302 protein-coding genes, 4 tRNA genes, 2 pseudogenes and 1 riboswitch are annotated in these 368,276 nt (G+C 31.7%); of the genes and pseudogenes, 135 read left to right on the forward strand and 173 right to left on the reverse strand.

Annotated elements, in window-relative coordinates; translation table 11 throughout:
- Positions 1–184: 184 nt before the first annotated feature.
- Positions 185–266, reverse strand: a tRNA-Leu gene (locus J1D01_RS06205).
- A gap of 99 nt (positions 267–365) precedes the next feature.
- Between J1D01_RS06205 and J1D01_RS06210 the strand changes: the two genes are divergently transcribed.
- From J1D01_RS06210 to J1D01_RS06255, 10 genes are all read left to right on the forward strand, one after another.
- A complete protein-coding gene (locus J1D01_RS06210) occupies positions 366–1,754 on the forward strand; it encodes a dipeptidase (protein WP_372936341.1) in 1,389 nt (462 codons plus the stop codon).
- A 95-nt stretch (positions 1,755–1,849) separates the two neighbouring features.
- Positions 1,850–2,707, forward strand: a complete 858-nt coding sequence (locus tag J1D01_RS06215) for a DMT family transporter (RefSeq protein ID WP_421150202.1) — start codon at positions 1,850–1,852, stop codon at positions 2,705–2,707.
- Positions 2,708–2,806: 99 nt separating this feature from the next.
- Positions 2,807–3,394, forward strand: a complete 588-nt coding sequence (locus tag J1D01_RS06220; RefSeq protein ID WP_421150203.1) for an RNA polymerase sigma-70 factor — start codon at positions 2,807–2,809, stop codon at positions 3,392–3,394.
- A 140-nt stretch (positions 3,395–3,534) separates the two neighbouring features.
- The gene (locus tag J1D01_RS06225; RefSeq protein WP_421150204.1) at positions 3,535–4,653 is read left to right on the forward strand and encodes a FecR family protein; all 1,119 of its coding nucleotides are present in this window, start codon (positions 3,535–3,537) and stop codon (positions 4,651–4,653) included.
- A 13-nt stretch (positions 4,654–4,666) separates the two neighbouring features.
- Positions 4,667–8,014: a SusC/RagA family TonB-linked outer membrane protein gene (locus J1D01_RS06230; protein WP_421150205.1), complete on the forward strand. Its 3,348-nt coding sequence runs from the start codon at positions 4,667–4,669 to the stop codon at positions 8,012–8,014.
- A 4-nt stretch (positions 8,015–8,018) separates the two neighbouring features.
- Entirely contained in the window at positions 8,019–9,497 is a 1,479-nt protein-coding gene (locus J1D01_RS06235) for a RagB/SusD family nutrient uptake outer membrane protein (protein WP_421150206.1), read from the forward strand.
- Positions 9,484–10,956 (forward strand): hypothetical protein, encoded by a 1,473-nt coding sequence (locus tag J1D01_RS06240; protein ID WP_421150207.1) that lies wholly within the window; start codon positions 9,484–9,486, stop codon positions 10,954–10,956. The genes J1D01_RS06235 and J1D01_RS06240 overlap by 14 nt, the downstream gene beginning before the upstream one ends.
- Positions 10,946–12,121, forward strand: a complete 1,176-nt coding sequence (locus tag J1D01_RS06245) for a cytochrome-c peroxidase (RefSeq protein WP_421150208.1) — start codon at positions 10,946–10,948, stop codon at positions 12,119–12,121. Before J1D01_RS06240 ends, J1D01_RS06245 begins: the two co-directional genes overlap by 11 nt.
- Positions 12,122–12,150: 29 nt before the next feature.
- On the forward strand, positions 12,151–13,566 hold the full coding sequence (locus J1D01_RS06250; protein WP_421150209.1) for a T9SS type A sorting domain-containing protein: 1,416 nt from the start codon (positions 12,151–12,153) through the stop codon (positions 13,564–13,566).
- Between the two features lie 145 nt (positions 13,567–13,711).
- Positions 13,712–14,812: a DUF4407 domain-containing protein gene (locus J1D01_RS06255; protein WP_421150210.1), complete on the forward strand. Its 1,101-nt coding sequence runs from the start codon at positions 13,712–13,714 to the stop codon at positions 14,810–14,812.
- 3 nt (positions 14,813–14,815) lie between these two features.
- On the opposite strand, the gene J1D01_RS06260 is transcribed toward J1D01_RS06255, so the two are convergent.
- The gene (locus tag J1D01_RS06260) at positions 14,816–15,094 is read right to left on the reverse strand and encodes a hypothetical protein (protein WP_372937395.1); all 279 of its coding nucleotides are present in this window, start codon (positions 15,092–15,094) and stop codon (positions 14,816–14,818) included.
- 214 nt (positions 15,095–15,308) lie between these two features.
- On the opposite strand from J1D01_RS06260, the gene J1D01_RS06265 reads away from it, so the two are divergent.
- Together J1D01_RS06265 and J1D01_RS06270 are read left to right on the forward strand one after the other, a co-directional pair.
- The gene (locus tag J1D01_RS06265) at positions 15,309–15,746 is read left to right on the forward strand and encodes a YybH family protein (protein WP_372937396.1); all 438 of its coding nucleotides are present in this window, start codon (positions 15,309–15,311) and stop codon (positions 15,744–15,746) included.
- Between the two features lie 13 nt (positions 15,747–15,759).
- A complete protein-coding gene (locus J1D01_RS06270; protein WP_421150211.1) occupies positions 15,760–17,064 on the forward strand; it encodes a S28 family serine protease in 1,305 nt (434 codons plus the stop codon).
- 178 nt (positions 17,065–17,242) lie between these two features.
- On the opposite strand, the gene J1D01_RS06275 is transcribed toward J1D01_RS06270, so the two are convergent.
- The 10 genes from J1D01_RS06275 to J1D01_RS06320 all read right to left on the reverse strand — a co-directional run bounded on the left by J1D01_RS06275 (position 17,243) and on the right by J1D01_RS06320 (position 24,097).
- Entirely contained in the window at positions 17,243–17,821 is a 579-nt protein-coding gene (locus J1D01_RS06275) for a PhnA domain-containing protein (protein WP_076698311.1), read from the reverse strand.
- Between the two features lie 116 nt (positions 17,822–17,937).
- On the reverse strand, positions 17,938–18,738 hold the full coding sequence (locus J1D01_RS06280) for a hypothetical protein (protein ID WP_421150212.1): 801 nt from the start codon (positions 18,736–18,738) through the stop codon (positions 17,938–17,940).
- A gap of 166 nt (positions 18,739–18,904) precedes the next feature.
- Positions 18,905–19,273 carry an MmcQ/YjbR family DNA-binding protein gene (locus J1D01_RS06285; protein WP_372937399.1) on the reverse strand — a complete coding sequence of 123 codons (369 nt, stop codon included), beginning with the start codon at positions 19,271–19,273 and terminating at the stop codon, positions 18,905–18,907.
- Entirely contained in the window at positions 19,270–19,878 is a 609-nt protein-coding gene (locus J1D01_RS06290) for a DUF4230 domain-containing protein (RefSeq protein ID WP_421150213.1), read from the reverse strand. Before J1D01_RS06290 ends, J1D01_RS06285 begins: the two co-directional genes overlap by 4 nt.
- A 1-nt stretch (position 19,879) precedes the next feature.
- On the reverse strand, positions 19,880–20,233 hold the full coding sequence (locus tag J1D01_RS06295) for a DUF4260 domain-containing protein (RefSeq protein ID WP_421150214.1): 354 nt from the start codon (positions 20,231–20,233) through the stop codon (positions 19,880–19,882).
- Positions 20,234–20,983, reverse strand: a complete 750-nt coding sequence (locus J1D01_RS06300; protein ID WP_421150215.1) for a cyclase family protein — start codon at positions 20,981–20,983, stop codon at positions 20,234–20,236.
- Positions 20,984–20,985: 2 nt separating this feature from the next.
- Positions 20,986–21,771, reverse strand: coding sequence for a DUF3667 domain-containing protein (locus tag J1D01_RS06305; protein WP_421150216.1), 786 nt, complete (start codon positions 21,769–21,771; stop codon positions 20,986–20,988).
- 3 nt (positions 21,772–21,774) lie between these two features.
- A complete protein-coding gene (gene hemW / locus J1D01_RS06310) occupies positions 21,775–22,899 on the reverse strand; it encodes a radical SAM family heme chaperone HemW (protein ID WP_421150217.1) in 1,125 nt (374 codons plus the stop codon).
- Entirely contained in the window at positions 22,899–23,450 is a 552-nt protein-coding gene (gene ruvC / locus J1D01_RS06315) for a crossover junction endodeoxyribonuclease RuvC (RefSeq protein ID WP_421150218.1), read from the reverse strand. The genes hemW and ruvC overlap by 1 nt, the downstream gene beginning before the upstream one ends.
- Before the next feature lie 8 nt (positions 23,451–23,458).
- A complete protein-coding gene (locus J1D01_RS06320) occupies positions 23,459–24,097 on the reverse strand; it encodes an outer membrane beta-barrel protein (RefSeq protein WP_421150219.1) in 639 nt (212 codons plus the stop codon).
- A 28-nt stretch (positions 24,098–24,125) separates the two neighbouring features.
- Between J1D01_RS06320 and J1D01_RS06325 the strand changes: the two genes are divergently transcribed.
- Both J1D01_RS06325 and J1D01_RS06330 read left to right on the forward strand, forming a co-directional pair.
- On the forward strand, positions 24,126–25,094 hold the full coding sequence (locus J1D01_RS06325; RefSeq protein WP_421150220.1) for a lysylphosphatidylglycerol synthase domain-containing protein: 969 nt from the start codon (positions 24,126–24,128) through the stop codon (positions 25,092–25,094).
- Between the two features lie 3 nt (positions 25,095–25,097).
- A complete protein-coding gene (locus J1D01_RS06330) occupies positions 25,098–26,222 on the forward strand; it encodes a glycosyltransferase family 2 protein (RefSeq protein ID WP_421150221.1) in 1,125 nt (374 codons plus the stop codon).
- Positions 26,223–26,227: 5 nt separating this feature from the next.
- On the opposite strand, the gene J1D01_RS06335 is transcribed toward J1D01_RS06330, so the two are convergent.
- From J1D01_RS06335 to J1D01_RS06345, 3 genes are all read right to left on the reverse strand, one after another.
- The gene (locus J1D01_RS06335; RefSeq protein ID WP_421150222.1) at positions 26,228–26,707 is read right to left on the reverse strand and encodes a hypothetical protein; all 480 of its coding nucleotides are present in this window, start codon (positions 26,705–26,707) and stop codon (positions 26,228–26,230) included.
- A 115-nt stretch (positions 26,708–26,822) separates the two neighbouring features.
- A complete protein-coding gene (locus J1D01_RS06340; RefSeq protein WP_421150223.1) occupies positions 26,823–28,280 on the reverse strand; it encodes a M56 family metallopeptidase in 1,458 nt (485 codons plus the stop codon).
- Positions 28,281–28,282: 2 nt separating this feature from the next.
- On the reverse strand, positions 28,283–28,645 hold the full coding sequence (locus J1D01_RS06345) for a BlaI/MecI/CopY family transcriptional regulator (protein WP_421150224.1): 363 nt from the start codon (positions 28,643–28,645) through the stop codon (positions 28,283–28,285).
- 141 nt (positions 28,646–28,786) lie between these two features.
- Between J1D01_RS06345 and J1D01_RS06350 the strand changes: the two genes are divergently transcribed.
- Complete coding sequence (locus J1D01_RS06350) at positions 28,787–29,290, forward strand: DUF456 domain-containing protein (protein ID WP_421150225.1); 504 nt, start codon at positions 28,787–28,789, stop codon at positions 29,288–29,290.
- Between the two features lie 260 nt (positions 29,291–29,550).
- On the opposite strand, the gene J1D01_RS06355 is transcribed toward J1D01_RS06350, so the two are convergent.
- The 4 genes from J1D01_RS06355 to J1D01_RS06370 form a co-directional block, all read right to left on the reverse strand.
- Positions 29,551–30,225, reverse strand: a complete 675-nt coding sequence (locus tag J1D01_RS06355; RefSeq protein WP_421150226.1) for a DNA-binding response regulator — start codon at positions 30,223–30,225, stop codon at positions 29,551–29,553.
- 11 nt (positions 30,226–30,236) lie between these two features.
- Complete coding sequence (locus tag J1D01_RS06360) at positions 30,237–32,069, reverse strand: tetratricopeptide repeat protein (protein WP_421150227.1); 1,833 nt, start codon at positions 32,067–32,069, stop codon at positions 30,237–30,239.
- A gap of 113 nt (positions 32,070–32,182) precedes the next feature.
- Complete coding sequence (locus J1D01_RS06365; RefSeq protein WP_421150228.1) at positions 32,183–32,329, reverse strand: hypothetical protein; 147 nt, start codon at positions 32,327–32,329, stop codon at positions 32,183–32,185.
- Between the two features lie 400 nt (positions 32,330–32,729).
- Positions 32,730–33,737, reverse strand: coding sequence for a LacI family DNA-binding transcriptional regulator (locus tag J1D01_RS06370; RefSeq protein WP_421150229.1), 1,008 nt, complete (start codon positions 33,735–33,737; stop codon positions 32,730–32,732).
- 177 nt (positions 33,738–33,914) lie between these two features.
- Here J1D01_RS06370 and J1D01_RS06375 point away from each other — a divergent pair, with 177 nt between their 5' ends.
- Entirely contained in the window at positions 33,915–34,736 is an 822-nt protein-coding gene (locus J1D01_RS06375) for an AraC family transcriptional regulator (RefSeq protein ID WP_372937221.1), read from the forward strand.
- A gap of 95 nt (positions 34,737–34,831) precedes the next feature.
- A complete protein-coding gene (locus tag J1D01_RS06380) occupies positions 34,832–37,408 on the forward strand; it encodes a TonB-dependent receptor domain-containing protein (protein ID WP_421150230.1) in 2,577 nt (858 codons plus the stop codon).
- A gap of 120 nt (positions 37,409–37,528) precedes the next feature.
- Here the strand turns inward: J1D01_RS06380 and J1D01_RS06385 are convergent, their stop codons facing one another.
- The 17 genes from J1D01_RS06385 to J1D01_RS06465 form a co-directional block, all read right to left on the reverse strand.
- Positions 37,529–38,137, reverse strand: coding sequence for a hypothetical protein (locus tag J1D01_RS06385; protein WP_421150231.1), 609 nt, complete (start codon positions 38,135–38,137; stop codon positions 37,529–37,531).
- A gap of 20 nt (positions 38,138–38,157) precedes the next feature.
- Positions 38,158–38,622 carry a hypothetical protein gene (locus J1D01_RS06390; protein ID WP_421150232.1) on the reverse strand — a complete coding sequence of 155 codons (465 nt, stop codon included), beginning with the start codon at positions 38,620–38,622 and terminating at the stop codon, positions 38,158–38,160.
- Positions 38,597–39,013: a hypothetical protein gene (locus J1D01_RS06395; RefSeq protein ID WP_421150233.1), complete on the reverse strand. Its 417-nt coding sequence runs from the start codon at positions 39,011–39,013 to the stop codon at positions 38,597–38,599. The genes J1D01_RS06390 and J1D01_RS06395 overlap by 26 nt, the downstream gene beginning before the upstream one ends.
- Positions 39,014–39,190: 177 nt before the next feature.
- Positions 39,191–41,686 carry a sigma 54-interacting transcriptional regulator gene (locus tag J1D01_RS06400; RefSeq protein WP_421150234.1) on the reverse strand — a complete coding sequence of 832 codons (2,496 nt, stop codon included), beginning with the start codon at positions 41,684–41,686 and terminating at the stop codon, positions 39,191–39,193.
- Between the two features lie 17 nt (positions 41,687–41,703).
- Complete coding sequence (locus J1D01_RS06405) at positions 41,704–42,072, reverse strand: response regulator (protein ID WP_372937215.1); 369 nt, start codon at positions 42,070–42,072, stop codon at positions 41,704–41,706.
- Between the two features lie 56 nt (positions 42,073–42,128).
- Positions 42,129–44,291: an ATP-binding protein gene (locus J1D01_RS06410; RefSeq protein WP_421150235.1), complete on the reverse strand. Its 2,163-nt coding sequence runs from the start codon at positions 44,289–44,291 to the stop codon at positions 42,129–42,131.
- Positions 44,292–44,328: 37 nt separating this feature from the next.
- Positions 44,329–46,014, reverse strand: a complete 1,686-nt coding sequence (locus tag J1D01_RS06415) for a PAS domain-containing protein (protein WP_421150236.1) — start codon at positions 46,012–46,014, stop codon at positions 44,329–44,331.
- 193 nt (positions 46,015–46,207) lie between these two features.
- Positions 46,208–49,870: a caspase family protein gene (locus tag J1D01_RS06420; RefSeq protein ID WP_421150237.1), complete on the reverse strand. Its 3,663-nt coding sequence runs from the start codon at positions 49,868–49,870 to the stop codon at positions 46,208–46,210.
- Positions 49,871–50,307: 437 nt separating this feature from the next.
- Positions 50,308–50,381 (reverse strand) — tRNA-Asp (locus J1D01_RS06425).
- 169 nt (positions 50,382–50,550) lie between these two features.
- Positions 50,551–51,480: a DUF58 domain-containing protein gene (locus tag J1D01_RS06430; protein WP_372936142.1), complete on the reverse strand. Its 930-nt coding sequence runs from the start codon at positions 51,478–51,480 to the stop codon at positions 50,551–50,553.
- A gap of 18 nt (positions 51,481–51,498) precedes the next feature.
- A complete protein-coding gene (locus J1D01_RS06435) occupies positions 51,499–52,044 on the reverse strand; it encodes a ClpP family protease (protein WP_372936144.1) in 546 nt (181 codons plus the stop codon).
- A 91-nt stretch (positions 52,045–52,135) separates the two neighbouring features.
- Positions 52,136–52,453 (reverse strand): thioredoxin, encoded by a 318-nt coding sequence (gene trxA, locus J1D01_RS06440; protein ID WP_076698346.1) that lies wholly within the window; start codon positions 52,451–52,453, stop codon positions 52,136–52,138.
- 218 nt (positions 52,454–52,671) lie between these two features.
- Positions 52,672–55,485 carry a M16 family metallopeptidase gene (locus J1D01_RS06445; RefSeq protein WP_421150238.1) on the reverse strand — a complete coding sequence of 938 codons (2,814 nt, stop codon included), beginning with the start codon at positions 55,483–55,485 and terminating at the stop codon, positions 52,672–52,674.
- A gap of 27 nt (positions 55,486–55,512) precedes the next feature.
- The gene (locus J1D01_RS06450) at positions 55,513–55,761 is read right to left on the reverse strand and encodes a PLDc N-terminal domain-containing protein (protein WP_421150239.1); all 249 of its coding nucleotides are present in this window, start codon (positions 55,759–55,761) and stop codon (positions 55,513–55,515) included.
- Between the two features lie 83 nt (positions 55,762–55,844).
- Positions 55,845–57,185, reverse strand: coding sequence for a RagB/SusD family nutrient uptake outer membrane protein (locus tag J1D01_RS06455; protein WP_421150240.1), 1,341 nt, complete (start codon positions 57,183–57,185; stop codon positions 55,845–55,847).
- Between the two features lie 11 nt (positions 57,186–57,196).
- Positions 57,197–60,646: a SusC/RagA family TonB-linked outer membrane protein gene (locus tag J1D01_RS06460; protein WP_421150241.1), complete on the reverse strand. Its 3,450-nt coding sequence runs from the start codon at positions 60,644–60,646 to the stop codon at positions 57,197–57,199.
- A 219-nt stretch (positions 60,647–60,865) separates the two neighbouring features.
- Positions 60,866–62,029, reverse strand: coding sequence for a FecR family protein (locus J1D01_RS06465; protein ID WP_421150242.1), 1,164 nt, complete (start codon positions 62,027–62,029; stop codon positions 60,866–60,868).
- A 93-nt stretch (positions 62,030–62,122) separates the two neighbouring features.
- Here J1D01_RS06465 and J1D01_RS06470 point away from each other — a divergent pair, with 93 nt between their 5' ends.
- Positions 62,123–62,725: an RNA polymerase sigma factor gene (locus J1D01_RS06470; RefSeq protein ID WP_421150243.1), complete on the forward strand. Its 603-nt coding sequence runs from the start codon at positions 62,123–62,125 to the stop codon at positions 62,723–62,725.
- A 93-nt stretch (positions 62,726–62,818) separates the two neighbouring features.
- Here J1D01_RS06470 and J1D01_RS06475 read toward each other — a convergent pair whose 3' ends face one another.
- Together J1D01_RS06475 and dnaE are read right to left on the reverse strand one after the other, a co-directional pair.
- Positions 62,819–63,679, reverse strand: coding sequence for a hypothetical protein (locus tag J1D01_RS06475; RefSeq protein WP_421150244.1), 861 nt, complete (start codon positions 63,677–63,679; stop codon positions 62,819–62,821).
- An 81-nt stretch (positions 63,680–63,760) separates the two neighbouring features.
- Complete coding sequence (gene dnaE / locus J1D01_RS06480; protein ID WP_372936158.1) at positions 63,761–68,143, reverse strand: DNA polymerase III subunit alpha; 4,383 nt, start codon at positions 68,141–68,143, stop codon at positions 63,761–63,763.
- 158 nt (positions 68,144–68,301) lie between these two features.
- Here dnaE and J1D01_RS06485 point away from each other — a divergent pair, with 158 nt between their 5' ends.
- The 3 genes from J1D01_RS06485 (at position 68,302) to rimM (ending at position 70,657) form a co-directional block, all read left to right on the forward strand.
- Entirely contained in the window at positions 68,302–69,375 is a 1,074-nt protein-coding gene (locus J1D01_RS06485) for a lactonase family protein (protein ID WP_421150245.1), read from the forward strand.
- 86 nt (positions 69,376–69,461) lie between these two features.
- Entirely contained in the window at positions 69,462–69,977 is a 516-nt protein-coding gene (locus J1D01_RS06490) for a 30S ribosomal protein S16 (protein WP_421150246.1), read from the forward strand.
- Between the two features lie 155 nt (positions 69,978–70,132).
- The gene (gene rimM / locus J1D01_RS06495; RefSeq protein ID WP_372938687.1) at positions 70,133–70,657 is read left to right on the forward strand and encodes a ribosome maturation factor RimM; all 525 of its coding nucleotides are present in this window, start codon (positions 70,133–70,135) and stop codon (positions 70,655–70,657) included.
- Positions 70,658–70,662: 5 nt separating this feature from the next.
- On the opposite strand, the gene J1D01_RS06500 is transcribed toward rimM, so the two are convergent.
- Complete coding sequence (locus J1D01_RS06500) at positions 70,663–71,115, reverse strand: hypothetical protein (protein WP_372938686.1); 453 nt, start codon at positions 71,113–71,115, stop codon at positions 70,663–70,665.
- Positions 71,116–71,250: 135 nt separating this feature from the next.
- On the opposite strand from J1D01_RS06500, the gene J1D01_RS06505 reads away from it, so the two are divergent.
- The 7 genes from J1D01_RS06505 (at position 71,251) to J1D01_RS06535 (ending at position 81,297) form a co-directional block, all read left to right on the forward strand.
- A complete protein-coding gene (locus J1D01_RS06505; protein ID WP_421150247.1) occupies positions 71,251–71,967 on the forward strand; it encodes a tRNA1(Val) (adenine(37)-N6)-methyltransferase in 717 nt (238 codons plus the stop codon).
- Positions 71,968–72,082: 115 nt separating this feature from the next.
- On the forward strand, positions 72,083–73,261 hold the full coding sequence (locus J1D01_RS06510) for an acyl-CoA dehydrogenase family protein (RefSeq protein ID WP_372937676.1): 1,179 nt from the start codon (positions 72,083–72,085) through the stop codon (positions 73,259–73,261).
- A 159-nt stretch (positions 73,262–73,420) separates the two neighbouring features.
- A complete protein-coding gene (locus tag J1D01_RS06515) occupies positions 73,421–76,873 on the forward strand; it encodes a hypothetical protein (RefSeq protein WP_372937677.1) in 3,453 nt (1,150 codons plus the stop codon).
- A 104-nt stretch (positions 76,874–76,977) separates the two neighbouring features.
- Positions 76,978–77,346 carry a hypothetical protein gene (locus J1D01_RS06520; protein ID WP_421150248.1) on the forward strand — a complete coding sequence of 123 codons (369 nt, stop codon included), beginning with the start codon at positions 76,978–76,980 and terminating at the stop codon, positions 77,344–77,346.
- A gap of 102 nt (positions 77,347–77,448) precedes the next feature.
- Positions 77,449–79,533 (forward strand): TonB-dependent receptor domain-containing protein, encoded by a 2,085-nt coding sequence (locus J1D01_RS06525; protein ID WP_421150249.1) that lies wholly within the window; start codon positions 77,449–77,451, stop codon positions 79,531–79,533.
- Positions 79,534–79,603: 70 nt separating this feature from the next.
- Complete coding sequence (locus tag J1D01_RS06530; protein WP_421150250.1) at positions 79,604–80,500, forward strand: serine/threonine protein phosphatase; 897 nt, start codon at positions 79,604–79,606, stop codon at positions 80,498–80,500.
- A gap of 2 nt (positions 80,501–80,502) precedes the next feature.
- Complete coding sequence (locus J1D01_RS06535) at positions 80,503–81,297, forward strand: DUF1853 family protein (protein ID WP_421150251.1); 795 nt, start codon at positions 80,503–80,505, stop codon at positions 81,295–81,297.
- 69 nt (positions 81,298–81,366) lie between these two features.
- On the opposite strand, the gene J1D01_RS06540 is transcribed toward J1D01_RS06535, so the two are convergent.
- From J1D01_RS06540 to trmB, 8 genes are all read right to left on the reverse strand, one after another.
- Positions 81,367–81,873, reverse strand: a complete 507-nt coding sequence (locus J1D01_RS06540; RefSeq protein WP_372937908.1) for a ferritin — start codon at positions 81,871–81,873, stop codon at positions 81,367–81,369.
- Between the two features lie 89 nt (positions 81,874–81,962).
- Positions 81,963–82,265: a hypothetical protein gene (locus J1D01_RS06545; RefSeq protein ID WP_372937909.1), complete on the reverse strand. Its 303-nt coding sequence runs from the start codon at positions 82,263–82,265 to the stop codon at positions 81,963–81,965.
- A 36-nt stretch (positions 82,266–82,301) separates the two neighbouring features.
- On the reverse strand, positions 82,302–82,631 hold the full coding sequence (locus tag J1D01_RS06550; protein WP_076698365.1) for a 2Fe-2S iron-sulfur cluster-binding protein: 330 nt from the start codon (positions 82,629–82,631) through the stop codon (positions 82,302–82,304).
- 279 nt (positions 82,632–82,910) lie between these two features.
- Positions 82,911–83,153: a NifU family protein gene (locus J1D01_RS06555; protein ID WP_372937910.1), complete on the reverse strand. Its 243-nt coding sequence runs from the start codon at positions 83,151–83,153 to the stop codon at positions 82,911–82,913.
- A 5-nt stretch (positions 83,154–83,158) separates the two neighbouring features.
- Entirely contained in the window at positions 83,159–84,295 is a 1,137-nt protein-coding gene (locus J1D01_RS06560; RefSeq protein WP_421150252.1) for a P-loop NTPase, read from the reverse strand.
- A gap of 108 nt (positions 84,296–84,403) precedes the next feature.
- Complete coding sequence (locus tag J1D01_RS06565; RefSeq protein WP_421150253.1) at positions 84,404–84,733, reverse strand: MGMT family protein; 330 nt, start codon at positions 84,731–84,733, stop codon at positions 84,404–84,406.
- Positions 84,734–84,735: 2 nt separating this feature from the next.
- A complete protein-coding gene (locus tag J1D01_RS06570; protein ID WP_372937912.1) occupies positions 84,736–85,365 on the reverse strand; it encodes a LysE family transporter in 630 nt (209 codons plus the stop codon).
- Between the two features lie 3 nt (positions 85,366–85,368).
- Positions 85,369–86,043 carry a tRNA (guanosine(46)-N7)-methyltransferase TrmB gene (trmB, locus tag J1D01_RS06575; protein WP_372937913.1) on the reverse strand — a complete coding sequence of 225 codons (675 nt, stop codon included), beginning with the start codon at positions 86,041–86,043 and terminating at the stop codon, positions 85,369–85,371.
- 115 nt (positions 86,044–86,158) lie between these two features.
- On the opposite strand from trmB, the gene J1D01_RS06580 reads away from it, so the two are divergent.
- A complete protein-coding gene (locus J1D01_RS06580) occupies positions 86,159–87,223 on the forward strand; it encodes a glycosyltransferase (RefSeq protein ID WP_372937914.1) in 1,065 nt (354 codons plus the stop codon).
- On the opposite strand, the gene J1D01_RS06585 is transcribed toward J1D01_RS06580, so the two are convergent.
- Positions 87,197–88,240: a sensor histidine kinase gene (locus J1D01_RS06585; RefSeq protein ID WP_421150254.1), complete on the reverse strand. Its 1,044-nt coding sequence runs from the start codon at positions 88,238–88,240 to the stop codon at positions 87,197–87,199. The genes J1D01_RS06580 and J1D01_RS06585 overlap by 27 nt on opposite strands.
- Positions 88,241–88,246: 6 nt before the next feature.
- Positions 88,247–88,927 carry a response regulator transcription factor gene (locus tag J1D01_RS06590; protein ID WP_372938342.1) on the reverse strand — a complete coding sequence of 227 codons (681 nt, stop codon included), beginning with the start codon at positions 88,925–88,927 and terminating at the stop codon, positions 88,247–88,249.
- A gap of 194 nt (positions 88,928–89,121) precedes the next feature.
- Here J1D01_RS06590 and J1D01_RS06595 point away from each other — a divergent pair, with 194 nt between their 5' ends.
- From J1D01_RS06595 to J1D01_RS06605, 3 genes are all read left to right on the forward strand, one after another.
- Positions 89,122–89,466, forward strand: a complete 345-nt coding sequence (locus J1D01_RS06595; RefSeq protein ID WP_421150255.1) for a T9SS type A sorting domain-containing protein — start codon at positions 89,122–89,124, stop codon at positions 89,464–89,466.
- A gap of 107 nt (positions 89,467–89,573) precedes the next feature.
- Positions 89,574–90,989: a T9SS type A sorting domain-containing protein gene (locus J1D01_RS06600; protein ID WP_421150256.1), complete on the forward strand. Its 1,416-nt coding sequence runs from the start codon at positions 89,574–89,576 to the stop codon at positions 90,987–90,989.
- A 113-nt stretch (positions 90,990–91,102) separates the two neighbouring features.
- Positions 91,103–92,083 carry an acyl transferase gene (locus J1D01_RS06605; protein WP_421150257.1) on the forward strand — a complete coding sequence of 327 codons (981 nt, stop codon included), beginning with the start codon at positions 91,103–91,105 and terminating at the stop codon, positions 92,081–92,083.
- A gap of 129 nt (positions 92,084–92,212) precedes the next feature.
- Here the strand turns inward: J1D01_RS06605 and tyrS are convergent, their stop codons facing one another.
- Positions 92,213–93,508: a tyrosine--tRNA ligase gene (tyrS, locus tag J1D01_RS06610; RefSeq protein ID WP_421150258.1), complete on the reverse strand. Its 1,296-nt coding sequence runs from the start codon at positions 93,506–93,508 to the stop codon at positions 92,213–92,215.
- Positions 93,509–93,628: 120 nt separating this feature from the next.
- On the opposite strand from tyrS, the gene J1D01_RS06615 reads away from it, so the two are divergent.
- Positions 93,629–94,636 (forward strand): NAD-dependent epimerase/dehydratase family protein, encoded by a 1,008-nt coding sequence (locus J1D01_RS06615; RefSeq protein WP_421150259.1) that lies wholly within the window; start codon positions 93,629–93,631, stop codon positions 94,634–94,636.
- On the opposite strand, the gene J1D01_RS06620 is transcribed toward J1D01_RS06615, so the two are convergent.
- From J1D01_RS06620 to J1D01_RS06630, 3 genes are read right to left on the reverse strand one after another with little or no spacing between them, the layout of a single operon-like run.
- Entirely contained in the window at positions 94,614–95,135 is a 522-nt protein-coding gene (locus J1D01_RS06620; RefSeq protein WP_421150260.1) for a DUF4296 domain-containing protein, read from the reverse strand. The two genes, J1D01_RS06615 and J1D01_RS06620, sit on opposite strands and share 23 nt — an antisense overlap.
- The gene (locus J1D01_RS06625; RefSeq protein ID WP_372936898.1) at positions 95,132–96,472 is read right to left on the reverse strand and encodes a dihydroorotase; all 1,341 of its coding nucleotides are present in this window, start codon (positions 96,470–96,472) and stop codon (positions 95,132–95,134) included. Before J1D01_RS06625 ends, J1D01_RS06620 begins: the two co-directional genes overlap by 4 nt.
- Before the next feature lie 29 nt (positions 96,473–96,501).
- Positions 96,502–97,224, reverse strand: a complete 723-nt coding sequence (locus J1D01_RS06630) for a polyprenol monophosphomannose synthase (RefSeq protein WP_421150261.1) — start codon at positions 97,222–97,224, stop codon at positions 96,502–96,504.
- Positions 97,225–97,336: 112 nt separating this feature from the next.
- Here J1D01_RS06630 and J1D01_RS06635 point away from each other — a divergent pair, with 112 nt between their 5' ends.
- From J1D01_RS06635 to J1D01_RS06645, 3 genes are all read left to right on the forward strand, one after another.
- Complete coding sequence (locus tag J1D01_RS06635) at positions 97,337–97,981, forward strand: DUF4271 domain-containing protein (protein ID WP_421150262.1); 645 nt, start codon at positions 97,337–97,339, stop codon at positions 97,979–97,981.
- Between the two features lie 22 nt (positions 97,982–98,003).
- Complete coding sequence (locus tag J1D01_RS06640; RefSeq protein WP_372936895.1) at positions 98,004–98,753, forward strand: uroporphyrinogen-III synthase; 750 nt, start codon at positions 98,004–98,006, stop codon at positions 98,751–98,753.
- Positions 98,754–98,924: 171 nt separating this feature from the next.
- Positions 98,925–100,211, forward strand: a complete 1,287-nt coding sequence (locus tag J1D01_RS06645; protein WP_421150263.1) for a T9SS type B sorting domain-containing protein — start codon at positions 98,925–98,927, stop codon at positions 100,209–100,211.
- An 11-nt stretch (positions 100,212–100,222) separates the two neighbouring features.
- Here J1D01_RS06645 and pckA read toward each other — a convergent pair whose 3' ends face one another.
- Both pckA and J1D01_RS06655 read right to left on the reverse strand, forming a co-directional pair.
- Positions 100,223–101,839: a phosphoenolpyruvate carboxykinase (ATP) gene (gene pckA / locus J1D01_RS06650; RefSeq protein WP_421150264.1), complete on the reverse strand. Its 1,617-nt coding sequence runs from the start codon at positions 101,837–101,839 to the stop codon at positions 100,223–100,225.
- 64 nt (positions 101,840–101,903) lie between these two features.
- Positions 101,904–102,299: a DUF423 domain-containing protein gene (locus J1D01_RS06655; protein WP_421150265.1), complete on the reverse strand. Its 396-nt coding sequence runs from the start codon at positions 102,297–102,299 to the stop codon at positions 101,904–101,906.
- A 143-nt stretch (positions 102,300–102,442) separates the two neighbouring features.
- On the opposite strand from J1D01_RS06655, the gene J1D01_RS06660 reads away from it, so the two are divergent.
- Entirely contained in the window at positions 102,443–102,913 is a 471-nt protein-coding gene (locus J1D01_RS06660; protein ID WP_076698394.1) for an Lrp/AsnC family transcriptional regulator, read from the forward strand.
- Between the two features lie 83 nt (positions 102,914–102,996).
- Here J1D01_RS06660 and J1D01_RS06665 read toward each other — a convergent pair whose 3' ends face one another.
- Entirely contained in the window at positions 102,997–104,541 is a 1,545-nt protein-coding gene (locus J1D01_RS06665) for a glycine--tRNA ligase (protein ID WP_421150266.1), read from the reverse strand.
- 99 nt (positions 104,542–104,640) lie between these two features.
- Here J1D01_RS06665 and J1D01_RS06670 point away from each other — a divergent pair, with 99 nt between their 5' ends.
- The gene (locus J1D01_RS06670; protein WP_421150267.1) at positions 104,641–105,321 is read left to right on the forward strand and encodes a ComF family protein; all 681 of its coding nucleotides are present in this window, start codon (positions 104,641–104,643) and stop codon (positions 105,319–105,321) included.
- A 55-nt stretch (positions 105,322–105,376) separates the two neighbouring features.
- Entirely contained in the window at positions 105,377–106,990 is a 1,614-nt protein-coding gene (locus J1D01_RS06675; protein ID WP_421150268.1) for an Ig-like domain-containing protein, read from the forward strand.
- On the opposite strand, the gene J1D01_RS06680 is transcribed toward J1D01_RS06675, so the two are convergent.
- Positions 106,983–107,762, reverse strand: a complete 780-nt coding sequence (locus J1D01_RS06680) for an amidohydrolase (protein ID WP_421150269.1) — start codon at positions 107,760–107,762, stop codon at positions 106,983–106,985. The genes J1D01_RS06675 and J1D01_RS06680 overlap by 8 nt on opposite strands.
- Positions 107,763–107,890: 128 nt before the next feature.
- On the opposite strand from J1D01_RS06680, the gene J1D01_RS06685 reads away from it, so the two are divergent.
- Positions 107,891–109,984 carry a S46 family peptidase gene (locus J1D01_RS06685; protein WP_421150270.1) on the forward strand — a complete coding sequence of 698 codons (2,094 nt, stop codon included), beginning with the start codon at positions 107,891–107,893 and terminating at the stop codon, positions 109,982–109,984.
- 20 nt (positions 109,985–110,004) lie between these two features.
- Here J1D01_RS06685 and J1D01_RS06690 read toward each other — a convergent pair whose 3' ends face one another.
- The 5 genes from J1D01_RS06690 to J1D01_RS06710 form a co-directional block, all read right to left on the reverse strand.
- Positions 110,005–111,774 carry a MutS-related protein gene (locus J1D01_RS06690; protein ID WP_421150271.1) on the reverse strand — a complete coding sequence of 590 codons (1,770 nt, stop codon included), beginning with the start codon at positions 111,772–111,774 and terminating at the stop codon, positions 110,005–110,007.
- Positions 111,775–111,850: 76 nt separating this feature from the next.
- A complete protein-coding gene (locus J1D01_RS06695) occupies positions 111,851–112,543 on the reverse strand; it encodes a zinc metallopeptidase (protein ID WP_372938350.1) in 693 nt (230 codons plus the stop codon).
- 139 nt (positions 112,544–112,682) lie between these two features.
- On the reverse strand, positions 112,683–113,783 hold the full coding sequence (gene ald / locus J1D01_RS06700) for an alanine dehydrogenase (RefSeq protein ID WP_372938352.1): 1,101 nt from the start codon (positions 113,781–113,783) through the stop codon (positions 112,683–112,685).
- Between the two features lie 217 nt (positions 113,784–114,000).
- Positions 114,001–114,279, reverse strand: coding sequence for a SemiSWEET family sugar transporter (locus J1D01_RS06705; protein WP_421150272.1), 279 nt, complete (start codon positions 114,277–114,279; stop codon positions 114,001–114,003).
- Between the two features lie 115 nt (positions 114,280–114,394).
- Entirely contained in the window at positions 114,395–117,454 is a 3,060-nt protein-coding gene (locus J1D01_RS06710) for a leucine--tRNA ligase (protein WP_421150273.1), read from the reverse strand.
- Between the two features lie 204 nt (positions 117,455–117,658).
- On the opposite strand from J1D01_RS06710, the gene J1D01_RS06715 reads away from it, so the two are divergent.
- Together J1D01_RS06715 and J1D01_RS06720 are read left to right on the forward strand one after the other, a co-directional pair.
- Entirely contained in the window at positions 117,659–118,537 is an 879-nt protein-coding gene (locus J1D01_RS06715; protein ID WP_372937527.1) for a cell division protein FtsX, read from the forward strand.
- 72 nt (positions 118,538–118,609) lie between these two features.
- The gene (locus J1D01_RS06720) at positions 118,610–118,864 is read left to right on the forward strand and encodes a DUF3098 domain-containing protein (protein WP_372937528.1); all 255 of its coding nucleotides are present in this window, start codon (positions 118,610–118,612) and stop codon (positions 118,862–118,864) included.
- 37 nt (positions 118,865–118,901) lie between these two features.
- On the opposite strand, the gene J1D01_RS06725 is transcribed toward J1D01_RS06720, so the two are convergent.
- Positions 118,902–120,026, reverse strand: coding sequence for a glycerate kinase (locus J1D01_RS06725; RefSeq protein ID WP_421150274.1), 1,125 nt, complete (start codon positions 120,024–120,026; stop codon positions 118,902–118,904).
- Positions 120,027–120,103: 77 nt separating this feature from the next.
- Here J1D01_RS06725 and J1D01_RS06730 point away from each other — a divergent pair, with 77 nt between their 5' ends.
- Genes J1D01_RS06730 through J1D01_RS06740 form a run of 3 tightly spaced genes read left to right on the forward strand, consistent with a single transcriptional unit; the run spans position 120,104 to position 122,380 of the window.
- A complete protein-coding gene (locus J1D01_RS06730; protein ID WP_421150275.1) occupies positions 120,104–120,898 on the forward strand; it encodes an undecaprenyl-diphosphate phosphatase in 795 nt (264 codons plus the stop codon).
- 3 nt (positions 120,899–120,901) lie between these two features.
- Positions 120,902–121,615, forward strand: a complete 714-nt coding sequence (gene truB / locus J1D01_RS06735; protein ID WP_421150276.1) for a tRNA pseudouridine(55) synthase TruB — start codon at positions 120,902–120,904, stop codon at positions 121,613–121,615.
- Between the two features lie 42 nt (positions 121,616–121,657).
- Positions 121,658–122,380 carry a hypothetical protein gene (locus tag J1D01_RS06740; protein WP_421150277.1) on the forward strand — a complete coding sequence of 241 codons (723 nt, stop codon included), beginning with the start codon at positions 121,658–121,660 and terminating at the stop codon, positions 122,378–122,380.
- Here the strand turns inward: J1D01_RS06740 and J1D01_RS06745 are convergent.
- Positions 122,364–122,981 (reverse strand): thioredoxin family protein, encoded by a 618-nt coding sequence (locus J1D01_RS06745; protein ID WP_421150278.1) that lies wholly within the window; start codon positions 122,979–122,981, stop codon positions 122,364–122,366. The genes J1D01_RS06740 and J1D01_RS06745 overlap by 17 nt on opposite strands.
- Positions 122,982–123,072: 91 nt before the next feature.
- On the opposite strand from J1D01_RS06745, the gene J1D01_RS06750 reads away from it, so the two are divergent.
- Positions 123,073–123,639 carry a DNA-3-methyladenine glycosylase I gene (locus tag J1D01_RS06750; protein WP_372937534.1) on the forward strand — a complete coding sequence of 189 codons (567 nt, stop codon included), beginning with the start codon at positions 123,073–123,075 and terminating at the stop codon, positions 123,637–123,639.
- A complete protein-coding gene (locus J1D01_RS06755; protein ID WP_372937535.1) occupies positions 123,626–124,309 on the forward strand; it encodes a DUF2490 domain-containing protein in 684 nt (227 codons plus the stop codon). Before J1D01_RS06750 ends, J1D01_RS06755 begins: the two co-directional genes overlap by 14 nt.
- A gap of 117 nt (positions 124,310–124,426) precedes the next feature.
- Here J1D01_RS06755 and J1D01_RS06760 read toward each other — a convergent pair whose 3' ends face one another.
- From J1D01_RS06760 to J1D01_RS06775, 4 genes are all read right to left on the reverse strand, one after another.
- On the reverse strand, positions 124,427–126,130 hold the full coding sequence (locus J1D01_RS06760) for an AIPR family protein (RefSeq protein WP_421150279.1): 1,704 nt from the start codon (positions 126,128–126,130) through the stop codon (positions 124,427–124,429).
- A gap of 100 nt (positions 126,131–126,230) precedes the next feature.
- Entirely contained in the window at positions 126,231–126,860 is a 630-nt protein-coding gene (gene aat, locus J1D01_RS06765) for a leucyl/phenylalanyl-tRNA--protein transferase (RefSeq protein ID WP_421150280.1), read from the reverse strand.
- An 81-nt stretch (positions 126,861–126,941) separates the two neighbouring features.
- Complete coding sequence (locus tag J1D01_RS06770; RefSeq protein WP_372938202.1) at positions 126,942–127,319, reverse strand: DUF3127 domain-containing protein; 378 nt, start codon at positions 127,317–127,319, stop codon at positions 126,942–126,944.
- 30 nt (positions 127,320–127,349) lie between these two features.
- Positions 127,350–128,219 carry a flavin reductase family protein gene (locus J1D01_RS06775; protein WP_421150281.1) on the reverse strand — a complete coding sequence of 290 codons (870 nt, stop codon included), beginning with the start codon at positions 128,217–128,219 and terminating at the stop codon, positions 127,350–127,352.
- A 121-nt stretch (positions 128,220–128,340) separates the two neighbouring features.
- Here J1D01_RS06775 and J1D01_RS06780 point away from each other — a divergent pair, with 121 nt between their 5' ends.
- Entirely contained in the window at positions 128,341–129,492 is a 1,152-nt protein-coding gene (locus tag J1D01_RS06780) for a sensor histidine kinase (protein ID WP_421150282.1), read from the forward strand.
- Positions 129,493–129,498: 6 nt separating this feature from the next.
- Positions 129,499–129,849, forward strand: a complete 351-nt coding sequence (locus J1D01_RS06785) for a hypothetical protein (protein ID WP_421150283.1) — start codon at positions 129,499–129,501, stop codon at positions 129,847–129,849.
- On the opposite strand, the gene J1D01_RS06790 is transcribed toward J1D01_RS06785, so the two are convergent.
- Both J1D01_RS06790 and greA read right to left on the reverse strand, forming a co-directional pair.
- The gene (locus J1D01_RS06790; protein ID WP_421150284.1) at positions 129,844–130,233 is read right to left on the reverse strand and encodes an HIT family protein; all 390 of its coding nucleotides are present in this window, start codon (positions 130,231–130,233) and stop codon (positions 129,844–129,846) included. The genes J1D01_RS06785 and J1D01_RS06790 overlap by 6 nt on opposite strands.
- Before the next feature lie 5 nt (positions 130,234–130,238).
- Positions 130,239–130,712, reverse strand: coding sequence for a transcription elongation factor GreA (gene greA, locus J1D01_RS06795; protein ID WP_421150285.1), 474 nt, complete (start codon positions 130,710–130,712; stop codon positions 130,239–130,241).
- Positions 130,713–130,943: 231 nt separating this feature from the next.
- Here greA and J1D01_RS06800 point away from each other — a divergent pair, with 231 nt between their 5' ends.
- On the forward strand, positions 130,944–131,369 hold the full coding sequence (locus tag J1D01_RS06800; protein WP_372936618.1) for a hypothetical protein: 426 nt from the start codon (positions 130,944–130,946) through the stop codon (positions 131,367–131,369).
- Positions 131,370–131,416: 47 nt separating this feature from the next.
- Here J1D01_RS06800 and J1D01_RS06805 read toward each other — a convergent pair whose 3' ends face one another.
- From J1D01_RS06805 to J1D01_RS06840, 8 genes are all read right to left on the reverse strand, one after another.
- Positions 131,417–133,552: a TonB-dependent receptor gene (locus tag J1D01_RS06805; RefSeq protein WP_421150286.1), complete on the reverse strand. Its 2,136-nt coding sequence runs from the start codon at positions 133,550–133,552 to the stop codon at positions 131,417–131,419.
- Between the two features lie 96 nt (positions 133,553–133,648).
- Positions 133,649–133,758, reverse strand: a riboswitch (TPP riboswitch).
- A 51-nt stretch (positions 133,759–133,809) separates the two neighbouring features.
- On the reverse strand, positions 133,810–134,217 hold the full coding sequence (gene arfB, locus J1D01_RS06810; RefSeq protein WP_421150287.1) for an alternative ribosome rescue aminoacyl-tRNA hydrolase ArfB: 408 nt from the start codon (positions 134,215–134,217) through the stop codon (positions 133,810–133,812).
- Entirely contained in the window at positions 134,217–135,770 is a 1,554-nt protein-coding gene (locus tag J1D01_RS06815; RefSeq protein ID WP_421150288.1) for a DUF4301 family protein, read from the reverse strand. The genes arfB and J1D01_RS06815 overlap by 1 nt, the downstream gene beginning before the upstream one ends.
- Positions 135,770–136,339, reverse strand: coding sequence for an AAA family ATPase (locus tag J1D01_RS06820; RefSeq protein ID WP_421150289.1), 570 nt, complete (start codon positions 136,337–136,339; stop codon positions 135,770–135,772). The genes J1D01_RS06815 and J1D01_RS06820 overlap by 1 nt, the downstream gene beginning before the upstream one ends.
- A complete protein-coding gene (pnuC, locus tag J1D01_RS06825) occupies positions 136,300–136,932 on the reverse strand; it encodes a nicotinamide riboside transporter PnuC (protein WP_421150290.1) in 633 nt (210 codons plus the stop codon). The genes J1D01_RS06820 and pnuC overlap by 40 nt, the downstream gene beginning before the upstream one ends.
- Positions 136,916–137,176, reverse strand: coding sequence for a thiamine-binding protein (locus tag J1D01_RS06830; RefSeq protein ID WP_076698455.1), 261 nt, complete (start codon positions 137,174–137,176; stop codon positions 136,916–136,918). The genes pnuC and J1D01_RS06830 overlap by 17 nt, the downstream gene beginning before the upstream one ends.
- Before the next feature lies 1 nt (position 137,177).
- On the reverse strand, positions 137,178–137,903 hold the full coding sequence (locus J1D01_RS06835) for a geranylgeranylglyceryl/heptaprenylglyceryl phosphate synthase (protein ID WP_421150291.1): 726 nt from the start codon (positions 137,901–137,903) through the stop codon (positions 137,178–137,180).
- On the reverse strand, positions 137,904–138,530 hold the full coding sequence (locus tag J1D01_RS06840) for a 4'-phosphopantetheinyl transferase family protein (protein ID WP_372936605.1): 627 nt from the start codon (positions 138,528–138,530) through the stop codon (positions 137,904–137,906).
- A gap of 65 nt (positions 138,531–138,595) precedes the next feature.
- Here J1D01_RS06840 and ahcY point away from each other — a divergent pair, with 65 nt between their 5' ends.
- Positions 138,596–139,912 carry an adenosylhomocysteinase gene (gene ahcY, locus J1D01_RS06845; protein WP_421150292.1) on the forward strand — a complete coding sequence of 439 codons (1,317 nt, stop codon included), beginning with the start codon at positions 138,596–138,598 and terminating at the stop codon, positions 139,910–139,912.
- Between the two features lie 98 nt (positions 139,913–140,010).
- Here ahcY and J1D01_RS06850 read toward each other — a convergent pair whose 3' ends face one another.
- The 7 genes from J1D01_RS06850 to J1D01_RS06880 form a co-directional block, all read right to left on the reverse strand.
- A complete protein-coding gene (locus J1D01_RS06850; protein WP_372936601.1) occupies positions 140,011–140,289 on the reverse strand; it encodes a hypothetical protein in 279 nt (92 codons plus the stop codon).
- A 141-nt stretch (positions 140,290–140,430) separates the two neighbouring features.
- Positions 140,431–141,432, reverse strand: coding sequence for a phytase (locus J1D01_RS06855; RefSeq protein WP_421150293.1), 1,002 nt, complete (start codon positions 141,430–141,432; stop codon positions 140,431–140,433).
- A gap of 1 nt (position 141,433) precedes the next feature.
- On the reverse strand, positions 141,434–144,268 hold the full coding sequence (locus J1D01_RS06860; RefSeq protein WP_421150294.1) for a TonB-dependent receptor: 2,835 nt from the start codon (positions 144,266–144,268) through the stop codon (positions 141,434–141,436).
- A 218-nt stretch (positions 144,269–144,486) separates the two neighbouring features.
- Positions 144,487–144,747: a 50S ribosomal protein L27 gene (gene rpmA / locus J1D01_RS06865; RefSeq protein WP_076698461.1), complete on the reverse strand. Its 261-nt coding sequence runs from the start codon at positions 144,745–144,747 to the stop codon at positions 144,487–144,489.
- Positions 144,748–144,784: 37 nt separating this feature from the next.
- Positions 144,785–145,420, reverse strand: a complete 636-nt coding sequence (gene rplU, locus J1D01_RS06870) for a 50S ribosomal protein L21 (protein ID WP_421150295.1) — start codon at positions 145,418–145,420, stop codon at positions 144,785–144,787.
- Positions 145,421–145,517: 97 nt separating this feature from the next.
- Complete coding sequence (locus tag J1D01_RS06875) at positions 145,518–145,970, reverse strand: DUF4199 domain-containing protein (RefSeq protein ID WP_421150296.1); 453 nt, start codon at positions 145,968–145,970, stop codon at positions 145,518–145,520.
- Between the two features lie 79 nt (positions 145,971–146,049).
- Positions 146,050–146,928 carry a DMT family transporter gene (locus J1D01_RS06880; protein ID WP_372936589.1) on the reverse strand — a complete coding sequence of 293 codons (879 nt, stop codon included), beginning with the start codon at positions 146,926–146,928 and terminating at the stop codon, positions 146,050–146,052.
- A 145-nt stretch (positions 146,929–147,073) separates the two neighbouring features.
- Here J1D01_RS06880 and J1D01_RS06885 point away from each other — a divergent pair, with 145 nt between their 5' ends.
- Positions 147,074–147,463: a heavy-metal-associated domain-containing protein gene (locus tag J1D01_RS06885; protein WP_372936587.1), complete on the forward strand. Its 390-nt coding sequence runs from the start codon at positions 147,074–147,076 to the stop codon at positions 147,461–147,463.
- A gap of 104 nt (positions 147,464–147,567) precedes the next feature.
- Here the strand turns inward: J1D01_RS06885 and J1D01_RS06890 are convergent, their stop codons facing one another.
- The 5 genes from J1D01_RS06890 to mutY form a co-directional block, all read right to left on the reverse strand.
- Positions 147,568–148,278: a hypothetical protein gene (locus J1D01_RS06890; protein WP_421150297.1), complete on the reverse strand. Its 711-nt coding sequence runs from the start codon at positions 148,276–148,278 to the stop codon at positions 147,568–147,570.
- A 143-nt stretch (positions 148,279–148,421) separates the two neighbouring features.
- The gene (gene gldD, locus J1D01_RS06895; RefSeq protein ID WP_421150298.1) at positions 148,422–149,000 is read right to left on the reverse strand and encodes a gliding motility lipoprotein GldD; all 579 of its coding nucleotides are present in this window, start codon (positions 148,998–149,000) and stop codon (positions 148,422–148,424) included.
- Positions 149,000–150,304 carry a gliding motility-associated protein GldE gene (locus J1D01_RS06900; protein ID WP_421150299.1) on the reverse strand — a complete coding sequence of 435 codons (1,305 nt, stop codon included), beginning with the start codon at positions 150,302–150,304 and terminating at the stop codon, positions 149,000–149,002. Before J1D01_RS06900 ends, gldD begins: the two co-directional genes overlap by 1 nt.
- Before the next feature lie 52 nt (positions 150,305–150,356).
- On the reverse strand, positions 150,357–150,800 hold the full coding sequence (locus J1D01_RS06905) for a single-stranded DNA-binding protein (protein WP_421150300.1): 444 nt from the start codon (positions 150,798–150,800) through the stop codon (positions 150,357–150,359).
- An 88-nt stretch (positions 150,801–150,888) separates the two neighbouring features.
- Positions 150,889–151,929, reverse strand: a complete 1,041-nt coding sequence (mutY, locus tag J1D01_RS06910) for an A/G-specific adenine glycosylase (RefSeq protein WP_372938235.1) — start codon at positions 151,927–151,929, stop codon at positions 150,889–150,891.
- A gap of 142 nt (positions 151,930–152,071) precedes the next feature.
- Here mutY and J1D01_RS06915 point away from each other — a divergent pair, with 142 nt between their 5' ends.
- Together J1D01_RS06915 and J1D01_RS06920 are read left to right on the forward strand one after the other, a co-directional pair.
- On the forward strand, positions 152,072–152,362 hold the full coding sequence (locus J1D01_RS06915; protein ID WP_076698473.1) for an HU family DNA-binding protein: 291 nt from the start codon (positions 152,072–152,074) through the stop codon (positions 152,360–152,362).
- 405 nt (positions 152,363–152,767) lie between these two features.
- Positions 152,768–154,312, forward strand: coding sequence for an Rne/Rng family ribonuclease (locus J1D01_RS06920; RefSeq protein WP_421150301.1), 1,545 nt, complete (start codon positions 152,768–152,770; stop codon positions 154,310–154,312).
- Positions 154,313–154,411: 99 nt separating this feature from the next.
- Here the strand turns inward: J1D01_RS06920 and J1D01_RS06925 are convergent, their stop codons facing one another.
- From J1D01_RS06925 to J1D01_RS06940, 4 genes are all read right to left on the reverse strand, one after another.
- On the reverse strand, positions 154,412–155,842 hold the full coding sequence (locus tag J1D01_RS06925) for a T9SS type A sorting domain-containing protein (RefSeq protein ID WP_421150302.1): 1,431 nt from the start codon (positions 155,840–155,842) through the stop codon (positions 154,412–154,414).
- A gap of 120 nt (positions 155,843–155,962) precedes the next feature.
- Positions 155,963–156,994, reverse strand: coding sequence for an NADP(H)-dependent aldo-keto reductase (locus J1D01_RS06930; protein WP_421150303.1), 1,032 nt, complete (start codon positions 156,992–156,994; stop codon positions 155,963–155,965).
- Positions 156,995–157,179: 185 nt separating this feature from the next.
- Positions 157,180–158,139 (reverse strand): OmpA family protein, encoded by a 960-nt coding sequence (locus J1D01_RS06935; protein ID WP_372937752.1) that lies wholly within the window; start codon positions 158,137–158,139, stop codon positions 157,180–157,182.
- 31 nt (positions 158,140–158,170) lie between these two features.
- Complete coding sequence (locus tag J1D01_RS06940; RefSeq protein ID WP_421150304.1) at positions 158,171–158,935, reverse strand: exodeoxyribonuclease III; 765 nt, start codon at positions 158,933–158,935, stop codon at positions 158,171–158,173.
- A 125-nt stretch (positions 158,936–159,060) separates the two neighbouring features.
- On the opposite strand from J1D01_RS06940, the gene J1D01_RS06945 reads away from it, so the two are divergent.
- Positions 159,061–162,480 (forward strand): hypothetical protein, encoded by a 3,420-nt coding sequence (locus tag J1D01_RS06945; protein ID WP_421150305.1) that lies wholly within the window; start codon positions 159,061–159,063, stop codon positions 162,478–162,480.
- Here J1D01_RS06945 and J1D01_RS06950 read toward each other — a convergent pair.
- From J1D01_RS06950 to J1D01_RS06970, 5 genes are all read right to left on the reverse strand, one after another.
- Entirely contained in the window at positions 162,477–163,376 is a 900-nt protein-coding gene (locus tag J1D01_RS06950; protein WP_372937749.1) for a M28 family peptidase, read from the reverse strand. The genes J1D01_RS06945 and J1D01_RS06950 overlap by 4 nt on opposite strands.
- A gap of 123 nt (positions 163,377–163,499) precedes the next feature.
- Positions 163,500–164,243 (reverse strand): succinate dehydrogenase/fumarate reductase iron-sulfur subunit, encoded by a 744-nt coding sequence (locus tag J1D01_RS06955; RefSeq protein WP_372937754.1) that lies wholly within the window; start codon positions 164,241–164,243, stop codon positions 163,500–163,502.
- Between the two features lie 22 nt (positions 164,244–164,265).
- Positions 164,266–166,281, reverse strand: a complete 2,016-nt coding sequence (locus J1D01_RS06960; RefSeq protein WP_421150306.1) for a fumarate reductase/succinate dehydrogenase flavoprotein subunit — start codon at positions 166,279–166,281, stop codon at positions 164,266–164,268.
- A gap of 10 nt (positions 166,282–166,291) precedes the next feature.
- A complete protein-coding gene (locus tag J1D01_RS06965; RefSeq protein ID WP_076698486.1) occupies positions 166,292–166,966 on the reverse strand; it encodes a succinate dehydrogenase cytochrome b subunit in 675 nt (224 codons plus the stop codon).
- 185 nt (positions 166,967–167,151) lie between these two features.
- Positions 167,152–168,915, reverse strand: a complete 1,764-nt coding sequence (locus J1D01_RS06970; RefSeq protein ID WP_421150307.1) for a T9SS type A sorting domain-containing protein — start codon at positions 168,913–168,915, stop codon at positions 167,152–167,154.
- Between the two features lie 274 nt (positions 168,916–169,189).
- Here J1D01_RS06970 and J1D01_RS06975 point away from each other — a divergent pair, with 274 nt between their 5' ends.
- Entirely contained in the window at positions 169,190–170,482 is a 1,293-nt protein-coding gene (locus tag J1D01_RS06975; RefSeq protein ID WP_421150308.1) for an aminopeptidase P family protein, read from the forward strand.
- Positions 170,483–170,549: 67 nt separating this feature from the next.
- Here J1D01_RS06975 and J1D01_RS06980 read toward each other — a convergent pair whose 3' ends face one another.
- Positions 170,550–171,869, reverse strand: coding sequence for an aspartate kinase (locus J1D01_RS06980; protein ID WP_421150309.1), 1,320 nt, complete (start codon positions 171,867–171,869; stop codon positions 170,550–170,552).
- A 98-nt stretch (positions 171,870–171,967) separates the two neighbouring features.
- Here J1D01_RS06980 and J1D01_RS06985 point away from each other — a divergent pair, with 98 nt between their 5' ends.
- The 4 genes from J1D01_RS06985 to J1D01_RS07000 all read left to right on the forward strand — a co-directional run bounded on the left by J1D01_RS06985 (position 171,968) and on the right by J1D01_RS07000 (position 174,097).
- Positions 171,968–172,624, forward strand: a complete 657-nt coding sequence (locus J1D01_RS06985; protein ID WP_372937561.1) for a hypothetical protein — start codon at positions 171,968–171,970, stop codon at positions 172,622–172,624.
- Positions 172,625–172,668: 44 nt separating this feature from the next.
- Complete coding sequence (locus J1D01_RS06990) at positions 172,669–173,448, forward strand: alpha/beta fold hydrolase (protein ID WP_421150310.1); 780 nt, start codon at positions 172,669–172,671, stop codon at positions 173,446–173,448.
- 58 nt (positions 173,449–173,506) lie between these two features.
- Positions 173,507–173,773: a hypothetical protein gene (locus J1D01_RS06995; protein WP_372937559.1), complete on the forward strand. Its 267-nt coding sequence runs from the start codon at positions 173,507–173,509 to the stop codon at positions 173,771–173,773.
- An 81-nt stretch (positions 173,774–173,854) separates the two neighbouring features.
- On the forward strand, positions 173,855–174,097 hold the full coding sequence (locus J1D01_RS07000) for a hypothetical protein (protein WP_421150311.1): 243 nt from the start codon (positions 173,855–173,857) through the stop codon (positions 174,095–174,097).
- On the opposite strand, the gene thiL is transcribed toward J1D01_RS07000, so the two are convergent.
- Positions 174,087–175,133 carry a thiamine-phosphate kinase gene (gene thiL / locus J1D01_RS07005; RefSeq protein ID WP_421150312.1) on the reverse strand — a complete coding sequence of 349 codons (1,047 nt, stop codon included), beginning with the start codon at positions 175,131–175,133 and terminating at the stop codon, positions 174,087–174,089. The genes J1D01_RS07000 and thiL overlap by 11 nt on opposite strands.
- A gap of 303 nt (positions 175,134–175,436) precedes the next feature.
- Between thiL and J1D01_RS07010 the strand changes: the two genes are divergently transcribed.
- The 19 genes from J1D01_RS07010 (at position 175,437) to J1D01_RS07100 (ending at position 189,826) form a co-directional block, all read left to right on the forward strand.
- Positions 175,437–175,673, forward strand: coding sequence for a hypothetical protein (locus tag J1D01_RS07010; protein ID WP_372937432.1), 237 nt, complete (start codon positions 175,437–175,439; stop codon positions 175,671–175,673).
- 224 nt (positions 175,674–175,897) lie between these two features.
- Entirely contained in the window at positions 175,898–176,227 is a 330-nt protein-coding gene (locus J1D01_RS07015; protein ID WP_421150313.1) for a HesB/IscA family protein, read from the forward strand.
- Between the two features lie 16 nt (positions 176,228–176,243).
- Positions 176,244–177,692: a Fe-S cluster assembly protein SufB gene (sufB, locus tag J1D01_RS07020; protein ID WP_372937430.1), complete on the forward strand. Its 1,449-nt coding sequence runs from the start codon at positions 176,244–176,246 to the stop codon at positions 177,690–177,692.
- Positions 177,693–177,702: 10 nt separating this feature from the next.
- A complete protein-coding gene (locus tag J1D01_RS07025) occupies positions 177,703–178,062 on the forward strand; it encodes a hypothetical protein (RefSeq protein WP_372937429.1) in 360 nt (119 codons plus the stop codon).
- Position 178,063: 1 nt separating this feature from the next.
- Positions 178,064–178,816: a Fe-S cluster assembly ATPase SufC gene (gene sufC / locus J1D01_RS07030; RefSeq protein ID WP_076698505.1), complete on the forward strand. Its 753-nt coding sequence runs from the start codon at positions 178,064–178,066 to the stop codon at positions 178,814–178,816.
- A gap of 77 nt (positions 178,817–178,893) precedes the next feature.
- Positions 178,894–180,207, forward strand: coding sequence for a Fe-S cluster assembly protein SufD (gene sufD, locus J1D01_RS07035; RefSeq protein WP_372937428.1), 1,314 nt, complete (start codon positions 178,894–178,896; stop codon positions 180,205–180,207).
- A 91-nt stretch (positions 180,208–180,298) separates the two neighbouring features.
- Positions 180,299–181,513, forward strand: a complete 1,215-nt coding sequence (locus tag J1D01_RS07040) for an aminotransferase class V-fold PLP-dependent enzyme (protein WP_372937427.1) — start codon at positions 180,299–180,301, stop codon at positions 181,511–181,513.
- Between the two features lie 47 nt (positions 181,514–181,560).
- Positions 181,561–182,325 carry an META domain-containing protein gene (locus J1D01_RS07045; protein ID WP_421150314.1) on the forward strand — a complete coding sequence of 255 codons (765 nt, stop codon included), beginning with the start codon at positions 181,561–181,563 and terminating at the stop codon, positions 182,323–182,325.
- A gap of 38 nt (positions 182,326–182,363) precedes the next feature.
- Positions 182,364–182,786 carry a SufE family protein gene (locus J1D01_RS07050; RefSeq protein ID WP_076698511.1) on the forward strand — a complete coding sequence of 141 codons (423 nt, stop codon included), beginning with the start codon at positions 182,364–182,366 and terminating at the stop codon, positions 182,784–182,786.
- Positions 182,787–182,851: 65 nt separating this feature from the next.
- Positions 182,852–183,178 carry a DUF59 domain-containing protein gene (locus J1D01_RS07055; RefSeq protein ID WP_076698513.1) on the forward strand — a complete coding sequence of 109 codons (327 nt, stop codon included), beginning with the start codon at positions 182,852–182,854 and terminating at the stop codon, positions 183,176–183,178.
- A 67-nt stretch (positions 183,179–183,245) separates the two neighbouring features.
- Positions 183,246–183,752: a DUF2480 family protein gene (locus J1D01_RS07060; protein ID WP_372937425.1), complete on the forward strand. Its 507-nt coding sequence runs from the start codon at positions 183,246–183,248 to the stop codon at positions 183,750–183,752.
- A gap of 71 nt (positions 183,753–183,823) precedes the next feature.
- Positions 183,824–184,753 (forward strand): DUF3078 domain-containing protein, encoded by a 930-nt coding sequence (locus tag J1D01_RS07065; protein WP_421150315.1) that lies wholly within the window; start codon positions 183,824–183,826, stop codon positions 184,751–184,753.
- Between the two features lie 466 nt (positions 184,754–185,219).
- A complete protein-coding gene (locus J1D01_RS07070) occupies positions 185,220–185,513 on the forward strand; it encodes an alpha-L-fucosidase (protein ID WP_421150316.1) in 294 nt (97 codons plus the stop codon).
- Positions 185,514–185,557: 44 nt separating this feature from the next.
- Positions 185,558–186,307: an alpha-L-fucosidase gene (locus J1D01_RS07075; protein ID WP_421150410.1), complete on the forward strand. Its 750-nt coding sequence runs from the start codon at positions 185,558–185,560 to the stop codon at positions 186,305–186,307.
- A 117-nt stretch (positions 186,308–186,424) separates the two neighbouring features.
- The gene (locus J1D01_RS07080) at positions 186,425–186,784 is read left to right on the forward strand and encodes a hypothetical protein (RefSeq protein WP_421150317.1); all 360 of its coding nucleotides are present in this window, start codon (positions 186,425–186,427) and stop codon (positions 186,782–186,784) included.
- Positions 186,785–187,229: 445 nt separating this feature from the next.
- Positions 187,230–187,763 (forward strand): Crp/Fnr family transcriptional regulator, encoded by a 534-nt coding sequence (locus J1D01_RS07085; RefSeq protein WP_421150318.1) that lies wholly within the window; start codon positions 187,230–187,232, stop codon positions 187,761–187,763.
- Positions 187,764–187,819: 56 nt separating this feature from the next.
- Entirely contained in the window at positions 187,820–188,380 is a 561-nt protein-coding gene (locus tag J1D01_RS07090; protein ID WP_421150319.1) for a DinB family protein, read from the forward strand.
- Between the two features lie 161 nt (positions 188,381–188,541).
- Entirely contained in the window at positions 188,542–188,940 is a 399-nt protein-coding gene (locus J1D01_RS07095; RefSeq protein ID WP_421150320.1) for a nuclear transport factor 2 family protein, read from the forward strand.
- A 280-nt stretch (positions 188,941–189,220) separates the two neighbouring features.
- Positions 189,221–189,826: a DJ-1/PfpI family protein gene (locus J1D01_RS07100; RefSeq protein ID WP_421150321.1), complete on the forward strand. Its 606-nt coding sequence runs from the start codon at positions 189,221–189,223 to the stop codon at positions 189,824–189,826.
- A 168-nt stretch (positions 189,827–189,994) separates the two neighbouring features.
- On the opposite strand, the gene hflX is transcribed toward J1D01_RS07100, so the two are convergent.
- Positions 189,995–191,212 (reverse strand): GTPase HflX, encoded by a 1,218-nt coding sequence (gene hflX, locus J1D01_RS07105; RefSeq protein ID WP_421150322.1) that lies wholly within the window; start codon positions 191,210–191,212, stop codon positions 189,995–189,997.
- A gap of 77 nt (positions 191,213–191,289) precedes the next feature.
- Between hflX and J1D01_RS07110 the strand changes: the two genes are divergently transcribed.
- On the forward strand, positions 191,290–192,258 hold the full coding sequence (locus tag J1D01_RS07110) for an endonuclease (protein WP_421150323.1): 969 nt from the start codon (positions 191,290–191,292) through the stop codon (positions 192,256–192,258).
- A gap of 50 nt (positions 192,259–192,308) precedes the next feature.
- On the opposite strand, the gene J1D01_RS07115 is transcribed toward J1D01_RS07110, so the two are convergent.
- Both J1D01_RS07115 and J1D01_RS07120 read right to left on the reverse strand, forming a co-directional pair.
- A complete protein-coding gene (locus J1D01_RS07115) occupies positions 192,309–193,691 on the reverse strand; it encodes a DUF5689 domain-containing protein (protein WP_421150324.1) in 1,383 nt (460 codons plus the stop codon).
- A 32-nt stretch (positions 193,692–193,723) separates the two neighbouring features.
- Positions 193,724–196,492, reverse strand: coding sequence for a carboxypeptidase-like regulatory domain-containing protein (locus J1D01_RS07120; RefSeq protein ID WP_421150325.1), 2,769 nt, complete (start codon positions 196,490–196,492; stop codon positions 193,724–193,726).
- A gap of 138 nt (positions 196,493–196,630) precedes the next feature.
- On the opposite strand from J1D01_RS07120, the gene J1D01_RS07125 reads away from it, so the two are divergent.
- A complete protein-coding gene (locus J1D01_RS07125) occupies positions 196,631–197,686 on the forward strand; it encodes an endonuclease/exonuclease/phosphatase family protein (RefSeq protein ID WP_372936490.1) in 1,056 nt (351 codons plus the stop codon).
- A 3-nt stretch (positions 197,687–197,689) separates the two neighbouring features.
- Here J1D01_RS07125 and J1D01_RS07130 read toward each other — a convergent pair whose 3' ends face one another.
- The 6 genes from J1D01_RS07130 to J1D01_RS07155 all read right to left on the reverse strand — a co-directional run bounded on the left by J1D01_RS07130 (position 197,690) and on the right by J1D01_RS07155 (position 205,602).
- A complete protein-coding gene (locus J1D01_RS07130) occupies positions 197,690–198,127 on the reverse strand; it encodes a hypothetical protein (protein ID WP_372936492.1) in 438 nt (145 codons plus the stop codon).
- 104 nt (positions 198,128–198,231) lie between these two features.
- The gene (locus tag J1D01_RS07135; protein ID WP_421150326.1) at positions 198,232–200,838 is read right to left on the reverse strand and encodes a TonB-dependent receptor domain-containing protein; all 2,607 of its coding nucleotides are present in this window, start codon (positions 200,836–200,838) and stop codon (positions 198,232–198,234) included.
- Positions 200,839–201,001: 163 nt separating this feature from the next.
- The gene (gene pgi / locus J1D01_RS07140) at positions 201,002–202,621 is read right to left on the reverse strand and encodes a glucose-6-phosphate isomerase (protein WP_421150327.1); all 1,620 of its coding nucleotides are present in this window, start codon (positions 202,619–202,621) and stop codon (positions 201,002–201,004) included.
- Between the two features lies 1 nt (position 202,622).
- On the reverse strand, positions 202,623–203,942 hold the full coding sequence (locus tag J1D01_RS07145) for a peptidoglycan DD-metalloendopeptidase family protein (protein ID WP_421150328.1): 1,320 nt from the start codon (positions 203,940–203,942) through the stop codon (positions 202,623–202,625).
- Complete coding sequence (locus tag J1D01_RS07150; protein ID WP_421150329.1) at positions 203,900–204,823, reverse strand: tryptophan 2,3-dioxygenase family protein; 924 nt, start codon at positions 204,821–204,823, stop codon at positions 203,900–203,902. The genes J1D01_RS07145 and J1D01_RS07150 overlap by 43 nt, the downstream gene beginning before the upstream one ends.
- On the reverse strand, positions 204,823–205,602 hold the full coding sequence (locus J1D01_RS07155; RefSeq protein WP_372936501.1) for a DUF3108 domain-containing protein: 780 nt from the start codon (positions 205,600–205,602) through the stop codon (positions 204,823–204,825). Before J1D01_RS07155 ends, J1D01_RS07150 begins: the two co-directional genes overlap by 1 nt.
- Before the next feature lie 338 nt (positions 205,603–205,940).
- On the opposite strand from J1D01_RS07155, the gene J1D01_RS07160 reads away from it, so the two are divergent.
- Positions 205,941–206,462 carry a hypothetical protein gene (locus tag J1D01_RS07160; RefSeq protein ID WP_372936503.1) on the forward strand — a complete coding sequence of 174 codons (522 nt, stop codon included), beginning with the start codon at positions 205,941–205,943 and terminating at the stop codon, positions 206,460–206,462.
- Between the two features lie 65 nt (positions 206,463–206,527).
- Here the strand turns inward: J1D01_RS07160 and hppD are convergent, their stop codons facing one another.
- From hppD to uvrC, 4 genes are all read right to left on the reverse strand, one after another.
- Positions 206,528–207,688 carry a 4-hydroxyphenylpyruvate dioxygenase gene (gene hppD, locus J1D01_RS07165; RefSeq protein ID WP_421150330.1) on the reverse strand — a complete coding sequence of 387 codons (1,161 nt, stop codon included), beginning with the start codon at positions 207,686–207,688 and terminating at the stop codon, positions 206,528–206,530.
- A gap of 112 nt (positions 207,689–207,800) precedes the next feature.
- Positions 207,801–208,958 carry a homogentisate 1,2-dioxygenase gene (locus J1D01_RS07170; RefSeq protein WP_421150331.1) on the reverse strand — a complete coding sequence of 386 codons (1,158 nt, stop codon included), beginning with the start codon at positions 208,956–208,958 and terminating at the stop codon, positions 207,801–207,803.
- Between the two features lie 202 nt (positions 208,959–209,160).
- Positions 209,161–211,407: a patatin-like phospholipase family protein gene (locus J1D01_RS07175; protein ID WP_421150332.1), complete on the reverse strand. Its 2,247-nt coding sequence runs from the start codon at positions 211,405–211,407 to the stop codon at positions 209,161–209,163.
- Positions 211,408–211,410: 3 nt separating this feature from the next.
- On the reverse strand, positions 211,411–213,210 hold the full coding sequence (uvrC, locus tag J1D01_RS07180; RefSeq protein WP_421150333.1) for an excinuclease ABC subunit UvrC: 1,800 nt from the start codon (positions 213,208–213,210) through the stop codon (positions 211,411–211,413).
- 85 nt (positions 213,211–213,295) lie between these two features.
- On the opposite strand from uvrC, the gene J1D01_RS07185 reads away from it, so the two are divergent.
- The 4 genes from J1D01_RS07185 to J1D01_RS07200 are packed head-to-tail and all read left to right on the forward strand — an operon-like array spanning position 213,296 to position 216,147.
- A complete protein-coding gene (locus J1D01_RS07185; RefSeq protein WP_372936361.1) occupies positions 213,296–213,715 on the forward strand; it encodes an ATP-dependent zinc protease in 420 nt (139 codons plus the stop codon).
- A gap of 1 nt (position 213,716) precedes the next feature.
- On the forward strand, positions 213,717–214,592 hold the full coding sequence (rimK, locus tag J1D01_RS07190; RefSeq protein WP_372936363.1) for a 30S ribosomal protein S6--L-glutamate ligase: 876 nt from the start codon (positions 213,717–213,719) through the stop codon (positions 214,590–214,592).
- A 24-nt stretch (positions 214,593–214,616) separates the two neighbouring features.
- A complete protein-coding gene (locus J1D01_RS07195) occupies positions 214,617–215,594 on the forward strand; it encodes a succinylglutamate desuccinylase/aspartoacylase family protein (RefSeq protein WP_372936365.1) in 978 nt (325 codons plus the stop codon).
- Positions 215,581–216,147 (forward strand): 5-formyltetrahydrofolate cyclo-ligase, encoded by a 567-nt coding sequence (locus tag J1D01_RS07200; protein WP_421150334.1) that lies wholly within the window; start codon positions 215,581–215,583, stop codon positions 216,145–216,147. The genes J1D01_RS07195 and J1D01_RS07200 overlap by 14 nt, the downstream gene beginning before the upstream one ends.
- Before the next feature lie 90 nt (positions 216,148–216,237).
- Here the strand turns inward: J1D01_RS07200 and J1D01_RS07205 are convergent, their stop codons facing one another.
- The 11 genes from J1D01_RS07205 to panC form a co-directional block, all read right to left on the reverse strand.
- Complete coding sequence (locus J1D01_RS07205) at positions 216,238–216,864, reverse strand: lipoprotein signal peptidase (RefSeq protein ID WP_372936369.1); 627 nt, start codon at positions 216,862–216,864, stop codon at positions 216,238–216,240.
- Positions 216,865–216,936: 72 nt separating this feature from the next.
- On the reverse strand, positions 216,937–217,317 hold the full coding sequence (locus J1D01_RS07210; RefSeq protein ID WP_372936371.1) for a TraR/DksA family transcriptional regulator: 381 nt from the start codon (positions 217,315–217,317) through the stop codon (positions 216,937–216,939).
- 4 nt (positions 217,318–217,321) lie between these two features.
- Positions 217,322–220,726, reverse strand: a complete 3,405-nt coding sequence (gene ileS, locus J1D01_RS07215; RefSeq protein ID WP_421150335.1) for an isoleucine--tRNA ligase — start codon at positions 220,724–220,726, stop codon at positions 217,322–217,324.
- Between the two features lie 114 nt (positions 220,727–220,840).
- Positions 220,841–225,757: a lectin-like domain-containing protein gene (locus J1D01_RS07220; protein WP_421150336.1), complete on the reverse strand. Its 4,917-nt coding sequence runs from the start codon at positions 225,755–225,757 to the stop codon at positions 220,841–220,843.
- A gap of 27 nt (positions 225,758–225,784) precedes the next feature.
- Positions 225,785–226,645 (reverse strand): hypothetical protein, encoded by an 861-nt coding sequence (locus J1D01_RS07225; protein WP_421150337.1) that lies wholly within the window; start codon positions 226,643–226,645, stop codon positions 225,785–225,787.
- 447 nt (positions 226,646–227,092) lie between these two features.
- Complete coding sequence (locus tag J1D01_RS07230) at positions 227,093–231,418, reverse strand: LamG-like jellyroll fold domain-containing protein (RefSeq protein ID WP_421150338.1); 4,326 nt, start codon at positions 231,416–231,418, stop codon at positions 227,093–227,095.
- Positions 231,419–231,736: 318 nt separating this feature from the next.
- Positions 231,737–233,098 carry a DNA repair protein RadA gene (gene radA, locus J1D01_RS07235; protein ID WP_421150339.1) on the reverse strand — a complete coding sequence of 454 codons (1,362 nt, stop codon included), beginning with the start codon at positions 233,096–233,098 and terminating at the stop codon, positions 231,737–231,739.
- Entirely contained in the window at positions 233,098–234,246 is a 1,149-nt protein-coding gene (locus J1D01_RS07240; protein ID WP_421150340.1) for an alpha/beta hydrolase, read from the reverse strand. The genes radA and J1D01_RS07240 overlap by 1 nt, the downstream gene beginning before the upstream one ends.
- A gap of 82 nt (positions 234,247–234,328) precedes the next feature.
- Positions 234,329–235,285, reverse strand: a complete 957-nt coding sequence (locus J1D01_RS07245) for a lysylphosphatidylglycerol synthase transmembrane domain-containing protein (protein ID WP_421150341.1) — start codon at positions 235,283–235,285, stop codon at positions 234,329–234,331.
- Positions 235,286–235,288: 3 nt separating this feature from the next.
- The gene (gene panD, locus J1D01_RS07250; RefSeq protein ID WP_076699157.1) at positions 235,289–235,639 is read right to left on the reverse strand and encodes an aspartate 1-decarboxylase; all 351 of its coding nucleotides are present in this window, start codon (positions 235,637–235,639) and stop codon (positions 235,289–235,291) included.
- A gap of 13 nt (positions 235,640–235,652) precedes the next feature.
- On the reverse strand, positions 235,653–236,504 hold the full coding sequence (gene panC / locus J1D01_RS07255) for a pantoate--beta-alanine ligase (protein ID WP_421150342.1): 852 nt from the start codon (positions 236,502–236,504) through the stop codon (positions 235,653–235,655).
- 199 nt (positions 236,505–236,703) lie between these two features.
- On the opposite strand from panC, the gene J1D01_RS07260 reads away from it, so the two are divergent.
- The 10 genes from J1D01_RS07260 to J1D01_RS07305 all read left to right on the forward strand — a co-directional run bounded on the left by J1D01_RS07260 (position 236,704) and on the right by J1D01_RS07305 (position 253,947).
- Complete coding sequence (locus tag J1D01_RS07260; protein WP_372938544.1) at positions 236,704–237,513, forward strand: glycogen/starch synthase; 810 nt, start codon at positions 236,704–236,706, stop codon at positions 237,511–237,513.
- Positions 237,514–237,536: 23 nt separating this feature from the next.
- Complete coding sequence (locus J1D01_RS07265) at positions 237,537–239,174, forward strand: DUF4270 domain-containing protein (protein ID WP_421150343.1); 1,638 nt, start codon at positions 237,537–237,539, stop codon at positions 239,172–239,174.
- A gap of 158 nt (positions 239,175–239,332) precedes the next feature.
- Positions 239,333–241,180 (forward strand): glutamine--fructose-6-phosphate transaminase (isomerizing), encoded by a 1,848-nt coding sequence (gene glmS, locus J1D01_RS07270; protein WP_421150344.1) that lies wholly within the window; start codon positions 239,333–239,335, stop codon positions 241,178–241,180.
- A 178-nt stretch (positions 241,181–241,358) separates the two neighbouring features.
- Complete coding sequence (locus J1D01_RS07275; RefSeq protein WP_421150345.1) at positions 241,359–244,112, forward strand: TonB-dependent receptor; 2,754 nt, start codon at positions 241,359–241,361, stop codon at positions 244,110–244,112.
- A gap of 11 nt (positions 244,113–244,123) precedes the next feature.
- Positions 244,124–245,785 (forward strand): G-D-S-L family lipolytic protein, encoded by a 1,662-nt coding sequence (locus J1D01_RS07280; protein ID WP_421150346.1) that lies wholly within the window; start codon positions 244,124–244,126, stop codon positions 245,783–245,785.
- A 168-nt stretch (positions 245,786–245,953) separates the two neighbouring features.
- Positions 245,954–247,462, forward strand: coding sequence for a F0F1 ATP synthase subunit beta (atpD, locus tag J1D01_RS07285; protein WP_421150347.1), 1,509 nt, complete (start codon positions 245,954–245,956; stop codon positions 247,460–247,462).
- A gap of 36 nt (positions 247,463–247,498) precedes the next feature.
- Entirely contained in the window at positions 247,499–247,777 is a 279-nt protein-coding gene (locus tag J1D01_RS07290; protein ID WP_421150348.1) for a F0F1 ATP synthase subunit epsilon, read from the forward strand.
- A gap of 139 nt (positions 247,778–247,916) precedes the next feature.
- Positions 247,917–249,083: a CHASE2 domain-containing protein gene (locus tag J1D01_RS07295; RefSeq protein WP_421150349.1), complete on the forward strand. Its 1,167-nt coding sequence runs from the start codon at positions 247,917–247,919 to the stop codon at positions 249,081–249,083.
- Complete coding sequence (locus J1D01_RS07300) at positions 249,059–249,838, forward strand: hypothetical protein (RefSeq protein ID WP_421150350.1); 780 nt, start codon at positions 249,059–249,061, stop codon at positions 249,836–249,838. Before J1D01_RS07295 ends, J1D01_RS07300 begins: the two co-directional genes overlap by 25 nt.
- 2 nt (positions 249,839–249,840) lie before the next feature.
- Complete coding sequence (locus J1D01_RS07305) at positions 249,841–253,947, forward strand: caspase family protein (RefSeq protein WP_421150351.1); 4,107 nt, start codon at positions 249,841–249,843, stop codon at positions 253,945–253,947.
- Between the two features lie 30 nt (positions 253,948–253,977).
- Here J1D01_RS07305 and J1D01_RS07310 read toward each other — a convergent pair whose 3' ends face one another.
- From J1D01_RS07310 to J1D01_RS07340, 7 genes are all read right to left on the reverse strand, one after another.
- On the reverse strand, positions 253,978–256,974 hold the full coding sequence (locus tag J1D01_RS07310) for a tetratricopeptide repeat protein (protein WP_421150352.1): 2,997 nt from the start codon (positions 256,972–256,974) through the stop codon (positions 253,978–253,980).
- A 68-nt stretch (positions 256,975–257,042) separates the two neighbouring features.
- Positions 257,043–259,013, reverse strand: coding sequence for a caspase family protein (locus J1D01_RS07315; RefSeq protein ID WP_421150353.1), 1,971 nt, complete (start codon positions 259,011–259,013; stop codon positions 257,043–257,045).
- 7 nt (positions 259,014–259,020) lie between these two features.
- Complete coding sequence (locus tag J1D01_RS07320; RefSeq protein WP_372937605.1) at positions 259,021–260,439, reverse strand: hypothetical protein; 1,419 nt, start codon at positions 260,437–260,439, stop codon at positions 259,021–259,023.
- A gap of 15 nt (positions 260,440–260,454) precedes the next feature.
- Entirely contained in the window at positions 260,455–261,867 is a 1,413-nt protein-coding gene (locus J1D01_RS07325; RefSeq protein ID WP_372937604.1) for an alpha/beta hydrolase, read from the reverse strand.
- 63 nt (positions 261,868–261,930) lie between these two features.
- The gene (locus J1D01_RS07330; protein WP_421150354.1) at positions 261,931–263,469 is read right to left on the reverse strand and encodes an ankyrin repeat domain-containing protein; all 1,539 of its coding nucleotides are present in this window, start codon (positions 263,467–263,469) and stop codon (positions 261,931–261,933) included.
- Positions 263,470–263,671: 202 nt separating this feature from the next.
- Positions 263,672–264,028 (reverse strand): arsenate reductase family protein, encoded by a 357-nt coding sequence (locus tag J1D01_RS07335; protein WP_421150355.1) that lies wholly within the window; start codon positions 264,026–264,028, stop codon positions 263,672–263,674.
- Between the two features lie 85 nt (positions 264,029–264,113).
- Positions 264,114–265,058, reverse strand: coding sequence for a multidrug resistance efflux transporter family protein (locus J1D01_RS07340; RefSeq protein WP_421150356.1), 945 nt, complete (start codon positions 265,056–265,058; stop codon positions 264,114–264,116).
- Between the two features lie 92 nt (positions 265,059–265,150).
- On the opposite strand from J1D01_RS07340, the gene J1D01_RS07345 reads away from it, so the two are divergent.
- Positions 265,151–265,615, forward strand: a complete 465-nt coding sequence (locus J1D01_RS07345; RefSeq protein WP_421150357.1) for a DinB family protein — start codon at positions 265,151–265,153, stop codon at positions 265,613–265,615.
- 14 nt (positions 265,616–265,629) lie between these two features.
- Here the strand turns inward: J1D01_RS07345 and J1D01_RS07350 are convergent, their stop codons facing one another.
- The gene (locus J1D01_RS07350; protein WP_421150358.1) at positions 265,630–266,430 is read right to left on the reverse strand and encodes a THC0290_0291 family protein; all 801 of its coding nucleotides are present in this window, start codon (positions 266,428–266,430) and stop codon (positions 265,630–265,632) included.
- 197 nt (positions 266,431–266,627) lie between these two features.
- On the opposite strand from J1D01_RS07350, the gene gdhA reads away from it, so the two are divergent.
- From gdhA to J1D01_RS07375, 5 genes are all read left to right on the forward strand, one after another.
- Entirely contained in the window at positions 266,628–267,971 is a 1,344-nt protein-coding gene (gdhA, locus tag J1D01_RS07355; RefSeq protein WP_421150359.1) for an NADP-specific glutamate dehydrogenase, read from the forward strand.
- Positions 267,972–268,104: 133 nt separating this feature from the next.
- On the forward strand, positions 268,105–269,145 hold the full coding sequence (locus J1D01_RS07360) for an acyltransferase family protein (protein WP_421150360.1): 1,041 nt from the start codon (positions 268,105–268,107) through the stop codon (positions 269,143–269,145).
- A 75-nt stretch (positions 269,146–269,220) separates the two neighbouring features.
- Positions 269,221–271,557 (forward strand): ABC transporter substrate-binding protein, encoded by a 2,337-nt coding sequence (locus J1D01_RS07365; protein WP_421150361.1) that lies wholly within the window; start codon positions 269,221–269,223, stop codon positions 271,555–271,557.
- Entirely contained in the window at positions 271,557–272,276 is a 720-nt protein-coding gene (gene recO / locus J1D01_RS07370; RefSeq protein ID WP_372938152.1) for a DNA repair protein RecO, read from the forward strand. Before J1D01_RS07365 ends, recO begins: the two co-directional genes overlap by 1 nt.
- A 3-nt stretch (positions 272,277–272,279) precedes the next feature.
- Positions 272,280–274,691, forward strand: a complete 2,412-nt coding sequence (locus J1D01_RS07375) for a TonB-dependent receptor plug domain-containing protein (protein ID WP_421150362.1) — start codon at positions 272,280–272,282, stop codon at positions 274,689–274,691.
- A 260-nt stretch (positions 274,692–274,951) separates the two neighbouring features.
- Here the strand turns inward: J1D01_RS07375 and J1D01_RS07380 are convergent, their stop codons facing one another.
- On the reverse strand, positions 274,952–277,309 hold the full coding sequence (locus J1D01_RS07380; RefSeq protein ID WP_421150363.1) for a T9SS type A sorting domain-containing protein: 2,358 nt from the start codon (positions 277,307–277,309) through the stop codon (positions 274,952–274,954).
- Between the two features lie 82 nt (positions 277,310–277,391).
- Between J1D01_RS07380 and J1D01_RS07385 the strand changes: the two genes are divergently transcribed.
- On the forward strand, positions 277,392–277,868 hold the full coding sequence (locus J1D01_RS07385; RefSeq protein WP_421150364.1) for a regulatory protein RecX: 477 nt from the start codon (positions 277,392–277,394) through the stop codon (positions 277,866–277,868).
- A gap of 659 nt (positions 277,869–278,527) precedes the next feature.
- Here J1D01_RS07385 and J1D01_RS07390 read toward each other — a convergent pair.
- The 3 genes from J1D01_RS07390 to J1D01_RS07400 all read right to left on the reverse strand — a co-directional run bounded on the left by J1D01_RS07390 (position 278,528) and on the right by J1D01_RS07400 (position 281,827).
- Complete coding sequence (locus J1D01_RS07390) at positions 278,528–279,019, reverse strand: DUF6646 family protein (RefSeq protein WP_421150365.1); 492 nt, start codon at positions 279,017–279,019, stop codon at positions 278,528–278,530.
- Positions 279,020–279,074: 55 nt separating this feature from the next.
- On the reverse strand, positions 279,075–279,941 hold the full coding sequence (locus tag J1D01_RS07395) for a cupin-like domain-containing protein (protein WP_421150366.1): 867 nt from the start codon (positions 279,939–279,941) through the stop codon (positions 279,075–279,077).
- A gap of 65 nt (positions 279,942–280,006) precedes the next feature.
- A complete protein-coding gene (locus J1D01_RS07400) occupies positions 280,007–281,827 on the reverse strand; it encodes a TonB-dependent receptor plug domain-containing protein (protein WP_421150367.1) in 1,821 nt (606 codons plus the stop codon).
- A 75-nt stretch (positions 281,828–281,902) separates the two neighbouring features.
- Between J1D01_RS07400 and J1D01_RS07405 the strand changes: the two genes are divergently transcribed.
- The 4 genes from J1D01_RS07405 to J1D01_RS07420 all read left to right on the forward strand — a co-directional run bounded on the left by J1D01_RS07405 (position 281,903) and on the right by J1D01_RS07420 (position 285,746).
- Positions 281,903–283,399: a PLP-dependent aminotransferase family protein gene (locus J1D01_RS07405; RefSeq protein ID WP_421150368.1), complete on the forward strand. Its 1,497-nt coding sequence runs from the start codon at positions 281,903–281,905 to the stop codon at positions 283,397–283,399.
- A gap of 43 nt (positions 283,400–283,442) precedes the next feature.
- Positions 283,443–283,889: a DUF3157 family protein gene (locus J1D01_RS07410; RefSeq protein ID WP_372937793.1), complete on the forward strand. Its 447-nt coding sequence runs from the start codon at positions 283,443–283,445 to the stop codon at positions 283,887–283,889.
- Between the two features lie 47 nt (positions 283,890–283,936).
- The gene (locus J1D01_RS07415) at positions 283,937–285,193 is read left to right on the forward strand and encodes a Y-family DNA polymerase (RefSeq protein WP_421150369.1); all 1,257 of its coding nucleotides are present in this window, start codon (positions 283,937–283,939) and stop codon (positions 285,191–285,193) included.
- 106 nt (positions 285,194–285,299) lie between these two features.
- The gene (locus tag J1D01_RS07420) at positions 285,300–285,746 is read left to right on the forward strand and encodes a LexA family protein (protein ID WP_372937795.1); all 447 of its coding nucleotides are present in this window, start codon (positions 285,300–285,302) and stop codon (positions 285,744–285,746) included.
- 125 nt (positions 285,747–285,871) lie between these two features.
- Here J1D01_RS07420 and J1D01_RS07425 read toward each other — a convergent pair whose 3' ends face one another.
- The 15 genes from J1D01_RS07425 to J1D01_RS07495 all read right to left on the reverse strand — a co-directional run bounded on the left by J1D01_RS07425 (position 285,872) and on the right by J1D01_RS07495 (position 313,703).
- Complete coding sequence (locus J1D01_RS07425; RefSeq protein WP_372937414.1) at positions 285,872–286,735, reverse strand: AraC family transcriptional regulator; 864 nt, start codon at positions 286,733–286,735, stop codon at positions 285,872–285,874.
- A 181-nt stretch (positions 286,736–286,916) separates the two neighbouring features.
- Positions 286,917–288,644, reverse strand: a complete 1,728-nt coding sequence (locus J1D01_RS07430) for a hypothetical protein (RefSeq protein ID WP_421150370.1) — start codon at positions 288,642–288,644, stop codon at positions 286,917–286,919.
- Between the two features lie 14 nt (positions 288,645–288,658).
- On the reverse strand, positions 288,659–290,329 hold the full coding sequence (locus J1D01_RS07435) for a SusD/RagB family nutrient-binding outer membrane lipoprotein (RefSeq protein WP_421150371.1): 1,671 nt from the start codon (positions 290,327–290,329) through the stop codon (positions 288,659–288,661).
- A gap of 4 nt (positions 290,330–290,333) precedes the next feature.
- Positions 290,334–293,516, reverse strand: coding sequence for a SusC/RagA family TonB-linked outer membrane protein (locus tag J1D01_RS07440; protein WP_421150372.1), 3,183 nt, complete (start codon positions 293,514–293,516; stop codon positions 290,334–290,336).
- 342 nt (positions 293,517–293,858) lie between these two features.
- The gene (locus J1D01_RS07445) at positions 293,859–295,088 is read right to left on the reverse strand and encodes a hypothetical protein (protein ID WP_421150373.1); all 1,230 of its coding nucleotides are present in this window, start codon (positions 295,086–295,088) and stop codon (positions 293,859–293,861) included.
- 26 nt (positions 295,089–295,114) lie between these two features.
- Positions 295,115–296,773: an MFS transporter gene (locus J1D01_RS07450; protein ID WP_421150374.1), complete on the reverse strand. Its 1,659-nt coding sequence runs from the start codon at positions 296,771–296,773 to the stop codon at positions 295,115–295,117.
- Between the two features lie 6 nt (positions 296,774–296,779).
- Entirely contained in the window at positions 296,780–299,080 is a 2,301-nt protein-coding gene (locus J1D01_RS07455) for a GH36-type glycosyl hydrolase domain-containing protein (protein ID WP_421150375.1), read from the reverse strand.
- A 42-nt stretch (positions 299,081–299,122) separates the two neighbouring features.
- Complete coding sequence (locus J1D01_RS07460) at positions 299,123–301,504, reverse strand: alpha-L-rhamnosidase N-terminal domain-containing protein (RefSeq protein ID WP_421150376.1); 2,382 nt, start codon at positions 301,502–301,504, stop codon at positions 299,123–299,125.
- A 41-nt stretch (positions 301,505–301,545) separates the two neighbouring features.
- Positions 301,546–303,042: a sialate O-acetylesterase gene (locus J1D01_RS07465; protein ID WP_421150377.1), complete on the reverse strand. Its 1,497-nt coding sequence runs from the start codon at positions 303,040–303,042 to the stop codon at positions 301,546–301,548.
- Positions 303,043–303,062: 20 nt separating this feature from the next.
- Positions 303,063–303,917: a polysaccharide lyase gene (locus tag J1D01_RS07470; protein WP_421150378.1), complete on the reverse strand. Its 855-nt coding sequence runs from the start codon at positions 303,915–303,917 to the stop codon at positions 303,063–303,065.
- Positions 303,918–303,924: 7 nt separating this feature from the next.
- Positions 303,925–304,974 carry an alpha/beta hydrolase fold domain-containing protein gene (locus J1D01_RS07475; RefSeq protein ID WP_372936976.1) on the reverse strand — a complete coding sequence of 350 codons (1,050 nt, stop codon included), beginning with the start codon at positions 304,972–304,974 and terminating at the stop codon, positions 303,925–303,927.
- A 25-nt stretch (positions 304,975–304,999) separates the two neighbouring features.
- A complete protein-coding gene (locus J1D01_RS07480) occupies positions 305,000–307,285 on the reverse strand; it encodes a right-handed parallel beta-helix repeat-containing protein (protein ID WP_421150379.1) in 2,286 nt (761 codons plus the stop codon).
- 76 nt (positions 307,286–307,361) lie between these two features.
- Entirely contained in the window at positions 307,362–308,975 is a 1,614-nt protein-coding gene (locus tag J1D01_RS07485) for a T9SS type A sorting domain-containing protein (protein WP_421150380.1), read from the reverse strand.
- 31 nt (positions 308,976–309,006) lie between these two features.
- The gene (locus tag J1D01_RS07490; protein WP_421150381.1) at positions 309,007–311,331 is read right to left on the reverse strand and encodes a T9SS type A sorting domain-containing protein; all 2,325 of its coding nucleotides are present in this window, start codon (positions 311,329–311,331) and stop codon (positions 309,007–309,009) included.
- Positions 311,332–311,576: 245 nt separating this feature from the next.
- Positions 311,577–313,703 carry a hypothetical protein gene (locus tag J1D01_RS07495; RefSeq protein WP_421150382.1) on the reverse strand — a complete coding sequence of 709 codons (2,127 nt, stop codon included), beginning with the start codon at positions 313,701–313,703 and terminating at the stop codon, positions 311,577–311,579.
- Between the two features lie 328 nt (positions 313,704–314,031).
- Between J1D01_RS07495 and J1D01_RS07500 the strand changes: the two genes are divergently transcribed.
- The 5 genes from J1D01_RS07500 to J1D01_RS07520 are packed head-to-tail and all read left to right on the forward strand — an operon-like array spanning position 314,032 to position 319,044.
- Complete coding sequence (locus tag J1D01_RS07500) at positions 314,032–315,225, forward strand: enolase C-terminal domain-like protein (RefSeq protein ID WP_421150383.1); 1,194 nt, start codon at positions 314,032–314,034, stop codon at positions 315,223–315,225.
- Positions 315,218–316,282 carry a Gfo/Idh/MocA family protein gene (locus tag J1D01_RS07505; RefSeq protein WP_421150384.1) on the forward strand — a complete coding sequence of 355 codons (1,065 nt, stop codon included), beginning with the start codon at positions 315,218–315,220 and terminating at the stop codon, positions 316,280–316,282. The genes J1D01_RS07500 and J1D01_RS07505 overlap by 8 nt, the downstream gene beginning before the upstream one ends.
- Positions 316,279–317,028, forward strand: coding sequence for an SDR family NAD(P)-dependent oxidoreductase (locus tag J1D01_RS07510; protein ID WP_421150385.1), 750 nt, complete (start codon positions 316,279–316,281; stop codon positions 317,026–317,028). The genes J1D01_RS07505 and J1D01_RS07510 overlap by 4 nt, the downstream gene beginning before the upstream one ends.
- A 17-nt stretch (positions 317,029–317,045) precedes the next feature.
- A complete protein-coding gene (locus J1D01_RS07515; RefSeq protein WP_421150386.1) occupies positions 317,046–318,185 on the forward strand; it encodes an ABC transporter substrate-binding protein in 1,140 nt (379 codons plus the stop codon).
- Positions 318,186–318,189: 4 nt separating this feature from the next.
- The gene (locus J1D01_RS07520; protein ID WP_421150387.1) at positions 318,190–319,044 is read left to right on the forward strand and encodes a sugar phosphate isomerase/epimerase family protein; all 855 of its coding nucleotides are present in this window, start codon (positions 318,190–318,192) and stop codon (positions 319,042–319,044) included.
- A 132-nt stretch (positions 319,045–319,176) separates the two neighbouring features.
- Here J1D01_RS07520 and J1D01_RS07525 read toward each other — a convergent pair.
- The 3 genes from J1D01_RS07525 to rseP all read right to left on the reverse strand — a co-directional run bounded on the left by J1D01_RS07525 (position 319,177) and on the right by rseP (position 320,795).
- Positions 319,177–319,248: transfer RNA gene (locus J1D01_RS07525), tRNA-Arg, on the reverse strand.
- Between the two features lie 59 nt (positions 319,249–319,307).
- A tRNA-Asn gene (locus J1D01_RS07530) sits at positions 319,308–319,381 on the reverse strand.
- Positions 319,382–319,454: 73 nt separating this feature from the next.
- Positions 319,455–320,795 (reverse strand): RIP metalloprotease RseP, encoded by a 1,341-nt coding sequence (gene rseP / locus J1D01_RS07535; RefSeq protein WP_421150388.1) that lies wholly within the window; start codon positions 320,793–320,795, stop codon positions 319,455–319,457.
- Between the two features lie 168 nt (positions 320,796–320,963).
- On the opposite strand from rseP, the gene J1D01_RS07540 reads away from it, so the two are divergent.
- The 7 genes from J1D01_RS07540 (at position 320,964) to J1D01_RS07570 (ending at position 331,124) form a co-directional block, all read left to right on the forward strand.
- Complete coding sequence (locus J1D01_RS07540) at positions 320,964–321,635, forward strand: SCO family protein (protein ID WP_372938181.1); 672 nt, start codon at positions 320,964–320,966, stop codon at positions 321,633–321,635.
- Positions 321,636–321,757: 122 nt separating this feature from the next.
- Positions 321,758–321,994 carry a FeoA family protein gene (locus J1D01_RS07545; protein ID WP_421150389.1) on the forward strand — a complete coding sequence of 79 codons (237 nt, stop codon included), beginning with the start codon at positions 321,758–321,760 and terminating at the stop codon, positions 321,992–321,994.
- Positions 321,987–324,089 carry a ferrous iron transport protein B gene (feoB, locus tag J1D01_RS07550; RefSeq protein ID WP_421150390.1) on the forward strand — a complete coding sequence of 701 codons (2,103 nt, stop codon included), beginning with the start codon at positions 321,987–321,989 and terminating at the stop codon, positions 324,087–324,089. Before J1D01_RS07545 ends, feoB (J1D01_RS07550) begins: the two co-directional genes overlap by 8 nt.
- A gap of 175 nt (positions 324,090–324,264) precedes the next feature.
- A complete protein-coding gene (locus J1D01_RS07555) occupies positions 324,265–325,140 on the forward strand; it encodes a 3-keto-disaccharide hydrolase (protein ID WP_372938178.1) in 876 nt (291 codons plus the stop codon).
- 43 nt (positions 325,141–325,183) lie between these two features.
- Positions 325,184–325,582, forward strand: a complete 399-nt coding sequence (locus J1D01_RS07560) for a hypothetical protein (RefSeq protein ID WP_421150391.1) — start codon at positions 325,184–325,186, stop codon at positions 325,580–325,582.
- 70 nt (positions 325,583–325,652) lie between these two features.
- A complete protein-coding gene (locus J1D01_RS07565; protein WP_421150392.1) occupies positions 325,653–329,990 on the forward strand; it encodes a CusA/CzcA family heavy metal efflux RND transporter in 4,338 nt (1,445 codons plus the stop codon).
- 12 nt (positions 329,991–330,002) lie between these two features.
- Complete coding sequence (locus J1D01_RS07570) at positions 330,003–331,124, forward strand: efflux RND transporter periplasmic adaptor subunit (RefSeq protein WP_372935748.1); 1,122 nt, start codon at positions 330,003–330,005, stop codon at positions 331,122–331,124.
- 53 nt (positions 331,125–331,177) lie between these two features.
- Here J1D01_RS07570 and J1D01_RS07575 read toward each other — a convergent pair whose 3' ends face one another.
- Positions 331,178–331,834: a metal-dependent transcriptional regulator gene (locus J1D01_RS07575; protein ID WP_372935746.1), complete on the reverse strand. Its 657-nt coding sequence runs from the start codon at positions 331,832–331,834 to the stop codon at positions 331,178–331,180.
- 113 nt (positions 331,835–331,947) lie between these two features.
- Between J1D01_RS07575 and J1D01_RS07580 the strand changes: the two genes are divergently transcribed.
- Positions 331,948–334,194 (forward strand): TonB-dependent receptor, encoded by a 2,247-nt coding sequence (locus J1D01_RS07580; protein WP_421150393.1) that lies wholly within the window; start codon positions 331,948–331,950, stop codon positions 334,192–334,194.
- Positions 334,195–334,286: 92 nt separating this feature from the next.
- Here J1D01_RS07580 and feoB (J1D01_RS07585) read toward each other — a convergent pair.
- The 3 genes and pseudogenes from feoB (J1D01_RS07585) to J1D01_RS07595 all read right to left on the reverse strand — a co-directional run bounded on the left by feoB (J1D01_RS07585) (position 334,287) and on the right by J1D01_RS07595 (position 338,171).
- A pseudogene (feoB, locus tag J1D01_RS07585) lies at positions 334,287–336,489 on the reverse strand (ferrous iron transport protein B).
- A gap of 3 nt (positions 336,490–336,492) precedes the next feature.
- The gene (locus J1D01_RS07590; RefSeq protein WP_421150394.1) at positions 336,493–337,515 is read right to left on the reverse strand and encodes an iron dependent repressor, metal binding and dimerization domain protein; all 1,023 of its coding nucleotides are present in this window, start codon (positions 337,513–337,515) and stop codon (positions 336,493–336,495) included.
- Positions 337,516–337,517: 2 nt separating this feature from the next.
- The gene (locus tag J1D01_RS07595) at positions 337,518–338,171 is read right to left on the reverse strand and encodes a metal-dependent transcriptional regulator (protein WP_421150395.1); all 654 of its coding nucleotides are present in this window, start codon (positions 338,169–338,171) and stop codon (positions 337,518–337,520) included.
- A 119-nt stretch (positions 338,172–338,290) separates the two neighbouring features.
- On the opposite strand from J1D01_RS07595, the gene J1D01_RS07600 reads away from it, so the two are divergent.
- Positions 338,291–338,650, forward strand: coding sequence for a YraN family protein (locus tag J1D01_RS07600; protein WP_421150396.1), 360 nt, complete (start codon positions 338,291–338,293; stop codon positions 338,648–338,650).
- Positions 338,651–338,705: 55 nt separating this feature from the next.
- Here the strand turns inward: J1D01_RS07600 and J1D01_RS07605 are convergent, their stop codons facing one another.
- The 4 genes from J1D01_RS07605 to J1D01_RS07620 all read right to left on the reverse strand — a co-directional run bounded on the left by J1D01_RS07605 (position 338,706) and on the right by J1D01_RS07620 (position 344,594).
- On the reverse strand, positions 338,706–340,037 hold the full coding sequence (locus tag J1D01_RS07605; protein ID WP_421150397.1) for a TlpA family protein disulfide reductase: 1,332 nt from the start codon (positions 340,035–340,037) through the stop codon (positions 338,706–338,708).
- Positions 340,038–340,057: 20 nt separating this feature from the next.
- On the reverse strand, positions 340,058–343,351 hold the full coding sequence (gene mfd / locus J1D01_RS07610) for a transcription-repair coupling factor (protein WP_421150398.1): 3,294 nt from the start codon (positions 343,349–343,351) through the stop codon (positions 340,058–340,060).
- 234 nt (positions 343,352–343,585) lie between these two features.
- Positions 343,586–344,149, reverse strand: a complete 564-nt coding sequence (locus tag J1D01_RS07615; RefSeq protein WP_372935732.1) for a PIN domain-containing protein — start codon at positions 344,147–344,149, stop codon at positions 343,586–343,588.
- Positions 344,139–344,594: an excisionase family DNA-binding protein gene (locus J1D01_RS07620; RefSeq protein WP_372935730.1), complete on the reverse strand. Its 456-nt coding sequence runs from the start codon at positions 344,592–344,594 to the stop codon at positions 344,139–344,141. The genes J1D01_RS07615 and J1D01_RS07620 overlap by 11 nt, the downstream gene beginning before the upstream one ends.
- Positions 344,595–344,996: 402 nt before the next feature.
- Here J1D01_RS07620 and J1D01_RS07625 point away from each other — a divergent pair, with 402 nt between their 5' ends.
- Both J1D01_RS07625 and J1D01_RS07630 read left to right on the forward strand, forming a co-directional pair.
- Positions 344,997–345,428 carry a TerB family tellurite resistance protein gene (locus J1D01_RS07625; protein ID WP_372935752.1) on the forward strand — a complete coding sequence of 144 codons (432 nt, stop codon included), beginning with the start codon at positions 344,997–344,999 and terminating at the stop codon, positions 345,426–345,428.
- Positions 345,429–346,042: 614 nt separating this feature from the next.
- Positions 346,043–346,624: a tetratricopeptide repeat protein gene (locus J1D01_RS07630; RefSeq protein WP_421150399.1), complete on the forward strand. Its 582-nt coding sequence runs from the start codon at positions 346,043–346,045 to the stop codon at positions 346,622–346,624.
- 147 nt (positions 346,625–346,771) lie between these two features.
- Here J1D01_RS07630 and J1D01_RS07635 read toward each other — a convergent pair whose 3' ends face one another.
- The 3 genes and pseudogenes from J1D01_RS07635 to J1D01_RS07645 form a co-directional block, all read right to left on the reverse strand.
- Positions 346,772–347,680, reverse strand: coding sequence for a DMT family transporter (locus tag J1D01_RS07635; protein ID WP_372935726.1), 909 nt, complete (start codon positions 347,678–347,680; stop codon positions 346,772–346,774).
- 106 nt (positions 347,681–347,786) lie between these two features.
- A pseudogene (locus J1D01_RS07640) lies at positions 347,787–348,109 on the reverse strand (DMT family transporter).
- Between the two features lies 1 nt (position 348,110).
- The gene (locus J1D01_RS07645) at positions 348,111–350,234 is read right to left on the reverse strand and encodes a Tex family protein (protein ID WP_421150400.1); all 2,124 of its coding nucleotides are present in this window, start codon (positions 350,232–350,234) and stop codon (positions 348,111–348,113) included.
- A 128-nt stretch (positions 350,235–350,362) separates the two neighbouring features.
- Here J1D01_RS07645 and J1D01_RS07650 point away from each other — a divergent pair, with 128 nt between their 5' ends.
- Genes J1D01_RS07650 through J1D01_RS07670 form a run of 5 tightly spaced genes read left to right on the forward strand, consistent with a single transcriptional unit; the run spans position 350,363 to position 356,165 of the window.
- Complete coding sequence (locus J1D01_RS07650; RefSeq protein WP_421150401.1) at positions 350,363–352,405, forward strand: hypothetical protein; 2,043 nt, start codon at positions 350,363–350,365, stop codon at positions 352,403–352,405.
- A gap of 12 nt (positions 352,406–352,417) precedes the next feature.
- Positions 352,418–353,428, forward strand: a complete 1,011-nt coding sequence (locus J1D01_RS07655; protein ID WP_421150402.1) for a hypothetical protein — start codon at positions 352,418–352,420, stop codon at positions 353,426–353,428.
- Between the two features lie 10 nt (positions 353,429–353,438).
- Positions 353,439–354,458 carry a hypothetical protein gene (locus tag J1D01_RS07660; protein ID WP_421150403.1) on the forward strand — a complete coding sequence of 340 codons (1,020 nt, stop codon included), beginning with the start codon at positions 353,439–353,441 and terminating at the stop codon, positions 354,456–354,458.
- A complete protein-coding gene (locus J1D01_RS07665; RefSeq protein WP_372938252.1) occupies positions 354,455–355,510 on the forward strand; it encodes a hypothetical protein in 1,056 nt (351 codons plus the stop codon). The genes J1D01_RS07660 and J1D01_RS07665 overlap by 4 nt, the downstream gene beginning before the upstream one ends.
- A gap of 7 nt (positions 355,511–355,517) precedes the next feature.
- Positions 355,518–356,165: a hypothetical protein gene (locus tag J1D01_RS07670; RefSeq protein ID WP_421150404.1), complete on the forward strand. Its 648-nt coding sequence runs from the start codon at positions 355,518–355,520 to the stop codon at positions 356,163–356,165.
- Between the two features lie 456 nt (positions 356,166–356,621).
- Here J1D01_RS07670 and J1D01_RS07675 read toward each other — a convergent pair whose 3' ends face one another.
- The 5 genes from J1D01_RS07675 to metG all read right to left on the reverse strand — a co-directional run bounded on the left by J1D01_RS07675 (position 356,622) and on the right by metG (position 360,923).
- Entirely contained in the window at positions 356,622–356,990 is a 369-nt protein-coding gene (locus J1D01_RS07675) for a cupredoxin domain-containing protein (RefSeq protein WP_372938254.1), read from the reverse strand.
- 34 nt (positions 356,991–357,024) lie between these two features.
- Positions 357,025–357,573: a carboxymuconolactone decarboxylase family protein gene (locus tag J1D01_RS07680; protein WP_421150405.1), complete on the reverse strand. Its 549-nt coding sequence runs from the start codon at positions 357,571–357,573 to the stop codon at positions 357,025–357,027.
- A 110-nt stretch (positions 357,574–357,683) separates the two neighbouring features.
- Positions 357,684–357,845, reverse strand: coding sequence for a hypothetical protein (locus J1D01_RS07685; RefSeq protein ID WP_372938256.1), 162 nt, complete (start codon positions 357,843–357,845; stop codon positions 357,684–357,686).
- A gap of 90 nt (positions 357,846–357,935) precedes the next feature.
- A complete protein-coding gene (locus tag J1D01_RS07690) occupies positions 357,936–358,778 on the reverse strand; it encodes a helix-turn-helix domain-containing protein (protein WP_421150406.1) in 843 nt (280 codons plus the stop codon).
- 78 nt (positions 358,779–358,856) lie between these two features.
- Complete coding sequence (metG, locus tag J1D01_RS07695; protein WP_421150407.1) at positions 358,857–360,923, reverse strand: methionine--tRNA ligase; 2,067 nt, start codon at positions 360,921–360,923, stop codon at positions 358,857–358,859.
- A gap of 174 nt (positions 360,924–361,097) precedes the next feature.
- On the opposite strand from metG, the gene J1D01_RS07700 reads away from it, so the two are divergent.
- Together J1D01_RS07700 and J1D01_RS07705 are read left to right on the forward strand one after the other, a co-directional pair.
- Positions 361,098–362,012 (forward strand): S66 peptidase family protein, encoded by a 915-nt coding sequence (locus tag J1D01_RS07700; RefSeq protein ID WP_421150408.1) that lies wholly within the window; start codon positions 361,098–361,100, stop codon positions 362,010–362,012.
- Between the two features lie 42 nt (positions 362,013–362,054).
- On the forward strand, positions 362,055–362,309 hold the full coding sequence (locus J1D01_RS07705) for a hypothetical protein (protein ID WP_372937815.1): 255 nt from the start codon (positions 362,055–362,057) through the stop codon (positions 362,307–362,309).
- Positions 362,310–362,369: 60 nt separating this feature from the next.
- On the opposite strand, the gene J1D01_RS07710 is transcribed toward J1D01_RS07705, so the two are convergent.
- Positions 362,370–363,137 carry a TerB family tellurite resistance protein gene (locus J1D01_RS07710; protein ID WP_372937816.1) on the reverse strand — a complete coding sequence of 256 codons (768 nt, stop codon included), beginning with the start codon at positions 363,135–363,137 and terminating at the stop codon, positions 362,370–362,372.
- 105 nt (positions 363,138–363,242) lie between these two features.
- Here J1D01_RS07710 and J1D01_RS07715 point away from each other — a divergent pair, with 105 nt between their 5' ends.
- From J1D01_RS07715 to J1D01_RS07735, 5 genes are all read left to right on the forward strand, one after another.
- Entirely contained in the window at positions 363,243–363,614 is a 372-nt protein-coding gene (locus J1D01_RS07715) for a hypothetical protein (protein WP_372937817.1), read from the forward strand.
- 170 nt (positions 363,615–363,784) lie between these two features.
- Positions 363,785–364,195 (forward strand): BrxA/BrxB family bacilliredoxin, encoded by a 411-nt coding sequence (locus J1D01_RS07720; protein ID WP_372937818.1) that lies wholly within the window; start codon positions 363,785–363,787, stop codon positions 364,193–364,195.
- An 82-nt stretch (positions 364,196–364,277) separates the two neighbouring features.
- The gene (locus J1D01_RS07725; protein WP_372937819.1) at positions 364,278–365,015 is read left to right on the forward strand and encodes a lysophospholipid acyltransferase family protein; all 738 of its coding nucleotides are present in this window, start codon (positions 364,278–364,280) and stop codon (positions 365,013–365,015) included.
- 10 nt (positions 365,016–365,025) lie between these two features.
- Positions 365,026–366,018: an acyl-ACP desaturase gene (locus J1D01_RS07730; RefSeq protein ID WP_372937820.1), complete on the forward strand. Its 993-nt coding sequence runs from the start codon at positions 365,026–365,028 to the stop codon at positions 366,016–366,018.
- Between the two features lie 4 nt (positions 366,019–366,022).
- Positions 366,023–366,679 (forward strand): HD domain-containing protein, encoded by a 657-nt coding sequence (locus J1D01_RS07735; protein ID WP_421150409.1) that lies wholly within the window; start codon positions 366,023–366,025, stop codon positions 366,677–366,679.
- On the opposite strand, the gene J1D01_RS07740 is transcribed toward J1D01_RS07735, so the two are convergent.
- Positions 366,676–367,551: an AraC family transcriptional regulator gene (locus tag J1D01_RS07740; RefSeq protein WP_372937822.1), complete on the reverse strand. Its 876-nt coding sequence runs from the start codon at positions 367,549–367,551 to the stop codon at positions 366,676–366,678. The two genes, J1D01_RS07735 and J1D01_RS07740, sit on opposite strands and share 4 nt — an antisense overlap.
- Positions 367,552–368,276: the final 725 nt, after the last annotated feature.

Raw genomic sequence — 368,276 nt, forward strand, 5'->3', positions numbered from 1 at the left:
AACAAGTCCTATCAAAAATTTATAAAAAGAAATAAAAAATTGATTTAATATTAGATGAAGTCAAACCCTATAATTTCTTATTATGAGTACAAAAAATATAAAATGTTGTACCTATGTTGTACCCAAACAAAAAAAGCTCCTCAAAAATGAGAAGCTTTTTACTTTAAATTAACTTTTAAAAAAGTGCGGGTGGGGAGACTCGAACTCCCACACCTCGCGGCACCAGATCCTAAGTCTGGCGTGTCTACCAATTCCACCACACCCGCAAAAGGACTGCAAATATAATCAAGATTTTTAAATTGCAAACGCTCTCCTATAAAAAACATTCATTTTTTATACATTTGACTAAATTTAAAACATCTAACATGAATAATATAAAAGACTATTTGCTCAAAAACAAACAACGTTTTCTAGATGAGCTAATAGAATTAATTAAAATACCGTCAATTAGTGCAGATTCTAACTATAAAAACGACGTTTTAAAAACAGCACAAGCTGTTAAAACAAGTTTAAAAAATGCAGGCTGTGACACTGTTGAAGTTTGTGAAACAGAAGGCTACCCCATAGTTTATGGCGAAAAAATAATTGATAAAAATTTACCTACCGTTTTAGTTTACGGTCATTACGATGTACAACCACCAGACCCTATTGAACTGTGGGATTCCCCACCATTTGAGCCCATTATAAAAACAACTGAAAAACATCCTGAAGGCGCAATTTTTGCCCGTGGCGCCTGCGATGACAAAGGACAAATGTTTATGCATGTAAAGGCTATGGAATTTATGACTTCTACAAATCAACTCCCTTGCAATGTAAAGTTTATGATAGAAGGCGAAGAAGAAGTTGGTAGTAAAAGTTTAGGAACCTTTGTAAAAAATAACAAAGAAAAGTTAAGAAATGATGTAATCCTTATTTCTGATACTGGCATGATAGCCAATGATACACCATCTATAACCACAGGCATTAGAGGCTTAAGTTATGTTGAAGTTGAAGTTACCGGACCAAACCGAGATTTACACTCTGGCTTATACGGTGGTGCTGTAGCCAACCCAATCAACATTTTAACAAAAATGATTGCTTCACTTCATGATGAAAATAATCATATTACCATTCCAGGTTTTTACGATAAGGTTGAAGAACTCTCAAAAGAAGAACGCACAGAAATGGCAAAAGCCCCTTTTTCTTTAGAAGCTTACCAACAAGCTTTAGATATTGAATCTGTTTATGGCGAAAAAGGATACACCACCAATGAGCGTAACTCTATAAGACCCACCTTAGATGTTAACGGTATTTGGGGAGGCTACATTGGCGAAGGTGCAAAAACCGTAATACCAAGTAAAGCTTATGCTAAAATTTCTATGCGTTTAGTACCTAACCAAGATTGGGCAGAAATTACAGATTTATTTAAAACACATTTTGAAAGTATAGCTCCAAAAGGTGTTAAAGTACAAGTAAAACCTCACCACGGCGGTAACGGCTATGTAACCCCTCTAAACAGTATAGGTTATCAAGCAGCAAGTAAAGCTTATACTGAAACTTTTGGAAAAACCCCAATACCACAACGTAGCGGCGGTAGTATACCCATTGTAGCTTTATTTGAAGAAGAACTTAAAAGCAAAACCATACTAATGGGCTTTGGTTTAGATAGTGATGCCATACATTCACCTAATGAACATTTTGGGGTTTGGAACTATTTAAAAGGCATTGAAACCATCCCCTATTTTTACAAATACTTTACAGAATTATCTAAATAATTTGGGTGTTCCCAACTTTTGTTTAGCAAAAGTTGGGCGCGCTTTCCACGCTACACGGTAGCTTGTTGCAATCGCTAACACGGGATAAAAACCACATGAAAAACAACCACAGCAACCACCTATTACTATTAACATTTGCAACGCTTTTAATTAGTACGTCTGGCACGCTAGGGAAATTTATAGACCTTCCAACAATAGCCATTATTTGGTGGAGATCAGCTTTAGGCGCATTATTTTTATATGGTTTTTGTCGTTATAAAAAACTTAATTTAAAAATCCGTAGCAAGAGTGATTTACCTTCCATCATTCTAGGCGGATTATTATTGGGCACCCATTGGGTTACCTATTTTTATGCTTTAAAATTATCTAATGTTGCTTTGGGCATGTTATCAATGTTTACATTTCCGGTAATTACAGCCTTATTAGAGCCATTTTTTACTAAATCAAAATTCAACCCTATTCATATTTTACTAGCATTAATAGTATTATTAGGTATTTATATTTTAGCACCAGAGCTCAATTTTAAAAACACCTATTTAAAAGGCGTTCTCTTTGGTCTATTTTCTGCGTTGTGCTATGCTTTAAGAAATTTAATATTAAAAAGGCACGTTAACAACTATAATGGCTCTGTACTTATGATGCAACAAGCCTTAATAGTTAGTATTGTTTTATTGCCTATTATGTTTTACTTAGACACCAGTAATATAAAAACTCAATTACCCTATGTTATTATATTAGGTCTTGTAACAACTGCCATTGGGCACGCTTTATTTATAAGTAGTTTAAAACATTTTTCTGTTAGTACCGCTAGTATTATAGGTAGTACACAACCCATTTTTGGAATTATAATTGCCTTTATTTTTTTAAATGAAATTCCTTCTCCTAATACATTTATTGGTGGTGGTTTAATTTTAGCCACAGTTATTATAGAGAGCATTAAGAGCAGAAAATAAAACAAGTATCAAAATTTATTTTTTGAAGTTAAAGGATTGTTAAATAATTATTCACTAATATTTATTACTTACATTTATTGCTTTCAACAGCAAATTTGGATGACGAAAGATAATGAAGAGAATATACTCCAGCTCCTGTTTAAACAATTTAAATCAGGCAATGAAAAGGCATTTGAGTTTTTTTTCAATAAATACTACAATCATATTTTAGGCTTTTGTATTCAATTTATTTATAATGAAAATGATGCCAAAAATATAACTCAAGAAGCTTTTTTAAATCTTTGGGAACACCGTAAAAACATTAATAAACCCAAAGGCATTGAAACCTATTTATATACCTATGCAAAATCTAAATGTTTAAATGCTATTAGACACAATAAGGTTAAAGAAAACTACAAAAACAATACCCTAAACAAAAAAGAACAAACTCTAAATTTTGAAGTGTTAAAATCTATGGAGTTTGATGCTTTGTCACTTAACGAGTTACAGGTACTTATAGATAAATCTATTAACGAGCTACCTCAAAAAACCAAAACCATTTTTATAAAAAAACGTTTTGATAACAAAAAAAATAGTGAGATTGCTGAAGAACTCGGTATTAGTATAAAAACTGTTGAATCTCATATGACTACTGCGCTAAAAATACTTAGAGTAAAGCTAGCATCATACCTATCTTCTTTATTTTAAACTTCATTTAACACAGGGTTTACAAAAAAAATGAAATTTTCTATAGGGTTACCTTAACCTTAAGGGTACTTATTATATCAGGCCGTTTAGAATGATTCATTTATCATCTAATAAAAACAACACCACTAAACGTATATAACATGAATAAAGAAATAATATATAAATACTTAAACAACGAAGCTTCAGAAAGTGAAATCCAGAAAATTTATGAATGGATTGAAGCTTCTGAAGATAATAAGCAACAATTTATTGCCCTTAAAAAAGCATGGGCAATGACACCTACTGAAAATGCCACCAATAGAACACTTGCTTTTAAACAAATACAAACAAAAATTAACAAGAAGTCAATATTCACAACACCAAAAGTATTTAAATATGCAGCCGCTGTTGTGCTTTTAATTTCAGTGAGTTTTTATTTAAAAAATTACCATGACAATAAACCTCTTGAGAATGAGGTTGTATTAGAACTTAGCAATGGTAACACCCAAAAACTTACAGAAACTACAAATAAAGTTATAACAGATACAAAAGGGCAAGTTTTAGGCAAACAACAGGATAACCAAATTATTTACACCGCAAAAGAAATAACCACAAAAAACACAGCTTACAACACATTAAAAGTTCCTTATGGTAAAACATTTAAAGTGATTTTATCAGACAGTACTATTGTACACTTAAATGCTGGTAGTACATTAAAATACCCTGTACAATTTGCTGGATTAAGCAATAGAAAAGTAGTTTTAACTGGTGAAGCTTTTTTTGAAGTAACTAAAGATAAAGCCCACCCTTTTATTGTAGAAACAAACAATATAAATATTGAAGTTTTAGGAACAAAATTCAACTTAAGTAGCTATAACAACGATGATTTTGCACACTGCGAACTTATGGAAGGGGCTGTATTAGCAACAGATATAACCAATCCAAACAACAGCTTACATTTAGCTCCTAATCAGCAAGCTAAATGGGACAAAACAACAAATACATTTAAGCTTAACACTATTAACATAAATGACCATATTTCATGGATACATGGCGAACTTATTTTTAACAATATGCCATTTCCTGAAATACTAAAAAAAATAGAGCGTGCTTACAATGTTAAAGTAAACAACAACAGTAAAACTTTGGCACAACAACACTTTTCTGGTTCTATATATGTAAAAGAAGATATAACTAACTTTTTAAATCTTCTAAAAATTGATACACCATTTGAATACAGTATTAAAAACAACATCATAAAAATTATACAACCTGATTAACCCATTAATGTCTATGGCAATAACTATCCCTAACCACTTAATTAAAAACTTAATAACTATCACGCTCTTTTTATACTGTTTAAACGGGTTTTCTCAAAACAAAAAACTTTCACTTAACTTTAATAAAGAGCCGCTAAGCAACATTTTAAAAAGTATTGAAAAAGAAACCAACTACCGTTTTATTTATAACACTAAAAAAATTGATGCTAGTAAAAAAACAAGCATTTCGGTAAAAAATAAAACTCCTAGAGAAGCTCTAACAGCATTATTTTTAAACACAGATATTACGTTTATTATAAACAATAATCAAGTTTTACTCACCAAAAAAAACACGCAAACAAGAGCTAACAACTTACAAAAAAACCAAGAACGTCTAGTAAAAGGTACAATTATAAGCGCTTCAGATAATTTCCCTTTACCTGGTGCAACCATTAAAATAAAAGGAACAGCAAAAGGAGCTATTACAAATATTGATGGTCAATTTACGTACTTACTTAAAGGCTCAAATATTAACAATATAATTTTAGAAGTATCCTATTTAGGTATGAAAACCAAGGATGTTCTTGTAGGAAACCAATCAAACTTCACCATCTATTTAGAAGAAAACACAAACAAATTAAAAGAAGTAGTAATAACAACATCTTATGGCACAGAAAAATTAAAAGAAGAAGTTGTTGGTAGTATTGCAACTCTTCAATCTAGAGACATAGCAACAAACCAAGCTTCAGAAAGTATTGATAAAATGATTGAGGGGCAACTTGTAGGTGTTTTAGTTGAAAATACTTCAGGAATTGGAGGCCCCGTATCAATTAACATTCGTGGACAAGGTAGTTTAACCCCTTTGTCCGATTCAGTTTTAGGCACTTCCACCCAACCTTTAATTATTGTTGATGGTGTAATAATGAGTGAAGAATCTGCCATAGATAGCAATTTTTTTGATGGCAGTGGTACCTATACCGAAACACTAGCAAATCCTTTAGCCCAAATATCTGCCGAAAATATAGAAAGCCTAAACATACTAAAAGATGCCGCAGCCGTAAGTATATATGGTGCAGACGGTGCCAACGGAGTTATAATAATAACTACTAAAAAAGGAAGCAAAGGCAAAACTAAATTTAACTTTTCTACACAACTTGGTATCTCTAATGCAATAAATCAAATTCAATATTTAAACGGCAAACAATATAGCGAGCTAAGAAACGAATATTTAGCAAACACTGGTTCAAGCACTGTTCCTTATAACGGTGTAGATACAGACTGGTTTAACTTACTAAATGGTACAGGCGTTTACAATAAATATAATTTTGCTGCATCTGGTGGTAATGGCAAATTTAATTTTAGAACTAGCATAACCTACCTAGATATAGAAGAGCCTCAAAAAGGCAACAACAGCAAACAACTAAACGCAGGTATAAACATAAATTACCATATAAACGACTTACATGTTGGTTTATCTTTAAATCCAAGTTATGTTAAAAAAAATGCGCCCAACATTTATTACAACTACGCTTTTATTCCAACTTTGTCTCCATATAATGATGATGGTTCCTATAGCTCTGTAGGTGTAACCGGACTTGGAAACCCACTTGCAGCAATAGACCAAAACACCAATACAACAGATACATACGGTATTTTAGGAAGTATTAATTTAGCATACCCAATAAATGATAACTTAAAAATTTCTACTCTTTTTGGTTTAAACTATACTGATAAAGAACAAGACCGATATTTCTCAGGAGAAAACGAAAGTGGTCAATACAGCGGAACATTTACCCTAAATGGAGTAGAGTATCCAAACTACGGTAGACGCGTTATAAACCAAAGAAATTCTAAAAAATGGAATTGGCAAGGGCAACTATTATACAATAAACAATTTAATAAAATCCACAATATTGATGGTTTAATAGGTTTTGAGTTATCTGAAGATAAAGCCGATTTTGATTACGCTTCCGGACGAGGTTTTGTTAACCCAAATGTAATAAATGCTGTTACCAATGCTATTCAAGATGACGACATTACCACTACTGATGATGAAACTACAGGAAATCAAACATACGATTCAGACATTAGTTATAACTCTAGAGTTTCTTTCTTCTCACAAATAAACTACAATTACAAAAAACGCTATTATTTTCTTGGTAATTTTAGAAGAGACGAAAGCTCTGTGTTTGGTAGTGACACAAACGTAGCTTACAATGGAGGTGTTGGAATTAGTTGGATTATAAGTAACGAAAACAACTTTAATAGTAACTTTATTAACTTTTTAAAAATAAAAACAAGTTACGGAACAACCGGAAACTCCAGAATTGGCTCCTACCGCTCTAAAGGTTTATACGACACCTATGCCAACGGATACAATAATTTAGATGAAGCATCTACCTCAACCGCACCAAACGGTTCTTTAAGTTGGGAAAAAAACACAAAGTTTAATGCCGGTATAGATTTTAATTTTCTAAACAGCGTACAAGTATCACTAGAGTACTATTATGATGCCATTTCAGATTTAATTACCTCAAGAAATATACCCTCAGAAACAGGTTATTCATCATTGCAGTTAAATGCTGCCAGTATGTATAATAAAGGTTTAGAGCTTTCAACCAAAGTAAATTGGATTCAATCCGATAAATTTAACTGGACTACCTCCTTTAATATTGCAACACTAAAAAGTAAGGTAACAGAACTAAAAGGATTAGGTAGTCAATATTCTACTGCAGAACGAGCACTAGCTCAAAAAGTAGGCTACAGCACGACTACAATATGGGGAATTAATTGGGTAGGCATTGACCCTGGAACAGGAAGAGATTTACTAGAAAAAGACGGTCAAGTTTACGATGCTGTTACATACAATAATTTATTTGATAGTGCAGATTGGGAACCTATAGGAGACACCCAACCAGATGCGTATGGTGGTTTTAATAACAGTTTTAAATTTAAAAATCTTAGCTTATCAATTCGTGGCTCCTTTCAAATAGGTGGTGATTTTCTTGTTGAAGACGAAATTATTTCAAAATATAACATCACATCAAACAGAAACCTTTCTGTAAATGCTTACGATTATTGGAGAAACCAAGGAGACATTGCATTACAACCTGTAGTTACAAGTAATAACCCAACCATATCTAACTACAGCAAATACCTCTACGATAATACTTATTTAAAAATCAGCAACATTAATTTAAACTATAACTTCCCTCTAAATAGTGTTAAATTTTTAAACAACTTATCGGTTTTCTTAGACATTTCAAATGTTGGCTACTGGTATAAAGATAAAAGTCCTTACGATAGAAACGGTATTAGAGAATTCAAATTTAAATACCCCCAAGCAAGAACCATATCAATGGGTATTAACGGAAAATTTTAAAGCTATGAAACAGTCTAGATATATAAAATCATTACTTACTACGCTTGGTTTAATTTTAATTTGTTTAACACAAAGCTGCGACGAATTTTTAGAACAAGAACCAGGATCACAAACCTCAATAAACGAACAACTTTCTTCAAAAGATGGTGTTTTAGAAGCTTTACTTGGTGCATACACTTCCCTAGAATCTACTGTAAGAAGTGAGCGCTATGCTATTTATGCAGATTTACAAGGAGGAAATTTAAAATTCTCTCCAAACTTAAGCAGTAGTAGCTTAGGAGAGATAAGCGTTCCTATAAATCTAGAAAACGTTTATAATTTTCAAGACTTAGCACAAAGTAGTGATTTAGAATCTATATATGATAGTAATTACGATATTATAAACCAAGCCAATTTAATTTTAGAATTTGTTGAAGCTTTAACAGATGCTACAAGTGAAGAAATAAATCAAATTAAAGCACAAGCGCTAACTATAAGAGCTTATTGTCATTTTTTACTAGCACAAATTTACGCTCAAAACTATAGTTATACAGCAGATGCAAGCCATTTAGGGATAGTTTATAATACCACAACATTAACAAACGGTATTACTTACCCATCTAGAGAAACTGCTTTTGCTACCTACACACTTATAATTAAAGATTTAACCGAAGCTTTAAGCTTTTATAATGAAGCCGATATTCTAGACGGTCCAGAGTATTCCTATTTTAACCTATATAACACGAAAGCATTTCTTGCTAGGGTATATTTAACTAAACAAGATTGGCAAAACGCCTACGATATGGCTAACGATGTCATATTAAACTCTGGATTTTCTCTAGTTTCTAGTGAAAACTATATTTCAGAATGGGAAAAAACAGATACGCCTGTTTCTGAAATTTTATTAGAATTTTCGATACCCAGAGATAGTGGTGATAATGTTGGCGGTTCAATGTCGGCTTTTTACGGATATACTTCAGATTCAGATTACGAAAAATATGTAGCTTCAGAAGATTTGCTCAATCTTTTTGAAACAACGGATATTAGAAAAAACCTATTCTTAGAACAACCGTTAGCCACTTTAATAGATAATGAGCTTGAAGATGTTAATTATTACTTCACCAAAAAATTTCAAGACAATGCTGCTTTTGTTGGTTTAAGACTTAGTGAATTATATCTTATTAGAGCCGAAGCTTCTATAGGTTTAGAAAATTTAGAAGATGCTAAAGATGACATTAACGTAATTCGTGAACGCGCTAAAGCCTCCTTACTAACTTCTACAGATAACCTAGAAGAACTTTTACTTGAAGAACGCAGAAAAGAGTTCTGTTTTGAAAGTCAATATTTATTCGATTTATCTAGAAACCAACAAGATATAGTAAGAAATGATGGATGTATTTCACAAACCTGTAATCTCAACTACCCATCAGATAAATTCATTTTACCAATTCCGCAAGACAACATAGACCTTAACGAAAATTTACAACAAAATGCATCGTATTAAACAAAACATTAAAATTCTAGTACTTTTACTAACAGTTATTTCTTGTACAAACGATGACAATCAAGGTAATTCGTTTTCAGAACCATTTGTAAGATTTAATTTTTTAGTAAATAGTAATAACGAACCCTTAGAGTATCCATCTGTAAGCAGTGCTTTAATTCCTATTTCTAGCTATACTAACAGTTCTATTGCTCCTGTAAAAATTCCTGTTACACTATCTTCAGAAACATTATCTGAAACCATTACAGTTAATTTTAGCGTAGCTTCATCTGGAAATGAAGACACCTTTAGTGTATATCCTGAAAATCAAGTAAGCTTTAGTGGCACTCAACTAACAGACACTATTTATGTTAGTTTTAATGAACGCTGGACAGAATACCAAACTATTAATTTTAGTTTAGATAGTGCTTCTGATACTTCTATTAATATTGGCAATATAAACGATAGTTATCCAAACAATACATTTACAATAAACCTTGAAGATATTGAAACCTATTACACAATTGAAACCAACCGAATTGAAATTAAAGGAGAACAAGGCGAAGAGATAACTTTTAATGTAAACTTCCCTAACGGATTTATTGAATCTGAAATTGATACAACTTCAATATTCGAGTTTTTAAATGGCTTTGATTACTCGCTTACAACCGAATATATTTCAGAGGACAAAACATATATAACCTATAAAATAACTTTAGATGAAGATATACAAAACGATGACGTTTATTACGAATCTGTAATTACTTTATTAGATACCGATAACTACTCAGTTTCAGGAAATTCTACCCTACAAATTGTTAAACCAATTATAACAGAAAGAGATAATGCAGTCTTTACAGCTTCAAATTTTTATAACTTAAATGACACTTATCACAGAACTTACGGAGAGGTTTGGAGCGATTTTAATGAAGATGGCGTTTGCGAATGGGGCTATTTCTTCGCATTTACATATCCAGTGGTTGTAGATGCAACACACCCCAACGCAGTTCTTTACAGTGATAATGGAACAGAGGACACTTCAGATGATATTTACCATCATGCTTTTCAAATAGGGTTTGGAACGCCTACAACAATAACAACAAACTCTTTTAATTTAAAACGCTGGTTTAGTAATGAGCTTACATCTACAGCAGACTCTCCCGGATTTAATGTAAGTCCCGCTATCGAATTTTTCCCAGAAAATGGTAATAGTACTAATAAGGGCAGTATTTTAATTATTCCACAATTTATTAGTATTTCTGCTAACAATGGAAACACACACTCCATTGCTATCTCTGGCGAAGGTACCTACGAAGAAATAAGCGATGGTTTATTTGAATTAAAATTCACTTTAAACGCAACAAACGAAGCTGTTTTTGGAGGTACGGTTTCTGCAGAATACCGTATTTACAGCAACAATAGCTATACCGATCCTGAAGATTTAACTAACGCAAACTGTATTTCTGTTTATGAACTCTAAAGTAAAAAAATCTCTTATTGCTACAATTGTTATTACAGCTATAATTTTTGCAGGCATTTTAGTAACAAAAAATAATGCAACCCAAAATAATAATAATCCTTTAGCTGAGTTAAAGAAAATATACTCTAGTGGAGATCAATCGTTATGGCCAAAACCAAATTTAGATGAGACCATAGATAAATCTACCTTTAAAGATATTGGTGCATTACCAAAAGTAAAACACCCAGAATACAACCCGTATTCTGCTGAAAAAGCAAAACTTGGTAAAACCCTATTTTTTGACCCAAGATTATCTGTAAGCGGACAAATTGCCTGTGCTTCTTGTCACAACCCAGAATTAGCGTGGACAGACAATTCTACCCGTTCATTTGGTCATGATAGACAAACAGGTAAAAGAAACTCCATGACTATTTTAAATAGTGGCTTTGCTCACACTCTATTTTGGGATGGGCGTGCAAGCAGTTTAGAAGACCAAGCAAGATTTCCTGTTACAGATCCTCTAGAAATGAATGAAAAGTTAAACATTGCTGTTGATAAAATTGCCAATATTAAAGGCTACAAACCACTTTTTAAGGCTGCTTTTGGTAATGATTCTGTGTCTTTACAACGCATACAATACGCCATTGCAACCTTTGAAAGAACCGTAAATAGCTATAAAAGTAGATTTGACAAATTTATTGAAGGAGATTCTTCAAAACTTACTAATGAAGAGGTACTTGGTTTGCACCTATTTAGAACCAAAGCTCGCTGTATAAACTGCCACAACACACCATACTTTAGCGATAACAATTTCCATAATGACGGGCAAACCCTTTTTGGAACAAAAGATGAAGATTTTGGCAGATACCATGTTACAAACAACATGGAAGATATTGGCAAATTTAAAACACCAACCTTAAGAGAAGTATCTAGAACAGGCCCTTGGATGCACCACGGTAACTTCCCTAGCCTTTTAGATGTTGTAGAATACTATAACCTTGGTAACCCTGCACCTATACAAAAAAAATATTTAGGAGTTGGCAGAGACTCTTTAATACCAACTACATCACCAATTCTAAGAAAACTAAACTTAGAAAAAACAGAAATTAAAGCCCTAATTGCCTTTTTAGAAACCCTAAAATCTAATAAAGGCAGAACACTTATACCTAAACTCCCTACAGAATAATTAATAACCCTTTAAAACTTTTAAAAATTATGAAAAAATTATTACTAAATTTTATAGCAATACTCTCCATTGCTAGTTTAAATGCACAAATAACACTAGTTAAAGAGATAAATGATAGTGGCTCTAGTAATTCTAGTCCAGCAAATTTATTCACCTTTAATGGAAAAATTTATTTTGCAGCCACTGATTCTAACGGCTCTAACACTCCTGGTGGCGCAAACCTAGGCAAAGAACTTTGGGTTACAGATGGAACCGAAACAGGTACTACATTTGTTAAAGATTTAAAATCAGGCTCTGGTAATTCTTCTCCCACAGGTTTTTTTGAATACAACAATACACTCTATTTTTCTGCAGATTCTGGTAGTGGTAGCGTATTATTTTCAACCGACGGTACAGAAAGTGGCACCAATGCTACAGGCCACCCTTTTGTATTTAACCCAATAGAAACTGGCGGATTAATATACTTTGTATTAACTACAGATAGCAATAAACTCTATCAATTTGACGGTACTAATACATCTCCGGTAACCAACAATGGCACAGGTACAGAAGCACTAATTGGAGCCCATTTTACAGCTTTCAACAACAAATTATTATGTTATATGAGTTATTCTGATGATGTATCTACCGTTGGTCTTGAACTTTATGAATACGACCCAAGTACTGGATTATTTACTTTAATTAAAGATATTGACACGGGTACTGGCAGTTCAAGCATTAGCTTTTTAACTGTATTAGGCAATGAAGTATATTTTGAAGCAGACAATGCCCTATGGAAAACAGACGGCACTGAGGCAGGTACTACAGCTGTAGACAAAGCAAGTACTTTATCGGGTATTACAAACCTTTTTGCTTGGAATAATGTTTTATATTTTGAAGGAGACAATGGCACCTCTGGAGACCAACTTTGGGCATACAACCCAAGTACCGATGCTATAACCAATATTAGCAATATCACAGGAGGCACATCAAATGATCATGATCCATCAGACTATGCTATTTTAGGCGACTATTTATATTATGCAGGCGAAGTAGCCGACAACACCGCGCAATATTTATTTAGAACAGATGGCTCTACTTCTGAAAGAGTTGATAGCAACATTAAAGATATAGATGATCTTGTAGTACTTAATGATAAATTATATTTTGAAGGAGACAATGGAACAACTGGAAACGAACTTTATAGTTTTGACCCTTCAACACTTTCTACTACAAATAATGTTGCTGAAATAATATCTATTTATCCAAATCCTGCTACAGATTTTATAAAAGTTTCTAAAACATTAATAAATCAAAAATACAGTATTTACAATACTACTGGTAATTTAGTAACGCAAGGTGTTATTAAAACAGAAAGCATACCATTAAACTTAACCAGTGGTCTTTATATTTTTAAAATTGAAACTCAATTGAGCACTATAAGCAAAAAAATTATAGTAAAATAACATTAATTATTTGATTAATAGCGTTTCTTGAATTATCCCTAAGAAAATTCTAGAAGAAGAGAGCCTCGAAATTTCGAGGCTTTTTTTGTAACATTTCATCTGTTTTAACGTTCTTATAGTCAATCAATCAAAAAACAATCATATTATGTTAAAGCAATTCTTCATCATTTGCTCTGGAGCCGATACTGATATTTTAGAACAATGCTCAAAAGGAGAACAGAATAAATATGCTGGTATAGGTGCCACGGTTTTTTTTACTGCTCTTATGGCAACAATAGCGGCAAGTTACGCCCTTTATACTGTATTTAACAACCTGTTTACTGCTATTTTATTTGGGTTTTTATGGGGGCTACTTATTTTTAATTTAGACAGATATATAGTTTCTACCATAAAAAAAACAGGTAGTACTATTAATGAGCTTATTCAAGCATCACCTAGAATAATTTTGGCAGTAATTATTGCTATAGTTATTGCAAAACCATTAGAATTAAAAATATTTGAAAAAGAAATTAATCAGGTTTTATTAGAACAAAAAAACCAACTAACATTAAATAACCAATCTCAAATTGCAGAACAGTATACACCTTCTATTGAAGCTTTAAACAATAATATTTCTGCTTTACAACAAGAAATTAATGACAAAGAAACAGAAGTAAACCAACTTTATAACACTTATATTGCTGAAGCCGAAGGACGAGAGGGCACTAAATTAGTTGGTAAAGGTCCTGTTTACAAAGAAAAACGAGAAAAACACGATGTACTTTTAGCTGAATTACAACAGCTTAAAACTGAAAACAAAGTCAAAATAGCCAATGCAGAATCTGAAATAGCCAAACTAAAAAATGACTACAAAACTCAGGTTACTAACTCGCAACCAATCATCAATAATTTTGATGGTTTAATGGCTCGTATTAACGCCTTAAATAAACTCTCATGGCTACCTTCATTCTTTATATTCTTATTGTTTTTAGCCATAGAAACATCGCCAATAATAGCAAAACTATTAGCTCCTAGAGGCACGTATGACTATAAACTTGAAGATTTAGAAACCACTGTTAAAGCAGTGGTGGCTCAAAATAAAAACCAAAGAGAACTCCAGCTAAAAACAGAAAACGCTATTAACGACCGTATTTATACAGATATTGAGCAAGAAGAAGAACTCTACACGTATAAGCGCAAAAAAGCAAGAGAGCTTATGCAATTACAGGCAGATGCTTTCTTCAAAAACCAAAAAAATGCGTTGTAGCTTTTAAGCTGCAGTCTCTGTTTTAAAATGGTTGTATAAATCTTTACAGCCGTAACCAATAATAGATAAACTTTTGTTTCTATTTACAGCTTCTTCGTGTAATTTAGCTATGGCATCTACACCATGTCTATCCATACTTTCAACACCTTCAATACTAATTGTTACATTATCTACTTTTTCAAAAATTCCGTTAAATTCGTTTATAAATAATTCTAAATTGGCACGATTTAAGACACCTTTAATCTTAAAAAAATTGTTGCAGTTTGTAATTTTTAATTCCATAATCAAGGTTTTTAATGTTAAAAATAAATTTGAGGGAGAATAATCATATTTTGATTATGGAATAAAAGTACACATAAACGTAAGTAAAAACCTTAATTTATCGATGAATACAGCTGAACTTTAGTTAAAATAAAGCTAGGTGTCAAATTAATCGATGAGTAACCATTTTAAAATATGTTTTCGTTATTTTTACTGCTTTCAAATTCATTCAATTATGAAAAAACTTGTAATTATATTAGTTCTATTTGCTTCGCCTTTGCTTAAAATAAATGCTCAAAGCTCTGAAGAAAAAGACAAAAAAGAGATTCAGGCGGTTTTAAAAGCTCAAAGACTAGCATGGTCTAAAAATAATATTGAAAAATTTATGGAAGGCTATTGGAAAAGTGACTCACTTCAATTTTACAGTAACAATGGCATTACACAAGGTTGGGAAGCTATTCTAAACAGATATTTAAAAGCTTACCCTACAAAAGACCATACCGGTAAATTAAACTATAGAATAAATGCCATAACTAAAATTACCGAAGGTGCTTACTATGTTTTAGGAGAATATCATATTAAACGAGACGTTGGTAATGCCGATGGCATTTTTATGCTTGTATTTAAAAAGATAGATGGAAAATGGAAAATTATTGCAGACACTTCTAACTAATTACTATACAATTATGAAACTATTCAAAATACTTATTCCTTTATTTATATTAAGTGCAGTTAGTTGTAAATCTGTAGCACCAATAACTGAAACTACAGAGAAATCTAATTTTGAAAAATTGGCTTCTGTTAAAGAAGTGGTTAAAATTGAGAAACGTAAAGCCTCAAGTCATTTTAATGAAAATTATGAAATTTGGTTTAAACAACCTATAGACCATAACGATGCCTCTAAAGGCACCTATAATCAACGCGTATTTTTAGGGTTAGTAGACACTTTAAAACCAGTAATAGTTCAATTACGTGGATACGGTATCCATTCTGATAAAGCTAGTGAATTAGCTAGTCATTATCAAGCCAACCAGTTAACCATAGAGCATAGATATTTTAACAATTCTAGACCCGAAAAAATAGATTGGAACACCTTAACCATTGAAAATGCTGCTAAAGATCAAGCAAGAATTATAAACGCCATTAGAGATGCTATTTGCCCTAATTCTAAATTTATTTCAACTGGTATCTCTAAAGGGTGTCAAACCACCATGGCTCACAGAAGATATTTTCCTAAAAATGTAGATGCCAGTGTTTGTTATGTAGGTCCTTTAAACTTTAAAAGAGAAGACCCCAGAATATTTGAGTTTTTAAAAAATGTAGGCACTAAAGAAGAACGAGAAAAAGTAAAAGCTTTTCAAAATTTATGTTTTGAAAACAGAGCAGAACTTTTAAAACTGATGAAAAAAGCTGCTGAAGAAAAACAGCTAACTTGGAAATTTGGAATTGAAAACGCGCTTAATTACACCATTTTAGAATACTCTTTTGCTTTTTGGCAATGGGGATTTGATATTAACAGCATTCCTATTGAAAACACCTCTCCTAAAGCTATTTACAAACATTTAATTGATGTTGTTGGCTACAGTTTTTTTGAGGCTTCTTCCGTTAAGAGTTTACAACCTTATTTTTGGGCAGCCTTAACAGAACAGGGTATTTACGGGTATGAAACAAAACCTTTTAAAAAGTATTTTAATACTGATGAGATATTAAAATTTGATTGGGCTTTTCCTGAAGGAATCACAAAACCTTTTAATCCAAAACCCATGCAAGAAATAAAAACATTTCTAGATACCACTGCCGAAAAAATGATATTTATTTATGGCGAATATGATTCTTGGAGTGCTACGGCTGTTAACTTATCTAACACTGCATCAAAAAGAGAATTATATAAATTTGTTAAACCAAAAGGTAATCATAGAACACGTATAAATAGTTTTGAAAAAGAAAAACAAAATGAAATTTATAGCATAATTGATAGTTGGCTAAAATAATTTATAAGTAAAACTTCTGCTCTGGTACTATTTATAAAATGAAAAAAGAACACCTTAGCATTCTTTTAATAATTTCACTGATAATTACCGCTGTTGGAATAATAACAGGGAGGTACTTTTTCCTTTTTTTACTAATACCTTTTGGTTTTAATTGGTTTAAAAAAGGAAATAAAGAAGATTAAGTTTTCTTTACAAAATCTGTTATAATTACTATTTGTTGCGCCCCTACTTTGCCCTCAATGTATTTAGCATTTTCTGGGTCTAACCTAATATTTCTAACCGCAGTTCCTTGTTTTGCAACCATACTAGAACCTTTAACCTTTAGGTCTTTTATTAACACTACAGAATCTCCTGCTTTTAACTCTACACCATTAGAATCTCTATGAATAATTTTTTCACTTGGGTCTTTATCTTCTCCTGTAGCTCTTGCCAAAGCTAAAGCCTCATCATCTAAATACATCATATCTAACAAATCTTTTGGCCAACCTTCATTACGGAGTCTTTGTAACATTCTCCACGCCATAATTTGTACAGCTACATGCTCACTCCACATACTATCATTTAAACAACGCCAATGGTTTGGATCCATTTCAACATCACCATCAATTTGACTTTTACAAGTTGAACAAACTAATATATCATTATCTACATTTTCATTTAATGACGGCGGAATGGTGTATTGGTTTAATTCGTTATTAGCTCCACATAATTCGCAAGAATTGTTACTTCTTTCTTTTAAAGTTTGCAATACACTCATTTTATTTTGTTTTTATATTTTTTGCAATATTACACAAATAGTTGTAAAAACATCATTAGATTAGTTATAAAAAAAGGCACCTAATTGGCACCTTTCTTATCAACAATTATAGCAACTTACAGTTTTATTGCTGTATACAAATAATCGCCATGACCCTCAAAGTATTTACCAAAGGCCTCAGCTTCTTCTTCTGTAAAAGCTTCTTTCATTAATTCTTGATTTTTATCAAACATTTTATGTAAATCTGCTAAAGACTCAAGATAAACGGCTTCTACAAAGTCTCTTTTATCTGCTCCCCAAGCATGTAATGACGGGTAATAGGCTTTAATAAATTCATTTTTTGAAAGTACTTCATCTGTTAATTTTTTTCTAAATGATTCAAACTCTTCAAAAATTCCGTCTTCAGGAAATGCGCCTTTATTAATTCTTACATATAATACCATATCTTTTTCCATCTGGTTTTCCATTGGTATAGCGCCAGACATAGTTGCGTAAATTTCATCTGAATGAAAACTGGAATAGGCTGAATTTAATTTTTCTAAAACAGTTTTTCTGGTATCTTCATTTGGCCATGCTTCTTTTACAAGTTCTGCATTTCTAGATGCTGCTTTTTCTATAGATTCCCAAGAAGGATAAGATTGCACGTATAGAATTTCATTACTGTTCTCTGTAAAAAGATGGGTGTAATAACCCGCACTAACTATGTGCTCATTTTTACTGGTAACTTTTTCCATATATTCTTTTTCGGCGGCTCGCCATTCAGCTGGTGTGGCATCATAATTTTTGTTCCAGTACATTTTGGTTGCTGTAATAAACTCTGGTCGTTTTTGAGTGTTATCTTGGGCATAAAATGTAGAAGTACTAAATAGCAAACACATTACCATTAAAGCTGAGAGAATTTGATTGGTTGTTTTCATAATCTGTGTAATTAAAAAGGTTAGTATATTAGTTTGAATTAAACTCTTTTAAAAAAGATTATGTAGCAACAAATAAAGCTTGGTTAATCTTTTAACGCTATTAATTAACCTTTAGGAAGTACTTAAATATACAATAAAAAAATATAATTAGCTAATTTTCAATATTTTATAAATCAATTAAGGTATCTCTAAGTTTTTTTGGTAAGCCTTTTACAACCATATCATATGAATGATCTATGAGTTGATTAATAAATTGAATAGACAATTCTCCTTCTTGAATGTAAACAGTGTTCCAATGTTTTTTACTCATATGATACCCTGGGCGAATGCTACTATACTCAGCACGAAGTTTTTCTGAATAATCTGGGTCTGCTTTTAAATTAATAGCTGCCTCTCCTTTTTCCCAGCTATCTAAACCTGTTAGCACAAACATTTTTCCTAATACTTTAAACACAAGAACATTATCATCAAAAGGAAACCCTTCTGATGTTCCTTTTTTACTTAAACAATAGGTTCTTATTTGTTCTATGTTCATTGTAAAAGCTTATGATTTTCACTATCAATTTTTAAGTTTGAGTAATCTAAAGTCCAACCAATAGTTTCTACTATGGTTTCAATAAGCTGAAGAGTTTCTTTTGCTTCGGTTTGCGCAATTTGAATAAGGCCGCTTTCTGGTATTTTATCTTCAATATGCTGTTTTGCTTCTTGGTGTAAGCCTGTTAAATCTGTAGCTTCAAATTTATTGAAGAGTCCGTCAGACTTATCATAATAATTCAAATTGGTTTCTATTGATAATACTTCGGGTTCAGGAAAATGTTCTAAAATAATAGTTTTTCTTGCCGTATCTGAGCTTAATTGAATTTTAGATAAATCATACCCAACGTGTGCCTTAGCGTTTATTACAACCAAAGCTTTCTTTTTACTAGAAATAAGTTTTAAAAACTTTTGTTTTACATCTTCATAGTGGTATATCTCGGCAAAGTCACCTTCAACAGTAATAAATTTACACACCTTTTTAATTTTATCTAAAAGTATGACCGATTGAGCATTTGCTAACTGTTTTTTTCTTACAGATTTTAATACAGTTACAATACCTAAAGTAACTAAAACGCCTATAATGATTGCTAAAAAAATTTCCATGCTATTTTTTTCCTATTTGTCCTAAATGGGTATTATTAAATGCATTAGAATACTTTAATCCGTAGCCAAATATTCTATCTAATGAAGCGTGTGAAAATAACACAATTCCAATAAGCTGTAATGTTTGATTATTACTGTAAGCACCTACTAAATACACTATAATTGCAATTCCTTTATGATGAAATAGATTATAGGTTATAGCTCCTGTTTTTGTATTAAATAGATACCCTAACATACCAATATCTGGGGTAAGTATTAACACCAAAAACCACCACCAACTGAAATCTAAATTACTGAAGAGATAGATGCCTAAAACAAACATAAGTAACTCTTCAATTTTTAATAATTTCCCCATTTAATCAAGAATTTTATATAAAACAGGTTTACTTGGAGTGGCATCATTTTCAAAAGGAGCAATCATGAGGTTTAGTAAGTATTCACCATCTGTAATAGAATTTGGTACGTAAATAAATTCTGTTATGGTAGCATCCATCCTTAGTTTTCCTTTGGTATTCCAAAATGCATTATGGGCTAATAGTTTGCCTTCGTCTCTTTCTTTATCAACAGATGGTAAATCTATTAGCAAATGTTTAATATCTTTTTCTTTTAAATATTCTGTAGCTTCTTCTAATAAAAAAGGCGGATTAGTATTAGAGTATCTTCTACTCTTTTTTTCTAATAAATTAGGAAGTGTTCTAATAACAATAGCGTCTCTTTTTTTATTTCTTAAAGCTGTTTTTAATTGTTTTGCAGATATAAAAAAATCGTCTCCTTTGTTTTCTGGTGCAACGGTAACTACTTCGGCTACAAAAAAATAATGTTTTAAATTTTTGTTTACAGAATGTACTTCTTTGGTTATATGACCTACACATTCGGTATGTGTAATATGCGAGTGTGGGTTAAAATGAATATTATTAAAATTAACTACCGCACCTTCTGAAACTTTAACAATTTCACCATCAATACTTTCAGGAAAAATCTTAGGATCATCAACATACCAAGCATTTACGTTGGTCTTAGACATATCTATGGCTATAGAAATATCTAAAGGTTTTGATACATCTATTTGTATTTTTCTTGAGTTGTATTGTATTGTTGCTATCAATTTTATATGCTTTTAAATGATAAAAAACTTATTAATTCTCTATAAAAACCAGTTATACCTACAAAAGAAACTAAAAGTATTATTGCTTTAAAAAAAGATATTAAATAACTGTTTTTGTAAACCTTTTTTATAGCAAAGAATAAGTATAAAAAATTAAAACTAATCATAAATATTTGAACTGCTCTATTACCTAGTTTACTAACCGATATTGCCATTAAACAACAGATAAAGAAAAAGGAAATATAGTGCATTGCAAAAATTATATGCATACCATATAAAAATTTTGTTTTAAAATTTAAAACCAAAAGCACTAATGCCATTAAAGGCAATATAATAATGACTAAAGATTTTGATAAGTTAGATGATTTAATATCAAAATCTTGCATTAGCATTACCTTAGAGTAATTGTTTTTATCTAATTTCTGTTCTATATTAATTTCTCTGCCACTATTAAAATAGTATTTAGATGGGATTTTTAAAATATCTGCTTGGGTAAGGAGAATAAAAAACAAAACGTTACTAATTAAGAATACTTGTATAGGTTTCATAAAAGGTTTTCTAACGCCTTCTATATATTGTACTGTTAATTTTCCTGGTTTAAAGATTAAATTAATAAATGTTTTATAAAACTTAGCATCTATATTAAATAAACCACTAAAAAATTGTGTTAATATTATTTTAATTGAAAAATCTTGACTTTCAACAATTTTTTCTCCACAATGGCTACAATAAAGTCCTTTTAACGGTTCATTACAATTTTTACAAACCTGTAAATTATTTTCACTCATTTACTAAATATAAAACAATTCTGAAGCTATACCATCACATAAAAAACTACCTTTTTGAGTGGTAAGTAATTTTTCTTCTTCAATATACAATAATTCTAGGTTAATATATTTTTCTGAAGATGTTTTTAAATATTCTAAGTATTTTAATCCAAATTCTTCTTCAACCTTATTGAAACATACCCCCCAAATAGTTCTTAATCCCGTCATTATATACTCATTAAACCTATCTATTTTTGAAAGTTTTTCAACAGTAATTGGTAATTTATTATTTTGAATGGCTTTAATGTACTTTGTGTTATTAGACACATTCCAACTGCGTTGGTCACCCAAAAAAGAATGTGCTGAAGGACCAATACCTAAATACTTTTTACCTTGCCAGTAACTTGTATTATGTTTAGAGAAATAATTGGGTTTTCCAAAATTTGAAATTTCATACTGAATAAACCCTTCATTTTTTGTGCTCTTAACTAAATAATTAAAATGTTCTAATGCCAAAGTTTCATCAAGTGGTGGATAGGTTCCTTTTTTTATAAAACTATCTAATGCTGTTTTGGGTTCTACCGTAAGTGCATAACTTGAAATGTGATTAACCCCAAAATTAAAAGCCATTTCTAAATTTTGACCCCATTTTTTTAAAGACATGTTTGGAATACCGTAAATTAAATCTATGGTAATATTATTGAAGTATTGAGTTGCCACAGACAAGCAGTCTTTAGATTCTTGTGCGTTATGGGCTCTATTCATCACTTTTAAATGGTCTTCAAAAAAAGATTGAATACCTATACTAAGCCTGTTTATTGGTGTATTTGTTAATGATTTTATTCTTTTTTTTGAAAGGTCGTCTGGGTTTGCTTCTAAAGTAATCTCTGGATTTTTAACAACGTTGAAGTTATCATATACTGAATTAAGGATTAGCAGTAATTGACTATTAGACAATAAAGAAGGGGTACCACCTCCAAAATAAATGGTTTCAATAGTTTCATTTTTTAGTTCATCTTTTCGTAATTCTATCTCTTTTATCAAGGCAAGAATTAAATCATCTTTCTTTTTTAAAGATGTTGAAAAGTGAAAATCGCAATAATAACATGCTTGTTTGCAAAAAGGAATATGTATGTAAATGCCAGACATTATTTTTTAACCCTCTCGCTATTTTGCTTCACAAACGCATCCCACCCAGAATAACTTTTGCCAACAGCAACTTTTCCGGAGTTATAAAAATGGCAAACCGCTGCTGCTAATCCATCTGTAGCATCTAAATTTTTAGGCAATGTTTTTATTCCTAATAAACTTTGAAGCATTTTAGCAACTTGTTCTTTACTAGCATTTCCGTTACCAGTTATAGCCATTTTTATTTTTTTAGGAAGATATTCTGTTATGGGAATTTCTCTACTCAATCCTGCAGCCATGGCAACACCCTGAGCGCGCCCTAGTTTTAACATACTTTGCACGTTCTTACCATAAAAAGGAGCTTCAATAGCTATTTCATCGGGGTTATGAGTTTCAATAAGTTCTATGGTACGTTCAAAAATAAGTTTGAGTTTTAAATAATGATCGTTATACTTTTTTAAATCCAATTCATTGAGCTGAATAAACTGCATTTGCTTACCAACCACCTTTATAAGTCCAAAACCCATAATGGTTGTTCCGGGGTCTATTCCTAATATTATTCTTTCTTTCATGTATTTATTTAATCACAATAGTAACATCCGCTAAGCGAAATTGAAGCTCCAAAAGTTATTGTTAAAAGGTTACCATTGAAAGAGCCATAGCCATTAGTAACTGGATTAAAATCTTTAGCAAACCCGCTAACATAAGATACATCTGTGAAAATTGACAATTTATCAGAAATACCATAATGAAATTCTACTCCGCCCATAACATTAAAATAAGACGTGTTGTTTTGTGTGTAATTACCCAAAGGTTTTACAAAAGAATATCCCGGACCAGCATGAGCAAAAACGCCTATTCTTGAAGGGAAAAAGCTAAATACATCGGTGGCATTATAAACTGCTTGCAAATTTACTCTAGAATAGTTTAGTTTGAATTCTGGTGAATCATCAACATTAGATATTCTACTAAAATTATAATCTAATTTTGCTCCTAGCTTAGGCAGAAACATATACTGAACACCTAGATTTACGGCTGGAAAATTAATGTTATTCCCTTCAAAGTCTTCAACAAATCCACTTTGAGAAGGGCTACTAATCCCCAATCCTGCTTGAACTTTTATTGCACTTTTACCATCTTGGGCAAAGGCATTTAAACTCAACACTAAAGAATACAACAAACAAAAAACTGTTTTATAAATTTTAAAATTAAAGTTCATAAGCTAAATAATGGTTTAATTTGCAGGTATGAATAATGCGCTTTACTACAAAACTAAGCAATTCTTTTTTGTACTCATTAAATTAAGTATTATAGCTGGAGCATTTTATTTTATTTATAACAAACTGGTTAATAATAACGAATTAGATTTTTCAGTTTTCATTAATTTTTTAACCAAAAACGATGGTTTTTCATTAAAAAACACAATTTTTCTACTCTTTTTAACCTTTTTAAATTGGTTTTTAGAAATTACTAAGTGGCAAAAACTTGTTACTACATTAAAAAAAATATCATTTAAAAAAGCTTTAGAACAAAGTTTAGGAGCTTTAACTGCATCTCTTTTTACACCAAACCGTATAGGTGAATATGGAGCAAAAGCTATTTACTTTACAGGCTCTAACAGAAAAAAAATTGTACTCTTAAATTTATTAGGAAACATATCTCAAATGTTGGTAACAAGCATTTTTGGAATAATTGGACTATCTTTTTTCATTACAAAATACAGTATTAATATAGACTATTATAAACTAAGAAGAATTACCATATTGTTTATATTAATCTTAACTATCATAGCGTTTGTAATAAAAAATAATACGTTTACTATTAAAGGATTTTCAATAGAAAAAATTAAAGATTATATCTTAACCTTTCCTAAAAAAACACTCACATTAATATTAGTTTTATCCATAATACGCTATCTAACTTTTTCTTTTCAATTCTATGTTTTATTACATATTTTTAAAGTAGATATAAGCTACTTAAACGCCATGGTATTTATTACATCTATGTATTTTTTATCATCTATTATACCCTCTATTTTTATTTTTGATGTGGTTATAAAAGGCAGTATAGCAATCTATTTATTTGCTCTTATTCAAATTAACGAACTCACTATTTTGAGTATAACCACCATTATGTGGCTACTCAATTTTGTGTTACCTAGTATAATTGGCAGCTATTATGTTCTCACTTTTAATTTACCCAAACTAGAAGACTAAAAAATGGTAATAATAAGTATAATAATTATTTTAGTTTATCTGTTTTTAATAGGAAGTTTTGCTTTTGGTTTTGATAAAGTAAAACCTTTTAAACTAAAAGACACTATAGCAAAAACTACTTTTACAGTTATAATTCCTTTTAGGAATGAAGCCGAAAATCTTCCTAGTTTATTAGAGTCTATTATAAAGTTAGAATACCCAAATCATTTATTTGAAGTTATTTTTGTTGATGATGAGTCTGATGATAACTCGGTAGAAATTATTAATAAATTCATTGCAAAATCTCAAAACAACATAGAGATTATTAAGAATGAAAGAACGTCTAATGCACCAAAAAAAGACGCCATTACTACTGCTATAAAAATTGCCAAAAACGAATGGATTTTAACTACTGATGCCGATTGTATTTTACCTAAATACTGGCTAGATTGTTATGATGAATTTATACAGCAACATCAATCAAAATGTATTGTTGCTCCTGTTACTTATAATAAAATTAATGATTTTTTAAACAGATTTCAGCTTTTAGATTTGTTAAGTTTACAGGGTACTACCATTGGTGGTTTTGGTATTAAAAAACCTTTTTTATGTAATGGCGCTAATTTTGGGTATCAAAAATCTGCTTTTAATGAGCTTAACGGATTTAAAGGTAATAGTAACATTGCTAGTGGTGATGATATTTTTTTGTTAGAAAAAATGGTTAAAACATTTCCTGAAAATGTTCACTATTTAAAAAACGAACATGCCATTGTAAACACTAAACCTCAACAATCTTGGGTATTATTAATTGAGCAGCGTTTGCGTTGGGCTTCAAAAGCAAATGCTTATACTAATTGGTTTAGTAAACTTACTGGACTCATAGTTTTATTAACCAATGCCTTAATAATATCTTTAGGATTGTTATCTGTTTTAAGTGTTTTCAACGTTAAAATTTTTCTTTATTTATTCTTTATCAAGTTTAACATAGATTTCTTTTTAATTTACAAATCGGCTTCATTTTTCAACCAAAAAGAAGCCTTACAGAGCTATCCTTTAGCTTTAATATTCTATCCTTTTTTTAGTGTATATGTAGCTATTTTATCGGTATTTACAACCTATAAATGGAAAGGAAGAACTTTTAAAAAATAATTTTATTATTCTACATTAATAATAATAATAGGAAGCTCAAATTCTGTTTTTACTTGTTGCCCACGTTTTAGAGCAGGATATATGGTTGGTAATGAATCTAGACTCTTAACAATTAGCTCTTGTATGTTAGGTATTTCTGCAATGGTAAGACTATCTATATTGGTCTCTAACAAGGTTAAATCTCCAGTTTCTGAAACCTGAAATTTTAGTTGAATGGTATCACTAATATCTTGAGTAACAACAATGACTTCTTTACTTAAAGAATTGAATATTTGTTTTTTTAAGAAATACTGAAAACAATACATTTTTTCATGCTTTTGCTCTAAAGAATCGCACTTTGAAAATGTAGGATATGCATCAACCTCATCCCAATTAAAGGTTTTTAACTCTTCATTTAAAATAGCTTCTGAAGATGTTTTTTTTACGTCAAAATACTTGCAGGAAGAGAGCAAAACAAATATTAAAATAACGAGAAAGTACTTCATGGATTAAAACTATGACCGAAAAGTACGATTTTTTTACTTTTTATATTCACATAAAACGCAAAAACCGAAGTTTTTAGCTTCGGTTTTAAATCTTCATTCAAGTAATTGGCTTTAATTATTCTTTATTTGTATTGGCCTTATCATCTGCCACTTGAAAAATAATAGGTAAACTATAAGGTACATTTACTAATTTTCCTTTTTGCTTACCTGGAATCATTTTAGGTAACAAATTAATAACGCGTTTAGCTTCTTCTTCTAAAGCAGGGTGTGGTGCTCTTGAACGTACATCTACAACATTACCTTCTTTGTTAATTTTAAAAATAACATTAATACGCTGTTTACCTGTTAAATTATGTTCTGTAGCTATTTTAGTATTGAAATTTTTATTCACAAACATGCTTATCTCTTTAGACATGCACGCCTTACGGTCATTATTATTTGATAAACCTTCGCAACCTGGAAAAACAGGAACTTGCTCTATAACTGCAAAAGGAACATCAATATCTTCATTAACTTCATTCTGTACAACAGATATTTTCCAAGGATTTGATTTAGATTTGGAAAAATTTACATTTTTAAATAATTCTAACAAACTGTTTTTTTCTTCGTCTGTTAACTGTCCTTCCTTTGCTTCTAGAGATGCTTTTAACGTTTCAATCTGTTCTGAAATTGATAATTGGTCGGTTGAATTCTTAACTTGTTCTTGGGCACAAGAAGTATAAATTAACATTCCAAAAACAAGCGGAATTAATAAAACATACTTTAATAAATTAATTTGTTTTGATTTCGATTTTTGTAACATAACTATTCGTTTTTTGATTAATGATTGTTTAAAAAATGGATTGATGAATGATATTTTTTTAGTATCAAAAACCTGTGATAATAAGTTTTGATAATAAGTACTTTTGCTTTCTGTTTTAACTGCCTGAGCATCGGCTAAAAATTCATGAAGCTCCCCTATTCTATTTTGATACATATAAATTAAAGGGTTAAACCAAAAGAGAATTCTTAATACTTCAAAAAACAATAAATCTAATGAGTGATACTGTTTAACATGCACCATTTCATGTTTTAAAATGGCTTTCTTTTCGTTTTCATTTATTAACTCACCCAAAAAAATATATTTAAAAAATGAAAAGGCTACATTACTTTTTAACAAGTTAATTATGTGTAGGTTTCCAACCTTTTTCTTTGGGTTTTTTACAAGTAACGTAAACATTTTAAAAAACTTAAACCCTAAAAGCATAATGGCAATTACCGCCCCAAAAAAGAAAACCAACTCCCAAGACCAAAATGTTTTTTGTGAAATAATTGCTGGATCTAATAAAATAATATCTGGCTCTTGTTGTTTTGTATTTCCTAATAAAACTTCGGGTAAAGAGATTATATATTCATGAGAAACTACATGTTTAAAACGTTCAATTTTTATTAAAGGAATTAATAATGATAACAACGCTGTTCCTAATAAATAAGCTCTGTTCCAATTAAAAAAGGTTTCTTTCTTTAAAAGAAAATCGTAAACCACTAAAAAGAAAAGTTGAAACGCAATGGTTTGTATAGCATATTGAACCATGATTAGGAGTCTTTTTTATTTATTTCTTTTAGTACAGACTCTAAGTCTTTTATGTTCATATCGTTTTTCTTTACAAAAAAAGACACCATACTTTTAAAGGATCCTTGAAAATAATTATCAACCAATTTATTGATAGATTGGTTACTATAATCTTGCTTTTCTACAATGGGAAAGTATACATGTCCCTTACCATGTTTTTCATAACCCACAAAACCTTTACTTTCTAATATTCTAACAATGGTAGATACCGTATTATAGGCTGGTTTAGGCTCAGACATTTGTTCTATTATAGATTTTACATTGGCTTTTTTTAATTGCCAAAGTATTTGCATGATATCTTCTTCTGCTTTAGTAAGTTGTTTCATTTTTTAATCTTTTTTTATTTTCAACTAAAGATTTAGTTTTAACAAATATAACTAAAAAATTAGTTTAAACTAATTTTTTAGTTAAAAATGTAACATTTAAGACTTAATTACGTCTTACTTTGTAGAATTTAATTTATTTACATGGACATTATTTTAATTATTATTGCAGCACTTTTTATGATTTTAGGGCTTATTGGTAGCTTTTTACCTGTTTTACCTGGTCCGCTTACTAGTTGGGTTGGCTTACTAATTCTTCATTTGGCAAATACAGTGCCTATGGATAAATCTTTCTTAATAATTACCCTTATTGTAGCTATACTTATTTGGGTTTTAGATTATATAATTCCTGCTATTGGTACCAAACGTTTTGGTGGTACTAGATATGGTATGATAGGTACATCTATAGGATTGGTTGTTGGCTTGATAGCTCCTATTCCGTTTGGTGTTATTATAGGACCATTTATTGGAGCATTTCTTGGTGAACTGTTTAACAAAACAGATTCTAAAACTGCTATGAAAGCTGCTTTTGGTTCTTTTATTGGCTTTTTAACATCGGCTTTTATAAAATTTATTGTGGCTGTAATATACCTTGGTCTTTTTATTGGTATTGTTTGGGATAATAGTAATGCTATTTTTACTTTTTAAAAAGAAGAAGCCCTGTGGGTCTCTCACCTCCACAGGGCCTGTAAATTGCTATTATCAACAAAAAAATTGAGGGATTAATTAATTTTTTGAAGTGTTGACAGGAACAAAGATAAATAATGCAGTTATCTTCTAGCTGTGGAAAAACCGTAACCACTTTACGGTTTACAAGTAGTTTCTAGTTATAATGTAGGTTTACAAGAGTATTAATTTTATGTTAAAATTAAATAAAAACAAAAAACCAACTTAAAAAGTAATACAAATCACACAAAGCCTTTTTTTCTGGCTTCATTTAATAGGGTTTCGTCCTGTCCATCATCAACTGAAAAGATTTCTTTTAGTTGCTTTTTTCGTTTCTCTACGGCACTCAAAGAAATATCTAAATGTGTTGCTAAATTTTTGGTTTTTACACCTTGAGATAATAAATGTAAAATCTTCCGGTTTTTATCATCAATTACAATATCGCTAGCAATGGTTTTTCTTATATGGCTATTTACTGTGCCACTATAAAATGGTGGATTATTAAGTACCGCTTGAAATGCACTTGCTAATTCACTAGAGGTTAAATCGCTTTTAATTAAAAAACCTTCAGGATTTATATTTTTAATGATATTATGAATTCTAAAAGATTCATTAAACATAGTAAGTATAACTATTTTTGCTTCTGGAAGTATTTTTCTAGCATATTCTGCTAAATCTTCACCTGAACTCATTGAACCATCTAATGACGGAGGTAAACTTATATCTATAAAAAGCATATTATACGGATTTTCCTCTTTTAAAGATTTATCCATATAAGTAACAGCTTCATCGCAATTATTTGCAATATCAATGTATAATTCTTGTGTTTCCTTTTTAGTAAATTGTAGTGTATTTTGATAACCTTCAATAATCATTGGGTGGTCATCTATCATTAAAATTTTTATTTTTTCAGCCATAAAATTAGTCGTTAGGGGATTGGGACTTCAATAATAACTGTTGTACCTTCATTTATTTTAGAACTTATATTAAGATCTCCGTTAATTTCACCTATTCTAGAGTTTATATTTTTTAAACCAATACCAGATTTAACTTTATTAACATCAAATCCAGAGCCATCATCTATTATTGTTAAGCAAATTACATTATTTTTTAGTTTAAAACTAATATTTACATTATAAGCATTGGCATGTTTATAAATATTGTGAAGTGTTTCTTGAATAATTCTGTAAATATGAATTTTTGTTTTATTGCTTACGCCATCCCAATTAATAGTATCATCATATGATAAATTATATTGAAGTTTATAGGCTAAAGATTGCGTTTCTACTAGCGTTTTTATAATATCAATAAAACCAGATCCTGAAATAAAATCTGTATTCAACTCATGAGACACCTTTCTAATATCTTGTTCAATATTTTTTAACTCTTCAATATACTGACTTCTTGTTTTTATAGCCTCAGGAGAATTATTAAAATTTAAGCTATCTAAACTTAAACGTGTGCCAAATAAACGTCCTAGAACACCATCATGTAATTCTTCTGAAATTCGTTTTTTCTCAATAGTTCTAGCTTCTTCTATACTTTCGTTTTGAGATAACATAAGGTTATAAATCTCTTCATTGGTTTCTTGTTGTTTTTGAATAAACTGAAGTTCTTTATTTTTATTTCTTTGGGTTATAACTAAATACAAAAGAAATGATGCTATAATTATAACTACAGAAATTATTAGCAGCCACATGCGTTCTTTAGCTATTTGTATGTTTTCTTGTTCTAGCTTATCTGTTTCAAATCTAATTCTGGCAAATTTATTTCTAATAGCTCTTTCATGTTTTAATAAGCTATCGCTAATTCTTACGTAATCTTTTAAAATTTTTGCAGATTTTTCGCCCTCTTCAATTTCCGAAAGTAGTAAAAGGGAGGTTAAGTAATCATCATTAAAATAGTTTTTGGCTAGATTTTTTGCTTTATAACCATAAACTTTAGCAGAGTCTTTTAGGTTTAAATCATTATAATATTCTGCTATATGCTGATTTATTATTATAGAATTATATCCTCCGGGGTTTACATCTTCTGCAATTTTTAATGCTTTAAAATATAATTCTGGAAGTTGCTTTCTGTTTTTAGATAAGTATAATGTATGTGCATAATTATCAAGTACCAATGCGTAAAAATCTGGTCGTTCTTTTAGCAAATTACCTTCATCTAAAATCTCTTTATATTGCTCTAAAGCAAAGGCATAATTACCAGATTTTTTATATGATAGTGCTAAATTGTTTCTTGAATTTTGAAGTGTTGATTTATTGTTTTTTAGTAATCTTTTTAATTCTATGGCTCTGTTGTAATATGCAATAGATTCATCATACTGTTCTAATTGACCAAAAGTAAGCCCTAGTAGATTATACAAATAAGACTTATATCTTATTACTCTATCAGTTTGTTTTAATGACTCTAATAACGAAATAGCTTCAATAGCAGTAACTTCACAACCGGTAAAATCTTTTTCATTGTTTTGAATAGCCGCAATTCCATACAAAGTTATGGCTGTTCTAAACTTATCATTTTTACTTCTATATATTTTTTCTGCTTTTTGGTAGTGGTAATAAGCACTATCTCCAGAAAAACTATATCTATAAATTTCGCCTATTTTATAATGTGCATTAGCAATTAGTAAAGAATCTTTAGTTTTAGAATTAAGGATAGATTTTTGAATAGAATCAATATTTCTTAAATCATTTGAACTTTGTGCAAATGACAAGCTAAACCAGAAAAATACAAATAAATGGAATAATTTAAATTTCAAAAATATTGAATTAACTATTTATCCAAATGTATTTATAATTTTTTAATTATATGATAAAACAAAAAGCTCTTTACAAATTGTAAAGAGCTTTTTAAAAATTATGTATGTAGGCTTTAGTCTATAACACCTCCACCTGTATAAGGCATTGTTTGCTCTTCATTTTCTCCTAGTACATCATCTTCGCTTAAATCTTGTTTTGTACAAGAAGTTAAAGATGCTAGAATTACGGCTACAATTAAAGTAATTTTTAGGGATTTCATATTAATTTCGATTTTAAGGTTAAACTATTTCTCTTATTTAAATTTTTAATAAAATTCTTTAACTAAGACTCTGAAAATTCAAAATCTCTGTTGAGGGAAAAATGGAATAATTAACTTTAAAATCGAATGCAAACTAGCATACAGATTTATACAAATTATATTGCTTGAGGGAATTATGACTTTACAGTCACTTTAAATGGATTAATTTGCTTAAATGGCGGAGGGAACTGTTGTGCCTTTAAGACGAGACTAAAGTAATTGTAAGCATTAATTAAAAACATAAAAATCGATGAAACGCACATTTTATCGTTAAAATACATCGGTAAACGGTAATTTAACTGTTTTAATAATAATTTTAGGCATAAACCCTCTAATATAACACGCTTACAAATTGTACAAATTACTTCAATGTAGATTTACTTTTTATAAGTGTTGTTTTAACAATTTTTGTTTTAACCTCTTCTTTTAAGTGCTTGTTTTGAAGTCTATGAATTAACATTTGTGCTGCTTTGGCGCCTATAAGTTTAGCATGTTGCCTTATTGTAGTTAATCTTGGCAATGCATGGTTAGAGTCTGATTTACTAGCAAAACCAATTACAGAAATATCTTTAGGTACTTTTCTACCTAAATTAATAGCTGTATTTATGGCTATAATTCCAGATGAGCTATCGGCTGCAATTACTCCGTCAATATTTTTATTTTTTTTAAAGAAAGATTTTATTTTTTTTTGATGATCATCTTTCTTTTTAATTTTTAATATTAAAGGCTCCATAGTTTGACTTTCTAAAATAGCTTTTGTATAGCCTCTTTCTCTTAATTTACCAACGCTTAAACCTTGAATATTACTAATATATACAATTTGTTTTCTGTTTTCTTCTAATAAACCTTTTGTTGCATTATAAGTAGCATCAAAATCATCTACAATTACTTTATCACACATTACATCATGTGCTACCCTATCAAACATAACAATGGGCAACCCTTGGTTTATAGTTCTTTTAAAATGTTCTACTTCATTCTTTTCTTGAGTTTCTTCGGCTACTGATAAAATAAACCCGTCTACACTACCGTCTGCTAAAATTTGAAGGCTCTCTTTTTCTTTTTCTAAAGATTCATTAGAAATACAGGTAATCATATTGTAACCTAGCTTGGTAGCTTCTCTCTCAATACCAAAAAGTACTTTTGCTAAAAAATGATTTAAGATATTAGGTATAATTACACCAATAGTTTTGGTTTGGTTTTGCTTTAAACTTAAAGCCACTTTATTGGGTTTGTAATTATAAAGCTGTGCCAATTCCTTAACACGTTTAACCGTTTCTTCTCCAATCTCTTCACTATTGTTTAATGCTTTTGAAACTGTAGAAATTGAAACATTCAACTCTTTTGCTAACTGTTTTAAAGTAACCATATTTTTAATACCCTATTTTAACTGATACGCAATTTACAAAATTACTTCTTTGAAAAAAGTAATTGTGTTTTTTTGCTTAGTTTAATTTAAAATTTTAACTCATTTAATCACCTTATCACTATTAACCTTTTATAAGCTGCCCTTTTCTTACATTTGCACCTAAATATTAATATAACTATGAGTGGGGTTTCTGAACTAAAAATAATAGATAAAACTTTATCTTATGATACTATAAAAATTGAACCTTTTAGAAAAAACGTTAGGAAAACGTCTCCTCATAAACATAATAAATATCTTGAGTTTGTTTACTTTACTAACGCCACAGGTTACCATGTAATAGATAATTTAAAAATAGATATTACCCCGCCTATGTTTTTTGTTGTTAGAAAAGAACAAATTCATTTTTGGAACCTCACTTCAGAACCAGATGGGTTTGTTATCATCATTAAAAAATCTTTTATAGATAATTGTATTGACATAGAAATAAAACATTTATTACTTAAAATAAGTGCTTATACACATTTAACTCCTCAAGATAACAAAACCATTATCTGTCTTTTTAAATTATTAATAAACGAAAACCAATCTAAAAATAGAAATAACACAATTATTGAAGGTCTTTTTAAAGCATTATTAGGTAAATTGCTACAATTTAAAAAACAAAAACCTCTTGTTAACAATAGTATTTATCAAAAGTTTATTGAGTTACTTTCTGCCCAAAACAAACTTTTTAATAGTGTTGAATACTTTGCAGACTTGCTAAATACAAGCCCACAAAACTTAAACACTAGTTGTAGAAATGAATGTGGTAAATCTGCCTCTGAAGTTTTATCAGATTTCATTCTTAGTGAAGCTAAACGTTTGCTATTATACACCAATAAAAATATAACTGAAATAGCTTATTCATTATCTTTTAAAGATAACTCTCATTTTACAAAATATTTTAAAAGACACGTAGGTTTTACCCCAAGTGCATATAGAACCAATCATTTAAGTTAAGTACCATTTTATTTTCAAAAAGACCATTTAACCTATACTAAATAATTTAGTTTAGCCTATAATAATATTAAACCCTATTTAAGCTAAACTGATTTATGAAAAAAGCCATTTTATTTTTATTACTATCTACTTTATTCTCTGCTTTTACTTTTGCCCAAAAAGGAACTATTAAAGGACTCATTATAGATAACGAATCTAAAGCCCCCATTCCTTTTGCAACAGTTGTTATTTTAAACAATGATTCAAATACAGTTTCGGGTGCTATTTCATCTGATGATGGAACTTTTAGCGTTAACAATATCAAATCAGGAACTTATAGCGTACAAATATCTTTTATTGGCTATGAAACTACAACAATAAGCAACATAACAATCTCAAAAACATATAATGAAGTTAATATTGGTTCTATTTTATTAAAACCTCAACTAGAATCTTTAGATGCTGTAACTATTAAATCTCAAACCAAAACAGCAACAACTAAAATAGACCGAAAAGTTTATAATGCTAGCGATTTTGCCACTGCAAAAGGAGGTAATGCGGCAGATGTTTTGAATAAACTACCTTCTATTACAGTAGACCCAAACGGTGATGTTTCAGTTAGAGGAACTAGTGATTTTATGGTTTATTTAAACGGTAAACCAACAAACATTAAACCCTCTGTATTATTAGGCCAAATTCAATCTAATAACATTAGTAAAATAGATGTCATTACTGTACCTACAGCTCGTTATGATGCACAGGGTAAAGGTGGTATTATTAATATAACTACCAAGAAAAATATCAATCAAGGCTTATCGGTTTCAGTTAACGGATTACTAGGTGGTGCCCCTTGGGGAAACATAACCGATGAATTTAGTAAACATAAATTAAAAGACGACCGTTACGGTGGTGGATTCAATATTTCATACGGAAAGAACAATATAACTATCTATGGCGGATTTAATTACAATATGAAAAACGTAAACGGCAAACGCTCTGGTGAAGCAAGGGTTTTTGTTAACCAACCCGAAGGTGATTTTTATCATATGAACGCTAAAAATGGGCAACGTCCGGAGTGGTACGAAAACTATACAGCAAACGCTGGAATAGACCTTGATTTATCTAATACTAAAAAATTATCATTCTCATATTTCTATGGAAATAGAAATGAAGGAAGAGCTGCATATTACATTTACAACACGTTTTTTGCAGACGCAGACCAATCTAACAAAGACACAGCAACAGAACAATTTATGTACAATCCTAACATTGATGATAGATACGGTGAGTACAACACCTTTAATATAGATTATTCTGTTGCATTAAAAAATGACGCTTCATTTAAAATAGCTGCAGCCTACGAAACTTCTAAGTTAAGTAGAGAATTAAATAATAAAAACTATTTCTACAACTCTAGAGCCGAGATTGATAATGATATTTACAATAATTATGCAAATGCTAATCATGCCGATAATTATTCATTATCAGACAACACACCACTAAAAGGCCTTCGTTTTAATACAGATTATGAAAAACAAATTAATGAGTTTAGCTCTTTTGGTACCGGAGCACAAATTCAATATACTAATATTGAAGGTGAATTTAATTTTAATAACACCCTTGTTACAAAAAATTTAGATAACACTATTGATTTAACTAGAACCGTATACGCTGCCTATGCCGATTATTCAGTTAGCAGAGGAAAACTTAATTATATTTTAGGAATACGTGCTGAGTATGGTGACCAAACTTTAAAAATAGGCAACACCGATTATGTTCCTATTTTTGGAGCAGACTTAAAACAAAATTACAGTCAAAATAAATTAGATGTATTTCCTTCGGCACATTTTAATTACAAATTTAACAAAACCAATAACCTTACCTTAGCTGGTAGCCGCAGAATTAATAGAGCTTCTGTTACTAAATTAGCTCCGTTTTTATACCGTCGCCATTTTGAAGTTTACGTAGTTGGAGACCCAGAATTAGAAGCTGAATATTTAAACAATATTGAAATTACATTTGAAAAAAAACTAGGTAAAAACAATGTTGGATTAACAGGATTTTACAGAGGAACTGATAATACTGTTTTTAGAGTAAACACTGTTACAACAGCAAACGAAAACCCCGAATTAAATACTATTTTAAATGAAGATGTATTAATTAGATCTTACACCAATGCTGGTAATTCTACATCATTAGGTGCCGAATTAAACATGAATATAATTGCCAATTCTTGGGCTAAATTTTTTATTGGCGGCTCTTTGTATAACTACCAAATTAAAGGTGAGGTTTTTGGTTATAATGTTGACCAAAATAGTACTAATTGGTCTTTAAAAGGAAATGCTAATTTTACCCTATCTAACAAGTTAAGATTTAATTACGATTTTAGCAGAATATCTAATACAGTAACATCACAAGGTCAAAATGATGCCTTTTCAGTTTCTAACATTGCTTTAAGTTATCAACCTTCTAACGCATGGGATATTTCTGTAAGAGGTTTAGATATATTTGCTCAAAATGATACAGGTTTAGACACCAATGCTTTTAATGCATCTAACCAACAAATTTTCTATCAAGAAACTTTATATGAAAGAGTTGGCCCTATAGTAGAATTAGGAATAACCTATTCACTTAACATGAATAACAAGAAGAAGAAAGATAAAGATTTCCAAGGAAATAAGCACTTTAAGTAAATAGTAAACTAACTATTTTGGTGAGTATGTATAAGTTCTAAAACAAAACAGCACCCCTCTATTACAATGTAATATCAGGGTGCTTTTTGCGGGACCCCTCTCACAAAATCCCTTTTGCTATTAATTACTACTTATACTAATATTTAGAGAAAGTTTCTTTTTTGAAGAAACTTGATTCTTTTTAAAACGTTGCTCCCAAATTTCTATATAGTCATTCTTTGCCAATTCAACTTCTCCATAAATTGAATTCTTTAACGTATTTGTTTGCTCCAATTTTGAACCACTTTTTCTTATAATAAAATTGCTACTACTATCTTTAATAGCCTCATTTTTAATCTCAGCAATTACTTTAAACTTTCTTACCTTTTCTCCTATGTAAATTATTCTATCTTTATATTGTTTAGACAATCTGAATACTTTATCATTTCCAGATACAAAAACATTTTTATCAGGATTAATAGAGCACTTAAAATAAGTAATACCAGACGGTAAAACTTGAGTGCTTTTTTCTGCATTTACATTTAAATATATAGACCCTTTATTTACAACAACTGCTCCTTCTTCATTTACAAATTCATTTTCAACATACATGTTAGTTTCATTAGATATAAACAGAACTCCTTTATTAACAACTTGAGTAAAACAATTAAATGAACTAAGCGCTAATAAAAACACACCTATTATGTGTATCTTACTAACTGTTATTTTTATGTTATTTATATAGCTCACCTTTTTAGTAATTGTTTTGTTTATAAAATATTGTCTTCTATATTTTTATAAAATTGTTTTTCTGTTTCTATAGAATAATTTTTAGCTAACTCTAAATTTTTAAAAACACCAAATGGTGTAATTGGGTTATATATTCTTTTATATGCTGTTATCAATAATCTAACACCAATAGTATTAACAACAAAAGCTTCTGAAATTCTAAGCTTTATAAGCTCTGGACTATTAGCTACTAACTTAGCTGCTGAAATTGAGAACGTACCCCGAGCATTTCTAACATCTATAATAAATGGCATAGATTTACCCTTACATAATTTACTAATAGCATTTATATACCTTTTTACTAAGCCATAATTCAATTTAGAATTAGAATCGTTATTTGTAAACTTACAATGAAGAAACTTTGAATCATCTATCCAAAACATAGCATTTTCTAATATTATTATTTCTTCTATTGGTTTTTTAGTAACAGGCATTAAATTGCTCATAATCTTTACTACAAAATTTTACTGATTGATTATAACTTGTGAAAACTTTATTAGGCACCACAGCTCCACATTTAAAACTGCACAAATCAAAAAGCAATTTCAAGTCAAATGACTTAACTAAAAATGATTTTGAAAGCACTAATAATTTAATATTTGAATTACGTGATAGTATCTTAAAAACTCTAAAAGCATCAACCTTACTTATTTGCGTTAAATCAAAAATTATCGGTTTATAATTGATTTCTGATAACGTAGGTACAACCTCAATTATAATATCTTCCATATCAAGTTGAAGAAACGTTTTATTTAATTTCCCCTTAAACTTACAATGGATAAAATTGTGGTCTAAACCAAATTCCATATTATCAAATTCTACTTCCTTTTTCATCATTTTTTATTACAAAAACATCGAAACAACTGATGTGCCAAACAAGATTTTAACTACAAAAAAAATATAAGCGATTGACTTTTAGTTATTTAAAACAAAACATTGATTGTACCAACAAACAAAAGCCACACGGAATACCGTGTGGCTTTTGTTTAAAATTTTAAAATTAACGGTATACCGTTACTGTTTTGTTGGCTTTAATATACCTAATTTTGTCATTTTATCTCTAAGTGTACTTGGTTTTAAGTTTAACAAAGTAGAGGCTCCATCTTTACCTGTAATTTTCCAATTACATTTGTCTAAAACATGAAGAATATGATTTCTTTGAGCCGTGTCAAAGCTTAAATCTTTATTACTAATTGGCTGTTTTGTTTTTTGAATAGTAGACTCAAAGCCTGGTATTAATAAAGTTTCATTAGTTGATAATATTGATGCTCTCTCAATTAAATTTTCTAATTCTCTAATATTTCCTGGCCAATCATAAGATTTTAAAAGATTCATGGTTTCTGCCGGTATGTATTTAATGTTCTTATCATAGGCTTTGTTAAACTTATCTACAAAATGTTCAATTAACAAAGGAATATCTTCTCTTCTTTTTCTTAATGGTGGCACTTCAATAGGAAATACATTAAGCCTAAAATATAAATCTTCTCTAAATTGTTTTTTTTTAATTTCTTCTTTAAGGTTTCTGTTTGTTGCAGCTATTACCCTGACATCTAACTTTTTAAATTTTGTACCACCTACCGTTTCAATTTCACCTTCTTGTAAAAACCTTAAAATTTTAGGCTGCATATCTAATGGTAACTCACCTATTTCATCTAAAAAAACGGTGCCGCCATCTGCTAATTCAAACTTTCCTACTTTATCATTTATTGCTCCTGTAAATGAGCCTTTTTTGTGTCCAAACAATTCACTCTCTATTAACTCTCTTGGTATGGCAGAACAATTAACCTTAATAAGTGGTTTATCATTACGTAAACTGGTATTATGAATAGCTCTAGCTAATAATTCTTTTCCTGTTCCAGATTCTCCTAATAACATTACGGTTGCGTTTGTAGGTGCAACTTTTTCAACTTCTGTTAATACATTGCTAAATTCTGCACTTCCATAAACCATATCTTCATAATTAAAAACTAGGTCTAACTCATTTCTCAAATAAAAGTTTTCTTGTTCTAACTGATCTCGCAGAATATTAAGTTCATTATTAGCTTTTTTTAGTTCACTATTAGCCAATACTAAGTTTTGTTCTGCCTGCTTACGTTCTGCACTTTCAAACATTAAAGAGACTATATTAGCAATTGATGTTGCAAATTCTTGATCTTCTGCGGTCCAATATCTTAATGTGTCTCCTACATGTTCAAAGCAAATTATTCCATAATGCCCTTTTGTACTATTAATTAATACATCCATTACAGATGTGATATTATTAGGAATTAAATAATCTTTTGAAAATTTTTCTGTTATGCTATCATGCTGCGCATTTTTAACTCTTATAGTTTGAAATTTTTCTAGCGCTTCTATATAGTTAGGGTTGGTTTTTAAGTTTATACTTCCTCCTTCTTTGTGTAAATTATCCTTTAATTGATATAATTTTTCACATGTTATGTTTGTTTTATTAGGACTAAAACTCCAAACACTAACCCTTTCAGTATTTAAAACTTGTGCAGATAATTGAGTAATTTTGTTTAAAGACTTACTAAAATCTTCTCCTAAAAGATTAGCTAGTTCTAAAATAACTCTTTTTTTCTCTTTAGATTTTAAAGCTGTTTCTTCTAGTATTTTTTTAGCCTTCTCTTCTTCTGAAATGTCTTTAACAGTGGCAAATATAGCTATAACCTCGCCTTTATCATTCAAAATATTTCCAGATAAAAATGATGCTATAAATTTCTCACCAGTTTTTTTATAAAACTCTAATTTAAAAGACTTTGCTTCTCCTTTTATTACATCATCTTTAATAGATAACATTTTTTCTAGATCTCCTTTTTTTGCAAAAGGATAAGGTAAATTAAGCCCTATGAGTTCACCTTGTGTATACCCAAGAATTTCGCAAAGAGAGTTATTGGCCATAATAATTTTACCTTCAAGATCTACAATTAAAAGCCCTTCTTGCATAGACATAATGAGCTTATCATTAAACTCTTTAGCTAGCTTTAACTTAACTTCTGCTTGTTTTCTTTCTAAAATTTCATTTTCAAGATCTAAATTTTTTTGTTCAAGCTTACTTATAAGTCTTTTACTATAAAGCTTTAAAACTTCTTGCTCTGTAAATTCTGGTTTTTCATCTGGTTGTGTCTTAGTATTGGGAGTTGCTTCATTTAGTAGTTTTTGAACTAATTTTGTAATGGTTTCTGAGTCTGTTGGTTTTCTAATAAAATGGGTTGCTCCTAATTTTAGGGCAAATTCTTCGTCTAATTTTTCTGTATATGTAGATGTGTAAAAAACAAAAGGAATATCTTTAAATGCTTCTTCTTTTTTACAGGCTTGACAAAACATATAACCATCCATAACGGGCATTAAAATATCTGAGATAATTAAATCTATACTATTTTTATGTAATTTATTTAATGCTTGCTTTCCATCGTTAGCCTCAATGGTGTTATATCCAGCCTCTTCTAGTATAACCTTAAGTAGGTAAAGGTTTTCATAAATATCATCTACAATTAAAACAGTTTTCATTTTAATAAATACAGTTATTATATATTATGAATTTGTTCCATTTGAGCTACAAATGTTTCTGGATTAATGGGTTTTTCTATATATCCTGTAGCTCCAGCTTCAATTGCTTTTTCTTTATCTCCTCCCATGGCGTATGATGTTACTGCTATAATTGTTGTATTTTTAGGTAAACCATTATGCCTTAATTTAACACATATTTCATAACCATCCATATCTGGTAGCTGTATATCTATTAAAATTATTTCTGGGTGCAATTCATGCGCTAACTGTAATCCATCTTTCCCGTTAAAAGCTTTTATTACATTGTAGTTGTGCTTTTCTAGAAGATAGGATAGCATATACATATTTTGCTCATTATCTTCAATTATTAAAATGGATGGCTTCATGTTTTATCTTAAAGGTTGGCATAAATTGGTTAAAATCTTAAATATAAGATATTTAGTTATATAATTGAGTTATTTTTGTATGAATTTTCTATAGGTAAAATGAAAGTAAAGTTGCTCCCATTTCCTTCAATACTTTCTACTTGTATTGATCCTCCTAATTTTTCTATTAAGTTTTTAGAAATGGCTAGCCCTAGTCCCGTACCGTCATGATTTCTACTTAAACCTGTTTCAAGCTGAATAAAAGGCATGAATAATTTGGCTAGATCTTTTTTACTTATACCCATACCTTGATCTATAACTTCTGTAACTATTTCATTCTCTTTTAAATGAACTTTTACTTGTATTATTCCTTTTTTAGAAAATTTAATGGCATTTGATAGTAAATTGAGTAACACTTGCTCTACGCGTCTTTCATCACTAGTAATTGTTAATTTAGAAACAGGTAATTCAGTTTCAATACTAAGATTTTTAGCTTTGGCTTGAGGCATTAAAAATGACACTGTACCCTTTAAAGTTTCTATATAATCAAAAGGATATATAGATATTTTTAATTTACCTGCTTCTATTTTTGAAATATCTAAAATATCATTTATTAAACGTAAAAGATGTTCTCCACTTTTTTTAACCATGTTTAATTGTTTCTTCTGCTCTTCATTTAAAGGACCCGCTAGTTCTTTTAACAAAATTCCTGTAAAGCCTATAATTGAGTTCATTGGCGTTCTTAATTCATGAGACATGGTTGCTAAAAATGCAGATTTCATTAAATCTGCAGATTGGGCTTTTACTTTTTCTTTTTCTAGTTCAATTGATTGTGTATTTAAGTCTTCCAAAAGATTTAATAGTGCCTCTTTACTTTCATTAAGTTCTTCTGTTCTCAAATCAACCAATTTTTCTAAATTGTTTTTATAATTTAACAATTCTTTTTCACTAAGAACTCTATCTGTTATATCTTGTAGGGTTCCAAAAAACTTTACGGGTAAATTATTTGAATCATAGAATATTTCTCCGCGTTCACTAACATATTTAATATGTTTTTCATTTAAAAGCAGCTTATAAATAACTTGATAATAGGTTTTGTTTTCTAGAGCTTTTTTATATTGGTTTAATACTAATTCTCTATCATCTGGGTGTACTATATCAAGAAAACTACTTTGAGTAACTTTGAATTCATTTGGATCTTTTTCTACTATTCTATACATTTCTTTAGACCATGATAATGTATTTTGTTTTAAATCTCTTTCCCAACTTCCAATTTTTGCAATTTTTTGAGCTTTATTTAAATTTTCTTCACTCTGCTCTATTTTATATTTAGAAGCTTCATAAACTGATTTTAATTGTACTTCTTGGTTTTTTAACTTAATGTTTATGAGCCTATTTAAACGCACTGAATGCCCCGCAAAATACCAAACACCCCAGCCGCCTACAATGGCAATAACAAAACCAAAAACAGCAAACCATATTGCTGGATTTATTTTGTTGTGTATAGGCACAACGTATAATTTCCATTCGCCAATAGACATTTGTATTGGTACGGCAAATTCTTTAAAATTTGACATATTAGTTTCTAGAAAAAATTCTTCTACGCCTGTGTTAGCATTAACTCTAGACAACTGATAGATAAAGCTTTCATCTTCTGAGGTATTAATATTTAAATCATTAAAAAAAGTTGAAAGTTTAGTTACTACAGCAGAAAAACCAAAAAACTTATCATCTATAAAAATGGGAACTCTACTAATTATACCAACACCACCTTGTTTTAAATTAACAGGACCTGCAATAAAAAAATCCTTTCTTTGTATGGCTGTTAATGCTCCTGTTTTTGCTGTTGAGCTTGCTAAAATATTAAAACCTATAACCTCATTGTTTTTTAGCGGATAAACATGTGTAATATAGCCATCTGCATCAACTAACTCTACAACATCAAAGTAATGATTTCGCTCTAATAACTCTACTGCAATTTCATCAAAATCTTTGGGTATTCCGTTACGTTCTACAATGTATGCTAGTGTTTTTGTAACAGAGTAACTATACATTACTAATGCTTGTAGTCTTTCTTTTATTAAGTTTATTTCACTATCAATTTCTTTTTTTTGTTTGTTTTCATTTATTAAATATTGTTGATAAGATATAAATTGAGTACCAATAAAGAGTAACAAAAAGACTGAAACACCTGCAACTATTGGCTTTTTAAAGAAAAGGTAAAGTGGATGACTCTTCATATTAAAACTAATTAAATGAATGTTTCATTTGTAATTTTTATTTATTGTGTTTTTTCTTAAGTTCTTTTATTATGTTTTTTAGTTCTTTCATTTTTAGTTCCCTTCCTACAAACAATTTGTTCATCCTTTGTAATTCTGCGTTTTTTAATTCAATCTCTGTTGTACGTTCTTCAACTAGTGCTTCTAAATTGTTTTTATGTTTTTCTAATTCAATTTCGGCTTTTTTTCTACTTGTAATATCCTTTATAACCCCAATTAAAAACCTATTACCTTCTTTATCAACAAATCTGGTTTTTCTAGTTATTATACTTCTTGTATCACCAGCTTTTAGCGTTAAGGTTTCCTCTCTTATATTCTCCTCTCCACTATCAATTACTTGCTTATCTATGCTTAAAAAACTTTCTCTTTCTTCGGGAGCTACATTTTCTGCTAAAGTTTTACCTATAACATGTTGTCTAGACAGATTAAAAAGTTGGCAAAATGCATTGTTTACTAAAACTAAACAACTATTAGCATCTTTAACAAATACGGGGTCTCCTATATTATTTATAATATTATACGTGAATTTTTTATTTTGTTCTAGCTGTTTTTCTACTTTTATTTGTTCTGTAATATCTGTAAAATAAACTGTTAGTCCTTCTTTTGAAGGATAAACCCTATTTTCAAACCATCTTTTTTGTGACTCATGATAATCTTCAAAATAAATTGTTTTTTGTGTCTTAGCAGCTTCAGTATATATTTTGTACATGGGAAGGTTTAAACCTTCTGGAAATTCATTCCAAATATTTTTACCTATTAAATCTTGTGGTAACTTTCCTAAAAAATCAGCTGCTTTTTTATTTATATATGTATAACACCAATTTGTATCTAGCGATAGAAAACCATCTGAAATTGTATTTAATGTAGTCTCTAATTGCGATGTTAATTTTTGTTCTACTTTTTCTTTTTCTACCTTAAGAGCTTCATATCTTTTTTTATACTTAATTATTGATAAAACCTCTCTTTCTTTATTGGCTATAAAAGCCTGTTCTCCTTTTCTATCATCTACAAATTTAATGTACCAAAACAGAATGATAGAATATAAAATTGCTGCTATTGATTTACCTAAAACATGACTTATTAAAGACGTTTTAAATGTTGGTGTGCCATAAAACAAAATTAAGTTGAATGCTAAAGCATCAAATATTAAAACAGTTAGTAATGATAATGTAATAATGAATAAATATGGTATTTTTTTTAGTTTTAAAATTAAATACTGATACAGAATAACTAACAAAAAAAAGTCTATAAATAGAATTGCGGTACCACTAAAAAAATACTTATAATTAATTTTAAATATAGATTGGGGGTTTAATGTGGTGTCATTAATTTTACTAACCATAACTTCTTGCAAATAAGTTATATGGAACATTAAAGATAGTATTACATTTGAAATAACAATACCAATAATTAAGGATCTAGCACTTAATACACCCTCCTTTATATATATTAATAAAACACCAAAAAGAACTCCGCTAAATAATACAATAGACCCTGGGTGAATAATATAATCATCAAAAACTTGAATACTGAACGAACTCCCTAAATTAGCTTGAAGAAACTGTAACGTACCTAAAAGAATATAAAGTGGGGCTAAACCTAACTTATTCCTAAGTTTAAATAATATAAGAATACTTGATACTACAAGTACTAACTCAAAAATAATAGTTGTATAAACCCCCATGTTAATTAGTGTTTTTTCAAAACTATATGTAATAAAACATTATTATTACAAACCCTTTTGTAAATTACAATTTATATTTGAAACCCGAAATTTGATACGCTTATTACACTAAATTTTTAATAAAATTGAATTAGAATAACTTCTTATAATATCTATGGAATTTAAATGCTAAAAAAGTATAAAACTATACCACCTACCAAACCTTCCAATTGTTTTCAATGGTTTCATTACGGCTTGTAGGCTGTTGCAAACCATTTGTAATTTCTTGTACTTGTTTACTAACAACGTCTTTTAATTCGCTTACAGAAATGGTTTCTTTTTCTTTTAATTGGTTTAAAATACAATAGGTAAATACGCCGTTTTTTAAATTTCCACGTTCTTGAGCAAATTGAGTTCCTGCTGCAGCTGATATTACGGTGGCACCTGTGGCTCTATCTACATTGTTAAATAGTTCTTTCATTAATTCAAAACTATTTTTCATGCCTACTTTTGGCTTTTTTACTTTTATTACTTTAGAACCTTTTAAGCCTGCTTTTAAATGTTCTGTTTTAGTTATGGTTTCTATCTCTTCTTTATCAACCTCACCACTATGGCATGCATCAATAAGTAAAAGTTTTTGTCTTGAAGGAATACCATCTAACAAATATTCTAAATCATCATAAGGCAATCCGTTTTGTTCTGGAACTTCAAAATTCACATTGTATGTTGCTAAATAATAATCTAAATCTTTGCTAAGCAAGCCATGACCAGAAAAACTAACAATTACCTTATCATCTACTTTAGAAGCTTTTAATTGTTCTTTTAATTTTTTGATATTTGATACTGTAACATTCTTATTGAATAACGTGTCTATTTTTATTTGATTACCGTACTTCTTTTTAAGTTGAACAGATAAATCTTTAATATCTTTTACAGAATAGTTTAAATTATTTCCATCTTCTTGATATTTATCTACCCCAATACCTACAAAGTAGAGTTTTTCATTTACCGCTTGTTTTGGTGTGTATTTTACATAGAGTGGTTGTCTGTAACTCTCAATACCATTAACGTTAAGTATAGATGTTTCAATTTTATTTTCACCTTTTGAAAGCTTTACAGTAAGCGTAGTATCTAGAGTATGTGTGTTTTTAAATTTTAAAGAAATACCGTTACGCCCATAAACTGGCACTTCATTAATCCAAATATTAAAACGGTCTAGTTTATAAGTGTTATCAGTACCTTTAATACGGAGTTTTAGTTCTGATTTATTTTGCTCATAAGCAATATTGTTTCTGTTGAAAAATTCACTTTCTGGAACAGAAAAACCTTGCCTAAAACTAGTGGTATCTATCTCTAGTTTTTTTATACGTTTTTGCCATGCCTTTTTATAGGCACTCACCATGGTTGAATTATCAAATTCCGCAATATTACCTAAGACTTTCAATACTTTATCTGGACGATTGTATTTAACATCTAATTGCTCAAAACCAATAGTTTGCAAGCCTTTTTTATAATAAAGTTTAGAGGCTGCCGCTTTAGAAGTAAAGTAATAACCTGTTGGCAACAACCACAACAACTCACCATCTATAATAAATTGTCTAACAAGCTGATTTCCTGTTTTAACATCCCAAAAAATAATTGAATTATCATTTGAACTTGACATGATACTATTTTGATTTGGAGTGAATTGAACAGTATCAACTTTATCTGTGTGTCCGGTTAAAGTATACCGTGTTTTACCTGTTTTAACATCCCATATCTTTACGGTGTTATCATAAGAAGAAGTAATTATAATTTCACTATCTAAACTAAAATGAGCAGATGAAATAGCGTCATTTTGATAATTACTCTTCCATATCTTACTACCTGTTTTAACATTCCAAAGTTCTAAATAATATCTACCACTTGAAATTGATTTTGTTAATAAAAATCTTTCATTAGGACTAAATGTTGCCTCCACAACTTGACTACTATAGCCTTTAGAATCTATCTGAAAGGTATGTTTCAACACCCCTGTATTAACATCCCATAGTTTAACTGAATAATCCATTGACGCAGTTGCAATATAATTTCCTTTTGGGCTAAACTTAATATCTATAATCTCATCATCATGTTTTAATGTATATTTTAATTTCTTACTTTTAATATCCCATACTTTTGCTAAAGAAGTAATAGATTTATTAACTATAACCTTATTACGAAATAAATAAGCTATTAAACTGCTTTCTGGATTGAATTTGCACATTCCAATTCTTGTTTCTTTCCCTTCTGAATTAAAAGTATGAAGAAGTTTGCCTGTTTTTACATTCCATAATTTTTTTTCATTAAAAGAGCTCCAGGAATCTTGTGAATGAGTTAGCATAAATTCACCATTCAAACTAAACTCATCTATTGAAACGTTCTTAAACACATGTCCTTTTAAATCGTGTAATTTTTCACCTGTTTTTAAATCCCATATCTTTGCTAAACCATCTTCTGAAGTAGTACCAACATATTTCCCATCTTCACTAAACTTTATGGAATTAATTAATGCTGAATTATCATGCAATGAATATTTAAGTTTTCCTGAATTTAACGCCCAAATATTTCCTTTTTCACTACCGTTTTCATTTGTAAAGTATTTACCATTTTTACTAAGTTGAACGTGTTTATTATTATCTACTGCACTTTTTAACTCTAAATAAAGTTTACCGGTTTCAACATCTCTAATACATACTTTGCTACCAAATGTTACTATGTATTTTTCATTTGAACTAACTTGAAATGACCAAATTGAACCATCTCCAACAGTGGTATAAATAAGATTACCTGTTTTAGCTTCCCATAATTTCACTTCATGAGCCTTAGAATTTTGTTCTGTATAAAACTCTGAAACCGAAATAATATATTGCTCGTCTTTAACAAATTGTGCGTTTTGCACTTCTCCTCTATGCCCTTTAAAAGCCTGCAGCAAATTAATTGCTTTAATATCCCACAGTCCAATAAATCCGTCATCAGCTGCAGTAATAACTAACTCATCATTTTTACTAAATTGAATTGAATTAACCTTATCTAGATGCCCTTCACCAGATTTATAATTTTGAATATTACCTTGTTCATCTTTTTCTCTAACGGTATATCCTTCTATTGTCCATAAATTTATTCCTGTTTCAACATCCCATAGCTTTAACTGCCTTTCACTTGATAAATCATGCCCAGAACTTGATATAATGAATTTATTATTATGACTTAACTTAATAGAATTTATTGTAGTAGAATGCCCTTCAAATGTATGAAGTAAGTTACCTGTTTTAACTTCCCACATTATAATAAATTTATTTAAAGTATAATTTTTTTCGGTAGCAGTAGCCAAAACATACTCTCCGTTATGGCTAAATTGTGCAAGCTCATTAGCCCTCAAACTTCCAGCATCTAATTTTTGCAGAATTTCACCCGTTTTAACATCCCAAATTATAGTACCCCCATAAGAGGAAGTAACAATTTTAGATCCATCTGGACTAAATTGGGCAGATTTAACCCAACTTTCACTCTCAAGGGTATGCAAAAGTTTTCCGGTTTTAACGCTCCATATTTTAGCAGTTTTATCTTTTGAAGCTGTTAAAATAAGTTCACCATCTGAACTAAAGCTAACAGACCCTACCCAATCTGTATGCCCTTTAAAAGTGTGCAACAGTCTCCCTGTTTTTGCATTCCACAATTTCACTGAATTATCCCAGGAAGCTGTAGCTATTAAATTATTATCTGGACTAAATTGAGCCATAGGAACAGTTTCATCATGCCCTTGTGGAATTACTAATTCAATTTCCTGAGCAATGGATACTTGAAAAAAGGACAAACAAAAAAGTAGTAAAAGAGAAAAGTAGAAAGGCTTCTTCATTTTAAAAAATTAGGATTCTGAATATACAACTTATTCAAGATTTATACCAAGCCTTAAATATCATAGAAATTATCCTAAAAACAGAAAAAAGCATTCTCTTTTTCAATAAAGAATTACGAGAGTCTTCTTTTAAACCAAAATGCTGTTTAACAAACTATCCTAAATAAACTCTATGCCCTGAAACCCTACCTAACCTTGGAAGTTTTTTATAAGTAAACATAATAAATATGCTACACAATGATTAGTTAACCTAACATCTCCACTATACAATGCAATTAAAAGCAAAAAAGCATCCCAATCTTCTTATTCAGAAAAAAGGAAAGCTTTCCATTGGCTACTAAGTCACTTAGTAGACTACATCACGCTTACAGCGTGAACAACACAACATTTTTAAACAAAAAAAGCTCTGTTTTTTCAGAGCCTTTTTTTTAATCTTGCGGTCTGGACGGGACTCGAACCCGCGACCCCCTGCGTGACAGGCAGATATTCTAACCAACTGAACTACCAGACCGTTGCATGATTGCGGATGCAAATATACACGCCTTTTTTAATATGTCAAATCTTTTTTAGCCTTTTTTAATAAAATTTTTTAAGTACCTAAATCACAAAGGTTTCCATTTATAAATTATTGCTATTATCTATTCTAAAAATTAAAACTATTATAATATAAGAATAAAAATTTAAGCAAACTTTTGGCGCTCTACCATATATGTGGTTAAAATATGATTAAAGTTATCATTAATATCGGCCTCTACATACTTAATCTTGTACTGAGCACATTTTAATTGTAATGCTGTAAAATAAGCCTTAACTTTTTTATTATAATTTTCTTTTACAGTATCTGCATACAAATTAATATACTCTCCTGTTTCAACATCTATAAAACGTTTAGGAGTACTATCAAAATCAAAACTATACTCCTTTTTTTTATCAAAAACGTGAAACAAAATTACTTCGTGCTTATTGTATTTTAAATGACGAAGCGCCTCAAATAGTTTCACATCATCTTCTGTGGTTTGAAACATATCTGTAAATAAAAAAATCATAGAACGCCTATGAATTTTCTCTGCTATTTCATGCAAATATTTATATGTTTCGGTTTGTTTATTTAATGGTTTTGAAATAACAGCTTCACTTAGTGCACTTAACAACATTTGATGATGGCGCTCGCTACCTTTTTCTTGAGCATAAAAATCATAATCATCGCTATAAATACTTAAACCAACAGCGTCTCGCTGTCTCTTTAACATTTGCATTAATGCTGCTGATGCCAATGCTGAAAATGCTATTTTATTTAATTTATCTACAGTAAAATTTGTCATTTCAGGATAGTGCATAGAGCTACTATTATCAACTATAATATGACAACGCATATTAGTTTCATCATCATATCTTTTGGTATAAAGTTTATCTGTTTTTGCATAGAGTTTCCAATCTATATGGCGAGTGCTCTCTCCTCTATTGTAAATTTTATGCTCTGCAAATTCTGATGAAAACCCATGAAACGGACTTTTGTGCATACCAGCTATAAAGCCTTCTACTACTTGTTTAGCTAGTAGCCCCAGGTTTTTAAAACCTTCTGCTTTATTTAGTTCTTGGCGTAAGTCCATTAAAAATTATAATCAGAATTAATACAAAATAGAATCTACTATACCGTAAGTAACAGATTCTTCGGCACCCATCCAATGATCTCTATTAAAATCTTTCATTACTTTTTCAAAGGTTTGCCCACAATTATCTGCTAAAATTTGTGCGCTTAATTCTTTGGTTAAAATAATTTCTTTGGCAGTAATTTCAATATCACTTGCTTGCCCTCTGGCGCCACCACTAGGTTGGTGAATCATTACTCTGGCATGAGGTTGTATAAAACGTTTTCCTTTTGTACCCGCAGATAGGATAATAGACCCCATAGAAGCGGCAAAACCAGTACAAATAGTTGATACGTTACTGTTTAATGATTTTATACAATCATAAATTGCAAAACCTGAGGTTACGTATCCACCAGGACTATTAATATACAAATGAATATCTTCTGAGCTTAAGGCATCTAAATACATTAAGCGGTCAATTACGTGTTTTGCAGAATCATCATCTACTTGCCCCCACAGAAAAACTTTTCTATCTTCAATTAGTTTTGCATCTATAGCATCTTGTACTTTACCTTTTTTTTCCATTTAAAAAATTTATGAAAGTTTATAACTCATCTAAAATAAAAAAAGGTTTGCCATTACAGCAAACCTTTTTAGTTTTCTTTTTCTAATTATTTTATAGAAGAGCATCTATTGCTTCTGTATAAGAGTTTTTTGGTGCTACTCCTACTTTTCTATCAACTACTTCACCATCTTTAAATACTAATACAGTTGGGATGTTACGTACACCGTATTTTGCTGCAAATTCTTGGTTTGCATCTACATCAACTTTACCAACAACGGCTTTTCCTTCGTATTCACCGCTTATTTCTTCTATAATTGGCCCTACCATTCTACATGGTCCACACCAAGCTGCCCAAAAATCAACTAATACAGGCTTATCACTTTTTAATACTGTTTCTTCAAACGTTGCATCTGTTATTTCTAATGCCATAATATGTATATTTAAAATATTCTATTTTTATTAACACAAAATTAGTCAAAAAAAACGCTAATACTTACAAACTAACAATTTGTTTTATTTATAACGTTATTATTTGGGTTTATTTATGTTAAACATACCTATGTTAGTAATCTAACTATTTATAGCAAGAAAAACCATGTTTTGGGGTGTTAGAGCCTATTTATAACAACTACACTTACGTAAAAATATTAGTCTTCAATATTTTCTGGCAATAAAATAAACTCAGCATAGTTATTCATATTAAAATAAGTATTTGCTGCTTCTTTAAACATGTTAGAATCTATATTATTAATGGGTTTTTCATACTGTAAAATAGATTCTGGTTTTAAGTTGTATTTATAAATATCTTTTAGTTTAAACAGCCAATATCCATTTATTTCTAAATATTCTTTAGCATTTGCTAATTCTGCTTCTTTAATTTTATTAAGGTCTTTTTTATTAGCTCCATTAGTTTTAATTTTTTCAATTTCTTCAAGAACTTTTGCTATTAATTTTTCTACATTATCGGGGTCGCAAGTAAATCTAACGTTCATTCTATACCATTGATAAGGTGCATCTGAAGCATACCCTGATACTTGTACTCCATATACACCAGACATTTTCTCTCGCATTTCTTCAGTTAGTTTAATTTTAAGCAACTTAGCTAGCAAGGTTAGTTTCTTTTTTTCTTCTAAAGAAAAGTTAAGCATTCCTATAAAACGCATATCTACCTTGCTTTTATTTTCTGTTCCTTTTACAATGGTTTTTTTAATAATGCCTTGGGAGTATCTTAACCCCGTATCTCTCCAGTTACTTTCTTGGTTTAGGTTAGATGGCAAACTTCCTAAATATTGAGCAACATAATTTTTTAAATTTTCAATATTAAAACTACCTACAAAAATAAATGTAAAACCATTTGCTGAAGACAACCGTTCTTTATAGAAATTAAATGCTTCATCTAAATTTAATTCATCTTCAATTTGTTGTTCTGTTAAAGGAATAGCTCTTAGATGATTATTTGTGGTAAGCTCACTAATACGTTTTTCAAATAAAGCTCCAGGGCTTTTGTCTTGATTTTTAAATGTAGATTTTAAATTTTCTTTATTTGCTTTAAAAACCTCTTCATCTTTGTTGGGGTTTGTAAAATACAAGTGTACCATTTGCAACATTGTTTCTAAATCTTCTGAAGAGCTGTTTCCAGAAAAAAGATCTTCATAATAATTTATGCGTGGTGTTACCTTTATGGTTTTACCCATATTTAATTTCTTTAAGTCTGTTTCTGAAATATTATTAATTCCGCTAGAACCAATAATTATTCCTGCATATCTGGCCGAAACATATAAAGAATCTGGAGCTACCGAGCTTCCTCCTGGCCTGAAACCATTCATAGAAATTAAATCATTTTGAAAAGTGGTTGGTTTAGCTATTACGGTAACACCATTTTCTAACTCCCAAGTAGTTACATCTATTTTTTCATTATAAGTTTCTTTTACAATTTTTCCTGGTGTTGGTTTTTTTGGCATTAATTGGACTTCTCCAAGTTTATCTTGATACGGTTCAATGTCTTTTAGAGTTACATTTTTAAGTAATGTTTTAATATCTGTTTCTGTTGGCAATTTTAAACCTTCTTTTTCTACTCCATTTAAAACAACTGTTACATTATCTTCTCTTACCCATTGATTACTTATGTTATTAACCTCATTTACCGTAATTGTTGGCAGTATTTTTTTATAAAATTTATATACAAATGCATCGCTAGGTATAGGTTTTTTATCTGTAAAATTGTCTATATACTGTTCTACGTAATATTTTGTTGAAATTTTGCCTGTTTCTTTTTGGCGTAAATCTGCGTTATTTAATAGAAGCTTTTTATACCGTTCTAATTCTGGAGCAGTAAATCCATACTTTTTAGCTCTTTGACTTTCTGTTAATAAAGCCTCTATACCTTCTGTAATTTTTTCTTCTTTTAAGTTAGCTCTTAAAAAGTAACAATCTACATTACCTAATAAATTACCAATTCCTGCAGATGCTGATAAAAAAGGAGCATTTGCATGTAGCGCTACATCGTTTAATCTTTGACGTAACATACCTGAATATAAACGCTTTAAGAGTTCTTGTTTATAATCTTTTAAAGTATTTACATCTGTTTCGTCTTTTTTAATGTACAAAGACACGCTAACTCCTGTAGCTTCTTTATCTGTAATAACAGTGACTACTGGTTTATCATTTTTTGGAATTTTGTAATAGATTCTTTCTTTTGGATTTTTAACGGTTTTGATACTATTAAATAGTGCTTTTACTTTTTGCTCAGTTTCAACAACATCAAAATCACCAACTAATACTAAAGCCATTAAATCTGGACGATACCAATCTTTGTAAAATCGTTTCATAGCATCGTATTCAGAATTCATAATAACATCTAGTTTACCAATAGGCGCTCTTTCTGCATATCTGGAATTATTTGTTATTTTAGGTATAGATTTATAGTACATACGCGTACCAGCGCCACTTCTTGCTCTAAGTTCTTCGGCAACAATACCTCTTTCGTTGTCAATTTCTTCGTTTTCAAAAGTAATACTGCTTGCCCAATCTTTTAAAACTTGTAAACTTGTGTTGAATGTTTTATCGTCTGTTGGTACTGATAATTTATATACTGTTTCATCAAAACTGGTATGAGCGTTTAAATCTGCTCCAAATTCAACTCCTAAGCTTTGTAAATAGTCTATAAGTTGGTTTTTGGGGAAATTTTTGGTACCGTTAAAAGCCATGTGTTCTACAAAATGCGCTAGCCCTAATTGGTCTTCTTCTTCTAGAATAGAACCTGCTTTTACAACTAACCTTAATTCTGCTTTGTTTTTAGGTTTGGCATTGTGTTTTATATAATAGGTTAAGCCGTTGTTTAGTTTACCTATTTTAATTGTGGAATCTATAGGGATTTCTGCGTTTAAATTCTCAATTTGTGCAACGCTGTTGAAACTAAAAAACAGTACGATTGCTGTTAGTATTGTTGTTATATTTTTCATGATTGATGTTTTGACCTATGTTCAGCTTTATTTTTTTGAGAAAGAATGGTTACCTTTTTTTGAGTTATGGCCAACCTCTTTTTTAAAGCTTATATTATCATTTTTTTTGAGTTGAAAGTAAAATATAGAACCTATTAAGGGGAGCAATAGAATCATTAAAAAGCAAACAACTTTGAATTTTGAATTTTTAAATTTTGATTCATAAAAATCCATTAGAGTCCAAATCCATAAAGCTATTGATATCCCTATAAATATTTGGAATAAAATATTTTGCATACCATTCTAAATTAAAAATAGAGCCTTAAACTTTAACATTTAAAGCCCTATTATACAAACTCAAATAATTTTAATTTAATTTTTTAAATACCTTCATATCCAGGGTTTTGTTCTCCAAATAATAAGTTAGTTTCTAGTTCATTCCATGGTATGGGTAAAATGTATTGGTCTGTGCTGGTTACGTTTGCTTTAATTTCTTCAATTTTTCCATAGCGAATGGCCGCATACCAAACCGCGCCTGTTTCAAAGCAAAGTTCTTTTACATACTCATCAAAAATTAAATCTAGTAATTCTTCTTGTGTAGTGTACTCTAAATCTGGAGCTGTACCTCCATACGCTCTATTGCGTACTTCGTTAAGAGTAATTTCTGCTTCTTCTAGTAAATTTAATCTTGCTTGACATTCTGCTTTTATAAGATATACTTCTGCTAAACGCATGTAATTTGCAGGTCCGCCACTAACTTCGGTAGTATATATTTTTTTTAATTTGCTGCTACTTGTATCGTAAGAGTATGTTTCTCTAGGATCATCTACTAAATAATCTTGGAGCCACGTAGAAGTTTTAACTAAAGTTTGATAGTAGTAAGATAGTTTATTAGACTGCCCTTCTCCTGCGATACGGCAAAAGATAACCTCATCATTTGCTTCGCCATTTACAAAAATATCCTCAAAATTAGCTTCTAATTCAACATCGTCAGAGTTAATAACTTCATCTGCTAAATTTATTGCTTCCGTATAATTATCATCACCGCCCATATACAATAACACATTAGCTTTAAATGCTTTTGCAGCTGTAGCCGATGCGTAGTAATTATAGGTAAAAGCAGCATTGTATTCAATACTTTTATCTAAATCACTTAAAATAAAATCATAACTTTCTTGTACGGTAGACCTTGCTTTTTGGCTGTTCTCTACGGTAGATAATTCATCTTTAAGTACAATACCATAATTGCTTGACAAGTCAAAGAATTGCCCAAAAGTTCGCAACGCAATATAATGCCCAAAAGCCCTTAAAAAATAAGCTTCACTAAGAATTCTATCTCTCTCAGATTCGGTAACCGATTCGTTATCAGTAACCGCACCAATAGTAGCATTAGCAGAATTTACAATGTAATAAGGCCACTCATAAACTGAGTTTATTAATGAATAAGACGCTTCAAAACTATTATTGGAAGCCTGCCCCCAAAGCCCTGTATTGGTTGTAGTTAAAGAGCCATCCATTAAGGGCAGCATAGTTTCAAAGTATTGATAATATGTCCAATTTAATTGTGTATAAACACCAACTAATGATGTTTGAGCACTTTTATCATCGGTTACCAATTGGTCTTCAAATAAATAATTTTCGGGTTGTACATCAAGAGCATCATCGCAAGAGTTAAACAAAGCCCCTATAAGTACCACAAATATTTTTATTTTGTTTTTCATTTTTTCAATTTTTAAAAAGTTAACCTTAAACCTGTTATAAGTTGTTTGCTTACAGGATACTTATTGCTATCTATAGGAGTTCTAAAACTAGCTATATTAGCAAATTCTGGGTCTGCTCCAGGGTATTTTGTAATGGTAAACAAATTAGTACCAGTTACATAAAAATACAGGCCTTGTATATTCATTTTTCTTAAAATATCTTTAGGAATATTATAGCCAAGAGTAATTGTTTTTATTCTTAGATAATCTCCCTTTTTTATATATAAGCTAGATTGTCTGTTATTTGAATTTCCACCAGTATAATTGGTTCTGTATACAGCTCTTGGGTATTGAGCATCTGTATTTTCTGGTGTCCATCTATCTAATGCTACAGAAAGTTTGTTGGTCTGTTCGTTTAAAGATGTATAGCTAAATGCATTTTCGCCAGCTTTCCAATAAATATCACTTCCTAAGCTGTAGTTTGCAAATACGTTTAATGATAGCCCTTTGTAGTTAAAATTAGTGTTAATTCCACCAAAAAAATCGGGTTCTATATTACCAATATTTGTTACATCTGGCCCTGATGTAGAACTACTTACCATACCATCGCCATCTAAATCTTCATAATAAATATCTCCAGGGCTTGTTAGGGTTGATTGGTAAACACCTCCAGGGGCATTGTTATTTAACTCATCTATTTGTTCTTGGGTTTGAAAAATACCTTTAGCCACATGCCCTCTAATTAAACCTAAAGCTTCACCTTCTTTAAGATATAGCCCATTTAAATAAGTTGCTCCATATTCATCTACATAACTTGTATTTAACTTTATTAACTTAGTTTTTGCTGTTGCCGCATTAAACCCAAAATTCCATTTAAAATTATCTTTGTTTATAAGGTTAAAGTTTAAAGTTAGTTCAAAACCTTTATTTTGGGTATCTCCTATGTTTGAAATTACTGTATAAAGACCACTTGAAGAAGGTAATTCTGTTTGGTAAAGAACATCTTTTGTGTCTTTTTGATAATAATCAAATTCGCCTTTTATCTTGTTATCTAGAAAAGCAAATTCTATACCTATATCTTTTTGGGTTGTGATTTCCCATTTTAAATCTGGGTTTCCAATTCTTAAAGGCACAACACCAGTATCTCCATTATAAACACCATTAGTTCCGTTTAAAGCACCAAATAAACTAAAAGACTGATTAGGATCGAAAGTTACGTTACCAGATTGCCCTATACTAGCTCTTAACTTTAAAAAGTTTAACCAATAAACTTCATCCATAAATGTTTCATTATGGATATTCCACCCTAAACCTGCAGATGGAAAGCTTGCCCAACGGTTATTTTCTCCAAATTTTGAAGACCCATCAATTCTACCAGAAAGGTTAAGGGTGTACCTATTATCAAAGTCATATATAAATCTAGAAAAAAAGGAAATAAGTCTACTTTCTGTAATAGCTTCTTGAGCCGAAAGACTTTCGCCTGCATAACTTATACCTGTAAGTGTATCATCATTAGGGAAATTTTCTCCATAAAAACTATTTGTTTCAGATTTCTCACTTTGGTATGTGTTACCTACTAACGCATTTATATTGCTTTTACCTAATGAAAAATCATAAGTTAAAGTGGTTTCAATAGACGGATTAAACGTTTTTCTATTAACAAGATTTCCTTTTCCGTTAGTGCTTTCACCACTTGATGTATAACTAGGATAAAAAGCATAACTCTCTGCATCTATTTGCTGAAGTATTCCTGTAGTTTTAAAAATTAAATTTTCTATAGGTTCATACTCAAAACCAACATTGGCTATCATAGAAAAAGTAGTTGATGAGATTGTTCTGTCTTTTGAAGCTAATGGATTGTACATATCACCAATTTTTGCTACTAAATTACCGTCATCATCATAAGGTGTAGCATCTGGTCTTATAGACGTTGCAGCTTCCATTACTGAATAAAGACTGTTTAAGGCTAAATCACTTTCTACTCTACCTAAACTTAAATTGGTATTAAACGTTAGGTTGTCTTTTATCTTTTGTCTTAATGTTAAACCAAACGTGTATCTATTTAATTTATCACCGTCTATAGATCCGTTATTATTTTGCAAACCTAACGATGTATAATAAGACCCTTTTTCTCCACCCCCTCTTACACTAAAAGCATAATTACTAATTAATGAGGTATTTCTAACCACTAAGTCTTGCCAATCTGTATTTACAGACAAATCAACTTCTGTTCCTGCTAAAATACCTTGACCAAAAGAATCGGTTGTTGGCACTGTACCTCCTGAGTTTACATAGTTTTCTACAGCTTCAGTATAAAGTTCTTTGTATTGGCTTGTATTAAGAACATCTATTTCTTTAACAATATTAAGGCTTTGTGTTACAGATAATTCAAATTGAGGTTTTTGTGACATGCCACCATCTTTTGTTGTTATTACAACTACCCCATTAGATGCTCTAGAACCGTAAATGGCCGTTGCTGTAGCATCTTTTAATATGGTGATACTTTCAATATTATTAAAATCTAGAAATCCTAAATCATTGTTAAAGCCTTCGTTTTCTAAAGTAGTAGACTCATTATTACTAATGGTATCAATAAAATCTGTATAACCGGGAATTTCTATCGAAGGTGCTATAGGTACACCATCTACTACATATAATGGCTGGTTGGTTCCTAAAATAGAAGAGCTCCCTCTAATTCTTACTCTAGCTGCAGCTCCTGGTTTTCCGCTTGGGCTACTAACCTGAACACCTGCTACTTGCCCTTGTAATGCTTGGTCTATATTAATTATGGTTCCTTGTTGTGCTATACCTTGCACGTCAACCACACCTACAGAACCTGTTAAAGCCTCTTTTTTTACCTTACCATACGCAACAATAACCGTTTCTTCTAAGCCCGTTACAGATTCTTTTAATTTAACAGTTATAAAAGTTTTTCCGTTAATAGGTATTTCTTGGGTTTCATAGCCAATGTAAGACACAACTAAAATGTTTGCTCCTTCTAAAGGGGCTATACTAAAGTTTCCGTCAAAATCTGTAGACACACCATTACGCGCTCCTTTATAAAGAATTGTTGCTCCTGGTAATGGTTCTCCTTTTTCGTTAGTAACTACACCTTTGATATTTTGTTGCGCCAATTTTTTTATTTCATTTTTTAATGATGAAATGATATTGGGTGCTTTAATATTTTTTACTAAAACTATTTGTTTATCAATAAACTTAAATTCAATATTTTCATTAGAAAACAGTTTTTCTAAAACACTTGATAACTTTTCTTTATTAGAAGAAATACTTACCTTTTTGTTTTTTTTAAAAACATTTTTTTCATACATGAATTTAAACTCTGTTTTTTTCTCAATTTCACTTAAAACATCTTCAATGTTCATGCTATTACAATCCAGTGTTACTTTTACATTTTGAGAAAATGTAGAATTAGCGTGAATTTGTAGTAAAGTAAAAAAAAGCAAAATATATGTTAGCTTCATTTTTAAGCTTAAGTTAGAGAGAGATAGCAATTTACATACCTCAGTAATGATTTTTTTCATACTTTTGATTTGATTTTAGTGTGTTAGACATTAAATCACTTTAAAATTAGCCAGAGAATGTTGCAGCATTTTCTGGTTTTTTATTTTTTAACTGCTTTAGTAAAGTGATATTATTTTAGTTGTTTTTGTTTTAATTTAATTTTCGCTCATACTGTTTTTTTATGGATTAATTATTATTTTATCTTCTTTAAACTTGTATGTAAACTTTCCTGAAAGACTCAAGCTCTTCATTACTTGATAAATATCCTCAACATCAAATTTAGCTGTGAAATACCTACCCTCTAATGCTTTATTATTATTTACTAAAACTACATTATACTGGCGCTCTAGTTTTTTTAAGATATCATTAAAAGGCACTTCATATAATATAAGTCTGCCATTTATCCATGCTATATGAGATTCAATATCTGTTTGTGATACATTTATGGTATTACTGGTTTTATTCCAAGCCGCTTTATACCCTGGCTTAAGCATTGTTGGTGTTTGTTTATTATCTTCTGCTTCTCCTTTTTTGTATACACCTACAGAACCTTCTACTAATACCGTGTTTATGTTTTCATCTTCTGGATATGATGACACATTAAATTTTGTACCTAGAACTTTTACATCAATTTCATTAGCGTTTACAATAAAGGGGTGGTCTTTATCTTTTGTTACATTAAAAAAAGCTTCTCCATTTAAAAAGACTTTTCTAGGTTCACTTTTAACAAAGTTAACAGGATATTTTAGAGAAGAACCCGCATTTAAATCCACTAAAGTGCCGTCAGACAATTCTACTTTAAATCTTTTTCCATAAGGTACGGTTAAAGTATTATAAATTAAAGTTTCATTTTTAACCGCTTTATTATATGAAATTTTATTACCTGTTTGAACTCCTAAAACATTTCCGTTAAATGTGAATGTCTTTTTTAATTCATCTGTGTTGATAACAATTTTTTGTTTGTTATTATCTAATTGAAGTGTAATTTTTTCTTCAGGAATTACAAGTTCTTTATCAGAGAAAACATATCCTTTTAAATAAGCATATCCTGCAGTTAAGCATATTAAAATTACGGCCGCATATTTTAAAAAGGTTCGTTTTGTTTTTTGTAAACGGTAGGTTCGTTTTTCTTTATTAATAACGTCTAGTAAGTTCTTTTTAGTTTGGCTTGCATTATATTGCTTCATGGAATAATTTATAGCATAGTTGGTTTTTACATAAGTAACAAACATGCTTTTGTTTGCTGGTTTTTTTAGCCACAACGAAAGCTCATCTAGCTCATTTAATGTAGCTTGATTTGCAAGGTACTTAACTATATATTTTTCTATTTTTTTAGGGACCACTTGATTGTGTCTTTTATATTATAACGAAGCAATTTTACAATACCCTATGTTTTTTTTAATATTTTATTAAATTTGAAGAAAAAATCACATTAAATGTCTTCTTTTTTAAAAAATAACGCAACACTAATTAAAGCTTTAAAAAAAGGTAATACAGATGCCTATACTTATTTAGTAGATGCCTATCACCAAAAATTATGTGTTTATGCTTTTAGCTTATCTCATGACCACTATTACGCAGAAGATATTGTGCAAAATGTATTTTTTAAAGTGTGGCAAAAACGCAAAAAACTTAAAGAAGATTTTAATATCCAAGGGTTTTTGTATAAACTAGTTTACAATGAATTTATTGATTTATACCGTAAAGAAAAGGCTGTTATGTCTTTAGAAAAGAAATACATAGAAGCTTTAGACACTGTTATTAATGAAGATGATAACAACTCTGTTTTAGAACAGTTAATCAGCCTAGTTAAAGACGAAATAGAAAACCTACCCCCAAAATACAAACAAACTTTTTTATTAAGTAAACAAGAAGGTTTAACCAATATAGAAATTGCCGATTATTTGAATGTTTCTATTAAAACAGTTGAAGCTCAAATGACTAAAGCTTTTTCTATAATAAGAGAAAAAGTGGGAGAAAAAACTAATGGTATATTATTTTTATTATTTGGGCAAAAACAGTTAAGTAAAAACTTTTAAAAAGAATTTTTACACAAAAAACATTAAAGAGTTTTAGAAAAAAGGCTATCTAAATTCGATTTAGATAGCCTTTTTTGTTGAAATTTTTAATATTTATTTTTTTCTCTTTTTTCTTAATTCAATTTCTGTTACGGTTCCATCGGCAGCTGTTTTAGTAGCAACATTATCGCAAGTACCATCTCCGTAATCTAAAGTAATTGTTCCTTCAGGTGTTGTATATGTTTTAACACCTAAAGCTATATATTTACATGCTGCTGGCTTTACTAAATTTGTTGTAATTTCCATTGTAAAAGTACTTCCTTCTGCATTTGTATAAGTAAAAGATCCTGTTATTGTTTTTTCATCATCATAGCAAGTATAAGTATCTCCACCTGCAGTAATTTCAACAGTTCTATTTCCTTCTTTGGTATAAGTACCACCTTCGGTTTCTACTGTAATATTAGTAGTTCCGGTCATTTCTGGGTTACCATTATCATTCTCTGCAGTAAAAGTATATTGCTTAGTACCGTTAACTAAATAACCATTTACACTTAAATCTGTAAATGTTAATGTTTTAGTTTTTATTCCGTCTCCAATTTCTCTAACTTTTGTAATAGTACCAGTAATAACATTACCGTCATTATCTTCACACTCTCCGTTAAATGTAATGGTAGTGATTATTAGTGTGTCTGTAATTTCAATAACAATATCTGAACATTCTCTAAAAAACCCAGAATAACCTCGTTTATCATCGCTTTTAGATGTTAAGGTTGAAGAACTTTTTGAAGTTGAAATACCGTAAGCACTTTCAGAATATAGCGCAATATCATCTAAAACAGCTTCTGTTTCTTCAATGGCAACTTCTGCTTCAACAGATACTGTACCTGTACTGTTTAAATCGTTTTGAACTCCTTCATTATCACATGCTATTAAAACTAATGAAAGAAAAAATGATAAACTAAAAATCTTTTTCATGGTAAAATGTTTTATAAATTAAATTGTTTATTGATAGAACAATTGAACTTTAATTTTCCCTACCCTTAAAAAGAAAAAATTTTAATTTAATTTATAATGAATATGTTGAGATTCTAGTTCTGAAATTAATTCTTGACAAACTTTTACTTTTTGTTTTCTACTTGGCATATTCAGCTTTATTTTTTCTTTAGCATCATACACCACAAAATTTAAAGCATGATTACCCGGATGCATGCTTAACAAGCTTTGTATTTGGGTTATTTTGCTTTCTTTTAAATCGTTTATATCTAGTTGAAGCGATAATTTTTTAGCATAATTCTCCATAACATCATGCAACAACTGAAAGCTATTAAATTGAATACGCGGATCACTTTTTTTCCCTGTATCTTTATTAACCCAACCTTCTCTTACAAAAGCTTTTACAAATACAAAGTTATTGATCATTAAAAAGTGCCTGAATTTTAAATAATCTTCGCCAAAAATTCTAAATTCAAAACTATCTGTATAATCTTCTATAGTAAACATACCCCAACCTTTTCCCTGCTTACTAACACGATGTTGAACATCTGTTACTACACCACCAAACACCAATTCTCTATTTACATAAGGTTGTAAGTCATTAAACATTGCTACAGTGGCGTTGCAAAAGGTTTTCATTTCAATTTTAAAATCGTCTAACGGGTGGCCAGAAATGTATATACCAACTACTTCTTTTTCTTTAGCTAGTTTTTCCATGGTTCCCCATTCTTCGCAAGGAGGAATGGTAGGTTCTGCAATTTGAACCTCACTAGTTTCACCAAACAAACTTACCTGAGCAGAATTTTCATTTTCTTTATGTTTTTGAGCATATTTTATAACCATTTCTAAAAAGGTTAAATCGCCATCTTTATGGAAGTATTGCGCCCTATGGGTATCTGCAAAACAATCAAAACCTCCTGCTAAAGCTAAATTTTCAAAGGCTTTTTTATTGGCAGCTCTTAAATCAATACGCTTAGCAAAATCAAAAATAGATTTATATGGACCATCTTCTTTTCTATTTTCAACAATAGTCATAACCGCACCATGACCAACACCTTTTATAGCTCCCATACCAAAACGAACCGCTCCTTCTTTATTTACTGAAAACTTATAGTAACTTTCATTAACATCTGGCCCAAGCACCTTTAATTTCATGCGTTTACATTCTTCCATGAAGAAGGTTACTTGCTTAATGTCGTTCATATTGTTAGATAGTACCGCCGCCATATACTCTGCAGGGTAATGTGCTTTTAAGTAAGCTGTTTGGTAGGCTATCCACGCATAACAAGTAGAGTGCGATTTATTAAACGCATAACTTGCAAATGCCTCCCAGTCTTTCCAAATCTTTTCTAAAACTTTAGCATCATGACCATTAGCACTTGCCTGTTCTATAAACTTAGGCTTCATTTTATCTAGAACTGCAATTTGCTTTTTCCCCATAGCTTTACGAAGCATATCGGCTTCACCTTTAGAGAAATTTGCTAACTTTTGAGACAACAACATTACCTGCTCTTGATAAACGGTAATACCATAAGTTTCCTTTAGGTATTCTTCCATGGCAGGTAAATCATAATCAATTTCTTCTTCACCATGTTTACGTCTAGTAAAACTTGGAATGTACTCCATTGGTCCTGGACGGTATAAGGCATTCATGGCAATTAAATCCTCAAACACTGTTGGCTTTAGCTCACGAAGGTGTTTTTGCATTCCAGGAGATTCATATTGAAACACCCCTACGGTTTCACCTCGTTGAAATAGCGCATAAGTTTCTTCATCATCTAACGGAAAACTTTCAGGATCTAACTCAATACCGTGTTTTGCTTTTACAATTTTTACGGTATCTTTTATTAGGGTTAAGGTTTTTAAGCCTAAGAAATCCATTTTAAGAAGGCCAGCAGATTCCACCACCGAGTTATCAAACTGGGTAACATATAAATCGGAATCTTTTGCTACAGAAACTGGTACAAACTTAGTGATATCATCTGGCGTGATAATAACTCCACAAGCGTGAATTCCTGTATTTCTTACAGAACCTTCTAGAGTTCTAGCTGTATTCACGGTTTTAGCTTCTAAATCGTTTCCTTCAGAAATATTTAAAAGCTGATTTACTTTTTCTAACTCCTCTGCTCTAAACTTACTTGCTAAAGCTTTTTCATCTAAACCAAAAATTTTATTTAGTTTAGACATATTGGGAATTAGTTTTGCAATTCTATCAGCATCAAACAACGGTAAATCTAATACTCTGGCCGTATCACGAATAGATGATTTTGCTGCCATAGTACCGTAAGTAATAATTTGAGCCACTTGGTTAGCACCGTATTTTTTAATGACATAGTCCATAACCCTACTTCGGCCTTCATCATCAAAATCAATATCAATATCGGGCATACTAATACGATCTGGATTTAAGAAACGCTCAAAAAGTAAGTCGTACTTCATGGGGTCTATATTGGTAATCCATAAGCAATAAGCTACTACCGAACCTGCTGCCGAACCACGTCCTGGACCCACCGATACATCCATGTTTCGGGCTTCACGAATAAAATCTTCAACAATTAAGAAATATCCTGGATATCCTGTCTTTTCAATAACATTCAACTCAAAATCTAAACGTTCTTTTACTTCATCAGAAAGGGGTTCACCATAGCGTTTTTTAGCTCCTTCATAAGTTAAATGACGTAAATAGGCATTTTCACCACGCTTACCACCATCAACTAAATCTTCTTCATGTTTAAATTCATCGGGTATATCAAATGCAGGCAATAGTACATCACGAGCTAATTGAAAGGCTTCTATTTTATTGGCTACTTCTTGAGTATTTAAAATGGCTTCTGGCAAATCTTTAAAGAGTTGTTTCATCTCTTCTGAAGACTTAAAATAGTACTCCTGATTTGGTAAACCGTAACGATACCCACGCCCTCTACCTATTGGAGTAGCTTGCTTTTCTCCATCTTTTACACATAATAAAATATCATGCGCATTGGCATCTTCTTGTTTTTGATAGTAAGTGTTATTGGTAGCTACAAGTTTTACATCATGTTTTCTAGCCAATTTAACCAAGGTGTCGTTTACGCGGTTTTCATCTTCTTGGTTATGGCGCATTAACTCAATATACAAATCATCTCCAAACTCATTTTTCCACCAAATTAAAGCCTCTTCTGCTTGGTTTTCGCCAATATTCAATACCTTACTTGGCACTTCACCGTAAAGGTTTCCTGTTAAAACAATAATGTCTTCTTTATATTGCTGAATAAGTTTTTTATCTATTCTTGGTACATAATAAAAGCCATCTACAAAGGCATGAGATGATAATTTTGCCAAATTATGATAACCGTTTTTATTTTTAGCCAACAGTACAATTTGATAGCCATTATCTTTTCGGCTTTTGTCTTTATGATTTTCACAAACAAAAAACTCACAACCAATTATGGGTTTAATTAACTTTTTATTGGTGGCTTCTCCTTTTTCTTCGGCTGCTTCTATAGCGGCTTTAATGCTACTATTTTGCTTGTTAACTGCATTTATAAAATGGAAAGCCCCCATCATATTACCATGATCTGTTAAGGCTACAGCAGGCATGTTATGAGACGCTGCCGCAGAAACCACATCAGCAATACTCATAGTAGATTGTAATACCGAGAACTGCGAATGATTGTGAAGATGTACAAAATCTACACCTGTTAAATCTACATCTTTTACTGTATCATTATCTGTAGTTTTGGCTTCTTCTAGTTTTTGAAGACGTTTTCTAATTTTAGCACTTTCTTGCTTAAGGTTAACATGTTTTAAACCTATAAGCTGAATGGTGTCTGGATTAGCCTCATTAAACCTTACTTGATAATCATCTTCTACATCTAGTTGTTCCTTGGTATATTCACCTAAACGGACTAGTTCTAAAAAACAACGTGTTGTAGCCTCAACATCGGCTGTTGCATTATGTGCTTCGGCAAACGGCGTATTAAATAAATGCTCATGTAACTCTGTTAATGTTGGTAATTTAAAGCGACCACCGCGCCCTCCCGGAATTTGACACAACTGTGCTGTATGTTCTGTACAAGTATCTAAAACAGGTAGTTCTTGTAAGTTGTTTGATATATCACCCCGTACAAATTCGGCTCCCATGATATTCAAGTCGAACTTTACATTTTGCCCAACAATAAACTTCGATTTTTCTAAAACAGCATTAAACTTTTCTAACACCTCAACTAAAGGCACACCTTGTTCTTGTGCCAACTCGGTAGAAATACCATGAACTTTTTCAGCATCATACGGAATGTTAAAACCATCTGGTTTCACCAAATAATCTTGATGTTCAATGCAATTCCCCATGTCGTCATGCAGTTGCCATGCAATTTGAATACACCTTGGCCAATTATCAACATCTGTAATTGGTGCATCCCAACGTTTTGGTAATCCGGTAGTTTCAGTATCAAAGATTAAGTACATGCTTTAGATTTATTTGCTGATTTCTAGAATTGTTTTAGAACAAAAACGAAAGACATAAAAATACAAACAATAGTTTGTTTTAAGAATGAAACTTATAAACAATTATAAACAACAATTCATTTAAAAATATTTACATTTGAAACTAACAAATTCTCGTAATGAAATTTAAATTCTCTTTTTTCATCATAGCTATTAGCATTCTTAATTTCAACTGTAAATCATCAACCTCCCCTTTATTTGTAGGTACTTTTACAGATAAAGACAGCAAAGGCATATACCGTTTTGATTTCAATACCAAAACAGGAGAATTAAACAATAAGATTTTATCTATTGAAGCTGTAAGTCCGTCTTTTCTAGACTATTCTCCTGATAAAAAATTTATATATTCTGTTAACAAAACAGGTACTGAGAACGACTATATTTCATCTTACAGAATAAACCCAAATGGTACACTTTCCTTAATAAATAGCGTAAGTAGTAATGGTAAAAACCCATGCCACATTTCAATAAACAAAACTGGCAACAAAGCAGTAGTTTCTATGTACACCGCCGGAAAAGTATCTGTTTACAATATTAATACTGACGGTTCTTTAAACCAAGCTTCTCAAGTATTTAACCACAACACGGAAAACGAAAAAGCCAAAGCACATTCGGCCCAATTTTATAAAGATGACTTGTTTGTAGCCGATTTAGGTAGAAATGCTGTCTATCAATATAAACTAAAAGATGATAACTATAACTTACAATCTGAAGCTATTGTTAAAATGAAAGGGAACCCTGGTCCGCGCCATTTCTCAATAACTAAAAACGGGCAATTTATTTATATTATTAATGAATATGGCAGCTCTATAACCTCTGTAAAAAGAACCGAATCTAGTTTTAAAATCATTGATGAAGATTCTACTTTAGACGAAAACTATTTAGGAAAAAACTCTTGTGCCGATATTCATTTATCTAAGAATGAGCAATTTTTATACGGTTCTAACAGAGGCGAAAATTCTATAGCTGTTTTTAAAAGAAATACCAAAGACGGTACAATTGAAAAAATACAAAACATAAGCGTTCATGGTAACTGGCCTAGAAATTTCACCTTAGACCCTACAGGAAAATTCTTATTAGTAGCCAACAGAAGAAGTAACAATATTTCGGTTTTTAGCATTAATGAATTAAACGGAAAACTTACTTTTTTACACGATGTTAAAACACCCACGCCTGTATGCTTATTATTTTAGCTAAACCCTTGAAAATTAAAAATATTAAAGTATCTTTGCGCCCTTATTAATAACCCGAGGTCGGGAACCTCAAATAATTAATTTCTATGCCAGTAAAGATTAGATTACAAAGACACGGTAAAAAAGGAAAACCTTTTTACTGGATTGTTGCCGCAGATGCGCGCGCAAAAAGAGACGGTAGATACTTAGAAAAACTAGGTGCTTACAACCCTAACACTAACCCTGCAACTGTTGAATTAGATGTTGACGGTGCAGTAAAGTGGTTACAAAATGGTGCACAACCTACTGATACTGCTAAAGCATTATTATCTTATAAAGGTGCTTTACTTAAAAATCATTTAGTAGGCGGTGTAAAAAAAGGTGCTTTAACTGAAGAACAAGCTGAAGAAAAATTCAAAGCTTGGTTAGAAGAAAAAGCTGCAAAAATTCAAGCTAAAGCTGATGGTTTATCAGAAGCTGAAGCTAAAGCTAAAGCTGATACACTTGCTGCTGAAAAAGCTGTTAACGAAGCAAGAATTGCCGCTGCTGCACCTGTAGTTGAAGAAGAGGAAGCTACTGAAGAAGTTGCTGCTGAAGCTGACGCTACAAACGAAGAAGAATAAAAAATTATTTTTTATACTTTTAAACTCCGATAGTAACTATCGGAGTTTTTTTATAAATAAATGTTTCATTTTTATAATGCTAAATTTATTTAAGCATTTCTAAAATCAAAAATTTAGACCCTGCAAGCAAATTCAGGGTGGCAAATAAATTTGTCATGAAAAAAGAAGACTGTTTTTATTTAGGTAAAATTGTAAAAAAATACAGTTTTAAAGGAGAAGTTTTAGCAAAACTTGACACCGATCAACCCGAACTTTACGAGCATTTAGATGCTATTTTTATAGAACTTAAAAACAACTTAGTTCCATTTTTTATTGAGCGGTCTCAACTTCATAAATCTGATTTACTTAGAATTAAATTTGAAGATGTAGATACTGAGAATGATGCTAATAGCCTAATAAAAACAAAACTATACTTACCGTTAAACTTACTGCCAAAATTAGACGGAAATAAATTTTACTTTCACGAAGTAATTGGTTTTAAAATTGAAGACAAAAACTTTGGTGAAGTTGGTATTATAAAAGCCATAAACGACTCTACCGCTCAAGCCCTTTTTGAAATAGATAGAAACGGCACTGAAATACTCATCCCTATGAATGATGAATTTATTTTAAAAGTAGACAGAGATAACAAAACAATTATTGTTGAAACCCCCGAAGGACTTATAGATTTATATTTATAAAATTTTTATCTTATAATTACCTCGTTATCTCTTTCCATTTCAAATAATCTGGTTTGAATATTATCTCTGTGTTTTAAAAGTAATTTACAAAGTGATAAAGGCATATTCATTTGTGCAAGTAACTCGTCATATTTCTGAACACTTAACAACTCTATATCATATACCTTTCTAAGAAACTTGTTTTCGTCTTCAATCTTTAAAAAATTTCTAAAATTTAATCGTACAACATGGTCTCTTCTTTTTAAAGCAACAGGATTTCCTGCTTTTTTTTCAAGCTTACTTAATTCATTTTTTAAAGATTTTACGTAACCACTCCGCTCTAAACTTCTTTCATTAGAAAATTGCTTATAAAAACTATCTGTTACCATATTAATTGCTTTAGTATAAGCATTTTCAATTTCCTCATTTAGTATTAGTAAGTCGTTTAATTTTTCAAGAATATTATCAATTCGTTTCACTACACAATTAATTTTTCACGCTATGAATATACGTTAATATTGCTTTTTTAAGATTTCATTGCCAATAAAGTTTTAACAAAAATTGTTAATATCTTATTTTTTTACTTACTATTATTGTTTTTTTAAAAATTACAAATGTCTCTAAAACCTTTTCAATTCAAACAATTTACTGTTAACCAATACAAATGCGCCATGAAAATTGGAACCGATAGTGTTTTATTAGGCGCTTGGACTTCAATTGACCACAACCCCTTTAATATTTTAGATATTGGAGCAGGTACAGGTATTTTAAGCCTCATGATGGCACAACGTAGCAAAGCCCAACAAATTGAAGCTATTGAGATTGATGACAATGCCTTTGAACAATGTGCTGAAAACTTTGAAAATTCACCTTGGAACGACAGACTTTTTTGCTTTCACGCTTCCTTATTAGAGTATATTGAAGCTGTAGATGAAAAATTTGATCTTATTATTTGCAATCCGCCTTTTTACTCAGAAAACTACAAAACTAATGACATATCTAGAGATTTAGCACGTTTTAGCGATGCTATGCCAATGGAACATATCATTTTTGCTGTAATTTCCTTTCTATCACAAAAAGGTAAGTTTTCTATAGTCCTTCCTTTTAAAGAAGAAAACAAATATATAGAAGAAGCTAGCCTTATTAAGCTTTTCCCAAATCGTATATTACGCATTAAAGGCAATCCAAATTCTGAAATAAAACGAAGCTTAATTGAATTTTCCTTCCGCGAAAGCGAAATAAAAACCAAAGAACTTGTAATTGAAACCGAAAGACACCAATACACACAAGAGTATATTGATTTGACTAAGGATTTCTATTTGAAAATGTAACATCAAATTTTTAGCTCTGTAAAACAACCTCTAAATTAAATAATTCTTAAAATAACAAGCAAACATTTCATTATTTTCAATAAATTTGTGTAAAACATAAATAAAAATTAAATTTATGAAACCCGATTTGTTTGAATCTCCAGATTATTACAACCTAGACGAACTCCTTTCTGATGAACACATATTGGTAAGGAATGCCACTAGAGAATGGGTAAAAAGAGAGGTTTCTCCTATTATAGAAGATTATGCTCAAAAAGCAGAATTCCCAAAACAAATTATAGGTGGTTTAGCTGAAATTGGGGCTTTTGGTCCTTATATCCCTGAAGAATACGGTGGTGCTGGTTTAGACCAAATTAGCTACGGACTAATTATGCAAGAAATTGAACGTGGCGATTCTGGAGTACGCTCAACAGCATCTGTACAATCTTCATTAGTTATGTATCCTATTTGGAAATATGGCAATGAAAAACAACGCAAAAAATATTTACCAAAACTAGCTAGTGGAGAATGGATGGGATGTTTTGGTTTAACCGAACCCGACCACGGAAGCAACCCTAGCGGCATGGTAACCAACTTTAAAGATAAAGGCGACCATTACTTATTAAATGGTGCCAAAATGTGGATAAGCAATGCACCTTTTGCGCAGGTAGCAATTGTATGGGCTAAAAATGAACAAGGTAGAATACATGGCTTAATTGTAGAACGTGGTATGGAAGGTTTTACCACACCAGAAACGCACAACAAATGGTCTTTACGTGCCTCTGCAACTGGTGAACTTATTTTTAACAACGTTAAACTGCCAAAAGAAAACTTATTACCTAATAAATCTGGACTTAGTGCACCATTGGGTTGTTTAGACTCTGCAAGATATGGTATTGCTTGGGGAGCTATTGGAGCTGCTATGGATTGTTATAATACCGCACTTAAATACAGTAAAGAGCGTATGCAGTTTGGTAAACCCATTGGTCAATTTCAACTACAGCAAAAAAAATTAGCTGAAATGATTACTGAAATTACCAAAGCACAACTACTAGCATGGAGATTAGGTGTTATGAAAAATAATAACACTGCAACTTCGGCTCAAATTTCTATGGCTAAACGCAATAATGTAGCAATGGCTCTTAATATTGCCAGAGAAGCACGTCAAATTTTAGGCGGCATGGGAATTAGCGGCGAATATTCTATTATGCGCCACATGATGAATCTTGAAAGTGTTATTACATACGAAGGCACTCATGATATTCATCTTTTAATAACTGGACTAGATATTACAGGACTAAACGCATTTAAATAAACCTTCCTTTTTAATTATTAATCTTTCCTAACAACCAAGTTATTATCCTAATAATTTAACGATTACATGACTTTTGACAGTTTTTTTAATAAATTGTAGCTATAAATTTGTAACACCTATTTTACAAGGTATACTAGCAAACAATCAAAGCTATAAAGCATGGAAGAATCAAGGAAAGACATTATTCAATTTATTAATTTACAACTAGCCTCTATAGGACAACCTGTTTTTAAAGACAAAAAAAACAGTAAGGAAAAATTTTGTGACCCTGAATTTGAAAAGACAACAAGACCCCTTATTATGAGTCTTAGAGAAAAGTCTAGACTTTTAGCAGACCACCTTTGTCCTGCAGACTCTAGAATTCAAGCTTTTATCGATGACTATTTAAAAGATGTTAAGGTTAACAAATCTTATAAATTACCAAATAACACCTTGATATTATCAAAAAAAGGACAAGCCAGAGAAGCTAGTTTACCGCCTGATGGTGATTCTTTTGAAAGTGATTTAGTAAATTCTAAAAGATTAAAACAAGGTATTTTAAATAACCCTTTACACGATAAAAGAACTACAAAAGGAACCTTCCATATTGTTGAAGGCCCTCTTCCAGTTCCTTTAGATAAAAAAGAAGTACCCAAAGTAGTATTAGCACACTTTTTAAATGAAGCTTTTAAACCTTCAGATGAGCTAAATACACTTCCTTTCACATCTAGCCAAGAAGAACAAGCTAAAACCATGGTTTCAATGCTTTTAAAGCCAGTGGTATGCCCAGAGGTAAAAGGCGTAATTTCTGAAAAAAGATTAGAAGTTCGTTTCTTTGCTCCAGGGTCTTTAGTAAGTAATTTAGATTTTGTTGAAAACATTTTTGGTAACGCTGGAAATCCTAATTTAGCACACAATGATGCAGCTTTAGACCCAGAACACTGGACAGGGCATACCGGATGTATAATTCTTGCTCCACAATTATTAAAACTTAAAAAGAAAGATGTAGGGCTTCCTCATTTTGATGATGCCACAGACCGTCAGAAAAAAGATGGTATGTGCTGGATAGATGAACACGAACTTTATAACGACGGTGGTGCTTTTAAAATTACATGTAGAGACGAAAGAGGTGTTGTAGTTACCTTAATTGCAGATAACTATTATGGCTACTCTAAAAAAGAAATTAAAACCCAAATTAGTTATTCTGCAAACCTTTATGGAATTTTAGAAGAAGAGCATGCAGGTGGCGCCATAGCTTACGCAAGACGCGTTATGGGAGATACTGTTAACTGTAATGATTACAGTAAATATTATGGATTAGACCATACTTTTGAAGATGTTAAAAAACTATTAGGAGACCGCATTGAAGTAAAACCTGAAAACTATGCAATAGATAAAAAATATCCTAATATAGTTTACATACCAGAATCATCATTCTTCAATACAAATACAAACAGCATAACTTGGCAATATAAAGGTAAAGAGCAAAAACTAAAAATATCTCCTTATAAAACCTACATGCACCCATCTGGAAATAAATTAAGGTTAGAAAAACATAAATCCATAGATTTATGGCGTATGATAGAAACCTACCCAGAAGGCGTATTTTGTCATAAACCTTGCACCGTTTCTGGTGGTGGAAAATCTGAGATTTCTAAATCTATGCAGAATGCTATTACATACAGCGCATTCAATATTCATGATATAGAAGAAGATTTTAAAAAAGCCGACGAAATTATTGAATTTGATTACTCTACAAGGTGGAAAGTTAAAGACCCTAACAGACCTAAGTCAAGATCTTTCTTAAGTGAAAAAAGAACTTTAGGTTCTGTTGTAAAACTGCTAACACCTTCAGAAGAAAACTCCGATGAGTTTAATGAATGGCTAAGAAATATCCCTGTTCATGTTCGCTCATTAGTTTTATTTGTGAAGCGTTTATTTAGACAAGTTCATGGTGCCAACCTTAACTGGAAAGACATGATGACCGTTGATATTATTAATGGCGACAAAGGCACTGCTTTACTTTACAATCACACGCCTGTAGTTGGTAGCTATGTACGTATAGGGTTTAACCAACAGGGTAACTGGATGTTAAATAAATTACGTTCAGATTTTTCAGCTTGCGAAAAAATTCAAACCGAAGATGATATTACAGCATCTATTACGCTTCCTAGAAATAAATTCAAAAATTTAAACTCTGAATACCCTAACAAAAGCGTTAAAGTTTTAACCAATTGTGAAGCTCATTTATTCCAAAGACCAGACGAAGCTATTGTTAGAGGTTATGATAAAGGGGCAGAATTAGACATTATATCAGATGGCAGATTTTTAACTAACTATGAAATGTTAACTAAAAAAGATGCTATTGAAATTTATGAAGACACTATAAATTTTGACAAATACACACAACCTGTTAAAGACTTTATTAAAGAAATTATAAATAGTGACGATGAAAACATACAGTTTGTTTTACCATCTCACCCAAGAATTGTAGATGATGGTTTACCAACTAAAAACCCACGTTATTTAGAACCCAATAGGTTTTATAAAGAAAACGAAGCTACTTATATTTCAGACATGGGTGTACGTTTAAAAAGAAAAATTAAACTAGAAGACCCTGTAATACATGTTGTAAATGCTGTTTTACCTGGTAGAAGAAACAACCCCGTTGATAAAGAAGCTGGTATTAGACCATTAGCCGTTTACAACCCTATCCACTATCAAGAAACACCAGAATTGTTTATGGATTTTATTTGTAGTTTAACAGGTAAATCTCCTTCAACTACTGGTGCTGGATCTGAAGGTGCCTTAACCAAAGCTCCGTTTAATATGTTAACTCCAACAACCGATTTAAACAACGCTTTATTATCGCATATTTTAACAGAATCTAACGGATTTAGCACCGCCGCTGGTTATGTTGGTGCCGAAAACAAAATAGACCATGATGTGAGTTTGTTAATCCCTGAAATTTGGGCGAGAATGGCTCCTGAAGATAGAGACCCTAACAACTTAATTAATAACGGCTCTTTAGAAAAACTTGAAGATTTTGAATATGAAGGCAAAAAAGTTTTAGCTAGTAGATTAGGTTACAGAATTACAAAAACCTTTGCTTTACTATGTTTAAATAGGTTGTTTGATGAACCTACAGCTGTATTTAGCGAAAGAATGCTTAAACCAGAACTTCAAGGACTAGAAGATTTTGTTGATGGTATTAACAACATTGTTGAAGCACAACAAAAAGTAGCCTTAAATTATTTTGAAGACGGTAGTATTGAAGCTGCTATACCCCCTTTAAAAATACTATTACACATAATGGCTTACGGTAATTATGAAGGTAAAGACATTAACGATCCTGAATTACGTCAATATTTCAATAGAGACTATGTTTTAAATTCTGATTGGTACAAAGAAAGATTAGCTCTAAAACAACAAAAAGACATTAAATATTACAGCTCTCAAATAGAATATTTAAAAGCTTTTAAAGCAGACCCAAACAACAATATTTTAGTTAAAGAATTGAATATAGAACAACGCTTAAAGTCTGTTAAGAAACTATATAATAGAGTAAAATCTAAAGATTACATAAATGGATTAGTTGGAACAATTGGCGCCGACCCTTTATTTAAAAAATGAGTACGTTTTACATAATTGTTGCAAAAAAATCTTAGTTAATAATTAGCTAAGGTTTTTTTGCTTGTAAAACAGCCTTACCATACATTTGCTAAAACTAAACTAAGTTGACAAAAACTACTGCCATATTCTTTGTTCTCTTGTACATGTTAGCTATGTTAAGACCTATTCAACCTTGTATTGAATATCTGCTTAATCAAGACTATATTGCTGAGTTTTTATGTGTTAATAAAGACAAGCCAGAACTACAGTGTAATGGAAAATGCCACTTAGCAAAAGAGATAAAAAAACAGCAACAACAAGAGCCTTTTACCTCGTTATCCATCTCTATGGAAAATTATCCTATTGGTTTTGTTAACATTCTAAACATATCTAAGATCACTACTATTTCAGTAAAAAAGGAACACTTTTTTTATTACAAAAACCTTTATAATTTCAACATAAAGAAACCTGTTTTTCAACCTCCTATTGTATAGTTTTAAAATACTTATCAAGTATATTAAGTATAAAAAGCATTGTTTTAACATAATACTATACTTAAGTAAAAAGCACTTTTTAACCATTTTAAACTATTATAAATGAAATTACACATATCCTTATGGCTGTGTGTGTTATCTATATGTGTATCATTTTCTCAAACACAAAAAGATACTACTCACACAAATAGAACGCAATTACCAGAAGTAATTGTTACAGGAAATACTAATACAGACCCCACTTTTAATACTGTAAAAAATGACTATCAAAAAAAAGGAACACAACCTAAAAATGTAGCCGACTTATTTTCAGAAATTAATGGCTTTTCAGCAATTAAACGCGGTAACTATGCTATAGACCCTGTATTTAGAGCTTCGGCTTATGAACAACTAAATGTAATATATGATGGTGGCACAAAAGCGGTACATGCATGCCCAAATCGCATGGACCCTATAACTACTCACGTTATTCCAGAAGAAATTGAAAAAATTGAAGTTGTTAAAGGCCCCTATACTGTAAGATACGGCGCTACATTTGGTGGTATTGTAAATATGGTAACCAAAGATCCTAATAAGCTTGAAAAAGGGTTTCATGGTAAAACCTCTGTAGGCTATGAAACCAACGGAAATGCCTTAGTTAGTTTAATTCAACTACAACATGTTTCAAACAAATTTAATTTAATTGGTAACGTTGGATACAGAGATTTTGATGATTATGAAGATGGAGATAACACCACAATTCCATCTGCTTTCAGAAGCACAGATTATGGCTTAAAACTGGGGTATAACCTCTCTGAAAATCAATATATACAAGGACATTGGCGTCAGTCGTTTGGTCGAGATACTAAACATGCCGCATTACAAATGGATACCGAGTTTGATAATAGCTCAATAGCCTCTTTAGATTATAAGGCAGAAAACCTTAGCAACAATTTAAAAAGCATAACAGCCAAAGCATTTTATAGTTACGTAGATCATTTAATGACCAATGAAAACAGACCTAATTTTAATATGGTTTTTGCCTCATCTCCAGTAACATCAACAACTATAGGTGGTAAAGTAGAAACGCATTGGTTATTTAACCAATTAAACTTATATACTGGAGTAGATGCTAACCTTATAAGTAGAGAAGGTAACCGTACGCGTACCATTAAAATGATGAATGGTAATATGTTAGATGAGCCTATTATTATACAAGATAAAATTTGGCAAGACGCAGAATTAAATGATATTGGCATATTTACAGAAGCCAACTATCAAATTAACAAAACCACATTTACTGCTGGCCTAAGAGTAGATTTTGTAAATGCTGATGCTAAAGATTTAGAAGATGATTTTGCCTCGCATTATGGTAACAATGTAAGCAAAAGTGAAACCAATGTAAGCGGAACCATATCTTTAAAACACAAAATAACACCAAAAGCTATACTTGAAGTTGCCTTTGGTAGAGGTGTTAGAACCGCAAACATGGCAGAACGCTATATAAACCATTTTTCGGTAGGACAGGACAGTTACGAATATTTAGGAAATCCATTCCTTAAACCAGAAATAAACAATCAATTTGAAATTGGTTTTAAAGGATATTCAAAACTTAATAACACTAATAATTTTAGCTACCAGTTTTCTGCTTTTTATAGTGTATATGATAATTATATTTCGGCAGTGGTAGACCCTAGCATACCAAGAAAATTCATGTCAACTGAAGAACCTCTATACACTAAAGTATTCACGAACATTGATGATGCCTATAAAACAGGATTTGAGTTTATGGTTAAGTTTGATATTTTAAAAGACTATTACCTTAAAAACGAATCAGCTTATGTGAGAACAAAGAATAAAGATTTTGGAGAATCTTTACCTTTAAATCCGCCATTTAATTCAACATTCTCTATTGGTATAGAAAAAGAATTATATTGGGCAAAAGCACAGTACAATATAACTTCTAAACAATCTCATATTGCGCCATCATTTGGAGAAACAGAAACAGCTGGTTATGAAACTTTTGATGTTAAAATGGGAGCCACCCTATTTAAAAATTTTACGCTGGGTGTTGCTTGCTTAAACTTGTTTGATGAAACCTACACCAATCATTTAAACTTTTCATACAGAAACCAAGCAGACTTTGACATGAGTCCTATAACAGAACCCGGACGAAATTTCACTGCTTTTTTACAATATAAATTTTAAAACCTTTTTTGTCCCTCTCAATTTTAAAAAGCGTTTCATTTTGAAACGCTTTTTTGTTTACTTTTACTTCATGTTTTCATCACAAAAACGATTAAATCGTGCTTATAAAAACGCCAAAGTCATTGACTTTGATGACGATAGTAAATTCATCCTTTTTAGCGATTGCCACCGCGGTGATAATAGTTTTGCAGATGATTTTGCTAATAACCGTAATATTTACTACCATGCTTTAAAATACTATTACACCGAAGGTTTTCAATATTGCGAACTGGGTGACGGTGATGAACTTTGGGAAAACATTTCATTCACCTCTATTTTGAATGCTCATAAAAACGTTTATATGCTTATGAAGCAATTTCATATGGAAAATAAACTACATATGATATGGGGCAATCATGATATGGTTTACAGAAATCCTAATTATGTAAAAAAGCAATTATCAACCTATTTTGACCCAAAAGTAGGTGAAGATGTTGAGCTTTTTAAAGACATTAAATACCACGAAGGTATAATATTAAAACATTGCAGAACCGAGCAAGAAATATTTTTAACTCATGGCCATCAAGCAGATTGGTGGAATTTTATATTTTGGAAATGGAGTCGGTTTTTGGTAAGAATTCTTTGGAAGCCACTAAATGTAATGGGTATTGCAGATCCCACAAGCCCTGCAAAAAACTACACAGAACTTATAAAAGTAGAACGTAGAATAAAAAAATGGATTACAGAAAACAATAACCTACTTACTATAGTTGGTCACACCCATAGACCAAGATTTTCTCAACCTGGAGATATTGCTTTTTTTAATGATGGTAGTTGCGTACACCCACGTAGCATTACGGGTTTAGAAATTGAAAATGGCGCTATCTCTTTAATTAAATGGCACATTGCTACAAAAGATGATGGCACTTTACAAATTATTAGAACCCTATTGGAAGGCCCTGTAAAGTTGATGGATTACAATACTTAACCATGTTACAAAAACGATATGAAGGTTTTTTAAAAACACCCGTTTTATGGCAAAACAAGTCGGTTTTCAATTTACAGCAGTTTGAAATTGAAACCCAATTTTCAAAAATTGATATTGAAGTAGATGAAACACTTCGTTTGGGCAAGTACATTGAACGTTTTGTATCTTTTGAATTATTGCAACAACCTGATACTTCAATAATAGCAGAGAATATTCAAATACAAAAAGATAAAATCACTTTAGGAGAACTGGATTGCTTATTACTAAAAAATAACCAACCTATTCATTTAGAAATTATTTATAAATTTTATTTATTTGATGCCACCGTTGGCTCTACTGAAATAGAACACTTTATAGGCCCAAACAGAAAAGATTCTTTAATTGAAAAACTATCAAAACTTAAGTATAAGCAACTACCTTTACTCTATTCTAAAGCTTGTAAACCATATTTAGATTACCTTGGTTTTAACTTAGAAACTATCTCACAACAAGTGTATTTTAAGGCACAACTATTTCTTCCTTATAATAACCAGAATATTAAGTTAAAAACACTAAATAACAAATGCATTTCTGGCTATTACATTTCAATAAACAATGTTACTGAGTTTAAGGATTGTAAGTTTTACATTCCCAATAAAAAAGATTGGTTAATTACACCACACCCCAATGTATCTTGGTTAAATTATATAGCGTTTAGCACCTTGGCATTAGAATACTTAGAGCTGAAATATTCAACCTTATTTTGGTTAAAGTTTAAAAACGGTATCATAAAAAAAATGTTCTTAGTTTGGTGGTAAACTAAGAACATTTTTAATGCTTAAACAACACTACTACTGCAATTAATGCAATAGTCATGTACCTCATTGTTATTCTTTTGGTAATCTTTCGTCAATCATTTTTAATGGCATACCTTCCATTAAATCAAACACATCAATAATGCTTCTAAAGGTATCTTCTTCTTCAGATTGTTCATTAATAAACCATTGTAAAAATACTTCAGTAATAAAATCATCAGCTTTTCTTGCGGCTTTAAAAATTTTAAAGATAGATTCTGTTACAGCTATTTCTTGTTCTAGACCAGTTTCATAAATGGCTCTTAAGCTTTCAAAATCATTATTTACATTGGTAATGTTTGGTGAAATTGCTGCACCGCCATTATCATTTATAAATTCAAATATTTTCATGGCGTGCTCACGTTCTTCTTCGGCTTGTTTGTAAAAGAAGGCTTTACTATTTAAAAGTTCACGTTGATCGCACCAAGAAGCCATGGCTAAATATGAAGCAGAAGCTTTCATCTCCATAGCAATTTGGTTGTTTAATAAATCCATTACATCTGCGTTAATGGACATCTGTTTTCTAACTATTGTATTCATACCTAAATCTTTTACACAAATTTACAATAAAAGAAGGCTTGGAATAATTATAAATAAAATTTGGATAAAGTCTAAATAAACATAAAATTTTACACTAAAACCCTGCTAGGAGTATGAAAAAACAAATCTATTTCTTCTTTTAAATGAAGTAATTGAGGGATTTCTAAAAAAACAAGATGTTGTTTATCTGCCACAAAAAGAAGTACAAAATTCTCGTTATCAATAATTCTATTTAACGAGTTAAAAGTGGTTAATTCGTTTATTTTTCGTCTTAACTCAAGCATTTGCGGAAAACTTAAGTTAATGGTTTTATTAGGCGTAATTAAAGCATATTTACAAAATGTAGATTGCTTTATTTGATAACTGTCTTGTATAGTATTTTGGTAAATCACGGCGCAAATATAGCCTTTATTTAGAATAAATAAAAATTAACTTTCTGGAGCTAATTCTACTTCTAAACCTTCCATTTCTGGAGTTATTGGTATTTGGCAACCTAAACGTGAGTTTTCTTGAACATCAAATGCTTCAGCTAACATAGCTTCTTCATCATCGCTCATTGGAGGTAGTTCGTTATCACTTTTAACATAGCACTGGCAAGAAGCACACATGGCCATACCTCCGCAAATACCAATGGTACCTTCTGGAGCAAGTTCGTACGAACGTACAACTTCCATTAAATTCATAGCCATGTCTGTTGGTGCTACAACATCGTGAGTTACACCATCTCTATCTGTTATTTTAATATTTACGTCTTGCATTGTAATATGTTTACTCTAAAATTGAGATTTAATAATAAAACTACTTTTAAAATTATGCTAGTGCTTAATATTTTATTTCCTTATAGCACAAAAGCCTTATTTTGAGACATATCATAATTTGTGCCGCAAATTTAATTGAAGTAAATGAGATTATTAAAACTTTTCCCTACTAATTTAATAGGAATTAAAAAATTTGAAGATTTTTTAAAATTCATACAGCTTTTAAAGTCCTTTTTCAATAAAAATACTGCTTTATTGAATCTTTAGCAGATAACTTAATTAAGCTTCTATATTGATAACTTTCTCAATTTGAGGCGCATGTTTTTTTATAGTCATTTCAACACCAGACTTTAATGTCATTTGGTTCACACTACATCCTACACATGCCCCTTGAAGTTGTACTTTTACCAACTTATCGTCTTCAATTGACAGTAAAGAAATATCTCCGCCATCACTTTGCAAAAACGGACGAATTTCATCTAAAGCAATTAATACTTTTTCTTTTAGTTCTTCTGAAGTCATAATTTTTATTTTTTTACTGCCGAACAGCCCGCCATTGTGGTAATTTTAATTGCCTCAGTTGGTGGTAAGTTATCATTACGTTTAACTACTTCTTGTACTACATGTTGTGTTAGTTTTTCAAATGCCTGTTCAAGTGGTGTAGCTGTTTGTAATGCTGCTGGACGACCAACATCTCCCGCTTCTCTTATACTTTGTACTAATGGCAATTCTCCTAGGAATGGTACGTTTAAATCTTCGGCTAAATTTTTAGCGCCTTCTTTACCAAAAATATAGTATTTGTTATCTGGCAATTCTTGTGGTGTAAAGTACGCCATATTTTCAATAATTCCTAAAACAGGCACACTGATATTTTCTTGCTGAAACATAGCCACACCTTTTTTAGCATCGGCTAGAGCAACGTTTTGTGGTGTACTCACTACTACTGCTCCTGTAAGTGGCAGTGCTTGCATAATACTTAAATGAATATCGCCTGTTCCGGGTGGTAAATCTATAAGCAAAAAATCTAACTCACCCCAATGCGCATCAAAAATCATTTGGTTTAAAGCTTTAGAAGCCATAGGACCACGCCAAACAACTGCTTGGTTTGGTTCTGTAAAAAATCCTATTGAAAGTATTTTAACATTATAATTTTCAATTGGTTTCATTTTAGATTTTCCATCAACTTTAACTGCTAATGGTTTTTCAGCTTCCACATCAAACATTAAAGGTATAGATGGTCCATAAATATCGGCATCTAAAACACCTACTTTAAATCCCATTTTAGCCAAAGACACTGCCAAATTTGCAGTAACGGTAGATTTACCAACACCACCTTTACCTGAAGCTACAGCCACAATATTTTGAATACCCGGAATTGGATTTCCTTTAATAACATTTGGCTTTGGAGTTGCAGGAGCATCTACTTTTACATTTACAGTAATTTTAGCCTTTTCATACACTTTTTCATGAATGGTTTTCAAGATATCTACCTCTACCCGCTTTTTAGCTTGTAGGCTTGGGTTTTTTATGGTAATATCTACTATAACCTCATCACCAAAAGTTATTACATTTGTCACGGCGCCACTTTCTACCATATTTTGTCCTTCACCAGGAACAGTAATAGTTTCAAGCGCTTTTAATATATCTTGCTTATTTAATTTCATGGGTTCTATTAAGAATCATTCTAACTACAAAGATAGGTAATATTGATAGAAGAATGAAGGTGTTTATTATAAGATTTTATGATGGAGATATCTAAAAATTAAATATCTCTATAGTTCTTTTAAAGGATCCCAAAACACCTTTTGAAAATCTTGAATTTGGTTGTCTTGTACTTTCACGCCTTCACTTTCTAAAAGTTGCTGCATAAGGTTAGTGCCATCAAAATGGTGTTTACCTGTTAACAAGCCTTTTCTGTTTACAACTCTGTGAGCTGGCACATCTTTTCCTGTAGATCCATTCATGGCATATCCAACCATACGTGCGCTTCTGGCGGCTCCTAAATATTTTGCAATAGCACCATAGCTTGTTACCCTACCATAAGGTATTAAACGGGCAACCTTATAAACTTTATCAAAAAAACTTAAAGTTTCGGGTTTCATCTCTACATTTCCTTTAGAATATTTATTAAGGTAATAATAGAAATGATTCCTGTTATTCCCCCAATAATATAGTTCATATTTTTTTGAGAGGTGAATGATTCACTTTTAATTCTATCAAAAAAGAAAATATACATATATAGCATTACAAATGTGCCCGAAGCGGCTCCTGCTACATAAGACAGAATACTTATTTGTTCAAAACTTAGCCAACCAAAAGAAGCTAATGTAACTGTCATGTAAGCTTGATATGGTATTGGAAATACATTAATTGAAGACAAAAACATGCCTTGAAAAAACCTGCTGTGTTTGCTTCTGATTTTGGGAGCTATTTGTTGCTTAGGATTAGATTTGGCAATAAACAGATAATAAACTGTTATTAGAATAAAAATTACTAAAGCAACACGCTGCAATACATCTATCACCTCTGGGTGTTTACTTAAATACCTTGCAAAAATTGAGGCTATATAGGTTTGAGCTACAACAATAACGCAAACCCCAATTGAAAAAATAATACCTCTACCATGACCTTCTTTTAAACTAATTTTTGCTGCCGTCATATTTAATAAACCAGGTGGAATTACACCCACTAAGGCTATAAATAAGCCTAAAAAGAAGATAATAGTAATATTCAAAACCTACTTAATTTTAAATCTAATATACGTAATTGGTTTGTTTTGCTCTAGGTATTGCGACTCATAAAATGTTTGAATGGCTGTAACATCTTCTGGACTTCCTTCTTGTTTATACACATCATGATTTGCATACAAAACTTCATGTCCTGCTCCATGCAAAAGGCCTAAAGTATAACCGTGCATGAACTCACTATCTGTTTTTAAATTCACTATACCTTCTGGCTTTAATACCTGTTTATATTTATTTAAAAACACGGCATTTGTCATTCTGTGCTTGGTTCGTTTATATTTAATTTGAGGGTCTGGAAATGTTATCCAAATTTCATCTACTTCATTTTCCGCGAAAGCGTAATTTATAAGTTCTATTTGTGTACGTAAAAAAGCTACATTAGGTATATTTTCTTCAATAGCTGTTTTAGCACCCCTCCAAAAGCGCGCGCCTTTTATGTCTATGCCTATAAAATTTTTATCGGGATATTTTTGAGCCAATGCCACAGAGTATTCTCCTTTACCACAACCCAATTCTAATACAATGGGGTTATTGTTATTAAAAACGGTGGTTCTCCAATTTCCTTTTAATTTAAATTTACTATTTACCAATTCATCTCTCTTTGGTTGATAGACATTTGAAAAGGTTTCGTTTTCTTTAAACCGCTTTAATTTATTTTTGCTTCCCACTTAATTTTAACGATTTCTTATTATTTGTAATTATTTGGTAAAATTAAGGAAATATATAAGAGTATTTATATCTTTATTTTAGCATTTTCATATTTTTTTAACCGAAAACACTTGTGTGAAGCAGAATAAACAACGCATTTTAGTTGCACCTTTAAATTGGGGATTAGGACACGCCACCAGATGCATACCCATTATAAATGCCTTAAAAGACAATGGTTTTGAACCTGTAATTGCTAGCGATGGAGTTGCCTTAACTCTTTTACAAAAAGAATTCCCTACCCTTTCTTCTATAACATTACCAGCATACAATGTAACATATGCAAAAAAAGGAAAAAACTTTAAATTGAAGTTAATTAAAGACTCCCCCAAATTACTACAGGCTGTTAAGGCTGAAAAAAAAGCTATAAAGGAAATTGTTGAGATGCAGAATATTGCTGGAATTATTTCTGATAATAGATTGGGTGTTTATAGTAAAAAAGTGCCATCGGTTTTTATAACGCATCAGCTTAACGTATTAAGCGGAAGTACCACCTGGTTAAGCACCAAAATGCATGAAAAGTTTATAAAAAAATTTAATGTTTGTTGGGTTCCTGATACTGAAAGCGATATTAACCTAAGCGGAAAACTTGGACATAAAAATACGTTTGACATACCTACTAAATACATTGGTCCCCTTAGTAGATTTAAAAAACAATCTATAAAGCCCACTAACAAAATTTTGGTTTTAATTTCGGGTCCTGAACCGCAACGTACATTACTTGAAGAAAAGTTACTTTTAGAATTAAAAAATTATCCTGAAAAAGTAGTGTTTGTTAAAGGAATTATGGAAAAAGAACAAACCATACAAGTTAAGGCTAATATGACCATATATAATTTTATGACATCTAAATTATTAGAAAAAACAATTAACGAGAGTGAACTTGTTATTTCTAGGTCTGGTTATACTACTGTAATGGATTTAGCAAAACTGAATAAAAAAGCTTTTTTTATACCAACACCAGGACAATTTGAACAAGAATATTTAGCTAAACGTTTAACAAAACTTAATCTTGTACCAAGTTGTAAACAAGAAGATTTTACTATTGATAAAATTGAAGAAGTAACTAATTTTAAAGGCTTAAAAGCTTTTGATTTTGAGGTTAATTTTAAAGACTTATTCAGCCTTTTCAAGCGTGAATGAAAACTCACTACCTACACCATATTCACTTTCTACATAAATTTTTTCATTATGAGCTTCAATAATATGCTTTACAATTGAAAGCCCTAAACCAGAACCACCTTCTTTTCTAGAACCACTTTTATCTACTCTGTAAAAACGCTCAAATAACCTCGATAAATGTTCTTGCTCTATACCTTCACCATTATCTGTAACCCTAACAATTACTTTATTTTTAATAAGGTTTTCTATGCTAACCTCGGTAGTTCCTTTTTCCCTTCCGTACTTTAAAGAGTTTACTATTAAGTTTGCCAGTACTTGCTGAATGCGCTCTTTATCTGCTTTTACCATTACCGGATTGTTATAATCCATATCAAAGGTTAACGTTATTTTCTTTTTGCTTGCTTTCATTTCAAACATATCAAAAACACTTTCAACCAATTCTACAATATCAAAAACCTCTGTATTTAAACTTAAATCACCAACTTCTAACTTGGTAATCATATCTAAATCTTTAATAATGTAACCTAATCTTTCTATACCTTTACTAGCTCTTATTAAGTATTTTTTTCTAAGTTTTACATCTTCCATAGCACCATCAAGTAAAGTTAAAATATAACCTTGAATAGTAAATAATGGCGTTTTTAATTCATGCGAAACATTGCCTAAAAATTCTTTTCGGTATTGCTCTCTAACTTTAAGAGTTTCTATTTGCAACTTTTTATCTCTGGCATACTTATCAATTTCTTGAGTTAGGGTTCTCATATCTGTAGTAATAGCCCCTTTGCTTAAACTTGCCGATTCTAAAAGTGTTAAATCATCATAAATTTTCTTAACTCTTTTATAAATAAAGCGTTCTAATCTAAACTGAATAATTACAAAAGAAAACAGGTAAATAATAGCAGCTAGAATAAATGGATGGTACCATTTTAACTCAAAGAAATAGTATAAATAAATACTTGTTAAGAGCGTAATATATATGGTTATATATAAGGCTGTTCTTATTGCAAACTTATACGATTTTTTAAATTTTGTCTGCATTTGGTATTAATCAACAAACTTGTACCCAACGCCTTTTATAGTTTTAAAGCTATCGTCTCCTAATTTTTCACGAAGCTTACGAATATGAACATCAATGGTTCTACCCCCAACTACTACTTCATTCCCCCAAACGGTATCAAGAATCTCATCGCGCTTAAAAACCTTCCCTGGCTTTGATGCCAATAAAGATAGCAATTCAAATTCTTTTCTTGGTAAAATTATCTCTTTTCCTTTAGATGTTACTTTGTACTCATCTCTATTAATAACCAAGCTTCCTATTTTAACCGTATCGGCTACATCTTCTTCTTTATAGCGTCTTAAAAGTGCTTTTACTTTACTAACAAGTACTTTGGGCTTAATAGGTTTGGTAATATAATCATCTGCACCAGCATCAAAACCTGCTACTTGAGAGTAATCTTCACCTCTAGCAGTTAAAAAAGTAATAATGGTATTTTTTAAATCAGGACTTTTTCTAATAAGTTCACAAGCCTCAATTCCGTCCATTTCAGGCATCATAACATCTAAAATAATTAGTTGCGGATGCTCTTTTTTTGCCTTCTTAACACCTTCATGTCCATTTTCAGCAGTTATTACTTGATAACCTTCACTTGTTAAGTTATACCCTATAATTTCTAAAATATCGGGCTCATCATCAACTAATAATATTTTAATATCCTTTTTCTTCATTTGTAAATTAAAGTTTGTAAAAGGTAAATATAAAACTTAATGTACAATATACTTAAAATTGCAAAATTAATAACGTTAAGGTAACAAACATGTTACTAAAAATTAACGTTTCGACCAATCACTCAAATCTTTAACATTTTTTTGGTATAACTATTGTTAATAATTAGTAATTTTATTTCGACTGAAGAAAGCCTATGAAAAAAAGCTACTATTTAACTTTATTTTTCTTTTTTGCATTGTTTTTTACCTCTCTAAATAGTGAGGCTCAAAGCTTTGCAACAGGCAATTCTATTCAAGAAAATATAGAAGGTTTATCTATTTACCCCAACCCAGTTAATAGTGGTAAAACCTTTATTTATGTTACTTCAAAAAAGAATTTGATTAAAAACATTGAGTTTTTTAATGTTTTAGGAAAAAAGATTTACTCCACAAGGCTCATTGGTAAACAATTAAACATTTCTAACTTAAGTAAAGGTGTTTATATTTTAAAAATTACCGAAAATGACATTAGCGAAACTAGGAAATTAGTAATAAAGTAACCGTAATGTTATTACACCGTTAAAAAACAGCTCATAGGGCTGTTTTTTTAGTTTAAACTAAAATTTATCAGTAATTTTAGAGAACTTAATTTAATTAATTCTTTATTATGAAAAAACTTTACTTTTTATTTAGTGTTTTATTAATTTCTAGCACTTCGTTTGGGCAGATTGTCATTAACGAAGTTGATTCTGATACACCTAGCACCGACACTGCCGAGTTTATTGAATTATTATGGACTCCAAACACCGCTTTAGATGGTTATGTTGTTGTACTTTTTAATGGTGGTGGTGATGATTTAAGCTATGCTGCTTATGATTTAGACGGTTATTCTACTGACAGCAATGGATTTTTCGTGTTGGCAAATACTCCCCTAGTTGAATCTGGCGATTATGACATTGGAGCAAGTAACAAAATTCAAAATGGCGCTGATGCTATAGCTGTTTATCAGGCAGATGATACAGATTTCCCTAATGGCACAGCAATAACTCTAACTAATTTAATTGATGCTTTTGTTTATGATACTGATGACAGTGATGACAGTGGACTTCTAACGGGTTTTGGTGAATCTATACAATATAACGAAAATGCAAATGGAGCTAAAGATACTCAATCTCTTCAAAGACAAAGTGATGGTAGTTATGAAGCGCTTTCTCCTACAATGGGAGCTATAAACAATTCTCCTTCTACAGCTATACAGGTAGCCGATTTAGCCGCATTAAGAGCAGATGTTATTGCTAATGGTGCTGGAAGCACTTATGAATTATTAAGTACTCCAACTGTAACTTATTCTAGATCTTCAAGAAATCAAAAATACATCCAAGATGGAACGGCTGGAATTTTAATAGATGATAATTCTGGTACAATTACTGAAACTTACGCTGATGGTGATGGCATCTCTAACTTAGTTGGAACTGCATCTGAATATCTAGGTGTTCTTCAGTTTATCCCATCTCAAGACGCTACAAAAGTAGCTTCTACAGCTGTTACTCCAGAAACAGTTACTATATCAACTTTATTAACTGATTGGGAAGATTATGAATCTGAGTTAATAAAAATTACTGGAGTAACTTTTACTGATGCTGGCAGTACTTTCGCTTCTTTTACTGATTATGATATTTCTGATGGTAGTACCATTAATTTTAGAACAAATTTTAGTGAGGTTAACTATATAGGAGAAACTATACCTTCTGGAAGTAACGATATAGTTGTTTTGGTTAGTGAATATAACGGAACTCCTCAAGTTGTTGCTCGTAGCTTATCTGACTTCACATTAGATTCTAAAACTTTTGAAATTAGCAACTTTGAAATGTACCCTAACCCAACAGACTTAGGTTATATTAACATTAGCAGCAGAAGCAGTTCTGCAATGAGCGTTACAGTGTTTGATTTATTAGGAAAACAACTTATAAACAAAACGTTAAGTAATAAAACTTTAGATGTTTCAAACTTAAACACAGGTGTTTATTTATTAAAAGTAGCTCAAGATAATGCTACAATAACTAAACGATTAGTTATTAAATAAACTCTTAAATTATATTAAAAAAAGCGTTGCAATAGCAGCGCTTTTTTATTTTACATACTTTTGTTCTTTATACTGGTTTTAAAAATAATTGTATTAAAACTAAAGATGTATTAATGATTGACCCAAACACCATTTTCAACATAAAAACAGAGCAGGAGTTTACTTTAAAAGCACTTGAAGTTTTTAAATTTCAGTTTGAAAACAATAGAGTTTATCGGTCTTTTTGCGATTTATTATATAAAACACCTAGTGATGTTAAAACCCTGCGTGATATTCCGTTTTTACCTATTCAATTTTTTAAATCGCGCACTGTTTTAAGCTCAAAAGACACTGTTAAAACCATATTTACAAGCTCTGGAACTACAGGAGAAAACACCAGCAAGCACCATGTAACTAACCTAAAAATTTATGAAAACAGCTTTAATTTAGGATTTTCTCATTTTTACGGTAACATTAAAGATTATGTAGTTTTAGCGTTATTGCCATCTTATTTAGAGCGCGAAGGCTCGTCTTTAATTTACATGGTTAATGCGCTTATAAAACAATCTAAACAACCCGAAAGTGGATTTTATTTAAACAACCTATCAGAATTAAAAGACACATTAACAACGTTAGATTCTAAAGGAAAAAAAACATTATTAATTGGCGTTTCTTTTGCACTATTAGATTTAGTTGAAACCTACAAATTTAATTTAAAAAACACCATAATAATGGAAACTGGCGGTATGAAAGGTAGACGAAAAGAGTTGATACGAGATGAACTTCACAGCATATTAAAAAACGGTTTTGGTGTAAATACCATACATAGCGAATATGGTATGACAGAACTTTTAAGTCAGGCCTACTCAAAGGGTAATGGCGTTTTTAATTGCCCCAATTGGATGCGCATTTTAACACGCGATACCGAAGACCCTTTAACCATTCAAAATACAGGAAAAACAGGTGGCTTAAATATTATAGACCTTGCCAACATTAATTCTTGTGCTTTTATTGCAACCCAAGACTTAGGGCGCTTAAATACTGATGGCTCTTTTGAAATTATTGGTAGGTTTGACCACTCTGATATTCGCGGATGCAACCTTATGGTTTTATAAATAAAAAATAAAGACCTGTGTAAGGTTATTAATTTTTAACCGACTATTAAAGAGCTAAGAGAAAGAAAGATTAGTTTTTAATTGGTTGGTTAGTTATAAGGCTTGGTTTTAAAACCAAGCCTTATATGTTTATACTACTTTTAAAATGAAGTAATTTTTTTTACCACGTTGTAATAACACAAACTTATTGTTAATTAAGTCTGCCACAGTAATGCTATAATCTTCTTTTACCTTTTCTTTATTTACAGAAATTGAGTTTTCTTTTAAAGCGCGTCTTGCTTCACCATTAGATTTTAAAAAGCTACCTTTTTCAGCTAATGCAGCAATCATACCTAGTCCGTTTTCAATATCACTTTTTGAAATTTCGGTTTGTGGTACGCCATCAAATACATCTAAAAAAGTTTGCTCATTTAATGCTTTTAAATCTTCACTAGTAGATTTTCCAAATAAAATATTACTAGCCTTTATAGCATTATCTAAATCTTCTTTAGAGTGTACCATAGTAGTTATTTCTTCGGCTAAACGCTTTTGAAGTACTCTTAAATGCGGCGCTTCATTGTGTTCTTTAACCAATGCTTCAATAGCATCTTTAGTTAAAAAGGTGAATATTTTAATGTACTTTTCGGCATCTTCATCACTAGTATTTAACCAATACTGGTAGAATTTGTATGGCGATGTTCTGTTAGCATCTAACCAAACATTTCCGCCTTCGGTTTTACCAAATTTAGTACCATCGGCTTTTGTTATTAGTGGGCATGTTAAGGCATACCCTTTACCACCACCAATACGCCTTATAAGTTCTGTACCGGTAGTAATATTTCCCCATTGGTCACTACCTCCCATTTGTAAGGTGCAGTTTTTCTCTTTATATAAATGAAGAAAATCATACCCTTGTACTAATTGGTATGTAAACTCTGTGAAAGACATGCCCTCTTTGGCTTCAGAAGACAAACGTTTTTTAACAGAATCTTTAGCCATCATATAGTTTACGGTAATGTGTTTACCAACGTCTCTAATAAATTCTAAAAACGAAAACTCTTTCATCCAATCGTAGTTATTAACTAATACGGCGGCGTTAGCTTCGTTGCTTTCAAAATCTAAAAAACGTGATAACTGACTTTTTATAGCTTCTTGGTTATGGCGTAATGTTTTTTCATCTAACAAATTACGTTCGGCAGATTTTCCTGAAGGATCACCAATCATACCGGTAGCACCACCAACAAGCGCATAAGGCTTGTGACCTGCTAACTGAAAATGACGTAACATCATAACACTTACCAAGTGCCCTATATGTAAAGAATCGGCGGTAGGATCTATACCAACATAAGCACTTTGCATACCAGACATTAAATGTTCTTCGGTTCCTGGCATGGCATCATGCAACATACCTCTCCACGTTAATTCTTCAACAAAATTCATTTTCATCTTTTATATAATTTATTGTGCTGCAAATATAAAAATACCATACAATTAGTAGGTTATAATTAGTATTCTTTCTGAAGCATTTTAACTAAAGCTATATAAAATATTCGTTATTTTAGCCACATGATTTTAGTAACAGGTGGCACAGGCTTAGTAGGAGCGCATTTACTATATAAATTAGTAAATAACGGTGAAAAGGTTAGAGCTATTTACCGAAATGAAAAAAAACTAAAAAACGTTAAAAGCGTTTTTGCTTGCTATACTGAAGATTTTAAACCTGTTTTTAATAAAATTGAATGGGTAAAAGCTGATATTGTAGATATCCCGTCTCTGTCCGTAGCTTTTAAAAATATTGAATACGTATACCATTGTGCTGCATTTGTATCGTTTGAACCCGATAAATACCATTTTTTAAGAAAAACTAATATTGAAGGAACCGCTAACATTGTAAATTTATGTTGTGCTTTTAACATTAAAAAACTGTGCTATGTTAGCTCTATTGCTACACTTGGTTCTCCTATTAATAACGAGCCAATAACAGAAGATACGGTGTGGAACCCAGAAGAAGACAATAGTGTTTATGGTATTACAAAATATGGTGCCGAAATGGAAGTATGGCGCGCTACCCAAGAAGGGTTAAACGCTGTAATTGTTAATCCTGGACTTATTTTAGGAGGTGGTATTTGGCATTATGGTAGTGGAAGTTTATTTAAAAAAGCAAAAAAAGGATTAAAATATTACACCTCTGGAACTATTGGGTTAGTATCTATTGATGATGTTGTTACTGTTATGATAAAGCTCATGAAAAGTAACATTAAAAATGAACGTTTTATTTTAGTTGCCGAAAACTGGACATACAAGCAATTTTTACAAGCCTTAGCTACATCTGTAAATACTAATCCGCCAAAAAAACTAGCTAAGGCATTCTTATTGAAATTTGCATGGAAATTAGATTGGTTAAAAACCAAATTAACAGGTAAAAGACGCACGCTAACAAAGCATATAGCTAAGTCTTTAGCTACTAAAAAACATTACAATAACAGCAAGGTAAAAAATGCTTTAGACTTTAGTTTTAAGCCTATTGATAAATGTATTAAAGATGTTGGTACTATTTTTCTGAAACAGGATTAATTAAAACGCCTTCTTCTTGGGGAGTTTTTATAGGTGTTTCAACTAATAAAGAATCTTTATCTTTTACTGTTTTTAATGAATCACTTTTTTTTGAAAGCGCTTCTAACTCTATAGCTTTTAGTGAATCCTTAATCTTTTTTTCTCTTTGTTCCTGTTCTTGTAAAGCTTTGTATTTGGCTTTTAGTTTATCTAAACTATCTTTTACCAAAGTATATATTTCTTCGTAATCGTTTACTTTATAAGTATAATAGGCATTACTTTGGGCAAATTGAGTACTATCAACGCCGTATTTATTGAATATATAACTATCTGGAAACACACCATTTTCTGCCAAAGTTCTTCTACTAATAGTATTAGCAGAGGTTATTAATTTGGCATCAATTAATATATTAACCATCATTTCTTTAGAAATTAAATTCTTAGGTTTTTTGGGGGCTCCAGTGCAGGCACCTAAGAAAAAAACTAATATAAAAACTAGCAAAAATGGTTTTAGTTTCATCTATTAAAAGTTAAGCGTTTAGCATAAGTGTTTTTACTAAATTTAGCATTTTGATATGCTATGTTACCGTTTATAAAGGTATGAGAAATTCTTGATTTGAATGTTGTTCCCTCAAACGGAGACCAGCCACATTTGTATAAAACATTGTCTTTTTTTACCGTCCACGGGTTGTTTAAATCTACCAAAACCAAATCTGCATAATAGCCTTCTTTAATATACCCACGCCTGTCAATTTCAAATAAAATAGCTGGATTATGGCACATTTTCTCTACTATTTTCTCTAACGAAATCTTTTCTCTATGATACATTTCTAACATAGCAGGCAACGCATGTTGTACTAACGGACCACCAGAGGGTGCTTTAGTATAAACGTTCTTTTTCTCATCTAGAGTATGTGGAGCATGGTCTGTTGCTAAAACATCTATTCTGTCATCAAGTAAAGCTTTCCACAGTTGTTCTCTATCTTGGGCTGTTTTTACCGCAGGATTCCATTTAATAAAGGTTCCTTTTTTATCATAATCTTCATCAGAAAACCACAGGTGATGTGTACACACCTCTGCTGTTATTTTTTTATCTTTTAAAGGAATACTGTTATCAAATAATTCGGTTTCTTTTCCTGTTGACAAATGAAAAACATGCAGTCTTGCTCCTGTTTGTTTAGCTAATTCAATAGCTTTTGAAGAAGATAAATAACAAGCTTCTTCACTTCTAATTTTAGGGTGTTGCCTTATTGGAATATCATCACCGTATTTTTCTATATGCTCTTGAAGATTTTTTTTTATTGTACTTTCATCTTCACAATGAACCGAAATTCTTAAGTTAGTACTTTCAAAAATTTTCTTTAAAACTTCTGGATCATCAACTAGCATATTACCTGTTGAGGAACCTAAAAACAATTTTAATCCTGCAACTTTATTAGCATCTAACTTTAAAATTTCATCTAAATTATCATTGGTACCACCAAACATAAATGAATAATTAGCCGATGATGTTTTGGCTGCTATTTCAAATTTTTCTTCTAATTTTTCAATAGTTGTAGTTTGCGGATTGGTATTAGGCATCTCTATAAAAGAAGTAATACCTCCTGCAATAGCGGCTTTAGATTCTGTTTCTATATTGCCTTTATGGGTAAGCCCTGGCTCTCTAAAGTGCACTTGATCATCAATAACTCCTGGTAGTAAGTATTTACCCTCTGCATCTAAAACCAATACATCGGCCGTTTTTGGAGTGAGTGATTCTCCTATCTTTTTTATATACTCGCCTTCTATTAATATATCGCCATTAAAAATAACACCTTCGTTTACTATGTTGGCGTTTTTTATAAGTGTTTTTTTCATTTTTTTAATATTGCCTGTCTTTAAAAACTCTATTTTTTAAAAAGACTTTTTAATTTCATTGATATTACTCCAAAAATAGCTTCAGAAATAATTCCTGAACTTAATTTAGATTCCCCTTTAGTTCTATCTGTAAAAATTACTGGAACTTCAATTATTTTAAACTCCTTTAAATAGGCTTTAAATTTCATTTCTATTTGAAATGCGTAACCTATAAATTTAATGGTATCTAAATTTATAGCTTCTAAAACTTTTCGTCTATAACATACATAACCAGCTGTGGTATCATTAATTTTCATACCCGTTATAAACCGCACATATTTAGAGGCGCAATAAGACATAAGCACTCTACCCATGGGCCAATTAACTACATTTACTCCTGTAATGTAACGCGAACCTATTGATAAATCGGCACCATCAATAGCACAAGCATTATATAAACGTTGTAAATCATTAGGGTTATGAGAAAAATCGGCATCCATTTCAAAAATATACTGGTATTTTTTTTCTAAACACCATTTAAAACCATGAATATATGCTGTACCTAACCCACTTTTCTCTTTTCGTTCTTCTAAAAATAATCGATTTTTATAGTTGGTTTGTAACTCTTTTACTTTTAAAGCTGTTAAATCTGGTGAGTTATCATCAACAATAAGAATATGGATTTCTTTAGATTGAGAAAATACTGCCTTTATAATAGCCTCTATATTATCAATCTCATTATAAGTAGGAATAATAACAATGGCTCCTGTCATACCTTAGTTGAACTTTTATATTTGGCAAATGTAATGCAATATGAGTATATTTTTTTTAAATATTCCTTAATTATTTAAAGCCCTTATTAATAATTTGTGATAATTTTATGGCATGCTTAGAGAAATTGTATCAAATGAATTATATACCGTTTTATTGGTTATAGGTCTTGCTATAGTGGCTATTGCAAAATTAGCAAACCCAAAACGTTTTAATGATTTTGTGTATGTTTTAGGTAATTACAAATACTTGAAAATTTATTCTAAAGACCAAAAATTCTTAGATAAATTTGATGCCCTTTTATTTGGAAACCTAATTATTACAAGTTCTGTTTTTGTATATATTCTATTTCAATATTTTACTGAAACCAAAGAAATTTCGGTTAATTTATTGTTTAAAATTGCCATTGGCATTGCTTCATTTTTTTTAATAAAAGTGCTTATAGAAAGGCTTATAGGGAGCCTTTTTGAAATAGACAAATTAATTGATGAATACATTTTTCAGAAAATTAGTTATAAAAATTATATTGGTATTTTATTACTACCAATTAACGCTGTTTTACTATACAGCTTCAATTTAACTTTGCCCATAATTTACCTAATGTTTACTATATTATTAATTGTAAATGGTATTGGACTTATTACATCCTACAAAACGCATCAAAGTTTAATTAAACATCATTTTTTCTATTTTATTTTGTATCTTTGCGCTCTCGAAATTACACCCTATGTGATATTATATAAGGTGTTTATGACTTAGATTAAAGACCAAATTTGCGCATATGAAAGTGAAAACAATTTTAGTATCTCAACCGGAACCTAAAATAGAGAACTCACCTTACTTCGATTTACAAGAAAAACAAAAAGTAAAAATAGATTTTAGACCTTTTATTCATGTAGAAGGTGTATCTGCTAAAGACGTAAGACAACAAAAAGTTGATTTATCAAAATATACAGCTATTATTTTAACTAGTAGAAACGCTGTAGATCACTTTTTTAGAGTTGCCAAAGAAATGCGCTTTACTGTTCCAGACTCAATGAAGTACTTCTGCCAATCAGAAGCTGTTGCATACTATTTACAAAAGTATGTAGTGTACAGGAAACGTAAAATTTATGTAGGTAAGCGTACTTTTTCTGAGTTATCTCCTTTAATTAAGAAGTATAAAGACGAGAAATTCTTATTACCTAATACTGATAAAGTTAAACAAGAAGTTCCTGACACTTTAAATGCTTTAGGTGTAGATTGGAAACAAGCTACTTTTTACAAAACAGTAGTAAGTGACTTATCAGATTTAGCCAATGTATATTATGATGTATTAGTGTTTTTTAGTCCTTCTGGAATTGAATCATTATTTCAAAATTTCCCAGACTTTAAACAAAATGATACGCGTATAGCTGTTTTTGGAAACACTACAATAAAAGCCGTAAAAGAAAAAGGATTACGTGTAGATATTGCTGCTCCTACACCCGAAACACCTTCAATGACAATGGCTTTAGAAAAGTATATTGAAAAAGTTAATAAAGGTAAATAACCTTATTATTCCTTATAAAACTAAGCCCGATTTTATGTAAATCGGGCTTTTTTATTCTTCATAAAAAAATTGTTATTTTAGATAATATCAACTATTTATAGTTATAACCCATAATAATTGTAATATTGGAGTAATAAACTAAAAAACGTAATTATTTAAATTAACCAAACTATGCTACTGGGTAGGTACTTTTTTGTTGTTTTAATTTCTTTTTGTTTTACTACAAAAACACATAGCAACACACCTATTAAGTCAAAACACACATTTTCAATCCACAACAACTCTTACCCCAGTGATAACTCAATAATCTCACCCCCACTATGTACCGCCTTAAGTTACCCTATTGATGGCTCTACTAATATTGCTGTAAATACAACTCTTACATGGGCACGAGTAAGTAACGCTACAGGATACAAACTAACAATAGGGACAACTTTTGGAGGTAATAATATACTTAATGCTTTTGATGTTGGAAACTCAGCTAACTATACATTCTTAACAAAACTCCCCGAGTACACCAATATTTATGTAAGGGTAACTCCGTATAATAATGATGGTGACGCATTAAATTGCACTATACAAACTTTTACTACAGGACCAGATATTCCACCACCAGCATGTAGCACACTTATAAATCCAATTCCTGGTAATATAAACGTTGGTATAAGACCGCTTATAACATGGCAACCAGCAATAACAGCGTCTGGTTACAAGCTTACTATTAGCACTACTTTTGGTGGCAATGATATTTTAGATGCCGAAGATGTAGGCAACACAACTAGCTATACCTTAACTAAAGATTTACCAAATGGTTCCTCTATTTATATTACCATAACACCTTATAATCTTGCTGGTGACGCTGTAGGTTGTAATACAGATTTTTTCTCTACTGGAGCAACTAGTTTAAGACCTAGTTGTACCACCATTACAACTCCTAAACCTGATGCAAAACATGTGCCTGTTGATACTGATTTGATTTGGAATACCGTACCGAATGCAGGTGGCTATATTATAACGCTTGAAACACTTACAGACGGTATTGATGTTTTGAATCGATTTGATGTAGGAAACTCAACCCTATACAACATACCTGGAGATTTACCCGGGAGCACAACTATGTATGTTACCATAACACCTTACAATATTTATGGAGAAACAGAAGATTGCCCTGAACAGACCTTTACAACAGGCTTAGAAGATGTTTATCCACCGCCAAATTTCTTTACCCCAAATGGCGATGGATTTAATGATATATGGATAGTTCCCAACCCAATAAACCGCATTAAAACCGTGTATATTTTTAACCGTTATGGAAAATTATTAAAACAGCTTGATGACCCGTTAACAGGTTGGAACGGAACATATAAAGGAATACCCTTACCTAACGATGATTATTGGTACCGAATAGTTTATAACGATGGCAAATACACTACCGGATATTTTAGTTTGGTAAGGTAAATATCCGTTTTTTAAAATGCATATCGTTGCGGACCACCTCGCCTTATTTCCTCACTACAATGTGCTTCAAACTTTTTAAAATTTTCTCTAAACGCATTGGTTAATTTAAAAGCTGTTGTATAATAAGCTTCATCATCATTCCATGTAGCTCTAGGACTTAATACACTGGTAGGAACACCAGGACATGTTCTTGGTTGCGCCACACCAAAAACAGAATGGATATGGTAATCATCATAATTATACAAGCCTAAATCACCGTTTAAAACTGCATTAATCATGGCCCTTGTATATTTTAATTCCATACGCTTACCTACGCCATAGGGTCCACCTGTCCACCCCGTATTAACCAGCCAAACATTTACATTAGCTTCAATCATTTTTTTACTTAACATTTCGGCATATTTAGCCGGATGTAAAGGCATGAAAGGTGCTCCAAAACAAGCTGAGAACGAAGGCACAGGCTCTACCACTCCCGCCTCTGTTCCTGCTACTTTAGCTGTGTAACCAGAGATGAAATGATATGCTGCTTGACTTGGTGTTAGCTTTGAAATTGGAGGAATTACCCCAAAGGCATCTGCTGTTAAAAAGAAAATATTCTTAGGGTTTTTCCCTATAGAGGGTATTTGAATATTTTCAATATGATGTATTGGATAACTAACTCTTGTGTTTTGTGTAATTGATGTATCTTCAAAATTTACAACACCATTTTCATCTAAAATCACATTTTCTAGAATGGCACCTTTTTTAATTGCGTTATAAATTTCTGGTTCTTTTTCTTTTGAAAGCTTAATAACCTTTGCATAACAACCTCCTTCAAAATTAAACACTGTATTTTCATTAGTCCATCCATGCTCATCATCACCTATTAAACTTCTATTTGGGTCTGTAGATAAGGTTGTTTTACCTGTTCCTGAAAGACCAAAGAAAATAGCTGTATCGTCATCCTTTCCAACATTAGCACTACAGTGCATTGGTAAAGTATTTTTATAAACTGGAAGAATAAAATTTAAAGCAGAAAAAATACCTTTTTTTATTTCACCTGTATATCCTGTACCGCCAATAAGAGCAATTTTTTTTGAGAAATCTAAAATTGCAAAATTATGTTGGCGCGTTCCATCTTCATCTGGATTTGCTTTAAAATCAGGAGCGTTAACAACCGTCCATTCTGGATTAAAATTACTTAATTCATCAGATGTTGGCCTTAAAAACATGTTGTAAGCAAACTGGTTGCTCCACGGAAGTTCATTAATAACTCTAATACTTAACTTATAGTTATCATCTGCACAGGCATAACAATCTCTCACAAAAACTTCTTTTCCAGACAAATAATTAACTACTTTACTGTATAGTTTATCAAATTTATCAGCATCAAAAGGAATATTAATGCCCCCCCACCAAATGAGGTCTTTGGTAACATCATCTTTAACAATAAACCTGTCTTTTGGAGAGCGTCCGGTAAACTCACCTGTATTAACAGCTAAAGCTCCAGACGAAGCTTCAACTCCTAAACCTTTTTCAATAGTAATTTCATGAAGTTTTTCTGATGAAAGTTGGTAGTTTATTTTTGCGTTTTTAATACCATAACTTTCCAACGAAATCGTTTTCGTAATTTGATTGTAGTTATCCATAAATTGCTTAAAAATTTATTTAAAGCTCAAAAATAATATATTTATTTTGATATATTATTTATTTTTAATCAGTTTTTAAGGTTCTTTTTAAGAATTTAATAATTAGAACGCCCCAAGCTAAAATAAATAATAAGCCACCAATGGGTGTTATAAAGCCAATAGTTTTGAAATTAAAAGAAGTTAAACTATTTGTTGCTAAACCATAAATAGAACCTGAAAAAAACAAAATACCTACTACTACCAAATAGTAAAGTATTTTCATTGTTTTTTCAGAAAATAAAGAACTACTACCAACAAATAAAAGTAGAATAGCATGATACATTTGATATCTTACCCCAGTTTCAAAAGTATTTTGGGCTTCTGGTGTAATTAATTCTTTTAAACCATGAGCGCCAAAGGCTCCTAAAACAATTGCTATAAATCCTAAAACTGCTGCAGTTACTAATACGGTTTTCTTCATAAGGGTATTTTATGTTAATTATTTACAAAGCTAATTAACTAATTGCAACTATTTTTATATATCAGCACAATCATTTTGATATTTTTAGTTTTAATTTGAAATCAAATTATTACATTTGCCTTCTAAACAGAAACCACCACAAAATGAAAAATAAAGAAAAAACCCTTACCATAGATGGTATAGACAAAAAGATATTACGAGCGTTAATGGTAGATGCAAGAACACCTATTTTAGAAATAGCACGTAATGTGGGTATTTCTGGAGCTGCTATTCATCAACGTTTACGCAAACTTGAAAAATCTGGATTGATTACAGGTTCTAAATTTGTAATAAATCCGAGAGTTTTAGGCTATACTACTGTTGCTTTTATTGGCGTTTATTTAGATAAGGCTATACACAATCCTGAAGCAATAAAACAGCTTAAAAAAGTACCTGAAGTTTTAGAATGCCATTATACTACTGGAAACTGGAATGTATTAATTAAAATTATTTGTAAAAACAATGCACATTTAATGCACTTGTTGAATGATGAAATTCAAACTATTTCTGGAGTTTCTAGAACGGAAACTTTTATTTCTTTAGACCAGCAGATTGATAGACAAATGAAGATTTAAATTTTATAATAATAAAAACAAAAAACCGAGCTATTTTGCTCGGTTTTTTAGTTACTGAAACTAATACAGCATTGTACTTTTTATTACTTCATTTTCATTAACCAAGAACGTACATCTACTTCTTTTTTAATGATATCTCTTAAATCATCTATTTTAACGCGTTCTTGCTCCATAGAATCTCTATGACGAATAGTTACTGTATTATCTTGTAAAGTATCATGATCTACAGTAATACAGAATGGGGTTCCATTAGCATCTTGCCTACGGTAACGACGCCCCACAGCATCTTTTTCATCGTAAATTACGTTAAAATCCCATTTTAAGTCTTCAACTATTTTACGTGCAACATCTGGTAAGCCATCTTTTTTAACTAATGGCAAAACAGCTGCTTTTACAGGCGCTAAAACACTTGGTAATTTTAAAACCGTTCTTGTAGTTCCGTTTTCTAACTCCTCTTCTTGTAAAGAGTTTGAAAATACTGCTAAGAACATTCTATCTAAACCTATTGATGTTTCTAAAACATAAGGTACATAACTTTTATTTTCTTCAGGATCAAAATATTGAAGTTTTTTTCCAGAGAATTTTTCATGTTGACTTAAATCAAAATCTGTTCTAGAGTGAATACCTTCTAATTCTTTGAAGCCAAATGGAAATTTAAACTCAATATCGGCAGCAGCATCGGCGTAATGTGCTAATTTTTCATGATTATGAAAACGGTATAAATCTTCTCCCATTCCTAAACTTAAATGCCATTTTAGTCGGGTTTCTTTCCAGTGTTCATACCATTCTTTTTGAGTTCCTGGTTTTATAAAGAACTGCATTTCCATTTGTTCAAACTCACGCATTCTAAAAATAAATTGTCTTGCAACAATTTCGTTTCTAAAGGCTTTACCTGTTTGAGCAATACCAAAAGGAATTTTTAAACGGCTTGTTTTTTGTACGTTTAAAAAGTTTACAAAAATACCTTGTGCCGTTTCTGGTCTTAAATACAAATCCATGGCGTTATCAGCAGAAGCACCTAGTTTTGTTCCAAACATGAGGTTGAATTGCTTAACGTCTGTCCAATTTTTAGAACCTGTTAATGGATCTGCAATTTCTAACTCTTCAATTAATGCTTTAACATCGGCTAAATCTTCATTTTCTAAAGACTTTGCCATTCTAGATAAGATTGAATCTATCTTTTCTTGGTAACCTAAAACACGTCCGTTTGTAGAAAGAAACTCTTCTTTATTAAAAGCATCTCCAAAACGTTTAGCTGCTTTTTTAACTTCTTTTTCAATTTTCGCTTCAATTTTAGCACAATAGTCTTCAATTAAAACATCGGCTCTATAACGTTTTTTAGAATCTTTATTATCAATTAAAGGGTCGTTAAAAGCATCAACGTGTCCTGATGCTTTCCAAGTGGTAGGATGCATAAAAATAGCAGCATCAATACCAACTATATTTTCATTCATCTGCACCATGGCTTTCCACCAATAGTCGCGTATGTTTTTCTTTAATTCTGCACCGTTTTGCGCATAGTCATACACTGCGCTTAAACCGTCATATATTTCACTGCTTTGAAATACATAACCGTATTCTTTTGCATGCGAAATAACCTTCTTAAATTTATCGTCTTGATTTGCCATAGGTGCAAAAATATAAAACCCCTTGAAACTAATAACTATAAGCATTAAAATTTAAGTTAAATTTGATATATTTCAGTTTAAGTTTACCGCTATTAACAAATGCTTAAACCATTATTAAATCTGTTTTTTCCAAAAGTGTGTTACGCATGCCATAATTTACTAGGCGATAATGAAGACACTATTTGTATTGATTGCCGACATAATTTACCTATTACTAATTTTCATTTTGAAGGCAATGACTCTATAAAAAAAGTGTTGTATGGACGTGCGCAGATTGAAAACGGAACAGCACTTTTTAGGTTTGAAAAAAAAGAATCTGTGCAAAGGCTTATTCACGGACTAAAATATAAAGGTTACCAAAATATTGGAACTACACTTGGTGGTTGGTTAGGAGGTGAATTAAAGGAGGTTAAAGCATATCAAAATATTGATATTGTAATTCCTGTACCATTACACAAAAAGAAATTACGCAAAAGAGGCTACAATCAGGTAGCTAAATTTGGACAAGAAATTGCATTAGCTTTAAATGCAGAATACATAGACAATGTTTTAGTTAAAATAACAAATACCAAATCTCAAACCAAAAAAGGACGTTTTGCACGATGGACAGACAGCACTGAACTTTTTACTTTAAAAAACATGAACCTTATTGAACACAAACACATCTTACTTGTAGATGATATTATAACCACCGGAGCCACTATAGAAGCTTGTACTACAGCATTAAAACAGGCAAAAAACGTTAAAATTAGTGTTGCTACTATGGCAATAGTACCTTAAGTAGCACGTTATATCTCTAAAATTATGTAGGTTTGTGCAAAATTTAAAATTGGTAATGACTAAAACCCTTTCAAATTTTATTTTAATACTTTTTTTAAGCGTAGCTTTTATAAACTGTGCCAACCGTGGTACACCCGAAGGTGGCCCTAAAGATGAAACCCCACCGGTAATTGTAAAATCGGTTCCTGAGAATTTTTCAACCAATTTTGACGAAGATGAAATTAAAATTTATTTTGATGAGTACATTAAAATAAAAGATTTACAGAAACAGCTCATCATTTCGCCCCCTATGAAAACCCAACCAGTGATAAAACCTTTTAGTAGTGCTAGTAAATTTATTACTATTAAAATTTCTGACACACTATTACCTAATACCACCTATGCTTTTAACTTTGGCAATAGTATTACTGATAACAATGAAGGAAACCCTTACCCTTTTTATAGGTATGTGTTTTCTACAGGCGATTATATTGACTCTTTAAAAGTAACAGGAAAAATTATTGACGCCTTTAATAAAGAACCCGAAACTTTTGTTAACGTTGCACTTTACGAAGTAGATTCTACATACTCAGATTCTATTGTTTATAAAGAAACTCCTAAATACATTACCAATACGCTTGATAGTCTTACCACATTTTCTATTGAAAATGTAAAAGCAGGAAAATATATGCTTATGGCGTTAAAAGACAATAATGGTGATAATAAATTTCAACAAAAAACAGATCAAATTGCGTTTCATAAAAATTTTATTGAAGTTCCAACAGATTCATCTTATATTTTAAAATTGTTTAAAGAAACGCCCGATTTTAGAGCTAATAAACCTAGATTATTTTCTGGTGAAAAAATTGCTTTTGGGTTTGAAGGCGATTATACAAATATGAAAATTGATATTCTTTCTGAAGTTCCTGAAGAATTTAGTTATAGAATTACAAAAGACGAAAAAGCAGACACCCTGTACTACTGGTACACCCCAAGATTAGAAGTAGATTCTTTAGTTTTTAAAGTTTCTAACAAAAACTATGAAAAAGAGTTTACAGCCAAAATTAGCGAACAAAAACGAGATTCATTAACTTTAAAATCGTCTATTTCAGGAACTGTTGGTATTGACGAGCCTTTTAAAATTATTGGCAGTACACCTTTTGCTTCTTTTGATGATTCTAAAGTTTCTCTTATAGATAAAGACTCTACAAATGTTGATTTCTCTACTACTTTTGACACCCTAAACAACGCATACATTTTCAATTTTAAAAAAAATTATGAAAACAAATATGCCATGAAAATTTTACCAGAGGCTTTTACAGACATTTTTAACAACGTTCAAACAGACACCTTATCATATGCTTTAAGTACTAAAAAAGAATCTGACTATGGTTTTGCACGCTTTACTTTGGTGAATGCTAAATACCCTCTTATTATTCAATTAACCGATGATAAAGGCGAGGTGAAATATGAACAATACGCCACTAAAGAAGGGCAAATAGATTTTCAAAATTTAACACCAGGCAAGTACAACATTAGAGCTATTCATGATGCCAATGGTAATAAGAAATATGATACAGGTAATTACTTAAAGAGAATTCAACCCGAGCATGTAAGCCATTTTATTTTTGATAATAATGAACAAATAAGAGCCAATTGGGGAAGTATTCAAACCCTTAATTTTAAGTAAACATAAAGTCATCTCTATCATTTAAAAACTTTAGAGCATTTCGGTACTTTTCTATATGTTGCTTTTTTAAAGTAACTATTTCAATTTGCTCTTTACTAGGTTTTACAGAGGTTATTGGGTTCCCTAAAACATCATAAACTGCAGAGTGACCGCTATATTCAATATCAATACCATCTACACCTACTCTATTAACACCAATACAATAGCTCATGTTTTCAATAGCTCTAGCTTTTAACAAGGCATCCCAAGCGTTTACTCTGGCTTTTGGCCAATTGGCAACATACAATAACACATCATAATTTACGGTATTTCTAGCCCAAACCGGAAAGCGTAAATCATAACAAATTAACGGGCATATGTTCCAACCTTTATAATTTATAATTATTCTTTCACTACCGCTTGTGTATATTTTATTTTCACTAGCTAACGTGAAAGTATGTTTTTTATCATAGGCAGTAACTTGTCCAGAGGCTTCAACAAACAACAATCTGTTATAAAATTTACCATTTTCAACAATTATTACACTTCCTGTAATGGCAGAATTATATTTTGAAGCTATTTGCTTCATCCATACAACAGTATCACCTTGCATAGTTTCAGCAACACTTTTAGCATTCATGGTAAAACCGGTTGTAAACATTTCGGGTAGTATAATAAGGTCTACTTGTTCTGAAATAGACGCTATTTTTTCAGCAAAATTAGTTCGGTTTTGTTCTGGGTTTTCCCAAACCAAATCAGATTGGAATAATGCTACTTTTAAATGTTCTTGCATGCTTTAATGGTGTTTAAAATATATGCTACTTGTTTAGTATTGTTTTTATTAGACTCTATTAAAGTAACAAAAATTTACGTTTTAATTAATCCCTTTTTTATCTTTGGTAACTTTAAACACTTCGCATTATGAAACTCTTTAAATTTCTTTTACTATTTGTATTTTTTCAAGTAACTGCTCAACAAGGTGGTATGTGGATTCCTTCTCTTTTAGAAGGCATGAACGAAACCGAAATGCGAGCTCTAGGCAGCAAACTCACAGCTAAAGATATTTATGATGTTAACAACTCTAGCTTAAAAGATGCCATTGGGCATTTTAATGGCGGTTGTACTAGCGAAGTTATTTCACCAAAAGGACTGGTTCTTACCAATCATCATTGCGGATTTTCTCAAATTCAATCCCATTCTTCTTTAGAAAATGATTATTTAAAAAACGGGTTTTGGGCTATGAGTTTAGAAGAAGAATTGCCTAACAACGGACTGTTTATTGAGTTTATAGTAAGAATTGAAGACGTAACATCTCAGATTTTATCTGGAATTTCTGATGATATGACCGAGGTAGAAAAGCAGTCTTTAATTGATAAAAACAGCAACTCACTACAAAAAAATGTTGAAAAAGAACCATGGCAAGACACCAAAGTAAAATCGTTTTACAAAGGCAATCAGTATTTCTTATTTGTAACAGAACGTTTTGAAGATATTAGATTAGTAGGCGCTCCACCAACAAGTATTGGTAAATTTGGAAGCGACACCGATAATTGGGTTTTCCCGAGACATACCGGCGATTTTTCATTATTCAGAATTTATGCCGATAAAAATAATCGTCCAGCAAAATACAGTAAAGACAATGTACCTTACAAACCTAAACACTTTTTACCCATTTCTTTAGATGGTGTAGAAGAAGGTGACTTTACCATGGTTTTTGGGTTTCCGGGAACTACAGACGAGTATTTGCCTGCGGTAGCTATTGAACACATTACAAAAAACTTTAACCCAAGCAACATTGCTATTAGAGAAGCAGCTCTAAAAGTAATTGATGCTAAAATGAAAGTGAATGATGATATTAGAATTAAATACGCATCAAAACAAGCAAGAATAGCTAATGCCTGGAAAAAGTGGATTGGTCAGAATTCTGGTCTTAAAAAAAGTAACGCTATTGGTCTAAGAAAAGCTTTTGAGGCTAAATTTATCAAAGCATATAAAGAACAAGGTTTAGAAGATAAATACAGTCATATTCTTCCAGAATTTGATAAACTTTATAAAGATTTTGCTAATGTTGATGTTAAGCGAAGAAATTTTATAGAGGTATTTTTAGTAACAAATGAATTGATGAAAATGGTTTTTAGAACCTATCAATTTGAGCAAACCATCAAAAGTAATCCTGACGCTTTAGACAAAGCAAAAAACTACATTATCAATACCATAAAAGGCATTCATAAAAATTACGATGTTACTGTTGATAAAGGTGTTTTTGAAAGTGTTATGCCAATGTACACCCAAAATGCAGATGCCACTATTTATAACAAAACTGCATTTACCAATTTAAAAACCGCAGTAGCATTATTTGAAGGCTCAAAAGAGGAAATCATAACAGCTATTAATAACGATGCTGCTTACAAATACGCAAAACCCATTATTGAAGCGTTTTATAATGTTATTAACAAAGAGTATGAAACAAAAAACCTTGCTATTTCAGCTTTACAAAAAGAGTACATGACAGCGCTAATAAAAGTATTACCAAACGAGCGTTATTTTCCTGATGCTAATGGCACACTAAGAGTAACGTACGGGCAAGTTAGAGGCTATTCGCCTAGAGATGCTGTTTACTACAATGCCATTAGCTATTTAGACGGTGTTATTGAAAAATATGTTCCAGGAGATTATGAATTTGATGTCCCAGAAAAATTACTAGAACTCTACAACAATAAAGATTACGGCCCTTACGCAGATAAAAATGGAAAAGTCCCTGTTTGTTTTTTAGGAACCAACCATACCACCGGCGGTAACTCTGGAAGTCCAACCATTGATGCGCATGGTAATTTAATTGGTTTAAATTTTGACAGAGTTTGGGAAGGTACCATGAGTGACATTTACTACGACCCCGAAATATGCAGAAACATTATGGTAGATTTACGTTATGTTCTTTTTATTATTGATAAATACGCTGGTGCCACACATTTAATTGATGAAATGACATTGGTACACCCTAAAAGCAGCAACTAAATAATTTACAGATTATTATTTTACACAATATTCATTTTTTTTAACAGAAATGAAGCATTCATATTTTGGCAAACACCTTGTTTTAATTTATAATCAAAGTGAAGTTCATCATTAATAATTTCGGCATCAAAATAGCAGTTTTTTACAGCTTCTAATTCGTTTTCAATTTCACACAAACTCAAATCATGTGTAGCAATAATTCCTGTAGCGTTTAATGCCACTAACTTTTCAACAAATTTTTTAGAGCCAATAGCTTTATCGGTACTATTGGTTCCTTTCAATATTTCATCTAAAACAATAAAATAGGGTTCCTTAGAAATGGTGTCAACTATAAATTTAAGACGTGTTAATTCTGAAAAGAAATAAGAACTTTCATCTGTTAACGAGTCTGATGTTCGCATACTGGTTATTAGTTTTACAGGCGAGTATTTACTTGACTTAGCACATACTGGCAACCCTATATTTGCCATAACAATATGTAAAGATACTGTACGCAAAAACGTGCTTTTACCAGCCATATTTGCACCTGTAACAATAAAAAATTGTTTATCATCAATGATTAAATCACTATCAACTCGTTTTGTTTTATCTAAAAGCGGATGCCCTAATTTTTCAGCTTTTATAACAACATCATTATTTAAGATTTCTGGATAAATAAACTGCGGATGATTGTAGGCATAATTTCCTAAAGAGTTATAGGCATCAAAAAAAGATACTACTTTAAACCAATCTTCTACTTTATTAGCGTATTGCTTAATCCATTTTTCTATACGATAAGCATTCTTTATATCAGTTAAAAAATAGCCATTACCAAAAATTGCACCTATTATATTATTTCTGTTATCCAAGGCATCCAAAGCTCTGGAAAGTTCTTTAAAAATAACGGAAGCATCTTTGTTTTCAGACTTTATTTGTTTTTGTTTTTGTTGCAGTAATTCTGAAGCAAAATTTTCTTCTTCTATTAACTTTAATAATTGTGCGTATTGCCTAAAAGTATCTTTAACTTTATCTACGTGTATTGAAAGTGAGTTTATTTTTTTTACATATAACCCAGTTATTATTAAACCAACAAATAACCAATAACCAATAAAGGCAACATCTATTAAACTCAGCAACGTTAAACCCAATAAAACAAGAGTTGACACTGTAAAAGCTATTGGAAACCAACGCATTATAGAAGGCAGAAAAAGTTTATAATTTTTTAACCAGTTAACAATGTCTTTAGCAGGTGTTTCTACATGAACCAAACTTGAAGTTGCCGAATAATATTGACGCCATTTTGGTTTAGAACTAAGTTCTTTTATAGCGTCTTGCCTTAAAGGGATACTCTTAATATTATTAGCTTTTAATAGAGCCGCTAGGGTTTGGGTGCCTTCACTTATATTGGTTCTATTTATATATTGAAAGAATGAACCACGACCAAACAAATCAATATCTAAACTGTAAAAATGAGCTAGGTCTTGAAATTGAAGTCCGCTATCTCTTTCGTAAAAATCTCCTGATGCTACTTTTAATTCGTCTTTATTAATATTAATTAAAGCTTCATTAAAGGCTTTTTCTTGTTTAACATCGGTATGTTTAGACAATAGTTTTACAAACGCTACTATTCCAATAATTGCTATTGAAATTGCTAATTGCCAAATATTAAACATTAAGTAAACGCCAACACCTGTTAGTAGAAATACTAGCAAACGTAAAAGACTTAAAGTAGTCATTTTTTTATAACACGCTTTTGCTTTGGTTTGATAGACTTCTAAATGTTTTTTATAATATTCTATAGGGTGATTCATTTCATTAAAAAATTCATTAAAGAAACAAAAAAGCCCTGAAAAATCAGAGCTTTTTATAAGTTATAATTTAAAAACATTAGTCTCTACCAAAAACTTGTAGTGCCCAATATAATAAGTTTGCTAACGCACCTATGGCGGCTACTAAATACGTTCTTGCTGCCCATTTAAGGGCATCTTTAGAACCTTTATATTCTTCTGGAGTTACCATATTTTTATTTTTTAACCAAGCTAATGCACGGTTACTAGCATCGTACTCTACAGGTAATGTTATAAAGCTAAATAAAGTGGCAGCCCCCATCATAACTAAACCAGCAACAGCAACCCACCAGCCTAAACCTAAACCAGCAGCCCCACCAAGAATAAGACCACCAATTATTAACCATTGAGACATGCCAGAAGTTACACTAACTACAGGCACTAATGTTGAACGCATTTGTAACCAACTGTAAGCTTTTGCATGTTGTACCGCATGCCCGCATTCATGTGCTGCTACTGCCGCTGCCGCTGCATTTCGTTCATGGTAAACCGCTTCACTTAAATTAACGGTTTTATTTTTTGGATTGTAATGATCTGTTAATCTTCCTGGTGTTGAAATAACTTCAACATCATAAATACCATGGTCTGCTAGCATTTTTTGTGCTATTTCTGCACCACTCATACCGTTACGTAATTGCGTTTTAGAATACTTTTCAAACTTTCGTTTTAAAGTGTTACTTACTGCCCAACTTACTAAGGCAATTGCTCCTATTAATATATAATATCCAATCATAATTTCTTTTTTTAGTTTATGGTAAATATAGCAATAATTACACCAATTTTTTAAAATGTAATTTTGTCAGATACAAAAAAAGACCCTGATAAACATATAGTCTAACAGGATCTATTTACTATTATTCTTAAAACTAAGTTTAAGCCATTTCGCATTCTAAATCAAATGCTTCTGCTATTTCTTTATAAACTATTTTTCCGTTTACAATATTAAGTCCTTTTGCAAGCGATTTATTTTTCTTGGTAGCTTTTTTCCAGCCCATATCTGCTAACTTAATTACATATGGTAAAGTAACATTTGTTAATCCCATAGTTGAAGTATAAGGTACTGCCCCAGGCATATTAGCTACAGAGTAATGTACAACCTCATCAATAATATAAGTAGGGTCTTGGTGGGTAGTTGGTTTTGTAGTTTCAAAACATCCACCTTGATCTACTGCCACATCTACCATAACAGTTCCTGGACGCATGTCTTTAAGCATATCTCTAGTAATCAATTTTGGTGCTTTGGCGCCTTTTATTAACACACCTCCAATAATTAAATCAGAATCTTTAATGTGTTTTCTAATATTATATTCACTAGAAAATTCACTAATAACGTTGTTTGGCATAGTTTCACTAACATGACGCAATGCCTTCATATTTATATCTAGAATAAACACATTGGCACCTAAACCAGAAGCCATACGTGCCGCTTGAACCCCCACTACTCCGGCTCCTAAAATTAATACTTTTGCAGGTGGTACTCCAGGTATTCCTCCTAATAAAATACCACGTCCTTTAATAGGTTTTTCTAAATATTTAGCACCTTGTTGAATAGACATTCTTCCTGCAACCTCAGACATTGGTATTAATAATGGTAGAGAACCATCTTCATCTTCAACAGTTTCATAAGCTATACAAATTGCTTTACTATCAATCATAGCTCTAGTAAGTGTTTCACTAGATGCAAAATGAAAATAAGTAAATACCACTTGGTCTTCCTTAATTAAACTATACTCTTTTTCAATAGGTTCTTTAACCTTTACAATCATTTCGGCTACATTGTAGATTTCTTCAATAGTATCTAATATTGTAGCGCCTGCATTTATATAATCTTCGTCTAAAAATCCACTATTATATCCTGCATTTTTTTGAATGTAAACAGAATGATTTCTTTTAGTAAGTTCAAAAACACCAGATGGCGTCATGCCAACTCTATTTTCGTTGTTTTTGATTTCAATAGGAACACCAATTTTCATAAGCGGTAATAAATTTTAAGTTATTGATTAAAAACGGTAACAAATTTAAAATAATAGATTGAAAATTAATTCTAAAAAAACTTATTTTTTAAAAATTCAATAACAAATTTAACATATAGTTATGAATTAAATAAAATACATCAATTTAATAGGATTTTGTTACGTTTTCTGCAAATAAGACGTAAATACGTGTAAAAACCCTTAGTTTAAAAGAAGATTATTGACGCTTACCATACTTTATTTTGAAATAAAGCAGTAAAAATGAAGACATAATAGTAATGGTATTAGCCAAAATCATGGAAAGACTTTTTTCTAAAATACCATATACTAACCAAAATACAATACCAATAAAAAAGATAAGCAACATAGGAAGTGATAATGCCGACACATCTTTAGTTTTCCAAGTTTTATAAACTTGAGGTAAAAAAGCCGATGTAGTTAAAACAGCGGCTGTTAAACCTATTATTTCTATGTAATCTATATTGAATACTTGCATAATCCCTCTAAGATATCGGTGTTATTCTGAAACCTCTAGGTAGGAACAATCTTTACAATGTGGAATACCTATTATGATTGAAATCCTTACGATGCTCTCCTTAGAACGATGTTTTTTAACCTACAATATTCACAATTTTACCAGGTACCACAATTACTTTTTTAGGCGTTCTGCCCGCTAATTGTTCTTGTGTTTTTTCATGTGCCATTACCGCTTTTTCTATGTCTTCTTTACTCATATCTAAAGGTAACTCCATAGTAAAACGCATTTTACCATTAAACGAAATAGGATATACTTTGCTGCTTTCTATTAAATGGCTTTCATCAAACTTAGGAAATGGCGCTGTGGCAATAGATGGCGCATTACCTAAAGCTTCCCAAAGTTCTTCTGCAATATGAGGTGCATATGGCGAAATTAACACTAATAAGGGTTCTAAAATGTCTTTTGAAGTACATTTTTGCTGCGTTAGCTCATTTACCGCAATCATAAAGGTAGAAACAGAGGTGTTAAAAGAGAAATTCTCTATATCTTCTTCTACTTTTTTAATGGTTTTATGTAGCGTTTTAAGGTTGTCTTTGGTTGGTTTTGCATTGGTAACTTTTAGTCCGTTGTCATTAAAATACAGTTTCCAAAGTTTTTTTAAGAAACCGTGAACACCGGTAATACCAGCCGTATTCCAAGGTTTGTATTGCTCTAACGGGCCTAAAAACATTTCGTAAAGACGTAAACTATCGGCGCCATAATCTACACAAATTTGGTCTGGGTTAACCACGTTGTATTTTGATTTGGACATTTTTTCTACGTCGCGGCCAACAACATATTTACATGATTCATCTAACACGTCTTCTGTAGAATCTACAACAAAACCATCCTCCAATATAAAAATTGGATTAATTTCTTTATTAAAATCATGAGCACAATAAGACTCTAAATTTAATTCGTCTGATGAATTAACCAAATTAACATCAACATGTAAAGGAACACACCTTCTGAAATTAACTCTAAAACTTGCTAATTCAATATCTGATTGATTATCCAAAAATTTAGAATTAATTTCCTTTAATAATAAATCTCTTATTGAATTATATTTACTTTCATATTCCTCTGAATTTTTCAATAAATCAACTTCAGATTTGGATACTAAAATTGGACGATTTGCTATGTATTTTAAAATATGTTCTGCACTAGCCCCATTATTCACACCAAAAGCAGCCTTTACATCAACCCTATAAACAAACGCACTAGTCCCTAAAATCATGCCTTGATTAATCAGTTTTTTAGCAAACTCATCATGGTTTACATAGCCTTTATCGAACATGAATTTTTGCCAAAAACGCGAATACAGTAAGTGCCCAGTGGCATGCTCAGAACCGCCAATGTATAAATCTACTTGTTGCCAATAATTAATAGCTTCTTTAGAGAAGATAGCTTCATCATTTTGTGGATCCATGTAGCGGTTAAAATACTGCGAGCTTCCTGCCCACCCTGGCATGGTATTTAATTCTAATGGAAAAACGGTTTTGTTATCAATCTTTTCGTTTTCTACCACTTCGTTTTTCTCGGTATCCCAAGCCCATTTGGTGGCGTTTCCTAATGGTGGTTCACCGGTTTCGGTTGGTAAATATTTTTCAACTTCGGGTAATTCAATAGGTAAATATTTGGCATCTATCATTTGTGGCAAACCATTTACATAATATACAGGAAATGGTTCTCCCCAATAACGTTGGCGGCTAAACACCGCATCGCGCAAGCGGTAATTTGTTTTTCCTTGGCCTTTACCCATTTGCTCCAACTCGTAAATAACTCGTTTGCTAGCTTTTTTATAGTTCATGCCGTTTATAAAATCGCTATTTGCAATAATGGTATTGTCTTTATCGGCAAAGGCTTGTTCTGAAACATCTACGCCTTTAAAAATATTTGGAATAGGAATATTGAAATGCTTTGCAAAATCATAATCTCGTTGATCACCACAAGGCACAGACATTACCGCTCCCGTACCGTAGCCTGCCAATACATAATCTCCAATCCAAATTGGAATAGGTTCTTTAGTAAACGGATGTTCTGCGTACGCTCCTGTAAAAGCTCCTGTAATGGTTTTAACATCTGCCATTCTATCGCGCTCGCTACGTTTTGCAGTGGCTTCAACATAGGCTTCAACCTCGGCTTTTTGTTCTGGTGTAGTTATTTTAGAAACTAACTCGTGTTCTGGCGCAAGTGTCATAAAACTAACACCGAAAATGGTATCGGGACGGGTAGTGAATACTTCTATGGTATGAGATTGCTTCGTTTCACTCGCAATGACGTTAAAAGTTACCGAGGCACCAACCGATTTACCAATCCAGTTACGCTGACTTTCCTTTAAAGAATCGGTCCAATCTACGGTATCTAAACCTTGAAGCAAACGTTCTGCGTAAGCAGAAATACGCATACTCCATTGGGTCATTTTTTTTCTTATTACGGGGTGGCCACCACGTTCTGATACACCATTAACAATTTCATCATTTGCCAATACAGTTCCTAAAGCAGGGCACCAATTCACTTCGGTTTCGGCTAAATACGTTAAGCGGTATTGCAATAAAATTTCTTGTTGTTTTTCAGAAGAAAAGCTATTCCAATCTGCTGCTGTAAAACTTTCTACATCATCATCGCAAGCAGCGTTTACATTGGCATTTCCTTCAGCTTCAAATATTTTAATTAATGCTGAAATGTCTTCGGCTTTATTTGTTTTGTAGTTATACCATGAATTAAACAGTTGAATAAAAATCCATTGTGTCCATTTATAATACTTTGGATCTGATGTTCTTACTTCTCGAGACCAATCGAACGAAAAGCCAATTTGATCTAACTGACGACGATAGGTTTTAATATTTTCGGCAGTAGTAATGGCAGGATGTTGCCCTGTTTGAATGGCATATTGTTCTGCAGGTAGGCCAAAAGAATCATACCCTTGCGGATGTAATACATTAAAACCTTTGTGACGTTTGTATCGTGCATAAATATCAGACGCAATATACCCTAGCGGATGCCCAACATGAAGTCCTGCGCCACTTGGATAAGGGAACATATCTAACACATAATACTTGGGTTTGTTGCTATTGTTTTCGGCTTTAAAGGTTTGGTTTTCTGCCCAATATTTTTGCCATTTGGCTTCTATTTCGTTGAAATTGTAATTCATGATGCTTCTTAAAATATTAACGCCATTGCGAACAAAGTGAAACAATCTGTTAAATAAAAAGATTACTTCGTAGTTTCTCTCCTCGTAATGACGGCTTCAAGGGCACAAATTTAAACTTATTATAAGACTATTGAAAGTTAAACGTTGTAATAGTTAAGGAATCAAGATTTCTTTTATATTTTTACTGCATTAATCCAACATTATATGAGCTCATACTTTGAAAAACAGCAAAAACGCCGACTTATCTCTTCTTATTTTTCTGTAGTTTTAAGTATTTCCTTGGTGCTTTTTTTACTGGGATTATTGGGTATTATACTCATTAATGCAAAAAAAGTGTCTGACCATTTTAAAGAACAGGTAGTTGTTACTATTTACTTAAAGGAAAATGCTAAAGACATAGAAATTAAGCAGCTTGAAAAAAGTTTGGCAATGAGTGATTACGTAAAATCTACCGAATATGTAAGCAAAGAACAAGCTGCCGAATTTATGAAAGCTGAAACTGGTGAAGATTTTATGGATTTTGTGGGTTACAATCCGTTACAAAACTCTATTGACGTTTACCTAAAAGCAGATTATGTAACCTCTGAACATTTAGAAACCGTATCTGCCGAAGCTTTAAACAAAAAGTTTGTTGATGAAGTGAGTTATGATAATGACTTGGTAAACTTAATGAACGACAACGTAAAAAAAATTAGTTTTTGGGTGTTGGTAATTAGTGCCCTTTTTACTGTAATAGCTGTATTGCTTATTAATAGCTCATTACGTTTATCTGTTTACTCTAAACGTTTTACCATAAAAACCATGCAAATGGTTGGGGCTACCAAACAATTTATACGCAGACCATTTATTTGGAAAAGCATACGCTTAGGTATTATTGGTGCCACATTAGCCTTAATAGGAATGGCTGTTGTTTTTTATTATTTAAACCAAACTTTTCCAGAATTAGAATTATTAGCAAACCCTATTCTTGTTGTTTTACTTTTTGTTTTTGTTTTTGGTCTAGGTATTATAATTACATGGATAAGTACCCACTTTGCTACCCAACGTTTCTTGAATTTAAGAACCGATGAACTTTATTACTAGCTCTAATTTAAAATAGCATTAACACTTAAGTATTAAATAATTCCTTTAATTTGCAATTATTCTAAAAGAAAGATGGGAGAAAAAAAACGAAAAGAAGAATCTAAACCAGTTTTTATATTTGGTAAAAAAAACTACAAATTCATGTTTATTGGGTTAGCGTTTATTGCCATTGGTTTTATTTTAATGTCTGGTGGTGGTAGTGATGATCCTAATGTTTTTAATCCTGAAATTTTTAACTGGAGACGCATACGTTTAGCCCCTGCATTGGTATTGGCCGGATTTGGTATTCAAATTTATGCCATCCTTCTAAACCCGGATAAGAAATAATTTTTTATCGCTTTAATTACACCGCTCTGTAATAACATCATTTAATACTTTCTGCAAAATCTTTAGCCATTTGCTTTACATAGTTATAGCTGTTTTTCATGGCATCATCTAAATTGTTGGCACTTTCAATTACAGAACTAACGTAATTAATTCCCATTTTGGTAGTTTCTTCTTTTGATAACTCTACAGCGCCACAAAACGCTGCTACTTTTATTTGTTTCGCTTTCGCGGAAGTTAATACACCTTGAATGGTTTTACCAGACATGGTTTGTGTATCTAATTTACCTTCACCAGTAATAATCCAATCGGCTTTAGATATTTTAGCATCAAAATTTGCTAAATCTTTAATAAGCTCAATACCCGGAATTAATTTGCCATTTAAAAATAATTTTGAAGCAATACCCATACCTCCAGCTGCGCCGGCACCTTTTACATTTTGCACATCAACTTTAAAAGTAGTTTCTAAAAGCTTTGAAAAATCTTGTAAACCTTTATCAAGCATTTTAATATCACTTTTAGTAGCTCCTTTTTGTGCTGCATATACATAGGCAGCTCCGTTTTTACCGTATAACGGGTTTGTAACATCGCAGGCTATACTAAACTTAGTACTTGGTAACTTTGGGTGCGCATTTAAAACATCTATTTTTTTTACTTCTGAAAGATTAGCTCCAATAGGTTTAACTTCTTGATTTTCATAGTTAAAAAATTGATACCCTAATGCTGTTGCCATACCAATACCACAATCGTTAGTGGCACTTCCGCCTATACCTAAAATAATGTGTTTTGCTCCTTTATTTAAAGCATCTTTAATTAACTCACCTGTACCAAATGTTGTAGCCTTTTTACAATTAAATTGTTCTGGTTTTAGCAATTTAACACCAGAGGCTTCGGCCATTTCAATAAAAGCTGTTTTAGTGTTTTCGGCATATAAAAAAGAGGCTTCAACAGCTTCAAAAAATGGATTATTAACTACTAACTTTACTTTGCTTCCTTTTAAGTAATAGTTTACAACATCAATAGTACCATCACCACCATCGGCCAATGGTAATTTTATAATTTCAACTTCAGAAATAACCAATTTTATACCTTCCTCGACCGCATTACAGAATGCTATTCCTGTTAAAACGTTTTTAAACTTATCGGGGGCAATTACTACTTTCATAACTCTAAAATACCAATTAATATATGATTAACGAATTAAACCTTAATTTGTGTTTCTATTTTAATACTTTTGCCCTCATGGATACAATAGACGCAATTATTTTAGGTATTATTCAAGGGCTTACAGAGTTCTTACCTGTATCATCTAGCGGACATTTAGAATTGGGTAAAGCTATTTTGGGCGACCATTCTGTGCCCGAAGAAAGTTTGCTTTTTACCGTAGTACTTCACTTTGCAACCGCTTTAAGTACCATAGTTATTTTTAGAAAAGACATTTTTGATATTATTAAAGGCATTTTAAAGTTCCAGTGGAATGAAGACATGCAGTTTTTATCTAAAATTGTGATTTCTATGATTCCAGCAGTTACTGTTGGATTATTTTTTGAAGAACAATTAGAAGCTCTTTTTGGTGGCAACATTTTACTTGTTGGCGCTATGTTAATTGTAACAGCAGCCCTTTTATTTTTGGCAGATAAAGCCAAAGACACTAACAAAAAAGTAACTTTTAGTAACGCATTTGTAATTGGTGTTTCGCAAGCCATTGCTATGTTGCCAGGTATTTCGCGCTCTGGCGCCACTATTTCAACCTCTGTTTTACTTGGTAATGATAAAACCAAAGCAGCACGTTTTTCGTTTTTAATGGTAGTACCTTTAATTTTTGGAAAAATTGCTAAAGATGTTTTAAGTGGCGATATTTCTATGGAAAGTCAAAACTTTACTGCGCTTTCAATTGGTTTTGTGGCAGCTTTTGTAGCTGGACTTTTTGCTTGCACTTGGATGATTGCTTTGGTTAAAAAAAGTAAATTATCATACTTTGCTATTTATTGCGTTATTGTGGGGCTTATTGCTATTACAGTTTCTTTTTTAAATTAAAATATGACTGCTGAAGATTTTCTTTCTGGACAAATATTATTAATAAACAAGCCTCTTAATTGGACTTCTTTTCAAGTGGTTAACAAACTACGATGGGAAATTAGGCAAGCCTTTAATATTAAAAAAATAAAAGTTGGGCATGCAGGCACACTCGATCCTTTGGCAACAGGATTGTTAATTATTTGTACTGGAAAAAAAACAAAAGAAATTAACACTTATCAAGCTCAAATAAAGGAATACACGGGCACTTTTGTTCTAGGAAGCACAACGCCTTCTTTTGATTTAGAAACTGAAATAAACGAATATTTTCCTACCAAACATATTACCGAAACTTTAATACACGAAACTACAAAACAATTTATTGGCAATATTGAACAATTTCCGCCAGTATTTTCGGCCATAAAAAAAGACGGAAAACGCCTTTACGAGTTTGCTAGAGCTGGAGAAGATGTAGAAATTAAACCAAGAAAAGTAGCTATTTCAGAATTTGAAATCACCAAAATTGATTCTTCGGTTGCACCAAACAAGAACGCAATAAATGTTGATTTTAGAGTAGTTTGTAGTAAAGGCACATACATACGCTCTTTAGCTAATGATTTTGGAAAAGCACTAAACTCTGGCGCACACCTTTCTGCATTAAAACGCACTAGAATTGGTGACTTTAATGTTGAAAATGCCACCTCTATTGAAACTTTCATTAGCAATTTAAAGAACTAAAATATTTAATTTTACGTATATTGGGTAAACAATTATTAAAAATTGCATCTCTCAAATCAACATAAAGCCCTACTATTAACCTTTCTTGTAGCAGCAACGGTAGTACTTTCTGTGTTTAGTTTTAGCCTAAAACAACAACAAGAACGTATTGCTGAAAGTTATTTTGAATTAGAGCCTGAAAAGGAACTTACCGAGGAAGAAATTAAAATTATTGAAGCTTTAGAAAAACTAAACAGCTCTAAAGCCGAAACCAATAGTGCTTTTAATGAAACAAAAAAAGCAAATCATTTCGCCCAAGCCTATAAAACTATTGCGCCTCCTGAAGATTATGTTCCTAAAACTAGCGATATAGACAGTGACCAAGCGTTAAACAATTATAAAGAGAAATATAAAAATAACCACCTAGACGAGTTAAATGAGGAAGCACTCTCTCAATTTGACAAAGCTAATGATGTGCTAAAAAAGCAACAAGAAGAAGCCAATAATGCCAATAGCACTATTGGATTCTCTTTAAAAGGAAGAACCAAAGTTCACATACCTATTCCTGTGTATCTTTGTGAAGTTAACGGAAAAATTGTAGTAAACATAACCGTTAACGCTTCAGGACACGTTATTGATGCTTATGTAAACACTTCATCAAATTCTGATAATGAGTGCTTAATTGAACACGCTTTAGACTACGCTAAAGAATCTATATTTAGTGCAGATGCTTCAAAGCCAACCCAAATAGGATCTATTACATTTAATTTTATTGGGAAAAACTAGGTTGAAATCTGCTCAACATTTCAGCAATATCTTCTACTATGGTGTTTCCTTTATCTTTATTGTACCAATGCTGTAAATCTTCTTTAAACTCTGGCGTAAGCTTACCATTTTCAGCTTTAAATCTTTTTACATAATAAGCCGCTTCACTTGGTCTTGGCCCGTAAGTACCTAAAACATTACCCGTTTCGTTATCAATCATAATTAACTTTGGTACAGCTCTGTTTCCATCGGTTAGAAACATATCCATTAATTCAAGATTATCATCTCTTAAAACTATATGCATGGTAATTTTAGGATTCAATTCTGCAACTTTATTCAAAACGGGTAATACGTGAGCGGCATCTCCGCACCAACTTTCTGTAATAACTAACCACGTTACATTAGCATTAAAATCTAAAAGACGTTTTTTAGCTTTCCCGTCTATTTTCAAAGTCTTATCCCAACGCTTCATGCGCCTGTTATTCAATTTAGTAAAGTCTATTTTGTCAGCACTTTTATCAACTCCGGTAGTGCTTTCCTGTTCAACTAATTTAAGCATTAAACTACGATATGCCTCATAAGACATACTATTTTCTAAACTAGATTTTATAATGTTATTCATAACAAATGGTTTTGATGACCGTACAAAATTAGTATCTTGCCACCCTTTATAAGATGACATTTGTCATACCAAACCAATAAAACTTACATTCATGACTATTAAGCAACGATGTTCTTGGTGTGAAGGTGATACGCTATATAAAAAATACCATGATGAAGAATGGGGTGTTCCTGTTTATGATGACGCTAAGCTATTTGAATTTTTAATACTTGAAACCTTTCAAGCGGGATTAAGTTGGATAACCGTTTTACGTAAACGTGAAAATTTTAGAAAGGCGTTTGATGATTTTAATTATAAAAAAATAGCCCAATACAAACAAGATAAAATAAACCAATTATTACAAGACACTGGTATAATTAGGAATAAACTAAAAGTTAATGCAACGGTTACCAATGCCCAAGCCTTTATTAAAATACAAGAAGAATTTGGTAGTTTTAGCAACTACATTTGGGGCTTTATTGATGGTAAACCTATAAAAAACAACTTTAAAACTTTAAGTGAAGTTCCTGCAAATACCCCTTTAAGTGATACCATTAGTAAAGATTTAAAAAAGCATGGTTTTAAGTTTGTGGGCACCACAGTGGTTTATGCACACATGCAGGCAACTGGAATGGTAAACGATCATGTTATAAGTTGTTTTAGGTATGATGAAGTATAGTTTAAGGCTCTTTATTTTTTATTTTCTTATTTGTTGTAATTGCACGTTGGCTCAAGATGATAATTTTGATGCTTTAGGCGAAACTTCGGTAGCTTTAAACCATAAAGTATCAAAAAATTACACAACAAATTTTACACTTAGAAGCAGATATTTTTTACACCAAAATAGTTTTAGATATAGGCAACAACAGCTAGATGTTTTTCATTATTCTACTTTTAACCTAAACCTATCTAAAAAACTAGGTTTTGGCATTTATTACAGAAATAGAGATTGGTTTAATAGCGGAAGTGATGAACTAAGGCTTTCACAACAATTTAATTATACTAAACAACAACAAAATGTAGGCTTTGGTCATAGGCTAAGGTTAGAGCAACGCATATTTGATAGCTTTACAGATTTTAGACAGCGTTACCGTTTTACTATATCTTTTCCGCTAAATGGCAATAGTTTAGAAACTGCTAACACTCAATTTATGGCATCTTTAGAGGGATTGTGGATTGTGAGTAAAAACAAAGCTCCCTTATTAGATAAAAGAACTACTGCTAAAATTAACTGGCAATTAAGCCAAGATTTAAAATTAGAAACCGGATTAGAATACCGTTTAGAAAGTTTTAATGTTAGCAGTAAGCACTACTTGTTTTTATTAACTGGTGCCGTTTGTAGGCTTTAGGTTTGGTTAATGTGTTTTTATAAAATTTGTTGTGTATTTTAAGCAAATAAAACAGAATAGAAAATCTATAAGGATTTTTGGAACGAGACAAGAACAAGCAGTAAATTACTCCCTTTGTTATGCTTTCGTTTTTTCTTTTAAATCGCTCTGAATTTGTTCCAATACTTCTTTTACAAACTCATTCCCTTTTGCAACAGAATTAGTTCCACCCATTGTGTCATAAACAATAAATGTGTTTTCTATTGCATTTTTGACCATTTCATCTGTCATTGAGCCTGTATCTACTTTACCAATTTCTTCCGCAGTAGGTTTCAATTTGTCCGTCAACAAACAAGTGACATACATTGAAATATGAAACTTAATGTCACCCATTTGAGGTCTTGATAATTTTGGACTATCAAACTCTTTTAAAATTGCTTCAACTTTCTTCTGAATCAATATTCCTTTATGATACATATCTAACGGAAGACTTTCCTTGAAAATATTTTGATAATCAGAATTGTTTTTAATCAAAGTTGAAGGTCGTGCTCTTGCATAATCAGGTTTCTGATTATAAATTCCTGTTATTATCTGAGCCAAATAAGGAATACTGATTATTTTATTTACAGGTTTCCCTTGGTTTTTATGGTAATTTTTACGCCTATCGTAATAATATCCTTTAGAATGTAAATAATCTTCTATATCACGGTGTATCGGGTCTGTAGCTCTAAGTGAAGCAGGAGGAATATTTGTTTGACTGTTAGTTGCTTTTATAACATTTAATCTACTTTTTTCATCTTGAACTTTAATAACTCTTAAAAGCACATTTCTAGTTTCTGATTCGACTCTGTTTTCTGTAAAATACTTATGTATTTCAAAAGAAGTTTGCAAACCATTTACAATTTGAGGATCTTCTATATGTAATTTTTTACTCGCAAATGTGGCATCGGCAGCAGTTATTGTAACACCATTGTTTAACCACCAAAAATCTTCACCTACATTTTGGTTTATTAATGTTTTACGAATTTCTTTATTTACATCAACATTAACTTGATAGTCTCTAATATTTGCATCAAAGAAATACTTTATTAATTGTTCTTTATCATCTGTTATAAAATCATAATAACTCTTAATAGGGACAATTGCAATATATCCACCATCTTGTGTAGATATTGGGTTATCATTTAAAACTACATCTTTACTCCTTATTTGCTCTTTTCTAGTTAGGTCTATCAATTTTTTAGCTGTAACAAACTCAAAATTCACTTCTGCTTTGTCGAAATGACTTTTTATAGAATTTACTAAAATTTGAACTTTTCTCTCTACATTAGGGTGAACTTCAATTCCTTTTGTAACATAGAAGTAATGGAATCGAAGAATTGGAAATTTGGAAGCTAAATGTAAATACTGTTTTCTAAAAATATCCACATTAGCTAGTAAATCTGAGTTATAAACAGACCTCAAATCATCAATTGGTTTATTAAGATCAAAAATATCAATAGCAGAAGAATTGCATTTTTCAATTGGAGTTTCACCAAAGCTATTTACATTCTTTGATTGGAGAATAAAAACATCAATTGTTGAATTTCTTTTAGCATCAATCAAGTTAGAGTCACGTTGGATCAATTCTAAATTAACAAAAGTATAGATTGAGTCAATTCCACCATCTCCTCCATTATCTACAATTCCTTCTTCAATTTCATCATATGAAAGTTCATAGTCCTTCATTATTTGTTCAGTTACAAACAAATGAAAATAGTCATCTGAACTAAGCTCAGGATAGAGCTCTTTTCTATTTTGTTCGATTAATGTTTGAAGTACTATTTGATTGTTATCTGCCATTTATCTCCTATTTTTATCAAATCTAAGCTACTAGACATCAAAATCATTTCAATATCTTATGTCAACTGTTAAACAAAAATAGCAGAATTTTTCTACAAAATCAAGGTTTTAAAAACTTCAAAAAAGCATCTCTTGGTATCTCTTCGGCTCCTAAACTTGCTAAATGATTGGTATATACTTGGCAATCTATAAGTTTATAATGGGTGTTATTAATAAAACTAATAAACGCCACTTTACTAGCGTTACTTACTTTAGCAAACATACTCTCACCGCAAAAAACACCATTGTTTAAATCTACGCCGTAAAAACCTCCAACCAATGTATTGTCTTGCCATACCTCAACAGATGTAGCATGCCCTAATTCATGTAATTTTGTGTAGGCCTCTATCATACTTTGTGTTATCCAAGTACCTTGTTGTCCGTTACGTTTTATATGCGCACAGGCTGTTATAACTTCATTAAATGCTTTGTTTACGGTAACTGTAAATGTTTTGTTGCGCATGACTTGTTTCATGCTTTTAGACACTTTTAGTTTTTCTGGAAATAGCACAAAACGCGGATTGGGGCTCCACCATATAATAGGTTCATCGGTTTCAAACCACGGAAAAATTCCAGATTGGTATGCTAGTAGTAATCGGTCTACCGATAAATCGCCACCAACAGCCAAAATACCTTCTGGGGTAGCTTTATTTACATCTGGAAACCACAACTCTTTATTAAGAAAAAACATGGTGTAAAAATAAAAAACCTCAACAGATTAATGTTGAGGTTTTTAATGTATTCCCACTTTTATAAGGGAACATCAAATTTATTAAAACGGTAAATCGTCTTGGTCTTCTTCATTTAATTCTCCAGCAGGTTCAAAGGCATCCATTGGTGGTACAGGAGGCACATTACCATCTGCAGGTTCTTGCTGTAACGCCTCTATACGCCATCCTTGAATAGAGTTGAAGTATTTAGTTTCGCCTTGTGGGTTAACCCATTCTCTTCCGCGTAAATTAATGTTAATTTTTACTTGTTGCCCTACTTGAAAATTGTTTAGTAAATCTGTTTTATCTTGTACAAATTCTACCATTATATGTTGTGGGTATTGCTCTTCTGTGGTAACTACAACTTCACGCTTTCTAAAACCATTGTTTCCAAAGGTTTGTGTTTCTCCTATTACTTTAATTCTTCCTTGAACTTCCATTTGTTAAATTACTTTTTTATTTATTTTTTCTTAACTTAATAATATTTTCCAAGCACTTTGTACATCGCCGTAGCTTAAATATTTTTGTGCTAATTTATGTTTTTCTCTATGCGAAGCTTCTTTAATTTTAGGGTATCTAGCACCTAAATCTTCTATAAAAGTTTCTACATCTTGTTTAGAAGGTAAAGCTTCTACATTACCCAACATACCTAAATTATTACCCGTTAAAATCATACTGTTTTTAACGTGTTCTGGAAAACTATCAACGCCTATTCCTAAGGTTGCTAGTGGTTTTGGTATTTCAAAAAAACTTTTATTTGCTCTACTATACAAACTCCCTCCTGCACGTGCAACTAAATCTAATTTTTTTTGATTTATTGTTTCATCTTCATTTAAAACCTCATCATCTATATGCATTTTAAGCACTTCACAAATCACTAAATTACCGGCTCCTCCTTCATTTCCTAAAGCAACTATTTCATTAATTTTACATTCAAATTGAATGGGCGACTCTGCTACTCTAAAGGGCTTTACCAAATCTGATTTTAACATGGTTAAACCAGATTTTTCAAATTCATTTACTCCCTCTGGATACTCTGTACTACTTAATGATGCTTGATGTACCAAATCAAAATTCACCATATTAATTACAACTTCTTTTGTTTTTTCTACATTGCATAATGTGTGTTTTGTGGTATTATCTCTTACTCTACGTGCCGGCGAAAATACCAAAATTGGCGGATTTGCACTAAACACATTAAAAAAACTAAAAGGAGACAAATTAGGTACTCCCTTTTCATCAACAGTACTTGCAAAAGCAATGGGTCTGGGCGCAACAGCACTCAGTAAATAACTATGTAACTTTTTTGTTGATAAGTCTTTAGGATTGAATGAAGCCATTAACCACTTTTAATTTTAACAAATGTAACTAATAAACTGTGCAACTAAAAACCGATTTACTAACAACTTGGACAATAATATTAACAGATTTGCATTATATTACATGTTAAATTAAATTTTAATGATTTTCACTAAGCACCAAAATACCTTTCGCTGGATTATTGTAGTGGCTTCATTCTTTATAGTATCTGTTATTATGTGGAAAACTTATGAGTTTTTTCAGCATTTTAAACATGAAGAACGTACCAAAATTGAAATTTGGGCTTCTGCACAAACCGATCTTATAAAAACAGGCAACCTAAATTCTGATATGGGTGATTTACCATTGCAGGTTATTACTAGCAACAAAACCACCCCAATGATTATGGTTAACAAAGACGGATCTATAGATCATAACAACTTAGATTCCAATAAAATTAAAGATTCTGTTTATTTAAAAAAACTTATTGCAAAATTTAAAAAAGAGAACAAACCTATTGAAGTAAGGTTTGATGGCGAAGTTTATAATACTATTTATTACGGTAACTCCCCTCTAATTAATAAACTTAAATATTATCCGTTAGCCTTAATACTCATTGTTGTATTATTTGGTGCTGTAATTTTCTTCTTTTATAGTAGTAATAAAAATGCTACTCAAAACAAATTGTGGTCTGGAATGGCTAAAGAAACCGCCCACCAAATAGGTACGCCACTGTCTTCTTTAATTGGATGGACCGAGATTTTAAAAAGCGAAAATGTTAACCCTAGTTATATTTCTGAAATTGAAAAAGATGTTGATAGACTAAAAATTATTACAGAACGATTTAGCAAAATTGGCTCTATTCCAACTTTAGAAACCGCTAATATTGTTGAAGAAACTATTAACTCTTACGATTATTTAAAAGCTAGAGCATCTAACCTTATTGAGTTTGATTTAATTACACCTGATGATTACATTCCAGTTGAATTGAATAAACAGTTGTATAGCTGGACAATTGAAAACTTGGTTAAAAATGCTATTGATGCCATGAAAGGCAGAGGTAAATTAACTGTTGAAATTTCTCAACTAGAAGACAATGTAAAAGTTAAAGTAACCGATACAGGAAAAGGAATCTCTAAAAAACATTTTAATAAAATTTTTGAGCCTGGATTTACAACTAAAAAACGTGGTTGGGGATTAGGTTTATCTCTCACAAAACGAATTATTGAAGATTTTCATAATGGTAAAATAAAAGTGCTTAATTCTGAAAAAGGAAAAGGCACAACCATTCAAATTAACTTAAAGTCGGCTTAAAAAGTTATGAAGGAATCATTTATTAATTTAAAAGAAGTTGTTTTAAAAAACAACTGTCCGGAGTGCTATAGTAAAGAAGGGTTACGTTTAACCTTTCAGCAAAAAATAGTAGAAAACAAATTTTACAAATCAATCACCTCACAGGTTAATCATATTTTAGAGTGTAACGTTTGTAATACTACCATTTACCCAATACAATGGACTAATGACATTGAACGCGTATTTGAATACCAACAAAAAACAGTACAACCCAAAAAAGCTTCTAAATATTTAAAACAAGCTTCTTGGGTTGCTATTTTATTTTTTGTTTTGCTAATTATTATAATTTCGGCATTGGCAATATACCCAAATTTATAGGTGGGCTTTAATAGCATTGGCTATTGCCTTAAACTCTTCTGTAGATAGGTTTTCTTTTTTTATAAAACGTGCATCATCCATAGTGTGTAAAGGTATTAAATGCACATGTGCATGAGGCACTTCTAAACCAATAACAGAAACTCCAACTCTTTCACATGGTATTGCTTTTTCAATAGCCATAGCTACCGTTCTTGAAAAACTCATTAATCCATTATAGGTAGTTTCATCTAAATCAAAAATTTTATCTACCTCTTTTTTGGGAATGCATAAGGTATGCCCTTTGCTATTTGGGTTAATATCAAGAAAAGCAAAAAACTCCTCTGTTTCGGCAATTTTGTAACAGGGTATTTCGCCATTAATTATTTTAGTGAAAATAGAAGCCATAAACGTTATCTGGTTATTTCAATAATATCAAATTTCATAATACCACTTGGCACTTGAATTTCTGCTACATCACCAACCGATTTTCCTAATAAACCTTTACCTATAGGCGAGTTTACCGATATTTTACCACTTTTTAAGTCGGCTTCACTTTCGGCTACCAAAGTATATGTCATTTCCATACCATTGGTTTGATTTTTTATTTTAACAGTAGATAATGCTAAAACTTTAGATGTATCTAATTGAGATTCATCAATAATTCTTGCATTAGCTAAGGTTTCTTCCATTTTAGAAATTTTCATTTCTAACATACCTTGTGCTTCTTTGGCAGCATCATATTCGGCATTTTCACTTAAATCACCTTTATCTCTTGCCTCTGCAATAGCTTGTGACGCCTTAGGACGCTCAACGTCTTTTAAATAATTTAACTCGTCTCTTAATTTTTTTAGTCCCTCTGCTGTGTAATAAGATACTTTACTCATAACTTCATCGTTTAATAATTAATGATATTTAAACGTTATCGAATGTTATTTCGAAATTTAAATAACATAACCCTTATAAATATTTTTGAGGCATTATTATTTAATAAAAAGATGCTGAACATAGTCAGCATCAAAAAAAATCCCGCTTCCACGAGATTATAAATACAAATATACAAAATATTTATATGGGTTTATCTTTTATTGTAAATTGCAACGCTTATATTAATTATAATGAAATTATTTTATTCCTTTATTTGTTTGTTTGTTTTAAGTGCCTGTAGCGGTAGTTCTGAAGAAAACGAAAATTGTAATTTTTTATTAGACATAAATGTTTATGAAACTATAAACCTTAGCCTGCCACAGTATAGCCAATTACCATTTCCAGGAAATTCGGTTTATATTGCCAATGCAGGAAATGCAGGTATTATAGTTGCAAATACAGGCGTTGGTTACTTTGCTTGGGACGCTAGTGACCCTAACGAAATACCTAGTGACTGCTCTACTTTAGTTCCTTCTGGGTTAGAAGCTACTGGTGGTTGCTCTAATAACAAATATAGTCTTGTTACTGGAGAGCCTCTTGAAAATACAGAATTACAGTGTTCTTTAAAGTTTTACAGAGTTGAACAGAATGGTAATTACCTAACTATTTATAATTAAAAAAGCGACTCCTTTTTGAGCCGCTTTTCTACTTCTATTTTTATTTTTTAAAATCTTAATGTTGCACCAACTAAAAAGTTTGTTGTTGCCTGTGGATAATAGCCTGTATAATAACCTGTAGTGATTCCTGTTGAACTAGATGAATCATCATATTCATAAGAACCAAAATAACCATTAGATACATATTTTTTATTGAAAATATTATTTACTAAAGCAGACAAAACAATAGATTTAAAAAGTTTTTTTGGTGTAATTTCATAATTCACATTAAAATCACTCACAAAGTAATCGTCTAATTTTGAAAGTTTAGAATCTATATTTCCCATATATTGTTCGCCTACGTACTTACTTAACAATGATAGCTGTATGCTTTTAGTTGGATAAAAATTAAGTGTATTTCCAATTACTAAATCTGGTGAAAATGAAATATTAGTATCTCCTAAGTTAACCAATTCACCATTTATAGATGTTGTAAAATCTTTATTTTTATTACTACTTAATGCCACATTTGTTGAAGTACTAAACGCTTCACAAAATTGAATATTAGCATCTACCTCTAAACCTAATCTGTAACTTTTACCACTTGTAGCTTTTATTGCGCTACCTACATCATCTAGCTCTCCGGTTAACACTAATTGATTTTGGTAGAACATGTAATAAATATTGGTGCTAACAGCTACTTTTTGGGTGTTATGTCTCCAACCTAATTCTATATCGTTTAAAGTTTCGTTTTCGGTTACGCCATTTTCAAAATCATCTCTATTTGGTTCTCTATTTGCCCTTGCATAAGATGCGTAAAAGCTGTTATTACTATCTGTTTTATAGGTTAAACCTAATTTAGGATTGAAAAAACTAAAATCTGCATCTGTAATAAATTCTTCTCTATCAGAATTTAATCCGTTGGTTTTATAACTAACAAAACGTCCTTGTAAATCAATAAAACCAGTTAAAGCATCTGATAATTTAAAGGTTGCTTTTGAGAAAATGCTAAAATCGTTTTTGGTAGCATCACCATCGTAATAATGATCGCGTATATTGGTATTTGGTGCTAAATTACTTCCCCAAATAACTTCCCCAAAGTGATCTCCTGTATAAGAACTCATTGATAAACCAGAAATAACTTCAATAGCATTATTCTTATATGTTACATTAGCATTTAAAACGTAAAAATCATTATCTAACCATCTGCGAACTATAACATCAGAATCGTCTTCAATTAAATTGGCAAAATCTTCTGCAGATTCTTCTTCTTTAAACTGTTCAAAATACCCTTTCCCTTTGGTATAATTTAAACCAATATTAGTAGACCAATTATTGTTAAACCTTTGGTTCCAGTGTAATTGGTAATGGTCTTGCCAGTAATTATCGGTTTCATTATCATAAGTGTATGGGTTTTGCCTGCGGTCTTCTTTCAATTCTTCTGCTGTTAAGCCATACCAAGCTTGATAGGTATACTCTTTGTTTCCAAACGTTAAAGCTTTAATTAATGTGTTTCCGTCTTTATAAATTCCTTGTAAGAAATACGATTTTAAATCGGTAAAGGCTCTATCAACATAACCATCGGAATCAATTTTTGAGAAACGCCCAGAAATTTCAAAATGATCATTTATTAAACCAGTACTAAGTTTTACCATATGCTTTCTGGTATTGTAGCTTCCGAAGCTATTTGATATTTCTGCAAACGCTTCATTAGAAAAGGCATCGGTTAACACATTTAAACTAGCGCCAAAAGCACCAGAACCATTGGTTGATGTCCCTACTCCACGTTGTAATTGTAAACTCTGTGTTGATGAGGCAAAGTCTCCTAAATTCACCCAAAAGCTCCCTTGACTTTCTGCATCGTTATAAGGAATTCCGTTAATGGTTACATTTACTCTAGAGGCAGCCGAACCACGTACACGAATACTTGTATAGCCCACACCTGCTCCAGCATCGCTTGTAGTTACTACAGATGGTAAATAGTTAAGTAAAGCTGGGATATCTTGCCCTAAATTACGTTTAGCCAACTCCTCTTTACTTACATTTGAATGGGTGATGGGAGAATCTGCATCTACCCTCACTGCTTTCACTAAGACTTCATCTAGTTTTTCTGTTGAAGTAGAATCTTGTTGTACTTGAGTTTGTTGTGCATTTGCACAGACTGATAACACTAACAGTGCTAAAAAAAGAAATAAATTTTTCATGTCGATTAAAAAAATATAATCGAATAAAAAGAGGTAATTATTCTTTTGGTTATTAAAAATTGATTTTATTAATGAGATGCTAAAACTAACATGTTTAGCATAACATTTTAATATCCCTAAACAGCATTACCTGTTCTAGGTTCATTGGGTATGATCTCAGCCAGTTACTAAACAAGTTTAGTATTTAGGCACCCCTTTTTGAGAACGGAGCAAATATACAGCAGATTTATAAATTTTAAAGAATGAATTTATTTTTTTTAATCTAAACTTGGTTTTTGCCTATTAGCTTTTTTTTCGGCCTGCTTTTTTTTATTCTTTAACCGTTTTCTTATAACAGATTTTGGTGTTTTTGTAGCTATTCTTTGTTTCTTAACTTTTAAAGAGTTGCTAATTAACTCTATAAAACGTTTAATTGCTAATTCTTTATTTCTAATTTGGCTTCTACTTTCACTACAAGATAAAACTAATACTGCTTCTTTAGTTAGCCTATGCTTAAGTTTTGATAAAAGCCGTTGTTTTTGTGTTTCTGTAAACACCGCAGAATTTGTTAAATTAAAGTGTAACTCTACCTTAGTAGCCACTTTATTAACATGCTGTCCGCCACTACCAGAACTTTTTACTGCTTTAAAAGTAAGTTCTTTTAATAATGTTTCTTCATTAAACATTATTCTTCAACTTGGTGTGCTGGTTTTAGTAAATCATTTACTGTTTTAACCGGGTTGAATGTTTCTAAAGGCACTTCAACAAAAATAGAGTTCCAATACGCCATACTACCATTCCACAATCCGGGTAATTCTAAAGCTTTAACATCTGTTCCATTTTGTGTTTTCATGGTTATAAAAGCAGCTTCATGATCTACATATTCTTTTAAATCAAACTTTTCTCCTTTATAGTTTTTAACTGCACAAACTAAGTCTGTAGGGTTAAAATGAGTTGCTTTATAAACTATTCCTTGTTGTTCTTTACTACTGAAATTAATTTGAGCAAATTCAACTATTTGTAAAGATACATTACCTGTTTCTTCTTTTACCCAAAAAGGTCCTCCTCCTGGTTGTCCCTCATTTTTAACCATACCACAAACCCTAATGGGTCTGTTAAATTTTTCTCTTAAATAAGTCCTTTTTTTCTCTGAACTAAATTCATCAAAATCTGACGGAACCACCACATTTAATCTGTGGATTAAAAATAGAGCCATGATTTTATAATCTTCATCGTCACAATCGTTTTTATCTAATTTGTTTAGATAAGCAAAAACCTTTTCTTGAACGCTTAACAAAACGCCCGCTAGTAATTTTTTATATTCTGAAATAGATACGTTTTTGTCTTCAACAGTAATATTATCAATATTTTTAATAAATATTAAATCATAATCTAAATCATTTAAATTTTCTAAAAGAGCTCCGTGTCCTGCAGGTCTAAATAAAATAGAATTGTCTTCATTTCTGTAAACAGTGTTATTTGAAGTAAGTGCCACAGTTTCTGTAGCTTCTTTTTGGTAAGAATAAGATACATTAAAAGTAACCCCTGTTTTTTCTGTTAAATCATTATTTATTTTTTCAAATTCTAATTTAAAATAGTCATGATGCTTTTCTGATACTGTAAAATGTAAATTTGCGGTTTTATTTGAACTAGCATATAAAGTAGCCTCTAGTAAATGCTCTCTGAAAGCAGAAACGGCTTGGTCTTGATATTTATGAAATGGCAATAGTCCTTTTGGGAAAAAGCTATAATTTAATGCATCTGCATTTAACATAGCTTTTACAAATACACTACAAGTTTCATCACATGTAAAGTAATCAAAGTTTGGAACTGTTTCTTTTAATTTTTTAATGACTTGAGAATAGAATGGGAAATTTTCTATGTTTGAGAAAAAGGTTTTTACCAAATCATTATTCTGTCTATCAATATACTCATTAATGGTTTCTTTCTCTGGGTTATATGTTTTTAAAAATTGAAATAAAAATTTAAACATTCTGGTTGCAGCACCAGATGCAGGCACAAATTTGACAATGGATAAGTTATCCTTTTTGCTATCATAATACTGAATGTAACTTTGTGTTTCTTTTTCAGTAAAACGTTCAATACCTCTTCCTACAGTAGCTGCAGCTAATAGTTTAGAATAAGACATTCCGTTTTTTAAACGTTCTATCTGGGCATGAACTTGGTCTACAGTAATACCTTTGCTATGAATTTGCTCAATGTCTTTTTCTGTGAACATTAGTTTTGTTTTTTTAATAGTTTATCTATATGCTTAACGGCTTTTTCTAAACGTACTTTTGTACTTCCTCTTAATAAAACATACGGTCTGTTTTGTTTTATTAATTCATCTTCAAAAGCCTTAAACATACGTTCTCTTTCATTTGGCTTATCTCGTAAATCATCGGCTTCCCAAGGCGTGTCAATATAAGTTAAAAAATACAAATCATACTTATTTTTTAAGGCGTGTTTTTCAAGCATAGGATCGCAAACTCCTGAGTAATATGTTTCTGAGTATACTTTTGTTTCTAATAAATCGGTATCACAAATTAAAACAGAATCGGTTTTTTGGGCTAATTCATTTTCTAACTTCATTTGTCCTATAGCAATTGGCAACAAATCTTTGGGTTCGCAAGTTTTCCGTTCATTATTCCATTTATTTTGCAGATACTCACGCGCGTATTCTGGCACCCAAACAGAGTTATAGTACCTTGCTAATTGTCTAGATAAGGTTGTTTTTCCGGTAGATTCTGGACCAAATAAAACTACTTTTATGCAGTTTGCTGGTTGTTGTTTAAGATTTTTTTCCATGCTAAATAGCCTAAAATTGCAATAATAGTAAAGCCTAAATATTGTAAACTAGTAAAGGTAAAGCCTTTATAAAAATATAAAGGCACCGAAATAATATCACCAATTATCCAGAAAATCCAATTTTCCAGTTTACGTCTAGCCATTAACCACATGCCAACAAAAAATATGGCTGTAGTAATAGTATCAACATAGGCTACCCAACCGTTCCATTTATCAAATGTTATGTACACTAAATAAACAAACAGTAAGGTTGCTATAAATATAGCTATACTTAGTTTCTTTTCGTTGTTTGTTGTTAGAGATATTGGGGTAACTTGTTCTTTGTCAGTTTTTTTCGTCCATACATACCAACCGTAAACACTCATAATAAAGTAATACGCATTAATCATCATATCACCCAACAATTCCCATTTTAATAGTAGATACACAAAAATAATTGTGCTTATCATTCCTGTAAGAAATACTAAAACTTTGTTTTGTTTAGAGTACCAAACCGAAAGAAACCCAAAAATTACTGCTATTATTTCAAGAACAATATCAATAGTTTCGTATTCTAAATATTGCCCAAAGAAGAACTCAAAAATGGGGCTCATAATTATGTCTGTCTGATTTTACAATTTTCATGTATAAAAGCCCCTTATCTATAAGTTCAAAAGCTTCTTTAATTTCTTCGTTTAGAACCTCCATTACCTTGTCATAATCACCATATACCTGTGTGCTTAAAGGGTTTTCTTTAACCTTTAGGTTTGAAGCTCTTAACCTTTTAATAAAATGAATGATTGCAGGTTCAAAATCATCTTGTAATGGTGTTAATGTTAATTCTACTGATATTTTCATACTACTTTTTAATTTTTTCAAAAAACGTTTCATCTTCTTCAAGAGCTGTTCCTATTACTACTAAATTAGCTCCTGAAGCATATGTTCTTTCTAATTGTTCTTTACTTTTTATGCCTCCTCCAACAATTAAGGGAATACTCAACTTGTTTTTCACACTTTTTATAATGTCTTCTGAAATTGGGCTTTTAGCACCACTTCCGGCTTCTAAATAAATGAGTTTCATACCTAAAAGCTCTCCAGCTTTTGCCGTTTTTGTAATTTGAGACACATCTATTCTTGACATGGGTTGGGTATTAGTAACACGCTCTACGGCAGATTTGTTTCCGCTTTCTATTAAAATATAGCCCGTTGGAATTATTTCTAGTGCTGTTTGTAATAATTTAGAAACAGATTCTACATGCTTACCTATTAAAAAATTAGGATCTCTTCCAGAAATAAGCGACAAAAATAAAAGTCCGTCTGCTTTTCCTGTAATCTGATTTACATCTCCTGGAAACAAAATTACTGGAACATTGGTGTGTTTTTTTATTTCTTCAACTAAATATTCGGTATCATTTTCATCAACAGTACTTCCTCCTACAAAAATATGAGTAGCAACAGATTGATTAATTTTTGAAATAAATCTGGGCACCTTTTCAATTACCACTTTGTCAGGATCAATTAAAACTGCTAAAAGTTTTTCGCCTTTTAAAGCTGAAGCTTGTATTTTTTTATAAATAGAATTCATTTAAGTAATAGCGTAAGCACAAGAAAAACCTTCAAACTCAATAAATTTAATATGGTATCGGTATTTTCTATTTTTATAATCTATCCAAGCAATGGTTTCAGAATCTTCAATATTAAACGGAATAGCTAAACAATGATTTTTAAAACTTAAACCTGGAGTTGCAAAAAGCTTGTATAAGGACTCTTTAACACACCAAATAGCAGTAAGTTTTTTTATGTAATCGGGTTCATTTTCATCTAAATAATTGTATTCATAACCAATAAATTTATGTGCTATTACTTTTATTTTCTCTCGTTGTTTTTCAATATCAATTCCAACAACCTCATCACTAATAATAACTGCTGAAAAATTAAAAGAATGTGTAATTGAAATCTGCTTCCCATCCATTAAATGTGGTTTACCCAATTCATCGTAATATAAATCGGCATCTTGATACCCAAATTCACTAAGCAAACGTCTAACACTTAAAAATCCACGCTGATGCATTTCACTTTTCATCCTCTCAACACGCTGTAAACTTTCGGTTTTTAAAGTTAACGGTTTCATTAATTCATGATAAGATTCAGTAATCTTCCAAATTTTAACACAAGTTTGCTGATTGGGATTAAGGGTTTTATATAGAGGCATTTACTTTTCTGAAAGTTATTGGCTATCTTTGCCGTTTAATATTTAAGACCCACAAATATAACAATATGAGTACAAAAACAGTTGCTTACGTTCCTAATAAGGTTAAAGATATTTCTTTAGCAGAATGGGGAAGAAAAGAAATAGAATTAGCAGAAGCTGAAATGCCAGGTTTAATGAGCTTACGCGAAGAGTATAAAGACCAACAACCTTTAAAGGGTGCGCGTATTGCAGGTTGCTTACACATGACCATACAAACCGCTGTTTTAATTGAAACGTTGCAAGCTCTTGGTGCCGAGGTTACTTGGAGTTCTTGTAATATTTTCTCTACCCAAGACCAAGCCGCTGCTGCTATTGCCGCTGCTGGAACTGCCGTTTACGCATGGAAAGATATGACCGAAGAAGAATTTGATTGGTGTATAGAGCAAACCTTATTTTTTGGTGAAGACCGCAAACCACTTAACATGATTCTTGACGATGGTGGCGATTTAACCAATATGGTTTTAGATAAATACCCAGAACTAGCTGCAGGAATTAAAGGATTAAGCGAAGAAACCACAACAGGTGTTCACCGTTTATATGAGCGTGTTAAAAACGGAACTTTACCTATGCCTGCTATTAACGTAAACGACTCGGTAACAAAATCTAAATTCGATAATAAATACGGATGTCGTGAAAGTGCTGTAGATGCTATTCGTCGTGCTACCGATGTTATGCTAGCTGGTAAACGTGTTGTAGTTTGTGGTTATGGAGATGTTGGTAAAGGTACTGCAGCCTCTTTTAAAGGAGCTGGAAGTATTGTAACCGTTACAGAAATTGATCCAATATGTGCGTTACAAGCAGCAATGGATGGTTTTGAGGTAAAAAAACTAGAAACCGTAATTGGTAATGCCGATATTGTAATTACAACTACAGGAAATAAAGATATAGTTCGTGCAGAACACTTTAAAGCTATGAAAGACAAAACCATAGTTTGTAACATTGGTCATTTTGATAACGAAATACAAATGGCTTGGTTAAACGAAAACTACGGAAACACTAAAAACACCATTAAACCACAAGTAGATAAATACACTATTGATGGTAACGATATTATTATACTTGCCGAAGGTCGTTTAGTAAACCTAGGTTGTGCTACTGGCCACCCAAGTTTTGTAATGAGCAACTCATTTACTAACCAAACTTTAGCTCAAATAGAGCTTTGGAACCACAGCGACAAATACGAAAACAAAGTATACATGCTACCAAAACATTTAGATGAAAAAGTAGCCAAACTACACCTAGAAAAAATTGGTGTGGAATTAACAGAATTACGTGAAGACCAAGCAGAATACATAGGTGTAACAGTGGAAGGCCCGTACAAACCAGAACACTACAGATATTAATAATTGGTTATACTGAGTTTGATCTCAGTATTTCACATAAAATAAAAAATCCCAAGCTATATATTTAGTTTGGGATTTTTTTTTAAAAATTTATATCGTTAAACATCTTTAGGTTCATATTCTCTTTCAAAATACAACCAAAGACTAGAGTCTATAGATGTTTTAATTCTATTAATATCTCCCCCTTCTTTTAAAAATACGGTTATGTTTTCGCAGGCTCTATTTCTAGCAACACTTTCACAAATTTCTATGTGTTCAATTTCATTAAAGTGTTCTAAATGCTTTTTAATTCTTGAGTCTAAAGATTCATCACGTAAAAAAATCTTAATTACAGGCTGGGTTGGGGAATTACGTATTTCTGATCTAAATGGTAGCATAAGCACAAATTTTTAAAGTAAAACATATTGTTAATTGCAAATGCAATACCCTAATTTAATGTTTTTTTATGTTAAAATCAATAAAAAAAGCCCTTTTCTGTAATAGAAAAGGGCTGTATGTTATAACAATATATTAGACTACTACTGTAGATTAAGCTTTTTTAAATCATGAAAGAAGAAGTTCTTTTCATCATTCATACTTACAAATAACCCATTAGGGAATTTATCACCCAAGGCTTCTGTTGTTACCTCACACCCATCGGTTTCTGTAGTTCCTAAATTAAGTTCTTTAATAAAGGCATTGGTTTTTAAATCAAAAATATTGAATGTACCTGCCTGTTGATTTGATACTATTAAAAATGAATTGTCTGGATAATGAGCTATGGCTATACCTTCAATATCTTCTTTAAAATATTCGCCCCCAAAACAATAAATTTCTTTGTTTCCTTTTGAAGGTTCTGCGTAATATTTACGAATGCAATGACCTTCATCTGAATAATAAACAATACCATTTTGATTATCTACAGCAATGGCTTCAATTTCTTTTTTACCACTAAACTCACCAAATTTTCTAACTAAATTTGCTTTAACACCTGTACTATCTGAAACCAATTCATACTGATATAAATATCCGTTTTTAGGTCCTGTTTTTCTGCCTACAATAGCATAAAATTTCTTGGTTTTTGCTGATTTATACAAAGCTATACCCATTGGTAAATTAGCCTCTGGCATTTTAGCATCTGTAAAAACTTTAAACCCTCCGTTATCTAATGGTTTCATATCTGGTACAGAAAACAATCTAATTTGTTGACGCTCTCTTTCAGTAAAAGCAATGACATCAACTTTTGTTGAATCATTTAACTGAAAACCATATTCTAAATCTACATTATTTGGACGTTTTAAACCTCTAATGGTTTTTTCTTCTATTATTTTACCATCTAAATCAAAGGCGTAAATGGCACCCTCTGTATCTTTATCTGTTCCGAAAACAATACTTTTAGAAGCATTATTTTTGTTTACCCAAATAGCAGGGTCATCTGTATCATGTAATGTCTTTTCTGTAATAACATCTGGAGCTATTACAGGCAACTTTTTTCCGCATGATACTAATATTAACCCAATTAATATAATAAGTTTATTCATTTTAATTTTTTGCTTTAAATAAATCATACTTTAAACCAAATGTAATGCGTCTTCCGTAATATTCAGCTTGCATAGTTCTGTTTTTAACTCCTTGAAAGTAACGCAATGGCTGATCTGTTATATTGTTTAAATCGAAATATAATCTTAAGTTGTCATTGAAAGCGTAAGACGCATTAAAATCTAACAAGAATTGCTCATCATAGTATCTATCTTCAAAGGCATTCCCTCCAATTTCATCAATATAAGCATCTGAATAGTTTGCAGATAAACGCAAGTTTAATTTTTTACCGCTATACGACACCGAACCGTTAAACATGTTTGGGGCTGTACCTGGTAAGTCTAAATCATCACGCTCATCACCATCTTCATTTCTAATACCATCTGCACTAGAGGTTAAATACGTGTAGTTTGCCATAACCCCTAAATTTTTAAGGAACCCTGGTAAGAAATCTAACTGACGCTGAAAAGATACCTCTGCACCAGTAATTGTAGCATCATCTCCGTTTTGAGGCTGAAAAGCATCGTATCCTGTAGTGGTATCTTCAAACTGGAAAGTATAAATGAAATCTGATATATTTTTATGAAACACTCCTCCAGAAATAATACCAACACTTTTAAAGTAGTGTTCTGCCATTAAATCAAAGTTCATAGAAGTTGTAGCTTCTAAATCTGGGTTTCCTAAAAATATTTCTTCATCATCATTAACAACATCTATACTTGGTACAATATCGGCATAATTAGGTCTTGCCAATGTGTTTGTCCATGCAAAACGCAATACCGTATTGTTGCTAATGTTATATTTAAAATGTACGCCTGGTAAAATATTTAAATAATCTTTTTCTTCTGTAATAATACCTATTACATCTTCTTCGTCTTCAATTTCATTACCAGTTGCTTCTGTTTTTGTACTCTCTAATCTTACTCCTGCTAAAACACTAAGTTTATCTGATAATTTTTGATCAAACATAGCGTAAGCTGCATAAACATTTTCTTTAACTTCATAGTTTGCTCTTACGTACTCATCTGGCACATCTGATTCTTCAAATAAAGATGCATTAGAAAAATCTAAATCGCCCAAAAATTCTTCGTCTACAAAAAATCCAGCTTTGTACTTGCTACCCGCTAAATAATCATCCGTTGTTTTATCTACTAGTGGTAGGTTTAACATGTTTTCATAAAAGACTTCATTTAAACCTTCATACTCAAAGAAGTTATTATCTCTTTGTTTTTCTTTTACTTTAGCTCTAGCACCAAATTTTAAGGAACCTCCTTTACCTAATAAGTTTGTAGGTAATTTAAAGTTAACAAAGGCATTAAAATCTTTTTCGTCTGTATATTGATTTTCTTCGGTAAATTCACCAAATTCAAAATTACTTGGAGAGGCATCGGTTGAATTTTCGGGAGTAAATAAAGGAAATTTAGAATTTGATACATCATTTAAAATTACATATTCAGATTCATATACTACATATCTTTCATGTAAACGTTCTTCTGAGGCTTTTGCATAAGATGCTAACCAATCTAACTGCAGTTTACCAAATAAATGCTCACCTCCTAAACTATAGTTTTGCATACGCTGGTCTTCTAAACGTGCATTTTTATTTCTATCATTATCAATACCTCCTTTAGTTTCTCTTTTAACTTCTACTGGAAATCTTGTTGGAACTCCATCTGTAATTGTAAAATCTCCTTCTTCTATATCTTCGGCATCTAAAATTTCATGCTCTAACCTAAATCTATTTTCTCTATCGTCACGCCAGTTGTACATAGATTTAATAAAGATTTTGTTATTGGCATTAAATGCATAATCAAAATTAGCTGAAAAACTTCTACGAATTCTTTGAACAAAATACGCGCGTTGTTCAAAAACGTTGGTATATGGATTTACATCTACTTCAACTTCTTCGTCTGCATCGGCATCATAATAAGCAAACTCATCTGTCCATTCTGCTTCTATATTATCAGAGCCAAAATCGTTATCGTTAATTGATGATGATACCATCCATCCAAACTTGCCGTTTTTACTTCTATCGCCTATTAAGAAAGAAGCATTAAGTATTCTTTTGTCTGTAATTGTGTTAACTCCAGAACCTAAGGTAGCTGCAACTCTAAATCCGTTAGGAGATGTTCTAGTTACTAAATTTACAGACCCCCCTAAAGCATCTGCATCCATATCTGGTGTTACGGCTTTATTAACTTCAATAAGTTGAATCATGTCTGATGGAATAAGGTCCATTTGAACATTTCTATTATCACCTTCGGCCGAAGGAACTCTACTACCATTTAATGTAACCGAGTTTAATTGAGGTGCTAAACCACGAATAATAATATTTCGTGCTTCACCTTGATCTACTTGCATAGTAATACCAGGAATACGTTTTACGGCGTCACCAACATTAGCGTCAGGAAATTTACCAATTTGATCTGTAGAAACTATATTAGTAATGTTTTGTTTGTTTTTTTGAGCATTTAAAGCCTTTGCTTGCCCACTATTATAACCATTAATTACAACATCTTCTAACTCTAAAGCTTTTGCACTAATTGCTATAGTAACATTTGTTGTTTCACCTTCTTTTACTTCTACTTCTGTTTCGGTATCGGCATACCCTAAATACATGACTTTAATAGTTTGGTTTCCTGAGGGAATATTTACGAAAACAAACTTACCATCTGCATCGGAAATCACGCCTTTATTAAGTGATTCCATTAACACATTAGCAAAAGGAACGGCTAGTCCTTTTTCATCAATAATTGTTCCTTGAATATTTCCGTTTTGTGAAAATCCTAAAAAAGAAAATATAAAGGTTAATAATAAAAATGCATATTGTTTTTTCATGATTAATTAATTGGTTAATTATTAATGCGAAATAACAAAAGCACCTTACCATCTTTATTAATTAAATTTTAAGTTATAGTTATTTATACGAAAGAAAAAACCTATATTTTAAATTTACTTAACATTAAGAAGAACTTTAGTAAACATAAATAACAATAAAAAAAGCTCCTTCTGAATTAACAGAAAGAGCTTTTAATGTATTTTATAAAACTTACTTACTAAGCCTCAAATGGCTCAATAGACACGTAAGATTTATTGTCTTTTTTCTTAGTGAATTTTACAATACCATCAACTTTGGCGTGTAATGTGTGATCTTTAGAAGAATATACATTTTCACCAGGGTGATGTGTATTTCCTCTTTGTCTTACGATAATGTTTCCTGCTATTGCAGCTTGACCACCAAAAATCTTAACACCTAAGCGTTTCGATTCTGATTCTCTACCGTTTTTCGAACTTCCGACTCCTTTTTTATGTGCCATTTTATTTCGATTTTATTTTAACAATAAGAAATAAAGCTTAAGCCTTACCTCCATCTAATTCGTCTTGCCATTTTTTAAGTTCATCCCACTTACCTTCTGCAGCTAATTTAGCTTGTTCTGGCCAAGTGTCTGTAACATGGTTACCTCTTACATCAGCAATAATTTCAGAGATTTTCTCTGGAGTAGATGCTGCTAAATCTGCAAATGTTGCAATTCCAGCTTCAACTAACGTTGATGCAATTTTAGGTCCTATTCCTTCTATTTTCTTTAAGTCATCTGCTTTTCCTGTAGCTTTTTTAGCTACTGGTTTAGCTTCAGCCTTTGGAGATTCTTTTTTTGCTGGAGCAGATTTTTTAGCTCCTGATGTAGCAATACTTTCTATTACTATCTCTGTTAAGGCTTGACGGTGACCATTTTTTACACGGTAACCTTTACGTCTTTTCTTTTTAAAGACTATTACTTTATCACCTTTAAGGTGCTTAACGACTTTTGCTCCAACTTGAGCGCCGTTTATAGCCGGGGCGCCAACAGTTACTTTGTCTCCATCTGCAACTAAAAGAACATTATCGAAAGCTACTTTCTTCCCTTCTTCAGTTTGTAAACGGTTAACAAAAACTTTTTGGTCTTTTTCAACTTTAAATTGATGCCCTGCTATCTCTACAATTGCGTACATAGCGTAACGTTTTTATTAATTAAATTATTTAAACATTGCCTTCAATTCTTCTTAGGCGGGTGCAAATATACTGCTAAATTATTAATCTACAAACGTTTTAAAGATTTTGAGGTATATTTCTGCTATTTTTAAAAAGTTGCATTACAGAGAGCGTTGCAACTACAGATGTTGCTAACCCCATAACAGCAACAATAAAGGTTATCATACCAATATTTACATCAAACTTCCCTTTAAAAGTTTGTAATAATTCTGGCAAAAAATTGGTGTTTACTTCAGTGGTATAGAATAAAAAGAAAATTGTAAACACAAAGGTAGCAACAAAACCTGTTATAATACCAGTTTTAAAGCCTTGACCATATGAAAAAGCAGTAGGAAATTGCAACTTACTTAATTTTACGGCTTCATACACGCCAAAGCCTGTGATAAATGCATTGAAAAAACTAAAAGCTGGATTTATATGTTTATTAAACAATGATAGAATCAAAAAATATGCTATTAAAACAGCACTAGTAACAAGGCCAAATCTTATAGGAAGTGATATTTTTTTCATCTTAGTTGGTATTAGAGTTTTCTTAAATTTCGTAAAAAAAAATGACATTTAATAATTTAACTCTAATTATATGAGGCCATTAGCGCTTCTTTTTATGAGCTAAATACACACCTATAAGAATAATAATGGTGGCTATTCCTTGTAAAAAGCTAAAACGTTCACCGTCTAAAACACCCCAAAATACAGCAACAATAGGCATTAAATAAGCTACAGAAGACGCAAAAACAGGAGTAGACACTTGCACTAATTTATTAAATAGCACTTTTGCAATAGCTGTTCCAAATAATGATAACACTAACATATAGAGTAACGCAGGCTTTAAGTTTTGATTTGTGAGCACTTCTGTTTTAAAAAAACCTGTACTAATTAAAACTACAACTGCTGGAATTATTATAGCTGTAAAATTGCCTATTGCAATTGTTAAAGGATTAACATGTTGCAAATGTTGCTTTAATATATTTATACTTGCTGCATAACTACATGCTGCTACTATTACCAAAGCAGCATATAAATAATTCTGATTTGGATTTAAAGAAATTCCATTAATAATTAACATTATTGTACCTAACAAACCAACAAAAACACCTAAAACCTGTCTTTTTGTTGATTTTATTTTAAAAACAAAAAAACCAAGTATAATAGTATTTAATGGCACTAAAGAGTTTAAAATAGAAGCTATGGCACTATCAATTTCTGTTTCTGCAAAAGCAAAAAGAAATACTGGAAAGAATGTGCCCAATAAACCCGTTATTATAATCCATTTCCAATCTTTCACAATGATATTTTTTACTTTTCTAAAACCAATAAGAAAAAGAAACATGGCTGTAAAAATTATACGTATGGCTCCTAACTGCATTGGAGTTAAACCATTTAAGCCTTTTTTAATAAGTATAAATGAGCTTCCCCAAATTAATGAAAGTACTAATAAATAAATCCACTTTGGATGAAATGCCTTCATAGATCTTTCGTTTAAATCACAAATTTGAACTATTTAATCTAATTACACATCTTTATTTATTAATTTTGTAATCTATAAGATGTTGGTTTATTATTAAATAATAACCTCTGTTTAAACACATTGCTTTAATTTAAATACTTAAAACATGAATACTTTGAAAAATATTTTAGGATTAACTATAATGGTTTTGTTAGCTTTTGGTTGTAAAAACGAAACAAAAGCAGAAGTAAAAACTGTTGAGGTTGCAACAGAAACTGCTAAAGAACTAGATCCTAATGCCAGCTACGCTAAAGCAGAATTTACTATAGATGGTATGACTTGCGAAATTGGTTGCGCCAAAACTATAGAAAAGAAAATAGCTAAAATGGAAGGCGTAAAATTTGCTAAAGTAGATTTTGATAAAAAATTAGCTATGGTTGAATATAACGAAGCTAAAGTAACTCCAAATACTTTAGAAGAAACCGTAACCAACGTTGCCGATATTTATAAAGTAAGCAACATGAAAACTGTTGATAATTTTTCAGTATCACAGTAAAACTATATACTTTTATTACACTTTAGAGATTAGTTAAAAAAGATATTTTTAGCTATGGTTGTTTATGAAACAAATATAGACAACCATAGCTAAATAAAAAACACTTAACACTTTCTGTAAGAAAATTTAATCATATAACAGCACATAGCATAATGTGCTAAGTTAAAGGATATAATAGCAAAAAAATTAAACAATGCATATTTAGTAAGGAACAAATTTGCCCCTTGAAAACAAGAACTAATAAAAACAAGGATTGCAGAAACTATTAAAAACTTGTTAAGTTTAGTTTTATTACTTAAACCCAATAAAAGTGCGCTAAAAACAAATACAGTTGCAGATAAAACATACAATGTTGTTTCTTGTAAAACAAGCATTTGATTCATTCCTTTAAAATAAACCGTAAAAGGTACACCTACTAGCACTATTAATACCACAGCCAATTTAAAAGCTAATTTTGTATCTACCTTTTTAAAACGTTTAAACAATAAAACGCTGTACAGAAGAAAAGCTATAACATGGTATAGTAAACCCTTAGAGTTATACTCCTGATATGGGTTATTGAAATTACAAATTCCTAAGAAATTAAAAATTATAGCAAGTATAAACAACAAACTTCTTTTGTTTGTATTTAACATGTAGATAACAAAAATTAGAGGAAAAGAAGCAAACATTGTTACCTTTCTATCTAAATATGTTGGTAAAACAGCTCCTAAAGCATCAATAAAAATAATACCAAAAAATATATAGTTTAATAATATTTTTTGACAAAGTAATTCCCACAATTCTTTTATTACTTCTGTTTTGTATGTTTTCAACGTGCTTTATGCTATTAATTTTCCTCTTAGGTGAACGAAAATATAACTAATAGAAAAGAAGCAAAACGTTATTGTGTTTTTTTAAAGCTAATTAAAAAAAATAAAGCACTTTATCGAAGAAAACCACACTTTAAACGCTCTTATTATTTCCACCTAATAGTTTCCATAATACGCCTCATATCTTTTTGTAAGTAATGAGATGCAGGCAAAATGGAATCATAATTAGGTTTGGCATTGAAATACATTGATCCCGTTAAAAAATGATTAACGCTATCTGTAACATAAAACTGTGCTGGTGAAGCCACATTACCTTTAACTACAGACAACATACCATAAACTTTTTGGTTTTTATTTTCATAAGGAAAACGGGGAATTTCGTCTGCTTTTTTCGTGTGCTCTAAAGTGAATTTTTGGGCGTCTCTTAAAAAATCTTCTAAGTTCTTCCTGTTTCCTTCTATAGCTTTATATGTTAAAAATATAGTTCCCTTTAACGCAGGATAATCTATATTAATACCATAACTTTCTGTTGTTGCCTCCATTTTTTTTGTAGAAACACTTTCAACCATTACATTAGTTTCAAAAGTAAAAGGCAAATTAAGTTTGGTTTCTACATATTTAGCTTCTAGGTAGTCTAGCCTTAAAAAAGCTTTAGGCTTAGGCTTATAGTCTTCACCACAAGACACACAAATAAATATTAACAAAAGGTATATATAGCTACGCATTAAGTTACTGTGAATTTAACAAGTTTTATTCTTTTTTTATCTAAAGCTTCAATAGTAAAAACGTAATTTTCAAAATTTATTTTACTATTAAGTTTTGGAAAACTACCCGATATTTCTAAAACAAAACCTGCAATGGTTTCTGCTTCACCTTTGTTTTCTTCAAAAACAGATTCGTCTTTAATTTTAGTAATTTTATAAATATCTTTTAAAGCTGTTTTACCTTCAAACACATAATTATTTTCATCTAGTTTAGAGTATAGTAAATCTTCATCATCAAACTCATCACTAATATCTCCAACAATTTCTTCTATAATATCTTCTAAAGAAATTAAACCTGATGTTCCTCCATATTCATCAACTACAACGGCTAAATGAACTTTTTTTTCTTGAAATTCAGCCATTAAATCGTCTAACTTTTTATTTTCTGGAACAAAAAATGGCTCCCTAATCAATTTAACCCAGTCAAACTGCTTTTTGTTTATGTGAGGCAATAAATCTTTAACGTAAAGAATACCTTTTATTTGATCTATGTTTTCTTCATAAACTGGAATTCTAGAATATCCATTCTCAATAATTTCTGGCATAATTTCGGCATATTTCTGCTCTACATTTAAAGCAAAAATATCAATACGGGGTCTCATTACTTGTTTGGTATCGGTATTCCCAAAACTTACAATACCTTGAAGTATTTTATGTTCTTCTTTAGTAGTATCTTCTTCGCTAGTAAGTTCTAATGCTTGCGATAGTTGATCTACACTTAAGTTTGATTTTTGTTTCCCTAATTTATTATGAATAGCCAAGGTAACATTTTGCATGGGCAAACTTATAGGTGAAAACATTACATCTAAAACCTTTAATGGGTATGCCATAAAAGAGGCAAATTTAATATTGTTTCTACTGGCATATATTTTTGGCAAAATTTCACCAAACAACAAAATAAGGAATGTTATTAAAATTACTTCTAATAAAAATTTTACAGTAGTATCTGCAATATTACCAAAAATAAAATCACCTAAGTATGCAAACAAAATAACCGTTGCAATATTTATGAAGTTATTAGCTACTAAAATGGTGGCTAATAATTTTTTGGGACGTTCTGTGAGTTTTGCAACTACTTGCATACGTTTAGAATTAGTTTCTAAACCTTGTTCTATATCATTCTTAGTTAAAGAAAATAAAGCTACTTCGGCTCCAGAAATAAGTGCAGAACAGAGCAGTAGCAAAAATAGTAATGCAAAACCAGAAATCATTGAATAATTTAATACAATGACTAAACTTAAAAAACTCGCGGGGTCAGGGTCCAAATACTTTGGTTTTAGTTAAACAAAAAGCCTTTATTTTAGGCTTATTAATTATTTAAAATGGAAGATCATCATTTGTATCTTCTGCAGGTTTACTAGCTGGTTTATCTTTAGCTACTGGCGATTGAGCCGCGGTATTTATTGCGTTATTTTCACTTTCTTTTTTTGTAGTTAAAAATGTAAAATCTGTACATTGAATTTCTGTACTGTAACGCTCATTACCATTATCATCTTGCCATTTGCGTGTTTTTAGGCGTCCTTCAATGTAAACTTTATCTCCTTTACTTAAATACTTTTCGCAAATTTCAGCAGCTTTATTTCTTACCACAATATTATGCCATTCTGTATTGGTTACACGCTCATTGGTTTGTTTGTTAGTATAGGTTTCATTTGTAGCTAAAGGAAATCTACCTACACACCCGCCACCTTCAAAATAATGCATTTTTACCTCATCTCCTAAATGCCCTATTAGCATTACTTTATTTAATGTTCCTGACATAGCTTTTATTTATTTGTAGTTGCAAAATTACTTAATTGTAACTCATTTTTAAAATTAATAAAAAAATATGATAAGCCATTCTTTTAGTTTAAAAACTAAAAGCATCTATAAAATTGCCAATTAAAATAGGTACGGGGTAGCTTTGAACATCATTTATCAAAATTCCTTTAACAGGAAGCTCTTTAACTTTAACAATCCAAAACTTAGAATGTAAGTGCTGATGTGATAGTTTATGAATAATACTCTTATCATTATAGAGTATAATTTCAAACGGCATATTTTTTAACAAGTCATGTGTTTTTGCTAGTGCTTTAAAATCTTGATAATTGAAATCTGATTTTGTTTCAACCAAAGGAAACTGATATAAGTTTTGCCAAATACCCTTACCTTCTCGCTTTTCTAAAATTGTTTTCCCATCTTCTGAAATAAAAACTAAAAAATTGAAATATTTCTTTTTGGCCTTAGCAGATTTAATTTTTACAGGCAAGTCTACTATTCTATTCTCATTGAAAGCTATACAGGAATCATTAAATGGACAAATGGAGCAATCTGGATTTTGAGGTTTACACTGTACAGCACCAAACTCCATAATAGCCTGATTAAATGTTGCAGGGTCTTTTTTATCAATTAATTCTTGTGCTACACTTTTAAACTCTTTGCCACCTTTAGTACTATTAATGGGTGTTTCAATTCCAAAGTAACGAGATAAAACACGGTACACATTACCATCTACAACCGCTGTAGGTTCATTAAAACAAATTGAAGCAATGGCACTAGCGGTATAATCGCCAACACCTTTAAGTTTTAATAAAGCTTTGTAATTATTAGGAAATTCTCCTTGTAATTCATTAGCAACATATTTTGCAGTGGCATGTAAATTTCTAGCTCTAGAATAGTAACCTAAACCTTGCCATAACTTTAAAACTTCACTTTCATTAGCTTTTGCTAAATGAAAAATAGTTGGAAAAGTGTTTAAAAATGCATAATAATATGGTAACCCCTGCTTAATTTGTGTTTGCTGCAAAATGATCTCAGACAACCAAATACAATAAGGGTTTTTAGTTTGCCTCCAAGGAAGATCACGCTTATTGTTTGAGTACCAGCTTATTAAAGATTTTAAAAATTGCATTGATTCTTTTTATAAAAAGCGCTAAAATTAACGTTTATAATATTAAATTTTAGTGAATTAGGTTTGAAATATTGAATATTAAATCCCTATATTTGCATCCCTTAAAAATTTTATATAGTAATCTAAAAAATAAATAATTAAAATGACGAAGGCTGATTTAGTAGCAAAAATTTCTGAGAAATTAGGAATTGAAAAAGGAGATGTACAAGCAACTGTTGAATCTTTTATGGAAGAAGTAAAAACATCTTTAGAAAGTGGAGACAATGTTTATTTAAGAGGTTTTGGAAGCTTTATTATTAAAACAAGAGCAGAAAAAACTGGTAGAAACATTTCAAAAAACACTACAATAAAAATACCTGCACACAATATTCCTGCATTTAAACCTGCTAAAGTTTTTGTTGAAGGTGTTAAAACTAACGTAGACGTTAAGTAATAAACGCATTAAAATAAATTATTAATTAAAAACACACTATTTATGCCAAGTGGTAAAAAACGTAAAAGACATAAGGTAGCGACACACAAGCGTAAGAAACGCAGACGCGCTAACCGTCACAAAAAGAATAAATAAATCAAAAAAGTAGTTAGATTAACTACTTTTTTGGTTAAAAACAAAAACGTTCTTTGAAATGAGTTCCATAAAGTATGGAGCTCCACGGGTTAAAAAAATCCTGTGATTAGGATTATCTAAAAAAACTTTTTAGGTAACCTTAAAAATATTGTTTAATCCATCTATACTATAATAGTTGTTAGTTGCTAGTTGCTAATTATTAGTTTTTGAAAACTTTTATCTTTTAACTTATAGCTTTTAACTAAAAACGTATGGATAAAAATTAACTACATGGATAAAGAATTGATCATCCGATCTAGTTCTGATGCTGTTGATTTTGCCTTATTAAAAGATGGAAAACTAATTGAGTTACAAAAGGATGAAGATGATAACAATTTTTCTGTTGGTGATGTGTTTATAGCCAAAATAAGAAAAACTGTTCCTGGTTTAAATGCTGCATTTGTTAATGTAGGTTATGAAAAAGATGCTTTTTTACATTATCATGATTTAGGCCCAAAATTACCTTCTCTTTTAAAATTCACAAAACGTGTAAGCACAGGTAAACTAAAAGATTTTTCTTTAAAAAATTTCCCATTTGAAAAAGATATTGATAAAGACGGAAAAATTGTAGATGTCTTAAAATCAAATCAATCGCTATTAGTACAAATAGTAAAAGAACCTATATCAACCAAAGGCCCTAGAATAAGCTCAGAGCTTTCTATTGCTGGTAGATATATTGTTTTAGTACCTTTTTCTAGCAGAATTTCTATCTCACAAAAAATAGAAGACCGCGAAGAAAAAGACCGCTTAAAACGCTTGGTAAAAAGTATAACACCACAAGGGTTCGGAATTATAGTTCGTACAGTAGCACAAGGCAAAAAAGTAGCCGAACTAGATAAAGATTTACAGAATTTGCTTAGTCGATGGACGGCAATGTGTAAAAAGTTACATAAAGCCCATCATCCCAGTAAGGTTTTAGGAGAGATGAATAAAGCCTCGTCTATTTTAAGAGACATATTTAACGACTCCTTCACAGCTATACATGTTGATGACGAAGAGCTTTATTATCAAGTAAAAGATTATTTGCAAGAAATTGCACCAAAGAAAGAATCAATAGTTAAATTGTATCAGTCTAAAATACCAATTTTTGAAAAATTTGGTGTTGAAAGACAAATAAAAACCTCTTTTGGAAGAACCGTTTCCATGGCTAAAGGTGCCTATTTAGTAATAGAACACACCGAAGCTTTACATGTTATAGATGTAAATAGCGGAAACCGCTCTAATAAAGCCAACAACCAAGAGGATACAGCACTAGAAGTTAATTTAATAGCTGCTACAGAAATAGCACGCCAATTACGATTACGTGATATGGGTGGTATTATAGTAGTAGATTTTATTGATATGACGAATGCTGCCAACAGGCAAAAATTGTTCAATCATCTTCGTGATGAAATGAAAGACGATAGAGCAAAACATAAAATATTGCCACCAAGTAAATTTGGTTTGATACAAATTACAAGACAGCGTGTACGACCAGAAATGAACATTAAAACCCGCGAGGAAAATCCTAACGGTGTTAATGGTGCCGAAGTTGAAGCACCCATTGGCTTAGTACAAAAAATAACGCAAGATCTTGAAGTATTGCTTAGAAAAGACTATAAAAAGGTGACCTTAAACACACATCCTTTTATAGCAGCCTTTTTAACCAAAGGTTTTCCATCTATACGTTCAAAATGGTTTTTTGAACATAAAAAATGGGTGAAAATATTACCTAGAGATGCTTACACATATTTAGAATACCACTTTTTTGATAAAGATGGTAATCAAATTAAATAACTTAAAACGCCTTACTAAGCAAATAGTAAGGCGTTTTTTTTATTAAATTTAGAATTATCAAATTGTTTAAATAAACTTTAACTTTTCTTAAATTATAATCTATTGCTTTAGTATTTTATGAATAGAATATTGATTAGAAACTAAATCTAATGCTTTAACAAAATAAATACCTGCTGTTAAATTTGAGACATTTATTGAGTTTGAATTTGATTTTAATATTGTTCTGCCATTCAAATCATAAATTTTAACAACACAATTTTCACAAAAATTGATATTTAAAATATTATCAACAGGGTTTGGATATATATATTTTCTTAGCTCACTATCTTTTTTTTTTTGATTCAGAGGTTCACAAAATACAGTTAAACTATTAAACCAGTTGAGAGCATAGTTAATTGTAGGAATTAAACAGGTTTCATGCGTCCCAGATGAATTCAAATCAATCCCTACAACATCTGACGATCCTAATGCATTCATTTCATTAACTGCAACTATTGAATTAAGTGGGGTTACAGAAGTATCTCCACCACAATACAGGAGCCTTATTGGTTCATTAGACACCCAATTATGCACATCGTTTTCTCTTGCTGCTTTTCTAAAAGGGTGATTAGATTTATTTTTTATGTTATCTACCACAGAATCTTGCATAAAAGTATATAAATTGTTTGGGATTTCTGAGTTCCATTGATTATTAGAGAATGTACCATCAGATAAATAGTTCCCAATAGTAACATCATATGGACTATCATAATATTCATTTAAGTTATTATAAAGGTTTCCATAAATAAACTGATAAGATGCAGCTGCATATGGAATATACTGTGAGGTGTAATACACAGGACTATCATCAAAAATAAAATCTATTTGGGTTTTTGATATCTCTAATGGAGCAGAGAGAGGAGCAGATGCTACAACGTTAAACTCATCTTTTAAATCATTTACTGTAATATACTTATGTGTAGCCATGGTAGCATGCCCTCCTTGAGAATAACCAGCTAAAAAAAGTTGATTATTGTCACTTATTGACAAACTATTAGTTAAAAATTCTCGGGCAGCCCTTATCAAATCAAGTGAAGCAGTTGCTTCAGACTCCCAATGAATATAGGGATGAACACCAGAGTTTTCACCCATTCCTAAATAATCAGGCATAGTAGTTATATAACCATTCCCAGAAAAAAGCAATCCTTCATAATAATATTGATTATTTGAAGGCACACTATTTTTATTAAATTGTGTACCATGATGATAAGAAACAAATGGTAACTCATCACATAAACCTTGAGGTAAATACAGAGCTCCAGAAGCTATGGTTGGGTTACCATTAACATCAACAGTATTATATATAATCTTATAACTTATTACAGCGTTAACATTATTTATATCCATATTTATTATAGAAGCCACCTGCTCTTTAGATCTATTAAATAAAACCTCTGCACTAATTAAATTTTGGGCTACAGAAAAGTACGAACTTAAAAATATCCCTATAATAAATATATATGTCTTTCTACAATCTTTTTTTACCAACATAAATTCATTTTTAATTATTCCTCTTTAAATTAACATAATATTTTGGATTACAAAATATTAGCTGTTTTTCTGTGAAATTATATATTTAGATCCCAAACAAATGTATGTGTTTATATAGTATTATGGCGCAGGATTGGGAATAGCTTTATGCACCTCATTAATAGCATCTAAAACTTCGTTATTTAAAGAAACATTAATACTGTCTATATTTTCTTTTAGCTGTTCTAAATTAGTTGCTCCAATAATATTAGCTGTTACAAAAGGTTGGTTGTTTACAAAGGCTAAAGCCATTTGTGCTAATGAAACTCCATTGGCTTCGGCTATTTTTAAATATTGAGTTGCTGCTTTTGTTGCTTCTAATCCGCTATATCTTGAAAACCTAGGAAACAGTTTTAATCTTGCGTTTTCTGCTGCAATTCCCTTAATATATTTACCCGATAATACGCCAAATGCCATTGGTGAATATGCCAATAAACCTACATTTTCTCTTAATGAAACCTCAGCTAAATCGCCTTCAAAGGTTCTATTAAGGAGAGAATAGGCATTTTGAATGGTTATAACTCTGGGTAAATTATGCTTTTTAGACTCTTCTAAATAACGCATGGTTCCCCATGAATTTTCATTAGAAATTCCTACTTGCCTAATTCTTCCGGCTTTAACTTCTTTATCTAAACTATAAAGAATGTCATTGAAATTATCTTCCCAAGCCGTATCTAATTTATAATCTCTTGTGCCAAATCTATTGGTATCTCGCTCTGGCCAGTGTAATTGGTATAAATCTATGTAATCTGTTTGAAGACGTTTTAACTCGGCATCAAGAGCTTCTTTAATGGCATTACCTTTAAATCCATTAGTACGGATGTGTGCTGTATAATCTCCAGGACCAGCAATTTTTGATGCAATTACTAGTTGGTCTCTTTTCCCATGTTTTTTTAACCAAGTTCCTATTATTTTGCTAGTACGTCCACTTGTTTCTGCATTAGCAGGAACTGGATACAACTCTGCGGTATCAATAAAGTTAACGCCTTGATTTGTTGCATAATCTAGTTGTGCATGCCCTTCGGCTTCTGTGTTTTGATTGCCAAAAGTCATGGTGCCTAAACATATTTTGCTAACTTTTATATTGGTATTTGGGAGTGTTGTGTATTTCATAGTAGACTATTTAAACTTCTTAAATTATTATATTTCTTAGAGTTTTTTAGATTGACAAAGATAAAAAACCGTTAAAAGCCTTTTTTAGCTTTTAACGGTTTTTTATGCGTTAGGGATTGAGGCATTTGTTGGAGCTCCTCATAGAGAGCGACTGCCGAAAGCCCGACCCTTGTGGTAACGCCATTTTAATTTTCATTTAACAGCTTAGAAAGTTCATCTAACTTTGGTGTTAGAACAACTTCTATTCTTCTGTTTTTTGCTCTTCCTTCGGCGGTATCGTTGGTGGCTATTGGTGCGTATTCACCACGTCCTGCAGCTGTTAAGTTTTCTGGATTGATGGCTGCATTTTCTCTAAGGATGTTTACAATGGCTGTAGCTCTTTTTGTTGACAAATCCCAATTACCGCTTAATTGCCCGCTACCTTTGTATGGTACATTATCTGTATGCCCTTCAATTAAAACTGCTATGTCTGGATTGTCTGCAAGTACATTACCTAACTGCTGCACTGCTCTACGCCCTTCTGTACCTACAGCCCAACTTCCGGAACCAAATAATAATTTATTTTCCATAGACACATAAACTTTACCGTCACGCTGTTCTACGGTTAATCCTTTACCTTCAAAATCTGTTAAAGCTCTAGAAATTGCATCTTTTAAAGCACTCATTGCGGCATCTTTATCTGCAATAACTTTTTCTAATTCTGCAACTCTGTTTGAGCGATCTTCTAGTTCTTTTTTAAGTTTTTCTAAACGTGCATTTTCTGCTGCTAAGGCTTGTTCTTTTGCTTCTAATTGCGCTAATAATTCTCTGTTTTTTTGTGAATTTTTAGCTATAGCTGCTGAACTGTTTTTTTCTAATGCATCATAAGACGCTTTTAAATTAGCGTAGTTAGATTTTAATGCATTATAGTCTGATTGTAACTTGTCTCGTTCTGCTACAGCTTCATCATAAGCTGTTTGTAACTGCTTTAACTCATTTTTTGCTGCATTTTTTTCTTTTAAAAGTGCATCATTAGCATCAGATAATTTTCTATTTTCATTTTTTAAATTATTGTACTTACCCTCTAATTCTTTATAAACTTTGGGAGATACACATGAAGTTAATACTACTAAAGTTAATACTAGTACTGAAAATTTTTTAATCATTAGGTTAGGTTTTGGATTTGACTGTATTTAATTATTTATCTATTTCTAAAAGTATTGGGCAATGATCACTATGAACAGCATCTTGAAGTATAACGGCTCTTTTTATGTTTTCTTGTAAAGGTTGTGCAACCATGGCGTAATCTAATCGCCATCCTTTATTGTTAGCCCGTGCATTTGCTCGATAACTCCACCAACTATATTGTTGTTTTTCTGGGTTTAAGTAACGAAAAGAATCTATAAAACCACTGTTAATAAAAGCGCCTATCCATTTGCGTTCTACAGGTAAAAATCCTGAAACATTTTTTAACCCTTTAGGATTGTGAATATCTATTTCTTCATGACAAATATTATAATCGCCACAAATAATAAGGTTGGGTATGCTTTTTTTAAGTTTGTTTATGTATTCTTGAAACATATCCATGTACTCTAGTTTATGCTCCAATCTAGCAATATTTGTGCCAGAAGGTAAATATAAACTCATAATTGAAAAATTATTGAAATCTACTCTTAAATTACGGCCTTCAAAATCCATAGATTCAATACCTGTACCATATTCAACATGATTGGGTTTTATTTTACTTAAAACAGCTACACCGCTATACCCTTTTTTCTGGGCACTAAACCAATAGTGATAATTGTAACCGGCCTCTTCAAAAATACTTAAATCTAACTGTTCTTTTAAAGCCTTAATTTCTTGTAAACAAATTACATCTGGATTGGCTGCTTTTAACCAATCTATAAACCCTTTATTTACTGCGGCTCTTATTCCGTTTACATTGTATGATATTATTTTCATTACTTGATTCTTTGTATTTCAGCTAAATTAAATAATGCATTACTTTTACACTATAGTTTGTTATAGCTTTTATTCATAAAACTATAAACAAAATATTTTAAACTAATTGAAGTTTAAATATCTAAATGAAATACTATTTATCTTTTATACTCTTTGTTTTTAGCTTTTGCATTTTTGCTCAAGAGCAAAACTCAAACTACAAAACAGTTAAAGTTGCTGTAAAAAATTCTATTAAAATTGATAGTGTTAGCTTAAACTCTAGTTGGTTTTTTATAAAAACTAAAGAAGATACTTTGATTGATTCTTCTTATTATAATATAGATTTTCCCAAAGCATTATTAACATTTAAAAAACCCATAAAAACAGATTCAATAGTAATAAATTATTTAAAATTCCCTGAGTTTTTAACTAGAACCTACAAACAGTTAGATGAATCTATTATAGTTACTAATAACAGCAGCGCACAAACACTTTATAAATTATCTCAACCTAATACCAACAGCACTTTTATGCCTTTTGATGGCTTAACAACCTCTGGAAGCATATCTAGAGGGGTTACTATAGGAAACAATCAAAACTCGGTTTTAAATAGTGAATTAGACTTACAAATTATTGGAAAACTAAATGATAAAGTATCTCTTAGAGCCTCTATTCAAGATGCTAACATCCCTTTACAAGAAAGTGGTTATAGCCAACGTTTAGATGAATTTGACCAAGTATTTATTGAACTTTTTAGTGATAATTGGAGCATTAGAGCGGGAGATATCGACTTACAAAACAACCAATCTTACTTTGCAAAATTCTCTAAGCGGGTTCAAGGATTATTGGTTAATACCAACTTAGGCGAAGAGAAACAAAACAACTTATTTGCAGCTGGTGCTATTGTTCGTGGTCAATTTACAAGAAGTCAATTTACCGCCCAAGAGGGTAACCAAGGACCTTATAAACTGCAAGGACCCAATGGCGAATTGTATGTTTTAGTAGTTTCTGGCAGTGAAACCGTTTATGTTAATGGTGTTGCTGTAAAACGTGGTGAAGATCAAGATTATATTATTGATTATAATGCCGGAGAAATTATCTTCAACTCAACCTATCCTATAACTTCTGAAATGCGTATTACAGTTGATTATCAATACAGCGAACGAAATTACTCCAGATTTGTAGCTTATGGAGGCGGTAATTTAAAAAACGAAAAGCTAAAAATTGGAGTTTCTGTTTATTCTGAAAGTGATGCTAAAAATCAACCCTTACAACAAAATCTCTCAGACGAGCAAATACAAATTTTAGCCAATGCTGGCGATGATAGCTCGCAAATGGTAGCTCCTTCAGAAGTCAGGGAGTCCTTTACGGAAAATCAAATTTTATATAAAAAAGAACTTGTTAATGGTGTTGAAGCTTTTGTGTTTTCTAACAATCCTGACGACGAGTTATACCGAGTAACATTTACTCAAGTTGGAACCAATCTAGGTAGCTATATTTTAAGTGACACAAATGCTATAAATAATATTTACGAATTTGTTGGTGAAAACCAAGGTGATTATGAACCCATTGTGCAACTTGTAGCACCTACCAGATTACAAATTGCGGTTGTTAATGGCAGCTATCAACCTAATGAAAAAACTAATATAAATTTTGAATTTGCTGGTAGTAAAAATGATTTAAACCTATTTTCATCTGCAGATGATAATAACAATAATGGGTTTGCTGGAAAATTAAACCTAGAACAAAGTTTAATAAAAAAAGACAGTCTTTGGTCTTTAAATGTTTTTGCAAATGTTGACCATGTTCAAGAAAATTTTTCAACTATAGAGCGGTTGTATAACGCAGAATTTTCTAGAGATTGGAATTTATTGTCATCAGATGAAACAACATCAAGTATTATAAACGGTAATCAAACTTTAATGAATTCGGGCTTAAAACTATTTCACCCCAAAAAAGGTTATGTTAATTACCAGTTTGAACATTTAAACTATTCTAGTGATTTTAATGGGAACAGACATGTAGCTAATACAAATTTATTATTTAATAATCTCAGAATTAACTCTTATTCAAGTTTTTTAAATGCTACATCTAGCAGCTACAAATCTACTTTTTTAAGGTCTTACAACACGTTTACTTATGGTATGAAAAAAAGTTGGGTTGGTACCAAACTAGCTATTGAAGATAACCAACAAACTGAGGTTGCTACAAATACGTTAACCGCTTTAAGTCAAAAATTCAAATCGTATGAACTGTTTCTTGGTATGGGAGATAGCACCAATGTTTTTGTTGAAATTGGCTATAAAAATAGGGTAAATGATAGTATAAGAGACAACCAACTTAAAAAAGTTAATACATCAAACACATTTTATTTAGATTCTAAGCTCATTCAAAATAAAAACACCAATGTATCGGTATATGCTAACTACAGATATTTAAAAAGTGAAGATGCTGAAATTGAGGATGAAAAGTCTTTTAATTCTAGGCTTCAATTCAACCAAAAACTTTTTAAAAATATTGTTCAATGGAATACCATATTTGAAACCAACTCGGGCTCTTTAGCCCAACAAGACTTTACTTATGTTGAAGTAGAAGCAGGACAAGGCACTTACACTTGGATTGATTATAATGAAAATGGCATTCAAGAATTAGAAGAATTTGAAATAGCGCAATTTCAAGATAAAGGCAAGTACATAAGAGTACTTTTACCCAATCAGGTTTATATAAAAACGCATCAAAACAGGTTAAGTCAAACCCTTACTATTAACCCCTCACAATGGGCTGTTAGCCAACAAAAAACTAAGAAATTCTGGTCTCATTTCTATAATCAAACTAGCTATTTGATAGATAGAAAAAATGAAAGAGATGGCAACAGTTTTAACCTAAATCCTTTTAATAGCAATGTAAACAATCAATTAGGGCTTCAGCTTAACTTTAGAAACGTGTTATTTTTTAACAGAGGCAAACAAAAATATACCACTTCTTACACCTATTTAGAGAACAAAACAAAAAGCGTACTATCTGTTGGTTTTATTGAAAATAATTTAAAAAGTCATCAGCTTAATTTCAATCATAAAATATCTAATAATTGGCTTGTAACATTACTTTCTGCCATTGAAGATAATGAAAGCTTAAGCGAGAATTTTGCTAGTAAGAATTATAATTTTGAAGAAACAAGATTTAGCCCCAAACTATCATATTTATTCAATGACAACTCTAGCTTTGATGTATTTTTTCAATATGCAAAAAAAGAAAATGCAGTTGCAGATTTTGAAACCTTAAAACAACTAAAATATGGGGCATCCTTTATGTTTTCAAGTAATGCTAAAAGCGCTATAAATGGCGAATTTAATTTCTTTTCTAACACCTTTAATGGTAGTGCAAGCACCCCAGTGGCATACCAAATGTTAGAAGGGTTACAACCCGGAAAAAACTTTACTTGGACACTTTTAGCTCAAAAAAAACTTACTAAATTTTTAGATTTAAACTTAAGCTACTTTGGAAGAAAAACCGAAACTAGTAAAACCATACATACAGGTTCTGTACAACTAAAAGCATATTTTTAAAGTGCATCAATTTTATTAAAAACTGAAATAATAACATTTACAGCTTCTACATAAAACTCTGGATGAATATTTTTAAAATCATCGGTTGGCTCATGATAGTCTTCATGATCTTCTACTCCAAAATATAAGAATGGGATACCTTTTTTATGAAAATTAGCATGATCTGATGCATACACCCAACTATCCTTTTTATCATACCCATCATGCCCAATAACAAGCTTAACTTTTTTTGATGTATTACAACAAACTACATTTTTAAATGAACTATATATATTTGATCCTGATACAAATAATTCATTTTTATCACTCCGGCTAATCATATCCATATTTATATTAATCTTAATTTTTCTTTGAGAAAAAGAAAGATTATTTACAAAATATAATGAGCCTTTCATATCTAATTCTTCAGCGTCAAAGGCTGCTAATATTACAGAGTGTTTGGGTGGGTATTTTCTAAAATATTCAGCAAAACTAAACAACGCACTTAAACCAGAAGCATTGTCATCAGCTCCATTATAAATTACTCCGTTTTGAATACCTTCATGATCATAATGTGCACTAATAACAATAAATTTATTGGGCTTAGTAGCTCCCTTTATATAGCCTAAAATATTAGTCCCTCTGTACTCTTTCCTTCCTTTGGCAAACACAAATGGCTGTTCATAACTCTTTCTTAGAGGTTTTACTTTTAAGCTATAAAACTGATTAATAATATATTCTTTTGCTTTAACCGCCCCTCTAGTACCTGTACGCCTGCCTTCAAATAAATCTGATGAGAGTGCTTCTACATGCCTTAATAGCGTCTCTTTACTAAATAAGGTGTCATTTAAATTAGATTGAGCTTTTAAATTTAAAAAAACGAAGAATAAAAGTACTACAATGATTGCTCTAGGCATGTAAAAGGTTTCTTAACAAATAATAAAGATACCTATTTTTTAAATTTTAAATTGAAAAAACTAAAAACAAAAAACCCATGTCTTAAAAAAGACATGGGCTATATATAAAATTATTGCTTTATTTTACTTTAGGGTTGCTTTTAACAACTCTCTATTCATTCTGGCAATATTATCTAAAGAAATACCTTTAGGGCACTCTATTTCACAAGCTCCGGTATTAGTACAGTTTCCAAAACCTTCTAAATCCATTTGCGCTACCATGTTTTTAACACGGTCTGCAGCTTCTATTTGACCTTGAGGTAATAACGCATACTGAGATACCTTAGCCCCAACAAATAACATAGCAGAAGAGTTTTTACAAGTAGCCACACAAGCACCACAACCAATACAAGTAGCAGCATCCATAGCTTCATCAGCTGCATGTTTAGAAATTGGAATAGCATTAGCATCTTGTGTGTTACCTGAAGTGTTTACAGAAATATAACCTCCCGCTTGTTGTATGCGTTCAAAAGCTGTTCTATCTACAATTAAATCTTTAATTACAGGGAAAGCAGCAGCTCTCCATGGCTCAATGTAAATAGTATCACCATCATTAAACATACGCATATGTAACTGGCATGTGGTAATACCTCTATCTGGACCATGAGCTTCACCGTTGATATATAAAGAACACATACCACAGATACCTTCTCTACAATCATGATCAAAAGCAACAGGCTCCTCGCCAGACTCAATTAATTGTTCATTCAGAACGTCCATCATTTCTAAGAAAGACATGTGTTCTGAAATATCATTCACCTTGTAAGTTTCCATCTTACCTTTAGATTGGGCATCTTTTTGACGCCATATCTTTAATGTTAGATTCATTCCTTTTCCTGACATAACTTTCTTATTTGTATGAACGTTGTTTTAATTCAATGTCTTTAAATTCTAATTCTTCTTTATGTAATACCGCATCGGCCGGCTCTCCTTTATATTCCCAAGCAGCAACAAAAGCGAAGTCTTTATCATTACGTTTGGCTTCTCCTTTTTGCTCTCCAGATTCTTCTACAGATTCTTCTCTAAAATGTCCCCCACATGATTCTTCTCTCATCAAAGCATCTTTGGCAAATAATTCACCCAACTCTAAAAAGTCTGCTACTCTTCCTGCTTTTTCTAACTCCGGATTCATTTCGTTAGCAGAACCAGGAACTTTTACGTCTTTCCAGAACTCTTCACGAATGGCTTTAATTTCAGCCATAGCTTCTTTTAAACCTTTTTCATTACGTGCCATTCCTACTTTATCCCACATAACTTTTCCTAGTTTTTTGTGAAAATAATCAACCGATTTAGAACCATTATTATTCATAAAGAAGTCTATGCGTTCTTTGACGTCTTTTTCGGCTTCAGCAAACTCTGGTGAATCTGTTGGGATTTCACCGGTTCTAATATCATCTGCTAAATAATCTCCAATAGTGTATGGCAATACAAAATACCCATCAGCAAGACCTTGCATTAATGCTGAAGCTCCAAGTCTGTTAGCACCGTGATCTGAGAAGTTAGCTTCTCCAATACAGTAGCAACCAGGAATGGTTGTCATTAAGTTGTAATCTACCCAAATACCTCCCATAGTGTAATGAGTTGCAGGATAAATCATCATAGGTGTTTTGTATGGATTTTCATCTACAATCTTCTCATACATTTGGAATAAGTTTCCGTATTTAGCTTCTACTATTTTTTCACCTAATTCAGTTATTTTTGCTTTTGAAGGATTGTCAATTCCATGAATTTTTGCTTGCTCTTTTCCGTAACGCTCAATAGCCGAAGCAAAATCTAAATAAACGGCTTCTCCAGTAGCATTTACACCATAACCAGCATCACAACGCTCTTTTGCAGCTCTAGAAGCCACATCACGAGGCACCAAGTTACCAAAGGCGGGATAACGACGCTCTAAGTAATAATCTCTATCTTCTTCAGCTATTTCGGTAGGCTTTTTTCTGCCTTCTCTAATAGCCATAACATCTTCCTTATGTTTTGGCACCCAAATTCTACCATCGTTACGTAAAGACTCAGACATTAACGTTAGTTTAGACTGATAATCTCCTGAACGCGGAATACATGTTGGGTGAATTTGTGTATAACATGGATTAGCAAAAAATGCGCCTTTTTTGTGTATTTTCCAAGCTGCCGTAGCATTAGATCCCATAGCATTGGTTGAAAGGAAATATACATTTCCGTAACCTCCTGATGCTATAACCACTGCATGTGCAGAATGACGCTCAATTTCGCCAGTTATTAAATTTCTTGCAATAATTCCTCTTGCTTTTCCATCAACAATAACAACATCTAGCATTTCATGGCGGTTATACATTTGTATTTTACCGCGTGCTATTTGACGGTTCATAGCAGAATAACAACCTAACAATAATTGTTGCCCTGTTTGCCCTTTAGCATAAAATGTTCTTGACACTAATACACCACCAAATGAACGGTTATCTAAAAGCCCTCCATAATCGCGTGCAAAAGGAACTCCTTGTGCCACACATTGATCTATGATATTAGCTGAAACTTCTGCTAAACGATATACGTTAGCTTCTCGCGAACGATAATCTCCTCCTTTTACTGTATCGTAAAATAGTCTATAAACAGAATCCCCATCGCCTTGATAATTCTTAGCTGCATTAATACCTCCTTGAGCCGCAATTGAGTGTGCTCTTCTTGGAGAATCTTGATATGCAAATGCTTTTACGTTATATCCTAACTCTGCTAAAGTTGCAGCGGCAGAACCACCTGCTAAACCAGTTCCAACTACTATAATATCTATATTACGTTTATTAGCTGGATTTACTAAGTTTATTTTATCTTTATAAGTAGTCCATTTATCTTTAATAGGACCCTCTGGTACTTTTGAATCTAAAACACTCATATTCTAAAAATTAATGGTGATTAAAATAATGATAAACGGCTACAATAATAAAGCCTAATGGAATAACAACAGAATAAATAACAGCAAGTTTTTTATAGAATTGTTTTCTAATTGCTGAAACTCCCATTGATTGAAATGCTGAAGTAAACCCATGCAACAAATGCAATGCTAATAAAATAAAAGCTACTACGTAAGCACCAACTCTAATTGGGCTTACAAACTTGTGTTGCAACTCGGTGAAGTATCTAAACTCTCCGTTGTGCATTCCGGTCATATCGCCTTGAATGTATTTTACGTTTATTTCTGGAATCCAGAAATCAATAAAATGTAATACTAAAAAGGCTAGTATTACCAACCCACTATAAATCATGTTTCTACTCATCCAAGTAGAATTTGCTGCGCCATTGTTTTTTGCATACGAAACACCTAATGCTTTTCTATTTCTTAGCTCTAAAACAAAGCCCATTACAAAATGAAAAACAACCCCAAAAATAAGCACAGGTTGCAATGCAAACTGAACTAGTGGATTGGTTCCCATAAAGTGAGACAACTGGTTAAATAAATCTTCACTAAAAACTGAAGTAATGTTGACTGCTAAATGAATAATTAGGAAAAACATAAGGAAGAATGCAGAAAGCGCCATGGCTACTTTTCTTCCAATCGAAGATTTTAAAAATCCGCTCATTTTTTGTTTAGTTATTTAAGATGCACAAAGGTAAATTACTATAAATTGATAGGCAATAAGTAATTAACTTAAAATCCTAATTTAGAACAATTATAAGTAATTATACTTAGTATTAAACAATGATTTTTGTCATTAAAAGTTAAAAAAATAAATATAAAAACCTTCTTGGTATTTTGTTTAGATTATTAATTAACAATGATTTTTTTTGTAACTGCTGCTTTTTCAGAATATATACTTATAAAATAAACTCCAGAAGAAGCTTTATTTATACTTATGGTTTTTTCTTTTGAAGTATTTGATAAATCATGAGTTGATATCTGACGCCCACTAACATCATAAATAATAGCTTTCTCAAGATTAATAAAAGCACTGTTTTTAATTTGAAATTCACCTTTTGTTGGATTAGGGTATATACTAATTGATTTTTCCAACTCATTTTCATCTACACTTAATGGGCAAGATGAATTATTAATTAACGGTGTTCTTCCGCAAACGCTAGTTAAACCTCTATCTTGTATAGCGTTAGCTGCTGTACTGTTGTGTGTTCCAATAACTCGTTGGACTTCCCCAGTTGATAACGCATAGTGCATAACATCATCTGTATCAATCACATGTGCTAATTGATGCCCATGCCCCAACTCATGAAGCGCCACACTTTCTAAATCATACATTCCCACAGGAGGGAGATTTACACCTGTTTCTGTACCTGTATACCACGTAACATCATCTCTGTTAAATTCTATATCATAACCTCTTACAAACCAATTTAGAGTACCTCCACCAATATCACAACCATTATAATAATAAGTACAAACACCTAAGGTAGACGAATCTAATTCTCCGTTATCAAACCTAATGACATTATATTCATCATCAGCAATAACATCTGTGGTGGTGGTTGCACCAATACTCCAATTTAATTTAGTTTCACAAATCCAATTGTTTAATGCACGTTCAAAAGCTGCTTTTGCTCCAGAAACTTCAGCGTCATTATTAAAGTCTGTTTCCATATGCCAAACCACTTCATTGTCTGAGCCATTATAAGACGAGTGTTGCACTTGATAAGCAATCATTGGTTCTGGGCCATTTGTTCCAGGAGGATCATTTCCAGTTAAATCATCAATATCATATTCTACATTTAATTCTGCATAGGTAATAGTTATGGATGTATATGGAGAAACTTCTGCACTAGCATTCTCAACATACATGTCTCCTGTACCTGCGCTTGATGGTACTTCTACAGTTATTTCAGTATCGGTCCAAGTTAAAACTTGAGAGTCTAAAGCACTTATAAAGGTAGAACCGCCATCATCGGCATTACTAAACCATACTTTTCCTTGGGTAGTTCCAAAACCACTTCCCATAATTGTTAAGACCTCTTTTGTGCCTGCAGTTATTGTTGTTGGATTTAAGGTTAAATTTCCCGGAGCTAATGCTGTTTTGCTACTTTGCTTAATTTTTGAAATTTTGCTTGCTACATCAAAACTTTTAAGTTCTACATAAGGTGTTTTGGTGTAATTTATTATTTCTGAATATAGAGAACTGACTATTCCTGTTTTTTTACTGTAAGGATTTGCCGCCAAATCCTTCATTAAATTATATTTATAAAACCCTTGAGATAAGGCATAAGGTTTAAATTGTCTAGTTGTAATTTTAGCAGTAGTCTTTAAAGGTATTTCACTATTGGTTAAAGAAAATAGACCAACATCATCTTTTCTTAATTTTAAACTAGGATGTGTTATTTGTGCACTCAACCCTACTACACCACCAGTAGTAATAACCTCTATTTGTGAAAGTGGATTTCCTTTAAAAACCTTATATACTTCAATGGTATTAATTGTATAGATTTGATTATAATTTTCATCCCAAGTACTTCTTTTAGAAACAACCTTACCCTCTACAACTAACTCTGAATTATAAATTTGACTTTCTAAAGATACTTTTTTCATTAAAGACTGAGCATTTAAACTCAGCACACCCAACAGACCAAATATTGTGCATAGACACAAAATCTTCTTAATAATTTTTTCCATTTTCCTTTTTTTTTTGATATCCAACAAAAAATCTTCTAGAAGATTTATAGCACAATATAAAAAGATTGTATATCAGTGGCATACAATCAGTTTTATCATTATGTTAAAACTGAGGGATTATCAAATATAGCAAAATATAACTAATGGTTTCTGAAGATTTGCTACTTTTATCTTTCTAAAATTTTTTAAAATGAAATATTCTCCAATAAACAACAAACTGTTTATAAACAACAGAAAAAAATTTACTGCTAAAATGAAACCTAATAGTTTAGCAGTTTTTAATTCAAATGATATTTATCCTATAAGCGCAGATAGCACTATGCCTTTTCAGCAACATAGAGATATTTTTTACTTAAGTGGAGTTGATCAAGAAGAAAGTGTTTTGGTACTTTTTCCCGATTGCCCAAAGGAAAAACACAGAGAAATACTTTTTCTAAAAGAAACCAACGAACATATTGCCATTTGGGAAGGCGAAAAACTCACCAAAGAAAAAGCTTTTGAAGTTAGTGGTGTAAAAACAGTGTATTGGTTACAAGACATGAAAAAAATCATGTTTGAGATTATGACCCAATGCGATACAGTTTACATAAATACTAACGAACATTACAGAGCCAATGTAGAGGTAGAAACTAGAGAAGATAGATTTACAAAATGGCTAAAAGAAAAATACCCTGCACATGCTGTTGCTAAAAGCGCCCCAATTTTACAAAGACTTCGTTCTGTTAAAGACGAAATTGAAATTGATTTAATTCAAAAAGCTTGCAACATAACCGAAAAAGGCTTTAGAAGAATTTTAAGTTTTGTAAAACCAGGAGTAACTGAATATGAAATTGAAGCAGAATATATTCATGAATTTATAAGAAACCGCTCAAAAGGTTTTGCTTACACACCTATAGTTGCCTCTGGTAATAATGCTAACGTTTTACACTACATAGAAAACAACCAAACCTGTAAAGAAGGCGAATTACTTTTAATGGATGTTGCTGCAGAATACGCTAATTATTGTAGCGACCTTACTAGAACCATACCTGTTTCTGGTAAATTTACTAACAGACAAAAAGCTGTTTACAACGCTGTTAATAGAGTTAAAAATGAAGCTACAAAAATGTTAACTCCAGGGTTGATGTTAGACAATTATCATGCTGAAGTTGGAAAAATAATGACTTCAGAATTATTAGGTTTAGGGTTGTTAGATAAAGCCGATGTACAAAATGAAAACCCTGATTGGCCAGCATACAAAAAATATTTTATGCACGGAACAAGTCACCACTTAGGATTAGACACTCACGACTATGGTATTATAACTGAGCCTGTACAAGCCAATATGGTATTTACTGTTGAACCAGGAATTTACATCCCTGAAGAAGGTTTTGGTATTAGAATTGAAGATGATGTAGTTGTTCAAGAAACCGGAGAACCTTTTAATTTAATGAAAAACATCCCTATTGAAGCAGATGAAATTGAAGACCTCATGAATTCATAAACACAAAAAAAGGGTTGCTTTTAAGCAACCCTTTTTTTGTAACTAAGATTGTCAAACCTAAAAACCACTACACTACAAGTTCAAACAAATAGTCATTTAATTTTTGTAGTGTATTAATTTTATCTTTTGTATCCACTAAAAGTGAAATATTATTGTTGCTACCACCGTAAGATATCATTCTAATTTTTACATCTTGCAATATTTGAAATAACTTATGTGTTTCTGGGTGATTTACTATACAATGACCAACCAAACAAATAATACTTTGGTTTTTATCTACCTCAATATGTGCTATTTTTTCTAATTCAGCAATGATGTTTTCTAAATTAGCATCATTATCTATAGTTAATGAAACAGCTACCTCTGAAGTTGTTATCATATCTATTGACGTTTGGTATTGCTCAAAAACCTCAAAAACTTTCTTTAAAAATCCGTGAGCATTTAACATACGTGCAGACTTTATTTTAATAGCTGTAATATTATCTTTTGCAGCCATAGCTTTCACACCAACTTCAGAATGATCGCTATTAATTAAAGTACCATAAGCTTCAGGCTTCATAGTATTTTTTAACCTTACCGGAATATTATCATCTCTTACTGGAGTTACAGTCTGCGGGTGCAAAATTTTCGCACCAAAATAAGCCAACTCCGCAGCTTCTTCAAATGATAAATTTGAAATTGGCTTAGTATTATCTACATATCTAGGATCATTGTTATGCATACCATCAATGTCTGTCCAAATTTGAACCTCTTCTGCTTTAATGGCTGCTCCAATTATAGTAGCCGTATAATCACTTCCTCCGCGTTGTAAATTAGAAATATCATCATTTACATCTAAACAAATAAAACCTTGAGTTATATATATATCTGAAGGTTCTGCTTCATTTAAAACTGCTTTAAAACCCGCCTTAATACTTTCCATATCTGGCTCGTTTTCAGCATTAATTCGCATAAAATTGAGTGCAGGTAATAAAGCCGACTTAACACCTTCTTGTTTTAAATAGCTGTTAAACATATATGTTGAAAGCAATTCACCTTGAGCTAAAATACTATTTTCTAAAACCTTAGAAAACTCTTTGTAAGTACACGCTATTAAAAAGTTAAAAACATCTAAAACATATGCTTTTACATCTTTATTTAAAGTTTCATTAAACAAAAGCTTATCTACAGTTTGAAAATAGGTTTCATGTAAATTATTTATACTGTCTAAAGCCTCATCTGTTCTTTTATCTGCAATATTTTGAGCAATAGCTACCAAATGGTTTGTAGTACCAGACATGGCAGAAAGCACAACTACTTTCTTCTCGCCATCGTTAATAATATTTTTAACGTTTTGCATATTTTCAACAGAGCCAACCGATGTGCCCCCAAACTTCAATACTTTCATTTCTTTTAAATTTGAACACAAAACTATAACTACTACCTGTAAAAACTATGTTTATTAAAAAAAATGTTTACTTTTACACATATTGTTAAATAATTAACATGAAAACTGTATCCAACTGTGTAGAAGACATACTCATTACGCAACCTTATTTAGAGGAAGCTTTATCTAGAAACATTATTAACTATAGCGCTTTAGCGGTTGAACTTACCGAGCCTATTAGTAAGATGCTTAAAAAAGATGTAAAACCAGGTGCTATTATGATGGCCTTAAGACGTTACAATCCGCCACCAACTTTGGGGAATTCTATTAAAATGAAACGTGTTATTCAAAATTTGGGCGATATTACAGTACGATCTAATTTAACAGATTTTACCGTAAGAAATTCAAGTACCTTAATTGATAATCACGCTAAAATTTTAGAAAGAATAAATCAGGAAAACAAGCTGTTTTATACGTTTACAAGAGGTATTCATGAGAGCAACATAATTATATCTAGCAGCCTTAAAGACTTTGTAAATGAAAATTTAAAAAATGAGCACTTCATTGCTATTCAAGAAGGTCTTTCGGCTATAAGCATAAATTTACCACAAAACAACTCAAAAATAGCAGGTTTATACTACCATTTTTTTAAACGATTAGCCTGGGAAGGTATTGTTTTATACGAAGTACTCTCAACCACCAATGAGTTTACCATTTTAGTTGAAGATGAATATGTAGACAAAGCTTTTGCTGCCATTAAAAGGGTGAAGTCTTAAATTTTTAAGCAATCCTTTTTACCTTTGTATTCAACTTATAAATTATGATTTTAGAGTACAAGGGGACTAATATCTTTTATACAGACACAGGTAAAGGTACTGCCGTTGTCTTACTACACGGTTTTTTAGAAAGCTCCAAAATTTGGGATTCGTTTATCCCAACACTTTCAAAAAAAAATAGAGTTATTTGCATAGACCTTTTAGGACATGGAAAAACTGGTTGTTTGGGCTATATACATTCTATGGAACTCATGGCAGAAACTGTAGATGCTGTTCTTAAACATTTAAGAATTAGAAAATCTATTTTTATTGGACACTCTATGGGTGGCTATGTTGCACTTGCTTTCGCAGAAAAAAATCCAGACAACGTAAAAGGTTTATGCTTAATGAATTCTACCGCCAGCGCTGATACCCCTGAAAAAAGGAAAAATAGAGATAGAGGTATACAAGCTGTAAAACAAAATCACAAAACATTTATTAGAATTGCTATATCAAACCTGTTTACTCCTAAAAACCAAACTATCTTTAAAAATGAAATAGAGGATTTAGTTGATAATTGTTTACAAACTCCTTTACAGGGTATTATAGCTGCGTTAGAAGGCATGAAAATTAGAGACGACCGCGAAGTTTTGCTTCATTTTTCGCCTTATAAAAAAATGATGATTATAGGAAAAAATGATCCTGCTTTAGATTACAATCAACTCATTTCTCAAACCAAAAATACAGAAGTAAAAATAGTAGAATTTGAAGGTGGACATATGAGTTTCATAGAAAATAAAGAGGAATTACTATCTTCTTTAATACATTTCATCGAATTTATTTAACTTTTTAACGTTTTTTTATATTTTTTTTGTAGGTTTAATCACCCTAAATATTTAAGCCATGCAAAAAACTACTAACAAACCTACTTTACTTCCTAGAATGTATTGCTCCATTTTTGGACATGATTACAAAATTACCAAAAGAGTAACTTATCACGTAAAGGAGTACACTTGTACCCATTGCAAAAAGCAATTAACAACTAATAGTAATGGAGAATTAGTTGAACTTACCCCAAAATACAAAGAAATAAATGCCATATTAGAAAGAGTTCACAATTCTAAAGTTGAACGTTTAAAGGAAAAACCAGTTCTTTCATCGATTTGTTGACCAATTGTTAATAACTTTTAACTAGTTTTTTTACCTTTAGAAGCGTCTCTCTTTAAGGTAATTATTAATGGTTAAAATTATATGAAACGCATTCAGTGTAAAGTATTTGGACACGACATTCAAGTTAGCAAAAACGTCACTTTTCATGTCAAAGAGTACAAATGTAAAAATTGTAAAAAAGAATTTACAACTAACAGTTCTGGTAGCTTAGTTGAGCTAACTCCAAAGTTTAAAGAAATTAACGCTGTTTTAGAAAATATTCACAAAAGGCGTTTAAAAAGACAACGACAATCTAATCCAGAGTTACTGGTTTTTAGTCATTAAAATTTTTCCACCCTTGAGCTTTTAGTGCTATTTTAGTATCTGCCCTAGTTACTAAATGCATACCTGCCTCTTTTTCTCTTATATAACCTATTACGGTTAAGCTTGGATTTGCTTTTATTTTAGGATAATCTTTTTGATTTATAGTAAACAACAATTCATAATCTTCTCCTCCGTTTAAAGCTATAGTAGTACTATCTACATTAAACTCTTCACAAGTTGAAATAACTTGAGGGTCTAACGGAATTTTATTTTCATACAAATCGCACCCCACATTGCTTTGTTTACAAATATGAATTATCTCTGAAGAAAGACCATCACTAATATCAATCATAGCAGTGGGTTTCACATCTAAATCTTTTAATAATTTAACAATATCCTTTCTAGCTTCTGGCTTTAATTGGCGTTCTACTATATAAGTATATGGCTCTAAATCTGGTTGGTTATTTGGGTTTACTTTATAAACTTCTTTTTCTCTTTCTAAAACTTGTAAACCCATATAAGCACCACCTAAATCGCCTGAAACAACCAGTAAATCATTTACTTTAGCACCACTTCTGTAAACCTCATTATCTGCTTCTACTTCACCAATAGCTGTAACTGATATCAACAATCCAGACATTGAAGATGTAGTATCTCCTCCAATAACATCAATATTATAAATTCTTGCTGCTGTTTCTATACCTGCATATAACTCTTCTAAAGCTTCTAAAGGAAATCTATTAGAAACTGCAATAGAAACCGTTACCTGAGTTGCATTAGCATTCATTGCATATACATCAGATAAATTTACTATTACCGCCTTATATCCTAAATGTTTTAAAGGCATATAACTTAAATCAAAATGAACACCTTCTACAAGAAAATCGGTTGTTACAACTATTTTATTCTTTTTAAAATCTAAAACAGCCGCATCATCTCCAATACTTTTAACGGTTGATGATTGTTTAATTTTAAAATTCTTGGTTAAATGATCTATCAATCCAAATTCACCTAAATCACTTAACGGAGTTCTTTGCTGGTTTTTATCTTCTATCATGATGCAAAAATATGAAGCTATTTTGTTTTTTATACAACTATACCATAAAAACTAAAAATATATTCAGATAACAGCAACAACAATAAAAATATTAACTATTAAAACTGTAGGAGAAGCAAAATTAAAAAGCTTTTGTTTTATCCTTCTATAAATTTTTATTTTTCAATTAATAACTCCTTATAAATAAACTAATTAACCTACAAAACAAAAAAATATACGCATTTCATCGAAAATAATAGCTTTTAATCTAATTATTTAACCAAAACAGCTATATTCGTAATTCCCAAATTGATTAATAGCATGATGTTTGAAAAACCTATCAACCGATTTTGTGCCATTTTTGGTCACAACTATAAACTTGTTTCAAAAATAGACGAAGACACTTCAGAATTAGTATGTAAATGTTGTGGAAATCATTTTATCTCAACAAATGATGATAAAATAATGAATTTATCTGCCTATAGAGAGATGTCTTCAGTTTCAAAATATTTTAAAAATAGAAGAGGCGCTAACCTTGATAAATTTATTGGTTTCGAATAATAAATACTCTACTTTTTAATCTCTATTTTTTACTAGTTATCTTCAATTAAGCTAAGTAACTAAAGTAATAAATTACTTCATACCTAATGCTTACAGAAACTAGGCTTGCTTTTCTATAACAAAAAACTATAAAACTATATATTAATATAATGTTAGGTTATCTTGTAATGACTGACTTATATTGTATATTTGCACTCTATTTAGAGTAAATCTAAGTTAAAGGTATGATTAAAGTTTCAGAAACAGCAAAGAAAAAAATAATAGAGCTTATGGCCGAAGACGGCTATAATGCATCTACAGATTATGTGCGCGTTGGTGTAAAAAGTGGCGGTTGTTCAGGCTTATCTTATGAATTAAAGTTTGACAAAGAACAACAAGAAGATGATAAAGTATTTGAAGACAACAATGTAAAAATCATTGTAGATAAGAAAAGCTTTTTATATCTTATTGGAACTACTTTAGAATATTCCGGTGGATTAAACGGAACGGGATTTGTTTTTAACAATCCTAATGCCAATAGAACTTGCGGTTGTGGCGAATCGTTTTCACTATAAATTTTAAGAGAGAACTATGTCTAAATATACAGAAGACGATTTAAGAGAAGAATTAAAAACCAAAGAATACGAATACGGTTTTTATACAGATATTGAGTCAGATACGTTTCCAAACGGTCTCAATGAAGACATCGTGCGCGCCATTTCAAAAAAGAAGGAAGAACCAGAATGGATGACCGAATGGCGTTTAGAAGCCTTTAGGATTTGGCAAGAAATGGAAGAACCTGAATGGGCAAATGTTACTTATGAAAAACCAGATTTTCAAGCCATTTCATATTACTCTGCTCCTAATAGTAAACCTAAATATGATAGTTTAGATGAAGTAGATCCAGAATTATTGGCAACATTTGATAAACTTGGTATCTCTTTAGACGAACAAAAGAAATTAGCAGGCGTAGCCATGGATGTAGTGGTAGATTCTGTATCTGTTGCAACAACCTTTAAAAAAACTTTAGCAGAACAAGGTATTATTTTTATGAGTATTTCTGAGGCTATTAAAGAGCATCCAGAACTTGTAAAAAAATATATAGGTACCGTTGTTCCACAAAAAGATAATTTTTACGCAGCATTAAACAGCGCTGTGTTTAGCGATGGTAGCTTTTGTTACATTCCAAAAGGCGTAAAGTGCCCTATGGAATTATCTACTTACTTCCGTATAAACCAAGCAGGAACAGGGCAATTTGAAAGAACTTTAGTAATTGCCGATGAAGGCAGTTATGTAAGTTATCTTGAAGGCTGTACAGCTCCTAGTAGAGATGAAAACCAATTACACGCTGCGGTAGTTGAATTAATTGCTCTTGATGATGCCGAAATTAAATATTCAACCGTTCAAAACTGGTTTCCAGGTAATGCAGAAGGAAAAGGAGGCGTTTACAACTTTGTAACCAAACGTGGTTTGTGTGAAAACAATGCAAAAATTTCATGGACTCAGGTTGAAACAGGCTCTGCAGTAACCTGGAAATACCCAAGTTGCGTATTAAAAGGAGACAACTCGGTAGGAGAGTTTTACTCTATTGCGGTAACCAATAATTTTCAACAAGCCGATACCGGAACTAAAATGATTCATTTAGGTAAAAACACTAAATCAACCATTATTTCAAAAGGTATTTCGGCAGGAAAATCACAAAACTCATACCGTGGGTTAGTTCAAATTAATTCAAGAGCAGATAATGCCCGTAACTTTTCGCAATGCGATAGTTTATTAATGGGTAATGAGTGTGGTGCGCATACATTTCCGTATATAGAAGCTAAAAACAAAACGGCTCAAATTGAGCATGAAGCTACAACCAGTAAAATTGGTGAAGACCAAATTTTTTACTGCAACCAACGTGGTATTGATACCGAAAAAGCAATTGCCCTAATTGTAAATGGTTTTAGTAAAGAAGTATTAAACAAACTTCCTATGGAATTTGCTGTAGAAGCTCAAAAATTATTAGAAATAAGTTTAGAAGGAAGTGTTGGATAAATTCATACCTATGAAAAAATTAATTGTCCTTTTATTATGTTTTTCTGCCACAATTAGTTGCAAACAAGAAGAAAAAAACATCATAACAATTTCTGGTGATTATGTATTTCAAGTTGATGCCGCTGTTTTACAAACAGACAGCATTATTTACGGTGTAATTATTAACAACAAAGCACAAGAACTAAATAAACAAGCCGAAACTTTTAAACAACAACCAACAGATATGGTTAGAGTTGAAGTAAAAGGAATATTAAATAAAGAAAAACACAAAACTATTCTTTGGGAAAATAAAATTGAGATTACAGAAATTCTTAATGTAGAAGCAGCCCCAAATAATGGTTATAATAATGTTATAAAACTAAGTGAGTAATATGTTAAAGATTGAAAATCTACACGCAGGTGTTGAAGATAAAAATATTTTAAAAGGTATTAACCTTGAGGTTAAACCAGGTGAAGTTCATGCTATAATGGGGCCAAACGGTTCTGGAAAAAGTACTTTATCTTCTGTAATTGCAGGAAAGGAAGAATACGAAGTTTCAGAAGGCAGTATCATTTTTGAAGGTGAAGATATTGAAGAATTAGCTGCCGAAGAAAGAGCTCATAAAGGTATTTTTATGTCATTTCAATACCCCGTTGAAATCCCTGGGGTATCTGTAACCAATTTTGTTAAAACTGCCATTAACGAAACAAGAAAAGCGCAAGGCTTAGAAGACATGCCTGCAAAAGACATGCTTAAGTTAATCCGTGAAAAATCTGATTTATTAGAAATTGACAGAAAGTTTTTATCACGTTCATTAAACGAAGGATTTTCGGGTGGTGAAAAAAAGCGAAATGAAATTTTTCAAATGGCTATGCTAAATCCAAAATTAGCTATACTTGATGAAACAGATTCTGGATTAGATATTGATGCTTTACGTATTGTAGCAAATGGTGTTAATAAACTTAAAAGTAAAGACAATGCTGTAATTGTAATTACACATTACCAAAGACTTTTAGATTATATAGTTCCAGATTTTGTACATGTATTATACAATGGAAAAATTGTGAAATCTGGCACCAAAGAACTAGCTCATGAGCTTGAAGAAAAAGGTTACGACTGGATAAAAGAAGAAGTTGGTGCATAGCATCAGTAACCAGTTTACAGTCTCAGTTGGTAATTTTAATTACTACACTGAATGTTACATACTGAATACAGAATAACATGGATTTAAAAGAAAAATTATTATCATCATTTTTAGTGTTTGAAAACCAAGCCGAAACAGATTCATATCTTCACTCGGTAAGAAATGATGCTATAAAAAACTTTAAAGAAAAAGGCTTCCCTACAAAAAAGGATGAAGCTTGGAAATACACCTCTTTAAATAAAATACTTAAAGAAGACTACAGCATATTTCCTAAACAAGAAAATGCTTTAGAATACAGAGATGTTAGTAAATATTTTATACAAGAAATAGATTCTTATAAAATAGTTTTTATTGATGGTAAATACTCATCTAACCTTTCAGAAACTACTCATGATGGTATTGATGTTTGCTTAATGTCTGCAGCATTAACAAAACCAAAGTACCGCTTAATAATAGAAAATCATTTTAATAAAATAGCTACTACAGATAGTTTATCATCATTAAACACAGCATTTTCTAAAGAAGGAGCTTACATACACATCCCAAAAGGGAAAATAGTAGAAAAACCCATTCAAATCGTCCATTTTTCTACCGGAAATGAATCTGCTACCATACTACAACCACGTAATTTAATTGTGGCTGAAGAAAACTCTCATGTGCAAATCATAGAACGTCACCAAAGTTTAACCAGCAACCCTGTATTAACTAATAGTGTTACAGAAATTTACACAAAAAAACGTGCTATAGTAGATTACTATAAAATTCAAAATGATGAAGCTAACGCATCGTTAATAGACAATACATTCATTAAACAAAAACAAGAAAGTATTGCCTCTGTACACACCTTTTCATTTGGAGGAAAATTAACACGCAACAACCTTAATTTTTATCAAGAAGGAGAACGCATAGATTCTACCTTAAAAGGCGTTACCATTATTGGTAATAAACAACATGTAGACCACAATACACTTGTACACCATATAGAGCCAAATTGCGAAAGCCATCAGGATTACAAAGGTATTTTTAATGATAATGCTACGGGAGTTTTTAATGGTAAAGTAATTGTAGAAAAAGAAGCCCAAAAAACCAATGCATTTCAGGCAAACAACAATATTTTAGTTAGTGATAAAGCAACCATTAACACCAAACCGCAGTTAGAAATTTTTGCAGATGATGTAAAATGCTCTCATGGCTGTACGGTAGGACAATTAGATGAAAGTGCCTTATTTTACATGCGCTCTCGTGGTATTCCAGAAAAAGAAGCCAAAGCATTGTTAATGTATGCATTTAGTAATAACGTATTAAACTCTGTTAAAATTCCAGAATTAAAACGTAGAATTACAAAAATTATCGCTAGTCAGTTAGGTGTAAATATTGGTTTCGATTTATAATTTTTTTCAGAAGCTATTTCCCGCTATCCGCTGTATCTTTTTCTCGTACCTCAAAAAAGGATGCCGCTTCTATCGGGGCTAAAAAGTAACCATGTTAAACGTTGAAAACATAAGAAAAGATTTCCCCATTCTTTCTCGTAAAGTTAATGGCAAGCCCTTAGTATATTTTGATAATGCTGCAACATCACAAACACCACAGCAAGTTATTAATGCTATTGTAGACTATTATACAAACTACAACGCTAATATTCACCGTGGAGTACATACATTAAGTCAAGAAGCCACTGATTTATACGAACAATCCAGACAAAAAATTCAAGCACATTTCAATGCTAAACATGCACATGAAATCATTTTTACATCTGGAACAACACACGGTATAAACCTTGTTGCAAATGGGTTTTCATCTATTCTTAAACAAAACGATGAAATTATAGTTTCTGCACTAGAACACCACAGTAACATTGTGCCTTGGCAAATGTTATGCGAACGCACAGGCGCAAAACTAAAAGTCATTCCTATGAATGATAACGGTGAGTTGGTAATATCTTATTATGAAAAATTACTATCTAAAAATACCAAACTAGTTTTTGTAAATCATGTTTCAAACGCTTTAGGCACAATAAATCCTATTGAATACATTATTGAGAAAGCCCACAAATTTGGCGCAGCTGTTTTAGTTGATGGTGCTCAATCTTGTCCGCATATAAAACCCGATGTCCAAAAACTTGATGTAGATTTTTATGTTGCCTCGGCTCATAAAATGTGTGGACCTACTGGTGTAGGGGTACTTTACGGTAAAGAGGCTTGGTTAAATAAACTACCACCCTATCAGGGCGGTGGTGAAATGATTGCCGAAGTTACGTTTGAAAAAACCACTTACGCAGACCTACCCCATAAATTTGAAGCAGGAACACCTAACATAGCAGGAGGTATTGTTTTTGGAACCGCTATAGATTATATGAATAATATAGGTTTTGATAATATTTCTAAATACGAAAACGAGCTCTTAGAGTATGCCACCAAAAAATTACTAGAAATAGAAGGCTTAAAAATTTATGGCACCTCTAAACACAAAACATCGGTTATATCATTCAACCTTGAAGGTATTCACCCATATGATGTAGGTTCTATTTTAGATAAATTAGGAATTGCAGTTCGTACCGGTCACCACTGTGCACAACCTATAATGGATTTTTATAAAATTCCCGGAACCGTTCGTGCATCTTTTGCATTTTACAACACCAAAGCAGAAATAGACACCTTAGCCGAAGGCGTTAAGAAAGCTAAAATGATGCTGTCTTAAACTTACTTTGGCTTCCTTTTTGTATATTATTTTCAAAATAACTTATAATGAAGTGGATACTTATACTCTTTAGTATTATTACATTAAAAACTTGTAACAATACTAGCTTAGAACAAAACACAACAATGTTAAACAACAACTTTAGTATAACAACATTAAACGGTACAAATGTTTCAGCATTTAATTTAACTATTTCTTTTAATGATTCTACTAAACAAGTTTCTGGTTTTTCTGGATGTAATAGGTTTTTTGGCTCTTACACCATTAAAAACAATACTATAAAATTAGGCCCACTGGCCTCTACTAGAAAAATGTGCATGCCAAAACTTAACAGTGTTGAATCTAAACTATTAGACGCCTTAACTAAGGCTAACCATTTTACAATAAAAAACGACACTTTAATACTTTTAGAAGAAGAAAACAAACTCTTAACTGCCGTAAAAAAAGACTTTTATGAAAGCGTTTCGTTTGAATATACTCAACACTCTAAAGGAAGGTTTCAACTTATAAAAGTCAATAAAAAAACTATTACTATTCAAAATAAAAGAGCAGGCACAATAACAAAAACTGATTGTAACGAGATACAATGGCAAAAGATAATTAACGCTTTTAAATTAGTTAATACAGATAGTATTTCAAGTTTAAAAGCCCCTTCAAACAAACGCCTTTTTGATGGTGCTGCAATAGCAAAATTAACGGTAACCTTTGATGGTGAAACTTATGAAACACCAAGTTTCGATCACGGCAACCCGCACCCAAATATTGCTAATCTTGTTAAAGAAATCTTATCATTAACTCAAAACGTTGAATAGCAACGTTACTTATTGTATTTTTGCTTAAAATTGAACGTATGACTATTGAAGACATTCAAAATGAAATAATAGACGAATTCTCAATGTTTGAAGATTGGGAAGAACGTTACCAATATATGATAGATTTAGGGAAAGAATTACCCTTAATTGACGACCAATACAAAACAGACAGCAACATTATTAAAGGGTGCCAAAGTAAAGTATGGGTACATGCTGAAATGAAAGGTGATAAACTACAATTTACCGCAGATAGTGATGCTATTATTACCAAAGGTATTATTGCTATTTTAATTAGAGCTTTTTCAAACCAGCACCCAAAAGATATTATTAATGCAGATACAAGTTTTATTGACAAAATAGGACTTAAAGAGCATTTATCTCCCACACGTGCCAATGGTTTGGTAAGTATGGTAAAACAATTAAAAATGTACGCTATTGCGTATCAAACTCAGTTGAATTAGTAAATTCGTTAATTTGTGTAATTGTTTAAACACACCAACGAATAAACACATAAACAATTAAAAATATGAGCGACACAACTATAGATACAAATGCCTTAGGCGAAAAAATAGTAAACGTTTTAAAAACTATTTATGACCCTGAAATTCCTGTTGATATTTATGAACTTGGATTAATATATGATGTTTTTGTAAACGAAGACTACGACGTTAAAATATTAATGACTTTAACCACACCCAATTGTCCGGTAGCAGAAACTTTACCTTTAGAAGTTGAAGAAAAAATAAAATCTCTTAACGAAGTAAAATCGGCTGAAGTAGAAATAACTTTCGACCCGCCATGGTCTCAAGAGCTTATGAGCGAAGAAGCTAAGTTAGAATTAGGAATGCTTTAATTTAGTTAACAGTCTCAGTAACAGTTTTCAGTATAACTCAAAAACACAGAATTAAATAACTAATTTTTTGAAAGACGAAATCATAAATCGCGTAGCGAATAGTAAACTAGTAACCTTAGATTTGGAAGATTTTTATCCAGAAGGTAAACGTGTATTATTTGATATTAAAGACTGGTTATTTGAAGGTTTTGTATTGCGTGAAAAAGATTTTAGAGCTCATGTATCAGAATTTAACTGGTCTCAATATCAAGACTGTTACGTAGCCTTAACATGCAGTTCAGATGCCATTATACCAGGTTGGGCTTATATGTTATTAACCATTCATTTACAACCTTTTGCAAAAAAAATAATTGTAGGTAATTTAGAAACCTTAGAGACTTCTATTTACCAAGATATCATCAATAATTTAAATATTGAAGAATTTAAAAATAAGCCAATTATTATAAAAGGGTGCTCTAACAAACCCGTTCCTCAAAACGCTTACATCATGTTAACCAACAAGTTAAAGCCTATTGCAAAATCTATTATGTATGGTGAAGCTTGTTCATCAGTCCCTCTTTATAAAAACAAATAATTTCTTGTGACCCTTAACTAAAAAACGGGTCTAAATTTTATATTTTCAAAAACTTAATAAACACAAATTTTATGAAAAAAATACTTTTAGTAGTATCGTTATTTTTTGGAGTCATTTCAATAAACGCTCAAACTAAAGAAGAATTACAAGCTAAAAAAGCAGAAAAACAAGCAGAAGCTAATGCAGCACAAGCAGAAGCTAATAAGTTACAAGCACAAATTGACGCACTTACTGGTTGGAGAACTGGTGCTTTTGGAACCATAGGAGGAAGTTTATCTAACTTTAATAATTGGTATGCTCAAGGAACACCTAACAACAGCTCTGGTAATATTGGCTTTACCTTTAACGCTTTTGCTAATTTAATTGAAGACAAGTTTTTTTGGAGAAACTCATTAACTACTAATTTGGCATGGGTGAAACTAGACGATAAAGACAACGGAACAGACGATGATGATAGTTTTGAACCAACTACCGATGTTTTTAATATATCATCGCTTTACGGTAGAAACATTGCAAAAAACTTAGCTGTTTCAGGTTTATTAGAATACAGAACTACAATTTTAAATAACTTTAATGATCCTGGTTATTTAGACCTTGGTGTTGGTGCTACTTGGACGCCAATTGAAAATTTAATAGTTGTTATACACCCATTAAACTACAACTTTGTATTTGCTGATAATGATGCCGTTTTTGATTCATCTATGGGTGCTAAAATAGTAGCAGATTATACAAGACAAATTGGTGCTATTAACTTTAAAACAAACTTCTCAACATTCCAAAGTTATAAATCTAGCGATTTATCAAACTGGACATGGACCAACTCATTTAGCTACACGCTTTGGAAAATGATTGGTGTAGGTTTTGATTTTGGTTTACGTAGCAACAAGCAAGAAGCATTAAATTACGCACTAGCTCAAGACCCAGCAACAGCTACTGGTTTTGATGATGTTGATAACGATTTACAAAGCTATTACACCATTGGTTTAAGCTATAAGTTTTAAGCTTTAAAACTTTATATATCTAATTTTAAGAAATCCGCTTCTAGAAAAAGAAGCGGATTTTTTTGGTTTTGGTCTAAATTTACACTTTGATTTTATACGAAAAATTAGCTAAATTTATTCACTTGTACTGAACCTGTTTCAGTGACGTTGGATATACGTCATTAAAAACAATACCGCCGAAAAAGACCTCATTCTAAAATAGGTTTTATTTTAAAATCAAATTATTTCTTTAACACAATCACACCTATATAAAAGATTAGTATTAATTTATTTAAATCTTTCGATACATATGGGAGATAATTTATAACATTTGAATTTAGTTTTATATTCTTCAATTTTGAATATTGATACTTTTATCATATAGATTCAAATCAAGTGTCTTAACCTAGAATTATTAATTCTCAAAAAATTAATAATTCTATTGTTTAATAATAATCATGCTTTCAATATTCCATTAAATAAAACTATGAGAATCTTAATAATAAGCTGTGCAATAATCATGTTAATGATAAATACTGTACAATCACAATCTAATAATAAATCCATTGACCCCTATGCCAATGAAACCGATGCTGAACGTGATGCGCGCATGGAATGGTTTCGTGTAGCAAGATTTGGGATGTTTATACATTGGGGCGTTTATGCTGTACCAGCTGGAATATATGAAGGTGAAGATGCAGGAAATTATGGCGAATGGATTATGTCAGATGCAAGCATACCCATGGCCACTTACCAAAACTACGCAAAGGAAACCCTGTGAAATACGATCCCGAGGTATGGGTTAAACTTGCTAAGGATGCAGGCATGAAATATATTGTTATTACGTCTAAACATCATGATGGTTTTGCATTGTTCGACTCAAAAGTTTCGGAATGGGACATTATGGATGCTTCTCCATACGGAAAAGACCTGATTGCCCCCTTGGCAGAGGCATGTAAAAAACATGGCATTAAGTTGGGACTTTACTATTCGCAAGCTCAAGACTGGAATCAAGGCGGATCAGCTAGAGGTAAGGATAAAAAAGGAAAGTGGGATTCAGCTCAGGAACATGATATGGATGATTATATAAATAATATTGCAGTGCCTCAGGTAAAGGAAATCTTAACACAGTACCAACCTGCAATTTTATGGTGGGATACACCTCGAGGTATGACTAAAGAACGTGCGGAACAATTCTTACCATTATTAAAACTTGCTCCGGGAGTTATTCATAACAACAGACTGGGTGGAGATTATGAAGGAGACATCAGTACTCCTGAACAGTTCATCCCAGGGACAGGTTTACCTGGCGATTGGGAATCATGCATGACGATGAATAACACTTGGGGATATAAAAGTAACGATCACAACTGGAAATCTACTGAAACACTTATACAAAATTTGGTTGATATTGCCAGTAAAGGCGGAAATTTCCTCCTTAATGTAGGACCTACAGCCGAAGGACTAATCCCCGAACCTAGTGTAGAACGTCTAAAAAAAATTGGAGCATGGATGGATAAAAATGGTGAATCTATTTATGGTACAAGTGCTAGTCCGTGTCGTACACCTACATGAGGGCGTATCACAACAAGTACAACTGGAAAAAATACGACTCTTTATCTTAACGTTTTTGACTGGCCAGAAAATGGAAAGCTATTTACACCTATTACCAATACAGTGCAATCTTGTAATTTGCTCGTTGATAAATCCCAAAAATACAAAACTAAAACCGATGAGCAGGGTACCACAATATCTTTAGTAGGTAAAGCCCCAGATGCTATAAGTTCTGTTGTTGTATTGAAAATAAAGGGTAAACCTATGGTAAGTAATGCAGACATAATTAAGCAAAATGAAGATGGAACTGTTTTATTAACTGCACAACAATCCATAATAAATAATGTGATGGGTACTCATGTAGCTTACAATAAAGAGATTGATTGCATTGTACAATGGTCGGCCAAAAAAGTAACTGTAGATTGGGATTTTAATGTTGATAAAGCTGGTACATACACTATTTCAATGGACATAGCCTCTGAAGAGGAAAGTGTTTAGAATTAACGGTTGCAGAACAAACCATTAAGAGCAAACTACCTGCAACAGGTAGCTTTACATCTTACAAAATAGTAAATGTTGGCGAAGTGGTTATTCAAAAAGCAGCAGATTATAGCATACATCTGAAACCAAAGGATAAAGAATGGAAAGCAATAAATTTACAGAGGGTACAATTATTACCTAAATAATTCTTCTAACCCAAGACCTATCGAATTTATAAAGCGAATGAAAAATTGACTGTGTTCCCCTGTATTACATAACATAGAAAGACATATCTGATTTTGAACTTTTTTCAGATGTTGTGCCTGTTGCACAGCGTGTATATTTAATTACTAGTACAAGTCTACTTGCGAAAATCTTAGTAGGTTTTCTATTCGGTTTTTATTTGATTTGTTAACTTATTTACAAACCATATAACAACAGGCGATTATAGTACATAGAAAACATGAAAAACAAAATAGACAAATCAGAGTTTATACAAAACCTTTTAAAAACATTTGAACAAATTTCACCGGTTAGCTTTAAAAAAGGACACATTCTTACAGGAGAAGGTTGTATTGAAAATAATCTTTATTACATCGAAGAAGGTGCTGTCAAAATATATTATCAGTCAGAATTGAATGAACACATTATTCGTTTAGGATACAACGGTTCAATCCTCAACTCACTTACCTCGTTTTTTAATCAAGAACCTTCTGAATTAGTAGTTGAAACTTTGCGTGAATCTCAAATAAAGGTTTTAAAAAGAAGTGAGGTTATGGAAATAAAAAATATAAGTAACGGGTATCAAACGTTTCTTGAGAAATTATTAATTCAACAATTAGAAAGAGAAATAGACCTGCTTCAAGATTCGCCTAATAAAAGACTTGAAAGGGTTTTAAAAAGAAGCCCTCAGTTGTTTCAGCATGTACCTTTAAAATATATTGCTTCCTATCTTCGAATGAGCCCAGAAACATTAAGCCGCATCCGAAAATCTTGATTTGAATCAAGAGAATTTGCTTTTTAAGTGGCGAACTTTGGATTAAAATTTAAAGTATGAAAATTGAGCAACCAAAACTACTGGTAGAGCTGCAAAACAAAACAGCAAAAGCTAAATCGCTATTAGAAGAGTTCAAAACTTATTCTATTGAGGATTTAAACTACAAGGCAAATGCATCTGAATGGAGCATTTTAGAATGTATTGAACATTTATGCCTGTACGGAAAGTTTTATTTACCTGAAATTGAAAACCGTATTATTACTAACAGTTACAGTAAACAGCAGTATTTCAAAAGTGGACTTATTGGCAATTATTTTGTAAACATAATCAAAGCCTCAAATACAAAAAAAATTAAAGCAACCAAGGAAATGGACACTACAGGATTCAAGCTTAACAAGTCCACAATCAACCAATTTTTAAAACAATTGGAGTGGCTTGATTCATTACTGGTTAAAGCAGAAAAGGTAAATTTAATGAAAGTAAAAACCTCAATCTCTCTCACTAAGTTAATTAAGTTGAGATTGGGCGATACCTTACGATTTTTAGTATACCATAATGAGAGACATCTTCTACAAGCAAAACGAATTGATATAAAGCCCAAAAGCAACAAAACCTAAACTGCATAGAAGTATGCCTGTGAAATTAAATAAATATTTTTGCTTTCGGGTGTTTCATTTATTATTTAACTAATTGTTGAATTTACCTATATTTATAGCAGCAGTGCATGGAACTACATTGTTTATTCAGATATATCAATCTAAAAAAAATAAATATTAAAATGGCTAAAAATGAAAACACGGTTATTCAATTTTTAAAGATGTTAGAGAACAGAACTTCTTCAAATGAACTAGAGAACTTTTACCATCCAGATGCAAAACAAATTGAATTTCCGAATGCTTTAACAAGACAATTTACAACTCGAAATTTACAAGAACTAAAAGAGGCTTCTGAGAAAGGTTCAAAAGTATTAACTAAGGAAAAATATGAGGTAAAAAACCTTATTTCAACAGTAGACTATGTAGTTTTAGAATGTGTGTGGAGGGGTACTCTTGCCGTACCAATTGGAAATATTAAAGCAGGTGCACAAATGAAAGCTTATTTTGCCCAAATATTCGAGTTTAAAGATGGAAAAATATTCAGACAAAGAAATTACGACTGTTTTGAACCATTTTCTTAAATTAAAAACCTCACCAAACAAAGACAGTAACCGTTTTACAAGGCCCTAAAAAACACAGCATTCAATTCAAAAATATCTAAGTGACTCTTGTTTTTTGGCACCTAGTTTTAGTAAAAATTAGACTTATGAATTTGCTCACCTAACTTAAAGTGAGCAAATCACTTTTCTTGGTAATCTTTCTTGCTTTGCATATTACAAAATTCTAAATTTCTGTATCTTTAGCAAAGTATTGTTCAACAGTCATAACGTGACAAAAAACGTTAGATACTATTGGGAATAAATGAATATTGCATATATACTATTTGACGAAATAACCCTTCTAGATTTTATTGGATTTTACGACCCTATAAAGAATATAAGATCTAGAGAATTTATGGAAAATCTGAATTGGGATTTGTGTGCTACTCACAAATCAATAAAAGATAGTTTTGGACTAGAAATTATTGTCGATAAAATTAAACCTGACTTATCCGATTATGATATGCTAGTAGTCCCAGGTGGATATGGAACAAGAGAACTTCAATACAATACAGAGTTTATTGATTGGTTAAAAACTGGTAAAAATGTTGATTACAAAGTTTCAATTTGTACAGGTAGCTTATTAATTGGCGCAGCTGGATTTTTGAAAAACAAAACAGCAACAACTAATTTTAATGAATATAAATCATTGGAAAAGTATTGCGAAAGAGTTGTTCAAGCAAAAATTGTTGATGATAATAATACTATTACGGCTGGAGCAGTCGCATCCTCATTGGATTTGGGTTTGTACGTATCTGAAAAACTAATTGGAAAAGAAAAAACCGAAGAAATACGAATAGGAATGGACTATCATCCAGAAAAATTTGAAATAATTACTGTAACTAACGAAGATGCATATAGAACATAGCTGTTACAAGCTTTTCTATAGGTTTGTGTGTTTTTTCGAAGAACACCAAACGTTTAAATTAAGCTTTTAGAATAGAAAAAACAAAATGTGCGTTAGGGATTGAGGTATTTGTTGGAGCTCCTCGCAGAGAGCGACTACCGAAAACCCGACCCTTGTGGTAACGCCCAACTACTCCATATCTTCATAATTATAATCTGGATATAGGAAATGATTATATGGAAAACGCGTGATGTGAATCTCTCTAACCTCATCGTAAACACGTTTTTTAAAGTCTTCTAAATTACTTTTGTTAATTGCTGAAATGAATAAGGCATTGTTACCTATTTTACTCATCCAAGTGTTTTTCCATTCTTCTAAAGTGTAATTTGCTTTAGTGCGTTCGGTAGCTAAATCGTCATCATCAATAGGTTCTGGTTTATAAGCATCAATTTTATTAAATACCATAATAGTAGGTTTGTCTCCGCTGTTTATTTCTCCTAATATTTTGTTTACAGAATCTATATGTTCTTCAAAATTTGGGTGCGAAATATCAACTACATGCAGCAGCAAATCTGCTTCTCTTACCTCATCTAAAGTACTTTTAAAACTATCTACCAATTGGGTTGGTAACTTGCGTATAAAACCAACAGTATCACTTAATAAAAAAGGTAAATTTTGAATTACTACTTTTCTAACAGTGGTATCTAGGGTAGCAAAAAGTTTATTTTCGGCAAAAACTTCACTTTTGCTTATTACATTCATAAGGGTAGATTTACCCACGTTGGTATACCCTACCAAAGCTACTCTAACCATTTTTCCGCGGTTACCACGTTGTACTGCCATTTGCTTATCAATAGCTTTTATACGGGCTTTTAAAAGCGATATTTTATCACGTACAATACGTCTATCGGTTTCAATCTCTGTTTCACCAGGTCCGCGCATGCCAATACCTCCTTTTTGGCGTTCAAGATGCGTCCACATACCTCTTAATCGTGGTAATAAGTACTCGCATTGTGCCAACTCTACTTGCGTTCTTGCATAACTTGTTTGGGCTCTTTGTGCAAAAATATCTAAGATTAAATTGGTTCTATCTAGTACTTTTACATTTAGAATTTTGCTAATGTTACGTTCTTGTGCAGCAGATAGTTCGTCATCAAAAATGGCTGTTCCTACATCATTTGCTTCAATAAAATTGCGAACATCTTCCATTTTCCCTGTCCCAATAAAGGTTTTAGGATTGGGCATATCCATTTTTTGAGTAAAACGCTTTACTACCTCGCCACCTGCCGTATAGGTTAAAAATTCAAGTTCATCTAAATACTCTTTAGATTTAGCTTCATCTTGATCTTTAGTAATAATTCCTATTAAAACTGCTTTTTCTAAAGCTATGTCTTTCTTTTCTATCATAAATATTAATAATGTACAAAGTTACGCAATTACAACTACTTTTAATTTCATATTTTAGGGGTCTATTTTTTAAGTTTATGAGTGATTTATTTGAGGATATCCCTGTAAAGGAAAACATGCAAACCATTGCATTTTATAATGTAGAAAACTTATTTGATGTTTTAAAAGATAAACATACCAACGATAATGATTTTCTGCCATATTCTAAGAAAAAATGGACACCTAAACGTTACAAAAATAAATTAAGAAAACTTGGGTTTGCTATTTCTAATATTGGACGAAGAGAAACTGGAAAGCACCCAGCTATTGTAGGTTTAGCCGAAGTAGAAAATGCCAAAGTTATAAAAGACCTTTTAGATTCTAAACATTTAGATGACTACGATTATGATTATGTGCATTATGAATCACCAGACGAACGCGGTATAGATGTTGGCTTAATTTATGATAAATCTGCTTTTAAAATATTAAATTCTGAAACCTTTACGGTTCATTTAACTGATGAAGATGGTTCTCTTGATTATACCAGAGATATACTACTTGTATCTGGTAAATTAGATGGTGAATTAATACATATTATTGTAAACCATTGGTCTTCTAGAAGAGAAGGCACCAAAGAAACCGAGTTTAAAAGATTGGCTTCTTCTGAAAAAGTAAGTGAAATTATTTCTAGAATTAAAGACCAAAATGCAGAGGCTAAAATTGTAATTCTTGGTGATTTTAATGATGAACCTCATAACAACAGTATAATTAGATTGGTAGAAAACTACAATTTATACAACCCTTTTGAAACTTTAAGATCATACAACAGAGGCTCTGTGAGCAGATTTAAACAATGGAGTTTATTTGACCAAGTGTTTTTTACTGCTAACTTTATTAAAAGTTCTAAAGACCGGTTTGAGTATTACAATGCCAATATTTTTGATGAAGATTTTTTAAAACAATTTAAAGGCAAATATAAAGGTACGCCTTTTAGAACTTATGTTGGTAAAAAGTACCAAGGTGGTTACAGTGACCACTTTCCTGTATATGTTATTTTTAAGAAATAAAAAAAGACCACACAATGTGGTCTTCTTTTTTATTAATTCTATTTAAAAAACTATGGAACTGTAACCAATACATTTTCAACATGTAACGTCATGTTTTGATTGCTTGAATCACTTCCTGTGTATTTAAAAGCAATATATGCTGTACCTGAATAAGATGATAAATCTATACTTCCTGAATCTGTAAATGAGAACCAGGTATCATAATCAACAATATAACTAACATCAAAAGTTAATGGTTCCCATGTAGCTGTAGCAATACCTGCTTCTGTACCGTCAAAATCTGTTGAAATAAACACCTCTAATGGTTCATGACCAGAATCTGGATAAGCATGTTCTGTTTGAAAAGTTAAAACCTCTCCGTCTTGAGCATCTAAATCAATTCCAGGAGTAATTAACCATCCTATGTTTGAAGAATCTCCTGAGTTATAAGGATTATATTCTGCGTATCCGTTACCTCCATAGACTTGTTCTGTCCAAACAACACTTCCTGCTTCAGCATAATTAATCCAACCATCAATATTTAGAGTGGTATTATCAATAGCTGTATTAAATGATTCTTCAAAAACAGGATCACATCTATCTTCAGTAAAATTAATATCGCTTGTATCATTAAGTACCATTACAATATCATCACCGCCATAAGTTTGTGTAATAACACCAGATATTGTTCCTCTACCGTCGGTTGGTAAAGGTTCTTGAATAAAATTAGCAAAAGAGCTTGTTTCTATAGGAAATTCAAAACCATTTAAACAACTTACTAGGTTGCGTTGTGTATCAAAATCATCTGTTGGTTCTAAAAATGTTTTTCCTGCTAAACTCATTGGAAATTGTACGTTTTCTAGTGTTACAAACATTCCTAAATGAGAACTATTAACTTCAGAAGGGTTTAAAACTAAAGGAACAATTTCCATAGTATTTTCAGATCTAAAAATGAAATCGGGAATTTGGTTTGCTGTAAATTCATCTACCTGATCTCCATCAGCTTGACCTCCTATTGTTACTACTTCTGATGTGTTTTCACCTAAATAAGCACCTTTTAACTTTATATAAACTTCTCTTCCTAAATTAAATTGATTATATGAATCTACCTGATTAAGAACTACACCAATGGCTGCTGTGGGATTTTCAGGAGCATCTTGCATATAAAATTCTTTATAGAAGTTGCCTGTTCTATCTGATGAAGTTACATAACCTTTAACAACAATATCTGATTCTATTAAAGTTACAGTACCTGTGTATAAAGCTACCAATTCTGATATTGAAATTTCTGTAATATCACCACTTGCAATACTATCCATAATAGCTGTTAACCCTTCATTTTCTTCATTCCCTAAGCTTGATGGGATAACATAATCGTCATCTTCTACACAAGAGAAGCATGCTACACTAACTATTAATGTTAGTGCTATTTTTAATAATTTTTTTGTACTCATAATGCTTAATATTTTGTTTTCCATAGTCTTTTTTAAAATCTGAAGTTTAAGTTTACAAAGTAGTTTGTACCTCTACCATACCAGTATTTAGGTCCAAAAACACGTTTTGGACTAGCCACATCGTCTCTTAACTCTCTGTAATTTGCTAATCTACCTTGTTCAAAACCACCGGTTTTATATTCTTTGTCTAAAAGATTTCCAATACTTGCAAAAAGACTAATGTATTTATTACCTATTTTCCAAGATTTTCCACCAATAAGGTTAACAACCATATAGTCATCAAATCTTTCTTGTTTTAATAGCTCATTTGCTAATTCTTCATCATAATCATTAAATGGTAAACCATCTGAATCTAAATAAAAATTAGATGTTCTTGTGAGTGTATTAATATCTACATAAGTATGACTAAAGAAATTAGCTGTAGCACCAAACCACCAATAGTCTGGATCTCTGTATTCAAAACCTACAGAATAGGCTCTCTGCGGCCCGCCTGCTAGTTTATAATCTTTTAAATTAGCTTGCCCATAAGATATAGACCCATCTTCTGATGTGAAACTAGAAGAGGTTAAGTATAAATTAGGGTTGTTATCATAGGTGTATTGACCAACTGAAGCAGCTCCTTTAAGTTTAATAGTTGGTGTTACTTGTGCTTCAATTCCTAATTCTGCACCAATGTGCCTTTTATCTATACCTTGTAAAACTTCTTGAACAAAGGCCGAGGTTTCATTGTTTTCTATTTCTGTTCCACTTAACCCATCGGCGTAATAGAAACCAACTTCATTAGCGTCTTCAATAGTAGTATAAAAACCTGTTAATTTGGCTTTTACTATTGGCGATCTAAAAATATAGCTAGCATCAAAAGAGGTTACTTTTTCTTCTGTAATATCTCTAACTATGTTATGATTTTCTCTAGAATTTGAAAAGGTATTTCTTAAAGTAGGTGCTCTAGAAATATATCCTGCATTAACATCAAATAAGTGTTTACCAGTAATTTTATAAGTAAAACCTGCTTTAGCGCCATAACCTGTAAAGGTTAATTCTTCGCCTTTACCATAAGAATCACTTCCTGGAAAACGGCTATGTTCCCATAAACCTTCTCTTTGGTATGTTGTATTAGTAACACTACCAGACAAATAGAAATCAATTTTATTGAATTTAAATTGCCCTTGAGCGTAACCTGAGATTACATCGGCAAACAAGTTGTAATTGTATCTAAATTTATCGCCTTCACCCACTAATCTGTCTGGGTTTAAATTATCATACTGATAGCCATCAAATGAATCTACATTTAAGGCTCCTGTAGAAGACCCTAAAACATCTATAATTTCTCCAAAGTTTTCAGACTTCAATTTTTTGTAATTAACCGATGCATTTAAAATAATATTATCTGTTAATTCTGAACTTAAAATGGTATTTAAAGTAAGTTGTTTATCATCACTTCTGTCTTCATACAATACATAAGCCGCTGGTAGTGCACCTATGTTATTTGTTAAATTAGCGTCAAGAATGCGTTCCCAATCAATTTGCCCATCATTTAAAAAGTTTTGCTCTAATTGATAAGCTGTTGCGTAATCTGGTCCGTCTGGGTCTGCCAATGCATAACTTGGTAAATCTTGGTAATATGAAGGACTAGGGTTACCACCACCAGAATAATCTAAACGGCTATTACCCAACTTACCAAATTGATACCCTACATTGGTGTTTAATGATGTTTTATCACTAATTGTCCAATAATGATTTAACATTAATATAGGTTCTTCTACCTCTTTAATACGTGAGTTTTTCTTTTCTCCATCTAAATAGCCCCAATATTCATTGTATTGAATACCTTTTAAATCATAAACTTCTTGGGTGTTTGGAGATGATTTTCCTCTTCTGTTTGGTGCATAAATAGATGTGAAATTAATACTGTGTTTATCATTAATTTTCTTTTCTATAGAGGCAAAAAACGAATTAGAATCGTAAAGAGAAGCATCTAAATAGCCTTCGTTACCCCAACGTCTGGCAATAGAAACTGTAAATGCCCATCCACCTTCTATTAAACCTGTAGCGTAGGTAGCCATAAGTCTGTTAGTATAACTTCTATTTGATGATGAGTAGGTTACTCTTCCTCCTGGTCTTGCTTGAGACGCTCTAACATTAATATTAGTAGTACCTAAAATACCACCAAAATTGTAGTTTGATGGGGTTAAACCCGACGTAAGCTCTTGGTTTCTTACCACATCATTTAAACCACCCCAGTTGCTCCATTGTGGTCTTCCGTTATAGAGTTTATTCATCTCTATACCGTTAATTAAAATAGAACCGTTCTCTGAATCTAAACCTCTTACTCTAAAAAACGAGGGACTAAACTCAAAAGCAGCTGTTCTTTGAAACACATCTAATGATGATGATAGTAGTCCAGAAATGTTGTCTGAAGCACTGGTATCATCATCTAATTCATCATCTGAAAGAGAAATAGTAAATACATCTTGATTTGCAGCAAGGTCTGCTTCTAAAGTCATATCTGAAATATCAACCGTTTGATTTTCATTTACAACAATTGGAAATCTTTTGCTGATGTATCCTATCTTAGAAATTGTTAAAATTTGCTCCCCTAATGGAATATTAGAGACAAATACAAACTCGCCTTTAGCATTTGTTGTTGTACTAAGGGTTGTTCCTTCAACAGAAACCGATACATCTGGAATAGGTTCAAAAGAAACAGCATCTTTTACGCTCCCTTTTATTTGGGTTTGTTGCGCTGATACCGTAAAAAATGAAAAAACTCCCAGTAAAAAAATGAGTAATCTTTTCTTCATACTTTAATTTATAATTAATATTTTAACTGTCATTAAATAATGATTATTTAATACTGCCAAATTTAAGCTATTTATAGGAAATATTTACTTTTGGCTTAAAATTTGTAATCAATATAACAATAACATAACTTTTCTTTAATGAGATATCTAAAATCTATTCTTCTTGGTCTGCTTTCTTTATATAGCTTAACTAGTTATACACAAGACAAAAAAACGTACAAAGTACATACTATTGCTTTTTACAATTTAGAAAACTTATTTGATACCGAAAACGACCCCACTAAGTTTGACGAAGCCAGTCCTATGATGGAACTAAAAACAAATAGGCAGGAGGTTTACGAGAAAAAAGTACGCAATATGGCTAAAGTTATTGCAGATATTGGACAAGAAGTAACTCATAACTCACCTGCTATTATTGGTATTTCTGAAGTTGAAAACAGAAAAGTTATTGAAGATGTTGTGAATGACCCTATGCTAATAGAAAAAGATTATGGTATTGTGCATTATCACTCACCAGATGCTCGTGGTATAGATGTAGCGCTACTATACCAGAAAAAGCTTTTTAAACCAACATCTACTAGCAGTCATGAGTTAAAAATATTTGATGATTTATCTAAAAAGAGAGTTTATACCAGAGATCAATTATTAGTAAGTGGTGAGTTAGAAGGCGACCTTATACATATAATTGTAAACCATTGGCCTTCTAGAAGTGGTGGTGAAGCTAGAAGCAGACCTAAACGCGTTGCGGCAGCCAAACTTACTAAACGTCTTATAGATTCTTTACAATCTAATGATCCTTACGCTAAAATTTTAGTTATGGGCGATTTGAATGATGACCCCATAAACGAGAGTGTAAAAAAGGTTTTAAAAGCTAAAAACGACAGAAAAAAGGTTGGTCTTAAAGGTATTTACAACCCTTATGAAAATTACTTTAAAGACGGATTAGGTACTACTGCATACAGAGATGCATGGAGTTTATTTGACCAAATACTTATTACTAAACCACTACTTGAAAAAGATTTTTCATCGTTTAGGTTTTATAAAGCTGGTATCTTTAATAAAAACTATTTAATAACAAAAAACGGACAGTACAGAGGCTATCCGTTTAGAAGTTTTGCAAATGGTAGTTTCACTAATGGTTTTAGTGACCATTTTCCTGTATATGTTTATTTAATTAAGGAAGTTAAAAAGTAATTTTTAACCCATCCAAGTACTCCAAGGAATTCTGGATAAGAGTAACACTAAGGCAATGGCGTAAAAAATAGCAATAGTTTTTAACTTTGCCTTAGAAGTTAATTTCTTCTTATGTTTAGAATAGCCAATAGTAATTAATGCTACAGCTATTATATTAACAAAAGGATGTTCAACCAAATATAAACGCGCTAAACTATTACTCATTACGCCACCACCTAATTCACTCCATAAAGCAAACCTAGGTGATACAAAATAAAGTATTAAACCTATTAAAAGTTGGATGTGAGAAACTATTAAAGTAAACAATGATATTCTAAAATCTTTTGCACTGTATTCTTTCCCTCCTACAGATTTTATAATAGCATTAAAAGTAGCAATAATTAATATTAAAAGCACTATATATGCCCAATAAGAATGTAAATTAAGTATAATCTCGTACATGAGTTTGAAATTTAAATTGAAATCAAAAATAATGATTTTAATCTATAAAAAAACCGCTTCTTAAAAGAAGCGGTTTAAAAATTATATGGTTTAGGAACTCTTTTTTAGAAATTGTAACGTAAACTTACGTTCCAAGTTATTCCGTATCCTAAATAAACTTCATTTTCAGAGCTTATACCGTTCCAAGAGGTGTATCCTCCAGCTGTATCAACATCATGAATATTTGAGGTAGCCTGTTCTATGTACAATTCGTCGAACACGTTGTTTACGTTTACCCTAAACTGAAGGTTATTAGCTTGTTTGCCCACAGGCATTCTATAAGACATACCTAAATCTACAGTTTGGTAACTTGGCAGCTCAAGCGATCCTCTGTTGCTGGCTGTAGCAAACTCTGAAGCTCCTAAGTCTACCGAAGCATAAAGCTGATCGTAATAGTTAAATGCCGCATCGAATTTTAAATCGTCTACTATTTCAAAAACAGCATTGGCTCCAGCAGTAAACTGAGCTGCATTTCCTATTTTAACACCATCGATATAAGCTATATCACCAGAGCTTAGTAAATTATTGTTCTCGTCATAAGAACGGGTTTCTACATTTCCGTTATATTCCCAATTACCCACAGAAATAAAACCATTAAGGTTTAAACGATCAATAGGTCTTGTAAACACTTCAAGTTCTAGACCTTGGTGCACCTCTTTAATTCCGCTAGATTGGTAAAATATATCCGACTGCCCATTATTATCGGTATCATCTGCAGAAGATAAAATTCTGTTATCCCAAATAGTGTGGTAGGCATTTAAGTTGAAAGATACTCTTTCGCTCTTAAATTGGTAACCCGCTTCAAGACCTGTAATTTCTTGGTTGTCTCCAGCTAAAGGATTTAACTCGTTTGAAGATCTGACGTTTGTAAATAAATCGTCGTGATAAGGTTGACGTGAATAGAATCCAGCGTTAACAAATACGCGGTTATCCTCGTTAATATTATACGAACCACCAGCTTTAAGATTAAATCCGGCATTGTTTACTTTATCGGCTTCTGTAGCCTCGGTATAATTCCAATAATCTGTTTTTAAGTGAGATTGTGTAGAGATAGCTCCTTGGAAATACGCTGAAAAGGCATCGGTAGCGTACTCAATTTGTCCAAAACCACCTATGTAGTTAATTTGCTCTTCGTAATCGTAAGAGAAACGTTGGTCTCTATCGGCCAATTTAAAAAGGTTGCTCCAAGGGTTAAAACCAGAATCTTCTGTTAAAGTGTAAGTTCCGCTATAATTACTGGTTACGCTTGGTGTTGCTCCTAAAAGATCGGCAGCAGTACGGTAGTGTATCCCTTTATAAAAACGGGTATCTACACCAACGTTAAAGGAAAGGTTTTCACTTAGTTCGTGACTGAAGTTAGAAAGCACTCCAAACCAGTTATGTGAGTTTATAGAACTCTTAACATAGTTGTCTGCACTTGGGTCGGCCAAATTGTTGGCTTCAATAGCATCGTAGTCTAATTTACCGTTGGCATCTCTAAATCCATAGAAAGAACTTCCTTCTGGGTAAGCAAAACCTCCACGACCAAAAGAACCATAAGCTACGGTAGACAATTCAGATCTGTCATTAATCGTCCAGTCCCAAGTTAAGTTTATAACAGGTTTGTGGTAGTAGTTTCTTCCACCAGCGTACTCTTCACCATTATAATACCCCCACCAGTCGCTGTAACGTCTTCCGTAATCTAGATAATCCTGAAGTTCGTTACCACCAGCAGCTCCGTGCCATTGAGGTGCACCTGTAACTAAGAAGTTAAAAATATGGTTTTCATTAGGCTTGTATCCTACAGAGATAAAATAGGTTTGACCTTGTCCTTTTGATCCTTGCATATAGCCATCACCCTGCCAGTGCCCTAACATAGCCGAAAAAGCCAATCCGTTTTCCATTAAACCGGTAGAATAGTATGCCGAAGTTTTTATATAATCATCATTTCCAACCATAGTTTGAAAAAAACCACCTTCTTTTCTGTCTACTGTTTTAGTTACAATGTTAACAGTACCACCAACAGACGATATCGCTAATTTAGAAGACCCTAGTCCACGCTGTACCTGTACGGCATTAGCAATATCTAAAACCCCACTCCAGTTAGACCAGTACATTTTCCCATCTTCAACACCATTAATAGGCTGCCCGTTAAGCAAGAAGGCTGTATTGGTTTGGTCGAAACCACGTAAATACATAGAACCATCTCCAAAACCACCACCTTTAACATTCTGTACCGAAGGAGTAGATTTTAATACTTCTGGCAAATCCCAGTTTCCTGCTTTTTCTTGTATTTCTTTAGATTTAATTGTAGAAACAGCAATTGGTGTTTTTCTGTCTTCGGCTAAATCTACAATACCCGTTCCGGTGATAACAACCACTTCTAAAGTGTTGTCTGGTGAAACTGAAATCTTACCTAAATTAGCACTACCATTAAAAGCTACAGTTACTGTTCCGTATCCTACATAAGAGATAACTATTTCTCCTGAAGCAGCTTGCGTTGTTAATTTAAAGTTTCCATCAAAATCAGTAGAAACACCATTAGAAGTTCCTTTCTCAACAACATTTGCACCTGGTAGTGGTGTATTTAATTCTGAATCAATTACAGTACCTGTAATTGTACTTTGAGCAATAACAACTGTAGTTAATAACATAGCTACAGTCATTAATAAAAATTGAATAGTTTTTTTCATAATTAAGAAAAATTAATTGAATTAGTTATGCAAAAATACGGATAAAGAGCGGTAATATGTTAAGCCTATGTTAACAAATATTAACAATTTTTATAATTAAAAAAGACATAAATATTAAAATATTTATGTCTTTTTTGCAATTTTAATAATAGTTTATTAGAAACTATTTATTGTTTTTATAAAAATTTAACAAATTAGTTGTTGAAGAGTCGTGTTTGTTTGTTACCGTATTATTAAACTCTTGTAATATTTTAGTTGCTAATTGTTTTCCCAATTCTACCCCAAACTGGTCATAACTAAAGATATTCCAAATAACACCTTGAACAAATATTTTATGCTCGTACATAGCTATTAGTTTTCCTAAACTTTCGGGGGTTAGTTTTTCAATAAAAATGGTATTTGTTGGTTTGTTGCCTTCAAATACTTTGAATGGGATAATATTTTCTTTAGTACCTTCTGAAATTACCTGTGCTTTGCTTTTTCCATTTAAAAGCGCCTCTGTTTGGGCTAAAAAGTTAGAAATTAACTTATCTTGATGGTCTTGGTTACCATGTAATGATTTGGTAAATCCGATAAAATCTGCTGGAATTAATTTTGTCCCTTGATGAATTAATTGAAAAAATGCATGTTGTGAGTTAGTACCTGGCTCTCCCCAAATTAAAGTTCCTGTTTGGTAATCTATAGGATTTCCATTTCTATCAACACTTTTACCATTGCTTTCCATGATACCTTGTTGCAAATAAGTAGCAAACTGACTCATATACTGCGAATATGCAATAACGGCTTCACTTTCGGCATTAAAAAAGTTGTTATACCATATACTTATTAACCCCAATACTACAGGAATATTAGAAGCAAAATCTTCATTCTTAAAATGTTCATCCATTTTATTAGCTCCCAATAATAAACTAGCGTAGTTGTTATATCCAACAGCTAGACTAATTGATAACCCCACAGCACTCCAAAGTGAAAAACGACCACCTACCCAATCCCACATTGGAAAAATGTTGTTAGAGTCTATACCAAAGTTTTTTACTGCTTCAAGATTTGTAGAAACTGCCACAAAGTGCTTTGCGATATCTTCTTGGGTACCCGATTTTAAGAACCAATCTTTTATAGTGTTGGCGTTAGATAGGGTTTCTTGAGTTGTAAAGGTTTTTGAAACTACTACAAAAAGGGTAGTTTCGGGATTTAACTTTTTTATAATTTCATTTACATGGTCGCCATCTACATTACTAACAAAATAAGTGGTTAAATGGTTTTTGTAATATTGTAACGCATCTACCACCATGGCTGGTCCCAAATCTGAACCACCAATACCTATGTTTACCACATGAGTAAAAGGTTTACCTGTATAACCTTTTCTTTCTCCATTTACTACTTCATTAGTAAAGGCTTCAATTTTTCTTCTAACATTATAAACTTCTGGAATTACATTTTCTCCATCAACCTTTACAACAGCAGATTCTGGTGCTCTTAAAGCTGTGTGTAATACCGCTCTACCTTCTGTTTGATTTATTTTTTCACCTGAGAACTGACTTTGAATGGCTTCTTTAAGCTTAACATCATCTGCTAATTCTAATAAATATTTAAAGGTTTCTTCCGTAATTCTGTTTTTAGAATAATCTACATAAAAATCATCCCATTTTATGGTGAATTTGTTTGCTCTGTTACTATCTTGCTCAAACAAATCTTTCATATGTAAATTACTTACTTCTTTAAAATGATTTTGAAGTTTTTTCCAAGCTTCGGTAAATTTTGGATTAATAGTTGGTAATGACATATTATGAATTTGATTGTTTTATTAAAGTTTGTACTTGTTGCTCTTCTTCAATTATTTCTGGTTCAAAAAAAATGTTATCTAACTTATACTTTATAGGTTTTATATAATCTAAGTATTTTACTTTTAATGAATCTGAAATAGGTTTAGCCTCTGGTAATTTTTGTTTAAACGGATCTACTTGCCTACCATTTACCCAGAAACGATAACAAACATGCGGACCACCGGTATTACCCGTCATACCTACCCAACCAATTATATCGCCTTGTTTTACAAAATCTCCAACTTTTACTTTTCGCTTTTTCATGTGTAAATATTGAGTTTCATAGGTGGCGTTATGTCTTATTTTTACATAATTTCCATTGCCTCCCCTGTACTCAGATTTTGTAACTGTTCCGTTTGCGGTAGCCATTATGGGTGTGCCAATAGGGGCTGCAAAATCTGTTCCTTTGTGGGGGCGCAATTTATAACCATAAACAGCAATTCTTCGTCTTAAATTATATCGAGATGAAATACGACTAAATTTAACAGGTGCTTTTAAAAAGGCGCGTCTTAAATTTTTTGCTTCTTCATTAAAGTAGTCTATAATGCCTTTAACAGAATCTGTTTGAAATTGAAAAGCATAAAAAGGTTCTTTGTTATGTTCAAAATAGGCCGCTTTTACATCATGTATACCTCCATAAATGGTATCATCAATATATTTGTCTGTGTAAATTACTTTAAATCTATCGCCTTTTTGAAGTCTTCTAAAATCAATAGTCCACGCATAAATATCATCTGCCAACTTATTAGTTAAAACTGGGCTTACTCCTTTTTCATCTAGCGTTTCAGAAATACTGCTTGTAATAATACCAGTTACTGTTTTTTCTACATATTTAATAGGCTTTCTACTTTTATATGCGCTAATAGAATCTTTAAAGTTAATAACAACATATTCCTCTTTATTAGGTTGATATATAAATGATTGTGGCAACTCTAAAGAATCTTTAGAACATAAAATGGTGTAAGGTTTGCCTACCTGAAGTTTTCTAATATCAAAAGTGTCTTTGGCTTTTTCTGCTATTTGAAAAATTTTAGGATAGCCTATATTATTTCGTTCTAAAATAACACCAAAAGTATCACCTCTTTTAATGGTATCTCTTTTAACTACGTAGTCGTTTAATTTAAATCCAAATTCATACACGTATTTTGGCTCTTCAACTACTGCTACCTCTTCTTCTATTACCTCTTTTTTTTCTTCTTTACAATTACTAAAAAAAAGTAATGTAAGTACTAATAGTACTAAATATTTGTTCCCCAATCTTCTATTTCTTTTTTCGTCCATAATTCTGGAAAAAATATTCTTTTTTGATACTTTGGATGCATGTATTTTACCCATTCACTTCCACCAGTTGCCTCTGCCGTTTTACCACCTATATTTAAGTAGTGGTTTGCTGTTGCATAATGTGCCATAACCCACTTAATATTAACGGTATAATCGTAATGGCGCATGGCTTTTACCAGCGCTTTGTTTTGTTGTGCTTTTTTAGGTAAACTTTTAAATTTAGACCAAAGATTGTTTCTATAATAAAATTTGGTAAATCTAATAAACTCTTCTTTATATCGTTCTTCAAAAACTGTTAAAGTATATGTTTTTTTTCCAGTTTTGTAATCTTTTCCGGCAGCTTGCCAATACAAATGTTCAAAGGCATTTTCATAAGACGAATTTCTATCAATGGTATCTCTAAATCGTTTATCTATGAGATTTATTAATTCTGTTGAAGCAAATTCAATTTTTCTATATTGAGCACTTTGAAAACCACTTGCAGGTATTAGTGTTTGTCTAAATTTGTTGTACTGTTCTATACTCATCCCGTCTTTCATGATGCTGAAAGATGATGTAAGCACATCAAAGTACCTACTAATTCGCATTATTTTATCTGTAAAAACAGTTTCTTTTATTTGTTCACTTTCTGCTACTTGTTGTATTTCTGTAAGTATCATTTTAAACAGTAACTCTGTGATTTGATGATACATGATAAAAACCATTTCATCAGGAAAGTCTGTTCTTGTAATTTGAAGATTTAATAATGCGTCGGTTTGGATATAATCCCAATAAGTAATGGGTTTACTATGCAGTAGTCCTTCTAAATGATCTTCTAAATCTTGGTCTATTGCCTTGTATTTATCTTTAAGTTGGTTGGTAATATTTGAATCTAAACCCATTAATTTTTAACAACTATTTTAAAAGGGTGCTTTAACCCCTTAAAAGCGTCAAGGTCTGCTCTTAAAGACCCCACAGCTAAATCTGCCTTAATGCGCAAAGGTAGTTTATTTTTGTCTTTTGATACCCATAGCGTTAAACTTTCTTCTTCTTTAAACACGCGTCCTGCCATAACATAGGGTCTAAATTTTAAGGCTTCAACTTCTCCAAAATCTGTATCTACCGTATCTTCACCTAAATATTTTAGTTTAAACCCATAATTTTCTTTATCAAAAAACATATCTACCCGCACCTCATCACCAACAGCTAAATTATCGGTATCCATATGGTTTCTTAAATAATAAAAGGTTGATACCATGTCTTGAATATTGGGTCTGGTATCTATAACATACTTTTTGTTATGTTTTTTATCATTTACGTAAGCTTTGTTTTTTTTCTGGTCAAAGTCTATTTCAATATCTTTAGTATAACCACCTTCATCTATTTTTCTAACAAATTTGTATGGCAAATTGGTTTTTTTATCAAAATAGCTTTCGTATCTATCTTTTACTTTAAAAAACCATTTTATCATACCAGTAGTCCAACCTTTTCCTACTACATGATAAACTTCTTTATTATTTAAAGTAGTTTCATTTACAGTTAATGTGGCATTTCCAGCTTTCATCCATCCGCTATAACTCATCCTAAACTTAAACCACTCTCCTTCTTCAAAGGCAGGTTCTTGTTGGGCAAATACAGTTTGAAATGCTCCTATTGTTAATATAAGTAGTAGTTTTTTCATTTCGTGTTGGGTTACGTAATTAACTTCTTAAGCATTTAATTATTGTTTTTAACCAAGAAAATACAATTACTATTCCAAAAATAGAAATTTTATTCAAACAGCTAACTTTTCAAACATTATAGTTATGTTATAAACCACACTGCATTAAGCTTTTTGGGCGCTCCCTAAAGTAAAGGCTTCTTTATTGATTTCTATTTTAAACTAACTAATTTTCGAATACAAATATGCTACTACTCAATCCGTAGCATACCTACTTACCAACATATTTTTTTATAAAAACTGCTCACATTTTTGCTTTCTATCGATGCTTTAATATAAACAATTAAAATTTTACAATTATGAGAAAACACGTATTAAGTTTTTTAGTCTTACTTTTAGCAACATCAACTTCATTTGCTCAAAACTTCAACCTATCAGCTACTGCTGGTTACTTAAACATTAATTCCATTTTCAAAGTAGATGGTGAAAAATATGATTTAGATTTTAAAAGCAGTGGCTTCTATTTTGGAGCACAAACCGAAATAAGTCTTTCTGAAAAAATAAATCTACAACCAGAATTACTTCTTGGACTAAACAGCGAGGGTAACGTGCTTTATCTAGGCCCAATTGCAGGCTACAAAATTACCGAAGAATTTAGTGTGTTATTTGGCCCCTCATTTACATATTTACTAGAAGATGTTGCAAACGGTTATCAAGAGCTTGGTATATCTGCAGCCATTGGCGGCTCTTTTAATATTACAGATAAAATTTATGCACAAGCCAAATACAATATTCAATTAAACGATTATTATAACGGTAGTGCCGATGTAAGCTCTAAAGCAAATTACTTATTAGTTGGGGCAGGCTATAGATTTTTATAATTTTTTGAGTTATTTATGTTTAAAAACGGCGCTATATGTAAAACATATTTGCGCCGTTTTATTTATTAAAGCGTACCTCTTTTGGCTTGCTCCCTTTCAATAGACTCAAAAAGTGCTTTAAAGTTTCCGGCACCAAAACCTTTAGCCCCCATACGTTGAATTATTTCAAAAAACAGAGTTGGTCTATCTTGCACTGGCTTTGTGAAAATTTGAAGCAAATAACCTTCTTCATCGGCATCAATCATTATTCCTAAACTTTTTAGGGTTTCAATATCTTCACGTAGCTCATGATTGTGAGTTAGTAAACGCTCTGGCACCGCCTCATAATACGCATCGGGTGGCGTAGATAAAAACTCTACACCTCTTGCGCGCATGCCTTTTATGGTTTTAATAATATCATCTGTGGCAACGGCTATGTGCTGCACGCCTGCGCTTTCATAAAAATCTAGATATTCTTCAATTTGTGATTTTTTCTTGCCTTCTGCAGGTTCATTTATTGGAAATTTTATACGGCCGTTACCATTACTCATTACTTTACTCATTAATGCCGAATACTCTGTGTGTATTTGCTTATCATCAAAAGATAAAAAGTTTTCAAAACCCATAACATCTTCATACCATTTAACCCATGTATTCATTTGACCCCAACCTACATTACCAACCATGTGATCTACATATTTTAAACCTAAAGGTTCTGGTCTGTAATCTGATTTCCACTCAACAAAACCTGGCATAAACACACCATTGTAGTTTTTGCGCTCTACAAACATATGCACGGTTTCGCCATAAGTGTAAATACCTGCTTTTACAACCTCGCCATGTTTATCTGTTTCTACATAAGGTTCTATATAAGATTTTGCGCCTCTACTTGTGGTTTCTTCATAAGCTTTTCTGGCATCTTCTACCCAAAGTGCTATTACTTTTACACCATCGCCATGTTTTACAATGTGCTCATTTATTTGGTGTTTTGAGTTTAAGGGAGTAGTTAAAACTAAGCGAATTTTATCTTGTTTTAACACGTAAGAAACGGTGTCTTTGCTTCCTGTTTCTAAGCCCTTATAGGCGTATGATTGAAACCCAAAAGCTGTTTTGTAATAATGGGCTGCTTGTTTTGCATTACCTACATAAAGCTCTACATAATCTGTTCCTAGAAGTGGTAAAAAATCTTGTGCGCCTTCAAATATTTTTTCTAAACCGTAGTTTACTGATTCTATATTTTTACTCATAATAGTTTATTTGTTTTTTGTTGAATTGTTTTAGCCCCGATAGAAGCGGCATCCTTTTTTGAGGTACGAGAAAAAGATACAGCGAATAGCGGGAAATAGCTTCTAAAAAAAATTATTCTAACCAAGAAGTATGATATCCTTCATCGGCTATTTTCATGGCTTCTTCTGTTACCATTAAGGGTTTAAATGTATCTACCATAACGGCTAATTCTTGAGTTTTTTCTTTGCCAATACTACGCTCTGTTGCTCCTGGGTGTGGCCCATGTGGAATACCTGCCGGATGCAATGAAATATGGCCAGCTTCTACATCATTTCTGCTCATAAAATCGCCATCAACATAATACAACACCTCATCAGAATCTATATTGCTATGGTTGTATGGTGCCGGAATGGATAGCGGATGATAGTCATACAAACGCGGTACAAAACTACACACCACAAAGGCATCTGTTTCAAAAGTTTGATGTACTGGTGGCGGTTGGTGAATACGCCCTGTTATGGGTTCAAAATCATGAATTGAAAATGCATACGGATAGTTGTAACCATCATACCCAACCACATCAAATGGGTGGGATGCGTAAACCATTTCAATAATATCGCCTTGTTTTTTTACTTTTATGGTAAAATCTCCGTTTTCATTGTAGGTTTCAAGCTCTTGTGGTCTGCGTATATCGCGCTCACAAAAAGGGGCATGTTCTAGTAATTGCCCAAACCAATTACGATACCGTTTTGGTGTATAAATAGGGCGGTGAGATTCTACAATGAAAAGCCTGTTATCTTCAGTATCAAAATCTATTTTATAGATGACACCGCGAGGAATTAGTAAATAATCGCCGTATTTAAAATCTAAATTACCCAACATAGTACGTAATTTACCGGTGCCTTTATGAATGAATATGAGCTCATCGGCATCGGTATTTTTGTAAAAATAATTTTTGGTAGATTCTTTTGGTGCTGCTAACACAATAGCACAATCATTGTTTAGTAAAACTGTTTTTCGGCTTTCTAAAAAATCATTTTCTGGTGTTACTTGAAATCCTTTAAAACGGTATGATTTTATATTGTTTTTAAGAGCTATTTTGGGTGCAACACTGTATTGTTTTTTTATTTCTTTTACTTGCGTGGGTCGTTGCTCATGATAACTGTTGGTATACATACCATCAAAACCAATGGTACCAAAGAGTTGTTCATAGTACAACGTACCATTTGGTTTTCTAAATTGAATATGGCGTTTAGGCGGAATTTTTCCTAATTTGTGATAAAAAGGCATTTTTTTAATATTTTAATGTTAAAAACGAAATACTAAAAGCTGTAAAACTTTAAATATCAACTATATATAAATATACAAAAATGCCTGCTTATTCAGGATTTCTCTTGATAAGGTAGTGAAGAAATTGTAATAAGTCTTTAAAGAAAAACTTCATAACCTAACAAATATCGTAAAAATATTTAAGATTCTTTTTAAGAATAGTTTAAAACCAAAATCCTAAATTAATAAATAAGATACTTTTTTTTCTTTCGGGAGAGTAACTATATTTTGCTTGAACGGGACCTAAAAAAGTATCTATAGCATAACCTAAAGCATACCCACTATAGTCTGGGAGCGAAAGCCAATTTCCGGAATCAAAAATATCATCTTCAACATTTGCCCAATTGCCTTCTAGGGTAATATGATGTTTTTTATAAACTTCATAATCTAATCCTGCATAAACTTTTACGTAACTATTACCCGATAGCGAAATAAAGTCATACCCTAAAAAGGGAATAAAATTATTTATTAAATTATTACCATAACCGCCCAGAGAAAAATCTAGTGTTTTTGTAGTTTTATCGCCAAGTTTAAACCCACCACTAGTTTGCATATTAAAAGCCCATTTATCTGATAAACTAAAAGCATACCCCATATCTACCTTAGCTATTGAAAACGGTTCAAAACCAGTGTTAAAATGAGAAGCATAAAGATATGCGTGTATATCGCCATTAAAATACACACCTTTTTTGGGGAAGTATTTATCATTATACGTATCTAGTTTAAGTCCGCCAAAAACACTAACATAATCTGTACTTTCAAAAGTAAAATCTTCATCTTCATCGTTGGTTGCTAATGTCTCAGAGCTTATTTCTAAACGCTTGTGTTCTGCTCCAATACTTAAAGCAAAATCTTTTCTAAAAAGGGTTTGCAAATAGAATTGATTAGTTTGGTCTTGTAATTCAACATCAATTTTATTTAAACCCGTAGCATCAATTTCAGAATCATCTAATAACAATTGTGCACTTACATTTCTATTAAAATTATTAAAGTTAGAACGTAAACCAATACTCCAATAAAATCCTTTATCTATTAAATATTCAAAATTATATCTAACATTATCTCCTAATACCACATCTAAAGAGGCTATATCATTATCAAACAAAAATCTTTTTTTTGTAATATTTGCTATGGCTCCACTTTTATATAAGTTGTCATAGTGTACTCCAAACTTAAAAAAAGTAGTTATTTGTGCTTCCTTTAAGTTAGCGTGAAAATTGAAACCATCTGTTTTTTCTGATGATTTTAATTGATATTCAAACGAATCAAAATTTTCTGTAGCCACTAAATTGTTAACACCTTCTATTAAATCTGAATAGCTAATTTTTGTATTACTTTTAATTTTTAACTTACCTAAAACATAAGCTCTAGTGTAATTTTTTAAACCTTTTATTGAAATTTCATTGATAATAAGACTATCTTTTACATAGGGTTTTAACCGGGTTTTATTTGTGTTTTTAGACTGCTTTTTAATTAAGTCTTTCAATACTTTTTGTTTGTTTAGTGCAGCTACACTACCTAAATCTACTATTTGTTTTGCCGCATCAAAAGACACTACATTATAATCTTTAATATCTGGTTTAATATAAATGTCTGTTTTTTTAGACTTCACCGCCATATCTTTTATGGTTCTGAAATTGCTAATTTGAAGCAATACATCTGGGGCCGATGTTAATTCATTTTTATTCATAAGTCCATCTTGTACATCAACCCCGATAATAACATCCATACCTTTTGCTCTAAGCTCATCAATAGGATAATTATTTACAACACCACCATCAATTAAAAGTTGATTATTTAAAGTAACAGGTTGAAACAGGGTTGGTAATGCCCCACTAGCCATAACACTTTGGGTTAAATTACCTTTTTCTAGTATTACTTGTTTACCTGTTTCTATATTAGTAGCAATACAAAAAAACGGTATAGGCAGTTCACTAAAATCTTCTACTTTATTTACATGAAGTAATAATTTTAATAAATAATTGTATGTATTTTGACCTTTTGATAGTGCCGAAGGCAACTTTAACTTATAGTCATTAAAAGGCAGTTTTACAGCATATTTTTCATCGTTATTTCTTTCAAAAAAACCTTTTGATGCCCTAGGTAAGTTATCAATAATAATGTTTTCAAAATCTGCTACCCTAAAAATAGAATCTAGCTGTTTACCAGAATATCCTGATGCATATAAAGCTCCTACAATAGCCCCCATGCTACTACCAGCTACATAATCTACTTTAACCCCTAAACTATCTAGAACTTTTAACACACCAATATGTGCTAAACCTTTGGCTCCACCACCACTTAAAACCAAACCTACTTTTTGTGTTTCTTTTTCTTGAGTATAAATTTGCGCTTTCGCGGAAATGAAGACAAGAAGGAATACTAGAAATATAAAGCTTTGTTTTTTCAAGTTTTAAATCTGTTTTACATGATAATAATTATAAACCTTTTCTGCTCTTGACACTCCAATTACAGCCTCTAGTTCATCTAACTTAGCATTAGCCACCCGTTTAGCCGATTTGAAATGTTTTAGCAACTCTACCACTGTTTTTTCACCAATACCCGGAATGGTTTCTAACTCTGTATTTAACGCGTTTTTACTACGCTTATTACGGTGATGTTCAATACCAAAACGGTGCGCTTCATTACGCAATTGCTGAATGATTTTTAGTGTTTCGCTTTTCTTGTCTAAATATAAAGGAATTGGATCATTTGGATAGTATAATTCTTCTAAACGTTTAGCAATTCCTATAATAGCTATTTTACCTCTTAACCCTAAAATATCTAAACTTTTTAAAGCCGAAGACAGTTGCCCCTTACCTCCATCAATAATTATAAGTTGTGGCAAAGGTTTATCTTCATCTAATAAACGTTTATAACGCCTATAAACCACCTCTTCCATAGAGGCAAAATCGTCTGGTCCTTCAACCGTTTTTATGTTAAAATGGCGATAATCTTTTTTACTAGGTTTTCCGTTTTTAAACACTACACAGGCAGCTACAGGGTTGGTTCCTTGTATGTTTGAATTGTCAAAACATTCTATATGGCGTGGTTCTTCGTGTAAACGTAAATCGGCCTTCATTTGTGCCATAATACGGTTAGCATGTCTATCTGGATCTACAATTTTATCTTGTTTAAAGCGTTCCATTCTATAATATTTCGCATTGCGAAGCGATAAATCTAGAATGTGCTTTTTATCGCCTAATTTAGGGATGGTTACTTTAATATTTTCACCTATATCAACCTCAAAAGGCACATATATTTCTTTTGAATTTGAATGAAACCGCTGCCTTATTTCGGTTATAGCTAACTCTAGTAATTCTTTATCGGTTTCTTCTAATTTCTTTTTAATTTCTAAAGTATGTGATCTTATAATAGAACCGTAAGATAGTTGTAAAAAGTTTATATATCCATAGGTTTCATCGCTTATAATAGAAAACACATCTACATTACTAATTTTAGGATTTACAATGGTAGAACGCGCTTGATAGTTTTCTAAAACTTCTATTTTTTCTTTTATTTTTTGTGCCTCTTCAAACAGCATGTCTTCTGCAAATTGTTTCATTTGCTTTTTAAATTGCTGTAAGGAGTCTTTAAAGTTACCTTTTAAAATTTGCCTAATGGCTTTAACATTTTTATTGTATTCTGCTTCGGTTTCCTTTCCTTCACAAGCACCTTTACAGTTTCCTAAATGATACTCTAAACATACTTTGTATTTACCTGCTTCAATTTTTTCGGCAGCTAAATCATAATTACAGGTTCGCAACGGATACAAACCTTTTATTAAATCTAACAAGGTATGCACCGTTTTTCCACTGGTGTAAGGCCCAAAATACTCGCCACCATTTTTAAAAACCCTTCTTGTAGAAAAAACTCTGGGGAATCGCTCGTTTTTAATACAAATCCATGGGTAAGATTTATCATCTTTCAGCATTACATTATAGCGTGGTTTATGCTTTTTAATTAAGTTGTTTTCTAGCAACAAAGCATCGGTTTCGGTTTCTACAACAATGTGCTTAATTTTGACAATCTTTTTAACCAACACTCTGGTTTTACCATTATCATGTGTTTTTGTGAAATAAGAACTTACACGTTTTTTTAAATTTTTTGCTTTCCCCACATAAATAATGGTACCTTCTGCATCAAAATACTGATACACGCCTGGTGCATTGGGTAATGTTTTTAGCTGAATATCTAAGGTAGGCTCATCCATTATCTCAAAGGTAATTATTAAATTTTGTATGATTAAATTTTGTATTTACTTATTTACTACATTGCGCCACTTTTTAAACAAACTAATGAGTAAAAAAATTATTGGAAGAACTGACAAAATAGACTTCCCAAGCCTTGAGCTCTATAGCATTGATGTTAAAATAGATACAGGTGCATATACTTCTGCAATTCATTGCTCTGAAATTATAGAAATAGACCATGCTTTACTGTGTATTTTTAATAGTGATGTACATCAGAATTTTGGAAAAACAGAAATTATTTTTGAATCTTACTCTTTAACAAATGTAAAAAGCAGTAATGGTTTTAAAGAAAATAGATATAAGGTAAAATCTGATGCCATTTTTTTTGGTAAAACCTACAAGATTAACTTAACTTTAAGCACTAGAGACGATATGAAATTCCCTGTTTTAATAGGCAGGCAATTTTTAAGTAAAAAATTTATAGTTGATGTAGATTTAGAAAACGTTTCTTATAACACTAAATAAAATGAACATAGTTATACTTTCTAGAAACGCCAATTTATATTCTACATTAAGACTAGTGGAAGAAGGCGAAAGTAGAGGTCACGAAATGGAAGTAATAGACCCGCTAAAATGTGATCTTATAATAGAAAAAGAAAAGCCTACTATTTACTATAAAGACAGATATTTAGATTATGTTGATGCCATTATACCTAGAATAGGCACTTCTGTTACTTTTTTTGGATGCGCTGTTGTACGGCAATTTGAAATGATGAATGTTTTTACATCTGTCACTTCAGATGCTATTATTCGCTCTAGAGATAAATTACGCAGCTTTCAACGTCTTTCTAAAGCAGGTATTGGTATGCCTAAAACGGTATTTACTAACTACTCTAGAGATATTGAAAAAGTATTATCACATGTGGGTGGCACACCAGTAATTATCAAACTATTAGAGGGCACACAAGGTTTAGGAGTAGTTTTAGCCGAAACCAAAAATGCAGCAGAATCTGTATTAGAAGCTTTTAACGGATTACAAGCACGAGCACTTGTTCAAGAATATATTGCCGAAGCCAAAGGCGCCGATTTACGCGCCCTAATTGTAGACGGCCATGTGGTAGGAGCTATGAAACGACAAGGAAAAGAAGGCGAATTTAGATCTAACTTACACCGAGGTGGCAGAGCAGAAATTGTAAAACTTAGCGAAGCAGAAATACAAGTTGCCATGAAAGCCTCTAGAGCTTTAAAACTTCCTGTTTGTGGAGTAGACATGCTACAATCTGGTAGAGGCCCGCTTCTTTTAGAAGTAAACTCCACACCTGGTTTAGAAGGTATTGAAACTGCAACTGGAAAAAATATTGCTAGAAGTATAATTACCTATATTGAAAGAAACAGACACTAAGTCTATAACAGCATGTAATTAACTATGAGCATTGAAAAAGACATCTTAACCATACTTAATGAAACTATAGCTCCAGGAGAGAGCAAAGAAGTAAATTTTGATGTAGCTAATTTACATACCTCAACATCTGTTAATGTTCCTGTTATTATAGAACGTTCTAAAAAACCCGGACCAACCGTATTGTTTACAGCTGGTATTCATGGTGATGAAGTTAATGGTGTAGAAATTGTTCGCCAATTAGTAGCTAAGGGCATTAATAAACCCAAACGCGGTACAGTTATTTGTATTCCTGTTATCAATATTTTTGGATTTATTAACCTGTCTAGAGAATTTCCAGACGGAAGAGATTTAAACAGAGTATTCCCTGGAAGCCCTAAAGGGTCTTTAGCTAGTAGAGTTGCTTATAAATTAATTAACGATGTAATACCACACGTAGATTATATCATAGATTTTCACACAGGAGGTTCGGGCAGATTTAATGCACCTCAAATTCGCATTGCTGAGGGTGATTTAGAATTAAAACAACTTGCCAAAATATTTGGAGCTCCGTTTGTATTATATTCTAAAAACCTAAATAAATCCTTTAGGCACGCTTGCTACAAACTAAATAAACCATTGCTTCTTTTTGAAGGAGGCAAATCATTTCATATTGATGATATTGTTACCAACTCTGGCGTTAATGGTTCTAAACGTGTGCTTAAACATTTAGGAATGCTTAACTCTAAATTTAAAGCTTCTAGCCCTAAAAAAGCTTGCGTTTTTATTAAAGACAGCAAATGGATAAGAGCCAAATATTCTGGTATGTTTAAACCAGCTGTTAACATAAATTCTACGGTTAAAAAAGGCGACTTATTAGGCAACATTACAGACCCTTATGGTAAGCTAAATTACTTTGTAAAATCATCTAATGCCGGACATATTATTAACGTAAACCAATCGCCTATTGTGTACCAAGGTGATGCTCTTTTTCATATTAGCACCAAATTGAATGACAAAAACTGAATTACGCAAAAAATATAAAACCCTTAGGGAAAATTTATCTTTAAATGATATAGATGAATTAAGTATTGCCATTGCCAATAACCTTATTAATTTACCTATTTGGAATTATTCATTTTATCATATTTTTTTAGCTATTGAAGAACAAAAAGAAGTACAAACCGATTATATTTTAAGTATTCTATCTGGCAAAGACAAAAACATACTTATTTCAAAAAGTGATTTTGAAACCGGTACTATGACACATTTTTTATTAACTGATAGTACAAAAATTAAAAAGAATCATTACAACATTCCAGAACCAGTTGATGGTATTGAAATCTCAAATGATAAAATTGACGTGGTATTTATTCCGCTTTTAGCCTTCGATAAACAAGGCAATAGAGTTGGATACGGCAAAGGTTTTTACGATAGATTTTTAGCTAACTGTAAACCAGAAACTATAAAAATAGGAGTATCTTTTTTTGAAGCCGAAAATAAAATTACTGATATTTTTGAAGGTGATATTAGATTAGATTATTGTATAACACCAAAAAACACATACAGCTTTAACTAACAAAACTACTTTTTACAATTCTCACAATAAGTATCTTTTAAATAGGCATTTTTTAATAACTGAAAGAATAATTATTTAATGAATTTATCCTTACAAAGCTTTTTTAGGAAACGCCTTTTTATTAAAAACAATTAGCATTACAAAACCGGTGCTAATAGCTACATCGGCCACATTAAAAACTGGCTCAAAAAACGTAAAAAATTTGCCTCCAAAAAAAGGTAACCACTCTGGTAAATACCCTTTCCATAACGGGAAATAAAGCATATCTACTACTTTACCATGAAGTAAACCATCATAGCCTCCTTCTTCTGGTAAAAATGTTGCTATTTGGCTATAACTGTCATTAAAAATAACGCCGTAAAAAACAGAGTCTATAATATTACCCATAGCACCAGCAAATATTAGTGCAATAGCTACTATTAATACTTTAGGTTTATGTTTTTTGGTTACATCATAAAGCCAATAACCAATACCAAAAATAGCCACAACCCTAAACAAGGTTAAAGCTACTTTGGCAGACCTATCATTTATAAAAGGGATAAAATCACTTATTTTAGTACCCCAAGCCATACCATCGTTTTCAATAAAATATATCTGGAACCAACTAAAAACAGTAATACTTTGCTGTAGCTGAAAGTTTGTTTTTATATATATTTTGCTTATTTGGTCTATAAGCAAAATAATGATGATGAGTATGATGTTTTTTTTTAGCGACATAGCTACAGCTACTATTAAACAAAAACGTCTCGGTTTTAAACGAGACGTTTTTAAAAATTATATACTTTTCATTTACTTCTGCATGTTTTTAGCCTCAATACTTAATGTAGCATGAGGTACTAACTCTAATCGTTTTTTATTGATTAGTTTTCCTGTAACACGGCATATTCCGTAGGTTTTATTTTCTATACGAATTAAAGCATTTTTTAAATCGCGAATAAATTTTTCCTGACGGATAGCTAACTGCGAATTAGATTCTTTACTCATTACTTCACTACCTTCATCAAAAGCTTTAAAAGTAGGTGATGTATCATCAGTACCATTGTTATGGTCATTCATGTATGCACTTTTAATTAACTCTAAATCGTGTTGTGCTTTCTCTATTTTTTCTTGTATTATTGCTCTAAACTCCTCTAATTCGGCATCAGAATATCTTACATTTGTTGTTCCCATAATTTTAATGTTTTTGAATAAACAATTTGGTATTTATATCATCAAAAGTAATTTCAATACCATTATCTAATTTATCAATTATTTCAAGCTCATCTGCCAACGTTTCTGTTTTTATATAAGCCATATTAGAATCTATAGCATTCACTATATGATCATCTTTTTGAAGTTTTACATCTATTCTATCTGTTACTTCAAACCCTGAATCTTTACGTAAATTTTGAATTCGGTTAATAAGTTCTCTCGCAATTCCTTCGCTTCGTAATTCATCAGAAATGGTTACATCTAGGGCAACTGTTAACGCACCTTCATTGGCAACTAACCAGCCTTCAATATCTTGAGATGCAATTTCTACATCTTCGAGCCCTAAAGTAATATTTTTTCCATTAATTTCAACCTGAATTTCACCAGTTTGTTCAATTTTTTTAATATCGTCTGCACTAAACGCTCTAATGGCGTTAGCAATAAACTTCATATCTTTTCCAAAGCGTGGTCCTAAAGCCTTAAAATTGGGTTTAATTTGCTTTACTAAAATGTCTGAAGCATCTTCTAAAAGTTCTACTTCTTTTACATTTACCTCATGCTTTATCAAATCTGAAACTGCCAATATTTCTTCCTTTTGTTGCTCACTATCAATAGGAATCATTATTTTTTGGAGTGGCTGACGTACTTTAATTTTCTCCTTAGCTCTTAACGATAAAACTAATGATGATATTGTTTGGGCATTTTCCATTTTTCGTTCCAAACTTTTATCAACATAACTTTCATTAAAAACAGGGAAATTGGCTAAATGTACACTTTTAAATGTTTCTTTTTTGGTTACCGAATTTAAGTCTAAATACAGCTTATCCATAAAGAATGGGGCTATTGGAGCACCTAATTTAGCTATGGTTTCCATACAGGTGTAAAGTGTTTGGTAAGCTGAAATTTTATCGGTTTGGTAATCGCCTTTCCAGAAACGCCTTCTACTTAAACGCACAAACCAGTTACTTAAATAATCTTGTGTAAAATCTGATATAGCTCTAGCTGCTTTTGTAGGCTCATAATCGGCATAAAAAGCATCTACTTTTTTGATAAGTGTATGTAATTCAGATAAAATCCACCTGTCTAATTCTGGCCTATCGGCTAATGGAATATCTGCTTCAGCATAACTAAAGTTATCAAGATTTGTATATAAACTGAAGAATGAATACGTATTGTAAAGTGTTCCGAAGAATTTACGTTTTACCTCTTCAATACCTTCAATATCAAATTTTAAATTATCCCAAGGGTTAGCATTTGAAATCATGTACCAACGGGTGGCATCTGCCCCATAATTTGATAAGGTTTCAAACGGATCTACAGCATTGCCTAAACGTTTAGACATTTTTTGACCGTTTTTATCTAAAACCAATCCGTTAGATACTACATTTTTATAGGCTACAGAATCAAATACCATTGTTCCAATGGCATGCAATGTATAAAACCAACCGCGTGTTTGGTCTACACCTTCTGCAATAAAGTTTGCAGGATAGGTTGTGCCTTCATCAATTAGTTCTTTATTTTCAAATGGGTAGTGCCATTGTGCATATGGCATAGAACCAGAATCGAACCAAACATCAATTAAATCGCTTTCGCGTTTCATTGGTTTTCCTGATGGTGATACTAGTGTAATTTTATCTACAATATTTTTGTGTAAATCTAATTTGGCATAGTTTTCATCACTCATATTGCCTACTTCAAAATCGGCAAAAATATCTTCGGATAAAACACCTGCTTCAATAGCTTTTTGTATTTCTGCTTTTAATTCTTCAACAGAACCAATGCATAATTCTTCTTTGCCATCTTCGGTTCTCCAAATTGGCAATGGTATTCCCCAATAACGTGAGCGGGATAAGTTCCAATCGTTTGCATTTGCTAACCAGTTACCAAAACGGCCTTCTCCGGTGCTTTTTGGTTTCCAATTAATAGATTGGTTTAACTCATGCATTCTATCTTTTACATCAGTAACTTTAATAAACCAAGAATCTAAAGGATAGTATAATATAGGTTTATCGGTACGCCAACAGTTAGGGTAGCTATGTTTATATTTTTCAACCTTAAAGGCTTTGTTTTCTTCTTTTAATTTAATGGCAATTTCAACATCAACAGAGCGTCCTGGTGCTTCGCCATCATCATAATATTCATTTTTTACGTACTTACCAGCAAGTTCTTTCATTTCTGGACGAAAACGCCCTTGTAAATCTACTAATGGCACCAAATTACCATTTTCATCTTTTATTAACATTGGTGGCACTTCTGGTGTAGCTTGTTTAGCAACCAAGGCATCATCTGCTCCAAATGTAGGTGCTGTGTGTACAATACCTGTACCATCTTCGGTAGTTACAAAATCGCCTGAAATTATTCTAAAAGCGTTTTCTGGGTTGTCATTTGGTAATACGTATGGCATTAATTGCTCGTACGTAATATCAACTAAATCAGCTCCTTTAAATTCTTTTACTATAAAGTATGGTATTTTTTTATCGCCTTCTTTATAACTATTTAATTCAGCAGTATCTTCAACTTGTTTGAATTTACCAGCAAATTGTTTTGATACTAAAGGCTTACCAAGCACTACATTTACAGGCTCAAAAGTATATTGATTATACGTTTTAACTAATACATAGTCAATCTTAGGGCCAACTGTTAGTGCGGTATTACTTGGTAATGTCCAAGGTGTAGTTGTCCAAGCTAAAAAGTGAATATCTCCTTCATTTTTTAAAAACTCTGGTAAGGATTCTGCTTTTGCTTTAAACTGAGCCACCACAGTAGTATCAGTCACATCTTGGTAGGTTCCTGGTTGATTTAATTCATGTGAACTTAAACCAGTTCCTGCTTTAGGTGAATAGGGTTGAATGGTGTAACCTTTGTAAAGCAAGTTTTTGTTATAAATTTGTTTAAGTAACCACCAAACAGACTCCATGTATTTAGGTTCATAGGTAATGTATGGGTCTTCCATATCTACCCAATACCCCATTTTTTCTGTTAAGTTGTTCCAAACATCTGTGTAACGCATAACGGCTTTTCTACACGCTGCATTATAATCTTCAACAGAAATGGTTTTACCTATATCTTCTTTAGTTATACCTAGTTCTTTTTCTACACCAAGTTCAATTGGTAAACCGTGTGTATCCCAACCTGCTTTACGTTTTACTTGATAACCTTTTTGGGTTTTGTACCTACAGAAAATATCTTTGATAGCACGTGCCATTACGTGGTGAATACCTGGTAAACCATTTGCAGAAGGTGGCCCTTCAAAAAACACAAATGACTCATGCCCTTCTCTTGAAGTTATACTTTTTTCAAAAATGTTATTTTCTTGCCAATATTGTAGTATCTCATTAGCTACATTTGGCAAGTCAAGTCCTTTATATTCAGGAAATTTACTACTCATTTATGCTTAAATCTTATAAGGTTGCGAATTTAAGAATTTATCCTGATATGGGTAATTTTTAGGCACAAAAAAAACCAGAACGTATTGTTCTGGTTTTTTTGAGTTTTTAATATATTAATTTACTATTATTTTTTTTGTAATTACCTGATTGTTATCTGTTCTAAAACAAGCAACATAACCGCCTGTTGAAACATTAGGAATTGAAATACCATTACTTAAAGTTTCTGCTGAAACATCGGTTAGTTCCATAACAGCTTGACCGCTCATACTTATTAAAGACATTCTTTTTACTGATGTATTAAGTTTCTTAACATAAATCTTACGTTCTTTATTTAAATAATAAACAAAGTTTTCATCATGATTTGTTTCCTCTACGCTTAATGACTTTTGTTGAGATTGGAACACAATTTCGAACCTTTCATTAAATTTTCCTTGTTCTGATGAGAAACCATATGGGTCACCTTCTTTTAAGCTAAAGTACTCTCCTGTTAAGTTGTCTTTTAAGTAAATTTCTTCTGATTCTTCAAAATTTTCTAATTCTGTAATCTTTATTTCAAATGAATTACTTCCTGATGATTTAAAGTTTAACGGCACTACTTTATCTGTAGTTAACTCTCCGTATGCCTGTATGTTCATATTCTTCCCTTCTAAATTTAGGTTTAAATCGTTATTATTAGTTTCATTACATTCTGATTCATATCCATAATCAAAATCATCAGTTGTTAAATCACTAAACCCTAACAATAACTCTCTTCTTGTGTCTGGCCCTGATACAGACGCAAATTCTAATCTAATCTTTTTAAAAGGGTTTTCTTCTTCTGTTTCTACTGTTTTTGCAGTTGTTGTTTCTTTTGAGTTACTTTTGGTATTCTTAAAAAACACAGAACCATTATCATATGTTCCATCTGCATCATCTTCTAAAATAAACACACGTTGACTGTTGTTAAACTCTACTTCTCCATCTGCAACAACTTCTACAAGAAACCCTTGACCAATAGGAAGATATCTTGAAGGCACAAGTGTTCCGTCTTGCGATCCATTATTTGCACCACTAATACCTACAAATTGATAAGCTCTTATGGCTCCTAATTTAGTTACTTCAGCATATCCGCCATTATATTCATTTAAATAATGTGAATTACCACTCCATTGTTGCCACAGATAAAGCGGCCCTTTAATAACCCCCTCGTTATCATCAATAAACTGATGAATATCTAATGCCGAAGGGTAAGGATTTCCTAACAAACAACTTGTTCTGGATACATCGGCTTCTGAACCCTCTCCTCCTACATCACTTACACTTACCAAAATGGTACCATTATTAGGTTTTCCTTCAAATATATATTGTTGTTCTGTACTGGCATTACCAGATCCCTTTTGAGTATAGCCTATACCAGGATTTATATTTGAAGAAGCACCAATATGAGCCCAATCCCAATAAGTAACACCATTCATAAATGTAAATAACCAATAGGTACTAATGCTTCCGCTACCTGTGTATCCTGATGTAAACTGAACATTGAACCCAGTTTCATCTTTTAACATATCTAAACTAAACGGTGTATTATTAGTATTATTTGTTTCAGCATTATTGTTAATTAAACTGGTTGTACCTGTTGCACCTACTGGAGAAGACCAATAGTTGTATCTGTAAGGGTTTGGTGTTCCTTCTTGACGCCTTAACACCTTTCCATCGGCAGAGGTTACTAAATCACTTGCTATTGTTTGAATTAATTGAGAATCATCCATTAAATCTAATGTTCCGTTTAATTCTAAATACCATGAATTTTGAATTAGATTATCTCCATTTACTGTAAGTGTTTTATTAGAGTCTATAATTAAGCCTAGTGTTTTATGTGAATCTGATGTTGTTACATCATGTTCAATTTTAACAATACACCAGTCTCTGTTGTCTGCAATATTTTCTATATCCCAAACATTACCATGCTGCCAAGTGCTTTGAGATGCCCAACTACCATCTGCACTAGTTTTATATGGCATTGGAGCTGTTTGGTCTTGAATTGTAGAAATATTATGTATATATAACCCATTATCATTATTAGAATAATCTAATGTTTTACCTGTTTTTATATTGGTCATTGGGTAGTAAGCTATTAAATTAGTCCAAGGTATCGTACTACCAGTAGGCGAATCTCCTATGTTTTTGGGAATAACAGTTCCCGCCACTACTCCAGAGTTTTCTTCAATTTCTTGATACACCATCATTCCTATTTGTTCACTAGTTAGTGCTACATCAAACACTCTCACTTCATCAATATCACCTTTATAATATTCTTTATTTGAAACATTATTTGTAGAACGCCTTCCTACTTCAAAATTACCATTAGCATCTGTTGTATTTTCAATTACAGCTCCGGAACCTCCTACATTTGATGAATCTACTAATGCTCCATCAACATATAATTCTATAGCTCCAGTACTACTATTGTATGTACCTGCTATGTGATGCCATTCATCATAATTTATAGCACTATCTCCAACGGTTTTGGCAGCATTACCTTGTGTTGTAATTGTAAAGGTTGGTTGGTTTCCGTTTTGCAACCACAGTTTACAGCCTGTGTCTTCGCCTGCAATAGTTATATTGTTAGCATTACCAGAATCTGTTTTTACCCATGCCATTATAGTAACATTGCCTAAACCATTAATAAATGAGTTTGTTGATAGATAATCATCAACTCCATCAAAATCTATAGATGCGTATGTTGGTGGATCAGTATCAAATAAATCTCTATAATCTAAATCTCCTCCTGTTGACAAATCTCCGTCTATATCAGGTAAAATTGATAAATCTGTTGGGTCTTCAATATCTTCATTTACATCTAAAACAATATCATTTACTCCATTGGTTTCAAAGGCATTGTTTAATCCATCTTTATCTACATCGGCAGCGGTATAGGTGTCTGCCATACCGTTTTCAGTTATATCTGGTTTACCGTCATTATCTGAATCTGAATCTGAATAGTCTGGAATACCATCTCCATCTGTATCTACTGGTACAAGACCTGTTCCGTAATTATCCCATAATCCAACATAAGAACCTATGATATTTAATGTACCACTAGGTAATATATATCCTAAAGTAGATTGTGCTTCAACGTTATCTGGTATCCCATCGTTATCACTATCTATGTCTAAATGATTAGCTAAACCATCATTATCATCATCAATAAATAAAGGAATATCACAAACACTATTAAAACGAACTTTGTGTGTGTTTACTGAACCTCCTGTAGAAGCTGAAAACCCAAAATACACAAGATTATTTCCTCCAAAATAATTATTAATTAAATCTCCTGTATATAAACCAGCTAAATTACCATCTACATAATAACTAATTGTATTGGTATCTGCATTCCAATTAAGTACAACCGTATGCCAGTCATTATCTTCTAAATTTCCTAAGTCTGTAGCTGTAGTTAATAAGCCTGAACCCGATTGGTTATCAGAATCCCAAATCATCCCATGATCATTTGCAATATCTCCACGAGAGGAATTATAATAGGTATCTAGCTCTAAAACAATACCGTTTTTTATACCACTTGCTCCCATACCTTCTCCTGTAGCTCCAACTGCCGATGTACCTGCAGGGTCATCATGAAAAATAATAGCCATACCATCTGCACCATTATCACTATCACCAAGATAAGCATCAAATGAAAATGAAAAACTATTTTCAAAATTAATTCTATCATTAATTATTGCTGCTCCTGCTTGAGTTTTTACTGCACTAGTAAGTTTAAACTCTGTATCTGATATTTCTACCGCAGTTCCACTTAATGTAAATACCTCAGATATAGTTCCGTTAGTAATTCCTTTTTCAACACAATCTAAAATACCATCGTTATCATCATCTACATCTACGGTATCAACAATACCATCACCATCAAAATCAACAGTTGCTATGGCCCCAGAGCCACCTGACGATGAACTACCACTAGCTTTGAAAACAATATTATAATCTTCTACCTCTCCAGAACCATAATTATAATCAGTTGAAGTGAAATTTGTGTTAGTTCCTTCACGCAATCCAATTCTTATTACTGAGTTACCTAAACTAGCAGTACTTGGTACATCTATACTTATAGGTATTTGAACTGTTTTTCTGTTATTTTCATTTTTAATATCATCATAATTTTTAGCATTAAAAGTAAACAAAAACCGTTCTCCACTGTCTTCAAAATCATCATCAGTTGCTTCATTAAAATTCATCCAAACAACAATAGTATTGGTTTGTTTATTCCATTTATCAAGGGTTACCTCTACAGTTCCTTCTAATGTTTCGCCAATAGTAACCTCTGCTCTATCTTCTGAAGAATAATATGTATAATCTCCTGTGTCTCCAGAGGTTGAATTATTAATAGAACCTATATTTACTTTAGAAATATAATAAGCATTCCAATTACCTATATCTTTTGGTTCTGAATATTCTGGGTCTGCAATGTTATTTGAAGAATCTGAACTATCTTCTGAAATAAAATTTATATTATAATCTTCAACTTCGCCTGCTTTATACTTAAAATCACATGATGTGTAATTACTACTTTGTTTTTCCCTAAATCCTATTCTCATAACAGAATTACCTAGTTGAGCAGTACTAGGCACAGGTATTGAAATAGGTACATCTATAGTTTTTAATCCACTGAGATTTGATTTATCTTGTAGCGTAAATGTAAATTCTTCTCCTGCATCTTCAAAATCATCATCTGAGTTATTAAAATTCATCCAAACTATTAATTTGTGCTTATTTCTGTTCCAACCATCTAGTGTAACAGTTACAGTTCCTGTAATAGTTTCCCCTACCATAATATCGGTTGCCGGTACTGAAGAATAATAGGTATACCCCCCTGTTGTTCCTGTACTTGAATTATTTATATCTCCCAACGAAACATTTGAAATATAAAAGGTGTTGTAATTACCAATATTATTTGGTTGGCAGTATTGCGCGAAAGAATTATTTGTTGCTAAAAAAAATATTACAAACAATAATTTTAATAGTATTAATTTTTTCATAGGCTAAAGTTTAAGGGATTGGGATTACTAGTTAGATGATATTGTATTAAGTGCTAAAGCATCATCAATACTAGATTTAGTAGAGATACCAAAATTTATTAGTCTTACCCAAGTAGATGTTTCAGTTCCTGTGGCTCCGTATAATAAATCTACATGTGAGAACTTGTCAAATTCCATAAACAAGTAAAAATTAGCATCATCGCCATGTACATCAACATCTGCTGGTTCTGAAACCCAATTGTCTATAGGAGCTGCCAATGCAGGGTTTAACCTATATAATGTGAATCCTGCCGGATTAGGCCCATTAACAAATCCTGCTTGTTCTAAATTAGTTGTAGAACTTAAATAAGGTGTGATTTTTGAAGTAACTGTATATGGATTAAATCCTGAAATTTCAGTGAAATTTCGGTTGCTTCTAGTATCAATGTCTCTAGACTCTAAAACAACATTTTTTATTACAGCTGGCGTACCATTAGGTGTTTTTGGTGTAACACTTCCTGTTTCTACCAAATCAAACGAATACGTTACATAATCATCATTACTAGAGTTAAATGAACTCACCCTTAACTCATTAGTGCAGTCTACTGTATAAGTACCGTTAATGTTTAAAATAGTAAGAACAAGATCATAATAGTTATTTTGATATTGTATTGCTTTTGAATACAACACCTTTTCTCCGGCCTTTACATCTTCTAAATTAATTGCTGTTAAAGCAATCGCATTCTTAAAATTTAAAGCGGTAGAATGTTTGTGCGTTTTAGTACTTTTTTCTTTGTTAATTTTTAGTGAATCTAAAAAATGTGTATTTCTAAACCCTAGAGCAGAGAATGTGTTAATTCCAAAACATACTATTAGAAATAATATGTTGAATTTAAGGGATTTTTTCATGGTTAAATTTTTATAGCTTTGGTAAAATTCCTGCACTATAAAACAAAACCTTTTAATAAAACGGATTAATTACGTTTGAGGGAAACGATTAAAACATTGAAAATCAGCAAACAAAACATAATTATCCAATATTTAACATTACAATATTAATGTATGCACTGTTAAAAACCTAATAAAAACAGATATTTTTATCGATTAAACGCAAAAATACTCGACGAAAAACTAGTTTAACCGTCGTTTTTTTATTCAAATTAATAAACAATTAAGCTCATCAAATCTTCAATTTTTTAGTAAAATTTAGCTATAAGCAGAAACAAAAATTTAAGAAAACCCTAGTTTCTCTGCTTCAAAAATATACAGTTTTACCCGTTGCACCGGTTTAATCTCTCTAGATGAGATTACTTCAATAACGAAACAGTAATCATGACGTATTAGCACTAATTTTTATTAATTAACTACAATTTTTTTTGTAAACACTTGATTGTTTTCTGTTTTAAAATAAACTATATAAGCTCCCGATAAGACATTAGATATATGTATACCTTTCTCTAAAGCACTATTTGATAAATCCTGTAACTCTAAAACAGTTTGCCCACTCATGTTTACTAAAGTCATTTTTGCTATTGTTGTATCTAACTTCTTTACAAATATTTTACGTTGTTTATTTAGGTAGTAAATATGATTTTCTTGTTGTTCTAATTCTTTGGTGCTTAATTCTTGTTGTGATTGAAATACAATCTCAAACCTATCATCAAATTTCCCTTGATTTGATGAAAAACTATAAGATTCACCTTTACTTAAATCAAAATACGTTTCTGTTAGATTATCTTTTATATAAATTTCTTGATTTTCGTCTATATTTTCTAGTTCTGTTATTTGTATTTTAAACGAATTATTTCCTGAAGATTTAAAGTTTAATGGTATTACTTTCTCTGATGTTAAAGGTCCATAAGCTTGCATATTCATACTCTGCCCATTTAAACTTAAGTTTAAATCGTTATTATTTGATTCTATACATTTAGCATCGTAACCATAATCATAAGCATCTGTAGTTATTTCACTAAATCCTAACAATAATTCTCTTCGTGTTTCTGGCCCTGATACAGATGAAAACTCTAACCGAATTTTTTTAAATATATTTTCAGTATCTGTTTCTTCTTGGGTTGAACTTTCACTTTTGTTATTCTTTGTAGTGTTCTTGAAAAATACAGACCCATTGTCATAGGTTCCATCGGCATCATCTTCTAAAACAAATACACGCTGCCCATTGTTAAACTCTATTTTACCATCGGCTATTATTTCTGTTATGAACCCTTGACCAACAGGTAAATATCTTGAAGGTATTAACGTACCGTCTTGCGAACCATTATGATCTCCGCTTATACCTACAAATTGATATGCTCTTGTTGCCCCCAACTTGTTTACTTGCGCATACCCACCATTATACTCGTTTAAATAATGCGAATCACCACTCCATTGTTCCCATAGATGGAGAGTACCATCTATAACACCCTGATTATCATCTATAAATTTATGTATATCTAATGCTGACGGATAGGGATTTCCTAATAGATAATCTGTTTTAGACACATCTGTTTCTGAGCCTGCTCCTCCTACATCTATAACATCTACCAAAATAGTACCGTTGTTGGGTTTACCTTCAAATATATACTGTTGTTCTGTTCCTGATTTTCCTGTGCCTTTTTGAGTATACCCTATTCCTGGTTGTAGTGATGTTGTAGGTGATATTTGATTCCAATCCCAATAAGTAACCCCGTTTATAAAAGTATATAACCAATAGGTACTTATATTGCCTGTTCCTGTATAGTCTGATGTAAATGTAATATTAGAACCTGTTTCATCTTTCAGCATATTTAAGCTAAATGAGCCGTTATTTGTATTATTAGTTGATGCGTTATTATTGGTTAATGATGTAGCTCCTAAAGTACCAACTGGAGAAGACCAATAGTTATACCTATATGGATTTGCAGTTCCTTCCTGTCTTCTTAATATTTTCCCTAAAGAAGAAGTAACCAAATCGCTGTTTTTTGTTTGTATTAACTGAGAATCTCCCATTAAATCTAGAGTACCATTTAACTCTAAATAACAACTGTTATTAACACAGAAATCTCCATTTATTGTTAAAGTTTTATTACTGTCTATAATTAACCCAAGGTTATCTAACGAATGATTAACAGAGACATTGTTTTTTATGTGCACTATGCTCCAAGCTTTATTAGAACTTGTATCAGTTATATCCCAAACATTGCCGTGTAACCAGGTACTTGTATCTGTCCAACTACCATCATTATTTGATACGTAAGGCATAGGTGTTGTTTGCTCTTGTACCTCTGAAATATTATGTAGAACAAGATCTCTTCCATAATCTGAATAATCAGTAGTAGTTAAACTTAAAATATTAGTCATTGGGTAATAAGCTTGCAGATTAGACCATGCCACTACTTGCCCTTTTGTTACGGTATCACTAATATCAACTATGTTTTTAGGAATAATTGCACCTTCAACATTACCATCAACTTCTTTTATTTCTTGATAAACCATTTGTTGTAATTGACTAGTAGTTAAAGCTTTATTAAAAACCCGAACTTCATCTATTGCACCTTTAAAATGGTCATAACTTGTGGTATTTGTAGGATATCGCCCTATTGTAAATTCTCTTTTTGAATAAATATGCTCTGTTCCATTATAATTTTTGGTAATTAATTCTGAATCTAAATCAGAATTAGTTACTGTATTTAATAATTCACCATTAAGATAGAGTTTTATAGATTTAGAAGATGCATCAAAAACACCTGCAACATGATACCAAATATCATTTTCTAACTTAATATTATCTAAAGAATTAGGTTGCACCAGAATATTGGTACTTGGGTAATTACTTGCAGAAGTTACTTGTTTTTGAGTAACAACTAAAAATACTGGTGTTCTAGATTCTGTAATATAAAGTCTCATAGACTCTTGTCCTGCAATACTATACTTATTTGCTAAGTTTCCATTATGAGTATGTTCTATTTTTATCCACCCCATAATGGTACCTTCTGTCCAGTCTTCAATAAAAGGGGTTGTATCAAGATAATCATCAACACCATCAAAATATATAGCTGCTTCAGACTGTTGAATATCAATATTATCTCGATAATCTAAATCTCCCCCTATCATTAAATCACCATCTGTATCTGGTAATGTAGATAAGTCTGACGGATTTTCAATATCTTCATTTGCATCCCATACAACATCATTGGTGCCATTGGTTTCAAAAATATTATCTAAACCATCATTATCATCATCTATTGATACTATTGTGTTTGCCATTCCATTTTCTTCTATATCTGGTGTAGCATCATTATCAGAATCATCATCTAAATAATCTGGTATTCCATCTCCATCAGTATCAATAGGAAATAATCCAATACCATAATTATTCCATAAACCTGGGTAAAAGCCACTAGTATTAACCGTTCCGCTAGGTAACGCATAACCTAATGTTGTTTGAGCCTCAATATTATCTGGAATACCATCATTATCGCTATCTAAATCTAAATAATCTAAAATACCATCACTATCGGTATCTATAGCAGATATTACAAAACCCTCATCAAAATTTGTATCATTATCCATACTAACCACAAAAGAGTATGTTCCCGCAGTTACAGTTACCTCTTTTTCTATATATTCCCATGGTGTTGTTGATGAACTTCCACTTACGGGGCTTATTATAAACGTACCGCTATCTGCTACAAGTGTTCCAGAATCTCCAGAACTTCCTGTAAAAATACGCAACCTTCCAGAGCCTGTTTTATTATCTCTAGATGAAAAATAGCCTCCAAAAGTTAACTTTGAATCATTAGTTAGCACAAAAGTTTGATAGAAATCATTAGCACCATTGGCAATATCTAAATAATATTGGTCTTCACCATCTCCTGTTAAAGGGTTTGCATCTTCAAAAGGCCCTCCGTTACCATAATTATAACCTCCGTTACCATCAACTTTTACAACATTTGCTTTATTACCTCCTAATAATACCCAAGGAGAAATATCTACTCCTATATTATTACCAAAACCTAGTCCTTCTAAGTTATTAAAACCGCTATCTAGCAATAAATTTATACCTTCATTCACATCTAATATTCCATCGTTATCATCATCTACATCTACATTATCACTTATGCCATCACCATCAGTATCAGTATTTTCAGTTATATAACCTGTTATAACTATATTATCTAAGTATAAATATTCGTTATTCTTTGAAGCATCTCCTCTAAATCTAAACCTAGAGTTGGCTGTAAAATTATAGTCATCACTTAATGCTGTTACTGTAATATTTGTATATTCTGTTTCATTTGTAAAATCTACACCCTTAACATATTGTAATACAGGGGTACGGTTCCATGATACACCGCCATTATCTGAAAATTCAATAAAAAAATCTTCGCCATTATCATAACCACTTGTTCTGAAATCAAATTTTATAGTTACATAATTATATGCCCTCAAATCTATATCATCTGTATAAGTTTTTGAAGAACTAGAGCCATTTCTTATAGATACACGTTTAGAATATGTGTAATTTTTTATTTCACAATTAGAACCAGAGTTATTCCATATTGTAGAACCGAAACTCCCTGATTCAAAATCTTCAGAATTTATTTCAATAGCAATTTGTGAATGTGATTTAAAAGAAACTGTAAAACAAAAAAGTAAAAGTGGTAGTATAGCAATATACTTACATTGATTAACAACGCTTTTCATGAATATATTATTAGTTTTGAGAAACTTATTTCTTAATACTAATAACAAATACTTTTTCGTTAAATGGACATAAAATACTTATACAGTGAGAGGGTAAGTATTTAGTCGCAAACTAATATGAAATTTGTTTTCTAATTAATTATCGGGAGCAATTTTAATAAAAAAATAAGAAAAAACCTAAAGTAAATTAAGATTTTTCACTGTTTAAAACATTAAAAAAATCGATGAAATGCATTTTTTTATAGGTTTTTTCTTATTTTTCAATAAAAAGTACTATATATATTCAATTCTTATTTACATTTTATGTATTGAGTTAATCTACACTATAAAGTTCACTAAATCTTCTACTTTAGAAATTAATTGAATTTTTATAGTTGTATTTTTTAAAGAAATTTTATTGTATTTAGACACAAAAATGGTTGAAAAACCTAATTTTTCAGCTTCTAAAATGCGCTGTTCTACCCGTTGCACTGGTCTAATTTCTCCAGACAATCCAACTTCAGCAGCAAAACAGTAATCACTTGGCAAAGGTTCATCTTCATTTGAAGATAAAATGGCTGCTACTACTGCTAAATCTATTGCAGGATCATCTACTGTAATGCCACCAGTAATGTTTAAAAACACATCTTTTGCACCTAACCTAAAACCAGCTCTTTTTTCTAAAACAGCTAAAAGCATATTAAGCCTTTTAGCATTAAAGCCTGTTGCTGAGCGTTGGGGAGTTCCATATACAGCAGTACTTACTAAGGCCTGAACCTCAATCATTAAAGGGCGCATACCTTCTAAAGTAGCTGCTACGGCATTTCCAGATAACACCTCATCCTTTTTAGAAATTAGAATTTCACTAGGGTTAGAAACCTCTCTTAAGCCAGAGCCTTGCATTTCATAAATTCCTAGTTCATGCGTAGAACCAAATCTATTTTTGTTGGCTCTTAAAATTCTGAATACATGATTGCGGTCTCCTTCAAACTGTAATACGGTATCTACCATATGTTCTAGAATTTTAGGCCCCGCAATATGACCATCTTTAGTTATATGCCCAATAAGAATAACTGGAGTTGCAGTTTCTTTGGCAAACTTTATTAGCTCTGTAGTACACTCTTTTATTTGCGAAATGCTTCCTGAAGACGATTCGATATAATCGCTATGAAGTGTTTGAATAGAATCTATTATAACCACATCTGGCTCTAAACTTTCTATTTGTTTAAAGATGTTTTGGGTTTTAGTTTCTGTTAAAATATAACAGTTGTTATTGTTTGGGTTAATGCGTTCTGCACGCATTTTTATTTGCTTTTGGCTTTCTTCGCCCGAAACATAGAGCGTTTTATAAGGAAGTTTTAAAGAAATTTGCAGCAGTAACGTACTTTTTCCTATTCCGGGTTCACCTCCTAACAAAACAAGAGACCCTGGCACAATACCTCCTCCTAAAACTCTATTAAATTCGGTATCTAAAGTATCTAATCGGGCTTCTTCAGAAATGTTAATTTCATTTATTTTAAGAGGTTTTGCAGTGCGTTTTGAGCCAGAAGACGTTGTTAGTTTCCAATCACTTTTTTCTGGTTTTTGAATAAGTTCTTCTGCAATGGTATTCCACTCCTTACAAGCATTACATTGTCCTTGCCACTTAGCATATTGTGCACCACAATTTTGGCAATAAAAGGTTGTTTTAATTTTTGCCATTAATACCCAAAGTCTCTTTTAATTGCATCTGCTCTTTCAAGCACTAAATCTTTTGTTATTCCTGCTATTTCATCTAAAGTATAGGCAGATTGGTATGTGCGCATTGCTTTTTTGGGTTCACCTCCTTCTTCATAAAATCTACCTAAATAATAACCCCCTAAAAGTGTTTCTGGATATTGTTTTCTAGCTATTTTACCTAAATCTTCATAATACTGATATTGCTCTGTTTTTTCTATTGCTGCTGAAATGGCTTTAAAATCATTAATTAAAATTTGTTTTTCAATGCCAAAAAGCGCATTTATAGTTTCATATTTTTTTACTAAATAATCTACTGGAGAGCCTTCTAATTCTAAAATAGTTTCTTTGTATTCTTTCCTACTTATTGGTTGAAAAACTTTAAAAATGCTTTCAAAAGCATTGGGTAAAGCGTGTGCAGGAACCGAATAATGCGATGCTCCTTCAAAACTACTAAATTTATAGGTTAAGTTTTCATTTTCTATTGTAGCTATATCGCTGTTTAATGCCTTAGTCATTTGTTTAATAGACTTAGAGTCGTTTTCTGTATAGGCTAAACAATAAAATATTTTACTTTCTATACTATTTAATCGTTCCGGAAGATAATCTAGCATATGCGGAGCTAACTCTGGACTTATAACTATATAAGCCTTAAATAATGGATTAGATTTTAGTAAAAAATAATTAATGAAATTTGCGGTTTCTCCATGACCAACAGCTACTCTAAAATTGGCTGTACGATAATTTTTTTCTATGTACGGAATTAGCTCTGTACCTATAAATTCAAAAAATGCAGCCCCCGTTTCTATTGGTAATGAATTTTGTTCTGAATACATACAATCGTCATAACGCTTATCTAATTGATTAACACCAACTACAATGGCTTCTGGCATGTCTTCCCAATAAGAGTAATAATCGGCATTTCCAGCTACGGCTTCAAACATATAATCGGCATCTAACACTATAAACAGGGGATATATTTTATCTTCATTTAAATTATAACCTCTTGGTAATTGAATTTTAATTTGACGTTCTTCTCCTAATTTTGAAGATTGAAAATTTTCGTATTTAACTTGAGCATTTAAAGTAAAAATGGTTAATAAAAACAACCAACTGGAGCAAATTACTTTCATGAATTTAAGTATTTATATTTTAAAGCGTAAGTTAAGAAATTAAGTAAGAGATTAAAAAAACTGATAGTTATTTTGATTCTTTTTACTTCTTTATTCTGTTATAAATTGGCAAATAAAATAAGGACAAAGCACCAAAAACAATAATTAGAAGTGTTTGAGACGCCCACATAATATAGCCAAAAGCAATACTAGGTTCTTCTGGTATTGCAAAAAGAGAAAACCCTAAATACACAGCTAGCGGGTAGGCTCCAATACCGCCGTTGGTAGCAGCAATACTAAAACTAGCTGCTATAAAACCTATTAAAATTGCAGAAAAGGGAATGTTAGAGGTTTCATTTAAAGCAAAAGATGTTACATAAAACATAAGTACATACATTCCCCAAATAAATAAAGTGTGAAAAATGTATGCCCACTTCTTTTTCATTTTAAAAATACTTAAAGCACCTTCTATTAATCCACTTACAAATGTTTTAATTTTTAAAGCTAATTTAGATGAGCTTCTTTTAATAAACATGGTAAAAATTAAAGCTAACACAAGTAATCCTACCAAACCAATAATGATTTTAACCGGATTAAACTTTTCTGTTAAAAAGCCGTAAATAAAATCGAACTGAAGAAAAAGGGTTATAGTAATTATACCTAACATTACAAGCATATCTGCAATACGTTCTGCTACAATAGTTCCAAAACCTTTTTCAAAAGGAACTTCTTCATAATTAGTTAAAATAGAGGCTCTAGCAACCTCTCCTGCTCTGGGTATGGTGTAATTAATTAAATAAGCCGCCATAACAGCCATAACACTATTAGCTAATTTAATGTTATAACCCATAGGCTCTAGTTGAAAACGCCAACGGTAGGCCCTAGATAAATGACTAAGTAACCCAAAGAAAACACCTAGTAAAATCCATTCTTTACTTGCCGTTTGCCAATATTCATAAATTTTTGCCAAAGGAACTGCCTTTAAAGAATACCAGACCAAAAAAACTCCCAATAATAATGGGAGTGTAATTTTTAATATTCTTTTTATTTTAAGACTCAATGGTTATTTTAATAAATTGGTTGCCTCATCTGGAAATACTAAAGAAGGTTTAAATTTTTTAGCTTCTTCAATATCCATAACAGCATAGGTAATTAAAATTAGGGTATCTCCAACAGATACTTTTCTTGCTGCTGCTCCGTTAAGGGTTATTTCACCACTATTTCGTGGCCCTGGAATGCAATAGGTTTCTAAACGTTCACCATTGTCATTATTTACAATTTGAACTTTTTCACCTTCAATAATATTGGCAGCATCCATTAAATCTTCATCAATGGTAATACTACCTATATAGTTAAGGTCTGCACCTGTGCATTTAACCCTGTGAATTTTAGATTTTACTACGTGAATTTGCATGTGACAAAGATAATTAATTTAATGCGATATTATCAATAAGTCTAATATCATCAGCATATACTGCTATAAATGCTCTATATACTTTTTTGTTTGATTTTCGTTTAACTGGTTTTAGGGTTTTAGCATCTGCTATTATAAAATATTCTAATTCTAATAAATCATGATTAGAAAACTGATTTTCAACCCATTCCGTTACTTTACTAGCACTTTTCGTGCCAAATATTTTTTTAGCTGTTGTTAAAGTTTTATAAATAAAAGGTGCTGCTTCTAAATACTCTGGTTTTAACCTAGTGTTACGTGAACTCATAGCTAAGCCTGTAGCTTCTCTGTGAATAGGACAACCTTCTATTTTCACAGGAATATGGTGTTTTTCTATAAGTTTTTTTATTATTTGTAACTGCTGAAAATCTTTTTCACCAAAGTAAGCATTGTGGGGTTTTACTATTTCAAAAAGGCGTTTTACAATGGTACCAACACCGTCAAAATGTCCGTGACGAAATTTCCCTTCCATTTCAAACTCTAAGCCATCAAAATCAAATGATTCAGAAACTGTTTTACCCTCATAAACATCATCAACAGTTGGAGCGTAAACCAATATTTTGTCTTTTGAAAGTGTTTGTAAAAGCGCAACATCTTTCTCTAAAGTTCTTGGGTATTTTTTTAAATCATCACTATTATCAAACTGAGTAGGGTTTACAAAAATACTTACTGCCACTCTATCATTCTTTTTTAAAGCACGCTCTACTAAAGCTAAATGTCCTGCATGTAAAGCTCCCATTGTGGGTACCAAACCTACAATCTGGCTTTTAGCCTTTAAAAGCTCAATTGCTTTTATAATTTGTTGTTTTTCTGAGTAAACTTCCACCTTTTAATAAAAAATTAACGCCTGCAAACTTATGATTTTACAGTCAATTTGCATAAATTTTTGTACTTTTGCGTGTTTTTTATTTTGATTTTACAATTGTAAGGCTTGAATTTAACATGTCTTACAGCGTTTCTTAAAAAAATAGAAATCGTTAATTCCTAGTTAAAAATGACTTTAAAACGTCAGCAAAAACAAACATATGAAAGATAAGAGGATATTGTATGTATCATCTGAAGTAGTGCCTTATTTACCTGAAACCGAAATTTCTTCAATGTCGTTCGAAGCCCCTAGACTTGTAAACCAACAAGGTGGTCAAATTCGAATTTTTATGCCTAGATACGGAAATATTAATGAGCGCAGACATCAATTACATGAAGTTATCAGGCTTTCTGGAATAAACTTAGTAATTAACGATTTAGATATGCCACTTATAATTAAAGTAGCCTCTATTCCTAAAGAACGCATTCAAGTTTACTTTATTGATAATGATGAATATTTTAAACGAAAAGCAACCTTAACAGATGAAGACGGACAGTTGTTTTCTGACAATGACGAACGCGCCATATTTTTTGCAAAAGGTGTTATAGAAACTGTTAAAAAATTAAATTGGGCTCCAGATATTATACATGTTCATGGTTGGTTAGCCGCCCTTTTACCTGTTTATTTAAAAGAATACTACAAAGACGAACCTTTATTTAGTGAAAGTAAAATTGTTACTTCGGTTTATAACCAAAGTTTTGATGATACTTTAAATAAAGATATGATTAATAAAATTAAATTTGACAATATAAACGAAGATGCCTTAAAAACTATTGAGGAACCTTCATATATCAATCTAATGAAAATTGCTATTGATTATTCTGATGCATTAATTATAGGCTCTGAAACCATTCCAGAGGCTTTAGACTCTTATTTAAAAGCATCAGATAAGCCTATTTTAGAATATAAAAATAGAGATGAATTTGGCGAAGCTTACACAACATTTTTTAATAATACCGTTTTAAGCTAACCAATACTTTCATTTTAACATTTATGAAAAAGACTATTAAAGCCCTTCAAATTCCTGTTATTCTTCTTTTACTTGTAATATCTTTTATTGCTTGTGATAAAGACTTTAATATAATTGATAGTGATGTTTTAGGTAGAAACCACGCTAATTTTAATACAGATGTAGATACCTTGCCTATTGTATCATACAATAAAATACTAGACTCTGTTCAAATAAACGGATTACCTTCTAATTTATTAGGGTATTATAATGACCCAGAATACGGACCAACTACAGCTGGTATTATAACCCAAATAACCCCAAATTCATATAATCCTGATTTTGGAGAAAACCCAGTTATAGACTCTGTAGTATTAAGCGTGCCTTATTACAGCGAAATTACTGGAATTGATGACGATGGCAATACCACTTACTCTATAAACGATTCCTTATACGGCAACCCAATTTCTAACATGAAATTATCTATTTATGAAAACGGTTACTTTTTAAGAGATTTTAACCCAGATAATTTAGAAGAAGCCCAAAACTACTACTCGCATGCAAATAGCGGAGACCCTAGTAATAATTATGCCCTTACAGACAATACATTAATAAATTTTGATGCCTTTAAAGGTGCATTAATTAAAGACACCATATTTACACCTAGTAGCAACCCAATAGTTACAGTTGTTAGAACAGATTCTGACACTACCGAAACTATAAGTGTTCCTGCTTTAAGAATTAAACTTGATAATGACTTTTGGAACTCTGCAATTATTAGTAAAGAAGGGCAAGCAGAATTAAGTAATGCTAGTAATTTTAAAAACTATTTCAGAGGTCTTTATTTTAAAGCCGAAGCAATAAGCGGAAATGGAAACATGGTGTTATTAAATTTTGGTTCATCTGATGCTAATGTAACAATTTATTACTCTAGTGATGACGAAGATAATGCTGGCGAACAAATTCAAGGCACTTATAGCTTTAACTTTAGTGGTAACAGATTAAATACTTTTATTAATGAACATACGGTAGTGATACCTACTCCTAACAAAACCTTAGGTGATGATAAAATTTATTTAAAAGGCGGTCAAGGTTCTATGGCTATTGTAGATTTGTTTCCAACAACTGAAGCTTTGAATGATTTTCTTAATGAATTTAGAGTTATTGATGGTGATGACTACTTAAAAGATGAAACCACAGGAGAATATGTCTTAAAAAAACTTATCAACGAAGCACATTTACTTATTTACGAAGACGAAACATCTACAACTACCCTTAATGACTATCATAAATACGACAGAATTTATGCCTACGATATTAAAAATAATTTTGAAACCATAGATTATTTATTTGATGTTACTGAAAACACTTCAGAACCAGTAAACTCAAGAATAATAAGTCTTGGCGTTAGAGATACTATTAATAAAAATTTTAAAATTCGTTTAACAGAACATTTAAATAACGTCTTAGTTAACGATTCTACTAACACCAAAATAGGATTAGTTTTATCAACAAATGTTAATTTAACCACCAATTCTGAAATTTTAAAAAGCGAAGATGTAGTTACTGCTATTCCTACAGCAACAATTCTAGCTCCAAAAGGAACTATTTTACACGGAAGCAATAGTGCTAACCAAGAAAAACGCATGATATTAAAGCTCTTTTATACTGAGCCTAAATAAGTTAGTGCAATATATAAATAATAGATTTTATTAGTTTTATTTGAATTTCATCGTATAAAACAACTACTTTATATATTAATTTAGTTTTGTTTAACATTTATTTTACATATTTGTTCTGCTATTAACTTATAATATTAACCCAAATTAATTAAATACTTATGTGTGGCATAGTTGGATATATAGGACATCGCGAAGCTTACCCTATTATAATAGAAGGACTTAAGCGATTAGAATACCGCGGTTATGACAGTGCAGGAATTGCATTATTTGACGGAACAGATCTTAAAGTTTCAAAAACCAAAGGCAAAGTAGCAGATCTTGAAGCTATTTCAGAAAAAGAAATCACAAAAACTGGTAATGTAGGCATAGGTCATACACGTTGGGCAACACATGGTGTTCCTAATGATGTAAACTCACACCCTCATGTTTCAAACTCTGGAAATCTAGTAATAATACACAATGGTATTATTGAAAACTATGAGTCTTTAAAACAAGAGCTTATTTCTAGAGGATACACTTTTAAATCTGATACAGATACCGAAGTTCTAATAAATTTAATAGAAGACGTAAAAAAACAAGAAGGTGTTAAACTTGGTAAAGCCGTTCAAATTGCTTTAAACCAAGTCATTGGCGCTTACGCTATAACTGTTTTTGACAAAAATAAACCAGAAGAAATAGTGGTAGCTCGTTTAGGAAGCCCTTTAGCTGTTGGTGTAGGTGAAGATGAATTCTTTATTGCAAGCGATGCCTCTCCTTTTATAGAATATACAAAAGACGCCATTTATTTAGAAGATGAAGAAATGGCTATTATAAGATTCCATAAAGGCATTAAAATAAGAAAAATTAAAGACGATTCTTTAGTAGATCCATATGTGCAAACACTTCAATTAAACCTTGAAGAAATTGAAAAAGGCGGATATGACCATTTTATGCTAAAGGAAATTCATGAGCAACCAAAAGCTATAACAGACACATACAGAGGTAGGCTTTTAAGAGACCAAGCCATTATAAAAATGGCAGGAGTTGAAGATAACATGAAAAAATTCCTCAATGCTAACAGAATTATCATTGTTGCTTGTGGTACTTCATGGCATGCTGGTTTAGTTGCAGAATATATTTTTGAAGACTTAGCTAGAATACCTGTTGAAGTTGAATATGCTTCAGAATTTAGATACAGAAACCCTGTTATTAGAGAAGATGATGTTCTAATTGCCATTTCACAATCTGGAGAAACTGCCGATACTTTAGCCGCTATAAAACTTGCTAAATCTAAAGGTGCCTTTGTTTTTGGAGTTTGTAATGTAGTTGGTTCATCTATTGCTAGAGAAACCGATGCTGGCGCTTACACTCATGCAGGTCCTGAAATAGGAGTAGCATCTACCAAAGCATTTACAACACAAATTACCGTATTAACACTAATGGCATTAAGGTTAGCTAGAGCAAAAGGAACTATAAGCAGTTCAGATTTTAGACGTCATTTACTAGAATTAGAAATGATTCCTAGTAAAGTAGAAAAATCTCTAGAATCTGATGCGCACATTAAGTACATAGCAGATATCTACAAAGATGCTCCTAACTGTTTATACCTTGGTAGAGGTTATAACTTCCCTGTTGCACTAGAAGGCGCATTAAAATTAAAAGAGATTTCATACATCCATGCTGAAGGCTATCCTGCTGCCGAAATGAAACACGGCCCTATTGCTTTAATAGATGAAAACATGCCAATCATTGTAATTGCTACTAAAAAAGGACATTACGAAAAAGTGGTTAGTAACATTCAGGAAATAAAATCAAGAAAAGGAAAAATTATAGGAATTGTAACAGAAGGAGATGAGCAAGTAAAAGAACTTGCAGACCACGTTATTGAAATTCCAGAAACCTTAGAATCTCTATCTCCTCTTCTTACCACAATTCCGCTACAATTACTATCATACTACATTGCAGTTATGCTAGATAAAAATGTAGATCAACCACGAAATTTAGCAAAATCTGTTACTGTAGAATAGATTTTAATTTTATATATAAAAAATCCCAAAGCTTTAAATCTTTGGGATTTTTTTATTATATTAATTTTATCAAAAACGCAATTTTAATACCATTTTTTTGCTAATTTGTATTATGCGCGCATAGTTTTTTGCGATTTTATTTTTATATTGCCTAAATAATTAAAACTAATTTAACTAAATGAAGACAATTTTTCCTATTATTATGTTGTTTTTTTGTGGTTTAATCTACTCTCAAACAACAATTTCAGGTTCTGTCACAGATGAGAATAAACAACCCATCCCTGGTGCTAACATTATCATCCTTGGCACTAGTACAGGGGTAGTTTCAGACTTTGATGGAAATTTCACATTAACGTTTTCTCAAAACCCTCCATTTACACTTCAAGCAAGTAGTGTTGGTTTTGAAACAGTAGCACAAGAGGTTACAACAAACAACCAAGTTATTAACTTTGTTTTAAAAGAAGGTAATGCTCTTGATGAAGTGGTTATTTCTGCTTCAAGAACTCCAGAACGCATTTTTGAATCGCCCGTTACTGTTGAAAGATTTGGACTTAAAGAAATTAAAAACACTGCCTCTGCCGATTTTTATGATGGTTTAGAAAACCTTAAAGGTGTTGATGTAAATACAAACAGTTTAACCTTTAAATCAGTTAACACTCGTGGTTTTGCAACGTTTGCAAATAATCGTTTTATGCAATTGGTTGACGGTATGGATAACTCAACCCCTGCACTTAACTTCCCTATAGGGAATTTAGTAGGAATGGTAGAAACAGATGTACAAAGTGTTGAACTACTGCCTGGAGCTTCATCTGCTCTTTATGGCGCTAATGCTTTTAACGGAATTTTATTTATGAGAAGTAAAAACCCTTTTGATCATCATGGAATTAGTGCATATTACAAGCAGGGTATAACTTCTCAAGAATCTGCGGGAGACAACAGCTACACAGACTTTGGTATAAGAATGGCTCATAAATTCAGCAATAAATTTGCTGCTAAAGTTAACTTTGGCTACTTAAAAGGAACAGATTGGGCTGCTACTAGTGAAGTAGATAAAATTGACCCAACTAGAACCAGAGCAGATTTAGACTATGATGGAATAAACGTTTACGGTGATGAAGTATCTGCAAATATTAGATCTGAAGCTCCAGAATCTGTAAAAGGAATCATCCCTGATGTTAATGTAAGTAGAACAGGATATAATGAAAGAGATTTAACCAACTACAATGCCGAAAGCGTAAAAGCAGATTGGGGCTTGTATTTCCGCCCATGGGAAAACGATTTTGAAATTCAATATGTTGGTAAAGTAGGCACAGGTACTACTATATACCAAGGTACAAATAGATATAACATTGACAACTTCTTCCAACAACAACATAAAATTGAATTTAAAAATGACAACTTTTTCTTAAGAGGCTATGTGGTTGCTGATAAAGCTGGTGATTCTTATGATATGGTTTTCACCGGAATTAACATTAACAGGGCTTGGAAAAGTGATGAACAATGGTTTAAAGAATATATTGAAACCTATGCAGGAGCTACTCTTGGAGGCGCTACCGAAGCCGAAGCCCATGCAGCAGCCAGAGCGCAAGCAGAATCTGGAAGATACAAACCTGGATCAAACGAGTTTGTGGCGGCCTTTAACAAAAGTATAAACGACCCCGATTTATCTACTGGTTCTAAATTTCAAGATGCTTCAAAATACTATCACGCCGATGCTAATTATAATTTTGGACACCTAATAGATTGGGCAGAAATTCAAGTTGGTGGATCTTACAGAAAATACAGTTTGAATTCTTCTGGAACTATTTATACTGATAATGATGGACCAATACATTATTCTGAATTTGGTTTATACTCTCAAATTCAGAAAAACATCGAATTAAATGATGATTTACAGCTAAAGCTTACTGGTTCGTTACGTTATGATAAATCAGAATTTTTTGACGGTTTCTTCTCTCCAAGAATATCGGCTGGTTTAACCGTAAACAAAAACCATAACTTTAGAGCATCTGTACAAACAGGATTTAGAAATCCAACAACTCAAGATTTATTTATTGGTTTAGATGCCGGTAGAGCTATTTTGGTTGGTTCTGCTCCAGACAATTTAGACCGATATGTTCGTACTTTTGATGTTAGTGATGAAGGACAAGCTTTAGGGCAAGGAGCTACCGTTACTCAAACAGGTAGAGTTACTTATGAAAACTCATATACAGCAAGCTCTGTTTTAGAAATGGCAGACACAGGAAATCCTGCTGTTTTAGAAATTGCTAATCCTGACATCATTCAGCCAGAACAAGTATCTTCAGCAGAAATAGGTTACAGAGGTAAATTTAACAACTTAATTGTAGATTTTAGTGCTTATTACAATAAATACAAAGATTTTATTTCTCAAGAAGTTGTAATTGCTCCTTTTTACGGCACCGTTGGTGATGGTGGTTTATCTATAGCTGCAATTGCTAACGATGATTACCAAGCCTATAGTTCTTATACAAATTCACCTGCCGATGTGAATTCATACGGAGCCTCTATTGGATTATCTACTAAAGTTTTTGGAAACTTTGATTTAAGCGGAAGTTACACTTTTGCTAAACTTGACTTTGATAGAACCAAATATCCCGATTTTACTACAAACTTTAATACTCCAGAACACAAATTTAAAGCATCCTTCGGAAATACTGATTTATTCAAAAATTTCGGATTTAATATTGCTTATAGATTTAGTGACGATTATTATTGGGAAGCCACTTTTGGTAATGGTCTTGTTCCTGAATACCATGTAGTTGATGCTCAAATTAATTTAAAAGTTCCTAGCTTAAAATCTTCTTTCAAAGCAGGTGCCACAAACTTATTAGGAGAAGAGTACTTTACTGCTTTCGGTACAGGATTTATAGGATCAATGTACTACGTTTCATGGACAATTAACAACTTATAATTATTATGAAAATGAATTTTAACTCAAAATATATAGGGCTTTTTATTGCTCTTCTTGGATTAGTTGCTTGTAACGACCCTGAAGATGTTTTAGCCGATTTTAATATAGATACAAGCACTGAAATAGTGCCAGATTTAAATACCGGTTCCGTTGATTTTTCAACCTATGTAGCTGTAGGAAACTCATTAACTGCTGGTTTTACAGACAATGCGCTTTTTATTGCTGGTCAAGAAAACTCCATGCCTAACATACTATCGCAAAAATTTGCAATGTTAGGTGGTGGCTCATTCACACAACCCTTAATGAATGATAATTTTGGTGGACTTATTTTAGGCGGAAATATTCTTTATGATCCAGACACAGGCGAACAACTTTTTACACCTCGTTTGGTTACAACTGGTAGTGCGCCTTTAGCCTTAGAAGAAGTAATAGGAAGTGTAACCCCAACAACAGACTTTTTATTAAATAATCCAACAGGACCGTTTAATAATATGGGCGTTCCAGGTGCTAAAAGTTACCACATGATTGCTCCAGGTTATGGAAACATTGCCAACTTTCCTTCTGCAGCTAATCCGTATTTTATAAGAATGACTGGTATCACTCCTAATGCAAGTATTTTAGAATTAGCCATGAGCCAAAACCCAACATTTTTTACACTTTGGGCAGGTAATAATGATGTTTTAGGGTATGCAACCACAGGTGGTGACGGATCAGACCCAATTACAGATAAAACTACTTTTGATTTTGCTATTGGCTCTTTAGTAACCACTTTAACTTCTAATGGTGCTAAAGGTATTATGGCAAACATCCCTTATGTAACAGATATCCCACACTTTACAACAGTTACCTACGATGCTTTAGACCCTAATGATGAAGATAATGGACCTGCACTTATTGCACAAATACCAACATTAAATCAAGTTTACGGAGCTATAAATCAAATTTTTGAAGCTTTAGACCCCTCTAGAACCATTACCTTTTCTACAACAGAAGCTAATGGCGTGGTTATTTATGACGAAACATTAACTGATTTATCTGCTCAAATTACAGCTGCCTTAAGTTCTAGTTCTAGCTTTTCATTATTTGTTCAAAGCTTAGGCTTGTCTGAACAAGAAGTTCCTTTAGTAGCAACCTTAATGGGCAATGCCTATGGACAAGCAAGACAAGCCAATGAAAATGATTTGTTACTACTATCAAGTGCTTCCGTAATTGGTGAAGTTAATAGTTTTTCATTCAATGCTCTAAAAGGCTATGGGTTATCAGATGCTTTAGCTGCACAATTTTCAGTTGAAGGTATAACATTGCCTTTAATAGACAAATGGGTATTACTACCAAGTGAACAAGAAGAAATTAAAACAGCTATTGATGAATTTAATACCACTATTAAAAATACTGCTGATGCCGCTGGTTTAGCTTTTGTTGATGCAAACTCTTTACTATCAGAATTAGCTACAACAGGATTAGCATCAGATAATTTTATTTTAACTTCTAACTTAGTAACCGGTGGCGCTTTTTCTTTAGATGGAGTGCATCTAACAGCAAGAGGCTATGCATTTATGGCAAATGAATTTTTGAAAGCTATTGATGCTACTTATGGAACAAATTTTGAAACCTCAGGAAATTTAGTTGATATAGGAAATTATCCAACTAACTATTCCCCAACGTTACAATAAACACTAATTAAAAAATTAAACGAAGACACCTTCTAACCGAAGGTGTTTTTTTATTAGAAAAAAGCTTAAAAAACAACTTTCTTTTTAAATTAAAAAATATATCTTTGCAGCCGAAAACAAAAGCATGTTTTCATACAATTAAATCGCATAATATTAAACAGATAAGTAATGTCAAAAGTTACAGGTAAAGTTGCACAAATAGTAGGACCAGTTATTGATGTAGAATTCGGAGCAGGGTCTGAACTTCCAAAGATTTACGATTCGTTAGAAATTAAAAGACCTGATGGCTCTACATTAGTGCTTGAAGTACAATCTCACATTGGTGAAGATACGGTTCGTACTATTGCAATGGATTCATCAGATGGTTTAAGCAGAGGAACAGAAGTTTTTGCAACAGGAGCACCAATTCAAATGCCTATAGGCGAAGATGTTTACGGACGTTTATTTAACGTAATTGGAGATGCTATTGATGGTTTAGGTAATTTACCTAAAGCTAATGATGATGGGTTACCAATTCACCGTCAAGCTCCTAAATTTGAAGATTTATCTACTTCAACAGAAGTGTTATTTACAGGAATTAAAGTTATCGATTTAATTGAGCCTTACGCTAAAGGTGGTAAAATTGGATTATTTGGTGGTGCCGGTGTAGGTAAAACAGTATTAATTCAAGAATTAATTAACAATATTGCAAAAGGTCACGGTGGTTTATCGGTATTTGCCGGTGTAGGTGAAAGAACTCGTGAAGGAAATGACCTTTTAAGAGAGATGTTAGAATCTGGTATTATTAAATACGGTGATGATTTCTTACACTCTATGGAAGAAGGCGGATGGGATTTAGCAAAAGTTGATAAAGCAGCCATGAAAGATTCTAAAGCTACTTTCGTATTCGGACAAATGAATGAGCCACCAGGGGCACGTGCGCGTGTTGCTTTATCTGGTTTAACTATTGCTGAATATTTCCGTGATGGAGCTGGAGATGGACAAGGAAAAGATGTACTTTTCTTCGTAGATAACATTTTCCGTTTTACACAAGCAGGTTCAGAGGTATCAGCTCTTTTAGGTCGTATGCCTTCTGCGGTAGGTTACCAACCAACATTAGCAACAGAAATGGGTGCTATGCAAGAACGTATTACATCTACTAAAAAAGGATCTATTACATCTGTACAAGCAGTATACGTACCTGCAGATGATTTAACAGATCCAGCACCAGCAACAACGTTTGCTCACTTAGATGCTACAACAGTATTATCTCGTAAAATTGCTGAGTTAGGTATTTATCCTGCGGTAGATCCATTAGATTCTACTTCAAGAATCTTAACTGCCGATATTTTAGGAGCAGATCATTATAACTGTGCTCAAAGAGTAAAAGAGTTATTACAACGCTATAAAGAATTACAGGACATTATTGCTATCCTTGGTATGGAAGAGCTTTCTGAAGAAGATAAATTAGCTGTATCAAGAGCAAGACGTGTACAACGTTTCTTATCACAACCATTCCACGTTGCGGAGCAATTTACTGGTATACCTGGGGTTTTAGTAGATATTAAAGACACTATTAAAGGCTTTAATATGATTATGGATGGTGAATTAGACCACCTTCCAGAAGCGGCATTCAACCTTAAAGGTACCATTGAAGACGCCATTGAAGCTGGAGAAAAAATGTTAGCTGAAGCGTAATCCAATTGATAATTATCAATTGACAATTATAAAAACATGTATTTAGAAATTGTATCACCAGAAGCCACTTTATTTAGTGGAGAAGTTGAATCGGTTGCTGTTCCAGGAGTGAATGGTGAGTTTCAAATGCTTAAAGATCACGCACCTATTGTATCTTTGTTAAAAGAAGGTTCTGTGAAAATTTTTGGAACTATTGAATTAGATGAAGAAGTACAGGATAAATTTACTAAAGGTGATAAAAACACAACTTTATTACACATTAATTCTGGTACTATTGAAATGAACAACAATAAAGTTATTGTTTTAGCAGATTAATTTTTGCTACATATAATAAATAATAAAAAAGCGCACCATGGGTGCGCTTTTTTATTTGCCTAATTTTTATCATGTTATACTAAATATTAGTAAACTAATAATATTTAATTTATATATTTAAATTTTAGAACGTGTTTATATGATTTCAGAACAAACCAAATTGCTATGGAGAGATAGTTTTCTATGTACTTTACTTACTTTTATTGTTTCTGGAATTTTATTATTTGTTTTTTTAAACATTAGTGTTTTAGACCCCTTTTACAAAGCTTTTAAAGACTTTAGATTTACAGATATTTATTACTCTAAAATTTATACAAATAACAGCGTTGAAAAAGACATTATTATTGTTAATATAAAACAAAGTGATAGGTTTACCATTGCCCAAGCTATTGAGAAAGTACAACAACAAAACCCCAAAGCAATTGGTATTGATGCCATTTTTAAAGAACAAAAAAACACTTTTACAGATTCTATATTAAAAGCTGTTTTAAACAAATATGATAATATTATCACCGCTTATTATTTTGAAGGAGATTCTTTAATTACAAATCATAATTACTTTAAAACTAATAATGAAAATCAGGGCTTTATTAATGTAAACTTCAATAATGAGGACAAAGTAATTAGAGATTTTTTAGGAATTAAAAAAACAGAAAATAAATTATCTTTTGCTACTCAAGTAGCCTTAAAAGCTGGTAAATTGAGTAAAAAAGATGTTGAAACTTTAAGCGAAGGCATTCCTATAAATTACTTTGGAAATTTAGATGCTTTTTTAACTTTTGACATAGATGAATTGTTAGATTTAGAGACAATTCCATCAATAACAAATGCCATAGTTTTATTTGGCTATTTAGGAACTCCTACAGGCAATGCTTTTGATATAGAAGACAAACATTTTACACCTCTTAATGAAACCTTTGTGGGTAAATCTACCCCCGATATGTTTGGAGTTTTAATTCATGCTAACATAATAAAGATGTTAACTACAAATAACTTTATTAGTAAAGTGCCCAAAACTATAGTTTATTTACTAGCCTTTATTTGTACATTTTTTATCGTTATGTTAGCAATTAAACTTTATAAAAAAAGTGAATTACTTTATGATATTATAATTAAACTAATACAATTAATCATTTCAATTACTTTACTATACTTGGCACTTTTATTGCTTAGACAAAATATATACATTTATATAACACCTATTTTGGTATTAACTATTTTTAGTTTAGAAATGATAGACTTTTATGTTTATCTTCTAGATTTTTTAAAAAAGCGTTTTAAATGGCAAAGTTATTTGTTAAACTAGTTTTTCTATTATTTTGTGTACAACCTTTGTGTGCCCAAAATTCGCTTTGTGTTTACAAAACAAAAGGCACCTTACTAATTGAAGATAAAGGCACACAAACAAGTTTAAAAAAAGGTGCCCTGATAAATAAAAAAAGCTTAGTACACGTTTTACCTCAATCAGAATTAACAACTATAGACAATAATGGTAACTCTTATAAAATAAACGTTGATGGTAAATATAATTTCAGTAATCTACTTAACTTTAAAGTAAAAGACAACAAATCTAGTTTTACTTCAACCTACTTTAAACATATTTGGGAAGAACTAACAAGTTCTGACGACGGAAACACCCTAATTGGCGGTGTTTTTAGAGGCGATTTATTAATGATTACCCCTAAAGATACCTGTAAACTAGCCAGCTCTAAAATCAATTTAAAATGGCAAACTTTAAAAGATACCAAACTATATTATGTGTTTATAAAAAATATTAAAACTGATGCTATTTTAAAGATTGAAACAAACGGTTCTCAAATGGCTCTATACAATGATAATCCTTTATTTTATGAAGGTTCTCATTTTGAATGGACAGTTTCTACTAATGCTTTTCCTAACCTTGATAACTTACCGTTTTTTAGTTTTGAACTAATTGATAGAAACACCTACCAAGAAGAAAAAACGCTATATAAAGATTTTATTTCAGACTTAAAAGCCATGAATCTTTCAGAAATAGAAATAGAAAGCATCCTTTGTGAAACTTACGGATTATGTAAATAACTATGAGCTATTTAAAAATTACATTTGCTTTCCTATTCAACATCATTTCAATGTTGAGTTTTTCTCAAACTAATAACAATATTACTGTTAACTTAAAAGACTATCACGCCGCTTCACTTACCGAAATTATTCCTACTGAAGATGGCAAATATTTCATTTCTGCTGATAACTCAGGAAAAATATTAATGTATAACACTAGTAATTATTCTTATTACAAAACGCTTAGAAAAGCATCTGGAATACCTGTTGAAAATATGCGATTGGTTAAACATGACTCTCTGTTGCTACTTAACCAAAAATATAAGTTTAGCGATGGAAAAACAGATTCTTTAATTGGCATTAGGCTTTACGATAATAAAGTAATTTTTAAAAAAAACTTATCAGGCAGTTTTATTGGTAAACAAGAAGATATTATTATAGTCAAATCTAAAAATCAACATCTGCATATTCTTGAAGTTTTTGACAAAAATTTTAAAAAAATAACCTCTGCCTACCCTAAAAATAACGTAGAAATTGCAGCTACCAACAACAATCATTTTACAGTAGCATTTGTTGAAAATAAATTAGGACTACAACAAAACCTAGCAGTTATAAATACCCAGACTGCCAAGGAAATAATTAACTTACCCGTTCCAGAAACACAAGTAATCATCCACGTGTTTTTTGATATTAATACAGACGAGTTATTTTCTGTTAATACAGACACAAAAAACAATAAAACCCATATATATAACTTAAGCAAAAACCCAAAATTTACTAACCCTGTATTTACGGTAGAAAATATTTTAGGCAAGTTTACAAACGTAAATACCTTTAATACAGGGAGCGCTTACCCTATTGCTATAAGTTCAAATTCGACCATGACCTATAACCCAATCCTTATAAAAAAAGAACATGGTAAGTTTAGCTATGAAATGCCTAAAACAAAAAACGGAACCGCACAATGCCTGTTAATTAAGAAAAAAAACGAATATGTGTTTTTTGAACCTTTTAACGCTAATTTTAATAGTATAAATAGCTTTACTATTTATGATATTGATTCAAAAGTCATTAAAAAACAAGTCCCAAAAGAATCTGTCAAGTTTTATTCTGGAACCTTTTTACCTAATAACAATTGGATGGTTATGGGTAATGAACTGCAGACAAATCTACTCACTAGTTATGAGCATCAAATAAAATATTTTGAAACAGGCACTTTTAATAATAGATTTAACAAATTAGATTTTACCAATTATTTAGAAGCAAAACACAGCGTTGTAGAGTTTACAAAAGCCACATTTAATATTAATGAACTTACTGGTATTTATCCGTTTTATGGCTACAAAAAAATTGATGAATATAACCAAAATTACGGTTTTTACATCTATGATTTTATAAAAGATAAAGTTGAAAAAATAGCTGAAGAAAACAGAAATTACACTACCATATTAGATTATAACAATTCTAAAAATCTACTTCTATTAAGCAAACGCTTGTATAGCAATGGTGGTTTTACCGAGCCCCAAGAATTTGTATTGTTAAACAGCAACAAATTAAGTGTTTTAAAAGGCAAATACAAGTTTGGAAAACTTTCAAATAACGGAGACTATTTATTAACTATAAATTCTGATAACATTGCTGAAATACAAGAAATTAAAACTCAAAAAGTTGTTTTTAGTACCAATTTAGTAAATGGAAAATACAAACTATTTAGTATTGAAGATAATTCATTTATTATTAGTAATTCATATTATAAATTAGATATGAATAAATGCAACAAAGAGTCAATTGTAATTGAATTTGATGCAACTACTTCAAAATTTAAAAGTCAAAAATCAGACTGTGTTTATATAACAGATGTAACTAACGCTAATAACAATATAGCAATGATAGCTGATGGTTTTGGACTCCTTTTTAACAACAAAACCTTACAATTTCACCAATCTGAATTTCCTGTTAGAGTATCATTAAACCAAAACGGAGACAAATTAATGATTAGTTTTAGTAATGGCAAAATTTCTATTTATAATACAAATACGTTAAAGGAAATTGGGACAATGATACACCCCAATAAAAGCACACATGCTTTTATTGATAGTAATGGTTACTTTTTTAGTAATGTTAATTCTGAAGATTTTTTCACAGCTTATAAAAGCAATAAAGTTGTTCCAATAGATAAAGCAGAAACCCTTTATTTTAACCCAGAAAAGGTGTTAAATATATTTGGAACCCCAAACATGCAATATGTAAGCGCTTTAAAAAAAGCACTTAATATTAAAGCTGAAAAGCAACAAAATAACAATGAAATTCTAAATTCTAAAACTGATAAAAATCTGTTACCTCCAGAATTATACGTGCTTTCTATTGGTGTTTCAGAATACCAACAAACCAATTTCAATTTAACCTTTGCCGATAAAGATGCTGTTGATATTGCTAAGATTTATGGAAAACTACCTAAAAAAGATATGTTGGAATATAAAACTAAATTTTTTGGTAATCAATTCACCTTATTTAATGCTAATGAGCCTATTAAATCTGTAAATAAATATTTTGAAAGTTACAAAAGTGCAGGTAATTTATATGCTGTAAATACAGATAGAACACTTTGGTTAGAAGAGAATTATGCAGACTTTTTCCTTTGGGATTTTAACAACAAAACTACCGAAAAAATAAACGTTCCAAAAGACTTTAAAACACCTTTCGTTTCAATTAATCAGCTAATTTTTATTAATCCCGACAACTCTGGATTTTATATTATAGATGAAAATAATGACTATTACCAATTTACGTTTTCATCAAAACAATTAAAAAAAATAAAACTGCCTTTTACCCAAACAAAAGGAGCTCCTAAACTAACAACCAATAATAAGTGGGTGCAATTATCTTCTAACTTTAATGGCAGTAATAACTACGGTATTTTAGAAATAGGAGAAACAAACAAATCAGTTTCTAATACTATTAAATTTAAAATTGATGTTGTTGAAGTTTTTGAAAACGGACAAAAAACATTCGACACCGTTTATGGAACTGCCCCTCAACTTAAAGCCATTTCTAACAATAGAAATTACCTAATTTATGCCGATTATAAAGATTTATTTTGGGTTGATTTAACAAATAATTCACCTATACCCACTAAATTAAATATTGAAAAAACCATTGATTATAACACAGAATTATTTGTTTCAGATGATGGAAAAACGATATCTTTTTTAAATGTTGATTCTCAAAAAACCTATACAATTGAAACTTATAATCTAGAAGGTGCACTAAAAGACAGTATAGTTGTTAATAATGCATTTGCCTTTAGCTGGTTTAACAACATCCCTTTTTGGATTAAATCTACCCCGCCATTAGTAAAAGAAGACCTCTTTGGGTCTAATGAATTATTAGAAAAAAACACGCCTTTTTCATTTAAACAAACGCATATAAAACATATTATTAATGCCAATGCTACAAATAATAATATTAAATTGGCTTTAATTAAATTTTTTGAAAAAGCTAAAAGTAATGACCAAATTATTGTATTTCTTGCTGGTCATGGGGTTTTAGATAAAGACTTAAACTACTACTTTGCACCTCATGATATGGATTTTAATAAGGTAACAAAAAAAGGAGTTTCTTTAAATACCATTATAGAAAGTTTAAACAAAAGCCTCTCTAAAAACATATTACTATTAATGGATTCTTGCCATTCTGGAAATACTTTAGATATGGATACTTCTGAAATTGATGTAATTCATACTAACAGCAACACCAATGAACGTGGTTCAAAATCTAGAAAAACTAGTAAAAACTCTAAATTTAAAGTGTCAGAAATAATATCCTCTTTGTTTAAAGACTTTTTATCTACCAGTGGTATTACAATCATTTCTGCTTCTTCTGGCGAAGACGTAGCTTATGAAAACCAAGAATTGGGTAATGGCGCTTTTACATCGGCCTATATAAAATTACTAAAGAAAGAGTTAAATGGTAATGGTCTTTTTATTGACGAAAAAGATTTACAGAAATCAATACACATTACTACTGAAAATATTGAAGAATTACTTAAAGATGTCATGATAACTACCAACGGAAAACAAGTTCCTGATTTACGAGAATTAAACACAAATTCTAACTTAAAAATGTGGTAATAACTTATTCAAATCACACAAATACAACCATTAATTTTTAAAAATATAGTTTTGAATGGTTTCCTTACTATACATTTCCTTTAGTTTGGGAGACCTTAATATTAACGGGTTTGTTTTATCTATTAAGGCATATCCGCTATTAACATCACCTTTAAAAATATAATAAATACCCGCCAATAGTAAATCTGGAGATTTATTTACAGTACTTAATATTTTAAAATATTTATCTGCATTAATACTATCATTATTATCAATTGAGCATTTAACCAAAAGCTTTAAAACATCGGTTTCTAAATTTATTCCTTTTACTTTTTTATAAGTACTCTCTGCAATTTTAAACGCTAAATCGGGTTCTGAATTTAGATACAAACATTCTGAATAAGGGATTCCTGAGTTTCCAGAAACATCAATATCATAGGCAAGTTTAAATAAGTCTTTAGTTTCTTGCGGTGTTCCAAATCTATTTTTATTCTTAGCCATTGATACAATATAAGCAGCAATATCTGACGATTTGTTCTTTACAGGGTTATTATCTACAGCTTTATGATAGTACGTTTTGGCAGCTTCAAAATTGTTAGAATGTAATTCACTATAACCTAAATTCACATAACTCTTTGAGTAAGATTCATCTAGTTTTATAGCTTCTTTAAAGGCATTTATAGCATCTAAATAAGCTCCTTTTTCATAATAGGTATCTCCCAAAAGATTCCAAAAATCTGGCGCCTCTGGTGTGGTTTTAATCATGTTATTCAATAAAGTAATAGATTTACTGTATTGCTTCTGTTTATTATAAATTTCTACTAACCCACTATAGGCTGGAATAAAATATTTATCTTTTTTTATGGCCTTCAAGTAAAAAGGTTCTGCGTACTGGTTATTTTTAAAAACATTTTTAAAATACTCTGCATAATAGTAGTAAGACAAAGGTTTATTAGGGTTCTTTGCTATGCCTTCTTCAAACGATTGTTTAGCTTTCTTAGCATTTCGCATGTTGTAATATAACCTACCTCTTCCCGCATAAGCCCATGTGTTATGTGGATCTTTTTTTATGGCTAAACCATATAATGAATCGGCATAACGCAATCTGTTTTTATTTGTTTTATTAGTTCTTAAATAATCTGCGTATTCACAATAAACTACCGATGTGTTTGGTTGTAAATCTATAGCATTTAAAAAAAGTTGTTCTGCTGTTTTGTTATCTACATTATTATTATCAATATATGCATTAAGTCCTGTTTCAATAATGGTTTTCAAGGAGTCTAACTCAAAAACTTTATTATACCATATAGCAGCATTTTTTAAATTTCCTTTTAACTCATAGATATCGCTCATCTTTTTTAGAGCAATTGTGTTTTTAGGATTAATTTCTAAAGCCTTTTTATAATAGTTTTCTGCTAGTTTATATTTACCTTGATTTTCATTAATTATTCCTAATTTAATGAAAGAATCTTCGTTAGAACCAGTCATACCTAATGATGAATCTAAGTATTCTTTGGCTTCGTCATATTGGTATTGCTCTAAAAGATTAACTCCTATATTTTTTACTGGTGTTGCCCAAGTTGTAATGAGTTCTTTTGCTTCTTTATAATGATAATGAGCACTATCATATACTTGTTGATAACTATACACCATGCCCAGTGCATTATGAATGTAAGCTGCTCTAGATTGAACTTTTAAAGCTTCTTTTAGTTTTTTCTTAGCAACATTGTATGCACTATAATTTTTGCTTTGTATAATGGCATAAGCATCTAACATAAGTTTGCTAGAATACACCCTATCATAAAGAAAATCATCTTCACCCATTAATTCTAAACAAATTTCAAGATGTTTTGCTTGTTTACTAAACTCTGTTCCCTGTGGTAAAACAGAAGCGCCACTAATATATTTATTGATTAATTGTTGAGCCGAAGTTGATAACTCTTTAATTAATTCAGATGCCATTTTAAACAATAAACCCTCAGTAAATGTACTGTTTTTAGAAGCATTCTTATAAAGTTCTAAGGCACTTGTTGGCCTGCCATAATAGTTCTTTTTAGTAATAGCCGTATTAAAACTTTTAATAACTCCTGCTACCTCTGGGGTTTTTTCTGAATTAACGCCCCTTACCGAAGCTATTGCAGTACTGCTTTTAATGTTATTTTTAAAAGATTCAATATCAATATTATTATCGGCAATATTAACAGGTTTTAATACTAACCTATCGTTTTGAGTTCTTAAAACTGGGGTTTGACTTTGCTTGTGTTTTTTAGAAACGGTAGCCGATACATTATCATACAAATAATCATCTAACTCCCTATACTGCAAATTATTATCGGTATTACTATCGGCTTTTCCTAAAAGACCTTTTACCAAGTAATAGGTAAAATACCCATGACTAATATCACTGCTTTCATAGGATAATTCATTGGGACCACAGCTTAAAATTTTAGTTGAATTTTCAAACATGGCTTGAATGGTTCCCATATTTTTTTGTGTTCCTTCCTGAAAGATAAATCCAGACCTACAAGCATCTAGAATAAGAATAACTTTTACACCTTTTTCTGCCATTTTACCAACAACCTTATCATTTAACAAAGCTAATGGCACCACGCCTCCTGCATAATATTCTTGATTGGCATTGGCATCGGCTGCTAAAAGAAACCCTTCTTTTTCACCAAAATCATCAACCACATCTCCATGACCTGCAAAGTATATATAAACTACATCTCCAGATTGAGTATTTTGTAATAACTTTTTTAAAGACCTTAAAATATTGATTGATACCGCATCTTCATCTACTAAATAAGCTATATTTTCTACTGGTATTTTTTCAGAAAGCAAAAGGTAATCTTTAAATAAAGCGGCATCATTTTTAGCATAGTTGAGGCGCAAACCTGCTTCATGATATTTAGATATACCAACTACCAAGGCATGTTTAACGCCTTCAGAAATTGTATTAGTTTTTTTAGCAATAGAACCACGTTCTCCTTCTTGAGCTAAACCCGTTAATACTACAAGAGAAAAAAACACAGCTAAAAAATGTTTCATACGCTTTAATTTAAAAAGCTTTCTATAATTACGCGCTTATTACTATGTATACGTTACTATAGTAAGTATTATTTTTTGACTATTTCATAAACAAACTCGGTGCTATAACCATCAATTCTAGCGCTTGATTTTTTTCCTGAGCTACCCCTTGATTGCGCAAAACTATTGGCTAAAAAAGTTTCTAACGGATTAGCTACATTTCTAGAATTATCGCCTCTGGTTTCTACAGTAGGTTGAAAATTAATAGGTGTTGATGTAGCAAATCCTTTTAAAATAAGTTTTTCATATGGCGGCCCAAATGAAAAAATACAATCTTTAAATATCATAGTTTGTCCAGGAGCCAACTTTCTTTCATCATCATTTAAAGAACAATTATCATTAGGCATAAAAGGAAAAATTTCTCCTTTTGAGTTAATTTCAATAATGCTAAAATACAGTGGTCTTTCACTTTTATTAGTTACTTGTAATACTACATTATCAACCTCTGGTTTTACTTGAAAGGTACCATTCTTATTAGTTAGTGTTGAGGGGTCTAAAACGTTTCCAACCGCATCGGTTAACACATCATATTCAATAGGCAAGAGTTTAAATTCAAACTCATAGTTATAATTTTTAAATTCTAAATTTTTTAAATATTGACCTTGTGCAAAGGCAAACAATTTTTGGTTAATAGCATCAACTGATGTGCTTCCTCTAGTTTCTTCATCTTTATCAATATCAATTAATCCATTGGTAGCTTTTAGTGTAATATTATTACCCTCGGTAGTTAAAACAACATCTGCAGAATCTATCTTTTTTACAACCGCTCCTAAGTTTTTTTCTAATAAAAATTCTGAAACGCCATTTGTAATTGTATTGTCTTTTAATGATTTATCAAAAAACACATTAACAGCAATATCGCCATAAGAAGGTTCATCAATAAATACCCAATAGTTTTTTTCATTAAAATCATCTAACGGCGTATCTAGTTTAATAATAGATTCGTTAAATTTTGATACTGTAATGATACCTTTTGTAATAATTTTATCGTCTTCAACTTTAGTAGTTGCAGATGGTAAAACATTAACGGTTGTGTTTTTAAACAATCCTTGAATTTTACCTGCTTGAATTTTAATAATATCGGCTCTAGGAACCGACTTTACTTTATAATAAGGCTGCTGTTTTACGTAACTATTATTGAATAATTTAACGTTTAAATCGCCCTCAATAGTAGGGTTTTGCTTTGGAGAAATCACAATCATCTGGCTCTCAATTTTTGCAAATAGCTGGTTATATGAAAAGTTACTACCCAAACTATTCATGGCTTTTGAAAATGCATAACTTAATGAGCCTGTACCCTTATATTCATAATTTAATTCATTGGCCGAAGCACCAGATATTAACACAAAAGGCGCAGCATTATCTTGTAATTTTTCTTTTGTTTTTTCGGTCATATCACTACCTGAAGCATCACCGCTTTTGTTAGGTTGCCAATTACTTGGAGCAAAAACAGCTTCACTACCTCTTGCTTTTCCGCCACGTGTGCTTGAACCAGAGTGACAACTATCTAACAGTAAAAGTAACTGACCTTGTTTACTTAATTTATTTCTGAATTTGGTTATATAATCTCCTAATTCATCATCACGAAAATGGTGCTCTCCTTTGTAGTTGTTATTGTATCTTACCCAAGCATCATATGGTACTAAAGCTTCATCTTTACCGTCAATTTCTTCATCATTATCATCAAATATTTGTTGCCCGTGACCTGAGTAGTGAATCACTACAATATCATCTGGTTTTATCTTACTTAGTAAGTTATTTAAAGCTTCTTTTATACCTGCATAAGTGGCTTGCTCATCTATTAAAAGGGTAATGTTTGCTTCTTCAAACTTTTGATTAAGAAGTGTTTGTTTTATTAGTGGTACATCATTAACAGAGCTTATAGTGCTCCAACCCGTTTTTTTGGGGTAGTTACCAACGGCTATTATTAAAGCATACTTTTCGGCATGCAAAAACTGAATACTAAAACAGATTAATAATACTAAAATTATCTTTTTCATAGGTAGTTTAATTTAAATCGAATAAGCTAAATGAAATTCCAAAGAAATATCCAAAATCATAGACGTCTTTGGTAAAATTATCAATACTGCCAAAGGTGGTGGTATCTCCTACTTCTAATCCATCTGTTAATTTTGTTACAGGGCCATAAGCCACCCCTCCAGACACTGATACTCTACTCTCACTACCAAAGTGAAGTGAGGGCCCCAGTAAGAAATTAATGCCCTTTATATTATTTTCTCCAGAAATGGGGATAGACAGCCCAAAAGAACCGCCAACATTAAAATTCTCTCCAGTGTAAGGATAAAAATTAATCATGGTGCTTAAATTTGGTGTAAAATAATCATTATCATCTGCTCCAATAACACCGTCTTCTGTTACATAATAATCTTTAGATTTTGAACCAAAATTATTTAATGTAAGTGCAACCCCAGTATTAATTTTAAACCCTCCTTTAGAATATAATTTTATGTTTCGGGTTTTAAGCAAACTTCCTTCATTGTTACTATCAACACTTTTTGCAAATGCACTTTGCACAAACTTTAATTCTACATCAACTTTATCTGCTTCTATTTGATAATCATACGTTCTACTAAAATTAGATGCCTCTAGCATGGTGTATAATGATTTAATTTTATTAAGATCTTCAACCGTTTGAAAAGTTGATTCATTTAAAGAGCCCAATAAGTTTTGTAAATCGCTAATAATATAATTACGCTCAATAAGTGCTCCTCTAGAGAGGGCTTGTTCACTATTATTTACTTCCTGATCTACTTCTTTAGACATGGCATTTATATTAGTTTGAAGTTCTGCTTTGTCTTCCTTAACAATTTTTTCTAACTGTGTTAAAAACACGTAAAAATTTTCATTAGGGTCTGGCAATCTAGCATCTTGTTGTAAACCCGCTGTTTCCATAACACTTTCAATAATATCTTCTTTATCTAAATTTGGGTTTAAAAGATTAGACATTATAGTTGTTTTTAATGCTGCTACATTGGCGGTTTTTTCGTTTAAGTCTGAAAAACCACTGGTAATACCATCTCCACGAGAACCAGATTTTTTAAAAAAATCACCCGCAGGTAAGTTAGCTACATTTAAGTTTAGATTATCACTAGAAAACGTATTAATTCCGCCAAGTAATGAACTAAAATTAAAACCACTACTACCGGCTTTATGTACTGCTTCTTCTTTTACATCGGTTACCACATCAACCGCAAACGGATTCACATTTTTTAGTTGAATTTCAACTAAACTGTTCCTTTTAATTTTTGGATTGTTTAAGGTGTCTGTAATATTATGACTCTTATCTAATTTATAGTAAGAGACATTCTCAGTACCATAATCGTAAACTACTTTGTATTTGTCTTGAGAAATAACTGTTAAAGGCAATAAAAGTAGTATTACCAATGTTGAAAAAATTAATTTCATATTAATTATTAAGATTTAATGTTTTACGCGCCAATAAATTTTGTTTGAGAGTTTCATTAACTTTAATCGTTCTCTGTTAAGAGCGCGTTTTCCAGATTTTATAATGTCGAAAATATCTGAAATAATGGTGTTTGTATCTGCAAAATAAGAATGACTTAAAAAGCTAGTATCAACCCCACTAGCATCAATAGTTTCAATGCCATTAACAATAACTAAACCTTCCCCTGCATCTCCTGCTCTTGGATTTCCGTGTAATGCTTTTGAGGCTTTTAAAGCTAAATCATCTGATGATACATATAAGGTTATTGGCTTTTGAATTTTTGATGCCATTTTTGGCGCTATATCATTTTTAAAAACATCGGCATCAATGTCTGGTGCTGCTAAAATAATTTCTTTTATATGCTTTCTTAAATGTGGTTTTTCTGTTATTAAATCAACAATAGCTCTTGTAAGGCCTCTATTGCCCATGCTATGAGCTACCAAATAGATATCTTCTGCTTCAGACTTAGTTATATAATCTTCTAAAAAGTTTTTAATGTTGTGTCTTGCCCATTCTATATTAGATTCGTCTTTAGGGTATTTAAACATTGAAGCTTGAGATGGCCAACTGTAAAAAACTGGTTTTCCGTCAAACAACAAATCGTGTGATATTTGAGCGGTTCTTTTGGCGGCTTCACTAAAGGAGGTATTGTAACCATGTACAAATAAAAAAGTACTTTTTGATTTTGATTTTTTTATGCCTTTAGATAAAGATTTGAAGAATTTATCTTTTTCAAGCATATTAATACCTTGAATCATGATATGTTTTGAAGGGTCTTCTGAAAATTCAAATCGCCAAATAGATGGACTTTCAATGTTGCCTAAATCATGATTTAGTGGAATACTAATCTCACAAATACCATACTTTAAATTAGAACGTTTGGGTCCAAAAGCTTCATTTAAATTATTTGTGTTTACTTTATTTCTGTCTGTTGCAAAATAAACAGGAAGCTTAACATATTCTGTTTTTTGTGATGCTGTTTCTCCTCCTCTTGCAGCACTTTCAATATGTTTTAAACAGAAAGTAAAAAATTGTTCTTGTTCTACAGAGTTTACACTATAAGCTACTGTAATTTTTAAGTTAGCATTGGCTTTAAAAGCCTTAATTGAGAGTAGCCAAAACTCTAAATCGAAATTATTGAAAGCTTCTAAGCTGTCAAATATTTTACTTTTAAAATGAACCTCTACATAAACCTTTAAATTACTAATTTCTTTAGTGGTGATTTTGGTGAGTTTAAAATTAGTAAAATTAGTTTCATTGCTTAAACACTCATTTGAATTAACCAATGTGGTATCATTCCAAGTAAAAGCTTTATTGTTTTGTGTAAATCCTAAATTAATAGAAATAAACAATAAAATAATAGCATAAATTATGGGGTTACGTTTCAAAATAATTGAATAAATTAATTAATTGAATATCAAAAAACTACTTTCAAAGTGAATTACTAAGAATTAACTTTGCTGTTTTCTTACATTTTTTAAATACTTCTGTGCTGTTTTATATTTATAATTTTTGGCAATTTGCTCTGGCCTTTTTTTGTCTTTGTTTTTTACTGTAGCTTTTACGCCTTTTGCAACAAGTTTTTTTAATAATGTTATGTTATTTTTTGCAGCAGCTAAGTGTAATAAATTATTTCCTTTATCATCGGTTGTGTTTACGTTCCAGCCATTATCCATCATAGCATAAACCATATCAATATTATTTTTTGCAAAAGCACTCATCATTAAATATGAAGCTTCTTTACTAGTAGCATCAAAAGGAATATTTTGCTCTAATAAATACTCTAACATGCTAATATTGTTATTACTAATGGCTTGTTTTATTAAAGTTTCGCCATAAATATCAATATTTTCATTTTTTGATAATGAAATAATGGTTTTTAAAACATCAAGATTGTTGTTTTTGGCAGCAACCATTTCTAACCTACCTCTGTTTTTTGTATAATCATGATCTACTATCCAAGAGTAGGCAAGCCATGATTTAAGACGATCTTGTAAATTATTTTCAATAGCATATAAAATATTTTCATAAATAGCTTCATGCAATACATTATATGGTACAGCTGTTATTCTGTGGGCTTGCGCTCCTGCTGTCCAGTAAGCACTTAAAAACTCTACGGTTTTAATACAATCACAAAGCGGATCATACTTATAATCTCCTGTGTAAGAACCATCTTGAGATTGAGCTACTGCTCCCCTAACATGAATACCTTCTATAAATCCGTATGGATTAAAAACGGGACCACCAGAATTCCCTGGAAAGGTGTCTATACTATTTTTAAACCAGGTAGGTTGGGAGTTGTCTACTACAGTGGCATTATCGGCAAATTTTAATGGTAATCCTGTAGGGCTTCCTATGGTATTTACATTAGAGCCATCACCAATTTTTCCGCTAGTTCTAAACCGGTAAGGTGCTCTTTCAGATTTTTTACTTAACCTTAAAAAGGAGTAATCATCAACCGTACTATCATCTAACCGTGCTTTAATAACTTCGGTGACTTCATATACATTTCTTGGGTCTATTTCAATGTATTTATAGGTGTTGTTATACTTAAGTTCATTGGTATAATCAAATATCCAAACATAGTCTTTGGCGTCTTCTAATTCTTTAATGCAATGACCTGCTGTTGCTAATATATCTGGGGCAATTAAAAACCCCGTGCACATAGCACTTGTGGGTTGGTCTAAAAACTTAATGTTTTTGTCAAAATTTTTGCTTTTAAATCTATATTCAAGTCGTTCTCTAAGTGTATAACCATAAACTTTGTTGCCAACAATATTTTTTTTACTAATCATTACTGCTGTGGCTCTTACAAAATCTTCTATACCATGGGCATCTTTAACATCTTTTCTGTCATCTGTTCCGTAAACACCTCTTGGTGCTTCTGTACCGGTTTCTTCAAAAGGATATTGTAACGGTTCTTTTTCTTGTTGAGACCAAATTGAAATAATTGGGCATAATAATAGAAATACACTAAAGACTCTTCTCATAAGTTAGGGTGTTAAATTAAAATGATAATAGCTTTAAATTTTAAATATAACAAAATTTAATATATGCAACTATCGTATTTTGTTACAGTTACATTAATTTTCTTCCAAATTTTCAAGAATTGTACCATTTTTAATTTGCACCCCTAATTTCTAGCAAATTACAGCCTCTAAAACTAATTAAAAATGTTTGTTTTATTGTTGGTTAAACCTTTAATAATGTGGTTTTTACAGCCTCAACCGTTTTTTTAGAATTTCCTATAAAAATTTTATCTTCTAAAATAATAACAGGTCTACTTAAAAATGTATAATGCTCTAGTATATAGTGTTTAAAATCTCGCTCAACAAGTGCTTGATTTTTAAGTCCCATCTCTTTGTATAGTTTAGAGCGCTTACTAAAAAGAGCTTCATAGCTACCTGCAAGAGCTTTCATTTCTTCTAATTGGCTCAGGGTAATAGGGTCTTTTTTTATATCTTGTAGAATAAATTCTGAAGGTAAGTTAAGTTCTTTTAAAATTCTAGTACAAGTACTACAGGTTTTTAAGTAATAAAGTTTTTTCATTTTTATAACGTTTTAAAGGGCTTTCTATAACAATAGTTGCATGTTTAAGCTCTAAATTTAGCAAATAAATAAGCTGTAATTAATTTTATACGGTGTTTGTAGCTGCCTTTTCTTTTTTAAAACTATGTAACAACATTCCAATAATTACCAATACAATTCCTATAACTGAGTAAATATCTGGTAAATGAATTTTTAATATAATGACTTCTCCAATAAGCGCAAATAGAACTTCAGCAGATTGGGTAGCTTCAACAGAAGCCAAGGCTTTCTCATCTTTTTTAACTTTATCTGTTGCCATAAAAAACAAAACAGTAGCAATAACACCAGAACATATAGCTACTATTAATGTTTGAAATACTTGTGGTTCATTAGGTATTTCATTTATAGTAATGCCGTAAATAGATAATAATATCCAAAAAGGTAAACTCCCTATTGTCATTCCTAATGTTCTTTGAATAGCGTTTAGTTTTCCGTTAGTAACCTGCATCATTTTTCTATTACCAATTGGGTAGGCAAAAGCAGCGATTAGAACAGGAATTGTACCAAGTAAGAGTTCATTTATTGAAATAGATTTGGCTTGGCTTATTTGCATAATTAATATTCCTATCAATATTATTAACGAGAAAAGTAAAGTTTGTAAAGATATAGTTTTATTAAAGCTGGTTTTATTAATAATTGGAGACACTAACATACCTGCTACAATTGTAATTTGCCAAGTGCTTGCTACAAGCCAAGAAGGTCCATAAGCAGCAGCAAAAGTCAAAGGCGCATAAAAAACGCCAAAACCTATTGTGCTCCAAAGTATCCATTGCCAAGGTTTCTGTTTCATTTCTATTAACAAAGGTTTTAGTTTTTTTATAAGAAGAACCAAAACTGAAAGGAAAGGGATCATCCAAAAGAAGCGTAGCGAAGAACTCCAAACCCAATGTCCACCATCTACTGACATTAATCTATTTAGCACAAAAGTTACTGCAAAAAATAAAGCGGATAATATACCTAACAAAATTGCTGTTGATTTATTTGATTTCATTTAAGGTTATCTTCGTTTTTTAGATTGTTGTCAACACAAAAATAAACGCAATTATAACATTTAAACTATATTTACAACTTAAAAATTAAATTATGGCTTTTCCTTTTGAAGTTTTACAGAATACTAGAAAATTTTTTCAAAAAACTATAGAGAACACCTCATTAGAAAACTTAAATAAAATACCCGATGGATTTAATAATAATATCATCTGGAATATTGGCCATATAGTTGTTACCGAACAATTATTGGCTAATAAATTATCTGGCTTACCTACTGTTATAGATAACACACTTATAGAAAAATACAGAAAGGGCACTAAACCAGAAACTAAAATTAACTTAGAAGAAGTAAATGAAATTAAGAGCCTTTTAAGTAAAACTATTAATTACACCTTAGAAAATTACAAAAAAGGATTATACAACACATTTACAGAACACACGGTTTCTACAACAGGTAATACATTAAAAAATATTGATGAGTCTTTACAATTTGTACTGTTTCATGAAGGTATTCACCTAGGGGTAGTAATGGCTTTACTAAAGGAAATAAAAAAATAGATAGATAAGCTTATTTACAGATAAAAAATATAGCCAACGTTAAGCCAAAGAAGCCAATCGTTGTTTTTATTATAGCTTAATTGGTGGTTTAAACCATCAACCCAATCATCAAAATAGTATTGCCATCTTAAATCTAGCATAAGGTCTGCAAACTTACTCACTTTATACCTAAAACCAATACTAGTTACCATAGACCAAGTACTTCCTGACGAGGCATCAACAGAACCAGGATCCCAACCAGAATAAAAATTTGTAGGATCGGTAACATCGCCAATAGCAGCAGGATTGGGGTTTACATAAGTGGTAGAAACTTCAGGCATATAATGCGTATAATGAACACCTAAACTTGCAAACGGAGCTACTTTATAACCAAAAGCTTGAAAAGATCTTATACTTCTTGGAAAAAATTCTAATTGAGTGCCTATATCTAAATTTTTAGCATAACCCGTATGCCCACGTAATTGATTGGCTTCTGGAGAATTTTTACTTGGGTCTACCCATTCACCTAAATGTTCTAACTTAGTTTTATTCCACGAAATTTCATTACGTAATTTAAAATGATCACTAAAATAAGTATCGGTAGTATAACAATTACAATCTGCTCTATAAGAAAAGTTTAAGTAATGCACAACACCTATTCCAATACCACTATTACCAAAATTAGTTTCAGAATCTGTCCTACTACCAAAATCAGATCTAAATTGTACTGGTCCAACAATCACCCCCAATTCATGCGAAAAACCTAATTGAGCACTTGAATTTGTACAGATGAAGAGCAAACAAAAAACTGTAGCTAAATATTTCAAGTTAAGCATAATAGGGTTCCGTTTTTTGAGGCATATTCATAAACAAATATATAAAAACTCATCTAACAAACAAATATTAACAATTTTAGTCTCTTTTTAAAAATTTACTGTTGAGGATTTAAGAAAAAAATCAATATTTTTTTAAAGATAATGTATATTTGCATTGATAAATTATATTTTTTTTAAAAATAATAGAATTTAAATGTATGAAAAATATCATTAACGAGTTTTTAGACCTTGTAAAACAAAGAAACGGTCATGAGCCAGAATTCTTACAAGCTGTTCAAGAAGTTGCCGAAACAGTAATTCCGTACATTGTAAATAACGATATTTACTATGGTAAAAATGTGCTGTTAAGAATGGTTGAACCAGAACGATTAATCTCTTTTAGAGTATGTTGGGTAGATGATAAAGGTGAAATTCAAGTAAATAGAGGGTACCGCGTTCAAATGAATTCTGCTATTGGCCCTTACAAAGGAGGACTTCGTTTTCACCCAACGGTGAACGCTAGTATTTTAAAGTTTTTAGCCTTTGAACAAGTGTTTAAAAACAGCTTAACCACCTTACCTATGGGAGGTGGAAAAGGCGGTAGCGATTTTGACCCTAAAGGAAAAAGTGATAATGAAATTATGCGTTTCTGTCATGCTTTTATGAGCGAATTATTTAGACATATTGGCCCTAATACCGATATACCCGCAGGTGATATTGGTGTAGGACAAAGAGAAATTGGCTTTTTATTTGGCATGTACAGAAAATTAAAAAATGAATTTACTGGCGTTTTAACTGGTAAAGGAATGACTTGGGGAGGCTCTTTAATTAGACCCGAAGCTACTGGTTATGGAACCGTATATTTTGCAGAAAATATGTTGAAAACCAAAAATGATAATTTTAAAGGCAAAACGGTAGTCATCTCTGGTTCTGGTAATGTAGCTCAGTATGCTGCAGAAAAATCTATTCAAATGGGTGCTAAAGTTATTACTCTTTCAGACTCATCGGGTTATATACATGATGAAGATGGTATAGATGCTGAAAAACTAAAGTTTGTAATGCACCTAAAAAATGAAAAAAGAGGCAGAATTAGCGAGTATTTAAATGAATATCCTAAAGCTAAATTCCATAAAGGAAAAACACCTTGGAATGAAAAATGTGATATTGCCTTACCATGTGCCACACAAAATGAACTAAATAAAGAAGATGCCAAAGCGCTATTAGCTAATGGTTGTATGTGTGTTAGTGAAGGTGCAAACATGCCTTCTACTATCGAAGCCATTGCAGAATTTCATAAAGCTAAAATACTATTTGCCCCTGGAAAAGCCTCTAATGCAGGAGGAGTTGCTACTTCTGGTTTAGAAATGACGCAAAACTCGCTTCGTTATAAATGGACACGAGAAGAGGTTGATAAAAAACTTAAAGAAATTATGGCCGATATCCATAACTCATGTATTGAATACGGAAAAGAAGAAGACGGCTATATAGATTACGTTAAAGGAGCTAATATTGCTGGCTTTGTTAAAGTAGCAGATGCTATGCTAGCACAAGGTATAGTTTAAGTTAGTTTTCAATAAATAAACTTAAAGCTTCTCTATATCAAGAGAAGCTTTTTTTATTATAATTTTATTATTTTAAACTAATAAATAGTTTGTTACAAATAATAAATATATTTGAGGTTTATAAACTTATTTTTTGGATAAAATTAACACCAATAATTTTGATTTTCTTAGAGTAGTTTTTGCTTCTACTGTAGCTATTTCACATCTTATAGAGCTCAGTGGTATAGAAATATTTCAACCTTATTCTGTTTTTTTTAACACTAGATTGGCTATAGATGGTTTTTTTGTGATTAGTGGATTTTTAATTGCTAAAAGTTTTCAAAATAGTGCTTCATTAAAAGATTACATAATAAAACGTATTAAAAGAATTGTTCCTGCATATATGCTAGTAATATTTATATGCGCTCTTTTTTTGTGCTTTATATCATCGCTTTCTTTTGAAAACTATTTTTTAAATGTACAGTTTTGGGAATATCTAGGAGCTAACTTAACATTTCAAAATTACCTTCAACCCTGCCTACCGGGTGTCTTTGAAAACAATAAAATTTGTGCAGTAAATGGTGCGCTTTGGACTATAAAAATTGAAGAAGCTTTTTATTTACTAATACCTGTATTCTACTGGCTTGTTAACTCTAAAAAATTCAACATATACGCTTTATGTTTGTTAACATACATAGTTTCTATAAGTTACTTTAACTACTTTCTTGCTATTGACATGTATAGAATTGCTAAACAACTACCAGGTGCTTTAGCTTTATTTACAACTGGCATGGTGTTGTTTCATAATTTTTCTTTTTTCCTAAAATGGAAACATTACATTATTCTACCTTGTTTAATTTTATTCATTTTAGAACAATATATCTTAAATACTCATATTTTAAAACCAGCCACATTTGGTTTTATGGTGTTTTACATTGCCTATAATTTTAAAGCTATTAATGAATTTGGTAAATATGGCGATTTCACTTATGGTATATACATATTTCATTTCCCCATAATTCAAACATTTGTACATTTAGACTTTTACAACAAATACAATCCATACATTTGTAGCCTGCTTACGCTATTATTAACACTTGTATTTGCCGTATTATCATGGTATTTTATAGAATTACCTAATTTGTCTAAAGCCAGAAGGATCAGACAAAAAAGTTTATTAACTAAAACTAATTAGATTAATTATTTTAGCTCTAAATAATTAATTAAAGACTAATTTCGTTCTATATACAAAATCCTAAAAATACGTTGTATGCTTAAATGGGTTATCATTTTTATAATTTTATTAATTCCCTTAGAACAATTTTCGCAAGATTTTTCAGATAAGTGGACAGATCATTTTTCTTATTACCAAATAACAGAAATAGTTACAGGAAATAATAAAATTTATGCCGCTGCCGAAAATGCTATATTTAGCTTTGACCCACAAACTAATGAAATTGAAAAATATAGCACTGTTAATGGTTTGTCTGGACAAACTATTTCAACAATTCACTATAGTGAAACTTACCAATTACTTATAGTGGGCTATGAAAATGGTTTAATAGAAATTATTTTTGATAATGATGATGACGTACTATCTATTGTGGATATAGTTGATAAAACCACTATTCAATCTACAAACAAAAGAATTAATCATATTAATGAGTATCAAAATTTAGTTTACATAGCTACTAATTATGGTATTTCGGTTTTTAACTTAGAAAGATTAGAATTTGGAGACACCTATTTTATAGGCAACAACGGAAGCCAAATACAGGTTAATCAAACCGCTGTTTTTGGGAATTATATATATGCGGCATGTTCTAACGGATATGGTATTAAAAAAGCACAAGTAGCTAACCCTAACCTAATTGATTATCAAAATTGGGAAACTATTTTCTCTGGAAATTATCTATTTATAAAAGCTCAAAACACAGAGTTATACACTGTAGATTCTAACAGAAGAATGTTTAATATAACTAATGAAACTTTAACTGAAGTTGTTGTTTTTAATAGCGCACCAGTAGACATAAAAACAGATGACACCTACTTAACCGTAACAACAAACAACAATGTCTTTGTATATGATGATAACTTTAACATCATTTCTCAAGTTAACATAGAAGAAGAATTTAGTACAACCTATACTGCTGCAGTAACCACAAATAACAATATTTATATTGGCACAAATGATTTTGGCATTTTAAACACAACCACAAACACCCCTTCTTCTTTTGAAGAAATACACCCCGATGGACCATTACTTAACGCACCTTTTTCAACAAGCTTTCTTAATGATAATTTGTGGGTTGCCTTTGGTGGTTATAGTACTAGTTTTGGTTGGGATGGTGGCTTAAGTAAAAGTGGAATAAGTAACTTAAATGGAAGTGAGTGGAATAATATTTCTTTTGACTCTATAAACGCTGTAATAGAAAACCCGCTTTACTTATCTCATATTGCTATTGACCCCACAGACGCTAACCATATTTTTGTAAGTTCATATTATTCTGGACTTATTGAAATAAATGAAGAAAATATAGCTGGCTTATACAACCAAACAAACAGTACTTTAACTCCTTTTTATAATGATTTTTATCTAACAAATACTTCAAATTATGATAGTCAAGGAAATCTTTGGATAACAAATGCACGTGTAGACCAACCTTTAAATAAATTTTCAAACGGTAACTGGGAGTCTTTTAGTTTCACTAATTTAATTACAGATAAATTTTCTAACAACGGCTTTTCAAATATCACATTTGACTCTAATAACAATTTATTTATAGGGAGCCATAACTACGGTTTAATTGGTTTTAGTGAAAATAACGGAAATCCTTTACTAAAAAATATTATGGGAGATGAAAATAACATGCCCAGTAATAAAGTTACATGTACAGCATTAGACAACAGTAACAGCTTATGGATAGGCACTCTACAAGGCTTAAGAGTTTTGTATAACACTTCTGGTTTCTTTGAAGATGATGATGTGCAGGTTGAAGAAATAATAATTGAAGAAGATGGTATTGCTAAAGAACTCCTTTTTCAGCAATTTGTTACAGATATTGAAGTTGATGGCTCTAACAACAAATGGATTGGAACAGCAGATTCTGGTTTGTTCTATTTCTCATCAGATGGTCAAACAACTATTTATCATTTCACAGAAGACAACTCACCACTACCATCAAACATTATTAACGATGTGTCTTTAGATACCAACAACGGTATTGTTTACATAGCTACAAGCAGAGGTTTAGTTTCATATAAAGCGGGCGGATCTAGCACTTTAGAAAGTTTAACTAGCGCATTTGCCTACCCCAACCCAGTAAGACCAAACTTTAATGTTGTAGAGGAAAGAGTAAAAATTAAAGACATTTCAGAAAATGTAAATATTAAAATAACCGATATTGAAGGCAATTTAGTAGCAGAAGCGCAATCAAATATAAACCAAAGATATAGCGGTTATAATTTAGAAATTGATGGTGGCACCGCCTACTGGAATGGTAAAAACCTTGCAAATAACGTGGTAGCTTCTGGAGTGTATCTAATTATGCTTTCAGATTTAGACACCTACGAAACTAAAGTTATAAAACTAATGGTTATTAGATAATGCTCATCACCACCAAAGCCATTGTTTTATCTAAAATTAAATACAAAGATTACGATCTTATTGTTAAGTGCTACACAGAACAATTAGGTGTTATTAGCTTTATACTAAAAGGCATTTTAAAAAGTAAAAAAAACAACAATAAAGTAGCCTATTTTCAACCATTATCTCAATTACAACTTGTTATTCAATACAGAGAAAACAGGTCTTTACAAACAATTAAAGAAGTTAAATTAAATCATGTATACAGCAGTTTACACACCAATGTTTTAAAAAGTGCCATAGTAATGTTTTTAGCAGAAGTACTAGCAAACACATTACAAGAAGAAGAACAAAACCAAACCCTATTTAGTTACATAGAAACAGCCCTACTTTGGTTAGATGAGCAAACCGAGTATGCTAACTTCCACCTATTGTTTTTGCTCAATCTCACTAAGTATTTAGGATTTTATCCTGATACCACACAAACAGAAAAACCATACTTTAACTTAGCAGAAGGCAAGTTTGGTGAAATTAAAATAAATAATTACTGTATTGAAGACCAAAATTTAACCCGCCTAAAACAGCTGTTAGGCACAAAATTTGATGATGTTTCTAGTATAAAAATGAGTTCTAAACAAAGACAATCTTTTTTAAATATGATGTTGCTTTATTTTGAACTACATTTAGGAAATTTTAAACAACCAAAATCACTACAAATATTTAATCAAGTTTTTAACTAAAACATGAAGTTTTATTACGCACTTTTCTTCTTTTTACTGGCTTTTTTAAATACACAAGCACAAAACATTAAAGTTATAAATAGCATTACAAAAGAACCCGTTTTTGGTGTTGCCATTTACAACGTAGATAAGTCTAAAAGCACCATCACTAATTTTAGAGGTGAAGCAGATATTAGCGAGTTCTCAGACACCGAGTATATTTACTTTAAACATCTATCTCACATATTAAAAAAACTCACCAAACAACAATTAGGTACTACCAGAACGGTACTATTAGAATCTAACACACAAGGCTTAGATGAAATAGTTATTTCTGCTTCAAAATTTCAACAAAGTAAAAGAGATATTCCTCAAAAAATTGTAAGTGTTAATGCCCAAAACGTTCAGTTTTCAAACCCACAAACCAGTGCCGATTTATTAGAAACCACAGGGCAAGTTTACATTCAAAAAAGTCAATTAGGTGGTGGTAGCCCCATGATACGCGGATTTTCTACAAACCGCCTGCTTATTACTGTAGATGGCGTAAGAATAAACAATGCCATTTTTAGAGGTGGCAATTTACACAACGTAATTAGCATAGACCCTTTTTCAATTCAAAATACCGAGGTTACTTTAGGTGCTGGTGCTGTAATTTATGGTAGTGATGCCATTGGAGGTGTTATGAGTTTTTACAGCCAAAAACCTCAACTTTCTCATAACGATTCTTTACTATTTAAATCAAACGTAATATTAAGATACGCTACCGCTAGCAATGAAAAAACAGGACATTTTGATTTTAATTTGGGGTATAACAAATGGGCGTTTGTTACCAATGCTAGCTATACAGAATTTAACGATTTAAAAATGGGTAGCCACGGACCCACTGATTATTTAAGACAAGAATTTGTTTTAACCACTAACTCTGGCGATGAAATTATTGAGAATAGCAATAATTTAATTCAAAAATACTCGGGTTACAACCAACTTAACCTCATGCAAAAAGTTAAGTTTCAACCGTATCAAAATTTAAGTTTTGATTTAGGTTTGCATTACACCACAACCTCAGATATTCCCAGATATGATAGGTTAATTAGGTATAGAAACGGTACGCTACGTTCTGCAGAATGGAACTACGGGCCACAACAATGGTTTATGTCTAATTTTCAAATTACCAAGTTAAGCAGTCGTTCTAATCTATATGATAAAATTAAAACTACACTTGCCTATCAAAACTTTAAAGAAAGCAGAAAAGATCGCGATTTTCAATCAGACATAAGAAATGTTAGAGAAGAAGCTGTAGATGCTTACTCCTTTAACCTAGATTTAGAAAAAACGGTTAGTACTAAAACCCAGTTTTTTTATGGCTTAGAATACGTGTACAACAAAGTCATGTCTAACGGCACAGAAGAAAACATTAATTTAAACACCTCAACACCAACTGTTTCAAGATATCCTAATGGTGCCAGTTGGCAATCGGCAGCGGTTTATACAAGCATAAAATATAAACCCAATTCTAAATTTGTGTTTCAATCTGGCTTAAGGTTTAATCACATTATATCTAAAGCTAATTTTGAAGAAAATAACGTGTACTTAAACCTACCGTTCAATACATCAAAAAATGAAGCCAGTGCCCTAACAGGAACCGCAGGTATAAGTTGGTCTCCCAACAAAATAATTCAGTGGAAATTAAATGCATCATCGGCCTTTAGAGCTCCTAATATTGATGATATTGGTAAGGTGTTTGACTCTGAACCTGGCTCTGTAGTAGTACCTAACAATAATTTAAAACCAGAGTATGCTTATGGTGGCGAACTAGGTTTAAAACTAGACTTTAATAAAAAACTGGTTTTAGATGTAGCCACCTATTACACCTATTTAGATAACGCCTTGGTAAGACGAGATTTTACCCTAAATGGCGAAAGTGAAATTATGTATGATGGCGAGTTAAGCAACGTACAAGCCATTCAAAATGCTTCTAAAGCTTGGATTTATGGTTTTGAAGCTGGATTAAAATGGACAATTACCAATCAATTAACATTAAATTCTCAATACAGCGTTATTGGAGGAACCGAAGAAGATGAAGGTATTGAAGTTCCCGTAAGACATGTAGCTCCAAATTTTGGAAACACACACCTTACCTACACTGGCAATGATTTTAAAATTGACTTATTTGCTAATTATAATAACGAATTATCATTTAATCAATTAGCGCCTTCTGAAATAGAAAAAGATTATATCTATGCCTTAGATGATGATGGCAATCCGTATAGCCCTTCTTGGTACACCCTTAACCTTAGAACCCAATACCAATTAACCAAAACCACTACACTTACTGCTAGTTTAGAGAATATTACAGACCAACGCTACAAAACCTATTCTTCTGGTATTGCAGCACCTGGCAGAAACGTTATTATAGCTTTAAAATATAGTTTATAACATCATTGAGAACCTTTCGACTGTCGCTCAAGACAGGCTGTAGTGAAGCAATCCTGTCATTGCGAACACAGTGAAGCAATCTCTATGTCGTTTATCCTATACATTAAAAAGATTACTTCGTCGCGGCGCTCCTCGTAATGACGGAATGGTATTTGTCATTGAGAACCTTTCGACTGTCGCTCAAGACAGGCTGTAGTGAAGCAATCTGTTTATTTTAAATTGGAAAAGTTTGCCTAGTCCTGTTTCAACACAACAACAAACTACTTTTTAACCGCCTTTTTACTAATTACAGCACCGTTAGAAAGCTCTACCTTAGCAAGAAACACAGCACTTTTTAAGTTTGATAACTTATAGGTTTCAGAACTGCTACTACCTTTAAAATTATAAAGCGCTCTACCTAAAAGATCGTAAATAGCAACCGATTTTATTTGTAAATCATTAGAGGTACTAAACTGAACATAATCATTATCTAAAGCCACTATTTTTAAGCTACTGTCATTTGTAAGTGCGGTGTCTGTAGATAAAGTGTTATTGCTAAACCCTATAACAAAACGCTCATTAAACTCACCAACTTCTGAGGTAAACGTATAATCTGAAACCGATAAATCATGCACTTTGTTTAACAAGTTATCTTTAAGATATACCGGACTACCACTTAAAAAATCGCCTTGTATATCAGCCAAAGATAAAGTATATAAAGTAGGCACATCAATATTAGTTTTAAAGCCTAATGCTATGGTTTCTTCTTCGTTTAAACTGCTAGCGGCTTTACACTGAATAGCAAATGCTTGGTTTGAACCTTCTATTTTAGAAAATAAACTTGCCGCTTCACTTACAGCTATCTTAGGAGCATCATAGTACATCCCATCATTAGCATTAGTAGCACCATCAACATAGGCAACTAAAATTTCTTTAAACACACCGTTATCTGATGTTAAGTCAATCCAAAACTTGTTATCTTTTACAGCCGTTGACTTTTTAGAAGTGTTTCTTTTAAAAAACAAATTATTACTTGAGTCATCTGCCATACGCATAGCATTAGTAAACGTTGCCTTATCGTTAGTTAAGCCTGCAACAAAAAAACTTTGACCAGAAGCCACATAACCATCTGGTGTATCAGAGCCTCCTCCTTTAACACCACCTCCAGCTCCTACTGTAAACACTGCATAATCGGCAGTGTTAAAATTTAAAACTTCATTACCAGTGTTTCCTGCGTCTGGGGGGCTTGCTTGCGACCAAAAATAAGCAGTACCATCAATAACTGACGAGTTTGCTTGTTGAAACGCAATAAAATCTATAGCCGATGGGTATGGATTACCTATTAAATTCCAAGAATCACCATTAGCAGGGTTATTATATACATCTACCTCAATGATTCCATTATTAAATTCACCTTCAAAAGAAGCTGTTCCTGCTGCTCCCCCTGGAAATAAAGTTCCCTCTGTAGCAGCATACCCAACACCTGGTGTCATGGTTCCAGATGCAATTGCCCAAGCACCTCCATTATCTTCAACACCATCATCATCTGCATCTAAATAATTTGCCGCATCAAAATAAAAACGCCTACCAGTAGGAACATCAGGAAATACATTTTCTATAGTTTCATCTACTACAGGTGAGCTCCAATAGGTATAATAATACCACTCTGCTTTAACTGGTGTTGTTTTTTTAACTCTTGCTATACCTCCAGTATTTAAAGTGAATGAACCGTTATCATCATTTTGTACAAAATTACCTTGTGTTTCAACAATTAAATCTCCGTCTACAACCACATCATTTTCAACCTCGACAAAACTATTATCACTTACTGTTAAAGTAACTCCTGCATTAACCGTTAAACTACACGCACTAAAACTACCAGAAGCTGTATCATAATTTGAAGCAATAATAACTTCGGTTGATAAATCTGGCGCTCCACTCCAACCTCCATTATAAGTTACTGTAGTTGTACATGATGCCGGCGCGTTACATGTGTATGTACAACCGCCTAAAATTTGTCTAGCTGAACTTGAACCAGACCAATTAGCTGTATCAGCTAAAGCCAAAAGTATTTCAGCTTGACCATTTTGAACTGCACAATTGTATACTTGATTTTCTAAACTGCCAAGATCTAAAGCATTAACTCCTTCTGTTAAACCAGCAGGAATAGCACTATTTTCAGTATCTATAGCATCACTCCATCCATTTGTATTACCTAAATGAACAGCATAAATAAATGTTGGTGTTGTTACAGAGCCTTGAAAAGCGATAACTTGATCAGCTGTGTTATTTAAATTAAAACCATTTTCTAAAGTAGCTACACTACCTATATTAACCGAATATAAATTATTCCCTACTCTTTCTATAAGAACAACCGTTCCGCAAGACAAACCTGTAGTTGCAGTCCAGGTTAAAGAACCTTCACCAGTTCCTCTAAATCCACCTGTATCTAACCAACCTTCATCTGTAAAATGAATTTCTGTACCAATTGTAACATCTCTTAGTAACACAAAAGAGAACTGGTCATTATTATCAAGGTTTACACCTGTTATAGCAATATCTCCTTCAGCTAAAGTTGTTTGCCCAAAGCTAAAATTTAAAGCTAAAAGCAAGGTTATAATGGTGGTTAGTTGTTTCATGGTGTTAATTAGTTGTTTGTTGTTGTTAGGGTTTTATGTTTATACTTTTAAAACTGCTAATGCTTTTATATTTTTGGTGCTTATGCGGCAACAAAAAAATACATATACGGTACAAGAGGCTACAAAAAAACTAGAACATTATTGCGCGTACCAAGAACGTTGCCATAAAGAAGTTAGGCAAAAGCTAGAAGATATGCATATGATACCCGAAGCTATAGATGTTATTATTGTACACCTATTAGAGCATAACTTCTTAAACGAAGCACGTTTTGCCAAAACATTTGTAAGCGGCAAGTTTAAAATTAAGGCTTGGGGCCGACGCCGTTTGGCTTACGAATTGAAGCAAAAAGGCATCAGCAAAGTTAATATAAATCAAGCACTTGCAGAAATATCGGACACGGAGTATATCGAGGTTTTTAACGATTTAGCCGAAAAAAAAGCACGTTCTATTAAAGAACCCAATAAGTTTAAAAAAAGAAAGAAAATAATAGACTATCTGTTGTATAGAGGCTGGGAAAGTGATTTGGTGTACGAAAAAGCCAAAGAACTTACTGAGTAACCCTTTATCAAATTGATTCTGTTAAATTGAGCTTATCGAAATTGACGTATCTATAGGAGTGAGAAGTGAATAGTGAGTTGTGAGTTGTGAGTTGTGAGTCGTCCTAAATATCCAAAACCAATCCTTCCAAACCAACCTTGTCAAATTGAGCTTATCGAAATTGACGTATCTATAGGAGTTAGAAGTGAATAGTGAGTGGTGAGTTGTGAATAGTGAGTGGTGAATGGTGAGAAGTGAATGGTGAGAAGTGAGTGGTGAATAGTGAGTTGTGAGAAGTGAGAAGTGAGTTGTGAGTCGTCCTAAATATCCAAAACCAATCCTTCCAAACCAACCTTGTCAAATTGATTCTGTCAAATTGAGCTTGTCGAAATTGACACATCCAAAATCAACCCTTACAAACCTAACTTATCAAATTGAGCTTGTTGAAATTGACGTATCTATAGGAGTGAGAAGTGAATAGTGAGTAGTGAGTTGTGAGAAGTGAGTGGTGAGTCGTCCTAAATATCCAAAACCAATCCTTCCAAACCTAACTTATCAAATTAAGCTTGTTGAAATTGACACAGCCAAAAACCAATCCTTCCAAACCAACCTTGTCAAATTGAGCTTGTCGAAATTGACATATCCCAATCTAACAAAAACGTTATGCTATTTAAACAGCCTTACAATCCAAAAACAGCACCAACACTAATTGTAAACTGGTTGTGTATTTTTTCTTCGGCTGTTAAAGTATCGGTATTATACTTAGCAAATGGCGTGTTTAATTCTGTAAACAAACCAAACCCATCTGAAAAAAAGTAACGCATTCCTAAATGGCCGCCAAAGTTTTTAAGCCCTACGTGTAAACCTGGGTAAATATCAAAATTATCATCAATATTAACTACGCTACCTAAGTTGGCATTAAAACGGGCTTTAATATCAAAACGGTCTCCAAAGCTAGCATCTAAAGATTCATCTACACCCAAAGCATAGGTAGATGAAAACCCTAACGATATGTTTTCGCCCACACCAAAATCGTAAGTTACGTTAATTCCAGTGGCGTTATCTTGAAAGTTAGCGCCTACTTGAAACTTGTCATCGCCTTTACCAAAAAAAGCTTGAGCGTTAATTAATGATACACTAAATAATGGTAGTAATAATAAAATCTTTTTCATGATATCTTTTAATTTTTAGGAGCGCAAATATATTACAAGTTTTGTAAATAAAAACTTAAATATTTAATTGTTTATGGGTTTTAACAATGGCTTGTTGGTTTTTCCAATCTATCCATTTTTGGCCTTTTATACGGCGCATAGCATTATCAAAATGGCGCATTATTAAAATATTATAAAGGGCCTTACTAAAGTTTTTGGGGTTTCTGGCAATAGCGCGTAAGCTCATAGAAAATCCAGGAGTTATATAGCGCATGTAATGCCAATAACCTTCTGGCATGTATAGGGTTTCACCATGACTTAAATGGGTTACATACCCTTGCGCCTTTTTAAGTGCGGGCCATTTTTTAAGGTCGGGGTTTTTAAAATCTATATCTTCTCTGGTAATTAAAGAGTGTGGTATTTTATAGAGGAATTCGGTTTGATTTTGGTCAAACAAAATACATTGCTTTTTACCTTCAAAATGAAAATGAAAAATGTTAGCTAAATCTATATCATAATGCATAAAGGTATGTGAGTCTTCGCCACCAAAAAACAGCATAGGAATACCTTTCATAAGCCTTAAACCAACGTCTGGAAATTTAAAATCGTTTTGCAGTTGCGGCACTTCTTTTAAAATATTCCACAGAAAAATGCGGTATTTAGTAGGTTCGCGCTTTAACAAATCAATATAATCGGCCATTTTCATTTTAGCATGAGGCTCATTAAACCCGTCTTTGTAATCTACGGGTCTGTCATCATACAAAGGCACTGTAATATCTCCAGCAATATCTTTTATATAGTCTAATCGCCATTTATGGTATGCTGGCCAATCATCAATAAGCTGCTCAATAACCACTGGTTTTTGAGGCTTAAAATAGTGTTTTATAAACTCCTGTTTGGTAATGGTTTTTACCCTAGGAATATCTTGCAGATTCAATTTCAAATTGGTAAAATTAGATTCCCAAAGTTAAGAAAACGTTACCAATTATTAACAAATTTTTAACCCGGTTAGTTTAAATTATAACGTAAGCCAAACAACACATTACTTGGTGGCATAGGCACAAAACCAGTTTCTATATAATCGGCATCAAAAATATTACTGGCTGTAACCATTAATTCTAACTGTTTAATATTAACTGCTACAGAAGCATCCCAAACATTATAACTTGTTCCTACAGTTCTTTCGGCATGTTTATAAATAATATTCTGACTTATATTTTTAAACAGCTGCGTACTTAAACGTGCTGTAAAATGATGCTTTAAGGTGTTTAATGAATAACGCGATAATTCTTTATTCTGGTTTAAAATATCATCATCTAAAAAATTATACCCAACAGCCAATGTTTGATTAAATGTATTTAGTTTGAAATGATAAGCGGCTTCAACCTCTAATCCTTTTGTGTTTACATCGGTAATATTAGTGGCTGTATAAACGGTTTCTGTGGTATTAGGACGAATATAATCTATTAAATTTTGAGCATCTCTATTATAAACGGCTACAGAACCCGAAAATTTTGGTGAAAAATATTTAATTCCAATTTCCTGAGCAAAAGCCTCTTCAACTTCCAAATCAGGATTACCAGCGGTATCAGGACTGGTGTAAAATAAATCTGTATAAGTAGGCACTCTATAAGTATAACCTATATTTCCGTAAACTTTCAAGGCGTCATTTATTTTGTAACCTATATCTAAACCAGGAAACGCATAAAAATCGAAATCTGAAAAATAAGTAACAGCAACTCCAGGGGTAACATCTAGCTTATCATTAAAAACTTTAAATCTGTGTTCTAAAAATAGCGTGGTCATAAATCTATTTCTGCTTCCTAAGTTGTTACTTTCCAGATAAATTTTAGAGACATCTACCCCAAACCCAGTAATGCCTGCTTTAGAGGTATAGCTTCCGTTAAGTTCTGCGCCTATTTTATTTGAAATGTGTAAATTTCTATAGCCGGTAGGATTACTTCTTACATACAAAAACTCGCCTTGGTTTCTCCTCCAATACACTTTTGGTTTAAGTGTTAATTTCTCGGTTTTAAATGCTGTAGAAAAACCAATTAAACTGTTTTGTGTTGCTACATATTGATCTACCGCACTAGCACTGGCATAATAACCATTGGCTCCTAACTTTCTATCTTGAAATGAAGTAACCATTTCTATAGCTTGTTTGTTTTTATTAAAAATACTTTTTATAAAATAGCTACTATTATCATAATCTGAATTGTATCGATACCCTTCAGAAGTAACTTTTTCAATATGCACAAGGTGCGATGAGTTTTCTAAATCTGTACCAATAGTAACCCCGCCATTTAGCTGCCCAAAAGAACCAGCTTCAACTTTAACAGCTACTTTATTTTTTAATTCTTTTTTAGTTACAATGTTAATAGCACCCGTAAAGGCATTTTGCCCAAACACACGGGCGGCAGGCCCTTTTATAATTTCAATGCGCTCTATAACTTCTATGGGTAACGCAGCATTCATGGTGTGGTGCCCCGTTTGGGCATCGTCCATTTTTATACCATCAATAAGTAATAAGGTTTGGTCAAAACTACCCCCACGTATGTATAAATCGGCTTGACTTCCAGCAGTTCCGCGTCGTCTTATATCTACCCCCGCCACTTGCTGTAATAAATCGGCAATATTGGTAGCGGCACTGTTTTTAATAGCTTCAGAAGAAATAATATTGATGGTTCTTGAGTTTTCCTTAAAAGGCAAATCTATTCTAGTTGAAGCAATAACTACGGTATCTAAATTTTGCTTTTGTGGTTTTTCTTGAGAAATCCCTAAAAAACAAGACATTAAAATAGCTAATAAAATAAGTTTAGTTTTCATAACACGAGTTGCATTTTTAATACGCTGCAAAAGTCGTAACTTTCCGGACGAGTAAAATAGTCCAGTTTTAAAACAATGAATAGTCCGGTTACAAGACTCATAGAACAATTAATTCAGTTTGAGAAATCAAGCACCAATCCGGTATATATTCAAATAGCGCAACAAATTATTAATGCTATTCAACGCGGGTATCTTTCAAAAGGAACGGTTTTACCGGGTACCCGAACATTTAGTAAGGTATTAAACATTCACCGAAATACAGCCGTTGCTGTGTATGATGAGCTAGCTTCTCAAGGCTGGGTAGAGATTATACCCAACAAAGGTACCTTTGTATTAGTACCCGAACAAAGTACTGCCCCCATAAAGGCAAGCACACAACATATTGATAAGGTGTATGATTATTCTAAAACCACGGGATTTCCGTTTCAATCGGCGCTACATTTGGCTTCCACGTTTCAACAAACCAACGCCAAATATAGTATTAACGATGGTAAACCCGATTTAAGGTTGCACCCTGTACACCAGTTTTCTAGGTGGTACAGTGCGGTTATGAAACGAAAATCGTTAATTTCAAAATGGAATCAAACAACCACTTTACATTCAACCTTTGAAACTCAAATTTGTAATTATTTAAACGCTACAAGGGGTTTTCATATTAAACCAAACAACTTATTAAGTACACGAAGTACCGAAATGAGTTTGTATATCGTGTCTCAATTACTCATAAAACCCAATGATGTTGTTTTGGTTGGCCAGTTAAGTAGTTACGCCTCTAATATGATTTTTCAGCAAGCAGGTGCCATTATAAAAACCATTCCTGTAGATGAACAGGGCTTAAATGTTGCTTATATAAAAAAGCATTTTATAAAAGGTAAAATACGGTGTGTTTATGTATGCGCCAATAGGCATTACCCAACTACAAAAACCTTAAGTGCCAAACGCCGATTAGAATTATTAGAATTAGCAAAAACACACCAGTTTGCCATTATTGAAGATGATTTCGATTTCGATTTCCAGTTTGAAGGTTCTGCCATGTTACCCCTAGCAAGTGCCGATGTTAATGGTATGGTCATTTATTTGGGAAAACTAGGGCAATCTTTATTTCCAAGCTTTCAAACAGGTTTTGTGGTAGCACCCGAAAACTTAATTTTAGAAGCAAAAAACTATTTGCAATTACTTGATTTACAAGGCGATATTATACAGCAACAAATGCTTTCAGAATTAATTTATGAGGGTGAAATTTATCGCCTCATGAAAAAAAACATTGTGGTTTATAAACAACGACGCGATTGTTTGTACAAATACCTTTCAGCATATTTTAAAGATAAAATATCTTTTGAAATCCCCAACGGTGGTTTAGCCCTGTGGCTACAATTTCAACCTAAAATTTCATTAGTAAAGTTTGCCGAAATAGCAGAACAATATGATGTGTTTTTACCAAAAACAATTCTATACCAAGATAAAAATACCTGCGCTATTCGGTTTGGCTTTGGGCATTTAAACGAGGAGGAAATTAAGATTGTTGTTGAAAAATTAAGAGAAGCTTATAATGAACTTAAAAACCAAGAATGAAAAATAAAGTTGTATTTTTGAGCTAAACCTTATTTTAATTTTCATGAAATATTTAGCTTGTATTTTCCTTTTTTTTATCACTTTAACTGCCTTTTCTCAAAACAACTACATTGTTAAAACCGAAGATGGCAGACGCGTTTTACTTAAAGCCGACTTTACTTGGGAATACATTGATTTAGTAGCTCCTAAAGACCATACCCCCGAAACAAAAATAGCAGAAACAAAAGACAACACCTGTAGCGTACAACCCGGTTTTGAAGAACCTAAATTAAACCAGAAAATTCAAAATCAGTTAAAAAAGGGACGCGCCACCATAAAGCACATTAAACAAAAAGTAGCTAACGATTTTGAGTGTACTGTAGATGATGTTATACTGCTTTATGCTAAAGAAATTAAAAAAACAGGAACCTATAAATTTTGTGCCAACGGTACCGTAGTAACTTACAAACGTGTTGGACATAATATTGCAAAAAAAATAGAGGTTTTTTAAATTTTTAATATTCCTTTCAACTGCATTTTCTTGTATCTTTACAAGGTATGTTTGCACTAGTAGATTGTAATAATTTCTATGCTTCTTGCGAACGTGTTTTTAACCCTAATTTACAAGGAAAACCAATTGCTATTCTTAGCAATAACGATGGTTGTGTTATCTCACGAAGCGATGAAGCTAAAGCTTTAGGCTTGCCCATGGGAGCCCCTATTTTTAAATGGGATAACTTCTGTAAAGCAAACAACATTGCTGTGTTTTCTTCTAATTACCCACTCTATGGCGATATGAGTAGTAGGGTAATGAAAATACTAGAACAATTCTCTCCAGATGTAGAAGTATATAGTATAGACGAAGCTTTTGTAGCGTTTAAAGGCTTTAAATATGTTGAGTTTAATAACTACGGTCAACAAATACGAAAACGCATTTTAAAATGGACAGGCATTCCCACATGTGTTGGTATAGCCCCAACAAAAGCTTTAAGTAAAGTAGCCAATAAAATAGCTCGTAAATTCCCTAAAAAAACTGGTGGCGTTTATGTTATAGACTCACAAGAAAAACGCCTAAAAGCATTAAACTGGATTAAATTAGAAGACGTTTGGGGCATTGGCAGAAGCCTACAAAAACAATTAAAACACAAAGGTTGCGAAAAAGCCATAGACTTTGTTAACCTACCTGATGCATGGGTACGCAAAAACTTTGGCTCAACAGGTTTTAAACTAAAAAAAGAATTAGAAGGCATACCCCAACTAGAACTAGACGAGGTAAAAACCAAACGCGCCATAGCCACCACACGTAGTTTTGATTTTTCGTATGATGATGTAAACTATATAAAAGAACGCATCTCAACCTTTGCCACAAGTTGCGCAGAAAAACTACGTAAACAAGGCTCTAGTTGCTATGTTATATATGTAACTCTAAGTAGCGATAGGCATAAAAAAGATGATAAACAACACCGGGGTAGTGCCGTCATAAATTTACCCTACCCTACCAATTCATCATTAGTAATTAGTAATGAAGCCGTAAAAGCCGTAACCACTATCTTTAAAAAAAATATAAAATACAAAAAAGCAGGGGTTATAGTATCTGGTTTAGTACCAACTAACAATTTTCAACTTAATATGTTTGAAAAAGAAAACCCAAAACACCAACCTTTAATGAAGTCTATTGATAATATAAACACCAAATATGGCGATTATAAAATAAAACTAGCCAACCAAGATTTAAAACGCACTTGGAAAATGCGTCAAGAACGCCTATCTCCAAGATACACTACTAATATTAATGATATTATTAAAGTAAAATAATTAGTATCTTTATGGCGTTACCACAAGGGTCGGGCTTTCACTACTCGCTCTCTACAAGGAGCTCAAACAAACCGTTCAATCCCTAACGCAAAAAACACTAGAAAAAATGATTTTACATAAATCTGAAAAATTAACCTTCTTCACACCCGAAGACGCTCATGATGACTCTTTAGGTGCTTTATTTGTTGATGCTGGCATTTCAGCAGGATTCCCATCACCTGCCGAAGACTTTAAAGAACAACGCTTATCATTAGACAGAGAACTTATAAAAAACAAAGAAGCCACCTTTTTTGCACGCGTAAGCGGGCAGTCTATGATAAATGCAGGGTTAGACGACAATGATTTATTGGTAATAGACCGCAGCTTAGAGCCCGAAAACAATAAAATAGCTGTTTGCTTTTTAGATGGAGAATTTACCGTAAAACGCCTAAGAGTAGATAAAGATGAGGTTTGGCTACAACCAGAAAACCCTAACTACCCTATTATTAAAATAACACCAGAAAACGAATTTATTATTTGGGGTATTGTTACTAATGTGATTAAGAAGGTGTAACCTGTATAGCTATTTTAGGACGGGTCACACTTCTCACTATTCACTATTCACTCCTATAGATGCCCTATGGATACTCTATAAGTAAAACAAGTTTTTTTATACCTAAAAATACTACGTAAATAATTTTATTTTCTCCTAATTTGTCCAGGAGAATACCCCATTTTATTTTTAAATATTTTTGAAAAATAAAATAACGAATTAAAACCTGTTTTAGCTGATATTTCTTTAAGAGAAAGATCTGTATTAATCATTAAACGTTTAGCATTTTCTAAGCGTTCTTGAATTAGGTATTGTTGAAGCGATACTCCTGTATTATTTTTAAAGACAGTTCTAAATCTGTTATAACTTAAATGATGATCGCTAGCTAATTTTTTAAAATCTATTTTAGCATTAAGATTTTTTCTTATATATTCTATAACACTTTTACAAAGTTGTTGTTCTCGACTGCCAGTTTCCTCATCTTCATGAGATAAAACATAGGCTACTAATTGTATTACAATGCCTGCTAATATTTTTCTAAACCCAGCACTGTGCTTTTTAACAAGTTGTAAAGAATGGTTAAATAAAAATATTAACTCCTCTTGATATCCTAAGTGTTTTACATACGATGTCCCATTCGGAAATAAATCTTTAAGAATTCTATTTGATAGAACTTCGCCTCTAATACCAATCCAATATTCTTCCCACCCTGTATTTTTAGAGGGTCTATAATTATGCCATTCGCCCGGGTAAAGTACCATAACATCGCCTGGATTTACTTCCCATTTCCCTGATTTGGTTTCAAAGAAACCTCTTCCTGTTGGCACATACACAAGATAACACCCAGGTAGTACACGACCTACTTCTTGTTTAAAATCATGGGTTTCTGGATGGCCTTCTACTGGGTAATTTTCTCCAGGGTGTATATGTTGATAGCCACATGTAGGTACATATATACCCCAACTCTCTACCTCAGAATCTTCTGATAAATAATGAAAAAAATTATCCATAGCTAATCAAATGTAGATATTTTGAACCATAAAACCAATAAAAGGTTTAGTGATTAATCTCTTAAGCATACTTATGTTAAAACACTTAAATTATGACTAGTATAATTGTAAAAAAACCTTAAAACAATATAAATATTGTTTTAAGGTTTTTATTATTGTTTAAAAAGAATTTTAAGAAATATTATTCATCTTCTAGAGTAACTGTTAAAACGGGGGCTGTATCAGTTACCTCTCCACTATCAAACTGTAAATGTGCCCAGGTATCCATATCATTTCTATTGGCACTTATTCTAAGGAATAAAAACTGTCCTGCAGTGGCTCCATTTTGGTATTGATTATTCATAAAAGTTGCTAAAGCTTCACCCGATGTATCATCCATTACAAACTCTCCTATAGCATCGCCATTTTTTATAAACCCTTTTTGAATGCCTGTGGCATTAGGATCGGTATCAAAATCGCCTAAAAAGAAATCGGATGCCAACACCTCTGAAGTTGCTCTTGCATCAATAGCATAAACATCGTATTCTACAGAAATCCATGAATTATTAGCTACTACATTAACTGTTAATACAGCAGATTTTACTCTTTTACCTGCGGGCACATTTGGTAAAGCAAAAGGCATAACCCCTACTACATGATCATCACCTCCAACTCCAGTTGCTACATGCCCTCCAAATAGTTGTGTCCAAGTGGCATCTAATGCTCCATTTCCCCAAATGGTTGCATCGGCTAAATCTACTTTAATATCAAAAGCAGCATTAGGATCTACAACTTCAACTGTAAAATTTAAGTTAGATGATTCTGCGCTATTAGTTGCTACTATATTAATATCATAAAGTCCTAAATCACAGCCACCACAGTTATCATACGGACTAAAAGTTATTTTACCTTTTCCATACCCAAGATCTACAAAATTTGCAAAACGCGGTAAGTTTGTTGCTTCTAAAACCATAGTACCTCCTAATGGATCTACTGCTTCAATGTCTACTTCTAAAACATTACCTTCTGCTAACTCAACATCTTCTACATCTAAAAATACAGGAGCCTGATTTTGAGTATGGGTAGTAATTTCCATATTCAAAACCCTATGTGTACCTGGGTCTGCTAAATTGAAATTATCGGCTACCATAGACCAGTAGTCTAAATGCGTAATTTTATTTCTAAATTTAAAGTCTTTTCCTATTTCTACCACATCACCGCCTTGTTCATTAGCATAAATATCATAGCTCATATTAACCGCATCAATATCCATTTTAATGTGATATGTTACACCTGCATGATATTCTAACTCGTTATTAGCTTCGTAACCGGTATCATTATAGGCATCAATTTTCCCAGAAGGATTTAGTCTTACTATACAAGAATTATTTGAATAGGTTGATGCTATACCATCTAAAACACCAACAACACCGTTCATAATATCTTTGCTAGGAATCATATCAAACTCTACTGTAAATGTTCCGGTTTGGGTTCCTTGTGGAATTAATACAGATTGCCATTCGTTAATTTTACTAGTATAACCATCTAGGTTTCCTCTAAAGTTAAATACAACTATTTCTTCATAACCCGAAGGGCGAGTTGCAATAAAATTAACGCGTTTAGATTCTTCTTGGGTTGGTGCATAGGTAAACTCAAGATTATCACTTAGTATTTCACCGGTTTCATCATCAACCCATTTTACGGTTGTTCCGTCTTTTGGTGAGACTTGTAATTGTAAATCTAATGTTTCTCCTATTAAAACATCGTAACCTTCCCAGGCAATACCAGTAACATTATCGCCTTCTCCCCAGAAATAAACTTTTAAATCTGTATCTGTTAATACGGGGTTACTTGCATCTTCATTACTACATGATACTACTGCAAATAACAAAATACCAAAAACCCAAGTTATATATTTATTTAGTTTCATAATTTTCTTTTTTATTAATCTGATAAATCTACACCTCTATTAAAACTACCATCCCACCAAACGGGTGCTCCCCAAAAGTTAACACCATCATATAAATGTGCTTCTAAATTTTCTCTATTAAAATTCATTTCTGTGTTAGGGTAGGGTAGCCTTCTTGGTATTAATCCGTTTAATGTTTGATCTGTATAAGCATTATCTGTTGTAGGTTTTAATTTAGGATACCCAGATCGTCTCCAGTTAGCAAACCCTTCTATACCATTATAAAAGTTATTCATATAATGTTGCATGTTTATGGCTTCCATTTTATCTGGGGTATTTGCCCATAAATTTTCTGCGTAATCATCTGCATTTAACTCTAAGTTAGGTTCTGCACCCAATATGTTTGTTAACTCATCAATATTAGCAAATATGGCATTTTTATAGTGGGTTTTAGCATCGCCACCAAAACTAGTCCAACCTCTTTCTACAGCTTCTGCTAACCAAAGTTCTACTTCTGAATACGATTGATATATTGATGGCAAATCTATACGGGTTAAATTTCTTCTAATTTGAAGTGATTTAAAGAATTTATCAATTTGCACTGTTTTACCATCTTTTTCTACATAGCGTGGTGACCAAATATCTGCAGGTGCATTTTCTGGTGCTTCCCATAAAAAATATCCAGGTGCATAGCCTTCTAAAATACCGTATTTTGCTAAATACTCTTGGGTTATTTCTACACTAGTTTCTGTTGTTGATTTTGAGTTGTATCTAGATGTTGCATCTTCTTGATACGCCGCATACATACCAAACATCATGAGCATTCTTGGATCATTATTTTCTCTCATGTAAGATATGTAGGTATCACAAGCTACTATAATTTCTTCTGAAAAGTTTTGAACTTGAGAGAAACCGTTTCCTCTAATTTCAGTTGCTCCACTGGTGCTCACATTATAATCGCCATGTTCTACAGCTGCTGTATCATCAACACTTTCCATAACACCATCTGCAATAGCTAATTTAGCTTCTTCTTCGGCTTTTCCTATATTAACATTTACTAACCTCATGGCATATCTTAAGCGCAATGAGTTTGCAAATTTTTTCCATTTATCTACATCGCCATTAAAGATTAAATCGCCTTCTAAACTTTTAGAACTATCTAATTGATCTGCGGCTTCTTTTAATTCAATAAAGAAATCATTATAAATATCTTCTTGATTATCATAGGCAGGGTGTAAATTGTCTGCTTCTGCTTGGGCTCCTGCTTCAAAATATGGTAAATCGCCGTAAGAATCTGTAAGTTGAGCAAAAATCATCACTTTTAAAATTCTTGCAACGGCTTCGTAATTTACTAAATCGGGATTTGTTTCGGCTTCTTGAATGGCCAGAATTAAATCATTGATTTCTCTGTATGAACTTTTCCACATATATTCCATATAACTAATATCTAGTTTATATGCTTGCCCATGTGAAACCGTCCACCCATCTGATATCATTTGGGTGATAGACATATGATAAGCTGCTAAAGAACGCCATTGTGTTTCTCTGTCTCCTGAATAACTAGTTTGTACTTTAGATATTAAGGTTTTAGGGTTGGCTGTTGTTGAGGTAGTTGGATCTACATTTATGTCATTAAAATCATCACAACTCGTAATTATTGTAATGAAACATACCAACGTTATTAAAGTATATAGTCTTGTTTTCATCTTTTTAAAATTTTGCAGTTAAGTTAAACCCATAACTTTTTCTTTGTGGTAATGAGCCATACTCATAACCCTGTCCGTTACTAATACTATACGTAGATTCTGGATCGATATTAGGAACATTTGAATGTATTAGCCATAAATTTCTACCAATAACAGATACTGTTAAGCCTTTAACAAATTTAAATTTCTTTAAGGCTTCAGGACCTAAGGTATAAGATAAAGACATTTCTCTTAGTTTAACATATGAAGCATCATAAACAAATGGTTTAGTTATATGTGCATTGGCTATATTACCCCAATAATCTCTTGGGTCTACATAAATATCATTTTGTCTGTAAACTGTATTGCCTTCAGTATCAACACCATCTTCAATAACACCATAAGCTAGGTAACCACCTGTTGCTACCCAATCACTTGATAATACTCCAGCATCTTCTCTGGCAGCTTCAGATTGTGCCCAATCATCTCTACCTTCAACAGTTCCTATATGAGCACCTTGTTGATATAGTTTCTGGTTGGTCATAGATAAAATATCGGCACCAGATTTAACTTGAATTAGAGCTCTTAATTTAAACCCTTTATATTGTATGGTATTGGTGATACCTCCTGTAAACTTATATTGGCCATTACCTAAAGTAATTTGTTCATCTGATCTTAAAGGAAGGCCGTTTGATCCTATTATTGGTATACCATCGCTTGTACGTTTAAAATCATAGCCTACAATATCTCCATAAGAACCTCCTTCTTCTGCAGTTATTAAAGAACTTATCCAATCTGCTCTGGCTATTGTTTGTGTTTTTGCATCTTCATGCAGCTTTACAATCTTATTTTCATTGTTAGCAAAATTGAATGTTAAGTCCCATCTGGCATTTTCAGATTTTATTGGCACTATGTTTAACATAACTTCCCACCCCTTATTATTAATTTCTCCAGCATTGATACTAGCTGATTCAAATCCGTTTGAATTAGAAATTGGGATATTCATAATTTCATCATAAGTGGTTTGATTATAATATGTAACATCTAAACCCACACGCCAATTAAGTAGTTTTGCGTCTAAACCAAACTCATACCCCTTTGTTCTTGATGGGTTTATATCTGTGTAATAAGTAATATCATTAACTGTTGAAAAGTTGGTGCCATTTGAAGAATAAGGATAATCAAAAAAGGTGTTATATGCATATGGGTCTGTGTCTCCTCCTACTTCGGCATAAGATGCTCTTAATTTAGCATAACTAAGAACTTTTCCTTTTAATTTTTCAATGGCTTTTGTGGCTACAAATGCCCCTGTAAAAGATGGATAGAAATAACCATTATTTCCTTTTTTTAAGGTTGATGACCAATCTTGTCTTCCTGTTATATCAACAAATAAATAATCTTTAAATCCAACGTTTGCAAAACCGTATAAAGACCTTACTTGCTTTTTAGGATTGTCTCTATCTATTACAAATTCATTATAATTATTAATAGATATAACGCCTGCTGCTCCTTGATTTTTACCAAGTATGGTTGTTGTTTCGTTTTCAAAACTCATTAAGTTTCCTCCTAGGCTTCCCCCAATAGTCCAATTGTCATTTAATTCTTTATTAGCAGATAATAAAAACTCGGTGTTAGACTCTAGGGTTTTAGAATCTATTTTGCTCATTTCACCCCATTCTGCCAAAGGCGTTGTTAGAGGAGAAAAATTATAATAATCATAAGTAAATGTATCTACCCCAGATTTGAATTTAAAATTTAACCAGTCGTTAAATTCATAAGTTAAAGATGCATAACCTAGCATCCTATTCTTTTTAGATTCATTTTTCATATGATATAATGAAAAATAAGGGTTGATGATACGGGTTGATGAATTCCAAAACACATAATCGCCATTTTCATCAACAACACTTTCTTTTAACCATTCCTGATCAATATTACCCGGTAAACCTAAAAGGGCTAAGGCAGTGTTTGCTCCAGAATATCCTAAATATGGTCTGTTATCTACATCTTCAAAAGTGTAATTTACTTTAGCATCAACGCTTAATTTATCCCACATTTTCATGGTACCTCTTAAGGAAAAATTATTTCTGTGCAGGCCACTATTTGGTACAATATCTTCTGTATTTACATCTGAAACAGAAAATCTAAAGTTAGCAGCTTGGTTACCACCAGATAACGCAATAGTATTTTGTGCTGTGTAGCCTGTTCTAAAAAAGGATTTGATATGATTTTTTTTAAGTCCGTAGTCTCTTATTTGACCATCAAAAGAAATAAATTGTAAATCTGGATCCATTTTACCTCCCCAGCTCCACATACCTGTAGCGTCTCCAATATCTTTTGGTGGTGTTCCTATACCTTGACCATAAATATGCTGAACATCGTCATATTCTCCAACAACTTGATCAAATGTTAAGTTGGTTGTAAAGTCTACATTGAATTTTGATTTTGAGTCCTCTTTAAATGACTTTGTTGTAATAAGTATAACTCCATTACCACCTCTTGAACCATATAAAGCTGCTGCTGCTGGACCTTTTAAAACAGACATGGTCTCTATATCGTCTGGGTTTATAGATGAGATACCATCTCCTAAATCTTGCCCGCCATATTGACCTGCTTGTCCCATGGTATTATTATCCATTGGCACACCATCAATAACGTACAAAGGTTGATTGGTTCCGTTAAATTTAGTGTTACCACGAATAATAACTTTTGATGAACCACCTGCTCCTGTATTTGGTTGTGCAATATCAACCCCTGCCACTTTACCAGATAAAGCGTTAACGGCATTAATGCTTTTAATTTCTGCTAGCCCCTCACCGTCTACTTTTGAAATAGCATACCCTAAAGATTGTTCTTCACGCGAAATACCTAAGGCTGTTACCACTATTTCATCAAGAGCTTCTACAGATTCTACTAACTTAATGTTGTAATTAGTATTAGCCCCTACTATTACTGTTTGTTTTGTATAACCAATATAACTGTATTGAATTACATCTCCTGTATTTGCTGATAAAGAATAATTACCATCAAAATCAGTGGCTGTTCCATTATTAGTTCCTAAAACAATGATTGTAACACCAGGAATTGGTTGATCATCTTCAGCCGAGGTTACAACACCTGTTATTTGAACTTCTTGAGCTTGTAGATTTAAAAATGTTCCTAAAAATGAACAGAGAAATACTACTAATCTAAATTGTTTAATTCTCATAAAATTATTGAATTTTAATGTATACGTTAATTATAGAGACTAAGTAAGAGACCGTTTAGTGCTCTAAAAAAAGGTAATAGTTTAATATTGAATTTTAGTTTATAGTTGTATTCAAATATAAATAAAATAAGGCCTGAATTAATGTTACAAGCCCCATGATACCTAAGAAAAGACAAAACTTACAAAGGTTTAAACAGATAGTACAAATTTGCATATTAATAAAATAAACAACTTCTTATTATTATATTATTATTTTTAAACATGTATTTATATGACCTAAACATTTATATGATTTATTTGTAATGTCTGCTATTATAGCTAAAACCCTTAAATAAGTTTGGTTTATTTAATTTTACCCCACTTTATCAACGCTTCTAAAAAATAATAATCTGCATAGTTAAGTGGAGCGTCTGTTTCATTATTTTCATGAAAATTACCAACAGAATGCTTTAAAATAAACCCGCCATTTTTTCTAATTTCGGCAAGATATTCTTCAGAAGAAAGGTTTCTTAAAATAGTTTCGATATAGTTTAAATATGATGTTTTATTTTCTACATCATACTTTTGTAATTCAATTAAGGCAGATGCTACTATGGCTGCTGCCGATGCATCTCTAGGTATTGGCTTAGTATCTTGTGCATCATAATCCCAATATGGTATATTGTCTTTAGGTATTTTAGGGTTATTCATTATAAAATTAGAAATGTGTTTGGCTTGTTCTAAAAACATAATATTACCTGTATGCGAATAGGCTTCAATATAACCATACAACCCCCATGCTTGCCCTCTTGCCCATGATGATTCATCGGCAAAACCTTGAAAATTTACTTTTTTTCTAACCTTTCCTGTTACATGATCATAATCTACAATATGATAACAGCTATAATCATCTCTGTATTGATTTTTTATGGTTGTAGTAGCATGCGTTGTTGCTATGTTGTAAAATGTAGAATCTGAAGTATGTTTAGTTGCTTGGTATAACAAATTTAAATTCATCATATTATCTATAATTACAGGCATATCTAAGCCCTTTCCTTGAATCCAAGGCGCATTAGTATCCCAAGACTGGATGATTTTTGCAACCGGACGATAACGGGTACTTAAAGATTTGGCAGCATCTATTACTGCTTGTTTATAAGCTTCATTTTCTGTTAGTCTGTACCCTTGACCAAACGAATTTTGAATCATAAAACCAACATCATGATTCCACTTTACAAATTGAGCAGAATCTAAAGCTTTAGTAAATTTTTCTGCTTCAATTTTCCACTTTTCATTTTTTGTATGTTCATACAAATACCAAAGCGACCCCGGAAAAAATCCGCTGGTCCAATCTTCTTTGTAAGCCATTCTTAACGAACCATCTTTATTTAAACTTCTGGGTTGTAGTAAAGGCGATAGTGTATCTATTTTTTTTATTAAAAAATCATATTGGTAAGCAGCCAAAGTAAAAACTCTATTTATAAGCTCTTGTTTTGTTTCTTCTTTATTTTCTGCAACCTCAACGTTTTTTTTACATGATAATAATACTAATATTGATATATAAATTGTGGTAAATTTTATTATTGATGTCATGTTTATTTATTTTATTTGAACGCTTTTTATTCTGATAGTTCTTCTTCTCTCCTTATTTTTAATTCGCCTTCTATCTCATCCATTGTGTCATTATCTAGCTTATAAAAACTCATTACACCTGCCACAAGAAAACTACCCGCAGCAGGAATTAAACTAACCATTAAAATAATACCTGTAACAGATTCTGAAGTTTGGGTAGTATTAGCCTTAAAGCCATAATAAGCTAATAACCAACCAGCAAGAGCAGCTCCAATAGTAAAGCCAAATTTTTGTGCCATTGTGGAAGCCGACATAATTAATCCCGTAGCACGTCTGTTATTCTGCCATTCAGAGTAGCTTGCTGTATCTGTATACATAGCAAATAAAATTGGTGCTGGTGGTCCTGAAGCTAAACTAACAATGATATTAAGAGCAAATAACATGGTAATATTAGTTTTGTCTACAAAGAAAAATAAGGCCGTAAAAATGCCTGCTAAAAGTTGAGATACAATAAATACTTGTTTTTTTCCAAACTTATCACATAGCTTTTCTGTAAATGAAATAGCTATAATGGTTACTATAGTTCCTGAAACTAAGAATGCGCTTACTAGTGATTCATCTCCAATAAAATACTTAAAATAATACATTACTGACCCATAACGAATGGCAACATAAGCTAAACTGATAACCCCAACAACCAATAGTAATAACCAAGGACCATTACTTAACAGGTCTTTAAAATCATTTTTAATATTTGTTTTTTGTTCTTTAGGTGGAGAAACCCGCTCTTTTGTTGTATAAAAAGTAATTAGAAACATAATTATTGCCATAATTCCAAAAACAACCATAGTGCCTTGAAATCCTTTAGCTTCGTTAACAATATCTATTGTTAATTTTTCTGAAGAAATATCAACATCAAAATACTCTGAAGGGTTTAAAGTATAAGTACCAAAACCTTCTTGTAGATATAAAATATCAGTAGCTGTATCTATTTCGTCTTTTAATGCTTCTCTATAAACAGTTACGGTAACATTTTTTGTTAGCGGTTTATCTTCTCCTATATCTGCATTTAAAACTAATTTTGAAGCTCCTATACCATTTTCAGTAATTACAATCTTACTATTATTTATTTCTGCTGAAATTACATTGGTGTTATCTGCTCCAATAGTATTTACTAATGGAAGTGTTAAAGCTTGAACTATTAACCCACCAGAAAACGCAAACATAAACCTGTATTGTGAAAAACTAGCACGCTGTGATGGGCTTGCTGAAATGACTCCCATAAGTGCAGAATAAGGGATATTAATTGCAGTATACACCATCATCATAAGCGTATATGATACATAAGCATATATGATTTTACCCGTTAAACTAAAATCTGGCGTAGTAAAGGTTAATACCCCAAACAATGCAAAAGGTAAGGCTAGCCACAAAATATACGGACGGAATTTACCCCACTTAGTATTTGTACGGTCTGCCATAACCCCCATAATAGGGTCGTTTATTGAATCCCAAATTTTTGTAATTAAAAACATAGTTCCTACCACAGCTGCAGGCAAACCAAAAACATCGGTATAGAAATACAACTGAAAAATCATTAATGTTTGCCATACCAAATTTGAAGCGGTATCACCAAGACTAAAACCAATTTTCTCTTTTATAGAGATGTTTTCTTCAAACTCGATATTTTGTTTTTCTAAATGCATGTGATTTTAGTTTTGGGTTTCTAATTGAAAATCAATTATTATTTCTTTATTGTCTAAGCCACTAACGGGCACTTCTATAAAGGTGTTGGGTTGTTCTACACCATCAACAACCATTTTTTGTGAATTACCTCTTTTGATATTGATTTTAAATAATGTGCCTCTAAACACTCTTTTATATGACAATTCATTCCAATGCGAAGGTATCTGCGGATTAATTTCAACACCTTTAAACGTTCTATTAAACCCTAAAAGGTTATCAAAACAGTTTAGCATATTCCAAGCAACGGTACCAGTACGCCAAGGGTCATCAGATACATTTCGTTCTTTACGTAAGGCCGAAGGCCCCACATAAGCGTTGGGTTGTGCATAAGGCTCTGATTTTTCTTCTGAAGGCAAAATATTTTTAAACGTTGTAAACGCTTTATCGTTTCTTCCTGCTGCATAATCTGCTGCAATTTTAAAAGATGCTGCATGACAATACACGTTTCCGTTAGTGAAATTTCCTTGTGGTATTCCTGTAATTGAACCAATATCTTTATTGTATTTTGTATAAGGTGGCCAATTATGAACAGGCCCAACAGGAGTATCTACCATAGGCTCTACTTTCTTCATAATATCTTCATACGTTTCGGCATTAATAACACCTGCTAGTACCGCCCATGATTGTGGATTTATAAAAACTTGCCCTTCTTTTGAAGCATTATTTCCAACTTTATTACCTGCATCTGTGTATGCGTAAATAAAATGGTCTTCATCCCAACCATGTTTTAAAATATTGTTTTTAATTTCATGATATCGTGCTGCACATTGGGCTTCTATTTTCTTATCGCCCTTCCAATTAGCTATTTCTTCTACAACTTTAAGCGCTCTTGCTAATGCCATACTCATCCATATGCCTTCGCCTTTTCCTTTGGCTCCAACTTGGTCCATTAAATCATTCCAGTCGCCATGTCTAATAAGTGCTAAACCATGTTCTCCTCTGTCATTCCAAAGAAAGTCTAATGCTCTTAAATTATGCTCCCAAATGGTACCTTCTCCACTATCTGAATAATTAACAACCCTATCAAGTATAGAAAGATCTCCCGTTTCACGAAGTAATGAATAGGTAGCATGACTTATCCAACTTGGTGAGTCTGAATAATGCTTATCGGCTGCAGCAACCTCCATTGAAGATACTCTGAAAGCTCTTGGACAAAACCCATTATTTTTTTGGTTTTGGAGTGCTTTTTCTAACATAGTTAAGGATCTGTCTGGATTTATTATAGCAATACCAGCGGCATCTTGAAGCGTATCTCTATATCCTTTAAAATAAAACCTAGCCCAATCTGCCATAAGGTATAGCTGATGTTTCATCCAAACATTAAACAAATTACTAAAATTGGCATCTGGTGTATTGATTTCTGTGAGCCCTAATCTTGCTATATTTTCTTTTTTTATGCTTTCAAACTCGCTATCAATTAAGGTACTATTGGCGTAAAGCGCAGTAAACTCATCGGCTTCGGCTTCATCAAACACAATTCCCATTACAAAATTGATGCGTTGTTCTTCTCCTTCATTTAAACTCAAATTATGCTGTAATGCAGATACCATAAATTCTGTAGAGGCATCACTATCATTTAACTGTCCGTTTACAACGCTCTGAGGTAAATCAAAATTAGAATTATACCCTAAGAAAACTTCTTTACTGATATCAAAATGGTTATAAGGCACATCGGTATAGGTAAAGGCTCGGTATTTTTCTGTCATAACACTTACTGATCTATTTCTGAAAAACAGGCGTTGTTTTTCTTTATCATGATAGCCATCAACTGCAGAATTGTAACCATAGGTTAAATTAACACCATCTAAAATAACTTTAGCTACACTAAATACTGATATATCTCGTTTTCTACCAGATTCATTTACAACCGTAACAGACCAGATTTCTCCTGCTTCTTTACGAGGAACAAATATTTTGAATATAATTTTAATGCCATTTTGTTTACTCTCTAAGGTAGTATACCCCAAACCATGTGTACAACTGTATTCATCTAAGGTTTGGTTATAAGCACTTAACGTAGCAGACCAAACCTCTTTAGTTTCATTATCTCTTATATATATCTTTCTAGGTGCAGTTCTATCATCTTGTTTTCCAAAAAGATTGGTTAAAACACCATGCTCGTTTTGATATAATGAAAAACCATTAAGATTTTGTCCTACACTAGCTAAATAGGTTGGATTCCATAACATGTTAAACCAATCTCTAGGGGGTTGTGGATTTGTTATTTTATACTCAAATCCATTATTTATAAAACTACCGTACTTCATATATTGTATTTTTTATTTCTAATCAGAAAAAGATGTTTTTATTTACAATGAAATAATTTGTTTTCCTGCTACAAGTTCTACCGATTTACCTTGCCATTTAAACATTCCTTGAACGCCGTTAGGCATTGAAACCTGAGCGTTTAATTTTTTATTATGTTTTCTGTAACTCACCTTAATAATACCTTGTGGATGTGGAAACTCAACATCAAGCTTCTCTAAATCTCCTAAATTAGGAGCAATAACTACAGACTTAAATGAATGTTCTGCTGGGTAAATACCTGCTACTATGTGTAGAAAATCAAAACAAGGACTAGCACTCCACGCATGACACTCTGAGCGCGGATTAATATCTGTTTCTCCAAAAGTTGTCATACCATTTTCAATCATGGTTTGCCAAGGTTTTAATAAACGGAGATATTGATCTCCTAAACCTGCTTTTTGCAATGCCCTAAACAGATAAAATTTAAAATATATTGTTGATTGAAAAAGTGTATCATCTGCTAATAGTTTTTGCATAACATCCTTTTGATGTTCTTTTTTAAACGTATTAGATAAAATACCAAAGATGTTGGTATGCTGTGAGAACATAGATTTGTCTGGAGTTTCTGCAATAAGCCCACGTGCTTCATCAAAGCACAAATTCATTACCGAAGTTTTAATTTTATTAGATAAAGCTCCGTAAGTTTTTGCTTCGTTCTCTAGTTCAAAGAAATCAAACACCGCTTTGGCATGCTCTAAAGATTTAACAAACTGCAACGCTATATTTGCTGAATAACCATTGTCTGCTCCTGGTGGTATTCCGTTTGGAAAATCGATAGTCCAATCAGTAAAATTCCACCAAGCCAAATTAGTTAGCATTCCTGTGTCATCTACTTTTAAAGCAAACCAATCTATAACCGATTTCATTCCTGGAATAAATTGCCGTAAAAATTCTGGATCATTTCGATACATAAAGTAATCGTAAATCATATCTATCCATATTAATGAATATGGCGGTATGATTTGAACAATATTAGATGGGTAACGACTTTGTGTAAGCCCCTCAGGTGTTCGCGAATCATCAAATTGCTGAAGTGTTTTTCGCATTAATCTATCATCACCAGAAACGTAGATTGAAACTAATGATTCTATTTTTGTATCTCCTATGTACTGTAATTGTTCATAGTATGGGTCTATAAACATTTCTTCGGCAGAGTTACGTAACGTTCTCCAAGCGGTATCCCATATTTTTTCAAGAAGCGGGTCTTCTGTACTAAATTTTGCTTTTTGCACAAAAGGATATCCTGTATAAACACCGTAATAGTTTTCAAGAATTAAAGCCTCTTGTTTTGTTTCTATTTCAAGCTCTATAAATCTATAGGTTCTTCTTGACAGTGGTTTAAAAAAACGATTATTGCCACCATCTGGTAAAACAATATCATAATATCCAAAGATAGACTTACCTTCTATTTCATTACGGTTTCCTTTTAAATCAATAAGCATTAAATTACCATCAGATACATTTTCATTAGGAGCTACCTTTTTTTCTAAGGCTTCAGCATAGATTATTTTTATCTTGCTACATTTACCCTTACTAAAAGTTAACTCTGGAAATCCTGTTGTATGGTAGGTTTGATCTATTAAAATCTTAACTTTTGAGTGGCTAGAAATTGTTAAGGCTTTTGTTCCTTTTAAAAAGCCATCATGTATATTGGTTCCGTTTGTACGGGCTATTTTTGTAAATGGCTCTTTTGTTTCTTCCATAAAAGGAATGGTTCTAGGTACAAGAAACCAAGCGCCTCCATAGAGAAACCCTCTCCCAACTGCAAATTCGGTGGCAGCACTTTTAGGCTTTAACCAATGAGCACTGTTATAGACTATATCTTTCCAACCCCAAGGATATTGTGAAGCATCCATTCTATCACATGGTCCTGCTGCATAATAGGCATTAAGCATTTCGCTTGTAAAATTTACAGGTGTGAAAGCATGATTTTTAATCACTTTCCAATCTGCACTCCCTGTATTAATATCTAGACCTAGTTTTCCTTCTCCTTGTAATATAAATGCTGTTTGAAAAGATTGTTGTGATACATTTTTATATTCGCCAAAGTTAACAACCTCTGCTGCTAATACATTTTTTCCTTTTTTAAGATTTGCTGAAATATCAACTGTTTCATAACGTTGATGTGTTAAATCGCCAACCGATGGTCCAAAACACACACTCTTACCATTAACAAAAAGTCTGTAACGATTATCTGCAGAAACAAAAACATTAAAATTCTCTACTTTTTCTTCAATATTAAACTCTAGCCTAAATAGAAAAACTCCAAAATCTTGAGTAGATTCTGTTGGGTGTGTTATCCACTGTGCTTTCCACGCATGTTTAAGCATTTGAAAATCTTTCCCTGCATGGTTTTTGGTAACTTTTGTTTCTGGTGTAATCATTTTTTAACTTTATTCTAAAAATAATAGACTATTAACAGTAATTACTTTATTTCTACTTTAAAGGTTGAAACTGGCAACCCTAAATTAGACACTAAATTTGCTTCGGTATAGGGTTTCCAAGCGTACCGAACATAAATAGTTTTTTTGTAATGCTTTGGTATTTTAAACGATACTGTTTTTTTTAGAATCTTAGGTATTAGCTTTTCAAAAGTTGAATTATCATTACTAATTTCAAGCCCAATAATTTCTTTTGATGTTTGATTTAAACTATTAAAATGCCCCTTAAAATGGATAAAACAAGAATCTTTTGTAATTGATATATTATCAAACAAAGGGCTTTCATAATTATTAATAATTTTATAGGTATCTCCCAGAGCTAATAGTGCTAACCGCTCACCAACTGGTTGTTTATTTTTGGCATGGGTATCTTGTCTGTCTCCAACATCTGTAATAACTACCATTTTTGTGTTAGGTACAATATCTAGTAATTCTCTTTGTGCATTTCTAAATTCTGACCATGCAGGTCTGTTTTCTCTACTTGTTAACTGTACATAATAAAACGGAAAGGCGTTTTTAAAATCTTGTCTCCACAAAGCCACCATTTTTTTAAACATATTTTTATACAGTTTAGGATGCTCTGCATTAGACTCTCCTTGATACCAAATAACACCTTTAATAGGTGTTTGTTTTATTGGTAAAATACCATTTTCATAATTATAACTTGGCATCCACGGGTGCTTCTGCCCTTTATTTTTACTTAAAGAAATTTGCTTTTTTGCTGTAGTAACCATAGCATCTTTTTCTTCTTCTTTATCTGCCCAACGTTGCTTTATAAAGTTTTTAATTGTTACATCACTATCAATTACTTTTTTAGATAACCACGATTCTATTGGCGACCCTGGAACAGCATTGTGAATGATACCTATAGGAATGTTTAATTCTTTTTGAATTTTTTCTGCAAAGTAATAAGCAACTGCTGAAAAATATAATACATTTTCTGGAGTAACGTTTACCCAACCTTTAGTATTAAAATACTGGTTATTTTGAATTTTTTCTAATTCTTTTAAGGTATGAACACCATCTTTACCCGTAGGATATGTTGGTTTCATATTATAAATTCTAATGTTTGGATTGTTGGCTTTTTTGGCTACTTCTTCACCGTTTAAGGTGCGTTTTAAATCTAAATGCATGTTAGATTGCCCCGAGGCCAACCAAACGTCGCCTATTAAAATATTATCTAATTTTATAGTTTCATTTTTTGAAGAAACTGTTAATTGAAATGGACCGCCTGCTTTTTCTTCTTCAAAATAAACTTTCCAATTTCCATTGGCATTTGAAGTTGTAGCAATTGTTATTCCTTTAAACATTACTTGTATTTCAGTGTTTGGACTAGCAATTCCCCAAACAGGAATTTTATGATTTCGCTGTAAAACCATTCCATTTGAAAAAACATCAGCTATTTTTAAATTGCTTTGTGCATAACTTGCTACACATAATAAACAAATAAAAACCATAAAATTGAGACTCTTAATTTTCATAAGTACAAGCTTGCTTTCTATTAAAATTCAGGTTTTAATTTGGTTACTTTTATGGCATCAAATAAAGCAAACGAATCATTTTGTGGTGCCCAATCTTCGGTAGCTCCTCCGTGGAAGGTTGAAAAGTAAAATGAATCTATATCTCCTTTTTCCCATAGTCTATAACGAATATTGGTTTTGTTTATAACCTCTACACCATCTACCCAAACCTGCATCTGTCCATTAGATAAATTATCGTCATTTAATTTAATGCGTTGTGTTAAACGGTACCATTTTCCTGTTTCAAAATAAATATGACTATCTACAGATTCTCCATATTTTGAATTCATATCTATATAATAGAAATACACAATTGCTTCAACCCCTGCATTTCTTTTAACCCACATGTAACGAGCACTCCAACCTTCGCCATTATCAGGATGATTTCCTCCTGTGTATGTAGAGCCTCCACTTGTTAAACCAGGTAGCTTTCCGCCTTGTTTAAAATCAAATCCTTCTTGAAAGAACACATAATAATCTAAATAATATTCGTTTGAAGGGGGTAAACTTTTTATAAATTGTACGCCATTGGTTTCTGGACCAACGGTTCCTTTTGGATAATCTACTTTTAAAACCGGCCCTTTTTCTTCTTTAGGGTCTTTAATAATATGTGCTCTATTACCAAATAAAGACCAACGTATATCTCCTGCTTCTTTTATTAAATCTTGCTTTGTGTAATTACCTTCTTCGGCAGTATCAAAATTTAATTCAAATATTATATTTTGATTTTCAGTTATAGGGTTTGTGCTATCTGTAGTACTTTTAATATTTTCTTGCGCACATGTTTTTAACAAAAACCCATTAATGCATATTATGAATAATATTATTTTTTTCATGAGATTATTATTTGTGAATACCTAAATGTTTAAGCATAAAATTCTTTGTGTTTTTAATAGCTATTTTAGATTCTGGCACTTCATAATACCCTTGCCACACGTGCCACATACCTTCATACACATCTAGTTCTACTTCTTTATTATTTTCTTTAAGATTTCTATACATTCTAATAGCATTACTTAAAAATATTTCTTTACTACCTACTTGAATTAATGTAGGCGGAAATGCTTTTGAATAATCTCCATAAACAGGCGATACATAGGGGTTTTTCCATTCGTTTTTTGGTGCGTAAGCTTCGGCACAATGCTCTAAAAAATTGTTGTAAACCAAATTAGGATCATAGTTTTTTAAAGTAAAATAGGAATCACCTATTTCATCTACATCAGACCAAGGCGACCAAAGTACAAGTGCTTTTGGTATCTCTATTTGCAAATCTCTCATTTTTAAGACAGCACTTGCAGCAATGGCACCTCCTGCAGAATCACCATAAATAGCAATATTTTCTGCATTATATGTTTCTAATAAAGCTTTGTAAGCCTTAATAATCTCATCTATGATTTGGTTGAATTTAGCTTGGGGTGCTAGGGTATAATCTATACTAATAACTCTTAACCCACTAGCATCTGACAACGGAATACTAGATGCCAATGTAACATCGGCAGGATAGAAAACAAAACCACCTCCATGAATGTAAACCACAACCTTATTGGATTTTTCATAATTTTTTGGTTTTACATCAATGGCTCTTATTCCTCCTAAAAAAATAGTGTCTACAGTAGGCTTGTAGGTTTCTATTAATTTAGGCATAAATTGTGCTGCTGCTATTTTAGCATCTTCTTGTATTTTTTCCCATGCTTTAATAGGCGCATTAGCTTTTGGTAAATGTGCTCCTGCATTTCTTCCTTCTACTGTCCAACCGCTTAAAACTTTTTGTGCTTCTTGCGAAATGGTGTAAGGTATATGGAATTTATCCTGCACATCAACAACTACTTCTTTTTCCTGTTTTTTACAAGACATTAAAGACATAAGTAAAAAAATTAATATGATATACTTCATTGTATTCTAAACAGAATTTCTTTTATCAATTAACAACTAATTTTTGAGTATGGAAAGTTCTATTATTAAATAACTTTAAAACATACACTCCTTTACTTAAATTAACGTTTATTTGAATTTGATTAGATGATTTTGCTTCCAAGGTTTGATTGAAAACTTTAGTACCACTAACCGAGTAAATTTCTAAGTTTGTATTTTGACTTAGCAAACTACTTTTAATAGTTAAACTTTTGCCATTGGTTGGATTTGGAAAAACTAACAAATCATTATTATCTATTACTTTTTCTTGGTTTGATAATGACGTAGCTATTTGAAGCGTTAATAAAGGTGCATTTACACCTGTAGTTTCATCACTAATTCCATAATAATTAGCTGCAGCAGTTGGCAACGATGTTGGAGAACTTTGATTTATTGGCGCATCAATATTTAAACGTAAAAATATATAATCTCCTTCTGTGGCTCCTGCGTTGTATTGTGCATTAATGTAATTTATTAATGCTTCATTACCCAAATTAGAAGTTACAACTTCTCTATCTGGTGTGTAAGCTGTTCCTACTGTTTCTAATCTTGTTATAAAATCATCTTGAATTGCAGTATCTGTACCTCTTAATGTGTTATACACATCATCATAATGATCTGAGGGATTTAGTGTATTACTACTACTGTATGGTAAACCATATAAATCTATATTTGAAGTTATCCAATTTCTTACATAATGAACATTTACTTTTAAACTTGCCAAAACCACTTCATTCCCACTAGGTCTTTCTGGTAATTGAAAAGGTAAAATAGCGCTTGTAGTTACACCATCGCCATTGGCAGCACTTCCACCAACTTTTAAAGTGAGTTCAGATGGCGTTCCGGTACTATTTCCTGCAAGCCATGGGTTAGTTCCTGTATATTGACTAGTATTTGAAATGATACCATCTCCTGTTGAAGTTATCTCATATGTATCAGTAGGAACAACATTTGGATCTCCTTGAAATTCATAACAACCAGCATCTACTGTGCCATTATTATACACTCTATTATTACCATCAATATCTGTTAAAGATAAGTCTGTATTGATTCCAAAATCTACTGCCGGACTTGAGGCTTTTAAATGAAAATCACCATTAGGATAATCTAGAAAATATGCAAAATAGTTAGCATAATCATTTTGATTAACATCTAGATTATTTTCTACAATAGTTGTGGTATCATATGTCCAAGGCGTGTATTGTGCACATATGTTATTACGAATGATATTATTTGAATTTGATCTTGCTTGTCCTGATTTACTTTGGTCATCAATGTATATTCTTGGAATCTCATCAGTATCTGTAAAAAGTGGGCTTTGAATTACAGTATTGTTTTGTATTCTGCAATTTTGAGCTCCATATAAAGATATACCATGGTAATGATTATTAACAACTAAGTTATTTTCAACTACCCAACCCTCTGCAGAACCATCGGTAATAATAATACCTTGCATAGAGTTTCCTATTAAATTATTATCTAATACAAATTGTGAAGGGTTCTCAAAAATGATGATTTTATTGTTTCTAAAAACCACGTTGGTAACCATATAATCTCCTGATAATTTATAAACCTGAAAAGCATCATCATGGTTTATGGCATAATCTTCAATAAAGCAATTCTTTATATTATTGTTTTCATAAACACTGTAGGAACCAAGCCCTCTTATAGCATCGCCTGCAAAATTTTCAATGATGTTATTTTGCATTAAAGTATTATCACCTCGTAACTCTACGGCATGATATAGATTGAAAAACGTATTATTGGTTAAAGTAATATTGCCTCCTCTAAATTCTACACCACTTGCGCTATTAGCATACCAATCAGACTGTGTCCAGATTGAAGAATCTGCTGCAGATTGTACCAAGCAATTATTTAAAGTGATATAACTTGTATTAGTATCTCCAACTACAATATATTCTTCTTTTGAAAAAGATTGTGAACTAGCATCAAATTTAATATCTTCAAACGTGATGTGGTTGCAATTATTAATTTGAATTTTATTTAAAACCGCTTGTTGTAGATTAACAGATTTGATAAGTAAGTTTGTTTGAAATTGTAAATTTCCTAAATAACCCTGTCCATGATTTCCATCTAATAGAAAAATAACGTCGTTATCTTGTAAACCTACGGTGGCCCAATTAACATCTCCAAATGCGGGAAATGGGTTAGCTTGCGAACCATCATTTAAATTACTTCCATTTAATGGGTCACAATAATAAGTTGTTTGTGCCTGTGTATAAAACACAAAGCAACTTGCTAAAACAATTATATTAAGCAGTTTTAACTTCATTATTTTGATATAGATACTAAGTTTGAATTAAAAACGAGGAGATAGACTTCTCCTCGCTTTTAAAATTTAATGTAAGTTACTGTACAATTAACTTTTGAGTTTTTGTTAGGGTTTTGTCTTGTAACTTAATAATATATAAACCTGTTTTTAGGTTTAAATTAGTTTGAAAATTATTTCTAGAATTAACTTCTACTTTTTCTGTATGTACTAACTGGCCTGTTATAGAATAAATGTTTAATTCTGCATCATTGCTAAAATCTTTTAAAGAAATATTTAATCTACCGTCTTTTACAGGATTAGGATATATACTTAAGTCTGATTCTTCTAATTGTTTTACACCTAGCGTTCCTGTAAAACCTAATTCTAATTTAGCTGGTGTAGCAGAGTCGCCACCTTCTATATTAAAATATTGAGAACCTGTCATAGCTGTATTATCAATACTTAATCTTAAAAACACCCAGTCTCCGGCCACAGCGCCAGCGTCATATTGTGCATTTATATAAGCTATTAAATTTGCATCTGCTGTTGTTTCTTCCCATCGTGGGGTATCTAAATCTCCTAATTCTACGTTTTTATTGAAATAATCATCTTCAATTGGTGTTACACCAGGAGTAGCATCTGGATATGCCCCTGAAAAATAATCTGAACTAAAAATTTCAAGACCTGTTCCGCCATTAGCTGTTTGTTTTTTATATGATAATCCATACAAGTCTACATTAGCATTAAGCCACTGTCTTCCGTAACTAACATATACATTTAATTTTGCATAATCAACTGTTTCTCCTGATGGACGTTCTGGTAACTCAAAAGGAATAATAACACTTGTTAAATTTCCAGATCCATCTACAGCACTAGAACCTAATTTTGCTGCTCCCCATAAATACGGATTATTAGTTGTAATAACAGAAGCATCAGACACATAACCATCTTCTGTTGGTGCTTCTATTGTATAATCTGCTGTTGCACCTGCACTAGCATCTTCAACTTCAATAGTTAAAGTTGGTGCATTTGCGGTAGAACCATCAGAAATTCCAAAATAATGAGCTCCTGTAGTAGCTGGGTCATCTACATTAAGTCTTAAAAACACATAATCTCCGGCTACAGCGCCAGCATCATATTGTGCATTTAAATAGGCTACTAATGCTGCATCTCCCGTAGCGCTTGTTTCTTCAAAACGAGCAGTATCTAAACTTCCGGCAGCAACATTTTTAGCAAAATAATCATCTTCTATTGGAGTGACACCAGATGTAGCATCTGGATATGCTCCATCGTAATGATCTGCTGGATCAAGAGTACTTGCTGCATTATACGGTAAACCATACAAATCTACATTTGATGTAATCCATTCTCTTCCGTAGTTTACATGAACTTTTAAATTTGCAGAAACTACTAATTTACCAGCAGGTCTTTCTGGCAATTTAAAAGGAATAATAGCACTTGTTGTAAAAGCAACTCCTGTTGATGCACTTGCCCCTACTTTTAATGATTTTATTCCTCCTACATTATTACCTTCAAGGTAAGGGTTAAATGATGGTACATCTGTAATATTTGAAACAATACCATCATTGTGATATGCTTGTCCTGAAACTAATTCTGGGGTTACATTGTATGTTGTTGTTTGTGCTTGCAACACAAATGGTGTTACAGCTAATGTAACTCCAAAAATTAAATACCGTAATTTTGTTTTCATAATCTTATTAGTTTAATGGTTTATATTTAATTTAGTTTACTATTAATTTTTGCGTTTTATATTTTATCCCGTCTTTTAACTGAACAATATAAAGCCCTGACTTTAAGTTTAATTGAGTTTTAAATTTTTGATAAGCCCCTCTTTCAATAACTTCATTATGAACTAAACGCCCTAATGAAGAATAAATATTCATAACAACTTTATTAGACTCTAGTCCTTGAGTTGAAATACTTAATGTATTACCTGTTAAAGGGTTTGGGTAAAGCTTAAAACTAGATTTCTCAAAAGAATCTGCACTAAGTACATTTTCAATTTCTAATGTTAAGGTTGGCGCTTCAGTAGTAGATTCATCGCTTATACCATAGTAATGTGCACCAACAGATCCTGAAGTAGCATCAATACTTAAGCGCAAAAACACATAATCTCCTGCAACAGCTCCTGCATCATATTGAGCGTTGATATAGTTAACCAAAGCAGCATCTCCTGAGTCGTCAGAATTTACTTCTCTATCTGTAAATATTTCAGTTCCTAAAGGTTCTGTTCCTTCTGTATCTCTAACAACAAAAGCATCTTGAATACCTGTTACTGTGGCTGTTGGGTCTGCATAAGTTCCATCGTAAAAATCGTTTGGAGATATAGTAGATGATGAGCTATATGGCAATCCATACAAATCAATATCAGAAGATATCCAGTGTCTTATATAAGCAATATTAACCTTTAAATTTGCTGAAACAACTTGCTTACCTGCTGGACGAACTGGTAATTGAAAAGGAATAATAGCATTAGTTGTATAGCCAGCACCTGTTGAAGCACTTTGCCCTAATTTTAAAACCTTTGTGCCATCAATATCATTACCATTTAACCAAGGATTTGTTCCTCCTTCTGGTAAATTAGATATATCTGAAATAATACCATCTCCTGTTGGTATTATGGTATACTCTGTAGTTGCGTTACCACCAGAATCTGGACTTACAGATAACTTAAATGATTGTGATGTAAAACTTCGGCCATTGTCTGCTATTAATGTTATGTTTTGATAATCCCCAGCGTCAGAAACTGTTGGTGTAAAAGTGATACTACCTGTATTATTGCCATTATCTGTTAGTACTCCAAAACTTGGAAGATTAGATGCTGTAAAAGTAATAGCATCTCCACCTGTTGTTGAAGCAGCAAAATCAATTTGCAAAGTACCTCCTTCAATCATAGATTGATCTCCAATAGTTGGAATAATAACAGCGGGATCTGAGTCTGCAACTCCTGTTAAAGTAACTTGTCCTGCATCTGGAACTGCCTTAACTAGGGCATATTTATTTCCATTATGTGTTATTATTTCTGCTTCTACAGCCCCTCCATTTTGTACAGCCGAAACACTCACCCAACTATTATCAATTCTTATTTTAACTGTTAAAGGAAAATAGAATGCAGTGTCTAACATAGTATCTGTTAGAGTGAATTTTATTTCACTAGCACCTACACTATCAATAGTTAAATTATGTGTTGCAAAAGATTGTGAATATTGGGTAACCTCAGTAAAACCGGCAACCCATAATTCTGGTTTATTAGCCAAATACTGCAAAAACGCATCTGTTGTTGTTTCGCCTGCCGTATCTAAACTATGAAAATGGGTGCTCCCCCAGCCTCTATAATAGTTAGTTCCGTAAAGCGTACTTGTTTTATCTAAAAGCGGTAATATATATTTATCTCTGTTTGTGTTATTATCATAAATATAGATATTTGATATACTATTTATGTCTAAATAATTTACTGTATTAGCTTGATTTAAGAACCCCTGCGTTCCTCTTATACCAATAAAAACTTTTCTAGCTTCGGTTGAATTACCTTCACCATAAGGGTAAGCATAGGTTAAGCAATTATTATTTCCAGAAGTAACTTCTGTATCTACCTTTGTTTTTGTTGCTTGTAATCTTGCTAAGTAATCAGCATCTGTTGGATTTGTTTCTCCACCTGTTGGATTACTGTACCAGTTTCTATCATCGTGCCCATTTATTTGACTTCCTAAACTAGCAAGGTCATTATATAGGCTCCAATCTTGCACATTGTATTGTGAGTCTGCTTCTGTAATTACAAACCAAGTAAAATGAAAACCGTACTTGGTTATCATAGTCTTCCAAAATGGAATATTTTGCTCATTATTATCATCTATGGTTATTGTAAAAGCTGCTAACTTATCATCATTCCATAAACAAACATCTCCTTCTCCAACATTAGTTGGCCAAACCTTATCTGTAATACTAAACCTTGAACCAACAGCTGGGTCTAGATTAAACAAATTTTGTCCACTTGATTTAAAAATGGGTAGTAAAGCAATTAAAAAAATTGTAATTTTTTTATACATGAGATTTTTATTTTGAGAGTCCATTATTCTTCTTAAAAACATTATATAATAATGCTGTAAAAAGAAGATAACACTCTCAAATATAAACACAAATAATCTACTAAACCTACTGTTTACAGGCGCTTACAGCGAGAAAAGACAAAACAAACAAACAATTAAACAGATAGTATAAACCCTTAACAGTTTTTATTAAAGATTCCTACAAAATGGTATTTATTAAAATGTAGTATTTTATTTAGTAATACCTACCAAACAAATAAAATTTGCTTTTTTAATTCCCCATCTATTAAATACTCTAACATATATTTCCCTGTAGAAAGCCCTAAGTTTTCGGTACGAAAAACAAGATCTGGCAAATTTGAAGGTATTAAAGAATGAGCAAAAACTTCTTCTCCAGAAAAGTTTAATAGCCTTAATTGAACTTGCTTATTATTTTCAAATCCTAGAAAATAAAAAGAAACATTTCCTGATTTTAATGGGTTTGCAGAAGTAACCACTATATTCTTTACTGGTAACGTTTTAGTAGTTGTTACAGGTTTTTTATCTGGATAACCAACGGTTATTTCTAACTTAGGTGTATTTTCTTTTTTATTACTATTTGCACTAACAAAATTCCATCTATTATAATCTGAAACATCTTTAGCGTTTGGATTTATTCTTAAAAAAATATAATCACCTGCTTTAGCTCCAGACTCCATAATACTGCTTAAATAACCTTTTAATGCATTTCTACCCAAATCTGACATTTTTATTTCGCCAACATAAGTTTCAGCATCTATTAAATTATGCTGAATAGGTCTTGCACTTAAATCTTGCCCAAATGTACCTTGATAAAACATATCATCTGTAACCCAAAAGTTTGACTTTGGAGTTAACCCGTACAAATCAATTCCTCCTTGTGGTTGATTATCTATTTTTGATAAATAAACGCTAAAACTTGCAGATAGTATTTTTTTACCTTGAGGAATTAACGGAATTTTAAATGGAAATATTCCTGCGCCATCAATACCTTCAGCTACGCCTCCAACTCTAATTTGTGGTTGCCCATCCCAATCGCCCTTTCCTTTAGAATGAATTTGTCTGTCTGAAACCTCTGAAACGATGGTAAAAGTTTCATTAGACTCATTAATTTTTGTGTACTCATAAGCGCCTATATTAACAAAACTACCATACATGCGTTTATTCAAACTAGCATCTAAAGTAGGTGCTAGTTTTAAAAACCCTGCATTTAAAGCTTTTGAATTTTTACTTAATGAAAAATCAAAAAGGGCCCAGTTTTTAAAACACATATCAAAATCATGAACTGAAACAGGAATTTCAAGGTTATTATCTGCAAATCCTTTAATATTTTCAAACAAAAAATTGTTAGATAAATTGTTTCCTACTATAATGTTAGACGAACTGTTTTTACCAATAATATTAATAGCTGTAGGAATATTAATTTCACTATTATCATCTACTTTAAGTCCAAAATATGGGTTAATTACAGTATTATTTACAATTTTTAAATTATTAACATCTCCCTCAAGGTAAATACCGTTTTTTGTATTTGTAACCACAGTATTATTTTCAAAAATACAATCAGAAACAGCATTGTTAAATGAATAAATCCCATTAAAACCCCCTATATTATCTCTGTTTATTTTAGTAAAATTAACTATGTAATTACCTCTAAAAATATTCCCTTTGGTTTCTGTATTATTTATAAAAATGCCATTATTAACTACATCATCTGTTGCTACACTTTCTTTAATTAAATTATACTCAAAAATGTTATAACTACCCAAAACCTCAACAGCATTACTTTTAAAAAATTCTATTCTATTATTTCTTATTTGATTTTTTAAGCCTGAAACATATATCCCAATATTATAATTACTTATTACATTATGTTCTATTTTACATTGCACCCCATTAACTTTAATAGCTACAATATTGTTTTTGTTTGAAGATTTAAAATAATTTTCTAACAATCTAATTTTAGAACTATTTTCATGAATAAAAACAGTATTAGAGTTTTTAGAATCTTTAAAAATGATATTTGAAAATGTCCATCTTGATGCTTTAAATTGGTTGTTTCCGAATATTATAGAATTAATAATAGGAACCTCTCCATGCACCCCAACTACTTTAATGTACTTATCATTTTCACCTATTACTTCAACATTACCATGATTACCAGAAAGTAAAAATATAACATCACCAGATTCAAATTTAATACCTGTCTTAAAAACACTTTCTAATGTGCCCCACGGATGTTCTTTACTACCATTATTATTAGAATTACCATGAACTGGATCACAAAAATAATTCTTAGCATAAATTGTTTGCCCTATTAAAATACATAGCGCAAATGTTAGAAAAGCTTTCATATGAATAGTGTAAATTATTAACTCTTGGTCACAAATTATTTGGGTAAATAAAATCTAAACCTTAAAATCAAAAGTACAGAAATACACCTCTTAATTTAAAGCACAACCCCCATTAAACTACATAAAAAGCAAATAAAACAAGTAATTAAGCAGATTGTACAAATACTATTTTTAAGATAATTACAGAAAAGAATTTAAACATCAAAAAACAGACATTTAAGACATTTGTTTAGACAAACTGTCCATTTTTTTTAATCATATACTACTTTAAGTTTGTAAAATTCAATCATTACAAAAACAATTAAAATAAATCTAACACAAAAATATAATGAAAATTACAGGAATTAAATTGTACACCATTAGTAGTGGAGATACGGGAGCGCGTGGTGCTTCAATGGGTGAATCTCAATATTGGGGTGGTGGTTGGCAAGCTCAAACATTAATTGCAAATCCTATGTCTGTATACCCCGAATATTCTAAAGTACGTTCTTCCTGGATGGGACCTGGACAAGATCCCTTCGCTATTGAAATAGAAACTGATAAAGGCATAACCGGTCAATGTGTTAATTATGGTGGTGGAGCGTTTGCTTGTGCGGTAATAGAAAATCATTTTAAACGCTTTTTAATAGGTCAAGACCCCTTCAATATTGAAATGATTTGGGATCAAATGAACCGTTCTACTTTACCATATGGTTTAGGTGGTATTACAAATATGGCTATGGCTGGGGTAGACCTAGCTTTGTATGATTTAGTTTCTAAATATCTTAATATTCCCGTTTATAAATTTTTAGGAGGTAAAACAAAAAACTCCATTCCTTGTTATGCAACAATTCATCCAGATAACGCAAGTTATTGGAAAAACAGAGGCTTTATGGGTGTTAAAATTGCTGCTCCGTGGGGTGCAGAAAGCGGTTTAGATGGTGTTAAAAAAATGGAAAAACTAATTGCCAATTTACGCTCAGATCTTGGTGATAACATGGAAATAATGATTGATTGTTATTTATCATGGGATATTGAGTTTACAACTAGATTAGCTCAACGCGTTCAAGATTATGATGTTAAGTGGTTTGAAGACCCATTACAAAATGGATGGGCAACTAAACAAAACGCCTTTTTAAGAGATCAACTTGGTGCCATTCAATTAGCTACAGGAAATCTTGAGTATCACTACAAAGCTTTCCATGATATTATTTCAAATGAAGCCACAGACATTATTCAACCAGAAATTCAATGGGCTGGTGGTATAACCGCTGTTAGAAGAATTGCTGCCATGGCAAAACCATATGATATGCAAGTTATTCCTCATGGAGCATCTGTATATAACTATCATTTTGTAATGTCTAACACAAACAGTGCATACGCAGAGTTTCTTACAACAGGCGAAGGCAAAGAACTTCACCCAATTTTTGATACAATTATAGGCGAACCACTACCTGTTAATGGACATATAACTCTAGATGAAACAAAACCTGGATTTGGTGTAGAATTAAATAGAGAAAAACTAATTCCATATAATGACTAATAACAAATTAAATGTTGGTGTTGTGGGTGCAGGATGGTGGGCAACCTATGCGCATATTCCTGGAATTATTGAGCATGAAAGAGCCAACTTAAGCGCCATTTTTAAACGAGATTTAAATAAAGCTAAAATTGTTGCTCAAGATTTTGGTGCAGATCAAGCTTTTGATGATTACAAGTCTCTAATTCTTATGAAAGATTTAGATGCGGTAATAATCAGTTCAACTCCCAATATGCACTATGAGCATGCAAAGTTTGCATTAGAACAAGGCAAACATGTTTTAATGGAAAAACCAATGACTATAACAGTTGATGAATCGCAGGAACTTTGTGCTTTAGCCGCCAATAAAAAACTTGAATTTCTTGTTAGTTGCCCTTGGCATTACACAAAACATGGAATTGAAGCTCGTAAACTTATAAAAAATGGGGAGTTAGGATTAATCAAAATGATTTCCATACTCATGACTAATCCTATTGATAAATTATTAAAAGGCATAAATACCACACCAACTCATGAAATGGACGATGTTTACCAAGAACCAAACAAAGGCTCTTATAACGACCCCTCAATTGCAGGAGGCGGACAGATTTACTGCCAAGTTTCACATGCTGGAGCCTATTTAAGTTTCTTAACTGATGCACATCCTAAAGAAGTTTATGCCAAATTTGATTATGCCGGTTCTGTAAATGATATCTATGATGCCCTTACTATTACTATGGACAATGGAACATTAGTTAACCTTGCAAGTACAGGTGCAACTCCAACAAATATTAAAAATTATGAAGTAAGGATTTTTGGAACTAAAGGCGTTTTACTCTTAGAACTATGGAAAGGCACAATGGAATTTTATCCTTTTCATGGAGAATCTAAAAAATACGAAACCTTAAACGCAGAAGAAATCTACCCACATAAAGCACCTGTTTTAAATTTTATTGATGCCTGTCTTGGTTTAGATACTAATGGTTCTAAAAGCGAACACGGTTTAGCTGCTATGAAAATAATTGAAGCAGCATGTACTTCAAATAACACAAAAAAACCAGTAAAAATAAAAGATTTATGAATCGATTTGATAACCAAATAGCGGTTATAACAGGAGGTGGCACCGGTATAGGATTAGCTGTAGCCGAAAAATTAGCTAGCGAAGGTGCTAAAATTTGGCTTCTTGATTTGAATGAAGATTTAGTTAAAAAAGCTGCTCAATCTCTTAAAAATAAAGGTTATGAAGCAGATTTTATTGCTGCAGACATCTCTAATGAAGATGATGTTAAAATTGCTTTTGAAAAAATAAAGGAAAAAGGAAACTGCCAAATTGTTGTTAATTCTGCTGGTATTGTTGGCCCTAATGGTATTACTACAGACCAAGTTGATACTTCAGAATTTATAAAAACCTGTCAGGTTAATTTAACAGGGTCATTTCTCATAACAAAATACGCTCTTAAACTTATGCTTCCTAATAATTATGGCCGCATCTTACTCATCGCATCAATAGCAGGTAAAGAAGGTAATGCTGGTATGGCTTCGTATTCTGCTTCAAAAGCAGGCGTTATAGGTTTAACAAAAGCAGTAGGAAAAGAACATGCAGAATCTGGCATTACTATAAACGCCATAGCACCAGCAACTATAATGACTCCTATGGTAGAAAAAATGGAACCCCATCAGGTTAAGTATATGACAGATAAAATACCTATGAAACGATGTGGTAAATTAGAAGAAATAGCTAATCTAACAGCGTGGATTGTCTCAAAAGAAGCTAGCTTTAATACAGGGTTTACTTTTGATATGACAGGTGGTAGAGCTGTTTACTAATGGTAAAAAAGTAAATAATGAAAACCATTAAAGGCATTACATGGAATCATAGTAGGGCTTTCCCCCCATTAGTTGCTGTTTCGCAACGTTATGAAGAATTAAACCCAGGCATTCGTATTCATTGGGATAAACGCTCACTTGATGAATTTGGGCATAAGCCTATTGATCAACTTATAAAAGAATATGATCTTATTGTAATTGATCATCCTTGGGCAGAATTTTGTTTTGATAATAACTTAGTTATTAATCAGAAAAAATATTTAACAAAAAATCAATGGGCAGATTTAGAACAAAATTGTATTGGTAAATCTTTTGAAAGCTATGTTTTTAACAACAAACTACTAGCAATACCCATAGATGGAGCTACACCTGTTCCTAGTTGGAGACCAGATTTAATAAAAAAACATGACATAGAATTACCCAAAACATGGGATGATTTAATTGCATTAAGCGACAAAAAACATGTAATAATGCCAGGGTTTGGTGCAGATTTATTCTTAAACTGGTTAATGTTACTTTATGCCTTAGAAGCAAACCCTTTTAATTCCCGTAGCATTTTTGCTAATAAAGATAAAGCTATAGAAGCCATGCAACTCTTAAAATGTTTAGCAGAACCTATGCCTAAAGATATGCTTGATTGGAACCCTATAAATATAGCAGAGTTAATGACCAAAGAAGATAGGTTTGCCTTCTGTCCTTTTGCTTATAGTTACAGTAATTATTGCAGGCCATCCTTCACTAAAAACCCTTTAAAATACGGGAACTTAATTAAACTAAACAATAAACCTTTGAAAAGTATTTTAGGAGGTACTGGTATTGCTATTTCAGCTAATTGTAATCAAATTGAATTAGCACTTAACTTTTCATTGTATTGTGCAAGCGCAGAGGTTCAATCTAATATTTATTTATACGCCGGAGGGCAACCGGTACGTGAAGAAGTCTGGAATTTAGAAAAAATTAAAGATTTTACTGGTGGATTCTTTTCAAATAGCTTTCTATCTCATGAAAAAGCATTAATTCGCCCAAGATATAATGGCTATGTGCCTTTTCAAGAAAAAGCAGGTGTTCCGTTACAACAATACATTTCGGGTAAAATTTCAGCAAATAGTGCTTTAAATAGTATTAGCAGATACTATCAAGATAGCCTTAAAAAATAAAATTATGTGCAACTTAAGTTCTAAATTCTCATGTGCTGATTTTACTTTTCCTTTACTTCCACATTATAAAGTACTACAATTAATTAAACTTATAGGAGTTGATGCCGTAGATATTGGTTTGTTTGAAGGAAGATCTCACCATTTTCCTAGTGATATTTCAAAAAATCCAACAAAAGAAGGAATACGTTTGGCTAAAGATTTAAAAGAAATAGGACTTGAACCAGCCGATGTGTTTTTACAAACTGGTGAAGAACCAAACATAGCAGCAACAAATTCACCAGACAAGAATACACGAAAAAATAACCGTACTACTTTTCTAAAAACATTAGAATTCACTAAAACGCTTGGGTGCAAACACATTACTGGTTTGCCCGGAGTTTTTCATGAAAAACAGACTACACAAGATGATTGGAAAATAGCTTGTGAAGAAAACCACTGGCGAGTAGAAAAAGCCAAAGAGTTTAATATTACTTATGCCATAGAAGCTCATGTTGGCTCTATTTTACCAGATGCTATTAGTACATTAAAATTCATTAAAGAATGCCCTGAAATAACGCTAACATTAGATTATGGACATTTTATATATCAAGGGCAAACTAACAAGTCTGTACATCCATTAATTAAACACACTTCACATTTTCATGCAAGAGGAGGTACTAAAGGAAAACTTCAAACTAGCGTTAAAGACAATAAAATAGATTTTAAAGCCATTGCTCTTCATTTAAAACAAAATAAGTATTCAGGGTTTACATGCATGGAATATGTTCATGTAGATTGGGAAGGCTGTAATAAAACAGATAATATTTCAGAAACTATTAGATTACATAATCTTTTAAAGCAATTAGTGTATTCTGAATAAAAAGCCATCTTCATTCATTAAGAAAAAGAGTAGTATGATTATACTAGCATATATTTAATAACCTATATAGCTATTTTAGGACGAATCATTCCTCTCTATTCACTATTCACATCTCACTACTCACTTAAAAAGTGACTCCACCAGGACTCGAACCTGGATCTAAAGTTTAGGAAACTCTTGTTCTATCCCTTGAACTATGGAGCCTTTAAAAAGTCATTGCTTTAAACAAAAAAGACCTTACATTTCTGTAAAGTCTTTAGTTGCTCCTCAGGCTGGGCTCGAACCAGCGACCCTCTGATTAACAGTCAGATGCTCTAACCAACTGAGCTACTGAGGAAGGTTATGTTTCGCTTTTGCGAGCGCAAATATATATATATTTTTATTTACTACAATACAATTTTTAAAAAATTTTATCCAAAAATGGCTTTATAAATATCATTACCGTTTGCAAATAATACTAAAGCTATTAAAATAAAGAAACCAACCATTTGTGCATACTCCATAAACTTGTCTCCTGGTTTTCTACCAGACACCATTTCATACAGTAAAAACATAACATGACCACCATCTAAAGCTGGTATTGGCAATAAATTTAAAACCCCTAGCATAATAGATAAAAAGGCTGTGATTCCCCAAAAGGCTTCCCAACTCCATGTATCTGGAAAAATATCAAAAATGGCTTTAAATCCGCCCACTCCTTTATAAGCTCCCGTACTTGGATTAAAAATTAAGCCCAATTGATCCCAATATGAAGTAATTTGACCAATAAACTTATTATACCCTACACCAAAGCTTTCTCCAAAAGTATACGCTTTTCTAGTTATTGATAAATAACCTAGTTCTTCAAATTTGTTATATGATCCCGTAGGAATGATTCCAAATTTACCATATTTATCAACTTTCAAAGTTCTTTGAATAGTTTCATCACCTCTTAAAACATCAACCGTAACAGTTTGTCCTTTTAATGAATCTAAAACAGACTTAAACTGATCAAAATATTTAATTTTTCTGCCATTAATCCCTTGAATAAGATCTCCTTCTTTTAAATCAACACCCTTATTTAATGATGAGTCTGTAACCTTTCCAAAAATAAACGGCATTCTTATTTCAAAAAGACTCCTATCTTTACTTGTTGATAACTGACCTAAAAAATCCTCAGGTAATTGAATCGTTTTTTCTATTCCATCTCTTAAAAATGTAATTGACTTAGCACCTATAAAATTGGTTTTTATATCAGAATAATTTTCTACTTTATAATCTCCAACTGCTATAATTTTATCTCCTGTTTTAAAACCTAAATCTGTAAGTAGTGGGTTTTCTATATAATAACCATCTTTTATACTTGATGCAGAAATATCAGTGTCTCCATAAAAGAATGAAGCAAAAATGTAAATAATTAAAGCTAACACAAAATTAACAGTAACCCCGCCTAGCATAATAATTAAACGTTGCCATGCAGGTTTAGAACGAAACTCCCATGGTTGTGGTGGTTGTGCCATTTGCTCGGTATCCATACTTTCATCTATCATACCAGCTATTTTTACATAGCCTCCTAAAGGCAACCAACCTATACCATATACGGTTTCGCCTATTTTCTTTTTAAATAGTGAAAACTTAACATCAAAAAATAAATAAAACTTTTCTACTCTGGTTTTAAAAGCTTTGGCAGGTATAAAATGCCCTAGCTCATGTAAAACAATTAGTAGTGATAAACTCAATAAAAACTGAGATATTTTTATAACAAACTCCATAGGTCTTCAATCAAAATTTTTTCATAACCGCACAAAAGTAAACTTTTAAACCAAGTATAAAAAGACATTTATGCATTGTACACCTATTTAACACTAATTTAAGCATCTGTATAATTTAAAAAATTCAAATTTCATTGTATTTTTACTGAAATTTATTTCCCTTATAAAATGCTTTCATTTTTTAAAGAATACAAAAAATTTGCTATTGTATTTGCTGTAATTTCGGCAATTATTATTGCTTTAATTTATAACACACTAAATGTTTATAAACCACTTCCTATCTATCAACCCGCTATGGTAAGTACAGAATTAGTTGATAGTACCATTCAATACAAAAAGAAGTACCACAAAATAGCCGATTTTTCGCTGATTAACCAAAATGGAAAAATAATTACCCAAAAAGATTACGAAAACAAGATTTATGTAGCCGATTTCTTTTTTACTACATGCCAAACCATTTGCCCTATCATGACAAAAAACATGGCAGATATTCAAAAAGAAATAATAAATGATGATGATGTGATGCTTTTATCTCATTCTGTAACTCCAGAAATTGACACAGTGGCTCAACTAAAACGCTACGCTATAAAAAAAGGCGTCATTGACTCTAAATGGAATTTAGTTACAGGCGATAAAAAACAAATATATAAGTTAGCAAGAAAAAGTTATTTAGCAGTTAAAGACCAAGGTGATGGCGGACCATTTGACATGGTACATACTGAAAATTTTATGCTTATTGACAAAAAAAGACAAATAAGAGGCTTTTACGATGGCACCAACAAAGAAGACATTAAACGTTTACTTAAAGATATTACTGTTTTAAAAGAAGAGTATAAATAAATGTACAACTACTTTTCTTGGATAAAGCCAAACCAAGGAGAACACCCAAATATTTACACTTTAACTTTTAAACTAATAAAGTTTACACTATTTTTGCTTCTTTAAAATCAATCTAAATAAGCTTGGAGGAGACTATAGCAAATCTTAAAAAGGGCGAACGTGGTATAATTACAGATGTTTCGTCCATTCACATACCGTTAAAACTACTTGAAATGGGATGTTTACCAGGTAATACTGTAGAACTTGTTCAAGTAGCTCCTTTTTCAGACCCTATGTACTTAAACATTAATGGGTCTCACCTAGCCATTAGAAAGGAAACTGCTATTCATATTTTAATTGAAAAAGTAGCGAATGAGTAAGCAAATAAATGTAGCTCTAATTGGTAACCCCAATACGGGAAAAACCTCGGTATTTAATGCCCTTACAGGCTTAAATCAAAAAGTTGGTAATTACCCTGGTATTACTGTTGATAAAAAAGAAGGGGTTTGCAAACTAACACGCAACCTTAAAGCACATATTCTAGATTTACCTGGAACATACAGTTTAAATGCATCATCATTAGACGAGAGCGTAGTAATTGAGTTGCTCTTAAACAAAAATGGTAAAGATTTCCCAGATGTAGCTGTGTTAGTAACAGATGTTGAAAACCTTAAACGTAATTTACTTTTATTTACTCAAATAAAAGATTTAGAAATACCCACTCTATTGGTAATTAATATGGCCGATAGAATGTCTAGAAAAGGTATTTCGTTAAATGTTGAGCACCTTGAAGAACTACTAAACACCAAAATTGCTGTTGTTAGTACTCGTAAAAATGAAGGCATAGATAAATTAAAAGAACTCATTACTAATTATAGTACGTTAAATACTAAACCCTGTTTAGATATTAGCAGTATTGATAAAAATTATTTTGATAGCTTAAAAAAAACATTTCCTAACCAACTACTTTACAAACTTTGGCTAGTTATTACCCAAGATGTAAATTTTGGCAAAATTGAACGCAACGACTTTAATGATATAAACGATTTTAAAACAAAAAGTAACGCAGACTTAAAACGTTTACAACAAAAAGAAACTATAAAACGCTACCAGTTTATAAATAATGTTCTAAAAAAAGGACTTACAGTAGACCTAGCAAATGCAAGTGATTTACGTATTAAATTAGATAGAATTTTAACTCATAAATTTTGGGGTTACATCATTTTCTTTGTTATTCTATTTTTAATGTTTCAAGCCGTTTATGATTGGGCTACTTACCCAACCGATTTAATAGATGAAGGTTTTGCCTCTTTAGCTAATTGGGTTAAAAACACATTACCTCCAGGAGTATTCACTAATTTATTATCAGAAGGCATTATTGCTGGCATAGGTGGTATTATGGTGTTTATTCCTCCTATTGCATTTCTTTTCCTATTTATTGCGCTGCTTGAAGAAAGCGGTTATATGAGTCGCGTAGTATTTTTAATGGATAAAGTAATGCGTCGTTTTGGCTTAAGCGGAAAAAGTGTAGTTCCTCTAATTTCGGGTAATGCTTGTGCTGTACCTGCAATTATGGCTGCCAGAAATATTGAGAATTGGAAAGAACGCCTTATTACAATTCTTGTTACTCCCTTTACCACATGTTCTGCAAGATTACCAGTTTATGTTATAATTATTGCGTTAGTAATTCCAGAAGGCACCTTTTTAGGTATGGGTTATAAAGCGCTCACCTTAATGGCGCTTTATGTTATTGGCTTTTTAACGGCTATTGTATCGGCTTATATTTTAAACAAAATACTTAAAATTAAAAGTAAAACGTATTTTGTTATAGAAATGCCAAGTTATAAAATTCCGTTATTTAAAAATGTAGCACTAACTGTTATAGAAAAAACAAAAACCTTTGTTTTAGAAGCTGGTAAAATAATATTAGCTATTTCTATTATTTTGTGGGTATTAGCTTCATATGGACCAGGAGAAAACTTTAATAATGCCGAAGAAATTATTAAAACGGAATACACTTCGGCATCAGAAAAAGAACTAGAAGATAAAATAGCAGCTCATAAATTAGAACACAGCTATATTGGTATTATAGGTAAAACCATAGAGCCTATAATACGTCCATTAGGATACGATTGGAAAATTGGTATTGGGTTAGTAACTTCTTTTGCGGCACGCGAAGTGTTTGTTGGTACACTGGCAACTATTTACAGCGTTGGAAGTGCTAATGATAACGAAGATGAAGATACCATTAAAAATAAAATGGCAGCAGAAGTACATGCAGATGGCACAAAAGTATTTACGTTAGCCTCTGGTACATCATTATTGCTGTTTTATGCATTTGCTATGCAATGCATGAGTACCTTAGCCATTGCAAAACGAGAAACCAATAGTTGGAAATGGCCCATGCTTCAGTTAGTATTTATGAGCGGTTTTGCGTATATTACTGCTTTAATAGCATTTCAATTTTTAAAATAAAAATGAACAGTATTATTCAAAATATATTAGTTTTTTCAGTTTTGGCACTTGCAATTATTTTTTTAGTTAAAAAATATATCTTGCCTAAATCAAAATCTAAAAAAGCTTGCGGTAATGATAACAATTGTGGTTGTCATTAACTTACCTACATCTATTTTAACAACCAACTAAACCAATGAAAACCAAAATTATAATCTTATTGTTTGCCATAAATGGTATTACATCATATTCTCAAAAATTAAATAAGCCCATTGAATTATTCGATAAAGAATTAAGCCATTTTGATATTTGGTTAAGCATACCACACTCAACAGTTACTGGACTTCCAGAAGGCACATATCAATCTGATAAAATGAACTCTGGAGCACCAATAGGTTTAAATAATAACCTAAAAAATGTATTTTCTATAATTGAAGAAAATGGCGAGCCCGTTTTAAAAATTACTGGCGAAATTTTTGGGTGTATTTCATCTAAAGAATCTTTTAAAAACTATCATTTAAGCGTTTTGTTTAAATGGGGCGATAAAAAATGGGAACCTAGATTAGACAAAAAACGAGATAGTGGTATTTTATACCATTGTTATGGTGAACACGGACGTTTTTGGAACACTTGGAAAACCTGTTTAGAATATCAAGTACAGGAAAGTGATTTAGGCGATTTTATTCCGTTAGGAGGTAATTCTGCTAAACCAAAAGTAGGTTCTCCCACTGCTGATATTAGAGGTGATTTTGAAATAGAAAAAAAATACAATCCAAACTCAAACGTGTATTCTGTTGGCAAGGGCTATATTCATGCTGCATCAGAACACGATGCGCCTCATGGCAAATGGAATCATTTAGAAATTTATGTTTTAGGTAATAACGCTGTTCATGTTGTAAATGGGCATATTGTTATGGTGGTAGAAAATGCAAAAAAACACGATGGCACTATTTTAAACAAAGGTGAAATACAAATACAATCTGAAGCAGCCGAATGTTACTACAAACAACTTACAGTAACACCTATTAAAAAGTTTCCTAAATTTATAAGAAAACAAGTTAAGTTTAAATAAGTTTTCAATTTTTGCTTTCTTAAAATTCACTAACTTTGTATAAGTGAGCAAATTAATAAGCATATTATTATCTGGTTTTATACTCATGCAAAGTTTTCATGTAGTAGTACAAGATTTTTTGCAAATAGATGAGTTTTTAGAACATGCCCAATATCATAAACAAGAATATGGCGATAACTTTTTTGTGTTCTTATCAAAACATTACGGTAAATTAAAACTAGAACACAGCAAAAACCATCAAGAAGAACAAAATGACCATGAACAATTACCTTTTCAATGTCAAGGACACTGTTCAATACTTATCGGTTTTATTCCCTTTCAAACTTCATATCACATCAATACTTTAAAGGCTACCAAAACCACCAAAACTAATTTTCACTATTTAAACCTATACGTTTCTCTTAACAATAAAGAGCTACTTCATCCGCCTAGGCAAGCATAATTCAATACATCTTAAATATTCTTTTCAACTTATATTTTCTATGGGTTGACAAATTTTTTAACAATGAATTATGTTATCTTATATTATAAAATTAAGCTTACGGAATAAATACCTTATTCTAATTTTTACCGCGTTTATAATTGGTTTTGGTTTATATGCCTTGTCTAAAATTTCTATTGGTGCTGTACCAGATGTAACCAATAACCAGGTACAAGTAATTACCACATCTAGAAATCTATCTACGCAAGATATGGAACAATTTATTACCTATCCTGTAGAGTTAGAAATGGCAAATTTACCGGGTGTTCAAGAAATTCGTTCAGTGTCAAAATTTGGTTTATCGGTAGTAACCATTGTTTTTAACGATGCTATTGGCACTTATTTACCACGCCAATTAATTGCCGAAAAAATAAAATCGGCTTCAGAAAAAATTCCTGAGAGTTTTGGCAAACCAGAAATGGGACCTATAACTACTGGATTAGGAGAAATCTACCAATATATTCTAGATGTTGAACCTGAGTATAAAGATAATTATACCGCTCAAGATTTACGCACCATACAAGATTGGATTGTAAAACGCCAACTATCGGGTATTCCTGGTGTAGTAGAAGTAAACACTTGGGGCGGATTTTTAAAACAGTACGAAGTTGCTTTAAACATCAACAAATTAAACGCTATGCAAATTTCGGCTCACGAGGTTTTTAGTGCCTTAGAGCAAAATAATAGCATTGCGGGTGGTGGCTATATTGAAAAGGTAAATCAAGCTTATTTTATTAGAGGAGATGGTTTGGTGGCTTCACTAGATGACATTAGAAATATTGTTATTAAAAACACCAACGGCATTCCTGTTTATATTAAAGATGTTGCTAAAGTGGGCTTTGGAAACGCTACCCGATTTGGTGCCATAACAGGAAATGGCGAAGGCGAAAAAGTACTAGGGCAAGTCATGATGCTTAAAGGTGCCAACTCTAAAGAAGTTATTCAAGCGGTAAAAAAACGTGTTGATGCTATCTCAAAATCACTACCCAAAGGAGTTTATATTAATGCCTTTTTAGACCGAAGTGAACTAATTGCAAAAACCACATTTACCATAACCGAAAACCTAGTTTTAGGCTGCCTTATTGTAGTATTTGTTGTGGTTCTTCTCTTAGGAAACATCCGCTCTGGTTTAGTTGTGGCATCGGTAATTCCGCTCTGTTTATTATTTGCCATATCTCTCATGTATATTTTTGGAGTAGATGCAAATTTAATGAGCCTTGGAGCTATTGATTTTGGAATTATCATTGACGGTGCCGTTATTATAGTTGAGTTTATTGCTTTTCAAATCACCAAAAATCAGGCAAAAATTGTATCGTTATCTAAAACCGAACTCCAACCATTTAAAGATAGTATTACTTTTAATGGGGCTTCAAAAATGATGAATTCTGCCATATTTGGGCAGTTAATTATACTCATAGTATTCATTCCTATTTTATCCTTAAGTGGTGTTGAAGGCAAAATGTTTAAACCTATGGCATTAACCTTTAGTTTTGCTTTAGTAGGTGCCATGATTTTTTGTTTTACCTATGTGCCTGTTGCAGCTACCCTATTTCTTAAACCCACCATTCAATCTAATAAAAATGTATCCATCCGCCTAATGCGATTTTTAAATAACATCTATAATCCTACCATAAATTGGGCCTTTAAAAGTAAAAAGTTTGTGCTTAGTTTAGCTGCTTTATTGCTAACCATTTCCATTTACATATTTACAACCATGGGTGGGGAATTTGTACCCACTTTAGATGAAGGTGATTTTGTAATTCAACCGGTTTTAAAAACGGGTACTTCTTTAAAAAAAACTGTTGAAATCACCACTAAAATTGAAAACATCTTACTAGAAAAATTTCCAGAGGTAAAACAAGTGGTAACAAGAATTGGTGCTGCCGAAGTACCAACAGACCCCATGTCTATGGAAGAAAGTGATGTTATTATTGTGCTAAAACCTAAAAACGAATGGGTATCGGCCACTTCAAAAGATAAACTAGCCGATAAATTTAAGAAGACACTAGCTATAATTCCGGGTATGGAAGTAGAATTTACCCAACCTATTGAAATGCGATTCAACGAACTTATAACAGGTGTAAGGGCAGATATAGCCATTAAAATTTTTGGTGAAGATTTAGAAATACTTTCAAAAAAAGGAACTGAAATAAAATCGCTCATTGATCATGTAGAAGGCGCTGCAGATATAACCGTTGAAAAAATTGATGGCTTACCTCAAATGAGTGTAGAATACAATAGAGCAAAAATTGCACGCTACGGATTAAATATTGAAGACCTCAACACCATGCTTTCTATGGGGTTTGCTGGTAAAACCGTAGGACAAGTTTTTGAGGGCGAAAAACGCTTTGATTTAGTGGTAAGACTAGACCTAACTAACCGTACAGACATAGAGAACATTAAAAACTTATATGTTGATTTACCAAACGGCGGCAAAGTACCCATGCATGAATTAGCCACTATCACTTACAAAAAAGGCGCTGCAAAAATTTCAAGAGATGACACCAAAAGAAGAATAGTAGTTGGAATTAATGTAAGGAATAGGGACTTAGAATCAGTTGTAGATGATGTACAATCGCTTATTGATAAAAACATCACCCTTCCTGCAGGTTATAGTATCACCTATGGGGGCCAATTTGAAAATTTAGAAAATGCCAAATCCCGATTAGAAGTAGCTGTACCTATAGCACTCATCCTTATTTTCATTATGCTCTATTTCGCATTTAAATCTTTAAAAGAAGCCCTGTTAATTTTCACAGCTATACCACTAGCAGCGGTTGGTGGCATACTACTATTGTGGTTTAGAGGAATGCCTTTTAGCATTTCTGCAGGGGTAGGTTTTATTGCATTGTTTGGTATTGCTGTTTTAAATGGCATTGTTCTCATTGAACATTTTAAAGAACTAAATCATAAAGATTTTAAAGACATGGAAACATTAATAAAACAGGGCGCTAAAGATAGGCTTCGTGCTGTATTGTTAACAGCATCTGCTGCTGCCTTAGGATTTTTACCTATGGCTATTTCAACCAATGCGGGTGCAGAAGTGCAGCGTCCGTTAGCCACCGTGGTAATTGGTGGGTTAATAACTTCTACTATACTTACGCTTGTGGTATTACCCATACTCTATTCTTACTTTGTTAAGTTTAAAAAAATTAGAATTAAAAAGAAAATCAAACCATCTTCTACACTAGCTATACTCGTGTTATTTGGCTTACTTTCACTTAAATCCTTTGGGCAAAACAATCAAAATTCGTTAGATGACCTTATTAAGATTGCCATAAAAAACAACGCAGGCCTCAAGGCAAATCATTTAAAAATGATACAATCAAAGGCTTTAATAAATAGTGCTTTCAATTTTGATAAAACAGAAATTTACTATGGTTATGATGAAAATAATTTAGCTAGCAACAATAAACCTATTAGCGTTTTTGGTATTCAACAAGAATTTATGTTTCCAACAGTTTATGGTTCTCAAAAAAAACTACAAAGAGCTAATTATAATTTAGAATCCTCTAGTTATGCCATCAAAGAAAAAGCCTTAAAACGTAAAATAACGTCTAGCTACTATCAATATATTTTTGCTTTGGAAAAAGCACAAATTCACAAAACCTTAGATAGTTTGTATCAAAATTTTGCGCATACTGCACAAAGACGTTTTGAGTTGGGTGAAACTAATTATTTAGAAAAAATAACAGCTAAATCTAAACAACGGCAAGTAACTTTAAACCTTACAAAAGCCAAAGATGAAGTTGCTATTACATACAACCAATTAATGAGTTTAGTACAAAGTGAAGATAGTTTACATATTGCTATTCAACCTTTAAAAAAGATAGATTTAGCTTTAACAAATTTAGACGAAAGTGCAGAAATATCACTTTACACTCACGCTATAGCAGTAGCAGAACAATCAAGAAAATTAGAACAACAAAAGTTGTTACCAGATATTACTTTAAACTACTTTCAAGGTAGTAATTCTGAGATTGAAACCCATTTAACGGGCTATCAAATTGGGCTAAAAATTCCTCTGTTTTTTACAGGAAAAGCTTCTAAAATAAAAGCTTCTAAAATTTCAGAAGATATAGCTTTAGAAAGACTTCAAGATTATACCATTCAATTAAATACCAAGCATAAAGTATTGCTATCACAATTAAATCAGTATCAAAAAGCACTAGATTATTTTGAAACTGAGGGTTTTCAACTTTCTAAAGAAATTTTAAAAACCGCAAATAGCAGTTTTAAAAACGGCGAGATAGATTTTTATCAGTACATCTTAAGTCTGGAGAATGCCTACAATATTCAGCTTAATTATCTAGAAAACCTTAACACATACAACCAAACAGTTATAGCCATTAACTACTTAACACTTTAAAAAATGTATATCATGACTCAAACATATAAACTATTAACTATAAGCTTTTTATTGGCAGTCTTAGGGTGCAAAAATTCTGAAAAAGACTCTCAAAATTTAGCAAATGATAATCGTATTGTAATTTCAAAAGAACAATTTAATGCTAATAACATGGCTTTAGGCCGATTAGAAAAAAAGACTTTTCCGGTTAGCGTAAAAGTAAATGGCATAATAGACGTGCCACCAGAAAACAAAGCTACCGTAAATGCCATTACAGGTGGTTATATAAAATCTATTTCATTATTAGTTGGAGATAAGGTTAAAAAAGGACAAATGTTGCTTTCTATTGAAAATCCTGAATTTATTAAAATGCAACAAGAATATCTGGAAATTAAAGAGCAGCTTAATTACCTTAAATCTGAGTACAACAGACAAAATACCATGTTTAAAGAACATATTATTTCAGAAAAAAAATATTTAAAAGCCGAAAGTGAGTTTAAGTCTGCCGTTGCAAAATACAACGGTCTTAAAAAACAATTATCATTATTAAACATAAACCCGTTAAAAGTAGAACAAGGAAAAACAACTTCTGTATCCAATATTTTTGCCCCCATAAATGGCAGTATTACCAACATATTTGTTTCAAGAGGCAGCTATGTAACTCCTTCCTCTCCCATTTTAGAGATTATAGATAACAGCCATATTCATTTAGAACTTTCGGTTTATGAAAAAGATATTATGCATATTAAAAAACACCAAAAAATACACTTTAGCATTCCTGAAAACTCTAATGAAACCTATGAAGCCGAAGTACATTTAGTAGGCACCTCTATTGATGAAAATAGAACCATTAGGGTACACGCACACCCTAAAGATGAATCGCAACAGTTTCTAACAGGGATGTTTGTTAATGCTGAAATTATAACTCATGAAATTACCTCTAGTGCCTTACCGCAAAATGCCGTTGTTGAAATGGAAAACAACCACTATCTGCTTGTTTTAGATGAAGTAGATGAACAAAACTATTACTTTATACAAACAAAAGTAACTGTTGGAAAAACCCATGATGGTTATACAGAAATTAAAAGTGTAAATCTGGAAAACAATAACACTCAATATCTTACAAACGGAGCCTTTAGTTTGATTGGTATATAATTAAATACATTATAAAAATTAAATGTTATAAGGAACTATAGTTAAGGATTTTACTATTCTTCTATTACAAATAAATTACTGGCAACAGCTTGCGATATGGTTATTGGTTTTCCTTTAATTTCAATAACCATAGAGTCGTCATAATCTTCACGAGAAACCACGCGAATTTCTGAACCCAAAGCTATTTTATGTTTATCTAAATATTTTAAAAAAGCAGACGAGGTATCTTTAACTCCAACACATACACCTTTGGCTTTTTCGGTTAAAGTAAACAACAATACTTTGTTTGATTTTTTAATCTCGCCTCTTTTATCAGGAATTGGATCTCCATGAGGATCATGGGTTGGATAATCCAGTAACTTATCTAATTCATTAATTAGTTTGTCTGATTTTATATGCTCTAATTGTTCGGCTATATCATGCACCTCATCCCAAGAAAAATTAAGCTTTTCAACCAAAAACACCTCCCATAAACGATGTTTCCTAACCACATCAGCAGCAATTTTTTTTCCTTTTGAAGTTAATGTAGCGCCTTGGTAACGCTTGTAATCAACATAACCTTTGTCTGCTAATTTTTTAATCATATCAGTTACCGAAGAAGCTTTGGCAGCAATAGCTTCGGCAATATTATTAGTACTAACCGTTAAGGTTCCATATTTACCTAACTGGTATATGGTTTTAATGTAATTTTCTTCTGTAAGCGTTATCATCACTTCTTTATTTAGTAGCAAATATAGTTTAAACGTATTTTTAAATCTATTTTTAGATTAGTCTAAATTTATTTTTACATTTGTATAAATTAATAATAACTAAAAGACTAAAAATGAAATTTCTATTACTATTTGTTATCAGCTTCCTACCTTTAAATCTATTAAGTCAGGAAATAAGTGGTCGTGTATTTTCTAATGAGCAACCTCTGCCCTTTGCAAATGTTTACATAAAAGAAATCCAAAAAGGCACTATAACCGATGAAAACGGATTTTACAGCATTAACAACATTAAAAAAGGACAATACAATTTAATAGCTTCGTTTACTGGGTACAAAACTCAAAAAAAGCGTATTACTGTAAACAACAAGAACATCAACATTAACTTTCATTTAAATGAATTAGCAATACTAGATGAAGTAGTAGTTACAGGAACTTTAAAAGCTGTTTCTCGTTTAGAAAGCCCTGTTCCTGTAGAGGTTTATTCGCCTACATTTTTAAAGAAAAACCCAACTCCCAATATTTTTGAAGCACTTCAAAATGTAAATGGCGTGCGCCCTCAAATTAACTGTAGTGTCTGCAATACTGGAGATATACATATTAATGGTTTAGAAGGCCCATACACCTTAGTTTTAATAGACGGCATGCCTATTGTTAGCGGACTTTCAACTGTTTACGGACTCTCGGGCATTCCCAATTCACTCATAGAACAGATTGAAATAGTAAAAGGCCCCGCTTCTTCTTTATATGGTAGTGAAGCCGTTGGTGGACTTATTAATATTATTACAAAATTACCCGAAAACGCACCTATAGTATTTGCCGATAGTTACGTTTCTGGTTGGGGAGAAGTAAATACCGATATTGGATTTAAAGCTCAATTAGGAAGTAAAACCGATATACTAACGGGTATAAACTATTATAATTACAGTAATCCTATTGATAACAACAACGACAATTTTACAGATGTAACTCTTCAAGATAGGATATCGGTATTTCAAAAATGGAATTTTAAACGCTCTAACAATCGTATTTTTTCTATGGCAGGTCGGTTTTATTACGAAGACCGCTGGGGTGGTGAAATGCAATGGAATCCTTCGTACCGTGGAGGTAATCAAATTTACGGAGAAAGCATTTACACCAATCGTTTTGAAATTTTAGGAAAATACCAATTACCTATTGATGAAAAGATGTTTCTTCAATTTTCGTATACAGATCATCATCAGAATTCAGTATATGGAGATACGCCCTATATAGCAGACCAACGTATTGGGTTTACTCAATTTACATGGGATAAACCGCTTAAAAATCATGATTTACTATTTGGGGTAGCAGCTCGTTATAATTTTTACAACGATAATACACCGGCTACTCCTAAAGCAGACAAACTTGTTATCCCCTCCCTATTTATTCAAGATGAAATAAAATTAAACGAAAAACACAACCTACTTTTAGGTAGTCGTTATGATTACGATAAAAGACACGGCAACATCTTTACCCCAAGAATAGCTTATAAATTTAAACCCACAGACAACGATATATTTCGTGTTAATGCTGGTACCGGGTTTAGAGTAGTTAACTTATTTACCGAAGAACATGCTGCACTTACCGGCGCTAGAGATGTAGTTATAACCGAAACCCTAAAGCCAGAACGCTCATATAACGTTAATCTTAATTATATGACAAAAATTTTCACTAAAAGCAGTATTATTATTGGTTTAGATGCCTCGGCTTGGTACACCTATTTTAATAATATTATTTTACCAGATTACGATACTAACCCGAACCAAATTATTTATGATAATTTAGACGGAAAAGCTATTAGCCAAGGAGTTAGTATTAATATGGATATTATGTTTTCTAATGGTATAAAACTGCTAGCTGGCGCAACCATTCAAGATGTATCTAAAACCGAAAACAATGTTACAGAACGCCAAATTTTAACAGAAAGCTTTACGGGTACGTGGGCTGCTTCCTATAAAAACTATAAATATAATGTAACAATAGATTACACCGGAAACATTTATGGCCCTATGAGATTACCGCTTTTAAGCGACTTAGATCCTAGACAAGCAGAATCGCCATTTTGGAGCATTCAAAACATTCAACTTACTTTTGATGGTTTAAAAAATTTTGAAATTTATGGAGGTGTAAAAAACCTACTTAATTGGACTCCCAATAAGGGCAACCCATTTATAATTGCTAGATCTCATGATCCGTTTGATGAAGATGTTAGCTTTGATAACGATGGAAATGCAATTGCAACAGCAAATAACCCATATGCATTAACTTTTGACCCAGCTTATGTATATGGACCAAACCAAGGAAGACGTTTGTTTTTTGGGTTAAGATATACATTAAACTAACTTATAAATGTAAGTCAAAACATTTTCCTCTAAAATTAGATAAAAAAATAACCGTTTGAAGCAGTATCAACGGTTATTTTTTGTTTTATAGATTAAAAAATAATCCTCCAAATTTGAGCCACTAAAAAAGTAACAATAAACCCTAAAACAACAGGCATGATAGAGGCAAAAACAGTCCATTTAACACTTTTTGTTTCTTTATAAATTGTATAAATAGTTGTACTACACGGATTATGCAATAAACTAAACAACATTAAATTAATAGCTGTTAGTAAAGTCCACCCTCCTGCACGCAAAATATCGCCTGTAGCAGTCACCGAATCTAATTCAAACATAACACCAGCACCAGATCCGGCAGCAATACCTGTTACCATTACAGTAAGCATTAATATGGTAGGAATTACAATTTCGTTAGCTGGAATAGCTACAATATAAGCTAATAAAATGACCCCGTTTAACCCTAAAAGAAAACCAAAACCATCTAAAAAATCAATTGTCCAAGCAGCAATACTTTCATCACCTATATACACATTAGAAATTAACCAAATTACAGCACCAGCAGGAGCTGCAAACACAATAGCACGCCATAAAACAATCATGGTTCTATCAATTAATGACGTATATAAGGTTTTCCAAAAACGAGGTGGACGATAAGGAGGTAACTCTAAATTAAATGTAGAAACCTCTCCTTTTAGCATGGTTTTAGATAATGCCCAAGAGGTACCAAACATAAAAACCATACCCAAAACAGCTATTCCTATAACAGCTAATAAGGATACCAAACTAGACCATGAAGCTGGAACAACAGCTCCAATAAAAATGGTAGCTATTAAAATTTGTGTAGGCCAACGCCCATTACATAATGAAAAATTATTGGTTATTATAGCAATTAAACGCTCTCTAGGACTATCTATAATTCTAGTTGCCACTACGCCCGCAGCATTACAACCAAAACCCATACTCATAGTTAAAGCTTGTTTACCATGTGCCCCCGATTTTTTGAATAAACTATCTAAATTAAAAGCAATTCGGGGTAAATAACCAAAATCTTCAAGCAGTGTAAACAAAGGGAAAAAGATGGCCATTGGCGGCAACATAACCGCAATAACCCATGCCACAGCAAGATAAACACCATCTATTAAAAACCCATCTAACCACCATGGCATTCCTATATTTGATGCCAAAGTCTTTAAAGCAGGATGAATGGTATCTAGCAACAGTTGTGCTAATAAACCAGAAGGATAATTAGCTCCAATTATAGTTAACCATAACACCACTGCTAAGATTAAAAACATAATAGGAAACCCAAAAGTTTTACTAGTAACTATTTTATCAATTTGTCTATCTAACCTAAAGCGTTTTTTTGAATTATCTACCTGTACCGTATCTCTTACTATTTGGGCAGCATCGGCATAAATACCTTCGGTTAAATTATCGTGAAAATCATCACCAATTTGCCAACGCAATTCGTTTGATAATTCTAATATATGGTCTATTTTATTATTATTCATAATTTAAAACACCAATTAGTTAAACTAATTCTCCAGCTCTTAATGCATTAATAATATGTGTATCGCCTTCTAATAACCTAAAGGCAATCCACCGGCTATTAGCAATATTAGGAAACTCTTTTTCTATTTCTTTAGCAAGTGTTGTTACTGCATTTTCAATATTACTAGGTACATTTTTAATACGGTGTGGTTTACATACAATATTACCATTTGCAATCTCACTAATGGTGTGAATTAGCTCTGGAATACCATCATTAAACCGAGCACTTGTTGGTACTACTGGAATACCTAAATCGCGCGCTAAAGTACGCTGGTCTATAGTAATGTGATTTCTTTTGGCTTCATCCATTAAATTTAAACACAGTACCGCTTTATCTGTAATTTCTAATATTTGAAGTACTAAATTTAAATTACGCTCTAACCTATTTGCATCAACAACTATTACAGTTACATTAGGTTTTCCGAAAAGGATAAAATCACGGGCAGTTTCTTCATCTTCAGATGTTGAAAGTAACGAATATGTTCCTGGTAAATCAACCAATTTAAATTTTTGATTATTATACTGAAACCCACCTTCGGCTCTGGTAACTGTTTTACCTGGCCAGTTTCCTGTATGTTGGCGCAATCCTGTTAATGCATTAAATACGGTACTTTTTCCTGTATTAGGATTTCCGGCTAAAGCCACAACAAAATCAAAATTACGAGTGTTTATTCCTAATTTTTTCAATCCTTCTGCATTGAAATATTCACAAGTTTCGCAAGCACTTTTTACTTTTGTGTCCATGATTTAATCTTTTTTAATAAGGATTTTTGACGCTTGTTTTTTTCTTAAAGCAATAGAAGTTCCTTTAATTAAATAGGCATGTGGTTCTCCTAATGGATTTATTAAATCTATTTTAATACGAGCTCCTTTTACAAAACCTAAATCTAAAAGTCGTCTTCTGCTTTCTCCTCTACTTTCTCTAGAAATTCCAATAATTTCGGCAGTTTCAGATGCTTTTAAACTTGATAATCTGGCAATATTATCTTCTATAACAATTTCCTTTTCAATAGGGGCAACAGTTAAGTTTGCTGCTACAATAGGCGCCAACCTAAACTCTTCACCTTCTGATAGAAATACAATACGGGTAGCATTGTTTTCAATGACTTTAATTAGGGAGCCTATATGAATGTTCTCTGCTAAAATTTGCTTGTAAATTATTTCGGGTTCATCTTCAATATGGGTAATTCTACCAACGGTATTTACAGGTAGCAGTGGTAATTCTGTTCCAGTAACCTCTGCCATTTTGCCTGTTTTTGTAGGAATAGGGTCTCCATGCGGATCGAACTTTGGGTTTCCTAAATGTAAAGCTAATGTGTTGGTTTCATCATGGTTTAACTTATGCTCCATTTTTTCGGCTCTATCATGCCATTCGGTTTTATCAAAGCCCGTTTTATCGGCTAAATAACGTTCCCAAAGCCTATGAACCCTTACAATACGCACCGCATATTCTCTACCGGTTTCCGTTAATTTTAAAATATCTGATTCAAAATAAATTAAATTATTAATGGTCATTTTTTTTATGGCTTCAACAATGCTTTTATTGTTAAAATTTAAAACCCTAACCAAAGTTTTCATATCTACTTTGTTTTCAGAATTTTCAAAATGATATAACTGCTTTAAAATATCTTCAATAATTGTTTTTTCATTGCCTTTTAAATTCCTTTTTAAAATCCAAAACCAACCTTTTTTTGGTTTAAACAGAACAAAAAGTAATATTGCAATAATAAAAAAGATGATAAGTGCCGATATTGGATTGTAGGTATTCATAATTAAATACTTAAGTATAAATTTTGAGCTACTTCTTTAGAAATAATCATTTTTTTAGATTTAGTTTCTATGGTTAACGAGTTATCAAAAGGTTCAAAATCTAAAACCTTAATACTATCTCCTAATGACAAATTATTTTTATTTAAATATTTTAAAAACGCATCAGAGGAGTTTTTAACTAAAGCTAAAACCCCCGCTTTTCCAGGATTTATATCTAAAATACTCACACTTTTTACGGGTAAATAATTTCCATCTCTATCTGGAATAGGGTCTCCATGTGGATCATGTGTTGGGTTTCCTAAAAAATCGTCTAGCTGGTTTACTAGTTTTAATGATTTTATATGCTCTAACTGCTCTGCAATATCATGAACCTCATCCCAAGAAAAATTTAATTTTTCTACTAAAAACACTTCCCACAATCTATGTTTTCTAACAACCAATGCTGCTGCTAAACGCCCTTTTTCTGTTAAACTTACTCCTTTATATTTTACGTAATTAGCTAGTTTTTTTTCTGCTAATTTTTTAATCATATCTGTAACCGAAGATGCTTTAGACTCAATTTTTTTTGCAATAGCGTTGGTACTTACAGCAACACTACCTTGTTGCCCTAACTGATAAATTGCTTTTAAATAGTTTTCTTCTGATAGTGAAACCATATTACAAAGATACGCTAATTTACCCAAGGTTAAAAATATTTTTAGACAAGGCTAAAGTTTTATTTTTATAGAACTTTTAAATTAAACACCTTATAATAAAATATTTATATATTAGTACTATGGCGCAACACAACGAACTTGGTAAAAAAGGTGAACAGTTAGCTGTAGATTTTCTTATTGAAAACGGCTACAATATTATAGAACGTAATTACCGGTTTGATAAAGCTGAAGTTGATATTATAGCTAAACAAAAAGACACACTTGCTATTATTGAAGTGAAAACGCGGTCTTCTAAAGATTTTGGTAATCCGCAAGATTTTGTAAAACCTAAACAAATTAAAAACTTAGTAAAAGCCGTTGATGAGTATGTTACTGTTAATGATTTAGAGGTTGAAGTTAGGTTTGATATTATTGCTATAGTTAAAGAAAAGAAAGGTTATAAAATAGAGCATTTAGAAGATGCTTTTTATCACTTTTAGTTAGAATATTTTTATAGCTAGATGCTGAAATAAATTAAGGCAACAAAAAGTTGAATTAATTTTTGTCAAAAACTTTCTTTAAAGCTTCAAAGTCTTCTGGTTTAGCAATAATTTTTTTGTCTTTATCTAAGATAAAATAAGTTGGCGTTGACGAAACTGCGTAATTATTTCCTATTTCATTTTCCCATTTACCTTCGCCATAAACATGAATAAACTCTGGGTAATTATATGTTAAACGTTTCCAGTTGTATGGTTCATCTTCTAAACCTATAGCAATAACTTTTACATTCTGTTGGTTTTTAATATAGGTATGTAGTTCTGGTATTTCATCTAAACAATGAGAACAAGTGCTACTCCAGAATACAATAATATATTTATCAAAACCTTCAATTTCACTTAATTTTGTTGAAGTGTTTTTTCCGTCTTGTGTTATTTCAAAAGAAAAATCTGGAGCTAATTTTCCAACAGAAATGTTAGAAAATTGTATTAAGCTGTTTAAAAGTTCTTGATCATTTAAATCTACTGCAATATCCATTAAATAATTCTCTGCAATATAATTGGCAACAGATTCAAAATTTAAATCTACCATTTGTTGCCATAGGCTAACAAGTAAAATGCGTTTTACTTCATTAGGAGCCTCTTTCATGGCTTTACAAACCACATCAATATTATGTTTGTAATTAACAATTTCATCATCAGAATCTATGGTCATTCCAAACACATAGTTTAGCATTTTCTCTTCTAAAAAGTTAGAACTTTGTAATGTTTTGTTTGTAAAATCTACATAATCAAAATAATGTTTCTTTAGGTTATTTACATAGGTTTTTACATCTTCAAAACCTTCGGGAATATATGGTTTGTTGGCTTTAATAAATTCTAACACTATATAGTCTTTAGCAGTATCTTCGTAGCTTTTTTGGGTGTCTTTTTGTGTTTGAAAAATTTTGGCTAAAGCCAATGTATCTGTGCTTTGTTCACTAAAAAATTTACCAATACTATAGGTTACCATAGACATACTGTTGGTGTAAGAAGTAAGCAGTTTATTTTCTATAGAACTTAGAAATTCTACGCCTGTTTCAGAATTAAAGGTTAGTTCTATATCTTCTTTACCATTATAAATAATATCAAAATTATAATCTTCTTGAGGAATAGCATATACTAATCTATACATGCCTTTTTTAGCTGTAGAGTCTAGTTTAATTTCAAAACTTCCATCCTCATTAATTTTAGCATTTGTTATATATTCTGAAACTGTTGGAGTAACTCTGTACAAAAGTGCTATTTCATAATCTTGTGCAGGTGAAAACGTTCCCTTTATTGTGTGTTGTGCCCAAAAAACTGTTGGTAGTAACAGTAGGGTTAATAAGTGTTTTACTGTGTATTTCATTTGTTAATATAATGCAATAATTAAGCCACAATAGGTTTTAATAGTTTTAAAGCTTTTTCTACTGATTTTACATTATCAAAAGTAAGCAATAATCGTAAGCCTTTGCGTGTTTGTTTCTCTTTCATTTTACATAAATGAGAGTTTGCTTGTACGTATTGCAATACTTTGGTAAACCATTTGCTTTGATAAAAACTACTTTGTTGATCGCTAATAAAATAGCCTACAAACTTACCTTGTTTCATAATAATTTTTTCAAAGCCTATTTGGGTGGCAATCCACTTTATTTGGACACTATTTAGTAAATCGGTCACTTGTTCTGGTAATGCTCCAAATCTATCTAATAATTCTTTTTCAAATTGATTTAATTCTGCTTCGGTTTTTAGCTCATTTAATTTAGTATAAAGACTTAAGCGTTCTGCAATGTTGTTTACATAACTATCAGGAAAAAGCAATTCAAAATCGGTATCAATGGTAACGTCTTTTACATAAATTTTGTCTGCATCAGGTTCGTTATACAAATCTTTAAACTCATTTTCTTTAAGTTCTTCAATAGCTTCATTTAATATTTTTTGATAGGTATCAAAACCTATTTCATTAATAAATCCGCTTTGTTCGCCACCAAGTAAGTCTCCAGCTCCACGAATTTCTAAATCTTTCATAGCTATATTAAAACCGCTACCAAGTTCTGTAAATTGTTCTAATGCCGATATACGTTTACGGGCATCATCTGTCATAGCAGAATATTCTGGGGTAATGAAGTAACAAAACGCTTTTTTATTACTACGCCCTACGCGTCCGCGCATTTGATGTAAATCGCTCAACCCAAAATTATTGGCATTATTTATAAAAATGGTGTTGGCATTAGGCACATCTAAACCACTTTCTATAATAGTGGTACTAACTAGCACATCAAACTCGCCATTCATAAAAGACAGCATAAGTTGCTCTAGCTTTTTACCATCCATTTGTCCGTGACCAATAGCTACTTTAGCATCTGGAACTAAACGTTGTACTAATCCGGCAACTTCTTTAATGTTTTCAATACGGTTATGAATAAAAAATACTTGTCCGCCACGTTGTATTTCATAACTAACCGCATCTCTTATAGTTTCTTCATTAAATCTAATTACGTGGCTTTCAATAGGATACCTGTTAGGAGGCGGTGTAGTAATGACTGATAAATCTCTAGCAGCCATTAAACTAAATTGTAATGTACGCGGAATAGGAGTTGCTGTTAATGTAAGTACATCAACATTTTCTTTAATGGTTTTTAATTTTTCTTTTACTGCTACACCAAATTTTTGTTCTTCATCTACAATAAGAAGTCCTAAATCTTTAAACTTAACATTTTTATTTACTAGTTGATGGGTACCAATAATGATATCTACTTTTCCTTGTTCTAAAGCCTCTAGTGTTAAACGTTTTTCTTTAGCAGTTCTAAATCTATTTAGGTAATCTACAACAACAGGAAAATCTTGTAAACGTTTTTTAAACGTTCTTGAATGCTGATATGCTAAAATAGTAGTAGGTACCAAAACAGCCACTTGTTTACCGTTATCTACAGCTTTAAAAGCTGCACGAATGGCTACTTCGGTTTTTCCAAAACCAACATCACCACAAACCAATCTATCCATGGGGCGCTCGCTTTCCATATCGGCTTTAATATCGGCCGTTGCGGTACTTTGGTCTGGAGTGTCTTCATATATAAAAGAAGCTTCCAACTCATGTTGCATATAACTATCGGGGTTGTATTGGTAGCCTTTTTTAGTTTTTCGCTTTGCGTAGAGTTTAATTAAATTAAACGCCACATGTTTTACCCTAGCTTTGGTTTTTTGCTTTAAATTTTTCCAAGCAGCACTACCTAGTTTATATATTTTAGGAGGCTTACCATCTTTACCGTTATACTTAGTTATTTTATGTAGTGAGTGAATGCTTAAGTAGAGTACATCTCGCTCTCCGTAAATAAGTTTAATGGCTTCTTGTTTTTTGCCTTCTACATCTATTTTTTGCAGCCCTCCAAAACGCCCAATACCATGATCTATATGGGTTACATAATCGCCTACATCTAAATTTGTGAGTTCCTTTAAAGTTATGGCTTGCTTTTTAGCATATCCGTTTTTTATATGGAATTTGTGGTAACGTTCAAAAATTTGATGATCTGTGTAGCAAACTATTTTATTATCATGGTCTACAAAACCTTGGTGTAATGATTGCACTATGGTTTTATAATGAACATCTTCTTCTACATCTTCAAAAATATCATGAAATCGTTTTGCTTGTTGTTCACTAACACAAGCTATATAATTGGTATAACCTTTATTATGATTAGTATTTAAATCTTCAATTAAAAGATTGAATTGTTTGTTAAAAGCGGGTTGTGGCGAAGAATTAAAGATAATTTCATTGCCTTTACTAAACACACTCTGAGTGCCAAACTCTATAATTGAAAACTCTAATAATTGCTTTTTTAATAATTTTGAATTACAAAATAATTCTTCGGGCTCATTGTGCTTTAATTCTGATGATAAACCCTTAAAAGCCTCTTCTGCTTTAACAAAAAAATCATCAATTCTAGAAAAACATAAGTCGGCATTTTTTAAGCATACCACTGTTTTTTGTGCTATATATTTTAGAAAGCTTTGTCTGCTTTCTTCTAAAAACTTATTAGCAACATTAGGGATAATATTAATCTTCTTTATTTGCTCTTTTGATAGTTGCGACTCAACATCAAAAGTTCTAATACTATCTACCTCATCACCAAAAAACTCTATACGATAAGGTTCATCATGCGAAAACGAAAACACATCAACAATACCACCACGTACCGAAAATTCTCCTGGTTCTGTAACAAAATCAACGCGTTTAAATTTATATTCAAACAACACTTCGTTTACAAAATCTATAGAAAGGTTATCTCCTACGGCTACTTTTAGTGTGTTTCGTTCTAACTCGCGCCTTGTAACAACTTTTTCAAAAAGCGCATCTGGGTAGGTAACTATTATTGCCGGTTTTTTACGGGAGTTTATTCGGTTTAAAACCTCTGCACGTAATAATACGTTGGCATTATCGGTCTCTTCTATTTGGTAAGGCCTACGGTAACTACCGGGGTAGAACAGCACATCTTTATCATTAATAAGCTGCTCTAAATCATTTAAATAATGTGCCGCTTCTTCTTTATCATTAAAAATTAACAAAAAAGGTTTTTCTGTAAATTTAAATGATGTTGAAATAACATAAGAAAACAAAGACCCAACCAGCCCTTTTAAATGAATTTTATTTTCTGGTTTGCCAATAGAATTTTGCAGATTTTGCATTTGCAAAGCCTGTTCATAAACTTGAGAGAGATTTGAAAAGCTCAATTATTTAACCCTGTTTTTTACCAGTGCAAATATAGGTGTTAAATTTATTTTTAAAATGATTTTAATTTTTAATTAATACAATGTATTACTAATCTTTATATTGTAAGAAAATTGCTGAATTTCGTTTCACATTGGATATAAAAATATGCAACGCGATTTATATTAATAAGATTATTGATTCTAAATTGATTACAACTGTGAATGTAGAAAATCAGCCGTATCTTTCAATCCTCTATTCCTAAGTATATCCAAAACTTGAAACTCATCCAAATCTGGATTTCTTCTATGAAGAACTAATTCCTTAAAAGCTTGGACAGCTTGTTCGGGATTTAAATCTATAATATCTGTTAAAAAATCATCGGCTGTTTTGGCTGTTAGCCCAAAAGAAGCTAAATAATCTTTAGGAAAATCTTTTATGTTGTTCGTAACAATAATATTTGCATTCGTCTTAATTGCTGCCGCAAGAACATGCCTATCCTTTGGATCTGGTAATTCTAAATTATTTATTAATCCAGAATAATTAGTAACTAAAGCATCAGGGAATGCAGTGTTTGCCTTTTCTACTCTTCTATTAGCTTCTTTCACACTTACACCCTTTCTTGTCATAACATCTTTCCATTCATCAAATATATGTTCACTCCATTTTGGAGTGAACATGTCATGATACGCAAACCAAAAAAGTAAATCACGAATCTCAATCGGATAAATTACATTAGTATCTAATACACATTTAAATCTTACACTATGAATCATATAATCCCAATTCTTCGTCCGACTTCATTATATCAATAATATTCTGTTTCTGAACCTCTTTCATCTTCGTTTTATACCTTATGACATCCTCAAACTTAATCCTTCTATGTTTACCAATTTTTGTATATTCTATTTGCCCCTCTTCAAGAAGTTTAACTAAGTGAGGCCTAGAGCAACCTATAATCTCTGCTGCTTTTTGGGTTGTAACTTCTGTGGCAACTGGAACTAATGAAAATGGTTTCCCCTGGCTCATTGCCTTTAATATTTCTCCTAAAAATTTCAAAGCACTTAATGGAATTTTTATTCTCTCTTGAGTTTCCTCAATCTCAATCTCAGGATTTTTAGATTTTAATTGTTCGATAACTGAAGTCAAAGCATCATAGGACTCTATTGCCAACCTTTGCTCATCTTTCGAAGGCTTATTAATTTTTTTATAAGTTTCCATTGTCGCTGTTTTAAGTAATCTTACACAATATTAAACGAAATAAACGAAACAATCTTGCAAATTGATGTTAAATTTTTAAAAAACAATTTACAACAACACGGTTGGTTCTAACTTACTTACAAAAATGTTAAACAAAACTCTGTCGTGTCCTAAATATAGAATAACATATGTTAGCAAACATTCCCTACATTAGAAATTAACAGGCATGTCTGAAATTCCTAACGAAGAAAGGATTAAGTAGTGAAATATCTATATTCACAAATTCATTAATTTAAAATGAGTAAAACCCAACTACTTGCCCCTGAGCTAGCAGAAGGGTGTGGTAACTCCCAAAAAATTAAAATTTGGGTTTATAATCTTAAAAATAATATGTACGTTTGCAGCACTAAAAAACAAAATTATATGTCTTTTTCAGATTTATTTGATAGCGGATTTAAAAAGCGTAATGAAAGCCATTTTGCTTCTATAGTAAGAGTTGCAATGGCCGATGGTGTAATTACAGATGATGAAAAAGCCTTTTTAGATAGGTTAGCCAAAAATTTAGATATTAGTGAAACAGAGTATAAATCTATTTTAAAAGATTATAACGAGCACCCTATTAATCCGCCTGTTTCTTATGACAGACGTTTAGAGCGTTTATATGATTTAGTAAGAATGGTTTATGTAGATGATATACAAGGGGAACCAGAATATTCTTTATTAAAAAAGATAGCCGTTGGCTTAGGGTTTCATGCTGTAAATGTGAAATATATAATTGACAAAGCATTATCTTTAGTAAGTACTGGAGCTGATTTAGACACTTTTGTGGATGCCATTAAAAACATGAATAGATAAGAAAAATTAAAAACTATCATATTTTAAGCGTCCAACTTTTGTTGGACGTTTTTTTTTGAAAAAAATTTAGATTAATTGAAAAACTATTTAAAAAAATAAAATATACGCCATTTAATGTGTAAGCAACTAGGAAACAAACCTTTGCCTAAAAACACTAATATCTGCTAATAAGCGGACAGGGATTTAATTGCCTAAAGTGAATATTAACTATCTGAAAATCAATAAATTAATTGTAAAATTATTTTGTTATTAAAAAATTTGTTTTAATATTTGCACCGCAGTTTAAAACAAAATACTGCATTATAAATAACTAATAAAAACAAGAAGCCATGTTAAAACATAGTACACCTATTTGGAATACTTATCGTGATTTACAATCACTCATGAGGCTTCGGTATTTTCTGTAGATTAACTTCCCAGATAAAAACCCCGAAGCATGTAAGTAAACTGTTTCGGGTTTTTTATTTCTAAAATTCAAGAGTAAAAATCTGAATCATTTTAAAAGCGCAATTTTTATGTGCTATTAAAACAGACTTTAACTAGTCACTATTTAAAAACAAGGTTCTGGTGCCCCATAACGTTGGGTAAAAGTCTATACCTAAAAATTTAAAAAAATGGAAAATAATTTACATAACACCTATTTGTTAAAAGCTATACAAGCCTACCCGTATGAATTAGAAAAAGCTTATGAAGCTTTAAACTATGCTTTGTCTTACAATCCAGAAAGTGTAAAAGCGTTGTGTTTAATGGCTAAAATACAAATAGAACAATTTGGCAATTTTAACCTTGCAAAAGCCTACTATCAAGAAGCTTTAGCTTGTAATGTGCATGACGCAGATATATACCCGGGTTATATACGCCTATTGGTAAACAACGGTAACTATGAAGAAGCTGAAAAACTAATAGATTTTGCATTAAGTTTTAAAGGCACTAAAAAAGCAAACATATTATTAGCACAAGCCTCTCTTTTAGAAGCTCAAAATAATTATGATAAAGCCGAAAACGTTTTACAAGAAGCCAAAATAATTGCTTTAAATAACGAGTTTATAAACTATGTTAACGATGTTATTTCTCGTATTACCATAAAGCGTAAGCTTTTAAATAGTAATAAGCAAGTAAATAAACCCGTAACTAAAAATGAGCCCGTTGAAAACAAAAAAAGTTGGTTTCAAAACAGGTTGAATAATTTATTGTAATACCATTTCTAGTAAATGAGTAGGTGTTTTTGGGGCGTAACCCCGCTTTTGGGCGGGGTCGCGCTTTCACTACTCGCTCTTTGCAAGGAGCTCAAACATACCGTTCAATCGCTTACGCAAACTGTAAATAATAGTATAATTAATTATTTACTCTCGTCCCAATTTTATATTAAGTCTTCTTGTAACACTTCTCTTGGCAAACTTTAGGCGCTTCTCAATAAATGTTATTCGAATTCCCAATAGCAAAACAATACCTCCTATAATCATTTGAACAGAAATTTGTTCACCAATAAATAACCAAGCAAAACATGAGGCCAAAAGCCCTTGAGCAAGCAAACTAACCGAGACCCTGGTGGCTCTCATCTGTTTTGTAGCATAGCTAATTAAAAACCAAGCTAATAATTGACAAACAAGCGCTTGTATAAGTAATACAAACCATCCCATATCGCTAAAACCTGTAAAGGGCTCATTCAGCAGGTAACTAACAATACCCAAATGCGTTGTGGAACCTACCAAGTTTAGAACCATGAAGGTAGAAATGTTCATGCTTTTTAAAACATATTTGCTTATAAGCATATAAAAAGCATAAAACACACCTGATAAAACCCCAAAACTAAAAGCCAAATCAAAATCTAAGTTTTTAAAAACATCAAAACCAACCAAAAGTATCATGCCCATTACAGCTATAAGAGCTCCAATCCAAAAGTTTGATTTGGGTTTGTCCTTTAAAAACAAGAAAGCCAAAATACCAACCCATATAGGAGAGAGGTTGGTAAGCAACGAAGCTTGGGTTGCTGAGGATTGTTGGATGGCAATATTCCATACGGCCACATCACTTCCAAAAATCACACCACATAATAAGGCAAGAACTAATCCTTTGCCATTGGTAATCTTAAAATTCCCCTTAACAAGAACATAAGGCAATAGAACAATTAAGGAAAATGCCATTCTGTAAAACGCCGAAATGACACCTGGCGTTAAATTTAATTTTACCAATATGGGAAAAATCGATATGCAGATAATTCCAACCATCAAAGCGATTCTTGCCTTTTTCATTAGAATAATAAATTAATGAATTAAACCTGCAAAATTACATTACAAAACAATGACATCGACATTAATGCTGGATAAAAGTTGTTAAATTTTTCTGCAATTACCGTTTCTAAGAGACGGTTTTTAATCCAACAATTGAGGCAATGAGTGTGGTGATGAAAAACAATCTCCAAAAAGTAGCTGGTTCGTTAAAACAAAAATGCCCACCAAAACGGTACCAACAGCACCAATACCTGTCCAAACAGCATAAGCAGTGCCTATTGGTAAGGTTTGTGTGGCCTTAACCAACAACCACATGCTCATGAACAAACACGTCAAAAAACCAATAAACCAAAAACTAGAAATAGAACCTACGGTTTCCTTAACCTTGCCTAAACAAAAGGCAAAGGCAACTTCAAACAATCCTGCTATGATTAAGATAATCCAATTCAATTTATTTGTGAAGTTTTAACTGAATACGCTTTCGCGGAATATCTACATCTAAAACTTTTACTATAATTTGTTGGTGCAACTGCACATGCTCGTTTACATCTTTCACAAAACTATCAGAAAGGTTTGACACATGAATTAAACCACTTTCTTTAATACCAACATCAACAAAACAACCAAAATTAGTGATGTTGTTTACTATACCGGGTAAAAGTTGACCCTCGCGTAAATCATTAATTGTTTTTATATTTTGATTAAATGTGAAAACTTTAGCCTGTTCACGAATATCTAATCCGGGTTTTTCAAGCTCTTTTACTATATCTTGAAGCGTAGGTAATCCAAATTTTTCTGAAACATATTGTTTTAAATTAATGCTTTGCAACACTTGTGCATTACCAATAAGTTCGCCAACGGTTTTATCTTCGTTTTTGGCAATGGTTTTTACAATATGATAACTTTCTGGGTGCACTGCAGAATCGTCTAACGGGTTTTTTGCATCTTTAATTCTAAGAAATGCAGAACCTTGCTCAAAAGCTTTTCCTCCTAAACGTGGCACATTTTTTAAATCGGTTCGTGATTTAAACGCACCGTTTTCATCACGATAAGTCACAATATTTTCGGCAAGTTTAGGTCCTATTCCAGACACATAACTTAACAAAGGTTTACTAGCGGTATTAATATTTACACCAACGGCGTTTACACAGTTTTCTACAACTGCTTCTAAGGATTTTTGCAGTTTAGTTTGATCTACATCATGCTGATATTGGCCAACACCAATACTTTTAGCATCAATTTTTACTAATTCTGCTAAAGGGTCTTGTAAGCGTCTGCCAATTGACACTGCTCCCCGAACCGTAACATCATAATTTGGAAATTCTTCTCTAGCAATTTTTGATGCCGAATAAATGCTAGCCCCCGCTTCACTAACTACAAATACCTGTATATCATTTTTAAATTTGATTTTTCTAACCAAAGCTTCAGTTTCTCGCGAAGCGGTTCCATTACCAATAGCAATAGCTTCAATTTTATAAGCTTCGGCAAGTGTGCTTATTTTTTTAATAGCTCCGGTACTATCATTTTTTGGGGCATGCGGGTAAATGGTTTCATTGTGTTTTAATTGTCCTTGTGCATCTAAACACACCACTTTACAACCGGTACGAAATCCAGGATCTATAGCCAATACCCGTTTTTCTCCTAATGGCGAGCCTAACAACAATTGTTTTAAGTTTTTAGCAAACACGGTAATGGCTGCTTCATCGGCTTTTTCTTTGGCTATTTGCAATGCTTCATTGGTTAACGATGGTAACAATAAACGTTTGTATGCATCTTTTATAGCTATTGCTATTTGTTCGGCGCAATCATTATTCGATTTTATAATGCGCTGTTCAATTTTATTTAACGCTCTATCGTCATCAATTTCAATTTTTACACGAATAAACCCTTCTTTTTCTGCTCTTAAAATAGCCAACAAACGATGAGAAGGAATTCTGCTAAGCGATTCTTCCCAATTAAAATAATCTTTAAATTTTTGGGCTTCTTCTATGTTTTCTTTTGCTTTTACAACTTTAGTTGAAATTATTGCAAAACGTTCCAATTGGTAGCGTATGTTGTTACGAATATCGGTACGTTCGTTAATCCATTCTGCAATTATATGGCGGGCACCTTCTAAAGCATCTTCAACAGAATTTACTTCTTCTTTTACATATCTGTATGCCACCGATTCAACATCGCGGGCATTTTGGCTCATAATAATTTTAGCCAAAGGCTCTAACCCTAATTGGCGCGCTTTTTCGGCTTTTGTTTTGCGGCTTTTCTTAAAAGGAAGGTATAAATCCTCAAGGGTTGTTAAGTCTTGAGCAAACTCTATTTTTTGTTGTAATTCTGAAGTTAATACACCTTGTTCTTCTAAGGTTTTTAATATAGCGCTTTTACGCTTTTCTAAGGCTTCAAACTGTTCTTTATACTTTACAATATCGCCAATTTGAACCTCATCTAAATTACCCGTTGCTTCTTTTCTGTAACGGGAAATAAACGGAATGGTACAAGCATCATTAAGTAAATTTATGGTGTTGTGTATAGCAATTTTGGGCAATTGGGTGTGCGAAAAAATATAATCGGTTACTAACATAAATAGGCGCTTCTTGTTCTGTAAAAAGCAAATATAGAAAGTTGTATTATTAAAATATACGACATTTATCGTATTTCTTCACACTTCATTAAAAAGTAGTTTTGTTAACCTCAACAACATGTATTTTTATGAAAACATTAAAAAAATTATACCTATTAATTACACTAATCTTAACTTTTAATGGTTATGCACAAAAAGTAGATTTTATAAATGCACCTTTAAACCCTATTGCTGTAAAATATAAACTTGAACATTTTAATCTCAAAGGAGATGTTTATGGTTATGATCATTTTATTTTCTCAGAAAGCGGTTATTTAATAAGCTCTAATGAACTGGTAAATTCTAAAGTCTTTATTTATGATGAAAATAACAGACTACTACACAATACTGAAGGTGAAACCTATAAGTATAATGACCAAGGTTATATAGCAGAACAAACGTATGCTCATTTAGGGAAAAAAACCATAAAATTCCATTATAATCCAAAAGGATTGCTAATCAAAAAAGAACATGATACGTATAGCACTATTTATGAGTACGATAGCTTAAACCGCATAATAAAACAAATATCAAACATTCAAATAATAAATTACACCTACAAAAAAGAAGGTGATGTACTTTACGTAGAAGAAAATAAAACAAATGGCGAAGAAAATTTTAATACTATTAAACACGCATTCAGGAACGGCCATAGAATAGCGTTTAACACTGTAAAATTTGAGCCAACATTCGATAAACATGGCAATACATCAATTGCTGGTTTTAACCAAACGATACTTTACAGTGAATTAGCCAACACACCCGAATTATCACTTATTTACAAGAAAAGTTCATATAGAATGAATGATTTATCTAATTGTAAACTGTACGTAAATAACAAAATTGTAAATTTTTTAAACACGCGTTTAATTAATGATAAAGATGTTATGGTTTACAACCCTTTTCAAGAAAACTATATGATTATTCGTAACGCGCTTGACGAAGCTAAATCTGGTAAAAAGCAAGTATTTGAAACCATATATTTAAACACGTATACTTACTTGCAGGCTACTAAAAAGTCTTATTATTTATTTTATAAAGGCATTAGTATATCAAACAAATTCTATCTTAGAAATAAAAGTTTAAAGATTTACAATCAGTTTAACAATGCGATTTGTTATGACGATTTTTTAGATAAAACATTTTTTGTAAAAATGACTCCTAATTTAAATGAGGTGTTTCTTCCACTTGAAGAATTACAATCTGAAGACAATATTTTCTTTATGATAAATGATGAAACAAAAATTTTTGTTGAAAAAGGAATGGCTTTAAAAAATTCTGAATACACCTTTGCTTACAATAATAATGATTTTGTGCTTTTTAAAAATAATGAACCTCTTTACTACTTTCCTAATTTAAAAAACGCCGAAAAAGAAATGGTTCACCCAGGTAGGAAATACAATAAAACAACAGACACATATCAAATTGCAAAAAAAAATACTGAAACACCAAAAAATATCTCAACTTGTCTTTCAGGAAATTGTATAAATGGCTACGGCGAGTTAAAAACCGATGAATATATACTAAAGGGCTTTTTTAAAAACGGAAAAGCTAACGGTTTTGGCAAGCAAACCTTTAGCAATAACGCTAATTATTACGAAGGTAATTTTGTTGATGGTTTTAGAAATGGTTTTGGCATGTTTATATGGCATGATACCAAACAATACTACATTGGTCAGTTTAAAAATGGTACGTTTCACGGTTATGGCTACCTAAAAAAAGGTGGCGAAATTTTACAAGCGGGTTATTACGAAAAAGGTAAACAAACCCGTAACATGATTACTACTAATTTTAAAAACAAACGTGCTGTTGGTAATTGTATAGGAGACTGTAGCAACGGTTTTGGCTTTTATCAATTTGCAAATCGAGATACTTACGTGGGCTTCTTTACTAATGGGCAACTAGATAAAGTTGGCGCCTACGGATGGACATCGGGCGATAGCTATATTGGCGAAATACAAAATAAAAATTTTAGCGGCCAAGGGGTACAATATTATAAAAGCTCTGGAACAACTTATTACGGTAATTTTTCTTCAGGGCAACGAAATGGCCTTGGGGTTTATCTGGACAAAAACAAACAAATAATTAATAAAGGCTATTGGGTAAATGGCACACTTAAAACGGCGTATTAAAAACAAGCAATAATGAAACAATTAATAATATCTTTCACAACAAGTATATTTTTACTTAATATATCCATTGGTTTTGCACAATCACTTACGGATATACGTAACACAGATTATGGTTTTACAAAAAAAGTTACAAAAGTAGAAGCTATTTTTTACAATCTAAATAAAAACCCTATTAAAACAGTTGCTTACCAATTTAATGAAGACGGTTTTATTAAAGATTATCATGTTAAAAATTTAAAAGATAATTCTTGGCAGAAAACAAAAAGCTATTACAAAAACAATAGACTTTACAAACGTGTTTTTAAGCATAGTAATTCTAATTTCAATAAAAAGCATCGCTACACTTATAATGAAAATGGTAACTTAATCAATGAGCAAATTCGTTTAAATAACGGAAATACCAATACTGTAAAATACGAATATAAAGACAATTTACTTCACAAAATTAGCAGTAATGTAGATGAAACTGTAATCACACATCACTATACCCAAAAAGGACATTTATTTAAAAAAGTGGTTTCAAAAAAACAAGCCGATAAACCAGAGGTTATATCCAATCATTTTTATTTAGAAAATAAAGAAATTTTCTCTTACACAGCGCCAAAAAACCATTATAAAGCACATATCTATAATGAAAACGTATACATTGGTTTTGAACTTATAAACGACGAGCGTGTTAAAAGCAAACTAGACAGAGGCATACAACGATTTAACAAAGAAGCACCTAAAGATAATCTTCCGTTTAATTTACAAAAACATTGTAACCAAACTTGGCAGTTTTACGATAAAAATTTAGACAAAGTAATCCCTTTTGAAATAAAAATTTACAAGTACAAAAAAGATGCTTCGGGTAATAAAATAAAATATGCTGAAGCAATAGTTGATATAAAAACTAAAACCATTTCTAGCGTTAGTTTTTACAAAACAACATTTAAAAATAATACTGTTGTAGGTAATACAGCTTTCGATGAAAACCTATTTTCAGAATTTAAAGAAGATATTACATATGTAAATATCCCATAACATTTATTAAATGACAACTACCAATTTTGAAATAAAACCACTATCCTCTCAAGACAGAAATAAACTTAGAAAGCAGTACCTTTTTGCTGTTTTGTTTTTACTTGTTGCAAGTGCTATATTTTCTTTCATCTATTTTTTTGTTATAAAACCAGATAACTTTAGTACTATTCCTATAGTGATGTTTTCTATATTTCTGCTATTCTTTGCTGGTATTTTTTCTTATATATTCTGGAATACCTATATCGATTTAAAACGAGGTATTAAACACTGTTATACAGGTATTATTACCGATAAACGTGTTGACAAACACACTACTAAATCAAGAAGTTATAATACCAGAATGGGCACAAATACAAGACACAAGTCTAGCAGAACCTATTATTATATAAGTATTGATAACAACGAACATAGTGTACCCTATTCAAAATACACAAAAGTAAACATTAACGATAAAGTGTATTTAGAGTCTAGTCCAAAAAACAAAGAAGTTTTAGCTTTTACTATTTTAGAAAAAAATCAAAATGCAGTTACCACAACTGCCAACACCTCTTATTCTGCTCCTTTTAAAAGTAAAAGCATTACCAAGCCAATGCGCCAAAGTGACATTGATTTAGTAAAAAAACGCTTCTTTAAAAAAGTAAGGCGAGCATTAATTTACATTGCTATTTATAGCATTTTATTATTTACACTATGGCAAGGAATTTTCATTTTTTTAATCCCAGTAATAATAGCCTTTATTTTTACTTCAATTAAACTGCTTATTTTAATTAATAACTATGCAAAATTTAATAGAAATGGAAAGCTAAAGCAAATAACTACAGTACAAGTAACCGATAAATTAACAATGACTTCTAATACTAGCTCAACTAAATTTAGAGTGATAACAAATGTTGAAAATATTGATGTTTCACAAAAAATATACAACAAACTAAAGACAAATGATAGTATAGAATTACACAGAGCAACCTTTCTTAAAAACTTAGTAGGTGTTAGTATTAATGAAGGAACACAATATTTAGAAAATTTATGAAAGCTGTGTTTATCAAAATAGCATTAAACATAGTACTTATATTTTTTATAAGCAATAAGCTATATAGCAATGCTTCTCAACCCGGAATTTGGAACGCAGGCGGAACAGTATTTACAATGCTTTACCCTGAAGATTCGCTCTCGTTTAAAAAGGTACAAATGCAAAAGGAGCAAATATACATTCAATTGTACAAAGGCTTTGCTGTTGTAAAAGGAGTATACCTGTTTAGAAATACAACAAATGAGACCCTACAATTCAAAATGGGCTATCCTATTAACGGCATTTATGCAGGTGGCGAAAATGATTTAAACGAAGTTACTCTAGACTCCCTAAGCCAGTTTAAAATAAAAGCAAAAAACAAGTGGATAAACTTACTGAATGAAAAACACCCAGAACTAAATAACAGTAACAACAAAACTCAAGCTTTTACTGATAATTGGAAGGTTTGGAATATGACATTTACACCCAACGAAATACAACAAGTAGAAGTGTTTTTTATTGTAAACACCAATAATGCTCAAGTAAGAAAGGGTTATGATGTAGATTATAAAAATGCATTTATTTACTTATTAGAAAGCGGAAGCGTTTGGCATTTACCTATAGAAAAAGGAGACTTTTACATTCAATTAATGGATGATTTACATACTGAAGATATAAACGGTTTATCAGCTGGTTTTAATTTTAAATTCAATAATAAACACAAGCTTTATGCTGGTAAAAAACGTAACTTTTCACCTACAGCAAAAGATAATTTAGTAATTACCTATTTTGAAAAAAACACTCATTTTTCGTTTAAAGAAGTGCTTAACAATACCAATCAATTATTTTCATCAATAAATAAGTTGAGCCATTTACCTAAAAGTAATCTTGTTTTTAATACAATAAACCTTGGCAACCCATATACTGTAAAAACTACTTTTCAAGGTGCTTTACCGGGTCTTTTAATGCTATTAGTTATTTACACACCAATAATATTAGGTATCATAGTCTTACTCTTCATTATAAGGTTTGTAATTAAACGTAGAAAAGCAAAAAATAACCACACAACTTAACCTTACTATGAGTCATACATCATCAATTTTAGAAAAGCACACAAAACATTATGCTCAATGGGATTTTTTAATATTTTTCTTAATTACTGCTTTGTCTATTTTAAACGGAAATACCACAGTTTTTTATGTTATTTACTTTTTTTGGTGGCATGAACTTATTAGAATTGTTATTGATAGAATTTGTTATAAAATGAATAAAAATGCTGCACTTGCAAACTATAAGAAGACGGGTATATTTAGCTCTTTTATTCAAATGGGGGTTTATTTTATATTTATTGTGGTGTTTTTTGCATTTATGACCAATTGGAAGAACCAAGACTTAATACAGACTAATATGAAGATTTTGTTTTTTAAAAATTGGTTTTTTAATGCCAACTTAGTATTTGTAGCTGTAGAACGTACACTACTTCATTATACTCAACAACCTTTAAAAGTGTTTTTTGGAAATTTTACAGCCAATATGCTTATTCTACATGTTTCAATAATCCTAGGAATTATCTTAATGCTTTTTGTAGTTAGAAATTTTCCTGAAATTTTTACACCAAACAATTTATGGGGTTCTGTTATTATTGTATCCCCATTTTTACTTATTAGAGCTTTAATTTTACGATTTAAATTAAAATATAAACGTACCATTGTAAAGTCTTCAAAATAATATGTTTGAAAATATAACCTTAAATAATACTATAGAATTAAAACAACTCTCTTTTATTTAGAGATTGTTTATGCCACTTTTTTAATTAAATCAAAGCAAGGGCACTTTTTACAACGTTTGTTTTCGCCTTTTTTATACTTTTTACAGCAATTGCTTTTTACTTTTTCAGGGAGTTCTATCCCCAATTTGCGTAACTTTTTAATGGCTTTTTTTTGCTTCTTCTTTTTACCCACAGGAAATAAAAATAACTAAATATAACGGCAAAAATAAGTTATTTTTAATTAATCTAAATAATATTAAATGTTAAAATTATTCTATAAAATTTTGTTAGAATCTGAATTTCTTATAGTTGCATGTTTTTTTTTGTAACGAATGAAATTAAACAGGATTCTATTAAAATAAAAAAAGGTCATTCTAAATAAATAGAACAACCTCATTAACACAATGAAACAAAAATTACTTAACTGTAAGTGTATATTGCGGTGTTGGATTTAACGGACAAAAATAAACGTACTCACCCTTAGTTAATTTGGTAGCTTTTGAAGTTTGAGTTTCACCATTTTTTACAACTTGTGTTACATAAGCCGATTGTATATGGTTTTCTGGTTTACTGGCATCTTTTCCTTTAGGTACAAGTACTAAACCAACATCTTTACCAACATTGTTGTTAGCCACCGCAAACACATAGGTGCCTTCATTAACTGTTACAGATTTTTGTGTAAATTCACCTTTAGTTTGCTCTAAAGCTATGGTTTTTACTTCTTGTGCTTGGGCATTAATTGTAAATGCTAAAACTATTACTAAAATTGATACTACTTTTTTCATCTTTTAAAATTTATTTGATTAATTAAATTGTTATTTATACTGTTGCTGGCTCTAATGGTTTTGCTAACGGAAAATCTACTGGCACTTGAGTGGTATTATGGATATAATTAGAAATGGTTTTTTCTCCAACTAAAACTAAAACATCAATTAAATTGCCTTTAGAGTAACCAGCATTACAGAAATTATTTAAAATGTCCTGATTTGTATTCCCTCTGTTTTCGGTTGCATTTTTAGCTAATTTTGCCAAGGCATCTAACTTGTTATCAAAAGATGCATTTCCGCTTCTTATTTCAAGAATTTGAGCATCTGTAAATCCGTTCATTTTACCAATAGCTGTATGTGCAGATAAACAATAAATACAGCTATTCACCTCACTTACTACTAAGTTTACTACCTCTTTTTCTTTTGCTGAGAGTGAGGTTTTAGCATTAGCAAAATTTAAATAGTTTTCTAATGCAGTTTCACTATGCGCATAAGTGGCATATAGGTTTGGTACAAAGCCTAAGGAATTCTGTAAATTATCAAAAATAGCCTGATTATTTGGGCTTACTTCTTCTCTTGTTGGGATATTAATTTTACTCATAATGATTTTCTTTTTTATTTATTACTGATTTAAAATTTTGGTACAAATTTGTGACTTGCAATAGGTTTTCGCCATGTATAAATGGCCTAAATAATTGTCAATTATTCCTTTTACAAATGAGATGACACTTGTGGTCTTTCTGCATCACAATAGAAATCGTGAATATGCTTTTGCTCACAATGTGTTTTTGGAGAAATAGTATTTACTACTCTTTTTCTTTGTCCTCTAAAGATTTCAATTAAATTGAAAATAGATATGTGTTTTAAATTCATGATTTTGCTGTTTAAAATTATACTGCAAAGATGAATTAAAGGAAGAAGTGAAAGAATGATAAGAATGCCTAAAGGCTTGTCTATTTTTCCCTAAGAAGCTTTTATATTTATTTTTTTAAAGTCTGTGGGCGAAAATGAGGTTTGTTTTTTAAATAACCGGCTTAAATGTGAAGCATCTTCAAACCCTAAATCATAGGCTATTTCTTTGGCGGTTTTATCGGTGTAGATTAAAAGACGTTTAGCTTCTAGTACAATACGTTCATGTATAATTTGTAACGGACTTGTATTTAATTTTGCAAACGTGTTTGATAGGGTTTTGGGTGATTTAAATAATTTTTCGGCATAAAACGATACACTATGCTCAGTTTTAAAATGAGCTTCTACCAACATATTAAACTCACGAAGTAAATCAATTTTTGTATTACTAGTAGTTTCTGTAAACCCTTCTTTGGCTTTCAACAAACGAGTGGCTATTATAATAAATCTTGCCATTAACATCCTTAACATTTCTGCTTGTATGGTATCTTTAGTTTCAAATTCTTCTAAAAAAATATCATTTAACATATTTAATTTTTGATGCTCTTTGGCATTAAGTTCTATAATAGGCATATGCACATTTCCAAAGAAAAGAAGTCCTGCACAACTAACTTCATGGTCGTGATCTTTAATACAATAAAATTCTCTGTTAAATTGATACACTACTAAATCATGCCCAGAAACATATTGAAAATATTGTACTGTAGTTAAGGTTATAATACTATTAGGAGCAATAGTATAAGGAACACTGTCTACTACAATTTTTGCAGAAAAACCTTGAGTTCTTACAAAAGTGTATAACTCTGGTTTTTTAGGTGTTCTATAGGGATTTAGAAGTTCCTCATCTCCTAATTTTAAAATAGCATTGGTAGAAAACTCTGTGAATGTTTTTTGCATACAGCGTTAGTCTGTTCTAGCAAAAGAACATTACAAGCAGCATCTATTTACCAGTATTTTTAAGTTTTTGAAATTATACTAACTTATTTGCAACCCATTACCTACCTTGTCGCTATCAGGATTTACAAACACCAATTTACCATCTGGAGTTTCGGTCATTAAAATCATACCTTGACTTTCTACGCCACGTAATGCTCTTGGTGCTAGATTTACTAAAACGGTTACTTTTTTACCAACAACTTCTTCGGCTGTAAAACTTTCGGCAATTCCAGAAACAATGGTTCTAGTATCAATACCTGTATCAACCTTTAACTTTAATAGCTTTTTGGTTTTAGGCATTTTTTCGGCTTCTAGAATGGTTCCAACACGAATATCCAATTTGGTAAAATCTTCAAAAGTAATAGTATCTTTTTGTGGTTCTACCTGTTTATTAGCAGCTTCATTTGCTTTTTTACTAGCCTCTAATTTATCTAGTTGCTCTTGTATGGTTTTATCTTCAATTTTAGAAAATAGCAATTCTGCTTTTCCTATTTGGTGACCCGCAGGTAGCAACACTTCTTTATTTGGAATATCGTTCCATTGCGTTACTGCATCAAGTTCAGAAAGACAAAGAATGTTTTTAAGCTTTTCGGAAGTAAACGGTAAAAATGGTTCGCATAAAGTAGCTAAAGCACTGGCTATTTGAAGCGCCACATACATAATGGTTTGTGTTCTGGCTTCATCTTCCTTAATTTTTTTCCAAGGTTCTTCGTCTGCTAAATATTTATTTCCTAAGCGCGCTAAATTCATAAGCTCTTGTCCGGCTTCTCTAAAACGGTAGCGTTCAATAGAACTTGCAATTACATTTGGATACGCTTTTACGGCTGCTAAAGTGTCTTCATCAACCTGTGTAAATTCACTTGGTGTTGGTACTAGGCCTTGGTAATATTTGTTGGTTAGTACCACCACACGATTAATAAAATTACCAAAAATGGCCACCAGCTCGTTATTATTTCTAGCTTGAAAGTCTTTCCAAGTAAAATCGTTATCCTTAGTTTCTGGTGCATTGGCATTTAATACGTAACGCAGTACATCTTGCTGACCTGGAAAATCTTTTAAATATTCTGATAACCAGACTGCCCAATTTTTAGATGTTGATAGTTTATTACCTTCTAAATTTAAGAACTCATTGGCTGGCACATTATCTGGTAAAATATAACTACCCTCTGCTTTTAACATAGAAGGGAAAATGATACAGTGAAACACAATATTATCTTTACCAATAAAATGCACTAATTTGGTGTCTTTATCTTTCCAGTAGGGTTCCCAATCTTTTCCTTCGCGTTCTGCCCATTCTTTTGTTGAAGATATATAACCAATAGGTGCATCAAACCACACGTAAAGTACTTTGCCTTCTCCACCTTCAACGGGTACTGGGATTCCCCAATCTAAATCGCGGGTTACTGCTCTTGGGCGTAAACCATCATCAATCCAAGATTTTACTTGTCCGTACACATTAGGCTTCCAATCTTTTTTATGCCCTTTTAAAATCCACTCTCTTAAAAAATCTTCGTGTTTATCTAAAGGCAAAAACCAGTGTTTTGTTTGTTTTAAAGTGGGTACATTTCCGGTTAATGCCGATTTTGGGTTGATTAAATCGGTGGCATTCAAACTGGTTCCACAGTTTTCGCATTGGTCGCCATAAGCTTCCTCATTACCACATTTTGGGCAAGTTCCCGTTACAAACCGGTCTGCTAAAAACTGATTTGCCTTTTCATCATACAGCTGTTCGGTAGTTTCTTCAATAAACTCACCTTTATCGTATAAAGTTTTAAAGAATTCTGAGGCCGTTTTATGATGAATTGGTGCCGAGGTACGCGAATAATTATCGTAAGTAATACCAAATTCTTTAAACGATTTTTTAATAATAGCGTGATACTTATCCACAATATCTTGTGGTGATACCCCTTCATTCTTCGCTTTAATAGTAATAGGAACTCCATGCTCATCACTTCCGCCAATAAAGGCTACATCGTTTCCTGTTAAACGTAAATAGCGCACATAAATATCTGCTGGCACATAAACACCTGCTAAATGCCCAATATGAATAGGACCATTTGTATAAGGCAATGCGGCTGTAACTGTATATCGTTTTGGTTTACTCATCAATCTTAAATTAGGGCGTAAAAGTACACATTTTAGAAGCTATATAGAAAAAAAATGTACATTTACAGTATGTCTAGAAACCTACTCATTTTATGTATTTTTTGTACTTCTTTTTTCATTGGAATAAATGAAGTTATATCACAAAACAATGAATTTATAAAACAAGTAAACAAATTGAAACAACCACCATATTTAAAAGTTGGCGATACGGTTGCCATTGTAGCCCCTGCTGGAATTCTAAAAAACCGAACAGATGAAATAGGACAAGCAAAAACACTACTTAAAAGTTGGGGGCTACATGCCAAAGTTGGTAAATATGTTTTTAATCAAGAAAATCACTTTGCTGGAACCGATGATGAACGTTGTGAAGATTTTCAAAACGCCTTAGACGACCCTAAAATTAGCGCCATTTGGTGCGCAAGAGGTGGGTATGGATCGGTTAGAATCTTAGATAAATTAGATTGGACTAGGTTTGAAAGCAATCCAAAATGGATAATTGGCTACAGTGATATTACCGCTATTCATAACCAAGTTCATAATTTAGGTGTACAATCGCTTCATGCCATGATGTGTACCAGCCTTCAAGATACGCCTAAAACTATAGAAGAAACTATTAGTACTTTTAAAGCTGCTTTGTTTGGTGAATCTTTAAGCTACACCTTAAAAGCTTCAAAATACAATAAAACAGGTAGTGTAACGGCTCCTCTTGTTGGTGGTAATTTAACTATTTTGCACAGTATGTTGGGGTCTAAAACAAGTATAGATACTTCTGGAAAAATTTTATTTATTGAAGAAATTGGCGAATACAAATATCATATAGACCGTATGCTTCAAAGTTTAAAACGTGCAGGTTATTTTAATAACTGTAAAGGCATTATAATTGGTGATATGACCAAGATTAAAAAAAACACCACACCTTGGGGCAGTTCTATTGAACAATTAATATTAGATGCACTTTCTGAATACAATTTCCCAATAGCTTTTAACATGCCTGCAGGTCATGAAAAAGACAATAGAGCGTTAATTTTTGGAAAAACAATTGCGTTAACCGTAAAAAAAGAACAATCAACTATTATTTTTAAGAATTAGTAAGCCATATCATAGATTTACAAGGAATTTAAAACCCTTTCTATGATGAAAAAATTACAATTAATATTAGCAGTTGTGGCATTAACATTTTCAATTAGTGTAAATGCCGACACAATTAAAAATTCTGATTTAAATTTAAACAATCCTGACGTACGTAAATGCCTGTTAGATGCAACACAAAGTGAAGGTTGGACATTAGCAGCTGTTTACATGAATGCAAACAACAAAATAGTGTATGTATTTGACAAAGGTAACGACACTAAAGTTTACACAAGTAAAGAGGTTTTTTCTAAGTAAACTTATTTTTTAAATATTACAAAGCCAACTATTTAATGTAAAATAGTTGGCTTTTATTTTTTAAAACCTTAATTCTTTCTGTAATTGTTCATAGGCTTCTTGTACTTGCCTAAATTTTTCTTCGGCTCCCTCTTGATGTTCTTTTCCTAAGTGACGTACTTTATCAGGGTGATATTTTTTAGCCATTTTTCGGTATGCTTTTTTAATCTCTTCAACAGAAGCTCCTTTTGAAATCTCTAAAACCTTATAAGCATTATCACTACTGCTGTAAAACATAGCTTTAATACTCTCATAATCTCTTGCATTAATACCTAAATAACCTGCTATTATTTGTATTTGGCGTTCTTCATCTTGGGTTACTATTCCATCGGCTTTAGCTATTCCAAATAAAAAGTGCACCAATTGCAAACGCGATGGGTGATCCATCATCTGTTTTATTTGTAAACAAACTTGACGTGTAGACACCTTTTGCTTACTAATACCTTTAAATAACTGAAATGCACGATTTGCTCGTGCTTTACCATACATATTAGCAAACTGTTGGCGCACATAATCTAACTCGCGTTGGTCTTGTTTTCCATCGGCTTTAATAACAATAGAAGCTAAAACCAATAAACTCACTTCAAAATCGCCCGATTGCGTTTGTGGACGTTGGGTTCTGCTACTGTATGTGGTTCTTCTTTGGCGTTTATCCTCACCTAAAAGGGTGTCTGCATTCCCATTAGCTACAGCATCTACAATACTTCCTAAAGCTACTCCAATAATAGCACCTATAGGACCTCCAAAAGACCATCCTAAGGCACCACCTATCCATTTTGAAAAACTCATATAAAATTTACTTTTTTGTGTTCAAAGATACTATTGTTAGTTAAATGTTTATAGTATTTGTTACGCAACCCTTTGTAAATTTTATCATCTAAAAGATAAAACACTATGAAATACAAATTACTTCTTACACTTTTTACTCTGGTCTTAAGTTTTACTGCATGTAAAACAGATGACACCCCAAATGATATTATTTGCACCCTAGAATACGTATATGGACTAAATATAACCTTAATTGACGCTACCAATTCTAATAAAATCACAGAAGATATTACTGTAGTTGCTACAGATGGTAATTACGAAGAAACCTTGACCTTAGGTGTAGACTCCTTTTTTGGTGCTGGTGAACGTGCCGGAACTTACACTATAACTGTTACCTCATCTAATTACCAAACTTATGTTAGCAACCCAATAGAGCTAGATGCCAATGAATGCCATGTTATTCCTAAAGTTATTGAAATTACCTTACAACCCAACTAAATTGTATTAAGGTAAGAACGGTTTATATAAGCGCACCAATAATTTATTTTCAATAGCAATAGCCTCAACTTATGATACTATAAGAATTATAAGGGAATGCTATAATAATAATTGCTATGTTTTTAATTAACTTTGCACTTTATTAATGAAAAAAATTAAATTATAAAGATATGTATCCAGCAGAGTTAGTAAAACCAATGCGTGAAGATTTAACAAGCGTAGGTTTTGAAGAGTTACACACGCCAGAAGCAGTAGAAACTGCTTTAGCTAAAGAAGGTACTACTTTGGTTGTAGTAAATTCGGTTTGTGGTTGTGCCGCAGCAAATGCACGTCCTGGAGCTAAAATGAGCTTACAAAACGAGAAAAAACCAGACCATATTGTTACCGTTTTTGCAGGAGTTGATAAAGAAGCTGTTAATAAAGCTAGAGAGTTTATGATTCCGTTTCCTCCAAGTTCACCTTGTATGGCGTTATTTAAAAATGGTGAATTGGTACATATGCTAGAGCGCCATCATATTGAAGGGCGTCCTGCAGAACTAATAGCAGAAAACTTAGTTGATGCTTATAACGAGTACTGCTAAATAAAAACACATAACAAATTATAAAAACAAACCACGAAAAAATCGTGGTTTGTTCGTTATTATCATTATGCTATTTTTGAACATGCTTAAAATAATATCATACCCACTTACTGTAATTTATTATGTCTGTTTTTTATTAACACTTATAATATTTCACCCTATCCAATGGTTTTGCTTTAACGTGTTTGGGTATCAAGCTCATAAAAAAAGTGTTGACATCCTGCAGTTTTTCTTATTAAAATGTACTCATATTTTAGGCACCAGGTTTTCATTTGATAATCCGTACCAAATAAACACAAACCAACCTTTAATTATTGTTGCTAACCACCAAAGCATGTATGATATATCTCCTATTATGTGGTATATGAGAAAACATCATACTAAATTTATTAGTAAAATGGAATTAGGAAAAGGCATCCCTAGTGTTTCGTATAATTTACGCCATGGTGGATCTGTTTTAATAGACAGAAAAAATCCTAGACAGTCCTTACCCGCTATTATGAAATTTGGTGAATATATTGAAGCTAACAAAAGAGCTGCGGTTATTTTTCCAGAAGGAACAAGAAGCAAAAACGGTGAGCCCAAACCCTTTCAAACTAAAGGTTTAGAAATATTATTTAAAAAAATACCATCGGCATTGGTAGTGCCAATTTCTATTAATAATTCTTGGAAAATGTTTAGGTACGGAAAATTTCCTATGGGATTAGGAAATCACATAAAGCTTAAAGTACATAAACCTATAGAATTATCTACCTTTGTAGATAAAAAAGAGCTTATTAATAGTATTGAAACTACTATTAAAGATAGTATACACCCCTAATATTTCATTTATGTCATTAAAAAATGTTCGTTTGGAAGTCATGCAGTTTTTAGAAAAAGATGTTGACAAATTAATTGAAAAGTATTTGATTCCTATTGAAAAAATTTGGCAGCCAACAGATTTTCTTCCTAATTCTGAGCATGATACATTCTTTGATGAAGTTACTGAGATTAGAGAACTATCAAAAGAATTACCATATGATTTTTGGGTGGTTTTAGTAGGAGACATGATTACTGAAGAAGCTCTACCCACCTATGAATCTTGGTTAATGGATGTTGAAGGGGTAAACCAAAGAGACCGAGAAAGCTCTTGGGCTAAATGGGTAAGACATTGGACTGGAGAAGAAAACAGACATGGAGATGTACTAAACAAATACTTATACCTTTCTGGTAGAGTTAATATGCGTGAAATTGAAAAAACCACACAATATTTAATTGCAGATGGTTTTGATATTGGCACTAACAGAGATCCTTACAAAAACTTTGTATATACTAGCTTTCAAGAACTAGCCACCTATATTTCTCATAACCGAGTTGCCAAAATAGCAAAAGAAAAAGGCAATAAGCAACTGGCAAAAATGTGTAGAATTATTTCTGGTGATGAAATGCGCCACCATAATGCCTATTCAGAATTTGTTGAACGCATTTTTAAAATAGACCCTAGCCAAATGATGATGGCTTTTCATTACATGATGAAACAAAAAATTACCATGCCAGCGCATTTTTTAAGAGAATCTGGAGCCAAAATAAGTACTGCTTTTGAAGAGTTTTCTAATACTGCCCAACGTATTGGTGTTTACACCTCAAAAGATTATGTAGATATTTTACAAAAGTTAATTAACCGGTGGGAAATTGATAAAATAACAAACCTTACCGATGATGCAGAAAAAGCAAGAGACTATTTAATGAAATTACCAGACCGTATGTTACGTCTTGCTGAAAGAATAAAAATTCCTGAAAACTCATTTGAGTTTAAGTGGGTTGAACCTGTTATTGCCAAATAAAAAGATGCTTCAAAAAGAAGATATTATAGACAAAACTAAAGATTTTGTAAAAGAAACCCTTTTTGGTGCAGAGGGTGGACATGATTGGTTTCACACATTAAGAGTGTACAACAACGCTTTATTAATATCTAAAAATGAGCCTGTTAATGTTTTAGTTGTGTCTTTAGGTGCGCTTTTACATGATATTGCAGACAGCAAATTTTATGATGGCGATGAAACTGTAGGTCCTAAAATGGCAAGAGAATTTTTATTTAAACACAACGTAGATTCTGCTGTAATTGAGCATGTTATTAATATTATTGAAAACATTTCATTTAAAGGAGGCAATGAAAAGCAAAAATTTAAATCGGTAGAATTAGATGTTATTCAAGATGCTGATAGGTTAGATGCCATTGGAGCCATTGGTATTGCAAGATGTTTTAATTATGGTGGATATAAAAACAGACAACTCTACAACCCAGATATAGCCCCAAACCTTAATATGACTAAAGAAGAGTATAAAGCATCAACAGCACCAACAATTAATCATTTTTATGAAAAATTACTACTTCTTAAGGATAGAATGAATACTAAAACTGGCAAGCAATTAGCTGAAAGCAGACATGCTTTTATGGAACTTTTCTTAAAGCAGTTTTATAACGAATGGAACGGAAAAGTCTAACCGATTATTTGCTTAATTTCTTTACGGTAATTTGAAGCACTTTTACCAATAATTTCATTAAACTGTTTGTTAAAATGCGAAAAATTGTTAAATCCGCATTCATAACAAATATCGGCAATACTCATTTGGCTTTCATTAAGCAACTTAGTAGCATGTACAATTCTAATTTCATTAACTACTTGTGTGAAGGTTTTTCCGGTAGTCTTTTTAAAATATCTACAAAAAGCAGGAACCGTCATACTTACCTTATTAGCAATATCTTCTAAAGCAATATGATCTTTAAAATTAGCATTTACATATTTGTAAATGGTTTTAATTTTATCAGTATCCTGAGGTTCTGCTTCAAACATAAAACCATCGGCATTTAAAATGGTATAGTCTTCGGTAGTTGCTAAATACTGTAATATTTCTAATAGTTTTAAAATTCTATCTAAACCCGTATAGCTTTCTAATTCTTCAATTTTAGCTCCAACAGCATTTTTGGCTTCTCTATTAAATTTAATACCATTTTTAGCTTTTTCAAACAAAGTTGCTATGGCTGCTGCCTCTGGAACACTATTAAAAAAGTCTTCTCCTAAAAAGTCTGGTTTAAATTGTACAGTAGTTTCTATACCTGCTGCGGTTAGCCTATCTGTAAAACCATTGTGTGGTAAATTAGATCCTATTAAGATAAGCTGACTATTATTAAAATATGATAAGTGATTCCCTATATGGGTTTTTCCTTTACCTCTATTAATATAAATAAGCTCTATCTCTGGATGAAAATGCCAAAACATTTCACTTCTATCTAACTTTTCATTATGCTGCTTAACATGAATGGAAGTACCAAAAGAGGGAGATATTTTTTTAAATGTAGGTTTTTTAGTAATCATATCTAGGACTATTTAATTGCAAAATTACAATATATTATGCATACATTATATATTTTATTACCTTTATTATGTGTTATTTTAACTTTACGTTGATTTAACATACCCTTAACAGTTAAAATAGCATATAAATAAGGTAAAATCGATGTTTTTCTATACTTGCATCTAACATATCTTTGTAGTGTTATTTTTAATGATGTTTACAGGAATTAATAACAGATAGAAACAAGAAATTGTTTTTTAGTTTAATTTGAAAATATTAAAAATTTCATAATATACATTAATAATTAGTTTAATGTCTTATTTAGTTTAGTTGGTAAAGTGGGCTGTGGTGGCCCACTTTTTTTTTGCCCCTTTTTTATGGTATCAATTTTAGATTAAGACCAATTGATGTGTTTAGACAAAAATTCTGATCAATTTAAAAAGGAATAGTTCTCAATAAAAACGAACATGTATTTTATCTAAAAGTTAAGGCATTCCAGAAAAGAGGATCATATAATCTTATCCATAGGTTACCCATAGGACATCCATAGGGCATCCATAGGGCATCTATAGGGCATCTATAGGGTTGGTGTTAAGTGTGACCCGTCCTGACCCGTCCTTGACCCGTCCTAAAATAGCTATACAGGTTAATAAATAAATCCTGATATAATTATACAACTCTTTTTCTTAATCCTAAAATGCCTGTACAGGCATTTTAGGATTATTATATGTCTGATAGTTTTTCC

The sequence above is a fragment of the Seonamhaeicola sp. NFXS20 genome (assembly GCF_049132085.1).
GTDB lineage: Bacteria > Bacteroidota > Bacteroidia > Flavobacteriales > Flavobacteriaceae > Seonamhaeicola.

Bases quoted from the DNA above. Each gene is read 5' to 3' on its own strand.
- J1D01_RS07600 (WP_421150396.1), top strand. From the start codon at position 338,291: ATGGCGCAACACAACGAACTTGGTAAAAAAGGTGAACAGTTAGCTGTA.
- J1D01_RS07625 (WP_372935752.1), top strand. From the start codon at position 344,997: ATGTCTTTTTCAGATTTATTTGATAGCGGATTTAAAAAGCGTAATGAA.
- J1D01_RS07710 (WP_372937816.1), bottom strand. From the start codon at position 363,137: ATGAGTTTTTCAAAATGGATAGGTGGTGCCTTAGGATGGTCTTTTGGA.
- J1D01_RS07400 (WP_421150367.1), bottom strand. From the start codon at position 281,827: ATGAAAACTAAACTTATTTTATTAGCTATTTTAATGTCTTGTTTTTTA.
- J1D01_RS06250 (WP_421150209.1), top strand. From the start codon at position 12,151: ATGAAAAAATTATTACTAAATTTTATAGCAATACTCTCCATTGCTAGT.
- J1D01_RS06975 (WP_421150308.1), top strand. From the start codon at position 169,190: ATGAAATATTCTCCAATAAACAACAAACTGTTTATAAACAACAGAAAA.
- J1D01_RS06630 (WP_421150261.1), bottom strand. From the start codon at position 97,224: ATGACAGGAGCCATTGTTATTATTCCTACTTATAATGAGATTGATAAT.
- J1D01_RS06755 (WP_372937535.1), top strand. From the start codon at position 123,626: ATGATGAAGTATAGTTTAAGGCTCTTTATTTTTTATTTTCTTATTTGT.
- J1D01_RS06490 (WP_421150246.1), top strand. From the start codon at position 69,462: ATGCCAGTAAAGATTAGATTACAAAGACACGGTAAAAAAGGAAAACCT.
- pgi (WP_421150327.1), bottom strand. From the start codon at position 202,621: ATGTCATTACCAACTATTAATCCAAAATTTACCGAAGCTTGGAAAAAA.
- J1D01_RS07580 (WP_421150393.1), top strand. From the start codon at position 331,948: ATGAAATTTCTATTACTATTTGTTATCAGCTTCCTACCTTTAAATCTA.
- J1D01_RS07115 (WP_421150324.1), bottom strand. From the start codon at position 193,691: ATGAGTACAAAAAAATTATTAAAAATAGCACTAACATTAATAGTTAGT.
- J1D01_RS07445 (WP_421150373.1), bottom strand. From the start codon at position 295,088: ATGACATCAATAATAAAATTTACCACAATTTATATATCAATATTAGTA.
- J1D01_RS06550 (WP_076698365.1), bottom strand. From the start codon at position 82,631: ATGCAAGACGTAAATATTAAAATAACAGATAGAGATGGTGTAACTCAC.
- J1D01_RS06450 (WP_421150239.1), bottom strand. From the start codon at position 55,761: ATGCAAAATATTTTATTCCAAATATTTATAGGGATATCAATAGCTTTA.
- J1D01_RS06405 (WP_372937215.1), bottom strand. From the start codon at position 42,072: ATGAAGCCATCCATTTTAATAATTGAAGATAATGAGCAAAATATGTAT.
- J1D01_RS07705 (WP_372937815.1), top strand. From the start codon at position 362,055: ATGATGAAAAAATTACAATTAATATTAGCAGTTGTGGCATTAACATTT.
- J1D01_RS06805 (WP_421150286.1), bottom strand. From the start codon at position 133,552: ATGAAAAATTTATTTCTTTTTTTAGCACTGTTAGTGTTATCAGTCTGT.
- J1D01_RS06435 (WP_372936144.1), bottom strand. From the start codon at position 52,044: ATGGAAAAAAAAGGTAAAGTACAAGATGCTATAGATGCAAAACTAATT.
- J1D01_RS07385 (WP_421150364.1), top strand. From the start codon at position 277,392: ATGCGGCAACAAAAAAATACATATACGGTACAAGAGGCTACAAAAAAA.
- J1D01_RS07670 (WP_421150404.1), top strand. From the start codon at position 355,518: ATGAGTCATACATCATCAATTTTAGAAAAGCACACAAAACATTATGCT.
- J1D01_RS06335 (WP_421150222.1), bottom strand. From the start codon at position 26,707: ATGAAGTACTTTCTCGTTATTTTAATATTTGTTTTGCTCTCTTCCTGC.
- J1D01_RS06455 (WP_421150240.1), bottom strand. From the start codon at position 57,185: ATGAAAAACAAAATAAAAATATTTGTGGTACTTATAGGGGCTTTGTTT.
- J1D01_RS06835 (WP_421150291.1), bottom strand. From the start codon at position 137,903: ATGAATTCTATTTATAAAAAAATACAAGCTTCAGCTTTAAAAGGCGAA.
- gldD (WP_421150298.1), bottom strand. From the start codon at position 149,000: ATGCGTAGCTATATATACCTTTTGTTAATATTTATTTGTGTGTCTTGT.
- J1D01_RS06660 (WP_076698394.1), top strand. From the start codon at position 102,443: ATGAAAAATAAAGAAAAAACCCTTACCATAGATGGTATAGACAAAAAG.
- J1D01_RS07615 (WP_372935732.1), bottom strand. From the start codon at position 344,149: ATGATTCATAGTGTAAGATTTAAATGTGTATTAGATACTAATGTAATT.
- J1D01_RS06285 (WP_372937399.1), bottom strand. From the start codon at position 19,273: ATGAACATAGAACAAATAAGAACCTATTGTTTAAGTAAAAAAGGAACA.
- J1D01_RS06905 (WP_421150300.1), bottom strand. From the start codon at position 150,800: ATGTCAGGAACATTAAATAAAGTAATGCTAATAGGGCATTTAGGAGAT.
- J1D01_RS07125 (WP_372936490.1), top strand. From the start codon at position 196,631: ATGAGATATCTAAAATCTATTCTTCTTGGTCTGCTTTCTTTATATAGC.
- J1D01_RS06275 (WP_076698311.1), bottom strand. From the start codon at position 17,821: ATGAGTGTATTGCAAACTTTAAAAGAAAGAAGTAACAATTCTTGCGAA.
- ileS (WP_421150335.1), bottom strand. From the start codon at position 220,726: ATGAGTAGTAAATTTCCTGAATATAAAGGACTTGACTTGCCAAATGTA.
- J1D01_RS07540 (WP_372938181.1), top strand. From the start codon at position 320,964: ATGCTTTCATTTTTTAAAGAATACAAAAAATTTGCTATTGTATTTGCT.
- J1D01_RS06940 (WP_421150304.1), bottom strand. From the start codon at position 158,935: ATGAAAATAATATCATACAATGTAAACGGAATAAGAGCCGCAGTAAAT.
- J1D01_RS07210 (WP_372936371.1), bottom strand. From the start codon at position 217,317: ATGGGAACAACAAATGTAAGATATTCTGATGCCGAATTAGAGGAGTTT.
- J1D01_RS07630 (WP_421150399.1), top strand. From the start codon at position 346,043: ATGGAAAATAATTTACATAACACCTATTTGTTAAAAGCTATACAAGCC.
- J1D01_RS06460 (WP_421150241.1), bottom strand. From the start codon at position 60,646: ATGAAGCTAACATATATTTTGCTTTTTTTTACTTTACTACAAATTCAC.
- J1D01_RS07410 (WP_372937793.1), top strand. From the start codon at position 283,443: ATGAAATATTTAGCTTGTATTTTCCTTTTTTTTATCACTTTAACTGCC.
- J1D01_RS06965 (WP_076698486.1), bottom strand. From the start codon at position 166,966: ATGAGCGGATTTTTAAAATCTTCGATTGGAAGAAAAGTAGCCATGGCG.
- J1D01_RS07725 (WP_372937819.1), top strand. From the start codon at position 364,278: ATGCTTAAAATAATATCATACCCACTTACTGTAATTTATTATGTCTGT.
- J1D01_RS06695 (WP_372938350.1), bottom strand. From the start codon at position 112,543: ATGATTGGATATTATATATTAATAGGAGCAATTGCCTTAGTAAGTTGG.
- J1D01_RS06470 (WP_421150243.1), top strand. From the start codon at position 62,123: ATGTCTTCTTTTTTAAAAAATAACGCAACACTAATTAAAGCTTTAAAA.
- J1D01_RS06800 (WP_372936618.1), top strand. From the start codon at position 130,944: ATGAAATTATTTTATTCCTTTATTTGTTTGTTTGTTTTAAGTGCCTGT.
- J1D01_RS06615 (WP_421150259.1), top strand. From the start codon at position 93,629: ATGATTTTAGTAACAGGTGGCACAGGCTTAGTAGGAGCGCATTTACTA.
- J1D01_RS06380 (WP_421150230.1), top strand. From the start codon at position 34,832: ATGAAAAAAGCCATTTTATTTTTATTACTATCTACTTTATTCTCTGCT.
- J1D01_RS07605 (WP_421150397.1), bottom strand. From the start codon at position 340,037: ATGAAATACACAGTAAAACACTTATTAACCCTACTGTTACTACCAACA.
- recO (WP_372938152.1), top strand. From the start codon at position 271,557: ATGCTCATCACCACCAAAGCCATTGTTTTATCTAAAATTAAATACAAA.
- metG (WP_421150407.1), bottom strand. From the start codon at position 360,923: ATGAGTAAACCAAAACGATATACAGTTACAGCCGCATTGCCTTATACA.
- J1D01_RS07660 (WP_421150403.1), top strand. From the start codon at position 353,439: ATGACAACTACCAATTTTGAAATAAAACCACTATCCTCTCAAGACAGA.
- hflX (WP_421150322.1), bottom strand. From the start codon at position 191,212: ATGATAGAAAAGAAAGACATAGCTTTAGAAAAAGCAGTTTTAATAGGA.
- J1D01_RS06595 (WP_421150255.1), top strand. From the start codon at position 89,122: ATGAAAAAAAGCTACTATTTAACTTTATTTTTCTTTTTTGCATTGTTT.
- J1D01_RS06850 (WP_372936601.1), bottom strand. From the start codon at position 140,289: ATGCTACCATTTAGATCAGAAATACGTAATTCCCCAACCCAGCCTGTA.
- J1D01_RS06960 (WP_421150306.1), bottom strand. From the start codon at position 166,281: ATGAGTGTTTTAGATTCAAAAGTACCAGAGGGTCCTATTAAAGATAAA.
- J1D01_RS07390 (WP_421150365.1), bottom strand. From the start codon at position 279,019: ATGAAAAAGATTTTATTATTACTACCATTATTTAGTGTATCATTAATT.
- J1D01_RS07645 (WP_421150400.1), bottom strand. From the start codon at position 350,234: ATGTTAGTAACCGATTATATTTTTTCGCACACCCAATTGCCCAAAATT.
- J1D01_RS06265 (WP_372937396.1), top strand. From the start codon at position 15,309: ATGAAAAAACTTGTAATTATATTAGTTCTATTTGCTTCGCCTTTGCTT.
- J1D01_RS06980 (WP_421150309.1), bottom strand. From the start codon at position 171,869: ATGAAAGTATTGAAGTTTGGGGGCACATCGGTTGGCTCTGTTGAAAAT.
- J1D01_RS06230 (WP_421150205.1), top strand. From the start codon at position 4,667: ATGGCAATAACTATCCCTAACCACTTAATTAAAAACTTAATAACTATC.
- J1D01_RS06555 (WP_372937910.1), bottom strand. From the start codon at position 83,153: ATGACTTCAGAAGAACTAAAAGAAAAAGTATTAATTGCTTTAGATGAA.
- hemW (WP_421150217.1), bottom strand. From the start codon at position 22,899: ATGTCTGGCATTTACATACATATTCCTTTTTGCAAACAAGCATGTTAT.
- J1D01_RS06225 (WP_421150204.1), top strand. From the start codon at position 3,535: ATGAATAAAGAAATAATATATAAATACTTAAACAACGAAGCTTCAGAA.
- J1D01_RS06685 (WP_421150270.1), top strand. From the start codon at position 107,891: ATGAAACTCTTTAAATTTCTTTTACTATTTGTATTTTTTCAAGTAACT.
- J1D01_RS07425 (WP_372937414.1), bottom strand. From the start codon at position 286,735: ATGGATAATTTTTTTCATTATTTATCAGAAGATTCTGAGGTAGAGAGT.
- J1D01_RS07485 (WP_421150380.1), bottom strand. From the start codon at position 308,975: ATGAAAACAAAATTACGGTATTTAATTTTTGGAGTTACATTAGCTGTA.
- J1D01_RS07460 (WP_421150376.1), bottom strand. From the start codon at position 301,504: ATGATTACACCAGAAACAAAAGTTACCAAAAACCATGCAGGGAAAGAT.
- dnaE (WP_372936158.1), bottom strand. From the start codon at position 68,143: ATGTACTTAATCTTTGATACTGAAACTACCGGATTACCAAAACGTTGG.
- J1D01_RS06505 (WP_421150247.1), top strand. From the start codon at position 71,251: ATGTCTCTAAAACCTTTTCAATTCAAACAATTTACTGTTAACCAATAC.
- hppD (WP_421150330.1), bottom strand. From the start codon at position 207,688: ATGAGTAAAAATATAGAATCAGTAAACTACGGTTTAGAAAAAATATTT.
- J1D01_RS06725 (WP_421150274.1), bottom strand. From the start codon at position 120,026: ATGAAAGTAGTAATTGCCCCCGATAAGTTTAAAAACGTTTTAACAGGA.
- J1D01_RS06565 (WP_421150253.1), bottom strand. From the start codon at position 84,733: ATGAAACCCGAAACTTTAAGTTTTTTTGATAAAGTTTATAAGGTTGCC.
- J1D01_RS07405 (WP_421150368.1), top strand. From the start codon at position 281,903: ATGAATAGTCCGGTTACAAGACTCATAGAACAATTAATTCAGTTTGAG.
- glmS (WP_421150344.1), top strand. From the start codon at position 239,333: ATGTGTGGCATAGTTGGATATATAGGACATCGCGAAGCTTACCCTATT.
- J1D01_RS07150 (WP_421150329.1), bottom strand. From the start codon at position 204,823: ATGGGTTTAGATTCAAATATTACCAACCAACTTAAAGATAAATACAAG.
- J1D01_RS06715 (WP_372937527.1), top strand. From the start codon at position 117,659: ATGAGCTCATACTTTGAAAAACAGCAAAAACGCCGACTTATCTCTTCT.
- J1D01_RS07010 (WP_372937432.1), top strand. From the start codon at position 175,437: ATGTTTGAAAAACCTATCAACCGATTTTGTGCCATTTTTGGTCACAAC.
- J1D01_RS06320 (WP_421150219.1), bottom strand. From the start codon at position 24,097: ATGAACTTTAATTTTAAAATTTATAAAACAGTTTTTTGTTTGTTGTAT.
- J1D01_RS06330 (WP_421150221.1), top strand. From the start codon at position 25,098: ATGGTAATAATAAGTATAATAATTATTTTAGTTTATCTGTTTTTAATA.
- J1D01_RS07490 (WP_421150381.1), bottom strand. From the start codon at position 311,331: ATGTATAAAAAAATTACAATTTTTTTAATTGCTTTACTACCCATTTTT.
- J1D01_RS06325 (WP_421150220.1), top strand. From the start codon at position 24,126: ATGAATAATGCGCTTTACTACAAAACTAAGCAATTCTTTTTTGTACTC.
- J1D01_RS07415 (WP_421150369.1), top strand. From the start codon at position 283,937: ATGTTTGCACTAGTAGATTGTAATAATTTCTATGCTTCTTGCGAACGT.
- J1D01_RS07260 (WP_372938544.1), top strand. From the start codon at position 236,704: ATGAAAGATAAGAGGATATTGTATGTATCATCTGAAGTAGTGCCTTAT.
- J1D01_RS07510 (WP_421150385.1), top strand. From the start codon at position 316,279: ATGAATCGATTTGATAACCAAATAGCGGTTATAACAGGAGGTGGCACC.
- J1D01_RS06665 (WP_421150266.1), bottom strand. From the start codon at position 104,541: ATGGCAAATCAAGACGATAAATTTAAGAAGGTTATTTCGCATGCAAAA.
- J1D01_RS06260 (WP_372937395.1), bottom strand. From the start codon at position 15,094: ATGGAATTAAAAATTACAAACTGCAACAATTTTTTTAAGATTAAAGGT.
- J1D01_RS07675 (WP_372938254.1), bottom strand. From the start codon at position 356,990: ATGAAAAAAGTAGTATCAATTTTAGTAATAGTTTTAGCATTTACAATT.
- J1D01_RS06730 (WP_421150275.1), top strand. From the start codon at position 120,104: ATGGATACAATAGACGCAATTATTTTAGGTATTATTCAAGGGCTTACA.
- J1D01_RS07380 (WP_421150363.1), bottom strand. From the start codon at position 277,309: ATGAAACAACTAACCACCATTATAACCTTGCTTTTAGCTTTAAATTTT.
- J1D01_RS07085 (WP_421150318.1), top strand. From the start codon at position 187,230: ATGAAAAACAAAATAGACAAATCAGAGTTTATACAAAACCTTTTAAAA.
- arfB (WP_421150287.1), bottom strand. From the start codon at position 134,217: ATGTTTAATGAAGAAACATTATTAAAAGAACTTACTTTTAAAGCAGTA.
- greA (WP_421150285.1), bottom strand. From the start codon at position 130,712: ATGAGTAAAGTATCTTATTACACAGCAGAGGGACTAAAAAAATTAAGA.
- J1D01_RS07655 (WP_421150402.1), top strand. From the start codon at position 352,418: ATGAAACAATTAATAATATCTTTCACAACAAGTATATTTTTACTTAAT.
- J1D01_RS06770 (WP_372938202.1), bottom strand. From the start codon at position 127,319: ATGGAAGTTCAAGGAAGAATTAAAGTAATAGGAGAAACACAAACCTTT.
- J1D01_RS06675 (WP_421150268.1), top strand. From the start codon at position 105,377: ATGACTAAAACCCTTTCAAATTTTATTTTAATACTTTTTTTAAGCGTA.
- trxA (WP_076698346.1), bottom strand. From the start codon at position 52,453: ATGGCATTAGAAATAACAGATGCAACGTTTGAAGAAACAGTATTAAAA.
- J1D01_RS07120 (WP_421150325.1), bottom strand. From the start codon at position 196,492: ATGAAGAAAAGATTACTCATTTTTTTACTGGGAGTTTTTTCATTTTTT.
- J1D01_RS07045 (WP_421150314.1), top strand. From the start codon at position 181,561: ATGAAGTGGATACTTATACTCTTTAGTATTATTACATTAAAAACTTGT.
- J1D01_RS06970 (WP_421150307.1), bottom strand. From the start codon at position 168,915: ATGAAAAAAGTATCTTTAGAAAGTCAAATTTATAATTCAGAGTTAGTT.
- J1D01_RS07205 (WP_372936369.1), bottom strand. From the start codon at position 216,864: ATGTCGCTAAAAAAAAACATCATACTCATCATCATTATTTTGCTTATA.
- J1D01_RS06720 (WP_372937528.1), top strand. From the start codon at position 118,610: ATGGGAGAAAAAAAACGAAAAGAAGAATCTAAACCAGTTTTTATATTT.
- J1D01_RS06920 (WP_421150301.1), top strand. From the start codon at position 152,768: ATGGATAAAGAATTGATCATCCGATCTAGTTCTGATGCTGTTGATTTT.
- rseP (WP_421150388.1), bottom strand. From the start codon at position 320,795: ATGGAGTTTGTTATAAAAATATCTCAGTTTTTATTGAGTTTATCACTA.
- J1D01_RS06745 (WP_421150278.1), bottom strand. From the start codon at position 122,981: ATGAATAACATTATAAAATCTAGTTTAGAAAATAGTATGTCTTATGAG.
- J1D01_RS07735 (WP_421150409.1), top strand. From the start codon at position 366,023: ATGCTTCAAAAAGAAGATATTATAGACAAAACTAAAGATTTTGTAAAA.
- J1D01_RS06690 (WP_421150271.1), bottom strand. From the start codon at position 111,774: ATGAATCACCCTATAGAATATTATAAAAAACATTTAGAAGTCTATCAA.
- J1D01_RS07315 (WP_421150353.1), bottom strand. From the start codon at position 259,013: ATGAAAAAGATAATTTTAGTATTATTAATCTGTTTTAGTATTCAGTTT.
- J1D01_RS06355 (WP_421150226.1), bottom strand. From the start codon at position 30,225: ATGGCTGAAAAAATAAAAATTTTAATGATAGATGACCACCCAATGATT.
- J1D01_RS06645 (WP_421150263.1), top strand. From the start codon at position 98,925: ATGCTACTGGGTAGGTACTTTTTTGTTGTTTTAATTTCTTTTTGTTTT.
- J1D01_RS07185 (WP_372936361.1), top strand. From the start codon at position 213,296: ATGAGTAAAAAAATTATTGGAAGAACTGACAAAATAGACTTCCCAAGC.
- J1D01_RS06390 (WP_421150232.1), bottom strand. From the start codon at position 38,622: ATGAGCAATTTAATGCCTGTTACTAAAAAACCAATAGAAGAAATAATA.
- J1D01_RS06485 (WP_421150245.1), top strand. From the start codon at position 68,302: ATGAAATTTAAATTCTCTTTTTTCATCATAGCTATTAGCATTCTTAAT.
- tyrS (WP_421150258.1), bottom strand. From the start codon at position 93,508: ATGAAAATGAATTTTGTTGAAGAATTAACGTGGAGAGGTATGTTGCAT.
- J1D01_RS06995 (WP_372937559.1), top strand. From the start codon at position 173,507: ATGCAAAAAACTACTAACAAACCTACTTTACTTCCTAGAATGTATTGC.
- J1D01_RS07320 (WP_372937605.1), bottom strand. From the start codon at position 260,439: ATGAAATTAATTTTTTCAACATTGGTAATACTACTTTTATTGCCTTTA.
- J1D01_RS07280 (WP_421150346.1), top strand. From the start codon at position 244,124: ATGAATTTTAACTCAAAATATATAGGGCTTTTTATTGCTCTTCTTGGA.
- J1D01_RS07055 (WP_076698513.1), top strand. From the start codon at position 182,852: ATGAGCGACACAACTATAGATACAAATGCCTTAGGCGAAAAAATAGTA.
- J1D01_RS06540 (WP_372937908.1), bottom strand. From the start codon at position 81,873: ATGAATACAATAGTTAGAAAACAGATGTCCATTAACGCAGATGTAATG.
- J1D01_RS07570 (WP_372935748.1), top strand. From the start codon at position 330,003: ATGACTCAAACATATAAACTATTAACTATAAGCTTTTTATTGGCAGTC.
- J1D01_RS07575 (WP_372935746.1), bottom strand. From the start codon at position 331,834: ATGATAACGCTTACAGAAGAAAATTACATTAAAACCATATACCAGTTA.
- J1D01_RS06785 (WP_421150283.1), top strand. From the start codon at position 129,499: ATGAAGGAATCATTTATTAATTTAAAAGAAGTTGTTTTAAAAAACAAC.
- J1D01_RS06340 (WP_421150223.1), bottom strand. From the start codon at position 28,280: ATGGTTCAATATGCTATACAAACCATTGCGTTTCAACTTTTCTTTTTA.
- J1D01_RS06410 (WP_421150235.1), bottom strand. From the start codon at position 44,291: ATGAAGAGTCATCCACTTTACCTTTTCTTTAAAAAGCCAATAGTTGCA.
- J1D01_RS06855 (WP_421150293.1), bottom strand. From the start codon at position 141,432: ATGAATAAACTTATTATATTAATTGGGTTAATATTAGTATCATGCGGA.
- J1D01_RS06560 (WP_421150252.1), bottom strand. From the start codon at position 84,295: ATGAAATTAAATAAGCAAGATATATTAAAAGCGCTTGAAACTATTACT.
- J1D01_RS06420 (WP_421150237.1), bottom strand. From the start codon at position 49,870: ATGAAGAAGCCTTTCTACTTTTCTCTTTTACTACTTTTTTGTTTGTCC.
- J1D01_RS07075 (WP_421150410.1), top strand. From the start codon at position 185,558: ATGAAATATATTGTTATTACGTCTAAACATCATGATGGTTTTGCATTG.
- J1D01_RS07000 (WP_421150311.1), top strand. From the start codon at position 173,855: ATGAAACGCATTCAGTGTAAAGTATTTGGACACGACATTCAAGTTAGC.
- J1D01_RS07500 (WP_421150383.1), top strand. From the start codon at position 314,032: ATGAAAATTACAGGAATTAAATTGTACACCATTAGTAGTGGAGATACG.
- J1D01_RS06655 (WP_421150265.1), bottom strand. From the start codon at position 102,299: ATGAAGAAAACCGTATTAGTAACTGCAGCAGTTTTAGGATTTATAGCA.
- J1D01_RS07155 (WP_372936501.1), bottom strand. From the start codon at position 205,602: ATGAAAAAACTACTACTTATATTAACAATAGGAGCATTTCAAACTGTA.
- J1D01_RS07275 (WP_421150345.1), top strand. From the start codon at position 241,359: ATGAAGACAATTTTTCCTATTATTATGTTGTTTTTTTGTGGTTTAATC.
- J1D01_RS07145 (WP_421150328.1), bottom strand. From the start codon at position 203,942: ATGGACGAAAAAAGAAATAGAAGATTGGGGAACAAATATTTAGTACTA.
- J1D01_RS07300 (WP_421150350.1), top strand. From the start codon at position 249,059: ATGGCAAAGTTATTTGTTAAACTAGTTTTTCTATTATTTTGTGTACAA.
- J1D01_RS06350 (WP_421150225.1), top strand. From the start codon at position 28,787: ATGGACATTATTTTAATTATTATTGCAGCACTTTTTATGATTTTAGGG.
- J1D01_RS06875 (WP_421150296.1), bottom strand. From the start codon at position 145,970: ATGAAAAAAATATCACTTCCTATAAGATTTGGCCTTGTTACTAGTGCT.
- J1D01_RS06955 (WP_372937754.1), bottom strand. From the start codon at position 164,243: ATGAATCTAACATTAAAGATATGGCGTCAAAAAGATGCCCAATCTAAA.
- J1D01_RS06945 (WP_421150305.1), top strand. From the start codon at position 159,061: ATGAAATACTATTTATCTTTTATACTCTTTGTTTTTAGCTTTTGCATT.
- J1D01_RS07420 (WP_372937795.1), top strand. From the start codon at position 285,300: ATGATTTTACATAAATCTGAAAAATTAACCTTCTTCACACCCGAAGAC.
- J1D01_RS06780 (WP_421150282.1), top strand. From the start codon at position 128,341: ATGATTTTCACTAAGCACCAAAATACCTTTCGCTGGATTATTGTAGTG.
- J1D01_RS06240 (WP_421150207.1), top strand. From the start codon at position 9,484: ATGCATCGTATTAAACAAAACATTAAAATTCTAGTACTTTTACTAACA.
- J1D01_RS06255 (WP_421150210.1), top strand. From the start codon at position 13,712: ATGTTAAAGCAATTCTTCATCATTTGCTCTGGAGCCGATACTGATATT.
- J1D01_RS07740 (WP_372937822.1), bottom strand. From the start codon at position 367,551: ATGATTACTAAAAAACCTACATTTAAAAAAATATCTCCCTCTTTTGGT.
- J1D01_RS07375 (WP_421150362.1), top strand. From the start codon at position 272,280: ATGAAGTTTTATTACGCACTTTTCTTCTTTTTACTGGCTTTTTTAAAT.
- J1D01_RS06295 (WP_421150214.1), bottom strand. From the start codon at position 20,233: ATGGGGAAATTATTAAAAATTGAAGAGTTACTTATGTTTGTTTTAGGC.
- J1D01_RS06365 (WP_421150228.1), bottom strand. From the start codon at position 32,329: ATGAAATCCCTAAAAATTACTTTAATTGTAGCCGTAATTCTAGCATCT.
- J1D01_RS06305 (WP_421150216.1), bottom strand. From the start codon at position 21,771: ATGAGTGAAAATAATTTACAGGTTTGTAAAAATTGTAATGAACCGTTA.
- J1D01_RS06515 (WP_372937677.1), top strand. From the start codon at position 73,421: ATGGAAGAATCAAGGAAAGACATTATTCAATTTATTAATTTACAACTA.
- J1D01_RS07595 (WP_421150395.1), bottom strand. From the start codon at position 338,171: ATGGTTTCACTATCAGAAGAAAACTATTTAAAAGCAATTTATCAGTTA.
- J1D01_RS06840 (WP_372936605.1), bottom strand. From the start codon at position 138,530: ATGCCTCTATATAAAACCCTTAATCCCAATCAGCAAACTTGTGTTAAA.
- J1D01_RS07095 (WP_421150320.1), top strand. From the start codon at position 188,542: ATGGCTAAAAATGAAAACACGGTTATTCAATTTTTAAAGATGTTAGAG.
- J1D01_RS07290 (WP_421150348.1), top strand. From the start codon at position 247,499: ATGTATTTAGAAATTGTATCACCAGAAGCCACTTTATTTAGTGGAGAA.
- J1D01_RS06280 (WP_421150212.1), bottom strand. From the start codon at position 18,738: ATGAAAACAACCAATCAAATTCTCTCAGCTTTAATGGTAATGTGTTTG.
- J1D01_RS06375 (WP_372937221.1), top strand. From the start codon at position 33,915: ATGAGTGGGGTTTCTGAACTAAAAATAATAGATAAAACTTTATCTTAT.
- J1D01_RS06880 (WP_372936589.1), bottom strand. From the start codon at position 146,928: ATGAAGGCATTTCATCCAAAGTGGATTTATTTATTAGTACTTTCATTA.
- J1D01_RS07310 (WP_421150352.1), bottom strand. From the start codon at position 256,974: ATGAAACATTTTTTAGCTGTGTTTTTTTCTCTTGTAGTATTAACGGGT.
- J1D01_RS07650 (WP_421150401.1), top strand. From the start codon at position 350,363: ATGAAAACATTAAAAAAATTATACCTATTAATTACACTAATCTTAACT.
- J1D01_RS07265 (WP_421150343.1), top strand. From the start codon at position 237,537: ATGAAAAAGACTATTAAAGCCCTTCAAATTCCTGTTATTCTTCTTTTA.
- J1D01_RS07365 (WP_421150361.1), top strand. From the start codon at position 269,221: ATGCTTAAATGGGTTATCATTTTTATAATTTTATTAATTCCCTTAGAA.
- J1D01_RS07555 (WP_372938178.1), top strand. From the start codon at position 324,265: ATGAAAACCAAAATTATAATCTTATTGTTTGCCATAAATGGTATTACA.
- J1D01_RS07295 (WP_421150349.1), top strand. From the start codon at position 247,917: ATGATTTCAGAACAAACCAAATTGCTATGGAGAGATAGTTTTCTATGT.
- J1D01_RS06915 (WP_076698473.1), top strand. From the start codon at position 152,072: ATGACGAAGGCTGATTTAGTAGCAAAAATTTCTGAGAAATTAGGAATT.
- J1D01_RS06245 (WP_421150208.1), top strand. From the start codon at position 10,946: ATGAACTCTAAAGTAAAAAAATCTCTTATTGCTACAATTGTTATTACA.
- J1D01_RS06290 (WP_421150213.1), bottom strand. From the start codon at position 19,878: ATGGAAATTTTTTTAGCAATCATTATAGGCGTTTTAGTTACTTTAGGT.
- J1D01_RS06990 (WP_421150310.1), top strand. From the start codon at position 172,669: ATGATTTTAGAGTACAAGGGGACTAATATCTTTTATACAGACACAGGT.
- J1D01_RS07350 (WP_421150358.1), bottom strand. From the start codon at position 266,430: ATGCTTAACTTGAAATATTTAGCTACAGTTTTTTGTTTGCTCTTCATC.
- J1D01_RS06985 (WP_372937561.1), top strand. From the start codon at position 171,968: ATGAAAACTGTATCCAACTGTGTAGAAGACATACTCATTACGCAACCT.
- J1D01_RS06635 (WP_421150262.1), top strand. From the start codon at position 97,337: ATGCTTAGAGAAATTGTATCAAATGAATTATATACCGTTTTATTGGTT.
- J1D01_RS06950 (WP_372937749.1), bottom strand. From the start codon at position 163,376: ATGCCTAGAGCAATCATTGTAGTACTTTTATTCTTCGTTTTTTTAAAT.
- J1D01_RS06760 (WP_421150279.1), bottom strand. From the start codon at position 126,130: ATGGCAGATAACAATCAAATAGTACTTCAAACATTAATCGAACAAAAT.
- J1D01_RS06625 (WP_372936898.1), bottom strand. From the start codon at position 96,472: ATGAAAAAAACACTTATAAAAAACGCCAACATAGTAAACGAAGGTGTT.
- J1D01_RS07070 (WP_421150316.1), top strand. From the start codon at position 185,220: ATGAGAATCTTAATAATAAGCTGTGCAATAATCATGTTAATGATAAAT.
- J1D01_RS06535 (WP_421150251.1), top strand. From the start codon at position 80,503: ATGTTACAAAAACGATATGAAGGTTTTTTAAAAACACCCGTTTTATGG.
- J1D01_RS06790 (WP_421150284.1), bottom strand. From the start codon at position 130,233: ATGGCTTCTATTTTCACTAAAATAATTAATGGCGAAATACCCTGTTAC.
- J1D01_RS06210 (WP_372936341.1), top strand. From the start codon at position 366: ATGAATAATATAAAAGACTATTTGCTCAAAAACAAACAACGTTTTCTA.
- J1D01_RS07515 (WP_421150386.1), top strand. From the start codon at position 317,046: ATGAAAACCATTAAAGGCATTACATGGAATCATAGTAGGGCTTTCCCC.
- J1D01_RS07110 (WP_421150323.1), top strand. From the start codon at position 191,290: ATGAGTGATTTATTTGAGGATATCCCTGTAAAGGAAAACATGCAAACC.
- J1D01_RS07565 (WP_421150392.1), top strand. From the start codon at position 325,653: ATGTTATCTTATATTATAAAATTAAGCTTACGGAATAAATACCTTATT.
- pckA (WP_421150264.1), bottom strand. From the start codon at position 101,839: ATGGATAACTACAATCAAATTACGAAAACGATTTCGTTGGAAAGTTAT.
- J1D01_RS06935 (WP_372937752.1), bottom strand. From the start codon at position 158,139: ATGATTAAAAAATTTTCAGTACTAGTATTAACTTTAGTAGTATTAACT.
- J1D01_RS07520 (WP_421150387.1), top strand. From the start codon at position 318,190: ATGTGCAACTTAAGTTCTAAATTCTCATGTGCTGATTTTACTTTTCCT.
- J1D01_RS06415 (WP_421150236.1), bottom strand. From the start codon at position 46,014: ATGGGGGTTTATACAACTATTATTTTTGAGTTAGTACTTGTAGTATCA.
- ald (WP_372938352.1), bottom strand. From the start codon at position 113,783: ATGAAAATTGGTGTTCCTATTGAAATCAAAAACAACGAAAATAGAGTT.
- J1D01_RS07450 (WP_421150374.1), bottom strand. From the start codon at position 296,773: ATGCATTTAGAAAAACAAAATATCGAGTTTGAAGAAAACATCTCTATA.
- J1D01_RS06820 (WP_421150289.1), bottom strand. From the start codon at position 136,339: ATGGAAAAAAATCTTAAACAACAACCAGCAAACTGCATAAAAGTAGTT.
- J1D01_RS06830 (WP_076698455.1), bottom strand. From the start codon at position 137,176: ATGAAAATATCAGTAGAATTAACATTAACACCATTACAAGATGATTTT.
- rpmA (WP_076698461.1), bottom strand. From the start codon at position 144,747: ATGGCACATAAAAAAGGAGTCGGAAGTTCGAAAAACGGTAGAGAATCA.
- J1D01_RS07435 (WP_421150371.1), bottom strand. From the start codon at position 290,329: ATGAAAACAAGACTATATACTTTAATAACGTTGGTATGTTTCATTACA.
- J1D01_RS07135 (WP_421150326.1), bottom strand. From the start codon at position 200,838: ATGAAAAAAACTATTCAATTTTTATTAATGACTGTAGCTATGTTATTA.
- thiL (WP_421150312.1), bottom strand. From the start codon at position 175,133: ATGATAGAAGATAAAAACCAGCAAAGAACTCCGTTAAGTGATTTAGGT.
- J1D01_RS07340 (WP_421150356.1), bottom strand. From the start codon at position 265,058: ATGAAATCAAATAAATCAACAGCAATTTTGTTAGGTATATTATCCGCT.
- J1D01_RS07690 (WP_421150406.1), bottom strand. From the start codon at position 358,778: ATGCAAAAAACATTCACAGAGTTTTCTACCAATGCTATTTTAAAATTA.
- J1D01_RS07200 (WP_421150334.1), top strand. From the start codon at position 215,581: ATGACAAAAACTGAATTACGCAAAAAATATAAAACCCTTAGGGAAAAT.
- J1D01_RS07330 (WP_421150354.1), bottom strand. From the start codon at position 263,469: ATGAGAAGAGTCTTTAGTGTATTTCTATTATTATGCCCAATTATTTCA.
- J1D01_RS06680 (WP_421150269.1), bottom strand. From the start codon at position 107,762: ATGCAAGAACATTTAAAAGTAGCATTATTCCAATCTGATTTGGTTTGG.
- J1D01_RS07160 (WP_372936503.1), top strand. From the start codon at position 205,941: ATGAGAAAACACGTATTAAGTTTTTTAGTCTTACTTTTAGCAACATCA.
- J1D01_RS06430 (WP_372936142.1), bottom strand. From the start codon at position 51,480: ATGGACTTACGCCAAGAACTAAATAAAGCAGAAGGTTTTAAAAACCTG.
- aat (WP_421150280.1), bottom strand. From the start codon at position 126,860: ATGTTTTTTCTTAATAAAGAGTTGTGGTTTCCAGATGTAAATAAAGCT.
- J1D01_RS07015 (WP_421150313.1), top strand. From the start codon at position 175,898: ATGATTAAAGTTTCAGAAACAGCAAAGAAAAAAATAATAGAGCTTATG.
- J1D01_RS06705 (WP_421150272.1), bottom strand. From the start codon at position 114,279: ATGCAAGTATTCAATATAGATTACATAGAAATAATAGGTTTAACAGCC.
- J1D01_RS06475 (WP_421150244.1), bottom strand. From the start codon at position 63,679: ATGAAAAAGATTTTTAGTTTATCATTTTTTCTTTCATTAGTTTTAATA.
- J1D01_RS06860 (WP_421150294.1), bottom strand. From the start codon at position 144,268: ATGAAAAAACAATATGCATTTTTATTATTAACCTTTATATTTTCTTTT.
- radA (WP_421150339.1), bottom strand. From the start codon at position 233,098: ATGGCAAAAATTAAAACAACCTTTTATTGCCAAAATTGTGGTGCACAA.
- J1D01_RS07465 (WP_421150377.1), bottom strand. From the start codon at position 303,042: ATGAAAATTAAGAGTCTCAATTTTATGGTTTTTATTTGTTTATTATGT.
- rplU (WP_421150295.1), bottom strand. From the start codon at position 145,420: ATGTACGCAATTGTAGAGATAGCAGGGCATCAATTTAAAGTTGAAAAA.
- J1D01_RS06600 (WP_421150256.1), top strand. From the start codon at position 89,574: ATGAAAAAACTTTACTTTTTATTTAGTGTTTTATTAATTTCTAGCACT.
- J1D01_RS06525 (WP_421150249.1), top strand. From the start codon at position 77,449: ATGAAATTACACATATCCTTATGGCTGTGTGTGTTATCTATATGTGTA.
- J1D01_RS06670 (WP_421150267.1), top strand. From the start codon at position 104,641: ATGCTTAAACCATTATTAAATCTGTTTTTTCCAAAAGTGTGTTACGCA.
- J1D01_RS07100 (WP_421150321.1), top strand. From the start codon at position 189,221: ATGAATATTGCATATATACTATTTGACGAAATAACCCTTCTAGATTTT.
- J1D01_RS07665 (WP_372938252.1), top strand. From the start codon at position 354,455: ATGAAAGCTGTGTTTATCAAAATAGCATTAAACATAGTACTTATATTT.
- J1D01_RS07225 (WP_421150337.1), bottom strand. From the start codon at position 226,645: ATGAAAAAATCCCTTAAATTCAACATATTATTTCTAATAGTATGTTTT.
- J1D01_RS07040 (WP_372937427.1), top strand. From the start codon at position 180,299: ATGTTAAACGTTGAAAACATAAGAAAAGATTTCCCCATTCTTTCTCGT.
- J1D01_RS06445 (WP_421150238.1), bottom strand. From the start codon at position 55,485: ATGAAAAATATAACAACAATACTAACAGCAATCGTACTGTTTTTTAGT.
- ahcY (WP_421150292.1), top strand. From the start codon at position 138,596: ATGAGTACAAAAACAGTTGCTTACGTTCCTAATAAGGTTAAAGATATT.
- gdhA (WP_421150359.1), top strand. From the start codon at position 266,628: ATGAAAAATATCATTAACGAGTTTTTAGACCTTGTAAAACAAAGAAAC.
- J1D01_RS07620 (WP_372935730.1), bottom strand. From the start codon at position 344,594: ATGGAAACTTATAAAAAAATTAATAAGCCTTCGAAAGATGAGCAAAGG.
- J1D01_RS07430 (WP_421150370.1), bottom strand. From the start codon at position 288,644: ATGAAACTAAATAAATATATAACTTGGGTTTTTGGTATTTTGTTATTT.
- J1D01_RS07470 (WP_421150378.1), bottom strand. From the start codon at position 303,917: ATGAAAAAAATAATATTATTCATAATATGCATTAATGGGTTTTTGTTA.
- J1D01_RS06220 (WP_421150203.1), top strand. From the start codon at position 2,807: ATGACGAAAGATAATGAAGAGAATATACTCCAGCTCCTGTTTAAACAA.
- J1D01_RS06620 (WP_421150260.1), bottom strand. From the start codon at position 95,135: ATGAAACTAAAACCATTTTTGCTAGTTTTTATATTAGTTTTTTTCTTA.
- J1D01_RS06400 (WP_421150234.1), bottom strand. From the start codon at position 41,686: ATGAAAACTGTTTTAATTGTAGATGATATTTATGAAAACCTTTACCTA.
- J1D01_RS06640 (WP_372936895.1), top strand. From the start codon at position 98,004: ATGAAAGTGAAAACAATTTTAGTATCTCAACCGGAACCTAAAATAGAG.
- J1D01_RS06215 (WP_421150202.1), top strand. From the start codon at position 1,850: ATGAAAAACAACCACAGCAACCACCTATTACTATTAACATTTGCAACG.
- J1D01_RS07505 (WP_421150384.1), top strand. From the start codon at position 315,218: ATGACTAATAACAAATTAAATGTTGGTGTTGTGGGTGCAGGATGGTGG.
- J1D01_RS07230 (WP_421150338.1), bottom strand. From the start codon at position 231,418: ATGAAAAGCGTTGTTAATCAATGTAAGTATATTGCTATACTACCACTT.
- J1D01_RS06930 (WP_421150303.1), bottom strand. From the start codon at position 156,994: ATGAAATACACAACACTCCCAAATACCAATATAAAAGTTAGCAAAATA.
- J1D01_RS06775 (WP_421150281.1), bottom strand. From the start codon at position 128,219: ATGGCTTCATTCAATCCTAAAGACTTATCAACAAAAAAGTTACATAGT.
- J1D01_RS07220 (WP_421150336.1), bottom strand. From the start codon at position 225,757: ATGAAAAAATTAATACTATTAAAATTATTGTTTGTAATATTTTTTTTA.
- J1D01_RS07715 (WP_372937817.1), top strand. From the start codon at position 363,243: ATGAAATACAAATTACTTCTTACACTTTTTACTCTGGTCTTAAGTTTT.
- J1D01_RS07685 (WP_372938256.1), bottom strand. From the start codon at position 357,845: ATGAATTTAAAACACATATCTATTTTCAATTTAATTGAAATCTTTAGA.
- J1D01_RS06750 (WP_372937534.1), top strand. From the start codon at position 123,073: ATGACTATTAAGCAACGATGTTCTTGGTGTGAAGGTGATACGCTATAT.
- J1D01_RS06815 (WP_421150288.1), bottom strand. From the start codon at position 135,770: ATGTTCACAGAAAAAGACATTGAGCAAATTCATAGCAAAGGTATTACT.
- J1D01_RS07335 (WP_421150355.1), bottom strand. From the start codon at position 264,028: ATGAAAAAACTTTATTACTTAAAAACCTGTAGTACTTGTACTAGAATT.
- J1D01_RS07720 (WP_372937818.1), top strand. From the start codon at position 363,785: ATGTATCCAGCAGAGTTAGTAAAACCAATGCGTGAAGATTTAACAAGC.
- J1D01_RS07495 (WP_421150382.1), bottom strand. From the start codon at position 313,703: ATGAAAGCTTTTCTAACATTTGCGCTATGTATTTTAATAGGGCAAACA.
- truB (WP_421150276.1), top strand. From the start codon at position 120,902: ATGACTGCTGAAGATTTTCTTTCTGGACAAATATTATTAATAAACAAG.
- ruvC (WP_421150218.1), bottom strand. From the start codon at position 23,450: ATGAAAGAAAGAATAATATTAGGAATAGACCCCGGAACAACCATTATG.
- atpD (WP_421150347.1), top strand. From the start codon at position 245,954: ATGTCAAAAGTTACAGGTAAAGTTGCACAAATAGTAGGACCAGTTATT.
- sufD (WP_372937428.1), top strand. From the start codon at position 178,894: ATGGATTTAAAAGAAAAATTATTATCATCATTTTTAGTGTTTGAAAAC.
- mfd (WP_421150398.1), bottom strand. From the start codon at position 343,351: ATGCAAAATCTGCAAAATTCTATTGGCAAACCAGAAAATAAAATTCAT.
- J1D01_RS07480 (WP_421150379.1), bottom strand. From the start codon at position 307,285: ATGAAGTTAAAACTGCTTAATATAATTGTTTTAGCAAGTTGCTTTGTG.
- sufC (WP_076698505.1), top strand. From the start codon at position 178,064: ATGTTAAAGATTGAAAATCTACACGCAGGTGTTGAAGATAAAAATATT.
- feoB (WP_421150390.1), top strand. From the start codon at position 321,987: ATGAGTAAGCAAATAAATGTAGCTCTAATTGGTAACCCCAATACGGGA.
- pnuC (WP_421150290.1), bottom strand. From the start codon at position 136,932: ATGAGCCCCATTTTTGAGTTCTTCTTTGGGCAATATTTAGAATACGAA.
- J1D01_RS07440 (WP_421150372.1), bottom strand. From the start codon at position 293,516: ATGAGAATTAAACAATTTAGATTAGTAGTATTTCTCTGTTCATTTTTA.
- J1D01_RS07090 (WP_421150319.1), top strand. From the start codon at position 187,820: ATGAAAATTGAGCAACCAAAACTACTGGTAGAGCTGCAAAACAAAACA.
- J1D01_RS07025 (WP_372937429.1), top strand. From the start codon at position 177,703: ATGAAAAAATTAATTGTCCTTTTATTATGTTTTTCTGCCACAATTAGT.
- J1D01_RS07345 (WP_421150357.1), top strand. From the start codon at position 265,151: ATGGCTTTTCCTTTTGAAGTTTTACAGAATACTAGAAAATTTTTTCAA.
- J1D01_RS07050 (WP_076698511.1), top strand. From the start codon at position 182,364: ATGACTATTGAAGACATTCAAAATGAAATAATAGACGAATTCTCAATG.
- J1D01_RS07195 (WP_372936365.1), top strand. From the start codon at position 214,617: ATGAGCATTGAAAAAGACATCTTAACCATACTTAATGAAACTATAGCT.
- J1D01_RS07475 (WP_372936976.1), bottom strand. From the start codon at position 304,974: ATGAAGTATATCATATTAATTTTTTTACTTATGTCTTTAATGTCTTGT.
- uvrC (WP_421150333.1), bottom strand. From the start codon at position 213,210: ATGGATGAGCCTACCTTAGATATTCAGCTAAAAACATTACCCAATGCA.
- J1D01_RS06605 (WP_421150257.1), top strand. From the start codon at position 91,103: ATGATTGACCCAAACACCATTTTCAACATAAAAACAGAGCAGGAGTTT.
- panD (WP_076699157.1), bottom strand. From the start codon at position 235,639: ATGCAAATTCACGTAGTAAAATCTAAAATTCACAGGGTTAAATGCACA.
- J1D01_RS07170 (WP_421150331.1), bottom strand. From the start codon at position 208,958: ATGCCTTTTTATCACAAATTAGGAAAAATTCCGCCTAAACGCCATATT.
- mutY (WP_372938235.1), bottom strand. From the start codon at position 151,929: ATGCAATTTTTAAAATCTTTAATAAGCTGGTACTCAAACAATAAGCGT.
- J1D01_RS06395 (WP_421150233.1), bottom strand. From the start codon at position 39,013: ATGATGAAAAAGGAAGTAGAATTTGATAATATGGAATTTGGTTTAGAC.
- J1D01_RS06710 (WP_421150273.1), bottom strand. From the start codon at position 117,454: ATGAATTACAATTTCAACGAAATAGAAGCCAAATGGCAAAAATATTGG.
- J1D01_RS07680 (WP_421150405.1), bottom strand. From the start codon at position 357,573: ATGAGTAAAATTAATATCCCAACAAGAGAAGAAGTAAGCCCAAATAAT.
- J1D01_RS07065 (WP_421150315.1), top strand. From the start codon at position 183,824: ATGAAAAAAATACTTTTAGTAGTATCGTTATTTTTTGGAGTCATTTCA.
- J1D01_RS06585 (WP_421150254.1), bottom strand. From the start codon at position 88,240: ATGCAGACAAAATTTAAAAAATCGTATAAGTTTGCAATAAGAACAGCC.
- J1D01_RS07590 (WP_421150394.1), bottom strand. From the start codon at position 337,515: ATGAATACCTACAATCCAATATCGGCACTTATCATCTTTTTTATTATT.
- rimM (WP_372938687.1), top strand. From the start codon at position 70,133: ATGAAAAAAGAAGACTGTTTTTATTTAGGTAAAATTGTAAAAAAATAC.
- J1D01_RS06925 (WP_421150302.1), bottom strand. From the start codon at position 155,842: ATGTTGGTAAAAAAAGATTGTAGAAAGACATATATATTTATTATAGGG.
- J1D01_RS06590 (WP_372938342.1), bottom strand. From the start codon at position 88,927: ATGAAGAAAAAGGATATTAAAATATTATTAGTTGATGATGAGCCCGAT.
- J1D01_RS07305 (WP_421150351.1), top strand. From the start codon at position 249,841: ATGAGCTATTTAAAAATTACATTTGCTTTCCTATTCAACATCATTTCA.
- J1D01_RS07240 (WP_421150340.1), bottom strand. From the start codon at position 234,246: ATGAAAGTAATTTGCTCCAGTTGGTTGTTTTTATTAACCATTTTTACT.
- J1D01_RS06235 (WP_421150206.1), top strand. From the start codon at position 8,019: ATGAAACAGTCTAGATATATAAAATCATTACTTACTACGCTTGGTTTA.
- J1D01_RS06370 (WP_421150229.1), bottom strand. From the start codon at position 33,737: ATGGTTACTTTAAAACAGTTAGCAAAAGAGTTGAATGTTTCAATTTCT.
- J1D01_RS07635 (WP_372935726.1), bottom strand. From the start codon at position 347,680: ATGAAAAAGGCAAGAATCGCTTTGATGGTTGGAATTATCTGCATATCG.
- J1D01_RS06885 (WP_372936587.1), top strand. From the start codon at position 147,074: ATGAATACTTTGAAAAATATTTTAGGATTAACTATAATGGTTTTGTTA.
- J1D01_RS06345 (WP_421150224.1), bottom strand. From the start codon at position 28,645: ATGAAACAACTTACTAAAGCAGAAGAAGATATCATGCAAATACTTTGG.
- J1D01_RS07730 (WP_372937820.1), top strand. From the start codon at position 365,026: ATGTCATTAAAAAATGTTCGTTTGGAAGTCATGCAGTTTTTAGAAAAA.
- J1D01_RS07455 (WP_421150375.1), bottom strand. From the start codon at position 299,080: ATGAAGTACGGTAGTTTTATAAATAATGGATTTGAGTATAAAATAACA.
- rimK (WP_372936363.1), top strand. From the start codon at position 213,717: ATGAACATAGTTATACTTTCTAGAAACGCCAATTTATATTCTACATTA.
- J1D01_RS06510 (WP_372937676.1), top strand. From the start codon at position 72,083: ATGAAACCCGATTTGTTTGAATCTCCAGATTATTACAACCTAGACGAA.
- J1D01_RS06530 (WP_421150250.1), top strand. From the start codon at position 79,604: ATGTTTTCATCACAAAAACGATTAAATCGTGCTTATAAAAACGCCAAA.
- sufB (WP_372937430.1), top strand. From the start codon at position 176,244: ATGTCTAAATATACAGAAGACGATTTAAGAGAAGAATTAAAAACCAAA.
- J1D01_RS07130 (WP_372936492.1), bottom strand. From the start codon at position 198,127: ATGTACGAGATTATACTTAATTTACATTCTTATTGGGCATATATAGTG.
- J1D01_RS06270 (WP_421150211.1), top strand. From the start codon at position 15,760: ATGAAACTATTCAAAATACTTATTCCTTTATTTATATTAAGTGCAGTT.